At 29.2% G+C, this 461373-nt stretch carries 428 protein-coding genes, 6 tRNA genes, 6 rRNA genes and 4 pseudogenes (2 of these 444 only partly in view); 307 read left to right on the top strand and 137 right to left on the bottom strand.

The window, feature by feature from the left end:
• Positions 1-622 carry the 3' end of an alanine/glycine:cation symporter family protein gene (locus CBLAS_RS08240; protein ID WP_106869897.1) on the top strand. It extends 794 nt beyond the left edge of the window, so 622 of the gene's 1416 nt are visible here — the last part of the coding sequence; its start codon lies beyond the left edge, outside the window; its stop codon occupies positions 620-622.
• Positions 623-680: 58 nt separating this feature from the next.
• Here CBLAS_RS08240 and CBLAS_RS08235 read toward each other — a convergent pair whose 3' ends face one another.
• A complete protein-coding gene (locus tag CBLAS_RS08235) occupies positions 681-2051 on the bottom strand; it encodes a sodium-dependent transporter (protein ID WP_106869899.1) in 1371 nt (456 codons plus the stop codon).
• A 192-nt stretch (positions 2052-2243) separates the two neighbouring features.
• Here CBLAS_RS08235 and CBLAS_RS08230 point away from each other — a divergent pair, with 192 nt between their 5' ends.
• Positions 2244-3398 carry an NAD(P)/FAD-dependent oxidoreductase gene (locus tag CBLAS_RS08230; RefSeq protein ID WP_106869901.1) on the top strand — a complete coding sequence of 385 codons (1155 nt, stop codon included), beginning with the start codon at positions 2244-2246 and terminating at the stop codon, positions 3396-3398.
• Between the two features lie 24 nt (positions 3399-3422).
• Here CBLAS_RS08230 and CBLAS_RS08225 read toward each other — a convergent pair whose 3' ends face one another.
• Positions 3423-4178, bottom strand: coding sequence for an exodeoxyribonuclease III (locus CBLAS_RS08225; RefSeq protein ID WP_106869903.1), 756 nt, complete (start codon positions 4176-4178; stop codon positions 3423-3425).
• Between the two features lie 108 nt (positions 4179-4286).
• On the opposite strand from CBLAS_RS08225, the gene CBLAS_RS08220 reads away from it, so the two are divergent.
• Positions 4287-5846, top strand: a complete 1560-nt coding sequence (locus CBLAS_RS08220) for an inorganic phosphate transporter (protein WP_420912987.1) — start codon at positions 4287-4289, stop codon at positions 5844-5846.
• A 9-nt stretch (positions 5847-5855) separates the two neighbouring features.
• Here the strand turns inward: CBLAS_RS08220 and CBLAS_RS08215 are convergent, their stop codons facing one another.
• Positions 5856-6878, bottom strand: coding sequence for an AI-2E family transporter (locus CBLAS_RS08215; RefSeq protein ID WP_106869907.1), 1023 nt, complete (start codon positions 6876-6878; stop codon positions 5856-5858).
• A gap of 146 nt (positions 6879-7024) precedes the next feature.
• Here CBLAS_RS08215 and CBLAS_RS08210 point away from each other — a divergent pair, with 146 nt between their 5' ends.
• Positions 7025-7492, top strand: coding sequence for a molybdate transport repressor (locus CBLAS_RS08210; RefSeq protein ID WP_106905673.1), 468 nt, complete (start codon positions 7025-7027; stop codon positions 7490-7492).
• Positions 7493-7535: 43 nt separating this feature from the next.
• Here CBLAS_RS08210 and thiC read toward each other — a convergent pair whose 3' ends face one another.
• Both thiC and CBLAS_RS08200 read right to left on the bottom strand, forming a co-directional pair.
• Positions 7536-8888 carry a phosphomethylpyrimidine synthase ThiC gene (thiC, locus tag CBLAS_RS08205; protein ID WP_106869911.1) on the bottom strand — a complete coding sequence of 451 codons (1353 nt, stop codon included), beginning with the start codon at positions 8886-8888 and terminating at the stop codon, positions 7536-7538.
• Positions 8889-8898: 10 nt separating this feature from the next.
• Positions 8899-10128, bottom strand: coding sequence for a saccharopine dehydrogenase family protein (locus CBLAS_RS08200; protein ID WP_106869913.1), 1230 nt, complete (start codon positions 10126-10128; stop codon positions 8899-8901).
• Positions 10129-10403: 275 nt separating this feature from the next.
• Here CBLAS_RS08200 and gltS point away from each other — a divergent pair, with 275 nt between their 5' ends.
• A complete protein-coding gene (gene gltS, locus CBLAS_RS08195; protein ID WP_106869915.1) occupies positions 10404-11675 on the top strand; it encodes a sodium/glutamate symporter in 1272 nt (423 codons plus the stop codon).
• Positions 11676-12027: 352 nt separating this feature from the next.
• Here gltS and CBLAS_RS08190 read toward each other — a convergent pair whose 3' ends face one another.
• From CBLAS_RS08190 to CBLAS_RS08175, 4 genes are read right to left on the bottom strand one after another with little or no spacing between them, the layout of a single operon-like run.
• Positions 12028-12618 carry an HAD family hydrolase gene (locus CBLAS_RS08190; protein WP_106869917.1) on the bottom strand — a complete coding sequence of 197 codons (591 nt, stop codon included), beginning with the start codon at positions 12616-12618 and terminating at the stop codon, positions 12028-12030.
• A complete protein-coding gene (locus tag CBLAS_RS08185) occupies positions 12615-12911 on the bottom strand; it encodes a barstar family protein (protein WP_106869919.1) in 297 nt (98 codons plus the stop codon). The genes CBLAS_RS08190 and CBLAS_RS08185 overlap by 4 nt, the downstream gene beginning before the upstream one ends.
• Complete coding sequence (locus CBLAS_RS08180; RefSeq protein WP_106869921.1) at positions 12908-13396, bottom strand: ribonuclease domain-containing protein; 489 nt, start codon at positions 13394-13396, stop codon at positions 12908-12910. Before CBLAS_RS08180 ends, CBLAS_RS08185 begins: the two co-directional genes overlap by 4 nt.
• Positions 13396-14013: a non-canonical purine NTP pyrophosphatase gene (locus CBLAS_RS08175; protein WP_106869923.1), complete on the bottom strand. Its 618-nt coding sequence runs from the start codon at positions 14011-14013 to the stop codon at positions 13396-13398. The genes CBLAS_RS08180 and CBLAS_RS08175 overlap by 1 nt, the downstream gene beginning before the upstream one ends.
• A gap of 104 nt (positions 14014-14117) precedes the next feature.
• On the opposite strand from CBLAS_RS08175, the gene CBLAS_RS08170 reads away from it, so the two are divergent.
• The 3 genes from CBLAS_RS08170 to crcB are packed head-to-tail and all read left to right on the top strand — an operon-like array spanning position 14118 to position 16447.
• Positions 14118-15434, top strand: coding sequence for an MFS transporter (locus CBLAS_RS08170; RefSeq protein ID WP_106869925.1), 1317 nt, complete (start codon positions 14118-14120; stop codon positions 15432-15434).
• Positions 15427-16092, top strand: a complete 666-nt coding sequence (locus CBLAS_RS08165; RefSeq protein ID WP_106869927.1) for a lysophospholipid acyltransferase family protein — start codon at positions 15427-15429, stop codon at positions 16090-16092. The genes CBLAS_RS08170 and CBLAS_RS08165 overlap by 8 nt, the downstream gene beginning before the upstream one ends.
• Positions 16082-16447: a fluoride efflux transporter CrcB gene (gene crcB, locus CBLAS_RS08160; RefSeq protein WP_106869929.1), complete on the top strand. Its 366-nt coding sequence runs from the start codon at positions 16082-16084 to the stop codon at positions 16445-16447. The genes CBLAS_RS08165 and crcB overlap by 11 nt, the downstream gene beginning before the upstream one ends.
• A gap of 38 nt (positions 16448-16485) precedes the next feature.
• Here the strand turns inward: crcB and CBLAS_RS08155 are convergent, their stop codons facing one another.
• The gene (locus CBLAS_RS08155; protein WP_106869931.1) at positions 16486-16698 is read right to left on the bottom strand and encodes a YgaP family membrane protein; all 213 of its coding nucleotides are present in this window, start codon (positions 16696-16698) and stop codon (positions 16486-16488) included.
• Positions 16699-16811: 113 nt separating this feature from the next.
• Here CBLAS_RS08155 and CBLAS_RS08150 point away from each other — a divergent pair, with 113 nt between their 5' ends.
• Entirely contained in the window at positions 16812-17789 is a 978-nt protein-coding gene (locus CBLAS_RS08150) for a tetratricopeptide repeat protein (RefSeq protein ID WP_106869933.1), read from the top strand.
• Between the two features lie 17 nt (positions 17790-17806).
• Positions 17807-18937: a BaiN/RdsA family NAD(P)/FAD-dependent oxidoreductase gene (locus CBLAS_RS08145; protein WP_106869935.1), complete on the top strand. Its 1131-nt coding sequence runs from the start codon at positions 17807-17809 to the stop codon at positions 18935-18937.
• Positions 18938-19018: 81 nt separating this feature from the next.
• Here CBLAS_RS08145 and CBLAS_RS08140 read toward each other — a convergent pair whose 3' ends face one another.
• The gene (locus CBLAS_RS08140) at positions 19019-19933 is read right to left on the bottom strand and encodes a helix-turn-helix transcriptional regulator (protein ID WP_106869937.1); all 915 of its coding nucleotides are present in this window, start codon (positions 19931-19933) and stop codon (positions 19019-19021) included.
• A 114-nt stretch (positions 19934-20047) separates the two neighbouring features.
• Between CBLAS_RS08140 and CBLAS_RS08135 the strand changes: the two genes are divergently transcribed.
• From CBLAS_RS08135 to CBLAS_RS08125, 3 genes are all read left to right on the top strand, one after another.
• Positions 20048-20671, top strand: a complete 624-nt coding sequence (locus tag CBLAS_RS08135) for a class I SAM-dependent methyltransferase (protein WP_106869998.1) — start codon at positions 20048-20050, stop codon at positions 20669-20671.
• Positions 20650-22605: a TonB-dependent receptor gene (locus CBLAS_RS08130; RefSeq protein WP_106869939.1), complete on the top strand. Its 1956-nt coding sequence runs from the start codon at positions 20650-20652 to the stop codon at positions 22603-22605. The genes CBLAS_RS08135 and CBLAS_RS08130 overlap by 22 nt, the downstream gene beginning before the upstream one ends.
• Before the next feature lie 146 nt (positions 22606-22751).
• Positions 22752-23627 carry a DUF4198 domain-containing protein gene (locus CBLAS_RS08125; protein WP_106869941.1) on the top strand — a complete coding sequence of 292 codons (876 nt, stop codon included), beginning with the start codon at positions 22752-22754 and terminating at the stop codon, positions 23625-23627.
• 725 nt (positions 23628-24352) lie between these two features.
• Here the strand turns inward: CBLAS_RS08125 and CBLAS_RS08120 are convergent.
• From CBLAS_RS08120 to CBLAS_RS08105, 4 genes are read right to left on the bottom strand one after another with little or no spacing between them, the layout of a single operon-like run.
• On the bottom strand, positions 24353-24841 hold the full coding sequence (locus CBLAS_RS08120; RefSeq protein WP_106869943.1) for a hypothetical protein: 489 nt from the start codon (positions 24839-24841) through the stop codon (positions 24353-24355).
• Between the two features lie 28 nt (positions 24842-24869).
• On the bottom strand, positions 24870-26072 hold the full coding sequence (locus CBLAS_RS08115) for a molybdopterin molybdotransferase MoeA (RefSeq protein WP_106869945.1): 1203 nt from the start codon (positions 26070-26072) through the stop codon (positions 24870-24872).
• 13 nt (positions 26073-26085) lie between these two features.
• Positions 26086-26529 (bottom strand): molybdenum cofactor biosynthesis protein MoaE, encoded by a 444-nt coding sequence (locus CBLAS_RS08110; protein WP_106869947.1) that lies wholly within the window; start codon positions 26527-26529, stop codon positions 26086-26088.
• Position 26530: 1 nt separating this feature from the next.
• The gene (locus CBLAS_RS08105; protein ID WP_106869949.1) at positions 26531-26752 is read right to left on the bottom strand and encodes a MoaD/ThiS family protein; all 222 of its coding nucleotides are present in this window, start codon (positions 26750-26752) and stop codon (positions 26531-26533) included.
• Between the two features lie 92 nt (positions 26753-26844).
• Between CBLAS_RS08105 and nspC the strand changes: the two genes are divergently transcribed.
• The 18 genes from nspC (at position 26845) to CBLAS_RS08015 (ending at position 46910) form a co-directional block, all read left to right on the top strand.
• Positions 26845-27981, top strand: a complete 1137-nt coding sequence (nspC, locus tag CBLAS_RS08100) for a carboxynorspermidine decarboxylase (protein ID WP_106869951.1) — start codon at positions 26845-26847, stop codon at positions 27979-27981.
• Between the two features lie 521 nt (positions 27982-28502).
• Complete coding sequence (locus CBLAS_RS08095; RefSeq protein WP_106869953.1) at positions 28503-29210, top strand: molecular chaperone TorD family protein; 708 nt, start codon at positions 28503-28505, stop codon at positions 29208-29210.
• Positions 29207-29389 carry a twin-arginine translocation signal domain-containing protein gene (locus CBLAS_RS08090; protein ID WP_106869955.1) on the top strand — a complete coding sequence of 61 codons (183 nt, stop codon included), beginning with the start codon at positions 29207-29209 and terminating at the stop codon, positions 29387-29389. Before CBLAS_RS08095 ends, CBLAS_RS08090 begins: the two co-directional genes overlap by 4 nt.
• A gap of 29 nt (positions 29390-29418) precedes the next feature.
• Positions 29419-32241 carry a formate dehydrogenase subunit alpha gene (locus tag CBLAS_RS08085; RefSeq protein WP_172658216.1) on the top strand — a complete coding sequence of 941 codons (2823 nt, stop codon included), beginning with the start codon at positions 29419-29421 and terminating at the stop codon, positions 32239-32241.
• An 11-nt stretch (positions 32242-32252) separates the two neighbouring features.
• Positions 32253-32855 (top strand): formate dehydrogenase FDH3 subunit beta, encoded by a 603-nt coding sequence (fdh3B, locus tag CBLAS_RS08080; RefSeq protein ID WP_106869961.1) that lies wholly within the window; start codon positions 32253-32255, stop codon positions 32853-32855.
• A gap of 76 nt (positions 32856-32931) precedes the next feature.
• Positions 32932-33885, top strand: a complete 954-nt coding sequence (locus CBLAS_RS08075; protein WP_106869963.1) for a formate dehydrogenase subunit gamma — start codon at positions 32932-32934, stop codon at positions 33883-33885.
• Between the two features lie 10 nt (positions 33886-33895).
• Positions 33896-34675 (top strand): formate dehydrogenase accessory sulfurtransferase FdhD, encoded by a 780-nt coding sequence (gene fdhD / locus CBLAS_RS08070; protein WP_106869965.1) that lies wholly within the window; start codon positions 33896-33898, stop codon positions 34673-34675.
• Between the two features lie 3 nt (positions 34676-34678).
• The gene (locus tag CBLAS_RS08065; protein ID WP_172658215.1) at positions 34679-35407 is read left to right on the top strand and encodes a winged helix-turn-helix domain-containing protein; all 729 of its coding nucleotides are present in this window, start codon (positions 34679-34681) and stop codon (positions 35405-35407) included.
• Positions 35407-35598 (top strand): sodium-dependent tyrosine transporter, encoded by a 192-nt coding sequence (locus CBLAS_RS08060; RefSeq protein WP_106869967.1) that lies wholly within the window; start codon positions 35407-35409, stop codon positions 35596-35598. The genes CBLAS_RS08065 and CBLAS_RS08060 overlap by 1 nt, the downstream gene beginning before the upstream one ends.
• A 74-nt stretch (positions 35599-35672) precedes the next feature.
• On the top strand, positions 35673-36272 hold the full coding sequence (gene yedF / locus CBLAS_RS08055) for a sulfurtransferase-like selenium metabolism protein YedF (protein WP_106869969.1): 600 nt from the start codon (positions 35673-35675) through the stop codon (positions 36270-36272).
• Positions 36269-37288: a selenide, water dikinase SelD gene (gene selD / locus CBLAS_RS08050; RefSeq protein WP_106869972.1), complete on the top strand. Its 1020-nt coding sequence runs from the start codon at positions 36269-36271 to the stop codon at positions 37286-37288. Before yedF ends, selD begins: the two co-directional genes overlap by 4 nt.
• 22 nt (positions 37289-37310) lie before the next feature.
• Positions 37311-38642, top strand: coding sequence for a DUF945 family protein (locus tag CBLAS_RS08045; protein WP_157940008.1), 1332 nt, complete (start codon positions 37311-37313; stop codon positions 38640-38642).
• Positions 38643-39443: 801 nt separating this feature from the next.
• Positions 39444-40958 (top strand): 16S ribosomal RNA (locus tag CBLAS_RS08040).
• Positions 40959-41120: 162 nt separating this feature from the next.
• A tRNA-Ile gene (locus CBLAS_RS08035) sits at positions 41121-41197 on the top strand.
• A gap of 85 nt (positions 41198-41282) precedes the next feature.
• Positions 41283-41358 (top strand) — tRNA-Ala (locus CBLAS_RS08030).
• Between the two features lie 773 nt (positions 41359-42131).
• Positions 42132-45144, top strand: a 23S ribosomal RNA gene (locus CBLAS_RS08025).
• Positions 45145-45589: 445 nt separating this feature from the next.
• Positions 45590-45707: ribosomal RNA gene (gene rrf / locus CBLAS_RS08020) — 5S ribosomal RNA — on the top strand.
• The 16S, 23S and 5S rRNA genes sit together here with 2 tRNA genes alongside, the layout of an rRNA operon.
• A 909-nt stretch (positions 45708-46616) precedes the next feature.
• Entirely contained in the window at positions 46617-46910 is a 294-nt protein-coding gene (locus CBLAS_RS08015; protein WP_172658192.1) for a ComEA family DNA-binding protein, read from the top strand.
• Between the two features lie 245 nt (positions 46911-47155).
• On the opposite strand, the pseudogene CBLAS_RS08010 reads toward CBLAS_RS08015, so the two are convergent.
• Positions 47156-47404 (bottom strand): annotated as a pseudogene (locus CBLAS_RS08010) (FtsW/RodA/SpoVE family cell cycle protein); the annotation flags it as partial.
• A 551-nt stretch (positions 47405-47955) separates the two neighbouring features.
• On the opposite strand from CBLAS_RS08010, the gene CBLAS_RS08005 reads away from it, so the two are divergent.
• From CBLAS_RS08005 to fldA, 27 genes are all read left to right on the top strand, one after another.
• The gene (locus tag CBLAS_RS08005) at positions 47956-49647 is read left to right on the top strand and encodes a hypothetical protein (RefSeq protein ID WP_106872329.1); all 1692 of its coding nucleotides are present in this window, start codon (positions 47956-47958) and stop codon (positions 49645-49647) included.
• A gap of 10 nt (positions 49648-49657) precedes the next feature.
• Entirely contained in the window at positions 49658-50257 is a 600-nt protein-coding gene (locus CBLAS_RS08000) for a hypothetical protein (protein WP_106872327.1), read from the top strand.
• An 11-nt stretch (positions 50258-50268) separates the two neighbouring features.
• Positions 50269-51252: a hypothetical protein gene (locus tag CBLAS_RS07995; protein WP_106872325.1), complete on the top strand. Its 984-nt coding sequence runs from the start codon at positions 50269-50271 to the stop codon at positions 51250-51252.
• A gap of 411 nt (positions 51253-51663) precedes the next feature.
• A complete protein-coding gene (gene thiM / locus CBLAS_RS07990; protein ID WP_106872323.1) occupies positions 51664-52470 on the top strand; it encodes a hydroxyethylthiazole kinase in 807 nt (268 codons plus the stop codon).
• 112 nt (positions 52471-52582) lie between these two features.
• Positions 52583-53626: a type II asparaginase gene (locus CBLAS_RS07985; protein WP_106872321.1), complete on the top strand. Its 1044-nt coding sequence runs from the start codon at positions 52583-52585 to the stop codon at positions 53624-53626.
• Positions 53627-53760: 134 nt separating this feature from the next.
• A complete protein-coding gene (locus tag CBLAS_RS07980) occupies positions 53761-54459 on the top strand; it encodes an MlaA family lipoprotein (protein WP_106872319.1) in 699 nt (232 codons plus the stop codon).
• A gap of 2 nt (positions 54460-54461) precedes the next feature.
• The gene (locus tag CBLAS_RS07975; protein WP_106872317.1) at positions 54462-55058 is read left to right on the top strand and encodes a Tgt2/MlaC family protein; all 597 of its coding nucleotides are present in this window, start codon (positions 54462-54464) and stop codon (positions 55056-55058) included.
• Entirely contained in the window at positions 55051-57504 is a 2454-nt protein-coding gene (locus tag CBLAS_RS07970; protein ID WP_106872315.1) for an efflux RND transporter permease subunit, read from the top strand. The genes CBLAS_RS07975 and CBLAS_RS07970 overlap by 8 nt, the downstream gene beginning before the upstream one ends.
• Positions 57505-57541: 37 nt before the next feature.
• Positions 57542-57639 (top strand) — tRNA-Sec (locus CBLAS_RS07965).
• 125 nt (positions 57640-57764) lie between these two features.
• Positions 57765-58625, top strand: a complete 861-nt coding sequence (locus CBLAS_RS07960; RefSeq protein WP_106872313.1) for an ATP phosphoribosyltransferase regulatory subunit — start codon at positions 57765-57767, stop codon at positions 58623-58625.
• Complete coding sequence (locus CBLAS_RS07955; protein ID WP_106872311.1) at positions 58622-59875, top strand: adenylosuccinate synthase; 1254 nt, start codon at positions 58622-58624, stop codon at positions 59873-59875. Before CBLAS_RS07960 ends, CBLAS_RS07955 begins: the two co-directional genes overlap by 4 nt.
• 26 nt (positions 59876-59901) lie before the next feature.
• Positions 59902-60453, top strand: coding sequence for a DUF507 family protein (locus CBLAS_RS07950; protein ID WP_106872309.1), 552 nt, complete (start codon positions 59902-59904; stop codon positions 60451-60453).
• Positions 60454-60684 carry a carbamoyl-phosphate synthase domain-containing protein gene (locus CBLAS_RS07945; RefSeq protein WP_106872307.1) on the top strand — a complete coding sequence of 77 codons (231 nt, stop codon included), beginning with the start codon at positions 60454-60456 and terminating at the stop codon, positions 60682-60684.
• A 76-nt stretch (positions 60685-60760) separates the two neighbouring features.
• Complete coding sequence (locus CBLAS_RS09710; RefSeq protein WP_277620707.1) at positions 60761-60883, top strand: hypothetical protein; 123 nt, start codon at positions 60761-60763, stop codon at positions 60881-60883.
• 81 nt (positions 60884-60964) lie between these two features.
• Positions 60965-62197 carry a PAS domain-containing sensor histidine kinase gene (locus CBLAS_RS07940; protein WP_106872305.1) on the top strand — a complete coding sequence of 411 codons (1233 nt, stop codon included), beginning with the start codon at positions 60965-60967 and terminating at the stop codon, positions 62195-62197.
• Positions 62184-62867 (top strand): response regulator transcription factor, encoded by a 684-nt coding sequence (locus tag CBLAS_RS07935; protein WP_338152847.1) that lies wholly within the window; start codon positions 62184-62186, stop codon positions 62865-62867. Before CBLAS_RS07940 ends, CBLAS_RS07935 begins: the two co-directional genes overlap by 14 nt.
• A gap of 22 nt (positions 62868-62889) precedes the next feature.
• Positions 62890-63504, top strand: a complete 615-nt coding sequence (locus tag CBLAS_RS07930) for a c-type cytochrome (protein WP_106872301.1) — start codon at positions 62890-62892, stop codon at positions 63502-63504.
• Positions 63505-63566: 62 nt separating this feature from the next.
• The gene (locus CBLAS_RS07925) at positions 63567-65897 is read left to right on the top strand and encodes a PD-(D/E)XK nuclease family protein (protein WP_241517623.1); all 2331 of its coding nucleotides are present in this window, start codon (positions 63567-63569) and stop codon (positions 65895-65897) included.
• Positions 65888-68743, top strand: coding sequence for a RecB-like helicase (locus tag CBLAS_RS07920; protein WP_106872299.1), 2856 nt, complete (start codon positions 65888-65890; stop codon positions 68741-68743). The genes CBLAS_RS07925 and CBLAS_RS07920 overlap by 10 nt, the downstream gene beginning before the upstream one ends.
• Before the next feature lie 110 nt (positions 68744-68853).
• On the top strand, positions 68854-69279 hold the full coding sequence (gene rplM / locus CBLAS_RS07915; RefSeq protein ID WP_106872297.1) for a 50S ribosomal protein L13: 426 nt from the start codon (positions 68854-68856) through the stop codon (positions 69277-69279).
• Position 69280: 1 nt separating this feature from the next.
• The gene (gene rpsI, locus CBLAS_RS07910; RefSeq protein ID WP_106872295.1) at positions 69281-69670 is read left to right on the top strand and encodes a 30S ribosomal protein S9; all 390 of its coding nucleotides are present in this window, start codon (positions 69281-69283) and stop codon (positions 69668-69670) included.
• Between the two features lie 153 nt (positions 69671-69823).
• On the top strand, positions 69824-70840 hold the full coding sequence (locus CBLAS_RS07905; protein WP_106872293.1) for an OmpA family protein: 1017 nt from the start codon (positions 69824-69826) through the stop codon (positions 70838-70840).
• A 60-nt stretch (positions 70841-70900) separates the two neighbouring features.
• Positions 70901-71548 (top strand): HAD family hydrolase, encoded by a 648-nt coding sequence (locus CBLAS_RS07900; RefSeq protein WP_106872291.1) that lies wholly within the window; start codon positions 70901-70903, stop codon positions 71546-71548.
• A 102-nt stretch (positions 71549-71650) separates the two neighbouring features.
• Entirely contained in the window at positions 71651-75205 is a 3555-nt protein-coding gene (gene nifJ, locus CBLAS_RS07895) for a pyruvate:ferredoxin (flavodoxin) oxidoreductase (RefSeq protein ID WP_106872289.1), read from the top strand.
• A gap of 119 nt (positions 75206-75324) precedes the next feature.
• Entirely contained in the window at positions 75325-75636 is a 312-nt protein-coding gene (locus tag CBLAS_RS07890) for a DUF2325 domain-containing protein (RefSeq protein WP_106872287.1), read from the top strand.
• A 1-nt stretch (position 75637) separates the two neighbouring features.
• Complete coding sequence (locus CBLAS_RS07885; RefSeq protein ID WP_133169623.1) at positions 75638-76360, top strand: hypothetical protein; 723 nt, start codon at positions 75638-75640, stop codon at positions 76358-76360.
• A gap of 2 nt (positions 76361-76362) precedes the next feature.
• Positions 76363-76860: a flavodoxin FldA gene (gene fldA / locus CBLAS_RS07880; RefSeq protein ID WP_106872283.1), complete on the top strand. Its 498-nt coding sequence runs from the start codon at positions 76363-76365 to the stop codon at positions 76858-76860.
• Between the two features lie 29 nt (positions 76861-76889).
• On the opposite strand, the gene CBLAS_RS07875 is transcribed toward fldA, so the two are convergent.
• Entirely contained in the window at positions 76890-77753 is an 864-nt protein-coding gene (locus CBLAS_RS07875) for a hypothetical protein (RefSeq protein ID WP_106872281.1), read from the bottom strand.
• A gap of 206 nt (positions 77754-77959) precedes the next feature.
• Between CBLAS_RS07875 and CBLAS_RS07870 the strand changes: the two genes are divergently transcribed.
• The 16 genes and pseudogenes from CBLAS_RS07870 (at position 77960) to CBLAS_RS07795 (ending at position 102013) form a co-directional block, all read left to right on the top strand.
• The gene (locus CBLAS_RS07870) at positions 77960-78706 is read left to right on the top strand and encodes a sulfite exporter TauE/SafE family protein (protein ID WP_106872279.1); all 747 of its coding nucleotides are present in this window, start codon (positions 77960-77962) and stop codon (positions 78704-78706) included.
• 3 nt (positions 78707-78709) lie between these two features.
• Positions 78710-81532, top strand: coding sequence for an excinuclease ABC subunit UvrA (gene uvrA / locus CBLAS_RS07865; protein WP_106872277.1), 2823 nt, complete (start codon positions 78710-78712; stop codon positions 81530-81532).
• Entirely contained in the window at positions 81529-82122 is a 594-nt protein-coding gene (locus tag CBLAS_RS07860) for a hypothetical protein (RefSeq protein ID WP_106872275.1), read from the top strand. The genes uvrA and CBLAS_RS07860 overlap by 4 nt, the downstream gene beginning before the upstream one ends.
• Positions 82123-82189: 67 nt before the next feature.
• Positions 82190-84817, top strand: coding sequence for a DNA polymerase I (gene polA / locus CBLAS_RS07855; protein WP_106872273.1), 2628 nt, complete (start codon positions 82190-82192; stop codon positions 84815-84817).
• Positions 84818-85225: 408 nt separating this feature from the next.
• Complete coding sequence (locus CBLAS_RS09705) at positions 85226-85963, top strand: POTRA domain-containing protein (RefSeq protein ID WP_172658213.1); 738 nt, start codon at positions 85226-85228, stop codon at positions 85961-85963.
• Between the two features lie 56 nt (positions 85964-86019).
• Positions 86020-86862, top strand: a pseudogene (locus CBLAS_RS09700) (ShlB/FhaC/HecB family hemolysin secretion/activation protein); the annotation flags it as partial.
• Between the two features lie 16 nt (positions 86863-86878).
• Positions 86879-97009: a two-partner secretion domain-containing protein gene (locus CBLAS_RS07840; protein WP_172658212.1), complete on the top strand. Its 10131-nt coding sequence runs from the start codon at positions 86879-86881 to the stop codon at positions 97007-97009.
• Positions 97006-97488: a hypothetical protein gene (locus tag CBLAS_RS07835; RefSeq protein WP_106872269.1), complete on the top strand. Its 483-nt coding sequence runs from the start codon at positions 97006-97008 to the stop codon at positions 97486-97488. Before CBLAS_RS07840 ends, CBLAS_RS07835 begins: the two co-directional genes overlap by 4 nt.
• Positions 97485-97961 carry a hypothetical protein gene (locus CBLAS_RS07830; protein ID WP_106872267.1) on the top strand — a complete coding sequence of 159 codons (477 nt, stop codon included), beginning with the start codon at positions 97485-97487 and terminating at the stop codon, positions 97959-97961. Before CBLAS_RS07835 ends, CBLAS_RS07830 begins: the two co-directional genes overlap by 4 nt.
• Position 97962: 1 nt before the next feature.
• Positions 97963-98568, top strand: a complete 606-nt coding sequence (locus CBLAS_RS07825; protein ID WP_106872265.1) for a hypothetical protein — start codon at positions 97963-97965, stop codon at positions 98566-98568.
• A 10-nt stretch (positions 98569-98578) separates the two neighbouring features.
• A complete protein-coding gene (locus CBLAS_RS07820; protein WP_106872263.1) occupies positions 98579-99163 on the top strand; it encodes a hypothetical protein in 585 nt (194 codons plus the stop codon).
• A complete protein-coding gene (locus CBLAS_RS07815; RefSeq protein WP_106872261.1) occupies positions 99163-99819 on the top strand; it encodes a hypothetical protein in 657 nt (218 codons plus the stop codon). Before CBLAS_RS07820 ends, CBLAS_RS07815 begins: the two co-directional genes overlap by 1 nt.
• Before the next feature lie 27 nt (positions 99820-99846).
• The gene (locus CBLAS_RS07810) at positions 99847-100476 is read left to right on the top strand and encodes a hypothetical protein (protein WP_106872259.1); all 630 of its coding nucleotides are present in this window, start codon (positions 99847-99849) and stop codon (positions 100474-100476) included.
• A 49-nt stretch (positions 100477-100525) separates the two neighbouring features.
• Positions 100526-100663, top strand: a complete 138-nt coding sequence (locus tag CBLAS_RS07805) for a hypothetical protein (protein ID WP_157940034.1) — start codon at positions 100526-100528, stop codon at positions 100661-100663.
• A 156-nt stretch (positions 100664-100819) separates the two neighbouring features.
• Complete coding sequence (locus tag CBLAS_RS07800; RefSeq protein WP_133169621.1) at positions 100820-101353, top strand: imm11 family protein; 534 nt, start codon at positions 100820-100822, stop codon at positions 101351-101353.
• A 225-nt stretch (positions 101354-101578) separates the two neighbouring features.
• Positions 101579-102013, top strand: coding sequence for a hypothetical protein (locus CBLAS_RS07795; RefSeq protein ID WP_106872255.1), 435 nt, complete (start codon positions 101579-101581; stop codon positions 102011-102013).
• A gap of 58 nt (positions 102014-102071) precedes the next feature.
• Here CBLAS_RS07795 and CBLAS_RS07790 read toward each other — a convergent pair whose 3' ends face one another.
• A complete protein-coding gene (locus CBLAS_RS07790; protein ID WP_106872253.1) occupies positions 102072-103712 on the bottom strand; it encodes an L-lactate permease in 1641 nt (546 codons plus the stop codon).
• A 416-nt stretch (positions 103713-104128) separates the two neighbouring features.
• On the bottom strand, positions 104129-104539 hold the full coding sequence (locus CBLAS_RS07785) for a hypothetical protein (protein WP_172658211.1): 411 nt from the start codon (positions 104537-104539) through the stop codon (positions 104129-104131).
• A gap of 169 nt (positions 104540-104708) precedes the next feature.
• Between CBLAS_RS07785 and CBLAS_RS07780 the strand changes: the two genes are divergently transcribed.
• The 26 genes from CBLAS_RS07780 (at position 104709) to CBLAS_RS07655 (ending at position 126787) form a co-directional block, all read left to right on the top strand.
• Complete coding sequence (locus CBLAS_RS07780) at positions 104709-107519, top strand: FAD-binding and (Fe-S)-binding domain-containing protein (protein WP_106872251.1); 2811 nt, start codon at positions 104709-104711, stop codon at positions 107517-107519.
• A 262-nt stretch (positions 107520-107781) separates the two neighbouring features.
• The gene (rplU, locus tag CBLAS_RS07775; protein ID WP_106872248.1) at positions 107782-108090 is read left to right on the top strand and encodes a 50S ribosomal protein L21; all 309 of its coding nucleotides are present in this window, start codon (positions 107782-107784) and stop codon (positions 108088-108090) included.
• A gap of 10 nt (positions 108091-108100) precedes the next feature.
• Entirely contained in the window at positions 108101-108358 is a 258-nt protein-coding gene (gene rpmA, locus CBLAS_RS07770; protein ID WP_106872246.1) for a 50S ribosomal protein L27, read from the top strand.
• Between the two features lie 98 nt (positions 108359-108456).
• Complete coding sequence (gene obgE, locus CBLAS_RS07765; protein WP_106872244.1) at positions 108457-109491, top strand: GTPase ObgE; 1035 nt, start codon at positions 108457-108459, stop codon at positions 109489-109491.
• Positions 109488-110246 (top strand): glutamate 5-kinase, encoded by a 759-nt coding sequence (gene proB / locus CBLAS_RS07760; RefSeq protein ID WP_106872241.1) that lies wholly within the window; start codon positions 109488-109490, stop codon positions 110244-110246. The genes obgE and proB overlap by 4 nt, the downstream gene beginning before the upstream one ends.
• 3 nt (positions 110247-110249) lie before the next feature.
• On the top strand, positions 110250-111161 hold the full coding sequence (fmt, locus tag CBLAS_RS07755; RefSeq protein ID WP_106872239.1) for a methionyl-tRNA formyltransferase: 912 nt from the start codon (positions 110250-110252) through the stop codon (positions 111159-111161).
• The gene (locus tag CBLAS_RS07750; protein ID WP_106872237.1) at positions 111142-111777 is read left to right on the top strand and encodes a biotin--[acetyl-CoA-carboxylase] ligase; all 636 of its coding nucleotides are present in this window, start codon (positions 111142-111144) and stop codon (positions 111775-111777) included. The genes fmt and CBLAS_RS07750 overlap by 20 nt, the downstream gene beginning before the upstream one ends.
• Positions 111774-112553, top strand: coding sequence for a ParA family protein (locus tag CBLAS_RS07745; RefSeq protein WP_106872235.1), 780 nt, complete (start codon positions 111774-111776; stop codon positions 112551-112553). Before CBLAS_RS07750 ends, CBLAS_RS07745 begins: the two co-directional genes overlap by 4 nt.
• Before the next feature lie 3 nt (positions 112554-112556).
• Positions 112557-113426 (top strand): ParB/RepB/Spo0J family partition protein, encoded by an 870-nt coding sequence (locus CBLAS_RS07740; protein WP_106872233.1) that lies wholly within the window; start codon positions 112557-112559, stop codon positions 113424-113426.
• Between the two features lie 85 nt (positions 113427-113511).
• Positions 113512-113934: a F0F1 ATP synthase subunit B family protein gene (locus CBLAS_RS07735; RefSeq protein WP_106872231.1), complete on the top strand. Its 423-nt coding sequence runs from the start codon at positions 113512-113514 to the stop codon at positions 113932-113934.
• Position 113935: 1 nt separating this feature from the next.
• Positions 113936-114457 (top strand): F0F1 ATP synthase subunit B family protein, encoded by a 522-nt coding sequence (locus CBLAS_RS07730; RefSeq protein ID WP_106872229.1) that lies wholly within the window; start codon positions 113936-113938, stop codon positions 114455-114457.
• Positions 114458-114994, top strand: coding sequence for a F0F1 ATP synthase subunit delta (locus tag CBLAS_RS07725; protein WP_106872227.1), 537 nt, complete (start codon positions 114458-114460; stop codon positions 114992-114994).
• Positions 114995-115010: 16 nt separating this feature from the next.
• On the top strand, positions 115011-116528 hold the full coding sequence (gene atpA, locus CBLAS_RS07720; RefSeq protein ID WP_106872225.1) for a F0F1 ATP synthase subunit alpha: 1518 nt from the start codon (positions 115011-115013) through the stop codon (positions 116526-116528).
• Positions 116529-116541: 13 nt separating this feature from the next.
• Complete coding sequence (atpG, locus tag CBLAS_RS07715) at positions 116542-117429, top strand: ATP synthase F1 subunit gamma (RefSeq protein WP_106872223.1); 888 nt, start codon at positions 116542-116544, stop codon at positions 117427-117429.
• A gap of 14 nt (positions 117430-117443) precedes the next feature.
• Positions 117444-118841 carry a F0F1 ATP synthase subunit beta gene (gene atpD / locus CBLAS_RS07710; protein ID WP_106872221.1) on the top strand — a complete coding sequence of 466 codons (1398 nt, stop codon included), beginning with the start codon at positions 117444-117446 and terminating at the stop codon, positions 118839-118841.
• 16 nt (positions 118842-118857) lie between these two features.
• Positions 118858-119250: an ATP synthase F1 subunit epsilon gene (gene atpC / locus CBLAS_RS07705; RefSeq protein WP_106872218.1), complete on the top strand. Its 393-nt coding sequence runs from the start codon at positions 118858-118860 to the stop codon at positions 119248-119250.
• A gap of 6 nt (positions 119251-119256) precedes the next feature.
• On the top strand, positions 119257-119826 hold the full coding sequence (locus tag CBLAS_RS07700; RefSeq protein WP_106872335.1) for a MotA/TolQ/ExbB proton channel family protein: 570 nt from the start codon (positions 119257-119259) through the stop codon (positions 119824-119826).
• Between the two features lie 9 nt (positions 119827-119835).
• The gene (locus tag CBLAS_RS07695) at positions 119836-120231 is read left to right on the top strand and encodes an ExbD/TolR family protein (RefSeq protein ID WP_106872216.1); all 396 of its coding nucleotides are present in this window, start codon (positions 119836-119838) and stop codon (positions 120229-120231) included.
• A gap of 5 nt (positions 120232-120236) precedes the next feature.
• Positions 120237-121070, top strand: a complete 834-nt coding sequence (locus CBLAS_RS07690; protein WP_106872214.1) for a TonB C-terminal domain-containing protein — start codon at positions 120237-120239, stop codon at positions 121068-121070.
• 52 nt (positions 121071-121122) lie between these two features.
• Entirely contained in the window at positions 121123-122370 is a 1248-nt protein-coding gene (gene tolB / locus CBLAS_RS07685; protein WP_106872212.1) for a Tol-Pal system protein TolB, read from the top strand.
• 54 nt (positions 122371-122424) lie between these two features.
• A complete protein-coding gene (locus CBLAS_RS07680; RefSeq protein WP_106872210.1) occupies positions 122425-122904 on the top strand; it encodes an OmpA family protein in 480 nt (159 codons plus the stop codon).
• Positions 122905-122911: 7 nt separating this feature from the next.
• A complete protein-coding gene (locus CBLAS_RS07675; RefSeq protein ID WP_106872208.1) occupies positions 122912-123703 on the top strand; it encodes a tetratricopeptide repeat protein in 792 nt (263 codons plus the stop codon).
• A 60-nt stretch (positions 123704-123763) separates the two neighbouring features.
• The gene (locus CBLAS_RS07670; protein ID WP_106872206.1) at positions 123764-124420 is read left to right on the top strand and encodes an FKBP-type peptidyl-prolyl cis-trans isomerase; all 657 of its coding nucleotides are present in this window, start codon (positions 123764-123766) and stop codon (positions 124418-124420) included.
• A gap of 8 nt (positions 124421-124428) precedes the next feature.
• Positions 124429-125361 (top strand): ACP S-malonyltransferase, encoded by a 933-nt coding sequence (fabD, locus tag CBLAS_RS07665; protein ID WP_106872204.1) that lies wholly within the window; start codon positions 124429-124431, stop codon positions 125359-125361.
• On the top strand, positions 125358-126041 hold the full coding sequence (locus tag CBLAS_RS07660) for a 5'-methylthioadenosine/adenosylhomocysteine nucleosidase (RefSeq protein ID WP_106872202.1): 684 nt from the start codon (positions 125358-125360) through the stop codon (positions 126039-126041). Before fabD ends, CBLAS_RS07660 begins: the two co-directional genes overlap by 4 nt.
• Positions 126038-126787: a tRNA 2-thiocytidine biosynthesis TtcA family protein gene (locus CBLAS_RS07655; RefSeq protein WP_106872200.1), complete on the top strand. Its 750-nt coding sequence runs from the start codon at positions 126038-126040 to the stop codon at positions 126785-126787. Before CBLAS_RS07660 ends, CBLAS_RS07655 begins: the two co-directional genes overlap by 4 nt.
• A gap of 62 nt (positions 126788-126849) precedes the next feature.
• Here CBLAS_RS07655 and recO read toward each other — a convergent pair whose 3' ends face one another.
• Entirely contained in the window at positions 126850-127467 is a 618-nt protein-coding gene (recO, locus tag CBLAS_RS07650; protein WP_106872198.1) for a recombination protein RecO, read from the bottom strand.
• 113 nt (positions 127468-127580) lie between these two features.
• On the opposite strand from recO, the gene accD reads away from it, so the two are divergent.
• From accD to CBLAS_RS07625, 5 genes are read left to right on the top strand one after another with little or no spacing between them, the layout of a single operon-like run.
• A complete protein-coding gene (gene accD / locus CBLAS_RS07645; RefSeq protein WP_106872196.1) occupies positions 127581-128537 on the top strand; it encodes an acetyl-CoA carboxylase, carboxyltransferase subunit beta in 957 nt (318 codons plus the stop codon).
• A 23-nt stretch (positions 128538-128560) separates the two neighbouring features.
• Positions 128561-129013, top strand: a complete 453-nt coding sequence (locus tag CBLAS_RS07640; protein ID WP_106872194.1) for a 23S rRNA (pseudouridine(1915)-N(3))-methyltransferase RlmH — start codon at positions 128561-128563, stop codon at positions 129011-129013.
• A gap of 10 nt (positions 129014-129023) precedes the next feature.
• Positions 129024-129377, top strand: coding sequence for an RNA polymerase-binding protein DksA (dksA, locus tag CBLAS_RS07635; protein ID WP_106872192.1), 354 nt, complete (start codon positions 129024-129026; stop codon positions 129375-129377).
• 11 nt (positions 129378-129388) lie between these two features.
• Positions 129389-130390: a hypothetical protein gene (locus tag CBLAS_RS07630; protein WP_106872189.1), complete on the top strand. Its 1002-nt coding sequence runs from the start codon at positions 129389-129391 to the stop codon at positions 130388-130390.
• Complete coding sequence (locus tag CBLAS_RS07625; protein ID WP_106872187.1) at positions 130387-131304, top strand: tRNA dihydrouridine synthase; 918 nt, start codon at positions 130387-130389, stop codon at positions 131302-131304. Before CBLAS_RS07630 ends, CBLAS_RS07625 begins: the two co-directional genes overlap by 4 nt.
• A 50-nt stretch (positions 131305-131354) precedes the next feature.
• On the opposite strand, the gene bamA is transcribed toward CBLAS_RS07625, so the two are convergent.
• Positions 131355-133598: an outer membrane protein assembly factor BamA gene (gene bamA / locus CBLAS_RS07620; protein WP_106872185.1), complete on the bottom strand. Its 2244-nt coding sequence runs from the start codon at positions 133596-133598 to the stop codon at positions 131355-131357.
• A 74-nt stretch (positions 133599-133672) separates the two neighbouring features.
• On the opposite strand from bamA, the gene CBLAS_RS07615 reads away from it, so the two are divergent.
• The 12 genes from CBLAS_RS07615 (at position 133673) to CBLAS_RS07560 (ending at position 148172) form a co-directional block, all read left to right on the top strand.
• Positions 133673-134503, top strand: a complete 831-nt coding sequence (locus tag CBLAS_RS07615) for a prephenate dehydrogenase (RefSeq protein ID WP_106872183.1) — start codon at positions 133673-133675, stop codon at positions 134501-134503.
• Positions 134504-134562: 59 nt separating this feature from the next.
• Positions 134563-135951 (top strand): peptidoglycan metallopeptidase Pgp6, encoded by a 1389-nt coding sequence (gene pgp6, locus CBLAS_RS07610; RefSeq protein ID WP_106872181.1) that lies wholly within the window; start codon positions 134563-134565, stop codon positions 135949-135951.
• Positions 135952-136006: 55 nt separating this feature from the next.
• A complete protein-coding gene (gene lpxC, locus CBLAS_RS07605) occupies positions 136007-136894 on the top strand; it encodes a UDP-3-O-acyl-N-acetylglucosamine deacetylase (protein WP_106872179.1) in 888 nt (295 codons plus the stop codon).
• A gap of 204 nt (positions 136895-137098) precedes the next feature.
• Entirely contained in the window at positions 137099-137353 is a 255-nt protein-coding gene (locus CBLAS_RS09610; RefSeq protein WP_241517622.1) for a glycoprotease, read from the top strand.
• 5 nt (positions 137354-137358) lie between these two features.
• Positions 137359-138246, top strand: a complete 888-nt coding sequence (thrB, locus tag CBLAS_RS07595; RefSeq protein ID WP_106872174.1) for a homoserine kinase — start codon at positions 137359-137361, stop codon at positions 138244-138246.
• A gap of 27 nt (positions 138247-138273) precedes the next feature.
• Positions 138274-138528: a YlxR family protein gene (locus CBLAS_RS07590; RefSeq protein WP_106872172.1), complete on the top strand. Its 255-nt coding sequence runs from the start codon at positions 138274-138276 to the stop codon at positions 138526-138528.
• A complete protein-coding gene (infB, locus tag CBLAS_RS07585; protein ID WP_106872170.1) occupies positions 138506-141274 on the top strand; it encodes a translation initiation factor IF-2 in 2769 nt (922 codons plus the stop codon). The genes CBLAS_RS07590 and infB overlap by 23 nt, the downstream gene beginning before the upstream one ends.
• Positions 141274-141633 carry a 30S ribosome-binding factor RbfA gene (rbfA, locus tag CBLAS_RS07580; protein WP_172658209.1) on the top strand — a complete coding sequence of 120 codons (360 nt, stop codon included), beginning with the start codon at positions 141274-141276 and terminating at the stop codon, positions 141631-141633. Before infB ends, rbfA begins: the two co-directional genes overlap by 1 nt.
• On the top strand, positions 141626-142045 hold the full coding sequence (gene rimP / locus CBLAS_RS07575; protein WP_106872166.1) for a ribosome maturation factor RimP: 420 nt from the start codon (positions 141626-141628) through the stop codon (positions 142043-142045). Before rbfA ends, rimP begins: the two co-directional genes overlap by 8 nt.
• Before the next feature lie 153 nt (positions 142046-142198).
• Positions 142199-145540 carry an autotransporter outer membrane beta-barrel domain-containing protein gene (locus CBLAS_RS07570; protein ID WP_172658208.1) on the top strand — a complete coding sequence of 1114 codons (3342 nt, stop codon included), beginning with the start codon at positions 142199-142201 and terminating at the stop codon, positions 145538-145540.
• 101 nt (positions 145541-145641) lie between these two features.
• A complete protein-coding gene (gene ribD / locus CBLAS_RS07565) occupies positions 145642-146640 on the top strand; it encodes a bifunctional diaminohydroxyphosphoribosylaminopyrimidine deaminase/5-amino-6-(5-phosphoribosylamino)uracil reductase RibD (protein WP_106872162.1) in 999 nt (332 codons plus the stop codon).
• 122 nt (positions 146641-146762) lie between these two features.
• Positions 146763-148172, top strand: a complete 1410-nt coding sequence (locus CBLAS_RS07560; RefSeq protein ID WP_106872160.1) for an SLC13 family permease — start codon at positions 146763-146765, stop codon at positions 148170-148172.
• A 22-nt stretch (positions 148173-148194) separates the two neighbouring features.
• Here the strand turns inward: CBLAS_RS07560 and sppA are convergent, their stop codons facing one another.
• Positions 148195-149055, bottom strand: a complete 861-nt coding sequence (gene sppA, locus CBLAS_RS07555) for a signal peptide peptidase SppA (protein WP_106872158.1) — start codon at positions 149053-149055, stop codon at positions 148195-148197.
• A gap of 97 nt (positions 149056-149152) precedes the next feature.
• On the opposite strand from sppA, the gene aroQ reads away from it, so the two are divergent.
• The 28 genes from aroQ (at position 149153) to CBLAS_RS07415 (ending at position 178282) form a co-directional block, all read left to right on the top strand.
• Positions 149153-149632 (top strand): type II 3-dehydroquinate dehydratase, encoded by a 480-nt coding sequence (gene aroQ / locus CBLAS_RS07550; protein WP_106872156.1) that lies wholly within the window; start codon positions 149153-149155, stop codon positions 149630-149632.
• The gene (locus tag CBLAS_RS07545) at positions 149613-150653 is read left to right on the top strand and encodes an aminopeptidase P family protein (protein WP_106872154.1); all 1041 of its coding nucleotides are present in this window, start codon (positions 149613-149615) and stop codon (positions 150651-150653) included. The genes aroQ and CBLAS_RS07545 overlap by 20 nt, the downstream gene beginning before the upstream one ends.
• A 5-nt stretch (positions 150654-150658) precedes the next feature.
• On the top strand, positions 150659-151180 hold the full coding sequence (folK, locus tag CBLAS_RS07540) for a 2-amino-4-hydroxy-6-hydroxymethyldihydropteridine diphosphokinase (protein WP_172658207.1): 522 nt from the start codon (positions 150659-150661) through the stop codon (positions 151178-151180).
• Positions 151177-151980: a P-loop NTPase gene (locus tag CBLAS_RS07535; RefSeq protein ID WP_106872152.1), complete on the top strand. Its 804-nt coding sequence runs from the start codon at positions 151177-151179 to the stop codon at positions 151978-151980. Before folK ends, CBLAS_RS07535 begins: the two co-directional genes overlap by 4 nt.
• A 10-nt stretch (positions 151981-151990) precedes the next feature.
• Positions 151991-152590: an LOG family protein gene (locus CBLAS_RS07530; RefSeq protein ID WP_106872150.1), complete on the top strand. Its 600-nt coding sequence runs from the start codon at positions 151991-151993 to the stop codon at positions 152588-152590.
• Positions 152591-152599: 9 nt separating this feature from the next.
• Entirely contained in the window at positions 152600-153607 is a 1008-nt protein-coding gene (gene mnmA, locus CBLAS_RS07525) for a tRNA 2-thiouridine(34) synthase MnmA (protein ID WP_106872148.1), read from the top strand.
• Between the two features lie 97 nt (positions 153608-153704).
• A complete protein-coding gene (locus CBLAS_RS07520; protein ID WP_106872146.1) occupies positions 153705-154673 on the top strand; it encodes a glycosyltransferase family 2 protein in 969 nt (322 codons plus the stop codon).
• A 41-nt stretch (positions 154674-154714) separates the two neighbouring features.
• A complete protein-coding gene (locus CBLAS_RS07515; protein WP_157940033.1) occupies positions 154715-155686 on the top strand; it encodes a glycosyltransferase family 2 protein in 972 nt (323 codons plus the stop codon).
• On the top strand, positions 155683-156714 hold the full coding sequence (locus CBLAS_RS07510; protein ID WP_106872142.1) for an N-acetylneuraminate synthase family protein: 1032 nt from the start codon (positions 155683-155685) through the stop codon (positions 156712-156714). The genes CBLAS_RS07515 and CBLAS_RS07510 overlap by 4 nt, the downstream gene beginning before the upstream one ends.
• Positions 156707-157822, top strand: a complete 1116-nt coding sequence (neuC, locus tag CBLAS_RS07505; RefSeq protein ID WP_106872140.1) for a UDP-N-acetylglucosamine 2-epimerase — start codon at positions 156707-156709, stop codon at positions 157820-157822. The genes CBLAS_RS07510 and neuC overlap by 8 nt, the downstream gene beginning before the upstream one ends.
• Positions 157819-158487 (top strand): acylneuraminate cytidylyltransferase family protein, encoded by a 669-nt coding sequence (locus CBLAS_RS07500; RefSeq protein ID WP_106872138.1) that lies wholly within the window; start codon positions 157819-157821, stop codon positions 158485-158487. Before neuC ends, CBLAS_RS07500 begins: the two co-directional genes overlap by 4 nt.
• Position 158488: 1 nt before the next feature.
• Positions 158489-159763, top strand: a complete 1275-nt coding sequence (locus CBLAS_RS07495; RefSeq protein ID WP_106872136.1) for an oligosaccharide flippase family protein — start codon at positions 158489-158491, stop codon at positions 159761-159763.
• Positions 159760-160839, top strand: a complete 1080-nt coding sequence (locus tag CBLAS_RS07490) for a polysialyltransferase family glycosyltransferase (RefSeq protein WP_106872134.1) — start codon at positions 159760-159762, stop codon at positions 160837-160839. The genes CBLAS_RS07495 and CBLAS_RS07490 overlap by 4 nt, the downstream gene beginning before the upstream one ends.
• Before the next feature lie 86 nt (positions 160840-160925).
• Entirely contained in the window at positions 160926-161861 is a 936-nt protein-coding gene (locus CBLAS_RS07485) for a ribose-phosphate pyrophosphokinase (RefSeq protein ID WP_106872132.1), read from the top strand.
• A gap of 231 nt (positions 161862-162092) precedes the next feature.
• Positions 162093-164018, top strand: coding sequence for an HsdM family class I SAM-dependent methyltransferase (locus CBLAS_RS07480; protein ID WP_106872130.1), 1926 nt, complete (start codon positions 162093-162095; stop codon positions 164016-164018).
• The gene (locus tag CBLAS_RS09605) at positions 164008-165066 is read left to right on the top strand and encodes a restriction endonuclease subunit S (protein WP_172658206.1); all 1059 of its coding nucleotides are present in this window, start codon (positions 164008-164010) and stop codon (positions 165064-165066) included. Before CBLAS_RS07480 ends, CBLAS_RS09605 begins: the two co-directional genes overlap by 11 nt.
• 698 nt (positions 165067-165764) lie before the next feature.
• The gene (lepA, locus tag CBLAS_RS07470; RefSeq protein WP_106872128.1) at positions 165765-167555 is read left to right on the top strand and encodes a translation elongation factor 4; all 1791 of its coding nucleotides are present in this window, start codon (positions 165765-165767) and stop codon (positions 167553-167555) included.
• A 224-nt stretch (positions 167556-167779) separates the two neighbouring features.
• The gene (locus CBLAS_RS07465) at positions 167780-168340 is read left to right on the top strand and encodes a cytochrome c3 family protein (RefSeq protein ID WP_106872126.1); all 561 of its coding nucleotides are present in this window, start codon (positions 167780-167782) and stop codon (positions 168338-168340) included.
• Positions 168341-168367: 27 nt separating this feature from the next.
• On the top strand, positions 168368-169744 hold the full coding sequence (locus tag CBLAS_RS07460) for a multiheme c-type cytochrome (RefSeq protein WP_106872124.1): 1377 nt from the start codon (positions 168368-168370) through the stop codon (positions 169742-169744).
• Positions 169745-169912: 168 nt separating this feature from the next.
• Positions 169913-170482: a YajG family lipoprotein gene (locus tag CBLAS_RS07455; RefSeq protein ID WP_106872122.1), complete on the top strand. Its 570-nt coding sequence runs from the start codon at positions 169913-169915 to the stop codon at positions 170480-170482.
• Positions 170482-171060 carry a ComF family protein gene (locus tag CBLAS_RS07450; RefSeq protein ID WP_106872120.1) on the top strand — a complete coding sequence of 193 codons (579 nt, stop codon included), beginning with the start codon at positions 170482-170484 and terminating at the stop codon, positions 171058-171060. The genes CBLAS_RS07455 and CBLAS_RS07450 overlap by 1 nt, the downstream gene beginning before the upstream one ends.
• 28 nt (positions 171061-171088) lie before the next feature.
• Entirely contained in the window at positions 171089-173581 is a 2493-nt protein-coding gene (gene gyrA, locus CBLAS_RS07445) for a DNA gyrase subunit A (protein ID WP_106872118.1), read from the top strand.
• A complete protein-coding gene (locus CBLAS_RS07440) occupies positions 173574-174599 on the top strand; it encodes an aspartate-semialdehyde dehydrogenase (protein ID WP_106872116.1) in 1026 nt (341 codons plus the stop codon). Before gyrA ends, CBLAS_RS07440 begins: the two co-directional genes overlap by 8 nt.
• Positions 174600-175331 carry a histidine racemase CntK family protein gene (locus tag CBLAS_RS07435; RefSeq protein WP_106872114.1) on the top strand — a complete coding sequence of 244 codons (732 nt, stop codon included), beginning with the start codon at positions 174600-174602 and terminating at the stop codon, positions 175329-175331. It abuts the gene before it with no gap.
• Positions 175321-175824, top strand: coding sequence for a YqhA family protein (locus CBLAS_RS07430; protein WP_420912998.1), 504 nt, complete (start codon positions 175321-175323; stop codon positions 175822-175824). Before CBLAS_RS07435 ends, CBLAS_RS07430 begins: the two co-directional genes overlap by 11 nt.
• Before the next feature lie 10 nt (positions 175825-175834).
• Positions 175835-176857: a uroporphyrinogen decarboxylase gene (hemE, locus tag CBLAS_RS07425; protein ID WP_106872110.1), complete on the top strand. Its 1023-nt coding sequence runs from the start codon at positions 175835-175837 to the stop codon at positions 176855-176857.
• Positions 176858-176882: 25 nt separating this feature from the next.
• Positions 176883-177632 (top strand): patatin-like phospholipase family protein, encoded by a 750-nt coding sequence (locus CBLAS_RS07420; RefSeq protein WP_106872108.1) that lies wholly within the window; start codon positions 176883-176885, stop codon positions 177630-177632.
• A gap of 8 nt (positions 177633-177640) precedes the next feature.
• Positions 177641-178282, top strand: a complete 642-nt coding sequence (locus CBLAS_RS07415; RefSeq protein WP_106872106.1) for an HAD family hydrolase — start codon at positions 177641-177643, stop codon at positions 178280-178282.
• Positions 178283-178289: 7 nt separating this feature from the next.
• Here CBLAS_RS07415 and CBLAS_RS07410 read toward each other — a convergent pair whose 3' ends face one another.
• Complete coding sequence (locus tag CBLAS_RS07410; protein ID WP_106872104.1) at positions 178290-178772, bottom strand: CreA family protein; 483 nt, start codon at positions 178770-178772, stop codon at positions 178290-178292.
• Positions 178773-178867: 95 nt separating this feature from the next.
• Here CBLAS_RS07410 and CBLAS_RS07405 point away from each other — a divergent pair, with 95 nt between their 5' ends.
• From CBLAS_RS07405 to CBLAS_RS07385, 5 genes are all read left to right on the top strand, one after another.
• Entirely contained in the window at positions 178868-179794 is a 927-nt protein-coding gene (locus CBLAS_RS07405) for an aspartate carbamoyltransferase catalytic subunit (RefSeq protein ID WP_106872102.1), read from the top strand.
• Position 179795: 1 nt separating this feature from the next.
• Positions 179796-181076, top strand: coding sequence for a dihydroorotase (locus CBLAS_RS07400; RefSeq protein WP_106872100.1), 1281 nt, complete (start codon positions 179796-179798; stop codon positions 181074-181076).
• A 73-nt stretch (positions 181077-181149) separates the two neighbouring features.
• Positions 181150-181224: transfer RNA gene (locus CBLAS_RS07395), tRNA-Asn, on the top strand.
• A gap of 868 nt (positions 181225-182092) precedes the next feature.
• Positions 182093-182473, top strand: coding sequence for a helix-turn-helix domain-containing protein (locus CBLAS_RS07390; RefSeq protein WP_106872098.1), 381 nt, complete (start codon positions 182093-182095; stop codon positions 182471-182473).
• Positions 182473-183075 (top strand): mobile mystery protein B, encoded by a 603-nt coding sequence (locus tag CBLAS_RS07385; protein ID WP_106872331.1) that lies wholly within the window; start codon positions 182473-182475, stop codon positions 183073-183075. Before CBLAS_RS07390 ends, CBLAS_RS07385 begins: the two co-directional genes overlap by 1 nt.
• Before the next feature lie 359 nt (positions 183076-183434).
• Here the strand turns inward: CBLAS_RS07385 and CBLAS_RS07380 are convergent, their stop codons facing one another.
• A complete protein-coding gene (locus CBLAS_RS07380; RefSeq protein WP_206603295.1) occupies positions 183435-184523 on the bottom strand; it encodes an ATP-binding protein in 1089 nt (362 codons plus the stop codon).
• A gap of 161 nt (positions 184524-184684) precedes the next feature.
• Between CBLAS_RS07380 and CBLAS_RS07375 the strand changes: the two genes are divergently transcribed.
• From CBLAS_RS07375 to CBLAS_RS07360, 4 genes are all read left to right on the top strand, one after another.
• Positions 184685-185125, top strand: a complete 441-nt coding sequence (locus CBLAS_RS07375; RefSeq protein ID WP_106872096.1) for a hypothetical protein — start codon at positions 184685-184687, stop codon at positions 185123-185125.
• Positions 185122-185355 (top strand): hypothetical protein, encoded by a 234-nt coding sequence (locus CBLAS_RS07370; RefSeq protein WP_106872094.1) that lies wholly within the window; start codon positions 185122-185124, stop codon positions 185353-185355. Before CBLAS_RS07375 ends, CBLAS_RS07370 begins: the two co-directional genes overlap by 4 nt.
• A gap of 589 nt (positions 185356-185944) precedes the next feature.
• Complete coding sequence (locus CBLAS_RS07365) at positions 185945-186550, top strand: hypothetical protein (protein WP_133169620.1); 606 nt, start codon at positions 185945-185947, stop codon at positions 186548-186550.
• Complete coding sequence (locus CBLAS_RS07360; RefSeq protein WP_106872090.1) at positions 186541-187128, top strand: hypothetical protein; 588 nt, start codon at positions 186541-186543, stop codon at positions 187126-187128. The genes CBLAS_RS07365 and CBLAS_RS07360 overlap by 10 nt, the downstream gene beginning before the upstream one ends.
• Positions 187129-187186: 58 nt before the next feature.
• On the opposite strand, the gene CBLAS_RS07355 is transcribed toward CBLAS_RS07360, so the two are convergent.
• The 5 genes from CBLAS_RS07355 to CBLAS_RS07335 all read right to left on the bottom strand — a co-directional run bounded on the left by CBLAS_RS07355 (position 187187) and on the right by CBLAS_RS07335 (position 195431).
• The gene (locus tag CBLAS_RS07355; RefSeq protein ID WP_133169619.1) at positions 187187-187732 is read right to left on the bottom strand and encodes a hypothetical protein; all 546 of its coding nucleotides are present in this window, start codon (positions 187730-187732) and stop codon (positions 187187-187189) included.
• 88 nt (positions 187733-187820) lie between these two features.
• Positions 187821-188135 (bottom strand): hypothetical protein, encoded by a 315-nt coding sequence (locus CBLAS_RS07350; RefSeq protein WP_106872086.1) that lies wholly within the window; start codon positions 188133-188135, stop codon positions 187821-187823.
• Positions 188136-188637: 502 nt separating this feature from the next.
• Positions 188638-190368 (bottom strand): UvrD-helicase domain-containing protein, encoded by a 1731-nt coding sequence (locus CBLAS_RS07345; RefSeq protein WP_106872084.1) that lies wholly within the window; start codon positions 190366-190368, stop codon positions 188638-188640.
• Entirely contained in the window at positions 190358-192493 is a 2136-nt protein-coding gene (locus CBLAS_RS07340) for an ATP-dependent nuclease (RefSeq protein ID WP_106872082.1), read from the bottom strand. The genes CBLAS_RS07345 and CBLAS_RS07340 overlap by 11 nt, the downstream gene beginning before the upstream one ends.
• Before the next feature lie 370 nt (positions 192494-192863).
• On the bottom strand, positions 192864-195431 hold the full coding sequence (locus CBLAS_RS07335) for a pentapeptide repeat-containing protein (protein ID WP_157940032.1): 2568 nt from the start codon (positions 195429-195431) through the stop codon (positions 192864-192866).
• Between the two features lie 587 nt (positions 195432-196018).
• On the opposite strand from CBLAS_RS07335, the gene CBLAS_RS07330 reads away from it, so the two are divergent.
• The 11 genes from CBLAS_RS07330 to CBLAS_RS07280 all read left to right on the top strand — a co-directional run bounded on the left by CBLAS_RS07330 (position 196019) and on the right by CBLAS_RS07280 (position 209205).
• Complete coding sequence (locus tag CBLAS_RS07330) at positions 196019-196189, top strand: hypothetical protein (protein WP_157940031.1); 171 nt, start codon at positions 196019-196021, stop codon at positions 196187-196189.
• Positions 196186-197163, top strand: coding sequence for a hypothetical protein (locus CBLAS_RS07325; protein ID WP_172658205.1), 978 nt, complete (start codon positions 196186-196188; stop codon positions 197161-197163). The genes CBLAS_RS07330 and CBLAS_RS07325 overlap by 4 nt, the downstream gene beginning before the upstream one ends.
• A gap of 28 nt (positions 197164-197191) precedes the next feature.
• Positions 197192-197431: a hypothetical protein gene (locus tag CBLAS_RS07320; protein ID WP_172658204.1), complete on the top strand. Its 240-nt coding sequence runs from the start codon at positions 197192-197194 to the stop codon at positions 197429-197431.
• Positions 197432-197579: 148 nt separating this feature from the next.
• A complete protein-coding gene (locus CBLAS_RS07315; RefSeq protein WP_172658203.1) occupies positions 197580-198020 on the top strand; it encodes a hypothetical protein in 441 nt (146 codons plus the stop codon).
• Entirely contained in the window at positions 198017-200860 is a 2844-nt protein-coding gene (locus CBLAS_RS07310; RefSeq protein WP_172658202.1) for a VWA domain-containing protein, read from the top strand. The genes CBLAS_RS07315 and CBLAS_RS07310 overlap by 4 nt, the downstream gene beginning before the upstream one ends.
• A gap of 328 nt (positions 200861-201188) precedes the next feature.
• Positions 201189-202025 (top strand): hypothetical protein, encoded by an 837-nt coding sequence (locus tag CBLAS_RS07305; protein WP_106872848.1) that lies wholly within the window; start codon positions 201189-201191, stop codon positions 202023-202025.
• Position 202026: 1 nt separating this feature from the next.
• Positions 202027-203607, top strand: a complete 1581-nt coding sequence (locus tag CBLAS_RS07300; RefSeq protein WP_106872850.1) for a Tle-like phospholipase domain-containing protein — start codon at positions 202027-202029, stop codon at positions 203605-203607.
• Between the two features lie 72 nt (positions 203608-203679).
• On the top strand, positions 203680-204405 hold the full coding sequence (locus CBLAS_RS07295; RefSeq protein WP_106872852.1) for a hypothetical protein: 726 nt from the start codon (positions 203680-203682) through the stop codon (positions 204403-204405).
• Entirely contained in the window at positions 204395-207736 is a 3342-nt protein-coding gene (locus CBLAS_RS07290) for a VWA domain-containing protein (RefSeq protein ID WP_106872854.1), read from the top strand. The genes CBLAS_RS07295 and CBLAS_RS07290 overlap by 11 nt, the downstream gene beginning before the upstream one ends.
• A 116-nt stretch (positions 207737-207852) precedes the next feature.
• Positions 207853-208359 (top strand): hypothetical protein, encoded by a 507-nt coding sequence (locus CBLAS_RS07285; protein ID WP_106872856.1) that lies wholly within the window; start codon positions 207853-207855, stop codon positions 208357-208359.
• 75 nt (positions 208360-208434) lie between these two features.
• Positions 208435-209205, top strand: a complete 771-nt coding sequence (locus CBLAS_RS07280) for a replication initiation protein (RefSeq protein WP_244948128.1) — start codon at positions 208435-208437, stop codon at positions 209203-209205.
• Positions 209206-209234: 29 nt separating this feature from the next.
• On the opposite strand, the gene CBLAS_RS07275 is transcribed toward CBLAS_RS07280, so the two are convergent.
• The 19 genes from CBLAS_RS07275 to CBLAS_RS07185 form a co-directional block, all read right to left on the bottom strand.
• Positions 209235-209801 carry a hypothetical protein gene (locus CBLAS_RS07275; RefSeq protein WP_106872860.1) on the bottom strand — a complete coding sequence of 189 codons (567 nt, stop codon included), beginning with the start codon at positions 209799-209801 and terminating at the stop codon, positions 209235-209237.
• Positions 209802-209816: 15 nt separating this feature from the next.
• Positions 209817-210473: an AAA family ATPase gene (locus tag CBLAS_RS07270; RefSeq protein ID WP_106872862.1), complete on the bottom strand. Its 657-nt coding sequence runs from the start codon at positions 210471-210473 to the stop codon at positions 209817-209819.
• A 743-nt stretch (positions 210474-211216) separates the two neighbouring features.
• The gene (locus CBLAS_RS07265; protein WP_241517650.1) at positions 211217-212176 is read right to left on the bottom strand and encodes an adenine-specific methyltransferase EcoRI family protein; all 960 of its coding nucleotides are present in this window, start codon (positions 212174-212176) and stop codon (positions 211217-211219) included.
• Positions 212177-212226: 50 nt separating this feature from the next.
• On the bottom strand, positions 212227-214179 hold the full coding sequence (locus tag CBLAS_RS07260; RefSeq protein WP_106872866.1) for a type IA DNA topoisomerase: 1953 nt from the start codon (positions 214177-214179) through the stop codon (positions 212227-212229).
• Positions 214180-214193: 14 nt separating this feature from the next.
• On the bottom strand, positions 214194-214643 hold the full coding sequence (locus CBLAS_RS07255; protein WP_106872868.1) for a hypothetical protein: 450 nt from the start codon (positions 214641-214643) through the stop codon (positions 214194-214196).
• Between the two features lie 12 nt (positions 214644-214655).
• Entirely contained in the window at positions 214656-215867 is a 1212-nt protein-coding gene (locus tag CBLAS_RS07250; protein WP_106872870.1) for a type IV secretion system protein, read from the bottom strand.
• A gap of 1 nt (position 215868) precedes the next feature.
• Positions 215869-216141: a hypothetical protein gene (locus tag CBLAS_RS07245; protein WP_106872872.1), complete on the bottom strand. Its 273-nt coding sequence runs from the start codon at positions 216139-216141 to the stop codon at positions 215869-215871.
• A 59-nt stretch (positions 216142-216200) separates the two neighbouring features.
• A complete protein-coding gene (locus CBLAS_RS07240; protein ID WP_106872874.1) occupies positions 216201-217094 on the bottom strand; it encodes an ArdC-like ssDNA-binding domain-containing protein in 894 nt (297 codons plus the stop codon).
• A gap of 41 nt (positions 217095-217135) precedes the next feature.
• Positions 217136-217330, bottom strand: a complete 195-nt coding sequence (locus tag CBLAS_RS07235) for a hypothetical protein (protein ID WP_106872876.1) — start codon at positions 217328-217330, stop codon at positions 217136-217138.
• A gap of 195 nt (positions 217331-217525) precedes the next feature.
• On the bottom strand, positions 217526-219424 hold the full coding sequence (locus tag CBLAS_RS07230; RefSeq protein ID WP_106872878.1) for a type IV secretory system conjugative DNA transfer family protein: 1899 nt from the start codon (positions 219422-219424) through the stop codon (positions 217526-217528).
• Positions 219417-219857, bottom strand: a complete 441-nt coding sequence (locus CBLAS_RS07225; protein ID WP_106872880.1) for a plasmid mobilization relaxosome protein MobC — start codon at positions 219855-219857, stop codon at positions 219417-219419. Before CBLAS_RS07225 ends, CBLAS_RS07230 begins: the two co-directional genes overlap by 8 nt.
• The gene (locus CBLAS_RS07220) at positions 219854-220798 is read right to left on the bottom strand and encodes an ATPase, T2SS/T4P/T4SS family (protein WP_106872882.1); all 945 of its coding nucleotides are present in this window, start codon (positions 220796-220798) and stop codon (positions 219854-219856) included. Before CBLAS_RS07220 ends, CBLAS_RS07225 begins: the two co-directional genes overlap by 4 nt.
• Positions 220791-221009 carry a hypothetical protein gene (locus CBLAS_RS07215; RefSeq protein WP_106872884.1) on the bottom strand — a complete coding sequence of 73 codons (219 nt, stop codon included), beginning with the start codon at positions 221007-221009 and terminating at the stop codon, positions 220791-220793. The genes CBLAS_RS07220 and CBLAS_RS07215 overlap by 8 nt, the downstream gene beginning before the upstream one ends.
• Positions 221010-221021: 12 nt before the next feature.
• Positions 221022-222179 carry a DNA type IV secretion system protein ComB10 gene (locus tag CBLAS_RS07210; protein ID WP_106872886.1) on the bottom strand — a complete coding sequence of 386 codons (1158 nt, stop codon included), beginning with the start codon at positions 222177-222179 and terminating at the stop codon, positions 221022-221024.
• Between the two features lies 1 nt (position 222180).
• Positions 222181-223389, bottom strand: a complete 1209-nt coding sequence (locus CBLAS_RS07205; protein WP_106872888.1) for a TrbG/VirB9 family P-type conjugative transfer protein — start codon at positions 223387-223389, stop codon at positions 222181-222183.
• Positions 223386-224039 carry a VirB8 family type IV secretion system protein gene (locus CBLAS_RS07200; protein WP_106872890.1) on the bottom strand — a complete coding sequence of 218 codons (654 nt, stop codon included), beginning with the start codon at positions 224037-224039 and terminating at the stop codon, positions 223386-223388. The genes CBLAS_RS07205 and CBLAS_RS07200 overlap by 4 nt, the downstream gene beginning before the upstream one ends.
• Before the next feature lie 139 nt (positions 224040-224178).
• Positions 224179-226662 carry a VirB4 family type IV secretion/conjugal transfer ATPase gene (locus tag CBLAS_RS07195; RefSeq protein ID WP_106872892.1) on the bottom strand — a complete coding sequence of 828 codons (2484 nt, stop codon included), beginning with the start codon at positions 226660-226662 and terminating at the stop codon, positions 224179-224181.
• An 8-nt stretch (positions 226663-226670) separates the two neighbouring features.
• On the bottom strand, positions 226671-226913 hold the full coding sequence (locus CBLAS_RS07190; protein ID WP_106872894.1) for a hypothetical protein: 243 nt from the start codon (positions 226911-226913) through the stop codon (positions 226671-226673).
• A gap of 10 nt (positions 226914-226923) precedes the next feature.
• Positions 226924-227235, bottom strand: a complete 312-nt coding sequence (locus CBLAS_RS07185; protein ID WP_106872896.1) for a hypothetical protein — start codon at positions 227233-227235, stop codon at positions 226924-226926.
• A 591-nt stretch (positions 227236-227826) separates the two neighbouring features.
• Between CBLAS_RS07185 and CBLAS_RS07180 the strand changes: the two genes are divergently transcribed.
• A complete protein-coding gene (locus CBLAS_RS07180) occupies positions 227827-229455 on the top strand; it encodes a relaxase/mobilization nuclease domain-containing protein (protein ID WP_106872898.1) in 1629 nt (542 codons plus the stop codon).
• A gap of 23 nt (positions 229456-229478) precedes the next feature.
• On the opposite strand, the gene CBLAS_RS07175 is transcribed toward CBLAS_RS07180, so the two are convergent.
• The 12 genes from CBLAS_RS07175 to CBLAS_RS07125 form a co-directional block, all read right to left on the bottom strand.
• Positions 229479-230036 (bottom strand): HepT-like ribonuclease domain-containing protein, encoded by a 558-nt coding sequence (locus CBLAS_RS07175; RefSeq protein WP_106872900.1) that lies wholly within the window; start codon positions 230034-230036, stop codon positions 229479-229481.
• Positions 230029-230379 (bottom strand): nucleotidyltransferase family protein, encoded by a 351-nt coding sequence (locus CBLAS_RS07170; protein WP_106872902.1) that lies wholly within the window; start codon positions 230377-230379, stop codon positions 230029-230031. Before CBLAS_RS07170 ends, CBLAS_RS07175 begins: the two co-directional genes overlap by 8 nt.
• A 69-nt stretch (positions 230380-230448) precedes the next feature.
• A complete protein-coding gene (locus CBLAS_RS07165; protein WP_106872904.1) occupies positions 230449-230850 on the bottom strand; it encodes a hypothetical protein in 402 nt (133 codons plus the stop codon).
• Between the two features lie 531 nt (positions 230851-231381).
• Entirely contained in the window at positions 231382-231504 is a 123-nt protein-coding gene (locus tag CBLAS_RS09695) for a hypothetical protein (protein ID WP_280527638.1), read from the bottom strand.
• Between the two features lie 5 nt (positions 231505-231509).
• A complete protein-coding gene (locus tag CBLAS_RS09690) occupies positions 231510-231638 on the bottom strand; it encodes a hypothetical protein (protein ID WP_277620717.1) in 129 nt (42 codons plus the stop codon).
• Positions 231639-231788: 150 nt separating this feature from the next.
• Positions 231789-233021 carry a toprim domain-containing protein gene (locus CBLAS_RS07155; RefSeq protein ID WP_106872906.1) on the bottom strand — a complete coding sequence of 411 codons (1233 nt, stop codon included), beginning with the start codon at positions 233019-233021 and terminating at the stop codon, positions 231789-231791.
• Positions 233022-233028: 7 nt separating this feature from the next.
• Entirely contained in the window at positions 233029-233730 is a 702-nt protein-coding gene (locus CBLAS_RS07150) for a TrbM/KikA/MpfK family conjugal transfer protein (RefSeq protein WP_106872908.1), read from the bottom strand.
• A gap of 2 nt (positions 233731-233732) precedes the next feature.
• Positions 233733-234170, bottom strand: a complete 438-nt coding sequence (locus CBLAS_RS07145; protein ID WP_106872910.1) for a single-stranded DNA-binding protein — start codon at positions 234168-234170, stop codon at positions 233733-233735.
• Between the two features lies 1 nt (position 234171).
• On the bottom strand, positions 234172-235161 hold the full coding sequence (locus CBLAS_RS07140; RefSeq protein ID WP_106872912.1) for a TrbJ/VirB5 family protein: 990 nt from the start codon (positions 235159-235161) through the stop codon (positions 234172-234174).
• 10 nt (positions 235162-235171) lie between these two features.
• Positions 235172-235666, bottom strand: a complete 495-nt coding sequence (locus CBLAS_RS07135) for a hypothetical protein (protein WP_106872914.1) — start codon at positions 235664-235666, stop codon at positions 235172-235174.
• Positions 235667-236509, bottom strand: coding sequence for a hypothetical protein (locus tag CBLAS_RS07130; protein WP_106872916.1), 843 nt, complete (start codon positions 236507-236509; stop codon positions 235667-235669). It lies immediately after the preceding gene.
• A 2-nt stretch (positions 236510-236511) separates the two neighbouring features.
• Positions 236512-237591, bottom strand: coding sequence for a hypothetical protein (locus tag CBLAS_RS07125; protein ID WP_106872918.1), 1080 nt, complete (start codon positions 237589-237591; stop codon positions 236512-236514).
• A gap of 858 nt (positions 237592-238449) precedes the next feature.
• Between CBLAS_RS07125 and CBLAS_RS07120 the strand changes: the two genes are divergently transcribed.
• The 15 genes from CBLAS_RS07120 (at position 238450) to CBLAS_RS09600 (ending at position 267606) form a co-directional block, all read left to right on the top strand.
• Positions 238450-239607: a tyrosine-type recombinase/integrase gene (locus CBLAS_RS07120; RefSeq protein ID WP_106872920.1), complete on the top strand. Its 1158-nt coding sequence runs from the start codon at positions 238450-238452 to the stop codon at positions 239605-239607.
• A 356-nt stretch (positions 239608-239963) separates the two neighbouring features.
• Positions 239964-240281 carry a hypothetical protein gene (locus tag CBLAS_RS07115; protein WP_133169632.1) on the top strand — a complete coding sequence of 106 codons (318 nt, stop codon included), beginning with the start codon at positions 239964-239966 and terminating at the stop codon, positions 240279-240281.
• A gap of 263 nt (positions 240282-240544) precedes the next feature.
• Entirely contained in the window at positions 240545-242641 is a 2097-nt protein-coding gene (locus CBLAS_RS07110) for a peptidase domain-containing ABC transporter (protein WP_106872924.1), read from the top strand.
• A 129-nt stretch (positions 242642-242770) separates the two neighbouring features.
• Entirely contained in the window at positions 242771-244078 is a 1308-nt protein-coding gene (locus CBLAS_RS07105; RefSeq protein WP_106872926.1) for an HlyD family type I secretion periplasmic adaptor subunit, read from the top strand.
• Positions 244075-245382, top strand: a complete 1308-nt coding sequence (locus CBLAS_RS07100; RefSeq protein WP_106872928.1) for a TolC family protein — start codon at positions 244075-244077, stop codon at positions 245380-245382. Before CBLAS_RS07105 ends, CBLAS_RS07100 begins: the two co-directional genes overlap by 4 nt.
• A gap of 814 nt (positions 245383-246196) precedes the next feature.
• Positions 246197-247435: an ankyrin repeat domain-containing protein gene (locus CBLAS_RS07095; protein ID WP_133169636.1), complete on the top strand. Its 1239-nt coding sequence runs from the start codon at positions 246197-246199 to the stop codon at positions 247433-247435.
• A 3-nt stretch (positions 247436-247438) separates the two neighbouring features.
• Positions 247439-248674 (top strand): ankyrin repeat domain-containing protein, encoded by a 1236-nt coding sequence (locus tag CBLAS_RS07090; protein WP_172658201.1) that lies wholly within the window; start codon positions 247439-247441, stop codon positions 248672-248674.
• Between the two features lie 3 nt (positions 248675-248677).
• Positions 248678-249082 carry a hypothetical protein gene (locus CBLAS_RS07085; RefSeq protein ID WP_106872940.1) on the top strand — a complete coding sequence of 135 codons (405 nt, stop codon included), beginning with the start codon at positions 248678-248680 and terminating at the stop codon, positions 249080-249082.
• A 16-nt stretch (positions 249083-249098) separates the two neighbouring features.
• Entirely contained in the window at positions 249099-250679 is a 1581-nt protein-coding gene (locus CBLAS_RS07080; protein ID WP_172658200.1) for a calcium-binding protein, read from the top strand.
• 185 nt (positions 250680-250864) lie between these two features.
• Entirely contained in the window at positions 250865-251002 is a 138-nt protein-coding gene (locus tag CBLAS_RS07075; protein WP_157940043.1) for a hypothetical protein, read from the top strand.
• 96 nt (positions 251003-251098) lie between these two features.
• Complete coding sequence (locus CBLAS_RS07070; protein WP_106905680.1) at positions 251099-252412, top strand: ankyrin repeat domain-containing protein; 1314 nt, start codon at positions 251099-251101, stop codon at positions 252410-252412.
• A 3-nt stretch (positions 252413-252415) separates the two neighbouring features.
• Complete coding sequence (locus CBLAS_RS07065; RefSeq protein ID WP_172658199.1) at positions 252416-254446, top strand: calcium-binding protein; 2031 nt, start codon at positions 252416-252418, stop codon at positions 254444-254446.
• Between the two features lie 185 nt (positions 254447-254631).
• Positions 254632-254769: a hypothetical protein gene (locus CBLAS_RS07060; RefSeq protein ID WP_157940043.1), complete on the top strand. Its 138-nt coding sequence runs from the start codon at positions 254632-254634 to the stop codon at positions 254767-254769.
• A gap of 96 nt (positions 254770-254865) precedes the next feature.
• Positions 254866-256176 (top strand): ankyrin repeat domain-containing protein, encoded by a 1311-nt coding sequence (locus CBLAS_RS07055; RefSeq protein ID WP_172658198.1) that lies wholly within the window; start codon positions 254866-254868, stop codon positions 256174-256176.
• Positions 256177-256179: 3 nt separating this feature from the next.
• Positions 256180-267606, top strand: a complete 11427-nt coding sequence (locus CBLAS_RS09600; RefSeq protein ID WP_172658197.1) for a tandem-95 repeat protein — start codon at positions 256180-256182, stop codon at positions 267604-267606.
• Positions 267607-267777: 171 nt separating this feature from the next.
• Here CBLAS_RS09600 and CBLAS_RS07045 read toward each other — a convergent pair whose 3' ends face one another.
• From CBLAS_RS07045 to CBLAS_RS07025, 5 genes are all read right to left on the bottom strand, one after another.
• Entirely contained in the window at positions 267778-269124 is a 1347-nt protein-coding gene (locus CBLAS_RS07045; protein ID WP_420912999.1) for a relaxase family protein, read from the bottom strand.
• Between the two features lie 77 nt (positions 269125-269201).
• The gene (locus tag CBLAS_RS07040; protein ID WP_106872344.1) at positions 269202-269387 is read right to left on the bottom strand and encodes a hypothetical protein; all 186 of its coding nucleotides are present in this window, start codon (positions 269385-269387) and stop codon (positions 269202-269204) included.
• Between the two features lie 12 nt (positions 269388-269399).
• Positions 269400-269702, bottom strand: a complete 303-nt coding sequence (locus CBLAS_RS07035; protein WP_106872346.1) for a plasmid mobilization protein — start codon at positions 269700-269702, stop codon at positions 269400-269402.
• Positions 269702-269953 (bottom strand): helix-turn-helix transcriptional regulator, encoded by a 252-nt coding sequence (locus CBLAS_RS07030; RefSeq protein ID WP_106872348.1) that lies wholly within the window; start codon positions 269951-269953, stop codon positions 269702-269704. Before CBLAS_RS07030 ends, CBLAS_RS07035 begins: the two co-directional genes overlap by 1 nt.
• A gap of 218 nt (positions 269954-270171) precedes the next feature.
• Positions 270172-271329, bottom strand: coding sequence for a tyrosine-type recombinase/integrase (locus tag CBLAS_RS07025; protein WP_106872350.1), 1158 nt, complete (start codon positions 271327-271329; stop codon positions 270172-270174).
• A gap of 820 nt (positions 271330-272149) precedes the next feature.
• Between CBLAS_RS07025 and CBLAS_RS09595 the strand changes: the two genes are divergently transcribed.
• The 9 genes from CBLAS_RS09595 (at position 272150) to CBLAS_RS06990 (ending at position 281818) form a co-directional block, all read left to right on the top strand.
• Entirely contained in the window at positions 272150-272410 is a 261-nt protein-coding gene (locus CBLAS_RS09595; protein WP_241517625.1) for a hypothetical protein, read from the top strand.
• Between the two features lie 54 nt (positions 272411-272464).
• Complete coding sequence (locus tag CBLAS_RS09590) at positions 272465-272830, top strand: hypothetical protein (RefSeq protein WP_241517626.1); 366 nt, start codon at positions 272465-272467, stop codon at positions 272828-272830.
• A gap of 32 nt (positions 272831-272862) precedes the next feature.
• Positions 272863-273249: a hypothetical protein gene (locus tag CBLAS_RS09585; protein ID WP_241517627.1), complete on the top strand. Its 387-nt coding sequence runs from the start codon at positions 272863-272865 to the stop codon at positions 273247-273249.
• Between the two features lie 249 nt (positions 273250-273498).
• A complete protein-coding gene (locus tag CBLAS_RS07015; protein WP_106872352.1) occupies positions 273499-274107 on the top strand; it encodes a hypothetical protein in 609 nt (202 codons plus the stop codon).
• A 145-nt stretch (positions 274108-274252) separates the two neighbouring features.
• Positions 274253-274513, top strand: a complete 261-nt coding sequence (locus CBLAS_RS07010; RefSeq protein ID WP_106872354.1) for a hypothetical protein — start codon at positions 274253-274255, stop codon at positions 274511-274513.
• 306 nt (positions 274514-274819) lie between these two features.
• A complete protein-coding gene (locus CBLAS_RS07005; RefSeq protein ID WP_106872356.1) occupies positions 274820-277516 on the top strand; it encodes a type I restriction endonuclease subunit R in 2697 nt (898 codons plus the stop codon).
• 9 nt (positions 277517-277525) lie between these two features.
• A complete protein-coding gene (drt4, locus tag CBLAS_RS07000; protein WP_106872358.1) occupies positions 277526-279160 on the top strand; it encodes an antiviral reverse transcriptase Drt4 in 1635 nt (544 codons plus the stop codon).
• A 2-nt stretch (positions 279161-279162) separates the two neighbouring features.
• The gene (locus CBLAS_RS06995) at positions 279163-280386 is read left to right on the top strand and encodes a restriction endonuclease subunit S (protein WP_172658196.1); all 1224 of its coding nucleotides are present in this window, start codon (positions 279163-279165) and stop codon (positions 280384-280386) included.
• A gap of 1 nt (position 280387) precedes the next feature.
• On the top strand, positions 280388-281818 hold the full coding sequence (locus tag CBLAS_RS06990) for a type I restriction-modification system subunit M (protein ID WP_106872362.1): 1431 nt from the start codon (positions 280388-280390) through the stop codon (positions 281816-281818).
• 188 nt (positions 281819-282006) lie between these two features.
• Here CBLAS_RS06990 and CBLAS_RS06985 read toward each other — a convergent pair whose 3' ends face one another.
• The 3 genes from CBLAS_RS06985 to CBLAS_RS06975 all read right to left on the bottom strand — a co-directional run bounded on the left by CBLAS_RS06985 (position 282007) and on the right by CBLAS_RS06975 (position 285113).
• Complete coding sequence (locus CBLAS_RS06985; protein ID WP_106872364.1) at positions 282007-282207, bottom strand: hypothetical protein; 201 nt, start codon at positions 282205-282207, stop codon at positions 282007-282009.
• A gap of 469 nt (positions 282208-282676) precedes the next feature.
• Entirely contained in the window at positions 282677-284470 is a 1794-nt protein-coding gene (locus CBLAS_RS06980; protein ID WP_106872366.1) for a sensor histidine kinase, read from the bottom strand.
• On the bottom strand, positions 284463-285113 hold the full coding sequence (locus tag CBLAS_RS06975) for a response regulator transcription factor (protein WP_106872368.1): 651 nt from the start codon (positions 285111-285113) through the stop codon (positions 284463-284465). Before CBLAS_RS06975 ends, CBLAS_RS06980 begins: the two co-directional genes overlap by 8 nt.
• Before the next feature lie 167 nt (positions 285114-285280).
• Between CBLAS_RS06975 and CBLAS_RS06970 the strand changes: the two genes are divergently transcribed.
• The 3 genes from CBLAS_RS06970 to CBLAS_RS09430 all read left to right on the top strand — a co-directional run bounded on the left by CBLAS_RS06970 (position 285281) and on the right by CBLAS_RS09430 (position 288577).
• Entirely contained in the window at positions 285281-287650 is a 2370-nt protein-coding gene (locus tag CBLAS_RS06970) for a cytochrome C (protein WP_193852730.1), read from the top strand.
• 77 nt (positions 287651-287727) lie between these two features.
• Positions 287728-288351 (top strand): thioredoxin fold domain-containing protein, encoded by a 624-nt coding sequence (locus tag CBLAS_RS06965; protein ID WP_172658195.1) that lies wholly within the window; start codon positions 287728-287730, stop codon positions 288349-288351.
• Between the two features lie 46 nt (positions 288352-288397).
• Positions 288398-288577, top strand: coding sequence for a hypothetical protein (locus tag CBLAS_RS09430; protein WP_106872370.1), 180 nt, complete (start codon positions 288398-288400; stop codon positions 288575-288577).
• 54 nt (positions 288578-288631) lie between these two features.
• On the opposite strand, the gene CBLAS_RS06960 is transcribed toward CBLAS_RS09430, so the two are convergent.
• Together CBLAS_RS06960 and CBLAS_RS06955 are read right to left on the bottom strand one after the other, a co-directional pair.
• On the bottom strand, positions 288632-289864 hold the full coding sequence (locus CBLAS_RS06960) for a BaiN/RdsA family NAD(P)/FAD-dependent oxidoreductase (protein ID WP_106872372.1): 1233 nt from the start codon (positions 289862-289864) through the stop codon (positions 288632-288634).
• A gap of 58 nt (positions 289865-289922) precedes the next feature.
• Positions 289923-291188 carry a DUF2254 domain-containing protein gene (locus tag CBLAS_RS06955; protein WP_106872374.1) on the bottom strand — a complete coding sequence of 422 codons (1266 nt, stop codon included), beginning with the start codon at positions 291186-291188 and terminating at the stop codon, positions 289923-289925.
• A 113-nt stretch (positions 291189-291301) separates the two neighbouring features.
• Here CBLAS_RS06955 and CBLAS_RS09425 point away from each other — a divergent pair, with 113 nt between their 5' ends.
• From CBLAS_RS09425 to ureC, 8 genes and pseudogenes are all read left to right on the top strand, one after another.
• The gene (locus tag CBLAS_RS09425; protein WP_206603299.1) at positions 291302-291793 is read left to right on the top strand and encodes a substrate-binding domain-containing protein; all 492 of its coding nucleotides are present in this window, start codon (positions 291302-291304) and stop codon (positions 291791-291793) included.
• Between the two features lie 16 nt (positions 291794-291809).
• Positions 291810-292064, top strand: coding sequence for a hypothetical protein (locus CBLAS_RS09420; RefSeq protein WP_206603300.1), 255 nt, complete (start codon positions 291810-291812; stop codon positions 292062-292064).
• A gap of 259 nt (positions 292065-292323) precedes the next feature.
• The gene (locus tag CBLAS_RS06945; RefSeq protein WP_106872376.1) at positions 292324-292821 is read left to right on the top strand and encodes an urease accessory protein UreE; all 498 of its coding nucleotides are present in this window, start codon (positions 292324-292326) and stop codon (positions 292819-292821) included.
• The gene (locus CBLAS_RS06940) at positions 292811-293536 is read left to right on the top strand and encodes an urease accessory protein UreF (protein ID WP_106872379.1); all 726 of its coding nucleotides are present in this window, start codon (positions 292811-292813) and stop codon (positions 293534-293536) included. Before CBLAS_RS06945 ends, CBLAS_RS06940 begins: the two co-directional genes overlap by 11 nt.
• Positions 293537-293547: 11 nt before the next feature.
• The gene (gene ureG, locus CBLAS_RS06935) at positions 293548-294159 is read left to right on the top strand and encodes an urease accessory protein UreG (RefSeq protein ID WP_106872381.1); all 612 of its coding nucleotides are present in this window, start codon (positions 293548-293550) and stop codon (positions 294157-294159) included.
• Entirely contained in the window at positions 294156-294983 is an 828-nt protein-coding gene (locus CBLAS_RS06930) for an urease accessory protein UreD (protein ID WP_106872383.1), read from the top strand. The genes ureG and CBLAS_RS06930 overlap by 4 nt, the downstream gene beginning before the upstream one ends.
• Positions 294983-295675 (top strand): annotated as a pseudogene (gene ureA, locus CBLAS_RS09765) (urease subunit gamma). The gene CBLAS_RS06930 and the pseudogene ureA overlap by 1 nt, the downstream one beginning before the upstream one ends.
• A gap of 5 nt (positions 295676-295680) precedes the next feature.
• Complete coding sequence (gene ureC, locus CBLAS_RS06915) at positions 295681-297402, top strand: urease subunit alpha (RefSeq protein ID WP_106872389.1); 1722 nt, start codon at positions 295681-295683, stop codon at positions 297400-297402.
• A gap of 36 nt (positions 297403-297438) precedes the next feature.
• On the opposite strand, the gene CBLAS_RS06910 is transcribed toward ureC, so the two are convergent.
• Positions 297439-299397: an AraC family transcriptional regulator gene (locus CBLAS_RS06910; RefSeq protein WP_106872391.1), complete on the bottom strand. Its 1959-nt coding sequence runs from the start codon at positions 299395-299397 to the stop codon at positions 297439-297441.
• A 282-nt stretch (positions 299398-299679) separates the two neighbouring features.
• Here CBLAS_RS06910 and CBLAS_RS06905 point away from each other — a divergent pair, with 282 nt between their 5' ends.
• The 3 genes from CBLAS_RS06905 (at position 299680) to cuyB (ending at position 303249) form a co-directional block, all read left to right on the top strand.
• Positions 299680-301080, top strand: a complete 1401-nt coding sequence (locus CBLAS_RS06905) for an aspartate ammonia-lyase (RefSeq protein WP_106872393.1) — start codon at positions 299680-299682, stop codon at positions 301078-301080.
• A 58-nt stretch (positions 301081-301138) separates the two neighbouring features.
• Positions 301139-302479: an anaerobic C4-dicarboxylate transporter gene (locus CBLAS_RS06900; RefSeq protein ID WP_106872395.1), complete on the top strand. Its 1341-nt coding sequence runs from the start codon at positions 301139-301141 to the stop codon at positions 302477-302479.
• 86 nt (positions 302480-302565) lie between these two features.
• Positions 302566-303249, top strand: a complete 684-nt coding sequence (gene cuyB / locus CBLAS_RS06895; protein WP_106872397.1) for a cysteate racemase — start codon at positions 302566-302568, stop codon at positions 303247-303249.
• 52 nt (positions 303250-303301) lie between these two features.
• On the opposite strand, the gene CBLAS_RS06890 is transcribed toward cuyB, so the two are convergent.
• From CBLAS_RS06890 to CBLAS_RS06815, 17 genes are all read right to left on the bottom strand, one after another.
• Positions 303302-303547 (bottom strand): hypothetical protein, encoded by a 246-nt coding sequence (locus CBLAS_RS06890; protein ID WP_106872399.1) that lies wholly within the window; start codon positions 303545-303547, stop codon positions 303302-303304.
• Positions 303513-303641, bottom strand: coding sequence for a hypothetical protein (locus CBLAS_RS09685; protein ID WP_277620709.1), 129 nt, complete (start codon positions 303639-303641; stop codon positions 303513-303515). Before CBLAS_RS09685 ends, CBLAS_RS06890 begins: the two co-directional genes overlap by 35 nt.
• Positions 303642-303695: 54 nt before the next feature.
• Positions 303696-305789 carry a heavy metal translocating P-type ATPase gene (locus tag CBLAS_RS06885; protein ID WP_106872520.1) on the bottom strand — a complete coding sequence of 698 codons (2094 nt, stop codon included), beginning with the start codon at positions 305787-305789 and terminating at the stop codon, positions 303696-303698.
• Positions 305755-306066, bottom strand: coding sequence for a hypothetical protein (locus tag CBLAS_RS06880; RefSeq protein ID WP_106872401.1), 312 nt, complete (start codon positions 306064-306066; stop codon positions 305755-305757). Before CBLAS_RS06880 ends, CBLAS_RS06885 begins: the two co-directional genes overlap by 35 nt.
• Positions 306063-306356 carry a hypothetical protein gene (locus CBLAS_RS06875; protein WP_106872403.1) on the bottom strand — a complete coding sequence of 98 codons (294 nt, stop codon included), beginning with the start codon at positions 306354-306356 and terminating at the stop codon, positions 306063-306065. Before CBLAS_RS06875 ends, CBLAS_RS06880 begins: the two co-directional genes overlap by 4 nt.
• Positions 306356-306667 (bottom strand): hypothetical protein, encoded by a 312-nt coding sequence (locus tag CBLAS_RS06870; RefSeq protein ID WP_123057885.1) that lies wholly within the window; start codon positions 306665-306667, stop codon positions 306356-306358. The genes CBLAS_RS06875 and CBLAS_RS06870 overlap by 1 nt, the downstream gene beginning before the upstream one ends.
• A 22-nt stretch (positions 306668-306689) precedes the next feature.
• Positions 306690-307310, bottom strand: a complete 621-nt coding sequence (locus tag CBLAS_RS06865; RefSeq protein ID WP_106872405.1) for a ferritin family protein — start codon at positions 307308-307310, stop codon at positions 306690-306692.
• Positions 307307-307645 (bottom strand): hypothetical protein, encoded by a 339-nt coding sequence (locus tag CBLAS_RS06860; RefSeq protein WP_106872407.1) that lies wholly within the window; start codon positions 307643-307645, stop codon positions 307307-307309. Before CBLAS_RS06860 ends, CBLAS_RS06865 begins: the two co-directional genes overlap by 4 nt.
• Positions 307646-307713: 68 nt before the next feature.
• Entirely contained in the window at positions 307714-309870 is a 2157-nt protein-coding gene (locus CBLAS_RS06855) for a heavy metal translocating P-type ATPase (protein ID WP_106872409.1), read from the bottom strand.
• Complete coding sequence (locus CBLAS_RS06850) at positions 309849-310286, bottom strand: Fur family transcriptional regulator (RefSeq protein WP_106872412.1); 438 nt, start codon at positions 310284-310286, stop codon at positions 309849-309851. Before CBLAS_RS06850 ends, CBLAS_RS06855 begins: the two co-directional genes overlap by 22 nt.
• On the bottom strand, positions 310279-311874 hold the full coding sequence (locus CBLAS_RS06845) for a DUF4857 domain-containing protein (protein ID WP_106872414.1): 1596 nt from the start codon (positions 311872-311874) through the stop codon (positions 310279-310281). Before CBLAS_RS06845 ends, CBLAS_RS06850 begins: the two co-directional genes overlap by 8 nt.
• Positions 311871-312713 carry an ABC transporter ATP-binding protein gene (locus tag CBLAS_RS06840; RefSeq protein ID WP_106872416.1) on the bottom strand — a complete coding sequence of 281 codons (843 nt, stop codon included), beginning with the start codon at positions 312711-312713 and terminating at the stop codon, positions 311871-311873. The genes CBLAS_RS06845 and CBLAS_RS06840 overlap by 4 nt, the downstream gene beginning before the upstream one ends.
• A gap of 2 nt (positions 312714-312715) precedes the next feature.
• The gene (locus CBLAS_RS06835; protein WP_106872419.1) at positions 312716-312856 is read right to left on the bottom strand and encodes a FeoB-associated Cys-rich membrane protein; all 141 of its coding nucleotides are present in this window, start codon (positions 312854-312856) and stop codon (positions 312716-312718) included.
• A gap of 54 nt (positions 312857-312910) precedes the next feature.
• Complete coding sequence (locus CBLAS_RS06830) at positions 312911-313729, bottom strand: DUF4198 domain-containing protein (protein WP_106872421.1); 819 nt, start codon at positions 313727-313729, stop codon at positions 312911-312913.
• A 31-nt stretch (positions 313730-313760) separates the two neighbouring features.
• Entirely contained in the window at positions 313761-314063 is a 303-nt protein-coding gene (locus CBLAS_RS06825) for a hypothetical protein (RefSeq protein WP_106872423.1), read from the bottom strand.
• Positions 314064-314127: 64 nt separating this feature from the next.
• Positions 314128-316566 carry a ferrous iron transport protein B gene (gene feoB / locus CBLAS_RS06820; RefSeq protein ID WP_106872425.1) on the bottom strand — a complete coding sequence of 813 codons (2439 nt, stop codon included), beginning with the start codon at positions 316564-316566 and terminating at the stop codon, positions 314128-314130.
• On the bottom strand, positions 316563-316787 hold the full coding sequence (locus CBLAS_RS06815; protein WP_106872427.1) for a FeoA family protein: 225 nt from the start codon (positions 316785-316787) through the stop codon (positions 316563-316565). The genes feoB and CBLAS_RS06815 overlap by 4 nt, the downstream gene beginning before the upstream one ends.
• Before the next feature lie 183 nt (positions 316788-316970).
• On the opposite strand from CBLAS_RS06815, the gene CBLAS_RS06810 reads away from it, so the two are divergent.
• A complete protein-coding gene (locus CBLAS_RS06810) occupies positions 316971-317183 on the top strand; it encodes a hypothetical protein (protein ID WP_106872522.1) in 213 nt (70 codons plus the stop codon).
• On the opposite strand, the gene acpS is transcribed toward CBLAS_RS06810, so the two are convergent.
• A complete protein-coding gene (gene acpS / locus CBLAS_RS06805; RefSeq protein ID WP_106872429.1) occupies positions 317184-317528 on the bottom strand; it encodes a holo-ACP synthase in 345 nt (114 codons plus the stop codon). It lies immediately after the preceding gene.
• Between the two features lie 70 nt (positions 317529-317598).
• Between acpS and CBLAS_RS06800 the strand changes: the two genes are divergently transcribed.
• The 5 genes from CBLAS_RS06800 to CBLAS_RS06780 all read left to right on the top strand — a co-directional run bounded on the left by CBLAS_RS06800 (position 317599) and on the right by CBLAS_RS06780 (position 323712).
• Complete coding sequence (locus CBLAS_RS06800) at positions 317599-318411, top strand: sulfite exporter TauE/SafE family protein (protein ID WP_241517629.1); 813 nt, start codon at positions 317599-317601, stop codon at positions 318409-318411.
• Between the two features lie 2 nt (positions 318412-318413).
• Positions 318414-319433 carry an aldo/keto reductase gene (locus CBLAS_RS06795; RefSeq protein ID WP_106872431.1) on the top strand — a complete coding sequence of 340 codons (1020 nt, stop codon included), beginning with the start codon at positions 318414-318416 and terminating at the stop codon, positions 319431-319433.
• 90 nt (positions 319434-319523) lie between these two features.
• A complete protein-coding gene (locus CBLAS_RS06790; RefSeq protein ID WP_106872433.1) occupies positions 319524-320282 on the top strand; it encodes a DUF4198 domain-containing protein in 759 nt (252 codons plus the stop codon).
• Positions 320283-320482: 200 nt separating this feature from the next.
• Entirely contained in the window at positions 320483-322522 is a 2040-nt protein-coding gene (locus CBLAS_RS06785; protein WP_106872435.1) for an HsdM family class I SAM-dependent methyltransferase, read from the top strand.
• Between the two features lie 17 nt (positions 322523-322539).
• On the top strand, positions 322540-323712 hold the full coding sequence (locus CBLAS_RS06780) for a restriction endonuclease subunit S (protein ID WP_106872437.1): 1173 nt from the start codon (positions 322540-322542) through the stop codon (positions 323710-323712).
• Between the two features lie 55 nt (positions 323713-323767).
• On the opposite strand, the gene CBLAS_RS06775 is transcribed toward CBLAS_RS06780, so the two are convergent.
• From CBLAS_RS06775 to uvrB, 3 genes are all read right to left on the bottom strand, one after another.
• Positions 323768-325609, bottom strand: coding sequence for a heavy metal translocating P-type ATPase (locus CBLAS_RS06775; RefSeq protein ID WP_106872439.1), 1842 nt, complete (start codon positions 325607-325609; stop codon positions 323768-323770).
• A 15-nt stretch (positions 325610-325624) separates the two neighbouring features.
• Positions 325625-326011, bottom strand: a complete 387-nt coding sequence (locus CBLAS_RS06770; RefSeq protein ID WP_106872441.1) for an ArsR/SmtB family transcription factor — start codon at positions 326009-326011, stop codon at positions 325625-325627.
• A gap of 443 nt (positions 326012-326454) precedes the next feature.
• Positions 326455-328431 (bottom strand): excinuclease ABC subunit UvrB, encoded by a 1977-nt coding sequence (gene uvrB, locus CBLAS_RS06765; RefSeq protein ID WP_106872443.1) that lies wholly within the window; start codon positions 328429-328431, stop codon positions 326455-326457.
• 67 nt (positions 328432-328498) lie between these two features.
• Between uvrB and CBLAS_RS06760 the strand changes: the two genes are divergently transcribed.
• Entirely contained in the window at positions 328499-328732 is a 234-nt protein-coding gene (locus CBLAS_RS06760; RefSeq protein WP_106872445.1) for a hypothetical protein, read from the top strand.
• Positions 328729-328962 carry a hypothetical protein gene (locus tag CBLAS_RS06755; RefSeq protein ID WP_106872447.1) on the top strand — a complete coding sequence of 78 codons (234 nt, stop codon included), beginning with the start codon at positions 328729-328731 and terminating at the stop codon, positions 328960-328962. Before CBLAS_RS06760 ends, CBLAS_RS06755 begins: the two co-directional genes overlap by 4 nt.
• Here the strand turns inward: CBLAS_RS06755 and CBLAS_RS06750 are convergent.
• From CBLAS_RS06750 to CBLAS_RS06735, 4 genes are read right to left on the bottom strand one after another with little or no spacing between them, the layout of a single operon-like run.
• Positions 328959-329438, bottom strand: a complete 480-nt coding sequence (locus CBLAS_RS06750) for a phosphatidylglycerophosphatase A family protein (protein WP_106872449.1) — start codon at positions 329436-329438, stop codon at positions 328959-328961. The genes CBLAS_RS06755 and CBLAS_RS06750 overlap by 4 nt on opposite strands.
• A 10-nt stretch (positions 329439-329448) precedes the next feature.
• Positions 329449-330633, bottom strand: a complete 1185-nt coding sequence (locus CBLAS_RS06745; RefSeq protein ID WP_106872451.1) for a sulfate adenylyltransferase — start codon at positions 330631-330633, stop codon at positions 329449-329451.
• Positions 330611-331492, bottom strand: a complete 882-nt coding sequence (locus CBLAS_RS06740; protein WP_106872453.1) for a response regulator — start codon at positions 331490-331492, stop codon at positions 330611-330613. The genes CBLAS_RS06745 and CBLAS_RS06740 overlap by 23 nt, the downstream gene beginning before the upstream one ends.
• The gene (locus CBLAS_RS06735) at positions 331467-332600 is read right to left on the bottom strand and encodes a bifunctional 2-C-methyl-D-erythritol 4-phosphate cytidylyltransferase/2-C-methyl-D-erythritol 2,4-cyclodiphosphate synthase (RefSeq protein ID WP_277620710.1); all 1134 of its coding nucleotides are present in this window, start codon (positions 332598-332600) and stop codon (positions 331467-331469) included. The genes CBLAS_RS06740 and CBLAS_RS06735 overlap by 26 nt, the downstream gene beginning before the upstream one ends.
• Positions 332601-332851: 251 nt before the next feature.
• On the opposite strand from CBLAS_RS06735, the gene CBLAS_RS06730 reads away from it, so the two are divergent.
• Genes CBLAS_RS06730 through CBLAS_RS06715 form a run of 4 tightly spaced genes read left to right on the top strand, consistent with a single transcriptional unit; the run spans position 332852 to position 337028 of the window.
• A complete protein-coding gene (locus tag CBLAS_RS06730; protein ID WP_106872455.1) occupies positions 332852-335482 on the top strand; it encodes a TonB-dependent receptor domain-containing protein in 2631 nt (876 codons plus the stop codon).
• 19 nt (positions 335483-335501) lie between these two features.
• Positions 335502-335921 (top strand): TonB-system energizer ExbB, encoded by a 420-nt coding sequence (gene exbB / locus CBLAS_RS06725; protein ID WP_106872457.1) that lies wholly within the window; start codon positions 335502-335504, stop codon positions 335919-335921.
• Positions 335918-336298: a TonB system transport protein ExbD gene (exbD, locus tag CBLAS_RS06720; RefSeq protein WP_172658193.1), complete on the top strand. Its 381-nt coding sequence runs from the start codon at positions 335918-335920 to the stop codon at positions 336296-336298. Before exbB ends, exbD begins: the two co-directional genes overlap by 4 nt.
• Positions 336264-337028, top strand: coding sequence for an energy transducer TonB (locus CBLAS_RS06715; protein WP_123057886.1), 765 nt, complete (start codon positions 336264-336266; stop codon positions 337026-337028). The genes exbD and CBLAS_RS06715 overlap by 35 nt, the downstream gene beginning before the upstream one ends.
• Positions 337029-337130: 102 nt before the next feature.
• On the opposite strand, the gene CBLAS_RS06710 is transcribed toward CBLAS_RS06715, so the two are convergent.
• On the bottom strand, positions 337131-337382 hold the full coding sequence (locus CBLAS_RS06710) for a DUF2492 family protein (protein ID WP_106872463.1): 252 nt from the start codon (positions 337380-337382) through the stop codon (positions 337131-337133).
• Between the two features lie 156 nt (positions 337383-337538).
• On the opposite strand from CBLAS_RS06710, the gene CBLAS_RS06705 reads away from it, so the two are divergent.
• Positions 337539-337949: a PACE efflux transporter gene (locus CBLAS_RS06705; protein WP_106872465.1), complete on the top strand. Its 411-nt coding sequence runs from the start codon at positions 337539-337541 to the stop codon at positions 337947-337949.
• 55 nt (positions 337950-338004) lie between these two features.
• Here CBLAS_RS06705 and CBLAS_RS06700 read toward each other — a convergent pair whose 3' ends face one another.
• Positions 338005-338991 (bottom strand): C45 family autoproteolytic acyltransferase/hydrolase, encoded by a 987-nt coding sequence (locus tag CBLAS_RS06700; protein ID WP_106872467.1) that lies wholly within the window; start codon positions 338989-338991, stop codon positions 338005-338007.
• 176 nt (positions 338992-339167) lie between these two features.
• Here CBLAS_RS06700 and CBLAS_RS06695 point away from each other — a divergent pair, with 176 nt between their 5' ends.
• From CBLAS_RS06695 to CBLAS_RS06660, 8 genes are all read left to right on the top strand, one after another.
• The gene (locus CBLAS_RS06695; protein ID WP_106872530.1) at positions 339168-340259 is read left to right on the top strand and encodes an Mrp/NBP35 family ATP-binding protein; all 1092 of its coding nucleotides are present in this window, start codon (positions 339168-339170) and stop codon (positions 340257-340259) included.
• A 10-nt stretch (positions 340260-340269) separates the two neighbouring features.
• Entirely contained in the window at positions 340270-341472 is a 1203-nt protein-coding gene (locus tag CBLAS_RS06690) for a tetrahydrodipicolinate N-succinyltransferase N-terminal domain-containing protein (protein WP_106872469.1), read from the top strand.
• Between the two features lie 143 nt (positions 341473-341615).
• The gene (locus CBLAS_RS06685; protein WP_106872471.1) at positions 341616-343211 is read left to right on the top strand and encodes an ABC-F family ATP-binding cassette domain-containing protein; all 1596 of its coding nucleotides are present in this window, start codon (positions 341616-341618) and stop codon (positions 343209-343211) included.
• The gene (gene thiS, locus CBLAS_RS06680) at positions 343201-343401 is read left to right on the top strand and encodes a sulfur carrier protein ThiS (protein ID WP_106872473.1); all 201 of its coding nucleotides are present in this window, start codon (positions 343201-343203) and stop codon (positions 343399-343401) included. The genes CBLAS_RS06685 and thiS overlap by 11 nt, the downstream gene beginning before the upstream one ends.
• Positions 343398-344039: a sulfur carrier protein ThiS adenylyltransferase ThiF gene (gene thiF, locus CBLAS_RS06675; RefSeq protein WP_106872475.1), complete on the top strand. Its 642-nt coding sequence runs from the start codon at positions 343398-343400 to the stop codon at positions 344037-344039. Before thiS ends, thiF begins: the two co-directional genes overlap by 4 nt.
• A 10-nt stretch (positions 344040-344049) precedes the next feature.
• Positions 344050-344814 (top strand): thiazole synthase, encoded by a 765-nt coding sequence (locus tag CBLAS_RS06670; protein WP_106872477.1) that lies wholly within the window; start codon positions 344050-344052, stop codon positions 344812-344814.
• Between the two features lie 2 nt (positions 344815-344816).
• A complete protein-coding gene (gene thiH, locus CBLAS_RS06665; protein WP_106872479.1) occupies positions 344817-345962 on the top strand; it encodes a 2-iminoacetate synthase ThiH in 1146 nt (381 codons plus the stop codon).
• Positions 345955-346539 (top strand): thiamine phosphate synthase, encoded by a 585-nt coding sequence (locus CBLAS_RS06660; protein ID WP_106872481.1) that lies wholly within the window; start codon positions 345955-345957, stop codon positions 346537-346539. The genes thiH and CBLAS_RS06660 overlap by 8 nt, the downstream gene beginning before the upstream one ends.
• Before the next feature lie 156 nt (positions 346540-346695).
• On the opposite strand, the gene CBLAS_RS06655 is transcribed toward CBLAS_RS06660, so the two are convergent.
• Positions 346696-347316, bottom strand: a complete 621-nt coding sequence (locus CBLAS_RS06655) for an IMPACT family protein (RefSeq protein WP_106872483.1) — start codon at positions 347314-347316, stop codon at positions 346696-346698.
• Positions 347317-347361: 45 nt separating this feature from the next.
• Positions 347362-348192, bottom strand: coding sequence for a tungstate ABC transporter substrate-binding protein TupA (gene tupA / locus CBLAS_RS06650; protein WP_106872485.1), 831 nt, complete (start codon positions 348190-348192; stop codon positions 347362-347364).
• Between the two features lie 144 nt (positions 348193-348336).
• On the opposite strand from tupA, the gene tupB reads away from it, so the two are divergent.
• The 5 genes from tupB (at position 348337) to CBLAS_RS06625 (ending at position 352558) form a co-directional block, all read left to right on the top strand.
• Positions 348337-349029, top strand: coding sequence for a tungstate ABC transporter permease TupB (gene tupB / locus CBLAS_RS06645; protein WP_106872487.1), 693 nt, complete (start codon positions 348337-348339; stop codon positions 349027-349029).
• Positions 349026-349970, top strand: a complete 945-nt coding sequence (gene tupC / locus CBLAS_RS06640) for a tungstate ABC transporter ATP-binding protein TupC (protein ID WP_106872489.1) — start codon at positions 349026-349028, stop codon at positions 349968-349970. Before tupB ends, tupC begins: the two co-directional genes overlap by 4 nt.
• Positions 349971-350001: 31 nt before the next feature.
• Entirely contained in the window at positions 350002-350832 is an 831-nt protein-coding gene (gene galU, locus CBLAS_RS06635; RefSeq protein WP_106872491.1) for a UTP--glucose-1-phosphate uridylyltransferase GalU, read from the top strand.
• A complete protein-coding gene (locus CBLAS_RS06630) occupies positions 350819-352042 on the top strand; it encodes a glucose-6-phosphate isomerase (RefSeq protein ID WP_106872493.1) in 1224 nt (407 codons plus the stop codon). Before galU ends, CBLAS_RS06630 begins: the two co-directional genes overlap by 14 nt.
• 78 nt (positions 352043-352120) lie before the next feature.
• On the top strand, positions 352121-352558 hold the full coding sequence (locus CBLAS_RS06625; RefSeq protein WP_106872495.1) for a Dps family protein: 438 nt from the start codon (positions 352121-352123) through the stop codon (positions 352556-352558).
• 76 nt (positions 352559-352634) lie between these two features.
• On the opposite strand, the pseudogene CBLAS_RS06620 reads toward CBLAS_RS06625, so the two are convergent.
• A pseudogene (locus CBLAS_RS06620) lies at positions 352635-352896 on the bottom strand (helix-turn-helix domain-containing protein).
• 41 nt (positions 352897-352937) lie between these two features.
• Here CBLAS_RS06620 and CBLAS_RS06615 point away from each other — a divergent pair.
• On the top strand, positions 352938-353096 hold the full coding sequence (locus tag CBLAS_RS06615) for a hypothetical protein (protein ID WP_157940036.1): 159 nt from the start codon (positions 352938-352940) through the stop codon (positions 353094-353096).
• 712 nt (positions 353097-353808) lie between these two features.
• Here the strand turns inward: CBLAS_RS06615 and CBLAS_RS06610 are convergent.
• The 4 genes from CBLAS_RS06610 to CBLAS_RS06595 form a co-directional block, all read right to left on the bottom strand.
• Positions 353809-354345, bottom strand: coding sequence for a superoxide dismutase family protein (locus CBLAS_RS06610; RefSeq protein WP_106872497.1), 537 nt, complete (start codon positions 354343-354345; stop codon positions 353809-353811).
• Between the two features lie 110 nt (positions 354346-354455).
• On the bottom strand, positions 354456-355796 hold the full coding sequence (gene radA, locus CBLAS_RS06605) for a DNA repair protein RadA (RefSeq protein ID WP_106872499.1): 1341 nt from the start codon (positions 355794-355796) through the stop codon (positions 354456-354458).
• The gene (ftsY, locus tag CBLAS_RS06600) at positions 355783-356658 is read right to left on the bottom strand and encodes a signal recognition particle-docking protein FtsY (protein ID WP_106872501.1); all 876 of its coding nucleotides are present in this window, start codon (positions 356656-356658) and stop codon (positions 355783-355785) included. Before ftsY ends, radA begins: the two co-directional genes overlap by 14 nt.
• Positions 356655-357233 (bottom strand): TlpA family protein disulfide reductase, encoded by a 579-nt coding sequence (locus CBLAS_RS06595; protein ID WP_106872503.1) that lies wholly within the window; start codon positions 357231-357233, stop codon positions 356655-356657. The genes ftsY and CBLAS_RS06595 overlap by 4 nt, the downstream gene beginning before the upstream one ends.
• Before the next feature lie 65 nt (positions 357234-357298).
• Here CBLAS_RS06595 and CBLAS_RS06590 point away from each other — a divergent pair, with 65 nt between their 5' ends.
• The 4 genes from CBLAS_RS06590 to CBLAS_RS06575 are packed head-to-tail and all read left to right on the top strand — an operon-like array spanning position 357299 to position 360565.
• Positions 357299-357940, top strand: a complete 642-nt coding sequence (locus CBLAS_RS06590) for a 5-formyltetrahydrofolate cyclo-ligase (RefSeq protein ID WP_106872505.1) — start codon at positions 357299-357301, stop codon at positions 357938-357940.
• Entirely contained in the window at positions 357861-359414 is a 1554-nt protein-coding gene (gene rny / locus CBLAS_RS06585) for a ribonuclease Y (protein ID WP_106872507.1), read from the top strand. Before CBLAS_RS06590 ends, rny begins: the two co-directional genes overlap by 80 nt.
• Before the next feature lie 9 nt (positions 359415-359423).
• Positions 359424-360005: a lipid-binding SYLF domain-containing protein gene (locus CBLAS_RS06580; protein ID WP_106872509.1), complete on the top strand. Its 582-nt coding sequence runs from the start codon at positions 359424-359426 to the stop codon at positions 360003-360005.
• Positions 360005-360565 (top strand): DedA family protein, encoded by a 561-nt coding sequence (locus tag CBLAS_RS06575; RefSeq protein WP_106872511.1) that lies wholly within the window; start codon positions 360005-360007, stop codon positions 360563-360565. The genes CBLAS_RS06580 and CBLAS_RS06575 overlap by 1 nt, the downstream gene beginning before the upstream one ends.
• Before the next feature lie 1700 nt (positions 360566-362265).
• On the opposite strand, the gene CBLAS_RS06570 is transcribed toward CBLAS_RS06575, so the two are convergent.
• Positions 362266-362721 (bottom strand): SEL1-like repeat protein, encoded by a 456-nt coding sequence (locus tag CBLAS_RS06570; protein ID WP_106872513.1) that lies wholly within the window; start codon positions 362719-362721, stop codon positions 362266-362268.
• Between the two features lie 812 nt (positions 362722-363533).
• On the opposite strand from CBLAS_RS06570, the gene CBLAS_RS06565 reads away from it, so the two are divergent.
• From CBLAS_RS06565 to CBLAS_RS06525, 9 genes are all read left to right on the top strand, one after another.
• Complete coding sequence (locus CBLAS_RS06565; protein ID WP_106872514.1) at positions 363534-363827, top strand: hypothetical protein; 294 nt, start codon at positions 363534-363536, stop codon at positions 363825-363827.
• Positions 363828-364879: 1052 nt separating this feature from the next.
• Positions 364880-366394, top strand: a 16S ribosomal RNA gene (locus tag CBLAS_RS06560).
• A 162-nt stretch (positions 366395-366556) separates the two neighbouring features.
• A tRNA-Ile gene (locus CBLAS_RS06555) sits at positions 366557-366633 on the top strand.
• Positions 366634-366718: 85 nt separating this feature from the next.
• Positions 366719-366794 (top strand) — tRNA-Ala (locus tag CBLAS_RS06550).
• A gap of 773 nt (positions 366795-367567) precedes the next feature.
• A 23S ribosomal RNA gene (locus tag CBLAS_RS06545) occupies positions 367568-370580 on the top strand.
• A gap of 445 nt (positions 370581-371025) precedes the next feature.
• Positions 371026-371143, top strand: a 5S ribosomal RNA gene (rrf, locus tag CBLAS_RS06540).
• 490 nt (positions 371144-371633) lie between these two features.
• Complete coding sequence (locus CBLAS_RS06535; protein WP_106872936.1) at positions 371634-372584, top strand: ankyrin repeat domain-containing protein; 951 nt, start codon at positions 371634-371636, stop codon at positions 372582-372584.
• Positions 372584-373420: a hypothetical protein gene (locus CBLAS_RS06530; protein WP_106872934.1), complete on the top strand. Its 837-nt coding sequence runs from the start codon at positions 372584-372586 to the stop codon at positions 373418-373420. Before CBLAS_RS06535 ends, CBLAS_RS06530 begins: the two co-directional genes overlap by 1 nt.
• A 186-nt stretch (positions 373421-373606) precedes the next feature.
• Positions 373607-373900: a ComEA family DNA-binding protein gene (locus CBLAS_RS06525; protein ID WP_172658192.1), complete on the top strand. Its 294-nt coding sequence runs from the start codon at positions 373607-373609 to the stop codon at positions 373898-373900.
• 245 nt (positions 373901-374145) lie between these two features.
• Here CBLAS_RS06525 and CBLAS_RS06520 read toward each other — a convergent pair whose 3' ends face one another.
• The gene (locus tag CBLAS_RS06520; RefSeq protein ID WP_172658191.1) at positions 374146-375252 is read right to left on the bottom strand and encodes an FtsW/RodA/SpoVE family cell cycle protein; all 1107 of its coding nucleotides are present in this window, start codon (positions 375250-375252) and stop codon (positions 374146-374148) included.
• A 47-nt stretch (positions 375253-375299) separates the two neighbouring features.
• Between CBLAS_RS06520 and CBLAS_RS06515 the strand changes: the two genes are divergently transcribed.
• The 18 genes from CBLAS_RS06515 (at position 375300) to CBLAS_RS06430 (ending at position 392986) form a co-directional block, all read left to right on the top strand.
• On the top strand, positions 375300-376304 hold the full coding sequence (locus tag CBLAS_RS06515; protein ID WP_106872043.1) for an RluA family pseudouridine synthase: 1005 nt from the start codon (positions 375300-375302) through the stop codon (positions 376302-376304).
• The gene (locus tag CBLAS_RS06510) at positions 376234-377436 is read left to right on the top strand and encodes a fibronectin type III domain-containing protein (RefSeq protein WP_241517614.1); all 1203 of its coding nucleotides are present in this window, start codon (positions 376234-376236) and stop codon (positions 377434-377436) included. Before CBLAS_RS06515 ends, CBLAS_RS06510 begins: the two co-directional genes overlap by 71 nt.
• Positions 377436-378611, top strand: a complete 1176-nt coding sequence (trmB, locus tag CBLAS_RS06505) for a tRNA (guanosine(46)-N7)-methyltransferase TrmB (protein ID WP_106872041.1) — start codon at positions 377436-377438, stop codon at positions 378609-378611. Before CBLAS_RS06510 ends, trmB begins: the two co-directional genes overlap by 1 nt.
• Positions 378599-379273 carry a cell division ATP-binding protein FtsE gene (locus tag CBLAS_RS06500; protein WP_106872039.1) on the top strand — a complete coding sequence of 225 codons (675 nt, stop codon included), beginning with the start codon at positions 378599-378601 and terminating at the stop codon, positions 379271-379273. The genes trmB and CBLAS_RS06500 overlap by 13 nt, the downstream gene beginning before the upstream one ends.
• Positions 379260-380078 (top strand): cell division FtsX domain-containing protein, encoded by an 819-nt coding sequence (locus CBLAS_RS06495; RefSeq protein ID WP_106872037.1) that lies wholly within the window; start codon positions 379260-379262, stop codon positions 380076-380078. The genes CBLAS_RS06500 and CBLAS_RS06495 overlap by 14 nt, the downstream gene beginning before the upstream one ends.
• Complete coding sequence (locus CBLAS_RS06490; RefSeq protein ID WP_106872035.1) at positions 380075-381319, top strand: murein hydrolase activator EnvC family protein; 1245 nt, start codon at positions 380075-380077, stop codon at positions 381317-381319. The genes CBLAS_RS06495 and CBLAS_RS06490 overlap by 4 nt, the downstream gene beginning before the upstream one ends.
• A 56-nt stretch (positions 381320-381375) precedes the next feature.
• On the top strand, positions 381376-382092 hold the full coding sequence (gene pyrH / locus CBLAS_RS06485) for a UMP kinase (RefSeq protein ID WP_106872033.1): 717 nt from the start codon (positions 381376-381378) through the stop codon (positions 382090-382092).
• Positions 382093-382103: 11 nt separating this feature from the next.
• A complete protein-coding gene (locus CBLAS_RS06480; protein WP_106872031.1) occupies positions 382104-382325 on the top strand; it encodes a DNA-directed RNA polymerase subunit omega in 222 nt (73 codons plus the stop codon).
• A complete protein-coding gene (locus tag CBLAS_RS06475; protein WP_106872029.1) occupies positions 382303-384516 on the top strand; it encodes a RelA/SpoT family protein in 2214 nt (737 codons plus the stop codon). The genes CBLAS_RS06480 and CBLAS_RS06475 overlap by 23 nt, the downstream gene beginning before the upstream one ends.
• Positions 384517-384524: 8 nt before the next feature.
• Positions 384525-385730, top strand: coding sequence for a tyrosine--tRNA ligase (gene tyrS / locus CBLAS_RS06470; RefSeq protein WP_106872027.1), 1206 nt, complete (start codon positions 384525-384527; stop codon positions 385728-385730).
• Positions 385731-386822, top strand: coding sequence for a nitronate monooxygenase (locus tag CBLAS_RS06465; RefSeq protein WP_106872024.1), 1092 nt, complete (start codon positions 385731-385733; stop codon positions 386820-386822).
• The gene (locus CBLAS_RS06460; protein ID WP_241517613.1) at positions 386815-388344 is read left to right on the top strand and encodes an N-acetylmuramoyl-L-alanine amidase family protein; all 1530 of its coding nucleotides are present in this window, start codon (positions 386815-386817) and stop codon (positions 388342-388344) included. Before CBLAS_RS06465 ends, CBLAS_RS06460 begins: the two co-directional genes overlap by 8 nt.
• A complete protein-coding gene (mnmC, locus tag CBLAS_RS06455) occupies positions 388344-390215 on the top strand; it encodes a bifunctional tRNA (5-methylaminomethyl-2-thiouridine)(34)-methyltransferase MnmC2/FAD-dependent 5-carboxymethylaminomethyl-2-thiouridine(34) oxidoreductase MnmC1 (protein ID WP_106872020.1) in 1872 nt (623 codons plus the stop codon). Before CBLAS_RS06460 ends, mnmC begins: the two co-directional genes overlap by 1 nt.
• Positions 390212-390577 (top strand): hypothetical protein, encoded by a 366-nt coding sequence (locus CBLAS_RS06450; RefSeq protein WP_106872018.1) that lies wholly within the window; start codon positions 390212-390214, stop codon positions 390575-390577. The genes mnmC and CBLAS_RS06450 overlap by 4 nt, the downstream gene beginning before the upstream one ends.
• 73 nt (positions 390578-390650) lie before the next feature.
• Positions 390651-390881, top strand: coding sequence for a hypothetical protein (locus CBLAS_RS06445; protein WP_133169618.1), 231 nt, complete (start codon positions 390651-390653; stop codon positions 390879-390881).
• Positions 390882-391038: 157 nt separating this feature from the next.
• Positions 391039-391284, top strand: coding sequence for a hypothetical protein (locus CBLAS_RS06440; protein WP_106872014.1), 246 nt, complete (start codon positions 391039-391041; stop codon positions 391282-391284).
• Positions 391281-392759, top strand: a complete 1479-nt coding sequence (locus tag CBLAS_RS06435) for a PepSY-associated TM helix domain-containing protein (protein ID WP_106872012.1) — start codon at positions 391281-391283, stop codon at positions 392757-392759. The genes CBLAS_RS06440 and CBLAS_RS06435 overlap by 4 nt, the downstream gene beginning before the upstream one ends.
• A complete protein-coding gene (locus tag CBLAS_RS06430) occupies positions 392756-392986 on the top strand; it encodes a hypothetical protein (protein WP_106872010.1) in 231 nt (76 codons plus the stop codon). Before CBLAS_RS06435 ends, CBLAS_RS06430 begins: the two co-directional genes overlap by 4 nt.
• Positions 392987-393028: 42 nt before the next feature.
• Here the strand turns inward: CBLAS_RS06430 and ppa are convergent, their stop codons facing one another.
• The 3 genes from ppa to aspS are packed head-to-tail and all read right to left on the bottom strand — an operon-like array spanning position 393029 to position 395892.
• Positions 393029-393547: an inorganic diphosphatase gene (ppa, locus tag CBLAS_RS06425; protein ID WP_106872008.1), complete on the bottom strand. Its 519-nt coding sequence runs from the start codon at positions 393545-393547 to the stop codon at positions 393029-393031.
• A 12-nt stretch (positions 393548-393559) separates the two neighbouring features.
• The gene (locus CBLAS_RS06420) at positions 393560-394144 is read right to left on the bottom strand and encodes an adenylate kinase (RefSeq protein ID WP_106872006.1); all 585 of its coding nucleotides are present in this window, start codon (positions 394142-394144) and stop codon (positions 393560-393562) included.
• Positions 394141-395892, bottom strand: coding sequence for an aspartate--tRNA ligase (gene aspS, locus CBLAS_RS06415; RefSeq protein ID WP_106872004.1), 1752 nt, complete (start codon positions 395890-395892; stop codon positions 394141-394143). Before aspS ends, CBLAS_RS06420 begins: the two co-directional genes overlap by 4 nt.
• 82 nt (positions 395893-395974) lie before the next feature.
• Between aspS and CBLAS_RS06410 the strand changes: the two genes are divergently transcribed.
• The 12 genes from CBLAS_RS06410 to mrdA all read left to right on the top strand — a co-directional run bounded on the left by CBLAS_RS06410 (position 395975) and on the right by mrdA (position 406166).
• Complete coding sequence (locus tag CBLAS_RS06410) at positions 395975-396832, top strand: NAD(+) kinase (protein WP_106872002.1); 858 nt, start codon at positions 395975-395977, stop codon at positions 396830-396832.
• Complete coding sequence (locus CBLAS_RS06405) at positions 396829-398352, top strand: AAA family ATPase (protein ID WP_106872000.1); 1524 nt, start codon at positions 396829-396831, stop codon at positions 398350-398352. The genes CBLAS_RS06410 and CBLAS_RS06405 overlap by 4 nt, the downstream gene beginning before the upstream one ends.
• A 120-nt stretch (positions 398353-398472) precedes the next feature.
• Entirely contained in the window at positions 398473-399255 is a 783-nt protein-coding gene (locus CBLAS_RS06400; RefSeq protein ID WP_106871998.1) for a TatD family hydrolase, read from the top strand.
• 8 nt (positions 399256-399263) lie between these two features.
• The gene (locus CBLAS_RS06395) at positions 399264-400475 is read left to right on the top strand and encodes a lytic transglycosylase domain-containing protein (RefSeq protein WP_106871996.1); all 1212 of its coding nucleotides are present in this window, start codon (positions 399264-399266) and stop codon (positions 400473-400475) included.
• A gap of 109 nt (positions 400476-400584) precedes the next feature.
• Entirely contained in the window at positions 400585-401211 is a 627-nt protein-coding gene (locus CBLAS_RS06390) for a septal ring lytic transglycosylase RlpA family protein (RefSeq protein WP_106872075.1), read from the top strand.
• A gap of 2 nt (positions 401212-401213) precedes the next feature.
• A complete protein-coding gene (hisB, locus tag CBLAS_RS06385) occupies positions 401214-401786 on the top strand; it encodes an imidazoleglycerol-phosphate dehydratase HisB (protein WP_106871994.1) in 573 nt (190 codons plus the stop codon).
• Positions 401783-402271, top strand: a complete 489-nt coding sequence (locus CBLAS_RS06380) for a KdsC family phosphatase (RefSeq protein ID WP_106871992.1) — start codon at positions 401783-401785, stop codon at positions 402269-402271. Before hisB ends, CBLAS_RS06380 begins: the two co-directional genes overlap by 4 nt.
• Entirely contained in the window at positions 402262-402786 is a 525-nt protein-coding gene (locus CBLAS_RS06375; RefSeq protein WP_106871990.1) for an LptA/OstA family protein, read from the top strand. Before CBLAS_RS06380 ends, CBLAS_RS06375 begins: the two co-directional genes overlap by 10 nt.
• A complete protein-coding gene (locus CBLAS_RS06370) occupies positions 402762-403265 on the top strand; it encodes an LptA/OstA family protein (RefSeq protein ID WP_106871988.1) in 504 nt (167 codons plus the stop codon). Before CBLAS_RS06375 ends, CBLAS_RS06370 begins: the two co-directional genes overlap by 25 nt.
• Entirely contained in the window at positions 403262-403858 is a 597-nt protein-coding gene (yihA, locus tag CBLAS_RS06365) for a ribosome biogenesis GTP-binding protein YihA/YsxC (RefSeq protein ID WP_106871986.1), read from the top strand. Before CBLAS_RS06370 ends, yihA begins: the two co-directional genes overlap by 4 nt.
• Positions 403859-403884: 26 nt before the next feature.
• Positions 403885-404370, top strand: coding sequence for a hypothetical protein (locus CBLAS_RS06360; protein ID WP_241517612.1), 486 nt, complete (start codon positions 403885-403887; stop codon positions 404368-404370).
• Positions 404367-406166, top strand: coding sequence for a penicillin-binding protein 2 (gene mrdA, locus CBLAS_RS06355; protein WP_106871984.1), 1800 nt, complete (start codon positions 404367-404369; stop codon positions 406164-406166). The genes CBLAS_RS06360 and mrdA overlap by 4 nt, the downstream gene beginning before the upstream one ends.
• 2 nt (positions 406167-406168) lie before the next feature.
• Here mrdA and ybeY read toward each other — a convergent pair whose 3' ends face one another.
• Entirely contained in the window at positions 406169-406573 is a 405-nt protein-coding gene (gene ybeY / locus CBLAS_RS06350; protein WP_106871982.1) for an rRNA maturation RNase YbeY, read from the bottom strand.
• A 53-nt stretch (positions 406574-406626) separates the two neighbouring features.
• On the opposite strand from ybeY, the gene queC reads away from it, so the two are divergent.
• Positions 406627-407301, top strand: coding sequence for a 7-cyano-7-deazaguanine synthase QueC (gene queC / locus CBLAS_RS06345; RefSeq protein ID WP_106871980.1), 675 nt, complete (start codon positions 406627-406629; stop codon positions 407299-407301).
• Here the strand turns inward: queC and CBLAS_RS06340 are convergent.
• From CBLAS_RS06340 to mscL, 7 genes are all read right to left on the bottom strand, one after another.
• A complete protein-coding gene (locus CBLAS_RS06340) occupies positions 407298-409130 on the bottom strand; it encodes a primosomal protein N' (protein WP_106871978.1) in 1833 nt (610 codons plus the stop codon). The two genes, queC and CBLAS_RS06340, sit on opposite strands and share 4 nt — an antisense overlap.
• Positions 409131-409571 (bottom strand): type II secretion system protein, encoded by a 441-nt coding sequence (locus tag CBLAS_RS06335; protein WP_338152846.1) that lies wholly within the window; start codon positions 409569-409571, stop codon positions 409131-409133.
• Positions 409572-409623: 52 nt separating this feature from the next.
• A complete protein-coding gene (locus tag CBLAS_RS06330; RefSeq protein WP_106871976.1) occupies positions 409624-410067 on the bottom strand; it encodes a type II secretion system protein in 444 nt (147 codons plus the stop codon).
• A 50-nt stretch (positions 410068-410117) separates the two neighbouring features.
• Positions 410118-410897, bottom strand: coding sequence for a phosphatidylserine decarboxylase (locus CBLAS_RS06325; RefSeq protein ID WP_106871974.1), 780 nt, complete (start codon positions 410895-410897; stop codon positions 410118-410120).
• A 2-nt stretch (positions 410898-410899) separates the two neighbouring features.
• Entirely contained in the window at positions 410900-411853 is a 954-nt protein-coding gene (locus tag CBLAS_RS06320) for a metallophosphoesterase (protein WP_244948127.1), read from the bottom strand.
• A 162-nt stretch (positions 411854-412015) separates the two neighbouring features.
• A complete protein-coding gene (locus CBLAS_RS06315) occupies positions 412016-412654 on the bottom strand; it encodes a Crp/Fnr family transcriptional regulator (protein WP_106871972.1) in 639 nt (212 codons plus the stop codon).
• Entirely contained in the window at positions 412654-413055 is a 402-nt protein-coding gene (gene mscL / locus CBLAS_RS06310; protein WP_106871970.1) for a large-conductance mechanosensitive channel protein MscL, read from the bottom strand. The genes CBLAS_RS06315 and mscL overlap by 1 nt, the downstream gene beginning before the upstream one ends.
• A 116-nt stretch (positions 413056-413171) precedes the next feature.
• On the opposite strand from mscL, the gene gltX reads away from it, so the two are divergent.
• The 3 genes from gltX to CBLAS_RS06295 are packed head-to-tail and all read left to right on the top strand — an operon-like array spanning position 413172 to position 416378.
• Entirely contained in the window at positions 413172-414467 is a 1296-nt protein-coding gene (gene gltX, locus CBLAS_RS06305; RefSeq protein WP_106871968.1) for a glutamate--tRNA ligase, read from the top strand.
• Positions 414464-414757: a YggT family protein gene (locus CBLAS_RS06300; protein ID WP_106871966.1), complete on the top strand. Its 294-nt coding sequence runs from the start codon at positions 414464-414466 to the stop codon at positions 414755-414757. Before gltX ends, CBLAS_RS06300 begins: the two co-directional genes overlap by 4 nt.
• The gene (locus CBLAS_RS06295) at positions 414741-416378 is read left to right on the top strand and encodes a lytic transglycosylase domain-containing protein (RefSeq protein WP_106871964.1); all 1638 of its coding nucleotides are present in this window, start codon (positions 414741-414743) and stop codon (positions 416376-416378) included. Before CBLAS_RS06300 ends, CBLAS_RS06295 begins: the two co-directional genes overlap by 17 nt.
• Here CBLAS_RS06295 and CBLAS_RS06290 read toward each other — a convergent pair.
• A complete protein-coding gene (locus CBLAS_RS06290) occupies positions 416275-416766 on the bottom strand; it encodes a hypothetical protein (RefSeq protein ID WP_106871962.1) in 492 nt (163 codons plus the stop codon). The genes CBLAS_RS06295 and CBLAS_RS06290 overlap by 104 nt on opposite strands.
• 116 nt (positions 416767-416882) lie before the next feature.
• Here CBLAS_RS06290 and mobB point away from each other — a divergent pair, with 116 nt between their 5' ends.
• The 5 genes from mobB to CBLAS_RS06265 all read left to right on the top strand — a co-directional run bounded on the left by mobB (position 416883) and on the right by CBLAS_RS06265 (position 421385).
• A complete protein-coding gene (mobB, locus tag CBLAS_RS06285) occupies positions 416883-417368 on the top strand; it encodes a molybdopterin-guanine dinucleotide biosynthesis protein B (RefSeq protein ID WP_106871960.1) in 486 nt (161 codons plus the stop codon).
• A 3-nt stretch (positions 417369-417371) separates the two neighbouring features.
• A complete protein-coding gene (locus CBLAS_RS06280) occupies positions 417372-418214 on the top strand; it encodes a class 1 fructose-bisphosphatase (protein ID WP_106871958.1) in 843 nt (280 codons plus the stop codon).
• 1 nt (position 418215) lies between these two features.
• A complete protein-coding gene (locus CBLAS_RS06275) occupies positions 418216-418410 on the top strand; it encodes a hypothetical protein (RefSeq protein ID WP_172658154.1) in 195 nt (64 codons plus the stop codon).
• A gap of 93 nt (positions 418411-418503) precedes the next feature.
• The gene (gene metG, locus CBLAS_RS06270) at positions 418504-420411 is read left to right on the top strand and encodes a methionine--tRNA ligase (RefSeq protein ID WP_106871954.1); all 1908 of its coding nucleotides are present in this window, start codon (positions 418504-418506) and stop codon (positions 420409-420411) included.
• Complete coding sequence (locus CBLAS_RS06265) at positions 420408-421385, top strand: hypothetical protein (RefSeq protein WP_106871952.1); 978 nt, start codon at positions 420408-420410, stop codon at positions 421383-421385. The genes metG and CBLAS_RS06265 overlap by 4 nt, the downstream gene beginning before the upstream one ends.
• Before the next feature lie 176 nt (positions 421386-421561).
• On the opposite strand, the gene ychF is transcribed toward CBLAS_RS06265, so the two are convergent.
• Genes ychF through folD form a run of 7 tightly spaced genes read right to left on the bottom strand, consistent with a single transcriptional unit; the run spans position 421562 to position 427468 of the window.
• Positions 421562-422665, bottom strand: coding sequence for a redox-regulated ATPase YchF (gene ychF / locus CBLAS_RS06260; RefSeq protein WP_106871950.1), 1104 nt, complete (start codon positions 422663-422665; stop codon positions 421562-421564).
• Positions 422665-424122, bottom strand: a complete 1458-nt coding sequence (locus tag CBLAS_RS06255; RefSeq protein WP_106871948.1) for a leucyl aminopeptidase — start codon at positions 424120-424122, stop codon at positions 422665-422667. Before CBLAS_RS06255 ends, ychF begins: the two co-directional genes overlap by 1 nt.
• Positions 424076-424714, bottom strand: a complete 639-nt coding sequence (locus CBLAS_RS06250; RefSeq protein WP_106871946.1) for a DedA family protein — start codon at positions 424712-424714, stop codon at positions 424076-424078. The genes CBLAS_RS06255 and CBLAS_RS06250 overlap by 47 nt, the downstream gene beginning before the upstream one ends.
• Positions 424715-425263: an adenine phosphoribosyltransferase gene (gene apt, locus CBLAS_RS06245; RefSeq protein ID WP_106871944.1), complete on the bottom strand. Its 549-nt coding sequence runs from the start codon at positions 425261-425263 to the stop codon at positions 424715-424717. It lies immediately after the preceding gene.
• 21 nt (positions 425264-425284) lie between these two features.
• The gene (gene rpiB, locus CBLAS_RS06240) at positions 425285-425734 is read right to left on the bottom strand and encodes a ribose 5-phosphate isomerase B (RefSeq protein WP_106871942.1); all 450 of its coding nucleotides are present in this window, start codon (positions 425732-425734) and stop codon (positions 425285-425287) included.
• Between the two features lie 43 nt (positions 425735-425777).
• Entirely contained in the window at positions 425778-426614 is an 837-nt protein-coding gene (lepB, locus tag CBLAS_RS06235) for a signal peptidase I (protein WP_106871940.1), read from the bottom strand.
• On the bottom strand, positions 426614-427468 hold the full coding sequence (gene folD / locus CBLAS_RS06230) for a bifunctional methylenetetrahydrofolate dehydrogenase/methenyltetrahydrofolate cyclohydrolase FolD (RefSeq protein WP_106871938.1): 855 nt from the start codon (positions 427466-427468) through the stop codon (positions 426614-426616). The genes lepB and folD overlap by 1 nt, the downstream gene beginning before the upstream one ends.
• 173 nt (positions 427469-427641) lie before the next feature.
• Between folD and CBLAS_RS06225 the strand changes: the two genes are divergently transcribed.
• Genes CBLAS_RS06225 through CBLAS_RS06200 form a run of 6 tightly spaced genes read left to right on the top strand, consistent with a single transcriptional unit; the run spans position 427642 to position 432437 of the window.
• Positions 427642-427998, top strand: a complete 357-nt coding sequence (locus CBLAS_RS06225; RefSeq protein WP_106871936.1) for a c-type cytochrome — start codon at positions 427642-427644, stop codon at positions 427996-427998.
• Positions 427995-429266 carry a glutamate-1-semialdehyde 2,1-aminomutase gene (gene hemL / locus CBLAS_RS06220; RefSeq protein WP_106871934.1) on the top strand — a complete coding sequence of 424 codons (1272 nt, stop codon included), beginning with the start codon at positions 427995-427997 and terminating at the stop codon, positions 429264-429266. The genes CBLAS_RS06225 and hemL overlap by 4 nt, the downstream gene beginning before the upstream one ends.
• The gene (locus CBLAS_RS06215) at positions 429263-429619 is read left to right on the top strand and encodes an AtpZ/AtpI family protein (protein WP_106871932.1); all 357 of its coding nucleotides are present in this window, start codon (positions 429263-429265) and stop codon (positions 429617-429619) included. The genes hemL and CBLAS_RS06215 overlap by 4 nt, the downstream gene beginning before the upstream one ends.
• Entirely contained in the window at positions 429616-430029 is a 414-nt protein-coding gene (locus CBLAS_RS06210) for a hypothetical protein (protein ID WP_106871930.1), read from the top strand. The genes CBLAS_RS06215 and CBLAS_RS06210 overlap by 4 nt, the downstream gene beginning before the upstream one ends.
• Positions 430004-431209, top strand: coding sequence for an MFS transporter (locus CBLAS_RS06205; RefSeq protein ID WP_241517610.1), 1206 nt, complete (start codon positions 430004-430006; stop codon positions 431207-431209). Before CBLAS_RS06210 ends, CBLAS_RS06205 begins: the two co-directional genes overlap by 26 nt.
• Before the next feature lie 34 nt (positions 431210-431243).
• Positions 431244-432437 (top strand): MFS transporter, encoded by a 1194-nt coding sequence (locus tag CBLAS_RS06200; protein ID WP_106871926.1) that lies wholly within the window; start codon positions 431244-431246, stop codon positions 432435-432437.
• On the opposite strand, the gene CBLAS_RS06195 is transcribed toward CBLAS_RS06200, so the two are convergent.
• Complete coding sequence (locus tag CBLAS_RS06195) at positions 432418-433623, bottom strand: MFS transporter (protein ID WP_106871924.1); 1206 nt, start codon at positions 433621-433623, stop codon at positions 432418-432420. The genes CBLAS_RS06200 and CBLAS_RS06195 overlap by 20 nt on opposite strands.
• 172 nt (positions 433624-433795) lie before the next feature.
• On the opposite strand from CBLAS_RS06195, the gene CBLAS_RS06190 reads away from it, so the two are divergent.
• The 9 genes from CBLAS_RS06190 to CBLAS_RS06150 all read left to right on the top strand — a co-directional run bounded on the left by CBLAS_RS06190 (position 433796) and on the right by CBLAS_RS06150 (position 444508).
• Positions 433796-435418, top strand: a complete 1623-nt coding sequence (locus CBLAS_RS06190; RefSeq protein WP_106871922.1) for an HAL/PAL/TAL family ammonia-lyase — start codon at positions 433796-433798, stop codon at positions 435416-435418.
• 17 nt (positions 435419-435435) lie between these two features.
• Complete coding sequence (locus CBLAS_RS06185; RefSeq protein ID WP_241517609.1) at positions 435436-436992, top strand: flavocytochrome c; 1557 nt, start codon at positions 435436-435438, stop codon at positions 436990-436992.
• Complete coding sequence (locus tag CBLAS_RS06180) at positions 436986-437366, top strand: cytochrome c3 family protein (protein ID WP_106871920.1); 381 nt, start codon at positions 436986-436988, stop codon at positions 437364-437366. The genes CBLAS_RS06185 and CBLAS_RS06180 overlap by 7 nt, the downstream gene beginning before the upstream one ends.
• A gap of 10 nt (positions 437367-437376) precedes the next feature.
• Positions 437377-437934 carry a cytochrome c3 family protein gene (locus CBLAS_RS06175; RefSeq protein ID WP_106871918.1) on the top strand — a complete coding sequence of 186 codons (558 nt, stop codon included), beginning with the start codon at positions 437377-437379 and terminating at the stop codon, positions 437932-437934.
• A gap of 13 nt (positions 437935-437947) precedes the next feature.
• Complete coding sequence (locus tag CBLAS_RS06170) at positions 437948-439885, top strand: sensor histidine kinase (protein ID WP_106871916.1); 1938 nt, start codon at positions 437948-437950, stop codon at positions 439883-439885.
• Positions 439875-440564 (top strand): response regulator transcription factor, encoded by a 690-nt coding sequence (locus CBLAS_RS06165; RefSeq protein ID WP_106871914.1) that lies wholly within the window; start codon positions 439875-439877, stop codon positions 440562-440564. Before CBLAS_RS06170 ends, CBLAS_RS06165 begins: the two co-directional genes overlap by 11 nt.
• A gap of 163 nt (positions 440565-440727) precedes the next feature.
• Complete coding sequence (locus tag CBLAS_RS06160; protein WP_106871912.1) at positions 440728-442167, top strand: OmpA family protein; 1440 nt, start codon at positions 440728-440730, stop codon at positions 442165-442167.
• Position 442168: 1 nt separating this feature from the next.
• Positions 442169-443704, top strand: a complete 1536-nt coding sequence (locus tag CBLAS_RS06155) for a hypothetical protein (RefSeq protein WP_106871910.1) — start codon at positions 442169-442171, stop codon at positions 443702-443704.
• Positions 443705-444508, top strand: a complete 804-nt coding sequence (locus tag CBLAS_RS06150) for a hypothetical protein (protein WP_106871908.1) — start codon at positions 443705-443707, stop codon at positions 444506-444508. It begins immediately after the preceding gene.
• 37 nt (positions 444509-444545) lie between these two features.
• Here CBLAS_RS06150 and CBLAS_RS06145 read toward each other — a convergent pair whose 3' ends face one another.
• Positions 444546-444971: a desulfoferrodoxin family protein gene (locus tag CBLAS_RS06145; RefSeq protein WP_106871906.1), complete on the bottom strand. Its 426-nt coding sequence runs from the start codon at positions 444969-444971 to the stop codon at positions 444546-444548.
• 166 nt (positions 444972-445137) lie between these two features.
• Here CBLAS_RS06145 and CBLAS_RS06140 point away from each other — a divergent pair, with 166 nt between their 5' ends.
• The 6 genes from CBLAS_RS06140 to CBLAS_RS06115 all read left to right on the top strand — a co-directional run bounded on the left by CBLAS_RS06140 (position 445138) and on the right by CBLAS_RS06115 (position 450420).
• Complete coding sequence (locus CBLAS_RS06140; RefSeq protein WP_106871904.1) at positions 445138-446076, top strand: SPFH domain-containing protein; 939 nt, start codon at positions 445138-445140, stop codon at positions 446074-446076.
• Positions 446063-446470, top strand: a complete 408-nt coding sequence (locus tag CBLAS_RS06135) for an NfeD family protein (RefSeq protein WP_241517608.1) — start codon at positions 446063-446065, stop codon at positions 446468-446470. The genes CBLAS_RS06140 and CBLAS_RS06135 overlap by 14 nt, the downstream gene beginning before the upstream one ends.
• A gap of 13 nt (positions 446471-446483) precedes the next feature.
• Positions 446484-447701, top strand: a complete 1218-nt coding sequence (locus CBLAS_RS06130; RefSeq protein WP_106871902.1) for a M16 family metallopeptidase — start codon at positions 446484-446486, stop codon at positions 447699-447701.
• A complete protein-coding gene (recG, locus tag CBLAS_RS06125) occupies positions 447698-449500 on the top strand; it encodes an ATP-dependent DNA helicase RecG (protein WP_106871900.1) in 1803 nt (600 codons plus the stop codon). The genes CBLAS_RS06130 and recG overlap by 4 nt, the downstream gene beginning before the upstream one ends.
• Positions 449501-449567: 67 nt before the next feature.
• Positions 449568-449999: a glycine zipper 2TM domain-containing protein gene (locus tag CBLAS_RS06120; protein ID WP_106871898.1), complete on the top strand. Its 432-nt coding sequence runs from the start codon at positions 449568-449570 to the stop codon at positions 449997-449999.
• 172 nt (positions 450000-450171) lie between these two features.
• Entirely contained in the window at positions 450172-450420 is a 249-nt protein-coding gene (locus CBLAS_RS06115; RefSeq protein ID WP_106871896.1) for a hypothetical protein, read from the top strand.
• A gap of 89 nt (positions 450421-450509) precedes the next feature.
• Here CBLAS_RS06115 and CBLAS_RS06110 read toward each other — a convergent pair whose 3' ends face one another.
• Both CBLAS_RS06110 and CBLAS_RS06105 read right to left on the bottom strand, forming a co-directional pair.
• Positions 450510-452606 carry an RNA degradosome polyphosphate kinase gene (locus CBLAS_RS06110; protein WP_106871894.1) on the bottom strand — a complete coding sequence of 699 codons (2097 nt, stop codon included), beginning with the start codon at positions 452604-452606 and terminating at the stop codon, positions 450510-450512.
• Between the two features lie 240 nt (positions 452607-452846).
• Positions 452847-453539, bottom strand: a complete 693-nt coding sequence (locus CBLAS_RS06105; RefSeq protein ID WP_157940030.1) for a DUF4852 domain-containing protein — start codon at positions 453537-453539, stop codon at positions 452847-452849.
• A 167-nt stretch (positions 453540-453706) separates the two neighbouring features.
• On the opposite strand from CBLAS_RS06105, the gene CBLAS_RS06100 reads away from it, so the two are divergent.
• From CBLAS_RS06100 to CBLAS_RS06090, 3 genes are read left to right on the top strand one after another with little or no spacing between them, the layout of a single operon-like run.
• Positions 453707-453913, top strand: a complete 207-nt coding sequence (locus CBLAS_RS06100; RefSeq protein WP_106871890.1) for a transcriptional regulator — start codon at positions 453707-453709, stop codon at positions 453911-453913.
• A gap of 54 nt (positions 453914-453967) precedes the next feature.
• Complete coding sequence (locus CBLAS_RS06095; protein ID WP_106871888.1) at positions 453968-455227, top strand: ComEC/Rec2 family competence protein; 1260 nt, start codon at positions 453968-453970, stop codon at positions 455225-455227.
• Between the two features lie 57 nt (positions 455228-455284).
• The gene (locus tag CBLAS_RS06090; protein WP_241517607.1) at positions 455285-455536 is read left to right on the top strand and encodes a hypothetical protein; all 252 of its coding nucleotides are present in this window, start codon (positions 455285-455287) and stop codon (positions 455534-455536) included.
• Positions 455537-455607: 71 nt separating this feature from the next.
• Here the strand turns inward: CBLAS_RS06090 and pyrE are convergent, their stop codons facing one another.
• From pyrE to CBLAS_RS06055, 7 genes are all read right to left on the bottom strand, one after another.
• On the bottom strand, positions 455608-456237 hold the full coding sequence (pyrE, locus tag CBLAS_RS06085; RefSeq protein ID WP_106871886.1) for an orotate phosphoribosyltransferase: 630 nt from the start codon (positions 456235-456237) through the stop codon (positions 455608-455610).
• A 1-nt stretch (position 456238) separates the two neighbouring features.
• Positions 456239-456934, bottom strand: coding sequence for an orotidine-5'-phosphate decarboxylase (gene pyrF, locus CBLAS_RS06080; protein WP_106871884.1), 696 nt, complete (start codon positions 456932-456934; stop codon positions 456239-456241).
• Positions 456927-457844: a dihydroorotate dehydrogenase gene (locus tag CBLAS_RS06075; RefSeq protein WP_106871882.1), complete on the bottom strand. Its 918-nt coding sequence runs from the start codon at positions 457842-457844 to the stop codon at positions 456927-456929. The genes pyrF and CBLAS_RS06075 overlap by 8 nt, the downstream gene beginning before the upstream one ends.
• On the bottom strand, positions 457838-458572 hold the full coding sequence (locus CBLAS_RS06070; protein ID WP_106871880.1) for a dihydroorotate dehydrogenase electron transfer subunit: 735 nt from the start codon (positions 458570-458572) through the stop codon (positions 457838-457840). The genes CBLAS_RS06075 and CBLAS_RS06070 overlap by 7 nt, the downstream gene beginning before the upstream one ends.
• 115 nt (positions 458573-458687) lie before the next feature.
• Positions 458688-459506, bottom strand: a complete 819-nt coding sequence (locus CBLAS_RS06065; protein WP_106871878.1) for a YihY family inner membrane protein — start codon at positions 459504-459506, stop codon at positions 458688-458690.
• On the bottom strand, positions 459493-460884 hold the full coding sequence (locus CBLAS_RS06060) for an FAD-linked oxidase C-terminal domain-containing protein (RefSeq protein WP_106871876.1): 1392 nt from the start codon (positions 460882-460884) through the stop codon (positions 459493-459495). Before CBLAS_RS06060 ends, CBLAS_RS06065 begins: the two co-directional genes overlap by 14 nt.
• A gap of 2 nt (positions 460885-460886) precedes the next feature.
• On the bottom strand, positions 460887-461373 hold the 3' portion of the coding sequence (locus CBLAS_RS06055) for a plasminogen-binding N-terminal domain-containing protein (protein ID WP_106871874.1). Its footprint extends 239 nt past the window's final position; only the last 487 of its 726 coding nucleotides appear in the window; its start codon lies off the right edge, out of view; its stop codon occupies positions 460887-460889.

Genomic DNA, 461373 nt, shown 5'->3' with positions numbered 1-461373 from the left:
TATTAAAAGAGGGCTTTTTTCAAACGAAGCTGGTATGGGTTCAGCTCCAAATGCAGCTGCAGCAAGCGATGCATTTCACCCTGCAAATCAAGGATTAATTCAAATGCTTGGAGTTTTTGTTGATACTATTGTGGTTTGCTCTTGTACTGCATTTTTAATCTTAATAAGTGGAGTTTTTGTTGTTGGTGGAGAAATTACAGGAGTTGCACTAACACAGCAAGCATTAGATAGTACTATTGGAAGCTATGGCGGAGATTTTTTAGCTATTTTACTTATATTATTTTGCTACTCTTCAGTAATTGGTAACTATGCTTATGCAGAAAGCAATGTTCAATTTATCAAAAACGATAAAAATATTTTATTTGCATTTAGAGTGCTAGTTTTAGTTATGGTATATTTTGGCTCAATCCAAGGTCAAACTCTTATTTGGGATATGGCAGATGCTTCAATGGGCGTAATGGCTTTAATAAATTTAGTTGCTATCGTTGCATTGTCTCCTATGGCATTTTTGCTTTTAAGAGATTATGAAAAGCAAGTTAAAGCGGGTAAAAACCCAGAATTTGATATAAACGAATATCCTGAGCTTAAGAAAAAAATCACAAATGGAATTTGGGAAAAATAAAGTTATTTAGAAAGAACTAAAAGTTCTTTCTAAATATATAAATTTTTATTTTCAACTCTTAAATAGTAGTAAGGCCTGCTATAAAAACAACAAGTATTATCACAGGCAAAACATATTTTATATAGTTATACCATATTTTAATTAAAGGCGATTTTAATTTATTAGCATTACTTATCTCATATATTGCGTCTTCTTTTAAAATCCAACCAACATAAACACAACACATAAAAGCAGTTGAAGTAAAAAATATATTTGCACTAATAAAATCAAAAGCATCAAATATATTTCTTCCTAAAACCAAAATATCTTGCCAAGGACCATAAGCTAAAACCGACGGAATATTTCCAAATATAAAAATTACTAAAAGCGTTATTGTTGTAGCTTTTGTAGTATTCATATTAAGTTTTTCTTCCAAAACGCCTATTATGACTTGATATATTGTAATTGAAGTTGTAAGAGCTGCTATCATTAAAATTATAAAAAATACAACAGCTAAAATACCACCAAATGGTATATATGAAAATGCAATTGGTAAAGTTTTAAAAACTAAGCTTGGACCAGCTGCAGGTTCAAGCCCAGCTGTAAAAATTGCAGGAAATATCATAAAGCCAGCCATAACAGCAATAATAGTGTTTATTACTCCTGTAAAAGTTGCTGTTTGTATTAAATTTTCATCTTTTGAAAGGTGACTTGAAAGGGTTATCATAACTCCAAAACCCAAAGATAATGCAAAAAATACTTGACCTAAAACATCTATGAAAAGTTTAGCATTAATTTTACTAAAATCAACACCAAGATAGAAGCTAATTCCATCTTTTGCTCCGTCTAAATTTAAATTTGCAATAATTACAGTTATAAAGCATAAAAACAAAAACGGCATTAAAAATTTTACAAATTTCTCAATTCCATTTATAATACCCTTTTTTAAAATATACCAGTTTACTGCGACAAATAAAAATGTATAAAAACCTACCATAAGGGGATTGTGTTCAATATTTTTATAGTAAAATGCCTCTGTATATTCTTTTGTTATAGGAGCAGATAAAATAAATTTGTGCATAATTATATTTGAGATGTAAGTCATAACCCATCCGCCTAAAACCATATAATATGCTAAAATTCCAAATGCACCAATTAGCCCCATATATCCAACAAATCTCCAAAATTTACTAATTTTACTACCATCTCTTTTATCTACTATGAAAGCATCAACACTATTTTTCATAGCACGTCTACCTATAACATTTTGCACAAGCATCATAGGAATACCTAAAATTATCATGGCTATACAAAACAAAAGAACATAGGCGCCACCACCATTTTCACCTACCAAATATGGAAATCTCCAAGTACATCCAAAGCCTATCGTGGCTCCTGCAACTGTAAGCACATAGGTAAGCTTGTTGCTCCATGTCTCTCGTTTGTTCATTTTTATTCCTTTTTAACTAAATTATAAATTATCAATAAGCATTAATTTAATAATTTTTTATAGTATCTAAAATTCTTAGATTATTTTCTTAAAACAGAGGATAAATTTAAAATTTAAATAAGCCATTTATATTATTTATAATAATTTTTTATGTTATAATTAAGTCTCTTGCAATATATTAAGGATGATGGAATGAAAAAAATTATAGTTGTTGGGGCTGGGTATGCAGGGCTTTCTTTTATAAAAGGATTGACTGAAAATATATTTAGCAAAGCAGAAGTTACTTTAATCAATAACAATTCATACCACTATCATGCTGCGCAGCTTCACAAAATAGCATCAGGAGAGGCTGATAAAAGTGTTATTTATGATATAGAAAAAATTATAGATAAAAGAGTTAAATTTGTAGTTGATGATGTTACTAAGATTGGTAAAGACTACATACTTGCAAAAAATGGAAAATATGAATTTGATTATTTGGTTTTATCGTTAGGATATGAAAAGGAGATGTTTGGTATTGAAGGTATGGACGATGCTTTTGATTTGGGAAATTATGAAAAATCATTAGCTATAAAAGATGAAATTTACAATAAAATAAATGAACTTAAAAATTCTAAAATAGATGAGTTAAATATTGTAGTTTGCGGTGGAGGTCTTAGCGGTGTTGAACTTGCAGGATCGCTTGCAACAGAACTTAAAGAAAAAGAGGGTAAAAATAATTTTGAATTTAATAGAGTCAATATAATTATAATTGAGGCTCTACCTAATATTTTGCCAATGTATGATAAAGACGTGGTGCAAAAAGCTACTCAAATTTTAGAAAATTTAGGCGTAAAAATAATGACAAATTCTAAGATAATTAAAAAAGATGATGATGGAATTGAGATAGAGAATTTTGGAAGTTTAAAAGGCGATATAGTTATTTGGACAGCAGGAGTTAAGGGAAATAGCTTAATAGACAATAGTTGTTTTAAAAGCTATAGAGGAAGAGTTGAGGTTAATGAGTATTTAAAGCCAAAATCTTGCATAGAAGAGATCTTTATAATAGGAGACATAGCAGCTTTTAAAGATAAAAAAACTGGTAAATTTTACAATCCTACAGCTCAAATTGCTTGTCAAATGGGCACTCATCTTGCAAAGATTATAAATGCTGAATTAGGTTTGGCTAAAGTACCAAAATTTAGCTATAAAAACAAAGGTTCAGTTTGTTCAATAGGTAAAAATTATGCAGTGGGAAATATTTTTGGTAAAAATATATATGGCAAATTTGCAGTTATTATGAAAGAGATTATAGAGAAAAAATGGAATTTTGCATTAGAGGGCTTTAAGGGTCTTTTAAGGGGCTAAGTTGAGCTTTAACCCCATATTTATCTATATATCTATTTCAATCCCAACAGGACAATGATCGCTTCCAAAAACATCATTTAATATAAAAGCATCTTTTAATTTATCTTTTAAGCTATCAGATATAAAAAAGTAATCAATCCTCCAGCCAGCGTTGTTTGCTCTAGCATTAAACCTATATGTCCACCATGAGTATTTAGCTTCTTTTGGATAAAGATATCTAAAAGTATCTATAAAACCATTTTCTAAGAGCCTGTCTATCCACGCTCTTTCTATATCTAAAAAGCCACTTCTTTTTGAATTTGCTTGTGGATTTTTTAGATCTATTTCATTGTGTGCTGTGTTTACATCGCCACAAATTATGATATCAAAACCATCTTTTTGTAAGCCATCTGCATAGTTTAAAAACTTATCATAAAATTTCATCTTATAATTAAGTCTTTCTTCATCCTTTTGTCCGTTTGGAAAGTATATGTTAAACAAAACAATATTTTTAAATCTATGTTCTAAAACCCTTCCCTCATCATCTTCAAAAAACATGGAATTTGTGGTAATTGTGTCAAAGTTTGCTAAGCTCATAACCCCTGAATATCCAGGGCGAGCAGCTGAGTTTAAGGTTACCTCGTCAAAACCAAGATTATAAATTTCATTTGGAATTTGATCTTCTGTAGCCTTAACTTCTTGCAATCCTAAAAAATCAGGTTTATAATCTTTTAGCCAATCAAAACCATCTTTATTGACAACAGCTCTAATACCATTTACATTCCACGAAAAAAGTTTCAAATTTCATCCTTTTTTATTTTATTATATTTAAAATTAATAAATTCGCAAACTAGATAATAAGTTTATTTTTGATATAATGCGCGATATATATAAGGGAGTTTTATGAAGATATCTAAAATGAGTCTGTTTTTTGGAGTTTTGTTAGCTTTTATTTCCGTATATTTTGTTTTTTGGGGATTTGGCTATGTGGAGAGTTCAAGTAAATTTATATTTTTAATTGCAGCTGTTTTTGGTATTTTTATGGCCTTTAATATAGGCGGCAACGATGTTGCAAACTCATTTGGAACCAGTGTTGGCTCAGGAACTTTAACTCTTACGCAAGCACTTATGGTTGCAGCTATTTTTGAAGTTAGTGGTGCAGTTTTAGCTGGTGGAGAGGTAACATCAACTATAAAAAGTGGAATTGTTAATCTTTCTAGCTTACACGGCGTTAGCTCTATGGATTTTGTATATATTATGATGAGTGCTTTGATGGCTGCTTCTGTGTGGCTTTTAATAGCGACAAAACAAGGATGGCCAGTTTCTACAACTCATGCCATAGTGGGGGCTATTGTTGGATCAAGTTTAACTTTGGGATTTATTTTAGAAAGCCCAGATGTTACAGCTTTGTCTTTGGTTAAATGGAGCCAGATTGCAAAAATAGCCTTTTCATGGATATTGTCACCTCTTCTGGGTGGGCTTGTTTCATTTTTTGTATACAAAAATATTAAAAAGTATATTTTAAATTATAATACTATAGCAGAGCATAAAATATCAAAAATTAAAAAAGCAAAAAAGAAATTTAAAAAAGAGTATAAAGAGAGATTTGACAAACTAAGCGATATGGAAAAAGTTGAAAAAACAGAGGCTATGAATAGAGATATTTATACTATGAAGGATATCAACTATGACCCAGAAGATCTAGACTCTGAGTATTTTAAAAAAATGCATGAATTAGATAAGAAAAAAGAGGATTTAAAAAGCCACCATGCTCTTGAAAAAGGAATTCCAGCCATTGCAGCTATAGGTGTTGCTGTAATTTCAAGTATGCTTATATTTAAAGGTCTTAAAAATGTTGATTCAGGACTTAGTAGTTTAAATAAATATCTTATAATAGCTATGATTAGCGCTCTTACTTGGATGGCAATGTTTATATTTGCAAAAACTTTAAGAAGGTCTGATCTTTCAAAATCAACATTTTTAATGTTTTCTTGGCTTCAAGTATTTACCGCTGCTGGTTTTGCCTTTTCTCATGGCTCAAATGACATTGCAAATGCGGTTGGTCCTTTTGCGGCAATTATAGATGCACTTTCTACTGGGCAAATCAACGCTAAAGCCAATGTTCCTCCTATAATAATGATAACTTTTGCAATTGCTTTAATTTCAGGACTTTGGTTCATAGGTAAAGAGGTTATTTCTACTGTAGGAACAAAACTTACTAAAATGCACCCAGCATCTGGATTTAGTGCTGAGCTCTCAGCTGCAAGTGTTGTTATGATAGCTTCTATTTTAGGGCTTCCAGTTTCTTCAACTCATATTTTAATAGGTGCAGTTTTAGGAATAGGTGTTGTAAATGCACAGACAAACTGGAAGCTAATGAAGCCAATAATGCTAGCTTGGGTTATAACCTTACCAGCTGCCGCAACTCTTAGCTCCATAGGATTTTTAATATTTAGAGCAGTTTTATAGAACTTTTTGCTAATCTACTTTGTTGCTTAATAGTACAGATATAAATTTAGTTTTTGGATTTATATTTAGTGCTATTTGCAAGCTCATAGTTATTGGAACAGCTAAAAAAAGACCACCAATCCCAAAAACATATCCCCAAAGAAGCAAGCTTAATAAAACAATTATAGTTGAAATTCCAAGTCCATCTCCTAAGAATTTTGGCTCTATTATACTTCCTATCACCATATTTGCTGTAAGGTATATGCCAAGCACCCAAAATGCATCAGCCAAATCCCCGCTAATAAGAGTAACAAATATTGCAGGTATAGCAGCAACTATGGATCCTATAGTTGGTATATAGTTTAGGAAAAATGCTAAGATTCCCCAAAGTTTTGCATAAGGAATTCCTAAATACCAAAGAGATGTTCCTATAAAAAGTCCGGTAGTGGCAGAGGCTATTGTTTTAATTAATAAGTATCTTTTTAAATTATATACAAAACCATCTACAAAAACATTTGCTGCTGGATTTTGTTGGTTCATATAGGCCACCTTATCTTTTAAAATACGTGTTTCAAAAAGCATAAAAGCAACCATTAAAAACAGAAAAAATGAAGTTGATATAATAGAACCCGTTTTTTTGACAAAAGAACTAGTTGTAGAAAAAATACTATTTGGATCTAATCCAAATTTCTCTAAGTTTGCAAATTTAGAATCTATGGTTATTATGTCATAAGAATTTATTTTCTCTATCCAGTCATCCATTAAAACACTAAATTTTCTTTGAAACTCGGGAAGCTGTGCCATAAAATCATACATAGTGCCAAAGGTTATATTTCCCAAAATTGTTAAAAGCCAGAAGAATCCAATTGAAACAAGTAGAAAGGATATCGAGCGTGGAATTTTTATCTTTTCTAACATATCCATAAGGGGCGATACTATTATAGCTATAAAAACCGCTAATAAAAATGGAACAACAATCCCACTAGCTGCCTTTAATCCAGCAAGTATAATTACAATTGCCGCAAGAGATATGAGAATTTTTTGACTTTTCAATTTCAACCTTTTTTTGCTAAATTATATCTAAAATTTTAAATTTAAGAGTTAATTTTATATAATTTAAAGCCATATTTTAGCTAAATTTTATGGTTTTAAAGCTTGGTGTGCTAAAATTAGCTAGTAATATGGTTTTAAGGAAAAATATGATTATTAAAGAAGATAAAAAATCTCTTATAGCAACCCTATTTGCTATAATTTTATTGTTTATAGCCTCGCTTGCTGGGTATTTTTACTATGATGTAAAGGGAGCTGCTATTTTTTCTATGGCAGTTAGTTTTGTTTGTATATATTTTTGTCTAAATAAGGCACTTAAGGAAAGTTATATTAATATTCAAGATGATGGATTTTTGATTAAAAAAGGTAAAAAAGAGATCAAAATTTATTTTAAATATATTAGCAGTATTGATACTAAAATTGTAGATACTAAAAAAAATAGCAAAATAATAGTTATTAAATTTAGGAAAAGAAAAATAGATATGGAGCTTGTTGAAGGCTTATTGCAAAGACTAGGAGATGATGAGGCTACTATTTTAACTAAATATGAAAAGCCAACTGATGAAATTTATAATATTTTAAAAAGCAGTTTGCATACTTTTAAGAATAACTCCTAATATAGTAGCTTGAAATGGTTTTTATGCCATTTCAAAACTAAATTTACTTTTCCTCTTTTGGAAATTTTTCACACTCAACTTTTGCTATCTCTTTACTGATTTTATAAGCACAAAATTTAGGTCCACACATAGAGCAAAACTCAGCTTTTTTAAATGACTCTTGAGGCAAGCTTTCATCGTGATATTCTCTTGCCCTTTCTTCATCAAAGCTAAGCTCAAATTGTTTGTTCCAATCAAAGTTCCACCTAGCATCACTCATAGCATGGTCTTTTTCAATTGCACCCTTTCTTTTTAGTGCAACATCAGCAATATGAGCAGCAATTTTATGAGCTACTATACCCTCTCTAACATCTTTTGCATTTGGTAAACCTAAGTGCTCTTTTGGAGTAACATAGCAAAGCATACTAGCTCCATGATACGCAGCCATTGCTCCGCCAATTGCACTAGTTATATGGTCATACCCAGCACCAATATCAGTTGGCAAAGGTCCAAGTACATAAAAAGGGGCGTCATTGCATAACTCTTGTTCTAGTTTCATATTATATTCTATATCGTTAAAAGGAACATGTCCAGGGCCTTCTATCATAACTTGAACATTTTTTTCATAAGCTCTTTTAGCAAGCTCTCCTAAAACTTTAAGCTCGCTAGTTTGAGCCTTATCTGTTGCATCATAAAGGCAACCTGGTCTTAAACTATCTCCTAAAGATAGAGCCACATCATATTTTGCACAAATTTCAAGAATATCATCAAAAGCAGTGTAAAAAGGGTTTTCTTTGTGATAATGCATCATCCAAGTTCCCATTAAACTACCACCACGACTAACTATACCCATTTTCCTTTTTGAGACAAGGGGCATAAACTCTAGCTTAAAACCAGCATGTATTGTAAAGTAACTAACTCCTTGAATGGCCTGTTTTTCTAAAACACCTAGCATGGTTTCAATGGTTAAGTTTTCAATTTTACCAACATCGTGGATAATTTGATACATTGGAACTGTTCCAATTGGAATAGTTGAGTGGTTTATCAAAGTTTTTCTTATGCTGTCTAAATCTCCTCCAGTTGAGAGATCCATCACAGTATCTGCTCCATATTTTATTGAAATTTGAAGCTTATCAATCTCCTCCTCAACCCCACTACTTACACTTGATGAGCCTATATTTGAGTTTATTTTGCATTTTAATGCTCGTCCAATTCCCATAGGAGTTAAATTTGTATGATTAATGTTTGCAGGGATTATAAGCCTTCCTTTTGCAACCTCATTTCGTATAAGTTCTGGCTCTAAACCCTCTACTTTTGCTACATACTCCATCTCTTCGGTTATTACTCCATTTTTTGCATAATATAGCTGAGTTGGAGTTTTGTCATTTTTTCTTTTTTCGCACCACTGTTTTCTCACAACAATCCTTTTATTCTACTTCGTATCTCTCACCAGGTTTCATCTCAATTATCTCCCATGGTAAGCCCTGTTTGTTAAGCTCATCCATAAATGGTTTTGCATCAAAATTTTCCATATTAAACACGCCTTTTCCACTCCAAATTCCACGAGCTATCATCATAGAGCCTATCATTGCAGGAACACCTGTTGTATAACTTACTGCTTGAGCACCAGTTTCTTTATAGCACTCTTCGTGGTCGCATACATTGTAGATATAAACTTGTTTTTCTTTTCCATCTTTAAAGCCACGAATTACACAACCTATATTTGTTTTGCCTTTTGTTCTAGGACCTAAGCTTGCTGGATCTGGAAGCAGGGTTTTTAAAAACTGAATTGGAACTATTTTAACGCCATTATGTTCAACCTCATCAATTCTAAGCATTCCAACATTTTCTAAGCATTTCATATGAGTTAAATAGCTTTGTCCAAAGGTCATAAAAAAGCGAATTTGTTTTAGTCCTTTAATATTTTTAGACAAACTCTCAAGCTCTTCATGGTAAAGCAAATAGCTATCTTTTACACCAACTTTTGGATAATCCCATTTAAACATTATCTCCATAGGCTCAGTTTCTATCCACTTGCCAACCCCATTTTTATCTTTTTGCCAATATCTTCCTTTTGCACTTACTTCGCGTAAATTAATTTCAGGGTTAAAATTTGTTGCAAAAGCATATCCATGGTCTCCTGCATTGCAATCAAGTATATCTATATAGTTAATCTCATCAAAAAGATATTGCTGTGCATATGCACAAAAAACATTTGTAACCCCTGGGTCAAACCCACTTCCTAAAAGTGCCATAGTATTTGCTTTTTTAAAATCCTCATCTTTTGCCCATTGAAGTTTATACTCAAATTTAGCAGTGTCAGGGTGTTCGTAGTTTGCTGTATCCATGTAAGGAATTCCTGCTTTTACACAAGCATCCATAAGTGTTAAATCTTGATAAGGCAAAGCCACATTTAAAAGCAAATTTGCACCTGTTTTTTTAATAAGTTCTACAACTGCATTTGTATCATCAGCATCAATTTGTGCAGTTTCTATCGTAACTCCAAGCCTATCTTTTATAAACTTAGCTATATTATCGCACTTACTTTTTGTTCTACTTGCTAGAGTAATTTTACTAAATACATTGCTATTCATAGCACATTTTATAGTTGCTACTTGGCTAACTCCACCAGCTCCAATTATTAAAATATTTGCCATTTTTATCCTTGTAATAAATTTCTTATATTTTATCAAAAATAGATAAATTTAAAAATTGGAAATTGTATTATAAGGTTTGGTATTGAGTAAAATTTACACAATAAAAATTAAAATTGACATACTAATGTTATTTTATATTTTTTAGTTAATATTTAAGATTATAATAGTACTTAAGACTTTTGAGGATGTTTAAAAATTATATTTAAATTTTTACATATAGTTAAATTTAAATATAATAATTGTAAAATAAGCTCAATAAAATAAAAAGGAGATATATGAATTTAGGTTTTGTAGATATTGTACAAAAAGTAACAGAGGATGGAACATACCAATTAATGACATTTGATTTTTATGCTACTTTTGTAGCTATATGTGGGGTGCTTTTAATTGGTGCGTTTATAACAGATAATTCAAAATTTTTGAATAAATATTATATACCAGTTCCTGTAACGGGTGGTTTGATCGCGGCATTAGTATTTTTTATAATTAGTGTTGTATTTGACATTAGGCTTGCGTTTGAAGAGAGCATTAAAACACCATTTATGCTCATGTTTTTTACATCAGTTGGGTTAAGTGCTGATTTTGCAAGTTTAAGAAAAGGCGGAAAACTGCTTTTAACCTTTGGTATTGTTGTTTGTTTTTTCTTGATAGTTCAAAATGCCATAGGTGTTAGCATAATGAGCCTTCTTGGCGAAAATCCTTTACTTGGTTTGCTTGGTGGTTCAATTACACTTAGTGGAGGTCACGGAACTGGTGCTGCATGGAGTGATGTTTTTAAAGCTTCTCCTTATGATTTTACAGCAGCAAAAGAAGTTGCTATGGCAAGTGCTACTTATGGACTAATTGCAGGTGGTTTAATAGGTGGCCCTATAGCTCAACATTTGATTAAAAAATATAATCTTAAATCAACCGAAGAGCCATATGATGTTGACCCTAATGAAAATGAAGTTTTTGATAATGTTCATAAACAAAGATTAATAACTCCTTACTCTTTAACAAGAAGCTTAGGGCTATTTGCATTAGCTATGTTTTGTGGAACTTTTATAGCTTACATTACAAAAGGAACAGCAGTTGCACTTCCTACATTTGTTTGGTGTCTATTCTCAGGTATTGTTATAAGAAATGCACTATCATACTTTAATATTCATCAAGTATTTAATAGAGAAGTTGGTGTGGTTGGCAATGTTTGTTTATCATTTTTCCTTGCTATGGCTATTATGACACTAAATTTAGTGGAGCTTACAAGGCTTGCACTTCCGCTTTTGATTTTATTAGTAGTTCAAACTATCGCATTAATTCTTTATGTAAGATATGTAACATTTGGGGTTTGTGGTAAAGATTATAATGCAGCTTGTTTGGTTGCTGGACATTGTGGGTTTGGTATGGGTGCAACACCAACAGCAATTGCAAATCTTCAAACAGTAACTGACCACTTTGGACCTTCAAGAATATCTTTTATAGTTGTTCCTGTAATGGGTGGATTTTTTATTGATATTGCAAATGCTATCGTTATAAAACTATATCTATTTTTACCTATGTTTGCTTAATATATATTTAGAGTGGAAATTCCACTCTAAATTTCTAAGGTATAATTTTCTATCAAATATACAATTACAAAAATACTAATCTTTTTATTAATATTATATAATAGCAAAACTTACCCCATTTATATTGTTGAAATAGTCAATCTCGAGTTTGCAAAATACAATAATATGAGCTTATTTATAATAAATTAGAAAAAACATTATTTATTATAAAATTGAAAAGAATTTAGGTAAAAACAAATTCCACTTTGTTATATAATACAAAATTACAAGGTATTGGCAAATTACACTCATCAAGATTATAAAAGTATTTTAAAGTGGTAAACATTAATTTTATTTTAATTAAAACTAGAAATTAATCTTTAAATTTTCTAAAATAACTCTCATCAGCAAATTTAAGCATCTCTTTATCTCCTCTACTATCGCCATAAGCTATTATTTTATCAAATTTACTTATATCATAAGTCTCTTTTATTCGCCTTACCTTTTCAATTCCATAACAGTTTTTACCATCAATTTCACCTGTTATAACTCCATCTTTTTTCTCTATTTTTGTACCTAAAAGCTCAAGATTATTAGCTTTACACCAAGGATATAGCCAGTCTTCTAAAGAAGCTGTAACTATAACAACTAAATCACCATTTTGTTTATAGTTGTTTATTTTTTTCATAGCGGAGTTTTTAAGAATATCTTCAATGTGAGTAGTTGAGTATTTTTTGCAAATTTTATTAAAATTTTTAACACTCATTCCAGCAAAAAAATATTTCATTAGTTTTCTTCTTGTGTAGTTATTACTAATAATTTTTAGCTTATAAGCAAGTAAAATTGGAGAAAGTAGGAAAATTCCACGAAAAAATTTCTTAAAACCAACAACATAGGCTATAAATTCTAAAAGCGAGTCATCACGCGTTATGGTTCCATCAAAATCAAATAAAACTAAATTCACTTTTTCTCTTTTTTCGTTGTTTTGTTAGTTTTTATTTCAAATCTAATAAGTTCATTTTCATTTTTCAAATCATTAAAAAGAGACAACAAAGCATCAAAATTTTTATAGTTTTTTCTAAAAATATCAGGATTTTTTAAAACTATTGTAGTTTTTTCATCTATCTCATTTAAGGAGTCCCATAGTGCATCTAGGTTTTTACCATAGTAAACTGGAAACTTAAACTTTTTTATTAAATACCTATGAACATCTGTTTCGTGTTTTATAAATCTTCCATCTATAACTATTTTTTTCACTTTACAACCTTATCTATTTTTTCAAAACTATTATAGTGATCGCTTGTATAATAAATCAACCCATCATTTGAAAAAACTAATCTTTTTGCATTTCTGTTACCGCCTTTATAATCTATATCGCACTCTCTCCAAACTCTTCCACTTTTATTTGGTAATTTATTTTCATAGTTACCAAACCTATCTCCGCCTATGCTTTTATTGGGTGCTACATCCCAAAGATTATAACTCTTGCTTTGCCAACCAAGTTTCATAGCCTCTTTTTTAGTTATATAGTTTTTTGGAAGTGATTTGTATTTAAAAATATAGGAAGAAACCTCTTTTTTAGATGTATAAGAACCATTTTGAACAATGCTTTGATTTTTGTTGATTTTATATTGTTGTTCACTATAAGTTTGCTTTGGGGCTGTTGCTTCATCTGTTTGATATATAAAGCTAAATATAGCCACAAATAAGAATATTAATATTGGTAGTATTTTTTTATACATTATTTCATCCTATAGTTTTTTTCTAAAATATTTAATATAAATTTCGCAAGTTCTAGTCCTTTTGATCTGTGAGAAATTTGAAGTTTTATATCTTGGCTTAATTCCCCAATAGTTTGAGTAAAACCATTTGGAATAAACATAAAGTCATATCCAAATCCATTTTCTCCACGCTCCTCATTAATCACTTTTCCATACATAAATCCATGTGTAGTATAATCTCCAAATTTAGAAGATATTGCTATACATGCGGTATAGTGGGCATTTGCTGAACTTAATCCTAATTTATTAAGCTCTAAAATAATTTTTGCTCTGTTTGTTTTATCTGTCGCATTTTTGCCACTATATCTTGCACTATGTATCCCAGGATTTCCGCTTAATGCATCAACACAAATTCCACTATCATCACTTAAAACTATAAATTCATCTTTTTGTTTTTCACTTAAAGCCTCAAATACTGCTTTTGATTTTATTAGTGCATTTTCTTTAAAGCTTTTACCATTTTCAACTATTTCAAAAGGCTTTATAAGCTCGTCTAATGCATAAATTTCAAATTTATTATAAAAATCTTTTATCTCTTTAACTTTATTTTTGTTACCTGTTGCTATAACTATTTTCAATTTAAAACCTTTAGTAAAATTTATTAATTTTATCAAATTTTATGTTAATTTTGTTTTTATTTTATGAGTTATGATAAAATAATCCTTTTTTAAAAAGGAAATATATGTTTAAAACAACTCTGCCTCTTTCATTTATAGTTGCAACTAGATTTTTTGGACTTTTTATAATTTTACCAGTTTTTAGTTTATATGCTGAAAACCTAGAAGGAGCTACTACATTTTTAATAGGCATTTGTGTGGGAATTTATGCACTTATGCAGATGCTTCTTCAGACTCCATTTGGTATTTTATCTGATAAAATTGGACGTAAAAATACTATGGCAATAGGGCTTATAATTTTTATAATTGGTTCATTGGTTTGTGGTTTTACAAATGACATATATGTAATGATATTTGGTAGATTTTTACAAGGGTGTGGTGCTGTTGGCGCTGTGGCTATTGCTATGATAAGCGATTTTATAAAAGAGGAAGAGCGTGGCAAAGCTATGGCTATAATGGGTGGAATGATAGGACTTTCTTTTGCATTTTCTATGGTTTTAAGTCCTATACTAAGTGATAAATTTGGACTATCATCGCTTTTTCATATTAGCACGTTTCTTACTATACTTTGTCTGGTTTTGCTTTATACTATAGTTCCAAAGGAAATTAAAATAAAATCTTTACAAGAAAAAATTACCATATATGAAATTTTAAAAGACAAAGATTTGGCTTTAATGAATTTTACAAATTTCTTACAAAAAATGTTTATGACTATGGCATTTTTCATTATACCTATTGTCCTTGTTGAAAATATGGGATATTTAAATGAAAATTTATATAAAATTTATATTATAGCTATGGTATTTGGCTTTGTCGCTATGGGATTAGCTGGTGCTATGGGTGAAAAAAGAGGATTTGCTAAACAGATACTTCTATCTGGAATTGTGCTTTTTATATTAGCATATGGAATTTTTGCTATAACAGATAATCAAATGGTTTTTATTATTGGTATTGTTATTTTTTTTATAGGCTTTAATATGCATGAGCCAATTATGCAAAGCACAGCATCTAAATTTGCAAAATCAGATCAAAAAGGTGCGGTTTTAGGTATTTTTAATGGTGCTGGATATTTTGGTAATTTTGCAGGCGGTGTATTTGCTGGATATATGATGGGTAAATTTGGACTACATGAGCTTGCTATGTTTGTTACAATTATAGCTATAGTGTGGTTTTTACTTCTTATATCTCTGACAAACCCTGCTGATTTTAAAAATCTATATTTTGATTTAAAAAGCTTAAAAGATACTGATTTGAATAGATTACAAAATTTAAGAGGATTTATAGAATCTTACCAAAAAGATAATAGTTTTGTTGTAAAATATAATTCAAAATTTATTAAAAAAGAAGATATACTTTTGAATCTAGGATTAAAAAATGGCTAAAATAAGAGGGATATTTTATTGTATATATTGTGTATTAAGTATATGTTTCATCATATTTTTAATGATGATGTTTAAAAATAAAAATCATAAAATAAGAAATATATGGGCAAAGTTTCAAAGATATTTTATAGGCTATAAACTCCAAAAAATAGGTGAGTTTGATGAAAATGCTGATATTATTTTAATAAACCATAAAAGTATGCTTGATATTATTATCTTAGAAGAGTTGTATCCTAAAAACTTATCTTGGGTTGCAAAAAAGGAGATAGGAGATATATTTTTCTTGGGTAAAATTCTTACTCTTCCAAAAATGATAAGTGTAGATAGAAATAATCCCCGCTCTATCGTTACTTTGATAAGGGATGTCAAAGATAGGTTAAAAGATGGTCGTGTTATAGCGATGTTTCCTGAAGGAACTAGGGGAAGGGATGAAAAACTTTTAAAATTTCAAGATGGAGCGAAAGTTTTAGTCGATAAGCTAAATTTAAAAGTTCAACCTATTGTTTTAAAGAATACAGTATCACATTTTGATGTTAAAAAATTTGAAGTTAGAGGTGGAGAGATAAAAGTTTTTTGTATGGAAGTATTTGATGTAAGCGATGAAAATTGGTATAAAAATTTAAGAGAAAAAATGCAAAAGGTATACGATGAGCTTTAAAATTTTACTTTTTGTAGGTTTTGGGGGATTTTTTGGAGCAATTTTGAGATTTGTAATTTCTCAAATAAGTTTAAAAATTTTGCCAATGGGTTTTGCAACATTAATGGTAAATATTTTAGGAAGTTTTTTAATGGGGTTAATTCTTTCATATTCTAGTAAAATTAGTATTAGTGTTGAGTTTAAGATGTTAATAACAGCAGGGTTTTTAGGAGCCTTGACTACTTTTTCAACTTTTGCTTATGAAAATATAGTATTTTTAGAACAGGGAAAAATAGCTACATTTTTTTTAAATATAGCTACAAATGTATGCTTGTCTATTTTAGCTTGTTATGTTGGAGTATTAATTTTTAAATAGACTTTCATTAATATTTGTGTTTGACTTTTTCTTAGGTTTTAAAAATCTTTTTTCTCCTTTGGAGTATCTTTTTTTTCTTTTGTTTGTTTATCCCCTTTTTTTAAAAGTTTATAGATAGGGCAAAAATCATTAACCCCTGAAATTAAGGGTATAAGTCCTAGAAGTGACCACCATGTTGGATAGAATAGTCCAAAATATATTAAAATTGTAAATCCTAAAATTATTCTTATAGTTTTATCAATTATTGACATAAAAATCCTTTCAATAGTAATTATAAACCATAAATATTTAAAAGCATTTAAAAATAATAAAATTTTTATTATGCTATAATTTACAGCTATTAATATTTTAAAAAGGTTTGAGTTTGAAAAAAATAATTTTTATTTTAGTCGTTTTAGTTTTGGGTATTTTTTCATACACAATATATAAAGAATTTAATACTAATGAAAATTTTAAAGATAAAACTTTATGTATGCTAGGAACTAGCGATAGTTGTTTTGCTTTAGGTTTAAAGTATTTAGAGGATAGTAACAAATCAAAAGCTAATTATAATGAAGCATTTAAAAACTTTAAAAAAGCTTGCGATAAAAATCATTCTTTAGCTTGTAATAATGTTGGTTTTTTGTATCAAAATGGACTCTCAACGAGTAAAAATATTACTGAGGCAATAAAATATTTCAAGAAATCTTGTGATAGCGATTCAATAATTGCTTGTAACAATTTAGCTACAATTTACTATAATGGTGCTGATGTAGAAAAAGATCTATTAAAAGCAGCAGAGTATTTTTCAAAATCTTGCAAAAATGGAGATATTAACTCTTGCAATAATTCAGCTCTGCTGTATCAAAATGAAAAAAAATATGAACAAGCTGTTGTAAATTATAATATCTCTTGTGATAAAGATAACTATTTTGCTTGCAACAATTTAGGTGCTTTTTATTTAAATGGAGTAGGTGGTTTAAATAAAGATGAGAAAAAGGCATTTTCACTATATGAAAAATCCTGCAATGGTGGAAATTTTGTAGCTTGCAATAATATTGCATTTTTATATGAAAATGGAATAGGCATTGCACAAGATGTAAAAAAAGCAGTTGAAATTTATAATATAGCTTGCCAAAACAATGAAAGCAATGCTTGCACAAGATTTGGTTATTTTCTTCAAACAGGTGCTTATAATATAAATCCTGATATTCAATTATCTGCAAATTTGTATAAAAAATCTTGTGATCTTGGAAATCAAAATGGTTGTAATATGCTTCAAAATTTAATTAATTTAGTAAACGAAGCACAAAAACAGCAAAAATCTAATGAAAAAATAGATAACAATAATACAAAAAAATAAATTAATAAAGCACTTGTATGGAATTTAACACTATCATAATAGGTGGCGGTGCAAGTGCTTTGTTTTTAGCTTCAAAACTAAATTCACAAAATGTAGCAATTTTAGAAAAAAATTCAACTGTTGGTAAAAAGATTCTTGCTAGTGGCGGCGGTAAATGCAATATCACAAACGAGTTTATAAATGCCAATAACTATTTAGGAAATTTTGATTTTATATCTAGAATTTTAGATAATTTAAGTTATATTGAAGTTCTTGATTTCTTTAAAGAGCTAAGTTTTATAAAGATTAAAAACAATCAGTTTTTTTGTAAAAATGGGTCAAAAGAGGTTTTAAGTTTTTTAGTAAAAAAAGCAAATAAGCATAAAATATTTTTAAATACCGAAGTATTAGATGTCGATAAGATAGATGATGTTTTTTTAGTCAAGACAAAAGATAAGCTATTTAAGTGCAAAAATTTGGTTGTTGCAAGTGGTGGACTTAGCTATAGTAAATTAGGAGTAAGTGATATAGGCTATAAAATAGCTTTAAAATTTGGACATAAAGTATCAAAACTAAATCCAGCTTTGGTTGGTTTTACTGTTCAAAAAGATGAGTTTTGGTTTAAAGGACTTAGCGGAGTTTGTTTTAGAGCAAAGGTGCAAGTAAAAGATAGAGAGTTTTTTGACGATATACTTTTTACACATAAAGGAATAAGCGGACCTTCTATTTTAAACGCCTCTTTGTTTTGGGAAAAAGGCAAAATTTATATAAATTTTTTACCAAATTTTAAAATATCTAATTTTAAAAGTAGCAAAAAACAAATCTCAACACTTTTTCCACTTCCAAAAAGATTTATAAAATCTTTTTTAATATCAAAAAATTTAGAAGATAAACAAATGTATAAATTAAACGAAGATGAATTTGAAAAATTACAAAAATTGCAAAATTATGAATTTGCTCCTGCTGGTAATTTTGGTTTTGATAGGGCTGAAATTACAAAAGGTGGAGTAGAGGTTTGTGGTATTGATGAAAATTGTCAAAGTAAACTTACAAAAAATTTATTTTTCATAGGTGAAGTTTTAGATGTTAGCGGAATGCTTGGCGGATATAATATACATTTTGCATTTGCTAGTGCAAAGAGAGTAGCTAAGCATTTATCAGTGCGATAAAGCTATAATTTTATAAATATATTTATCTAAATTTAGACGAAATTTGAATCAAGCCAAAATTTAAAAAGATCTAATATTAATTTATATATAAAATTTCCTATTTTTAATAAACTCTTTTGGCAATATATTAAACTCATTATAAAACATCTTTGTGAAGTGGCTTTGATGTTTAAAACCTAAAAAATTTGATATCTCAAATATATTCATATCTGAATTTTGTAGAAGATCTTTTGCATGAAGCATTTTTTGTTCTCTAACAATTTCAAAAGCTGTTTTATCAAAAAGCTGTTTAAAACCAACTTTTAGTTTAAATTCGTTCAAATGAACCATTTTTGCAAGTTTGCTTATACAAGGTGGATTTTTAAATGATGATATAAGTATATCTTTTGCCTTATTTAAAGCAGCTATATCAAAATTACTAAGAAAAATCTTATTAGTATTTGTCTGTTTTTGTATGCTTGAAAATTCATTATATAAGATATCAAAAATTTTACCTTGCAAAAATATATCGCCCAAACAGTCATCATAGTTTGTGTTTATTATCTCATCTAAGTAAATTTTTGTATTTAAATTTGTTCTATTTAGTTTTAAATTTTCACCACTGTTTTTTAAAAATAAATTTGCCATATCAGGACTTATAACTATGCCCATGACTCTTGTTGTTCCAGTTTTATAAAATGTTTTTGTGTTTATTAAACTATCAAGTGTTTGTATATAAGTAGAGTTTGGAGATAAATCTAAACTAATATTTTGAGCCTTAAAACTACTTTGACCATTTATCATAAATCCAAGCATTAGTCCTTTACTTGAATATGAGTCATTGTAAATTTCAACATCTTCATCTAAATGGCTAGCTATGTCATAAAATTCAACCTTATCGCTTAATCTTTTTCTTTTAATTGTAATTTGTAAATTTTTATGACAAAAACTTGTTGTATCAAGATCTTTTACTATCATATCGCTATATAAATCATTGCCATTGATTTTATATGCCAAAAAATACCTCCGATATAAAAACAAATACTTTAGATATAAAAATTATATTGATAATCCAAATCAAAAATATTATACTAATTAAAACTTAAAATGTGACTGAATAAGGAAAACGATATGATGAAAATAATTAAAATACTTTCACAAAACGCAAAATATCCTAAGGGTATTATTGGTAATTTTATACTTTCAGCTATGAATTTAGGTCATAATAAAACTGCTTTATGGGCGATATCAAAGATTAATTTACAAGATAAAAAAATAGTTTTGGATATAGGTTGTGGAGGCGGTAAGAATATTTCAAATTTTATAAATTTAAATAAAAACTTAATAGTTTTTGGCATAGATTGTTCAAAAACTAGTGTTGAAAAATCAATTAAGACAAATAAAAATTTAATAGATGAAAAAAGAGTATTTATATCAAATCAAGATGTTTTAAGTATGGATTTTGAAGATGAAAAATTTGATCTCATAACTGCTTTTAATACTACTTATTTTTGGAGCGATATAAAAAGAGGTTTTGAACTAGTAAGAAGAGTTTTAAAACCAAATGGAGAATTTATGATTTTAAATGATGGTGGAAGTAAGCAAGCTTTAGAAAAATACAGCAAAACTATAAATGTAGAAAATATGCTTTTATGTGATGAGTATGAAAATCTTCTTAAGAAATTGCATTTTAAAAATATCAAAATTTATAAACATAAAAATGAAAGGACAGTATGTATAGTATCAACAAAATAATCTTTTTATCAGCGGGTTTAACCTTTGTATTAAATGCTCATGAGTTAAATTTTGTCTCTCTTGATAGGATTGTAGTAACGGCACAAAAAACAGATGAAAGTTTAAAAGATATTCCTGCTCAAGTAAGCGTTTTAAAGGGAGATGATTTGCAGGATAAAAATATAAAAAAGATTGAAGATCTAAATAACTTTTCAGCCAATTTATCGATATTTAATGGCTCAGGGATTATCTCTGCTTCTATTAGAGGAATACAATCAAATTCTGCATTTGATAATACAAATATTGCTATGTTTGTTGATGGAGTTTCATATCTTGGCACATCAGGAAACTATATAGTGCTTGAAGATATTGATAGAGTTGAGATTTTAAAAGGACCACAATCAAGCTTGTATGGTAAAAATGCCTATTCAGGAGTTATAAATATAGTTTCAAAAGAGCCAAGCAAAGACATCCCTACAAAATTTGGAATAAATTTAGCAAATAGAGGGGGTAGGAATTTTTCATTTAGCACAGGCACAGAGCTTATAAAAGATAAATTTTTTGCATCTTTGAGTGCTAGTCATAACAAAAAAGATGGCTATATGCAAAATACATTTTTAAATAAAAGAGATGATTTTACTAAAAATAATTTTGTAAAATTAAATCTTAAATTTACTCCACTTGATAATCTTAAAATAATGTTTATTCAAAGTTTATATGACTCTAATGATGGGGCTCCTCATATGAATCTTGCAAATGCTGATAATCCACGCATAAATCAAAATGGTTTTCAAGCAAAAACTACTAATAGGATTTATCAAAATTCACTTAATGTTAAATATGAGTTTGATAAGTATCTATTTGAGTCTTTAAGCAGTTATAAAAATCAACGCAACACTAGTGACTATGATGGAGACCATACTCCAATTAAAGTAATGCAATTAGGTAGTTATTTCAAGACAAAAGAGTATATGCAAGAATTTAGATTTGGATTAAATGAGAATTTTGGAAAATTTTTATTTGGGATAAATGGTGGATATCAAGACTCAAATAGATTATTATTGATGAATGGGTTAAATTTTCAAAAAAATATTAAAAAGAGTAAAAGTTATGGAATTTTTAGTCATAGTGATTTTTATTTGACTGATTATTTAACCGCTACTTTGGGGATTAGATTTGATAAAGATCGTATAGATTTAGACGATTTACTTTTAAGTAAAAAAGAGTCAAGTTCATATAGCGCTATTTCTCCTAGATTTACTCTATCTTATGATATAAATGATGAAACTTTAGCATATGCAACGATATCAAAAGGATATAAATCAGGTGGATATTTGCTTTTTGCTCCAGTTAATAATAGATGGTATGATAAAGAGACTCTTATAAACTATGAAATAGGAGCAAAGACAACTATGCTAGATAGATTAAATCTAAATTTTGCATTATTTTATACGGATATAAAAAACAAACAAGTGATGACTTATGTTTCGCCATCAGTTGCGTATGCTACAAATGCTGCAAAAGCTAATAGCAAAGGTTTTGAAATAGAATCACAATATAAAATTTCAGATAATGCCACACTTTTTGCAAATTTAGGCTATGCAAAAAGTGTTTATAAAGATTTTAAAGATGTAAAGGGTGATTATAAAGGTAAACTTATAAACTATGCTCCAAAATGGACTTATAGTATGGGTATTAACTACTATGGCTTTGGTGGATTTTATACAATTGCCTCTATTCATGGACAAAGCAAGATGTATGCAGATGAGAAAAATACAGCAAAAACTAACGGATATGCTCTTGTTGATCTCAAATTTGGATTTAAAAAGAAAAATATTGATATATCACTATATTGTAATAATTTGTTTGACAAGAGATACGATACAAACTATGTTGGATATAAATTCTTATCCGCACCAAGAGAGGTGGGCGTTAATATGAATTATAAATTTTAAATAGATTTTATAGATAGAGTATCTTTATTTAAAAATTTATAAATAAAAATCCTTGCAGAGGCAAAATAAATTCTTTTGGAGATAAAATTTGATTGATAATATAAATCATAATTAGATAAACTAAATAAAATTTAAAAGGAGATGAGATGAAAATTTTACGAATTTTTTTGGTATTGACAGTTTTTTTATCAAGTGCATTTTCTCATGCATTTTGGATAAATTTAAGTGAACATACTGCACACAAGCCAGGTCATTTATTGGTAAATATAGGCTGGGGACATAAAATACCTATTGATGATATTTTAAATTCTGAAAATGGAAGTATAAATTTAGAAAAATTTCAGATGATTGATGAAAAAGGCAAAATTTTTAAGCTATATTTTCCAGAATTTATCGCACCAAAGCCATTTGAGGAAGATAAAAATTTCAGTATATACAAAGCAGATTTTGCATTTAATAAAATTTCCCTTAAAGATAATATGCTAAAAAATACGATTTTTGAATCCACTACAAAACCAGCATTTGTAACTCAGTATATAGATAAAAATGGAAAAATGAGATTAAAACAAAAACCACTTGACGAGATAGATGATGTTTCAAAAGTTCTTTTTGCACTAAAATATCAAGCTTTTGCTAAAAGGTATCTAAATTACAAAGGAAAAGCAAAACCATTAGGACATGCTTTGGAAATCATGCCAAAAAGTGATATGTCAGATTTGAAAGTCGGAGATGAGGTTGAATTTGAAGTATTATTTAATGGAGAAAAAATAAGCTTAAGTGATAAAATGAATGAATTTATAAGAGCAGATTGTGAAAATTTAAATCAAATTGGCGGAACTGCCTATTACTCATTTCTTATGGACGGTGTTGCAAAAATAAGACTTGATAAACCAGGACAGTGGGTTATAAGTGCATCTCATGATGAGAAAGTTGAAAAAGATGGAAAGCTAAAAGAGCTATTTAGGAAAACAAAAAGCGTATTTTATATGGCTAGTTTTTCGTTTTATGTAAAAGATAGATAGGTAGTTTTTAAAAAATATCCCAAAAGTTTTTTAATTTATTTAAAAATCCTATGCTATTTCAATATATAACTAAAATTTGTTTTAGCATAGGATAATCAAATAGCTTACTCTTTTTCAGTTAAAGTATTAATGTGTATTTTCAACTTAATTTAATTGATTTTTAAAGATAAACTAGAATGTGAAAGAGAGATAGGTAGTTTTTAAAAAATATCCCAAAAGTTTTTTAATTTATTTAAAAATCCTATGCTATTTCAATATATAACTAAAATTTGTTTTAGCATAGGATAATCAAATAGCTTACTCTTTTTTAGTTAAAGTATTAATGAGTATTTTAACTTAATTTAATTGATTTTTAAAGATAAACTAGAATGTGAAGCATAAAAATTTGTTAAAAATTTTGACTAACTTTTGTTATCAAAACACAATTCAAAATAAAATTAGTTTAAACTCCAATTATAGGAGAGTTTTAAATACATGGATATCTTTGTTTATACCTATCTTTTTATCTAAATTTTATCCATCAAAATAAATACATTTGACACAAGGAAAAATATCTCAACTTTTAAATAGCGATAAATTGGGAGCTTGGTAAGGTTTGTCTGTTTTAGTTTTATCAATACTATATTAAAACAGAGCAATAGTTTTTATAATAAATGTTTTAGATGTTAGCGCGATGCTTGGTGGATATTATATCCACTTTACATTTGCATCTGCTAAAAAGTGCCTTAAAGGTATTGTAGTTTTTGATCCATCTCTTCTATATCTTTTAATCTTGGAGAAAATATTACTCTTAGCGCTAGAGCAATTAATATAAGTAACATTGCAAAATTATAGCCTTGATTTCCTAAAATCAAGTAGAATAAAATTCCACCAATTGCAGGAATTTCACATAAAGCAGTCCAAATGTAATATGAGCCTGAGTATTTCATAAAAAAGAATAACAATTTATCTTCTTTATCACTGCTTAAAGTGCTGTTTTGTGCTTTTTTTATCAGAGCTTTTTTTAGAAAAAAAATAATTAAAAATACTAAAAAAGATACTCCAAGTGATATATTTTTTAAAAACTCGAATTGTTCTTTTTCCAATGACATTATAGGAGTCATAGAGTTTGCATATTTTATAATATAAATTACAGCCCCATATATGATTATTGAAAAAATCATAGCTATATGTATCATTTTAAATGTTTTAAATTTAATCAAAATCCTATCCATATTTTTCCTTTTTATTTAGCTAGTAATTTTACACCATTTTTAAAACTTTTACAACATCGCCTTTTTTATGACCGGTTGATTCAAGAGGAGTTATAAGGAGTGCTGCATTTTGATTTAGGTTATTTACAATGGCACTTGAGCCATCTTTTTTACCCTTTAAGCTAACCTTTAAAATCCCTTTTTTATCGGCGTATAGAGTGCAAGCACTAAATTCTAAAAATTTAGATTTTTTAGTAAAATCGCTATCCATTACTGCATTTACTTCGTAATTGTCATTAATAGAAAAAAAGCTATTTATCAAAACTCTAACATATAAAATGCACATTACCATAGCCGAATATGGAAAACCTGGAAGTGAAAAGATATATTTTTCATCAATTTTTGAAATTTTAATATGGCGACCCGGCTTTATAGCTGCACCATTTATAATGACATTGCAGTTTTTAGAGAGCGCAGTTTTTACAAAATCATAATCACCCATACTAACTCCGCCTGTGGTAAGTAAAATATCACAACTTCTAAGCCCCTGTAAAATCGCATTTTCTACTAAATTGGGTTCATCTTTTACAATAGGCAGTATCATAGGTTCGCACCCCATAAGTTCCATCATAGCTTTTAGAGCAACATGGTTTGAACTTCTGATTTGAGCCTCATTTTCAAGCGGTTCCCCGATATCTTTTATTTCGCTTCCTGTTGCCAGAATTGCTACTTTTGGCTTTATATAAACACTTACAAAAATTTCTCCAAGTTCTGCTAAAAGAGCAATCTCAGAGTAGCTAAGTTTAGTCCCTTTTTTAATTAATATTTCACCTTTTTTATAGCTTTCACCAATCTCTCTAACGGCAAATCCTTTTGGAACCTCTTTTATTATTTTTATTGTATTATCAAAAACTTCAACATTTTCTACAGGCACTAAGGTGTCTGAGTTTTTAGACATCAATGAGCCCGTGAAAGTTTTAATACATTCAAATTTACCAAGTTCTACATCTTTTAAGGCACCTGCTGGAACATCGCCTAGTATTGTAAAGCTACCATTTTCAATTTCACTATGTTTTATAGCATATCCATCCATTGCTGAGGTTGGATGTGATGGGTAGTTATCTTTTGCAATTATATCTATAGCTAAATATCTATTTAGAGCATTTGTTATAGTAACTTTTTCAATTCGATCCCATTTAATAGTATTTTTGGCTAGAATTTCCAAACTTTTTTCATAGGGCATAAATTTCATAATATACTAATCCTTATTTTTTTAAAATTCCTGCATTTTTTAGCTTATGAGATCTATTTTTAGCATAAATTCTCTCACCATTTATAACATCATATTTCCAAATTGGAGCATTTGCCTTAAAGTCTTCAACAAACTCATTTATAAGCCTAAGAGCTACTTTTCTTTGCTTTGAAACTATCCCACTTACATATGAGCTTTCATGAATTCTAACATCGCCAAGTGAGTGAGCAAAAAGTAAAATAGCGCCCTCTTTTTCAGCCTTTTTTGACCACTCATCAAACCAACTTTGAAGAATAGGTTTATGTATATCAAAACTAAGTGCCTCTATTCCGCCTTCACTTCTTACAATCCCTGAAAAGACGATTAAAGCTCCTAAATTTTTAAGTTTATATTTATTATACCACGAGGCATAAATTGCAGGAACATCTAAATTACCTTCGTAAATTTCTATTTCCATTTTAACCTCCACAAACAGGCGGTAAAAGTGAAATTTTATCTCCATCTTTTAAAGTAGTATTCGTATCACTCACAATTGTATCGTTTATGGCAACTGCGCAAATTTCTAACCACTCTTTTAAAGAAGTATCTTTATTTAGTATCTCTTTTACATCGCTTAGACTAGATGCTTCTAGCTTTATACTCTCTTTTCCTATAGGTCCTAAGAATTCTATTTTAACCATATATAGTTATCCTTTATAAATTGTTTACCTAAATTGTAGCTAAAAATTTATAAATTTATATATAATATTAAAAAACAAGAAAGGTCTATTTTATGAACTTAAAAGATATAAAAACCCCAGCATATGTATGTGAAGAAGAAAAGCTCATCAAAAACTTAGAGCTTTTAAAATATGTTGGAGAAAAAAGTGGGGCTAAAGTGTTATGTGCATTAAAAGGCTTTGCATTTTCTCCTGCAATGCCCTATATTGATAAATATTTAAATGGTGCGACTTGTAGTGGATTGTATGAAGCAAAATATGCGCACGAGTTTATAAAAAATGGAGAGATTCATACCTATTCACCAGCCTTTAAAGATGAAGATATAGATGAAGTATTAAAGATTTCAAATCATATTGTTTTTAATAGTTTTAATCAATGGATTAAATTTAAAGATAAAGCTTTAACTAGCAATGTAGAGTGTGGACTAAGAGTAAATCCAGAGAGCTCTTTTTCTCCAACCGATGCATATAATCCTTGTGGCAAATTTAGTCGTCTTGGAATAACAAGGTTAAATTTCAAAGAAGAGTTTTTAGACGGTATTAGTGGTCTTCATTTTCATGCACTTTGTGAGGAAAGTAGCGAAAGTTTAGAAAAAGTATTAAATAAATTTGAAAATTTGTTTGGAGAGTTTTTGCCTAAGATGAAGTGGGTAAATTTTGGTGGTGGACACCATATAACTAGAAAAGATTATAATGTAGGACTATTAATGGAATTAATTAAAAATTTTAAAGATAAATACAGACTTGAAGTATATATTGAACCAGGAGAGGCTGTGGGGTGGCAAACTGGGTATTTGGTAGCTAGTGTGCTTGATATTGTTGAAAATGGAAAGAAGATTGCCATTTTAGATGTCTCAGCAGAAGCTCATATGCCAGATACTGTGCTAATGCCGTATCGCCCAGAAGTTAGGTATGAGAATAAAAATGGCAAATATGGTTATTTGCTAGGAGGAAATACTTGTTTAGCAGGCGATATAGTAGGGCTTGCAGCAAATGATAGCGATTATTTTTTTGATAAAGAATTAAAAATAGGAGACAGAATTATTTTTGAAGATCAGATTCACTATACAATTGTTAAAAATACTACATTTAATGGTGTAAAGCTACCCGATCTAGTTATGGTAGATAGAGATAATAATGTTATCAAAAAAGTAAATTTTGGTTATAAAGAGTATAGAGACAGGAATTAAAAACGAACCAAAATTTCATTATAAAATTATTGAGAATAATATATACTATATGCTTAAACATTCGGTATAAAGACAGTTTGTGGTTAAGCAAATTGCCTTTGTGTCTTTTTGTGCCATATGTATTTAATTAGGTAATTAAAACATAGCTAAAAGCAGTCAAGTTGATATTTAAAAACAAAAACACCCTGTATTGAAAACCCCATATAATGGAGATTAAAACTAAGTTTTAATTAAAAAATCTGGTTTATTAAGAATAAATTAAGAAAATAAGTAAATTTGATTAATTTTTTAAATTAATATAAAATTATAAAATTAATATAAAATTATAAGATAAAAAAGTTAGAATATTAAAAAGTACTAATAAATATGAATTTTAAAAAGTTAATATATGATTTTAGGAATAATATGCAAAATATACATATTTATAGAATTCTTTATTTTTTAAACTAATTAGTAATTTTATATCCTCACTAAGTGAAGTTGTAGTAAATTTACATGTGATAAAAATCTCAAGGTTGCAAATGATAGACAAAAAAAATGTAGAAAAAGCAAGATTGTTATACTACTCAGTACTCTCTAAGCTTTTTTGTTTTAGCTATGATGATGATAGATTCTATGGTCTTATTGACGGGCTAAAATTAATGCTTCAATCGCCTTTAGATAGCAATAGCGAGATTGCATTAAGAAATTTAGTTGAAAGCATCAATGAAGATTATTCCAATCTTTCAAAGGAATATGATGATATATTTCATGCACCACCAAATCCAGTTAGAACAACTATTAGTTATTATGATGAGGGTTATGAAACAGGGGTGGCATGTGTTGCAATCAAGCGAATATTAGCAAAAACTACAATAAGGCGAGATGAGTCTAAGTATGTTGAGCTGGAGGATAATTTTGGCTTTATATTTACGATAATGAGTAAATTTATAGAGCAATGCATAGATGGAAATGAGAAATACGAGGAGTATGCAGAAGAACTTTTTGTAAACTATTTAAATGTATTCATTGATGAGTTTTTAAATGCCATTTATTTACATGAGAAATCAAATTTTTATAAAGATATTGTTAATTTGATGGTTAGCTTTTTTGAGTTTGAAAGAGCTTATTACGAAGTGACTACTATAGAGTCTAATAGTGCTATTAAGGTAGCTGATGGATTATCAAGATCTGAAGCTGCCAGGAGAGCTAAAAACAAAGCAAGAAAAAACAAAGGAGTGCAAGAATGAATTCTAAAAGAAGAGAATTTTTGAAGAAAACTGCTATTGGAAGTGCTGGTGTTGTGGGATTAGCAACTATGTCATTTGCTACAACGCCAGAAAATCTTAAAAAAGATAGCGGTAAGAAAAAAGAGGTTTTATATAAAAGAACCCCAGATTGGGATCTTTATTACAGAAATGCTAAATAGTTTAAATAATTATTATAGAAAGGAAAAATATGTCACAAGTTAGCAGAAGACCTTTAAGTTCAAAGATTGGACGAAGGTCTTTTTTAAAAATGGCAGCTTTGTCTAGCGCAGTTGGTGCTGGCGGAGTTATAGCATCAGCCAATGCAACAAGAGAAGCTACGGATGCGGAAGTAAAAAACCCATATCCAAATGCAAAAAAAGTTAAAACAATCTGTACAGCATGTTCGGTAGGGTGCGGTATAATTGCTGAAGTTCAAGATGGTATCTGGGTAAGACAAGAACCAGCACAAGATCACCCTGTTAGCCTAGGAGGCCACTGCTGTAAGGGTGCCGATATGGTTGGTTTGCTTCGTTCAACAAACCGTTTAAAATACCCAATGGTAAAAGAAAACGGTGAGTGGAAAAGAATTAGCTATAAAGAGGCACTTGATAGAATTGGCGAACAATTAAATAAATATCAAAAAGAAAACCCTGATCAGGTTCAATTTATGGGCTCTGCAAAGGTTAGTAATGAGATAGCTTATTACATAAGAAAATTTGCAGCATTTTATGGAACAAATAATATAGATCACCAAGCAAGAATTTGACATAGCACAACAGTCGCCGGTGTGGCGAATACATGGGGTTATGGCGCTATGACAAACTCACTTAATGACATGCAAATGTCTAAGGCTATTATTATTTTTGGTGCAAATCCAGCAGTTTGTCATCCAGTTGGTTTCCAGCATTTCTTAAAAGCTAAAGAAAATGGAGCTAAGATAATAGTTGTAGATCCAAGATTTACACATACTGCAGCAAAAGCTCACTATTATGCACAAATTAGACCAGGTACAGATATAGCATTTATATATGGAATGCTTCATTTGATATTTAAAAATGGTTGGGAAGACAAAGAGTTTATACGCGATAGAGTTTATGATATGGAAAGCATTAAAGAAGAGGCTCTTAAATGGACTCCAGAGGTTGTAGAAAATGTAACTGGTGTAAAAAAAGAGACTCTTATAGAGATAACTGAAGTATATGCTAAAAATAGACCAGGATCACTTGTTTGGGCTATGGGTCTTACTCAGCATACTATAGGTTCATCAAATACTAGAATTGCTCCAATTTTACAATTAGCTCTTGGAAACATGGGTGTAGAAGGCGGTGGAACTAACATACTAAGAGGCCATGATAATGTTCAAGGTGCAACTGATATGGGCTGTCTAGCTGATAGTTTACCAGGTTATTACGGATTAGCTGAAGGTAGTTGGAGATGGTTTGCTAAAAACTGGAAAGTTGATTTTGAATGGCTACAAAGTAGATTTTATAGTCCTGAGTGGATGCATAAAAAAGGCTTTACACTTGCAAGATGGTGGGCAGGTGTTCTAAATGGAAAAGATGGAAACGATAAAACGCATAACTCAAATGGAGATAGTCTAAAAGCACTTGTTGTTATAGGGAATGGAATCACATCAATTGCACAACAGGTAAAAGTAAAAGAGGCACTAGATAAGCTTGAGCTTCTTGTTTTATCAGACCCATTTGTTAATGAAGCTGCTGTGATAACCGATAAAAAAGATAATGTTTTCTTACTTCCTGCTGCAACACAATATGAGAACTCAGGTAGTGTTGTTGCAACAAATAGATCTACGCAGTGGAGATATCAAGTAGTTGAACCTCTTTTTGAATGCATGAAAGATCAAGATTTATTATTTGAACTTGCGAAAAGACTTGGTTTTTATGATGAACTTACTAGATCTATGCAAGATGAAAATGGTAACTTTACTTGGCCTGAAGATGCAACTAGAGAGATAGCTAGAATTATGAAAACTATAGGATTAACAGGGGTTACTCCAGAAAGAATTAAAAAACACACAGATAATTGGGATAAATTTGATCACAAAACTCTAATGGGCTTTGGGGAGTGCGAAGGTGAATATTATGGATTGCCTTGGCCATGTTGGAGTGAAGAACATCCAGGAAGTCCAAATTTATATGATATAAGCAAGTCTTTCATGGAAGGTGGAATGGGCTTTAGAAACAGATTTGGACTAGAGCATAATGGTGTTAATCAATTAGCAGCATATGGATCAGCTCCAAAAGATGGCTCTATAAATGAGGGATATCCTGAAATTACAAAAGCCAATATTGAAGAGGTTTTAGGTATTACCTTGACAGAAGAAGAAAAAGATAAAATGGGAGCTAATTGGAAGGTTGACAATAGCGGAATTATACTTAAAAAATGTATAGAGCACGGCATAGTTCCTTATGGAAATGCAAGAGCTAGAGCTAGAGTTTGGCAATTTGTTGATCAAATTCCACTTCATAGAGAGCCACTTCATAGCCAAAGACATGATTTAGCAGAAAAATACCCAAGTTTTGATGACAAACCAAATCACTGGAGAGTTGATACAAAATATAAGAGTCTCCAGCTAGAGAAAAACTATAGTAAAGAGTTTCCTATAAATTTAGTAACTGCAAGACTTGTTAATATGAATGGTGCTGGTATGGAAAACAGAGCAAGTGCACATCTTGCAAGATTAACTCCAGAGATGTTTTGTGATATTAATCCTGAATTGGCAGCTAAGTATGCTATTAAAGATGGCGATATGATTTGGGTTCATTCTCCTGAAGGAACTAAGATAAAAGTTAAAGCAAGATTTACCCATTCAGTTTCAAAAGATATGGTATTTTTACCATTCCATTTTACAGGTATTATGCAAGGTGTTGATATGTCAGGTAATTTTCCTGATGGAACAAGGCCATATGCAATAGGTGAAAGTGCAAACACAGTAACTAATTATGGTTATGATATTGTCACTCAAATTCCTGAAACAAAAGGCGGTTTATGCCGCATAGAGAAAGCATAAGGGGGTAGGTAATGTCAACAGTTAGAATGAAATTTTTATGCGATTTGGAAAGATGTATCGATTGTGATGGTTGCTCTATAGCTTGCGATCTAGGGCATGAAATGCCTTTAGATGTTAGAAGAAGAAGAGTTATAACTTTAAATGAAGGAAAGCCAGGGGAGGAATTTTCAACTTCTCTTGCTTGTATGCATTGTACTGATGCTCCTTGTGCTCAAGTATGTCCAGTAAATTGTTTTTATATAAGAGAAGATGCGATAGTTCTTCATGATAAGGATACTTGTATTGGCTGTGGATACTGCTTGTATGCATGCCCATTTGGTGCGCCGCAATTCCCAAGAGGAAAAGCGTTTATGCCAAAAGGAGCTATGGACAAATGCACTATGTGTGCAGGTGGTCCAGAAGAAACAAACTCAGTTGAGGAGTTTCATAAATATGGACAAAATAGAATCTCAGAAGGTAGAGTTCCTTTATGTGCAGCTATGTGTTCTACTAAAGCACTGCTTGTTGGCGATAGTCAAGAGGTAGATAGAATTTATAGAGAAAGAGTAGTTGCTCGTGGATACAGTAAAACTCCTATGGAAACATTGGAAGAATATCCGGGACAAAAATGGTAGACTGAATTTATAGCATACAAATTTTTAAGCTTGTATGCTATATAATCTATACTAGAAATTTTTTAGAAGGATATTTATGAAAAAAATTTTATTATTTTTATGCTGTTTTACAGGCTTATTTGCTACAAATAGCGACTTTATAAGCCAAATTCAACACGATAGTTTAGTTTGGGCAGAAGGAAGAGCTACAAATATACCAAAATATTATGATAGTTTTTTCACTGAATTTTTTGTGACTTGGCAAGCTAATGGTTATTTTGCAATGCTAGCTGCTGTAGCAATAGCAGGCGTTATAGCTGCTTTTGCTGTTCATTATGCAATAGTAGGACCTAAAATATTTTCTCATGATCATGGAAAGGTTTATGCTTTTAATGTCATCGAAAGATTGGTTCATGCTATAGCTGCTGTGGCATGGGTCATTTTAGTTCCAACTGGTGTCATTATAATGTTTGGAGATACTTTTGGTGGTGGCGCTTTTGTAAAAATTATGCAATATTTGCACTTAATAGCAACTGTTATGTGGGCGATTGTTATAATACCAATGTTTTTATTTTGGGCAAAAAGAATGCTTCCAGCTGTTTATGACATTAGATGGGCTATAATGGTTGGAGGATATTTGTCAAAAGATAAAAAGCCAATTCCAGCAGGTAAATTTAACTTTGGTCAAAAAGCTTGGTTTTGGGTTTGTACTTTAGGCGGGTTTGCTATGATAATAACTGGTGCTATTATGTATTTTATAGATTTTCCAATACCAGGAGTTAACTCAGAAGTTTTAGGTATCTCTCAAATAGACCTTTTAAGAATATCCGCAGTAGTGCATAATCTTTTAGGCGTTGCATGTGCAGTATTTTTACTTGTTCATATTTATATGGCTGCTTTTGCTATTAAGGGTGCAATTCACTCCATGATTAATGGATATAAAGAAGAAGAAGAAGTTTATATTCTTCATCATTATTGGTATCAAGAGCTTCTTGAAAAAGGTAAAATTCAAAAATCAGTTTTTGAAAACCAATATACTAATTTAATATAAAGGCATTAAAGTGGAACCAATTTTTTCAACACAAATAACAAAAATTAAAGGACATGATAAATTTATTACTGATGACATTTTGGTAAAAGAGATTCAGCTAAATATTTTTGTAAACGGAGAAAAAATTGGTTCTATAATGTCAACACCTGTGGATCAAAAACCTCTTGCGATAGGTTATTTGATGAGCGAGGGTATAATTTTAAATATTAATGATATTAATAAAATAGAACTTTCAGACGATGAAGAGTCTGTTTATATCGATGCTAAAGCAAACGAAGATAGTATAAAAAAACTAACGACAGAAGGTGTAATTATAAGTGGATGTGGAAAAAGTATGACTGCCAATATTGATCCTAATTTAATTTCTGCAAAAATTATTGACAATCCAGTAGTTTTTAGCAGGGGATTAATTCTTTCAAGAATGGCTACTTTTTATACACAATGCGATTTATATGAGCAAACAGGTTGCGTTCATACTGCAAAACTTCATGTTAGTGATAGAGAGTTCTATATAGGGGAAGATATAGCACAACATAGCACAATTGATAAGGCTGTAGGAAAAGCTAGAATGAAAGATGTTGATCTGAGTAAGTCATTTTTAATGGTAAGTGGTAGGCTTAGCTCTGAAATGGTAGCTAAAGTTGTTATGCATCAAATTCCAGTTCTTGTTTCAAGAACTGCACCAACACATCTAGGCGTAGAAATTGCTAGAAAATTTAATCTAACACTTTGTGGATTTGCTAGAGGTAATAATATGAATATCTATAGTGCAGCTGAAAGGATAGAGTAGTTTATGCGAGAAATAATTATAGAAAACATTAAAAAATTTAGCACTAAAGAAAAAAAGATAGATTGTGGAGCTGCTTTTAAGATTGCTAACAAACTCGATGTAGATATAGAGCAAATTGGAAAAATTGCTAATGAGATCGGGATTAAGATAGCAAGTTGTGAACTAGGTCAGTTTGGAAAATATAAAAAAGAAATTGCATCAAGTAGCAAAAATGCACTAGAAAAACTAAAACCTTTTATAGATGAAAAAGATAGGGTTTTTTGTGAGGATGCTAGAAATGCTGCACAAGGAATAGGCTTTAAGACAATTAGAGCAATATTGAAAAAAAATAAGATAGATGTTAAGTATTGTAAATTAGGTTGCTTTAAAGAAAAGAAGGGTAAAACTATGGTTGTAAAAACTAAAACATGGATAGAAAATTCTAAGGGCGAGCTTCTTTTTGGAAAAGGTAAAACTGAAGTTTTAGACGTTATATCTCAAGCTGGAAGCATTAAAGCAGCTTCGGAAATTTTAGATATGAACTATAAAAAATGTTGGAACCATTTAAAAATTTTACAAAATAATCTAGATGATGATCTTTTTGAAACAAGACAAGGTGGCGGTGAACAAGCTGGAACAACTCTTAAACCAAGAGCTTACGAGCTTATTGACGCTTATAAGCAACTTGAAAAAGATATAGAAGAGTTTGCTAACAAAAGGTTCAAAGAACTATTTTTAAAAAAGGAAATATAATGTATATAAAACTAAACGATAGAGTGTATTTAAACGCAGATAGAATAACAAGAATTAAAGTTGATAATGTTCAAGATGGAATTAGAATTAGATTTTATGAAGGTGCAAATCAAGTAGCAAAAAGTGGTAAATTTCCAAGTGAAAAAGAGGCACTTAAATGGATAGAGGATAATTTTATAAACAAACAATAAAAAGATTTATATTTTTTCGCTATAATATAGCATTAAGCTTTGAGTTTCAAAGATGCTATTTATGAGGAAAAAATATGAGAATTGATTGCAGAAATTTAGAGTGTCCTGAACCTATTATAAGAACTAAGGATGCTCTTGAGAAATTAAAAATTGGAGATATGCTTGAAGTAATTGTTAACGACATAGCTCCAAAAGAAAATATTAAAAGATTTTTAAATACAAATAACATTAGTTTTGAAACCAATGAAAATGGTGGTGAATTAATATTTGTTATAACAAAAACAAACGAAATACAAAACAAAGAAACAGAACAATACAATTGTCAAATTTCACCAAATTCAAAGACTGAAAAAATTATTTATTTAAATGAAGATACAGCTGGAAGTGGCGAAGTTGGAAAAAACTTACTTTCAAAATTTTTAGGTGCTATTTTAAATGTTGAAAACAAACCAAAGGCTATAATTTGTGTTAATAATGCTGTTTTTATGACCACAGATAGATCTCACGTTAGCTACCAAGTTTTAAAAAATTTAGAGGCAAATGGCATTGAAATTTATAGTTGTGGAAGTTGCTTGGAGGCTTATAAGATAGTTGATAAACTAAGTATTGGTAAGATTACAAATGCTTATGAAGTTATGGATATGCTTACTAAATATGAGGCCATTAAACTTTGAAATATAGAAATTTTAACTTAACTAAATTTGTAAAAGCTGCTGGTTGAGCTGCAAAAATAGACCCGGAGGGTCTTAACAATAGTGTTTCAACCCTGCTAAGTAAGAGTGAAAATTTACTCTCTAGCACGACTAGCAATGAAGATGCTAGTGTATATAAAATTAGTAATGATTTGGCATTAGTGCAAACTCTTGATTTTATAACACCTGTTGTTGATGATCCATATATTTTTGGTCAAATAGCAGCTGCAAATTCATTAAGTGATGTTTTTGCAATGGGTGCTAATGTTATAAATGCTTTAAACATAATTGGCTTTGATAGTTGCAATTTTGGCAATAGTATTTTAACTGAAATTTTAGAAGGTGGTAAAAGTAAAGTAGTTGAGTGTGGTGGTAAACTTGTGGGTGGACATAGCATTGAAACGCCTGAGATGTATTATGGATTAAGTGTTACAGGAGTAGTTCACCCTAGTAAATTTTGGAGTAATAATACTGCGAAAATTGGAGATGTTTTAATTTTAACCAAACCTTTAGGAACAGGAGTTCTAAGCACAGCCATAAAAGCTAATATGCTAGATATTAAAGATACAAAAGAGGTTGCTTCTATTATGGCAACTTTGAATTTTTACGCTGTAAATGCTTTAAAAGAAGTTAATGTGAGTGCTTGCACTGATATAACTGGCTTTGGGCTTTTAGGGCATATTAGTGAGATGTTAAATGATAATATATCAATTAAATTATATCTTGATAGTGTTCCAATTTTGGAAAGTGCTAAAAAGTCAGTTGGTTTGGGCTTGGTTCCAGCCGGTGCATATAAAAATTTACAATATACTAAGAAATTTACAAATAAAAATTTTGATATAATATATTCTGACCCACAAACTAGTGGGGGACTTTTGATTGCAGTTTCGCAAAAAGATATGGTTAAAGCCTTATATAATTTAAAAAGTGAAGGCTATGAATACTCTGCCATAATAGGCGAAGTTGTAAGTAAAAATGAATTTGGAATAATACTTTAAAAATTTAATAAAAAGGATAAAAGTGAAAAAAATTGTAATTTTTTTGGCACTATTTGTTTTAGTGTATATAGGTGGTAGTTATTACTTGGGCCTTAAACACTCACAAAGATATGATGAAATATTTACACAAAAGCTTCCAAAAGATATAGTAGTTAAAAATAGCCATAAAAATGGTATTTTTAAAACAAAAAATATAAGTGATGTTGTTTTTTCAAAGGAGTATTTGGCTAATATTTTAGGATTAAATAGTAGTGATATAAAAGAGGATTTAAGAGTCGAGATATCAACTACTATCATACATCCTTTCTTTTCATTGGTTAGCGGAACTAAGGGCGAAGGGTTTATCAAAATACTCTCCTATAAAGATATTGCAGATAAATTTTTAAAAGATAAACAAATAGTTGAATATAGCTTTGAAGTAAAAGGGAAAAATAATCAAAAAGTTCATTTACAAACCACTCAGATAGAGTACAAAGATGAGATGGGAGAAATTAAGTTTAGCCCAATAGTTGCAGATATTGAGTATATAAGTGGTGGTATCTCTAAGGTTAACTCAAAACAAGAGAGTTTTAAACTAAACTTTAAAGAAAATGACTTAGAATTTGAGCTGGATGATATCATATATAATACAGTTTTTGACGAACCTTTAAAATTTGATTATGGAAATTTATATAATCTTGTAAATTCTAGTTCTGAATTCGGTTTTAAAGATTTCATTTTAAAATTAGAAGATAAAAAAAATGGTGAACTTAAGTTGAGGTTTTCAAACTACAATGACAAAAGCAGAGTTAATGTAAAAAATTCAATAGTTGATATTAAAAGTATATCTAGTGCTAATAAATTAATTATAGATGTTGATAATGAAAAAATACAGCTAAATAATATAAAATCAAATATATCTTTAAATAATTTCAATAAAGATTTTTATGATAAATTATTTAAAGAACTTCAAAACAATACTTTAGCAAATTTAAATGAAGAGGATTTGCAAGATTTTATTAAGCTTTTTATAGAAAAAAATCCTTCAATTAATTTAGAAAATTTAAGTTTTAAATATGATGATAAGTATGACTTTGAGCTAAATTTTAAAACAGGTGTTAAAAAATTTGATTTATCAAACCCAATGGAAGGTTTAAAAAATATATATTTAGATGGAAAAACTATATTCAGTAAAGACATTATTGATTTATTCTTGGCAAATGATACAGAAACTAAAGAAATGTTAGTAAATAGTCAAATCATCAAAGAAAGTGGAGATAATTACGAAGTATCATTTAAATATGATAAAAACCAAATGGATGTTATTATAAATGACAAAATTGGTATTAACCAATTTTTATCAACCCAATTTTAATCTTTAAAATTCAAGCAGGATATTTAAAATGTAGGTGATTAAATTTCACTTACATCTATTATTATAAATTTATATTTTAAGCTATTTTATTTACTATGTGCAGATACTTAGAAATTTATCTCCAAACCTTGCATACAAATCTATCTATAATATCTTGTATCTTTACACTATCTATTATCTCTCGATCTTCTCTTCTCATGCTAACTCCTTCTAAAACACTACCAAATTAATCTTTAAAAGTATATTTAAATTTATTCAATCTATCTTTTAGCTATACACTTAACTATTATTTTAAAAACCATACTTTACTTTATTAATTCTTTTTTATATCCTCTTTTTATTTTATATATCTTTTTGCTTTCTAAAACAACTTTTTGCACTTTTTAACTTTTTCTAAAAACTTTTATTTTTTATTCTATACTTTTATCTATCTTTAAGCTTAACTTGTATATAATTCTATTTCCGCTTTGAGAGATAGCTTTTTAAAGAGTTAATGTATAACTCTTATAATAAGGGCTTTTAAAGCATGTTTTTTAAATTATAAATGTTAAACTATTTTAAATTTACAAAGTCAATCTTTGAAATCTAAACTAGTGATCGATTGAGTCAGATAATTTTAAATTATATTATATAATAATAGTTTAAAACTATAACACTAAAACTATCTTTTTTTGTTTAAAGAGAAATTAGTAAGTTTTAAATATACTATTAAAAATCAATTTAAAGTTTTAGATTAAAACTTCATAACTAAACAAACTAATCTTAAATAAGAGTTTTTCTTATTTAAATTAAAAACAATTTTTTATGGAGAGTTTGATCCTGGCTCAGAGTGAACGCTGGCGGCGTGCCTAATACATGCAAGTCGAACGATGAAGCTTCTAGCTTGCTAGAAGTGGATTAGTGGCGCACGGGTGAGTAATGTATAGCTAACCTGCCCCTCAGAAGAGAACAACAGTTAGAAATGACTGCTAATACTCTATACTCCTTCTTAACATAAGTTAAGTCGGGAAATGTCTTTTCGCTGAGGGATGGGGCTATATTGTATCAGTTTGTTGGTGGGGTAATGGCCTACCAAGACTATGACGCATAACTGGTCTGAGAGGATGATCAGTCACACTGGAACTGAGACACGGTCCAGACTCCTACGGGAGGCAGCAGTAAGGAATATTGCGCAATGGGCGAAAGCCTGACGCAGCAACGCCGCGTGGAGGATGACACTTTTCGGAGCGTAAACTCCTTTTGTTAGGGAAGAATAATGACGGTACCTAACGAATAAGCACCGGCTAACTCCGTGCCAGCAGCCGCGGTAATACGGAGGGTGCAAGCGTTACTCGGAATCACTGGGCGTAAAGGGCGCGTAGGCGGATTATCAAGTCTCTTGTGAAATCTGGTGGCTTAACCATCAAACTGCTTGGGAAACTGATAGTCTAGAGTGAGGGAGAGGTAGATGGAATTCTTGGTGTAGGGGTAAAATCCGTAGAGATCAAGAGGAATACCTATTGCGAAAGCGATCTACTAGAACTCAACTGACGCTGAGGCGCGAAAGCGTGGGTAGCAAACAGGATTAGATACCCTGGTAGTCCACGCCCTAAACGATGTATACTAGTTGTTGCTGTGCTAGACACGGCAGTAATGCACCTAACGGATTAAGTATACCGCCTGGGGAGTACGGTCGCAAGATTAAAACTCAAAGGAATAGACGGGGACCCGCACAAGCGGTGGAGCATGTGGTTTAATTCGAAGATACGCGAAGAACCTTACCTGGGCTTGACTTCCAACAAATCTTTTAGAGATAGAAGAGTGCTTGTTTACAAGAATGTTGTGACAGGTGCTGCACGGCTGTCGTCAGCTCGTGTCGTGAGATGTTGGGTTAAGTCCCGCAACGAGCGCAACCCACGTGTTTAGTTGCTAACAGTTAGGCTGAGCACTCTAAACAGACTGCCTTCGTAAGGAGGAGGAAGGTGTGGACGACGTCAAGTCATCATGGCCCTTATGCCCAGGGCGACACACGTGCTACAATGACATATACAATGAGAAGCAATATCGCGAGGTGGAGCAAATCTATAAAATATGTCCCAGTTCGGATTGGAGTCTGCAACTCGACTCCATGAAGCCGGAATCGCTAGTAATCGTAGATCAGCCATGCTACGGTGAATACGTTCCCGGGTCTTGTACTCACCGCCCGTCACACCATGGGAGTTGATTTCACTCGAAGCCGGAATGCAAAACTTGCTACCGTCCACAGTGGAATTAGCGACTGGGGTGAAGTCGTAACAAGGTAACCGTAGGTGAACCTGCGGTTGGATCACCTCCTTTCTAGAGTACAATAGATATTTCTCACAAAATATCTATCATTAGAAAATACGATTAAAATTAAAAATCTCAATCATCACGGTTTAGATTTCATAGATTGACTTAGATAAATAAAAATAAGACTAATAGAGTAATTAATCAGTTATTAGTTTTAGTTTCCCGAATGGGCCTATAGCTCAGCTGGTTAGAGTGCACCCCTGATAAGGGTGAGGTCATAAGTTCAAGTCTTATTAGGCCCACCATTATGACTTTAAACAATTAAGTTTATAAGTTGTATCTTATCATTAGAAGGAAAATTCTTAATTATTATATAAATAATAAAAAGATGGGGAATTAGCTCAGCTGGGAGAGCGCCTGCCTTGCACGCAGGAGGTCAGCGGTTCGATCCCGCTATTCTCCACCATTTATATTTAAGTTGATTTAAAAACAAAAATAGAAGTAAATAATAAATAGTTTAACAAAGTACATATAAGTATATTAAGTTTATAATAAAATACTATATCTTTTAAATAAGATTTAAAAGTATCTTATTATAATTACTATCTTAAAATAATATATATTATAATTTAGTCTAAAATATAGATAATAATAGTCTAAATAAAGAGTTATTAATATATCTAACTAATGAGTTTATCTCTTTTTAGTTTATAGATATAAGAAATAAATAACTTTTTATTTAGATTACTAAGAGTTAATTTTAGAATCTAATGTTATTTAAGTTATCATTGTTAAAAGTCACAAAAAAGTTTTAATAAATTAAAACAATTTTACAGGACTTGTTAAGGCTTTAAATAAAAGACTACAAAAGCAAATCTTTAATACCAAACTGTTATCTGGTTTTAAATGATCAAAGATTAATATCACGACTTATATAGGTTTTTAAAACTTATCTATATATAGTTTTTAATCTCTTTCCGTCTTAAGTCTAATATTTAAATACTATAAGGTTATATACATATAATTTTATCTTTAACAAGGAAGTGATGCGTAATTAGAATATAAACATAATCTAAAAATATAAAAACTTCTTTTACCGATTAAGACTTAACTATTAGCTAATAATTTGTTTAATTGCAAATTTACGACACTTCTTTAGAAGTGTTGTGCTTTAGGTGGGTCAAGGGAGCATAGCTCCTTGTCGGAAGACTAGCTTTGCTAGTCTGAGAAGTAAAAAAAAGGTAAGCTACTAAGAGCGAATGGTGGATGCCTAGGTTAGTAGAGGCGATGAAGGACGTGCTAGACTGCGATAAGTCTCGGGGAGTTGTCAAGAAACTTTGATCCGGGAATTTCCGAATGGGGCAACCCAGTATATAGTAATATATACTACCTATATGGGGCGAACGTTGGGAATTGAAACATCTTAGTACCAACAGGAAGAGAAATCAAAAGAGATTTCGAAAGTAGCGGTGAGCGAAATCGAAAGAGGGCAAACCACTAGTTTACTAGTGGGGTTGTAGGACTGTAACATAGAATTAACAAGCTTAGCAGAATAATCTGGAAAGATTAATCATAGAGGGTGATAGTCCCGTATGCGAAAAGTAAGTTATACTTAGCAGTATCCTGAGTAGGGCGAGACACGTGTAATCTTGCTTGAAGCTGGGTAGACCACTATCCAACCCTAAATACTACTACTAAACCGATAGTGCACAAGTACCGTGAGGGAAAGGTGAAAAGAACTGAGGTGATCAGAGTGAAATAGAACCTGAAACCATTTGCTTACAATCATTCAGAGCCCTATGATTTATCAGGGTGATGGACTGCCTTTTGCATAATGAGCCTGCGAGTTGTGATGTCTGGCAAGGTTAAGGAAACCCGGAGCCGTAGCGAAAGCGAGTCTTAATAGGGCGTTTAGTCAGATGTTGCAGACCCGAAACGAAGTGATCTATCCATGAGCAGGTTGAAACCGGTGTAAGAGCCGGCGGAGGACCGAACCCATTGACGTTGAAAAGTCCTGGGATGACTTGTGGATAGGGGTGAAAGGCCAATCAAACTTCGTGATAGCTGGTTCTCTCCGAAATATATTTAGGTATAGCGTTATGTAGTAACTAAAGGGGGTAGAGCACTGAATGGGCTAGGGCATATACCAATGTACCAAACCCTATCAAACTCCGAATACCTTTAGTGTAATCATAGCAGTCAGGCGGCGAGTGATAAAATCCGTCGTCGAGAGGGAAACAACCCAGACTACCGACTAAGGTCCCAAAATCTTATTTAAGTGGAAAACGATGTGAAGTTACTGAAACAACCAGGAGGTTGGCTTAGAAGCAGCCATCCTTTAAAGATAGCGTAATAGCTCACTGGTCTAGTGATTTTGCGCGGAAAATATAACGGGGCTAAAATAAGTACCGAAGTCGTAGACTTGCACACTACTTAGCTCTTTTAATTATAGTTATATTTAAAACTAGCGATAGCGATTTTTGCTTTAGCAAAAAAGTTTTAAAATATCTTATGATAAAAAAAGAGAGTTAAGTTGTGTGCAAGTGGTAGGAGAGCGTTCTATTCAGCGTTGAAGGTGTACCGATAAGGAGCGCTGGAGCGGATAGAAGTGAGCATGCAGGCATGAGTAGCGATAATTAATGTGAGAATCATTAACGCCGAAAACCCAAGGTTTCCTACGCGATGCTCGTCATCGTAGGGTTAGTCGGGTCCTAAGCAAAGTCCGAAAGGGGTATGCGATGGAAAATTGGTTAATATTCCAATACCAATTATTATGCGCGATGGAAGGACGCTTAAAGTTAATGGAGCTAGCTGATGGAATAGCTAGTCGAAGGATGTAGATTGAGTTATAGGCAAATCCGTAACTCTTTATTCGAGATCTAACAGGCTTATGAAGCTCTTCGGAGCGGATTAAGAATCCATGATACTATCGAGCCAAGAAAAGTTTCTAAGTATAATAATAATTGCCCGTACCGTAAACCAACACAGGTGGGTGGGATGAGTATTCTAAGGCGCGTGGAAGAACCCTCTTTAAGGAACTCTGCAAAATAGCACCGTATCTTCGGTATAAGGTGTGCCTACTAAGGTATTAGGATTTACTCCGAAAGCTTTAGAGGTTACAATAAAGAGTCCCTTCCGACTGTTTACCAAAAACACAGCACTCTGCTAACACGTAAGTGGATGTATAGGGTGTGACGCCTGCCCGGTGCTCGAAGGTTAATTGATGGAGTTAGCATTAGCGAAGCTCTTGATCGAAGCCCGAGTAAACGGCGGCCGTAACTATAACGGTCCTAAGGTAGCGAAATTCCTTGTCGGTTAAATACCGACCTGCATGAATGGCGTAACGAGTTGGGAGCTGTCTCAAAGAGGGATCCAGTGAAATTGTAGTGGAGGTGAAAATTCCTCCTACCCGCGGCAAGACGGAAAGACCCCGTGGACCTTTACTATAGCTTGACACTGCTACTTGGATAAAGATGTGCAGGATAGGTGGGAGGCTTTGAGTATATGACGCCAGTTGTATATGAGCCATTGTTGAGATACCACTCTTCTTTATTCGGGTAGCTAACTAGCATGAGTTATCCTCATGTAGGACAATGTCTGGTGGGTAGTTTGACTGGGGCGGTCGCCTCCCAAATAATAACGGAGGCTTACAAAGGTTGGCTCAAAACGGTTGGAAATCGTTTGTAGAGTATAAAGGCATAAGCCAGCTTAACTGCAAGACCTACAAGTCGAGCAGAGACGAAAGTCGGTCTTAGTGATCCGGTGGTTCTGTGTGGAAGGGCCATCGCTCAAAGGATAAAAGGTACCCCGGGGATAACAGGCTGATCTCCCCCAAGAGCTCACATCGACGGGGAGGTTTGGCACCTCGATGTCGGCTCATCGCATCCTGGGGCTGGAGCAGGTCCCAAGGGTATGGCTGTTCGCCATTTAAAGCGGTACGCGAGCTGGGTTCAGAACGTCGTGAGACAGTTCGGTCCCTATCTGCCGTGGGCGTAAGAAGATTGAGGAGAGTTGACCCTAGTACGAGAGGACCGGGTTGAACCAACCACTGGTGTATAGGTTGTTCTGCCAAGAGCATCGCCTAGTAGCTAAGTTGGGATGTGATAAGAGCTGAAAGCATCTAAGCTCGAAGCCAACTCCAAGATGAATCTTCTTTTAAGAGCTCTAGTAGACTACTAGTTTGATAGGCTGGATGTGTAAGTGATGAAAGTCATTTAGCTGACCAGTACTAATAGCTCGTTTGCTTACTTTTTAATTTACTTTTATCAGTCGAACAAAGTCCGACTTAAAGTAACAAACACTAAAGTTACGCATTTACTATGTAAATGTTAGATAAAGGTATAATAAGCATCACTTCCTTGTTAAGGATAAAGAAGTTTAGCTTTGTAGTATCTTTGCACAAAAGCTCAAACTATTTCTTCACTCACTACCAACAAGGTAGCTTGTTTGAAATAGTCCAACCTTTTGCACAAATGTATTATCAAATCCAAAACTTAATTAATGGCAAATAATAAATATTTGTTGATTAAGTTTGTAATAAAACTTATATTAATAACAAGAATAAATGTTTTACATTAAAACTTTTGACTTTTAACGATTAACACTTAACAGTGTTTAATAAGAGAACTAAATTTAATAAAGTAGTTAATTAGACTATCTTTTATTAATCAATTAAAATAGTTTTTTTATTTAACACTGTTCGTGGCTATACAGACGAGGAAACGCCTTGTTCCATCTCGAACCAAGAAGCTAAGCTCGTCGTGGCTGATGATACTCTCTCTTACTGGGATGTGGGAAAGTAGGTCGCTGCGGACTTTGTTAATTTATAACTAATATACTAATCAACAATTATTCAACAATATATATTCTAGCTAACTTAATAATTAAAATTATAACTATCATAACAAAATATAGAAAGTTAATTATGTTAATAATTAAAATTATAAACATAGAGTATAAAATCTATTAGTTTATTAAAATCAAATTATGTAATATATTCTAATTAGTTGTATTTATTTTTCATCTTTATAACTACACAAAAGATAAAAAGTTAATTAATATAAATATTTTTTGCAATACTCTAAATTCTATTATCTTTTAGGTTTATAAATAGTATAGATTATTGTAGCTTTAATTAAAAAATCATCAAGTATTCTTAAAAACTACTATCTTCTTTATACTTATTATAAGCCTTTATAAAACATAGATTTACTTTTATTCTACCTTTTTGCAAAAAAGATATAGCCACTACTACTGTTATTTCTAGCTAAGACTTTTTTCTTAGCCTTTATTATGTATGGCTTAGTTTTTTCATGAACAAACATAGTGTAATAATTTAAATAAAAAGGATTTGGATATTATCTAAATTTACATATAGGTGGATAAAATAACTTAAATAAAGTTATTTAAACATTAAAGTATTTTAATAATTTCAAAAGTATCTGGTTTTATTGATAATATAAATAGTTTAACTTAACAATAATACTCGATTATGATACATTAATTTAATAGCAATTACTATTTGTATTAATTTAGTATTTTATTGACATTACACAAATTGTTTTAGTAATAATTCAATTTTTTTATCTATTATATATTAACATCTATTGTATCTATCTTTTAAAAATACTTACTTATTAAATTATATATTTAGTTTAATTATTTCAGCAAGATAAGATAAAATTTCAGCTATATTTAGTCCATAATCAAACAAAGGAAACAATCATGAAAAAACTACTTTTAACACTACTACTTAGCTTTACATTCTTATTTAGTGCAATAAACATTAATACTGCTTCAAAAGAGGAACTTATGAGCATTAAAGGTGTTGGTGAAAAGACAGCAGAGTATATAATAGATTATAGAAAAGATAAGAAATTTGAAAAGATAGAGGATATTAAAAATATAAAGGGAATAGGTGATAAGAAATTTGAAGTTATTAAAGATGATATAACTATATCAGGTAAAACAATAACAAAAAACAAAGATAACAATAAAGATAGTAGTAATAAAAGATAGATTATTATAGATACTAGGTTTTTAAATTAAGATTTTAAATAAAATAAAGCTAATAATATAAAATCTTAAATACTGTTTTTAAAAATAGTATTGCGTATTATATTTATTAGCCTAACTAAAATGATATGTTGGTTATCTTATAAAATAAATTAGTTATTAAACTTTATTTTAATGCTTATATGTTTTTAGTATTTAAGAATTTAGCACTTAAACCTATGCTAATTTATGATTTTTAATATGTTTGACTATATATTAATTTTTAAGAGTCTATACTCTTTATCAAACCTAAATGCTAATAAATTCTGGAGTATTCCAAAAAAACACATAAAGGTGATAAAGCTACTACCACCATAACTAAAAAAGGGTAGAGGTATACCAACCACAGGCGCAAAACCTATGGTCATGGAGATGTTGACGGATATATATATAAACATCATAATGGCAATTCCATTTGTGATAACTCTTGCTAAAAAGTCATCTTTTAATTTGTGGTTTGTTATTTTAGATGAATAATCTTGAAGCTGCTAATAAATTAATGATAATTTAATTAAAATTTATTTAATTTTTGCTTGGACATAATTAATCAAAATAATATGTTTAATTAGCATAAAAAGAGTGTATTATAAATTCAGTAAATTTATAAAATCTTGAAATCTTTTATGATGTTTAATAAATTATAACAATTACAAAAACAATAAAAACTATCTTAATGTTATGAGTATCTTCTAAGATTATTTATATGTAGATAATAAACTATTCATATAAAAAACTATATAAGCAATAAAATGTAAAGAACTTTTATTATATTAAATAGAGTAATATTATTTTATATAAATTTATAATATAAATTTAGTTATTTTATTACTTGAGTTTGCATAATAAATCCAAATAAATACAGAGCCTAACAAATTAATAATACTAATATGTAAAATATTTTTAGGTAAATAGATTATTGTATATTAAAAATAGAATTATTTTTTATCAAAAATTAAGCGGGGGGGGGGGGGTAAAATATAGGGTAATTTTTATTATTAGGAAATGGATAATGAGTGAAAAATTAAACAGCAAAGAAAAAGATAATCTTGATATAAAAATCGCTACTGATGTTATAAATTCTAATATAATTAATCTTCATGCCTCTGCAAACAAAGAACATTTGGTTATTTATAGTGGAGTTGATAACGAAACTGGCGAGCATTTAAAAAGAAGTTTAAAAGGTATAAGTAAATACAAAATATTCCCTAATCAAGAACAAATTGATAAACGCATTAAAAAGGAAATTGAAGAAAGTTCTAAAACATTAAGTCAAAATGAAATAAAAAAATTAAAAGATAAATATATAAAAGATCAAACTACTAAAAACATAAAAGCCCAAGCTGGTTACTCTAACGAGCTAAAAGAACAAGCTAGGAAAAATGCAGACAATATCTTAAAAGGCGACAAAACTAGAGTTAAACAATATGACAATCTTTCAAAGCAAGAACAAGTAAAGGTAGCCAAAGAACATCCAAATTATAATGTAAACTCAGCAAATCACCAATTAATAGATTTAGTTGAAGTAGATTCAAATGGTAATTATATAAAAGGCTCTGGTGTTCAGTTAAAGATGGTTGGCAAGGATGCTGAATCTTGTTTTGAGCAACTCTCATCTAAAGATTTTACAAAATACTATGACAATGGTGTTGATGTTTATGTTCCAAAAGAGTATTTTAATGAAATTCAAAAAGAATGCAAAGAAAAGATTCAAGGCTTAGAACAACAGCTTAAATTTATGAAAGAAAACAATAAAAGCCAAATTGATATAGACAAAAAGCAAAAAGAGCTTGAAAAATATCAAAAAATATCAAAACAAACAAAACCAAGCAAGGTTTCAACACAAGAAGCCATAGAAGCAAGAACAGATCCTATAAAATCAACAGCAAAAGATATATGTAAAAATGCTCATAATGCTGGAATACAGGCTGCTAAAATGGGTGCTATGATAGCTGGTGGAGTATCTGTTGTGCAAAATATTTATGAGTGCATAGCAAGTGGTAAAGATATGAAAGAGGCTATTAAAGATGTTGGAAAAACTACTGCTTTTGGGGCTGGTGGTGCATATGCGGGTGCATTTGCTGGTTCAGCAATCGGGGCTTTTATGAAAAATGCAAGTAGTGTGACTTTAAGAAATGCTTCAAAAACAAATCTTCCTTCTCTCATAGTTACAAGCTCTATAGAAATCACTAAAAGTTTTTGTAAATTTTATAGGGGTGAAATTGATGGGGCTTCATTATTAGAAGAGCTTGGACAAAAAGGTAGCGGTATAAGTGCATCTGCATTTATGGCTAGTGTTGGACAGATTGTAATCCCTGTGCCTGTTGTTGGTGCTATGATAGGAGGAATGGTCGGATATAGTTTAAATTCTATGTTTTATCAAGAGCTTAAAGGTTCGTTAGAAAATGCAAAATTAGCTAAAGAAAGGAGAATACAAGTAGAGAAAGAGTGCAAAATAGCACTAAATCAAATTTTAAAACAAAGAGATGAGATAAACTTTTTAATCAATAGTTATTTTAACGAGCATATAGGCTTTTTAAATTCCAATATAAGGGAGTTAGAAAATGCTTTAAATATGCAAGATGTAGATGAGACTATTAGGATAAGTAATCTTTTAACACATAAATTAGGAGGCGAAACTCAGTTTGAAAATTTTTCTGAGTTTGAAAATTTTATGAAAGGTGAAGAGTCTTTTAAGCTTTAAAGGAGAAAATATGCATATATATTTTGAAAAAGAATATCATTATATATTATCTATAATAATAAATTTTTTACAATTAGATGATAAGGTGTTGATACAAAAAGAAAAAGATAGATTTATGGAATTTGCTAAGCCAATGATGGCTGATATGTTTAAAGAAAAAATTTATTTTGATTATGACTTTGAAAAATTAGAGTTTTTAACTCAAATGCTAATTTCACAAGAGAAAAAAGATGACTCCATATTTAAAAAATCTAAAAAAGAGATTATCAAAGAGCTTGTTTGTGATATTTCTAGTTGTATTTATGGTAGATCTAAAACAAATTTTTTATGGGTACTTATAAATTTGGCTTATTCTGATGATGATTTTTCAGAATCTGAAAAAGAAGTTCTAGAGCTAATTGTTAAAGAATTTAATATAGACCAAGAAATTTTTGAAGAGCTTATGGAGTATGCAGAAACTTTAAATGCCACTATAAAGCAGATTAAATTTTTTAACGACTCAGAACTTCCATATAAGGAAATAGCTCCAAAAATCAAAGAGCTAGAAGAAACAAAAGAAGAGATTATAAAATCTTTACAAAATACACTAGATGAGAGTTATCTAGTTTAGAAAGGAAAAATATGTTACCATTAATACCACTTGTAGCAATTGGGACTACTGCACTTTTTGGAGCTGGAAAAAGCGTTAAGGCTGTTTTAGATAGCAATGAAGCAGATGATTTGGTTTCATCTGCAAATTATGATTTATCAGAAGCTAAAAATAAACTAGAAAAAGCAAGAAAATATTGTTCTGAAAATTTAAAACAATTAGGACAAAAGAAAATTTATATACTAGATACTTCTATAAAAGATTTTATCACTTCATTTGAAAAATTAAAAAATGTAGATTTTCAAAACACTGTTGGCATTGATGAGCTTAATAATTTTAAAATTGATCAAAGTATGTTTAAAGAGCTAAAAGAACAATCCATACTAGCAGAGTCTATGTTAAAAGGCACTCTTAGTGGTGCAGGAGCTGGAGGGTTAGTTGCTTTTGGTGCATATAGTGCTACTATGACCTTTGCTGCTGCAAGCACTGGAACTGCTATTAGCACTCTTAGTGGAGCAGCTGCTACAAATGCAACATTAGCTTGGCTTGGTGGTGGGACTTTGGCTGCTGGGGGAGCTGGCGTGGCTGGTGGTATGATGATGCTTGGAGGACTTGTTGCTGCACCAGCTTTGGTAGTTTTGGGAGTAATTGCTGGAGCAAAAGCTAGCAAAAAGCTAGATGATGCAAAGACTGATTATGCTAAGGCACAGCTACAAGTACAGGAGCTAAAAAATATGGAATTACAAACCAAAGCCATAGGAAAAAGAGCTAATAAATTTAAGATGATGCTAATTAGATTAGATTCTAATTTTACCCCTTTAGTTTATGAAATGCAAAAAATTATAAAAAATAATGGTGTTGATTTCTCACAATTTCATCAAGAACAAAAAGAGAGCATAGCTAAAGCAGCTTCGCTAGTTAAGGTCATAAAAAGTATTCTTGATACTCCTATTTTGGATAAAGATGGCAATACAACAAAAGAATCAGAAAGGCTTTTAGAAACTATAAAGATATAAATTTATTTAAGAGTTTGATTTTTTCAAACTCTTGTTTGGTTTGTTGTTTTAGATAAATAATCTTGAAGTTATTAACAAATTAATGATAATTTAATTAAAATTTATTTAATGTTTGCTTGGATATAATTAATCAAAATAATATGTTTAATTAGCATAAAAAGAGTATATTATAAATTCAGTAAATTTATACAATTTTGAAATCTTTTATGATGTTTAAATCATAACAATTATAAAAATAATAAAAACTAGTCTTAATTCTATTATAATTTCCAAGTAAAGACTACAACGCAAATTTAGGAATAAAACAATATAAATTTTTAATTAAATTTTAGTTATTTAAGATTTAGAGTTAAGATTATATAGATTTATTTGGAAAAGTTAAATTTGATTTAAAATTTAAAAGGATAGAAAGTGTTAAATTTCATACAAAATATAAAAGAAAAAAATCCTATGATTCATTGCATTACAAATTATGTTACTATAAATGATGTTGCTAATATTTTAATTGCTTGTGGAGCTAGCCCTATAATGTCTGATTATTCTAAGGAGTGTGAAGAGTTAACTTCAATATCAGATGGACTAGTTATAAATTTAGGAAACATATATCCTGATGTAGTTGAAGCTATGAAAATTTCTTTAAAATCAGCAAATACAAATAATATAGTTAGCGTTTTTGATCCTGTTGCAATAGGAGCTACAAAGCCTAGAAAAAAAATAGCTTTTGAACTTTTAAAAGAAGGTAAATTTAGTGTTATTAGAGGTAATATTTCTGAGATAAAAAATTTAGTTGGCTTAAATACTAAAAGCAAAGGTGTTGACGCTAGTAAGAGTGATGCAAAAGATAGCTTAGAAGACAAAGTAGAAATTGCCAAAACACTTAGTAGAAATACTGGCTCAGTAGTAGTGATAAGTGGGGCTAAAGATATAATAACGAATGGAGATATTAGCTATATTTGTGAAAATGGTGATGAAATGATGAAAAATATCACTGGAAGTGGATGTATACTAACTGCCTTAATAGCGGCTTTTATTGCCTCAAACAATAATATACTTGAAGCAACTTTGATGGCTGTTATTACTTCTGGAGTAGCAGGTGAATTTGCTAAAAATATGTTGAATAATAGAGGAAATTTAACTTTTAGAGAAAATTTCATTGATGAAATATTTTTAATGAACGATGACAAAATATCTAAATTTGCTAAATTTTATGAAATTTAAAAGAGAATATTATAGAACTTTAAGATTTCTTTAATTGAAATAATTAATTTAAAATAGTATAATTTGTTTAAGTTTTTGTGTATATAAAAATAAACTAATTCAGGAGGTCTTAATGCGTTCTTTATTTAAAGCAATTATAACAATACTATTAGGAGTTACGGTGGGATTTGCAAAACCTACAATCTATATTTTAGCAACAGGCGGAACTATCGCAGGTTCAGGAAGTGGTGAGCTTGATACAGCATATACTTCAGGAACTGTAACAGTTGATAAACTTATAGCAGCAGTTCCAGAAATCAACAAAATTGCCACAATTAAAGGTGAGCAAATTTCAAATATTGGTTCACAAGAGATGAATAATGAAGTTTGGCTAAAGCTTGCTAAAAGAGTAAATGAGCTACTTGCTAAAGATGCTGACGGTGTTGTTATTACTCACGGCACTGACACGATGGAAGAAACTGCGTATTTTTTAAACCTAACAGTTAAAAGTGATAAGCCAATTGTAATGGTTGGAGCCATGAGAAATTCAAGCTCTTTAAGTGCAGATGGGCCATTAAATTTATTCAATGCTGTAAATGTCGCTATAGATAAACAAAGTAAAGGTAAAGGTGTTGTGGTTGTAATGAATGACGAAATCCATGCAGCTCGTGAAGTTACTAAAACTCATACAAGTGGAGTAGATACTTTTAAATCTCCAAATTCTGGAAAAATAGGAACTGTTTTTTATGGGAAAGTTAAATACTATATGACTCCAACAAGAAAACATACAAAAACAAGTGATTTTAACATAGCAAATATCAAAGAACTTCCAAAAGTAGATATCATCTATAATCATTCAAATGATAATCCTATTTTTGTTAATGCAGCTGTAAAAGATGGTACTAAAGGCATAATAAATGCAGGTATGGGTAATGGAAATCCATATCCAAGTGTTTTGGAAGCTCTTGGCGATGCTGTTAAAGGTGGAGTTGTAGTTGTTAGAGACTCTCGTGTGGGAAGTGGTGAAACAACTATGGATGGAGAAGTTGATGATAAAAAATATGGCTTTTTAACAAGTGATAATTTAAATGTTCAAAAAGCTAGAGTTTTATTAATGGTAGCACTTGCTACTACAGATGATAAAGAAAAAATTCAAGAATATTTTTTAACTCATTAAAGAAATAAAGTGGCTAAAAAGCCACTTTATAATCTATTAAAAAATTTAAATTTGCCATATTTAAAAAATTACAATAGAATTATAAACTTTATTTTAATAAAATACATAAAAAGATTACTAGAAAAGGAAGTTTTATGAAATTTTGGTTATCAATATTATTAACCATTACAATTGCTTTTTCAGATTCTAGTTTTGATAATTTTTCTGAATTTGAAGATGAATTTAATAAAAAAACAGTTTTTGATCCTCTTGGTGGATATAATAGAGTTATGACAAATATAAACGATGCTTTTTATGATTATTTGATGTACCCGATTGCTGTAGGCTATGATTATGTTATGCCTGATCCTATTCAAGGAGCTTTTAAAGACTTTTTTTACAATCTTTTATATCCTATGAGGCTTATAAATAATATTCTTCAAGGTAAATTTCAAAACTCCTTAGATGAAACAAAAAGATTTTTAATCAACTCAACTATAGGTTTTGCAGGTTTTAGTGATACGGCTACAAATCACTTCAATATATCAAGGCATGATGAGGATTTTGGCCAAACTTTAGGGCATTGGGGTGTTGGAAGTGGCTTTCATATAGTATGGCCTATTTTAGGACCTAGCAATATTAGAGATAGTTTTGGGCTTGTTGGAGATTATTTTACTCATCCAGTATCTTATATAGATGATAAGTGGACATCAATGGGCGTAAAAGCAGTTGAAAAAGTTAATAACGAATCGATTGATTTTCAATATAAAAAAATTAAGAAAAATGCTGTTGATTTATATCCTTTATTACGTGATGGATATGAACAAAGAAGAAATTATTTAATCAAGGAATAAAAATGAAGTTTATGAAATTACTAGTTTTATTAGTATTTAGTTTTAATTTAGCATTTAGCTTAACTAAAGATGAGATAAAACCTGCTATAGAAGTAAAAGTTAAAAAAGCAGTAGAAATTTTGAAAGATCACAATATTGATGATAATAAAAAAGCTGGAGAAATTTTTGAAATTTTTGATCAATATTTTGATTATCCTTTAATGGCTAGAATCTCTCTTTCTAGACACTACTCAAAATTAAGCAAAGAAGAAGCTAGGAAATTTAGTAAAGCTTACGAGGAGGCGCTAAAAAATTCTTTTATATCAAATTTAAAAGAATATAATGATCAAAACATGGAAGTTATTGGCATGGAAAGCCCTAACCCAAATAGAGTTTATTTAAAAACTAAGCTAATATCTAGTGATAAAGATTATCCGGTTGATTTTAAATTCTACCCAAAAGCTAAAGATAATTGGCTTATATATGATATAGATATTTTAGGAGTTAGTCTAATTCAGACATATCGCTCTCAGTTTGAAGATATGATTAAAAACGATAACTTTGATGGCATTTTAGAAAAACTAAATCAAATACAGATAAACAATAGCATTAATGAATAAAATTTTTCGTTTTATAGTAGCTTGTCCAAAAACTGTATTGTCAGCTATTTTAATACTTTTTTTGTTTTTTGGATTTTATAGTACAAAATTTCAAATAGATGCATCCACCGAGACTTTATTGCTTGAAAATGATAAAGACTTGGAGATTGCAAAAAGTGTTTATGAAAGATATAAAACTCCAAATTTTTTAGTTATAGCCTATACTCCAAATTCTGATTTATTAAGTGAAAAAACATTAAAAACCATTAGAGATTTGAGTCAAGATTTAACTAATTTGAAATTTGTTGATAGTGTTTTAAATCTTACAAATGTGCCACTTTTAGAAAATAAAGAGGGCTCTATATCTGAAAAAGCTAAAGATATTCAAAGCCTAAATAGTCTAGAGTCAAACAAAGAGCTTGCTAAAAAAGAGTTTTTAACAAGTCCTTTATATAAAGAAAGCTTGGTTAGTAAGGATTTTAAAACTACATCTATAGTTGTAAATTTAAAACCAAATACAGAATACAACGAGCTTATAAAACAAAAAGATAAACTTTTTGCAAAAAAAGACTATAAAAAATCAGAACTTAAAGAGATAAATAAAAAAATAGACTCTTTTAATGAAGGATATAGAAAACAAGAGCATGAAAACATAATTAGTCTTAGAAATGTTTTATCAGAGTATAAAAGTAAGACAGGCGAGGAATTTTTCCTTGGCGGGATAAATATGATAGCAGATGATATGGTTACATTTGTAAAAAATGATATCTATACATATGGGATTGCTTCTTTAATAATGTTAATTTTTTGTTTGTGGATATTTTTTAGGCAAGCTAGATTTGTAATCATTCCTATTATCATTTGTATTGTTAGTGCTATAATTGCAAGTGGTCTTTTTGCACTGTTAGGATATAAAGTTACAGTTATTAGTTCAAATTATGCAGCATTGCAAATTATAATTACAGTTTCAGTTGCTATACACCTTGTGGTTAGCTATAGAGAAAAAAGTAGCTTATATCCAAGTAGAACACAAAAACAACTCGTGTATACGACCTTAAAAGATAGATTTTTACCATGTTTTTTTGCAATCTTTACTACTGCTATAGGGTTTTTCTCGTTAATACTTAGCGATATAAAGCCTATAATTTCACTTGGAACTATGATGAGTATTGGAATTTCAATCTCGCTAGTTTTAGCATTTGCTATCTTTGGCTCTATAATGAGTCTACTGGATAAGATAGAAATTAAAACTAATTTTGAAAAAAGCTTTAAACTGACTACTTGGTGTGCAAATTTAGCTATAAAAAGAAAAAAAGAAATTCTTATATTTTTTGGTATTGTTTTTGTTGCTGGTTTGTATGGCATAACATTTTTAAAGGTAGAAAATAGCTTTATAGGATACTTTAAAGACCATACTGAAATTCATAAAGGAATGGTGGTTATTGATAAAAAACTTGGAGGAACAGTTCCTTTTGATGTTGTTATAAAATTTAAAAAAGATGAAGCTTCTTTCAAAAAGAGTGGTGATGATATTTTAGACTCTTTTGAGCTTGAATTTATGGAGGCTCAAAATCAAGATCAGTATTGGTTTTCAAGTGAAAAAATGCGTATTATTACTAAAGTTCATGATTTTTTAGCTAGTAGAGAGTTTGTTGGAAATGTGGCATCCTTAGGAACTCTTTTAGAGGTTGGAAAGCGCATGAACAATGGAGTTGCATTAAATGACTTTATGTTATCAGTTATCTATAATGAACTTCCTAGTGAGTATAAAAGTCTTATACTATCACCATATATTGATATAGACGCGAATGAGGCTAGGTTTGCTGTTAGAACAATAGATAGTGATGATAGGCTTAGAAGAAATGAGTTTTTAACAAGCCTTAAAAAAGATCTAAATACTCTTTTAAAAGATGATAATGTTGAAGTTCAAATTAGTGGTGTAATGGTTTTATATAACAATATGCTCCAAAGCCTTGTAGGCTCACAAATTAATACACTTGGCTTTGTTGTTATAGCGATACTGCTAGTATTTATAGCTATATTTAGAAGTTTAAAATTTGCTATTATTGCCATTGTAGTAAATATAATACCGCTTACTTTTGTATTTGGGGTTATGGGACTTGTTGGAATTCCACTTGATATCATGAGTATTACAATAGCAGCTATAAGTATAGGGATTGGGGTAGATGATGTTATACACTACATCCATAGATATAGAATTGAGAAGAAGTATAAAAACCCAGAACAAGCTGTATATGATAGCCATAAAAGCATAGGCTATGCAATGCAATACACATCAATCGCTATATTTTTAGGATTTTGTGTTATGGTAGCAAGTAATTTTTGGCCTACAATTTACTTTGGTCTTTTAGTTGATATGGTTATGGCATTTATGCTTATTTCAGCTTTGGTTTTCTTGCCGGTACTAATAATAATTTTTTCTAAGAAAAATATTCAAAATAGGTAAATATTTAAGTTTTTATGATATTATAAGACTTAAATATGGAGAGTAAAACGACCTGGTGGCGTTCACGGACTTCAAATCCGATGACGGGGCGGTTGACCGTTTCGTGGGAGGTTCAATTCCTTCACTCTCTCGCCAAATAACTGCAAATATACTCAAAAAATATTAAATAATATATTCCATAACAGATATACATAAGGAAATTTTAGGTATTCTAATATTTTAGATTTATAGTATAAAAACACTATAAAAAAAGGAGTGTTATGAGAGCTGACTTAGAACATGAAATTCCAAATGGTTCAAGGCTGTATTTTAGTGATACAGCAGATTTAAAAAGAGAGCTTGAGTCTTTTATGGCAAATCTTTTTAAAAGTTATAAATTTGAAGAGATATTAACTCCATATTTTTCTTACCATCAAAATTTGAGTGTTAAAGATGAAGAACTTCTAACTTTTTTTGACTCAACTAACCATAAAATTTTTCTAAGAGCAGATAGTACTGTGGATGTTGTTAGAATTATTTTGCGAAGAATTAAAAGCAAAGAATATAAAAGGATATTTTATATACAACCTGTTTTCAAATACCCAAATTATGAATTTTATCAAATGGGTGCAGAATTGATTGATGAGCGTAATTTGTATCTAGGCATAGAGATTGCGGCTAAGTTTTTTAATGAATTTAATATTAAAAGTGATTTGCAAATTAGTAATATTGAAATCCCAAAATTAATATGCAAAATTTTAGATATTCCTATCTCTATTTTTGAAAAAGGTGATATATATGCTATTTTAAAGCTAAATATTAATTGGCTAAATGAACTTGCCAAACTTACAGACATTAAGGATTTAAATAAGGTTAAAGATGTTGTTCCAGATGAATTAAAAGAGCCATTAAATTTGATAGAGGAGTTAGCAAATAAAAGCAGTTTTAAAAATATTAAATTAGCACCACTTTATTATTCTAAAATGCGCTATTATGATAAGTTATTTTTTAGATTTTTAAGTGGAAATTCAATACTGTGTAGTGGTGGGGATTATGAGATAGATGGTCTTGAATCTAGTGGTTTTGCTATAATGACAGACTCAGTTTTGGAAAATATATTAGAAAATAAGGATATGCAATGAGTAGAGTAGATATGATTGTAGGTGCACAATGGGGTGATGAGGGTAAAGGCAAGATTGTTGATATGCTTTCATGTGAATACGACTATGTTTGTAGAAGTGCAGGTGGACATAATGCTGGACATACTATAGTTATAGATGGAAAAAAATATGCACTTCATTTAGTACCAAGTGGTGTTTTAAATAAAAATATTATTAACATAATAGGAAATGGGGTTGTTGTAAATCCAAGTGTTGTAATAGAAGAGTTAAAACAGTTCGAAAATTTAGAAGGAAGATTTTATATAAGCGATAAGGCTCATTTAAATTTAGAATATCACGCTTTAATAGACTGTGCAAATGAGAAACGCAAAGGTGATGAGGCTATAGGCACAACAGGAAAAGGTATAGGTCCAAGTTATGCTGAGAAAGTTAGCAGGGTAGGACATAGAGTCATTGAGCTTTTAGATCCAGAAAAACTTTGCGAAAGCCTGTTTGTAAATTTTGAAAGAAATAAATATGTTTTTAAAACTTTAAATATTGAAATTCCAAAAAAAGAAGATGTTTTAAAAAATCTTAAAAAATATAAGGAAGCTTTAAGCCCATACATTACGGATACTACTAAGATGATATGGGATGCTATAGATGCTGATAAAAAAATACTTCTAGAAGGCGCTCAGGGTACATTGCTAGATTTAGATCATGGTACTTATCCATATGTTACAAGCTCAAGTACAATTGCAGCGGGAGCTTGCGTTGGAGTAGGTTTAAATCCAAAGCAAGTTGGTGAGGTTATAGGCATACTAAAAGCATATACTACAAGGGTGGGACATGGACCATTTCCTACTGAGGATTTTAGCGAATATGGCGAAAAAATGTGTGAAGTTGGAAAAGAGTATGGAACTACTACAGGGCGTAAAAGAAGATGTGGGTGGTTTGATGCAGTAGCGGCTAAGCATGCTGGAAAAATTAATGGTATAGATAAATTTGCATTAATGAAGCTTGATGTTTTAGACGGCTTTGATAAAATTAAATTTTGCGTAGCATATGAGCTTGAAAATGGAGAAAAAATAGACTATTTTCCTACAATAATTGACAAGGTTAAGCCTATTTATGAAGAAATAGATGGCTGGGATAGCGTTGTTGGTATAAATAAGTATGAAGATTTGCCAAAAAATGCAAAACTATACATAGAAAAAATAGAAAAATTAACAGGTGTCAAGGTTGGATATGTCTCAACAAGCCCAGAAAGAAATGACACTATTATAAGATAGAAAAACAAAAAAAGAAAGGAATTTAAATGCGTATAAAAATACCACATATTCCATATATATCTAGAAAAATAGGCATAGATATGTTTAATTCAGGATTTATGGTCTTTAATGCAGGTATTGAACCTGTTGTTAAAGTCGCTGAAGAAATTTTAATGGCCGATGCTAAAGCCGAAAGAGCGTTAGATGAAAAAGCAAATGACATTCTTGATGAAAATATTGAAGATATGAACATAATGCAAGTTGATAAAAGAAGTATGTTTTGGATGATTAAAAGACGTCTTGCAGAAGATAGTAATTTTATACTAGATAAGGAGGAGAGGTATAATAGCCTCTCTCACGAGATATTAGAAACATCTTGGAAAAAAGACCTTATAGATTATAAGGTTTCTGAAAACAAGGCAAAAAATGTTATCTACTCATCAATAATAAGCTATTTAAAAAGCTATGAAGACATAGAGGATATCGTTGTAGAAAAACTAGATAAATTGGCAAAGAAACTAATTCCTGGAAGCGAGGATTACGATATGACATTTGAAAAATACTACGAGGAAGAGCTTAAAAAAAGAGGTATGTTTTAAATGGACGCCACAAAGGTTTATATCTATCTTGAAAATGATGTTTTTCTTACAGCAAAAGTTTATGAAAAAAAGGGAACATACTTATCTCCACTTGTTGTAAATAGATCGATGGTTGGCTATGAAAGCGCTATAATAGATCCTTTAAATGCCAATAAAATTATAGTTTTTTCTATGCTTGAAATTGGTATAGTTGGAATAAATGAAAGTGATCGCAAAAGTGATAAGATTTAAGTAGATGGAATTATAGTTAGAAGTATAAACAACAAACCTTCTAATTTTATATCAAAACAGAGCTTAAAAGAGTGGTTTGAAAAAGATGATAAACATAATTGTTTATGACATAGATACAGGGTATTTATCTGAGCTTTTAATAGGTAAAAGTAGTTTAAAGGCTGTTATTCAACAGAAATTAAAGACAAAGATAGCTTAAAAAGCACTTAAAGCGATAAGATAAGATTTGGCTGTTTTTAAATGTCATTTTTAGAAGCTGAAAATTCAAATAGGTTTATGTATGGATAACAAAACAAGGCTAGAACAATATCAAAATGCGATAGATAAAAGTAATATTGTTTCTAAAACAGATGTTGAAGGCAATATAACTTTTGTAAATGATGAGTTTTGTAAAATTAGCAAGTATTCAAAAGAAGAGCTTTTAGGGGCTAATCACAATATAGTAAGACATCCAGATGTAAGCCGAAAAATATTTGAAAAACTATGGAAAACTATATTGTCTAAAAAAGTATATAAAGGAATTATAAAAAACCTTGCAAAAGATGGAAGTGTTTTTTATCTAAATGCAACTGTAATTCCTATCTTGGATAAAAATGGAGATATTGAAGAGTTCGTAGCTATTAGACACGATGTTACTGAGGTCATACTTTTAAATGAAAGGCTTATTGAAACTAAAAATGAGTTAAAAAATTTGAACTTATCATTAGAACAAAAGGTATTGGAACAGACCAAAGAACTTGTTAAGCTAAATAAAGATTTAGAAAAAAAAGTGGCAATAGAAGTAGCTAAAAACGAAGAGAAAAATAAAATACTATCTCAACAATCAAAGCTTGCAGCAATGGGAGAGATGATAGCAAACATTGCACATCAGTGGAGACAACCTTTAAACGAGCTTAGTATTAATCTGTTTCAAATGAAGCAAAATATTAATGATATAGAAAATTTCAATGATGCTTATGAACATTCAAAAGCAGTTATTAAAAATATGTCAAAAACCATACAGGATTTTAGTGATTTTTTTAAATCAAATAAAGAAAAAGAGCTTTTTTTTGTTAAAGAGGCTTTTGATGATGCTCTGTCTATGTTAAAATGCTCGCTGATTGATGGGCAGGTGGATGTAGAAAAAAACTTTAAAGATGATGCTAAGATATTGGGATTTAAAAGCGAGCTTTCGCAAGCATTTATGAATTTACTATCAAATGCTATGGATGCAATGAAGGATTTAAAGCAAGCTGATAAAAAAATCAAAGTTTTTTTAAATAAAGATTTAGAATTTGTAGAAATTTTATTTTTCAATAATGGAAAAAATATAAAAAAAGAACATATTGATAAAATTTTTGAACCATACTTTACAACTAAACACCCATCAAGTGGAACTGGTCTTGGATTGTATATAAGTAAGACAATCATAGAAAATATGAATGGTGAGATATCGTTTTATAACACAAAAAACGGAGTCTGTTTTAAAATAAAAATGCCAATAAATAAAAAGGAAGATGATGAAAAACACTAAAAATTTAAACATTTTAATTATTGAAGATGAAAAAGATATTAGAGAATCTATGGCTAAAGCTATGGAGGGTTTTTTTAACAGTATTATAACTGCTCAACATGGAGACGAGGGTGTGAAAAAGTTTAAAAAATTTAACCCTGATATTGTAATTACAGACATTGCTATGCCTATAATGGATGGGCTTGAAATGACCAAGATAATAAAAGAGCTCTCGCCTCAAACTCCAATAATAGCACTAAGTGCGTTTAGTGATAGAGACAGACTTTTAAAAGCTATAGATGTTGGTATCGATAAGTATGTTTTAAAGCCGATAGATATGGAGGAGCTTTTATCTACTATAGAAAATATAGCCAAAAGTAAAATCAATACTTTAAATGTAGTGGATTTAGTCAATGGGTATAAATTTGATCAATCCAAAAAAGTATTGATTAAAGATGGGTTAGAAATTTCACTTACAAAAAAAGAGCTATCTTTTTTAATGCTTTTAATTAACAACGAGGGTAATCTTGTGCTTCATAATAATATAAAAGAGAGTGTTTGGGGTAGTGAATCGGTAAGCGATGCTGCTGTGCGAACTTTTATAAAAAGGATTAGGGGGAAAGTTGGTCAAGACACTATAAAAAATATCCCAGGGTTAGGCTATAAGGTTGAAATAGCCACTAAAAAATAATTAAAAACAAGGAGAGCATAAGATGGATAATAAAAATATTTTTATAGAAATAGCCTTAACTATATTATTTTTAGCTGTTTTATCTCCAGCTATTTTACAGGCCACAGATGAAAATTTGAAAGACAATAGTTTTTTAAAAGGTAAAGATATATTTTTAAAAGAATGCTCTGCCTGTCATGGCATTGATGGTAAAGGGCTAGAGGGCGTAGCTAGAAATCTTACTATATGGGGTTCTGAGGATGGTGTTATAGACACTATTGCAAATGGAAGCAAAGGGCTTAAGTATACTATAAAAGAGATGCCTTCTAATATGGCTAGTGATAAAAATTTACAAGCAGTTGCAGCATATATGGCTAAGGATATATCATCTATAAAAACTACAAGCAACGAAAACCTAATCGCTCAAGGTAAAGAAAGTTGGGGAATTTGTGCTTCTTGTCATGGTGATGATGGAAAAGGGATGGGTGAAATAGCTCCGGACTTAACCCTTTATGGAAATTTTGAGTTTGTTGTCGATGTCTTAAATAGAGGCAAAGAGGGTCACATAGGAGATATGCCATCATTCAAAGAAACTTTAAGTGATGAAGAGAAGATAGTGGTTGGAAAATATGTAATATCTCTATCAAAAGATGATTAGGGTGGCAAAAGTATATTAAAATAAAAATATAAAATTATCTATGAAAAACTATGAGTATTAAAATGATTAAAAAAGAACTTTTTGTATTTACTACTACAAGAAAACTAAAAGAATATTTAAATGAGCAAAGCAATGCTGTTTTGCCAAAAACTATGATAATATCGGAGTTTTTTAGTAGAGCCATATATTCACCAAAATTTGATGAGGTGTCAAAAATTGATAAACTCATTATCATGCAAAAAGCCATTTCAAAAACTAAAAATTTAGAGCAACAGCTAAAAATTTCATCAAATTTCTTTGAATTTTTAAAAAACCACGAGTATATTTTTTCTTTCTTTAAAGAGCTTGCTGTAACTAAAAAAAAGATAGAAGATCTTAAATACAGCGATATCTATGCTAGTTATGATGAGCATTTGGAAATTTTAGAAGAGCTTTTAAAGAACTATAAACTAGAGCTTAAAGATAGAAAACTTTATGATGATATAACTATAGTTGATGATTATTTAATAAATGAAGAGTTTATTAAAAGCTATGATGAGATAAATATATTTATAGATGGTGTTTTAACAAATTTTGAGATTGAGATATTAAATTTATGTAAGAATTTTGCAGATATTAATCTTGTTTTAAATGCCAACTATCTAACAAAAAAAATGCTTAGTAGTTTTGTGGATATAGAAAATAGTTTAGAAATTGCAAATGAGTATATTTTTAATCTAACAAATAACTCTTTAAGTAAGGTTAATAACGCAGAGAAAAACCATAATGTACCAATTTTAGTTAGAGGACTTAGTGGTAATTCCATGCAGTGTTTTTACATATTTGAGAAAATTTCAACATTTATAAAAGATGGAATTAACCCTAAAGATATTGTTGTAATTTTACCTGATGAGAGCTTTAGTGAAATTTTAATGGATTATGATAAAAACAATATGCTTAACTTTGCTATGGGTAAAAAGGCTGAAAATTTACTATTTTATAAACTCTTTAACACAATTATAAAATCAATCCTAGAAGAGGAAGAGATAGAATTAAAAGATGATTATATTAAAAATGAAGATCAGCTAACATCGGTAAATATATTTTTAAACGAGTGTGGCGTTAAAAGTGATTTTTATCGAAACTTTGAAAACAACTTCTACCAAAAAGCAAATTTTGATCAATTTAAAAAGATAGTTTTTGAAATTTTAGAGTATTCAAAAGAGCATGAGATAAGTGGTGCAATTAATGAAATACTATTTAATATAGAGATTTATTTAGAAAATGAGAGTCTAAATTTACGTGAAATTTCAGAGATTTTCCTTTTAGAGTTAAAAAATAGCCATATTGATTATGTAGGCGGTGGCGAAGTAAGTGTTATGGGGCTTTTAGAAAGCAGAGGTCTTAGCTTTAGGGGAGTAATCATGCCTTGTTTTAATGATGAGCTAGTTCCAAAACGCTCAATCAATGAGATGTTTTTAAACACAACACTTAGGAAAAGAGCTGGTTTAATTAGCTATGAAGATAGGCAAAATTTACAAAGATTTTATTATAAAGATATTATAAATAAAGCAAAAAAAGTTGCAATTTGCTACGATGACAATGAAGATAAAGTTCCATCAAGATTTTTAAAAGAGTTTAAAATAATTGAAGATAAAGAGTATAGCGATAAGAGTTATCTAAATCTCTTTAGATCAAAAAGAATTTTAAAAAAAGGCGATTTAAATTTAGTTTTTAAACATGATTTTTTTGAGCAACCACTATCTTTTAGTAGATTAGACCAATTTTTAAAATGCCCAAGATGTTATGCATTAAAATATATTTTAAAAATACAACCTCCAAAAGATGTAGATAGTGATATGAGTGCAAAAGATAGAGGAAATATCTTACATAAGGCACTTGAGTTAACATATAATAATTCAAATATTTTTGATTATAAAATCTTTGAAGAGATGTTTATGAAAATTTCTACAAATTTAAGTGAGCTTGAGAAGCAAATTATGTTAAATGAGTTTAAGAAAATTGAACAAGAGTTAAAAAAGCATGAAGACAAAGGTTATAGGCTTATTAAAAAAGAGATTGAGCTAGAAAATATCTTTGAGGGAGTTAGGATAAAAGGTAAAATAGATAGAATTGATGCGCTAAATGGAGAAAAGTTTATAATTGACTATAAAAGTGGAAGCATTAGAGATAAAAAATCATTGCAACTCCCTTTTTATGAGGCACTTCTTGGAGAGGAAAATGTAAAAAGTGCATTTTTTTCTTTAAGAGATGTTAAGTTTGTAAATAGCCAATCTAGCCTAGATGATTTAAAAAATGTTATAGATGAGTTAAAGCAAATTTCAGGCAAAGATTTTGATTTTGATGTAAGTTATAATTGTAAATATAAGGACTATGATATATTATGCGATTAGATATAAAAGAGAATTACAAATCACTAAAAGCTAGTGCCGGTAGTGGAAAAACATTTGCACTATCCATAAGATATATAGCGCTTTTTCTAAGTGGCGTAAATGCAAAAAATATTTTAGCCCTAACATTTACAAAAAAAACAGCAAATGAGATGCAAGAAAGAGTTATAGATAATTTTTTAAATTTGCACACTGATAAGAAAAAAAATGAGCTTTCAGAGATAGCTAGAATTTTAAATACAGATGAGAAAGATATACTTGAAAAAAGAAATGCATTAAGGAATGAGTTTTTAAGAAGTGATATTAAAATTTCAACTTTTGACTCTTTTTTCTCAACTATACTTAGGGCTTTTGCTTTAAATTTTGGTCTAAATGCCAATTATGAAATAGAACCTGATTTGCAAGATATTATTAATAAAAAATTTGTAGAAGATATCTCAAAAGATAAAAATCTTACATTAAATTTAGCCAATTTCATAACCCAGACCCATTCAAATTTAAGTAGTTTTTTAAACTCTTTATCCCAAATATCAAGTGAAGGGGTGGAATTTAACAAAGGAAGCACTTCTTTTCCAGATGATAGTAAGTTAGAAAATGCTAAGGCTAAGATCATTAATTTTTGTAAAAATATTATAAAAGAAGAAGATAAAAAGCTTTTAACAGAAACTAGAAAAACACAGATAAGCAATATAGAAAAAACAAAAAATCAAGCAGAAAATTTGATATCAAAAATAGATAAAAATAACTTTTCAATACTTCAAGAAAGTTTTATGGAAAGAGATAGTTTAAGCTATAGAACTTTTGGTAGATTGTTTGAGCAAAGTAGCGATTTAGATGTGCATTATCTAAATTTTAAAAATGAACTTAAAGAGTATTTAGTAGCTTTTGAAAAGTATAAGATTAACGAGTTTGCAAAGATAGTAGGTTTATTTAATAGTGTAAAAAACAGGACCATCAAAGACTTAAACACAATAACTTTCAATGATCTTTCTACTATAATATATAGCCTTTTAAGCGATAGGGCGATGATAGATATGGTTTATTTTAGGCTTGATAGCAAGATAGAACATATTTTAATAGATGAATTTCAAGATACAAATGTTATACAATATAAAATTATGCTTCCTTTAATTGAAGAGGTTATATCAGGGGTTGGACAAAAAGATAACATTGGAAGTTTTTTTTATGTTGGAGATATTAAGCAAAGTATTTATAGATTTAGAGGTGGAAAAAAAGAGCTTTTTGATCACCTTGCAAATAGCTATAAACAGATAAATGTTGATAGTTTGGAATATAATTTTAGAAGCAAGAAGTTGCTAGTTAATTTTATAAACGACACCTTTAGAGATAAGGTTTTTGGGTATGTGGATCAAAAAGTTAGCAAAAAAGAAAATCTAACTGGCGGATATATAAAAGCTATAGACGTAGAAGACAGCGACAAAGATAGTGATGAGTATGACAACGAAGCCGTTTTAGCTCAAGCACTAAAAGAGACAAAAGAGTTACTAAACAAAGGTGCAACTGCTGAAAATATAGCCATCTTATGTTGGAAAAATGACAATATAGATAGGCTAAAAGATATGCTTTTAGATGAGGGTATAAACTCTAGTGGCGAAGGTAGCAGGAAGCTTTTTGAAGTTGATAAAATCAAGCTAATTTTGGAATATACAAAATTTTGTATAACAAAAGAGCAGATATATGGTAAAAATGTAGAAAAGCTAAGTGGAGCTACTTTTAAGACATTAAATCTTAATTATAAAAAAACCACAACACAAACTTTAAACTATTTAATAGAACAATTAGGACTTGGCTTTGATGATAAAAACATACTACTTCTTGTAGAAATTTCTAAAAAATATGAAAATATAGTTGAGTTTGCTTTTTCCAAAGATGAAACACTAGCTATAAATGAAGGCGGAGCGGGCGTTAACTTGCTTACTATTCATAAGTCAAAAGGACTTGAGTTTAACCATGTAATATTATGTGATAATTTCTCTAGAGGTGCTAATGATACAGATAGCTTTTTATTAAATTACGATGTAAATAGCAATGAGTGGGAGGTTAAATACAGGATAAGTGGTAGAGAAAAAGTAGATAAAGACTATGAGGCATTTAGAAAAAAGATTGCAGATTTAGATAGAGATGAGAATTTAAATAAACTATATGTTGCCTTTACCAGGGCTAGAAATTCTTTAATAATTATAAAATCAAACACCTCTTATAGTTATTTTGTAAATAGCAAAAATAGTTCTAATGGTATTTTAGATATTGCTAATTTTGAAATAGGAGAGATTTTAAAAGATGAGAAAAAAACAATTCAAAAGACAAAACCTGAAAAAAAGATAGAGTTAAGAGAGGTTCCAGCTCAGAAAATAGATAGTGTAACAACTACAAAAGAGTTGAATCTAAAATCTATAAATTTTGGACTAGCTATGCACTATGCTTTAGAGATGTGTGAACAATTTTCTAAAGAAGAGATAGATAAAGCTATAAAAAAATCAAAAAACAGATTTAATAAATTCTTAAAAGAAGAGGAATTTATAGATTTAAAATTACGATTGGAAATTCTTTTTAGCGATGAGTTTTTTAAATCTTTGACTAAAAATAAAAGAGTATTTAAAGAACAACCCTTTAAATTTGAAGGAAAAACTGGACAAATAGATCTTCTTACTATGAGTGATGAGGCGATTAACATTATAGATTATAAAAGCTCTTTGGGGTTTAGCGATGAAAATATCTCACAAGTGTCAGAATATAAAAAAGTCTTTTCTAAATTTTATCCAAGTGCAATAGTAAATGGCTTTATAGTGTACATTTTAAAAGATAAAATCCAAATAGATGAAATTTAATAATTACTTAAATTAAGTATAGATTAAATTTTTAAAATTCACTTAAATTAAGTTAATATTAAGTTATTTTTCTATACAATCATACTTCACTAAATAAAAAAGGCTAAAAAATGACAAAAATTACAAAACCAAGCGATGTTAAACGCGACTGGGTTGTGATAGATGCAACAGGTAAGAGATTTGGTAGAATGCTTACAGAAGTTGCAACTCTTTTAAGAGGAAAACATAAACCAAGCTATACACCAAATGTTGATTGCGGGGATTATGTTATTATCATAAACGCAGGCAAAGCAACATATACAGGGCTAAACAAAGGTTCAGACAAATTATATCACAGACACTCGGGATATTTTGGAAGTGTAAAAAGTGAAAAATTTGAAGATTTGCTTGAAAAAAATCCTGTAAAATTATATAAATTAGCAGTAAGAGGAATGCTTCCAAAAACAAAACTAGGAAGAGAGATGCTTAAAAAATTAAAAGTATATGAAGGTAACGAGCACCCTCATACAGCACAAATAAGTAAAAAAGGAAATTAATATGGCTACAGTTTATGCAACAGGAAAAAGAAAAAGAGCAGTAGCAAAAGTATGGCTTAAACCAGGCAGTGGTAAAATTTCTGTAAACGGAATGGATTTAAACTCTTGGTTAGGCGGACATGAGATTGCAAAACTAAAGGTTGTTCAGCCACTACTTGCTACAAAACAAGAGACATCTATGGATATTAAAGCTTCAACTCAAGGTGGCGGATATAATGCACAAGCAGAAGCTTTAAGACATGGTATCTCAAAAGCCTTAGCAGATATGGATGCTGATTTTAGAGCTTTACTTAAACCAAAAGGACTTTTAACTAGAGATAGTAGAGTTGTTGAAAGAAAGAAATTTGGTAGAAGAAAAGCTAGAAGAAGTCCTCAATTCTCTAAGAGATAATTATTTTTATTATTTATTTTATATGTTTAAATTTTATAAGTGAAAACAGAACAAATATAATAAATATTGGATAATAATTTATTATATATTTAATGTATAGATATATACTGAACTGTGTTATAATAAGATGATATTTAATTTGAAAGGAATATTATGAAAAAAATTTTACTTGCACTTAGTTTATGTGCATCAACAGCAGTTTTAGCAAATGATGCTAATTATCATTGGGAGTTTACTCCAACAGTTGGTGGTGTTCTTCCTGAAGGAAACACTAATCTAGACAACTCTTTTACTTTTGGTTTAAGAATTGCTAAAAACCTTAAAGAGGGTTTATGGTTTGACCAAATTGAACTTGGTTATGACAGAGTTAGCAAAATGAGACTTGATAAGGTTGAAGGAAAAAAACCTGATCTTGATGTTTATCATTTAAATTTAGTTAAAGATTTTTATCAAATTACTGACAATTTAAAACTATACGGTTTAGTTGGCGGTGGTTATATGGACTTTGATGGTAAAGTTATGAAAAACGATAAAATGAAAGATTTTAGTAGTGGATTTGGTCAATATGGTCTTGGTCTAAAATACTACTGGGCAGATAACTTTGCTACAAAACTAGAAGTTAGAGATGCTATTACATTTGATGATGGATATCACTTTATGTTCTATACATTAGGATTTGGTGTTGATTTTGGCGCTAGATCAACAGCTATGGCTCCTGCGGTTGAGAATGTTATAGGTGATGAAGATGGTGATGGTGTTTTAGATAATGTCGATAAATGTCCAGGAACTCCAGCTGGTGTTGTAGTTGATGAGTTTGGTTGTGAAAAAGTTATCAGACTTAACCTAGGTGTAAACTTTGGGTTTGATAGTGCTAAAATCAAACCAGAATATATGAACGAAATTAAAAAAGTTTCAAATTTCTTAGTTGAAAGACCAGACTATAAAGTAATTCTTGAAGGACACACTGATAGTACAGGCAACGCAAACTATAATAAAAAACTATCAGAAAAAAGAGCTGCTAGTGTTAAAAAAGCATTAATTGACCTTGGTGTTAGTAGTGAAAAAATAAGCACAATTGGTTACGGTGAAGAACAACCAATTGCTGATAACTCTACAAGAGCTGGTAGAGCTGAAAACAGAAGAGTTGATGCTAAATTTAGAAATCAATAATCTTTAACTACACAAAGATACCTCTTTTTGAGGTATCTTTTAAGTACATACATAAAATTTATGAAAAAACCTACTATACTTTTTGACCTTGATGGAACCCTCATTGATTCAACCCAGTCCATACTAGATGGCTTTAAATTTGCATTCTTAGAAAATAACATTAAATATCCCTGTGATGAATTCGTAAAAAACCTTATAGGCTATCCATTAGAAATTATGTTTAAAAATCTTGGCGTAAAAGCAGATCAAATTGATGAGTTAGTTAAAAGTTATAAAAAAAGATATCGAACAACCTATTTAGAAAAAACTACACTATTGCCTGAAGCAGAAAAATCAATTCTTATGGCTTATGAATTTGCTGACATAGGTGTTGTTACTACAAAAACTTCAAAATACTCTAGAGTGTTACTAGAAAATTTAGGCATTGCCTATTATTTTAAAGTGATTATTGGCAGAGATGATGTGGTAAACCCAAAGCCCGATGCTGAGCCAATTTTAAAAGCATTAAAAAATATGCAAAAAGACAGATTACAAGCATATATGATAGGCGATACAAAACTTGATGCTTTGGCTGCATTATCTGCAAAAATACAGCCTATTTGTGTTACATGTGGTTATGGCAAAAAAGAAGATCTCCTCAAACATACAAATCAAGTTTTTGATAAAACTATAGATGCTGTACAATTTATTAAAAAAGAATTAAATTAATTTTTTAAAATTTCAATATTATTACCCTATTAAAACAAATTCGATAAAATTATATATAAAACTACAATAAAGCATTTTGAAAATGCTTTTAAAGGATAACTAATGAGTAAAAATATGAAAACAATGGATGGGAATGAAGCAGCAGCTTATGTCTCATATGCTTTTACAGAGGTTGCGGGAATTTATCCTATAACCCCATCATCTCCGATGGCTGACTACACTGATGTTTGGGCTGCGCAAGGGAAGAAAAATCTTTTTGGGATGCCTGTAAAGGTTGTAGAAATGCAAAGCGAAGCAGGTGCGGCAGGAACCGTTCATGGCTCGCTTCAAGCAGGAGCTTTAACTACTACATACACAGCTTCACAAGGGCTTTTACTTAAAATTCCAAATATGTATAAAATTGCAGGGCAATTGCTTCCTGGGGTTATACATGTTGCAGCAAGGTCAATTGCAGCACAAGCATTATCTATATTTGGTGATCATCAAGATATTTATGCTGCTAGACAAACTGGTTTTGCAATTTTAGCAAGCGATAGTGTTCAAGAGGTTATGGATATAGGCGGAGTGGCACATCTTGCTGCTATAAAAGGCAGAGTTCCTTTTATGCATTTTTTTGATGGATTTAGAACTAGTCATGAAATCCAAAAAGTTGAAGTTATGGATTATAGCCATTTTGATAGGTTAGTTGATTATGATGCTATTCAAAAATTTAGAGATGATTCTTTAAATCCTGAAAATCCAAAAACTAGAGGAACTGCTCAAAACGATGATATATATTTTCAAACAAGAGAACTTTCTAATAGGTATTATAATGCCTTACCTGATATAGTTGCCAATTATTTAAAAGAAATTTCAAAAATAACAGGTAGAGATTATAAGCCATTTGATTATTATGGAGATAAAGATGCAACTAGAATTATAGTTGCTATGGGTTCTGTAAACCAAACAATAGAAGAGGTTGTGGACTATCTAAATAGCAAAGGAGAAAAAGTGGGTCTTATAAAAGTTCGTCTTTATAGGCCATTTAGTTTGAAATACCTTTTTGATGTTATGCCAAAAACAGTTGAAAAAATTGCAGTTTTAGATAGAACAAAAGAGCCTGGAAGTTTAGGTGAGCCTCTTTATCTTGATATAAAAGCGGCATTTTATGGTAAAGAAAAAGCACCTAAAATAGTAGGCGGAAGATATGGACTTAGCTCAAAAGATGTTGATCCTGCACAAATGATAGCTGTTTATGACAATCTTAAAAAAGAAGAGCCTGAAAATGGGTTTACTGTTGGGATTGTTGATGATGTTACATTTACATCTTTGGATGTTAAAGAAAAAATTTCTTTAAGTGGTGATGATACAATTGAATGTTTATTTTACGGTCTTGGTGCAGATGGAACAGTTGGGGCAAATAAAAACTCAATTAAAATTATAGGAGATAAAACAGATCTATATGTGCAAGCATATTTCGCATACGATTCTAAAAAATCAGGAGGATATACAAGGAGCCATTTAAGATTTGGTAAAGAGCCAATTCGCTCTACATACCTTGTTTCAAATCCACATTTTGTCGCGTGTTCTGTTGCTGGATATTTAGATATATACGATGTGATTGATGGAATTAGAGAAAATGGTATTTTCTTACTAAACTCTATATGGGATGCTAAAGAGACAGTTAGTAGAATTCCAAACAAAGTTAAAAAGATATTAGCTAAGAGAAATGTTGAGTTTTATATTATAAATGCTACAAAGCTTGCAAATGAGATAGGTCTTGGGAATAGAACAAATACCATTATGCAATCAGCATTTTTTAAATTAGCTAAAATCATACCTTTTGATGACGCTAAAGAGTATATGAAAGAATATGCAGCTAAAACTTACGCAAAAAAAGGTGAAAAAATAATTCAAATGAATTATAGGGCAATTGACGAGGGTTCTGATAAGTTAGTAAGAGTTGAAATAGATCCTTCTTGGGCAGAGCTTGATGAAGAGATAAAGATTGAAGATAAATATATTGGAAATGATTTTATAGAAAATGTGGTAAAACCTATAAATGCTGCGCGTGGAGATAGTTTACCAGTATCTGCTTTTTTAGGTTATGAAGATGGTAGTTTTGAGTCAGGAACAACCCAATATGAAAAAAGAGGTATAGGTGTAACTGTTCCAAAATGGATAGAGACAAATTGTATCCAATGTAATCAATGTGCTTTTGTCTGTCCTCATGCTGTGATAAGACCATTTTTAATCAATGAGGAAGAAGAGAAAAATGCACCAAAAGGTATGGTTGATAAACTATTAGAAGCCAAAGGAAAAGAAGTTAAAGGGTTGAAATATAAAATTCAAGTTAGCCCGCTTGATTGTACAGGCTGTAATCTTTGTGCTGAAGTTTGTCCTAGTAAAGAAAAATCACTTGTTATGGTTCCGCTTGGAGAAGAGCTTGAGAAAAATGAACAAGAATATGCCGATTATCTATTCAAAAATGTTACATATAAAGATGATTTGATGAATAAAGATAGCGTTAAAGGTATAGGATTTGCTGAGCCATATTTTGAGTTTCATGCTGCTTGTCCTGGGTGTGGTGAAACTCCATATTTAACACTTGTTACAAGAATGTTTGGTGATCATATGATAGTTGCAAATGCAACTGGATGCAGCTCTATTTATGGCGCTTCAGCACCATCTATGCCATATAAGAAAAACAAAGATGGAAAAGGCGTTGCATGGGGGAACTCTTTATTTGAGGATAATGCTGAATTTGGTATGGGAATGAAGGTAGCAAGTGATACAATAAGACATAGAATAGAAGATATTATGCTAAGAACAAAAGATAAAGTTCCAAATGCATTATCAGCACTATATAATGACTGGATAGAGTATAAAGATGATAGTGAAAAATCACCAGCACTTAGTAGAAAATTGGTAGAAATTTTAGAGCAAAATAGAGATAGCGAGGGAGCTAAAGAGCTTTTATCATTAAAAAACTATTTTTCTAAAAAATCACAATGGATTATTGGTGGAGATGGCTGGGCTTATGATATAGGTTATGGTGGATTAGATCATGTTTTAGCAAGTGGTGAAGACATAAATATTTTAGTTTTAGACACTGAGGTTTATTCAAATACAGGAGGACAAAGCTCTAAAGCTTCAAGAACTGGCTCAGTTGCAGAGTTTACAGCTTCTGGAAAACCTGTTAAAAGAAAAGACCTAGGTCAACTTGCCATGACTTATGGAAATATCTTTGTAGCGCAAATTAACTCAAATGCTTCGCAAGCTAATACTATAAAAGCAATAAAGGCTGCAGAGGCTTATAAGGGACCAAGTCTTATAATTGCCTATTCTCCATGTATAGCACATGGGATGAAAGGTGGGTTATCTTCTTCTGGAAACCAAGGTGCTCTTGCTACAAAATGTGGGTATTGGCCAACATATGTGTATGATCCAACTTTGATAAAAGAGGGAAAAAATCCAATTAAAATAACATCAAAAGAGCCTGATTTTGATTTATATGATGAGTTTTTAATGAATGAGACAAGATATAGCTCTCTTAAAAAATCAAATCCAGATAAGGCAGACAAGTTATTTCAAAAAAATAAAAAAGATGCACAGCAAAACTATAGGCAGTTAAAAAGATTAGCAAGTGCTGATTATAGCGATGAGTTTGAAAGTTAAAAATTTATGCACTAGATTTCTAGTGCATACAATGATATAGCATATTTCAATAATCATTATCAGAATAATTTAAGAACTAATTTTGTATAATTAATAAAATTAAACAAAAAGGAAACATTATGTCAGTTCTTGTAGTAGGCGCAGATGAAATAACGCCAATAAAAGCGGTTTTATCGGATTTAGGAGCTAGCAAAATAGAGCATTGGGATGCTAGAAATGAAAATAGAGTAAATAGAAAATCAATACCTTTAGATACAGACTGTATTGTTATGCTAACATCTTTTTTAAATCACAATACTATGAAAAAGATTAAAAATGATGCTAAAAAAAGAAAAATACCAATAGTTTGTGCTAAAAGAAGTGTAAGTTGTGTATTTTGCGAATTTTGTAAAATTTTTGATTTAGATAGAGAATTTGGTTGTTCTAAGTAATATGAATTTCGGTTTTTTAATAGGCAGAGGCGAATTAATACCAGAAATATTTTCTTGTTTGGATAAAAAAGATATATTTTTGTATTTTTTGACACAATTTAATGCATATGTTCAAAAGGAGTTAACAGTCCCTTTGCAATATGTATTAAATTTAAATAGCCTAGAAGAGATTTTTGAAGCTAAAATTCAAATTTTATTAAACAATCTTGATATAAACCATATTAAAAAAATATGTCCTCTTTCTGCCGAGATTATACATAATTATAAAAATAAAAGTTTTAAAGATAAGATTATTTTAGATATTCCTTATTTTAGCGTTGCAAAGCTTATTAAAATGATTTATTTTAAAGAAACGCCGGGATTAGTTTTTAATTCGAAAGACTTTTTTATAAATTATGTATTTTCAAAAATACAAAAAATGCATAAAGATAAAGAGGTTATTGTTGAAGAAAATGTTCTGTATTTAACTAAAAATGATGGAAAAGTTCTATGCGTTATGCCATCATTTAGTGAGTTTAATAGAGAAAAAGAGGGAACTTTTGATAGAGATTTGCGAAAAGCATTCAATATGTGTAAAGAAAATATGGATATTTATTTAGTATTGCCTAGGCAAAAAAAATTGTGTAGGCATATTGAAATTAAAGGTTGCAATAGTTCTGGAAAAGAAAAATCCATAAAAGTTGTGCCTTATTCTATAAATAATAAAATAATAAAAAAAGGATAAAAATGAAAATTGCGATTGTGTTTGGAAGCTCTATGGGAAATACAGAAAATGCTGCAAATTTAGTAAAAGAAAAACTAGGAATTGAACTAGATGTTTTAAATGTTGCTGATATTGATGCAAAAACATTGAATGAGTATGATAAGTTAATATGTGGAACCTCTACTTGGAATGCAGGAGATATGCAAGATGATTGGGATGAATTTAATTTTGAAGCACTTGATTTAAGCGGAAAAACCATCGCTGTATTTGGAGTTGGTGATAGTGATGCCTATGCAGATGAGTTTTGTGATGGAATGGCTAAGCTGTATCATAAGCTAAAAGAAGCAGGTGGCAATATGGTTGGTGCTGTAAGTGCTGATGGGTACAGTTTTGAAGAGAGTGAGGCTATAGATGAAAATGGTGATTTTGTTGGCTTGCCGCTTGATTATGATAATGAAGAAGAAAAAAATGACGAGAGAATTTCATTATGGATTGAGCAGATAAAAGAGTATTTTGTTTAAAACTTTAGATCTAGTAAAAACTAGATCTATTAAATAGTTTTATTTTTACATATTTCTAAAAATTCTTGAAATTTATCCTCATGTTCTAACATCTCATTGTATGATTTTTCTGGAAGTTCATTGTCTTTTGTTAAAAAGCTTATGTAAATTTTACCATCTTTTTCTATTAAAAGAAGTTCTCTGTCATTTGTGATTTTATTATTATATATTACATTTGGTCTTAAATTTACATCTAAGTTTTCTTTATCTAACTCTTCACTATGCTTTTCTTCAACAATAACCTCTTCGTTTTTTTCTTGAATATTATCATCTAAATTTTTAAAGGCACTGTCTTCAAAATCATCAAATCCTTTAAAGTCTAAATTTTCCGAAGGTAATTTTTTAAATTTAAAATACAAAAAAACAAGAGTAACTATTAAAATAAAAGGAATTATAATATATGTAATTTTGAAGTTTGAGCTATTTTTCGTAGTTTCTTTTTGAGTAACTATCTCTTTTTTAGAAATTTCATTAATGGAGTTAGCCAAATTTTTGTCAATAAATTTAATATTTAGTGTTTTATTATCTTTTGATAGTTCTGCATCAAGCTCCAAGTTTTTATCTCCTACAACTACCAACTCAACGCCATCTTTTACATTTTCTATAGTAAAGCTAGATATAATTTTTGAGTTTACATTAGATAAAAACTTTTCTTTTGATTTAACATTTCTAAGAAAAATATTAAAGTTATCCTCATTTTTAGTAAGGAAAATTTCACCATCAAACTCATTATCAAAAACAAGAGCAACTTCAATTCTATCTTGAAATTTATAAGTATTTTGCGATATAAGTGTTGTTGCTCCTAAATTTATAGCAAGCATTAAAAATGTTAAAATTAAATTTCTTTTTACCATATATAGCCTTAATAGTTTAATATAAACAAGCTAATTTAATGAATTTATATAATCATATATCTTACTTGTTTGAAATTTGGGATTTATTATAACATTTAAAACTTCAAATACAACAATTAAAATATAATATTGTTTAATAAAAACATTAAAATTTAAAAATATTTATACTCTTTGGGTAAAATAAAAGATTATAGAAATGAGATAAGATGGAAATTTTACATATTATAGAGTTTTTGGGGCTTGGAGTAGTTGTTGGTGCTATTTCTGGTTTTTTTGGCATTGGCGGTGGAACTGTTGTTGTTCCAACAATGCTTTTTTTAGGATATGATATTAAAACTGCTGTTGGAATTTCAATTACGCAGATGCTTTTTAGCTCTATTTTTGGCTCGTATGTAAATTACAAAAACAATAAATTAAAAATCAACGAAGGTATTTTTGTCGGATTAGGTGGGCTTTTTGGTGCAAGTTTAAGCGGATACATAGTTTCAGGTGTTAAAGAAATTTATCTTGAAATAGGTCTTGCTATTGCTTTGGCTTTAACTATTATAAAGTTTTTTAAAGCTCCACAAATTGCCGAAAAAGAGATCAATTCTATATATATTTTGTTTATAGTTGGATTTTTAATAGGTGTTTTTGCTATAAGTATGGGAATTGGTGGTGCATTGTTTTTAACTCCTATTTTAGTTGGATTTTTAGGATTTGATATTAAAAAGGCACTTTCAATGGGGCTATTTTTTGTAGTATTTTCATCTTTTAGCGGGTTTATAAGCCTTTCTTTTGCTGGACTTGTTGATTATAAAAATGGTTTTATGCTTGGGATTGGCTCACTTTTAGGTGTTTATTATGGTGTAAAATTTAGCCACAAAATTGATAAGTCTTTACAAAAAAAACTGCTTTTAATTTTATACACCATGATGCTTTTAATGACATTAAAAAAGATATTTTTAGGATAGATGATGAATGATTTTATAGATATAATTGGGGCAAGAGAGAATAATTTAAAAAATATAAGTTTAAAAATTCCAAAAAATAAACTTGTTGTTTTAACAGGACTTAGCGGAAGTGGGAAAAGCACACTTGCATTTGATACTTTGTATGCTGAGGGTCAAAGGCGATATATGGAGAGTTTAAGCTCATACGCAAGGCAGTTTTTAGATAGGGCTAGTAAGCCTGATATTGATAAGATTGAAGGACTAACGCCAGCCATTGCAATTGATCAAAAAACAACTTCAAAAAACCCTAGATCAACTGTTGGGACTATAACTGAAATTTATGATTATTTGAGGCTTTTGTATGCAAGGGTTGGCATTCAACATTGTCATAGTTGTGGAAAGCCTATATCAAAAATGAGTGCAAGTGATATCATAGCTGAAATTTTAAAACTACCACAAGATTCAAGAATTATTATTTTTTCACCATTAGCAAGAGAGAAAAAGGGAACCTTTGTTGATATGATAGAAAGCCTTAGAGCAAAGGGCTATATAAGGGCTCAAATAGATGGTGTGATGGTTAGGCTTGATGAGGATATCGAACTTAGTAAAACTAAAAAACATACTATTAAGGCAGTTATTGATAGGGTTGTTATAAATGATGACAACAAAGAAAGAATAGCACAAGATGTTGAAAAAGCATTGGCACTAAGCTATGGAGAGCTTGAGATTGATATATTAAATGCTGATGAGGTAGGGCTAGAAAACGATCACATTCATTATAGTGAGCACATGGCTTGCTTTGATTGTAAAATTTCTTTTACCCCCCTTGAGCCACTTAGCTTTAGCTTTAACTCAGTTAAGGGTGCTTGTCCTGATTGTGATGGGCTTGGGATTAGGTTTAGTTTAGACTTAGATAAGATTATAAATGAGAGTATAAGCATAGAAAATGGAGCGATAAAAATAATGTATGGCTTTAATAAGAGTTATTATTATAAATTTTTATGTGCTTTTTGTGAACAAAATGGAATTAAGATAAAAAAACCTTATGGAGAGCTTAGTGATGATGAAAAAAGACTAGTTTTGTATGGAAATGCAAAGGATGTAGAATTTTTATGGAAAAGACATAAGCTTAAACGGAAATTTGAAGGTGTTGTGAAAATTGCTTATGATATTTTAAAAGGTGAAAATGATTTAGATGAATATATGAGTGAGAGAATTTGTGAAACTTGTGGCGGACATAGGCTTAAAAAAGAGAGTTTAGCGGTAAAAGTAGCAAATGCTACAATAGCTGATATTATAGATATGAGCATAGAAAATTGTGTTAAGTTTTTTAAAAATGAAGAGAATTTTGAGTATTTTAGTGAGCAACAAAAAGCAATAGCAAAACCTATTTTAAAAGAGATAAGAGAGAGGCTTTATTTTTTAAATAATGTTGGTCTTGATTATCTAAGTTTAGGGCGAGATGCTAGAACTATAAGTGGTGGTGAGGCTCAAAGGATAAGAATTGCTTCTCAAATAGGAAGCGGGCTAAGTGGGGTTATGTATGTTTTAGATGAGCCTAGCATCGGACTTCACGAAAGAGATACACTAAAGCTTATAAACACTTTAAAAGAACTTCGTGATAAAGGAAATACTCTAATAGTTGTTGAACATGATAAAAAGACAATTGAGAATGCTGATTTTATAGTTGATATAGGCGAGGGTGCAGGTAAAAATGGTGGAAGTGTAATTTATAGTGGAAGCTATAAAGGTATATTAGAAAGCAACACACAAACAGCAAAATATCTAAATGGCGAAAAAAATATAAATTATCAAAAAAATAGAAAGCAAAAAAAATGGCTAAGCATTAAAAATGTTAATATCAACAACATCTCAAATTTAAGTGCTAAATTTCCACTTAGCAATCTTGTTTGCATAACAGGTGTTAGTGGGAGCGGGAAAAGTTCACTTGTGCTTCAAACTCTTTTACCAGAAGCGCAAGAACAGTTAAATAATGCTAGAAAAGTTAAAAAGATAAAAGGAACTACTATTGATGGACTAGAATATTTAGATAAAGTGATTTATCTAGATCAAAGCCCAATAGGAAGAACACCTAGATCAAACCCAGCTACTTATACAGGGGCTATGGATGAGATAAGAGCTCTTTTTGCACAGACAAAAGAGGCTAAACTTAGAGGTTATAAAATAGGAAGATTTAGTTTCAATGTCAAAGGTGGAAGATGTGAAAAATGCTCAGGTGATGGTGAGATAAAGATAGAAATGCACTTTTTACCAGATATTAAAGTGGTTTGTGATGCTTGTAATGGAGCAAGATACAATGAGCAAACTTTAGAGGTTTTATACAAAGGCAAAAACATAGCTGAGGTTTTGGCTATGAGTGTTGATGAGGCACTTGTGTTTTTCAAAGCAGTTCCTAAAATTTACTCAAAGCTTAAAACTATGCAAGATGTGGGTCTTGGCTATGTAACCTTAGGGCAAAATGCAACTACTTTAAGTGGTGGTGAAGCTCAAAGGGTGAAACTTGCAAAAGAGCTTAGTAAAAGTGATACAGGTAAAACTCTTTATATACTTGATGAGCCAACTACAGGACTTCATTTTGCTGATGTTGATAAGCTAACACAAGTTTTGCAACATTTAGTTGATTTGGGAAATTCTGTTTTTGTTATTGAACATAATATGGATATGATAAAAAATGCTGATTATATAGTAGATATGGGGCCTGAGGGCGGTAGCAAAGGTGGAAAAATAATAGCTTGTGGGACACCAAAACAACTAGCAAAAAATTACAAAAAAACTCTCTCTTACACTGGTCAGTTTTTAGTAGATGAGTTAAAGGGCATGAAATGAAAGCTTTTTTAATAGATGCAGAAAATATCAACTTAAAGCTTTTTAGTGAGATTACTAGATTTGGTAAAAAGGATAAATTTTATATAGTTGGGAATGAAAATTTGAAATTAACTTGTAAAATTCCAAATTTCATAGGTAAAAAAAGATGTAAATTTTATACTTTTAATAAAAGTAGCAAGGATTATGCCGATAAGATTATTTTAACACTTGTTGGTTATCTTTGCTCTAAAAAGAAAATAGATAAAATTTACATAGCTAGCAATGATAAAATTTTCTCTAAAATAGACTATATTCAAGAGATATTTAATAAAAAAGTTCAAATTTTAAGATTTTCAAATGTTGAATGCAAGGAAGATAAAAAAGATATACCTAAAATCACACATATTTCTAAGCCGTTAATTGAAGATAAAACACAATTAAAATTAAAAGAATTTTTTGAGAAAAATCTAAATGAGATAAAAGAAATTCAAAAAAACTCAACCAACAAAGCAGATTTTCATAACAATTTAAGTAAAAAATTTGGACAAAATGGGATAAAGTTGTATAAATATATTAAAGAAAACGCTAGTGAAATTTTAGGCGATATATAGATATAAAATAAAATAAATTAGATTATTATGCAGTAATAGTATAATTTTTATAAGAAGGATAAATATAATGAAAACATTAACGATAATTGATACTTTTGGCTTTTTTTTCAGACTTTACTATGCTATGAGCAGTCTTAGAAATAAAGAAGGAAAACCAAGTGGAATGGTTTATGGATTTGCAAATTTTATAGCAAACTTAGAAAGTGAGTTTAAGAGTGATTATATAATTTTTGCGCTTGATAGCAAGGGTAAAACTTTTAGAAGCGAGATTGATCCAAATTATAAAATAAACCGCCAAACTCCACCTGAAGCGCTTTTGGAACAACTTCCTGTATGTATAGAGATGATAGAAAAAATGGAACTTTGTTCTATCGCATATGAGGGTTATGAGGCTGATGATGTGATAGGAAGCGTTGTTGAAGCTTATAAAAATGATGATATGCTTATAAATATTGTAACTCACGATAAAGATTTATATCAATTAATTAGCGATAAAGTTAGAATTTATAGCCCTGCTAAAAAAGAGATATATGATGAAGCAGGTTGCATTGAAAAATATGGTGTAAAACCATCTCAAATTCGTGATTTTCTAGCTATAGTTGGAGATAGTAGTGATAATATCCCAGGCGTTAAAGGCATAGGAGAAAAGGGTGCGAAAAAATTGCTAGATCAATTTAAAGATATTGAAGATATATATGAAAATTTAGATAAAGTTGCAAATGTAAGAAGTAGGAATTTATTGATTGAGAGTAAAGAAAATGCCTTTTTAAGTAAAAAACTAGCAACAATTTACAAAAAACTAGAAATTCCAAATTTAGAACTTGCTAAATTTCCAACACAAAATCCTCTGCTAAAAATAAAAGATATTTTGGCTAAATACTCTTTAAATAGAATTTTATCAAGCCTAGAAGCTCCAAAGATTAAAAAAGATGGCTCTTTTGAAGATATACTCATCGATAGCGAAGAAGAGCTTGAAAGACTGCTTGTGGATATTAATGAAGATACATTAGTATCTTTTGACACTGAAACAACAGGAGTTGATAGTAAGATTGCAAAAATAGTGGGATTTTCTTTTTGTTTTAATGAAGAAAAATCTTACTATGTTCCATTGACGCATAGCTATTTAGGAGTTCCAAAGCAAATTTCACTAGAATTTGCAAAATGGGCGATAGCTCAAATTTACAAAGGCCATGTTATAGGGCATAATCTAAAATATGATTTTGCGATAGTTAAAAACAACTTTGATTTAAATCCACCTAAAAACTACATAGATACTATGATAATGGCATGGCTAAATGATCCAGGAACTAGCGTTGGCATGGATAATTTAGCTAAAAGATTGTATGACTACAATACAGTTAAATTTGAAAAAATTGTTAAAAAAGGTGAAACTTTTGCAGATATTGATGTTAAAGAGGCTACAAAATATGCAAGCGAAGATGCATGGATAACTTTCAAATTTTATCAAACTTTAAAAAGCTTGCTAGATGATAATTTGTTAAATTTGGCAAAAAGTTTAGAGTTTCCTTTTATAGAAGTATTACTTTTTATGGAAGAGACAGGAATATCTATAGATAGGGATTTACTAAGAGATATGATAGCTAAACTTGATGTGAAATTAAAAGCTTTAACAAATGAGATTTATGAGTTAAGTGGTGAGAGATTTAATATAAACTCAACAAAACAATTAGGAGTTGTGCTGTTTGAAAATTTAGGCTTAAAGGCTAAAAAGAAAACAAAAACAGGATATAGCACTGATGAGAGTGTTTTAAGTGCTCTTGTTGATGAGCATCCAGTTATAGAAAAACTTCTTTCATATAGAGAACTTTATAAACTTCAAAGTACCTACACTCAGCCACTTTTAAATTTAGCCCTAAAAGATGAAAACTCTAGAATTTACACTAGTTTTTTACAAACAGGAACAAGTACAGGAAGACTCTCTTCTAAAAATCCAAATTTGCAAAATATACCAGCGCATGGAAGTTTAGCTAAACAGATGAGGCAGTGTTTTGTGTCAAAAAAAGGTTATAGTTTTATATCGCTTGATTATTCTCAAATTGAACTTAGGCTTTTAGCTCATTTTAGCGAAGATAAAGCCTTGGTGGAAGCTTTTAAAAACGCAGAAGATATCCATGCTAGGACAGCTATAAGTATATTTGGGCAAAGCGATAGCGAAAAAAGAGCGATTGCAAAAAGTATAAATTTCGGACTTATTTATGGAATGGGAGCAAATAAATTATCAAACGAGCTTGGTATCTCAAGAAATGACGCAAGAGATTATATACAAAGATATTTTAAGGCATTTTCAACCATAAAAGACTTTTTGGAAAATATAAAAACAACATCAAAAGAGCTTGGCTATATAACTACTTTGCTTGGTAGAAAAAGATATTTTGATTTTTCATCAGCAACCCCTATGCAACTTGCTATGTATGAAAGAGAAGCCGTTAATACCCGTTTTCAAGGAAGTGCAGCAGATATCATAAAACTAGCTATGGTTAAATTTCAACCACTTTTAAATGATGAAATAAAAATGCTACTTCAAATTCACGATGAGCTTATTTTTGAAGTAAAAGATGAACTTGTAGATGAGTTTAGCAAAAAAGCACAAAATTTAATGCAAAATATCTATGCATTAAAAGTTCCGCTTGTTTGTAGCTTGGATGCAGCAAAAAACTGGGGCGATTTGAAATAAACAAATTCAGCACGCACTCAAGCCTTGATAATCTTGAAATAGTATTAAAATATGCAAATGAATGGGGGTTTAAATTTGTAAATTAATAATAAAAATAAAACTATAAATAAAATATATTTTTACATTAAATACCATTATTTTATGCTAAATTAAAATTAATTTCTTGTATCTAAATTTTATAATAGTCTATATATTTTAATTTAGTATAAAAATAAACTATCTAGAGAATTCCATTAAATAAAAACTAATAGTATATAAAAATCTTAAATTAATAAATCTACATATAATCCAATACAAGCTCAATATATTTTTATTTTATAATAATTATCAATATTTAAGAATAAAATAGTAGAATTAGATTTTATTTTATTAAGTTAATATTTAAATCTTATTAATAAAAGGTTACGTATGAGATATTTATTATTGATTTCTATAGTTATATCTTTATCTTATGCTGCATTTTCTCCTGAAAAAATTATCAATCAAAAACAGAAAGATTTTATTGAAAAGCAAATTTATAAAGAGAAAAAATCTAACGAAAACATTAAAAACAATACCTTTTATGATGTAGAGCTACTTGATACAAATAGTATTACTAAAGATAATAAAAATTGTATACAAATCAATAACATAAACATTTTAGATATGACAGTTTTTAAAAAGAGTGAATTTAATAAAATATTAGATAGATATCTAAACAAATGTAACACTATAAATGAACTAACAAATTTAACAAATGAAATTACAAATAGATATATACAAAAAGGCTATATCACAAGTAAAGCGTATATAAAACCTCAAGATTTAAGCGATGGAGTTTTAGATATAAATATCCTTGAGGGAAAGGTTGAAAAAGTTATAGAAGATAATATAAATATGGTAAATTTATATAATGGCTATGATGGTAGAATGCTTAATTTAAGAGATTTAGAGGTTGCTTTACAACAAGGTGAAAGATTACAATCTCAAAATTTAAACTTAGAACTAATTCCCTCCTCTAAACCAAGCTATACAGTAGTTAAAGTATCAAATACTAGTGATAAAAATAGATTTTATGGCAATGTAGGAATAAATAACTACGGCACTAAAAAAACTGGAAAATACCAAATTTACAATAATTTTAATCTTGAAAATCTACTTAATTAAATGATGTTTTAACTTTAAATTTTAACTTTACAAATAAAGTATTTAAAAGCAGTGATAAAACAATTGGAACATCTATAAATTATAGTATTCCTTATGAAAGATTTTCATTTGATATATTTTATGACTATTCAAATTATGAACAGATAAATGGCGATGGATTTGGAACTACATTTAAAACAGATGGTAGCAATAACTCTAAAGGCATAGAGATATCTTACAAGACATACCACTCTTTAAGACATAGTTTAGAGTTTATTTTAAAATACAATCACAAAAAATCAAACAACCACTTAAATGATGTGAAATTAGATTTACAAAGTTACTCTAGTTCATCTTTTGGTATAGGGTTTAAACATAGTTATAGAGGTATAAACTTTGATTATTATAGTAAATTTTTAGCATATAAAGGTGTTGGTGGAAGTAAAGACAAAGAGGCTCTACCAAAATTATATTATGATAAGTATGTAGTTGATTTAGGATTTAATAGATATTTTAATACATCTAACCATTTGCAATATAATTTTTATTTAAGAGGACAATACAGCAATGATGAGCTTTTTGGAAGTGATGAGATATCTATGGGGGGAATATATAGCATAAGAGGCTTTAAGGATACAGGACTTAGTGGTAGTAGTGGATTTTATACTAGAAATGAGCTATCTATGCGATATAAGATAGGTAGTGCTATAGTGATGCCATATTTGGCAGTTGATTATGGATATGTAAAAAAAGATAAAAATAGTATATTTGGAAAAATTATAGGTTCTAGTATAGGCTCAAGGATATATTTAGATAAATTGAACTTAGAGTTATTTTATAATATACCTTTAAAAGATACAGATTATACAAAAGATGACAGTTCAAAGTTTTTTGGATTTAATGTAGTTTATAACTATTAGCTATGGAGAAACAACAATGAAACAAATATTTAAAAAAGTAGTATCTGTAATTGTAAGCTCACTACTTATAGCACAACAAAGTTTAGTTGCAAACAGCATTGTTATAGATAAAAATGCTCCTATTAAAAACCAACCATCGCTAGATAAAGCAAGAAATGGTGTGCCTATAGTAAATATAGTAAAGCCAAATAATAATGGTCTTTCTCATAATAAATTTTCTAACTATAATGTAGAAAAAGAGGGTCTTATACTAAATAACTCAAACAGAAGAGATACAAGCACTAATCTTGGCGGTTATATATATGGAAACAAAAACTTAGCAAACACTAAAACTGCAAAAATAATCTTAAACGAAGTAACAAGTAAAAACAGATCAAAACTTGAAGGTTTTACTGAAGTAGCAGGAGATAGGGCATCTGTAGTTATAGCAAACCCAAATGGTATCTATATAAATGGTGCTGGATTTATAAATACAGACAAAGCTACAATCACAACAGCAAATCCAAATATAAAAAATGGAGATATAAGTAGTTATGATGTAAATGATGGACTAATTGAAATTCAAAAAGATGGGTTAAATACTAAAAATGTTAATAAAGCAGAACTATATGCAAAAACAATAAAAATAAATGCAAAGATAAATGCTAATAATTTAGATATTATAACTGGTGAAAATAAAATACTTAGTGATGGAACTATAGTGCCAAAAGATAGTTCTAACCATGCTACAGTTTCACTTGATTCATCTGCTCTTGGTGGAATTTATGCTAATAAAATTAAATTAATTGGAACAAACAAAGGTGTTGGAGTAAATTTAGATGGTGAAATTTCAGCACAAGATAGTTTGGAAATAAGCACTAATGGTAAAATAGTTTTAAACAAAGCACTATCTAGTTCAAATGTTAAAATCACTTCAAACGATGAACTAGAGTCAAATACAATATATGGTTCAAATGTTAATATTAATGTTAAAAAGAGTGTTAAAAACAGAGATATCATTGCCTCAAAAACAGATATAAATATAAATACAAGTTCATTAACAAATGACAATTTAATTGCCTCAGGGGTAAATACTAAGCTAGAAGATACAAAAAAAGGTAGTTTAAACATAGATGCAGATACCATTAAAAATAAAAATCTTCTTTATGCAAAAGATGATATAAACTTAAATGCTAAAACTCTTAAAAGCTCTAAAGACTCACAGATAAACTCAAAAAAGAGTATAAATATCAAAAGCCAAAATATAGACAATGAAGAAAGTGTAAAAATCACTGCAAAAGATAATTTAAAAATCAATAATAAAAATGATATAAACTCAGACATATTTAACTCTGAAAATTCCAACATAGTTGCAACAAATGGAAATTTAGATATAACATCAAATAGTATAAATCTTAATAATTCAAACCAAATAGCAGCTTTAAATGATATAAATTTTAAATCAAATAATGCAAATATAAATGGAGTAAATCTCTTTTCTCAAAACGCAAATATAAATATAAACTCATCAAATTTAAATGCAATAAAAGCAAATATTGGTGCAAATAAAATAACTTTAAATATAAAAGATAAAATTGATTTAAGTAGTTCAAAAGTGTTAGCTATGAAAGATTTAGGTATAAAAACTAAAGATTTTAATAATCAAAAAGCTAACATTAATGCTAATGAACAAATAGATATAATAGCTACAAATTTAAATAATAGTGAAGCTAAAATAGCCACAAATAGTAATTTAAATATAAATAACATAAAAGAGTTTACAAATAATAATGGTTCTTTGCTATCTAATAAAGATCTAAATTTAAACTCTATAAATTTTAATGGTAAAAGCTCAAACATTCAAGCAAAAAATATATCTATAAACTCAGACATATTTAACTCTGAAAATTCCAACATAGTTGCAACAAATGGAAATTTAGATATAACATCAAATAGTATAAATCTTAATAATTCAAACCAAATAGCAGCTTTAAATGATATAAATTTTAAATCAAATAATGCAAATATAAATGGAGTAAATCTCTTTTCTCAAAACGCAAATATAAATATAAACTCATCAAATTTAAATGCAATAAAAGCAAATATCTATTCAAAGCTATCAACAAATATAAACACCAAAGAAAACATCTATGCTAAAAATATAAATCTTCAAGCAGATAAGATAGATATCAAAGCCAAAGATTTAATACTTTCGCAAGAAAAGATAAACAAAGATGATTATGATTCAAAACTAATCTCTAATACAACAATAAATATAGATGTAAATAGTATTAAAAATATAAATGGCTATATAGCAGCCTTAAAAGATATAACAATCTCATCAAATAATCTAGACAATAGTTATGGCTTAATAACTGCAAATAAAGACTTAACTATATCAACAGACATTTTTAAAAACAAATTTGGCTCAATTATAAGTGGTAAGAACTTAATGCTAAACTTAGCTAATTACAATGATACAAACTCAACTATCCAATCTAACAAAATAGAGTTAAACTCACAAAATTTAGCCTTAAATCATTCAAATATAATATCAACAACTAAAGATATAAATTTAAATATAAAAGACAGTATAAACTTAGATAGTAGTTTACTATATTCAAAACATAGTATAGATATAAACTCTAAAGAGTTAAATGCTAATAGATTAAAAGCTCAAGCAAATAGTGATATAAATTTTAATATCTCAGATATAAATTTAAATAATAGTAATATTTATAGTGTAGCAGATATTAACTCTAAATATAAAAATGGCTATAGACAAGGAGATATTAATTTTAAAACAGAAAATCTTCTTTTACAAAACTCAAATTTAGCTTCAAAAGATATATCTATAAAAACAGAAGATAATAAAAAAATTGATTTATTAAGTTTAAATAACTCAAACTTAGAGGCAAATCAAGATATAAACATCTTCACAAAACGAGTTAACTCTCTAAGCTCGACTTTAACATCATTAAATAACTTATCACTATATATAGATGATGTAAAAATAGATGATTTTAAAAGCTCAAATTTTAGTAGTAAAAATATAGCTTTAAATGTAAACAAAGATTTATCGCTTAATAATACAAATAGCTTTAGAGCAGCCAAAGATATAGATATAAATGCAAATTCCATTACAAATAGCTCAACTTTTATATCTAATGATAAAATAGATATAAAAGCAAATGATTATATAGAAAATAGTGGTTTACTCTCTTCACTAAACTATATAAATTTAAAAGCTAAAAACTATATAACAAATAATGACTTAGCAACCAATCAATCTGCTATAAAAAGTGCTAGTATTGAAATTAATACAGAAAAATTAACAAATCATGCACTTATCTTATCACTTAAAGATATGAATATAAAAGCAAATAACATACAAAACTATGGAGCAATAGCACTATCAAGTAAAAATAGTGATAGTTTAAATATCATCTCTAGCAATCTTAAAAACTACAACACCATATATTCAAACAATATCTTAAATTTATACATTAAAGACACTCTTATAAATAAAACAGATAAAACAAAGGTTGACTTAGGCGATGAAAAATCAATAATCTTTGCTAAAAATGGTATTAATATTCAAGCAGATAAGGATAGAAGCTTAAGAACTAAAAAGATTATAAATGATAAAGCTACAATACAATCTTTAAATGGCAATATTAATATATTTGCTAATAGTTTGGAAAACTTAAATGATAAGGTAGAAATTGGCATAAAAGATGATGAAAAAGAAAAAATTAATCTAAAACAATGTCGAGGTAAAGGATATCTCAGTTGTAAGAAGTCTATATTTAGTAGATTGAGTAAAACTTCAATAGGCGAAGAACCAATTATAGAAGATATAAAAAAAGAAGAGATTGCTAATGGTAAATATTATAATGAAGCATATATTGGTAAGGAATGTTTTTTTAACCAAAATAATTGTTTAAATCACGACGGAAGTGCCATAGTAAATGGAGTTAAATACTCTAAAAATGAGATAACTATTATTAAATCATATTGGTCTGCAGGATACAAAATTCATTACAAAGATAGAAGTCCTAAAGCCGATACTCTACCTAAATTTCATTCAGGAAAAGTGGATTCAGATGAAATTATAAAAAGATTAAAAGAAAAGTATAAAAATTTCTCTGATGTGTTTAATGTTGAATATAATAGAAGATATTATCTTAAACTAAAATCACCATACTATGTAAGTAATGCAAAACAATACTACTTTTATTATAATTCCAAAAAAGATTATTTACTAAAAGATGTAAATATTGCCAATGGTGGGCTTATCTTATCTGGTAAAAATATTAATTTAGATATTGGTAATATTAGTAACTATTTAAGCACAATCTCTGCAAAAAATAGTTTAAATTTTAAAGATACAACTTTAAATAATCAGTCTGAAAATTTATATTTTTACAATAAAATAACTGGAAAGTATGAATATTGTTATAAAGAATGTAATAGTTTTTGGCATGATCCAAACTACACATGGGCTACTCTTCCTCCAATAGAAAATAGAGTTAAAATTGATTCAATTGATTCAGTCATAGAAGCTGGCAACCAAATTACAGGTAATTTAGTAGAGCTTAATAATGAAAACAAAGCCAAAATTAATAATATTGAGTTTACTACCTACGACCCAAATATAGATACAAATATAAATAAAGTAGATATTACAAATAATATAATCAAAAAAGAAAATGAGTTAGTAGATATAAAAGATAGTATAGAAAAAACAGACAATAACATAAACTTATTAAAAGATAGTATAGAAAAAGTTAAATCTAATAAAATTATAAATACCATAAATGATAATTTTAACTTATCTAAAAATAAATATTCATTTTTTATTCATAACCCTAATAATCCAAACTATCTAATAGAATCAAACCCATTATATACAGATTTATCACACTATCTAGGAAGTAGCTACTTTTTACAAAAAATAAACTATAGAAGTGATAGAAAGATAAAATCAATTGGAGATGCAGCCTATGAAACAAAGCTCGTAAGCGATGCATTAAAAAGACATTTAGGAAGAGCTTATATAGATGACAACTACTTTACTGATCCAAACGCTCAGTATGTTAAACTTATGAATAGTGCTGTAAATCAAAGCTCTATTTTAGGATTAACCTTAGGTAAAGAGCTAACACGGGAGCAATTAGCAAATTTAAAAGAAGATATAGTTTGGTATGTAAGTAAAACTATAAATAATGAAGAGGTATTAGTTCCTATAGTATATCTTGCAAAAGATTATAAAAAAACAGATGGTGCAACAATTATTGCAAAAAATATCAAACTAGATATAAAAGATGATTTAATTAACTCTGGAAATATAATATCAAAAGATTATTTAAATTTACAAGCAAATACTATAACAAACAACACAGGATTACTAATATCAGGCAAAAAGATAAACTTAATAGCTAATAATGACATAGTAAATAAAAATGGTGCAACTATAAAATCTAATGATATAAATATACTTTCAAAATATGGAAGTGTTATAAATGAAACATTTGTAAATCAGGTAAAAAGTGGAGATAACTATAATAACACAACCTATACACAAATAAGCAAACCATCAAGCATCATTGCTAAAAATGGTAATCTAGTAGTATTAGCAAACAAAGATATAACAAACATAGCTAGTAATTTAAAAGCAAAAGAGACTATTACTTTAGCTACACAAACAGGTAGCATAGATGTAAATACAAAAGAGTTAAAAGATGAGTTTAATGCACAAAAGGGAAGAAACTTTTATAAAAGTAAAGATACTAGCTATCTTAGTTCTAATGTAGAGGCTAAAGATATAGTTATAAACTCAAACAAAGATATAAATATAGAAGCTAGCAATCTTAAAGCAGATAACCTAATAAACCTTAATGCAGATAAAAACATAAACATAACTGCTTTAAATAGTGTAAAATATAGAGATATACAAACATATTCAAAAGGCTCATTTGGTAGTTCAAAAACCAAAAGAGATATGAGTTATAAAGAGAGTGTTAACTCATCTTCATTACAAGCTAAAAACATACTCTTAAACTCTAAAAACGATATAAATTTAGAAGCTAGCAAACTAAAAGCCCAAGATAACATAGTAGCAAATGCAAAAGCTGATATAAATGTATTTGCAAAAGATTATGCAACAAAAGAGCTTCACTATAAAAAGAAAAAAGGATTTGGAGGATTTAGTAAAAGTGTAAGCCTAAACTCAAAAGATAACTTAAACTTACATAGTGCCAAACTTCAAACAGAGGCTAAAAATATCATATTAAACTCAAACAAAGATATAAATATCTTAGCAAGTGAATTATTAAGTGCTAGTGATATAGAGCTTAAAGCCTTAGATGATGTATTAATATCTTCAAGACAGGAGTTAGAAAAAACTATAAACTATAGTAAAAAAACTAAGTTTAACCCACTTGGGGTTTTAAACCTAGTTGGTATAGATGTTGCACCTTTATACTTAGATAAGCTTCATAAAGATGATAATGTAAAATCTAAAAGCAAAGAAAGTATCTTAACCTCTAAAGGTAATACAATCATAGATAGTGGTAGCACATCTATAATTGGCTCAAATATAAACTCAGACAAAAATATATACATTAAAGCAGATACTGGCAAGATAAACATCATCTCAAGTCTTGATACTTTAAATAGACAAACCCTAGATAAAAAAGTAGAAGTTAAGGTCTCAAATTTAGCCAAACAGATTAAAAATGACATAAAAGGGTTAAAGGATTTTAATACAAGAGTTAAATTACAAATAGCAGAGGCAACTTATGATAAAGAAGCCAAGATATCTAAAGATACACTAAATAGCTCTTCAAATTTATTTGCAAAAGAGGATATTATATCTAGCTCCATTAGTGATACAAACATAAAAGGTAGTAACTTAAAAGCAGGTGGAAATGTAGTTTTAAACTCAAAAATTGGTGATGTAAATATACTTAACTCATCTGATACAAAAGATGAAAATGTAAAAGAGGAGCATTTAAAAGCTGCCCTAAGCCTCACTGCTCAAAACGAGTATGTAGAGATAGCCACAGCTGTAAAACAAGCCCAAGAAGCTGCTAAACAATTAAAAAATGCAAAGAGTGATTATACTAATTACAAAAAAGAGGTTAAAAAGTTAGAAAATAAATTAAGTGAGTTAAAAAGTGATTATAAAAACAAAAAGGTTGGAGTTGATTATAGTGATATAGAAAACCTAGTAGATATAGTAAATAATCTAAAATCACAAGAAAAATACTATCTAATAGATATAAGTGCAGCAACCATAAATCTAGCTACTAAAACATCAGCCATAGCTTCTCAGGCTGCTGCTGCATCAGGTTCAAACCTTACTTATGGCTTTTCTGTAGGAGTAAGTGCAGATGTAAGTGGAGAAAAATCAAACACAACCTCTACCTCTACCACCTCCACCCCATCAAACATATATGCATCTAATATCTTAATAAATACAGATGAAAAACTAAATACTAATACAAATATTAAAGGAAGTAATCTTATAGCTAATGATGAGATAAATATAAATACTCATAATCTAAATGTAAGTGCAAGTAGTAACTTTGGCTCTACTAATAAAAATACTAAATCAATAAATGGTAGTGTAAACTTTACTATGTATGGAGGAGGTGGAGGAACTGCCTCTATTGGATATGGACAAAGTAGATATGACTCTAACTCTTTAGCATTCAACAACTCAAATTTAAAAGCTAGTAATATAAACATTAATGCAATAAATGATGCTTTATTTAAAGGTACTACTCTAAGAGCTAATGACACCTTAAACTTAAAAGCAGGTAATAACTTAGATGTAATATCTTTACAAGATAAGTATAGCTATAGTAATAAAGGCTTTAATGTAAGTGCTGGAGTAGGATTTGGAAATAGCAATAAAGCACCAAATAGAAAAGATGCAAGTATAGATATAAAAGGAATATCTTCAGCAAATGCAGGCTTTAATACAGATAACTCTATAGGATTAAACAAACAAAGTGTATTAACATCTCTAACAGCTAATAATGTAAATATAGATGTTAAAAACAATACCCACCTAAAAGGTTCACTAATAGCTAGTGGTAAATTTACAGATGAAGGTAACTTTATATATAATGAAAATCTAAACTTTAAAACAGATACCCTTACATTTGAAAACCTATCAAATACTAATTATAGTAGTTCTAAATCTACAGGTATAAATATAAATCTAAGTCTAAAAGATAAAGAGAATAACACTAATGATACTACATCAAATAGTAGTAGTAATAAAGATATTAACTTAAACAATGATAATATTAAAACATTAGCAACAAATAACAATATAAACAATAAAGATAGTAAAAAAACTACACTAACAAATAGTGTAAATAGTAATGCTAATTATAACTCAAACAATAAAGTAAATGATATATCTAATAATATCTCATCACTAGCTTATAGCTCATCAAATTCACTAAATGTAAATAGCTCTAAAACTTTAGCTACATTAGGTAAAGGAAGCATAACTATAATAAATAAAGCCAACTCTGATGATTTAGCAAGACTAAACACAGATACATCTAAACTCTCACTTGAACTATATAACTCATATACTAGCTCTAAAGTAGATGCTAGCTTGGATACAAGATTACTTAGTAAAGAGGGAAGAAAAGATATAGAAGATGACTATAATATGGCAACTGCTATTACTAAAGCTATATATCAAATAGCCTCAACAAATAAAGCAAGCATAGGAAGCTTCTTTAAAGAGAATGAAAAGTATGTAAAAGTATATAATACTTTAAAACATATAGTAGCAAATGATACAAACTTAGCTAACTATCTTAAAGATCCAAATTTAGATATAGAAAAAAAGCAAGTTATGTTAAATGTATTAACATTAAATGTAATGCAAAACTTAGGCTATATACCAAATGATACTAAAGTAATATATACAGATGCCATAGGTTCAAACAATACACCTATAAAAGGACACTATAATATAGATACTAATGTAAATTACATTAATGACAAATATAATAAAAATACAAAAGAGCTAATTACAAGTTTAGGTCATGAGATGACTCATGCTATAGATAATCAAAAAGGTATACTTATACTAAATGACCCTGACCAAAACAGATATGCTACTATATTTGGAAAAGACTTAGCAGACTTTAGTAATAAAGCTTTAAATATAATAACAGATAAAAGCTTAGCAAAGACAAATAACCATAACCTAGATATAGTAACTACAAATAACTCTATATTTAACACTAGCCACAATACACTAATAAACAACAATAAAGAGTTTATTAATTTAGATAAGAGTAAAGGGGATGATAAAATATATATTTATAGAGATAAAGTTCTTGCTATGGATAAAATAAACGACAATAAAATAGTTGACCTTACTACTTGGGAGGCAATATCTAATGGATATCTAAACAAAGATATAATAAATTTAATCACTAAAGGACGCATTGCATTATTGCAGGATTATACGAAAATACTGAACACTCCAGACAATAAAAAATATAAATATCAGTATGATTTAAACAATCCTGTGGATTTTGAAAAACTTAGAAGTAAAACCCAATTAAATTATGATAATGTCGATTTAAATTCTAAAATAGTTTTTGTTAATGGAATGGGAAATAACCATGCAGAAGCTTTAGAAATATTGAAAGAATTTAAAAAGGATTATGGAGATAATGTAGGTTTGATTAATAATGTAAAAGGACCGCTTTTGTACATTGGAGATGCTATAGAATGGCTACCAAATTTTCTTACTAAAAAAGATGTTTTGACAGCTTATAAACTTAAACAATTATCTCCAGATACTATTATTGTAGCCCATAGTGCTGGAAATGAAGATATTTATAAAGCAAATAAAATAAATAAAATTCAAAATGTAAAAACACCTTATAAATTTATATCAGTAGGTTCACCTAAATCAGCAACAGGTTTAAAGAAAAGCATGCAAGCAGTTGATGCTAAATTCATAATTCAAATTAATCATCCACATGATCCAATTGCAAATGGTTGGTTAAATTCAGATGCAAATTATGAATATAAAAATTGGAATGACCTTATAAAATATCATCCTTTTTTGGAACAATATTATGATGCAATAGAACTGTTTATTGAGGATAAAAAATGACTAAACGAGCCAAAAAAGTTTTAATTTTATACTATTCTGTATATATTTATACATTTATGTTTTGCTATGGTTTGATGTTTAATGCATCAGACAAAGCATCAGATGTTATAAGTTCAGTAATGAACATCGCCATTGGCTCTATTGTATTTGTATTGATATTTTTGATTATACAAAAATCAATCAATTTTACAACATTTGTTTTATTGGCTATATTTTCAGTTGTTTTGTTTGTTTATAATTTTTTTGAAAGCTTATTGATAGCATCATCTTTGTATGATATTGATGGAAATGGTGGATTTATAAGAGAAAGTATTTTAAACGATACAAACTATGATTTTGCATGGTATGAGGTTCTTTTTTGGAATTTTATATTTTCTTTGCATTATCCAATGTATATAGAGTTTGTTTTTAAGCCTTTTGTAAATTTTTTGGATAAGATAATTTATAATGATAAACTATATAGCAAAGGTTTGAGATGACTAAAAGAGCCAAAAATATAATAATTTTGTATTTTTCTATATATCTTTACTTTAACTTTATATACAATATATGCACTTATAGTGGCTTTTTTATCAAAGCTAGTGAGGGGTTTAGTTTTTTTACCATAATAGTTTTTGTTGCTATTAACCCAATAATTTTAGTTTTATTGTTTTTGGAAAAATCTCTAAATTTAAAAATATTTATTTTGTTTGTCTCTTTTTCTTGGATTGTTATTAGCTATGGATACATTAGTTCTTTACCAAATCCTAATAATACTCCAGACTCTGTTTACGAGTATTTAGGGTTTAAATTTATATTTTCTTTACACTATATAATTTTTATAAAATTTATCATAGTGCCTTTTGTAAACTATCTAGATAAGATTTTTACAATTAAAAAAGAACAAAATATAAAGAATATAGAAGTTCAAATAACTAATGAGTATAAAAAACAATTAGATAAAGGTGAATGAGATGAAAAATTTACCAATAATAAAAAGTATTGATAATTTACAAGAAATACAAGATAAGTTTTGCGAGTTGATTAGCGATGATATTGATAAAATAGTTGAAAAGATGAGTGAAAATCATACAAGTAGACTTTTAACTATGTTTGAAAAAACTTTAATCAAAAATGATGATAGGCTTGAACTTTTAAATGATGATTATTTTAAAATGACTAAAGAGGATAGCTATCTTAAGTTTATTTTAGAGGTTTTTAGGCAAAATGATAAAAATTGCATAGTTAATACAAATTTGTTTAATGTAGGATATGAATACTTTTTAGACTATCTAAATATAGGCATTGATAGAAAGTTTCAGTATTTGTTGCTTCATCAATATATGAATTTTTATGGCAAAAATTGTTCATACTTTTGTGTAGAAGATGAAGAGATTTTAAAACTACTTTTTACCTTTATTTTAAGGGAGAATTTGGTTATAAATTATTTTTTGTTTCCAAAAGATGAGATTTGCTTGATTAGTAATTATGATTGCTCTTTTCCAATATATTTTAAGGATAAGAGCTTAGTTTTTAAATATAGCGACATAGCTAATGAAAATGAACTTTATTTAATATAGATGATTAAAAATGAAAAACAGCGAATATATTTTAAAAAATGAATCTTTGAAAAATAGCGAAGTTACATTTAGCGGTAATTCTATTTTAAAAGATGTCATAAAGGAGTATGCTTATAAACACTATAATGGTGATTGTTTAAAATTTGATTTTTTAGGAAAAATAGATGTGGATTTTAGAGCAGTTTTATGTATATATAAAACAAAAAATGATGAAGACAGCTTTTTGGATATAAATTTAGATGAGTATGATTTAAAATTTGGTTTTAGCATTTTTGATATAGTTAATGAATTTAGTAATTTAGAGCATTGCCTGTTTATTAAACTAAACCAAGATGAAATTTTGCACCAAGTTTTACTTTATATATCTTATGAAAGATTTGAAGGTGGGTATTTCGCTAAAGGTAAATTTATGGGTTCAAATTTTAAAAATCTCAAATTTATAGGTATTTGTGGAGATTTGAAAAATGAAAGATTAATTAAATCTATAAATTTGGATAAACTTTATAAAACAATGCCAACACTATCTAAAGAAAATGATTTTTACGTGACTAAAATTTTGGATTTAAAGCGAAATTACAAATTTAAGGATAATTAGTGAGAATTAAAGCATTAGAAGATAGGAAGATGGAAGTTATAGCAGGACTTAGTTTTAACTCAGTTGTAGAAAAAGGAGATGAATATGATGTATATGGAATATTGCTTTTACAAGATGAGTTATATTTTTTAGTATGTTCTAATGATGACTTTAGATCATATTGTTGGGCTTTGGCGTCATTGTTTGAAATACTTGATCCAGAGTTGCCAAATAATTGGATATTTGCAAAAACTTTTTTAAATGATAAAAATGGATATATTTGTTCATATGATGAGTTATCTAAAAATACATATGAACATTTTTTTAATATAGGATGGAACGAATTTCCCAAAGATATTAATATTTTACTAAATGCTATACAAGTTATGTATAAACACACAGATAAAATAAAAGAAGAGGGAATTTATGGAAATCATCTAAGAAAATTAATGTCTTGGAGTAAAGAGAACAAAGAGGCAAATTTTAAACTTGATATTGCAGAGTGTGTAAGTATAGAAATTTCAAATTTTACAGGAAAAACAAATTTAGATATTGTTGATGATAAAGATGAAAATTGGTTTAGTATAGAGGCTAATAAAGACAAATTTAGTGCATACTCAAGCCTAGATAATCTTGAAATAGTATTAAAATATGCAAATGAATGGGTAGGAGTTTGAATTGGTAATTAGCAGAAAGGGAAAGAGATGATAGTAAAAGCTATAAAAGAGTATGAATTTAAAGATAGCAGTAAAGAAAATCGTAAAAGCATTGTGAAATTTGGAAATGAATTTGAAGTTTATGGAGTGCTTTTTGTAAAAGACGATGTATTTTATCTTTTAGAAGATGGGTTATTTTATCTAGCTTCGCTATTTGAAATTTTAAACCCACAAATTCCAAAATACTGGGCATTTTCTAAATTTAGTAAAGATGAGTTTTATAATGTATTTAAATATGAGGATTATATAGTAAATGGTGAAAACTTTTCTGGTTTATTTGATTGGAATTTAGAAGCTTCAAAAGAGCTTAGAAATTTAAGAAAAAATAGATATTTTACCTTTAATGAAAGAAGAACAGATGATTTTTATGGTCATTATATGAAAAAACTACTCTCCTGGAAAAATAACCATAAAGATATAAATTTCAAATTTAGCATTCAAGATAAGGTTAGTTTAGAAATTTCAAATTTTACAGGAAAAACAAATTTAGACATTGCTAACAATAAAGACAAAAGCTGGTTTAGTATAGAGGCTAGTAAAGACAAATTTAGTGCATACTCAAGCCTAGATAATCTTGAAATAGTATTAAAATGTGCAAATGAATGGGTAGGGATTTAAAATTATTAAGTAGAAATAAAGCTAAACAATAAATAAAAAGAGAACCTAAATGCTAAAACATATACTATCACTTTTACTAACATTTAGTTTCTCTTATGCAAATTTATATCTGAATTTAGATGTAAATTTGCAGACAAACCAATATTTAAATTCAAAAAATATAATGGCAACTAAAGGAGATAGATAATTAAGGTAGCAATTATATAGTAAAATTAAGAAAGAAAGATAATTCAGTAATTATTGCCGGAAATAATAAAGATAAATTTTTAAAACTTTATGAAGAGTATGTTAAAAAACCAGTTAGAGAAAATCCTAGTTTAATGTATAAGGAGGGATGGAAATAATGAGGCAATTTTATAAACTATTACAAGAAGATGACAGAAAACTTTATGCAACTATAGAAAAGGGTCATGAGTTTGATTTTTGGGAAGAAGATATATATAAACTACCTTTAGAATATCCATATAAACTTAAAATGGTAAATGGGGAGTTAAAAGACTATACAGGTAGTAGAATTCGTCCCATATTTAGTAAAAAGTTAAGAGATATTATAAATGAATTTGTAGGAGAAGATGAGATAGAGTGGATACATTTAAAAGTAGAAAGCAAAGATGGCTCTTCTTTAGATGATGCTTATGTTCCAAGATTTAAACCTGTGCCACATATGTTTGATGTATTAAATGAAGAACTAACTATATTAACTAGTGATGGAGATATTATGGTTGATAGATTATCAGCAGAAAAAACAAAAGATAAACATTTTATAAGATTACTAGAAAATACTTTAAAAAATTATGTTTCACAAGATTTAAAAAAAGCTATGGTAAAAGCAAAAGTAACTGGTGTAACATATAAAAAAGAGAAGATGTATCCATAAAAGAATTAAGGAAGATGTTTGTATAGAAAAAGATATGGATATAAAAGCTTTATAGTAAATTAAAATATAAACAAAAAATTTAAAGAGAAATTAAATGCTAAAACAAATACTACTACTTTTAATAACATTTAGTTTCTCTTATGTAAATTTATATTTAAACTTAAATGAGAGTTTAAACTAATAATGCAATATAGATAAATTATAAATTCACAAAAAAGGGAAAAAATGAAAAATTTTTTAACGATTTTAATTTTATTAGTAGTGTCTTTGCTTTTGGGTGGTTGTGCTAGTCAAAAAAATAATATTATTGTATCTATTGTTACTGAATGTCAAACAGATAACGGAGTTATAGACTGGACTATTGTAGAGATTCCATCTTATGGATTTATTCCTGATACTATGGCAGGACCTGCAGCCTTAAAAGGAAATGATGGTGGTTTTTACGATAGTATAAACAGCTTAATAAGACAAGGAAATAAAAACATAGCAATAATTTCAAGAAGTAAGCAAAAACTTAAATACTACACTCAGCACATGCTTCAAGCAGCTGGAAATAACCAGTATCAAGATGTAAATTTTTGTATTTTAGATGTAAAGCCAGATGAAATCTTGCTAAATGAGCAAAACCGAACTAAGGCAAAAATTCAATGGAGTAGTTAGATAAAATTTTGGACTTATATTTAATTTCTAGGAGAACTTCTCCTAGAAATAGTTTAAATCAGAGTAAAAAATACCCAACTACAACAGCTATTAACATATAAATAATGCAAGGCAGAGTGTTGTAGGTAAGTAGTTTGTGTTCACCTTTCCCAAGTAAGCCAACTGTTGCAGATACTGCTACTATGTTGTTTACACAAATCATATTACCAATAGCACCACCAACATTTTGAAGAGCAATGATTACAGCAGGACTTGCCCCAACTAAATTTGCAGCATCAAATTGTAATCCCGAAAAAAGAATGTTAGAAACAGTATTGCTTCCAGAAAAAAATGCTCCTAAAATTCCAATATTTGGTGCAACGCCAACATAAGCTTCTCCTGAAATTTCAGCAAAAAACTTAGCCATCATTTTAAGCATTGTATCAAGTCCGTGTGGGTTTTGATCTGTATGTAGCATGATTTGCACCATTGCTACACCAGCTACAAGGGGAATAACCGCTTTTGATACTTGGGAGAATGTATTTTTCCAGCTCTCTTTTACTTCTTCTTTTGTCATTTTATGAAGATAAATTGTTACAAGTGCTATTAGTATAAATGGAATTGTTCCAGGCAAGTATGCATATTTGAAAGAATATACGGTTCCGCTAACTCCAAAAATTTCAGGTAAGTCTATAGCCATAGATGTCAAAAGACCTTTTATGCCTAGTGCAGGTATACGGGTTATTACAAGTATGATAGATATTAATATATATGGCAACCATGCTTTAAATAAAGATATGTTTTGACTGCCTTGTACCTCTTTTGTCTTTTTTAGTGCGGAACCAGTCCATTCATTTTTCCACTCTTCTTTAGGTGGAAAATCCCAATTTTCTTTAGGTGTTAAAAAATTATGCTTTGCAGCAAATACTAGCACCCCCAAAGATACAATCCCCCCTAAAAGAGATGGCAACTCAAAACCTAAGAAAAATGATGCAAATATATAAGGAATTAAAAATGAAACCGAAGCTAAGATAGCAAAAGGTATAGCAGGTATAACATCTTTAAAACTTCTATTTTTGCCAAAAAATTTAACCATTAAGGCAATTACAAGCATGGGAATAAAAAAACCACCAACTGAATGAATGATTGCTGTATATACACTTACATCTTGCATAAATACATTTAGGCTTAAGCCTGCATTTTCAATCTGGTTTCCTATAGCCCCTTGTATCCCAAAAATAGGAGTTCCAACAGCACCATATGATACAGATGTTGAATCTAAAATCAAAGTAGTCATAGCAGCTGCTAAAGCAGGAAAACCAAGCCCAACTAAAAGTGGTGCAGCTAAAGCAGCAGGTGTTCCAAAACCAGCAGCACCTTCTATAAATGCACCAAAAGCCCAACCAAGTATGATTACTTGAACTCTTCTATCTGTTGAGATATTACTAAAGCCTTTATTTATGATGCTCATACCGCCTGATGATTTTAGTGTGTTTAGGATTAAAATAGCTCCAAAAACAATTACTAAAATATCAAAAGCTTTTAAAAAACCGTAAATTGCATAAGCACTTAAGTCGGTTATATTCATATCCCAGACAAAAAGAGCAATACAAGAGGTTAAAACTAGGGCAATAAAAAGAGAGTATTTTGATGATATTTTAAATCCAATCATCATAACTAAGATTACCACGATGGGCAAAAACGCAAGTATGGTATACATATCGTTGCCTTTCAAATAAATTAAATATACAAATATATTATTTAAAACTATTAAAAAGCTATCTTAAAATTTATAATTAGAAATATGAATTAAGACACGCAAATTAAGAGATATAAAAATAAAGGAGCTAGGGGCATTTTATGGACTTCTATTTATTTAAGATAGTGAGAATATATATAAAATTTTATGCAGAAAAGTACTATATTTTTTAAAATTAATGGTTTTAAAAAAGAAAATATATAAAAAAAATATTTATAGGTGTTACAAAAATACACATGTAATGAATTTAAAATAATGTTAATTCAAAAAATATTTTAAAGTTAGCTTGGCTAAAATGTAGTGGACTTAGAATTTACTTTATTTAATGTTGAAAGTATTTAGGCGATTTTGCATAATACCCATTTAAAAAATGGGGTTTATATGCAGCTATTAATAGCTTCTTTTAGATTTTGAACATAGCCATTATTGTCAGTTTCTAAGGCTCTTTCGCAACACTGAGTTTCTGGAACTGTTTCACATCCATTTGAGTCACATCTATCTATATATACACCTGTTGGTTTACAGTTTTCCCAAATATAGACTTTTTTGCCTTGTGGGTTTGTTCTTTCATAGGTTGGTTGTCCCCATGTGTTTATTATGGTATCTATATGAAAATTTGAGTTTTCTGCTTTTTTTGTTTCAGATTCTTCTTTAAGGCCTCCTTGAGGTTTGTTTTCTGTTTGAGGCATCTCTTTTGTAGTTGTTTTTCCAAGATTCCAGTTTGACACACTACATCCGCTTAGAAAAAGGGTAAAAACTATGACAAACGATGTATAAATTGTTTTCAAAATTTAGCTCCTGTGGTTTTAAAATATTTGCAACTATTATATTTTTTATTGGTAAATTTAAGATTAAAAAATATAAATAGTTATAAAAATTTAATACTTTCTTTGCCTCTTTATAGTATAAAATAATTAATTTCTATAAATAATTATAGAAAATTTTAAAGGAGCTGTCATGAAAAAAGATTTTGTTGGTTTTACTAAAAATGTAAGAAATTTTATGAAAGATAGAGTTTTTGATGATTATTTAAGGTGTTTTGCTTATGGGACTGAAGCATCTTGTTATCATTATATTCCTAAAGTTGTAGTCTTTCCACAAAATGAGGATGAAGTAGTAAAAATAATAAAGCTTGCTAACAAACACGAAACACCACTATCTTTTAGAGCAGCAGGAAGCTCCCTTTCAGGTCAAGCAAGCTGTGAAGATGTGTTAGTTGTAGCAAATGATAATTGGAAAAAAATACAAACAAACGAAGATGGTAGTGTTATAAGGCTTGGTTGTGGTGTTATAGGACAAGAGGCAAATAATGTTCTTAAAGACTATAGTAGAAAAATAGGACCAGATCCAGCTACAATAGCAACAGCTCTAATAGGTGGCATTGTAAACAATAATGCCAGCGGAATGTGCTGTGGCGTAGATGAGAATAGCTATAAAACTATAAAGTCAATTAGAATTATTTTAAGTGATGGAACTATTTTAGATACCTCTGATGAGCTTTCAGTGGCAAATTTTATAAAAGAAAAACCAAACATGATTAAAGATATTCTTGATATAAAAGATGAAATTTTAAAAGACGCAGAATTAACAGAGCTTATAAAAAGAAAATATAAGATTAAAAATACAACAGGCTATGGACTAAATTCATTTGTGGATTTTAGTGAATTAAAAGATATTATTAATCACATTTTTGTTGGAAGTGAAGGAACATTGGGTTTTGTTAGCGAAGTAGTTTATAATAGTGTTATTGATGAGAAATACAAAGCCTGTGGTTTGTTGTTTTATAAAAGCCTAACAGATGCCTCAAAGGCAATTATAGCCCTTACAGAGCTTAAAGATATAGTTGGGGCTGCTGAGATGATGGACTATGCTTGTTTAAAAAGCGTAAGAGGAATTGATGGTGTTCCTAAAGAGGTTTATGAGGTAGAGGAGGGCACTACAGCTATTTTACTACAAACACAAAGCGATTTTGAAGATGAGCTTAATACTAATGTTAAAACTATAAAAGATGCCTTAGGCAGCTATGAAATGGCTTTTGAGCCACTTTATTCTAGCGATCCAAAAGTTTATGATGGTTGGTGGAAAATCAGAAAAGGAATTCTTCCTATTGTTGCAGGCAGAAGAAAAAGCAAGACTAGCGTTATAACTGAAGACTTATGCTTTGAGATAGATAAGTTTTGTGATGGGGTTGAGTTAATTACTAATCTATTTAAAAAATATGGATTTAGTAAAAATGGTGTTATTTTTGGGCATGCATTAGTTGGGAATTTACATTTTGTGATAACACCAGATTTGAGCAACGAAAAAGAGTTCAATAATTTTAAAAACTTAATGGAAGATATGGCTAATGAAGTTACTAAAATGAATGGTAGCATAAAAGCCGAACACGGAACAGGTAGAATGGTAGCACCATTTGTAGAACTTGAATGGGGCAAAAAAGCCTATTTGATAAATAAAAAAATTAAAAATGCTTTTGATCCAAAAGCTCTTTTAAATCCAAATGTTATTATAAGCTACGATAAAGAAATTCACATTAAAAATATAAAAAATATGAATGAAACAGAAGATTATATTAACTTTTGTATGGAGTGTGGTTTTTGTGAAAAAGCTTGTCCTAGTAAATTTTTAACTCTGACACCTAGGCAAAGGATAGCAGTAACCAGGGAGATAGATAGGCTAAAAAGTATAGGTGAAACCACAAAAGCAGATAAGCTTCAAAAAGAGTATGAGTATTTAGGTGATGAAACCTGTGCAGCTTGTTCTATGTGTAAAATTTATTGCCCATTGAGCATAGATACAGCACAAATTGCAATAAATTTAAGGCGTAAAAATTCTAGTAAAAGTTTTAAAATCGCAAATGCAATTTATGAAAATATGGATAAAGTTATAAACTTAGCTAAATTTGGACTAAGCACAGCAAATTTAAGCTATAGTTTAGTTGGTGCAAAAAACATAAGTGCTATAACTAAAAAAATAAACTCATTTATGCCTTTCCCTTATGCAAATGAGTATCTTCCGCTTAAAAATAGCTATAAACGAGAAAATAGAAATTTCGGAGAGAAAAAAGTTATATATTTTACAACATGTATGAACCGCGGATTTGCACCATCTAAGTTAGTATTTGATAAAAGAAGCATTCAAGAGGTTTTTGAATCTGTATGTAAAAAAGCAGGAGTTAGTGTAGTTTACCCAGAAGGGATTGATAAACTCTGCTGTGGAAAGTCTTTTATGGATTATGAAGAAATTCGTGCAAAAAATAAAGATTTATTAAAAAATATACTTCTTGAAGCAAGTGAGGGTGGAAAGCATGAGATTATACTTGATCATGGAGCTTGTTCAACATATTTGATAAATGAGTTAAAAGATGAAAATCAGCTAAAGATAGTTGATATGTGCGAGTTTTTAGAGGAAATTATGCCTAAATTAAAGATTAAAAAAATTGATGAAAATTTGATAGTTCATAAAATGTGCGCTATGAAAAAAAGAGGAAAAGGAGATTTGGTTGAAAATTTAGCCAAAATTTGCACAACTAAAAATGTGTATAATACAGCTATTGATTGTTGTGGTTTTGCAGGAAATAAAGGCTTTTTTACACCTGAACTTACTTTGAGTGCAACAAAAACACTTAAGTTCATACCGGCTAATTTAAAGCGTGGTTTTAGTAATTCTAGCACCTGTGAGATCGGCGTTAGTCACTCTTGTGGAATTCCTTTTATGCATATAGTTTATTTGATTGATGAATGTAGTAAAGAGCTATATGTTAGTTAAATTAAATTTAAAGTTTTGCTAAAATATGAATCTTTATAAAGGGCTATTTTATTCTTAAAATTTTTGTATGAAATTGCTTTAAAGTGGTTTTACTAAACACATAGCACTTTAAAGCAATGCTGTTTATAAAATATGTTTAAATTAAATACTTAGAAGTAAGTTGCATTTAATTTTATTATGGTATAATCCCTTTTCTGGACTATTTAAGCTTTTAAATCTCTTAGGAGTGCTTAGTAGTTACTACCAAAAAAAGGAAAGCTTTATGTACGCAATTATAAAGCACAGCGGAAAACAATATAAAATTAGTGAAGGTGACTTCCTAAATTTAGATAGATTTGAAGCTAATGTTAAAGATATCGTTGAAGTTACTGATGTTTTAGCAGTAAATGACGGCGAGTTAAAGGTAGGAGCGCCATTTGTAGAAGGTGCTAAGGTTGTCTTAGAAGTTGTAAATTTAGGTAAAGACAAAAAAGTTGTTATCTATAAAAAACGCAGAAGAAAAGACTCAAAGTTAAAACGCGGTTTTAGAAGACAATATACTCGCGTTAAAGTTACAAATATACAAGCCTAAGGAGTAAATAATGGCACACAAAAAAGGTCAGGGTTCAACTCAAAACAATCGTGATTCCATAGGTCGCCGCTTAGGTGTTAAAAAGTTTGGTGGCGAATTTGTTAGAGCTGGAAATATTATCATCCGCCAAAGAGGAACTGCAACTCATGCAGGCAATAATGTTGGCATAGGAAGAGATCATACAATCTTTGCTTTAACTGATGGTTTTGTTAAATTTGAAAGATTTGATAAGACTAGAAAACAAGTTTCTGTTTATCCAGAAGAATAATTCTTAGACCACTTCTTAGTGGTCACCCATTTTATATACAACTTCTCACAATTTAAGTATATTTAGATATAATCTAGTTAAAAATTTTAAGGTAATTTATGTTTGTTGATAGTGTCAAATTTAGTGTTAAATCAGGTAAAGGCGGAGCAGGTTGTGTTAGCTTTAGAAGAGAAAAACATGTCATTTTAGGCGGTCCTGATGGTGGAGATGGCGGAAAAGGTGGCGATGTTTACTTTTTTGTTGATAATAACACCCATACGCTTGCTTTTTATAAAGGTAAAAGAGTTTTAAAAGCACAAAATGGAGTAGGTGGCAAAGGCCGAAATATGTGTGGTAAAAAAGGCGAAGATTTAATTCTTACAGTGCCACCTGGAACTGTTGTTTATGATGAAGAAACTAGCGAAGTTTTATTTGATTTAACAAAAGAGGGTGAAAAAGTTCTTTTTTTACAAGGTGGAAAAGGTGGGCTTGGAAACACCCATTTTAAAAACTCAGTAAATCAAAGACCAGACTATGCTCAGCCAGGACTTCCTGGTGAGGAAAAGCCTATAAGGCTTGAACTAAAACTAATTGCAGATGTTGGGCTTGTTGGATTTCCAAATGTTGGAAAATCAACTTTAATATCTACAATCTCAAATGCAAAACCTCAAATTGCAAATTATGAGTTTACAACACTAACTCCAAAACTTGGAATGGTTGAAGTTGATGAGTTTAGCTCTTTTGTAATGGCTGATATCCCAGGTATTATTGAGGGAGCTAGTGGTGGAAGAGGACTTGGAATAGAGTTTTTAAAGCACATAGAAAGAACTAAAATTTTACTATTTATGCTTGATGCAACAAATTATAGGGATTTAAAAGAACAATACAGCTCTTTAAAGCAAGAGATTGAGAATTTCTCATCAAATTTAGCAAAATCAAAATTTGCTATAGCTATTACAAAAATTGATGCTTGTGAAAATTTAGATGAAATTTATAATAAATTTTTAGAAGAATTTAAATTTGCTAAAAAGCAAGACATATACGAATACGATATTAATAAACCATATTTTGTTATGCCTATATCTAGTGCTACAAATGAAGGGATTAAAGAGCTTAAATTTTCTATTTTAGAGCTATTAAATGAGGTAAAATGAAAAGAGTAGTTATAAAAGTTGGCTCTCATGTTTTGAGTGATAAAGATAAAATTAGTGAAGAAAGAGTTGGAAACTTATGCTCTTTTTTAGCAAAACTTATGCAAAAATATGAAGTAATTTTGGTAAGTTCGGGTGCCATAAGTGCAGGGGGACATAAAGTCAATATTAAAAAAGATAGCGTTGTAAATAGACAGATTTTAGCTTCTGTTGGGCAGGCTTATTTGATGGAAATTTATAGCGATATAATGGTTAAATATGATATAAGTGTTGCACAAATTCTTTTAACAGCAAGGGATTTTGACTCAAGAAAAGCTACAGCCCATGCTAAAAATTTAGTTGATGGACTTTGCAAAAATAAAATTCTTCCAATCATAAATGAAAACGATGCAACGGCTATTGAAGAGATAGTTTTTGGGGATAATGATAGTCTTAGCGCAAATGTTGCTTATTATTTTAATGGCGATATGTTGGTTATTTTAAGCGATATCGATGGATATTATGATGATAATCCAAATACAAATAAAAATGCAAAAATTAGACCACTTGTACCAAGTCTTAAAAAAGAAGAGCTTGAGTTAAAAGCTGATGCTGGAAGTGAGTTTGGAACAGGCGGTATAGTAACAAAACTAAAAGCTGCAAATTTTCTACTCAACAATAATAAATCTATGTTTTTAACAAGTGGCTTTGATTTAAAAGATGCCTATTCTTTTTTACTAGATGGTAAAAAAATAGGTGGTACTTTATTTAAAAGGTAGTTTATGCGTATAGTTTTTATGGGAACACCTAGTTATGCAAAGGTGATTTTAGAAGAAATTTTAAAAAATAATTTTGAAGTTGTTGGCGTTTTTACGCAGCCTGATAAGCCAGTTAGTAGAAAAAAGATATTAACGCCACCAGACGTAAAAAAATTTATTTTAGAAAAAGAGTTAGAAATACCTATTTTTCAACCAAAGACACTAAGAGATGAAAAAGCCTATCAAGATATTTTAAATTTAAAACCCGATTTTATAATAGTTGCAGCATATGGGCAAATACTGCCTAAAAATATTTTAGACATAGCACCTTGCATAAATTTACACGCCTCAATACTTCCAAGGTACCGAGGCGCAAGCCCTATTCAAAGTGCCATTTTAGCAGGCGAAAAAGAGACAGGTATAACGGCTATGCTTATGGATGTGGGGCTTGATGATGGTGATATGCTCGCATTTTCTTATTTAAATATTAAAGGGCTTAATGCTGATGAGGTTTTTGATAAGTTATCTGTTTTAGCAGCAAAGCTAACTATAAAAGTTTTAAATGAATTTGAAAGTTTAAAGCCTATTAAACAAGATGAATCACTTGTTACAAAATGCACAAAGATAAAAAAAGAAGATGGGTTAGTTAAATTTAACGATAATGCAAAGCAAGTAATGAGGAAATTTAGAGCATTTAAGCCTTGGCCTGGAATTTTTTTAGAAAATGGAACTAAGCTTTTAGATATAAAGTTAAAAGAGGGTAAAAAAACAGAAAATTTAGGGGAAATAACAGCGATAGACAAAGTTAGTTTTTCTGTGCAGTTTAAAGATGGCGAAGTAGAGATTTTTGAGCTTCAAGAGCCATCAAAAAAACCTATTTTAGCTAGAGATTTTATTAATGGTAAAAGGCTAAAAGTTGGCGATAGAATTTATTGATAGTTGTGAGTCAACACAGCTATTATTAATTGAAAAATTTAAAAATAATCTTATTAGCCCGCCATATTTTTTAGTAGCTTTTGAGCAAATTTCTGGTATTGGAAGTAGGGGAAATTCATGGGAAGGAAGCTTTGGGAATTTGCATTTTTCATTTTGTATAGATGAAAAAGATATTTCTAAAGATATACCACCACAATCAATTAGTATATATTTTGCAATGTTGATGAGAGGAATTTTAACCTCCAAGGGTTCAAAATTATGGGTTAAATGGCCAAATGATTTTTACATAAATAATAAGAAAATAGGCGGATTAATTACAAATAAAATAAAAAGCACATATATATGTGGAATTGGCATTAATTTAAAAAATAGTCCAGAATTTGGAGATATTTTGGATATCGATGTTGAGATAAATTCTTTGGTTTTTGAATTTTTTGAAATACTAAAGAAACAAATTTCATGGAAGCAAATTTTTAGTAAGTTTATGCTAGAATTCGAAAAATCAAGAAAATTCTTCTCACATATCGGCAATAGAAAGATAAGTTTAGAGTTTGCAAAACTCTGTGAGGATGGCGCTATTTTGATAAATAATAAAAAGGTGTATAGTTTAAGATGAGTGAAGTAATAACCATTGCTAATCAAAAAGGCGGAGTTGGTAAAACTACAACTGCCATTAATTTGTCGGCCTCTTTGGCTATGCTTGGTAAAAAAGTTCTTTTAATTGATGTTGATCCACAAGCCAACGCTACTACTGGTTTTGGTTTTAATAGAAATGATTATGAGTTTAACATCTACCACGTTTTAACAGATAGAAAAAAACTTTCAGAGGTTATTTTAGAAACAGAGGTTCCAAATCTTTTTCTAGCACCATCAAATATAGGGCTAGTAGGAATTGAGCAAGAATTTACAGATCAAGATAGTGATTACAAGCTTATTTTGAAAAATAAGATTAAAGAAGTGCTAAATAGGTATGATTATATTATTATTGACTCACCTCCAACACTAGGAAGCATTACTGTAAATGCTTTAGGTGCAAGCGATAGTGTTATCATACCAATTCAATGTGAGTTTTATGCACTTGAAGGGCTAGCACTTATTTTAAATACTGTAAAAATTATAAAAAAGACTATTAATTCAAAGCTATCTATAAAAGGGTTTTTGCCTACAATGTATAGTTCTCAAAATAATCTTTCAAAAGAGACAGTGGCAAATTTAAAACAGCACTTTGAGAATAAGCTTTTTAAATATAAAGATAGTGATGATTTTGTAGTTGTTCCAAGAAATGTAAAGTTAGCAGAAGCACCAAGTTTTGGTAAGCCGGCTATTTTGTATGATTCAAAATCTATTGGTAGTATTGCTTATCAAGATTTGGCAAATTGTATTTTAGGGTGATTTATGGCAAAAATTAAAAAAAGTGGTTTAGGTAGAGGTCTTGATGCCATATTGGGTGATGTTGAGTTAGCATATAGCAAAGAGTTGGAAAAAGGGAAGAAGGAGTTAATCTTAGAAATAGATGTTTCTAGGATAAAGCCAAATCCATATCAGCCAAGAACTACTTTTGATGAAAAAGCCATTAAAGAACTTAGTGAATCTATTAAAAGACATGGGTTAATTCAGCCAATCATAGTTTTTCAAAAAGATGATGATTATATTCTAATTGCAGGAGAAAGAAGACTAAGAGCTGTTAAGCTTTTGGGACTTAAAAACATAAAAGCAATTGTTGCCGACATTGAATCTAAAAATTTAAGAGAATTAGCTTTGATAGAAAATATTCAAAGACAAGATTTAACTCCTTTAGAGTTAGCTACTTCATATAAAGAACTTATAGATGAGTATAAAATAACTCAAGATGATTTGGCTGAAATTATTAAAAAATCTAGATCACAAATCACAAATACCCTTAGATTACTAAGCTTAAGCCAAGATACTAAAAAAGCTTTAGAAGAGGGTAAGATAACACAGGGTCATGCCAAGGTTTTAATTGGATTAAGCAGTAAAGATGAAACCGAAGTTTTAAATACAATAATAGGTCAAAAATTAAATGTTAGACAGACAGAGAGTTTAGTTAAAAAGATAAAAAACCAAGATTTAGACAAAAAAGACAAAACAGAAGAAAAATACAAAGATTTTCACCATGAAATGGATGAATTAAAAACTAAATTTAAAAATTTTGGATTTAATAGAATAAAAATTAAAAATAACAAAATTTCTATTGAATTTGAGGAAATTGCTGAAATAAAAAAACTAATATCCAAATTCAACTAAAATAAATTTAAATTTAGCTAAATTTTTGCTTAGTTTTTGTAGAATGAGTTAGAAATTTTTAATAGGTATAAAAAAAGGAGTGTGAATGATTGAAATAAACTTTTTTGCATTATTTCTCACCATTGTAGTTTTTTTAGTACTGGTTTGGTACTTAAACAATAGACTTTACAAACCTTTGCTTAGCTTTATGGATGCAAGAGATGAAGCTATAGCAAGAGATCAAGCTTTAATTGAAAAAAATTTAAAAGATGCAACTTCTGAAGAGCAAGAAGTTAGAGAAATTCATTCTAAAGCAAGAGAAGAGGCAAACGCTATAAAAAACGAAGCTATCAATGAATTCAAAGAAGAGGCAGCACAAAAAATAAAAGCCAAAAGAGATGAGCTAGAGCTTGAGTTTGTGCAGTACGAAAAAGAGCTAGAAGAAGAAAAAGAGATATTAAAAAACAATCTTCAGAAAAAATTACCAGAATTTAGAAGCTCTATAAAAGCTAATTTGGCAAGGATTTAATATGAATAAGAATAAGAATATAATTATATGTTTAATTACTTTGCCTGCTATTTTGTTTGCAAGCGGTGGTGAGGTAAAAGATTATGATTTTTTTCACAGGCTGTTTAACTTTGTTATATTTTTTGGAATTTTATTTTATTTATTAAAAAACTTTGTCAAAAACGCTTATAATAATAGAATAAATAACATTGCATTAAAACTAGAAGCTATACAGGTTAGCCTTAGAGAGTCTAAGGAAAAAAAAGTTAACTCTTATAAAAGGCTAGAGGAGGCTAAGGCTGAAGCTATTTCTATTATAGAAAGAGCAAAAAAAGAGATAGATATAGAAAAAGTTAAAATAGAAGAGTCAACTAAAGAAGAGATTAAAAATCTATTAAGCTCTCATGAAAACAAAAAAGAATTTGAGAAGAAAAAAGCAGTAAGATTAGTAGTTGACAATATTATAAATGAGGCTTTTGATGATGATAGTGTTAAGCTAAGCCAAAAAGATCTCATTGAAGTTATAAATAAAAAGGTTAGCTAAATGAGTAAAATAGTTGCAGAAAGATATGCAAAAGCATTAATAGAAAAATTTGATAATAAAGAGCTAGAGAGCATAATAAAAAATTTAAAAGTAATTGTAATGGCTTTTGCAAGTAATAAATTTAAAATTATTATAGATTATCCTATTGTTTCTAGTAAGAAAAAAGAAGAGCTAGTTCTGTCTTTGTTCGATAAGGAAAAACTATCAAAAGAGTTTATTAATTTTTTAAAGATACTATCAGAAAATAAAAGATTTGATTTGGTTCCAGATATTTTAGAAAGATTAGAAACTAAAATAAGATCTTTAAAAAATAGCTATACTGGAAAAGTATACTCTTCAAATACTATTTCTGATAAAGAAATTTTAGATATGGAAAAGCTTTTTTCAGAAAAATTTAAGTCTGAAATAAAACTTGAAAAGGTTCAAAAGGATTTTAATGGAATTAAAGTTACCTTTGATGAACTTGGTGTTGAGATTAATTTCTCAATGGATAGATTAAAACATGATTTAAGTAATTATATATTAAAAGCAATATAAAAGAAGGAGTAATAGAGTGAGTTCTAAAATAAAAGCTGATGAAATCAGCAGCATTATAAAAGAGCGAATTGAAAATTTCGACATTAGTGTAGATATAGAAGAGACTGGTAAAGTTGTAACTATCGGCGATGGGGTTGCTAGTGTTTACGGTCTTAAAAATGTTATGGCTAACGAAATGGTCGAATTTGAAAATGGCGTTCAGGGTATAGCACTTAACTTAGAGGAGAGCACAGTTGGTGTTGTTGTTCTTGGAGACATATCCGGAATAACAGAGGGAAGTACTGTAAAAAGACTTGGAAAACTTCTTCGCGTTCCTGTTGGTGATGCTATGATAGGAAGAGTTGTTAATGCTCTTGGTGAACCTATAGATGGAAAAGGACCAATTGAAGCAAAAGAAAGTAGATTTATTGAGGAAAAAGCTAAAGGAATTATGGCTAGAAAATCTGTTCATGAACCACTTCAAACTGGACTTAAGTCTATAGATGCTCTTGTTCCAATTGGTAGAGGTCAAAGAGAGCTTATAATTGGCGACAGGCAAACAGGTAAAACTACCGTTGCAATTGACACTATAATCAATCAAAAAGGTCAAGATGTTGTATGTGTGTATGTTGCTATTGGACAAAAACAATCAACCGTTGCGCAAATAGTTAAAAAATTAGAAGAGTATGGTGCTATGGAGTATACTATAGTTGTATCTGCAGGAGCTAGTGAGCCAGCATCACTTCAATATCTTGCTCCATATGCTGGTTGTGCAATGGGCGAGTATTTTAGAGATAATTCAAGGCATGCTCTTATTGTTTATGATGATTTAAGTAAACACGCTGTGGCTTACCGTGAAATATCACTTATCCTTAGAAGACCACCAGGACGTGAAGCATATCCAGGTGATGTTTTTTATCTTCACTCAAGACTTCTTGAAAGAGCTAGTAAGTTAAATGATGAACTAGGTGCTGGTAGTTTAACTGCTTTACCTATCATTGAAACACAAGCTGGAGATGTATCTGCTTATATTCCAACAAATGTTATATCTATTACAGATGGTCAAATTTTCCTTGAAACAAGTCTGTTTAACTCAGGTATTAGACCTGCTATTAATGTTGGTTTATCTGTTTCTAGAGTTGGAGGATCGGCACAAATTAAAGCTATTAAAAAAGTTTCAGGTACTCTAAGACTAGATCTTGCACAATATAGAGAGCTACAGGCGTTTGCTCAATTTGCAAGCGATTTGGATGAGAGCAGTAGAAGACAACTTGAAAGAGGTGAAAAAATGGTTGAAATATTAAAACAACCTCCTTATTCTCCACTTCCAGTAGAAAAACAAGTTGTTATTATATTTACTGGATCTAATGGTTATCTAGATGATATTCCAACTAGTTCAATAAATAAATTTGAAAATGAGCTATACCCTTACATAGAAGCTAGATATCCAGAGATATTTGATAATATAAGAAACAAAAAAGCTTTAGATAAAGATATTGAAGAGACACTAGTTAAAGCAATAAAAGAATTTAAATCAACTTTTTTGATCGAGTAAGGCAGGTTTTAGCATGGCAAATTTAAAAGATATTAAAAGACAAATTCAAAGTGTTAAAAACACTGAAAAAACAACAAAAGCCATGAAATTGGTTTCTAATGTTAAACTTAGAAAAGCAAAAATGGTTGCTGAACAGTCAAGTGCGTATGCTGTTAAGATTAACGAAATGTTAAGCGAAGTTGCATTATATATGAAAAATATGTCAGAAGAGTCTGGGATAAATCGCTATTTTTATAAAGGTGAAGAGATAAAAGTAGTTGATATTATATTTATCACTTCTGATAAAGGTTTATGTGGTGGATTTAATGTCCAAACTATAAAAACTATTAGAGATTTAATTAAAGAGTATCAAGATAAAAAAGTGAAGATTAGACTTCGCGCTATTGGGAAAAAAGGTATTGAATACTTTACTTTTCAAGAGATTGAGCTATATGAAAAATATATAGGAGTAAGTTCAGCCCCTACATATGAAAAAGGCCAAGAGATAATCAAAGATGCGATTGCTGATTATTTAAAAGGTGAAACAGACAAGGTTGTTTTGGTGCATAATGGGTATAAAAATATGATATCGCAAGAAATTAGAATTAACGATATTGCCCCTATTGAGCCACCAGAAACTAAGAGTGCTGAAGATAATTCTTTAATGGAGTTTGAGCCAGCACATAATGCTGAGAAAATTCTTGAAGAACTTATTGAAAAGTATTTAGAGTATAGTATGTATTATGCCTTGGTTGATAGTTTGGCAGCAGAACATAGCGCTAGAATGAATGCTATGGAAAATGCTACAAATAATGCACAAGAGCGAGTATATGATTTAAATCTTGCATATAACAAAGCAAGGCAAAGTTCTATTACCACTGAATTGATTGAAATTATCAGTGGTGTTGAATCAATGAAATAAATTAAGGAGAGTTGATGAAAGGTGTTATTAGTCAGATTTTAGGACCTGTTGTTGACGTTGATTTTGGTGAATATTTACCAGAAATCAACGAAGCAATAGAGGTCTTATTTGATGTAGAGGGCGAGAAAAGAAGACTTGTTTTAGAAGTTGCTGCTCATTTAGGTGATGGCAAGGTTAGAACAATTGCTATGGATATGAGTGATGGTCTAAGAAGAGGGCTAGAGGTTACTGCTCTTGGAGGTCCTATTTCAGTTCCTGTTGGTGAAAAAGTTCTTGGAAGAATTTTTAATGTTGTTGGCGATGTTATAGATGAGCAAGAAGAAGGTGAGTTTGATACAAAATGGTCAATTCATAGAGATCCACCAACATTTGAAGACCAAAGTACAAAAAGTGAAATTTTTGAGACCGGTATTAAAGTAGTTGACCTTTTAGCGCCATATTCAAAAGGTGGTAAGGTAGGCTTGTTTGGTGGTGCTGGTGTTGGTAAAACAGTTATCATTATGGAGCTTATTCATAACGTTGCTTTTAAACATAGTGGATATTCTATATTCGCTGGTGTTGGTGAAAGAACAAGAGAGGGTAATGACCTTTATAATGAGATGAAAGATTCTGGGGTTTTAGATAAAGTTGCCTTGTGCTATGGGCAAATGAATGAACCGCCAGGGGCAAGAAATAGAATTGCATTTACAGGACTTACAATGGCTGAGTATTTTAGAGATGAAATGGGTCTTGATGTGCTTATGTTTATTGATAATATCTTTAGATTCTCACAAGCAGGTTCTGAGATGTCAGCACTTTTAGGAAGAATTCCTTCAGCCGTTGGATATCAGCCAACCCTAGCTAGCGAAATGGGTAAGCTTCAAGAGAGAATTACATCAACGAAAAAAGGTTCAATCACATCAGTTCAAGCTGTATATGTTCCAGCAGACGACTTAACTGACCCTGCACCAGCAGCTGTATTTGCTCACCTTGATGCGACAACTGTTTTAAATAGATCTATCGCTGAAAAAGGTATTTATCCTGCTGTTGATCCGCTTGATTCAACTTCAAGAATGCTTGATCCTCAAATTGTTGGCGAGGAGCATTATAAAGTAGCAAGAGGTGTTCAGTCTGTTCTTCAAAAATATAGAGATTTGCAAGATATTATTGCAATCTTAGGTATGGATGAGCTTAGCGAAGAAGACAAAGTAATAGTTGATAGAGCTAGAAAAATTGAAAGATACCTATCACAACCATTCTTTGTTGCTGAAATTTTTACAGGAAGTCCAGGAAAATATATAACGCTAGAAGAAACCATTGAAGGCTTTAAAGGAATTATTGAAGGTAAGTATGATGATTTACCAGAAGCGGCTTTTTATATGGTTGGTAATATTGAAGAAGCTGTGCAAAAAGCACAAACGTTAAAAGCTTAACTAGGAAGGAATAGCTATGAATGATAAATTTCATTTAGAGATTGTTACTCCAACCGGAATAGTTTTCTCTGATAGTGTAAAATCTGTTCAGCTTCCTGGTAGTGAAGGTGAATTTGGTGTTTTGCCAGGACATGCTGCTATAACTACTCTTCTTAGTTCAGGACTAATTGAGATAGTTGATTTAAATGATGAAAAAGATATTGTAGCTATTAGTTGGGGTTATGTAAAAGTTGATGAATCTAAAGTGACAGTTTTAGCAGATGGAGCTGTTTACATAGGTGGAAAAGATAATAGTTCAATTGCCGAATCTATGGAGAAGGCAAAAGAACTTATTGAATCTATGGGTGCCGATAATGTAAACTATGCTAATACAATATCTAGAATGGAAACTCATATAAGGGTAAAATAGGTGGAAATATTTGATATCCTTTTGAGCTATATTTCAAGAAGCACATTTATAACAATATTTGTGCTTTCTTGGCTCTCTATTTATTTTATACTAACTTTTTCTATTTTGATTTCAAAAATGATATATCTAAGCTCTTGGATATATAGAGAAAACAAAGCTTTGGAGTCGCTTTTGCTTGGCTCTAAAAACATAAACATACCATCTATTTTGCGAAAATGTATTAAAGGCAATATAACAAAAGAAAAACTAGATGTTTGTATATCTATGTCAGAAAAAAATGCTACAAGCGGACTTACATGGTTATCTATTATAGCTTCAACATCTCCATTTATAGGACTTTTTGGCACAGTTGTATCAATACTGGATACATTTGCAAATATGGGTAGTGGAAATGCTGGGCTTTCTGTGATTGCTCCTGCAATTAGCGAAGCTTTAGTTGCTACTGGTGCTGGTATATTTGTGGCAATCCCTGCTTATACTTTTCATCTATTGATTAAAAGAAAGGCTTATGAGGTTATTAATATTATAAAAAGATCAGCAGATGTGATTTTATTTAATAATAAAGATCAAATTTAGTGAGTTTTTATGTACAATATAAATAACGATACTCCAGAACTAAACATAACTCCCTTGGTTGATATAATGCTAGTATTACTTGCCATTTTAATAGTAACAACCCCGGCAATTATATATGAAGAGCAAATAGCACTCCCTGATGGCTCCAAAAAAAATATTTCTGAAAACAAAAAAACGGATATGGTTGTTAGAATTGATTCTAATAAAAAGGTATTTTTAGATAATACTCCTATGGCATTAAACGAGTTTCCAGATAATTTAGCACTTTCAATTTCTAGATACGATTTAAACGCTCCTGTTTTTATACAAGCAGATAAAAACTTAATATATAATGATGTTATGTTTGTGTTAAAAATCTTAAAAGAAGCAGGTTTTACTAAAGTAGCATTACAAACAGCTGGATAAACTCTATGAACGGTAGCAAATACAGCTTTTTAAATTTAATCTCACTTATTACTAGTATTGGAATATATCTAGGGGCTGTTTCTTTGATACTATTTTTTTCATATTCAAGTAAAATTTTAGAAAACTCTATTAAATACACAAAAGACAAAGACGCATATATGGACATATATGTAATGGATATAGATGATTCTTTAAATGCTCTTGCTACTGCAAATGAGGCTAGTAAAACAGAGGAAAAGTTGCAAAAATCTAACGATAGTATAGAAGAGGAAAGTATTAAAACAACACATAAAAAAGTAAGTGAAGTTATTGAAAAATCAGAAAATAAAAAACAAGAGACTATAGAAGCGCCAAAAAAAATAGAAGAAAAACCAAAAGAAAATTTACTGGATTTATTTAATAGCGCAGATAAGAAAAAACTAGAAGAGGCAAGAAAAAAGGAAGAGGAAAAAATCCAAAGCCGTAAAAAAAGCGATAAAAAGACAAATTTAAAAGATAGAAATATAAGCAGTAAGCAAGTAGCCAAGACAAAAGGTGACAAGGCTAGCGGTAGGTCACAAAGAACAGGTGTATATAATAAATTTATTGGCGAAGTTGATGGAATGTTAACAGGCATTTGGAGCACTTACCGTGCTATGCCAAATCAAGATGCATTGGTTGAAATTACTATTAATCCTAATGGCAGGGCGACATATAGAATTTTAGAACTTTCATACAGCACCGAGTTTAATCAAAAGTTAAGAGATTTTTTATCTAGAGTAGAAGCAATTACCTTTTCTAAACCACCAGATGGAAAAGCTTATACCCATAAGTATAAAATGAAAGATTTAATACCTTAAATTTAAGATTTTATAATACAATTCAAATCAAGATAATAAATAAGGAGACAATGTGAGAAAAATAATAATAATTTTTTCTTTTTGTGTAGCGCTTTTTGCAAACGATGCTACTACAACGATAGTAAACCAAGGGGTTTCTTTGCCAAAAGTCATAGTGCAAGACTCATCTACTTTAGAAAATGCAAATTTAAAAGATAAATTTTTTAAAATAATAATAGGTGATTTAAAAGTTGGAGCGACTTTTGATGTTAGCGATGCTTATTCTGTAAGCTCTTTTGATGGAGACCATACTACTAATATAGTAGATAATGCAACTTTTATAGTTAGATATAGCCTTAGTGGCAATGAGTTATCATCAATAAACTTGGATTTAAAAGTTTTATCTGCTCAAAATGGAAAAATAGTCTATGAGTCAAACAATAATATTAAAGATGGTAGAAAATATCCATTTTTAGCACATAAAGCAATATCTGAAGTTATTAGTAAGATTGGCTATGCTAATGTTGACTGGATGAACAAGATGGTTTTGATATCTAAATATACTTCGGCAAAAACAAGTGATATAATAGTTGCAGACTATACTTTAACATATCAGCAAGTAGTTTTAAGTGGAGGGTTTAATATATTTCCAAAATGGGCTTCAGCTGAACAAAGAGAGTTTTATTACACAGCATATATAAATGGCAATATCCCAACTATATTTAAATATAATATTTCAAACAATAGAAAAAGTAGAATAATAGAAGGGCAAGGAATGCTTGCTGTTTCTGATGTTAGTAGTGACGGTACAAAGCTTGCAATTACAGATGCACCAAATGATCAACCAGATATATTTGTATATGATTTGCGAAGTGGTAAAAAAGATAGAATAACCACATATCCGGGAATTGATGTAAGTGGAAATTTTGTGGATAATGATGAAAAAATTGTATTTGTTAGTGATAGGCTAGGATACCCAAATGTCTTTATGAAAAACATAAATGGTGGAAATGTTGAACAAATGGTATATCATGGAAGAAATAATAATTCAATTAGCACCAATGGAAACTATATAGCTTACTCAAGTCGTGAAGAGGGTGGAGTTTTTAATCTATATTTGATATCTACTCAGACAGATTACATTAGGCAACTAACCGCTGGTGGAAAAAATTTGTTTCCAAGATTTTCACAAGATGGCGGAACTATAATGTATATAAAAGACTCTAATTACCAAAGTGCAGTTGGATTAATAAGAGTAAATGAGAATAAAGGGTTTATTTTTCCACTAAAACTTGGTAAAATTCAATCTTTAGATTGGTAATTTTTAATTTTTGTGTTATAATTCTATAAATCTTAAATAAGAAAGGTGTTAAATATGAAAAAAATTGTTTTAACCACACTAGCAGTAGCTGCTCTAATGATTTCAGGATGTAGTAAAAAAACTCCAGAAATAGATATGAGTCAACAAACTATGACAGATGCACAAAGAATGGCAAAAGTTGCATCTCAAATACAAAACCAAGTTCAAAATGTATATTTTGACTTTGATAAGTATAGTATCAAGCCAGAAATGAAATCAGTAGTAAACAGCAATGCTGCTTTATTCAACCAAACAGGTGCAGAATTTATCAACGTTAAAGTTGAAGGAAACTGCGATGAGTGGGGTACTGATGAGTATAACTATGCGCTAGGTCTTAAAAGAGCAAAAGCTGCTAAAGATGCATTGGTTGCTGAAGGTGTAAACCCTAATAGAATTTCTGTAGTAAGCTATGGTGAAAGTAACCCAGTGTGTACAGATAAAACTAAGTCTTGCGACGCTCAAAACAGACGTGATGAGTTTAAAGTTAGTTTTTAATTTATAGATGAAAAAAATATTACTAATAACGGCTCTTTTTGGAGCCGTTCAAGCTATTTCTGCAGAAGAAGTTTCTGTTTTTGGTGCTGGTGATTTAACATCATCTAATGCATATGGATTAACAGAGAATGAACAAGTTCTTTTAGAAAATAGAAAAAAAGTAAATACTCTTCAAAGAGAAATTGAAGTACAAAAACAAGATATTATAGGCTTGAGAAGTGTTGTTGAAGGATTAAATTCTCAAATTTCTAAATTAGAAGCTAGAATAGCAGATTTAGAGATAAAAACAACCGGAAGAGTAAACAAACAAGCAAATAATACCGCAAACACTCAAAAAAAAAATGAAAAATTAGCAGTAATTAATAATAAAAAAACTACTAAGTTAACAAATACTTCTAAAAAAACAGAAAAAGTTACTAAAAATAAACCTGAAAAAATTATAGCATTTGATGATATGAAAAAAGAAGATATATTTATCAGTGCACAAGAATTATTTGACAATAAAAAATATACAGAGGCTAAGATACGCTACGATTATCTAAATTCTAAAGACTATAAAAAAGCAGAGGTGAATTTTATGTTGGGTGAAATTTTATATAATCAAAAATTATACTCTGGTGCGATAGAAAAATATAGAAACAGCATTCAGATAAAAGATAATGCTGAATATATGCCAACTCTTTTATATCATAGTGGTTTAAGCTTGGAAAAGATTGGTGATACAACAAGTGCTAATAAGTTTTTTACTGTCTTAAAATCACAATATCCAAATAGCGAACAAGCTAAATCTTTAAAATAGATCTTATTTATTATTTTATGTTAAAATCAAAAATCAAAAATTAAAATTAGGAGTTCAGTAATGACTGAAAATAAAGTAATAACTATGATTTATGAGTTAAAAGATGCAAATGAAGGTACTCTTTTAGAAACAAATTGGAACAAAGAGCCGATTTCATTTATAACAGGATTTGATCAGATTATACCAAAGCTGGAAGAAGGTCTGCTTGAGTTAAATCAAAATGAAGAAAAAACTATAAGAATTGATGTAAAAGATGGCATTGGCGAGTATAATGACAAAGCAATTCAAAGTGTTCCAAAAGAGCAGTTTGCTGGTATTGATTTGGTTGAGGGAATGGAGCTTTTTGGACAAGGCGAGGATAATACAACAGCAAGAGTTATAGTAAAAGCTATTGGCGAAGAAGAGGTAATTGTTGATTTTAATCACCCATATGCTGGAAAAGACTTAGAATTTAAAGTAAAAATTTTAGAAACAAGAGCTGCTACTGAAGACGAGATAAAAAGTGGTGTTATAGGCGGAAAAGGTTCATCTTGTGGTTGTGGTAGTAAAACTAAAAAAGAGCATGAATGTTGTGGTGGCGGTCATCATAAGCATGATAAAGGGCATGAATGCTGCGGCGATGGAAATCATGGAGAAAAAGATGATCATCAATGTTGTGGTGGCGGACATCACAAACATGATAAAGAACATGAGTGTTGTAAAAATAAAGAAAGTTAAGACTAGATATGAGATATGCTTTTATATTTCCAGGGCAGGGATCACAAGCTACTGGAATGGGAAAAGAAATTTATGAAAATTTTACCCAACCTAGAGAGATATTGAACGAAGCAAGCAAACAGTGCAATATAGATTTTAAAGATTTGCTTTTTGAAAAAAATGAAAAACTATCAATTTCTGAATTTACACAACCTGCTATTGTTTTAAATTCATTTATGTGTTTTTTAGCCCTAGAAGAAAACCTTAGTGTAAAGCCTAGCTTTACTTTAGGGCACTCTTTAGGTGAGTTTAGTGCACTTGGAGTAAGCGGTGCTTTTGATTTGATAGATACTGTTTGTTTAGTCAATAAAAGAGGTAAATTCATGCAAGAAGCCTGCATAGATAAAAATGCATCTATGATGGTTATTTTAGGTCTTGCTGATGATAAAGTAGAAGAGATATGCTCTACTGCTAGAGAATATAAAAATGCAGAGGTTTGGCCTGCAAACTATAATAGTGATGGCCAAATTGTTTTAGCTGGCAATAGGGATGATTTAGAGAATTTAGAAAATACTTTTAAAGAAGAAGGCGCTAAAAGAGTAATGCTACTAAATATGAGTGTGGCAAGCCATTGTCCTATGCTTGAGAGCGCTAGCAGACTTTTATCTAATGAATTAGAGCCTCTTTTAAAAGATAGTTTTAATCCGGTTATTTCTAATGTAATAGCTCAGTCTTATAATACAAAGCAAGAAGCAATGCAGCTTTTAAGGTCACAATTAGTAAAGCCTGTATTGTATAAGCAAAGTATTCAAAATATTGATGATGAAGTTGATTGTTATATAGAGTTTGGTTCTAGTATTTTAAAAGGCATAAATAGAAAAATAACTAAAAAACCTACATATTCTATAACGGATTTAAAAAGCCTTGATGAATTTATGGAATTTGCAAAGGATAATAATTGAAAATAGCAGTACTAGGAGCTATGCCAGAAGAAATTAAGCCTCTTTTAGAAAAATTACAAACTAAAAAGATAAAGTATGCTAATAATACATTTTATCTAACAAATTATAAAAATCATGAAATTATAATTGCCTATTCAAAAATAGGAAAAGTAAACTCATCTCTTAGTGCAACTATCATGATAGAAAAATTTAAGGCTGAAATTTTACTTTTTACAGGAGTTGCTGGGGCTTTAGATGAAAACTTAAAGATTGGTGATATGTTTTATGCAAAATCTTTAGTTCAACACGATGTTGACCTAACAGCTTTTGGGCACCCTTTTGGATATATTTCAGAAAGTGAACATTTTTATTTTGCAGATAAAAATTTAATTAAAATAGCAGAAAACACTGCAAAAAAATTAGATATAAAACTGCATTCTGGAATCATTGCAAGTGGAGATCAATTTATCAGTGATGAAGATAAGAAAAATTGGATAAAAAAAGAGTTTAATGCCGATGTCGTAGAGATGGAAGGTGCTAGCGTTGCTTGTGTTTGCTCATCTTTGAATATTCCCTTTTTCATACTTAGGGCTATTAGCGATGAGGCTGGAAAAAAAGCTGAGTTTGATTTTGAAAAGTTTGTTATAGAAAGTGCAGAAAAAAGTGCAATTTTTGTTCTAAAAATGATAGAAAATATATGATAAATTTGAGTAAAAAACTAATGCGCATTGTTGGGCAAACTAATGCCAAGTATTCAATGTTTGAAGAGGGTGATAAAATTTTACTTGGGCTAAGTGGTGGAAAAGATAGTCTAGTTTTAGCCCATTTGTTAAATCATTTTCAAAAAGTTAGCCCAAACAATTGGACATTTAAAGCAGTTACTTTGGGATATGGTGTAGGAGAAGATTTTAGCTTTTTAATAAATCATTGCAAAGAGCATAATATTCCTCACGACATAATAAATAGCAATATTTTTGAAATTTCTAAAGAAAAAATGCGTAAAAATACCTCTATATGTAGTTTTTGCTCTCGAATGAGAAGAGGGTATTTGTATACATATGCTTTAGAAAATGGATTTAATAAATTAGCATTAGGGCACCATTTTGATGATGCTGCTGAGAGTTTTTTTATGAATTTTACCCACAATGGATCACTAAGAACACTTCCTCCAAAATATACAGCGGAAAATGGATTAAAAGTTATTAGGCCACTTATACTAGTTAGAGAAAGACAGTTAATAGATTGTGCAAAAAATAATGAACTCACAGTTAGTACTGATGAAGATTTTTGTCCAGCAACTAAGGGTGTGGATATTAAAATGCCTACAGCAAGAGCACAAACAAAAAAACTATTACACTCTTTAGAAGAGCAAAATCCAAAACTTTTTATAAGTTTAAAATCATCTTTTGAAAATATCCATAAAGATACATTTTTTAATATAGAGTAGAAAATATCTCTTATTTTTAAGTAATTAGTAAAATTTTCATAAAAAGCAATCAATATATTTTATTAAAATCCTTCAAGGACAATTTGATAAAGCCTATAGACATCATCATCAGATAGATTAAAGGTTTTCTCACTCTCAAAAAACTCATCTATTTTTAATGTATTAAAGCCTTTTTTGTTGATACAATTCTCATGTGCTGGTAAAAAAGCTCTTGCAAGTGCAATATTTTTAGAATCTATCTCTTCATCACAAAGAAAGCAAAATTTCTCCTTGTGCAGTCTTCCCTCTTTTTTTAATATTTTAATGTAAGCTTCTAGAAACAACCTTTTTGCATTTTGCTTATCTAATTTTTTAGCACACTCATCAAGAACGTCAAAATAGAGACTATCCACATCTTCCACATCTTTTAAGTGAGTATAAAAAAGCCTTAGAAATTCTTGCCAAAGAAATAGTTTATTTCTATCAAGAAGCCATTTAAATCCAAGGTGCATTGTATTTATAATTCTAGGCATAAAATTTGGCGACTCTTCTAGTTCAAAATCTATTTTATATCCATGTGTAATTTTAGAGTGCCTAGCCCCATAAAATCTATATCCTCTAATTATATTTTGCTTTGTAAGTATATATACAATACAATCCTCATCTCTTACTTTTTGTACTCTAATTATAAACCCTTGCATAGTGCTATTATATAGGATTAAAAATAAAAGAAGCCATAATTTCTTAAAACATAAGAAAAAATAAGATAATTTTAGTTATAATGTATAAAATTTGCAATAGTGAGGTTGATAAAATGAATTTTGCTGATATATTTTCAACAAGAAGAAGAAAACAAGCAGACCCAAGCGAAGCACCTGCTCATTGGATAAAGTGCACCAATTGCAACTCTTTGATGTATTATAAGGAAGTTGAAGCTAGTCTTAATGTATGTCCAAAATGTTCATATCACATTAGACTTACTACACAAGAGAGAATAAATATACTAGCTGACGAAGATACTTTTGTTGAACATGATACTAATCTACAGCCAGTTGACCCTCTTAAATTTGTTGATAAAAAATCCTATAGAAAACGTATTAAAGAAAATGAAGCTAAAACGGGAAGATATAGTTCAGTTATTAGTGGAGAGATTAAAATAAATGGCATAAATGCTCAATTAGTTGTTTTTGATTTTAATTTTATGGGTGGATCTTTAGGTTCTGTTGAAGGAGAAAAAATCGTTAGGGCTGTAAATAGATCTATTAAGAAAAATGAGGCTCTTATAATAGTTAGTGCAAGTGGCGGAGCTAGGATGCAAGAAAGTACATACTCTTTAATGCAAATGAGCAAAACTGCAGCAGCTATTAAAAAGCTATCTGAACATAAAATTCCATTCATATCTGTTTTAACGGATCCTACAATGGGTGGAGTAAGTGCTTCTTTTGCATGGCTAGGTGATATCATAATAGCTGAGCCAGGTGCCCTAATAGGCTTTGCTGGACAAAGGGTTATAAAACAAACTATAGGTACAGATTTACCAGAAGGATTTCAAAAATCTGAGTTTTTATTAGAGCACGGACTTATTGATGCAATAGTTCCAAGAGGCGAACATAAAAAATACATTAGTGATATGATAAGACTATTGAAGCCTTGTGAAGAAAGTAATGCTATAGAAGAAAGCGAGAACATAGAAGATACTGCCGAAGATTTTAAGGATGATGAAAGTCAAAATTTGCAAAATATAGATGAAGAATCGGCAGATAAAGAATAGAGTTTAAAACCTTAGGAAAGATGTTGGAAATATTGGTAAACAGCATACAGAAAAATAGTGATGATTTTAATGAAAAGATAGATAAGTATATTAAAATGTCAAAGAAATATGCTAAAATCAATGATAATGTTATTTTCAATGATATGATAGCTAAAGCACAATCTAAAACACAAAAAGATGCATTAATTGCTTATGATAAGGTTTATCTTCCTAAGCTTGAAGGATATAATGTAGCTTTAGATGAAAAAGGTAAAATTTTAGATAGCTACGAATTTGCTAAGCTATTTTCAGGGAAAAATAAAATTTCTTTTTTTATAGGTGGTGCTTTTGGTCTTAGTGATGATTTTAAAAAATCAACCGATGCGGTTATTAGCTTAACCAAGCTGACTCTTTCGCATAAAATAGCAAAATTGATACTTTTTGAGCAGATATTTAGGGCTCTTTGTATTAATGCTAACCACCCATATCATAAATAAAAGGGAGAAAATGAAAAAAAGTGAATTGGAACTTTTGAAAAAACTTTTAGAGGATCGCAGAGAACAAATCATTAAAAATATTACGGATTCTACTAAAGATATTGAAGAGTTAAGGCAAAGTGGAGCAGTAGATGAATTTGATATGGCAAGTATTAATACAGATTCAAATTTAGAGTACTCTCTTAGCGCAAAACAAAGAAAAGAGCTTACAGATATTGACCTTTCTTTAATTAAAATAAAAAATGGCACATATGGAATTTGTGAAATGTGCGATGAGAGCATAAGTGTTGCAAGATTAAAAGCTAAGCCAAGTGCAAAGCTATGTATGACTTGTAAAGAAATTTCAGAAAAAAATATTAGCTAAAAGGATATAGAATGAAGCTAAAACAGTTTATAATTTATTCGTTAATTTATATAGGCTTAGTTGGTGTATTAGTTTTTGTTCAAAATGGAACAAGCTATACAACTTCTATTTTAAATATGGAACTAACTCTTCCAGTAGCTTTATGGTTTATTATACCTCTAATTTTATTTGCTATTTTTTCAGTGTTGCATATACTGCTTAATGAATTGTCAATATTTATGGAGAGAAAAGCAGTAAGAGATGATGCTGGGATATATAAAGAGTATGCAAAAGAGATTCTTTTAGGAACAGAAACCGATAAGAGTTTTAAAACAGACACTTTTAAAATTTCAAATGAAGTTACTAAATTTCTTTCTCCCTGGCATGATAATCCTGTTGATATTGAAGATAAAGAGATAGTAGAAATTATAGATATGTTAAAAAAAATAAACAATAAAGAAGTGGTTGATCTTAAAAAGTATAAACTAGATAATTCAAACCCTATATTTATTAAAAACGAATTTAATAAATTAGAAAGTGATAACTCTTATGCTCTTGAAATTTTAAAAAATAAAAAAGAGCTAGATGATGATCTTAGTAAAAAAGCATATGAGATTCTTTTAAATAGTGGAACATATGAAGATATCAAAAAGTTAGATATAGAAATTTCACAAGATGATGCAAAACTAATAGTAAATAGATACATTAATAAAGATAATTTTATTCTTTCTAGTGATGATCTTTACTCTTTAATCGAAGAGATAGAAATAAGCAAGAAAGAATATGTGAAGCTAGCTATGGACTTAAACAAAAAGATAGAACCAGATATATTGGTTGCCATGTTTAATAGGTTAAAAAATTATGATGAAAAAGCAATGGATGCTTATTTGTATTTACTATATGAGTTTGGAATGATTGATGAATTAAAAGAGATTATAACCTATAAAGACGAAGGAGAGTATGAAAAATTTGAAATTCTTCTTTTCTTAAGAGAGGCTGGAAAACAAATACCTGCATCATATTTTTTTAGATGATAGATTTTTCAAAAAAACCTCTTTTCTTAGCCCCTTTGGCTGGTTACTCAGACATAGCTTTAAGGGGTGTTGTAAAACGCTTTGGTTGTGATGTTACAACTAGTGAAATGATAAGTGCTAATGCATTAGCTTACAATAATGACAAAACCCTGCATATGCTTAAAAAGCACGACTTAGAAAAGCCATATATTGTTCAAATTGCCGGCAGCGACAAAGAAAATGTAAAAAAAGCAGTAGAAATTTTAAATAAATTTGATTTCATTGATGGCATAGATTTAAATTGTGGCTGTCCTGTTCCAAAAGCAGTTAAACAAAATATTGGATCATCTCTTTTAAAAGATATTGATCTACTAACTAAGATTGTTGATACTATTAAAAAATATTCTAATAAAAAATATACAAGTGTTAAAATTAGGCTTGGTTTTGATGAGAAAATCCCTGAAATTCTTGCAAAAAATATAGAAAATTGCGGAGTTGATTACATAGCAATACATGGCAGAACTAGAAACGGGGGCTATAAAAGCAAAGTTGATTATGAAGCCATACTTAGGGCAAAAAATGCTGTAAATATACCTGTTATTGCAAATGGAGATATATCTTCAAAAAATGCAACAGATGTTTTAGAACAAACAAGAGCTGATGGACTAATGATTGGGCGAGCTAGCATAGGAAATCCTTGGATTTTTTATGAGATTAAAACAGGTAAAAGCATAGATAAAGACACTAGAAGATATATTATTCTTTGTCATTTTGATGAGATAATGAGCCATTATGGTGATAAGGGTGTTGCTATATTTAGAAAACATCTACATGAATACTCAAAATCTATGAGTGATGCTAGTGTTTTTAGGAATGAAATCAATCATACTAATAGTGCTAGTTTAATGATAAAATCAATAGAGGATTTTTTTTAAAAGAGTAGTGAAATAACCTAGCATTTATAAATGCTAGGTTATTAAGTTAATTAAAAAGTTGCACCTATAGTAAATTCAAAGCTATTTGTGCTATCATATGGCTCTTTATTTAAAGGTTTAACCCAGAATAATTGCAATGGTCCCATAGGTGTTCTCCACTCTATACCAGCACCAGCACTATATCTCTCATGTTCATCCCAGTCGCTATCACCTACTATTCCATAGTCAAAAAAGGTTACAAATCTCATATTAATTCTATCTATAAGTGGAAAACTTAATTCCAAAGAGTTATTAAAGCTTTTTTTACCACCAGTTTCTATGTATTTACAACCTTTGCCATCTAGGCAAATTTGATTTCTAGGGATACTTCTACCATCATACCCTCTTATACTTCTCATTCCGCCTAAGAACTGTTTTTTGTTCACAGGAAGAGTTTTATCATTTGATATATAGCCTACATTAGCTTTATATCTAAAAATTAAGTCATAATCAACATAGTCTCTTAGGCTAAAGAACCATTTGAAATCACCTAATGTTTTTATATAGTCCATATCTCCGCCAAGACCTGTATATTCAACACTTAAACCTGCAATTATTCCACTTCTTGGAATGTAATAATCATCTGTATTATTAAATCTAATTGCTGGAATTAAAGAGCTTTTTATGTTCTCTCCATTTTGATAGCCTGCTGCTGCGTAAAACTCATCAAGCCCTGAAATTCTAGATTTTTCTAACTCATAGGTTAAATATATATTTGTATATCTTCCTATTTGTCTACCTAGTGTTGCATTAAATCCATATGCTTTTTCCTTATAATCATCCCATTCCCAGTCTCTAGCATATATACTACCGCTAAGACTATAAATTGAATCATATAATCTAGGATTTGTAAAACCTATACTTCCACTTAGTTTATCATCGCTTTTTTCAATACTAACGCTACCTCTAATACCACTACCAAAAAGGTTTCTATCAGAAACAGAAGCACTAAGCAGTAGTCCATCGCCACTACCATATCCAATACCACCTGTAATGCTACCTGTTGGAGCTTCTTCTACAGCGATATTTAAATCAATCTCTTTATCACTTATTTTCGTCTCTGTAACTTCAACATTGTCAAAATATCCAGTTCTTCTAAGTGCATTTTGTGAATCTCTTAGGTCGGTTCTATTGTATTTTTCACCCTCTGTTAAATACATCTCTCTTCTTATAACTTTGTCAGATGTCTTTTCATTTCCAGAAATAGTAACATTTCTTACGAAAATTTCTTCATGCGGTACTACTATGTATTTGATTGCAACTTCAAGAGTTTCTTTGTTTTGTGATAATGCTGGGTTTATATCAACATAGGCATATCCCATATCGGCAATCATATTTTCTAGTTTTTCCATATCATTTCTAAGCCATTTTGAGCTAAATCTATCACCACTTCCTAGTTTAAATTTTTTAATTATATTTGTGGTATCTAAATTTAAAAAACCCGGAGCTTCAATGCTTACATCACTAACTTTATATTGGCTACCCTCTTCTACATAGTATGTTAGTTCTGCTGTATAGTTACTCATATATGTATTTAAAAATGGCGATGAAACATTTGCATCTAAGTAGCCTTTTTTATAGTATTCATCTTTTATTCTAGCAGGGTCATTTGGCAAATCTACTGTTTTTAGTTTTCCATTGTTAAATCCCCACATCCAACCTAATTTTTCTCTTTGTTTATTGGCAACAGCAGGTTCAATATGTTTGTATTTAAGCTTGTCTGCACCCACTAAGTTTACTTTTTTAATGGTTATAATTTCACCTCTATTTACTATTACAGTTAAATGCAAGGCATTTTTATTTTCATTTAAAGGGCTTTCTTCTATTTCAACTACTGTGTCAAAATATCCTTTTGCCTCATAATATTGTTTAACTCTATCTTTTGCATTTTTTAAAGATAGTTTATCAAAAGTTTGACCAGGTTTCAAATTTGTAATATTTTTTATAATTTCGAAATCATTAGATACAACACCTTGTAAATCAACTTTTGCAATGATTGGTTTTTCTTTAACATGGATTGTTACATGCCCATTTTTTTCTGCTATATATGCATCACTAAAATAACCTTGGTTAAATAAATTTGTTATAGCTCTATCAGTGCTAAGGCCGGTTAAATTATCGCCAATCTTAAGACCTGAAATGTTTTGAGCCACAGTGGGAGAAATTTGTTCCAATCCATCAAAATCAATAGATTTTATAGTTACTCCAAAGAGTAAATTTGAACTAAGAACTAAATAAGATATCGTTTTTTTCATCTTTTTACCTAAAATAAAATATAATCTCCATATAATATCATAAAAAATTTAAAATTTAGTAACTAAGGAAGAAAATGAAAATAGGAATTATAGGATTGGGTCTTATAGGTGGCTCTTTAGGGTTGTGTTTAAAAGATATGAAACTTGTTGATAGTGTTTTTGGATATGATATAGATAAAAATAATGAAAAAGAGGCTTTAAATTTAGGACTTGTGAATGATATTTTTAGTTTTGAAGAGTTGAAAACAAAATGTGATGTTATATTTTTAGCAATTCCTGTAGAGGCTATCATAGAAACTTTAAAAAAACTAAAAGATATTCCAAAAACAACTACAATTATAGACTTAGGAAGCACAAAAGAGAAGATACTAGAGAATTGCCCTAGTGAAATTAGGGCAAATTTGATAGCCTCTCATCCAATGGCAGGAACTGAAAACTCAGGACCAAAAGCGGCGTTTAAAGAGCTACTTTTAGGGCAAGTTGTTGTAATTTGTGAAGATGAGCAAACAAGTGGTTTTCATCTTAAAAGGGCAGTTGAGCTTTTTTCTTATGCTGGTATGAAGATAGTGTTTATGGATCCAAAAAGACACGATCACCATGCTGCTTTTATATCCCATTTGCCACACGTTGCAAGTTTTTCTTTGGTAAACAGTGTTCTTAAAGAAGAAAATAAAAAAAATATTATTAACATGGCAGGAGGAAGTTTTGCCGATGTTAGTCGTATTGCAAAATCTTCGCCTGAGATGTGGTCTGATATTTTTAAACAAAACAAAACAAATATCCTACACTCAATAAACTCTTTTAAAAAAGAGCTTGATATATGCACTAAAATGATAGAAAACGATGAGTGGGATAAACTTAGAGAGTGGATGGGAGATGCTAGAGTAATTAGGGAGTTTTTATAAGTTTACCATGAGTTTATCGCTGTGAGCTATAATCTGCTTTAAAAAATGTAAGGGTAAAAATGAGAAGATCTAAAAGGGGACAAAGAGGAGGTAGCTTAGGGCTTTTTGTAATTCTGATAATTTTAGCATCTATCTTGGTTGGAGGCTATTTCCTATATACATCTAATATGTTTGAAAGAAACATGCCCAAAATAAGCTTAAAAGATAAAATTTTTTGGAATTTAAAAACAGCTTTACCTTTTAAAGTTACAGATGATACAGGCATTAAATCTTTAAAAATAGTTTTAGATGATGGTGTGCAACAAGCTATTTTACTGGATCAGAAATTTGAGATAATTGAAAAGGAAAAAGAGCTTAGTATAGAATTTCCTAAAGGATTAATGTTAAATCAAAACAAAAATTATAAATTATATGTTGAGGTAAGTGATATAAGTAGATGGAATTTTTTTATGGGAAATAAGCTTGCATCTGAAATAGGGATAGTAGTTGATTCTAAAAAGCCAGAAGTTTATATACTAAATCAATCTTATAAAATTACTAAAGGCGGTTCTGCTACTGTAGTTTTTAAAGCTAGTGATGATATGTTAAAAGATGTATATATAGAAACAAACTATGGTAAAATTTATGAAGTTAAACCTTTTTATAAAGATGGCTATTATGCATCAATTGTAGCTTGGCCTGTCGATAAAGATGATTTTAGAGCTTATGTAGTAGCAATAGATATGGCAGGAAATGAGACAAAAACTAGAATTAGATATTATTTACAAGATAAAAAATATAAAGTATCAAATATAAAATTGAATAATGAATTTTTAGATGGAAAGATAACGGATCTTGTAAATATTTATGCACAAAATTCATCTGAAATTCATGGTGTAGATAAATTTAAATTTGTAAATGAGTCATTAAGAGCTGCTAATGAAAAAATAATTAATGAAAAAACAAATAGCATAATAGAAGATAGTATAGATGAATTTTTTCTAAAGCCTTTTTATCCTTTAAAAAATGCACAAGCAGTTGCTAGCTTTGGTGATCATAGATTTTACTCTATGGACGATAAACCAGTTAGTGAGTCTTGGCATTTAGGTCTTGATTTAGCTAGTATAGCTCAAGCTGATATTAGAGCTAGTAATGATGGTGTTGTTGTTTTGGCAAAAGATACTGGAATATATGGGCTTAGTATTGTGCTTTATCATGGCTTTGGACTATACACAATACATTCTCATTGCAGTAATGCTGTGGTTAGTGAAGGAGAGCAAGTAAAAGCAGGTGATATTATAGGAAATACTGGAAGCTCTGGACTTGCATTTGGAGATCATCTTCATTTTGGGATAATTGTTCAAGGGGTGGAGGTTAGACCTGAAGAGTGGATGGATAAAAATTGGATGAAAGATAATATTTACACTATACTTGATAACGCTAAAAAAATAATAGATAATAAAATTTAGACTATTTTTATTTACCATAAATAGGTATAATAGTGACAGAAATAAAGGGATAACATTGAAACAAAAAACAATAGCGAATAAAATAGAGGGCGTTGGAATAGGTCTTCACAAGGGAGAACCTATAAAAATAGTCCTTGAGCCTTTAGAGGCTGATTTAGGAATTGTATTTTATAGAAAAGATGTAGGCATTAGCATAAAAGCTAATCCTTCTAGTGTTATAAATACTCAGATGGCTACTGTTGTAGGAAATCAAAATGGGGTTTTTATATCAACTATAGAACATCTTTTAAGTGCAATAAATGGTTATGGAATTGATAATATTAGAATAGTTTTAGATGCAAACGAAATTCCTATAATGGATGGAAGTTCTATAAGTTTTTGTATGATGCTTGATGAGGCTAATATAAAAGAGCTAGATGCTAATAAAAAAGCTATGATTATTAAAAGAGAAGTTGAAGTAAAAGAGGGTAACAAATTTGTTAAAATGACACCTTCTAAAAATCCTAAATTTGACTATTCAATTAAATTTAATCATCCTATTATAGGCTATCAAAACTATGTTTTTGAATTTTCTAAAAATAACTATATTAATGAAATTTCAAGAGCTAGAACATTTGGCTTTTTAAAAGATGTTCAGATGCTTAGATCTAAAAATTTAGCACTCGGTGGAAGTTTGGAAAATGCTGTTGTTATAGATGATAATAGAATTTTAAATCCAGAAGGTCTCAGGTTTGAAGATGAGTTTGTAAGACATAAAATTTTAGATGCTATAGGAGATTTGGCTCTTATGGGAATGCCTGTTGTTGGAGATTATACAGCATTTGCAGGAAGTCATGATTTAAATCACAAATTAACTTTAGCCATACTAAGTGATTCTAAAAACTATGAAATTGTAACGCTTAACAGTGAACTAATAAAAGAGTATTCTCAGGTTTTTGCATAAGGAAGTCTTATTAAAAAAGTTCAAATTTTAGTACTTTCTCTTACAACTCCTGTACTTGTTGGAATTTATGAGGATAATAAGCTTATAGAAAAAAGCTCTTCTAATGATAAAAAAGCAAGTGAGTTTTTAATAGAAGCTCTTGAATACGCAGATAAAAAATACAACATTGAAGAGATTATATATACAAATGGACCAGGTAGTTTTATGGGAATTAAAGTTTCATATATAATATTAAAAACTTTTACTCTTGCAAAAAATTGTCATATATATGCAGTAAGTGGCTTCGATTTTAATGATAACAATCCAATTAAAGCCAATAAACATTTTAGTTTTGTTTTAGAAAACTCAAAAATAAAACTAAAAAAAATAGAACCTGTTGAATTAAAACTGCCTAATACTTTATTGAATTTAAATAAAAGTGATGATATACTTCCATCTTACAATATAGAGGCGGTTTAGATTTAATGAATATTATAGTTCCAGCAACTAGTGCAAATTTAGGACCAGGATTTGATGTTTTAGGTCTTAGCTTAAAGCTTTATAATAAAGTAGAAATAACTAGGCAAAAAATAACCTCCATATCCATTAAAGGAGAAGGGTGTAATAATATATATCTTAAAAAAAATAATACTTTTGTGAAAATATTTAATGAAATTTATTTAGAATTAACAGGAAAAACTGATAATTTTAAGTTCAATTTTTTAAATAATATTCCATTATCAAGAGGTCTTGGAAGTAGTTCTTCTGTGATAATTGGAGCTATAGCTTCTGCTTATGAGATGGCTGGATTTAAGGTAAAAAAAGAGACTATTTTAAACAAGGCATTGACTTATGAAAACCATCCAGATAATATTGCTCCAGCAGTATTTGGAGGCTTTACAGTTAGCATAATAGATGATTTTAAAGTATATACTCAAAAAGCACAATTAAGTGATAAGATACAAGCTATAGTTGTTATACCAAATAAACCTATGTCTACAAATAAATCAAGAGCAAAACTTCCTAAGCATTATACAGCAAAAGATAGTGTTTTAAATGTAGCATACTCTTCTTTTTTGACAAGCTGCTTTATTAAACAAGACTACGATAATTTAAAAATAACAGCAAAAGATAAATTCCACGAAGATATTAGAATGAAAAATTTACCTGAGTTATTTGATGTTAAAAAATTAGCTTATGAAAATGGCTCTTTAATGAGTACACTTTCTGGTAGTGGTTCATCTTTTTTAAATATAGCATATAAAGAAGATTCTATTAATTTACAAGAAAAATTACGTAGCAAATTTAAAGATTTTAGAGTTGAAATTATAGATTTTGACAATATAGGCTTTAAAATATTAACAAAAAGTTAAAAATATAAGAAAAAAAAGATATAATGGATGAATAAGAAAAATTACCCTGTTAGAACATGTATAATTTGTAAGGGGAAGTTTGAACAAAAAAAACTTTATAGATTTAAAATTAATAATTTCAATGCTATTAAAAACGATAGTGGAAGAAGTTTTTACCTATGTGATTTATGTATTAAAGAAAATGATAAAATTTTAAAAAAATCAATATCTAAATTTATAAAAAATATAAATTTAGAAAAACTAAAGGAGAGTGTCTTAGATGGCAGATGTTCGAATAAGTGAAATAGCAGCTGAGCTTGGTTATAGTAATAAAGAGATAATAGAAAAAGCTCATGAAATGGGTCTTGTAAAGATTAAAACAGGAAATAGTAGAGTTAGTGTGGAAGAGGCAACAAATATATATAATTATGTCAAAACTGGTAAACTGCCAGAAGCGCCACTGATAAAATCCAAAAAAGAACCCAAAAAAGCAGAGCAAACGCCTAAAAAATCTACTAAAGAGATAAATAAAAAAGAGAAAATTATAAAAGATAAACCTAAAGAAGATGTAAAAAAAGTAGATGTAAAAGTAGAAATTTCAAAAGATAATACTAATGAGGTCAAAAAAGAGTTGGCTATAAAAGAACCAAAAGTTAAAAAAGAAGATATTGCTACAAAAGTAGATAAACCTAAAGAAGATGTAAAAAAAGTAGATGTAAAAGTAGAAATTTCAAAAGATAATACTAATGAGGTCAAAAAAGTTAAAAAAGAATTAGTAATCAAAGAGCCAGAAGAGGAAAAAGAGGTTCAAAGTAAAGGTGAAAGCCTTGCTGCATCTACTCTTGCAAAAAGAAGAGGCATTGTAATTGTAAAAAAAAGAAAAAACAAGACAGAAGAAACTCCCACTACGCCATCTAAAAAAGAGAAAATTAAAAAATTGAATGTTGGGTTAGAATCTATTTTTTCTAACGCAGAATCAAATTTAAAAAAGAAGAAAAAAGAGCAAAAAAGAACTCCTATTACTAGAAAAGACGATGTTAAAAAAATAGAAATTTTAGATAATAGAGATTTGGGCGAAATTATTTTAGAAAATGAAGATGAGGTTGTATTGCCAGATCTTACATTAAGTGGAATCAAAGCAGAAGAAAAACAAAAACCACAACCAAAAAAACAGACTAATTATAAAGGTGGTTTTGTTCAAAATTTTATTAATAATGAAAAAGGCATCAGCAGAGGGTCTAGAAAAAAACGCAAAAAACCAGTAAAAAAAGAAGAAACTGAAATAATAGAATCTATTAATATACCAAAAGAAATTAGAGTTTATGAGTTTGCCGATAAGCTAAATAAACAGCCAAGTGAGATCATATCAAAACTATTCATGCTTGGAATGATGACTACTAAAAATGACTTTTTAGATGAAGATGCTATTGAAATTTTAGCCGATGAGTTTAATGTAGAGGTAAATATTGTAGATGAAGAGGCAAAATTTGACTATGTTAAAGCTTATGAGGAAAGTGAAGAATCTGATGAAAATCTAGTAGAAAGAGCCCCCGTGGTAACTATAATGGGGCATGTTGACCATGGAAAAACTTCACTGTTGGACTACATTAGAAGCTCAAGAGTTGCAAGCGGTGAAGCAGGTGGAATAACCCAGCATGTTGGTGCATATATGGTCGAAAGAAATGGTAGAAAAATTACATTTATAGATACTCCTGGACATGAAGCTTTTACATCTATGAGAGCAAGAGGGGCACAAATAACTGATGTTGTTATCATTGTAGTTGCTGCTGATGATGGTGTAAAACCGCAAACCAAAGAGGCTGTAGCTCATGCAAAAGCCGCAGGAGTTCCTTTTATAATTGCTATAAACAAAATGGATAAACCAACTGCAAACCCTGATTTAGTTAAAACAGGTCTTGCAGAACTTGAAGTTATGCCTGTTGAATGGGGCGGAGAGTATGAGTTTGTTCCTATCTCTGCTTTAAAAGGAACTGGAATTGATGATCTTTTAGATGTAGTTTTAATACAAGCTGATCTTTTAGAACTTAAAGCTAATCCAAAAAGAGAGGCAAAAGCAACTATCGTTGAGAGTTCTTTGCAAAAAGGAAGAGGCCCAGTTGCTACTGTAATAGTCGAAAATGGTACTTTAAAAGTTGGAGATACTGTTGTTGCAGGTGTTGCTTATGGTAAAGTGAGAGCTTTAACAAACGATGCGGGTAAGATATTAAAAGAGATAAGACCTGGAGAGTGCGGGGTTGTACTTGGACTTAGTGAAGTTCCAGAAGCTGGAGAGACCTTAATAAGCGTTGCAAGTGATAAAGAAGCAAGAGAGTATGCCAATAAAAAACAAGAGTATATAAGACAAAAAGAGCTTTCAAAATCAACTAAAGTTACAATTGATGAACTTAGTGCAAAAATAGCAGAAGGTGAACTTAAAACTCTTCCTGTTATAGTAAAAGCAGATGTTCAAGGTAGTTTAGAGGCAATTAAAGCTAGTTTAGAGAAATTAAGAAATGATGAGATTAAGGTTAATATTTTACATAGTGGAGTTGGAGGCATAACTCAAAATGATGTGGCACTAGCTAGTGCAAGTGAGAATTCAATTATACTTGGCTTTAATGTTAGACCAACTGGAGATGTTAAAGAGAAAGCCAAAGAGATTGGTGTTGAGATAAAAACTTATAATGTAATTTACAATATGCTTGATGATATTAAAACTATACTTGGCGGACTAATGAGTCCTATTATAAGTGAAGAGGAGATTGGTCAAGCTGAGGTAAGAGAGGTTATAAATGTTCCAAAAGTTGGACAAATTGCTGGTTGTATGGTAACTGATGGAAGTATTATAAGAGGTGCTAAGATAAGAGTTATTAGAGAAGGTGTTATTATATTTGAAGGAAATATTAGCTCACTTAAACGCTTTAAAGATGATGTTAAAGAGGTGTCAAAAGGCTATGAGTGTGGTGTTGGTATTGAAGGATATAATGATATGAAAGTTGGAGACTATATAGAAAGTTTCAAAGAGAACAAGGAACAAGCAACTTTATAATGAGTGAGATTAGAAGACTTAGAACCCAGAGTGTTTTAAAACAGTTAATTCCTGAGGCACTTTCAAATTTAAATGATATTATGCTTAAAGGGCTTTGTGTAACTGATGTAGAATGCAAAAGAGGAAGATATGATGCTTTTGTATATCTTGATAAGATGATGTTTGATGAAAAAGAGCAAAAAGAGGTTTTAGCAAAATTACAAAAGGTAAATGGCTATCTTCAAAGTTATTGCAAAGAGGCAGAGGGCTGGTTTAGAAGCCCTAAATTTCATTTTGAATTTGATGATAGATTAGAAAAACAAAATGAGATGGATATTTTGTTTGAAAAAATTAGTAAGGATTTAAATAAAAATGGTTAATTTAGAAGCACTAGTTGCCGAATGTGGTGTAAATTTATACGATACAGAGACAGTTAGTGAAAATGGAAGAACTATTTTTAGAGTTTATATAACTAAAAAAGGTGGCATTACTTTAGATGATTGTGAAAAAGTAAGTAGACTTTTATCTCCTATTTTTGATGTAGAACCGCCTGTTAGTGGAGACTATATTTTAGAAGTAAGTTCTCCTGGGCTTGAAAGAGTGCTTACAAAACCACACCATTTTGAACAAAGCATTGGAGAGTTTGTAAAAATAACAATAAATTCAAATGAAAAATTTGAAGGCAAAATCCTTAAATTTGAAGATGAAATTTTAACCATTGAAACAGAGGGTAAAAAATTAGATATCAAATTTAATGACATTAAAAAAGCCAAAACATATATAAAGTGGTAAATTCATTATCACTTTAAATAATCTATCTACACACTTATAAACCCAAAACTGAACCATTGCAAATAAAGCAAAAAGTAAATTTAACATTAACATTTAATTATATTTTAATAAACATTATGCAAAAATTACACAAATTTATTTAAAGGAGAAAAAATGTCTAAGCTTAGCAAACAAAGTGCTAGCAATATGCCACACTCATGTGCGGGGGGGGGGGGAGGCAGGCTTAAATATAGCTTAATTGCCCTTGCTATTTTAACAAGTAGTGCTTTTGGCGCTGTTGAAGGTAGTTATTTTGAAGGAAATGATGGAACTTTAGATAAACCTGCTATTTGGGATATGGATGGCAAAGTATCCAAACTCAGCAACCAAAATTATCAAAGCTATAAAGACAAGATAATTGGCAATAATCAAGAAAAATTTAATTTTTTCTATAAAAATGGAATTTATTTTGATATAGAAAATTCTACTTCAACTAAAAATATTAAAAACAAAACTTTCACAATTAAAAATTTAGAAGATACTGAAAACACAAAAGCTATCACACTAGGCATCGTGCAACAAAGTCCAAATGCTAATATTAATAATATAAATTTAAATATAGAAAATTCAAAACTTAATAAAGTTGATTTGGTCAATTACTCAGAAGGAGATATAGTAAATAACACAATCAACATTTCAGACTCCGAATTTAAAGATAATAGAATATTTGTGTTGTTAACTTCAAAAAAAGAAGCAGTAAAAGATAATACTGTAAATATCACAAACACTATAGCAGAGACTAGAGGTGTTTTAGCTGTAGGAACAAGCGGTGTTGAAGATGGATATACAGCAAAGCCATTTGAGGGAAATACACTTAATTTAAATAAAGTTAAATTTACTACAACAAAACCAAGCAATCCTGAAAATGATGATGAGTATGACATATCGCTGTTTTTTACTAATGATACATCTAACTCAAATAATATGACCATTAATGATTCAAAGCTAACTGCAGCTACAAGTATTGATCTTATAGGCACTGAACATGGCAATATTTCTAAAGCTAAGCTAGATATATCAAATTCTAACATAAAAGCAAATGAAGACATTTATGCTATTTCAACAAAAAAAAATGCCTTAAACAATAAAGTAAATATAAGTGGTTCTACTTTACAAAGTGATAAATTTCTTTCTATACTAACTCCAGAACTTAAAAAAGTTAGTGATGAAGGCAAAGAATTCTATGAACCAGTTGAAGGGGGAGACTATAAAGGTAATGTTATTGATATCTCAAATTCTAAAATTTTAAGTAATGTTAGTGTTGTTCTATTAGGAACATCTGGTTTATTGAGTAATAATACAATTAAACTAAAAGATAGCAATATTACTTCAAAAACTGGAGGTATTGTTTTGGCAGCTACGGTTGGTAATAATAAAAATAATATTTTAAATATAGATAGTTCTAATTTAGAAAGTAGTAAAAGTGAAATTAGTATAGGTTATTCTGATGAAGGAAATATCTCTAACTCAACTATAAATATCTCTAACTCTAAACTAAAATCTATCAATGGGTTAGAATTTTTAGTAGCTGATAACAAAATCTCTAGCAACAACAAACTTACTATATCAAATAGTTCATTGGAATTAGATCATGTAGATCACAATATCAAATTTTCTCATGGCAACAAAGGAGCTTTGGGTAATAAAATATCCATTGAAAATTCAAAGTTAAAAGCTTTTGGAATTTATGGTGGTTCTGCAGCTATTGGAGATTTAAAAGGTAATACTATACATATAAAGGACTCTGATATCCAAACTCAAACATTAACAGCTGTCGCTGTTGCAGGGGAGGATTTTATAGATAAAAATATAGTTATAGAAAACAACAAACTTATTTTAGAAGATAGTGGAAGTGGTAAATTTAAATATGTAAAACTTAATTCAGATAATGATTACTACAAAGGAGCAATAACTGCTGTTCACATTGATGCATGGGGGCAAAATATACCTGCTGAAAAATATAAAGTAAATATAGGAACTGGAAATAAAGTAGTTTTAAAGGGCAATGGCTTAAGTGTTAATAGTGAGCTACTTGGCTATCATAATCCTGAATACAGTGCTAAAAAAGTTGAAATAGTATCAAATAATACCAGTCTTGACATAATGGGTAAAAATATAAAAGCACAAAATGTTGCTAACTTTAAAAACTATAATTTCTATTTAGGTAAAGATGTAGTTAATAATGATAAGCTTTTAATACTAACAACAAAAGAAGATACAAATATTAGTGGTTCTAATATTAATATATTAGTTGAAAAAGGAAATGAACCAGACATCAAAAAAGATAATAAATTAACTTTAATATCAAAAAAGGACGGAAAACTTAAGGCAGATAAAATAACTACAAATACTGTATCAACAGATGATCCATTTGTTATAATAACTCAAAAATTTAATTCCCCAGTGGTAGAAGCTAATAGAAATTTAGTTATCACTGCAAATGGTAATCTTATAGCTGTTGCTCCAACTCCTGATCCAGATCAACCAAACCCAAATAATCCAAGTGTTCCAACACCTCCAAAACCAAACAATCCAAGCAAACCAGGCACAACACCAAATAAAAAAGTTAGCCCAGCTTCTTACTCAATCCTTTCAACCCCAACAGCAGGACTAGCTTTAAACTCTAAGCTAAGTAATACTTTGATGGATAGAGCATTTATTGATATAGAACAAAGGATAACAGATAATGAAGGCATAATACCTTTTGCATATTTAAATGGCTACAAACTAAACCAATCAGCAGGTGATGTTGATACAAAAGGCTTAACACTTACAGCAGGTATAGCAAAAGCTAAAGATAACTACCTAGTTGGAGCATTCTTTGAATATGGTTATGGTGATTATGATGGAAATATCAATAAAACTAAATCAGATGGTAAAGTAAATGCTTATGGTGGTGGTGTGTTAGCAAGAGTTTATATGGATAACAATATCTATATGGACGGATTTGCCAAAGCTGGTAGAATGAAAAACAAATATGATGCAAAAATGGATATAGTAGGATCAAAAGATGTATCATACAAATATAACTCAACATATTATGGCGTTGGTATAGGTGCAGGATACAAAACTACACTAAATAACAACATAGAGTTAAACAATAGACTAGGATATGTTTATGGATACATAGATGGTGGAAATGCTAAGGTTTTAGATGCAAACTATAAAATTAATAGCATAACTTCACACAGAGCAAAATTTGATTCAAGATTAGCTTATATAAATACTGCATTTAAACCATTTATTGATTTAAAACTAGAGTATGAATTTGCAGGAAAAGCTAAAGCTAATGTAAAAGATGGAATATCTTTAAAAAATAGTGGCTTTAGTGGTGGAGCAGGTGTAGGCTTTATCTACAACCCAACATCTTTAACAACTTTTGACTTTGGTGTTTATCAAATGCTAGGAGAAAGAAAAGAAACAGGGTTAAATTTAGGCGTAGAGTTTAAATTCTAATTATCTTACATAAATAAAATATTATAATCAAAGAGAGTTAAAGCTCTCTTTGATTTATGTTAAATTTGATATAATATTTTAAATCAAAACAAAGATTAGATATGAACGATGATTTTTATATGAATTTAGCTATAAATGAAGCTTGGAAGTATCAAATTTTAACATACCCAAACCCAGCTGTGGGTTGTGTAATTTTAGATAAAAATGGTAAAATTTTAAGCATTGAAGCACACAAACAAGCAGGGAAAGCACATGCTGAAGTAAATGCTGTAAAAAAAGCCTTGCAAGTCTTAAATCCAAATTTAATATTTCCAAAAGAAGATGATAAAATATATGAATTTATAATAAAACATCACAATAATTTGCTTAAAAACTCAAAAGCATATGTAACACTTGAGCCATGTTCTCATTATGGCAAAACGCCACCTTGTGCAAATTTATTAAAAGAAATAGGTATAAGTGAAGTTGTTATTGGCTACGAAGATAAAAGCGATTTGGCAAAAGGTGGAGCAAATTTACTAAAAGAGGCTAATATTAATGTTAAATTTGGAATTCTAAAAGATAGATGTTTTGAACTTTTGGAGCCATTTTTGATGTGGCAACGAGGAAATTTTAGCTTTTTAAAACTTGGAATGAGTATAAACGGGGTTGTTAGTGGTGGCATCATTACAAATTTAGACTCACGCAAAATGGTTCATAAATTAAGAGAAAAGATAGATTTACTTGTGATTGGAGGAAATACTGTAAGGGTTGATAGACCAACTTTAGATACAAGACTTATAAATAATGGCAAGAATCCAGATATTTTTATATACTCTAAAAAACAAAATTTTGATAAATCTATACCACTTTTTGGGGTTGAAAATAGAAAAGTTACTATAAGTAATGATATAAAGCTTATAAAAAATTATAAACTATGTATGTTTGAGGGTGGAGAAAATTTGTTAAATAACTTGCCAAATTTTGTTAGTCATATTTTGATATTTTCATCAACTTCTTTTATGAATAGAAAAGCTATAAATGCAGATGTTAAGATACAAAAACTTTTTAGTTTTGATATGAAAGATAATTTTTATATTTGGTATAAAATTAAGAGCTAGATATAATTCTATTTTACTTTTTGTAACAAAAACTTTTTTTATTTTAAAAATAAATTCTTTTTAAATATAAATGAAACTAATTTAGTTATACTTTAGTTAAATACATCTATAAAGGAGAGGTCTTGAGAGAGATTCCAAACACTTATGGGCTACCTCCATATACAAAAAGAGGTTTGAAGATTATAGTTATAGCTGCGATTATAGCATTAGTTACTTTTTTACTATTGCCGTATGAGCCAAATACTAAAAAAGGGTTAGCACTGCTTGTGTTTATTGGAATACTATGGCTTACAGAGGCTATCCATATCACCATTACAGCTCTATTAGTTCCTGTTCTTGGAATTTTGTTAGGCATACAAAAAGTAGGTAAAGATGGAGAGTTAGTAGCGGTTGGATTAAAGGAGGCCTTGGCTAATTTTGCATCACCAACTATATTTTTATTTTTTGGTGGGTTTGCACTAGCAACAGCTTTGCATATGCAAAAACTTGATAAGAAAATAGCTATGAAAATCATAGCACTTTCAGGCTCGAGTCTTACATATGCAGTGATTGCTATATGTTCTGTAACTGCACTTTTATCTATGTGGATTTCAAACACAGCAACAGCTGCTATGATGCTACCACTTGCAATTGGTATGACTACAAATTTAGACAGAGAAAAAGATAGAGGAACTTTTGTGTTTATACTTTTAGGTATTGCATACTCTGCAAGTATAGGAGGTCTTGGAACCATAGTAGGATCACCGCCAAACGCTATTGCTTCAGCTGCACTTGGATATAGTTTTTTTCAATGGATGAAGATAGGTTTACCGCTTATGTTGGTGCTTTTTCCGTTGATGTTTATAGTTTTATATATAGTGTTTAAACCTGATTTAAACAAAACTATAGATACAAGTAAAGATGAGGATATACCTTGGACAACTACAAGAATTCTAACCATGGTTTTGTTTATTGTAACAGCACTTTTGTGGATATTTTCAAAGCCTATTAGAACTAATTTTGGAATTCCATTAAGTGATGGTCTTATAGCTTTAGGAGCTGCTAGTTTGGTTGTTATTTTGGGGCTTGCTACTTGGAAAGAGGTTTCTCGTGGAACAGAGTGGGGAGTTTTGCTACTTTTTGGTGGAGGGCTATCTTTGAGTGCTATATTAAAAGTATCAGGTGCTTCACTTGCACTAGGCACTACAGTTGCTAATATATTTGGCTCAGCTCCTATTTTTGTCGTAATTATTGCTGTAACCATTTTTATGATAGTTTTAACTGAATTTACAAGCAATACAGCCTCAGCTGCACTTTTAGTTCCTGTATTTGCTTCTATAGCTGCTCAGATGGGCATTCCAAAAGAGGCTTTGGTTTTAGTTGTAGGGCTTTGTGCTAGTTGTGCATTCATGCTACCTGTGGCAACTCCTCCTAATGCTATTGTCTTTGGAACAGGTCTTATTAGACAAAAAGAGATGATTAGAGCTGGAATGGCTTTAAATATAGTTTGTGTAGCTGTAATTTCAGCATATGCATATCTATTTTTGGTGTAGTTTTTGGGGATTTCCCCAAAAACTACCTTATATTAGGCAGTAAATTTTGAAGAATCAAACTAGCAGTTTTTGCCGATAAAGAGTCTAAAAAATCCTCATATCTACTTTTTTCTTTCCATATAGGTTCAATCACGCCAGCGGTTTTTACTACCTGTTCTTTTGCTTTAAAATATGTTGATATATCATCAATTAAACCAAGATTTTTTGCTTCGCTTGCTAGAAAAACTCTCGCATTTGCCCACTGTTTTTTACTATTTATATCTAGTTTTCTAGCATTAGCAACCTCTGTTATAAAAAGATTGTAGCTTTGATTAACCAAATTTTGTATGCTCTCTCTTTCTTTTAAAGTCCACTCTCTAAACATAGTTCCAGCCTCTTTATACTCACCAGCTTTGGCAGTTTGAGTTGAAATTCCTATTTTTTTAGCAAGCTCTTCAATGTTACTTCCTTGCATAATAACGCCAATTGAGCCTATGAAACTACCTTTATTTGCATATATCTTTTTAGCCCAAATTCCACTTAAATAACTCCCGCTTGTCATACTACCACCAGCGTAAGCAATTACAGGTTTTGCTTGATTAAGCTCTTTAATAGCCATAGAAATTTCAAAACTTGGAGCAAGTCCACCACCAGGACTATCTATATATAACAAAACACCTTTGATATTTACATTGTTTTTGATATCGTAAATTTCTTTTAAAATTTTACTATCATCCATGATTGCACCAGTTAAATTTATCTGCACTAAGTTTGCCTCTTTTTGAATATTGTCACCTTTAAAAGCAAGGTAAAATGATAAAACTATAATGATCACAATAAAAACTTGAATGGTAAATTTAACCAAATCTCTTATAAATTTTAAAAAACTATTTAGTATTTTCATATTTTCATCCTTTAAATTATATATCTTAAAGTCAGATTGTAGCAAAAATTTACTATTTTAGTTATAATTAACCAAAAATTTATTATTAGGAGTAAGAATGAAAGTAGTTGTAATACAAGGACCAAATTTAAATTTGTTAGGTTCAAGAGAGCCAAATATTTACGGTGGTATGAAAATGGAAGATATTCATTCTCAAATGAAAGTAGTTGCAGAACAAAATAGTATTGAAATTGAATTTTTTCAAAGTAATTTGGAAGGTGAATTGGTGGATAGAATTCAAGAATGCATTGGCGATGCAGATGGCATTATTATAAATCCAGCAGCATACACTCATAGTTCAATTGCAATAAGAGATGCTATTGCAGCTGCAAATTTACCTGTCATTGAAGTTCATATAAGCAATCTTGCAAGAAGAGAAGAATTTCGACAAAAAAGTATGATAGAGCCATTTACTGCAGGTAAAATTTCAGGTTTTGGTCCTGTTGGTTATCATTTGGCGATGGTAGCTATGATACAAATTTTTGAACAAATTAAAGTAGCTAAAGCAGCAAGAGAAAATGCACCAAAAGAGAATTAATAATTATATATTAACAGATGAAAATGCTGTATTTTACGAATGCGGTTATAGTTGTGATAATAATATTTTTTTAAACTTAGATGATAGGAAATTTTTTTTAACTGACTCTAGATATGCTATAGAAGCAAAAAAACTAGTTAAAGATGCAGAAATTATAGAGATAAAAAAACCACTAATAGAAGAGTCAAAACTTCTTTTAGAAAAGTTAAATATAAAAGAGTTGGTGTTTGATCCTAATGATTTTAGTTATGCAGATTTTATGGAACTTAGCAAACTTAAAGGTATAAATTTTATATCAGAACCATTTTTTTCAAAAAAGAAAAGAATGATAAAAAGTGATTTAGAGATTCAAAAATTAAAACAAGCAGCCACATTAGGCGCTAGTGGATTTACAAAATTTGCTAATTTTATAAGCAGTAGTAAAAAACAATTAAGCGAAAAAGAGCTTTACTATAATGCAGAACTTATTTTAAAAGATTTTGGAAATTTAAGTTTATCTTTTAATCCAATTATAGCTATAAATGAAAATGGGGCAAAAGCTCACGCCTTACCTTCAAATAAGGTTTTGCAAAATGGAGATTTACTTCTTTTTGACGCTGGAGTCAAGTTTGAAAGGTATTGTTCAGATAGAACAAGAACGGCATTTTTTGATGGGCAAATAGAGTTTAGTAAAAATCAAAAATTTAAATCAAATAAACAAAATGAAATTTATGAAATAGTAAAAGAGGCACAAAACCTAGCTATAAAATCAGTCAAACCAGGAGTTTTAGCAAAAGATATTGATAGGGCTGCTAGAGAGTTTATAAAAAAACAAGGATATGAAAAAGAATTTTTTCACAGCACTGGTCACGGTGTTGGTATAGATATACACGAGTTTCCAAATATTAACCAAAAAAGTGAAGTTGTTTTAAAAGAAGGTATGGTTTTTAGCGTTGAGCCTGGAATTTATATAGAGGATGAATTTGGCGTTAGGATAGAAGATGTAGTTGTTGTAACTAAAGACGGTTGTGAGATTTTATAGAACTTATGGAAATCAAAAGATTAGATAATGGTTTTATACAACTTAGAGATGTTTTAAAATTTCAAAAAAGCATTTTCTTTCCATATAAAAAAGAGCGTAAAAATTTTTATAAATATGAATTTTATTTGGGAATTGGTGGAAATTTAGGTAATAGTAAAAAAAGATTTGAATATTTTTTCCATAAGTTAAAAAAAGATAAGAGATTTTTTGTAAATCAAACCTCTCCTTTAATTTTAAATAAGGCATTTGGATACACAAAACAGCCCGATTTTTTAAATGGAGTTTTAAGGGTTCAAAGCTCAAAAAGTGCAAGTGAAGTTTTAAAAATTATGCAACATTTTGAGAAAATTTTTAAAAGAAAAAGGAGCTTTAAAAATGCTCCACGAACTCTTGATTTGGATATTTTATATTTTAGTAACAAAACAAGAATTAGTAAAAAGTTAATTTTGCCACATCCTGGTGTGAAATATAGAACTAGTGTAGTTTTACCACTAGGATTAATGCTAAATAAGGATTTTAAAAGATGAATATCATAACGTTAACAAGCGGTAAAGGTGGAGTTGGAAAAAGTGTTTTATCTGCAAATTTGGCAAAAATTTTAGCAGACGAAGGATATAAAATATGTTTGCTTGACGGGAATTTATCTTTTGGAAATTTAGATACGATTTTAAATGTAAATAGTGAAAAAAATATATTAGATTTTTTAAAAAATGAAGCTAATTTGCAAGAAATTCTTTTAAATGTAGAGGAAAATTTATATCTTATACCAGGATATAACGGTGAAAAAATACTAGATATATATGATGAAAATTTAAAACATAAAATTAAAAAAGAAATTTTAGAGTTTGAAAATTTTGATTTTTTATTTATAGATACTTCAAATCCTTTTTTAAAAATAACTCAAGATTTTATTGATATAAGTGATGAAGTGATTGTTATTACAACACCTGAACCACCAGCAATTATAAACACTTATACAACTCTAAAGGTGCTATTAAAAGATAGAGAAAATCTATCGATTATTGCAAATATGAGTGATGAAAATGAAAGAGAATTTATTTTTGAAAGTTTGAAAAAAGTACTTAAAAACAACATTAATAAAGAATTTGAATTAGATTTTTTAGGTGGTATAAAAAGAGATAAAAAAATGGTTGAAAGCACAAATGAAAGAACTCTAATAATAGATGAATACCCTTGCTCTATAACTGTAAATAAGTTAAGGAATATAGCATCAAATTTGTTAATTAAGTTTAATAAAAAAGCTATTAAAGTAGAAAAAATAAGTGATTTTCAAGCATTTATAAGAAAAATTTTAGATTTAATTTAAAGAGGTTTTAATGAAATATGAAATTATGTTAAAAGATATTGATTTAATTGAAGAGAAATTGAATTTTAATAAGGAAAGATGTATTACCTTTTTTGGTTCAGCTAGGTTTAGTAGCGATAATAAGTATTCTCAATCTGCTTACAAGCTTGCTAAAAAATTAGCAGATAAAAAATTCACTATTATAACTGGCGGTGGCGGTGGGATAATGGAGGCTGCAAATAAAGGAGCATTTGAGGCAGGACATGGAAAAAGTATAGGTATTAATGCTATTTTGCCAAACGAACAAGAGGTTAATCAGTATGTAAATAATGGAATGGTTTTTTCTACAATGGCATTAAGAAAAGTTGCATTAACTAAAAATTCAGAATCTTTTGTAATATTTCCAGGCGGGTATGGAACACTTGATGAGCTTTTTGAAATTTTTGTTCTTGTACAAAGTCATAAAATAAAAGCTAAAATTTTTCTATTTGGAACTGAGTTTTGGACTTCGCTAATAGACTTTTTAAAAACTTCACTCCTTGAAAATGAAACTATCAAAGAAGAGGAGCTAGAGATATTTAAATTAAGCGATGACATAGAATATATATATGAAGAAATTATAAAAGATTAAAGGAGAAATTTGAAGATATTAGTAGCTATGAGTGGCGGTGTTGATTCATCAATGGTAGCAAAAACTTTAAAAGATGAAGGTCATGAAATAATAGGTTGTTATATGAAATTACATGATAATCCAAAGTATCATGAAGAAAATATAAGAAAAGTTAAAAAAGTTGGCGAGTTTTTAGGTATAGAAACTAAAGTTTTGGATTTGCAGAAAGAATTTCAATCATCTGTATATAATCCATTTGTAGAAATTTATAAAAATGGCAAAACACCAAATCCATGTGCATTATGCAATCGTACAATAAAACTTGGTAAACTGCTTGAGTATGCTTTATCTTTAGGCTGTGAGAAGTTAGCTACAGGACATTATGTAAGAGTTGAGGATGGGCTTTTAAAAGTTGCAAGAGATTTAAGTAAAGATCAAAGCTATTTTTTGGCAAATACTGACCCAAATTCATTAAAATATATGATTTTTCCACTTGGCAATACTTTAAAAAGTGAACTTAAAGAACGGGCTAAGAAATTTCCAGAGCTAGAAGCAATAGCTGGGCAAAAAGAAAGTAGTGAAATTTGCTTTGTAGAAAAGACATATATTGATATTTTACAAAAGCATTATGATACAGATAAACCTGGTTTGGTAAAAGATTTAAAGGGTAATGTTATTGGAAAACATAATGGCTATATGCATTATACGATTGGGAAAAGAAAAGGCTTTACAGTAGATGTAGCGCATGAACCACATTATGTACTAAAAATAAATTCAAAAAATAATGAATTAATAGTTGGAAAAAAAGATGAATTAAAACAAAGTGAGTTTGAATTGGAAAATTTAAACAAATTTACAAAACTAGATGATGATTTTAAAGGCTATGTAAAAATTCGTTATAGATCGCCTATGAATAAAGCAAAAATCATTGATCATAAGGTTTATCTAGATGAACCAGCTTACGGTATAGCAAGTGGGCAACTTGCAGTTTTCTATGATGAAAATGATAAGGTTATAGCAAGCGGGTTTATAAAATAAATATAGATTTTAGGTAAAAGCAGATTGTCTTTTACCTAAATTTATCTTGCAAAAATTTATATTTTATCTTAAAAAAATATAAAAAAGGAATGTAAAAGTGTATGATGTAAGTATAATTGTTCCTATATATAATACAGAAAAATATATAGAAAAATGTTTAGTATCTTTATTTGAACAAGACTATAAAAATATAGAATATGTTTTTATAAATGATGAAACTATGGATAATAGTATGCAAATTTTATCTAATGTTTTAAAAAGATATCCCGACAGAAAAGAAGATGTAAAGATAATAAACAATGAAAAAAATTATGGTAGTTCTATGTCAAGAAAAATTGGCATAGAAGCTTCAACGGGACTTTACACTATACAAATTGATTCTGATGATTGGTGTGAGCTTGATATGATAAGTTCTTTATACAATAAAGCTGTAAGTGAAAATGCAGACATCGTATGTTGTGATTTTTTTGAGAATTGTATGCTAAAAAAGGTTTATGTAAAAGAAGACTATGATATTATATTGGAAAAAGATAGTATTATAAATTCATTTTTTTTAGGAGAGATACACCCTTCTCTTTGCAATAAACTAGTTAAAAGAAATCTATATAATAGTCTGGATTTTCCAAAGGGTAGCTTTGGTGAAGATTTATATATAAGCTTGCAGCTTTTTTATTTTTCAGATAAAATTTCGTATTTAAATAGTGCTTTTTTACATTATAATAGAGTAAATTTATCATCGGTAACATCTAGAAAAAATAATATCAATGATATTAAGGAAATTTTTTTAAAAGTTAAAAATTTTTTAGAATCAAAAGAGATTTATGATAAGTTCAAAGATGCTTTTCATTCCAAGATTTTTATAATGACAATAACTAATTATAATGGTAATTTTTCAAAAACAATAAATAGTATATCAGAGGATCTTAATAAACTTAAATATATCTATATAGCCAAAGTAGGTTTTATGAAAAAAATAGCTTTTACCATTGCATTTTTTGGTTTTGATGGCTTGTATTTTTCTATAAAAAGGGGCTGGATGGGTGTTAAAAAAGGTATTAAAATATGAGATTAAACCAGTTATTTGCATTGCTATGATAAGGATATATGGTGTATGATATAAGTATAATTGTTCCTATATATAATACAGAAAAATATATAGAAAAATGCTTAGTTTCATTGTTTGAACAGGATTATGATAATATAGAATATATATTTGTAAATGATAAAACTATGGATAATAGTATGCAAATTTTATCCAATGTATTAAAAAGATATCCTAATAGAGAAAAACATGTAAAAATAATAAATAAATTAAAAAATGAGGGCTTGGGACAGGCTAGAAAAACTGGTTTTGAAAACTCAACAGGAAAATATATAATACATATTGATTCTGATGATTGGTGTGAGCTTGATATGATAAGCTCCTTGTATTCTAAAGCAAAAGAAGAAAATGCGGATATAGTTTGCTGTGATTATTTTGAAAATTATAGTAATAAAGAAATTTATGTAAAACAAAATTTGAAAAATCCAATCAAAAATTCAACAAGCCTAATCTATAAATACACATTATGGCCTATGGTTTGGCTGTATTTGGCTAAAAAAGATTTATATAAAAATGTAGAATTTGCAGATTTTTCTTATGCTGAAGATAACTATCTTACAACCCAGCTTTTTTATTGTTCTAAAAAGTCAATACATATAAATTTTGGATATTATCACTACAATAGGGCAAATGAACACTCTCTTACAAAAAAATATGATATACAAAAAGAGATAGATGGGTTGAGAGTTTTAGATACAAAACTTAGAATATTTTTTAAAAAAAAGAATATTTGGGAAAGATATAAAAGCCAGCATTTTAGTTTTATAATAAGAAGCATAGCACCAAAGGCTAAAATGGACTTTTTCAAAGCCATTGAGGAAATAAATCCAGATGCAAATAGCGTTAAGCATATTATAAAAGATGATAATCTTGGTATTATAAAAAAAGCTTTTTATTCTTTAATATTTATTAAAATGCTTTGGCTTTTTTGTTTAGCGCAAGATTTAAAAACGATTTTTAAAAAGAGTAAATTATGAAAATACAAAATAGAAAAATAGGCAAAAATTATCCGCCACTTGTTATAGCCGAGTTGGGTATAAATCATGGTGGGGATTTGAAAACTGCAATGCAAATGGTTGATGCAGCTCATAAAAGTGGAGCAGAGGTTATTAAACATCAAACCCATATTGTTGATGATGAGATGAGTGGGGCTGCAAAAAAAGTCATACCTGGGAATGCAAAAAAATCAATATATGAAATAATGCAAGAGTGTGCATTAAATGAAGATGATGAGATTAAGCTTAAAGAATATATAGAGTCAAAAGGAATGATTTTTATAAGCACACCTTTTTCAAGAGCGGCTGCTAATAGACTTGAAAAAATGAATATAAGCGCTTATAAAATAGGTTCGGGCGAATGTAATAATTATCCTTTAATAGAACATATTGCACAATTTAAAAAACCAATGATAATAAGCACGGGTATGAATAATATAAATTCCATTAGAAAAACTGTTGAAATTTTGCAAAAATATAGTATTGAGTATGCACTTTTGCATACAACAAATTTATACCCAACTCCACCACATTTAGTAAGACTTGGTGCTATGGTTGAGATGATGAGAGAATTTCCAGATGCAATTATTGGTTTATCAGATCACACTACATCAAATTTAGCTTGTTTTGGTGCTGTTGCACTTGGTGCTTGTATTTTAGAGAGACATTTTACAGATTCTATGCAAAGAAAAGGACCTGATATAATAAACTCAATGGATCCAAGAGCTTTAAAAGAGTTAATTGAAGGCAGTAAAGAACTTGCTTTAATGAGAGGCGGAAAAAAAGAAGCAGCAAAAGAAGAGCAAGTTACTATTGATTTTGCCTTTGCTAGTGTTGTTAGTATTAAAGATATTAAAAAAGGTGAAAAATTTAGTAAAGAAAATATTTGGGTAAAACGACCAGGAATTGGCGAGATAAAAGCTGAGTTTTACAAAGATTTAATAGGAAAAGTATGTAAAAATGATATAAAAAATGATACACTTATATCATGGAAAGATATAGATGAATAAAAAAAAGATAGTATTTTTAAGTGGAACTAGGGCTGATTTTGGGAAGATAAAATCTCTAATAAAAATATTAGAAAATAGCGAATTTGAGAGTTACATTTTTGTAACTGGTATGCATATGCTTTCAAAGTATGGATATACAATAAATGAAATTTATAAATCTAAATTTAAAAATATATTTCCTTTTATAAACTGTGGTGATGGCATGGATATTATTTTATCAAATACCATAAATGGATTTTCTAAATATATAAAAGAGATAAAGCCAGATATGATTGTAGTTCATGGTGATAGAGTTGAAGCTGTGGCTGGAGCTATGGTTGGAGCGTTAAATAATATTTTAGTAGCACATATTGAAGGTGGCGAAATTTCGGGAACTATTGATGAGCTCATAAGACATAGTGTATCAAAGATTTCTCATATACACTTAGTTTCAAATGAAGAGGCAAAAAATAGACTTATTCAAATGGGAGAAAAAAATAGTAGTATTTTTAATATTGGAAGTCCTGATATTGATTTAATGAGTAGTCCAAATTTGCCAAGTATAAAATTAGCAAAAGAGTATTATGGGATTAGTTTTGAAAAATATGCTATTGCTTTATTTCACCCTGTAACTACTGAGCTTAAAATTTTACCAAAGCAAGTTAAAATTTTTTGTAACAGTTTGATAAAAAGTGATTTAAATTATATTGTAATATATCCAAACAACGATGTTGGTAGTGATATTATTTTAAATGAATATGACAGATTTAAAAATAATGCTAAGTTCAAAATTTTTCCATCTATCAGATTTGAATATTTTTTAACACTGCTTAAAAATTCACAATTTATAATAGGAAATTCAAGTGCAGGGATAAGAGAAGCACCTTATTATAAAATTCCGACAATAAATCTAGGTACAAGACAAAATAATAGAAGCAAAGATATAAAAAATATAGACTTTAAAGAAGAGGAGATAATTAAAACAATAAATATAGCTTTGCAGGAAGATAGTGCTGAATATTGTGTTGATTTTGGAAATGGCAATAGTGCTATTAAATTTTTAGAAATTTTAAGAAATAGTAAAGTTTGGAATACGCCTTTGCAGAAAATTTTTGTGGATATAGTATGAATATTTTATCAATAATACCAGCACGCGGAGGCTCGAAAGGCTTTAAAGGGAAAAATATATTTCCTTTGTACAACAAGCCATTAATAGCTTGGAGTATTGAGGCAAGTTTAAAGTCAAAATACATAACAAAAACTATTGTAAGCAGTGATGATGATGAAATTTTAGAAATATCTAAAAATTATGGTTCACAAATCATTAAAAGACCGGATGAATTGGCTCTTGATTATACTCCTAGTGAACCAGTTATTACACATGCTTTGAAAACCTTAAATGAAAATTTTGATTTTATTGTATTTTTACAACCAACTTCTCCACTTAGAAATTCAAGTGATATAGATAGTGCAATCAAGATGTATTTGGATAAAAAATCTAAATCTTTAATTAGTGTTAAAGAGGTCGATAATAAATTTCTTAAATCATTTTTATTAAATGATAATAAATTAGAGCCGATAAACAATCCTAAATTTCCATTTACAAGAAGACAAGATTTGCCAAAATTATATATGCCAAATGGTGCAATTTATATAGTTGATTATAGATATTTTTTAGAAAATGAACAGTTATTTAGTGATGACTGTGTGGCTTTTGTTATGAGTGATGAAAAAAGTATAGATATTGATAGCTATGAAGATATTATTAAGTGTGAAAAAGTGCTAACAAGATAAAATGTATTTTAAAAATTTATTTAATAACTTATCAACCTATTTGTTTATTGATATTTTTAATAAGCTTATTCCATTTATAATGATAGCTATACTTACTAGATACCTATCACCACAAGATTATGGTTATATATCTATATTTAGTGTTTTAGTTGGTATTTTTAGTATTTTTATAGGGTTTAGCGTTGTCGGTATTATAAATACAAATTTTTCAAAAATGCAAAAAGAAGAGCTATCTAATTTTATTGCAAATTGTATTTTAATACTATTTTTTTCCTTTATTTTCGTATTTATTTTCGTATTTATTTTTAAGGATTTTATATATAGTAAGTTTGACCTTAATTATACTTGGCAAGTTTTAGCTATTTTTACATCCTTTTTTGGATTTTTTACAACTATAAATTTAAATCTTTGGATGATGGAACAAAAACCTAAAAAATATGGAATTTATCAAATCTTAAATGCTGTAGTCATGTTTATAACTATTATTCTAATGGTTGTTGTTTTTAAATTAAAATGGCAGGGACAAATTATAGCTATATTTCTTACATCATTTGTTTTTGGATTAATAAGTATAGTGCTAATATACAGAAGGGACTATTTTAAATTTAATATTAACTTAGAATATATAAAAGAGGCTTTAAATTTTGGTATTCCGCTTATGCCACATGCTATTGCTGGATTTATTATAACTAGTGCTGATAGGTTGATTATAAAAGATATTCTTGGAGCTAATGAGGTCGGAATTTATGCAACTGCTTATCAATTTGGTATGATTATGAATTTAATAACTGCATCTTTTAATAAAGCATATATTCCAGAGCTTTTTAAGACTTTATCAACAAATCCATCTATAAATGAAAAGATAAAAATGGTAAAGTTTTCATATTTATGCTTTTTTATTTTTATTTTATTAGGCGTTATTAGTGGGCTGTTTTTAGGCTTATTTATGAAATTTTATGTTGGAAATGATTTTATCGTTGCTTCAAAATATGTTATTTATTTTACTATTGCATTTAGTTTTAGTGGAATGTATTTAGTTGTGACTAATTATATTTTTTATGTTAAAAAAACTAAAGGTCTTGCCGCGATAACATTTATATCATCATTGTTGCATTTAGTTTTTTTATATGTTTTTGTTGGAAAATTTGGACTTTTTGGCGCTGTTTATTCTTTAGTTATTACTAATTTTATTATTTTTATATTTACTTGGATATATTCAAATAAAGTCTATCCTATGCCTTGGAATTTATTAAAATACAAAAAGCGAGCCTTATGAATAATATTTTTGTATGTGAAACATCTTATCATGTGTTGAACTCCATAAATTTGGTTTTAAACGACAAAGAAATAAAAAATAAAAACAATGATATTGTAATTCTTGATATTTTTAGTGGTTGTGACGAAATGGCTGAAATTTTGATTGACAAAAAAATATTTAATAATGTTTATATTGTTAAGGACTATACGAAATTTTATAAATCAAAATTTTATAAATTGTTTTGTCTTGTTTTTGGTAAAAAATTAATTAATAATTACATAAAAGATGGTAAAAAAATAGAGTTTAGTAAATATAAAAATATATATTTCTCATCATATACATATTTTGCCATGGCTTTTGTTATTGCTATCAAAAATAGTAGTTGCATCATTGTGGAGGACGGACTTGGTACATATTTAAATTACAGCAATTTGCAAAAAACATTCTATCTTGAGTTTTTTGATAATTTTTTTGCAAATAAGAGCATTTTTAAAAAGCCTAAACAAATATATTTATATGAGCCAAATTTTATATTATATAATTTTGAAAATATTTGTAAAATTCCGAAACTAAATTCTAAAATGATTTATGAGTTAAAATTAATTACCAATTATAAGGATAATCATAATTATAAGGATAATCATAATTATAAGGATAATAAAATTATATATTTTACTCAACCTTTAAGTGAAAGAGGAATTTTATCTTTTGATGAAGTTGAGACTGAACTTTTAAACTCATTGCCAAAATCAAATTCAATAATAAAAAAACATCCAAGAGAGTTAGTTAAAAATTATGAAAATTTTGACATAAAATTAGATAAAAATAACAATATTTGGGAACTTGAATGTTTTGATATAAATGATAAAAAAATCCTAATATCTGCTTTTTCAACTACTCTTTTTACTCCAAAAATTATGTATGATATGGAGCCATATTTGATTTTTACATATAAAATTTTTAATGTAAAAATAGATAATTTAGAAAATATCATTCAAAAGATAATTGCATCCTATTACGATAAAAGTAAAATTTTTATCCCAAAAACTATAGATGAGTTCAAAAAAACCATAAAAAATTTAGAAGAAAGTTAGGATTTGATTTAGTCAAAATATAAAATTTTATAGCTTTTTAAAGCTAAGATTAGATAAAATTTGCACAATTAATTTGAAAGGTTAAAATGCGAGGCTATAAAATTTTCTCTGGGACTGCAAATGTTGAATTTTCTAAAAAAATTTCAAAATATCTATCTTTGCCATTAAGTGATGTTAGTATAAAAAGATTTAGTGATGGTGAGATAAGTGTTCAAATAGGGGAAAGTGTCCGCGGAAAGGATGTTTTTGTAATTCAGCCAACCTGTGCTCCTGCAAACGAAAATTTAATGGAACTTTTAATCTTAAGCGATGCGCTAAAAAGAAGTAGCGCAAGCTCAATAACTGCTATCATTCCATACTTTGGTTATGCAAGACAAGATAGAAAAGCAGCCCCAAGAGTTCCAATTACAGCAAAGCTTGTAGCAAATATGCTCCAAACTGCAGGCATTAATAGAGTTGCAACTATGGATTTGCACGCAGGGCAGATTCAAGGATTTTTTGATATTCCAGTTGATAACCTTTATGGTTCTATTGTTTTTATGGATTATTTGAAATTTAAAAATCTTAAAAACCCAATTGTAGCAAGTCCTGATGTTGGTGGTGTAGCAAGAGCTAGAAGTTTGGCTAAGAAAATAGGTCTTGATATGGTTATAGTAGATAAAAGACGCGAAGAAGCCAACAAGAGTGAAGTAATGAATATAATAGGCGATGTAAATGGAAAAGATGTTATCTTGGTTGATGATATGATTGACACTGCTGGAACTATAGTAAAAGCAGCAGCAGCATTTAAAGAAAGAGGGGCAACAAGTGTTATGGCATTTTGCACCCATCCTGTACTTAGTGGTAAAGCTTATGAAAATTTAGCAAGCGGGGCACTTGATGAGCTTGTTGTAACCGATACAATTCCTATAAAAGATGAACCAGGTAGTGAAAAGATAAAAATCATAAGCGTAGCACCGCTTTTTGGAGAAGTAATAAGAAGAGTTTATCACGACGAGAGCGTAAATAGTTTGTTTGTTTAAATTTACAAATTAATGCTTATTTATATCAAAAATTGTAAATAAGTATTATATTTTGTAGTTTGTGGTGTGATTATTTTTATCTTATATATTTTAAAAGTTAGTAAATTTTATAAATATCCATACAAATTTCTAATCTGAAATTTTATTTTATACTTATTTTATTAGCAAAATTTAGCATTAAAAGTATAAATAGATATTTTAACCAATATAATAAATTAATAAGGCAAATAAATGGCTAAAAAAGAAACAAGAACTGATTTTTGGGTTTATGAATTATTAAAAGATGCTGGTATAGAAGATAAATTGACTCCACAAGGCAGTGATATATCGCAGATAGATAATGCACTAAAAACAGCTTCAAAAAGAGGTACTGGTAAAGTCGGGTTTCCTGAATATATAGGTATCGTAAAAGATTTTGTGATAGTTATAGAAGATAAAGCGAGTGTAGATAAACATATAGCAAGAGATGAAAAAAATTTAATTGCGGAAGATGTTAAAAGTATTACAGATTGTGCTGTAAATGGTGCTTTGTTTTATGGTAAACATATTATTAAAAATACAAATTACAAAAAAGTTATAGCATTAGGAATAAGTGGTGATAAGAAAATTCATAAAATATCACCGCTTTTTATTGATGAAAGATGTAGTTATGAAGAGTTGCCAGAACTTGAAACTCTTATCTCTTTTAGCGAAGATAATATTTTAGAATACTACACAAGAGAAATTTTAAAAGAAAAAACAGATATAGAAAAACAAACTGTAGAGATTTTAAAAGAAGCACAAATTTTACATGAAGATATAAGAAATTATGGGAATATAGAGGATAAAAACAAGCCTTTAATAGTTTCAGGCATTTTATTGGCACTTAAAGAGATAGAGCATGGTTTTTTACTTGATAATTTAACAGGTGATCAAATTACAACTGATGGACAAAAAATATATAGTCAAATAGAAAATAATTTAAGGCGTGCAAATGTTTCTCCTGATGTTAAAAGAGATAAGCTACTTAGTCAATTTTCAATCATAAGAGATAATACAAAAATAAACGAAATAAACCCAACTCTTGGAAAAACTCCAATTAAGTATTTTGCAGAGTTTTTATATGAAAGTATATATAAAAGCATAAGATTTAACTCATCTTCCGAGGATTTTTTAGGTCGTTTTTACGGTGAGTTTATGAGTTATAGTGGTGGTGATGGGCAAAGCCTAGGTATAGTTTTAACGCCAAAGCATATAACTGAGCTTTTTTGTGATTTATTAGATTTAAAGCCGGATGATAAAGTAATTGATCCTTGTTGTGGAACAGCGGGGTTTTTGATTGCGGCTATGCATAATATGATTAATAAAACAAATGATAAAAGTCAACAAAACAACATCAGAAAAAATCAATTATTTGGAATAGAAGAACAAAGTTATATGTTCACTATCGCAACTACAAATATGATACTTAGAGGAGATGGTAAAAGCAATCTTGAAAATAAGGATTTTTTAGCACAAAATCCGTCTAAACTACAATTGCAAGGCTGCAATGTTGGTATGATGAATCCACCTTATTCTATGGGGTCAAAGGCAAATCCAACATTATATGAAATTAATTTTACGAAACACTTATTAGAAAGTGTAACTATAGATGGCAAAGTTGCAGTAATTGTTCCGCAATCAACATTTACAGGAAAAACAAAAGATGAGCAAACAATAAAAGAAGAAATTTTAAAAAAACATACTTTAGAGGGTGTAATTACTTTAAATAAAAATACTTTTTATGGAGTTGGAACAAATCCTTGTATAGCAGTATTTATAGCAGGTATTCCACATTCTAAAGATAAGAGATGTAAGTTTATAAATTTTGAAAATGATGGATTTGAAGTTTCAAAACATATAGGGCTTATTGAAACTCCAAGTGCTAAAGATAAAAAGCAACATTTGTTAGATGTTTGGTTTGATGAGATAGAAGCTCCAACTAAATTTTGTGTTAAAACTACTATTGAGCCAAGCGATGAGTGGTTACACTCTTTTTATTATTTTAATGATGAAATTCCAAGCGATGAGGATTTTAGAAAGACAATTGCTGATTATATTACTTTTGAGGTAAATATGATAACTCACGGCAGAGGATATTTATTTGGCATTGATAATGGGGTAGAAAATGAAAAATAAATTAACCTTACAAGATGTTGAATGGAAAGAGTTTAAAATTAAAGATTTATTTAAAATAAAAAGAGGCAAAAGACTAATTGAAAAAAACAGACACAAAGGCGATGTTCCATATATATCTGCAACAAGTAGCAATAATGGAATAACGGATTTTATAAATAACCCTTTATTTATAGAAAATAATAAACTTGTTGTTACTACTTTTTGTGATAGTTATTACATTGAAGGAAATTTTACTGCAAGTGACGAAATAACTATGTTAGGAAATAAAAATTTAAATAAATATAATGGACTATTTTTAAGTAGCATGATAAAAACAAATCAATCTAAATATGCTTTTGGCAGAAAAGCTTTTACTGATAGAATTTCTACGCAAATAATAATGCTTCCAATAGATAAAAATGGTAATCCTAATTGGCAATTTATGGAAGATTATATAAAACAAGAAGAAAAAGAAATAGTAAACAAAGTTGTAAAATACTATCAAAACAGACTTGATGAAATTTTTAAAAATGTTGCGGGGGGGGGGCAGACACTAAATTCCATTAAATATGAAAATGTTAATTGGAAAGTTTTTGAATTTAAAGCAATTTTTAGAGAAATTAAAAGAGGCAAAAGGCTTACAAAAGCAAATCATATTGATGGAAAAACTCCATATATCTCATCAAGCGCCTTAAACAATGGTGTAGACAATTTTATATCAAATAATGACAATATTAGAAAATTTGACAATTCATTATCTCTTGCAAATAGCGGTAGTGTGGGAGCTTGTTTTTACCATAAATATGAATATGTGGCAAGCGACCATATAACAAGTTTAAAACTTGATGATGAAAATGCAGATGAATATATCTATTTATTTATGGCAACCATAGTAAAAAGATTAGAAGAAAAATACTCATTTAATAGAGAAATAAATGATATTCGAATAAAAAGAGAAAAGTTAATTTTGCCGGCAGATGAAAACGGAAATCCTAATTTTGAATATATGAGTAATTTTGTCAAGAATATACAAAAAGAAAATATTGAAAAAATGCTAAACTATATATAATTTCGGCGATTGTATTAAATTACAAAAATAAATACACACTAAATATTATATAAGTGGAAAGAGTTTTTTATTGGTGGCGAAGAAGGAATTTTTGATATCCGTTCTGCAAGTAGCGGAATTGATAAAGATAAATTAAATACTGAATAAGGAAATATTCATTATATAACTAGAGGCGATATATAATGGAATAAACTTATTCATCTGAAAAAATCAAAGTAAAATATAAGCTAGATACTGGAAATGTTATAACGATAGGACTTGATGCACAAACTGGTTTTCATCAAAAAAATAGTTTTTTACAAGTCAGAATATTTAAGTGTTAAAAATGATAATTTAAATACTAAAATAGCTCTTTTTGTTATACATTTATTAAAAATACAGATGAAAAAGTTTAGCTAGGGCGGAAATGGTGCCGCGTTAGGACATCTAAAAAGAGCGAAACTAATGTTGCCTCATTAATAAACAAGGAAACCCTGATTGGTAATTTATGGAAGATTATATAAAATTTATAAAACTTGAATACTATGCCCAAATTATAAAATGTTTGATTTAAATTTATTTATTAAAATATATTTCAAATTTCCAAATTTTAACTTTATTATAGATGTTTTTTACAAATATGTAAAAACTAATTAATTAATCTTTTTGATAGATTAAATTTAGTATAATGTTTAGTTAAAAAATTAACTAGGAAATACATGTCAAATATAAGAAATTTTAGCATAATAGCACATATAGATCATGGAAAAAGTACATTGGCTGATAGGATTATAACAGAGTGTAAAGCTGTTGAAGATAGGGTTATGAGCAACCAAGTTATGGATAATATGGACATAGAAAAAGAGCGTGGAATTACCATTAAAGCTCAATCTGTTAGGCTAAACTATGAACTAAATGGCGAACATTATGTGCTAAATTTGATAGATACCCCAGGACACGTTGATTTTAGTTATGAAGTTTCAAGAAGTTTGGCAAGTTGTGAAGGGGCTTTGCTTATAGTTGATGCTAGTCAAGGGGTTCAGGCCCAAACTATCGCAAATGTTTTTATAGCACTTGAAAATGACCTTGAGATAATCCCTGTTTTAAATAAGATTGATTTACCAGCTGCAAATCCAGAGCGTGTAAAAGATGAGATTGAGCATATTATAGGGCTTGATTGTAGTGATGCTATAGAAGTTAGTGCTAAAACTGGACAAGGGGTAAAAGAGCTTTTAGAAGCAATAATTAAAAGAATTCCAGCTCCAAAAGTAGCTCCAGACAAACCGACAAAAGCTTTGATTTATGATAGTTGGTTTGATAGTTATTTGGGAGCTTTAGCTCTTGTTAGAGTCTATGACGGAAGCATTAGCAAAGGCGATGATGTTATAGTTATGGGCACAAATAAAAAGCATGAAGTTTTAAATTTGATGTATCCAAACCCAGTAGCACCTATAAAAACTGATAAAATTGATAGTGGAGAGGTTGGCATTGTAGTTCTTGGGCTAAAAACTGTAAGCGATGTTCAAGTTGGAGATACAATAACGCTAGCAAAAAACAGAGCATTGGAACCAGTTGATGATTTTAAAGAGGCAAAACCATTTGTTTTTGCAGGACTTTACCCTATTGAAACTGATAAATTTGAGGACTTAAGAGACGCTTTGGATAAGCTTAAATTAAACGATAGCTCGCTAAGTTATGAGCCTGAAACTTCTGTTGCTTTAGGTTTTGGTTTTAGAGTGGGGTTTTTAGGACTTTTGCATATGGAAGTTGTAAAAGAAAGATTAGAGCGCGAGTTTGATCTTGATTTAATAGCAACCGCACCTACTGTTACCTATGAAATTCACTTAACAGATGGAAGTATAAAGATGATTCAAAATCCAAGTGAATTACCGCCAGTTAATAGCATAGAATCCATAAAAGAGCCATATGTAAACTCAACCATTATAACCCCAACTGAATTTTTAGGAAATATAATAACCTTTTTAAATATTCGCAGAGGAATTCAAACTAAAATGGACTATATTACAACAGATAGAGTGCTTTTAGAGTATGATATACCTATGAATGAAATTGTTATGGATTTTTATGATAGGTTAAAATCAATCACAAAAGGATATGCAAGTTTTGATTATGAGCCTTGTGGATACAGAGTTGGAGACCTTGTAAAGCTTGATATAAAAGTAGCTGGTGAAAATGTAGATGCTTTATCCATTGTTGTTCCGCGAGATAAGGCGGTTTCAAAAGGTAGAGATTTGGTAAAAGCTATGAAAGAGATTGTCCCAAGACAGCTTTTTGAAGTTGCAATTCAAGCAAGCATTGGAAATAAAATTATAGCAAGAGAAAATGTAAAATCTATGGGTAAAAATGTAACTGCAAAGTGTTACGGTGGTGATATAAGTAGAAAAAGAAAACTTCTAGAAAAACAAAAAGCAGGTAAAAAAAGAATGAAGTCAATAGGTAAAATCAACTTACCAAGTGAAGCATTTTTAAGTGTATTAAAAATTGACTAATTTTTAATAAAACACAATATAAAGTAAAAAATTTACTACCAAATCCCTTAAGTTGGGAATACAATAAAAATATTGTTTAATTGAAAGTTAATATCAATTAAACAATATTGATTTAAATCAATATTTTTTTATTTTAATTCTGATATAATTTTCAAACAAATGACATATTGATAATAGAATTGTATTTAAGATACATTTATGATAGGTCAAACTAGGAGGATGCTTTGGCAAAAGGGAAAAAACAATTTTTTGTTTGGTCTTCAATTATGATAGGTATTGTTGTGGGGCTTATTTCGTCTATGGGGGTAGCTGATGTGCTTCACATGACAGGACATGGATATACCTGTACCATGTGCCATACTATGGATCCTATGAATGCTTCATATCATGAAGATGTGCATGGAGGTAAAAACAAACTAGGCGTAAAGGCACTATGTTCAGATTGCCACCTTGATCACACTAACTCTTTTACATATGTCTTAACAAAAATGAAAGTTTCTATAAATGATGGTTACAAAACTGTTTTTACAGATACAAATAAGATTGATTGGCGTAGAAAAAGAGAGGAGCGTTCACATTTTGTATATGATAGTGGATGTTTGAAATGTCATTCAAATTTAGAAGATGTTATGCAATCAGGTAAAGCATTTTTACCACACAGAGATTATTTTGTATTAGGCAATAAAAACAATAAATCCTGTGTAGATTGTCATCAAAATGTAGGACATAAAAATTTAGGTTTGTTTATTGATAAATTTGAAAAAACAAAAGAAAAAAATAACTAAAAGTTAAAACACCAAAAAGGAGAAAAGATGTTTAAAAAAGTAGCTGTATTTTTAGCCTGTTTGATGACATTTTCATTAAGCGTAAATGCTAACGAAACCGAATCAAACAACACAGGCTTAAGCATTGTTTTTACAAAAAACTTAAAAGTTGATCGTAAAATGGATGCGCTAGCTAAAAGCTGTGTTGAATGTCACGCTGAAAAAACACCAGGCATTGTTGCTGACTGGAAAGAGAGTCGCCATGCGCATGTAGGAGTTAGCTGTACAGACTGTCACTCGGTAAAAGCAGACAACCCAATGGCTTCAGCAAAAGTTCACCCAAAAGATTCAAACAATCATGTATCAATGCTAGTTAGCCCAAAAACTTGCGCTAATTGTCATGAGCATGAAGTTGATGAGTTTACAAAAAGTGGTCATGCAAGAGGTGCTATGCAAATGTATGCAAAACCAGCAATGGTAAAGCTTATGTATCACTATGAAGGTGCTGATCATCCTGATTTTAAAGACGCTCCTGATGCAACTGGTTGTACTCAGTGTCACGGAACCATAATAGAGCTTGATAAAGACAATAGACCAGTAGCTAAAAGTTGGCCAAATTACGGTATAGGTAATGTCTATCCTGATGGTGGTGTTGGAAACTGTAAATCTTGCCATAGTGTTCATAAATTTAGTGTGGCAGAAGCAAGAAAGCCTGCAGCTTGTGCATCATGTCACTTAGGACCTGATCATCCAGATATTGAGATATATAATAACTCAATGCATGGACATATATTTAATGCAGAAGGAAATACATGGAAATATGATAGCGCACCTGATACTTGGGACGTTCCTGACTTTAGAGCTCCAACTTGTGCTGCTTGTCATATGAGTGGTGTTGGTGAAACAACTGTTACGCACAATGTTTCAAGAAGATTAAAATGGAATCTTTGGGCACCAAGAAGTAATGAAAGAACAGCTGGTTTTGAACAAGCTGCATATGACTACTGGAAAACTGGTGAAATCAACAAAGGAACACCACTTGCTGGACACCCTGAGGGACCTGAAGCAGCTAGAAATGAGATGAAAGCAGTATGTAAAGCTTGCCATACAACACTACATACAGACAACTTCTTTACAATGGCTGATAAACATGTAGGGCTTTACAACTTCTACTTTGATGAAGCTAAAGAGATGTTAGATGATTTAAAATCTAAAAATCTACTTTTAGAAGATGAGTGGAGTGATGAGTTCCAAGTGGTATACTATCACTTATGGCACCATCAAGGTAGAAGAATGAGACAAGGTGCTTTAATGGGAGGACCTGATTATTCTCATTGGCATGGAGTTTTTGAAGTTAAAAATGACATTAGAGAACTTAGAAAAATATACAAAAAAAGAATAGAAACAGGTAAAATAGAAGATTAAAAAAAGAGGCTTTGCCTCTTTTTGCGCTTCCTAAAGTTACCCACTATATCCAGCTTGCAATCAAACGCAAGCTGGATACAACACAAAAAACCTCTAAAAAATTTAAAAATATCAAATAAATTTACAAACAGATGTTAATATTAAAGCAATTTTTAAAAGGAGTTATATATGAAAAAACTTTTTTTAGTAGCTTGCATTGCTTTTTTTATCATTGGATGTGGTCCTAAAAATAAAGCTATATCTTTAAATCAGTACAGTACTCACTCAAAAATCACAGATAAAAATATAGAAAAAATTTATATAAATAGTATAAATGATAATAGGGAAATTAAAAACTATGTGGCTACTGTAAAAGATAGATATGGCAACATTAAAGAGTATATAAACTTAAACGGAAATTTAGAAATTTGGTTTAAAGAATCTCTTGTGAAAGAGCTTTATTCAAGGGGAATTTCTGTTATAGATAGTGCAGACACAGTAGTAGATATAAATTTAACTAAATTTAGTGGAAATTTACAAGGTTTTAGTGGTGAAAATTTAAGCGCTGAGGCTAGGCTAACTATAAATTTTAAAAGATGGAATAATACTATAAAAAAAGATGTTTCCCAGACTCAAAGTAAATTTACTCCATTGGTTAATGGAGGTGCTTTTGATTCATACTTAAATGATCTTTTAAAAGATATGGTTATTAGAACTGCTAAACAAATTAGCTTAACTATTAAGCAGCTAAATAACTAATGAGGTGCTTAAATTGTGGGGTTTTTAGCTTATCTTTTATCTGTAAAAATTGTAAAAATATACTTTTAGAACACACTTTGCAAAAACGAAATATTAACGGTTTAAATGTCTACTCTTTTTACAATTACAGTGAAATTAAAACATTAATACACTCAAAGCATCATTTGCATGGACTTTTTGCGTATAAAGAGTTGGCAAATTTAAGCTTTAAAAAATTTGCTAAAAGATATAAATTTGACACAAGGGTATTAGCAGTTCCTATTGATGATAATATAGATAACGGATATTCACATACAGCCATTTTAGCAAATTCCTTAAAATCCAAAGATATTGCCCCCAAATTTAACATTATAAAAGCGAGCTCCTCTATAAAATATAGTGGTCAAAGTTTGGAGTTTAGATTAAAAAATAGAAGAAATTTTAAACTGCTAAAAAGTATTAAAAATCCTATTATTTTAGTCGATGATATTATTACAACTGGAACAACGTTAAATGAAGCCCATGAAGTTTGTAAAAAAGCTAAAATAGAGGTTCTTTTTGCGCTAGTTTTAGCTAATGCAAAAGAAAATTTGCTATAATTAATACTAAAATAAAATAAGGACGGGCATGGAAAACAGTATTTTTGATGAAGAACAAGACATACAGATAATTGATGTTGAAGACTCTATGAAGAAGAGTTATTTAGACTATTCTATGAGTGTTATTATAGGAAGAGCGCTTCCTGATGCAAGAGATGGTTTAAAACCTGTTCATAGAAGAATTTTGTATGCTATGAATGATTTGGGAGTTGGAAGTAGAAGCCCATACAAAAAATCAGCTCGTATAGTTGGAGATGTTATAGGTAAGTATCACCCACATGGCGATACCGCTGTTTATGATGCACTTGTTAGAATGGCACAACCTTTTTCAATGAGAGTTCCATCAGTAGATGGGCAGGGAAACTTCGGCTCAATTGATGGCGATGGCGCAGCTGCTATGCGTTATACTGAAGCTAGAATGACAACTTTGGCTGAAGAGCTTTTAAGAGATTTAGATAAAGATACAGTAGATTTTACACCAAACTATGATGGAAGTATGGTGGAGCCAGATGTATTACCATCAAGGCTTCCAAATTTACTTTTAAATGGATCAAGTGGTATAGCTGTTGGTATGGCTACAAATATCCCTCCACATAGTCTAGATGAACTAGTTGATGGTCTTTTAATGATGCTTGAAAATAAAGAAACAACTTTAGAAGAGCTAATGGAGGTTATAAAAGGACCTGATTTTCCAACAGGGGGAATTATCTTTGGTAAAAAGGGGATAATTGATGCCTATAAAACAGGTCGTGGTAGGATAAAAATTAGAGCTAAAACCCATATAGAGAAAAAGGGAAATAGAGATGTAATTGTTATCGATGAGCTTCCTTATCAGGTAAATAAATCAAATTTAATAGAAAAAATAGCTGAATTAGTTAAAGATAAACAAATTGATGGAATTAGTGAAGTAAGAGATGAAAGTGATAGAGATGGCATTAGAGTTGTAATAGAGCTAAAGCGTGATGCTATGAGTGAAATAGTTTTAAACCATCTTTTTAAATCCACCGTAATGGAGACAACTTTTGGTACTATAATGCTTGCTATTAACAACAAAGAGCCAAAAGTTTTCAGCTTAATGGAGCTTTTAGATTTATTTTTAGCACATAGAAAAACTGTAATTATTAGAAGAACTATTTTTGAACTTCAAAAAGCAAGAGCAAGAGCACATATTTTAGAAGGGCTAAAAATAGCGCTTGATAACATTGATGAAGTTATTGAGCTTATTAGAAATAGTGCTGATACAACGGTTGCTAGAGAAGGGCTTATGAGTAAATTTGGGCTTAGTGAGCTTCAGTCAAATGCTATTTTAGATATGAGACTTAGTAGACTTACAGGCTTAGAGCGTGAAAAAATTGAAAATGAATTAAAAGAGTTAATTGAGCAAATTAGCAATTTAGAGGCAATCTTAAAAAGCGAAGAATTAATAGAAAACATCATAAAAGAAGAGCTTATAGAAATTAGAAATAAATTCAAATGCCCAAGAATAACTGAAATAGTAGATGATTATGATGATATAGATATGGAAGATTTAATTCCAAATGAAAGTGTTGTTGTAACCATTACTCACAGAGGTTATGTAAAAAGAGTTCCAAGTAAAACATATGAAAAACAAAAAAGAGGTGGCAAAGGAAAAGTAGCACTTACTACTTATGATGATGATTTTATTGAGAGATTTTTTATTTGCAATACTCACGATACTTTGATGTTTGTAACTGATCGTGGACAGGTTTATTGGTTAAAAGTTTATAGAATTCCAGAAGGAAGTAGAACTGCAAAAGGTAGGGGAGTTGTTAATTTAATAGACCTTCAGCCAGAAGAAAAAATCATGGCTATAATTCCAACAACTGACTTTGATGAGAGTAAATCTTTAGCATTTTTCACTAAAAACGGAATAGTAAAAAGAACAAAGCTAACAGAATATTCAAATATAAGAAGTGTAGGCATTAGAGCAATTAATCTTGATGAGGGAGATGAGGTGGTAACTGCTTCAATTGTAACTCCTGATATAGAAAATTTATTTGTTGTGACCAAAAAAGGTATGTGTATTAAATTTAGTGTTGAAGACGCAAGAGAGATAGGTAGAGTATCTCGTGGTGTTACTGCTATTAAGTTTAAAGAAGAGGGTGATGAAGTAGTAGGAGCTGAAATTTTACAAAACGATGAACAAGAAATTTTAAGTGTTGCAACAAAAGGTATTGGAAAAAGAACTACTGCTGATGAATACAGGCTTCAAAGAAGGGCTGGAAAAGGAGTAATTTGTATGAAATTAACATCTAGAACTGGTGATCTAGTTGGGATCGTTATAGTTGATGATGAGATGGATTTAATGGCTTTAACATCAAGTGGAAAAATGATTAGAGTTGATATGCAAAGCATTAGAAAAGCAGGAAGAAACACAAGCGGTGTAAAGGTTGTCAATGTTGATGGCGAAGAGGTTGTTAATATTGCAAAATGTCCAAAAGTTGATACTGAAGATGAAGAAGATGGATCAGAGCTAGATTTAGGAGGCGAAAATGAGTAGAAAATACAATGTCGCAATAGTTGGAGCAAGTGGTGCAGTTGGTGAAGAGATATTAAATGTCTTAGAGGAGCTAGAGTTTCCTGTAAATGATATTTTACCTCTTGCTAGTGCAAGAAGTGCTGGGCAAAGTGTTACATTTAAAAACAAAGATTTTGTTATAAAAGAGCTTACTGAAACTACTTTTGAAGAAAATGATATAGATATTGCATTTTTTAGTGCAGGTGGAAGCATTTCAGAAAAATATGCAAAATATGCTGTTGAAAGTGGAGCTTTAGTCATTGATAATACTAGCCATTTTAGAATGGATAGTGATGTTCCTTTGGTTGTTCCTGAGTGCAATCCTGAAGATATTGATGCTTGGCAAGAAAGAGGAATTATAGCAAATCCAAATTGTTCAACTATTCAAATGGTTCAAATTTTAAAACCACTTGATGATGCTTTTGATATAAAAAGAGTTGATGTAAGCACATATCAAGCAGCCAGTGGAGCTGGAAAAGAGGGCATGGAGGAGCTAGTAGAAGAGCTACAAGCATTTTTTGCTTTTAAACTAGATGAGTATAAGCCAAAAGTTTTCCCACATAAACTAGCTTTAAATTTGTTTCCTCATATAGATGTTTTTTTGGAAAATGACTATACAAAAGAAGAGATGAAGATGGTTAATGAGACACAAAAAATTCTTCATAAACAAATGGAGGTAAGTGCAACTTGTGTTAGAGTTCCAGTTTTAAGAAGCCATAGTGAGGCTATTACAATTAAATTTAACCAAGATTTTGATATAGAAAAAGTAAAAGAAATTCTTGCAAATGCTCCTGGTCTAAAGCTTGCCGATAATGTAAGTAAAAATTTATATCCTACACCTATGATGTCTACTGATACAAACGATACCTTTGTAGGTAGGGTAAGAAGAGATAATTTTGATGAAAAGATTTTGCATTTATGGTGTTGTGCGGATCAAATAAGAGTTGGTGCTGCAACTAATGCTGTGAGAATTGCTTTAAAATGGATAGAAAATAACTAGATGAAATATCATATTTTCATCCCTTCAGGTAACCCAACCGCACTAGTTGTTGATGGGTTATATGATAACGATGAACGTAAAAAAATTAACGATGAAATTATGTTAAAACATAATTTTGTGGAGCAGGTTGGTTTTTTGGATAAAAATTTTCATCTTGTGATGGCAGGGGATGAGCAATGTTTAAATGCTATTCGTTGTGCTGGGTATTATTATGCAAAAAAGTTAAATTTAGATGAAGTAACTATTAAAAATTGTGGTAAAAGTTTTATTTGCTATAAATTTGGCAACTATGTTGGTGTAAAATCCAATATTAAAGTAGACATAGAAACTATAGATGAAGATCTAACAAAAGTAAAACTAGATGGCATTACTCACTTGGTTTATGAAAACGATATGTTTGGTTTTGATGAAGAGTATATGAAAAATTTTGCATTCAAAAAACTTAAAGATCAAAACCTTATTAGCGAAGCTGCATCTGGAGTTATGGTTTTTTATAAAAATACTCTATTGCCGGTAGTTTTTGTTAGAGATATCAATACTCTTTTTTATGAAAGTGCTTGTGGAAGCGGTAGTTTAGCTTGTGCTTTGGTTGAGTTTAATAAAACAAAACAGGATCTAAGTTTAGAGATAAAACAGCCAAGTGGCGAAAATTTAAATATTTCAATAGATAATTATAGCAATGGATATTGTAATTATACTATTTATGGTAAGATAGGAGAGTATATTGTCTAAGATATTTGAAAAGATGCTTTGGGGTAGTAGGCATATAACTATTTTACCTGTTATTTTTGGAATTATTGGTGCGGTGGTTTGCTTTATAATAGCAAGCTATGATATATTAAGGGTACTTTTTGGTGCCTGGGATTATTTTATAAATAACAATAAAGCTATAGATTTGCATGCAGATGCTATAGGTGCTTTAGTCGGCGGAATTGATTTATATCTTATGGCTTTAGTATTATTTATTTTTAGCTTTGGAATTTATGAGCTTTTTATATCCGAAATAGATATAATGAAAAGTTCTAAAAATAATTCTAAAGTTTTAGAGATAAAAAATTTAAATGAGCTAAAAGATAAACTCGGAAAAGTTATAGTGATGGTTCTGATAGTAAACTTTTTTCAAAGGGTTTTGCATTCAAATTTCTCAACCCCGCTTGAATTAGTTTATCTTGCAGTTTCAATTTTAGCGTTATGTTTAGCGCTATATTTTTTACATAAAAGTTAAAGGAAAATATATGATATTTATAGATGCATGTTTAAAAAAAGAGACACCTTACACACCTGTTTGGATGATGAGACAAGCTGGTAGATACTTGCCTGAGTATATGGCTGTTAGACAAAGTGTTGGAGGGTTTTTAAATTTATGCAAAGATTATAAAAAAGCTAGTGAAGTTACTCTTCAGCCTGTTGATATTTTAGGAGTTGATGCGGCAATTTTATTTAGTGATATTTTGGTAATTCCACTTGAAATGGGAATGGATTTGGAGTTTATAAAAGGGCAAGGTCCAGTTTTCCACAATCCTATAAGAACTGATGAGGATTTAAAAAAATTAGATGAAAAAGGTGCACCAGATAAATTAACATATGTTTATGACACAATTAAACTTACAAGAGATAAGTTGGCACAAGATAAAGCACTAATTGGTTTTTGTGGTTCACCTTGGACAAATGCGACTTATATGATTGAAGGCGGTAGCACAAAAACTTATGCTATTTGTAAAAAAATGATTTATCAAAATCCTCTGTTTGTTCATCAAATTTTAAGAAAAGTAACTGATGCTACAAAAATATATCTTGAAAATCAAATTAAAAGCGGTGTGAATGCTGTTCAAATTTTTGATAGTTGGGCAAGCGCACTTGAAAAAGATAAGTTTTTTGAGTTTTCTTGGAAATATATAATTGAAATAGTTGATTATATAAAAGATAGATATCCGGATATACCTGTTATAGTTTTTCCAAAAGGCATAAGTGGATATTTAGATAAAATATCTGGCAATTTTGATGTTTTTGGTGTTGATTGGAGCACTCCAATGGAACTTGCAAGCAAGAAGCTTTCAGATAGATACACTCTTCAAGGAAATATGGAACCAACTAGACTTTATAGCAAAGATGCCATCAAAGAAAGTGTAGAGAATATTTTAAACATTATGAAAGGTAAAAGCCATATCTTTAATTTAGGACATGGTATACTTCCAGATGTTCCTGTTGAAAATGCAAAATATTTTATAAAATTAGTTCAAGAAATGAGTGCAGTATAAAAAAGTTTTTAAATAAGAGCTATTCATGTTTATAGATACAATTAGTTTAAGCCTCGGTGGTGGAGCTGCTAGAGGCGTTTTTCATCTTGGAGTTTTACAAAAACTTGACGAGCTTGATATAAAGATAAAAGCGATTTCAGGAAGTAGTATAGGTGCTTTTGTTGGAGTTTGCTATGGTGGCGGTATGAAGCCAAAAGAAATTTTAAAAATAATTCAAACAAAAGAGTTTAAAAAGGCTTTTAAACCAAATTTATCTCTTAAAAGCTTAATTAAAATAGATGAAACTTCAGATATAGTGCAACAACTTCTTCCTTGTGAAAAATTAGAAGATTTAAATATTCCAACTTATGTAACTTGTGTTGATCTGCTTGAGGGTAAGGTTGTATATTTTGATAGTGGCGATACTCTTAAAACTGTTTTAGGAAGTTGTGCTTTGGTGCCATTTTTCCAAGCAGTTGAATACGGTAAATATGTTCTTGTTGATGGTGGGTTTGTTGATAATTTGCCTATTATCCCACTTAAAAAGTATAAGCTTCCAATATGTGGCGTTGATTTACATCCTAGTTATAAGATAACAAAAACAGGCGTTAGCCGAAATTTAAGCAGGGCATTGTCACTTTGTTTAGCTCAAAATACAATACTTACAAAAAAAGAGTGTAATATTTTTATAACTAATAATAAACTTAGTGATTACTCTCTTTTTACATTTAGAAATTATGATGAGATGTTTGATTTAGGTTATAAATCAGTGGATATTAAAATGTTTCAAAATTAGGAGCTTGTATGACTTTAACGATTTTTGATTTAGACAAAACTTTACTTCATGGTGATAGTTATGATTTGTGGCATGAGTTTTTGTTAGAAGAGGGAATTTTAGATAGTGAGTTTATAGAAGAAAATGATAAGATGATAGAGCTTTATGATGAAGGCAAACTTGATATGCTTGAGTATTTAAAATTTTCTGTAAATTCACTTAGTAAAGTAAGTTTAGATGAAATTTCAAATTTGATGGCTAAATATTTAGAGCAAAAAATCAAACCTATAATCTACAAAGAGGCAAAAGAGTGGATAGCTAAATTTAGTCCAAATTTAATCATCTCAGCAACGCCTGAATATGTTGTAAAACCCATAGCAAAACTCCTTAAAGTAGATGACAGTATAGGGGTAAAGTTGAAGGTAAAAAATGGGTATTATACTGATGAATACTATGAGCCTTTAAGCTTTCAAGAGGGTAAAGTTAAAGCACTTAAAAAATATTTAGAAGAAAAAAATTTAAATCCTAAAAAGGTAGTTTTTTATACTGATTCTATAAATGACCTTGCAATGTGTGAATACTCAGATGAGGTTCATTGCATAAACCCTGATAAAAAGCTAGAAAAAATAGCTTTACAAAAGGGTTGGGATATACTAAGACTAAGTTTATAAACTAAGTCTATTTTTTCTTAAATTCGCAAACATTTCCAGTAGCTTGGTTACAAGGAACTGCTGTTATGGAATTTTGAGGAGAGCCATCAATCAACCTATCAGAATATACTAGATAGACTATAGTTTCGTTTTTATTGTCATACATTCTAACTATTCTTGTCTTTTTAAATAGCACCGAACTTCTTTTTTTGAAAATATCCTCCTCTTGTGAAATATCTTCTTTAATCACAATTTTTTGAGCAGTTTGTTCGCATGAAACTGAAGCATCACTAGTATCTTCTTCAAGTCCTATCATCTCACTTGTTCCACCTTTTTTAGCATAAGATAGATAACAAGTTATACCATCTATTTTTGGATCTTTTACTGATATAACTTCAATTCTATCATTTTTTCCAATGAGTTTCCACGCTGTATTTACTGAACCTATAAGGTTATCTTTTGCATGTAAATTTAACATTAAAAAAATTAAAATTATAATGGAATTTTTCATCTTCATCCTTTTGATAAATTTTAACTTTTAAAAGTAAATTTTTAATTGCTTAAGCAAAAATTTGCTAGAATTAGCTTCTAGAAATGGAGCTATAGATGTCGTATAAACGCAAAGATTTGCTAGGCACAAGAGACCTTAGCAGTGATGAGCTTATGTTTTTTCTAGATTATGCAAAAGAATTCAAAAACCTAAACAACCAAAGCATTAAAAAAGCAGATAATCTTCGTGGAAAAACTGTTATTAATGTTTTTTATGAAAATTCCACTAGAACAAGAACCTCTTTTGAAACAGCTGCTAAAAGGCTAGGAGCCGATGCTATAAATTTTACAGCTTCTCAAAGTAGCACAAAAAAAGGCGAAACTTTGATAGACACCATACATAATATGGAGGCTATGAAGACAGATATTTTCGTTGTTAGGCATAATTGTTCAGGAAGTGTTAGATTTATAGCACAAAACTCAAATGCTTGTGTAGTAAATGCAGGAGATGGACTAAATGAACATCCAACTCAAGCTTTGCTCGATCTTTTTACAATCAGGGAACATAAAGGTAGTTTTAAAGGTCTTAATGTTTCTATTATAGGCGATATTGAACATAGTAGAGTTGCAAGAAGCGACATTTGGGCTATGAAAACTCTTGGTATAAATGTTACTCTTTTTGGACCTCCTATGATGATGCCAAATAGGGTTGATGCTTTTGGCTGTAGGGTTGCTAAAAATATGGAAGAAGCAGTTGAGGGAGCTGATGTTATCATTATGCTTAGAGTTCAACTTGAAAGACAAGGAAGTAGCACACCATTCCCTAGCACTAGAGAGTATAGCAAATTTTTTGGATTAACTAAAGAAAGAGTAAAACTTGCAAATAAAAATCCACTTGTTTTTCACCCAGGACCAATAAATAGAGGGGTTGAGTTGAACTCAGATGTTGCAGACAGTGAGTGCTCAATGGTGTTGAATCAAGTTGAAAACGGAGTTGCTGTTAGAATGGCAGTTTTAAGTACATTAATAAAAAATAGAGGCTAAAATGAGACTTTTTATAAAAAATGCAACTATAGTAAATAGTGATGGAACTAAAAAAGCAAATATACTAATTGAAGATGATAAAATCGCAAAAATTACAGATGAAAATTTAGATGCTGATAAGGTTATAGATGCAACTGGCAAGCTAGTTATGCCAGGGCTTATTGATATGCATGTGCATTTTAGAGATCCAGGTTATGAATACAAAGATGATATAAACTCAGGAAGCGAAGCAGCAGTAGCTGGCGGAGTTACTACTGTTTTACCTATGGCAAATACAAATCCTGTTAATGATAATGCTGTTATAACAAGAGATATGATAGCCAAAGCTAAGGCTAGAGGGCTTGTGGATTTGCTTCCGATTGGAGCTATTTCAAAACAGCTTAAAGGCGAGGGCATAACTGAAATGGGTGATATGCTAAATGCTGGTGCTGTTGCTTTTAGTGATGATGGACTTCCTGTAAGTTCAAGCGATGTAATGAGAGCTGCACTTGAGTATACAAAGCATTTTGGTTCATATGTTATAAGTCATTGTGAGGACTGTTCTATGTGCAGAAGTGGCGTTATGCATGAGGGAAAAGTTTCAGCAATTTTAGGCTTAAAAGGTATGCCAAGAGAAAAAGAGGAGATAATGGTAAGCCGTGATATGTTGCTTGCTAAGCTAACTGGCGGGCATATACATATAGCTCATGTAAGCTCACAGTGGTCTTTAAAGATGATAGAAATGGCTAAAAAAGAGGGCATTAATGTAACTTGCGAAGCTACTCCTCACCATTTTACCTTTACAGATGAAAATTTAATGAACTATGACACAAATTTCAAAATGTCGCCACCACTTCGTGAAATAACAGATAAAGAGGCCGTAAGAGAGGGCTTAAAAAGTGGACTTATAGATGTTATAGCAACTGACCATGCACCTCATAATGTGGATGATAAATTTACTGAATTTGACCATGCTGCATTTGGAATTTTAGGACTTCAAACTCTTGTTCCGCTTACTTTAAAACTTGTTGAAGATGGAGTTATAACTTTAGAAGATATGGTAAGACTTACTTCTAAACGACCAGCTGAGATACTTAATCTTAAAAATAAAGGTGCGATAGAGGAAGGTTATTTGGCTGATATTACTATAATTGATCCAGATATTGAGTATGTTTATGATGAAAATCTTAACAAATCAAAATCTACAAACTCTCCTCTTTTTGGAAAAATGCTAAAAGGTGCAGCGGTTGTTACTATAAAAAATGGTAAAATTGTTTGGGATTTTCCAAATTTAATGGCTTAACTATAAATTTATAGATTTGCCTATTGACAAATCTATAAATATTGTATATAATAACATTTCATTTTTAAATTATTCCGGATTAGCTCAGCGGTAGAGTAGGTGACTGTTAATCACTTGGTCGCTGGTTCGAATCCAGCATCCGGAGCCATTACTTCATAAAAACCCTTTTTAAATCCCCATTTTAGCGATATTTTAGAATGTTTAAGTTTTGAGATAATTTGACTTTTTGTTCCCTATTTGTTCCCAGAATTTTATTAAACTCTAAAATGCTTCATAGTATTTTAATGATTTTTAAAATGCTATATTTTACATAATATAACTAAGATTATATATTTTTATTAATATAATTTTATATAGTATTATAAAAAACTTGGAAATAAATAAAACATAAAGTTTGATAGATAAGTTGATTATGTTTTATGTACATTATGTATATTTGGCATAGGTTTATTTTGGGTGGCAAGGCATTTTATTCCATTGTAAAAATAGTATAAAGAATGCTTAAATATATATCGACAACTTTTATTTATAATTTTCCTTGCAACAAAGTTAGAGTATATATAAAAACATATGTTTTTAAAAAAGTATATTTTCGTAGCTTTAAAATAAATTTTAAAAATTTTAAGAAAATTTATATAATCAATGTATCACTTGGCAGATAGATTTGTTTAACTTTGCTACTTTTTATACATAACTTCAATTTATGTTTTTATTGAATTTAAAATTTATAAATATTTTGCATTATTATTAAAATAAGTTTTGCTACTAATATAACTTTTAAATTAACATAAAACTTTTTTCACAAAAAAACAATAAAAATAAATCTTAATTTTAACAACTTGTAGAAATTTCATTTTTTATTAGAACTGACTATTAGATATTAAGCTTATTTACAATAGTTCATGAAATACAAAAAGATTATATCAATTTTTTCTTGTTAGATTGGAATCATATAAACAAAGTATTGATTGACTTTATATGTCATTTACGGCATAATATTTTAAAAGGATTAAGACATGACACGAAAAGATTTAATAAATAAAATTCAAACTAGAAGAAAAAAATTAAATATAACAATTGAAAATTTATCTAAAATTTCACATATAGGTACAAGAACTCTAAATAGATTTCTATCTGGAGATGATGTGAAGCTTAGTACTATTGAGAAAATAACACAAACTTTGGGTTTGGATTTTGCAGGAAACGAAGTGGTTAAGCTCAAAGATTTAATGGAAAAAAGAGCTAATAAAAAAGCTATTTTTTTAGCCTCATTGGTGCAAGGTACATCTTCTCTTGAAATGCAAGGATTAGACAAAGATGGTATAGAAAATATAATATCAAATTTCAAACAAGAACTTTTAAATGGACAATATAAAGATAAGCTTTGGGTAGCATAATGATGAATTCTACAAAATCAATAGATAATACAACCCCAATAGATGATATCTCTGGATTATTGTTACCAAAAAATAAAATATACTCCTTAGAAGAAATTTATCAAAAAGAAGCCCAAAACATAGCTGAAGCTACTATAAAATATCTTGCATCAGTACCAACAAAAAAAGAAGCTTCTTTTGCTTATGAATGGTTGCTGCTTTTGCACAAAGAGATGTTTGGGAATGTATGGGATTGGGCTGGAAAGCTAAGAAAAATTGAGCTATCTATTGGCATTAAAGCTTATCTTGTACCAATGGAGCTTAAAAAGCTAAGTGAGGATATAAAATATTGGGATATAAATAAAACTTTTGATGTTTATGAAACTTCAGCAAGATTGCACCATAGAGCTGTGCAAATTCACCCTTTTAAAAATGGAAATGGGAGATGGAGCAGGATGCTTGCAAATATTTATTTAAGACAACATGATAAAATGCCTATTAAGTGGCAAGAGGATTTATTAGCTAAAGAAAATCCAAAACGAAATGAGTATATAGAAGCCTTAAAAAAAGCTGATGTTGGAGAATTTACGAAACTTATTGAATTGCATAGGAATACATATTAGCTTAAAAGATAAATTTTTATTGTTTATTATATCAATATTCATAAACGCTTTATGTATTATTAAAATAAAGTTTTATTACTAATACAAGTCTAAAATAATATCAAATTTTATCTAAAAAACCATACCTAAAATCTTATTTTTATAAGCTTATAAATTTTATTTTATATCTTGTAAAATATTTATTTTTGTGTGAGGGCGAGGATACTTTTTGTCTGACAAGTCAGACAAAAATCTCTCGTTAGGGGTTGCCCCTAAAACCCCTGAAAATATTATTTTAAAATAAAACTAAATAATATAAATGTTTATATTAAATATAAAGATTAAAATAAGACGTAAAATACTTTGCCCTAAAATAATATTTATTGTCTTATCATACATTTAATCTCTTCATTAATATTAAAAACTATACCTTTCCCATCTATCCATCTATCCCAAAAATCAATAGTTGAACTTTTAGGTTCTTCTTTAGGTTTATCTAATAAAATAATCTTGGTAGGTAGTTTAATCGAATCTCCAATAACAATACATTCTCCAACATCAAGATTAGGTAATGTTTCAACCAAGCCTACCAATGAATCAGTTAACATGGTGGCTACTGCCGATTTATCTCTATCATTCGTAATGTTTAAACTTATAATATTATTGCATTGAGATATTATAGTGGAATTTAATTCCGCAGGTCTTTGAGAAACAATTACCAATGAAACACCATATTTTCTTCCTTCTTTAGATATTTTTTCAAATATCTCTAAGTATTTATTCTCAACTGCTTTTATTTTTGTTGTATCTCTTGGCATGTACAAATGTGCTTCGTCACAAATAAAAGCTATAGGATGTCGTGTTTCTTCTGTTTTAGGTGACATCCAAAATTGAATTTCATATACTAATCTAGTTACAATCCCTATTATTATAGATAACATATCTGATGGAACCTCTGATAAATCTATCACCTTTATTTTTTTATCTACTCCCATTATTTTATCAACAAATTCTTTCAAATAGTCAGCTCTTACAGTGTTTTTCTCATTAAATACAAACCCATATTTTTTATCATCTATTTTTGTTTGCAGTCTCGTAATAAGATTAGTTAACTTTCCATAATATTGACCTTGTTTTGTTTTTTCTTGACCTTTTTTATCTCCGGATTTAAAGATTTCACCTGTTGTTTCTTCCTTTATATTTTCACCCTCTAAATACGTTTTTAATCCTTTTACTGAAAAAGGAATCGGTGTATCTGCTGTAATTATTTCAGGTAAAAATTCAGTCATATTTTCTTCAAGATAGTTTTTCTTATGCTCTAAAATATATTTAATTACTGCAGCTCTTTGATTTGTAGCCGTTTCTTCCAAAGATTCAATAAATAAAGAATGAATTTCCTCATAATTAAAAAACCACAAAGGAATATGCAATCCATTATTAGAGTCGCAAAAAAAATTTAAGCAATACATTTTAATTTTACTTTCTAATATTTATTTGATATATGTGGTCAATGATACTTTGATATGATACAATAAGATTAAGTACCTATATAAAAACATATAAATTATATTAATTTAAATAAATTTATTTAAATTTTTGAAATATATCAATATTAGCAAGGTGATAAAATATGAAAATTAACTTTTCAAAATCAAGAACTTCTTCAAATAATATACCTCTTGGGTTAAGAGATATATTTATGACACTTCCATTAAAAGATAAAACTTATAAATATCCTCGTGATGTACAAGCAGAGGTTTGGGAGCAATGGTTTAAAAATCATTACCTTAGCGCTGAAAATATTATTCAATTATGGCTCACAATAAGTAATATTTTTGAAAAAGACATTTATTCTAGCAAAGATATACATACTATGACTCTTAAATTATTAAATGAATTTCGTAGTTTCATAATTAAATTTGCCGAAAATATTGCTGAAAAGGATATTATAAACAATGTAAGAGAAATTGAAAAATTATTAATTTCACTAAATTTAAATGAAAAACAAATTATAGGTTACTATAAACAACCTTTCCGCAAAGACAAATCTAGACAAAAGATAATAAAATGAAAAATAATACACAATATTTTGTTGAATTAATTGACGAAATAGTTAAAAACAATCAAGAATATATAAATAATTTACATAATAAAAAATCATCCGAATCAATTAGTATCATGCAAAATGATTTTGGCATAAAAAATAATGAAAATTGTATTTCTAAATTTATTTCAGAAAATGAAAGTAGTTTAATCGAAAGTAGCTATATATTAAAAATGTTTCTCAACAAATTGAAATAGATTACATACTTGGCAAAATTAAGCAAGATAAAGCAAAAATTTATCATTTAACTATCCAAACATCAATTTTATTCTTTAAAAGAAAAATTCCCCCAGTTGAAAGAAGGAATTTTTGGAAAGAGCTATTTACAAAAATATACATATATAATTTAATCAACAATAGCAAATGCAATAGCGATTATATAAATGATTATTATTGTAATGATCTAAATTTTAATATATTAAAAAGGTTAGTTGAAGCTAAAAAATACATAAAATCGACGATAAATGAAGATATTGAAATTATTGATGGCAAAGCAAACTTCAAAAAAGATCAACACAAAAAAATTATCAAACAAATTGAAACTAAACTCTTGCGATTAGATTTATTTTATGCTTTAGAATATATTTTTTGTATGTATGAAAAAATAAAAAGAAAAACAATATAGAATTTATACCGCCGTATAGGTATATAATTAATATTTTAATAAAAAACATTCATAAATCTAAACATAAAATAATTGATGATGAAAAGATTAAAAAGATTTTTAAAATCATTGAATCTTATTTGCATTTGCTTCAACTAAAAGATAGTCAATTTGCGACTTTTTTGCCGAAAAATGAAAAAATAGTTGAGCATCTTAAGAAACAAGTTTTATATATGAATTTCTATCCTATTTATAAATTAAAAACAAATACATTAATTGAATATATTAAAAATTTAATTGAACCCAATATTAAAAAGGAATCATTTATTAGCAAATTTGGCTTTACTATAATTGAGTTTATAAATTTTTTAAAACTTTTAGGAGTACAAGAAAATAATGTAATTATATTTGAAATTCATAGTTTAAAAAATAATGAATTAAAAATTTTAGAATTATTTTCAGTAAATTTAGAAGAAGTAAATAAGAATTATGGATATTTAGGTGAAATTCAAGATCATGCAAATGTTTTTACAATGAATCCTGTTATTAGACATAAAGATAAATTTTATATTATAGGATTTAAGTATTTTAAAATGAATTTTTATAACTCCTTGGTAGAAAAAATTAGAAAACATATGGACTCAGGCATTAATAATAAAATCGGAATCAGTGTCGACTCATTTGTCAAAAATATTTTTTCAAGAGTAAAAGATAATAATGGCTATAAAATTTTTTCAGGAAGATACGATTTATCTAAAAAAATAATTTTGAAAGTGATTTGGCTATAAAATTCAAAAAAGATATTATTTTTATAGAGAATAAAAATAAGTATTTAACAAATATTTCTTTTTCTGGCTCATCTTCGGATATACTAAAAGATTTTATTTTATCTTTTGTATCTTCTCAAAAACAATTAATTAATCATGAGTTGAATTTAAGAAAATATAAAAAAATAATTTTTCAAGATGGAAAAGTTTTAGAATACCGAGATGAAAACATACTAAAAATATCAGTTTCAACCAATAATTGGTTTAACATCATGAATAATATACCAAAATTTACAATAGAATCTTTATTAAATATCAGATTTAAAATTGATCAAAATAAGCAATATAGAAATAAAAGCGATTTTGAAAAAGCAAATAAATATTTAGATGAATTAGAGGTCAAAGTAGAAGAGCTAAATAAATGTTTTAATATTAATATATTTTTAACTCAAACGTTATTTGTACCACTTGAATTAATTGTAGATAAAAATCAGGATAGAGATTTTATAAACATTTTACAAAAATTAGTTGTAATAAAAATGAATCTTGATAATATTTTAGATATTTATGACTATAGTAAATCCTTATGTAAGTCTTAAAAGATACAATTTAATACATTAATCAAAAAATAATTTGGTAAATAAAAGTAAAGTTTGTTTAGCTAAATTTCACAACAAATTCTTCAATATTCAATATCTTAACTTTCAAGCTTAAAGCGTTGACCACTAATTTTGCTTTTTTTATAGTCGATTTATCTTCTGTAACAAAGTATTTTGACTGGTGAGCATGGATAAAGTGCTTTAAATCATTGTGCATATTATTTGGTTTATTTTTTTGATTAATTTTTTCCTTATAATGAATATTAAAATCCAATAGAGAATACGCCAATTCTATTTTTTCAAAAATATTCATTTTATCTAAAGTTCTTTTGTTGTTAATATGAAGAAATGATTTCATAGTGTTTAAAAAATCATTTTCTATATTTTTTTCATTATCATTTACTATAAAATCTAAAAAAGGAATCAATTTTTTAAAATATTCAGAATTTTGATCTATAACCGTGTTATTATTTTTTGTATATTTTTTAATAGATAAAATATTTTTTCTAAAATCCCTATAAATTTTAGGATCGTCAATATCGCATTTTAATTTATTTAGAAAATTTTCAAATGATTCGGGAGTTAATTTATCATTTTCTAACATATCTAACATAAGTTTATCTTCGATTTTGCTAGTTGCAATAATGCATTCTTTAAATTGTGGAGCAATAACCCTAATTTGTTTTAATTTTTCAAACTCTTCTTGTTTGTATTTTTTTTATACTCTCATATCTTGTTTTTATATCAAATTTTTGCATAAACATTTCATCATTTTGTATACAAATTTCAAAACCTTTAGATATTTTAAACAAAAAATCTAAATCCTCTTTATGATATGAATCACAAGAATTTAGTAGATCTAGAATATGAGCTTCTGAGAAAGGAAATTTATATTTTCCTTTCAACTTTTTTATTGTTTTAAAAAGTTCACAAATTTTTTCCTCATTAGTTTTGGGTATATTTTTAAGATTTTGTATGATATTCCAATCTAAGTAAACATATTGCATTGCTATTCTCTTTATAGTCTAAGTAATTTAATAAAATAGTATTTTAACAAAATATATCATCTACTTGGTATCAATAGCAACATAAAATAAATAGTTAGCTTTGAAATTAATTAATATTTTATGGGCTTAATGGGTTACTCCTAACGAACAATTTTTTGTCTAACTTGCAAGACAAAAAGTATACTCGCCCAGTTCTCCAGTTCCGTTTGCAACAAACAATAAATATAAAGTTTCATTTTGAGCATATTCTTTAATTTTATTTTTCTTTAATATCTGATATATTTCATCATATTTTTTTATAGATTAATTCTAAATAATAATTTTTAAAAACTTTTTGTTATTTTATATAATTCCCTAGAAGTTCTAGTAATCTATGTGTAATAAAAATTTTACAATATCAAACAGCTTTTTTAATTAATAAATATGACTTATTTAACTTTTTGTCCAACTCTTATCATTAATTTTACAAAAGGCTCATATATAGTATATTTTATTAGTTATTTTAATCATAATCAAAATCAATATTTTTTAATTCTGTTGTGGGGCTATACGGCTTACCTTTTTTAGTAATTCTCCCTTTTTCTGAAAATAAATATATATTTTCTTTTGCTCTAGAACAAAGCACATACAATAATTTATTGGCTTCATTTTTTCTTTGTAATTTTTTTTGCGAATTAATTATGTACTCCCAATTGGGCAAATGCCCCTCTAGTAAGTCAAAAGCAATAACTGTTGTATATTCTTCACCTTTAACTCCGTGAATAGTGTTTATAACTATACCTTGTTTTTCTTGAAAATTTTTCTCCATCAAATCACAATCATGCTTTAAATTATATTTTTTTATTCTATTATCAATTTTTCCAAAAAAATCATCATATTCCGTCTTTAGTGCATTAGCTATATCAATCTTTAAAGTATTAAATACATTTGATATTGCATTTTTCAAGGTTTTTATTCCATTGCCTTGCATATAATTAGTTGAATTTATAGCTTTTAAAACATCAAATTTGTCAATATTGTCTGAAACATATATACCATAGTCTTCAGTGATTATTTTAATGACTTTTAAAGCCATTTTTCTTCTTAAAAAACTTTTTTCAGACTTTTTTGTAAATAACAATTTTGCTATTAAAAAATAAACATTTAAAGGATCGTATTTAATGGGGGTTATATTGGGAGAATCGAAATTACAATCCGGTAATATTTCTCTTAGCTTATTGCTCATATGATATATCTGCCCCCATTGAGGAGCTAATACGCAAATCTCATTTTCTGGAATACCTTTTCTTAATTCTCCTTTAATTATAAAAGAGATCTTTTCAGCTAAATCATCTTTATGTACATTGTATATATGCTTAATAACTCCTTTTTCATTTCTTATTTTAGATGTAGAAAATAGCCCTGTGGATTCTATTTCATAATTAATATAATAATCTACAACTCTTTGGGTTGATCTATAACATCCATCCAAACAAAAGTTTTTAAACTTAACTGGAAATAATTTTTCAATTTCTGATAAATTTTTAGCTACTCCACCTAATCCGCTATATATGGCTTGATTAACATCTCCCACAAACGATATATTAATACTGGGTTTTGTTTTGACAATCTCAGACAATATTAAATACTGTAATTCATTTGTATCTTGATACTCATCTACATGGATGCTTCTTATTAATCCTGATATATTATCAGCAATAAATTTATTATCTTTTAGCAACTCTAATGAATACTCTAAAATATTTTCAAAATCAATTTCTCTTTTTATAATAATGTATTTTTTGTATTCTGACATAATTTTTGGATTTTTATAGAAGTCTCTAATGCAACCTTTAATACCTATCCTTTTAGCAATCTCATCTATATACTTTTCCTTAATATACTCATCAATTATCCTATAGCCTTTGTTTAGTTTACTATGATACATAGCATAAGGTCTTATAATAAAATGTGAACAAAACTGATGTATTGTTCCTGTCCAAATATTAGATGTATCAACTTCAAAATCCATCAATCTATTTTCTATTTCATCAGCCGCTCTATTAGTATATGTAATTGCAATATTTAAAAGCCTAGAATCTTTATATTTTTTAGAAAGATAAGCAAGTCTATATGTTATAGTTCTTGTTTTTCCACTTCCTGGACATGCTGTCAATAAAAAATTTTCTTCACTTATGCATACTGACTTTTGTTTGTTGTTGAGTTCATTCAAAAAATCATATTCATGATTCATATTTCATTGCCATTTTTATAAATATTGCAACTACATCATCTTCAAATTTGTTGCAAAAGTTTTCGATAAATTGATTAATTTCATCTACTGATTTAAGTTCTTGTTTTAAATTTAACATTTCTTTTACATTCTCATCATCATACTTTTTCAAAGAATACTCTATCATTTTTAATTTAATAGATTGATTTATTACTTCTTGACTTGAAAAAGCAATTGCTTCTAAAATATAATTTGGAATTATTGCATCTGAATATACTATTCTTGCTAAAACAGTTGCATACCAGCCTTTTCTCATAGCTCTTACTATAGTCATAACTGAATCATATCTTGAAGCTACATCCTTTTCTAAATTATTCATATGTTCTTTTTTTGTCTCTAAATCAGCATAATGAATGTCAATTACTTTATTGATATATTTAATATTATTAGACTCATTAGCAAAGTCAATCTCTAATGTATAAGGTGCATAAAACATATCTACATATTTATTGTCATTAAATAATTTCGTTAATTTTTTTTGCCTACCTACCCCGCGCTTCTCAGCTTCTTTACTACATTTTTCGCTTCCATCTAGACATTTATCCAAATCGGTAATGATTGAACAATAGCGTTTTAATCTTTTTTCATGAAATATGCATGCTACATTCTCAAATCCGACACTACCAATATTTATTAACCCAATGCCCAGTTCGTCTAAAGAAACACCCATAACCTTTTTAGTTAAAGCTGGAATGAGTATTTCTTCACCATCACCTTCGACTAAAATAACTCCTTTTGAAAATAACAATACTGAACGTTTAGCATCTAAATATCTCTCTAAGCATTGGGTTATGGTTACATCTTTTGAATTAAGTATATTTTTTCCAAATTGATTCAGCTCAAAAGATGGTTGCATCACTTCTGAAAAATCACCATAAGTTTTCAAAATATTTACTTTATTAATTTCAGAGATTTCTGATAAATGAGTTGAATGTGTAGTCATTAAAATCTGTGTAAAATCTTTTGATACTTTTAAATTCGAAAATAAGGTTTTTTGTATATGTGTATGTATATGCGCCTCTGGCTCTTCTATAACCATTATATTTACTAATTCTCGATTACGATTTACTTCAAACTCAACTAATTTTAAAGCTACATATAACATATTAAGATGTCCCAAGCCCAAAGAATCAATATCATGTTTGTTGGAAGGAATAATTGTTAAGAATCTTGAAAGTAGCTCAATGTCATCTTTTAATTGAGACTCGATAAATACATTTGGAGAATATACCATACCAATCATCTCATTTAACTTAGAATTAATGTGATTGCCTATATTAGATATTTCATTGACTCCAGATATTTTATCATTTACTTCCTTGATTTTTTGTTTTATTTCATTTGAATCTTGCTTTGAAATCTCCGTTTTTATCGTGTCTATAATTCGTCTTATAGGATTTTTAGGCTTCTTTAAATCCACCGCTACATCCCGTAATGCATCAATAAATTCCACAGATATATATTGCCAAAATTCAGTAATATCTATTTTACTACCTATAATTGATAAATCTTCATTATCGGGATCATTATATTGAAATTGTTCAATATCTCCTACTATTTTTTTATATTTTTGATTATCTGTAAAATCAATTTGCGATCTAGATGTATACCAAAACTCATAATCAGATAGTTTTATACCATTTCTTATATTTTGAAATTCTTGCTGATTTTCCGCATTTGAAAGTTTTTTTCTAATTTGTTTTTGTGGCCTTATAAATAAAGTTACTGTTCCAATACTGTCACTTCCACATCTAATTAAATTTTTAATAAAAAGTTCGCTTTCTTTTTCTAATACAATATCTTTGCATATCTCATTTGTTTTTTCTTTGCTTGTAATTCCACTAAAAACAGCAGAAATAATAATCCAGTGTCCCTTCCAATTACTTAAACAATCTGAAAAATCATCTTCTTTTAATCTTTTAGTATTATAGTAATATGACGAATCCAGTAAAATCCTCAATGCTTTCATGGCATTAGACTTTCCAGAATCATTTTCTCCAATAATTGTATTGGCTCCTCGTTCAAATAAAAATTCTTCATTCTTAAAATTTTTATAATTTACAATTTGCAAACATTTTAAGTGCATATTATTTCCCTTTAAAAATTTATTCTTCGTGTACAATTTACTTATTTTAATTTTAAAGCACCAAAACTATATAAAATTTATACTGCATATTTAATAAAATATTTTTTGTACAAATATAATACAAATTAAATATATCCAAAATTAAAAAATAGATGGAAATAACTAATATTTTATAAACAAAATTTTATGATAAATTTAAAAATTATATATACCGTTATGCTATACAACGCAATTATAAAAAATCAAACAATGTTAACAAATAATGATACTTTATAAATAGTATTTATTAAAAAACATTGCCATACTCTTGCTCTTTTTTTGAAAATTATTTTGAAAATTTTTTATATCATTGCCTAATCTTATGATACCATTAGTTTGGTATAAGCGAGTTTTTACGTGCAGTTTTAGCAAGTGAATAAAAGACAAGCAACATATTAAAACTATAAAGTAAATTTGAACTCTTTTGTACTTTTTGCATTATCTCATCATGCTTTAGAGCATTTAAGGCTTTGGTGTATGACTTTTTAGGCGCTTCTGTTTTTTGTATATTTTTATTACCAGTATAATAATCTATTAATTTTTGAATACTTCCTATAGGTTGTTTTATAAAAGTAATTAATGGCGTTTTATCATAATCTAATCTTTCTAAAATAATTTTTCTATTTTTAATTATAAAATTTAGTTTATTTTCATTTTTTACATTGGTAAAATTTGCATCCCAAAGCATATTATTTAGACTGTTATTATCATATATTGTTTTATATGATTCAAATTTACTTTTAACCATTTGTTCTGATATAATCATGCCAGTAAACGGTGTCATTAAAGTAGGATTATCAAGAAATATAGAAATAAAAATTAAACAAATTATAAAGCATATAAAATTAAACCTAATCAAATAAAAAAATATGATATATAGCAATAAGTACAAAAGTATAAAAGCAATGCTATAAATAGAATAATCTATTGCTTTGATTATAATCATCATGGAAAAAATAGCATATATGAATATTTTTAACATTGGGATCATCCATAAATTTTTGTACTTTATCACTAAATACATTAGATATATTACCAATGCAGCAAAACAAATTGGTATCATTAACATTATCAATCCATCAGGCTTATTAATCATTATTTCCAATAAAAAATTATCAAAAATATATAAAGACGACATATATATAGCGATGCTTAGAATAGTGAAGTTTATTATTTTAAATAAATTTGTATGATGATCACTAGTATTTCTATATAATTTTAATGTTATTAAATCTAAAAACATCTCTAGATTATTTTTATTTTTAGGTATGCTTTGTGTTTTATTAATAAAACTTACCGCCTTATCCTTTTCATTCTTTTTAACCTTTGGATTTTCTAGTCTAAATCCTATCTCTATCTCCAGCTCTTTACAATATAATTCCAAACGATGAAACAAACTTGCATCTAGCGCATTGCCTTTGTTGCTTAGAGTATGTTTTATAAGCCTAAAGCCGTCTCTAAAATCATTTGTTACTTTTATACATTCATCTATTTCTTTATTTTGGTCATCATTTATGCTTTTATGTTCAATGAATTTTTTAAATTCTTCGTATGTAAAATCAGTTTTTGCATTAACAAAATTTAAAGCACCATCAAAAATACTTGATGAGAAATTAACTGGTTTTTTAAATATCACACTATAAAAACAAGCAACTTTTTTGAAATTAGCTTCGTGAAAATCAACAAAATCTTCAAAAATTCTATTGTTAAAATAAGCATTTTTTTCAAAAGTTGTGTTGCTAAAATTTGCCTCTTTTGCAAAAATAACATTTTTATCTGTTTTAAAATTTGCTTCACCATTAAATACTGTATCTTTAAAGTTTATTTCGCCATGAAACTCTGTATTTAAAAATCTTGCATCATCATGAAAAATAGCAGATTTAAAATTTGCATTCATTTTAAAAATCGTATCCGTAAAATAAGCTTTATCGTTAAATTTTGCATTTGAAAAATTTGCTTTATTTGCACAATATGCTTCTGTTAATATTATTTTATTAAATTGTGTTTTATAAAATTTTACTTCATCGTTAAACTTTGTTTTATTTAATTTAAGTATATTTTTAAAATTTGCTTGACTAAAAGTTGCATCTTTTGTAAATTGAGCTTGTTCTAAAATGATTTCACATTCAAATATACTCCTGTAAAAACTTACAGATTGCTCAAAAATAGCCTTGGTAAAATTTATCTCTTCTCCATTAAAACATTTGCCCCTTAAATCAAAATAAGATTCAAATGTAGATAATGCAAAATTTACAACATTAAATTTTTTAATATCTAAAATGATTTTTTGCTTAAAATTAGATGCTTCAAAATTTATATTTTTTAAATCATTTTCTGAACTCAATTCAAAAGATTTATTAAAAATACTACTTGCAAAACACATATTACTATCAGCATTTTTAGAAATAACATCTTCACAAAATTCACATGTATTAAAACTAACATCTCCTTCAACGTAAACTTTGTCTGCAAATTTACATCCGCTAAAACTAACATTATCGCTGTTGCATGTAATTAATTCATTTTCAAATTCACAAGAACTAATATCAGGAAGTTTACAATTGCAAATTATGATTTTTCGCTTAAGTTCCTTTAAATTTTTAATTGTTGTTTGGTTTTTCTCATAAAAACATTGATTAAGAATGATATTTAATTCATCATTTTGTAAATATTTTTCTAAGTCCATAGAGTTTTCAGATTTTAATTTTGAGTCGAAAACAAAGCCATTTAGAATGAAAAAAGTTTGATTGTTATATTTTGATTTTTTAATTGAGTATAATTTTAATGAATCATTTGATTCTGCAATACTAGAAACAATTCCTAATTTTTTAATTTTTTCAAGCTCTGTTTGTTCTATGTTTTCTTGAATCTTTAAAATGGCATTTATATCTAAGTCCATTTGCAACCCTCCGTATTTAAGCATAGGTTAAAAATTTATATTATATAAAAATGGTATCAAAAATCAACTTTTATATTTATTATTAAAATTATTTTTGAGTAAAATTTCAAAATATCTTTAAGTGCTTATTTAATAGATTTTATAATTACATTATTGCTTATGAATTTTATTTCACATATATAGTATTATTTAAAATTTTGGTATTAATTGCGTATAGTTTGTATATGTTTTTATAGTTTTTTACTATATACAGATAAACAATAAAATATTTTACAAAACTTTCTATAAAAATTTATGTTTTATTTTTTATATTAATTCCAAGCTGTTAAAAAATATCTAATTTTGTTATTTTTAGCATCTTGTGAATTTTTGTTATTTCATCTGATAAAATTCTTAAAATCTATTATTACCCACAATACTATAAGCAATATATTTTATAAAATAAACAAGATAAATTAAATTTAAAAAATTATAAATTTTAAAGCGTAATATATAATTATTATCATTATTTAATTTCCACTTAGCTAATATTTTATTAATAATTTAATATGCTAAATTTAAATAATAATCCGCCTAAAAGGAAACAGATGGATAAAAATACAAAGCTAAATAATAACTTAGCTAATAGTAAAACAAAAACATCCAAAAAAGATTTAAATTTAGATAATAAAAATAGTAACTTTAACCAAGCAGATAATAGCTTAAACAATCAATCAAATTTAAATTATAAAAACCAAACCAAAGGTAACACAATATGAAATTTAAAAAACTATTATTGCTTTTTTTAGTATTTATCGTAGGTTATATATCATTTGAAGTATATACTTCTGAATATGAATTTTCAATATTAGTTGGTGGTACTGTTTTAACAATAGCAATTCTTATATCAAATTTCGTTGAGACAACATCAGATTTATTTAACAACCTTACAACATCTTATCCAATACTATGCTTAATAGTATTGTTTGCAATATCTCTACTAATATTATATCTCATACTAAAACACTTTTTTAAAAAACAAAAGATACTCTTAGCTTTTTTAGTAATCATAGCCTTAACTTTAATCTTTATAAGAACTATGCCTGATTACTCTAATAAATATGGCATAAGCTTAACTACTATATTTAAAAAAGAAAAATATAAACAAGGATATTGTTTAAAAGAAGACAGAATACTACCGAAAGAGGAGTTATATAAAAAAGCTGTTTTTGATTATATAGAAAAGTATAAAATTCTAAATGAAAAAATTGATTATTTTATGCATAATTGTAGTAAAAATACCACAAAAGACAATAAATACTATATATATGAAAACTTTACCATTGATAATTGGGAAGAGTATTTAAGAACAAATATAAATAATGAGAATTTCTTTTCTAATGATAATCTAAAAGTAGCAAATTTAGATGAGCTTTTTCAAATAGATACAAAAACAAATATAGCTGGGTTTAAAAAGCCAGTTATTTATACGGATATGTGTAAAAAAAGATATGAAATATACTTAAATAATAGCCTTATTTTTTCAGAAGAAGGTATTATAAAAACCACTATAGACATACAAATTAATAGCAAAGATTATTATAAAAATAAATCTATAAACAAAATTATTGATGAGCATAAAGAGATTGTAAAAAAGAAAAATAGATATTCACGAAAAATAGATAATTGTGGAAATGTGAATTATAGTATTGATAAAGAAGTTGCATCATACTTGGAAGATTATTTTAGATAAATTAAAAACTTAAAACAAAGGAAAAACAATGGCAACATATAAATTAGATTTAAATGGTGATTATTCAAGTGAGGTATTAAGCTACTACTTGTGGGGACAAAAGAATGCTCCTAGTAAAAGTGAGATAGCAGATACTAAATGGATAGACAGAAAAGAAGGTATTACTTTAAATGTAGATGGCGAGGAGTTAGCTAAAAAACTAGGAAATTTTGTAAATGCAAAAGATTTTAAACTTTTAAAGGAGAAACAATGTCAACATACAATCTAACCAAAGGTAACAAAATATGAAATTTAAAAAAATAATTATTATATTTTTAGTATTTTGCGGTTTTGTTTTTACTATATACACTCTTATTTTTTTAAATTACTATTTTCATAGATATGATAAGGCGAGAATTTTATTATATGAATCAATAATGAATGAAGAAATTAAATTTTGGAAAATCATTGACATAAAAAAAGACAAATTAAGTGTTGATAGTTTGTTGGAACTTATAAAAAAGCAAGAAAAATATAAGTATAAATTTTATAAAGATTGCTTAGAAGTTATAGAAACTGAAAATAATAATTCGCAATGTGAGTTTAGATTTAATTTTAATTTTAATTATTTAGATGAAATGCAACAAATAATGCTTGTTTATAATTTTGATAAAGAAACAGTTGAATTTCATAAATCTTTGTCATTAGATTGGTATTTTAATGATAATAATCAAAGATGCAGGAACTACCAAACAATGGGAGAATATTATATGTATAACTATATAGGAAATGAAAAATATCCTAGGTTTGATCTATATCAATCTTGGGGTGAAACTTATTGTGAAAATTTAGAATTTAATAAAAAGGATGGAAAATGAAACAAATTAATTTAAGTATAGATGAATTGAATGCTGAAACTATAACAAATTTATATCTATATGGCAAAAAGGATAAACCTTCATTTGAAGAGCTGAAAAGTGGTTCATTTATGAATAGAGAAAATATTACATTGTATGTATCTGATATAGATGAATATATGAAATCTTTTGGGAGATTTGCTAATGCCTCTCAAATAGAAAAAGTTTCAAATTTTTTTAGTGATGACTTTGGTAAAAATGTTAAAAAGGGGGAAAGAAAGGATTATGAACTAAACGAAATACCCGGTAAAAGAAGCTATAGTTTTAAACAAGTTGATTTTAAAGGGAAAAATGAAAAAGAATGGGCAGAGAGAACTTATATGTTTAATACTCAGCTTTATTTTCTAACAAAGAATGCTAAATTTGTTATTGATGAAAATGGAAATAAGTATATTGAAAATTTTGCTATACTTCCTGGGAAAGAAGATTTTGATTTTAAAGGAGGTAGTTGGATTGTAGATATAGGAAATAGTTTAATTAAGAATGATATTGATCCATATAATATAGGAAAAACATTAAAAATAACGTATCCTAGCTATAAAAAAGAAAATATTAATAATCCAGATTATAATAATTATGGAAAATTGATAAAGTATAGTTTTAGCGATTATAAAAATGACATAAAAAGATATGACGAAGAAAATTATGGAACATATATTGGCTTATTGCAGCCAATGAGCAAGCTAGTGGATAAATTGTGGGATAATGGTACTACTAAATTTATAGATGATAAAGGTAAGACTATTGTATATGGTTCTGAAAATAGCGATATCTTGTCTACAGAAAATCTTGATGGTAAAATAAAATTTTATTATAATAAAAATAGAATAAAAGGAATTCACTATATTGGTGGAAGTGGTTCTGACACCATAAAAGGAACGGAGGCTGAAGATATCTTAGAAGGTGGAGATGGAAATGATACTTTAATAGGTGGAGATAAAAAAGACACTATGTTTGGTGGCAAAGGTTTTGACACCTACTATGCAGGAGACAAAGATATCATAGAAGATAGTGATGGTAAAGGAGAGGTTCATTTTAATAATATAAATCTAACTGGAGCAAAAGAAAAAGTTAAAGATAAAAAAGATACTTATGAAGATGACAAGTTTATATATAAATACAATGAATCAAGCTTAACTTTAAAAGTTTTAACTAAAGATGAAAAACAAAGCTTAACCATAAAAAACTATAAAAAAGATGAAAAAAGTTTAGGGATAAATTTAATTGATAAATTAGGAAAAGAAGTTGCTATAGTTATAGATACAACTGGTTCAATGGGTGATGATATACAAACTGCTAAAAATAATGCTAAATTAATAGCTAATAATATATTTAAATCAAATACAGATAAAAATGTGTATTCTAAAATTTCAATTGTAACATTTAGTGATAACAACATAAGAACAATAGGAACTTATGATAACTATGCTTCTTTTCAAAGTGGAATTAATAGTGTGAATATTGAATATGGCGGAAGAGAATATCATTGTGCTGCTATGATAGAGGGCATGAGAAACTTTACTCCAAATAATGGACTTAGTAAAGAGATATACCTTATGACTGATGAAGGTGGAGATGATAACCATAGAATGAACGAAGTTATAGCTATGGCAAATAATTTTGGAGTCTCTTTAAGCAGAAGTCTAGATAATAGCAATGTTTATGATAATAGTGTAAAAATAAACATAATATCTATAAACTCAAATATGGAGCATCTAAAAAACTATAGTGATAAAACAGGTGGCTTGTATTTTCAACCAAATAACTTAGATGAGTTAGCTGATGCTTTATTTGATGCAAGCAATCTAGGCACAAATAGCAATGAAACAATAATAGGAAATGAAAAAGATAATATCATAAATGGTAAAGGTGGTAATGATGTATTACAAGGTGGCAACGGAAGTGATACCTACATATTTGAAGCAAACTTTGGAAAAAATACTATCATAGAAACAAATAAAAATAATATTGATAAAAACATCATTAAATTTACAGATGACACAACTATAAATGAACTAAGTTTTACTAACAAAAAAGATGATTTAATAATTAAAAAAGAAGATAATCAAATAACCATAAAAGACTTTTATAAAAATGAAGAGAAGATATCTTTTATAGAGTTTAAAGATGGAAAAACTTTAAACTATGATGATATTTTAACTATAACTTCAAAAGATATAGTTAAATTTGGTTTAAAAGATGAAAACTATTTAAATACAAATTTCAAATCAGCTTATCTTAAAGCAGATACAAACACAAAGACACATCTAAGTGGCGGATATAAAAATGATATTTTAATAGGTGAAAATGAAAATGATAACATTGATGGAGAATTTGGTAAAGATATATTAATTGGGGGTAAAGGAGATGACAAACTTCAAGGAGGCTTTGGAGATGATGTTTATATATATCATAAAGGAGATGGAAAAGATATTATAAAAGATAGTGGAGGAAATGATACACTTATACTAAAAGGTTTATCAAAAGATGATGTAGAGCTTAGCATAAAAAATAAAGATTTAGTTATAAATGTAAAAGATACAGATGATAACATAATAATTAAAAATCATTACAGATGGATATTTGGAAAACATAATGAAATTGAAAACATTATATTTGACAAAGATAATAAACTAGATACATCTTATATAAATGATTGTATAAGCTCATCAACAATAAATAAAGTTATAGAACAACTAAACTCCTACTCAGACAATAATGGTTTAATAAACATCACTAGTGATGATATAAAAAATAATACAAATTCAATGCAACTTGTTATGAGTGGATGGGGAAGTTAAAAGTTTGTAAAGTTTATTAAGTAAAAATATACAAAATACTTCAATTTATGATTAGACTAATAATTTTTACAATGATATTTGTTGATAGAAAAATATATGATAAACGATCAGACTTAAAATCTATTATTGCCCACAATATTATAGACAATCTATTTTTGTAAAAATAGATAAGATAAATTAAATTTAAAAAACTATAAATATTAAATCATAATATATAATCATTATCATTATTTAATTTCCACTTAGCTAATATTTTATTATTAATTTAATATGTTTAATTTGAATGTTAAAACATTGTTTCTAAACAACTAACAAGGAGTAAAAACTAATGGTATTTGTTTTACTTTTCTTTTATTTAATTTATATATTAGTAGCTAAATTTATATATAAATTAACAAAACGATTTACTCAGAAAAAATGGATAAGGCATACTGTTCTTGCAACCCTAATCCTAATCCCAACATACGATATCATTATTACAAATATAGTAGGTGCTATTTATTCAATATATCCAAAACCATACTATATAAATAAAAAAGTAGAATACCCAATGAGTATATATTGGGAAGATAACATCTATCCAGGATTTAATAAAGAAGATAGAGAACTAATGATAGAAAGTTATCTTGATGGAGTTCATTTAAAGACAATGGCACTAAATGGAGATGATGGCAAGATATATACATATGAAGCTAATGCTACAACTTGGGATAGACTTAAAGCTTTTAAAGATGATACAGATGATCCATACCATAATATGACAAAAACAATAGTACAAGACATTGTAAGAACAACACAAAAAGTTTATACTAAAGAGACTATGCCAAAGATGAACTATACTGTTAAATCAGATGAAGTTTTGTTAGATCCTATATCAAGATATTTTATCTATGTTGATAAGGTAGAAATCATAGATAATAAAAACAATGAAAGTATAGCTTATAGCAGAAGGGTTAGACCATTTGATTATAATGCAATACCTGATATGATACTTGGTAATAGGTATTTTCACAATTGGGGTTGGGAGATATTCCCAACAAAATACAATGAAGATTTAGACATACCTACATTTAATACATATAAGTGGATTGGGTATTATTCTGGAAAGCATTATATTGATATAAATGTGCGTTTATATAACAAATACATAAAAGGAGAAAAATAAGATGGATACAAGTGCAAATGTAATCACAACAATGGGTATTATTTCGGATGAAGTGTATTCTGATCAAGGTCAGGGTTATTTTAAAAATAAAAATGAATTATCTGCTAATGGTATAGAATATGATATTATAGATCGTATTGATAATTCAGGTTCAGATGGGCTACAAGCTCTCTTACTGAAAAACGGAGATCAATATGTCATCGCATTTAGAGGAACAGAGATGGGAAGTGCCAAAGATTGGTTTGCTGATCTTTTGGCAGGTGTTAAAAATATTAACCCCCAATATTATAGTGCTAGAAAGTTTGTCAATGATGCAATTAAACAATATGGAATTGATAAATCAAACCTTACCCTTACAGGACATAGCTTGGGTGGGATTTTAACTCAACAAGTTGGAGCAAGTTTGGGCATAAAAGGTTATGCTTATAACCCTTGGGGATCTGATGCACTTGTTAAATATCCTCAAAATGGCTCACTTAATATCATAGCAAGGGTTCTTGATGCTGTAGGTATATATAACTCTTCTGCTGAATCTTTTGCAAAAGAAAATATTGTTAACATATCTTATCAAGATGAAGGCTTATTGAATGGCGATATACTTTCAAATTTTGCAACAGGAATTATATCCAAGCATCTAGGTAAATTTATACCTATATTTGGTAAAAATGTAGGATTAAGTGCACATAAAATAGGTCCACTTAATGAAGCTATAAAAGACTATAACACCACATTATCTCATTTTAATTCAAATGTAACTTATGAAAAACTAACAACTGCTTATCTTTCAACTGCAATGATTCATAAAGGACAAGGTTATGAAAAATTAAATGAAGAGTTTAAAAAAATAGGAGTATTTAATGCTTCTAATAATTCACTAAATTTAAATGTGCTTACACCAAACTCACTCATAACCACAACACCAAATATAGCAGAACTCTATGCTTTGGTAAATTTAAATCCTTTTATAGTTTCAAATATATCATCAAATGCTTACAATGAGCTTGAAAAATATAAAGATGAGTATTCAAAAGGGTATATAGACGATAAACTTAGAATGCTTTCAAAAGCACTTGTGTCTAGTTCTGTATTTGGAGAGTATTATAAAGATTATGAAAGCGGTGTAGAGCTAAGACTAGCATTTGATGAAAGTGGATTTGTAACAGATAGTCCACATAATCAATTTATATTTGGCACAAATAAAAATGACACTATTCAAAACATAAAATCAACACTAGATAAAAACACGCACACTAAGATTTATACTTTAGGTGGAGATGATACCATAACTGTTTTAGGTGGTAGCTCATATATAGAAGCAGGAAGCGGCAATGACACTATAGATTTAAGAAATATAACAAACAAAAAATCTAAAAATGAAATTTATGCTGATAATAAAAATGCTAAAGATGATGAAAATGGTGGTAGTGACACCATTTACGGTAGTGCTGGAAAGGATACTATTTATGGTGGCAAAGGCAATGACACCTACTATGTAGGAGATAAAGATATTATACAAGATAGTGATGGTGAAGGAAGTGTGATATTTGATAACACAAACTTATATTTAAGTTTAGTAGCATAATAACTAAATTTAAATATAAGCTTTTAAGAATATAAAAACTTATATTGATTTTAAACTCAAAAAGGAATATTTATGCCTAGTGAAACCGCATCTTTTTTATTTGTTCTTAATACTGTTTTATATTCCATTTTAATATGTTGGTTTTTTATGCCTAATATTAAAATTTATGTAAAATTAATAATCTTAGCGATATTGATATCTATGCTTTATTATACATTTGATTTTTTGCCTATCTTAATAGGAATATTTGTATTTCCTATTGTTGTGATTATCGTTTTGGTGTACTTTTTAAAATTTAATAAAAAAATACCAAATAAATTTGCATATGCAATTATGGCGTATATAGTCATTTCAAAAGCTTTACCTTTTACAAATTATTTTATATTTGAATTAAAATGTAATATTGCTAAGGATAAACAAGGAGATATTATATCAGCCAAGGGTTATAGGTTGGAAATAGTAGATAATAACTATACAATAGAAGATATAAAAAATCATAAATACTATTTTAAACAAACAAATGAATACTTTAAATGCTTTGGAGACAAATTCAATATTTGTACAAATATAGTTAAAGAATTTAACACTTTTGACATACTTTTACAAAAGTATAATATAAAAATAGCTACATTGTATGAAGTTGTTTTACCATATACATCATATCAAACAGCTAGTGATTTTGAATTAGAAAATACAGCACATACTTGTATTGTGGGAGCCGAGATAGGCAAAAGCGGAAATTCAATAATAGATAAAGATTTAATAAATAATTTAAAAGGAGAAAAAAATGAAAAATGAATTTTCAAAATATAAAGAATTGGCAGCATTGGCAAATAATGTTTATTATGATAAGTATCACATACCAACGGGCTACAATGAAGAATATGTCGTGCAAAACACTACTTCTGGATTTGCAGCAACTTTATATGTTAAAGACGGTCAAAAAATACTAGCTATAAGAGGGACTGAATTTAAAACAGATTTTATTAGAGACCTAATAATAGCAGATGGTAATCTTGCTGTAAATTCTTTGCCTAAGTCTCAATATGCAGATATGGTTAAATTTATAAATGATAACAAAGATAAATTAAAAGGTGTAACTATAGTAGGACACTCTCTTGGTGGAACATTGGCTCAAATAGCTTGCAAATCTTTTCCAAATTTATTTGATGAGTGTTATACATTCAATGCACCTAGTGGTAAAGATCTTTTAAATACTAAAATATATAAAGATAAAAATAATAGGTATTTTTGGATAGGAAATGAACAAGTTAATTTTAATCATTATCTTGATAATAAATTAGGCGAAGCTTTATATGAATATCAAAACTCTAATAGTATAACAACAAAAGTAACTGATATAGTTGCTAAAGATGGAGTTGAAACTATAGCAAATTTATGGTGGAAAGATAGATTTGGTGATGTTATTGAAGTATCAGGCAACTCTCACTCCATAAAAGATTTGACTGAAATTTTATATTTTTATAATGAGATGATAAAAAGAGGTGCAAGCGAAGAAAGTGTTACAAGCTATCTAAGTGGATTTTATAATAACTCAAGCATAGTTATGCAAGGAAGTGTGGCACAAATAGTTGAAAAAACTATGAATGAAATAGATGAGATTATAAATGGTAATAAAAGCAATAAAAATTTAATGGATATATTTTTATCAAATGAAGAAAATAATATAAATTATAAGATAGATTTGTTAAATCCAAACTCACTCATAACCACAACACCAAATATGCCAGAACTCTATGCTTTGGTAAATTTAAATCCTTTTATAGTTTCAAATATATCATCAAATGCTTACGATGAACTTGAAAAACATAAATATGAGTATTCAAAGGAATATATAAAAGATAAAGCTAAAATGCTTTTAAAAGCACTTAAATCCAGTTCTGTAGTTGGAGAGTATTATAAAGATTATGAAACTGGTATAGTTCTTAAACCTATGTTTGATGAAAGTGGAATTGTAACAGATAGTCTACATAATCAATTTATATTTGGCACAAACTCGAATGACACTATTGAAAACATAAGATCAAATTCAGGTAAAAATACCTTCACCAAAATTTATACTTTAGCTGGAGATGATACCATAACTGTTTTAGGCGGTAACTCGCATATAGAAGCAGGAAGTGGTAATGACACTATAGATTTAAGAAATATAACAAATAAAGAATCTATAAATGAAATTTATGCTGATAATAAAAATGGCAAAGATGATGAAAATGGTGGTAATGACACTATCTACGGAAGTGCTGGAGAAGATAAAATGTTTGGTGGCAAAGGTTTTGACACCTACTATGCAGGAGACAAAGATATCATAGAAGATAGTGATGGTAAAGGAGAGGTTCATTTTAATAATATAAATCTAACTGGAGCAAAAGAAAAAGTTAAAGATAAAAAAGATACTTATGAAGATGACAAGTTTATATATAAATACAATGAATCAAGCTTAACTTTAAAAGTTTTAACTAAAGATGAAAAACAAAGCTTAACCATAAAAAACTATAAAAAAGATGAAAAAAGTTTAGGGATAAATTTAATTGATAAATTAGGAAAAGAAGTTGCTATAGTTATAGATACAACTGGTTCAATGGGTGATGATATACAAACTGCTAAAAATAATGCTAAATTAATAGCTAATAATATATTTAAATCAAATACAGATAAAAATGTGTATTCTAAAATTTCAATTGTAACATTTAGTGATAACAACATAAGAACAATAGGAACTTATGATAACTATGCTTCTTTTCAAAGTGGAATTAATAGTGTGAATATTGAATATGGCGGAAGAGAATATCATTGTGCTGCTATGATAGAGGGCATGAGAAACTTTACTCCAAATAATGGACTTAGTAAAGAGATATACCTTATGACTGATGAAGGTGGAGATGATAACCATAGAATGAACGAAGTTATAGCTATGGCAAATAATTTTGGAGTCTCTTTAAGCAGAAGTCTAGATAATAGCAATGTTTATGATAATAGTGTAAAAATAAACATAATATCTATAAACTCAAATATGGAGCATCTAAAAAACTATAGTGATAAAACAGGTGGCTTGTATTTTCAACCAAATAACTTAGATGAGTTAGCTGATGCTTTATTTGATGCAAGCAATCTAGGCACAAATAGCAATGAAACAATAATAGGAAATGAAAAAGATAATATCATAAATGGTAAAGGTGGTAATGATGTATTACAAGGTGGCAACGGAAGTGATACCTACATATTTGAAGCAAACTTTGGAAAAAATACTATCATAGAAACAAATAAAAATAATATTGATAAAAACATCATTAAATTTACAGATGACACAACTATAAATGAACTAAGTTTTACTAACAAAAAAGATGATTTAATAATTAAAAAAGAAGATAATCAAATAACCATAAAAGACTTTTATAAAAATGAAGAGAAGATATCTTTTATAGAGTTTAAAGATGGAAAAACTTTAAACTATGATGATATTTTAACTATAACTTCAAAAGATATAGTTAAATTTGGTTTAAAAGATGAAAACTATTTAAATACAAATTTCAAATCAGCTTATCTTAAAGCAGATACAAACACAAAGACACATCTAAGTGGCGGATATAAAAATGATATTTTAATAGGTGAAAATGAAAATGATAACATTGATGGAGAATTTGGTAAAGATATATTAATTGGGGGTAAAGGAGATGACAAACTTCAAGGAGGCTTTGGAGATGATGTTTATATATATCATAAAGGAGATGGAAAAGATATTATAAAAGATAGTGGAGGAAATGATACACTTATACTAAAAGGTTTATCAAAAGATGATGTAGAGCTTAGCATAAAAAATAAAGATTTAGTTATAAATGTAAAAGATACAGATGATAACATAATAATTAAAAATCATTACAGATGGATATTTGGAAAACATAATGAAATTGAAAACATTATATTTGACAAAGATAATAAACTAGATACATCTTATATAAATGATTGTATAAGCTCATCAACAATAAACAAAGTCATAGAACAACTAAACTCCTACTCAGACAATAATGGTTTAATAAACATCACTAGTGATGATATAAAAAATAATACAAATTCAATGCAACTTGTTATGAGTGGATGGGGAAGTTAAAATTCTTGGAGCTATCAAGTAAAAAATCAAAAAAATAAACCAAATTATAATGTCAAGCTTTAATCGGCTTGGCATTATATATCAATTTTTAAATAAGTAATATAAGAGGATTTTAAATGGAAATTGACAACAGCAAAAGTATTAAAGAAAGCAAAAAACAAGATTTCAAAATCAAAAAAGAGACTTTTAGAGAAATTATTGATTTATTTATGAGTAATAAATGGATATCAACTGTTATATTTTTTGGTCTTGGGTTGCTAATTTATAGTATATATTTTTATATTAATTATAAATATATACCAAGCCTTACATGGGGAGAATCCTTAGGCGTTGTAATTTATACATCTTCAATATTTTTATTGTTACCAACTTTAATTTTAATTTTAGTGTTTGTATTTTGGTTTTTTTATCATATAGAAAAAGATTTAAACACTTTTAGTGATGATAATTATTATTTAATCTATTATAAATCTTCATTTATTTGGATAATTTCATTTATTATATCTTTATTTATATTTTTAGCTATGGTTGTTTCCGACTTAACTAAGTCTTTATGTTCATTTTTTTTAATATTTGTGCTATCTTTAATATTTTTAAGCTTCAACACATTAAAAGTATTTTAAAATTGTAGTCAAATTTTTAGATTACGAGGTATAAATATGAGTGACTTTTCTTTCTATTTTAAGAAAGGCGATTTTGTGCTAGAAGTTTCAAAAAAGAATTTTAAAAAAACAGACGGCTCTCTTGTTTTTAAAAATAAGATGAATTCTATTTTGTTTCCAGTTAATTTTACGGCTAGAGATTATGATATATTCTTTACGATTTGCTGGTTTGCAAAGCAAAAAGGATATGCAGAAAATAAAGGCTTTATAGAAATGCCTTACTCTGAAATTGCTAGATTTTTTGACAAAGGGATAAATAAAACTAGGTTTAACGATGAAGTTAAAAGTTTTGCAAATAAAGTTCTTGGCAAGGACGGTGCAGCAATATATAGAACCCTTGAAATTACAGATGACGATGAAATTTTAAGTTTGGGTGTATTTTTTACCGATATTAAAGCCTTTAGAAATCAACAAATTTTACGCTTTAAAATGAATCCTATTGCCTTAGATATTCTCTTTGGCGTTCTTAAATTTATGAAAATTAATTTATATGATTTTGTAGCCATAAAAGGCAAATTTGCAAAAACTCTTTATCGATTATTGCTCCAATATGAAAATATAAAACCTGATAAAGATGGTTTTAAATGTGTTAAATTTAGCCGATTTGATTTTGAGAACCTTATGGCTGTGCCAGATTATTACGAGTCCAGCAATATTGATAGTAGAGTAATTTTGCCATCCATAAAGGAGTTAAATGAAAACTACTTTAAGAAACTTATGTTTGAAAAGCAGTTTCTAGTAAATGATAATAAAAAAATCATTGGATATTCATTCAAATTTATATTAAAAGGTGATATGGCTTCATAAAAACGGCTAATATGCCGTTTTTAAGCTTTTTATCCCTTTATTCTCATTGCAATGTATTCGTCTAGTTCTAGCTCGTAATTCATCGCTTCTGCTTTAAATTGCATCAACTCTTCAAACGTAAAAATATCTTTTAATTTATAAGTAGCTAAAATTTTAATTTCTGAATAAGTTAAAATTTTTAACCCGATATTTTGTGCTTTCTTGATTATTTTCTCTTTATTTTCATTACTTATCCTTAACCCCCTATTTTTTAATGCTGCATCCGTTTTGTTTGGTTCTATTGTCTGTGGCGATTCCGTTAAGCCCATTTTAAATTTTACAAAATCATCCATTTCTATATCATACCATTTGGCTTGTTGATAAATAAATGGCAAAATTTCTTCTTTTATGTGTGGAATGTCCGTAATTAACGATTGTTCTATGAATTTGGAAACAGATAGTATTGGATATTTTTGTCTGATTTTTTCTCCAAGTTCTATTGAAAATTTAACATTTATAAAAGAAGTATTTATTTCTTTTCTCTCTTTTTGAGTCTCTGCTCCATCTATAAACGCATCTAAATTTTCAATCGAGTTTGTGGTTTTTTTAAAATTCATTTTTATCTCCGTAATCTATTTATTTGTATTAAAAAGTTCAAGACATAAGTTTTTAATTTCGCTTTCCGCCTTGTTGCCATCTTTTATTTCAACCACACCAAGCCCTAGTTGAGTTGCCACTTTGTAGCGTTCTCGCTCATATATGATTGTTTCAGCTAATTTTATATAATCTTGCTCTATCTCTTCTATAAAGCTTTTTAAACTCTCGATCTTTTTATATAAAAAAGGATTTGTTGAAGCCCTGTTGATTACTATATATGCTATGAGTTTTTCGTTTTGTTCTTTTGCCATTTTTATAACATTAACCATTTTATCTAGCACACTAACATCAAACTGGCTTGGGATTGTTGGAATTATAATCATATCACTTAATGCAATAGCTATTCTCATCTCTCTACTATCTCTTCCGCCTGTATCAATTATAATGTCTTTGTTGCCATTATAGTTTTGCAAGAATTCTTTTAAATTTTCGCCATATTTATATGTAAAATCAAAAACCTTTGGTTTGTTTTCTTCGTTTCTTATGTTTAAAAATGTAGCTATCGATTTTTGTGGATCAGTATCCATTAATAGCGGTAGTTCGTTTTTAGATAAACTTTGATTAATGGCAATATTTGTTGCTAAGGTACTTTTTCCACTTCCTCCTTTTTCATTGCAAATCGATACAATCATTATACTTCCTTAAATACATTAAAATTATATGAATTATATCACTATTTTCTTAAAGTGTGTTAAAATATGATTATATTGTGTTAAATATATAGTAAAATATTAGTTATATTAAAGTTATAAAGTGTTAAATAATTAGTTATTATAAAGTTATTTATAAGTTATAAAGTGTTATTTAAAATATAATCTCTTTTTTTATTATGTATTATTTATTTTACAAAAAAGAGACTATTTTGAATATGCTATAACAATTCATTGCTCTTTCTTTTTTTGTTATTTGTTTTTTATTCTACTTTATCGGAACATTTTGTAAAAAGTTGTAATTCATAAAATGCTATCAAATAGCGATTTTATTGGTTTTTTAGTTATATTTTGTAAGCTTATACAAGCCTTAAAGTGTAAAAAACACCTGTTTTAATGAAGGAGTTGCCACTTATTTCTTTTTATTTCTGGTGTATGTTTTACTTTTGTGAGTTAAAAGTTGGTTATTTTTGCGATATTAAAAATCTAATTTTTAATATTGTATACAACATTACATTAAAAACTATATAGCAAATAATAGCTAATGTTATAAATATCGGACTTGCATTAATAATTGTTTCTATTCCACTTGGTATTTTTAAAAGATAAAGTATTATGTTTAATCCGATTCCTATTAAGTGTATTGCTATAAAAACCCATATAAACTGCTTTATTGGGCTATCAAATAATCTTATTTTCTTTTTTTCTTTCATTTTCTATTCTCGTTAAAATTGGTTTTGTAATTTTATTCTAGGCATTAAGCCATTTTTTCTTTGTACTATTATTCTTGTAAACATCTCTTGTCCATTAAGCACGGCTGATTTTGTGTTGCTTTGTGTAAAATCTTGCTTTACAAGCTCGGGATACTTCTCTTTGATTTGAAAATCACAGCCCAATATATTAAATTGAGCTGGATTGTGCCTTAAAAAAAATGTTAGTGGAACGCCGATTATACCGTAATAATCAATTGGTATATCTTTATAGCTGGTTACTTCTATGGCTTTGTAATTATCGTATTCGGGATATTTATGCTCGTTGTTTTTATATCTTTTTGTTAGTTTTATTGGCTCTAAGTGTTTAATGCTCTTTAGGTTTGTAAACCAGCTTATGTTTGAAAAACGCTTTTTTGTGCCATCTGGTCTAGTAAATATATTTACTTGATTATTTCCTAGCCATATTTTGCCTTTTTCATATAATTCAAATATCATTTTATAAGTGATTGAGTATGTACCACCGACTATTAAAAATTTCTTTTTCTCACTCTCTACAATCTCTATTAAGTCTCTAAAAAGTGAAAATGGCGGATTTGTTACGATTATATCGCCCTGTGCAATTATTTCTCTTATTTCATCGCTTCTAAAATCGCCACGTCCGTGCAATTGGGTTTCTTTTTTTTCTTTTGTTGTAATTTCTATTTTTGTTCCCTTTGCATTTTGGTCATTGATATTAAAAGTCGTAGTTATAAGCTTTTGTAATTCTAGTTCTTTAAAATTTAATTTAAAATAATGATAAAAATTACTTTTCTTTCCATCATTACAAGGACACACTACAATCTTGCCTTTAAAATGTGATTTGTAATCATCTAGCTCTTTTTTGATTTCGTGATAGTTTGTGTAAAATTCATCATCTACTTCGTATTTTGCTTTCATAAAGTAGACATTTTGCTTTTTCTCTTTATTAGCCATCCATCCTTGACTAGTAGACTCTGTCGGTTTTGTTTGGAACATATCTTATCTTATTTCTTCTTTATGTGCTTATCTATAAAATTTGAACAGATTTTGACATCTTTTTCTATGCCATTTGGTAACTCTACTTTGTTATCTGTCGCTAGTTTCTTTGCAAAAGCTAGTTGTTTATCGCTTGGCGGTCGCACGTCTTTATCTTTGTTTTTCTCAATAAAATTTGAGCATATTTTCCAGTCTCTTTCAATTCCTTTTGGAAGTTCTAAATTTATGTTTTTAGCTATACTCTTTGCCCATTCTAGTTGTTTATCGCTTGGTGGCTTTGTTTCGCCTGAGTTTAATTTTACAAATCCCATCTTTTCATGTAAAGGCTTGATAAAGTCTAAATAGCCAACTTTACCATCGCTTATCTCATCTAGTACACTCTCCATCTGCTTCGTAAATTCGCTCTGACTTACCCATTCATCGTTTGCTTTAATAGTTTTGATAAAATTTATCCCCTTGCTTGTTGCTATGATAATTTGATTCTTCCCTTTTTTCTCTATAATCACATACTCTCTTTTAAGTAGTGTGGGTAAGAATGTCGCATAAGTACTTGGTCTTCCAATACCTTCTTTTTCTAAAAGGGAGATAAAATTACTCTCTTTATAATGTTTTGGTGCTTGTTTTTTAACTTCAGCTAGTTCATATCCTGTTATTTTTACTTCGTCGCCTTGCTTTAAATTTAGAGTAATTTCTAGTACTTCTTCATCCTTATCTTCATCATCTTGTGATTCTTCTTTTAACGCCCCTTTAAATCCATTATAAATGCATTTACTGGTTTTTGTTTTAAAGCTTAGTGTTGTTATACTGATGTCGTATGTAGTGTTTTCATTGATTGCATTTTTAGCTTGACTTTGAACTGAATTTAAAAAGATTAGTTCATATAATGCCTTTTCATCGTCACTTAAGTTTTCTTTTACTCCGATTTCTTCTATTTTGGTATATTCATGTACGTGCGATATTCTTATCGCTTCGTGAGCTTGTGCTTGACTCTGAACTCCTGCTTTATATTCCCTTTTTTCATACCATTCCTGTTCTTTAAATTTAGCTTCTACTTCGTTTATAAACTCATCTGATATTGTGTTACTATCCGTTCTGTGGTATGTAATTAAGCCTTTCTCAAATAACTTTTGAGCTAGACTCATAGTTTTATCTGAGCTAAATCCTAATCTTTTACTAGCTATTTCTTGGAGTTGGCTCGTTCTAAATGGAGCATTAGGTTTTATTTTGATTTGCTTTGTGTCTATTTGATACACTTTTGCCATTGCATTAGCAAATTCAGCTATTTTTGCATTTGCTTCTTCTTTTGAAGTAAATATATTGTCGTTTATTGCATTAAATTCTATGCCGTCTCTCGTTTGTAGTTTTGCTTTGATTTTATAGCTTATTTGCTTTGAAGCAGGGTTTTTGTTGAACTCTTTGATTTCAAGCTCTCGCTTAACGATTAATGCAAGTGCTGGAGTTTGGACTCTACCGACACTTATATTTTTATCATTTAATTTATTTATATATGTTGGACTCATAATAAAGCCCACTAGTTTATCGCCTACAGCTCTTGCTTTGAAACTATCAAATTCTTTTAAATTTGAGTTAGTAAATGGCACAGCACGATCAAGTCCTTTTTTGATTCCACTTTCTGTTATTTCGTGGAATTCTGCCCTTTTTATACTTTTTGCTATATTTTTTATTGTGTCATATACCATATAGCCTATTCCGTAACCTTCACGATCTGGGTCTGTTGCAATTATTACATCTTTGCCTTTGCACTCATTAAAAATTTGATTTATTTGATATTTTTTTTCTTTTTTTATTTCAAATATTGGAGTATAATCTTGATAATTAGACACAATCTCTTTACTTAACTCTTTAAAATGTCCTTTTGTAGCATAAACTTTTGCACCAGTAATTTTTTCTATTTTCTCACATTTATTTGGGCTTTCAATTATAATTATCGTGTTTTGCATTATTTATCCTTATTTTATTGTTGCGATTCCATCTGGTTGTAATTGTCTTTAAGTTCTTTTATTAATTCTTCCATTTGAAGTTCTTGATTCATTGTTTCCATGCCATCTTTACCTATAAAATTTTCCAAAATTTTTAAAATATTATCTTCATTAAAATCATTATCCCAAGATAAAAATAATCTATAAAGAAATATAGCTTCATCACGCCATTCTTCTTTATAATGATCTTGATTATTTATAAAAAATTTAATCTTATCAAAGCTATTATTTATAAATTTTTCTAGTTTTTTTCTGCCATCTTTTATATCATCAGAATCACTGCTATTTATTTTTATATAGGCTCTACCTAACTCTAAATAATAATGTTGAATTCTACCATCGTGTATCAATTTAGCATTTTCATTAAGCTCTTTTAATGTTTTTAATTCACTTGCATCTTTTGGATTTTTTTTATTGTTTTTCATCTCTTATCCTTTTTACGGTATCGCATATCCACCTCTAAATGCCTTGTAGGTGTTATATGTTCCAATTCCTAGTATTTTTGCCCCTTTTCCTATATCCTTTCCCATGTTAATACTCGCATCAATTCCTGTTTTCGTAATATGTCCAACCGCATTTCCACCAGTCGCTCTACCAAAGCTTTGCAAAGCCCCGCCTATAAAACTTCCACCACTGGCTTTTCTAGCTAGTCCACCAAGTAGTGTTTTTCCAGCTATTCCACCAGCTACGGCTCCTGCTACTACTCCACCGCTTCCACTTTCCATTTGAGTGCCTAAAACAGCATTTATCCAGCTTGGAATTCTTTTAAGTATAAAAATTGCCGTAATGCAAGTAATAGATCCTGTTATTAAATACTCAAATTGTTTTAAAAATATTTCCGCTATGTTGTTTTGAAATTTTTCAAGTTGCAGTATTGGATTCATAGCTAAATTTAAAGCTATAAATGCTAAAGGAGCTATAATTGCATATGATAAGTACAATTTATACCAGCTCCACAAATATGGTCTAAACCTTGAGAATATTAAAAATGGAATAATTAGAGGCAAGGTGCTTAAAATCAAAAATGCTGTAAATTTACTAAAAAATATAACTATTACAATTCCTATTAAAAGTATAAAAAATCCTGCATAAAATATCCAAAATGGAATCATTAAAAATGCGGTTACTACCCCAGCCATTAAATAGTCTGCTGGACCATTAACTTCAAAAAATCCAAAATTCCAAGATTGTGATTTTAGGTATTGTGTTGTTCCATAATCCCACATCGATGCTCTTAAATTATCTACTTTATTTGCTGATTCTGTTACGATAGTCCCAAAATCCTGACTTTGAAAAATTGAGCTAACCACTGCTGTAATGACACTTTCTGGAATTGTTAAAAAATTTAAAAATCCCGTGTAAGCGTCAAATGAACTTAACATCGCATAGATAAAACAAAGTGATATTATATATTTTATTGCCCCAAATGATTCATCTCTTGTTGGATAACCGTTTTTAAGTTTATCTAGTAGCCAATAAACGACTATTAAAATTATGACAGTCGTTACTGCAGATGAATAAACTATGTCATGAGCTCCTTGATAAAATTTTTCAAACAGGCTCATTACATTTTCTTGCATTATGTTTTGTGTTTTATTTATCCAATTACTATCGGTAAGTAGCTCTTTTGCGACTTGTTGTTCTGCCATTTTACATCCTTGTTATATCTTTTTTATATGTTTTTATTGACAACAAAGTCTTGCCGTTGTTTAATGGCTCTGCAGTTTTTATTTTTTTAATCTCTATTTTTTTGCCGTCTTTTATTATTGTTTTGATTGTAATTTCTTCTTCAAAATACGGACTTTGCATCTGCACTATATATTCTTCAGTTTTTTTTACATCCGCATAGTTTATATGTGTTGGTTCTTTTTTGTAAGTAGCCTTATCACTAAGACCTAAAAAATTCAAAAATCCAATTAACATTTTTTCCCTTTTAAATTTGGGGCTTTCGCCCCATTAACCCTAAGTTTCATTTTGATTGATTATCTACCTTGATCCAAACTATTATCTTTCTCTTTAGTTTTTTTCTTAGTTGATTTTTTGCCTTTGGCTTTATCTTCTTCTTTTGATATGGTTTTATTTTCTTCTTTACTCATATCAAGTCTTTTAGCTGGGTTAAAATAATCCACACCTTTGATTTGGGCTAATGTTAGATTATTTAGTTGCTTTTCCAAATTTCCGCTAATGCCTAGAGTTTTGCCATAATCGACCTTTACTTCGTATGCTTGGCTTTTGGCTGTTTCTCTGTAATTGTGAACAGCGGTTAAATCCCTGTCTTTTACCTTGCTCTCGTCTAGTCCATCAAACTGACTCACATGATAAAGAGTTCTTGTTTCTAGTCTTGGTTCAATCGGAATTTTTTCTTTAACTACGTAAGTGAGCGGTTTTTTGGTATTCTCGTCTATCTTGATATTGCCGTCCTTATCTTTAACCACAGCCGTGACTTCTTTGCCATCCTTGTCAATCTTAGGTCTCATCTCATAGTTTGCAATATAAAGCATTTTTACACCATCAACTCTTGCATCTTTGCCATTCTTAGTCTTTAAAATTTCGCCTGTTTGTTCATCGTGTTTTAGCTTTAGTACTCCACCCATAGCATTTCCTTGTTCCATAGTTACAAACTGAGCTTTGTTATAACCTTTTATCGCCATTTCTGCTCTTAGTAACATACTAGTTTCTCTTGAGTATGTTCTGCCAGTTAATGCATTATATGGAATTGTATTGTCTACTTCTTTTTTACTCATATCTTTTTGCCAGTCGGCTTTTGTGGTTTTGTGTGCTTCAAAAAGTTTAAATTTTGCATACTTATCAAAACTTTCTTTTTTCTCTGCGTTATTCATCTGCTCCCAACTTTTTCTCTCTTGCTCTTTTGCCATTTTTAATCCTTTACATCTGTTGTTTACTCATAGCTTTTGGGCTATGAGTTTGTGTTTGGCTCGTCTTCGTCTGCAATATCTAAGCTTTGGTTGGTCTTATTTAGATATTCCCACTCCTTGCTCTCTTCGTTGCTGATTTTAAATTCGCCATCTTCGCTATGCTCAAACTGATCAGCAAGATGTTTTTCATACTCTTTGTATGCTTTTTCTTGCTTAAGCCTTTCTTCATAAGTCATTTTTACTCCTTAGGGTTAGTCTTTAGAGCTTTTTAGACTCTAATCTAAATTTTAATTTGTCATTAATACTTAGATTAAAACCTTTAAGCATATAAAAACATATAAAATAACTATATTTTTACAAATAATTTAAATATAGATACCATATAAATTTAGATATATTTTTACGATAATTTACATATAAAATCATAACTTTTACTCCCTATTTACTCTGATTTTTAAAGCTCTTAATAGCTCATCTCTTTGCATTTTTTTCTCATTAAATTCATTTTTTGTTTGCTCTATTGTTTCTTCGCTTTTGTTGTCTGTTGTGGATTTTTCTTCTTTATTGATTTCTAGCCCATCTTGTGGATTTTCTATTGATACTATTTTTATTTTATCTGCATTACTCCATTGCTTCATCTTAAACCAATATGGCACTTTGGCTTTAATTGGTAGCTTAAAGAAACCCTTTACCAAAATTAAAATATCGCTACTATCTTGATTTTTTAAGTCCTGTGAGGTTACTAGCCTTTTGGCTTCTTTGCTCTTTGAGATGTTGCTTTTAAATAATTCTAAGTTTCCCTGACTTCGGCTAATCTTTATATTCGTATAATCTCCTATTAGCCTACTTGTGTCTTCAGCATCCTTGTCACTATTCATATTAAAAATAACTTGATATCCACTATTGTTTTTAACTATATTCATATCATCTTCGCCATAGTATTTTTTTACTTGTTCATAGCTTTGTGTAACAAACACTGGGAGTAATCCATAGCTTCTGCATAGTGCTGGTGCTTCAAGCAAAAATGGCATTTTGCCAAATCGGACGAATTCATCCAAATAGCAATATATAAATTTATCTATATCACTGCACTCATGCCCACTCATTAATTTTTTAAATAATGTTTCTATAAAAATTCGCACTAAAGGAGCTAAAATTTCCATGTCTTCAGTTTGAACTACGACATACATTGATATTCTTTTTTCTCTTAAATCTTCAAATGTAAAGCTCATTTTACTTGTTGCACTTGCTACTTGTGGATTAGTAAAAACTTTCATAAATGTATCGTAGGTTGATTTTATACTAGCAAACTCATTTTCTGCAGCTTTGCTGTAAGCTCTGGCTTGATTTCTAGTATTTTCATCTATTGTCTCATCAAAACTAGTTTGTTTTAGCCATATTCTAAAAGTATCAACATCATAATCTCTTTCTCTTTCTTTTTCAGGATTATCTTCATCTATTTCTTCTAATGCTTCATCTAAAAATTTATCTTCTAACACATCAAAATAATCGGCTTTTGGTGCTTGTGCTAGTTGTGCTAATGTTGCGTGTTTATTTTTTTGCATAAAATATTCTGCAAAAAATACAAACATAGTTTTTGCTGATACTATCCAGTGATCGTTTTCTTTGCCTTGTTCGCCTACAAAAATCGTTGATGCTATCTGTTCGGCTAGTTTTTTGATATGCAAATACTGCATATCTTTTATAAGGCTATTGTCAAACGGATTAAAAAATAGCGTATTATCCCAACTAAAAGGGGAGAAAAGTTGAATTTCATTGTTAAAATATTTTTGGCGATATCCAGCCGTTTTTTCATATAACTCCCCTTTTATGTCTAAAACTACGCAAGAGTTAGGTACACTTAGCAAATTTGGAATTATCATACCTGCGGTTTTACCACTTCCAGGAGGTGCAACGACTAATGTTGAAAGCGGTTGTGTTGCTCTTATGAATTTTGGATTGTTACTGTCAATATCAAGACAACCAAGCACCAAACCAGTATCGTAGTTAATTTTCATATTTTTAAAATCTTTTGGAATCGCAAATCTAGCTGAGCCGTAGTCTTCATTGTCTTTTAGGTATGGCAACATCCACCACACTACACACATTAAAAATGGAGCTATAAGCATTAAAAGTGCTACATATGCTTTAAATTTTAATGTTGGCTCTCCGATGTTATTTAAAATTTTGAGAGCAACTATCGGAACATTTGCTAAATCTGGGTTAAAAATGAGCTTGACCATTCCTAAGTATGCCACCACTCCCATCAATAACGATGTTATAAATACGGCTATCCATTTTTTGGTGCTGAATTTCTGTGTATCACTCATTTTCTTCCCTTTTTATTTCGTATTCTTGTATGCCATCTTGCTCTTCTATACTGCTTGGGGTTTTTATTTTTATGTGCGGTACATTTATCTTGATTTTTAGTGTATCAACCTTTTCATTTAACTCTTTTATCTTCTGCATTAGCTTCACGATGTTTTTTTCAAGGTCTGTTTTTGCTTCTTCATGATTTGTTATATTTGCATTTAGATGGTATGCTATTTGATTTATATTCGTTCCGATATGGCTAAATTCTTTTAAATAACTGCCAATTATTCTATTGTTAGTTTCTATCTCTTGTAAATTATCTCTGTATTTTTGGGTTTGAATTAGTTTTCTAACAACTGCGGATCTGCTTTGATTTCTCTTATCTGATAGTTGTTTTAAAATTCTATTATCGGCTTCTGTTAAGTATATGTGGTGTCTTGTCTTTTTCATGCTACAATCCTTACCATATCTTCTTTTAAATTTAAGATGTCAGTTACTACTCTTTGATTTTTAACTCTTTCTATTTGGATAATATAGTCTATTGCCGTAATAATTAAGCTATCCAACATCTTGTCGTCTACACTTGATAAGCCACCGCCTAGTATTATGTTTGTTTTTATAGCTTTTATTGCATCTTTTGGGCTGTTAGCGTGTAATGTACTTAGGTTTCCTGCGTGTCCTGTGTTATTAACTCTTAGAAATGAGAAGGTATTTCTTATATCTATTTCGCCTAAGAATAGCCTATCAGGTCGGAGTCTCATAGCATTGTCTATTGCTATTTGGTAGCTATAGACTTCATTTGCTATTTTTGGGACTGCAAGTTGAGTTTTATTTATGTTTTCAACTCTTAACTCTTGGCTGTCTTCAATTGTTACTACTCTCTCATTGGGATCAATTTCGCCCATTAGTGAGTTTAAAAAGCTTGTTTTTCCACTTCCTGTTCCACCACTTAGTAGCACATTCTTTTTTTCTCTTATTAGTTCTTTTATTTTTTCGTAATTCCAGCCATCAAGTCTAACTTTATCACTTAAAACAAAGCTTTCTAATTTGAAATTTTCTTTACTTGGTATTCTTATACAGATTGCTATTTCGCTATTAAAAAGACTTGATTTGTGCTGTGCCTGAACCCTATATCTTAAAAACGGCTCAGGTAGTTCACACGATAGATGGCAGTGTGTTTCACTAAACCTTTGATTTCTCCTTGTAGCAAGTTCTATCAAGAAATTATTTAAAAATTTAAGATCTAGTTTTGTATCGTTTATTATCTCCCAGTGATCGCCATAATCTACATTTATTTCGCATGGTTTATTAAAAATAAGCTCATTTGCTTTTAAATTTAGGTATGGTGTTAGCACTCCTAGTATATTATTAAGTATTACACTCTCACTCATTTGATTGCTCTTTGTTTATTTCTTGTGATGCAGATGAAAGCCTTTCTTTTTCTATAATCAAATTTTCCAACTTCTCTTTCTCTTTGTTGTAATTTGCTTCGGCTTTTTTTGTTGTTTTTAGTTGAGTGCCGATTTTATCTAGTATTTTGTCGTAAGCTTTTTTGTTTTCAAGCTCTTTTTCTATTTGACCTTGTATTTTTTCAAATTGCATTTTTTATCCTTTTTATTCTTTAAAATATTTCATTAAGACTTCGCCATTTTTTGGTTTACTAAACCACATATGATTTGTCGGCACTAAGAATATACGACTTCCGCTTTGAATTTCAATCGTTGGCTTAATTTGGCTTTGCTGTTGTATCATATCTTGAACTACTGTGCCTACGTCACTTCTTGTATTAGTGTATAACTCTTGCGTATAAGCGTTAGCTCCTTGCGTTTTTGAGGCTATTACCAAAAGCAAGGCGTTTGTCAGAGTTGAGATTGAATAAGGTATGCCGTATCTATCCCAATATTTATTATTTATAGCTCCTATAGCTCCGTTCATACCCATGTTGTCAGCAACTAATGCATCCGTTAACATGATGTTTATGCCTTGTGGTGTAATAATTTCTCTCCATCTAATCTCTAGCCTTTCATGACCGATTTTGGTATCGTTGGTATAAAAGCCTATTGCTTTACTTCCGCGTGGGATTAAAACGGCTCTCCCCATTGAGGCATATATGTCTTGTTCTATTTGAGCTGTAATTATTCCACTTAAATCTGAGCTTATTGCAGTCGTTAAAATAGCTGGTATCATGCGTCCTGCCCTTATTGTCCTATAAAGTCTATGTTCGTTTGTGCTTATGTCGACAGACTTTTGATTTGAAAAACCATCAACACCATATTTTGAAGATGAACCATCAATGTTTTTAATTTCATTGTTGCGATCGGCTAAAATTTGAGCTCTTAAAAGCTTTTTTATTTTGTTGTCATATGCTTTTTTATTATCAACCCTTATCTCTTGTCGCAAGGCTTCTTGTTTGGCTTGTAGCTCTTCTTGTTTGGCTTTGTTTCTTTTTGCTTTTTCTTCTTGTTCTACTTTCTCAAGCATGGATTGGGGTATTTGCATCTGTGTTTGTGGAGTCGGTGAATTTTGTTTGTCTTTTTTTCCTTTTAGAGCTTGGGCGATATCAGATTGATCTTTATTTGGCTCTCTCTTTCCTGCCTTATAAATGTAATCATCAACTGGGAATTTTGAATTTTCAAAAAGATGATTTAAATTCGTTTCATTTTGCAAATTTCTTATCTGTTCGTCGCTTAGCTCATTAGCAAAAAGGGAAAGAGATTGTATTGCATATAATGCCATAATGCTGAAGAATAACGCTTTTTTCCCTTTTTTCATTTTATATTCCTTTTATTCTGTTTATTGCTTGATTTTGCTTTTCTTTATTGACTTTTTGTCTTTCTTTTATTGCTTCTTTGCTTATGTTTAAATTCTTTCTCATTTCTTTTCTATCTTTTTCTTCTTTTGTCTCTTTTCGTCCTACGCATATATAGCTATTACCGCTTTTAATTGTAAATCTCGGATTTATGGTCTCGGCTATTATGTAATCTCCTATAACCCTTGTCTCTACTGGGCTGTCTTGATTATCGATTACAGCAAAAATTGCTGGTACTTGAGGTAGTTCATCTTTTGGATATTTAAAGTAAGTAAATTTCTTATCATCAAAAATTTCAGCCGATAGTAGCCACTCGTTTTCCTTGTTTGCCTTTTGTATGTATCCATTGTAAATATCGCTTTTCTTTATTTTTAGCTCTGCTATACCATCTTGTATGATTTTATAATCTCTATTGTCTCTCTCTATTTTTGCCTGTTTTGCTCTTATTGCTTCTTCATCTTTCATATAAATCACAAAGCTTGGGTCTTTTGTATTTTTATAGTCTGTTGAAAATATGTAAAATGTATGTATTTTTCCATCTCTTGTAAAAATTGTAAGACTTGTATCAATTCCTATTAATTGCGGAATTACTGCTATTGCATCATCTTTATTTGGGATTAGCTCTAGTTTAAAGCCTGTTTGATCTCCTAGTATAAAGTTTTCTATTGGGCTGTCAAAGATTAAAGTTGTTGCCATTGCATGGCGAGTTCTTATTTTGTGAGTCTTGTTTGGTGTGTATTTTATTGTTTTGGTGTTCTCAAATCCGCTATATTTTTTTGAGTGAAATTTTTTCTGTAATGCTTTTAAGTCTTGATTTCTTATAGCATTTCGCATAAGCTCCATCTCTTCCTTGCTATACTCTCTTGGCTCTTGGGAAGTCGAACCATCAAAATTTATATACTCATCTTGTGGATGTTCTTGATAATTTTTTTGTCCATATACTCCAAATGGATTTATACCTACACTTGTTTGGATGTTTTTATTAATATTTTTTGTTTTATCATTAAAAATGTTTTCACCCATAGACTGGTCTTGTTGTTTCTGTTCGTTGACTAGCTCTTGAGTTTGTCTCATAATTGCTCTTACTTCGCTCATTTGTTCTTCACTAAGCCCCTGAGCATTTAAATTTAAAGCCGTAGCTAAAATTATGTATATTTTTGTTAAATTTTTCATTTTTTATCTTTTCTTTCATCGAGTATTTGCGTGACTCTGTATTTGCTAACTATAAAGCCTGTAGGATTTTTTATGTTGTCCAAATATGTACTGCTTTGGTTTTGGAAGTCATACTCTATTGCACTTCTATATTTCTTAAAGTTCTTATCCGTTCCTGATGGATTCGTGATTTCTGCTTGAAAGTCTACCGTTGCAACGTTTTTGCTTAAAATAGAGACGTTTAAAATCTGAATATCTCTATAATAATTTTTTGTGGTATAAATTGAATTTGGATCGGCTACTAAAGTCTGGAATGCTTCCCATACTTGCCTACTGCTTTGTGTTCTTATCTCGTTGTATCGTTCGATGTCATCAATTCTATTTATTAGTTCTCTATTTTTAACATATCCAGCTATTATGCTTTTTAATAGCTGTTCGTCTCCCCTTATATTAAGGCTTGTGTCGCTAATGGTTACAAAGCGAGAGTCAGCATCACTAAATTTAAGCAAAACTGGCTTTGTTTCTTTTAAAGGTGTCAATAGTGCTAGTGCTATTGATAAACTAACACTTACAACTGCTAAGGCTATAATGATGTAAAGCATATATGCTTTAATGCTTCTTTCCATTTTAAAAATAAAATTTGGGTCTACTTTTCTATCTTCAAATGCCATTTTAAATCCTATTTTGAAAAGTCACAATAAGCACAAGGGCTTATCTTTTCTATTTTGTTCGGCTTGTTTGCACATCCACTTAAAAACATCATTATTATTGCTGTTAAAATCACTATTTTTTTCATTGCATTACTCCTTTTTATCTGTGTTCTAAGTATAGTTTTCGCCAATGTTTTGGGCTTTCTTCTTTTAACTTTTTGATTAGCATTACATTGTCTGAACTTGATGAGAATGCTTTTAATAGGCTTCCTAGTTTTGAGAGATCTATATTTAGTTTTGCACTCTCGTTTCTTAACTTCATATTTAAAAGCACTTCTCTTGAGCTTGAGTTGCTCTCTTTTAAGTATTTGATTTCCGTTGGTGCAAGTCCTATCATTTCGTGCATTTCGTTTAATGCTTCTGTGCTACTTGTTGGAAATATAATAAAATTTGCGATGTTGTCTAAAAACGATGAACCCCTTTCAATTTGTTTAAAGAGGCTAAGGCTTTGAAAGCCCATACACATTACTCCGCCTATCTTTCTTACTTCTAGTATGCTTTCTAGGATTTTTTCTTGCATAGTTTCATCTTGTAGATAATCTTTAAGTTCGTCTATAAAACAGAAAAAACCCCTAGTATCGGTACTATTCTTTGCTTGGTTTTTTAACTTATGAAATATATACATCGCTGTAAGTGCTGATGTTTTCTTATTGGTTAATATGCCATCCATATTTAGTACTGATAGTTGTTTTTTGAAATTTAGAGCATCTTCTTTGTTATCAAATATTGAACCTTTATAGCTATCAAACCTTGTTTTTAATCTTGATTTTCCATCATTGTCGGCTGGAAGTGAAATTATAAAGTCACTAAGTGTTATAACTTGGTTTGGTTGCTTCATTTCATACATTCTATCTACTGTGCTGTTAATATCCTTTTTTTCTTCGTGTTCATCTATCTTTATCTCTGCCATCATTTGAAGCCATGATTTTAAAAATTCCCTGTTTTCGTGTGTATCGGTAAGGGTAAATGGGTTTAGTTTAAACTCTTCGCTTTCGCTGTCGTGATACTCTCCATCCATATAGTTTGTAAAGTTGCTCATTCCTCTTAATTTATCCATTGCAAATATGTTTATCGGATATTTAAATAGATTTGTCATTAAAAACTCGGCAAGTGTTGTCTTTCCCTTTCCAGTTCCACCCATTATCATTGTATGACCTGCTGGTCTATCGCCGTCTGGTGTATAGTGGAAGTTAAAAAGGAATGGTGTTTGGTTTATATGCTTAAATGTTGTTACTGCTTCATCTCCCCAATCATTTCTATTAAAGCCTGTTACTTCGTTTTCAAAGTTAGCGATTGTGGATAAGTTGCTTATGTTTAGCGTTTTTTTTCTTGCATTTAAATTTCCCCTGCTTGGAAAGAAACTAAAATAAAGTGGTTTTTGATTTAGTGTCTCTCTTACGACATTTAACCCTTGATTTTCAAGAATATTTTTAAGCTTGTTTGCTTTATCGTCTAACTCTGATAAGCTATCTGCTAGGCAATATACTGAAAAGCTTGTTTCTACTAAGTTTTCTCTGTCTGCTTGAACTAACTCCATTAATTCATCAAGCTCTGCTTTTACTAAATCAACTGAGAATGTTTTTGTGTCTTTTATTTTTTTGATTGCTTTTCTTTTTTCATATGCTTTAAAATAAATCATTGCCATAAATTCATTATTACTTTTGATTAGATTTGAAGTAATAAGTGATTTTAACTGCTCTGTTTCGTAGGCTTTAACACTTATAAATCTTGCATATTTGGTAGTGCCGTCGTTGCGAAAAAATTCTATATAATCTTTTTTAAATTCAACGTCTGAGCTTATATAACAATCCGTTATTAATTCGTTTGTATATCTTAGGCTGGTTTCTTTTGCATTTGAGTATGTAGCATAAAAATTAATTATTTCATCAGCTTTCATCTGGCATGGATTATAAATTAAGAGATAATTTTTAATATTTAAAAGCGTTTCATTTAATAGATCTATCTTTTGTCTTAAATTTGCACTCTCGCTACTTTCTTCGTTTTGTTCGCTTGTTACTTTTGTCTTAAAACTTTCAAGTATGCCTGTTAAATTTTTAGTGATTGTTGAGATAATTAAGTAATATTTTATTGAGTAAATATCTTGATTTGTCTCCCATTTTTCTATTATCTCTTCTGCGTATGGGTTTATATCTCTTTTTTTAATTTTAGTTATATCTTGTTTATCTTTTTTAATAATTAAATTTATTTCTACATCGTTTTTTAATGTTGTAAAAAACATAACACGATTTAAAAGATAATCTGTTTCATCATCTAGACTAATTCCAGCATAGCTCGTTCCCTTTAGCTCTACTGCTATGGTTGCATTGCCATCTTTTGTAATTATTACATTATCTCCATATTTACATGCGATATTATTTTCTTTTGCTAATGTATAAATTTGTGGTTCTGCTAACATTATCATCTTGTCTGCTTTTTTATTTAATCCGCTTCGGTTTGTCTGCTTATTGTTGCTTTTTGCATTCTTTTCATTTTTGGCATTGTCAAAGCTTAACTCTTGCTTTTCTTTTTCCCTTTGTTTTTCCTTCTTCCAGTCTTTAAATACATCAATTAATCCACGAGCCATTTTTAACCCTATGCATAAAATTTATTTTGAGAAATTTTCATTTTAGAACCGATGATTGCATATATATCTTCATCAAAAAATTCTAAAATAAAAAACAAGCAGTATAAAACTGCCACAACCACTAATGAATATAAAATTAAAACAAACCACGCTATAAATCCAGCTATAAATACAATAATTAAGCTCGTTGAAGTTAAACCTATTATTTTTGTTTTTTTAGTTAAATCCATATAGCAGTCTGTTACTATCATTTTTGCTTCCTTACATTGCCGCCGCAGTTAATCCGTAACAAATACCAAGAATAATTGAAGCAATTAAAATAGATTTTGCGTGATTTTTTGCAGCTTCAATATTAAAGAATGCAACTAATGCTAAAAATATAATCCATAAAACACCAAGTACAAGAATGACTGTATTTAAAACACTTGCTACACTACTTCCAGCTTCCGTGATTTGTTCATTTGCAGCAGTTGCCATTTTTTTAAGCACATTGTCTCCTGCACCAAATAAAAAGACTGGCGAACATACTAAGAGCCAGTAAATCTTTTTGAGGTTTTTTGAAATTTTTTTCATTGAGTTGTCCTTTGATTATGATTTTATTTCATAACTATATCAAAATCAAAAAAGAAACATTTTGTAATTTTATTTTTTAAAATTACCATTTTATAGGCATTTGCTAAGTGTATTTAATTTATTTTAATATTTTCATTTACTTTTTGATTTTTTTAGTTTTTATTATATTTGCGATGTTTGATGAAGTTTTTTTAAAAAATATTGTTTTGCAAAATGTTCTAATTAAATTTTTTTCTTATTTTTCCATTTTTTACATATTTTTATAATTTTGTTTATTCTTTTTTGTTTTTTGCAAATATGATTTTTTATTTCTTATTAGTTTTAAAATTTTTCAAATATTTTTTTAAAATTTTCTATTTTTTCTTTAATTACTTTGTTTTATTCAAAAATAAAAATGCAAAGCCTTTTTTATTTTATTTTTGAAATTTGTTAAAAATTCAAAAATCAGCTATAAATGCCGATTTTTTCGGTATTTATGCTAAAAAATGGCACACAAAAGGGGTTATCCTGCCTTACTTCTTCTAATCTCTTTTTTATTTTTACTAAGCTAATATAATTTTCAAATATTTTTTATTTTTTTTGGAGATTGTTTTGAGTAGTATTGATTGGGATAAATATTTTGATGAATTAAAAGCTATCAGAGCTGGACGAACTAAATTTACAAAATCCGAGCATAAAAATATTTATTTTGAAGGTGGTAGAGGATTTGCAAGATCTAATACTAATTTTTCAAAAAATAATTTTACCAAACAATCCGTTATTAAAATGATTTCAAATTTACCAAAAACTTCAATTAAAAGATGCATTGATTATGCTCTTAAAAATTCTATTGACGGCACAGCTATTAATGAAAAAGGGGAGAAAGTAAGCAGTGATGAAGTGATGATAGAATGGAGCAAGGATTTTGGCAAAAATCTAAACTCAAAAGATGCATGGCATTTAATGTTTTCTATCAAAGAGCCATGCAGTGATAAACAAAAATTAAAAGCTTTAGAGCAAAGTGTTAAGAGTGTTCTTGGTACTAATTTTACAGGACATAAGTATGTGTTTGTAACGCATACTCATCAGAATAATCCGCATGTACATGTGGTCTTAAATAAAAGAAATAATTTTACTGGCAAAAAAATTCACTTTGATAGTCGTACGGAGATTAGAGAATTTTTTGATGATGCAAGGGATGCATTTGCTTATGCCCTATCAGCTCGTGGTCTAAAATATGAAAATAAAAATTTCTTGGATAAGGATTTAAAAAACCAATTTAACAAAATAAAATCTAGTATTAAGCTTGAGGCGGATGATTATACGGCTAAGGATAAAATCAACGACTATTATGATAAAATGCAAGATAAAAACAGAGAAAAATACAACTCGACTGCTGAGCGAATTAAAACTATGAATGATGATCTTGAGAAACTTAAAAAAGTCAATGAAGAGCTTTTAAAACTTTTCTTACTCTATGCTAAAAAGCGAAATAAAAAATCGTATAAACTTGCTAAAGAATTAAAGCAAAGCAATAAAATTATCAAGGACAAAAGCAATAAAATTTTAATTGAAATTAAAAATATTAACAAGCTAACGTATGAAGCTAATCGCCTTAACGAGATGAAACTCGCAAACTATAAAGACCGCTCAGTTGGGCTTACTTTGCTTGAAAATTTTAGCTATAACTACAACAAGCTTTATCCGAAAAACAAAGGTGCGAGTAAGGCTGATTTTGAGAATTATACAAAAGTTAAACGAGCCATAGCCGTGCTTCGCGATAGAAAAGATGACAATGCTAAAAAATACTTTGATGATAGCTTAATCGTTACTAGGATGCTCGGTCACAATGAAAGTCTTTTTAAACTAGGTAAAAAGCTTGAGACTTTGGATAAAAATTTATACATTTTAGAACATTCAGAACTTGGAGCTGATGAAGCTAAAGAGTTTAAAAAACGGCTTAATAGTAATAAAGAATTTATTACTGAAGTGTGTGAGAAGCGGTTTGAATATGTTTCTAAAAAGCTTTTAAAAAGTGAAAATATAAACAAAAATGACTTTTTATTTAAAGAATATTTTAAGGGTGTTTCTGTACTTAGTACCCAGCCAAATGAGCGACTGGCTAAAATCAAAAAAGAAGCAGACATGGCAGATAAATTCAGCTCTCGTAGTGGCATTAATAAATCAAAATCTAAAAGCAAAGATGGCTTTGAAATTAGACAAAATGCGTACAGGGAGTAGTTTTTCTCCCTTTTTCTCATAATTTATTTTTGATTTTCTTTTGAATTTTCTTTAATTATATTTTTTATCTTATCGCCATATGGCTTCTCTAGTTCAATTTTATGCTCTTGTAATTTTTTATACTCTTTTTCAATGCTTCTTATAAGTTCTGTTTTTGCTTGTGGCATTAAAATATCTTTTTTTTTGGTAAAATAATCAACATTTTTTTCTAAATTTTTACATAGTTCTTTTTTTGTCTCTTTTAAAACTTCTTGTATATTTCCTTTAAGTTTTGGTAATTTTGTATGTATTGTTTGCTCTATAATTTCATTTTGTATATTATCGTAATCATGTGAAGACCAGTTTCTAACACGCCTTAATCCTTTTAGTTCGTCTTTGTCAAATTTACTTAAAATTTTATATTCTTGATCTTTTTCTAACTTTTCAAATTGTTGATGAATTACATCAAAGTGTTTCATTATGGCAGGTTTTAAAATTGACTCATCTTCTAAAGCTTTTTTAACCCCTTTTAAACTACAAATTTTTTCTATTTCTTCTATTTTTTCAACCGCTATTTCCAATCTTCGGATGTGCTTAGACATAAATTGCCCCTTTTACTATTTTATTATCTTCCATTTTTTGTTCTGAGTAAAAATCACAAATATCTACAGATTTGTGAAATTTATTTGAAATTTGCTTTCTTAAATTATCCAAATACTCAAGTGCATTATACACATCTAGTCTCTCTAAAAACTCTTTTTTATCCGCTAAAACAACTATATCAATATCTGAATTTTCATCAGCATAACCTTTGGCATAACTTCCAAATAAGCCTATTTTTTTAATGCCATCATTTTTAAGGTTTGACTTTAGTTCTGATAAATACTCCAATATAGCATCTTTTGTCAAAATAGAGTTTTTATATTCTTGTTTTAAAACTATCATTTTTTACTCTTTTTATTGTAATCTTTATCAAATGATTTTTAAACTATATTCTGTCTATCTTTTTCCAATTTATCGATTTATTTCCATTATTTTATCTATATCGATATTGACTGTCTCTTTACCTAATTCTTTACAATATTTCAACTTTTCAGTTAAATAATATATTTTATTGAGTTTTGCCATTTTGTTTGCTGCATCAAGATAAATATTGCCTTGAACATTTCTTTGCCCTTTAACTCTCGTTTCTTCATCGGCTATCTTTTTTGCTTCTTTTGCTTCTTTCTCCATTTTTAATAGTCTTTTACATTCTACTTCTGTTAATTGATCAGGTTTTTTTGAGGATATACTATTAATATCGCTTGTTTGTTTGCTACTTTGCATCTTTGGTGGTTCGGGTAACTTTAATTCACTGCATCCTGATATTATAACCCCTGTTGTAGCAATAGCTACTAAAGTTTTAAACCTTTGCATAATCTTCTCCTTGAATTTTCCAAAATTATACATACTTTAGAATAAATATGTTCTTATAATTATACCACTATTTTCTTAAAGTGTGTTAAAATATGATTATATTGTGTTAAATATATAGTAAAATATTAGTTATATTAAAGTTATAAAGTGTTAAATAATTAGTTATTATAAAGTTATTTATAAGTTATAAAGTGTTATTTAAAATATAATCTCTTTTTTTATTATGTATTATTTATTTTACAAAAAAGAGACTATTTTGAATATGCTATAACAATTCATTGCTCTTTCTTTTTTTGTTATTTGTTTTTTATTCTACTTTATCGGAACATTTTGTAAAAAGTTGTAATTCATAAAATGCTATCAAATAGCGATTTTATCGGTTTTTTAGTTATATTTTGTAAGCTTATACAAGCCTTAAAGTGTAAAAAACACCTGTTTTAATGAAGGAGTTGCCACTTATTTCTTTTTATTTCTGGTGTATGTTTTACTTTTGTGAGTTAAAAGTAAATTTAATTATAGGTTATATATGCGTTAAAAATGGGTTAAATATAGTTTTGTTTGTTTTCTTTGCTCTATCTCTTCGTCGATAAATGTTAGGACTTCTTCGCTTAAACCTTTAAATTCAAAGCCTAATGAGTCAAGATAATTTACCATCATTTCTATTGTTTTTTTAAAAATATAATCTCTTTGTCGTTTATATTGCTTATTTGCTCAAAGGGAAGAGGAGCTTTTGATAATTCCATCATTGTTTCATATGCTCTTTCAAATTTATTATAGCGTCTATCCATGTTTTAATTTCCTTTTCGCTTTATCGGGACATTTTGTAAAAAGTTGTAATTCATAAAATGCTATCAAATAGCGATTTTATCGGTTTTTTAGTTATATTTTGTAAGCTTATATAAGCCTTAAAGTGTAAAAAGCCCTATTTTATTTCCCCTTTATCTCTGTTTTAAATAATCTTTTTCTATTTTTTTACAGACGATATCTAGTCTTTTATAACACTCTCTCATTTCTGCTAAACATCGTACTTTTAGCTCTATTTCTTTAAATTTAGACATATTACATCCAAATAGTTCCTTTACTTTATTGTTTTTCGCCTGTGGTTCTAAAATATCATATTTCTTTGATAAATATTCCACTTTTTTGTTAAATTCGTTTAATGGCTTTGTGATACTCTCTTTGCTAATTTCATCAGCTTTTAGTCCAAGTATTTTCCCTACAACCAAATCATCATTAAAGTCTTTTAAAATGGCTTTATCTGTTACTGCTCGTGGGATTATCTCTTTTACTATGCCATTAAATTCTATCCCCTTTTTATCGTTATCAAATGCTAGTATTATATTTGCATCTGTAGCTTTTTCATTTAGATAACTAAATACTTCTTTTTGGCTACTTGATATTTGCCCATTTGTTGAGCATAAAATAGTTTCTTTTAAATTTAACTTTTTTAGTTCACAATATGACAAAGCATCTATTGCACTCTCGCAAATTACAATATATTTAAAGTTTTCTAAATTTTTTTGCGAGTCGTCCCCTTTTAAAATTTCTAATCCTTTGTTTCCGTTGCACAGCTGTTTAATTGGCTTGTCATAAGGATTTCCTTGCCTATCTTTAGTAAGAGGTTTTGAAAGGTAGCTAACACTTCCTGTTTGGATTAAAAATTCAATTTTTTTCTCTCCATTGCGAAAGCTTTTACAAGTGTAACTTGGTGCTATGGCATTTGCATATTTTTCATCTTGTTTTAACATGCTAAAACTATTTAAAATTTGGGGATCAATTTTCCTTTTGACTACTAAAAATGAATTGCTTGTAATAATAGGTAATTTTTTAAAGTCTTCTATTACTTTTTTATTGCTTTGATTTGTTGTTTCTATCGGTTTTATATTGCTTTTTAATTCGTTTATATTTATTCTATCGATGTTTATTAGATCTCTTATTCCTACACCACGATTCTTTGCAAAATTATAAATATTTCCCCTATCGTCATTGTCACTTGGATTAAAATATAAATAATGCCCATTGGCTTGGCGTGATATAACTATTGTATCGTCTTGATCGTTTGTAAGTGTCTTATAATTTCTACTGCTCTTATTTCTCTTCTCGTAGTAACCGTTATTTTTTAAAATTTCATCCAATGGAAGTTCTGCTAAATTTTCTTTTTTTACTTCCATAGCAATTTTAATCCTTATTTACCCAGCAATCTTTTTTAATATTTTCTACTTTATAATAAGTTTTGCAAAACTCTGAGTTTGATCTTTTACAAAATTTACTACTACTTGTGTTAACTATTAAATTTTTAAAGCCTTTTGCTTTTAAATTATTATATTCATCTTTTGAAATATTTGTATAAGCCTTTTCACTAGACCATTCTATGCTAGAATACCATCTAGTATTTTTACATACATTTTTTGGCTTAACATTTGTGTATTTATGATTATAAAGTGCATTACAAAATCCAAAAAGCTTAGTTCTTGGTCTGTATTTATACTCTATACAATGACATCTTTTATCCCCACAATTTTCTTTAACACATTTTGTTTCAGGATGATTATTCAACCATTCCGCTGTGCATTTATCAGCACTTAGATTAGGCAAAACATTGTCTCTTAAATCTGCAAATACTTTATCGTCGACTGCAGATGAGCCAACAGGACAAAGTCTTAAAAAATTTCTTCTGGCATTAACAGTATCGCTCCAATGTCTGTGATGAATACTAAAATAACGTTTTAATGATGGAGAACACTCGCTAGGTCTTGTTCCGCTAGATAAACATAAAATAGCTTCACAAGCAAGTTTTGTGTCACCTGTTAGTATATCTCCTGCATTTAGACTACTTGCTAAAAACAAAGCCGAAATTATGACTAAAACTCGTTTTTTCATTTCTACTCCTTTGTTGAAATTTGTGCTTCTTCTTCGTGCATTATGCTCTCACTTGGCTCTAAATTCGAGTCAAGTATATTTTCGGTTTTGTTTGGATCGCAAACGTCTTTTTTATCCCCTTTTTTATTTAACCAATAAAATTCTTTAACTCTAACTTCCCAAATATATCTCGTATTTCCGTTATTATCTATATATTCGTCTGTTGCTAATTCCCCTGAGCATAAAAATTGAGAGCCTTGTTTAAAGTATTGATTTGCTACTTCTGCCGTTTTGCCAAATAGTTTAATAGGTATCCAATCTGTATGCTCTACTCTGTTTCCGCTACTATCTGTCCATTTTTTAGTTATTGCCAATGAATTACTTGCTATTGTATTTCCTGCGTTGCTGTATCTTAATTCAAAATCTCTTCCCAGATATCCACACAAATCAACTTTATTCATTTTAATTACTCCTTTTGAATATAAATTTTGGAAGTCCTAGTTCATCTTTTGGTAGCTGTTTTGTTTCGGGTTCAAATATATTATCATTGCGTTTATATTCGACTACGTTTTTATTAAAACTCTCTTCAGTTAAATTTTTATTGCTGTTATTATATGAATGCCTACTTGATGCCATTGTGCTTGTATAGTTGATGTTTAACTCATATTGATGTTGTAAATTTTCTAAAATTTTAAGCAGTAATGAGTTTGTAAGTGCTTGGGCTTGTTTTTGATTGTTTGCCTTACTTAGTTGTTTTGCGAATTTATTTAAATCGTCATTCATTTTTGCTTTTGAGTATGAATTTGTTTTATCTTCTTTGTGAAACACATCTTCAAATGCCAATAATGCATCAGTCTTTGTTGCATTCTCTCTTGCTTGTAAAAATTTTTCCGCATTTTTAATATTTGCAATCTGAGCTTTATAGTTTGCTCTTTCTATTGGATCAATGGATGCATTCATCTTGGCGGTTATTTCTTCTATACTTTTGCTTAAATTTACTCCATTTCTTAGTGCGTAAGTGCATTGATTTATTTTGCTTGTTAGTTTATTGCTTGAAGTCTTAACCGATATTCCAAAAAATTGACTATTTGTTTCTAAAAACGAACAAGCCATTTTAACTCTTGCCACGTCACCCATAATATCTTCTGGAATATTTTTAACGCTACTATAGATGTCTTTCATTGAATTGATCATCTGTGTTACATCTCCTAGTATTTGATTAACATCATTCATATCAACACCTAATTCTTTCATTTGTTTTTCAAAGTTTAATGTGTCTTGAACCATTTGCTCATATTGTTTAATTTGTTCCGCATAATCTTTTAAAGTTTGAGTATATCCAACTACAGCTTGTGCAATCGCAGCAACATCAATTGTTGGAATTCCACCAGCATTTAAATTATTCAAATATAGTGAAGTTGCAATACTTAGTGCTATTAATGTTTTTTTCATTTGCTATCCTTTATCTTCCTTTTAATTTATTGTTAAGTATCAAATCTTTATCATTTGCTTTTTGCATTTTTTCAAAAGACTTTGGATAGTGTGTTTTAAATCTAATTTTGTTTATATTTTTTCCTATTTTAAATTCATCATAGGATTTAATTATAGTTTTTATATCTGCATTTAATGTTTTCTTTTGAAGATTACTCTCATTTTGCATAAGTTCAAATTCATTTTTTAATTCTTTGTATAATTTTGGATTTTCTTCTTGAAATATTTTATTTTGTTCTTGCTTTGGCATATCAAGTATTTTGATATTGTTAAACATATGTTCATAAGCTTTATCTTGATTATATGGTTCGTATGAAACAGCCAACGCTTGATTTAATTCAATATATTTTTCTTCTTGGTTTTGTTTATTATCTTGTTGGCTGTTTAAAACTTCTTTTATGTATTCCAGTTTTTCTTTAGGTGTTTTATTGCTATATGGAGTTATTTCTTCGTTATTTTGTTGCATTTATCGCTCTTGTCCTTTTGATTTTTCCTTTTTCATTTCTTTTTCTAGTTTTTCATACATTTTTGGATAATTAAATTTAAATCTTTCTTTGTTGATATCTTTGTCAATATCTTGTATATCTCTTTTTTTATTTTTTTGGAAGTATTCTTTTAATTTATCATATACTTTTGCTTCTCTGTCCATTTTTTTGTATTCATTTCTTAAAATGCTTAAATCTAATATATAATCTTTGTCTATTTTTTCATAGAATGATTTTTCCAACCATTCGACATTTACACTTCCATCTTTATTTAATTCTTTTTTAGTTGGCTCATACAATCTTTCATTTGTTATCTTTTTGGCTTTAGTCGAGCTTATTGCTCTTTCAATCAAATTTTCTTTTACAAAAATTTCTTTATTTTCAATTGTTTTTTGTTTACTATCTTCATCTATAAATTTTTCATTTGATAGAATTATATGTTGCCCATAATCTATTCCAATCTGTTCGTATTCTTTATAATAAAATTCTGCTTTTTTAGGATTATGTTCGTTTGCTAAATACATAGCAAAGTTGATGTCTTCGGCTCTAACTGCTATTTCAGTTAATTCTATACTTTTCATTTCATTTTTATCTATTTTGTCAATTTTACAATGATCATCTATTATATATTCTATAATCTCTCTTTTTTGTTTTGGAGTTAAAGATTTTAAAAATTCTTTTTTTTCTTCCTTTGTTATGGTGGCATATGTGGCAAAATAATCTAAATCGCCATAAAAATTGCTAACATTAAACATAAGACCTTCAAAATTTTTAACTTCCATTTGTCCACCATTTTCTTCTTTACCAATAGTAATGCCCGTCATTGCTAGTTCCTTTCAAGCACATTTGTGCTTTTGTTTAAAATTTTATTTTTTGTTTGTTTTAAAGTATCATTTATTTTTTTATAAAATTTAGGATAATTTTCTTTGAAATTTGGAGTTTCTTTCTCTATGTTGCTTATCATTGTTTTTAATTTTTCATATCCTTTAACATCTAATCCTTTTTTGGTTTCTTTTTCATATGTACTTTGTAGTTTAGTATAATTTATTTGCTCATTTTCCATAGTTGTTAAACCATTTTTAACCTTTTTTTGTTCTTTATATACTTCTTTTACCAAATCCCCTACAACTTCTTTAAAATTAGGACTATCAAATGCCATTTCTAGTTTTTCTTTACGTTGTTTGTCTTTAGTTTCGCTTTCTTCTTTCCCCTGTTTTAACATCATTTCTAGGCTTCTATCCATTTCCTGTAATGCCGTAATTACACCATTTATCCCATCGCTGTTCATTAAATTGTCTATAGACTTTTGAAAATTTGCTTCAAGCTTTGATTGTTGTTCTTTTAATGCTTCTAGCTCTTTTTCGTGTTGTAGCTCAAGTTCTTTAGCTCTTTTATCCCAGTCATCTTGTTCGGCTGAGTTACCTTGATTTTGCTTCTTGCCTTGTTCTTCTTGGTTTTCTTTCCCTTTTTCTATTTCGTTAGTATTGTCTTTTAAATTTTCATTTTTTATCTCTTTTTCTTTTGCTTTTATTTGCTCGTCTAATTTTTCTTTTTCTTTTAAAATTTCCAAGCTCTCTTTTAAATTCTGATTATTTTTTATATTATCCAACTTGTTTTTTAAAAATTCTCTTTTTTGTTTTGGGCTTTTAAATTCGTTTAGTTCTGCTTGTTTTTCTTGTATTTTCTCATCTATTTTTTCTTTTTTTTCTAATGTTTCAATGGCTTGTTTTGCATCTTTACTTAAATGTTCATTAGAAGAATTAAAACTTTGCTGTGCTTGTTTTTTCTTCTCTTTATTTTCTTCTAATTCTGATCTGTTATTTTTTTGTTCTAATGGTTCATATATTTCTTGCTCTTGAAGATAACTCCATTCGTTAAGTTGCTCTTGTGTTAGCTTATCGATCATCGTTTAGTCCTATTATTAATTTAATTCATAGTGTTAATTTTAAACAAACACTTTTAAAGTATTTTACTTCTATTTAAATTTAAAATAGCTGTAAAAAATGACACACAAAAAACAAAAAAACGGCTAAAAATTTAAAAATGCTCACAAATGCCATTTAAATGCTCTACAATCAAAATTAAACTTTTTTCGTATGTTTTCCTTACTTTTTATTTTTAAGCCCTAAAATACCCCTTAAAATTAATCAAAATTGCCAACAACCATTAAAACATTAAAAAAATATTTTAATCATTCAAATTTTAAAAAATCCCTTTGTCATTAATAATTAAAATAAATTTTTTCTTAAAAAGCAAAAAAATAAAAAAATCTAAAATCTGTACTAAAACTATAATTTAATATTTTTTTAAGTTTTGTCAAATTTAAATAAAATTTAAAAAATTCTAAATTTCTAAACTCTCCAATATTTAATTTCTTTTCCCTTTTTAAATTTGTATTTTATATATAGTAAGGGCTGGAACATTTTGTAAAAACTTAAACTTTTATTCTAATTTTTGCTTAATCCTTTAAAAACCTTTAAATGCTATGTTGTGTTCTTATTTTTAGACTTGAACCTTAATTTAAAAAATCGTTTTATCGGAACATTTTGTAATTCTTAGTATAAATTTAGATTATTTTTAAGCTATTTTTAATATATTAATCCCTTTATTATGGACTTTAAGCTTTGAAATATTATTTTATATTATTTTTAAATCTTAAATTATACTATTAATTTAATATTATAATAAAATATTTATTTATATTAAGGGAATAATGCTTATATGTTAAATTTACTTATTGAGATTTTTTTGCTAAAATCTACTTATGAAAAATTTACCAAAAAATAGAAATATTTATATTCAAAAAGGCAGGTTTTATGTTGACCATCAAAAAGATGGTGAGAGAATTCGTCGCTCTACTGGTATTAAAAAGTCTGCTCTTGCATTTGATTTTATACGTAAAAATTATGATAGGTTTATAGGTTCTAAGGCTGAACTCGAAAAAGCTAGGCGTGATTATTATGAGCTTGAGAATTCCCAAGTCGATCGTCAACTAAGAAAAACAGAAAATGAATTAAAGCTTATAAAAAATAGTAGCGAGTTTAGTTTTGATAGTGTGATTAATAATTTGCTTCAAGAAAAATCTTTTTTAAAAGACAAAACTATTAAGCTTTATGGTGTTATGAGTAATGCTGTTAGTGATTTTTTAGAATATAAAGGCATCCATTATTTACCTGATTTTAAAAGGCATCATAGTGTTGAATTTGTTCAATTTTTTAAGGATAAAGGCTTAAAAGATAGCTCTATTAGTGGCTATTGCTCCTTTTTAAAAATGTTATTTCGCTATGCTGTAAATAATGATTTAATCTCAAAAAACCCGTTTTACATGCCAAGATTCAAACAACAATATGACAATGTGAACGATGAAAAATTTACACCTTTTAGCCTTGAAGAAATTTTAGAACTTATAAAAAATGCGAACGATGAGGAACTACGTTTATTTTTGATAGTTGCTTTTTTTACAGGTGCTAGAACTGGCGAGATTTTCGCTCTTACTTTTGGTGATTTAGATTTTGAAAATAGACAAATTCGCATCAATAAAACACTTTCTGATGTCGGTATCGTGGATTCTCCAAAAACCAAAACAAGTAATCGCACGATTGATATGCTTAGCATCGTTTATAAAGAACTTATAAAGCTAGATGCAAGTGATAAAAATAAAAGAATTTTTAGGCGTTCTCGTTCAATGATAAGGATTAAATTTAATGATTTGCAAGAAAAACTTGGCTATAATATACGCAGACTTTACGACACTAGGCATTCGTTTGCATCCGTTATGCTAAGTCGTGGTGAGGAGCCGATGTGGGTTGGTTGCAAAATGATGGGACATAAGGACTTGAATGAAACTTATCGCTCGTATGCAAAATATTTGCCAAAAGAAGTCAAGCAAAGGGCTGTTTTTTTAAATGATATTGTCATTTAAAATTTATTTTTAGACATATTTTTAGAAAAGTATGCTATAATATCAATAAAATTTAATAAAAATAGAATGATTTTCGCTTCTTTTAATGCGTTTAAAGCCCCATTTTATGGTATTCAAGCTTAATATTTTTAAGTAGCATAATAAGATATAGAAACAATGAAAAAGTTTTTAATATTTTTAATATTATTTTATTGATTATAATTCTAATTTTGTCATTTATTATACCATTAAAATCCAATAACCTATGGCTGATATGGTTTATACTATTCTTTGGTATGTGGTTATTTTGGGTGTTATTAATTGCAAATCATTTTACAAAACAAGACTTTAAACTGACTTTTATTAGCTCATTCTTTATGATTTTATTTTCTTTAGCTATATTAGCCTCTGGAAATGTTTTTAAAATTCTAAATTACGGCAACATCAATTATAAAACCCTAGTTTTAGATAAAAAAGCGTTTTACACATTACCTGATGAAATTTGTAAAGAAAATTGTGAAAATAAAGAATCAAATACATATATAGATAAAGGCGATAACAAAGACATGATAGAACTCCACAACATAAAAGCATTATCAACTTTAGGGAAATTTTATTATTTGCAAACAACTGATGGTTTGAGATTTGAAATAGATGCAAACTATATTAAAAGCAAAGTGCCAAATAATAATTAAAACAAACATGGGTATTTATCTAGTTTATAAATTTAACTTATAAAATTTAATAAAGCCAATTTATAACTAGATAAATCCTAAAACAAAGTAATATGTTTTAGGATTATTTCTATAAAAACGAAAAACAATATTAATTTATAGCATATTAAATCTTGTTTTAATTATTTTATAGTTATAATTTTATTTAATATAAATTTATAGTTTACATAAATTAAAAAATAACTTAATTTAAACTATAGATAAATAACAACACAAAGGCTCTTATGAAAACAGCTCTTAGCTCACTTGGGCTAATTACTGCTATAAATAAAATTCCATTTGATGCAAACACTATAATTAACAAATTCGCCCTAAATGAGATTGAACCAAGCATTGAAGAGTTTGTTAGGATTGCAAAACATTGTGAGTTTAGAGCAAAGATTAAAAAACTTGATAAAGCTTTAATTATAAAATATGAAGCACCATTTGTAGTTCAAAAACAAGATAATACTTTTTTTACTATCTTAAAAGTTTTAGAAGATGGTAACAAGTATTTAATCTATGATGGTGGAAACGAAGCAAGAGAGATAAGCTATGAAGAGCTTACAGCCATATCAAATCCAAAATTTATAGTATTAGCACATAAGACATTAAACTCTCAAGTTAAATTTGGATTTGCTTGGTTTTATAAAAGAATGCTTAAGTTTAAAAGAATTGTATTTGAGGTATTAATTGCCTCATTTATAATGCAACTCTTTGGACTTGTTACTCCACTTTTTACTCAAGTTGTTTTAGATAAAGTTTTAACTCACCATAGCATAAGCACACTAAATGTTATTGCAATTGCATTTTTTGCTGTTATTATCTTTGAGATGCTTTTATCTTTGTGTAGAAACTACATCTTTGCTCATACTACTACTAAAATAGACTCAAGGCTTGGTAGTGAGCTATTTAGCCATTTAGTTCTTCTTCCAATGACCTACTTTGAAAACAGAAAAGTTGGAAATATAGTTGCAAGGGTTAGAGAACTTGATAGCATAAGAGACTTTATAGCAAACAAATCAGTCACAGTTTTACTAGATATTTTATTTAGCTTTGTGTTTATTGCTATGATGCTTTTATATAGTGTAAAACTAACCTTAGTTGCCATAGGATTTGTAACTATAATTGCTCTAATCTACTTTTTTATAACTCCACTTCTTAGAAAAAGGCTTGAAGATAAGTTTCAAATGGGAGCAGCTAGTAACTCATACTTAGTTGAGTCAGTTACAGGTATGCAAACAGTAAAATCCCTAGCCATTGAAGGAAGCATGCAAAAGCAGTGGGAAGAGTATCTAAGCAAATATGTAAGATCTAGTTTTAATCTAAACAATTTAAGCAATATAGCAGGAGGCTTTGCAGGAGCACTTCAAAAACTAATGACTTTAAGCATACTCTATCTTGGTGTTGGACTTGTAATAGAAGGAAAGTTAAGTGTTGGGCAATTAATTGCATTTCAAATGTTTGCAGGACAATTTTCAGCCCCAATTATGCGTTTGGTTGGTCTTTGGAATGAGTTTCAACAAGCACTTTTAAGTGTAGATAGACTAGGCGATATTCTAAACACTCCAACAGAGCAAAGCACCAATAAGCCAATAGCAATTGAAAGAATCAAAGGTGATATTAGATTTGATAATGTTAGCTTTAGATATACACCAAGTTCAAATTTAGTCCTTAAAAATATCTCTCTTCACATACCACCAAATAGAAGCATTGGGATAGTTGGAAGAAGTGGTAGTGGAAAAAGTACCATCACAAAACTAATTGAGAGATTATATCTTCAAAGTGAGGGAGCTATCTATATAGATGGCATAGATATAAGACATCTAAACCCATATATCCTTAGGCAAAACATAGGGGTGGTTTTACAAGAGAGCTATCTTTTTAGTGGAAGCATAAAAGATAATATAACATTTGCAGCAACAAACGCTAGTATGCAAAGTGTGATTGCAGCTGCAACTGTTTCAGGTGCCCATGAGTTTATAAGTGAGTTACCAAATGGATATGATACTTTAGTTGGAGAAAGAGGCTCAGCTTTAAGTGGTGGTCAAAAACAAAGAATTGCCATAGCAAGAGCACTTATAAATAACCCAAGAATTTTAATATTTGATGAGGCAACATCTGCACTTGATTATGAGAGTGAGAGCATTATAAATAAAAACTTAGTTAAGATTAAAGAGAATAAAACATTTATTATAATAGCTCATAGACTAAGCACTGTAAGAAATTGTGATGAGATATTTGTAATGGATAAAGGCGAGATAAAAGAGCGCGGTACTCATGATGAGCTTATGGCACTAAATGGATACTATAAAAACCTATATGATAAGCAGGTAAGTTAAATATGAATACGGATCTAACTACCATTAAAATACAACAAACTACTCCCATTAAAACCCACTCAATAATTTTAAATCCAAACACTGCATATAAAAAACAACTATCTTTGCTAAGTTTATTTAAGGTAAAAAATGGTTAAAATATTTAAAGATATAAAAGATGATTCATATGAGTTTAAACCAACCATTGTAGAGATTGAAGAGACACCGCTAAATCCTATAGGAAGATCAATTTTATGGATAGTTATTGCCATTATAGTATTTGGAGTTTTTTGGCTATTTTTTGCTAAAGTAGATATAGTTGTAAGTGCAAGTGGTAAGTATATACCAAGTGGAAATATAAAGATATTAAAACCACTTGAAAGTGGGATAATCTCTAAAATTCTTGTAAAAGAAGGAGATAAGGTTAAAGCAAAACAGCCTTTGATTGTGATTGACCCTAGTGTATCAACAGTAAATTTAACAACAAAAAAAGAGAACTTAAAAGCCTTAAAATATTCCATAACAAGGTTAGAGCTTTTAGTAAATAAAGATGAGTTTATAAAAGATGTAAATTTAAGTATAGATGAAAAATCTCTTTATATAAATCAAAAAACAAACTATGATGAAACCATATCTCAATACAGCTTTAAAATAGAACAGCTCATAAACTCCATTAAAGCAAATGAAGAGGAGATTAAAAAGCTAACCTTACTAAAAGATATTGCAACTAAAAGAGTAGAAAAACTAAATAGAGTAAAAGAGATTATAGCCTATAAAGAGTATGAAGATGCAAAGAGTAAAGAGCTTGATTTAAAATCACAACTCATAGTCTCAAACGAAAAACTACTAATGGAAAAAGCAAGACTTAATGAGATTAAAACAGAGCTTGATGTCTTTAAAAGCTCTTCCAAATCAAAGTGGATGGATGAGCTTTTAAATAAACAAAAAGAGGCAAGCTTAGTTAGAGCTGAAATTAATGCTCTAACCTTCCAAACAAAACAACAAATCATATCATCCCCTGTTGATGGCTATGTTGGCAAACTTTTAGTTCATACCATTGGCTCATCCATTAATAACTCTGAAGAGCTTTTATCTATAATCCCATCAGATGAGCCATTAATCATTAGTGCAAATATGCTAAATAGAGATGTTGGATTTTTAAAACTTGATCAAAATGTCTCTATAAAAGTAGATGCTTTTAACTTTCAAAAATATGGCAAGATAGATGGCAAGCTAATACACATTGCAAATGACTCTATAAAAGATGAAAAGCTAGGTGAAATCTATGAAATAAAAGTTAAACCTTTAAAGACAAGCTTAATGGTAGATGGAGAACTAAAACAGATGGAGCCTGGTATGAGTGTAGTAGCTGAAGTAAAGGTAGGAAAAAGAAGAGTAATTGAGCTTTTTATATACCCTATTATAAAATACCTAGATGAAGGGCTTAGTGTTAAATGAAAAAACTCATAACACTAGCTTTTATAACTATATCATTACTAAATTTAGCCTTTGCAAATGAGGTTAAATTTAGCTTTGAGTATCTTTTAGATAGAGCCAAAAAAGACTCACCTACTCTAAACATAAAAGATATAGATATAAAACTAGCCAAAGAAGATACTAAATTTCAAAAGGCTGATTTTTATCCAAGATTGATATTTAGTGCCTCATCTCAGTATTCAGATACATTTGATAAAAATTATAACTCTATATATGTAGGAGAAACAGGGCTTCCAACCTCCACCTCTTATCAAAACCAAGCATCAATAATTCTTAGGTATGATATATTTACATTTGGAAAAGATACACTTGAACTTAAAGCCTCTAAAGAAAACATCATAAAATCAACATATGATAAATGCAACTATGAAGTAGAACTTAGTCTAAATTTACTTGAAAATTATAAAAAAGCATTAGAACTTAAAAATAATATATCAATCTACACAAAACTAGAAGACTCATACAATAAACTAAACACATATGCAAAAAGATTAAAAAATGCAGGAGAGCTTAGCAGTATAGACACAAATAACTACAAACTAAAACTACTAGATGTAAAGACAAGATTAAAAACACTAAAGATAGAAGCTAAAACAATACTTTCAACGATAATGGTTTTAACTAGCACTAAGATAAACTCATTAGATGAACTAGCTAATTTTAGTGATGAGATGGGTATATATAACTTTACAGACTTTAACAATACCTATGAAGCTAAGTTTTTAGACTCTGAGCTTAAAAGCATAAAACTTAGTAAAGAGGCATTAGAAAAAGAGTATTATCCTACTATCTCGCTATATGCTAAGTATAACTTTTATGGAAGTGATAGAAACAACTATGAAAGAGCCTATAAGGATATGGACAGACATGGATATGAAGTTGGAGTTACATTTACTTGGGAGTTATATGATGGTGGAAGAAGAAAAGCAAAGATAACTAAACTAGAGCTTGAAAAACAAAAACTTGCATACAAAAAAGCCCAAGCAAAACTAGAGTATCAAAAACAAATAGATGATTTAAATGCATACTTAGAAGCTAAAGATGAAACAAAAGAGCTACTAAATCAAATTCATAAAGATACTAAAAAACAGACAGATCAAATAAACAAACTCTATCTTAGTGGAGAGAGCAATAAGATAGAAATTTTAGAATCCTTAGTTAACTCATTAAGCAAAGAGTTAGAGCTAAACAACCACATCATAAACTCACAATCAAATAGCATTAAAGCAACCATACTATCTTCACAGATAAAAGAGTGCCATTAAGAATAAGAGTCTATTGTTTTAGCTATTTAAAAGACTTTTTGTTTTTTAACTTAGAGACCTTAACTAAAATCTCTTATTTTATATTTATATAGTTATTTATCTTGTCATTTAAAGGCTTATTATTAGCTGTTTAAAGCACAAACAAAGAATACAACTAGATATTAAAATATCTATAATTTAAACATAAAAGAAAGCAAAGACTAAAATATTAGTTTGAAGTAACTAAAAAGTATAATTTAAAACCTATTTCCTAGCTGATTAAAGCATAGGTAAAATCTAACTATTTAATCAATATATTTAATTTTAAAATAAATCTCTATAAAAAATATCATTAAATTACAAAAACAACAACTTAAAACTTAATATTATAATTTATAAAATACACAACATAGCTACCATTAATTTTAAAGTGTAAAAAGTTAATATAGTTGATAACAAATTTCAATAATAAATTTAAATATAATTTCAAATTAGTAATAATTTTATGAGTTTATTTAAGTTTTATTTAGATAATATTTTATTGTTAATTTAATATGTCAAATTTGAATAACAAAACAATAACAAGGAGTAAGTTATGCAAAGTTTTAAAACAACCTATAAAAACATAAAACTTACCTACACAAATACACTACTTAATCAATCAAATATATAAAACCATACAGATAAAATTTACAGACCAAACCAATAAACCAAACAATAAAGAAACTTATATGAAATTTAATCAAACAGATAACAAGGAGTAAATAATGGCAGAGTTTGATATACAAGCATATAAAAGTGCAAAAATAAACCAAATAATCATAAAGGAACTTCCTTGAAAACATTCAAAGAGCTTGCATTAACTATGTTAGCAGCTACAGTTTTAGTATTAGGTTATAACTTTTATACTTCACTAAACACAACTAAGATATCAGTTCATACTGATATGAATTTATCAAATCACCCAGAACTAAAAGGCATTGTATTTCAAGAAGAGTTAGATAGAATAGGATTTGAAAGTTGGGATATAGATGAGTTTGAAAAATATCCTGAAAAAAACCAAACTCTAAAACCATTAAGACAGTATCTAAAAGATAAAGACACAAACAAGGTATTAAACTTTTTAAAAGATAATAACTTAAGTGTAGATGTAAGACTTCAATACAATACAACACCACTAATGTATTCAAGCTTTTACAATGATTTAAATACTTCAAAAGAGCTTATAAAGCTTGGTGCTAACATAAGAGCAAAAGATAGATACTCTTTAGCTCCACTAGCCTATGCTATATCACATAACTCTATAGATGTAGTAAAATTATTAATTGATAATGGAGTTAAATTTGAAGAGGTTCCTAGGGTGCAAGGGTATTTAATCTCTCCAGAGTATAAAGGGAGCATAGGTTCAATAATTATAGATAAAGATACTTTAACTATTAACTATGATTTATATATTGGTGAAAAGTATTATAGCACTAGAAACAACTCAGAAACAGGTGAACCTTTTAAAGATTATTGGAGTGGGAAAGTTAATCTATTTTACTATGTAGTAAGAAGAAATTTTATAGAGATAGCTAAACTAATTTTAGAGAGTGGTTATAAGCCTGATTGTAAATTTGATAACACCCTAGGTAAGAATTGTTTTAAAGAGCTTACCAAGATGCCAAACTACGAACCAATGTTAGAGTTAATGCTAGAACATAATGTATCAGGACAACCTAATGAAGAAGAGCTTAAAAAGGCTTATGATCATTGCCTATTTCTACATGAGCATGGATGGAATGAAAAAGAACTAAACAAAGATGAAAAACTATTTTTTGATGATTTACATATTAAATTTTTAAATAAAACTTGTAGTGATAGAAATTCAACATTTAAAAATACTAAAGAGTATATTAAATTTAAAAATCAAAATACTCTAATGATTGAATTAACAAATATAGGTGCTGATGAATTTGAAAGAAATTTGAGTAAAAAAATAAATAAAAATAAAAAAGTAATCTATAAAAACCAAACAGATACAATCTATAATAAAATAAATCATATAGAGCATAAACTAAAAAACAAGGAGTAAAAAGTGGCTAAATTTGACAGAGCTAAATTTTGGGAAGAGTTTAAAAAAGCCTCTTTTATACTAACTACTACTTTACTCCTAACTCTACTTTTTACAGGTTGTGATAATAATAAATCAAAAGCAGACTTTGTAATCACAAGTGATACAAATGTTTCAAAAGTTCCAGGATTATCTAAATATGTAACACAAGAAGAGGTAGATAGCTTTGCATTTAGATATTGGGGTATAGATAGTAACTATACAAAAGATATTAAACCAAATTTAATACCATTAAGAAACTTACTAAAACAAAAAGATACAAAAAAGGTATTATCTTATATAAAAGATAATAACCTAAGTATAGATATAACTATACAAGATGGAACAACACCTTTAATGTATTCAAGTTTTTATAATGATTTAAACACTTCAAAAGAACTTATAAAACTAGGTGCTAATATAAGAGCAAAAGATAGTTATAAACTCTCACCTTTAGCTTATGCAGTTGAAAACAACTCAACCCTAACAGCTAAATTACTACTTGATAGTGGAGTTAAATTTGATGAACTAGGGTATATACAACAATATATAAATTCACCACTTTATGGAGAAATTATAAATATAATAGTTGATGGAGATAATATCGAAATAATCTATGAAAACAATTGGATAAAAAACATAGATGCTAAATATCCATCTGATGCATTTATTTATATAGTATCAAGAAATTATATAGAACTAGCTAAGATGGTATTAGAAAGTGGATACAAGCCACAAAGATTAAAAGAGTATCCAAGCGGTATATCAGAACTATATATAGATGATAACTCATCTATATACTACTCAGTATATTCAAGGCTTGACAATATCCCAAACCATGAACCAATGCTAGATTTACTACTTAAATATAATGTTTATGGAAATGAGCTTACAAAAGAACAACTTAAAAAGGCTTATGATAGATGTTATAAAAATTATATTGATTTTTTAAAAACAGAAAAAGAGTTTAAAAGTGGAAAAATAACATTGAGCATGGATCCAAAACTGAGTTTATATAGAACAATTAAGTATCATAAAAAACATTGTTCTGACAACAATTCAACATTTAAAGGCATAAAAGAACTTTTAGCTTGGGCTAATGATTATGAAAAAAATTATAATATTTCTGGTTTTTTAAGAGCAAATATAGACAACCCAGAAAAAGTAATCTATAAAAATAGTAATAATAAAATTAATAATAAAACAACTAACAAGGAGTAACTAATGCCAACAAATGATGATTTTAACCAAAGTTTGAAAAATGAACTTATAGAAAAACACACAGATAAACTAACAAATGATATAGTTAAGTCTTTAGGGGATAAAATAAATGAAGACCCAGAAGGTATAACTTCTACTATAAGAGGAAGTATTCATTTTTTAGTAGAACAACTTGTAAATGTATCAAGTGGATATAGTAAAGCCGAAAAAGAGTTGGAAAAACTAGCTCTTAAGAAATTTGGATTTTATTTATCTATAGGTTATGCTGTTGTGGATTCAGTTTTGGCTCCAGCAAAGCTATATACTTATAATATAAGCCATGATGGTTCAAGTCTTGCAGAAGGAAATAATGACTTATATCCTGTTATAGATAAACGCTATTGGGCTTTATTTAGCAAATGGTATTGAGGCAATAACTCTAGGAATGTCTTCTTTACTAGTAGGCGATATTTCTAGTAATCATAATATAGTAATAGAATATAAAGACAAAATTACAAATGAGCTTAAAGAGAGAAAATATATATTATATAAATTTACAAATTACTATGATGGAATTTCTAATGATATAATCTCAGATATAAAAAATCTAGCATTAGATAGAGTTATAGTTGGTAGTGATAAAGGGGAAGATAAAAAGGCAGATATAGTATTTTATAAAAAATATACTGTTGATAACTCAAAAAACACCTTTGAACTAAGAAATGGAAGTGGAGATGAAGTTTTAATACCATTTTTAGCTAGGATAGACTTTCCTTATAAAAACAAAGAGGCTCATATAGCTTTTTCTAAAGGTAAGAATGCTGAAAAAATTATAGTTAACTATTATGCAAATTTTGGGGCTAATGCAAGTAGAGTTTTAAGTGATATAAGATTGTCAGGAAAAGGTAATGATATTAATGCAATGCGAGAAGCTGCTAAATATTCTTTGCAATATTTAAAAGGATATGCTACTGAAAAACATAGAGAAGCAACCGAATATCAAAATTTAGATATCTACTCAGATAGGCATAAAAATGCTAGAGTTGAGTTTTTTACTAAATTTGTAAAAGAACAAGCAAAAAATCAAAGAGAATTTAGCTCCCCGATACACTATGTAGATATAAATCATGGAAAGACATTAAGTGCGGGTTCGCTAACTCAAGGTAGCATAGGAAATCAGGAATTTAACTCAGTAAATGTCTTTGTTAACGGCTCTTATACACAACAACTTCCAACTAAGAATTTAAGCATTTTTGGATATTCTGACAACGATACTATAAACGCTGGAATAAAAAATATAAGCTCTATAATCGGAGAGTATTCCAACAATGTTTATGTAGAAGGTGGCTTAGGAAGCGATACTATAACAACAGGCTCTGGTAATGATACTATCTATACCAATGCTGCTATAAAAGATGAATTTGATAAAGAAAAGGAAAACACAACCAATACAGTAAATGCAGGAGATGGAAATAATACAATTAATGGTTCTAAAGCTAAAGACATTGTAACTACTGGAAAAGATAATGACACTATAGTTACAAAAGCTGGTGATGATACTATAGAAGATAATGGAGGTATTAACTATATCTACGCTGGAGCTGGAAGTGATACCATTAAGATAACTAATAGCAAAGAGTCTTTTATCTATACTAGTAAAGATAGTAAAAATGGAGAAGATAAAGATAAAGAAGAAGATACTAATACTGTTATCTTAAATTCTGGTAAAAACAATGTTTATGGTGGCAAAGGTAAGGAAAATATAACTATAGAAGATGGTAAAAACTTTGTTAATACTTCTAATGGTGAAAGCACTATAGAGATTAAAGGTGGTAAAAATCAAATTATAGGTGGTAAAGACAAAGATACTATAAACATAAGTGGTGGAACAAACACTTTAACACTAGGCAATGGAGAAGATGAAGTAACTGCTACAGGCGGAGATAATACTATACATGCAGGAGAAGGTGCAGATACTATAAAAACTGCAGGTGGAAAAGATAAATATTATAAAAATGTTGCTTAAGCTAGGCAATATCTTTATGATATTTAAATTAAAAATTTTTGAAATTAAATATCATGTTTTAAAAACATATAAGTTTTATTTAGATAATATTTTATTGTTAGTTTAATATGTTAAATTTGAATAGTAAAACATTATTTTATAAGAAATAATAGATATTAAAACCTTAAAACAATAAGGAGCAAGTTATGCTAAGTTTTAAAACAACCTATAAAAGCATAAACTTACTTATACAAATACACTACTTAATCAATCAAACAGATAAAACCATACAAACTAAGCTTACACACCAAACCAATAAACCAAACAAAAAGAAACTTATATGACATTTAATAAACCAAATAACAAGGAGTAAAAATGCCAAGTTTTAAAGCAAGCTATAAAAGTGCAAAGATAAACCAAATAATCATAAAGGAATTCCTTTGAAATTCACTAAACTATCTAAACCAAACCAAATAACATTTAAAACATTCTTTTTAACTACTTCATTGTTTTTAATAACTCTACTTTTTACAGGTTGTGATAATAATAAATCATCTTACACTATAACTCAAGATACAAATGTTTCAAAAGTTCCAGGACTAAGTAAATATGTAACCCAAGAAGAGGTAGATAGTTTTTCATTTAGATATTGGGATATAGATGATGAAAGAGAATATAGAGATGAAAATAAAACTTTAACTACTTTAAGACACTATTTAAAACAAAAAGATACAAACAAAGTATTAAATTTCCTAAAAGAGCATAACTTAAGTGTAGATACTAAGTTTTTACATAGACTAACACCTTTAATGTATTCAAGTTTTTATAATGATTTAAACACTTCAAAAGAGTTAATTAAACTTGGTGCTAATATAAGAGCAAAAGATAGATATAAACTAAGCCCTTTAGCTTATGCAGTTGAAAACAACTCAACTCTAACAGCTAAACTGCTACTTGATAGTGGGGTTAAATTTGATGAGTTAACACAGATACAATACTATTTAAAACCACCTTTTTATAGAAGTATGAAAAATATAATAGTTGATGGAGATGATATTACTATTATATATAAAGGTAAATGGAATACAGATGAGCATTCTAAAGATGAAACAGAGCCATTTGAGTATATAGTAGTTTGTAATTTTGTAGAATTAGCTAGGATAGTATTAGAAAGTGGATATGTTCCAAAAAGATTAGAATATCCAGAGACTATACAAGGTATATCCGAAGGTCATAGTAGAAATTTAGATATAGAGTTTTCTGTTTTTTCAAGACTAGATGACATCCCAAACCATGAACAAATGCTAGATTTACTACTTAAATACAATGTCTATGGTGGAGAGCTTACAAAAGAGCAACTTAAAATGGCTTATGATAGATGTTATAAATGGTATTATGACAAATGTTTTATAGATGATAATATGAAATGTGATGTATATAAATTTTATGAAGAAGAATTTGCATTAGAATATAATCATAAAATGTTTAGAGCCTATTGTTCTACTAAAAATTCAACTTTTAAAGATATAAAAGAATTTTTTAGATATGCAAATGAAGATGTTAAATATACAAATATATCTTCATTCTTTAGTGCTAGCCCTAAAAGTGTATACATAAAAGATAAGAATATGACATTGGAAGAATTAAGAATTCATCAGTACAAAAACACAAAAGATGAAAAAACTAAAAAACATATTGAAACATATTTTTTAAAAAATTATAAAAATATAAATAAATCAACTAACAAGGAGTAACTAATGGCAGAGTTTGATATACAAGCATATAAAAATGCAAAGATAAATGTAGTTGTAGATATAATAAAAACAAAAAATGAGGTAATGGATGGAGATGTGGCAGGAGCCATAGAATCAGCTGTTGATTTGATAGAAGATATGTTAGATAGTGCATTAGAGGGGGTAAAAGATAAAAATGAAGCAGATAGAGCATTAAAAAATCTTGGCAAAAAATCTTTGGGGTTTATGTTTAAAGGTTCAATTTTTGCTATAGATAATATATTTGGTCAGCTTAATTTATCTGACACAAAACCTAATGATACTGGTTCAAGTATAGAAGGTATAGATAAAGATGATGATAAGAATTTATATAGAGTAGTAGATAAAAATGAATTGGTATATTTTTTTAAAAATGCCACTGGATTTGTTGTCGATGCAGCTATAGGTGTATTTGGCGGTGTGGCTGGAAAAGTGTCAAGTTTGTTTTTTAGTGCTAAAGATATGTTTGTTAAAAACCACCTAATAGAGATAAATTACTTTGATAAAAAAACAGATATTTTAAAAGAGAAAAAATTTGTAGTTTATAATGCTGGGGATTATGAGAGTATACTATCTAGTAATTGGAGTAAAATAAACTCATATATGAATGATAGCAATATAGATAGAGTAATACTAGCAAGAGATAAAAATGATGCTGAGATTGTCTTTTATAAAAACTATGATAAAGATAATACATCATATTTAAACACATTTGAATTTAGAAGTTATGATGGTGAAAAGGGAAGTTTAATTCCTTTTTTAAAAAGGATTGATTACCCAAATGATAGCAAAGAAGAGCTTCATGTTGTTTTTGGCAAAGGTGATGCACACAAAGTTTTAGTTAACTACTTTGGAAATTTTGGAAATAATGCCAGTAGGGTTTTAGATGATGTAGATTATAGTGGTAAAATCCAAGAAAAAATAATGATAAAAGAAGCTGCTAAATATGCTCTAAAAAATTTAAAAGGCTATGTGCTTGCAGACCATAAACATGAGACAGAGTATGATAATATAAAATTTTACTCAGATAGACATTTAAACACAAGAAAAGAGTTTTTAAAAATGTCTCTTTTAAAAGAGATGGGCGAGAGAGATTATACAAATGCAAATTCTCCTTATTATCTTGATACTAAATCTAATAAAATGGTTGGAAAATCTACTGCAAATTCAGGTGGATTGTTTGAAATAAATAGAGATGCAAATATATTTGTTAGTGGTAACTATACTCTTGACCAAAGTATAAGGTATGGTAATAAAGTAGACATAAATGTTTTTGGTTATTCTAATAACGATAGTATAAATATCAAATCTTCTAATAATGTTTATGTAGAAGGTGGCTTAGGAAGCGATACTATAACAACAGGTTCTGGAAATGATACTATATATACCAATGCTGATATAAAAGATAAATTTGATGAAGAAAAGGAAAACACAACCAATACAGTAAATGCAGGAGATGGAAATAATACAATTAATGGTTCTAAAGCTAAAGACATTGTAACTACTGGAAAAGATAATGACACTATAGTTACAAAAGCTGGTGATGATACTATAGAAGATAATGGAGGTATTAACTATATCTACGCTGGAGCTGGAAGTGATACCATTAAGATAACTAATAGCAAAGAGTCTTTTATCTATACTAGTAAAGATAGTAAAAATGGAGAAGATAAAGATAAAGAAGAAGATACTAATACTGTTATCTTAAATTCTGGTAAAAACAATGTTTATGGTGGCAAAGGTAAGGAAAATATAACTATAGAAGATGGTAAAAACTTTGTTAATACTTCTAATGGTGAAAGCACTATAGAGATTAAAGGTGGTAAAAACCAAATTATAGGTGGTAAAGATAAAGACACCATAACCATAAGTGGTGGAACAAACACTTTGATTTTAGGTAATGGAGAAGATGAAGTAACTGCTACAGGCGGAGATAATACTATACATGCAGGAGAAGGTGCAGATACTATAAAAACTGCAGGTGGAAAAGATAAATATTATAAAAATGTTGCTTAAGCTAGGCAATATCTTTATGATATTTAAATTAAAAATTTTTGAAATTAAATATCATGTTTTAAAAACATATAAGTTTTATTTAGATAATATTTTATTGTTAGTTTAATATGTTAAATTTGAATAGTAAAACATTATTTTATAAGAAATAATAGATATTAAAACCTTAAAACAATAAGGAGCAAGTTATGCTAAGTTTTAAAACAACCTATAAAAGCATAAACTTACTTATACAAATACACTACTTAATCAATCAAACAGATAAAACCATACAAACTAAGCTTACACACCAAACCAATAAACCAAACAAAAAGAAACTTATATGACATTTAATAAACCAAATAACAAGGAGTAAAAATGCCAAGTTTTAAAGCAAGCTATAAAAGTGCAAAGATAAACCAAATAATCATAAAGGAATTCCTTTGAAATTCACTAAACTATCTAAACCAAACCAAATAACATTTAAAACATTCTTTTTAACTACTTCATTGTTTTTAATAACTCTACTTTTTACAGGTTGTGATAATAATAAATCATCTTACACTATAACTCAAGATACAAATGTTTCAAAAGTTCCAGGACTAAGTAAATATGTAACCCAAGAAGAGGTAGATAGTTTTTCATTTAGATATTGGGATATAGATGATGAAAGAGAATATAGAGATGAAAATAAAACTTTAACTACTTTAAGACACTATTTAAAACAAAAAGATACAAACAAAGTATTAAATTTCTTAAAAGAGCATAACTTAAGTGTAGATACTAAGTTTTTACATAGACTAACACCTTTAATGTATTCAAGCTTTTATAATGATTTAAACACTTCAAAAGAGTTAATTAAACTTGGTGCTAATATAAGAGCAAAAGATAGATATAAACTAAGCCCTTTAGCTTATGCAGTTGAAAACAACTCAACCCTAACAGCTAAACTACTACTTGATAGTGGGGTTAAATTTGATGAGTTAATCAAAATTCAATCTTATTTAAAACCACCATATTATAACTTAATTGAAAAAATTATAGTTGATGGAGATGATATTGCTATCATATACAAAGGTAAATGGAATACAGATGAGCATTCTAAAGATGAAACTGAACCATTTGGATATTTAGTGTCTAGAAACTATATAGAACTAGCTAAGATAGTTTTAGAGAGTGGGTATATCCCACAAAGATTAGAGCGTAAAAGTGGTATACAAGGTTTACATAGAATTGAAGAAGATTTACCAATAAGACATTCAGTATATGCTATTTTAGATAACATCCCAAACCATGAACAAATGCTAGATTTACTACTTAAATATAATGTTTATGGTGGAGAGCTTACAAAAGAGCAACTTAAAATGGCTTATGATAGATGTTATAAATGGTATTATGACAAATGTTTTATAGATGATAATATGAAATGTGATGTATATAAATTTTATGAAGAAGAATTTGCATTAGAATATAATCATAAAATGTTTAGAGCCTATTGTTCTACTAAAAATTCAACTTTTAAAGATATAAAAGAATTTTTTAGATATGCAAATGAAGATGTTAAATATACAAATATATCTTCATTCTTTAGTGCTAGCCCTAAAAGTGTATACATAAAAGATAAGAATATGACATTGGAAGAATTAAGAATTCATCAGTACAAAAACACAAAAGATGAAAAAACTAAAAAACATATTGAAACATATTTTTTAAAAAATTATAAAAATATAAATAAATCAACTAACAAGGAGTAACTAATGGCAGAGTTTGATATACAAGCATATAAAAATGCAAAGATAAATGTAGTTGTAGATATAATAAAAACAAAAAATGAGGTAATGGATGGAGATGTGGCAGGAGCCATAGAATCAGCTGTTGATTTGATAGAAGATATGTTAGATAGTGCATTAGAGGGGGTAAAAGATAAAAATGAAGCAGATAGAGCATTAAAAAATCTTGGCAAAAAATCTTTGGGGTTTATGTTTAAAGGTTCAATTTTTGCTATAGATAATATATTTGGTCAGCTTAATTTATCTGACACAAAACCTAATGATACTGGTTCAAGTATAGAAGGTATAGATAAAGATGATGATAAGAATTTATATAGAGTAGTAGATAAAAATGAATTGGTATATTTTTTTAAAAATGCCACTGGATTTGTTGTCGATGCAGCTATAGGTGTATTTGGCGGTGTGGCTGGAAAAGTGTCAAGTTTGTTTTTTAGTGCTAAAGATATGTTTGTTAAAAACCACCTAATAGAGATAAATTACTTTGATAAAAAAACAGATATTTTAAAAGAGAAAAAATTTGTAGTTTATAATGCTGGGGATTATGAGAGTATACTATCTAGTAATTGGAGTAAAATAAACTCATATATGAATGATAGCAATATAGATAGAGTAATACTAGCAAGAGATAAAAATGATGCTGAGATTGTCTTTTATAAAAACTATGATAAAGATAATACATCATATTTAAACACATTTGAATTTAGAAGTTATGATGGTGAAAAGGGAAGTTTAATTCCTTTTTTAAAAAGGATTGATTACCCAAATGATAGCAAAGAAGAGCTTCATGTTGTTTTTGGCAAAGGTGATGCACACAAAGTTTTAGTTAACTACTTTGGAAATTTTGGAAATAATGCCAGTAGGGTTTTAGATGATGTAGATTATAGTGGTAAAATCCAAGAAAAAATAATGATAAAAGAAGCTGCTAAATATGCTCTAAAAAATTTAAAAGGCTATGTGCTTGCAGACCATAAACATGAGACAGAGTATGATAATATAAAATTTTACTCAGATAGACATTTAAACACAAGAAAAGAGTTTTTAAAAATGTCTCTTTTAAAAGAGATGGGCGAGAGAGATTATACAAATGCAAATTCTCCTTATTATCTTGATACTAAATCTAATAAAATGGTTGGAAAATCTACTGCAAATTCAGGTGGATTGTTTGAAATAAATAGAGATGCAAATATATTTGTTAGTGGTAACTATACTCTTGACCAAAGTATAAGGTATGGTAATAAAGTAGACATAAATGTTTTTGGTTATTCTAATAACGATAGTATAAATATCAAATCTTCTAATAATGTTTATGTAGAAGGTGGCTTAGGAAGCGATACTATAACAACAGGTTCTGGAAATGATACTATATATACCAATGCTGATATAAAAGATAAATTTGATGAAGAAAAGGAAAACACAACCAATACAGTAAATGCAGGAGATGGAAATAATACAATTAATGGTTCTAAAGCTAAAGACATTGTAACTACTGGAAAAGATAATGACACTATAGTTACAAAAGCTGGTGATGATACTATAGAAGATAATGGAGGTATTAACTATATCTACGCTGGAGCTGGAAGTGATACCATTAAGATAACTAATAGCAAAGAGTCTTTTATCTATACTAGTAAAGATAGTAAAAATGGAGAAGATAAAGATAAAGAAGAAGATACTAATACTGTTATCTTAAATTCTGGTAAAAACAATGTTTATGGTGGCAAAGGTAAGGAAAATATAACTATAGAAGATGGTAAAAACTTTGTTAATACTTCTAATGGTGAAAGCACTATAGAGATTAAAGGTGGTAAAAACCAAATTATAGGTGGTAAAGACAAAGATACTATAAACATAAGTGGTGGAACAAACACTTTAACACTAGGCAATGGAGAAGATGAAGTAAATGCTACAGGCGGAGATAATACTATACATGCAGGAGAAGGTGCAGATACTATAAAAACTGCAGGTGGAAAAGATATATTGTTTGGTGGAAATGATAAAGATGCTGATAGATTAGAAGGTGGAGATGGATACGATGAGTATCATGTAAGTGCTAATGATATAGTTATGGACTCTGATGGAAAAGGTAAAGTTTGGTTTAAAACTTATAACCCTTTAAGCGGTGGAGATGAGACTGAGGTTGGCTCTAAAGTATATAAAGGTGGCGGTTATACATATAAGTTAAGTGGAGATAAGTTAGATGTAACATATGATGAAACTAAAGAGAGTATAACTATAGAAAACTTTAAGAAAGATTCTAGAAAACCTCATTTAAATATAAAATTAACTGATAGAAAAGAGCTTACATTTAACATATCTAATGATAGTACTTCTGAAGGTGATGGAGTAGAAAAAACTATGAAGTTTAAAGTTACTCTAAATGAAAAGCTAGACTATGGTGAATATGTTATATTAAATGTAAATGGGCAAAGGTTGCTTTTTGGAACACTGCCAAAAGATAGCAATATAAACAAAAAGAATTTAAAAACAGATGGTATATATGAATATAAATTTACAGGAGATAAGGAAAAAAATGAAGATTCTAAATTTGAAGTAAGTGGTTCTGTGGAAGCAGTTTCTGAAAATATAATAGTTAAAGATATAAAACCCGGAAAAGGAACTATATATGATGATGACAAAAAACCAGATGATCCAGATCCAGAAGATGAGGCATCACCATTAGTAATTGATCTTAACAAGGATGGAATTTCAACCACTCCATTATATGATTCTGCTTTTTTTGATTTAGATGGTAATGGTTTTAAAGAACAAACTGGTTGGGTAGATTCAAACGATGCTTTTTTGGCTGTTGATAAAAATGGTAATGGCATTATAGATAATGGAAATGAGTTATTTGGAAACCATACTATTGAAGATAATAACTACTCTTATATAGATAGAAAAAGAGTTAATGGATTTGAAGTTTTAAAAGCCTATGATTCAAATAATGATGGAGTTATAAATGCTTTAGATAAAGACTTTGATAAGCTACTTTTATGGCAAGATAAAAATAGTGATGGTATAAGCAGTAAAGATGAACTAACAAAACTAACAGATAGCTCTATTAGCTCCATTGACCTTAATTATAAAAATGTTCATATAGATAACAATTCAAACACTATAAAACAGACTTCAAAAGTAACATTTTATGATGGAACAAAATCTGATATAGCAGATGTTTGGTTTAAAGTAAATACAAGAAATAGCATTGATAATATATCTGTAGAGATACCTGAGCATTTAAAACAACTGCCCGATATAGAAGGAGATGGTCTTCTTAGGGATCTTCTACCATCAGCAGCACTAAATAAAAATATAGATAAAGCTTTAGTTGATTATGTAAATTTAGATAAAAATAAACGCAAAGAAAATATTGATAGTTTAATATTTAAATGGGCTAATGTGGATAGTATAAACCCTAGAAGCAGAGGCTACTATGTGGATGCTAGAAAATTAGCTGTTTATGAAAAACTTATGGGTAGACCATTTTTACAACTAGGAACCAATAGAAACCCAAGAGAAAATGCTTCTAGAATAATAGAATCTAAATATCAAAGATTTACAAACTATGTATATGCTAGTTTAGAATTGAATATATTATATAAAGATGTTATTGATACAGAGTATATGAAATTTGACAATCAAAGCAAAAGATTATCTTATGATTTTACCAAATACAATGAATTAATAAAAGAGCTTTACATAAAAAATGATCTTGAAAGTATAGGACATTTAGTATCGTTAGTTAATATGGTTGCAAACTATAAACCAATTTTCAAACAACAACTAAATTCTAACAATATTAATTCTTTTAGAGACAACAAGGAGATTTTGGCATTAACTTTGAGTAGATATCAAAAAGCCTCTAATAATGGAAGCAAACTGTATGGAACAGATGAAATGGATTTTTTACAAAGTGCTTCTGGAAATGATACATTAGAGGGCGGAAAAGGCAACGATATTTATAGCTTTGATTCTGGGTTTGGAAACGATGTTATATTTGATATCTCTGGTGATGATACAATAGTATTTGGAAAAGGAATTTCTTCAAGAGATGTTCTTTTTGAAAGAAACTTATCTGATATTAAATTAATAATTCCAAATGAAGGTTCAGTTGTTGTAAAAAACTTTTTTGATATAACTGGAAAAAGTGGTAATGGCGTTATAGAAAATATTGAGTTTTATGGGGGAGAAAAACTTAATTTAGATGACATATTACATCTTGCACCAATCAAAGCAACCAGTGAGCCAGATAATTTATACTTAACTAATAGCGATGATAAATTTAATGCATTGGATGGTGATGATACTATTTATGGCGGTGATGGAGATGATGAAATTTTTGGTGGTAATGGTGATGACACTCTATATGGCGATGATGGCAACGACACTCTAATAGGTGGAGCTGGAGATGACACTCTTCAAGGCGGTATGGGAAGTGATACTTATGTCTTTGGTAGGAACTTTGGAAAAGACACTATAATAAACTTTAATCCAGATAATAGCATAGATACTATCTTATTTACTGAAGACATTAATAAAGATGATTTGGTTATTAAGCAAAGTAAAAATGATCTAATAATAACTTTAAAAGATGATAAAGATGGTTTAAAAAACTCAATTACAGTAGTAGACTTCTTTACAAAAACTCCATCTAATGAACTTCATAACATAGTTAATCAAATCAAATTTAGTAATGGTGAAATTCTAAGTTTAAATGAGATTATAAAACTTAGCATGTTAAATGCTGATGATAGTGATAATACACTAACAGCACTAAGCGATGATAGCTATACTATAGATGCAAAAGGTGGTAATGATACCATTACAACTCTTGGGGGTAATGATACCTTAATAGGCGGAAAAGGAGATGATGTCTTAAGTGGTGGATTAGGTAATGATACTTATATATTTGGTAAAGGCTTTGGAAAAGATACTATAATAAACTTTAATCCAAATCATAGATATATAGATATAGTTAAATTTACTGATGGTATTAAAAAAGAGGATTTAACCTTTAGTATTGAAGATAATGATTTAATTATCTTACTTGATAAAGATAATTATATAACTATAAAAGAGTATTATAAAACAGACTATAATGGCATTTATAATAACACAATATCAAAGATAGAGTTTGATAATGATATATCTATGAATATAGAAGATATAAATAGAGCCATTATAGATAATAAACTTTCAACCACAATAAAAACTGCAACAAGCAATAAATCATTTAATATAGATAAATCTTTAAACACAGATAATCTAGTAATTACTACTTCAAGTGGAGACGACACTATAAAAGCAGGAAGTGGTAATGACACCATAAACTCAGGTGCTGGAAATGATACTATAGATGGTGGAGCTGGTGATGACACTATAAAAGCAGGAGATGGAAATGATACTATCATAGGCGGAGCTGGTGATGACCATTTAGAAGGTGGAGCTGGTAATGATACATATATATTTGGTAAAAACTTTGGAAAAGATACAATAGTAAACTATAAATCAAACCAAGGTGATATAGATATAATTAAATTTACTGATGGTATAACTAAAGATGATTTAGTATTTAAACAAGATAATCTTAATCTAATAATATCTTTAAAAGATGATAATCAAAACACTATAACCATAAAAGACTTCTATAACCTAGGCTATAGAAATGAAGCTAGATTTATAATAGATAGTATTAAATTTGATGATAACTCAACTCTTAGTTTAAAAGAGATAAATGAGTTAGCTCTTTTAAATGCAAATAGCATAGTTTCAGTTACAACAGATGATAGCTATAAAATAGAGTTAAGCAATAGCTCTTCAAACTCAACCATTACAACTCTTGGTGGAGACGACATTATAGATGGTGGAACTGGTGATGACATTATAAACTCAGGTGCTGGAAATGATACTATAGATGGTGGAGCTGGTGATGACACTATAAAAGCAGGAGATGGAAATGATACTATCATAGGCGGAGCTGGTGATGACCATTTAGAAGGTGGAGCTGGTAATGATACATATATATTTGGTAAAAACTTTGGAAAAGATACAATAGTAAACTATAAATCAAACCAAGGTGATATAGATATAATTAAATTTACTGATGGTATAACTAAAGATGATTTAGTATTTAAACAAGATAATCTTAATCTAATAATATCTTTAAAAGATGATAATCAAAACACTATAACCATAAAAGACTTTTATAAATTAGATAATAATAACTTAGCACTAAATGTTATAGATAAAGTTGTATTTAGTGATGGTAAAACTCTTAGCTTAAAAGAGATAAATGAGTTAGCTCTTTTAAATAGTGATGATAGTAGTAACTTCTTAAGTGTTGTTACAAATGATAACTATACAGTTAATGCAAAAGGTGGAAATGATACTATAACAACTCTTGGTGGAGACGACATTATAGATGGTGGAACTGGTGATGACACCATAAACTCAGGTGCTGGTAATGATACTATAAATGGTGGAAGTGGTAATGATGAAATCTATGGTGAGAGCGGAAATGATACTATCATAGGTGGATTAGGTAATGATAGTTTAGAAGGTGGTGCTGGAAATGATATCTATATATTTGATAGAAACTTTGGAAAAGATACAATAGTAAACTATAAATCAAACCAAGGTGATATAGATATAATTAAATTTACTGATGGTATAACTAAAGAAGATTTAATATTTAAACAAGATAATCTTAATCTAATAATATCTTTAAAAGATGATAATCAAAACACTATAACCATAAAAGACTTTTATAAATTAGATAATAATAACTTAGCACTAAATGTTATAGATAGAGTTGTATTTAGTGATGGTAAAACTCTTAGTTTAAAAGAGATAAATGAGTTAGCTCTTTTAAATAGTGATGATAGTAGTAACTTCTTAAGTGTTGTTACAAATGATAACTATACAGTTAATGCAAAAGGTGGAAATGATACTATAACAACTCTTGGTGGCAATGACATTATAGATGGTGGAACTGGTGATGACACCATAAACTCAGGTGCTGGTAATGATACCATCAATGGTGGAGAAGGTAATGATAAAATTTATGGTGAAAGTGGAGATGATATAATCAATGGTGGAGCTGGTGATGATGTATTAGTTGGTGGTGCTGGTGATGATACATATGAGTTTGATGATAACTTTGGAGAAGACATTATTATTAATAAAAAAGATAGATTTAGCAAAGACATCATTAAATTTAATGGTAATATTAAAGATGTATCTTTCTTCCAAGATAAATATGATCTTAAGATACACTCCAACACAAATTCTATAACCATAAAAGACTTTTATAAATTAGATAATAATAACTTAGCACTAAATGTTATAGATAGAGTTGTATTTAGTGATGGTAAAACTCTTAGTTTAAAAGAGATAAATGAGTTAGCTCTTTTAAATAGTGATGATAGCAGTAACTTTTTAAGTGTTGTTACAAATGATAACTATGCAGTTAATGCAAAAGGTGGAAATGATACTATAACAACTCTTGGTGGTAATGACATTATAGATGGTGGAAGTGGTAATGACACCATAAACTCAGGTGCTGGTAATGATACCATCAATAGTGGAGAAGGTAATGATAAAATTTATGGTGAAAGTGGAGATGATATAATCAATGGTGGAGCTGGTGATGATGTATTAGTTGGTGGAGCTGGTAATGATATATATGAGTTTAGTGATAACTTTGGAAATGATACTATTATTAATAAAAAAGATAGTATAAATGATATAGATATAATTAAATTTAATGGAACAATTTCACCAAAAGATCTAAGCTTCCAAAAAGTCAATAATGATCTTTTTATATATAAAGCAGATAGAAGTGGTAGTATAAAAGTAGTAGATTTTTATAAAGATAGATCTCATATGATAGATAGTATAGAATTTACTAGCACAGGCAAGAGTATATCTGTTGATGAGATTATATCTTTAAGCACTATGAGAACCACAGAATTTGATGATAATGTTAGTGCAACACTAAAGTTTAACTATACAATAGATGCTCTTAGTGGAGATGATATAGTAACAACTCTTGATGGAGATGATACTATATATGGAGGAGCTGGCAATGATATCATAAACTCAGGCACTGGTAATGATACTTTAGATGGCGGTGAAGGCAATGATGTTTTAATCTCAGGATTAGGAGATAATACATTTATATTTAGTAAAGGCATTGATACTATATATAATACAAATCTAAGAAAAAGTATTATGAAATTTGATTATAATTCAGCTGAGTTTGAATATATCTATAATGACTCAACAAAAGATTTAATAGTTAAGTATGATGATAGTAAAACAACTATTAAAAACTTTGGAAACATAGACAATGTTATAGATGAGTTTGTATTTAAAGATATAACTTTAAGTAAAAGTGATGTTATTAAAAAAGCTTTAATAGCATCTGGCAATGTTGATACTATAACTATGTTAGATAATACTACTTACAATGCTGGATTTGGCGATGATATATATGTAGTTTCTAAACCTGGTATTAAAGTTATAATAAATGATGAGTTTGAGCTTTATGGTGTTAAAAAAGAGGATTTTAATAATAGTTTAAAATTTAACATAGATGCCAATAAAGATAGTTTAGAATACAAGTTTAATGATAGTGATTTAATTATTAACATTAAAGATGATAAAGATACATCTATTACTATAAAAGAGTTCTTAAAATATAAAGATACAAATTTCTTAGATATGAAAACACCTATTACTAAGGTAGTATTTAAAGATGGCGAAGTAATAGATATAAAAGAACATATTAATAGTAAATTTAAACCTACAATCAACACTACAGCACTAAGCTTAAATGAAGATGAGCCATTAAGTAGTAAATTAGAAGTTACAAACCCAAGTAACTCAGAGCTTACTTATGAGATAGTAAATAACTCAGACAATGGTAGCTTTACACTAAATACAGATGGAACATACTCTTATAATCCAAATAAAGATTATAACGGTAAAGACTCTATTACTATTAAAGTTACAAATGAGTATGGTCAAAGTGACACTAAAACTATATCTTTAAATATAGCTTCTATAAATGATGCACCTGTGTTTGGTGAGAATGAAACTAGCTTTAATCTAAAAGATATTAAAGAGATATCAAATACATTAGTAGCAACTGATATAGATAGTAGCTCATTAGAGTTTAAAGTACAAACTCAAGGAAAAAATGGAAGTCTTAGCATAGATAGTAATGGTAATTGGAAGTATATGCCTAATAAAGGTTATCTAGGAAAAGATAGTGTAGTAGTAAAAGTTATTGATGATGGAGGATTAAGTGATACAATAACTCTAAACTTTAATGTAGATGCAACACCACCTACGTTCAACACTACAACACTAAACTTAAATGAAGATGAACCATTAAGTAGTAAATTAGAAGTTATAAATCCAAGTAACTCAGAACTTACTTATGAGATAGTAAGTAGTTCAAACAATGGTAGCTTTACACTAAATACAGATGGAACATACTCTTATAATCCAAATAAAGATTATAATGGTAAAGACTCTATTACTATTAAAGTTACAAATGAGTATGGTCAAAGTGACACTAAAGAGATTATTATAGATGTTAAGGCTGTTAATGATGCACCTAGCTTTACATCAACTAATACAGACTTTAAGCTATTTAATGAGTTAAACTTTAGTTCTACTTTAACTGCAAAAGATGTTGATGATGATACACTATTCTTTACTATAGAAAACAGTCCTAAATTTGGCAAGTTTATAGTAGATAATAGTGGTAACTTTACCTATACTCCAAATAAAGGTTATTTAGGAAATGATAGTGTAGTAGTTAAAGTAAGTGATAGTGAGGGATTAAATGACACTATAACTTTAAACTTTAATATAGATGCATCAAGTCCTGTTATAAAAACTACTACTATAAGTTTAGATGAAGATAATACTATATTAGAAAGTCTTGATGTTGAAAACCTTTCAAATACTAAGCTTACTTATGAGATAATAAGTAGTTCTGTAAATGGTAATAGCTTAATAGATGAGAGTGGAAATCTTAGCTTTACACCAAATCTTAACTACAATGGTAGAGATAGTATTACTATTAAAGTTACAAATGAGTATGGTCAAAGTGACACTAAAACTATATCTTTAAATATAGCTTCTATAAATGATGCACCTGTATTTGGTGAGAATGAAACTATATATGATATTAAAAATACAAATACCTTAGTTTCAAACTTAAATGCATTTGATGTAGATGGTGATAATTTAACATATAAAATAATATCTAACCCAAAGAATGCAACTTTAACTATAGATAAAAATGGAGAGTTTACATATGTAGTCAATGATAACTATAAAGGCAAAGATAGTTTTATAGTAGAGGTAAGTGATGGAGAATTTAGTGCTACTAAAGAGATTAAGCTAAATATATTTGGATATATCCTTGAGGAAAACACAGATATAGTTATAGATGATTTAAGTAAGATATCAAATGAATTAAATCTAGCAAATTCTGATATCTCAAATATAGAGTTTATTAAAGACAATAACACTCTTGTTATAAAAGATAGTTCTATAAATGCAAAAGTGTCTATAAAAGATTACTTTATAAAAAATAGCCATATAGATACTATAAATTTTAAAGATAATTCCAAACTAGATATATTAAATACCAATCTAGTTACTCCTAGTAAAGAGTGGTATCAAATACATTTCACTGCTAAATTAAATGAAAAAGGTATTGCATTCTCAGATATAGAAAATGCAAGAATATATGGCTCTAATGATAGTGATACTATTATAAATACCAATATAAATAGCATTATAAAATCATATAATGGAGATGATACCATTATATCTGTAGCTAGTGATACAACTATATATTCAGGAGATGGCAATGACTTTATAATAGCTGGCATTAACAATATAGTTTATGGGGAGAATGGAGATGATACACTAGTAGCTAATGGAGAGAGTGTTAATTTAATAGGTGGCAATGGAAATGATACATATATAGTAGATGCAAACTCTAATAATACTATTATAAAAGACAAAGAACTTATAAACGCCATTGATGGTGGCAATGATAAACTTATACTAAAAAGTGTTAAAAAAGAGGATGTAATATTTTTTAGTAAAGATGGTATATTTAATAAAGACTTAGTTATAGAATATAATGATAAAAAGACAACTATACTAAATCAATCAAACAAATACTCTGCAATTGAAACCATAGAGCTAGAAAGTGGAGAGTTTATATCAAACACTCAAATAAATAAAGTTATAGAACAGTTAAACTCTTATGCAGAAAATAACGGATTAACAAATATAACTCATAGTGATATAAAAAATAACCAAGATATGATGCAAATTGTTATGAGTGGGTGGGGGAGTTAAAAGTATTTTATATCTAATACATTATTAACCATAAACACCAAACTTTAATTAGTTTGGTGTTTGTATAATAAATTTTATACAACTATTAAAAACTTTTTCATAATCTTTATTTTACAATTATAAAGTTTTAGTATTGTGCATTAAAGCATACTCTTTAACACTATATATTACTTATATACCCATATCAAACCCACTATCTACTCTTGTTTGTTTTATATCTTTTATTTCATTTAGTTTATACCTTCCGATTCTTTTAATAACTTCTCTTGATAGTTGTTTAATTGTGCCAATTGTTCTTGCAAAGATAGAATCTGATTTTGTGAATTCTCTTGTAAGATTGATTGTTTTTTCAATATGCTCATACAATTTATTAACTGAGTTTGCAAGTCTTGTTGCGATTGTTTGGAATTGTTTAGTTCCTTCTTTAAATTCTCTAGCTCTTGCTGATAACTCACCAGTTCTTTGTGTAGATTCTCTTGCATTATTTGAGAATTTTCTAACTCTTTCAATAGAGTGTTTAATAGTTCTATTTTCTCTTTCTCTTGCTTCTCTTTTATCTCTAATTCTTTTAATAATTCTTCTTCTAATAATGTCATCATTTATCCTTTTACTTAATATTTTATATTTAGTGTTTATCTTTTTCCATGTATATTTTTCTTTATATATGTTTCCATTCTGCAATTTATCTGTTTTAGGTTTTTGTTTTCCCAGTAATTTATCATACTCCAAGTTAATGATATTATTATAATCATTAATAATATTATTGATACTATATAATATATGTCTATCTTTCTTTCTTTTTCTTGAAGCTTGCTCTTTAAGCCAGATATTTCTTGTTTGCATCTCTTTATCAAATTTTGCCTTGAGTCTGTTAAGCTCCTCATCTCTTCTTGATAGTTCTTGTTTGAATCTAATAATTCTAAATTCTTTGTTTGTTTTATTTGTATAGTACTTTTTAAAGATGAAACTTCTTTGTTTAAAGCTTGAATCTGGGTTTCTTGTGATAGTATTTTCTGCTTCAACTCTTGCTTCTTTAAACTCTCTTGCTCTTTCTTCTGCTTTAACTCTAAGTTGCTCCAAGCTCTCAATGCTTGTAAATTCTTCATTGAACATGTCCCCCTTAAATCTTCTAGCTTTTTTACTATTTGAGAGTTTAATTGATATATAATCTTTTCCCGCTCTTGTTACTTTTATATTGCTACCATTTAGTGCTTTTAATATATCATCTCTACAACTAAACTCACTATTTGTAAATTTAGCTGTAAGTATCTTTTCAAGTTCTGTATATTTTTTTACTAATCCTATATCTTTTCTAGAGCCTTGTAAAATGTGAGCTTTTTGGGGATCTTTTGGATCAGAAAAGTTAAATCTTAAATTGATATAGTTTTGCCAGGCATCTAGAAGATAAAGGTCTTTTTTATGATAATAAGGATTAAAGGCTAAATTAGATATTAAATCTATTTTGGGGATAGTAAAATTAAGCTCTAGCCTTCCTTTATCAGTATGTTCAACCCACAATATGTTGTACCTATTTTTATAATTACCAAATAATAATCTTTCAAATTCATCTATTATTATTTGTTTATTCTTTAAGCTTATATCTTTTTCTTCAAAAGAAAGACAGCCAATACAAAGCTTTTGTTTTTTTTAACTATACTTCTTGTAAAGCTTTCACTACCCTTTAAAACCCTAGCGGTTCCTTCTTTTACCCTATTGTTTAAGAGATAATTTATACCAGCTATACCTCCACCGTTTTTGGTTTTAAAAAATTTAATCAACATTTCATCAACCTTTTATACTACAAGTTTATTTAGTAAGCTTTCAATACTTATTAAACTTTTTAACACAACATTATCTAAGCTTTTATTGGTATTTATATATTTTGCTATTTGATTAATATTATTACCTATCCTTGATAATTCTATAATCATAGCTTTATCAAATTTATGAATGGGTGGTTTAGAGTGCAATATAATATATCTTATGTAACTAGATATACTAAATCCTGATAAGTTAGCTTTAAGCATAAGACTATCCATTTCATCGTCATTTAATCTTATGCTTATTTTACAAGTCCTATTATTTTTTAGTTTCATCAAAGTACCTTTTGTCTTGCATTAGTTAAATATTGTGCTATAGCAACTAGAGTAAAAACTATTCTTGAATTTTTAGCATCGCCAATTTTTATGTATTCGGGCAAGTTTCTTCCTTCTTTAATCCTGAGATCTAGTGTTGAAACTCCTATGCCAAGGACTTTGGCTGTTTCTTTCCTATTTAAGCTTTGTCTGCCCTGAAATTGTCTCTCAAGACTTTCAATGGTTAGTTTTAAAAAATTTACATTATCCATTTTTTATCCTTTTCTTAATCTTATTTAATACTAATTATACGTTTGGAAATTAGTTTTAGTTAAAAAATACTGGAAATTTAAAAAAGTAAATAAAATATAGTAATTTAGAGCAAATTAGAGTAAAAAATTTAATTACTGAGTTTTATTGTGTTTAATATATTAACTTGCTGATAGTTAAATAAAATAAAGATAAATTAGAATTGGGAGATAAGTTATTTTTATTCATATAAGTTTTCTACAATTTCTTTTCCACTATCAGGCATGAGTTTTGCATATCTTAGAGTATGGTTTATATCTGAATGATTCATTAGTTTTTTAATAGTTAGTATAGGAGTTCCTGCTATTGCAAGATGGGATGCAAAGGTATGTCTTAGTGTGTGTATGACTACTCTATTAGCTGTATCATAAATTTCCAGGTCTTTATTGAAAAGTTTGTTCAGCAGCGGTTGAATAACATTTTGAATTGTAGCTTTTGGCTTATTTATCAAAAAATCATTTGCTGAAATATCAGTATAAATTTTAAGTATCATATTCAAAGCTTTTTTGCTTAAAAATCCAGTATATTTACTAGAAGTTTTAAAGTCTTTTATTATAACTGATTTTGTTGATAAGGATACATCTTTTTTCTTTATATTTAAAACACCTTCAAGTCTAGCTCCAGTGCAAAGAGCAAGTTCTATAAATAATTCTAGGGCAAAATCTCCTTTTTTAGCGACTTCCTTGCGAAGTAAATCTATTTCTACAATTTCTAAAAATCTTTCTCTTTTATTGTCAGGTTTTTTAGTTTCTATTTTATATGGACTTATGTGGTTTATTTTATTCGTTCTTATGGCATAGTTAAAGATAGTTCTTATTATTCCTATTATAGAGTTTAGTCTAGATTGAGATAGTTTTCGTTTTGTTTTTGGCGAAATTATTTTAGTAAGTGCTTTATAGTGTTCGTCTATCATTTCAGAAGTAATATCTATTGTGTACATTTTGCCAAATTTATCTTTATGATAAATTTCATAATCTCTTTTTTGCTCTTTAATGTTTTTTTCATTGTTTGGATTTTGTTCTAATTTAAAATTAAAAAAATTCTGTGCTATCTGATCAAAAGTAAGGGAATTTTTACTATTTTTATGAGCTATTTTTTTAGATATGCTATCGGGAAGTTCACCATTTCTTTGTTTTGCATCAAATTCTTTTTTCTTATTATATGCATATGTTACATTAACTCCTTCTGATTTTGAACCTATTTTAATATTTGCTTTTTTATTGTTTATATTAATTCTTATATAATAAACAACATCACCATTTTTTAGATTATTAATCCAAACCCCAGGGTATTTATTAACACCAAAGGTTGAATTATAGTTTTTTAAATTTTTTGACATAGCCATTCCTAAATTTGTTCCCTATTTGTTCCCAAAAATTGTAAAAGTACATGATATTCTAGTATAACTTAGAGTAAGCTGAAGCTATAAAAATACCTATTTTAGGGTATTTTGTATCATTTTATAATATTTAAGAATTATATATTTTTGAATCCAGCATCCGGAGCCATTACTACTTAAAAATCTCCATTTTAACGATAGTTTAACTTCTTTAAGTTTTTATCAAATTTGTAAAATTTGTTCCCAGAATTTTATTAAACTCTAAAATATTTCATAGTATTTTCAGTTTTTATAAAATAAGGAATATCAACAAACAAAATAGCAAGGAGACAGCATAATTGCTAGTATTGCTAAGAAAATTGATAATTACTGTAAGTAAAACTATTGCAAAAAGCAACATAATTCATTGCAATTGTAATTTTAGAGATTATAAATTAAATGAACTAGGTAATATTAAATACAATGATATAAAAAAATATAAGTTTTAAAAATAATTTTATGTTTTATTTGTTTGTGAGATAATTTTAAAACTAACAAAGACATACTAAGTGAATGCAAGAAAAATAAAAAATAGCTATTCAAATAAGTGAGTTTATAATTTCAAGTATTTTAGTATATAAATTTATAGTTAAGCATAATCAATCATTACTTAAACCTTTCTTGCAAAAACTAAGATTATAAGCAAAACAAATTAAAAATATTATAGGTTGGAATATATATTATTTTAAAATTAATAATGATATACTTACAAAATTAATGTAGTCTATTATAATAAATATAGATATAATAGAGTTTAACAATTAAAGAAAGGTTGTTGAAGATGAAAATTAAAATAGTTTTGTTAGTTTGGTGCTTGGTTTCTGTTTTAAATGCAAATAATGTATCATCAAGTACTGGAGTATTTGAATTTAATAAAGAGTCAGAACAAAAGATAACGCAAAACCCTGAACTTAGAGATGATGGAAATATTATTTATGTTAGTAATATCAGTGGAGTAGGCGAAAGCCTAGAAAAAGCTAAAAAAGATGCTATACAAAATGCCATGAAATTTGGCGTAGGTGAATACTTGGTATCAAAATAAGAATTAAATAATGATGAATTAAAACAAGAAGTTATAAACCACTCAAATGCCTATGTGCTTGACTACCAACAGATAAATGAAGCAAACGAAGGTGGTATTTACAAAGTTATAGCAGATGTAAAGCTAGAAAAAAATAAGGTTTTAGGAACCTTAAGTAAATTAAACATAAATCACATGGATTTAAGTTCAGGTGTTTTGCAAAATTATATCGATGATCAAGTCAATAAAAAAGAAAATGCTGAAAAATTAATTAAAAATGAAATAATTAAACCTTTTCAAGACGGATATGCTTACGATATTGAAATTTTAGATATTCAACCTTTAAACAGAAGCGACTTAATAAAATCTAGAGATATAAGAGGCAATAATTTTAAAGATGCTTATATATATAAAAAAATCGTATTGAGAAGGGTGATATAAATGAATTTTTTGTAGCTAAAGTAAAAATTAAAATGAATGAGAATTATGTAAAAAAGGCAGAAAAAATTATAAGTCAATTTTCTGAAAAATTAAGTGATAATATTGATAAAAAGGCAAATTTTGTAGTAGATAATCGCTCATATTTTATCACTGATGACCATATAAGAGAAAAAATATTTAATAAAAATTTAAATATTATTGATATCCATGGTCTTGTTTTTAAGATTATTGATAATCAAGATGAAGTATGGATAAGAAAATGTGTTCCTGATAAAAAAAGAATGAATATTATGGATTTAAGTGGTTCATTTGAAAGTCAATATGCAAATCTTGAACGTGAATTTATATCTGATTTACCTTATTTTTTCACACTTAAAAAACTAAAGAAATTTAAAGCTGCTGATAAAAAAACAATATAGAATTTTATTATGATAAGGAAATTGATACTCAGTACAATAGTATTATAGTGCTGTTGCAATCTATAAGTCCTAAGCATGTAGATAATCCATATTTATATAATAAAACTCAATATTTACATTTTATAACCAAAGAAAGAATTTTTTATATATTAATAAAATTAGACAATCAAGATATAGAAAATAAAAAAAGAATCGATTTTAATTTGCTTTATACTGAAATAAATGAATGTAATGACTAAGGAGTGATCAATGAAAAAGTTTTTATCAATTTGTGCTATTGTAGTAATAGCTAATGCAGGTATAGATTCAGTTGGTATTGATGAAAGTGGCAATATCAAACTAAAAGCTACAAGCGAAGATGTAATGAAGATAGGAGATGTAAGAGATAAACAAGCTTGTCTTAAAAGAGCAGAATTAAAAGCTAAAGCCGATATAGCTAAATTTTTTAAAGAGCAAATTACTTCAAAAGATGTAATTGATGAACTTTCTCAACAAACAGAAAATGCAAAAATAGAGGCTGGTGCTGAGTCAGAGACTATTAATAGAGATGTTATTGTAAATGAGACTACACAGATACAAAATAATGCTGAAGCGGCATTACGTGGGGTTGTTGTAATTGAGAAAATAGCTTCAGTTGAAACAAAGGAGTGTAGTGTAACTGTAGGTTTTAATAGTAAAACTTTAAAAGTAGCAGAGGCTGCAACTAGAGCTATGCAAAAATCAATGTCAGGAGATACGGAAGTTATTAATTCCAATGGTATATCTGTAATCAAATCTAATAATAATTCATCTAGTAGAAGTGGAATAGAAAAAGCCCAAAGTTCTTCTAAAAGATCATCTATGTATGATGAATTTTAATGGTATATCTTAATAACACTATCAATATTTATTTTAAAAATGCTAGTGTTTTTATTTAAAAGACACTAAGCAAAGAATTATATTATATATTTAAATTATTTTTATATAATTAATAAAACATCTTTTAAGATAAAAAGGTGTATTCATGGATAGCAATGCCAATATCAATAATATAAAAAAAGAAATTTATCCATTATATGCAGAAATGCTAAGTGAGTTAAGGCATATTTTAGAAAAAATAAATACTAGAGTTTTTTGCTTTCAACGGGGAAAGGATTATCCATGTAATAAAGATGATGGAATTTTATTTGTAGGAAAAGCTACAAATGGATGGACTAGTAACTCTATAAATGTTGATGAATTATTTGATATAAATAATGAAAAAAATAATTTTTACTATAAATGATCAAATTAAGTGGGTAAATGATACAAAAAATAATAACAATGGATACAATAGCAACAAATCTGCATTTTGGAGAGTTGTTCGAAGTATTTCTAATAAATATTACAATGCTTAACAATTAATGAATTTTGTAAAAAATTTAATATTTCTTTAAATATAGAAAAAACAATAAAACCACATCACAACACACTAGATATGGGCAGATGATAATATAAGTAAATTTTTATGTTTGCTTATATTATCACAGGAAGTTTAAATTTTTAATTTTTTGATATAATTAAAGTATTATTTTAAATTTAAGTTGTTGGTATGAATCCTGAAGATGTTGCTAGAATAGATATTGATAAATTACTTATTAGTGCTGGTTTTATTATTCAAGATATGGTTGAATTTAATAGAACAGCATCTCTTGGAATAGCTGTTCGTGAATTTGTTATGCAAGATGGCACTAAAGCTGATTATCTAATTTTTATAGATGGAAAAGCTTGCGGTGTCATAGAAGCAAAAAAGAGCGGAACATCACTAAGCGGAGTAGAAAACCAGTCAATAAAATACGCAAATAATTTACCAAAAAATGTAAGGTGTTACCAAAATCCTTTACCATTTTTATATGAAAGCAATTCAAAAGAGATTTATTTTACAAATTTAAAGGATGACAATCCAAGATCTAGAAAAATATTTGCCTTTCATAAACCTGAATTTTTACGAGAACTTTTAAATCAACAAAGCACTCTTAGGAATAAGTTTAAAAATTTTCCAACACTTAATAGGGCAAATTTAAGAGATTGTCAATTTGAGGCAATCAGTTCAGTCGAAAACTCACTTCGTGATCTAAAACCAAGAGCACTTATACAAATGGCAACAGGTGCTGGTAAAACATATACTGCTTGTAATTTTATATATAGATTAATTAAATTTGCAAATGCAAAAAGAGTACTATTTTTGGTAGATAGAAACAACCTAGCAAGACAAACAAAAAAAGAATTTGAAAATTTTCATTTAAGTGATGAAAACCGTAAATTTAGCGAAGTTTATATAGTTCAGCACTTAAGCACTAATGCTATAGATAAAGATGCAAAAGTTGTTATTACAACTATACAAAGATTATACTCTATGTTGCAAAATGAATCAGAATATGATGAAGTAAATGAAGAAATTTCAGCTTTTGAAACCAAACCAGTCCAACAAAAAAATGTTGTGTACAATCCAAAAGTTCCTATTGAAACATTTGATTTTATTGTAGTTGATGAGTGTCATAGAAGTATTTATGGAGAGTGGCGACAAGTTTTAGAATATTTTGATGCATTTTTGATAGGACTAACTGCTACTCCCTCAAAACAAACTTTGGGATATTTTAATAAAAATTTGGTTTCATCTTATCCGCTGGAACGCTCTATTGTTGATAAAATCAATGTTGATTGCAATATTTTTAGGATTAAAACTAAAATTTCAGAGGGTGGCAGCACCATTGAGGCAGGAGAAATTCCTACGATAGATAAAAGAACTAGAGAGCAAAGATATGAAAGTTTAGATGAAGACTTAGAGTACTCTTCTAAAGATCTTGACTATTCTGTTTTAGCTCCAAATCAAATTATAACCGTTTTAGAGTGTTATAAAAATTCTATTTTTACACAGCTTTTTCCAGAACGTGAGCCAAATTTTGTACCAAAAACTTTGATATTTGCCAAAGATGATAATCACGCAGAAAACATAACAAGACTAGCAAGGGAAGTATTTAACAAAGGAAATGAATTTTGCAAAAAGATAACCTACAACATAGGAAATGAAGATCCAGAAAGTCTTATAAAAGCTTTTAAAATAGACCCTAAATTTCGTATAGCAGTAACTGTTGATATGATAGCCACAGGAACAGATATAAAAGCTCTTGAGGTAATAATTTTTTTAAGAGATGTTAAATCTTCTATTTATTATGAGCAGATGAAAGGAAGAGGCGTTAGAACTATAAACTCAAATGACCTACAAAGTATAACCCCAAATGCTATATCAAAAGATAAATTTTACATCATAGACGCAGTAGGAGTAACGGAAAGTAAAAAAAGTCTCTCATCTACACTTGAGCGAAAAAAAAGTTTAAGTCTAAAAAAACTTTTAGAAAATGTTGCAAAAGGCGATATAAGCGATGATACTCTTAGCACATTAGCAGGTAGGATCGTAAGAATAGAGGCAAATATAAATAACGATGATAAAAATAAAATCAAAAGTTTAACAGATGGAAAAAGTTTGTCAAATATAACTAATGAAATTTTAGATACTCTTGATGGTGATAAAACTATAAGTAAAACTCAAGATGAAATAGATGCATTAAAAGATGCTACTGTAAAACCATTTAATTCCCCAGCTCTTAGAACACTTTTAGTTGACCTTAGTTCAAAATCAAAAATTTATATAGATTTGGTTTCAACTGATGAGGTTGTAAGTGCTGATTTTAGTAAAGAAAAAGCACAAGAGCTTATAGTAAGCTTTAAAGATTTTATTGATAAAAACAAAGATGAAATAGAGGCTCTTAGCATAATTTATAATACAAATTACAAAAATAAATCTCTTACATATAAACTTATAAAAGAGCTTGATGAGAAACTAAAAACCTCACTTTTAGAACCTGAAAAAATTTGGGAAGCATACTATGTAATTCAAGATAATAAAGTAAGAACTAAGAAAGTTAGCATCGCAGAGTGCTTAACAAATCTCATACAACTTATAAAATTTGCCATTGGTTTTAATGATGAATTAGTTGAATTTAGTTCAGTTGCAAATTCTCGTTTTGAGCTTTGGTGTGGTAGGCAGATAAATAAGGGTATAAGTTTTAGCGATGAACAAATGGAGTTTTTAAGGCTTATAAAAGACTACATAATAACAAATTCTTGTCTTGATAAAAACGACATACAAGAGCTACTAGGCGATAAAGGTGGCATTTTTAAAGCAAACAAACTTTTTTCAAATTTTGATGATTTGTTAGATGATTTAAATTTAGCTATAGTGGCGTAAAGGAAAACAATGAAAAACAATATTTTAACTATAGATGAAATATCTTTAGATGAAATAAAAAGTTATTACGAATGTTTAAGTGAAATATCGGATAATGAACTTTTTGAAGGCTTATTGGCTAATGGTCTTTTTGCTGATAAAATACCAAATTTTTTATCATCTGAAATATTTTTTAATTTTGTTAATAATAAAGATATAAATTTTGAGCAGAAAAGTTTTTTATATATAAAATATGAAAACATGAGAAATATAAATATTCCTAGACTTCTAGCAATACCAAATCCGTTTGCATACTATAAACAGTGTAAAATTTTAAAAGAAAATTGGGATAATCTAAGAGAACATTTTAAAGAAAAAACAAAAGATGATAAGCATAAAATTAGTAGAATACATATCAGAAAAATATTTGATAGTAAAAAAATATTTGAAATGAACTACAAAACTCATAAAAAAGATGGAAATCCAGAACAAAAAATTTTTATAGGAAAAAAATATCTAGTAAAAGCTGATATTTCAAATTGTTTTCCTAGTATCTATACACATTCTATAGCATGGGCTTTGATTGGAAAAGAAGAAGCCAAGAAAAATAAAAATAAAAACAACGAATGGTATAACCAAATAGATAAATCAACAACATGGCTGAACAATAATGAAACCCATGGGTTACTAATAGGACCGCATACTTCCAATGTAATTTCTGAAATTATTTTAGTGTGTGTTGACAATGAGCTTTCCAAAAAATATGAATACATAAGAAATATAGATGACTATTCTTGCTATGTAGAAACAAAAGAAAAAGCAGATCAATTTTTAATAGATTTGTCAAAAGAATTAAAGAAATTTGATTTATCTTTAAATCATAAAAAAACTGAAATTGTAGAATTACCAATTCCTTACAATAATGAATGGGTTAGAAAATTAAAACTATTTAAATTAGAACATTATCTTGAGTCAAATACTAATATTAAGAAAATTAATTATAAAGATGTTTGTTTGCTTTTAGATACAGGAGTAGAATTAATGAAAAACAATAAAGATAATGCTGCTATTTTAAACTATGCTATTAAAATTTTACTCAGAGAAAAAATGTCATTGAATGCAGAAAAATACTTTATAGATACTATTCATCATTTGCTTTTAATCTATCCATATCTTGTCATTTTATTAGAAAAGATTTTTGATAATATAAATATGGATATAAAAAAAACTAGTCAAATTTCTGATGATATTTTTAGTTTAGGAATTAGAACAAACAATTATGAACTTATGTCTTATGCTATATATTTTTCATTAAAATATAATTTTAAACTTAAACATAAAAATTTAATCAAAGAAGCAAATAAACAAGAAGATTGTATTTTTATGCTACTTTGCTATTTATATGATAAAAAGAATTTAAGTAAATATAAAGATAAATTTAAAAAATATGTAAACATTGCTAAAAAATTCATCGTAGACCAAAATAATATTAAAGTATTAAATGATGAATTCTGGCTATTTGCATATGAAGTTTTAAAAATGGAAAAAGATAAATCTTTACAAAAATGTAAAGATTGGAAGCAATTGCAAGATAATGATATTTCTTTTATAAATTTTGAAAAAATAAATTTAAATTATAAAAATAATACAAAAAATAAAGAATAAAAATGAATAACATTCCAAAACATTGGCAGATTAAAAAGCTTGGGGAAGTTTTTAATATTTATCGCGGAGGTTCCCCACGCCCTATAAAAGATTTTTTAACAGATGATAAAGATGGTATTAATTGGATAAAAATTGGAGATGTTGATAATGGCTCAAAATACATAACTAAAACAAAACAAAAAATTATAAAAAGTGGTTTGCAAAAAAGCAGAGAAGTAAATGCAGGGGATTTGCTTTTAACAAATTCTATGAGTTATGGTAGACCATATATATCTAAAATAAAAGGAGCAATTCACGATGGCTGGCTTGTGTTCTATCCAAAAATAGATATATGTAAAAACTATGTTTTTTATTTTTTTACTAGCTTTAAAACTTATGAAAATTTATCTAGTTTAGCTGTTGGGTCTACAGTAAAAAACTTACAGATAAAGTTCATAGAAAATCTTGAAATTCCACTTCCTCCACTTGATGAGCAAAATAAAATTGTTGAAAAAATAGAAGATTGTTTTGAAAAGATTGATTTTGCTATTTTAAAACTTGAAAAATCAAAAGAGCTTATAAAAACATACAAGCAATCAGTATTAAGCGATGCATTTAATGGTAAATTGATAAATTCAAATTCAAAACATTGGCAGATTAAAAAGCTTGGGGAAGTTTTTAATATTTATCGCGGAGGTTCCCCACGCCCTATAAAAGATTTTTTAACAGATGATAAAGATGGTATTAATTGGATAAAAATTGGAGATGTTGATAATGGCTCAAAATACATAACTAAAACAAAACAAAAAATTATAAAAAGTGGTTTGCAAAAAAGCAGAGAAGTAAATGCAGGGGATTTGCTTTTAACAAATTCTATGAGTTATGGTAGACCATATATATCTAAAATAAAAGGAGCAATTCACGATGGCTGGCTTGTGTTCTATCCAAAAATAGATATATGTAAAAACTATGTTTTTTATTTTTTTACTAGCTTTAAAACTTATGAAAATTTATCTAGTTTAGCTGTTGGGTCTACAGTAAAAAACTTACAGATAAAGTTCATAGAAAATCTTGAAATTCCACTTCCTCCACTTGATGAGCAAAATAAAATAGTTTTAGAAATAGAAAAAAGGTTTAAAGTTGCAGATAGCACATTAAGCTTGATAGAAGAAAATTTACAAAAAGCAAAAGTCTTAAAACAAAGTATTTTACAAAAAGCTTTTAATGGTGAGTTAGTAAAGGATTAAAATGGGTGAAAACAACTTAGTAAGCAAAGTTTGGAACTATGCAAGCGTATTAAGAGATAGTGGGGTAAATTATACAGAATATGTATCGCAACTTACCTATCTTATATTTTTAAAGATGGATGATGAGAGAGTTAAAAATTTAAACTCAGTTTCCAAAATACCAAAAGATTGCTCTTGGGAGTATATAAAATCTCTTGATGGTGAAAGTCTAGAGAGTGCTTATACAAATGCTCTTGCAACTCTTTCTAAAATGGATGGAATTATAGGTACTATATACCAAAAAGCACAAAATAAGATAAATGAGCCAGCAAAGTTAAAAAGAATTGTGAGTATGATAAACGATGAGACTTGGATGGGGCTTGATGTGGATGTAAAAGGTGTGATATATGAGGGATTACTTCAAAAAAATGCAACTGAGAGTAAAAGTGGTGCTGGGCAGTATTTCACGCCTAGGGCTTTGATAAACACGATAGTTGAAGTAATGAGACCAAATATAGATGACAGTATTCGCGACCCTGCTTGTGGAACAGGTGGATTTTTACTTGCTGCTTATGAATATATGAAAAAACAGAGCAAAGATAAGGAGAAATTATCTAATTTAAAACAAAATTTAAGTGGAACTGATATATCTCCACTTGTGGTTAGTTTATGTGCTATGAATTTGTATTTGCATGACATAGGTGTGGATACAAGTCCAGTAAAAGCAGGAGATTCTTTACTTAGTTTAGGCGAAACAAGGTATGATATGGTTCTTACAAATCCACCTTTTGGTAAAAAGTCTTCAACAAAAGTTATGGATAGTGATGGCGGAGTTAGTGTAGAAAAAGATAGTTATGAAAGAGATGATTTTATCATAAGCACATCAAACAAACAGATAAATTTTTTACAACATATAATGAGCATTTTGAAAATAGGTGGCAGAGCAGCTGTAGTGCTTCCTGATAATGTACTATTTGAGGGAGGAGCTGGAGAAAAAGTAAGACAAAGGCTCCTTAGTAGTTTTAGATTGCATACTATTTTAAGGCTTCCAACTGGTATATTTTATGCACAAGGGGTTAAGGCAAATGTTTTGTTTTTTGATAAAACTACTATAACTAGTAATGAGTATGCGACAAAAGAAATTTGGATATATGATTTTCGCACTAATCAAAATTTTACACTTGTAACAAACCCTTTAAAACAAAGCGATTTAAAAGATTTTATAAAATGTTACAACTCAAAAGATATAACTAAACGCAAGGAGAGTGAGAAATTTAAAAAGTTTAGCATTGATGAAGTATTATCAAGAGAAAAAACAAATCTTGACATAACTTGGCTTAAAGACGACTCTTTTCAGGATTTAGAAAATTTACCCGAGCCAAAATTCGTGTTAGATGAAATTTTACAGAATTTACAAAGTGCTTTAGATGAGTTTAAAAAAATAGATGTTTAGTTTTGGTATTTTATAATAAAAAAAGGTGCACTTGTGTAACCCCCAATGAGATATTTTTGTTAGATTTGTTTTATAGAAAGCATTATCATATAATGAAAATTTTAAAGAAATTGTCTATGTATTAGATTAAATTTATACATTATATTTTTTATTTTTCAAACATTCAAATAAGGAGCTAGGGTAGGTTGTTAAAACGATATAGAAAATTTAGCATCTACACCATTTGATTTTGAATCACTATTATAGGCTTCTTCATATGATAAACTAAATTTCATATTTTTTGCAAATGCAACTTCTATGCCTAAGTCTAAAGTAGTTAAGTTTTTAAGCTCTTTTCCTCTTAGATGAGCAGTTCCTATAAATATCTCAAATTTAGAGTTATTTTCCACTGTGAAAATTCATACCAATTAGTTCGGATCAATATAAATCAGATATATTGCAAAAGACAAAAAAGCAGATGTTATGGTTTCAATCCTTTAGAATATCTACTTTTTCATTCATAGTATTTTTTAGTCATTCATAGGCTCTTACTGTCATTCAGAGCGAAGCAAAGAATCTCATAATTTTTTTAATTTAATTATTTTATAAATTTAAACAAAAAACAAGTATTAACTTAAAACTAGATCCTTCGGGTAAACCCTCAGGATGACTAGGTAGAAAAAGTCGGGTCAATATATAACTTTCAATTGGTAGTTTTTAAACAAATTTAATCTTTTTATTTTTAATAAAAGAAGTTTTAAGATAAGCCAAAGTATCTAAAATCATTAAAAAAGTTCGCAAATCAATTATAAAGTATTTTGATAATAAATTTATATAAATAGGTCTTGTTATTTAAATATGTCAGGTTTATTTACAAATTCACTGCTTTAAAATAATGGTAAAAGCAACGCCATCTTGTCGGTTTTGGACTAAAATTTTGCCCTGCATTTTCTCCTCTATAATTGCTTTAGCTAGGTAAAGCCCTATACCAGTGCCTTTTTTCTCTTTAGTTGTAAAATATGGATCAAATATATGTGGTATGATTTTTTCATCTATACCGCCTGCGTTATCTGAGATTTGAATTTGAATTTGGGTGTTTATTTTTTCTATATTTATATCTATATTTGGTGATTTTATCTGTTTGTCTACAAAGGCATCTTTGGAATTTACTATTAGATTCATCAAAACTTGGGAAAACTCATTTTTGTTACCATAAATGGAAGTATGCTGTTTGTCATAAATGTTTATTTTAATGTTGTTATGTTTTAGAGTTGGTCCTATTATTTTTAAAATAGAATCAATTGCATTTTGCACAAAAAACTCTTTTTTAACAGTATCACTTCTGTAAAAATCTTTAAAGTTATCAATGGTATTTGACATAAATTCAATCTGGTGCATAGATGTATCTAAGGACTTTTCTAAAAGTTCATCTTTTAGTTTTCCCTTTGCTTGAAATTCCTTTAAATTTTGCAAAGTTAGAGAGAGTCTTGTAATTGGATGCCTCCATTGGTGGGCTATATTTCCTATCATATCGCCTAGTTCAACTAATTTGTTTTGATGCTGTAAAAGTCTATCTTTTTTTGCGTTTTTTAGACTCTCTATCTGCACTTTTTTGTCTAAATTTATAGCTAGTTCCCTTAGTTTTTGTGCTTGTAAAACGACTATTTCATACATCTTTTTTAAAGGGCTTGAAAAAATCATACTAAAGATGATTGACATAAAAAAGGAAAATATCAAAATTGCTACTACCATTTTATTGTTATTATCTGTTAGCTCTTGTTTTGATTTTTCACTTTTTATAAGAAGCAGATTTAGCTTTTGTTTTCCTAAATTTAGAGGCTGTATGTAGATTGTGTCGCTAAGCACTTTAGCTTTTTGCTTGTTTTTATTTATATTTTCAACCATTTTAGTTGTTAAATCATCTTCAAGTCTATGTTTTGAGTCATAAAAAGACCAGTCGTGCTCTTTGTTTTTGTGCTTTATGTAGTATCCGTTCATGTCAGTTATATACATATCATAAATTGTAGATTTTGTTATGCTCTCTAAGAGGTCTTGGATAAATATATTTATTATCAAAATTCCTTGAAATTTAGCTTTTATGTAGATAGGAGTTGCAACTCTAGCAACTGCTTTGTTTGGCTTTTCAATCTTGCCATGCTCTATGTTTAAATCAATTGGAGAAAACCAAACAGCATGGTTTGGGATATCTTTTGAGCTTGTAAAATAGTAGCGGTTTGATTTGTCTTGTAAATTTAGATTTTTATATGGCTCATCATATTGATTATCTCTTTCAAATCGTATTTTTTCAACACCATTTTTATCAAGAAATCTTAACTGCATATAGTCTTTGTTTGCATCCATTATAGTTAGCAAAAGCAGGTCTATGTAGTATTCATACGAGTTATCTTCTATGAAATTTAAAAAATACTCATTTTTGGCAATTGCTAAAACAGAGTCAGCCTTTTTCTTGAAAAAAGTATCAAACTCTTTTTTCTTTTCACTACTTTGCAAAGCAGCTTCTCTTTCAAAATCACGCAAATTTAAGTCATTTGAGAGATGTATATGTATAATGGTAATGGAGATTATAAGTAGTATTGTAAAAGTTATATAGGATAAAAATAGCTTAAATCCAAATTTCTTATGCTCTTTTGATAATTTTTCTATTTCAGGCATATTTTTCTATCTTGTAGCCTATATTTCTAACATTAATTATAAAATTTTCCCTTAATTTTTCTCTTAATTTTTTAATCTTAGTTCTTAATGTATTATCGCAAATATCCTTACCTTCCCATACATAGTTTATTATAACTTCTGGGCTCATTGCTGTGCCTATATTTTTTACAAGTAGATAAAGTAGCTCTTTTTCTTGAGAATTTAGCTCAACAATCTCTTCTTTATAATACAGTTGCATTGAGTTTAAATCAAATGAATAGTTATTTGTAATATCCATAATCTTTGCACTATCTTTGTGCATAAGTTTGTTTATCCTAAGTTCTAGTTCCTCAAACATAAAGGGTTTTCTAACATAATCATTACAGCCTGCACTATAACCCTCTTTTACATTTTCTAAATCATTCATAGCAGTTAGATAAATGGCTGGCGTGTCGCTTGTTTTTCTTATCTGTTTTAGAGTTTCTATGCCATTTTTTATAGGTGTGTTGATATCTAGTAAAAATATATCATATATGGTTAAATCAGCATTATCAAGCAGTGTTTGACCATCATTATAAAAGTCCACACGGTGACCATTTAGTTCAAAATAGTTTTTTACCTGTTCGCAAATAAAATCATCATCTTCTAGTAAAAGTATTTTCATAATACACCCTTTTATGAAAAATTATACCATTAAATTTTGATATAAAGTAAATTTGCAATTAAAATTAATTATATATTCATTTAAATTCCATTAAGCACTTTATAGGCACTTTTGTTTGTTATTATTTTAAGTGATAGATCTTATATAACTAAAAGGAGGAGATCAAGATGAAAAATTTGGTATTAAAAATAGCACAAATTGTTTTTTTAATCACTATACCAATTATCTCTTTTGCTCAAGATGATCATGGAAAAGGTAAAGCCTCAATGGTCGCTGTTGAGGGCGGGGATTCCTGTATTAAGTGCCATAGTGGCATTGAATCGATTAGGGATGATAAGTCTGATATGATGCAGCAAATTTTAGCTATTGGCCAGTCTCTTGGAGATAGTGCAGGGTGTGTTGTTTGTCATGGCGGTAATCCTGAAAAAGGAACTGCAAAAGCAGCCCATGAGGGTGCACCGGTGGATCATGCTGGAGGATTAGATACATTTGTTAGAGATCCTGGATCAATGTGGGTTGTCGATAAAACTTGTGGTATATGTCACTCAGATACAATAGCAAATACTAAAAAATCATTAATGGCTACTGAAGCTGGTAAAATCCAGGGGAATTTACATTCATGGGGAAGTGAGCCAACTAAAAAGGTTAAATATGCAAATTATGATGTAAAAGATGAAGATGGAAAAGAGCCGGCTTGGGGAACAAAGGTATATAAGGACTATATGGTTAAAATGATTGATAAGTATCCAGACCAATTTCCAACCGAACTTAAACAACTACCATTGCCAGCAGAAGGTCCACAAGATTTTACTGGAAAAAATAAAGATGAAATTGGATATATGGCTTCTATAACATATCAAAGATCTGATTGTCAAAGATGCCATATAGGCGTAAGAGGTAGAAAAGGAAGAGGTGACTGGAGAGGTATGGGATGTTCTTCTTGTCATATTCCTTATAGTAATGAGGGTTTATATGAGGGAAAAGATCCTACTATAGACAAAAAAGAGCCCGGACATTTATTAGTTCATATGATCCAAAGTTCAAGAGAGGCTAAAGTAAAAACTCCTTCAAGTGTAGAATTTAGTGGAATCCACCCAGAAACCTGTAATAGTTGTCACAATAGAGGAAAGAGAATTGGTGTATCATATGTTGGTCTAATGGAGCAACCTTATGGATCACCATTAACTGAAGATGGAGATTCTCAATCCAAGCATCATGGCAAAAGATATAAACACTTAAAAGAAGACTTGCATTTTGAGGCCGGAATGACTTGCCAAGATTGTCATACATCAGTTGATATGCATGGAGATGGAACGTTGTTTGGTACAACATTGGGACAGGTAGAAATAGAGTGTTCTGATTGTCATGGTACAAATGATAAATTTCCATGGGAGTTAAAAATTGGACGTGGAGAAAAATTTGATATTAAACTTTCAAATGAGGAAAGAAGTGTAGTTCAAGAATTGCCATATTTCATGACCCAAGGAACGGTATATGATAAACAAGATGGATATTTGTTATCAGCAAGGGGCAACCCTCTTGGTAATGTTATAAAAGTCAAGAATGAAGATAAAGTTATAGCTCATTTGGCTTCTGGAAAAGATCTTGAAGTTCCTTTATTGAAACATAAGGCAAAACATGATTTTTGGAAATCTTTAGATGCTGATATAGCAATGAATAAAGTTCAATCACATATGGATAAGCTCGAGTGTTATTCATGTCATGCTGATTGGGCTCCACAATGTTATGGATGTCATGTTAAAGTTGATTATAGCAATGGCAAAACTGCTACCGATTGGATAGCATCTGGTTCTACTAGTTTTAAAAATGGTGAAACATCTGAATCAGTTCTTGGAACAAAAGGTAAAAAGCTATTTGGTAAACCGAGCGAAACTAGGTCTTATCTTAGATGGGAAGATCCAATACTAGGAATAAATGGCGAAGGGCTTGTGAGCCCAATAATACCAGGTTGTCAAGTTACTTATACAGTAATTGGACCAGATGGTGAGACGTTAATTCTTAATAAACAAGCTAGAGTTCCAGATGGACCAAAAGGCTCTTTAGTTGCAGGAACAGATATGTCTCCAGCGCAACCTCATACAACAGGTAAAAAAGCTAGGACTTGTGAGTCTTGTCATACTAATCCTAAAGCTTTGGGATATGGAATTAATGATGGTGATTTTATGACTAAGCAAGATAAGGATATTTATATAGATATTCAAGATTTAAGAACAGGTGAATTTGTACCATCTAATAAAAAAGTTCAGATGAAAGCTATTCCTGGTATGGATTATGATTGGTCACAAGTTGTTACCAGGGATGGAAAACAACTTCAAACAGTTGGTACTCATTGGCCATCTTCTAGGCCTCTTGACCAAAGTATGAGAGATACTATGGAGAAGGTTGGGTTGTGTGTTGGTTGTCATCAAAACATGGATAATAAAAAACTATGGGATAGGTTAAACTCAGATAAAAAATTAAATGCACAAGAGCATATTGAAAAGATGAATGATATAATCAAGAACACAGTAAAGTAAAATAGATCCAAAAGAAGAAAATATTTTCTTCTTTTGGCTATAGACTATAAGATAAGTTTAAAATTTAAAGGAAAAGAATGATTAAAATTTTTTTATTAATATTAGCTCCTATGTTTTTAGTAGTAATGTTATTAACAGAAACTAGTGGCGCTAATAGTGAAAGTAAAATCCAAAATATCTTTACTTCAAATCTAGATAATGATGAAATATCAAATAGTTATGATGATATTATAAATCAAACATTTAAGGATGTTGCAAAAATTGATCCAAATGACAAACAAATGATTTTAATTTTTGGCGCAAATTTAGACCCATATTCAAATATGCTAAAAAAAGATATAGCAAATAGTAAAGATTTGCAAGAAAAATTAAAAAATATTTTTTCTTCATATTATTTTAACTCTTATGAAAACTTAAGACATAAACAATTTCATGAAGGTGATTTTGTAGATGTAGATACCAAAACAATTATAGATATATATGGTATTAAAGCAACTCCAACTTTAATCTTTACAGATAAGGTTGGAAAAGCTATTATAATAGTTCCTGGATATATGCCAACAAAACAATTTTTAACAACTATGGATTTTATGTTAAAGAAAAAATGGAAAAATAAAAATAGAAAAAACGGTGAAGTCTATCAAGCTTTAAAAGAATTTTATATTGATAATGGTATAGAAATAAGACAAAAAGATAGATAAATGAAAACTATAAATTTAATATATTGAATTTTAAAATACAATATATGTGTATAAAATATTTAATAAAGAAAATTTTCAAAAGAGTATTAAAGTTTTACTTTTGGCAAAAAGCTTAGGTGAGTTTTTATACAAAGGCCATTATGATAATTTATATAGCTCAGAAGAGCTAATTTTAGTGCTTTGTAGTGTTTTAAATTTTAATTTAATAGGTGACAGTTTTATTTAAAAACAACATAGACAAAAATATAAAATCTCAAATTTACAATAGCAAATTTAGCAATTATGAGTTTAAAATACTATAAGCCACAACAGCACCACTGCTAATAGCCCATTGTAAATTATACCCACCACAATCTCCATCTATATCCAAAATTTCTCCGGCAAAATAGAGATTTTTTATAAGCTTTGACTCCAAAGTATTTTCATAAATTTCATTACAACTAACACCGCCTTTTGTAACTTGTGCTTGATCCCATGTGTAAGTATCTTTCACACTAAAAGTATAGTTTTTAAAAGCACTAATTAACCTAGCTCTTTCTTGTTTTGTAATATTGCCTGCTTTTTTTAAATGTTCCACATCCGCATACTTTAATAAAGGTATAATTAGTCTTTGATTTATAAACCCATTTAAGCTTTCTTCGATTGTTCGAAGTGGAAATTTTGTAAGCCTTTTTATTAATACTTCATCTAGATTATCAAAAGAAAAATTTGGAAAAAAATTCACAGAAACATCAAGTATAGTACCATTTTTTAAAAGAGGTGCAACCATGGTTGATAGCTGAAGTGTGACAGGGCCAGAAATACCATAATCGGTAAATAAAATCTCACCATACTCTTTGCGAATCAAGTTGCCACTTTTTTGATTTATAAGTTTTGCCTCTACATCCACTCTTAACCCTTTTAGGCTTTTATTGTATGGATTGTCTGTTACTAGTTGAACGATAGAAGGCATTTGCTGAGTTATGCTGTGGCCTAAGCTCTTAGCCAAAATATAACCATCTCCGCTTGAGCCTGAGCTAGCATAGCTTTTTCCACCAGTTGTTATAACTAAATACTCGCCATAAAAACTCTTTTTATCTGCTTTTATGCAGAATTTATCTTTGTGAAATATTTCTTTAACTCTTGAGTTATATATAATCTCTACACCAAGCTCATTTGCATAGAAAAGTAATGCTTTAACAACGCTCATTGCTTGCATCGATTGTGGGTAAATTTTACCACTTTCAAGCTTTACGGTCTCTAGCCCTAAATCATTTAAGAAATTTAAAGTTTTTTCTAAATCAAATTGGCAAAATATATCTTGAAAAATATTTTTAGTAGAGGAGTGGTAGTTTGAGGGTTTAATATTTGCATTTGTAAGATTGCATCTTCCGTTTCCAGTTGCTAGGATTTTTTTACCTATTTTATCGTTTCTTTCAAAAAGAGTAACTTTTAAACCTTCTTTTGCTAACAATATGGTTGCAACCATTCCAGCCATTCCACCGCCGATAATAAGTATTTTCTTTTTTGCCAATTACGCTCCCTTTATATCTGAAATTTAGAATAAATTATTAGCTAGGTTATATCTATCTTTATACGAAATTTTTATCATATATACTTTGTAAGTATTTTTTGTCTTCATTGTAGCTTAGTGCTACCAAAGCTCTTTGCAGAGATATTTTAGCTTGCTTTTTAGCTCCTTTTTTAATGTTTGCATTTGATGAGTTTTCATAGATTTCATATAGTATATTTTGAACAAATTTTGATAATTCTATATTATTAGCTCCATCTCTAGAAATCGCATCTACACTGCAATATATAAACTCAGCCTCATCAAAAGATATTAAAGACAATCTATTATATAAATTTTTCTTTTCTTCGTTTTCTTTAAAATCATCATTTAGTAGCAGTTTTGATATCAATATAAGAACACTTATCGCAGTTCCTTGGTCATTTATCCCTGGCGAAAGAGCTTTTTGTGCAACCTCGCTTAGAACCATAAATCCAAATCTAGAGTCTTGATGATAGCTTCTTTGAATATCAACGATAAAGGTGTTTAAGATATCATCCACTACCGTGCTGTCTATATTACTACTTCCATCTTCAAAATAGATTTTTAATAAGTTTTTGTTTTTAGCTATATAGTCTCCTTGCCTAGCAAGAATACTGATATTTAGTTTAAATTTGTCCGCTATATTTTGTAATTCATTTAAATTTATATAGGAGATATAGCCTGTTTTTATAGATTTTAACACTAAATTTGGCTCTATGTTTTCATCTTCCTTCCAGCATGCTCCAAAATTATGAGCTTCTTTATATAGTTTAAGCGATTTTTCCGTTGCATTGTAGATTTTATTTAAAGTATTATCAAGTCTTCCAAGCTTTGATAGTGTATGTATCCAGCGAATTAGCATTAAAATGATATAAAATATAACAAATAAAATACTTATAAAAAGTATAAACCTACCATTTTGTTCATAGTATCCAGTGTTGAGTCCAATTTTAGCAATTATGGCATATACAAAAGCAGATATGAAACTTGAAATTGCAAGTCTAGTATTATCATCAGCCATAACAAGCTCGGTTGCACGTGGGGAGCTGTTGCTTGAAGCTGATGCAAAGGCTGAAACCATAATAGATAAAGAAAATGTACTAACTGCAAGAAGACTTGAAGCTATGATATTTAGTAAATCATCTATTGTTTTTGATTCGATATTTGGAAGTATATTAGGTTTTAAATATATTGTTCCTAAGAGTGCAAAAAGATTAAAACTAAGTGCTAAAATAACACCAAAAGTAGGTAGAACCCATAGTGTGTTACTAGGTTTTTTCAACCAAAATATAAGTTTATTAAACATTAAAACTCCAATGATTTATAGTAAAAAATTATACCAAAATAATTTAAGTATTATTGGTTGATAAATAAATGCTAATTATGCTATTATTGCATAAACTACCATAGGGAGGGCTTTTGAGTGCAAATCAAGACTGCACCAAAATTTATGGAGATGGCAATGAGGAGATACGCTTAGCTACAGGAAGTCCAGGAGAGCTTGGTTTGTTGGAGGCTATTTTTAACGATTTTGCTAAAGATAAAGATGTGAGATTGTGCTGGATAAAAGCTGGAAGCGGAAAAAGCTTAGAGCTTTTAAAAGATAAAAAAATAGACATTGCAATGGTTCATGCACCTAAAGCGGAAAAAGAAGCGATTATGGAAGATTGGGCAAAAAATAGAACACTAATTGGCTCTAATGAGTTTTATATAGTAGGAGATAAAAAGGACCCAGCAGAGGTTTATACTAACATTGCTGAAAAAAAGGTACTATTTTATATAAGAGCCGATGACTCAGGCACTCATAAAAAAGAGCTTTCAATATGGGAAAAAGCAGGTATAGAACCAAAAGGAGATTGGTATGTGGCAAATAAAGACTTTATGTTAGCTACTCTTAAAAAAAGCAGATGAAACTAAAGGTTATTTTATGACTGATTCAAGCACCTTTAAAGAAGCTATGAAAGAGCTTAGGAACATAAAACCGCTATTTGTTGGAGATGAAATTCTCATAAATACATATGTTGCAATGACTAGCGATGAGCCAAGAGAGATTGATGAGGAGTTTATAAAATATCTTGCTTCACACGGAGGACAAGAGATTAAAACAAAATATGGTATTAAAGAGTATGGCTTGCCACTATACGAGGGTGTAGACTATGCTAAAAAATACTTTAAAGAGTAGATATTTTTTGCCTTTTATTTAAATAAAAGGCAAAAATAAACAGTATTAAATTGTAATACAATAGCAGTTCATCTCTATAACTAAACTCTTTAAATATGGGACGATGTTTATATAGTTTACATAAAATTTTCTTTTAAGATAAAAATAGCTAATATAAGAATATAGGGTAAAAAGCATAGCTTTGAAATAGAAAATAAACAAGTAATTTGTTATAATGTATATTTAAAATAATGAGAATTTAAGATTTAAGGTATTATATATGATAATAAATAAAGTATTAGATAATGAAGTAGATAGTGATTTTTCCAAATATAAGACTATTTATGCAACTATGCCTTTTGATCACTCACATAAAAGAATTCAAAAGCTAAAAGCAGACGATGGCATGGAATTTCACTTTATGCTAGATGAAGATGTTAGAGTTCGTGGGCTAAACCACGGAGATATATTTTTTAGAGATGAAAAAACTAAAACCCAATATGCTATAAAAATTGCAGAAATACTATGTTTAGTTATAAAAGTAAAAAATAGCAAAGATAGAGCAAGCATAGGTTATGTAATAGGCAATAGGCATGCAAAAGTGTATTTTGGAGATAATGTTTATGAGCTTTTAACTCCATATGAAAAGACCATGGAAGATATGCTTTCTCAAATTAAAGAGGTTAAAGTATCAAAAGGGCATAGGGTTTTGCTTCCTGAAAAATCTCTAATGGCTATCTTGCCTAATTCGCAAGAGCCGCATAGTCATGATCATTAAGGAGATAGGTATTAAAAATTTTATAGACTCAACGCTATTTATACAGCAAATTAATGATAGTCAATTCCCAATAGGAGGTTATTCACACTCTTATGGTCTTGAAACGTATATACAGGAAGAGTTTATAAAAAACGAAGATGATACAAAAAAATATCTGGTAAATTATCTATCAAGCTCTTTTTTATATACAGATCTTTTTAGTGTGTGTTTAGCTTATAATGCTACAAAGAAACTAAATGAAGACGAGATTATAAATTTATGCACTATTTTAAGAGCAGCAAAAAACCAAAAAGAGCTAAGGGAGGCTTCTGAAAAACTTGGTTCAAGACTTGTTAAAACTCTTTTTGAGATGAGCTTAACATTTGATTTTGATTTTTTTAAGAGAGTAAATTTAAATTTAGAAAAAAAGAATATTCCATTTTATCATAGCGTTGCATATGGTGCTATATGTGCTTTAGCTAAAGTTGATCTAGATTATACTCTTTCAAGTTTTTCCTTTGCAACGGCTTCAACTATCTCTATAAATGCTGTAAAGACTATCCCTATTAGTCAAATGGCAGGACAGAGAATTCTTTTTAATATTAAAGATCTAATACAAAATATAGTAAAAAGAGTAAAAGAGCTAGATGAGGAAGATTTAGGGATCTCTTTTCCAGGTATTGAGATATCTTCTATGCGTCATGAGCATCTTTACTCAAGACTTTATATGTCATAAAAGGAGAATAAATGAAATATATTAAAATTGGAGTTGCAGGTCCTGTTGGATGTGGTAAAACACATTTAATAGAGCAATTAGTTAAAGAGTTTTCAAAAAATTATAGTATTGGAGTTGTAACAAACGATATCTACACAAAAGAGGATGCAAATTTTTTAAAAAACTCAGGCGTTATTGCAGGTGAAAGGATTAGGGGTGTTGAGACAGGTGGTTGTCCACATACTGCGATTAGAGATGATGTTTCTATGAATTTAGAAGCAGTAGAGGATTTAGCCAAAGAACACCCAGAGATTGATATAGTTTTTATAGAAAGTGGCGGAGATAATTTATCAGCTACTTTTTCACCTGATTTAGCAGACGCTACTATATTTGTAATAGATGTTGCAGAGGGCGGTGATATACCTAGAAAAGGTGGTCCAGGTATAACTAGATCGGATCTTTTAATCATAAATAAGATAGATTTAGCCCCTTATGTTGAAGTTGATCTTGAAAAGATGAAATTTGATACCATAGCACAGAGAAAAGAGCTACCTTTTGTAATGACAAATTTAAAAAGTGGTGAAGGTTTAGACAGGGTATTTAGCTGGATTAGAAAAGATGTTTTATTTGAAGATGTAAAATGACCCAAAAGTTAATGCATTCAAGAATTAGTGAATTATCTTTAGAATTTGAAATGATTAACGGAGTTAGTGATATTAGAAATATGTATATGACTCCACCTTTAAGAGTTATGAGACCATTTTTTGAAGATAATTTTACTGAAGTTATGATTATGAGCTCATCTCCTGGACTTTTAGAAGGAGATACTCAAATTTATGATTTTAACTCTAAAAGTGATACAAAAATCAAAATAACTTCACAATCTTATGAGAAAATTCACCCTATGAGTGAAGTTGGGTTGGCAAAAAGAGAGATTAATATTAAAGTTGAGAAAAATGCAACTTTGATCTGTAAATTTCTACCAGCTATTTTATATAAAGATTCAAATTTTAAAGGCAAAGCCAATATAGAGCTTGAAGACGATAGTTCAAAGCTTATATTTATAGAGTCATTTGCTGCAGGAAGAGTTGGTAGGGGAGAGAGTTTTTTGTTTAGAGGTTTTAAAAACTCTATAAAAGTAAAATTAGACAAAGAACTTGTATTTTTTGAAAATAATCATATATCTCCAAGTGAAATTCCATACAAAGAGATTGGGTTTTTTGAGGAATATGATCATTTTACTAGCATTTGTATGTTTAATTTTAAAAACACAAAAGAGCTAAATCAAGATATTTATGAGATTTTAAAAAATGAGGAAAAAAAACTAGATATCCGTACTGGAATATCTAGTACTTTTAGAGGTGATATGCAAATTAGAATACTTGGTAAAACGGGGCAAGATTTGCTCCAAGTTATTGATTTAATAATAAATTATGCAGAAAACATATTAAACAAAGGAGGCAAATAGTGCATTTAGTACCAAAAGATATTGAGAGATTAATGATATTTACAGCAGGGGAAGTGGCTAGAAAAAGAAAAGCAAGAGGTTTAAAGTTAAACTATTCAGAAGCGGTTGCTTTAATTAGTTCAGATCTTTATGAGATGGCAAGAGATGGCAAAACTGTTGCAGAACTTATGAGAGATGGACGAAAAATTCTTACTCGCGAGGATGTTATGGATGGTGTTGCTGATATGATTAAAGAGATTCAAATTGAAGCTACATTTACAGATGGAACGAAACTAGTATCAGTTTCTCGTCCAATAGTATAAGGAGGATATGTGATACCTGGAGAAGTATTTTATAAAGATGAAGATATAACCCTAAATGAGGGTAAAGAAACTAGAGAGTTAATAGTTACAAATAAAGGCGATAGAGCAATCCAAATCGGAAGCCATTTTCACTTTTTTGAGATTAATAAAAATCTTGAATTTGATAGAAGAAAAGCTTTTGGTTTTAGGCTAGATATACCTGCTGGTAATGCTATTAGGTTTGAGCCTGGACAAAGCCATAAGGTCTCTTTAGTTGAGCTTGGCGGTAATTCTAGAGTGATAGGTTTTAATGGTCTTACAAACGGAGTAACTTTAAATAAAAGACTAGATGAAGTTATGGACGATATAGTTAAGTTAGGGTTTGCTAACAAAGAAAGCAAAGAGGAGTAAATTAAATGAGTTTCAAAATTTCAAGAAAAAAATACGGATCAATGTATGGACCTACAACAGGTGATAAAATTCGTCTTGGCGATACTAATATAATTATTGAGATTGAAAAAGACTTTGCTGTTTATGGCGATGAGTCTCAATTTGGTGGTGGTAAATCAATTAGAGATGGCATGAATCAATCATCAACAGCCACACACTCTTCTGGAGCTGCTGATTTAGTTATCACAAATGCTATTATTCTAGATTATACAGGGATATATAAAGCAGATATTGGGATAATTGAGGGTAAAATTTCAGGAATTGGAAAAAGTGGAAACCCTGATATAAATGATAAAGTTGATCCTGGTTTAGTGATAGGTGCAGGAACTGAAGTAATTTCAGGTGAGGGTAAAATTGTAACAGCTGGTGCTATTGATACACATATTCACTATTTAACCCCACAGCAAGTTGATACTGCACTTAGCGCTGGAACAACTACAATGGTTGGTGGTGGAACAGGTCCTGCTGATGGAACAAATGCTACCACTTGTACGCCTGGACCAACAAATATAACAAACATGCTTAAATCTTTTGAAGGTTTTCCTATAAATGTTTTGGTTCTTGGAAAGGGAAATTGCTCTAGCAAAGAGCCTTTAATAGAACAGATTAAAGCAGGAGCAGCAGGCCTTAAAATACATGAAGACTGGGGTGCGACAAGAGCTACTATAGATACTTGTTTAACTGTGGCTGATGAGTATGATATAGGTGTTGCTATACATTCAGATACCCTTAATGAGGCAGGAAACATTGAAGATACTCTTTCTGCTATTGGCGGTAGAGCAATTCACTTTTTTCACACTGAAGGGGCAGGTGGAGGACATGCGCCTGATCAAATTGTAGCTGCAAGTGAACCAAATGTCTTGCCTGCTTCAACAAATCCAACTATGCCATATTCAGTAAATACAGAAGATGAACATTTAGATATGGTCATGGTTTGTCACAACTTAGATAAAAATATTAAAGAGGATGTGGCTTTTGCTGATTCAAGAATTCGCCCTGAAACTATAGCTGCTGAAGATATTTTACATGATAAAGGAATTTTTTCTATTATGAGTTCTGATTCTCAAGCCATGGGTAGAGTAGGTGAGGTTATTATTAGAACTTGGCAAACTGCTTCAAAGATGAAAGATCAGTTTGGACCACTAGAGGTTGATAAAGAAAATGAAAATGATAACTTTAGAGCAAAAAGATATGTTTCAAAATACACTATAAACCCAGCTATAGCTCAAGGAATTAGCGAATATATAGGCAGTGTTGAGGTTGGTAAATATGCCGATTTAGTTTTATGGGAGCCTAAATTTTTTGGAGCAAGACCTAAAACGGTAATTAAATGTGGTTTTATTATGTCCTCACAAATCGGAGATCCAAATGGCTCAATTCCTACACCACAACCTGTTATTTATAGAAGAATGTTTGCAGCGCTTGGTAAAGGGATACAACAAAGTTGTATAACTTTTGTATCAAAATTAGCAGATGAAAATGGCATAAAAGAGAACTTAAATTTAGGAAGAATAGTTTTACCTGTAAAAAATTGTAGAAATATAGGTAAAAAAGATATGAAATTTAATGATAGTATGCCAGAGCTAAGTGTCAATCCTGAGACTTATGAGGTTAGAATTGATGGAGAACTTGCAACTTGCGAACCAGCTGATAATCTTCCTCTTGCACAACTATATAATTTATTTTAACTAAATAATATTTCCCCTTTCAAGGGGAAATAAAGCCTATCTTTTTAAATTTATATAAATAAATTTTGGATTTTTATTTTCATTAAAAAAATAATAAATTTGAGGAGGTTTAAATTCATATAAATTTTCATCATAAAATGACTTAATGGATCTATTTATTGCTTCTTGTGGAGATAAATTTTGTGACTCTAAGTCTATTTTTATCCAATCACCTCCATTTAATTTAAATGATGGAGATCGTATATCTTTACTTTCTATCGCATATAATTTTTGATTTAAATCACCATTTTCAATTAACACTAAAATATCATTAGATTCATTTTTATTTATTGATTTCAAAAAATCTAAATTTTCTATTTTATAGGTTATTATAATTCTTTTTTCTATCTTTTTTATTATTTTAAATTGGAGTTTATTTTGTAATTTCTTATTAAAAGCTTCCCGATAAAGAGTAGGGGAAATTTCATATTTTTTTGTAAAAGATCTCGTAAAAGTTTCATTATATGAAAAGCCACACTTTTTAGAAATTTCAGTTACCTTTATATCACTAAATTTTAATAGAAATTTAGCTCTTCTTAGTCGCAAGGATCTTATAAAAGATGCTAAAGTATCATTTGAATAATCTTTAAAAATTCTTTGTAGATGAAATTTAGAGTATCCGCCTATTTTTGCAATTTTTTTAATACATAAATTTTCATCTTCTATGTTTTGTTTGATAAATAAAATAAGTTTTTCAATATGAAGGTTGTACGAACTATCATTTATTTTTTCTTTGTCTTGCATATTTGTTACATCTTGAAATAATATAGATAAAGAAGATGGTGATTTTTTGCCAAGTGGTGTAATTGTAATTAAGTAATTTTTAGAATTTATATCTGCATTAAAATTTATATTTATATATCTTGTTTTATTTGAATTTTGCGATATTAATAGTTCATTTATTAAGGCGTCTTTTTGTGATGGAGTTAAAAATTTACTTTGATTAATTGAGCTAGATAAATTATTGCTAATTTTTTTAAAGTCATAAAAACTATCAAATTCTAAACTGGCTGAAACTATATTAAAAGTTTCATCACAAGTTATTAAAATTCCATTTATTTGTTTTATCAATACATTCTCTATATAAATATTTTGTTCGTTTAGTTTTTTGAAATTAACGCTACTTTTTCTAAACCATATAAAGTTTGTTGCTGCGTAAATTAAAACACAAAATATGTAAAATAATAAATTTATTAATAAATATCTATTTAGTTCATTTGTATAAATTTCTTTATCTCTTTCAAAAACTAATTTCCAATTGGTGTTTTTTATATCAAAAACACTATATTTGTTATTTGATAAATTGATATATTCAAAAGATATAGTTTCATTTAAATTTCCAAAACTTGCTAAAATTTCACCATTTTTGTTAATTAAATATAAATTTTTATCATATAGTGTTTTATACTCTTTGAAATAATTTCTTATAAATAAAAAAGGTTGTCCGCCACAGAAAACGCCATACTTTTTAAGTAAATTTATAGGCGTGCAGATGGATACGCTTCTAAGACCAAGTCTCATAGAAATATATGGATTTGAAGCAATTGTTTTGTTTGCTTTTAATGTGTCATTATACCATTCTCTACTTTTTAAATTATAGTTATGTGGGGTAACGTAGTCATCATCTGATATATAAAAACTTCCATCATCAAGTCCTAAAATTATATATGGAAAATTTGAACTTTGTTGGAATTTATGCAAAAGTGGTTGAATTTCTTTTGCATCTTGGATGTTTTCATTTTGTAAAAGTAGTGATATTTTTTCAACATCTTTAAAATTTGAATATATCCAGTCTTGAATTTTAGAGTGGACCTTATTAAAAAGAGCATTTTCGTACCTACTTATATTCTCTTTTAAAAGCTGGTAATTAAAATAATAATTTATAGTTAAAAATAATAAGAAAATAATACTTATAACTACAATAAAGCTATGTTCTTTTTTGTTAAAAATAATCAAAATAATCCATAATGTTGAATTTAATATTTATTTGATTATAGTTAAAATCTATAAAAAATCAAATTAATTCAATAATTAATTTACAATTTAAAAAAATTCTATAGTTATTAAAATTAAAATATTATTTATAAAACACTAAATTTAAGCTAAAAAATATAAACCTTTTATAAAACTTAAAAAATAAACTAATTTATGAATATTATAAAATTTTAATTATCTTTTAAGAATATTTGTCTTATAGTTATACAGAGGAAATTAATTACCATATAAAAAGGAGAAAAAATGGGAACAAGAAAAGAACACGATTTTATCGGTGAGTTGGAAATAAGTAATGATGTATACTATGGTATACAAACATTTAGAGCTGTAGATAACTTCCATATGACTGGAAGAAAAATCAAAGATTATCCTTTTTTTGTTAAAGCATTTGCTCAAATTAAAAAAGCAGCAGCGCTTGCAAACAAAGAAGTTGGTGTTTTAGATGCACAAAAAGCTGATGCGATAGCTAAAGCTTGCGATAAGTTAATCGCTGGTGAGTATCTTGACCAATTTGTTGTAGACATGGTTCAAGGTGGTGCTGGTACTTCAACAAATATGAACGCAAATGAAGTTATTACAAACATAGCTCTTGAAATTATGGGACATAAAAAAGGAGAGTATAAGTATCTTCATGCAAACGACCATACAAACTTAGGCCAAAGCACAAATGATACGTATCCAAGTTCAATTAAAGTTGCAACTTATGCAAAACTTACAGATTTACTAAAAGCTATGGAACTTCTAAGAGACGAACTTAGAAAAAAAGGGTCTGATTTTAAAGACATGATTAAAATGGGTAGAACAGAGCTTGAAGATGCTGTTCCAACAACTTTAGGTAATACATTCAATGCTTTTGCAAGCTACATTGAAGCAGATATTGAAAATATAAAACAAGCAAGAGAGCTTATGACATCATTAAATATGGGTGCAACAGCAATTGGAACAGGTATTAACTGCCATCCAGATTATAAATTTGTAGTTGAGAAAAAACTTACTGAAATTACAGGTGTTGAGTTTAAACCTGCTAAAGATTTTATAGCTGCTACTCAAGATACAGCTGATTTTGTTGCTGTAAGTGGAGCTTTAAAAACTGCTGCTGTTAGACTTTCAAAAATTGCAAATGACTTAAGACTTATGAACTCAGGTCCAAGATGTGGCTTAGGAGAGATTGAACTACCTAAAATGCAACCAGGAAGTTCAATTATGCCAGGTAAAGTAAACCCTGTTATAGCTGAAGTTGTGGGTATAGCGTGCTATGAAGTTATGGGTAATGATATAACTATAATGCTTTGTTCTGAAAATGGTGAATTTGAACTTAATGCTTTTGAGCCAGGAATTGCCTATGCTATATTTAATTCAATTATCATTCTTGAAAATGCAACAAAAACTCTTGCTGAAAAAGCTATTAGGGATTTAAAACCACTACCAGAGAATACTTTAAAAGCAGTTCTTAACTCAGTTGGTATCGTAACAGCATTTAACCCTTATATCGGGTATGAAAACTCAGCTTCAATAGCTAAAGAAGCTCTTGATACAGGAAAAGCAGTTGGCGATATAGCTATTGAAAGAGGACTATTAACTAAAGATGAAGTTGATAAAATTTTAGATCCAAAAAGCATGCTTAACCCGCATATGGGTAAGTAAGTAGCTTTGCATATTGTTTTAATATGCAAAGCCCACATTAAAACAGAAGGAGATTTTTATGGATATAATGTTAATTTTACAGATTATAGTCCTTTTTGGCGGAATCTATCTAGGTGTTAAACTAGGTGGTATGGGTATAGGTTATGCAGGTGGATTAGGTGTTATTATTTTAACTGTATTTCTTGGAATGAAACCGGGAAGTATTCCTTGGGATGTTATTTTAATCATAGCTTCAGTTATTTCAGCTATTACAGCTATGCAAGTTGCGGGTGGACTTGATTACTTAGTTCAAATTGCCGAAAGAATTTTAAGGAATAATCCAAAATATATAAATTATCTAGCTCCTATAGTCACATATTTATTAACTATATTTGCAGGTACTGGACACACAGCATTTTCTGTACTTCCAGTTATTACAGAAGTTGCTAAGGGTCAGAATATTAAACCTTCAGCACCACTTGCGCTAGCAGTAGTTTCAAGCCAAGTTGCAATTACAGCAAGCCCTATAAGTGCTGCTTTTGTTGCTATGACAGGTGTTTGTGAACCACTGGGAGTTAGCTACCCTATTCTTCTGTTAATATGTATAGTAACTACTTTTGCGGCCGTAATACTTACAGCCTTTATAGTTAATATGGTTTATGATCTAGATTTATCAAAAGATCCTGTTTATCAAGATAGATTAGCAAAAGGAATGGTCAAAGAAATCGTAGTAGAAGAGCAAAAAGAACTTCTTCCTTATGCTAAACGCTCAGTTGTAATTTTTGGAATAGGAGTTCTTTTTGTAGTAGCATATGCTCTTGCTATTTCTGATAGTGTAAAATTAATTGATCCAGTTAGATTAGGCAGAGATGGTGCTATCATAAGCTTTATGCTTACAATAGGTGCAGCAATTGTAATGTTTTGTAAAGTTGATACAAGTAAACTACTTGGAACAAGTACATTTCAAAGCGGTATGAATGCTTGCATTTGTGTTTTAGGTATAGCGTGGCTAGGTACTACTTTTGTTTCAGGCTATATTGATCCTATTAAATCGGTAGCTTCTGAAGTTGTTACAAAATATCCATATTTACTAGCAGTGGCTTTATACTTTTTAAGTTGTCTGTTGTATTCGCAGGCTGCTACTACAAAAATTATGATGCCAGCTGTTGCTCTTGCTATGGGTATGACAAGTCCGGAAAATTCAGGCCAAATTTGGATTTTAGTGGCTTCATTTGCCGCAGTTTCAGGACTATTTGTTCTTCCGACTTATCCAACAGTTTTAGGTGCTATAGCTATGGATGATACTGGTACAACAAGAGTTGGTAAATATGTATTTAATCACTCGTTTATTATACCAGGTACAATAATGGTTGCGATAGCTGTTGCTTTAGGATTTATTATAGCTCCTATGCTTATATAACAAGGCTATAACTATAAATAAAGATATACTTTGGTAGTTAATAATATTATTAACTACCATTTTTTTATAAAAAAGGTAGTATGAATATGAAAAGAATTGGAATACTAGGAGGCATGGGTCCTCTTGCTACCATTGACCTTTATACCAAAATGGTAGAACTTACAGATGCAAAACAAGATCAAGATAACATACCTATCATAATAGACAATTATCCACAAATTCCAGATAGAACAACTTATATTTTAAATAAAGGTAGAGATCCATTTCCTTATATGAAAGAGTCTGCCATTAGACTTAAAAATGCAGGATGTGAAGTTATTTGTATAGCCTGCAACACGGCTCACTATTTTGCAGATAGACTAACTAAGGAGTGCGGTATTAATATCTTGCATATTGCTGATATAACTACTAAAGCTATAGAAAAAAACTATCCAAATGCAAAAAAAATTGCTGTTATTGCGACAACTGGAACAACAAAGGCTAAAATCTATCAAGATAAGTTAGTTAAAAGTGGCTACGAAGTTGTTATCATACCTGATCCATTGATGGAAAATATTATGGATTGTATATATAAAGGTGCAAAAGCAAATAATCTTAATTCTTATATAGATGTTTTTAATAATACCATGGATAAGATAGAGGCTGATGTATATATAGCAGCTTGTACTGAAATACCTCTATTTTTACCATATGCTACTAAAAAAGAAAAATTTGTTGATGCAACTTTTGAGTTAGCTAAAGCAGCTGTTAAATTTAGCTTAGAAAAGTAAAGGTTTATAAAGAGGTTTGAGATATTGGGTTACAATAAAAGCAACCCAAATATTATTTTTTAATCGAAGTTGGCTTTTTTTCTGATTTATCATATAAAGAGTTATGATAAAAAGAAAAACCAACAAGAGCAGCACCTGAGATAATATGGAGATTTTTAGAAAACCTACTTCTTAAATTAAAAGCACTTAGAACAGTTAATCCCATAGAAACTGTCATCCCTATCTTTGCAATCTCTTTTTTTGTTACTATATCAACAAGAGGTTTATCTTTTGTTTTTTCTTGATCTTCTTTTTTCAAATTTTTGTTTAGCTTTTTTTGTTGTATCATATGTCATCACCGTTGTTGCAGTAAATAAAACAGAATTGATTATTAAAAATGGTAAATATGGCATAATATTCCTTAATAATGATATTTGTTACCATTTTAGCAAAATAAATCTGTATAATTACTTAATATCAACACCTTTCATTGAATTTAAAAGTAGCCCAATGGTCGTTCCATTATGTAAAAATGCTGTTGCAACTGGGCTTAATTTTCCAATCGTTGCACTAAATAAAATAGCTGAGTTTATTCCAACAGTAGCTTTGAAATTTGTGTCTATTAGCTTCATTGTTTTATTTGCCATCTCTTTGATTTGCGCAACAGCGTAAATATCATCTTTTAAAAGAGATATGTCAGCAGTAGCTTTTGCTATATCAGCCCCTCTTTTCATACTAATACCCACATTTGCTTTAACTAGTGATGGCGCGTCATTAATCCCATCACCACAAAAAACAACATTTTTACCTTCATTTCTTAGCATCTCTACTATTTCTGCTTTTTGAGTAGGTAGCATATTTGCAAAAACCCTATCGATTCCCAAATCTTTAGCTACTGAGTTTGCTTTCATCTCAATATCGCCTGTAAGCATAACTATCTCTTTTACATTCAGAGATTTTAGTTTTTTAATCATATCTTTGGCATTAGATCTAATTTCGTCTTCCATTATAGCTATACCAAGTAATTCTCTATCATAAGCTATATAAAGAAGAGTATAGCCACTATCTAGTGCGTTTTGAATTTCACTACTATTCTCCTCAAAACAAATTTTTTCATCATCTTCTAAAAAATGTCTACTTCCTATAATGACCTCTTTGCCTGAAAAATGAGTTTTCAAACCATGTGCTACGATAAACTCAACTTCATCATGGTGCATATGTTTAAAGCCAATCTCTTTAGCAGCACTTACTATGGCTTCTGCTATCGGGTGAAAATAATGCTCTTCTGCACTAGCTGCAAGGTTTAAAATTTGCTTTTTGCTCCAATCTGGATTGAAACTTATGATATCTACAACTTTTAAGACACCTTTTGTTAAGGTTCCTGTCTTGTCAAAAACAAAAGTATCTGCTTTTGATAAAGCTTCAATTGATTTAGCCCCTTTTACCAAAATACCATTTTTACCTGCTTTTGATATAGTTGATTTAAATGCAACAGGGGTTGCAAGTTTTAAAGCACAAGAGTAATCAGCTTGTAAAACGGAAGCAACACTTTGCATATCTTTATTTATAAAATATGAAAGTCCAGCAAGCGAAAGAGTTACAGGTACCAGCCTGTCTGCTAACCTTGTTGCTTTTAATCCAATAGCTGATTTTTCATTTAACGAGTTTTGAATATATTTTTTAATTCTCTCTGTACTTGTGTCATCTCCAGCTAGTTCAGTCCATATTTTTATAGAGCCATCTTCAACTACAGTTCCACTCATAACCTTATCGCCATGCTCTTTTTTTACAGCATCAGCTTCCCCAGTCATAGACATTTGGTTAACACTAGCACTTCCTTCTAAAACATAGCCATCAATAGCTATTGTCTCTCCAGCTCCAACAACTACTATATCTCCAACTTTAATATCATCAGTTGATACTTTGTTTAGATGTTTTTTGCCATTTTTTGTAGTTTCAACCCATGCTTCTTTAATATTTGGTTTTGCAAGTTCTTTTATTAGATCATCGCTTTTATGAACTGTTGTCTCTTCCATATATTCGCCAATATTAAGCATTAAATTTGTGCTATTTGCTGCTATAAAGTCCTTTCTTGAAAGAGAAATTCCAACAGCCATTGCTTCTAACACTTTTGAGGTAAGCCCTTCTGTGAAAAGCTCATTTGCTCCATCTTTTAAAAGTGGATAACTAGCAAAAAGGGTTGTTAGAGTAGGCAATAAATTTTGGTTTTTTATAAATGGAGATAAAGCCAATGAACTTGCGGCAGTGATCATAGGTGCTTTACTAACTTCACTACTTTTATTAGATAGTTCAACTATCTCTATATCTGCTATTTTATCTAATAAGTTCTCATAGTTAATATTTTCATATGTTACAACAACACTTTTTATTGTTTTATTAACCCTAACTGAACTTATCCCATCAATGGCAGATATGTTATCTTCATAGTTTTTTATATCTGAATTATTGTTTAAATTAGGCTGTATAAAACGAATCCTATTTTTACTTTTATGGACTATTTTTAAACTAGTTTTCTTCTGCTTCAATTTCTGCCTTAGCATCTTCAAATCTCTCTTTTAACTCTTCTGTACCAGCTTGTAAAAGCTTACCCATTCTAACTACTGATTTAAAAATGGCTTGTTGTGCATTTTCATTTGTAAGAATATAAGATGCCACTGCTCCTATTAAAACACCTTGTAAAAAGTTACCGCTATTAAAATTAGGCATTATATTTTGCAAAAGGTTATTTTGTTCCATTGTTGCGCTATTATTAACAGCATTTTCTATTTTTTCGTTTTTCATCTCTTTTTCATTTTGTGATAAGTATGGATTTGTCATTTTTGCTCCTCTTTTACTTTTAAAATATTTTCAATAGCTACTATCATACCAACTCCAAGAGCAACATCAAAAGCAGCTCCTAGATAGTTTTTTGATACTAGCTTATTTGATGCACTAATAGACAAAGAGGTTGCAATACCACCTTCAACAGCATACTTGCATATCTCTTTTATGTTTTCTGCTGTTGCTTTTTCTTTGTTGTAAATTCCAAATGCTGCTGCGGTCATTCCACCAAAAAGAGCACCACTTATAAAGTGATCAGCAGGAAGCCTACTAGTAGAAACCCTCATTAACTATCCTTTTCTTCAGGTTTTTTAGCTGTTTTAGCTGTTGTTGAAGCTGTTTTTTTTGTAGTTGTTCTAGGTTTTCTAGTTTTTGTAGTTGTTGTTTTTTTAGGCTCCTCTTTTTCTTTTACTGCTTTTTCCTCTTTAGGCTCCTCTTTTTTACTAACTTTTTCTTCTGCATACTCTTTAATGTCGCTTACTACATCTTTGCCTTTTTCAATTCCATCAGAAACAACCTCTTTTAGTTTATTTCTGTTGTTGTATGCTACAACTGCTGCTGAACCTACTACTAATCCTGCTATAAATGGTAATGCCATTTCAACTCCTTTGTTATAAAATTTATTTTTCAATATTTTTGTTTTCTAAAATTTGATTAATTAAAATACCGCCTAAAGCACCAACTACAGCTCCTGTAAAAAATGATATGTTTGGATTATTTAAAATTTTCTCAATATCCTCTTTTGTGGCTGAGCCTGTACTAAATTTGTTAAAAACTTCGCTTATCTCATTAAAAGATTTTGAATCAAATGTGAACCCCATATTATTTGGATTTATATGTTTTTTCTCATCATCATCTTTTTTTTCTTCTTTTTTCTTATTAAGCTCATTTTCAAGAGCTGGTCTATACTCGTTTGATGATGTAGCCCATAGTCTGAAAAATACATCTTTAGCTTGTTCATCTTCTATAGTGTTTGTTAAATCATCATATAAATTTTCACTTTCAATCTCATAAGCTATAGCTGTAAAAATAGCATTTTTTTCATCTTGTATATTGCTAAATTTTTTATAAATATTATTAGTTAGCTCTTCTTGTTTTAAAGGGTTTATGATCTCCAAGCCAGTTTTTTTAACATTTAAAATTTGTAAAAAAAGCGGGTTTTGAAATTTCTCATAAAACCCTTCATACATAATAATTCCTTGCTTTTCGTGTTCTATTGCTAGGTCTATTTCATTATTCATTTTATATCCTCTATAGTTTTATTTATAGCTTTTAGTAAATTATCTATATTTTTTCCGATTAAAGCATCATCCCACATCTCTTTTGGAAAAATACTATTATCATATTCTATAACCAGCGATCCAACTAATTTATTAAATTTGACATTATTAATGCCTTTTATATTATTAATGATATCATTAAAATTTAAATCCTTAAAGTCGTTAGTATCTATACCTAAATTTTTAATTTCATCTTTTATAGTAGAGCTTACTCTAACTCTAAGCCTTCCTTTTATATGATGGACTAAAGAGCAGTGTTTAAGAAGGTTTATAAAAATTTCTGGTGTTATATTCATTCTTTTCCTTTATTATAATAATTATCTACTTTGAGGCTTAAATTTAGCTGAATACAATTTGAAAATCATTATTGTTTCAATCTATTTCTGCTTGAATTTAAAATTATTGCAGATGTATGGCCTATATGTGTTAAACCAGCACCAGCAGGCCCAATTAGGCCAAGCATAGCAGCACCACTTCCTATTATATTAGTTGAAGTTCCTATTAGATAATTTTGGTTCGCAATTTTTAAAGCGAATTTGCTTAAATCATAAAGCTTTATTATATCTTTTGGATCTGAGTTGGTAATAGCAATATTTGAAACCTCTATAGCTGCCTCACTTCCACCACTTGCAAAAGATATGCTAGTATCTGCTTTACTCATTGCCAAAGTGTCATTCACACCATCACCTATCATAGCTACATTGTGATCTTTAGATAAAGTTTCAACTATTTTTGCTTTTTCATCAGGCATCAAGTTGTGATGAACTTCATCAAAATTAAACTTTTTAGCAAATTCCTTAGCTACTAGTTCATCATCTCCTGTTAAGAGAATAATTTTCTTAACACCTCTTTTTCTTAAGTCTTCTATCATTTGATAACTTCCATCTCTTATCTCATGAGATAAAGATATAAAGCCTGCAAATTTATAGTTTTTTGCTAGATATATTATAGTATTTGCTCTATTTTGCTGCTCTTTTAAAGCTTTATTTTGCCTTATTGTGATTTTATTATCTTGCATTAGTTTTAAATTTCCTAAATGATAGGTGTCATTGCCTATTTTACCTTGAACTCCAAGGCCAATTTTGTTATCAATTTTTATATTGTTTAGTTTTTTAAATCCTAATTCGTTTCCATAATCTACTATAGCTTTAGCTATTGGGTGAGAGTTTTTATCTTCTAAAGACAGAAGAATTTCAAAAAATTCTTTATTTGGCAAATTTGATTTATAATCAACTACAATAGGTTTTGCAGTAGTTAAAGTTCCTGTTTTATCAAAGCAAAAAACATCAGCTTTGCTTATATTTTCTAGATGAATTCCGCCTTTAATTAAAATTCCATGTTTAGCAGCATTTGTTATTGCTGAACTAATGGCTGAGCTTGCAGCAAGAACTGTTGCACAAGGACAGCTCATCATGATCATAACACTAAAAGCATTTGTAAAAGATGAGGTTAAAAATAGGGTGGAGATCGTTAATAGAGTTCCAACTTTAAGCACTCTTTTAGCAAGCTTATCAGCCATAACCTCACTAGAAGATTTTAAAGACAAATATTTATCCACTTCTCCTAAAACTCTTGCTATATATGTTTCATCGCCTAAAGCGTCTACTTTTATCTTAATTCTTCCACTATCAACAATTGTGTTTGCAAATACCTTATCGCCTACTTTTTTATGTACACTTTGAGAGTATCCATTTATGATAGATTCATTAATTTCAGCCTCACCCTCTATTATAGTACCATCTACACATATTTTTTCACCATGGACAAAGATTACTATATCGTCATAACTTACATCTTCTAGATTTATTTGAATTTCTACATCACCTCTTTGAACATATACTTTTTTAACATCCATTTTTATAAGGTTTTTTATCTCAAGGCGAGATTTTTCTGCTGTATATTCTTCAAAAAGCCTTGAGCCTCTAAGTATATAAATAACTTCAAAAGCAGCACTAATTTCGCCACCAAAAATAGCAGTTAAAACAGCTGCAGCCATAAAAGTTTCAAGTGTAAATTTTTTATTTAATATATCATTGTAAGCATCATTTATTAAAGGCAGTGCAGCAAACACGCTAAGTCCGCCAAGTGCTATTGCAGCAACAGGAGAAAGGGCGGTCATTAAGATATGCTCTTTAATAAAAACCCCTATAGCTACAACGCTTAATGCTCCATATTCAAAAAGTTTTCTTTTCCAGCTTTTTTCATTAGGATATAAGGTACAACTTTTGCAGCTATTACAAGAAGTAAGATAATTTTCTTTAATCTTATTTTTAACTATATTTTTGCTAACTACTTTATTTATATCAAAAATAGAATTTAATCTCTCTAAAATTCTATTTAAATTTGTAATATTACTATCAAATTCAACTATTAAAGAGTGGCAGGCAAAATTCATTCTTATACTTTTTACCTCTTTTGATAAGATGTTTTCTATAACTAATTCATTACTTTTTGTAAAAATTTTTGATTTTAATCTTGCTCTATTTTTTATATTTGATTTTATTTCAATTGTTTTTGACATTGCTTACATATCCCCTCTAATAATAGTATATGCCCATGAATTTCAAAGGCATATCTTATTCCTATATCTTTTTGTAAATCTATTATATCTTTATCTATAAAATTAATTATTTTTTTACATTTTATACATATTAAATGATCGTGTCTTAATCCAGTATTTAACTCATACTTTTTTATACCACAATGATCTATGGATTTAATTAGATTAAGATTACTAAAATAGTTTAAAGCACTATATACAGTACTCAAGCTAATAGATGATTTGTTTAAAGACTTATATTTTTTTTGTATATCTTGTGCAGTTAAATGCTCATTATAAAACAAAATTCTTAAAATATCCTCTTTTTGAAATGAGAGTTTTTTAACACTACCTAATATAATATTTAATAATCTTTGAAAATCTTCATCATTACTCATAATTTATCTCAAATTTACGAATGAAATTTAAATTATTATCATATACATTTGAACTATATGTTTTGCCATTATCAAATCTAATTTGATAAAAAAGCGGATCTTTTAAGAGTTTTAAGTTCATGCTCTTATAGTCAAATTCTTTTAAGTTTAAATTCACAAGCTTATAGTCTTTGCTTTTTAATAAATAGATATTTTTATCATCAAAAGCAAAGCCTAAAATATCATTTTGTTTGTTTTCTGATATTTTGATATGGGTTATATCTTGCTTGATTGGAAGTTTTTTAAGTGTTATTTTATCATCATATCTTGCAAGGTTATAAATTTCATTTTTACTATCTTTTATAAAAAGACCTGCATCAAATGGTTTTAGATTACTAAATTTACCCCATATTTTTTTAATAGGAAAAGATAAACCCTTTTCTTTTGCAATTAAATTTAGTTTATTGCTTAAATCATCATCTATTTTAGAATCATGATGAAACACAACAAATTTATCTTTTTTAACCCATATCATATCTTCACTATAAGATATAACAGATACATCTTTTTTAGGATTAAATAGCGGATACAAGTTCATGTGATTTTCATTTAGCTCTTTGTATTTATAATCTAAAGATAGCCTTGAGGCTTTAATATCTTTTTCACTATAATTTTTGCCATTTAAAACAATTGGCATTTTGTTTTGTTGTTTTAAATTTGCCCAGTAATTAAAAGGTAAAAGAGCTTCATACTCTTTTTGGCTTAGATCTTTTTTATCTTCTGTAAGATATGAAAAAATATGTCCGCCGTGATTTTTTTGATATACAAATTTCTCTATAATTGGAGAGTAAAATATATAGTATTTTTGAAAACTTCTTTTGAAATTTTCAATATAAATTTTATAGCCGAAAAATATTATAAATATTGCTAAAAATAGTGAAGTAAAGCAAATAAATTGTTTATTTATCCTTTGTTCTTTAAAGCTTTTTAGGCTATCAAGAGAGATAAAATAAAACAAAATAGTAAAAAATATAGAGTAGGCTATATGTAAATTTAAAATCAAATATAAAACTATAAAAGAGATGATTCCTTTTAAAAAAGATACCATTAGTTTTTGCTCTAAAATGGCTGAACTAAGACCAACATATATAAAAATAGCAGCCATGCAAAACTTAGTAAAATTGCCAAGTGAGTTTATAACAATAGGAGTTGGATAAAATTGATTTATAATAGTGTAAAAAACAGACCCAAATAAAATAAAAAACAAAGTTAAAAATGCAATAGTAAAACTTATATGTAAAAACAGAGCTTTGTTTGTGTTTAGCGGAAGATGAAGTAGAATTTTAACTCTTTTTCCTATTTTTTCAGGCAAGAATTGAGCTATCGCTAAAATAATTCCAAAAACAATAGGTATAAATTTTAAAGAGTATTCAGGGTAATAATTTAAATAGATATATCTATACCACATCATAGATTCAGGTTCAATCCCTTTAAACTCATGATTTAAATTATAAAAAAATAGAAAAAACAATATAGGAAATATTATAATTGCAACTATTATGTAGTATTTAAGTTTTATAAATTCTTTTTGAAAAATTGATTTTATCATTCGTATTTTCCTACAAAACCTAAAAATTTATCTTCAAAATTAGTATCTATTTTTTGAACATACTCATTTTCTAAGTTTTCAAAGCTATATATTAATTTATATTGTTTAAAATTTTCTACTCTTTTATAATTTAAATTTGATATATCGTAATCAACATTGCACTTAAAGCAGTTAAAATTTTGGATGAAATTTTCCATTGTATCTTTGTGAACAAATCCACCTTTTTCAACTATAATCATGCTGCTTACCAAATTTGATAAATCACTCATAATATGACTTGTAACAATTACACTTTTATTAGTTCCATCTAAATAATCTTTTAAATAATCAATAAAAAGTCGTCTATAACCAGCATCAAGCCCCATAGAATAATCATCTAAAATAATTAAACTAGCATCTTGTGCAAACAAAGCACCTAAAACTACTTGAGATTTTTGCCCATAAGATAGAGTAGATAGTTTTTGATTGGTATTTAGATTCATTAAAGATACTAAATCATAAAAGATATCTTTTTTCCATTTTGGATAAAAAAATGAAAGAAATTTCTCATACTGTTTTATAGTAAAAAAATCATAACTTACAAAACCTTCAAACAAAAGAGCAATCTCTTTTTTGATATCGTTTGGCAAGTTATAATTTTTATGACCAAGTATTAAACAATCCCCCTTTAAAGGTTTTAGATAACCCATCAATATATTTATTAGAGTTGATTTTCCAACTCCATTTTTCCCAAGAATTCCAAAAACCTCGCCTTTTTTAATATTAAGATTTAAATTTTCATAAATTTTTTTATCACCGTAGTGGTGGGTTAGATTTTTAATCTCTATAACATCTTGCAATTTTAATTCTTTTTCTTCTGTTCAGTAGCATGGCAGTTTTTGTTGCCACAACCACAACCTCCAGATTTAAATAGTTTTTTATATATATAAAATCCAGCGCCAAGTGCTACAACTATTAAAAATATAATTTCATTTGTTTGCATATTTTTTCCTTTTTATATTTTTATATATGAGAGGTAAAACCTCTCATATAAGATTTATTTCATATCTTTTGCCTGAACCCATATAACAGCATCTTGGCTTAATTCTTTGCCGTCATATTTATCTTGTTCGCCTACACCAAGTGCTGCAAATCCCCACCATCCAGCTTTTGGAATTCCAAAAGTAAATTTGCCATCTTGATCAGCTTTTATAGTTAGTGTTACAAAACTATCTTGTGGAGCTTTAGCATGAGCTTTTTTGCCCATTTTATTAGCTTTAATATCTACATCATAGTTTAAATATTCAACTTCAATTTCAGCAAATGGAACAGGTTTTCCGTTACCTTTTACAATGCCTGAAAAAGTACTGCCAGTCCAAATTGAATATGGTTTTGTAAGTGGAACTATTTCAGCTTTTAGCCCAAGCTCACTATCCCAATCAGTTGGAGCACCAGCAACATTAACAATAACTTTTGTTATTTGTTGTATATATCCATCTTCATTAGCTTCGTAATAAGGAGCTGGAGTAGCAACTAAAATATGATCACCCATTTTTCTAGCTTTGTACTCAGTCTCATAACCCTTACCTGAGTTTGAGTTTCCTTTAAAAGTTATCTCTTTAAGGCTCTCTTTTAAATCTTTTTTTTCACCTTTGTGAACTACATAAAATTCTTCAATTGGTTTAATTTTGCCATCTTTTTGAAGACCCATATCCATAGTATGCTCATCAGCAAATGGGTGGTTAAATACAATTTTTACAGGTATAGTTGTACCTTTTTCTAAAGCACTTTCTGGAGTATATACCATTTGAAAATGTGCAAAAGCAGAAGTGCAAACAGAAGCTGCTACAATTGATGATAATAAAATCTTTTTCATTTTTTTCCTTTTTGTCTTAATAATATATAAACTATTCAGCTATATCTGAACTTTTAACTATAACTTTATGGCCTTCGCCAGCATCAAAATGAGCTTCATACTCACCTTCTGGTTTTTTAAATGTAAATTCGCTATCTTCGTTAAATTTACCTTCTTCTAAAGTTTTGCCATTTTGTATAACTTTAAAAATAACACCATTTGCAGACGAACCATCACTAAAACCACCTTCGCAAGTTATAGTTGAATCGCCATTGTCAAAGCAACTCATTAAAGCAGTATGTGCAAATACTGAACTAGCGGCTAAGATAGACGCAAATAAAATTTTTTTCATAATTCCTCCTTATTATAATTAATATCAATTTTCATTATATATTTATAAAGTAAATATTAATAACTATTTACTTTAAACCACCTTTCCAATTTATCCTTTTTTCTGGAATTAAACCTAATACAATAGCAATCAAGACTACTACTGCATAGTATATACTCATCGCACTAAATCCACTTATATTAAAAATAGTTCCTAAACTAAATACAATAGTTGCCATAAGCATTGCTAAACCAAAAGGCAGAAATAGAGATAAAATCATAAACCTATAACTATTTGCCTGTAATTTAACTACAACCATAGTTGCAATACATGGAGGAGTTAGTAGCATAAATATTATAATAGCAGCTGCGTGAAGAGGTGTATAGCCACTATTTTCTCTCATTGCCTCTTCTGCTCTTTGGTTTTCAGCTTTTCCACTTTCATATATACTTCCTAGTGTTGCAACAGCTGACTCTCTAGCCGCAAAAGAGCTTAAAAAGGCTACATTTATCTTCCAGTCAAATCCAGCAAATTTACTTATCGGCTCTAACGATCTTCCTATCATTCCAAGAAGTGAGTTTTCAATCCTAATGCTTTTTTGTTCTCTTAAAATTCTATTTCTTCCTCTGTCTAAATTTCTCAAAGCTCTATTTATAGTTTTTTCATCTTTAGTTTTTGCTCTAACTATTGAGTATAAAAACTCATTTTTTTTCATAAACTCTTCATCAGCAGTGCTACTTCCAGCCATTTTTTTAGCTCTATAATCACTATAAAAATTTAAAAGCTCTGCCACATTTTCTCTGTTTTGAAATTTATCATGATAGGCAGTTTTAGAGATATCTTTATCAAATTTTTTAAGTATTGTTTGTTCTTGTTTGTCAAATTTAGCTTGCTCTTCTTTATTAAGACCAGGAAATTGAAGCATTACAAATAAAACAACAGCAACTGCTAAGACAATTGTACAAACTTTTTTAATGTATTGCCAAACTCTTTCAACTGCTCTTATTAAAACACCTTTAAATGTAGGCAAATTGTATGTTGGAAGCTCCATTACAAAAGGGGCTGTTTCTCTTGTTTTTAAGATCGTTGAGGTTATGACTTTTGATATTATAAGTGCTGTAAAAATTGTAATAGTAGATATAAAAAACATCATTATACTCATTTGGTTTGGAAAGAATGCCCCTAAAAGCAAGGTATAAAATGGTACTTTGGCTAAACAGTTCATAAGTGGAACTGTAAAAATAGTTGCCATCCTAGCTCTATCATCAGCAATTCCTTTTGTTGACATAACTCCAGGGACAGCACATCCTCCAACAAAAGCTCCACCTAAAACTAAAGGAAGAGTTGATTGACCATGTAAGCCATATTTTCTAAAAACTCTATCTAAAATAAAAGCCATTCTAGGCATATATCCAACATCTTCTAAAATTGCAATAAGTGCAAAAAGTATGAAAAATATAGGAAGATAGTTTAAAAGTGCATTCAGACTATTTACTATCCAAATTCCAAAGTCTGTTATCATAGGAACATGTGCTATATCAACAGCTGGTAAAATACTAGAAGCAAAGTTTTTAATAGCAGCTAAATATGGCCATGTGTAGTTTGTAAGCTGATATCCATATACGATTGCAAGTTGATAAATTGTAACTATAACTAGAAATAAAATAGGAAAAGATAGCCATCTATTTAGTATAACTTTATCCATTTTATCTGTTAGGGTTAATTCATCTTTTTTAGTCTCTTTTACTGATTTTGAAAAAACAACTTCAGCAGAGTCATATCTCATAGCAGCTAAAAAGCTTTGGATATTTTTATTAAATATAGCTTCAAAATGTTCAAGCTCATGTTTTAAATCATCTTTTATATTTTCTATATCTTTGCTTAATTGCTCAATTATAAAATTGTCACCCTCAAGGGCTTTTATAGCAAGCCATCTTTTGTTAATATTATAATCTTTTGTTATTTTTTCTTTGATTATTCTTATGCTTGGCTCAAGCTCTTCGTAGTTGATTCTAAATTCACTATATTCATCTTTTGTATTACTTATTCTATAAATCTCTTCTAAAATTTCATTTTTTCCTGTCTTTTTAAAACCACTAGCTAATATAACAGGACAATTAAGCATTTGTGAAATTTGATTTACATCTACTTTAATGCCTCTTCTTTCTGCGACATCTGCCATATTTAATATAACAATTAGTGGTTTTCCAATCTCAAGAAGCTGAAAAGTAAGATATAAATTTCTTTTTAAATTTGAAGCATCTACTATGTTTATTATAAGATCTGGGCTTTCCTCAAGTATGAACTGTTTTGCAACTCTTTCTTCTAAGGAGTATGAGCTAAAAGAGTAGGTACCTGGTAAATCAACCATCTCAATATCTAAATCTTTGTACGAAAAAAATCCTGATTTTTTATCAACTGTAACACCTGGGTAGTTTGCAATGTGTTGCTTTATGCCACTAAGCATATTAAAAATGGTTGATTTGCCGCAATTTGGTTGTCCGGCTAAAGCAATTTTAGTTTTCATGCTTCCTCTACTTCTATTAGGGTTGCTTCACTTTTTCTAAGAGTAATTAGGTAATTGTGAATTTTTAATTCCATTGGGTCGTATAAAGGGGCTTCTCTTACAACTTCTACCATAGCACCATCTATAAAACCCATATCTAAAAGCTTGTAAAAAAGCTTTCCTTTTGCATTGATATTTTTGATTATATATCTTTTTCCGCTTTTACAGCTATTTAAACCCATAAAATATCCTTAATATTGATAACTATTATTTAATTATGTGGCAATAATAGCACATAAAAACTTATAGAAATATAAATTAGATAGTCAATATCAAAAATAAAATAATAGTAATTTTTTAACAAATGCTTGAAAAAATTATTATTTTTTGATATAGTTCAAAAATTTTATTTGGAGATGATAAAAATGACATATGATGAATTAGAGCTAGAGGCATACCTTTTAGAGGTTATAGAAGAATATAAAGACTTTGATAATATGGATGATGAGGAGCTTTATGAACTAATGACTAGAGTTGCAAGTTATACTGATGATGACTATGAAGAGGCTTATGAATATATTAGTCAATTTAGTCCAATTGATAAAAAAAGAATTCTTGCCTTAGATTTACCAAAATAACTAGTTTATAATTACAGCTGCGATGGCAAAATCTCCATCGTGGCTTATACTAAGACTTGAATTTTTTATATTAAATTTTTCTATTATTTTGTTGGAGAATTTAATTTTTGGTGCGTTTCTTTCATTTTTATAAATTTCAACATCTAAAAAACTAAAATCATTTCCTATTCCTACACCAAGAGCTTTTGCAACAGCTTCTTTTGCTGCATAAAAGCCTGCTAATGTTTTATCTGATTTTATTAAAGAAATTTCATTACTATTTAATATCTTTTGTAGAAATTTGTTACCATATTTGTTTTTTAAATTGCTTATTCTTGAAATTTTAACTATATCTATGCCTAGCATTTATCTCCTTTATTGTAAAATTATATAAAAAATTTGATAAAATCTATATAATTTTTAAAAAGGCAGAAATATGCTAGATATTCAAACTATGTTATTTTTTTCAGCCCTTGGGTCGTTTGTGGGTATTGTTGCTGGTATGTTTGGTATAGGTGGAGGTGGCATTATGGTTCCTATTCTTGCTTGGATATTTTTAAAAAAAGGCATATCGCCAGATCTTATCATGCACTTAGCATTAGGAAGTAGTATGGCTTCAATCATAGTAACAACTTTTTCAAGCTTTAATGCACACAATAAACGAAACTCAGTTCATTGGGGATTGTTTAAAATGATAGTTCCAGGTGTTATAATAGGTGCATTTTTAGGTAGTTTTGTGGCATCTAAGATAAGTTCTATCTATCTTGCTATATTATTTTCAGTATTTATGTTTTACTCATCTATAAGAATGTTTTTTTCTAAAAACTCTTTGGATAATAAAGAGCATATCTTACCAAATATTGTACAGCTTTTTTCTGGTGGTTTTATAGGATTAGTATCAGCCATTATTTCTATAGGTGGTGGAATATTAACGGTTCCTTATTTAACATGGCAAGGGGTTGATGTAAAAAAAGCGATAGGCACATCTTCTGCTGTTGGGTTTGCACTTTCTATAGGTGGGGCTATAGGGTATGTCTTTAATGGATTAAGCATTACAACTTTAAGTGATTATAATCTTGGCTATGTAAATTTAGTTGCATTTTTCTTTATATCATTTTTTAGTTATTTTACAGCACCTTTGGGGGTAAAGTTGATTCACAAAATACCATCTAAAAATGTTAAGAAAATTTTTGCATTATTACCATTTGTGCTAAGTATAAAAATGGTTTTAGAACTAATTAAAGGATAAATATGGAGTATAGATATATAGGAAGAAGTGGACTTAGAGTTACTTCTATATGCTTAGGGACTATGACTTTTGGAGCTATGAGTTCTAAGGAAGAGAGCTTTAAAATAATGGATAAAGCATATGATAGTGGTATAAATTTTTTTGATACTGCTGAAATTTACCCTGTGCCACCTAAAAGTAATACAGTTGGGGTTACTGAGAGCATTATAGGGGAGTGGCTAAAAGACAAACCAAGAGATTCTATAATTATAGCTAGCAAAGTTGCAGGAGCAGCAAATGGGTGGTTTGTTCCTCCTGTTAGATTTGGACTTACTGCTATTGATAGACACCATATAGTAAGAGCTATAGAAGGTTCACTTAAGCGTTTGAAAACTGATTATATAGACTTGTATCAAATTCATTGGCCTGATACTATAGTTCCATTAGAAGAGAGTATGGAGGCTATGGATATCTTAGTAAAAAGTGGTAAAGTAAGATACATAGGAACTAGTAACGATAGTGCTTATGGACTTACAAAAGCTAATGAAATAGCTAAATTTAAAAATTTAGCAAGATTTGAATCTATACAGAACAATTTTTCACTAAATAACCCTAGATTTTTAGATGAATTAGCCAATGTTTGCAAAAAAGAGCAAATTTCACTACTTCCTTACTCTCCGCTTGCTGGAGGGGTTCTTAGTGGTAAGTATTGTGATGGAACATTTCCTAAAAATTCAAGATTTTATGAGTATAACAAAAATAGTGAAGCTAGGCAAAAAGCTATGACTAATAGATTTATCAATGAAAAGAGCTTAAAGGCTACTAAGAAATATATACAAATAGCAAAAAATAATGATATGAGTGTAGTTACTTTGGCTATTGCATGGAGTAAGAGTTTTGAGTTTGTTGCAAGTACGATAATAGGAGTTAGAAATTCCCCGCAATTAGATGAAATTTTAAAAGCCAGTGATATAAAATTAAGTGAAGAGATTATGCATGAGTGCGAAGAAGTGCAAAAAGAATTTATGTATCCTATGGGATAAATTTATAATTACAACTACAATAATGAATTTGACAATTATTAATCTTTGATATATAATTCAAAAATTAATTTAATATGCTAGGAGAGAATAATGAAAAAAATTGGTGTTGTAGTTTTGGTTACTACTTTGGCAAGTTCTTTGTTTGCCCATGATTTATGGGTTTGGGGAACTCAAGATAAAAAATTAAATGTTGATATGATATATGGTCATCACTTTCCAGCCCCTGAAAAAATTGCTGATGAGAGAGTTTCTCTTTTTGAGCCTGTAAAAGTTATAGGAGAAAAAGAAACATTATCTTTAAAGCAAGTGGGCGAAGAAGCGTATCATTATGAAGGAGATAAGTTATCTAAAGGGGCTTATCTTTTAAATGCCTATTATAAAGCTACCCCTTGGATAAAAACAGCTAATGGCGAGTGGGCAATGGGTAAGACTAGAAAAGATGCCAAAGATGTAGAGCTCTGCTTAATAGCTACTATGCAAGGAAAAGCCCTTATTTCTGTTGATGGGGGTGATGGAAAAATCATATCAAAAACTTTAGATAGAGGACTTGAGATAACTCCTATGTTTGATAGTTTAAAAGATATTAAAGAGGGTAAACTTCTTAAATTTAAACTTACACTAAATGGAAAAGCCGTTAAGCAAGCAGAAGTTTTTGGAAGTTATGGCGGATATGCGAGTAATGATATGGCAAGTGCTGCTTTTGCAAAAACTGATTTAAATGGAGAGTTTGAATTTAGACCTTTAAAAAAGGGACTTTGGTACCTAAAAAGCGTAGTTAAAAATCCTACAAATGATAAAGATTGCGAAACTTATCAAGACAAAACTACTTTAATTTTTGAAGTAAAATAATTTAAAATTCATAGCCAAATTTGGCTATGAATTTTCTATTAAAGAACTACTATAAATATATGGTCTTAGTGCATTTAAAATAGCAAGGACATCTATACTTACACTAACTTAAAAATAAACAAATTCTATAAACAATATAAAATAATTCTACAAATTGCTATAATATCAAAAACTAAATATATAAATAATGAGGATAAGAGATGGCAAAAACAAAATCTGTTGAGCCAAATATTGCAGATTTGGTTAATTGGTGGTTGAAAACATATAATCTAGACTATAAACTTGAGCAAGAAAGTTTAAATGATGAAATAGATAAAGCTTTAAATGAATATTTTTCAAAAAATGGAGGCAAGGGGGGAAACCGTCCTGATGCAAAAATTTTACTTCAAAATAGCAAAATGAACTATTATCCAGTTTTAATTGAGTACAAAGGCTACAAAGATAAACTTGTAAAACTTGATATAAATGGTCAAGTAGAAAATACAAATACAAAAAATGAACCCAATTATAGAAATATAAATTCTTATGCAGTAAATGGTGCAATTCACTATGCAAATGCTATTTTACACTATACAAGTTACACAGAAGTAATAGCAATTGGGGTTACAGGCTATAAGGATATAAATGATAAACTCCATCACGAAATAGGGGTTTATTATGTATCAAAGAAAAACTTAGGTATAGGGCAAGAAGTTGACAAATATACAGACCTGTCATTTTTAAAAAGAGAAAACTTTGATGATTTCACACAAAAACTAGAAGAATTAAGTTTAAGTCAAGAAGAACTAGAGCGTATAAGAGAAAAGAAAGAAAAAGAGATAAATGCTAGTTTAGTTAAGCTTAATAATGATATATACAAAGATGAAAAAGGACTTAGTGAAAACGATAGGGTTTATCTAGTTGCTGCCTCAATTATGGCAACTCTTGGCATATCTAATAAAGTTAGTCCTTTAGAAAAAGAAGAGTTAAAATCATCAAAAGAAATTGGCAATATGGATGGCGATATTATTTTAAGGAAAATAAACTCTTTTCTAGAAGAAAAAGAATTACCGCAAACTAAAAAAGATATGATAGTTAGAACACTGCAAAACACACTGACAACGGAAAATATTAATAAGCCAGTAAATGGAGAAAGTCAGCTAAAAAGGGTCTTTACCAAAATAGTGGATGATTTAGGAATTTATTATAAAATCGGACTTACTACAGATTTTACAGGAAAATTGTTTAATGAGATGTATTCATGGTTAGGCTTTTCGCAAGATAAATTAAATGATGTCGTTTTAACACCATCATATGTTGCAAAGTTATTGGTTAAGTTGGCTAGAGTAGATAGAAATTCTTATGTTTGGGACTTTGCTACTGGAAGCGCAGGGCTTTTAGTAGCTGCAATGAATGAAATGTTAATTGATGCGAAAGAACATATTAAATCTTCAGATGAATTAGAGCAAAGAAAATTAACGATCAAAGCAGAACAATTATTAGGATTGGAAGTTTTGTCAAATGTTTATATGTTAGCAATTTTAAATATGATTATGATGGGAGATGGTTCTTCTAATATCTTAAATAAAAATTCCCTAACAGACTTTGATGGCAAGTATGGCTTTGGTAAAGAAGATAAGGATTTTCCAGCTACAGCCTTTATCTTAAATCCTCCTTATTCAGCAGATGGCAATGGTATGGTATTTGTAGAAAAAGCTCTATCTATGATGAACAAGGGCTATGCAGCCATTATTATACAAAATTCAGCAGGCAGCGGCAAGGCAATAGAATATAATAAAAGAATACTTAAAAAAAATACATTGCTAGCTAGTATAAAAATGCCTATTGATTTGTTTATAGGTAAATCTAGTGTACAAACTTATATATATGTATTTAGGGTATCAGAAGCCCACCATAAAGATAATATAGTAAAATTTATAGACTTTTCCAATGACGGATACACAAGAAGCAATAGAAAAAAAGCAAGTAACAATTTAGTAGATACAGACAGAGCAAAAGAAAGATATGATGAGTTGGTAAATTTGGTATTGTTTGGAAAAAGCAAATTAAAGATATTTACAGAAGAAGAATACTACGAAGATACCATAGATCCTAAAAATGGGGCAGACTGGAATAAATCATCTCCAATAGATACAAGACCAAAACTAGAAGATTTTAAAAAGACAGTAGCAGACTACTTAGCCTTTGAAGTATCAAATCTACTTAAAAACAATAAGGAAGATGATAGCTTGGGAAAATAGATTCCCCACTTAACAAAATGCTACAAAGTGTTAAGTGGGGTGAGTTTTTGTTGAGAGATTTGTTTGAAGTCGCTTCTAGTAAAAAGATATATCATGCAAATAATCTTGAAAATATTTTTAAAAATCAAATTAAAGGAAGTTTTCCTTATGTTGTTAGAACAACACGACAAAATGGGGTCAGAGGATATATTATTGAAGATGAACAATACACAAACGATGCCAATACATTATCATTTGCACAAGACACATTTTCAGTTTTTTATCAAAAACAAAAATTTTTTACAGGAAATAAAGTAAAAATATTAAAACCTAAGTTTAAAAATCAAAATGAAAAAATTATGCAATATATAACTGCATGCTTTCAAAAAGCATTAAGTAGGTTATCTTGGGGTGTAGGTTCTACTGTTGACACAATAAAAATAATAAAAATACAGCTCCCCATTTGTGAAAATGGGGCTATAAATTTTTCCTTTATGGAAAAATTTATAGCAGAGCTAGAGGCTACGCATATAGCAGAGCTAGAGGCTACGCATATAGCAGAGCTAGAGGCGTACCTGAGCGTAACAGGACTTAAAGATTATAAATTGACTAAGGAAGAAAGGCAAGCTTTAAAAGATTTTGAGAACAAAGAAATTAAGTGGAAAGATTTTAGAATAGGAGATTTATTCACAAGAATAAAAACAAATAAATTACCTTATAAAGCTAAAGAATTACCCCAAGAAGAAACTGGAAAATATAATTTACCATGTTTAACATCAAGTTTTCAAAATCAAGGATTAAATTATTTTGCACCTAGAGAAGGAGCAACAATTTTAAAAAATGTGATTTCAATACCTTCGAATAGTGATGTATATAAGGCATATTATCAATCAAGAGATTTTACAGTTTTATCCGATGCTTATGCTATAAAATTTCAAAAATTAAAGGAAATCACTTCAAAAAAATATTTATTTTTAGTAACTTCTATAAATAAAAAAACAAATTTACCAATTTATTCTTACAAAAATAAATTAGGCGGTTGGAATGTTGTTAAAGATAAATTTATAAAATTACCAATTAAAGAACAAGAAGAAATTGATTATGAGTTTATGGAAAATTTCATTTTAGCGATAAAAAAACTGATAATTAAAGATGTGGTTGAATTTTCAAATAGTAAAATATCGACTACAAAAAAAGTTTTAAATAAATAATTTTAAAAGAGATTAGATTGGTTTTTAATCTCTTTTGTTGCAAAAATAGTTAAATTTAGCTAGGAATTTTACCTAATTTCACACTATAAATATAAGGCCTTAAAGCATTTAATATAGCAAGTACAGTTACGCCTACATCGGCAAAAATAGCCATCCATATATTTGCTAACCCAAAAATTCCAAGCAACATAACGCCTACTTTTATACCTATTGCAAAGACTATATTTTGTTTTGCAATGCTTAGAGTTTTTCTTGATATTTTTATAGCTGAGATTATCTTTTTTAGATTTTTATCCATTAACACTATATCAGATGCCTCCATAGCAGCATCACTACTACCAAATACAGAAATTCCAACATCAGCCCTTGCTAAAACAGGAGCGTCATTTATCCCATCACCCACATACCCAACTGTGAAATTTTGCTTTTTATCTTTTAAGAAATTTTCTATACTACAAACTTTATCAGCAGGTAGCAGTTCACTACTAACTTTTAATATGCCTAAATTACTAGCTATATCTTGAGCTATCACATCGCTATCGCCTGTTAAAATAGCTGTTTTTATCTTGTTTTTATTTAACCAAGATATGGTTGATTTTGCTTCATCTTTTAACTTATCTTTTAGTGTTATATATCCTGCATATTTTGAGTTTATTGAGATGTAAATTGCTGTTTGATTACTATTTGGTGTATTAACGCTATTTATTAGTTTTTTATTTCCCACTAAAATTTCATCATCGCCTATAATAGCTTTTATACCTAAGCCAGGAAGTTCTTGAATTGATTTTATCTTACTTTCATCGATGCTTTTATTATAAGCTTTAACTACAGAGATTGCGATAGGATGGGTGCTATAAGCCTCCCCGTAAGCTGCATATTTTAAAAGTTCATCTTTTGTTATATCTTTAAAAGGAACTATCTTATCAATATAAAATTTACCTTCTGTAAGTGTTCCTGTTTTATCAAATGCTAGTGTTTCTAGTTTTGTTAAGGCTTCTAGATAGATACTTCCTTTTATGAGTATCCCGTTTTTAGAAGCACCGCCAATTCCACCAAAAAAGCTAAGTGGAACAGATATAACTAAAGCACAAGGACAAGAAACTACTAAAAATATTAAAGCTTTGTATATCCATTCGCTAAAAGTAGAGTTTGGTAAGATTAATGGTGGCAAAAATGCTACTATTAGTGCCAAAGTTACTACTATGGGTGTATATACTCTTGCAAATTTCGTAATGAATTTTTCTGATTTTGATTTTTTGTGTATTGAGTTTTCTACAAGTTGTAAAATTTTACTAACAATTGAGTTTTCAAAAGTTGTATTAACCTTTATCTCTAAAACTCCATTAGTGTTTATAGATCCACTTTTTACCTCGTCGCCGTATCCTACATCTTTTAGTTTGCTTTCTCCTGTTAGAGCTGAGGTATCTAAAGATGAGCTTCCTTTTATAATTACACCATCAAGTGGGATTTTTTCACCTGGTTTTACTAGAATAATCTCACCTAGTTTAACTAAATTTGGAGCTACTTTTTTAATATTTTCATCAATTTTTAAATTTGCATACTCTGGTCTTAAATCAAGCATCTCTTTAATCGATTTTTTAGAGTTTGAAACTGAATATCTTTCAAAAAGTTCGCCTATTTTATAAAACAGCATTATGGCAACACCTTCAGGATATTCGCCTATACAAAAAGCACCTATGGAGGCAAGAGACATTAAAAAATACTCATCAAAAACTTTTCCTTTGAAAATATGTTTTATGGAGTGTATTAAAATATCATAACTCACTATTAGGTATGCAGTTAAAAGTATAAGTATTTTTAGGTATTCACTTTTTATCCAAAAAGTGATAGTAAAAAGGACAGCTGTTAAAATTATTTGCAATAGTTGTTTTTTCATAAATAGCCTTGAAATTTATTCGTTTATATGTGCAAAAGCTTGTTTTGATATATCTTTAATGTGTCTATCTAATAAAGAGTAGTAAACAACTTTTCCAACTTTTTTATTTTTAACGAAGCGATTTTGTTTTAAAACTCTTAGTTGATGAGAGATTGCTGATTGACTCATGTTTAAAAGATAGGCTATGTCACATACACACATCTCAGCCTCACTTAATGCCCATAAAATTCTCATCCTAGTTGGATCACCTAGAGTTTTAAAAAAGTCTGACAATGCAGATAAAGAGTCTTCATCTATCATTTTTGAACTTACATTTTCTATGATGTCTTTATGAACCATGGTTACATCACAAATTTCTTCACAAGCTTCTTTTTGAGATTTTTCTTTTAAATTGTTTTGCATAACTATCCTTTATATAAACATATGAACATATATTCATATGTAATAGTATCAAAAATGTTTTTTGATGTCAAGAAAATTTAATTAAATAAATTTTCATAGTTCAATTATAAATCAAGCTATTTTAAATGTTTGTGTGATTTTTAAAAAAGCAAAATTTAAGTCTAACATTGGGGCTTTTTTTGTGCCATAGATGAAAAGAAACACACAATAAATAAGACTTAGATTTATAATATTTTTAGATAAACTTTAAATTTTTAAAGTAAAAATAAAAACCTAAGATTACAAATTTTGCAAAGGATACTATTTTATCTTTGCAAAATTAAGTAAATTATACACGAAGATTTTAGTTTTTGACTATTTTAAAAATTATTTTATATAAAAAGCCTTTGTTTAAATTTTAGAATAATAAAATAAAAATTAAAATATAGCTTATAGTTTATAAGTTACAATGTCTTTAACTTTGCTATCTCATCTCTTAGGGCGGCTGCTTTTTCAAATTCTAAATTTTTAGCAGCTTCTAACATCTGTTTTCTAAGCTCTTTTACCATCTTAGCCCGTTCAATCGCTGGCATTTTTTCAAGTTTTTTGGCTTTATTTAGAAGTTCAGCTTGATCCTCAGTTTTTAAAGTCTCTTCTATACTTCTTTTAACACTTTTTGGAGTAATTCCATGCTTTTTATTATACTCATCTTGGTATTTTCTTCTTTCTTGTGTTATATCCATTGCTGCTTGCATTGATTTTGTTATTTTTTTGCAAAACATTACAACTTTTCCGTTTTCATTTCTAGCAGCTCTACCCATAGTTTGTATAAGGCTTGTTTGTGAGCGCAAAAACCCCTCTTTATCAGCATCCAAAATGGCTATTAAACTAACCTCAGGAAGATCAAGCCCCTCTCTTAAAAGGTTTATACCAATTAGCATATCATACTCACCACGCCTTAGCCCACGAATTAACTCATTTCTTTCAACTGCATCAATATCTGAGTGCATATATTTTACTTTTATACCAAGTTCAAGGTAGTATTTACTAAGCTCTTCTGCCATTTTTTTAGTTAAAACTGTTACTAAAACTCTTTCGTTTCTTTCTATAACTTTTTTTGCTTCATCAAATAAAATTTCAACTTGATTATCACTATCTTTTAGTATTATTTCAGGATCAAGTAGCCCTGTAGGGCGTAAAATTTGGTGGTAAATATGACCTTTACTTAGCTCTAACTCATACTCATTTGGAGTTGCAGAAACAAATAAAAATTTACCCTTTTTATTTATGAACTCATCAAATTTCAAAGGTCTATTATCAAGTGCGGAAGGGAGTCTAAATCCATACTCAACCAAAACCTCTTTTCTGCTTCTATCTCCTGCATACATTCCACGAAATTGAGGCAAACTAACATGACTTTCATCAACTATAACTAAATAATCTCGTCCCTTCGTCTCATAATAATCAAACATAGAGTAGGGCGTTTCTCCTGGTTTTTGTCCTGTTAAGTGTCTTGCATAATTTTCAATACCTTTACACATTCCAGTTGCACCCATCATTTCAAGATCAAACTCAACTCTTTGCTTAAGTCTATTTGCTTCAACTAATTTATCATTTGCATAGTAAAACTCTAATCTATCGGTAAGCTCCTCTTCTATCTGTTTCATAGCCATTTTTAATCTATTAGCACCAACTATAAACTGGCTTGTAGCGTATAGCGTAAATTTAGCCACATCTTTTGTTTTATTGTTTTCTAAAACATCAAAATGATACATCTCATCAAGCTCATCACCAAAAAACTCTAACCTTATAGCCTCATCATTATAGTAGGCAGGATATATATCTACAACATCGCCATTTACCCTAAAATCACCTCTATCAAAATAGTTATCATTTCTTTTATAGCCCATATCAATTAGCTTTTTTAAAAGCTCTCTTTGTTTTAAGTTTTGACCTTGTTGTAAAAACAAAACCATACCTTGATACTCTTCTGGATTACCTAAACCATAGTTTGCAGAAACAGAGGCAATTGTTATAACATCGTCAAAACTAAGCAAATTTGCAGTTGCACTAAGCCTTAGTCTTTCAAGCTCATCATTTATAGAACTATCTTTTTCTATAAAAAGATCTTGCCTTGGAATGTAGGCTTCTGGCTGATAATAATCATAATAACTTATAAAATACTCAACTCTGTTTTCTGGAAAAAACCCTTTAAATTCGCTATATAATTGCGCAGCTAGGCTTTTGTTGTGAGTCATTATAAGAGTTGGAATATTTAGCTTTTTAATTATATTTGCCATTGTGAAAGTTTTTCCACTCCCTGTAACTCCAACAAGCGTTTGATATTTGTTACCTGATTTTATAGAATTTACTATGCCATCAATTGCATTTTGTTGGTCATCACTAGGTTTAAAACTGCTAATTAGTTTAAAATTTTTCAAAACATTCCTTTTATATTAAGCTCAAATTAGATACAATCTAAAATTATATCAAATTAAAGGTGAAGCTATGTTTGAAGAACAAAAAACTACTAAAAATTTAGGTGATAAAGTTAAAGAACTCATAGAAAAATACCAAGAACTTAAAGAAGAAAATAAAAATCTTAGAAATGAATTAGTATCTGTAAAAACCCAAAATGAGGCACTTTCTAATAATTTAGGCAAATTGGAAGAAGATATAATTATGAAAAATTTAACAGAAGAAGAGCTATTTAAAGAGATAGAAGACATCTTAGAAAAATGAAAGAGATAAAGGTAAATATAACTAGCAGATCATTATCAAGGTCTTATAATATTAGCCTTGATGATGAATTTGCTATTTTTTTTGAAAGAGAGCTTAATCTAATAACAGATAGAAACAAAAACTTAGATGCTAAGGATTTACTATATGCTTTTGTAGAAAAAAGCTATGAAAACTATATGCAAAACAAAGAGATTAACGAGCTTTTTAAAAAGCTCGAAAACACCAATTAAAATATAAAATTTTCAAGCCCAAATTTCATTAAAGCCCCAATGGTCATAAGGCTTAAAAGACCCCCAAAAGCACCAGCTAAAATATCGTCTAAAAGCACTCCTAATCCACCTTTTACATCTCTATCAGCTCTTCCTATAACAGATGGTTTATAGATATCAAAAGCTCTAAAATATATAAATGAAAGTATTATAGCAAGCCAAGACCCTGAGCTTATACTAAGTGCTATCCAAATTCCAACAACTTCATCTATAACTATCTCAGAGTTATCATGAGAGCCAATCTTTTTTTCATAATTATTTATAATATTTATAGATACTAAAAAAAGAAGTATTGAGCATAGAAAAAGAGTCTCAATAGTTAAAAATTTAATTATTAAAAGAGCGACTAAAAGACCGCCTATTGTTCCCCAAGTTCCTGGTGCTGGCTTTATAAGACCTAATCCAAAAAAAGTTAAAAAAAATTTTTCAAAATTCATAAATATCCTTTTAAGTTAATGAGCTTGTTTGATATAAAATTGCAAGCTCTTTATAGAAATCTTCATAGGTATGAGTTTCTAAAATGCCTTGATTTGAAAAAAGCTCATCATAGATTTTTTGAAGATTTTTAAATCTATTTGGGAAAAGATCGCTTAAAATTATAGCAGAAATTTCTTTTCTCATTAAAATTGGAGGAGGGAGAATTCCGCTATATAAAAGCTCTCTTAGTGTACTGCTATGATACTTCATATGGCGGTGCTGTCCGTGTGGGCAAGTTTTAGTGCTAACTATTGTTTTACACTCATGACAGTAAACATATTCAGGCATAACTAAAATTTCAAGATCAAAATTTTTGCCTATTTTATCAGTTATAGAGTGTGCTTGGTTTTTATTAAAAAACATTCCAATTGCACTATGGTTTTGTCCTATTACAAATTTATTTGCACCAAATTTATACGCAGAAATACACTCTAGTATAGGGCTTTTATGTCCTGTAAAAAGAGGGGTATTTTTAAGTGGAATTATTATTGCTTTTTTTCTTGGTAGAAAATTATTTACAAAATATTTTAGTGTTTTTAGTCTTAGTTCAAAGTTTAAACTATTCTCTTTTGAGCTTCTTATTAAAAAAATAATAATCATATCAGCTTTATCAATTGTCATTCGAATAAGTCTTTCATGAACCCTATGAAAAGGGTTTGCACTAAGCATTAAGGCTGTAACTTTTTTTAAATTTAGCTCTTTTTTAAGTCCATATATTTTGTCTTTTATCTCTTTTATTTTGGTATTAAATATATTAATCTCTCCACTTAAGCAATACTTTCCTTGAAGATGATTACCAATTGATGTTGAGATGGAATTTGCACCAAATACAGAGCGAGTTTTCCAGCTATTTTTATACTTAAAATTGGTTTTAACTTTTATAGTTCCTACAATTTTATTATCTCTTATCAGATCTATTATTTCATCTTTTTTTGCACTCTGTATAACCTCTTGGTTTCTTTTCCCTCCAGGGGCAAAGATAAATGCATATGGCATAAACTCATCGTTTAGATGTTCAGTTTTCATAACTTCATCTATCTCTTTTTCGTTCATCAGTGAGTTAAACTTTGAAAAAATTTGATTTTGTATGAGCATAAGGGTGCTATATGCCTCTTGATTTATATGAATTTGTCTATTTTTTTTTGCTGATGCCATATTTTTTTCTCTTCTCCCATAAGGATTTTCTTGAAATTCCAAGTTTTTTTGCAAGGTCAGTATCTGAAAAAGAGTTTTGGTAGTTAATCAATATATGTTGAAAATATTCATCAACGGTTAAAATTCTATCTAAGAAATTTGCACTTTTTACAGTTACGCATTTTGTTTCAATCTCTTCATCTAAATTTGTTGTACTTATTATAATATTTTTTTTATTAATAAGTGTTAGAAGGTAAGTTTTTTCTTCATTTTTAAGTAATTGGTAGTTGATTAGATACATTGGCGTTTTAAAATTATTAGATTTAATCTTTGAAAAAGAGTTAGGCTTATCTAAAAGTATGATTTCAAATTCCAAATTTTTAAATTTAAAAAAATCAAAGGCAAATTTATCTGCAAAAATTTGACTATTAGTTTTTATAAAAAACGGTAAATTTATTTTATAAAAATTACTATTTTCTTTATCTATTAGCGAAAAAAAGAATTCAATATATTCATCATAGGATTTTTTTAATTTTTTAATTCTATTAAATTCTTCAAAATGATGAATTTTTCTTACTAGTTCTTCTATCATAAAAGGTTTTTGTATGTAGTCATCTGCCCCTGCTTGAATAGGCTTTGATACAGTATCGTTGCTTATATAGGATATCAAAAGTATTATGACAGAGTCCTTGAAATTTTCTATGATTTTATATAATTCATCTCCAAAAATATTTGTTGATAGTAAAAGAGTATCAACATTTTTACACTCTAAAATATCTTTTAAGTCTGTTAAAATTTCACAATCATGACCCAAGGACATTAGTTTTCTAGATATGTTCTGAGCTAGGTAAATTTCATTTTCTACTATGAGTATTTTCATAATTTTTCCAATCAAAATACTTTAAACTAACAGTAGCTATAGTAGCTATACCTTCACTACGCCCTACAAAGCCAAGTTTTTCTGTTGTTGTAGCTTTAATATTAACCATATTTATACCTAAAATTTCTTGAACTTTTTTCTTCATATCTTTTTTATAAGGGCTTAATTTTGGCTTTTGTGCCATTATGGTTATATCAGCATTTATAATTTCATATCCAAAATTTTGCACTTTTTGCATAACATCTTTGAGGAGTTTAGATGAGCTAATTCCTTTATAAGAGTCATCATTATCAGGATATAGCTCTCCTATATCTCCCATGCCACAAGCGCCCAAAATAGCATCTATTAAAGCATGCAAGGCAACATCACCATCGCTATGTGCTATAAACTCATATTCACAAGGAATTTTAACACCACAAATCCAAAGACCATTACCACTTTTTAATTTATGCACATCAAAGCCATTTCCAACAAAGTTATCATTTGAGGGTGAAGGCAAATTTAAAAGGGCTAAATCACTTCTATGTGTAAGCTTAAAGGCTGTTTTTTCACCATCTATAAAGCCTAGTTTTCCACCAACACTAGCTATAGCCATACTATCATCTGTAAATGTTTTATTTTGTGCTAATGCTTCTTTTAAAAGCTCTGTTTTGCTTAACTGCGGTGTTTGAATTAGTTTTATATCATCTCTATTTATAATTTTATCTCTTAGATATGCTGTGTCATTAACCTTTAAAAAAGGACTCACACAGTCAAAATCTTTGCCTTTTGATATTATAGAGTTTAATAAATTTGATGAAATTTGAGCCCTTGCCACATCGCTTACTAAAACATATTCGCTATTAACTAACTCTAGTGCATTTTTTAAAGAGAGCTGCCTTTCATCTCCTCCATATACATAGTAAAAAGAATCATCATAACTTTCCATATATTCACATTCATTTTTATTTGCAACTATTATAATTTTTTTAAAATTAAATTTATTTTTAAAGTCTTTTGCAACAAATAGCCATAGTGGATTATGATCTATCCTAATCCACTGTTTTTTTACAGGCAAACCCATTCTTGAAGAGTTTCCAGCTGCTAAAAGAACTAAAGATATATCCAATAAAAATCCTTTTTTTGGTAGATATTATACAAAAAAATAATATAAATAAAATTAAAGGTTATTTTATGCTAATAGCTTTATGTTTATTGCAATTGGTTTTACTTCTCAAATATTTAAATTAAATTAATAGAGTAAGTATTAAAAAAATAATAGCTTAGCCATATTTTACAAATATTTAAATATATTTTAAACTGATATTTAATATCATTACAAAATAGATTATTTTAATTAAGTCACTAAAAAGGAAATTAATGTATAAAATTACTAAAATTAGTATTTTAACTTGTATGGTTTTATCATACGCAAATGCTCTAGAACAAGTTAAGCTTGATAAGGTGGAGGCAGAGGCAAATGATATTTATATAAAGTCAAAAGCTATAAGCACTAAAAAAATAGAGCAAGGCTCTACGCAAAATTTAGATGATATAGTAAGGTCAGTTCCGGGGGCTTTTACAAATTTAGATAAATCATCAGGGACTATAAATATAAATATTAGAGGTGTTAGTGGATTTGGTAGAGTAAATACTATGGTAGATGGCGTCTCTCAAACATTTTATACAACATCAGCAGATGGCGGAGCAATGAATGGTGGAACTGCTTCTTTTGGGACGATGATAGATCCCGGGTTTTTAAATAGTGTTGATATAGAAAGAGGTAGCTTTAGTGGAAGAGGTGGTGCAAATTCATTAATGGGTTCAGCGAATTTAAGAACTATTGGTGTAGATGACATAGTAAGAGCTGGAAGAAACTTTGGTTTTATGACAAATTTCATAGCTGGAAACAATGCCACTGGTCCAAACTATTTAGGAGCCGTTGCTTTTAAACACTTCTTTGAAAATGGTGCTTATGTAGGGGGTTTGTATGGTTATAGCCATAGAAAAATTTCTCAATCTTATGAAGTTGGAGGAGGCGATAAAATAGAAGGTGAAACCTTTAAGTTTAAAAAATTTGATAAAGCAGGAGATGCTATATATGAAGATTCTAAAGGAAGGGAATACTATTCAAAAGGTAAACCTCCATATAATCCATCTGAACTTTCACAAAAACCAAAAGGGAATCTTGCAAAGGTTGAATATGGCGATGAATATAATAAAGTAATATTATCTTATAGAGATTATAAAACATCACTTGCAGGAAGAAGTGTAGAAAATAATAACTATCAATTAGAGTATAATCTAAAATCTCCAAATAGCGACAATATCGATTTAAATTTGATTTATGCACTTAATACAGGAGAGCAAGACTACACAAAAGGTGCAAGATTTACAGGTGTTGAGCTTCTTGAAAATTTAAAAACAAAAAATACTGCAAGAACATTTGATATAAGTAATACTTTTAGTAATGATTTTAATTCAGGTGCTAATTTAAAAACAACTATAGGTATGAATATATTAAAAAATAAATATACTAAAAGTAGACATCCATCAGAATTAAACTTTAAAATAGCCAACAATAGTGCAGAAATGGGTATTGGACTTTTAAAAAATGGATATGAAACAAATACTCTTTATCCAGCAGGGGAACAAGAATTTAATACTTTTTATATAGATAATGAGCTAAATTATGATATTTTTACTTTTAGCTTTAATGCTAATTGGAGTAAATACAACTTTACAGGAGAGAGGTTTGAGAGACTTGATAGGTTGTTAGCAAATTTGCGTCAAAAAGCAAATAGTGCATTTAGAGATAAAGATTATGATAGTGCTAGAAAATATAATAAAATGATGGACGATTTAAATGCTAAGCATTGCGGTCGTGATGAGTATGGTTACTCTAACTATTGTGATGATTTTTATTTATATAAGGGTAAATTAATAAGCGAAGAAGAGTATGACGATTTAGATATCGATGAACAAGAAAAAACAGATAAATATATTCAAACCGCAAATGAAAAACTTTTTGATAGTGGAAGTAGAAGATACTTCAATTACTCTTTGGGGACATCAGTATATTTGCATGATTTATTTAGTCCATTTATAAACTATTCCAAAACTCATAGAGCTCCAAATATAAAAGAGATGTTTTTTTCTGACTTTGGAAGTTTTGGAGTAAATAGTAGTCTAAAACCAGAAACAGCAAAAACTATCCAAGTTGGGTTTAATTCTTTTAAAGAAGGGTTATTTAGTGAAGATGATGAATTTGGTTTTAAATTTATTGCTTATAATACAAAAATAAAAGATTATATTCATAATAAAAAAGGAATGGAATATCAAAATGAAGCTGGTGAATATTATATAAAACATTATAATTATCATAAAGATGTAACCATCAAAGGTTTTGAAGTTGAAGCAAATTATGATATAGGTTGGTTATATCTTAATTTAGCTTATGCTCATCAAACTACAAATCAACCATTAAATTTTACAGATTCAAGCCCAAGAGTAGATGATTTGATGTCATATTCTGAAAAATGGTTACAAGGGTATGGACTTACTAAAGTTACAATGCTTCCAAAAGACTATGCTAGTTTAGATATAGGAACAAGGCTTTTTAATAATAAATTAACAATAGGTGGAATTACAAAATATTATGGTAAAAGTAGAATTTCTTCAAATACATTAGAAAAGGTACCTTGCCCCGGAACAATGATAGGAGGTGCTGGTATAAGTGATGTTTGTGGATATACAAAAAAAGAAAAAGTGTTAGAAAGACAACCTGTAATTTTTGATTTTTATACCATATATCAACCTAATGAGAATTTAAGTATCAAATTTGAAATTCAAAATTTCTTTGATAAAAAATATATAAATCCACTTGATTCTAATAATGATTCAGCTAGTCAGTTTTTATTTGATTTAGGTGTTGGAGATGATTACTTATATGCATCAAATAACTATGCAAAAGGTAGAACAACAATGCTAAGTTTTAGTTATAAATATTAAAAATTTTAAAGGAAAAATTATGGAAATTTTAAAGGAAAATATCGATTATATAATAATAGCAATTTTAGGGTTTATGAGTTTTTTAGTTGTTTGGTTTACTATAGAGCGAGCTATTTTTTATTCAAATATTAAATTTGAAAATTATAAGAGTAAAGATGAGTTAGAAGAAAAACTTACTAACAATCTAACTCTTCTTTATATAATATATTCAAATGCACCATATATTGGTTTACTAGGAACGGTTGCTGGTATTATGATTACATTTTATGATATGGGTATGAGTGGAGGTATAGATACAAAAAGTATAATGGTTGGACTATCTTTAGCATTAAAAGCAACTGCATTAGGGCTTATAGTGGCTATACCAACACTTATGATATATAATGGTTTTATGAGAAAGGTCGATGTTATATTAAATAAATATAAGGCAATAAAATGAGTATGCCAAAAAAAGAGGGGTTGAATGTAATCCCTTTAATTGACATAATGCTTGTATTGCTCGCTATTGTTCTTAGCATATCGACATTTATAGCACAAGGCAATATTCCTATAGATTTGCCAAATAGTAAAAGTGCTGTTCAAAATGAAGAGAAGGAAAAAGTCGTTATAGTTATAAATAAAGATAATGAATTTTTTATTGATGATGTGAAGATTGAAGAGGAAAATTTAAAAGATGAATTAGAGCAAATAGATTCAAAGACATTAATTCAATTAAAAAGTGATAAAGAAAGTGTATATGAATCTTTTGTAAAAGTTATAGATATATTAAAAGAAAAGAAACATGAAAATTTTGCCATTACGACACTTACTAAATGATAGACCGAGTTTAAGTGGGTTTTTAGCATCAGTTCTTTTTCATGGCTTGATAGCTTTATCTTTTGTTAATTTTTTAAATGAGGTAAAGCCATTAGCACAAGAAGAGATGACTAGTATAAGTCTTGATCTTTTTAATCCAGCATTAGAAGAATCCATAGCTCAAACTAATGAAGAGCAGATTTTAGTTGATGAAGAGCCTGTGGAAGAGGTGGTAGAGGAAATAGTAGAAGAAGAAGCGGTAAAGGAAGAGGTGATAGAGGAAATAGTAGAGGAGCCAAAACCAATTATAGAAGAAAAACCAAAACCAATTGAAAAACCAAAGCCCAAACCAAAACCAAAACCAAAACCAAAAACTAAGTCTTTAGCAAAAACAACTTCAAAAGATTCTAACGCTAACGCAACTAATATTCGCTCTGCAAACAATGCAGTTGGTGAGTTTAACTTTGCAACATCAAAAGGTGATGATAGATTTGCAAAAATGCAAAGAACTATAAAAAAACATCAACTCTATCCAAAACGTGCGGCTAAAATGAGGCAACAGGGAATAGTTGAAGTTAGCTTCGTATTTAAAAAAAATGGAACTGTTGAAAATATAAAAGTTATAAAAAGCTCAGGATATGAAGTATTAGATGATTCAGCTATTAAAACAATTCAAAAAGCTTTTAAGGAATTTCCTGTTTTGGATAAAGATTATTTGATTAAAATACCTATGTCTTATAGGTTAATATAATTTTTAGATTCTTTGTCTTGGTAAAATATGATAAAGAATCTAAATTTATATTTTGTTTTTAATAATTGTTAGTGTGGGCGAGATAATTTAAATAATCTACTATTAATTAATATGTCCGTTGCACATCTCCATATCAGGATGAAGTGATATTTTGTTTTTATCGTTAATCATAATTTTACCTTTTTTTATTAAAAATTCATAGGCACTATTTGCGTCCATATTATCACTTGAGCAAGCTTGAAATTTGCAATCTTTTCCAAAAAGATTATCTATATAATCTATAAATTCCTTTTTGCTTTCAAATTCTTTGTTTGTGCTTTGCATATTTATTAAAATTTCATGTACATGTTTCATATTTTTCCTTTTTATATTTTTATGATATATTATACTGTTTGGGATTTAAAAAATTGTTGATTTGTGTCAACTTATATAAAATTTCCAAAAAGATATATTTTATAAATTTTATACAAAAAGATATAATTGTATTTTATTATTGAAAAAGGTCTGTTTATGAAACTTAAAGAGAGAGTTTTGCACTCTTTTATTTTTGAAATTTTTGCTATTTTGATTACTATAATTTTTTTGAATTTTGTCTCAAAAAGTGCTATGGAGACTAAAGTAGGTGTTAGTTTGATAATATCTTTAGCAGCTGTTAGTTGGAATTTTATTTTTAATCTAATGTTTGATAAGATTTTTACAGGGGAGAGGATTAAGCGAGGATTTGGAGTTAGAGTTTTGCATGCTTCTTTGTTTGAACTTGGCTTTTTGCTTTTTACTGTTCCTTTTGTAGCTTTTGCTATGGATACAAGCTTTGTTGCTGCATTTTTTATAAATATAGGAATTACTTTAATTATCTTAGTATTTGCCATAGTTTATAACTGGGTTTATGACAGAGTTAGACTATTTTTTGTTGATAAGTAGTACTACACATATTTTATATAGGCTAGTTCATCTAGTTTTGATATATTAATTGCAATTAATAATCAAATTTTAATCTATTATCTATTTTGTATTTTTTTCTTTGAGGGTTTCCCTCACATCTATAAATGGCTTTTGCTTTTATATCATACACAGATGACCAAATGGTATCAAATCCATTTTTTCTATCATATTGGCATAAAAAACCTTTTTTACCTTGCAACAATTCAAAAGTATCTTTTAATGTATATATTTCATAATTTTGATTTTGAAGTGTTTCATATCTTTTGTGAGAAAAAATATCGTCTATTCCATCATATGCATACTTTTGTAGTTTATTGGTTACAAAATGATTAGTTTTATAATTGTGAGTTTTGCAAATAGAAATATTTTTACATTCTGAATTTAATTCTGCTGACAAAATTTTACCATATCTGTCTATGGCAATTAAATTTTGTGATGAACCAATTAGTATTTTTTGAAGAAATTCATTTACCTCATCCACTGTTTCACATTTTTCTAAAATATACCTTATTAAAAAACCTGCATTAAAACCTAAATCTTTTATAGTAGGATAAACAAATGTTAATCCACACGCTAATCCTTTTTCATTCATACCATCTTCCATTTCAATCATTGCTGTTGTATTTGCGATAAATGAATACCCTTTATCTAGTTTATAAAAAGTACTATCAGATAAATTTTTTACCTCTACTTTAAAATCACTATTTCGTGCAAAAATAATGTTTTGAGAATTTGAAATTGCAACCATTGAACATTTTACATCATAGATAAAAACATACATTACTGCAAGAAATGCAAACACTTTTTCAAATTCTTCCTTTTGCCCATCTGCAAATCCTCTAATTTCCTTTATAATTTCGGGATAAAATTTATAGTAAATACTAAATACATTTTTTGCATAATCAATTTTTTCTTCATTTAAGAACTTATCAAAATCAATTTTTACATTATTTTTATATAAACGATTTCCAAAGTTAAAACCTGCTAAATAATGGCTTTTTGTCCATCTTGAGTGATACATTATTTGCCTTTTTGAATATAAAATATATACGATAATAACACAATAAAAAAATTAAGTAAAGAATATAAATTCTTATAGCAAAGTTTTTAATATGCAAAAATAAAAATATTAACTTATATTTCATTTATTTAAAATATGTATAATCTAGAAAATACTTTATTAGGAGATTTATGAGTATGAATAAAGAAGATGTATTAGAAAAATTAAAAGAGGTTATTTATCCAGGATTTAAAAAGAGTATAGTTGATTTTGGGTTTGTTAAAAACATTGAAATTGGCGATGGAGTGCTTGTTGAAGTTGAGATAGTTTCAAGTAAATCTGAAGTTGCAGCTCAGGTTAGAAATGGCATTATAAAAGCACTTGGAGAAAATACTCAAGTTATTGTAAAACAACCTCAACCACCAAAAGAGAAAAGCAACACTCAAAGTGGTAAAAATATAACACCGCAAATCAAACATTTTGTTATGGTAAGTAGTGGTAAAGGTGGAGTTGGAAAAAGCACAACAACTGTAAATTTGGCTATTTCTATGGCAAAACTTGGTAAAAAAGTTGGTGTTTTAGACGCTGATATTTATGGACCAAATATCCCTAGAATGTTAGGTGAAGAGAGAGCCGAAGTAACAGTAGTTGGAGAAAAACTTAAACCAATTTTGACTCATGGTATTGAGATGATGAGTATGGGAATTTTGATGGAGCAAGGTCAAGGGTTAATGTGGAGAGGTGCTATGATAATGAAAGCCATTGAACAGCTCTTAAGAGATGTTTATTGGAGCGATTTAGATGTTTTATTTATAGATATGCCACCAGGAACAGGTGATGCTCAAATAACTTTAGCTCAAAGTGTTCCTGTAACAGCAGGTGTTTGTGTAACAACACCACAAGTTGTAGCTCTTGATGACACAGCTAGAAGCCTTGATATGTTTGAAAAACTTTACATTCCAGTAGCTGGCATAGTTGAAAATATGAGCGGATTTTTATGCCCTGATAATGGCAAGGAGTATGATATCTTTGGAAAAGGTGGAAGTGAAAAACTTGCAAAAGAGTATAAAACTGAAATTTTAAGTGAAATTCCAATTGAAATCGGCATTAGAGAGGGCGGAGATAATGGAAAACCAATTAGTTTTTATGCTCCTGAGAGTGTTAGTGCAAAAAGATATGAAAAAGCAGCCAATAGACTTTGGGAAGTTATAGAAAAAATAGACAAAGAGGACTTAGCTGGTAACTCAGCTATTCAACCAGATATGGAAGGTGGAGCAAAATGCCACTAAGGAGTAAAATTTGAGCGATATTAAAAATTTAGAAGATTTAACTAAATTTGTTGAAGATGTAAAGACAAAAAGTTTTTACAAAGAGCCTATTGCTTGGGCAATTGGAAAGGTTTATAAAGGCGTAGTTGAAAAAGACAAAACTTTAAGTGTTGATTATGCTGTTGTAAACTATAAAGAAAACTTTGGCTCAGCAGCCGTTCTTTTATGGGCTTTAAACGAATGTGGGACAAAAATTTCAACCAATGAAAGCGAATATGTAGCAAATTTAAATAAAGATGTTGTAGAAAAAGCTTTAGATATTTTTGACTTTTTAGTTGAAGAAGCAAAAGATGATAAACATAGAAATTTGCAAAATTTACTAATCATAGATGAAATTTTAAACAACGAAGATGCTGAAGATGAAGCTAAATTTTGTGTTACATTTTTGTTTGGTGATGAGAAGCCAAAAAGTGTTGAGAGCGTATATTTAAAGCTATATTTACTATCTTTATCAAAAGTTGAGATAAGAGGTGTGAATTTAGATGGAGCATTTGGACTGCTTCCAAATGTTGCTTGGGATGAATATGCAAAACCAATTGAGCTTGAGTGGCTAAGAGAGAATGAAATTTGGTTAAAAATGTCAGGTTCATACCCAGCAATAACAAGCGTTGATAAATTTCCAAGATATTTAAGTCATATAGTTCCAAATGATAGTATTAGAGTGCTTGACACGGCTAAAGTTAGAATGGGTGCTCAACTTGCAAATGGAACAACTGTTATGCCAGGAGCTAGTTATGTAAACTTTAACTCAGGAACAACTGGTTCTGTTATGATTGAGGGCAGGGTTAGTAGTTCTGTTAAAGTTGGAGAAGGTAGTGATGTTGGCGGTGGTGCTAGTATACTTGGAGTTTTAAGTGGAACAAATGGTAATCCTATTAGTATAGGTAAAAAATGTCTTTTGGGAGCAAATTCTGTAACTGGAATCCCGCTTGGCGACAACTGCATAGTTGATGGTGGAATTGCTATTTTAGAAGGCACAAAAGTATACATAAGTGAAGCAAATCAAAAAGCTTTAGCAGAGTTAAATACCAACTTTAAATTTGATAAAGAAATCTACAAAGCCATAGAGCTTTCGCATTTAAATGGTCTTCATTTTAGACAAAATAGCCAAACAGGGCAGATGAGTGCAAGTTTAAGCAAAAGAGCTATAAAGCTAAACGAGGCTTTACATTAATAAACTGAGCTTGTTTTTAACTAAACAAGCTCGCACCAACTCATAAAATTACTTACTTAAATTTAATCTTCTTTTTTATATTAAATATTTTATAGGTTTTTTATCCTTATTTGGCTAAACTATGCGAAAAAATAAGGTGTAAAATGGTAAGTATTCAGAGTTTAACAATGAGATTTGGAACCCATCTTCTTTTTGAAGATGTTAGCTTAGAGCTAAATCGTGGAAATAGATATGGGCTTATAGGTGCAAATGGTGCTGGGAAAACCACCTTTTTAAAAATATTAAGCGGAGAGATTGAACCTACAAGCGGAGAGATAAATATAGATAGTGGTTTTCGAGTAGGTGTTTTAAAGCAAGATCAGTTTGCATTTGAAGATTTTAGCTTAAAAGATGCTGTTTTATATGGTAATAAAAGACTTTATGACGCTATTAAAGAAAAAGAAGAACTCTATATGAGTGAAGAGTTCACAGATTTTATAAATGATAGATTAAGTGAACTTGAAATTATAACAGCTGAAGAAGATCCAACTTATGAGTATGAGACTAGAATTGAGAAAATTCTTAGCTCTTTAGGGCTTACAAACTACGATATGCTTATGAAAGAATTAGAAACTGCTGATAAATTTAAAGTCTTGTTAGCACAAGTTTTATTTCCTAAGCCTGATATTTTGTTTTTAGATGAACCTACAAACAACCTTGATATTGATGCTATTTCATGGCTTGAAAAAGAGCTAAATCGCCATGAAGGAACTTTGGTTGTAATAAGCCACGATAGGCACTTTTTAAATAGAGTTTGCACTAATATTTTAGATGTGGATTTTAAAAAGGTAAGAGAGTTTAGTGGAAACTATGATGAATGGTATATAGCCTCAAATTTACTTACTAAAAAAGCACAAATGGAAAGAGAAAAAAAGTTAAAAGAGAAAGAGGAGTTGGAGAAATTTATAGCTAGATTTAGTGCAAATGCTAGTAAGGCAAGGCAAGCAACAAGCCGTCAAAAAAGACTTGAAAAGCTAGATATTTCAGATATTCAAACATCTTCAAGAAGAGATCCTAGCATACTTTTTAGATTAAACCGTGAAATTGGAAATGAGGTTTTAGAGCTTAGCGATATCGATAAAAAATTTGATGATAAGGTAATCTTAAATAATTTTAATTTTAAAATTGAAAAAGGAGATAAAGTTGCAGTTATTGGAAGAAGTGGTGTTGGAAAAAGCACACTTTGCAAGATAATAACAGCAGAGATAAAACCAGATAGCGGAAATGTCCATATGGGGGCAACTATAGAGCCTGGATATTTTGCTCAAGATACTAATAACAAAATAACAGGTGAATTAAAACTTTATGAATACCTTCAAGATGAAAAAAATAAAGATTTAGATGAGATAAGAAAATGCCTTGGAAGAATGCTTTTTAGTGGAGAAGAGCAGGAAAAAAGTGTTGGAAATTTAAGCGGTGGAGAAAAGCATAGAGTAATGCTTTCAAAGTTAATGCTGATAAAGCCAAATTTACTTATTTTGGATGAACCAAATAACCACCTTGATTTGGAGGCTATCATAGCACTTGGAGAAGCTCTTTATAATTATGCTGGTTGTGTTGTTTGCGTTAGCCATGATAGGGAGCTAGTTGATGCTTTTGCAAATAGAATTATACATATGAAAGGCGATGGAGAGATAGTTGATTTTAGAGGCTCTTTTGAAGAGTATAAAGAGCAGTTTGGAATAAGCTATGAAAGTTAAGATAAATGGTGATATCGTTGAGATTTGTGAGAATTTAAGTGTTTATGACTATTTAGTTAAAAATGGATTTGAAATTTTAAAGGTTGCAGTTGAAAAAGATGGTGAAATTTTGCCAAAAAATTTGTGGAAAAATACACCTATTAAAAGCGGTAAAAGTTACGAGATTGTAGAGTTTGTTGGTGGTGGATGAAAGATAGTTTAAACTCTAGCAATGCAGATAATTTTAAAAGTGAAATTAAAAAGCGAAATTCCCCGCTTGTAAATGAGAAAGTAAAAACAGCAAAAGTTGCGATTTTAGGACTTGGTGGACTTGGTTCAAATGTTTCTGTTATGCTTACTAGACTTGGAGTTGGCAGTTTAGTTTTGGTTGATTTTGACAGGGTTGAAATAAGTAATCTAAACCGCCAAAACTATAATAAAACTCATATCGGAGCTCTAAAAACTGAGGCTTTGTCTAGACAATTAAAAGATATAAATCCCTTTTTAGAGATAAAAACTTTAAATTTAAAACTTAATAGTGAAAATTTAGAGCAAATTTTAAAAGATGAAACTATAATTTGTGAAGCTTTTGACAATGCAAATTTAAAAGCAATTTTAATGCAATATGCACAAAAAAATCCAAACAAATTCTTTGTTTTTGGAAATGGAATGGGCGGATTTGAAAGTGGAAATTTGATGAAAACTACTAAATTTGGTAAAAATTGCTACATTTGTGGAGATTTTAAAAGTGATTTTAAAAACGGAATTATGGCACCTAGAGTTATGATTTGTGCGGCATTGCAAGCAAATGTTATACTTCGTTTGATATTAGAAGAGTTTGAGGCATAAAAGGAAGACAGTGGAAGATATTTTTAAAATAGGCAAAAAAGAGTTTAAATCAAGATTTATCTTGGGTTCTGGAAAATTTGATCTAAATTTGATAGAAGCTTGTGTAAAAGAGGCTGGTGCACAGATAATAACAATGGCACTTAGAAGAGTAAATGAGAGTAAAAGTGTAAATATCTTAAACTACATTCCAAAAGATGTTACTATTTTACCAAATACAAGCGGAGCAAGAAATGCTAATGAAGCCATTCGTATAGCAAGGCTTAGCAGGGAGCTTACAGGGGAGAGTTTTGTTAAACTTGAGGTAATTGATGATAGCAAGTTTCTTTTTCCAAACAACTATGAGACACTAAAAGCTACTGAGACTTTAGCAAATGAAGGTTTTAAGGTATTTGCTTATATGTATCCTGATTTAGGTATTGCAAGAAGTTTGCAAAATGCTGGTGTTACTGCGATTATGCCTTTAGCTTCGCCAATTGGTAGCAATCAAGGGCTTGTTATGAAAGAGATGATAAAGATACTAATTAACGAAATAGATACACCAATCATTGTTGATGCAGGCATTGGCAAGCCATCACAAGCTTGCGAGGCTATGGAGATGGGTTGTGCAGCAGTTATGGCAAATACAGCAATTGCAACAGCAAAAGATATAAAATTAATGGCAAGAGCTTTTAAAAATGCGATAATAGCAGGCAGAGATGGATATTTAGCAGGGTTTGGAAATGTTAGAAATAGGGCAAATGCAAGCTCTCCACTTACTGGATTTTTAAGAGATTAGTTATGAAAAATCAAGATTGTATGCAGTATCAAGATGGAATAGTTGATATAAAAAGTGAAATTATGGATGAGGTTTTAGAAAAAACTTCCAAATTTGATTATAAAAACTATACAAAAGATGATGTTTTTTCTGCACTTGAAAAGAAAAATAGAAATTTAGATGATTTTGCGGCACTACTTAGTGTTGAAGCACAAAACTATTTAGAAGATATGGCTCAAATTTCAGCCATTGAAACTAGGGCTAAATTTGGAAATAATATCAATATTTTTACACCTTTATACATCTCAAACTATTGTGATAGCACCTGTGTTTATTGCGGTTATAGTGCTAAAAACAAGATTCAAAGAGCAAAACTTAGCTTAGAAAATATAGATCTTGAACTTGAAAATATAGCAAAACTTGGAATTGAAGATATTTTGATTTTAACAGGGGAGAGTAGAGGCAAATCAAGCGTTGAATACATTGGCGAAGCTTGCAAGAGGGCAAAGGAGCTGTTTAAAGTTGTAAGTATTGAAATTTATCCATTAAATGTTGATGAATATGCATTTTTACATGAGTGTGGGGTGGATTTTGTAAATGTTTATCAAGAAACATATAATCCTAAAAAGTATCAAAAGATTCATCTAAGTGGTGAAAAAATGGTTTTTCCATATAGATTTAACTCACAAGAAAGGGCTATTTTAGGCGGTATGAGAGGTGCTGGTTTTGCTGCACTTTTAGGAATTGATGATTTTAGAAAAGATGCTTTTGCGACAGGACTTCATGCAAATTTAATATCTAAAAAATACCCACACGCAGAAATTTCACTCTCTTGTCCAAGACTTAGACCGATTATAAATAACTCTCGTATAAACCCACAAGATGTTCATGAAAAAGAGCTTTTGCAAATAATTATGGCTTATAGGCTTTTTATGCCTTTTGCTACGATCACAGTTTCAACTAGAGAGCGAAAAAACTTTAGAGACAATGCTATAAAAATTGCTGCAAATAAAATTTCAGCTGGAGTTAGTGTGGCAATTGGTGGACATAGTAAAAAAGTTGGAGATGAGCAGTTTGAACTAAGCGATTATAGAAGTGTAAAAAGCGTTTGTGAGGATATAAAAAAAGATGGCTTTTATCCTTTAATGAGTGAATATATCTATGTCTAATTTGGTTGTAATAACAAATTTAGAGCAATCAAGCAAGGATTTAAAAGAGAAAATTTATAACTTTTGCCTATGTGGTTGTGTTGTTGCTTTAAGACTAAAAGAGCTTAGCGAAGATGAATATATGAAATTTGCAAATGAGATTTTAAAGCATTGCAAAGGGTATGAAAAACAGATTTTTTTACATAATTTTATAAATGTTGCTTTAAAACTTAAGCATAAAAATATCTGGCTTCCACTTGATGTTTTGGAAAAAAACAGAGATATTTTAATAAATTTTAACAAGATAGTAGTTTCTGTTCATAATATAAACGAATGTCAAAAAGCACTAAATTTTGGTGCAAATATCCTTTGCGTTAGCCATATATTTGAAACTAATTGCAAAAAAGACCTTACACCAAAAGGTTTGAAATTCATAAAAGAGGCAAAAGAGAAGTTTAATGTCCCTATATACGCACTAGGTGGGATAAATCAAAGCAATTTTAAAGAGTGTTTAAATGCAGGAGCAAATATGGTTTGCTCAATGAGTGGGGCTATGAAAAGTAAAAATGAAAAAGAATTTGCGAGTAAATTTATATAGAGTTATTTAAAAAATCTTCAGTGGCAATATCTAAGACTTTAGAAATTTTTGCAATATGCTTGATATTAAAATCGTGGTTATTTTCTAAGCTCCTCACGCCCTAAATAAGCATAACCACTCATCCCTATTTCAAGAGCAAGCTACATTTGTGTGTATTTATTTTTCAAAAATCTCTTTTGCAAAAATTGGAATGCATAAAAACTCAACGCCTTGTATTAAAAATGGTTTAGTAAATTCAAAAAGCTTTTTAAACTCATCTAAATTTAGTGATAAATTTATAAAAGCTCCATTTTCGTTAAACTCTTTATCTGCTTTTAACTCCTCTTTTGTTAAAAAGTGTTCAAATCTTGAAATGAGTGCAAAAGGCACAAAAAAGTGAAACTCATCTTTTAACTCATATGGAAGTAGTTTTGCTTCATCTATAGCTAAATTTACACTTGAACTATAAGCTCTTACAAGACCGCCAGTTCCAAGCTTTATACCACCAAAGTAGCGAACTATAAAAACACCACACTCTATCAAATTTGCACCTCTTAGTGCATTTAGTGCAGGTGGTCCACTTGTTCCTTTTGGCTCACCATCATCGCTTTGGTTTTCTACGATTTGTAAGTATTTATTGTAATGTCTATAAGCCCAAACTATATGAACTGCTTTAGGGTGCTCTTCTTTTAATTTTAAGTGGAAATTTTCAAACTCGCTCATAGGAACTAGGTAGGATAGAAAATTTGATTTTCTTATCTCTTGTTTTACTGTTGAAAGTGTGTTTATGGTAAACAAAATAATCCTTTGGGCTAAACGAATTAGCCCAAATTATATCTAAAATTATGATTCTTTTCTAGTTTTAGCATCTGGAGTAAATAGAGGTTTACCCATTAGTTTAAAATCTTCTATGAATTTTTGACCATCATCGCTAGTTATCCAGTTGATAAACTCTGTTGCATTTTCATAGTCAGCTTTTTCACAATTCTTAGGATTTACAGCGATTACTGAATAGAAGTTTTTCAAATTTGCATCACCTTCACTTATGATTTCAAAGTCAGATTTTCCACCTAAACCATGCTCATATTTTATAAAAGTTCCTCTATCTGTTAGAGTTACACCCTTTTGCTCAGCTGCGATATTTATAGTGCTTATCATGCCTTGACCTGTTTGGTTATACCATGATTCTTTTTCTGGAGCTTGTCCAATTGCGGCTTTCCATACAGCGATTTCTTTATTGTTTGTTCCGCTTTTATCACCACGGCTAAAGAATTTAATCTTTTCATTTTCAATGATTTGGAAAGTCTCTTTTAAGCTTTTATTTTTAAATTTATCAGCTAGTGATTTATGTCCTATCAGTATAAAGTCATTATACATTACAGGAGTTCTATCTATACCATAACCCTCATCAACAAACTTTTTTTCAACTGCTGGAGAGTGAACAAAAAGTATATCAGCGTCGCAGTTTTTTCCCATTTCAAGAGCTTTGCCTGTTCCAACTGCAGTCCATTTTATGTCAACACCTGTAGCTTTTTTATAAACAGGATAGATATCGTCTAAAAGCCCTGTATTATCTGTACTTGTTGTAGTTGCCATAACAAGATCTGTATCTTTTGCATTTAGACTAAATGCTACTGCTAATGAAAGAATCGTCATTAGAATATGTTTTTTCATATTAATCCTTTTAATTGAATGTTATGCAATAGTAACATATTAAATTTAATATTTGGCAATTCTAGAATAAAATTGTGAAAATTAAGCATATTTTGATAGAAATTTTAATAAACTTTAAAATCATTGAACAAAATAAGGCTAAATTTGGATTTTATATTACAAGGAATTTACGAGGCATTTCATCTGCTCTTAACAGGTGATGAAGAGACATATTTTGCTATAAAATCAACTATTTATACTTCTAGTATAGCTATAATGATAACTCTTTTTATAGGTATGCCACTTGGATTTTGCTTAGGATATTATAACTTTAGAGGTAGAAAAGTATTAAGACTTATAAGCGATACAGGTCTTGCTATGCCAACTGTTGCAATTGGGCTTATACTTTATGCTTTGCTATCTTATCGTGGTCCACTTGGTTCATTTGGTCTTCTATTTACATTAAAAGCAGTTATTATAGGTCAAATTTGCCTTTCACTTCCAATTGTTATATCTCTTACTGCTAGTGCTATTGAAAATATGGATAAAAAACATATGCTTTTACTAAAAAGTTATCATTTAAGTGGGTTAGAAAGTGTCAAGGCAGTTTTATTTGAAAATAGATATTCGCTTATGGTAGTGGTTGCAAGTGCCTATGGTCGTATAGTGGCTGAAGTTGGTGTTGCTATGATGATAGGTGGAAATATTAAGTGGTTTACAAGAACTATAACAACAGCAATCTCTCTTGAAACTAATAAAGGTGAGTTTGCTATGGGTATAGCTTTGGCATTTGTTCTTATAGCAATTGCATTTTTGGTGAATTTATCTATAGTTGGGCTTAAAAGGTTTGATAGGTGATTATCTCAAATTTAACTCAAACTTATAAAGATACAAAAGTTTTAAATATTAAAAACTTAAAGATAGATGAAGCTACCATAACTTCGCTTATGGGAAGCAATGGAAGTGGTAAAAGCACACTTTTAAAAATTATAGCTAATGTAGAAGAGCCAAAAACAGGAACTATAAAAAGCAAATTAACCCCTAAAGATATATCTATTTTATTTCCTGAACCTGTGTTATTAAAAAGAAATGTAAGAAAAAATTTTATTTTTGCTTTAAGGTCAGCTGGGTTGCTAGATGAATTTAATGAAAGAGTTAGTGAAGCACTTAGCCTTGTTGGGCTTGATGATAGCTTTTTAGATAAAGATCATTATGCACTTAGTAGTGGTCAAACACAAAGAGTTGCTTTTGCTATTATTTTGGCATTAAGAACTAAGCTTATACTTTTAGACGAGCCTACAAGTAGTGTTGATCTCTCAACAGCAAAACTCTTTTCTAAGGCAATTGAATATATTCATAAAAAGTATAATTGTGGTTTTATAATTGCAAGTCATGATGAAAAATGGCTTAGTGCAATTGCTAAAGATAGTATTTTTTTATATGGTGGAATTGTTGGAGAATTTGAGTTTAAAAATGTTTTTAATGTAGAAGGTGGAGATATTAACTTTGGAGATGATTTAAGAATTTCACTACCAAATCAAGATGAAGATCCTAAATATGTTGCAATTGATTTGGAAAAAATTAAGCTAAGTAAAACTAGAGAATATGGCTATTATAAAGGAATTCTTCACTCTATATCTATTATTTACGAGACAAAACTACTTATTAAAATAAAATTTGGAGACTATCTTTTAAAAAGTATAATAAATCTTGATGATAATTTTAAGAAATCACCATATATTACAGGCGAAACAGTATATTTTAAAATTGATGATAGTGCTTATTTTACTCTTTGTTAAAATTTGATATAATTAATTAAAAAGGAATTACATGATACAGACTTGCCTATTTCCAGCAGCAGGGTATGGAACTAGATTCTTACCTGCTACAAAATCACTTCCAAAAGAGATGCTTCCAATTCTTACAAAACCTTTAATTCATTATGGTGTAGATGAGGCACTAGAAGCTGGTATGAGTAATATGGCTTTTGTTACAGGGCGTGGAAAAAGAGCTTTAGAAGATTACTTTGATATAAGTTATGAGTTAGAACATCAAATTTCAGGAAGCAGTAAAGAGAGTTTGCTTAGCGAGATAAGAAATTTGATGCAAAAGTGCACTTTTTCATTTACTAGGCAAAAAACTATGAAAGGCTTAGGGGACGCCATAAATAAAGGCAGAACCTTAGTTGGAGATGAGGCATTTGGTGTAATTTTAGCAGATGATTTATGTATAAATGAAGATGGCGTAGGTGTGATGTCACAACTTCTTGAAGTTTATGAGAAATATAGATGTTCTATAGTTGCTGTTATGGAAGTTGATAAAGAAGATGTATCAAAGTATGGGATAGTTGAGGGAAAATACATTGAAGATAATTTGCTTATAGTAAACGATATGGTTGAAAAACCAAACTCTAATGAGACAAATAGCAATCTTGCAATAATTGGAAGATATATCTTAACACCAAACATATTTCACTTTTTAGATAAAACAAAACCTGGTAAAAATGGAGAGATTCAAATAACAGACGCACTCTTAAAAGAGGCAAAAGATGGTATGGTTATGGCTTATAAATTTAAAGGAAAGCGTTTTGATTGTGGTTCAATTAAAGGTTTTGTAGAAGCCACTAAGTATTTTTACGAGCTACAATATGGTAACGAATAATCTTAAATTTAGCGAAGTTGATATAGGCTCTATAGAGGCGTATAGTAAAAGAATAAATAAAGAATTTGAAGATGGAAAAATAGGCTATTTTCACCTGCCAAAAGCTGATAATAAAAGAGATTTTGAAAGAGTAGATAATTTTACTAAAGATAAAAATTTTAAATACTTAGTTGTGATTGGAATGGGTGGTTCATCCCTTGGAACAAAGGCGGTTTGTAAGCTTTTGAGTGATAATAAGGATAGTAAAAAAGTCTATTTTTTAGATAATCTAGATGTTTCAAGTATTGATTTTATACTAAATTTAGTAGTATTTGAAAAAACTTTGTTTTTCATAGTGTCAAAATCTGGAACAACGATAGAAACTACTACTATATTTAAGTATATAATTAAGAAATTTGATATTAAAGATTTTAGCAAAAATTTTTTATTTATAACAGATAAAAACTCAGCCTTAGAAAAATTTGGAAAAGAAAATAGTGTTGAAATTTTTAATATTCCTGATAATGTTGGTGGTAGATTTAGTGTATTAAGTTCAGCTAGTTTGATACCTTTAAAAATTGCGGGATTTAATGTAGAAAAACTCCTTAAAGGTGCAAAGCATTGTAGCGATGAGTTTTTTATAAAAGGTGATAAAAGGATACTCCAAAAAGCATATCACTACGCAACGCATAAAAAGGCCAATATAAATGTTTTATTTAGTTATTCTGATAAATTTGACCATTTTAATGAATGGTATGTCCAGCTTTGGGCAGAAAGCATTGGTAAAAAAAGAAAATATAAAAGATTTGGATTGACGCCAATAGGAATAATAGGAAGCAAAGATCAACACTCTTTTTTACAGCTTATAATGGATGGGGTTAAAGACAAAACTGTAACTTTTATAAAAGTAGTAGAGAGTAAAGATGATAGTAGCTTAAATTTAAGTCTAAAATATTTAGAAAGTAGCGATTTTACAAATTGTCTTTGTATTAGTGAGATTTTAAACTATCAATGCGATGCAACTATGCAAGCTGTTTTAAATGAGGGAATTAGTGTGGATTTGATAACTATAGATATACTTGATGAGTGGCATGTTGGGTATTTAATGTATTATTATATGTTACTTACTAGCATTGTGGGAGTAATGTTTGGGATAAATACTTACGACCAGCCAGGCGTTGAAATAGGTAAGACTATTTTGAAAACTATCATCAAAAAGGATAGAATATAAATTTTTAGATAATAATAATTTTCTTTTAAGAAAATATATGCTATAATATTACTAATATTTAAAAATAAGGAGATTAATATGTCAAAAGTTGTAGAACAATTAAATCAAATTCAAGCTGACGCACTTGCGTTAAATATAAAATTTCATAATTATCACTGGAATGTATTAGGAAAACAATTTTTCTCGATCCATAACTATACAGAGGAAGCTTACGATGACTTTTTTGAGTTATTTGACGAAGTAGCTGAAAGAGCTATTCAAATCGGCGGCAAGGCTTTGGTTGATGCTAAAAAAATGATAGAAATGTCAAAAGCCCCAAAAACTGACAAAGATAGTTTTACTGATAGGGAAGTGGTTGAGCTAGTTAGAGAAGACTTTAAATACCTTTTAGGTGAATTTAGAAAACTTGCAGAAATTGCAGACGAAGCAGGCGATAGACCAACTACAGCACTAGCTGAAGATAATATCGCTAAGTATGAAAAATCAATTTGGATGCTTAATCAGACATTAGCTTAATCAATTATGGTGCCTTTTGGCACCACTTTCTTTTTAAAACTCTTTTATTAATTTTTAGACCATAATAATAAATAATTTAAATTTCTAAATTAGATTGCAGTAGTGCTTCGGTTTTTACTTCTAACGCTTTTGAAATTTTATAAATATGTTCTAAGTTAAAATGCTTTCCATAGCGATTATTTTCACAATTGGAATAAAAAAGCAACTGATTTTATGCCTATTTTTAGGGCTAAGTCAAGTTGGCTTATTTTTTTGATACTCTTAAATTTCTTAATTATTTGATATTTTTTATAAAAAGCATCTATTTCATCTTTAGTTGAATTACTAAAATTTTGCATAAATTTATCCTATAGGATAAATTTAATACAAGGAGTTTGAAATGAGTTTTAGTCGTTCATCAAGTAAAAGTTCAGGAGCAAAGAAAAGTTACTCATCTGCTAGAGCCCACCAAAAAGTTGGTCAGAGTTTTGGTGGATATACAAAAGTTCGCACTAGTAGTGGAGATTTTAAAATGAAGCCAACTAATAAAAAGTCATAAATTTAAATGTTACAACTTAAAATTAGTTGTAACATTTGTCATATTTTATAAATATAAGGATATAAATGGGACGTATTTTTGATGGATTTGTTGGAATAATATTAGATATATCTCTTTTTTGGCTCTATTTTAGCAGGCATACCAGAATTAATTATGATTATAGTTGCATTTTTTGTTGGAGCAGTTTTTTAAAAGGAATAGCTAAATTTTTATTAGATATTTTTGGCAAATAACAAATTTATAATATATAAATTAAGTATTTTAATAAATTTAAAAGGTTTTAAAATCTAAGTTTTAAAAATTTAATAAAATAAGTTAATTTCTATTATCAGTATTTATGTAAATTAAACCAAAATAGTTTTTGCACACTCTTATGGTCTTGAATTGCATCTTTCATCTTAATTATAATTTATATTCAATGCAAAAAATATACTTTTGTTATATATTTTATTTAAAAACTATAGATATATAATTTTTTGTTTTGTATTTGAGATATTCAAAATTTAAATATGTTATTATTTGTTTTATTTTTAAATTTATATGGCACATTATAGGATAATTTTTTAGATATTATTGATATGATTTTAATTTTGTCTTGTGTATCCACTCTAATATTTGCTTAGCATGAAAAATATAAAAAAATAAATAGCAAGATTAAAAATATATGAAGTTGGCTATCTTAAACTAGCCAACAGTAGATTTAGTTACAAAATTATTTTATAACACCACAAATCATTCTAGGACCACCACCACCTAATGGCTTTGGATGATCATGATGGTTATCTCCGCCAACATGAATCATTAAAGAATGTCCTTTAAGCTCATTTAGCGTTTTTATTTTTGGAGCTAAAACAGGATAGTTTGCCACACCTTCGGCATCAGCAAAAAGAGCTGGTAAATCTCCTTTATGACCACTATCATCCCATGGAAATGAATGTTTTTTTGCATTTTCTGGGTCCCAGTGACCGCCTGCTTTCATGCCTAAGCCTTTTTCAGTCGCACCGCAATCTCCATTTTCATGAACGTGAAAGCCATGTATGCCGCTTTCAACACCTTTTAGATTTGGGAAAAATGCAACACCATATTTGGTTTCTATGGCTACAACTTCGCCTACATTTTTGTTGCCATCTTGGCTTAGTTGATCCATTTGGATAACTAAATGGTTGTCTTCTGTTTTTGGATCGAATTGGCTTTCTTGAGCAAATAGCATGCCACAAACAAGAACGCTTAATGTAATAATTTTTTTCATATATATCCTTTCATAAAATAATATAGTAATAATTATATCAAATAAATATAAACAATAAAATTTACTATTTACGATTTATCTAAAAAGGTGTTATTTTATTTTTGGAAAAATTACATCCACTCTAAAATTTGCCTTATCTCATTTGTTTTAAAAACTTTTATATTTTTTTCTTCAAGAGGCATAGATGGTGCTATTATGGTTTTGAAATTTTGCATTTTAGCCTCTTTTACTCTTGCATCTAAATTTGGGATATCTCTAATCTCACCATTTAAACTAACCTCTCCAACAAAGACACTATCTTTACTTATGGCTCTATTTTTAAAACTTGAAACAATCGCCGCAAGCACTGCTAAATCAGCGGCTGTTTCTGTTATTTTTACCCCGCCAATTACATTTATAAAAACATCATAATGTCCAAGCAAAATTTCCATCTTTCTATCAAGCAAAGCTAAAAGCATATCAAGGCGGTTTTTATCATATCCAGTTGAACTTCTTTTTGGATATGAGCTTTCAGATACTAAGGCTTGAATTTCAACTGCAATTGGGCGGCTTCCTTCCATTATGATTGTGATTGCACTTCCAGCCATTGCCTTAGTTCTAGTAAAAAATCTACTATTTGCATCTTTTGCACTAATTAAACCTTTTTGGCTCATTTCAAAAATTCCAACCTCGCTAGTTGAGCCAAATCTGTTTTTAAACCCTCTAAGAAGCCTTAACTCTTTACTTGCATCTCCTTCAAAATACAAAACAACATCAACCATATGCTCAAGCACTCTAGGACCAGCAATTGAGCCTTCTTTTGTTATATGACCAATTATAAAAACACATATATTTTTCTCTTTTGCTATTCGCATAAGTTCAAAAGTTATCTCTCTAACTTGCGAGACAGAGCCGGGTGCTGAGGTTATTTTTTCGCTAAAAAGGGTTTGAATACTATCAATAATTAAAACTTTATAATCATTTTGCATTAGTTCATTTTTTATATTTTCTAGTGAAATTTCAGCAAGGAGATAGAGGTTTTTTGAAACGGCATCTAATCTATCAGCTCTCATTTTTATCTGACTTAAACTCTCTTCACCACTTACATATAGAACATTTAAATTTTTCTTAGCTAAATTCGAACCAATTTTTAAAAGCAGGGTTGATTTCCCAATTCCAGGACTTCCGCCAATTAATACCAAAGACCCAGAGACAACACCTCCGCCCAAAACTAAGTCTAACTCTTTATCTTCTGTGCTTATTCGGTTTATTTTTTCTATTTTTATATCAGAAATTTCTTGTGCTTTTGAGGGTTTTGTGCTAGAACTAGATGTGGTTTTTAAAAATTCAATTTGCTCTTTATTTAGCTCTACATAACTATCCCAAGCACCACACTCAACACATTTTCCCATCCATTTGTTTTGTCTGTTTCCACAAGCATTGCACTCAAAAATCGTTTTAATCTTGCCCATCAAAAATCGCTTCTAAAATAGTATCTATAAAATCATTGTGATTAAATGGAACTAAATCATCCATGCTCTCACCAACACCTATATATAAAATAGGTAATTTAAGCTCTTTTGCTATTCCAAACAAAGCTCCGCCTTTTGGGGTTCCATCAAGCTTTGTTATGATAATTCCATCAAGCTTTACAATATCATTAAAAGCTTTTGCTTGCACAACGCTATTGTTGCCTTGCGTGCCATCAATTACTAGAATTTTTCTGTGTGGTGCATTTTCCATAGCCTTATCTGAAATTCTAACAATTTTTTCAAGCTCTTTTGCTAAGTTTTTTTGATTTTGAAGTCTTCCTGCTGTATCTATTAAGACATTGTCAAATTTTCTAGCTATGGCTGAACTTATGGTATCGTATGCAACTGCAGAGGCGTCATGCCCTTGATTTGTAGCCACTATGGGAACATCAATTTTTAAAGCCCATTTTTTTAGTTGCTCAATTGCACCAGCTCTAAAGGTATCACAGGCGCCAAGTATTACTTTTTTATTTTCTTTTTTATATAAATTTGCTAATTTTGCTATGGTTGTAGTTTTACCAGCACCATTTACTCCTAAAATGAGTTCAACAAATGGCTTTACATCTTTTTTTTCTTTTTTATCATATGTGAAATATTTAGACATTATAGTTTTTAAATCACCCCTTTTTACTGTTTGTACAGGGGGCAAGAAAAAGATTATATCTTCCACAATATCATAATCAATATCTGCTTCAAGCAAGATATCTTCTAAGATATCTTTATTTATTTTTTGGTTTTTTGGTCTTACACTTTTTATATTTTCAACAGTTTTTGCAAACCCTTTTTTAAAAAAATCTATCATCTTTTTATAACCTTTTGTATATCTATATCTAGCATTTCACCGGGAATTAACCCTGAATACTCTTTTGTTTTTTTACCAGTTGCATCGTAAAGCAGAATGTAAGGGACTCCATTAATTCCGCCTAACGATTTCATAAAAATTTCACTTGATTCATCAGATACAACTTTATTTTTTATATTATTGTTTTTTACAAAGTTATTAACCATCTCTTTTTCTTTGTTTTCATCAGCTATTATTGTAATAACCTGCAAATACCCTTTATACTTTTCATCAATTATATTTATAAGTGGAATTTGTGCCAAGCATGGCGGACACCAAGTTGTAAAAAATACAAACATAGTTGGCAGGTTTCCGTTATCTATATTAAAGCCATTTTCTTTCTTTTTCATGCTTAAAACAGATCCATCTGTGAAATTCAAAGAAAATGGAGCGTCTATATTTTGAGTTAAAACCGCCTCTTCTTTTTTTGACATCTCTTTTTGTGATTTGTTCATATCTAAAATCAAATCTTCTTTTTTTTTATCTTTACATCCTATAAAAACAATTAAAGCCAAAGCTAATAGGATATTTTTCATGAAATTCCTTAAAAATATATAATTTAATTTACGATTATACAAAAATATACTAAAATATCTGTTAAATGAATAGAGTAAAAAATAAAAATGATTTTAGAAAAAATGCAAAACAAAGAATAAAACAAGAGGTTAAAACTAGTGCAAGGTGTAAGCATTATCCTATCTTAAAAGAGATTTTAGCTATTATAAAAAATACAAATTCCAAAAGAGTTCTTTTATATATGCCCACTTTATATGAGCCAAATTTGCTTGTGTTAAGAAGGCAATTAGCTAGAAAATATGAGCCTTATATACCACTTATACAAAATATTAGTTTTAAAATGGTAAAATTACGAGGACCTTTTTATAAATCAAAATTTGGTATAAAGGAAAATAGATATCAAAATGAATTTAAAAAAAGGATTGATGTAGCTATAGTTCCGGTTATTGGAGTTGACGGTAAAATGGCTAGAGTAGGACATGGAAAAGGGTATTATGATATATTCTTTAGCAAACTTAAATATAAGCCAATTATAATATTTGTGGAGATTAAGGACATGTTTACTAAAAGTTATATTTGTGAAGATCATGACATTATAGGTGATTTTTACATAACTCCAACAAAAAAATATTTATTAAGAGGAAAAAATGATAGAGATTATTGTAGGATTGTTGGTAGGAGTGGTAGGCGCTGGAATAGGGTATTTAATAGCCAAAAAGGTAAATGACGCAAACTATGAAATTTTCATAACACAAGCTCAAGCAAAAGCAAAGGCTATAGAGTTTGAAGCTGAAGGAATTTTGAGAGATGCAAAAATTACAGTTCAAGAGGCCGAATTTGAAGCAAAAAAGAGATATGAAGACAAAATTTCAAAACTTCAAAAAGATTATGATCTGAAATTTGATGAAATAGGCAAAAAAGAACAATCTTTAAAAGATGAAAAAAATACCTTAAATAGAGAAAGACAAGAAGTAGAAAGCTTTAAAAAAGATGCAGAAGATACCTATGAAGAAGGAATTAGCCTTAAAAAAGAGTATGATGTAAAGATAAATGAGGCGCTTAAAGTTTTAGAGCACGCAGCAGGACTTACTGAAGAAGAAGCAAGAGAAGAGGTCTTAAAAAAGGTTGAAGAAAAATCTCGTGGCGACATTGCTCACATAGTAAGAAAATATGAAGAAGAGGCAAAAAGAGAGGGAAAGAAAAAGGCATTTGATATTTTAGCTCAAGCCACAACTAGGTTTGCAGGTGAGTATGCGGCTGAGCGACTTATAAATGTTGTTGATATTAAAAACGATGATTTAAAGGGTAGGATTATTGGAAAAGAGGGAAGAAATATAAAAACTCTTGAGATGGTTTTAGGCGTTGATATTATAATAGACGATACCCCACACGCCATAATTTTAAGTAGCTTTAATCTATATAGAAGAGCTATTGCAACTCGTGTTATAGAACTTTTAGTTCAAGACGGAAGAATACAGCCAGCTAGAATAGAAGATATTCATAAAAAAGTCTGTGATGAGTTTGAAACTAGCATTAAAGAAGAGGGCGAAAATATATTGTTTGATCTGGGTATAAACGGGGTTCATCCAGAGCTTGTTAAGCTTATTGGAAAGCTTAAATTTAGAGCTAGTTATGGTCAAAATGCTTTAGGACATAGTTTAGAAGTGGCTCATCTTGCAGGTATCATGGCATCTGAAATGGGCGGTGATGAGACTTTAGCAAAAAGAGCGGGCCTTCTTCATGACATAGGAAAAGCTTTAACGCATGATTTTGAAGGAAGCCATGTTGATTTAGGCGCTGAAATTTGTAAAAGATATAAAGAACATCCTATTGTAATAAATGCTATATATGCACACCATGGACACGAAGAGGCAAAAACAGTTGAATGTGCAGCAGTTTGTGCAGCTGATGCTCTAAGTGCAGCAAGGCCAGGAGCTAGAAGAGAAGTGCTTGAGAGTTTCTTGAAAAGAGTTGCTGAGATTGAAGAGATTGCAGTTAGCAAAAAAGGAGTAAAATCAGCATATGCAATAAATGCAGGCCGAGAGGTTAGGGTTATTGTAAATGCTCATTTAGTAAATGATGATGAAGCTGTGCTTATATCAAAAGAGATAGCTGAAGAGATTGAGGGTAGGGTTCAATATCCTGGCGAAATTAAAGTTAGTGTTATAAGAGAAAGTAGAGCAGTAAATTATGCAAAATAGGAATTTATTATGAAAAAAATTTTAATTGCACTAATGTTGGTTTTTTTAAATTTGCATGCAAAAGAGGAAATTTTAATAGATAGTGCAAATGCATACACCTTAACAATGCAAGATGTTGTTATAAAAAATAGCTTAAAAGACAAATCAAAAGCGATATTGATTTTTCCAACTGTTAAAAAAGTTGGATTTGTTGTAGGTGGGATGTATGGTGCTGGGGTGGCTATAGTTAAAAACTCACCTTCTTGGAGTGTTTATAAGGCTGAGATATCAAATGCTAGTATAGGGTTTCAAATAGGTTATGAGGATAACTATTTAGTGATTTATATTATGGATGATGAAACTTTAAACAAAGTATCAAATTCCAATTTAAAAATTGGAGTTGATGCTACTGCTTCTATATGGGAAGCTAGTGCTAGTGCTGGTGCAGTAGATGTATTTAATAAAAATATGTATGCATATGTAAATAAAAAAGGTGTATTTGCAGGTGCTAGCATAGGCGGATCTGTTTTAAAAATTGACTTAAGTAGTAGATATAGTAATAGCTATTATGGATATAGCCGTCTAATGAATGCTATAGGTAAACAATACTAATGGAGGATATGTTAGCATCTTTATCAACCTATGGGTATTTGATACTATTTTTTTATACTCTAGGCGGTGGAATGGTTGCAATCATCGCGGCTGGGGTTTTAAGCTATGCTGGCAAAATGGATATAACTTTGGTTATAGTGATTGCAGCCATATCTAATATGCTTGGCGATACTTTACTATTTTATCTAGCTAGATATAGTAAGCAAGAATTTGCACCATATCTTAAAAAACAAAGAAGAAATTTAGCTTTGGCTCAAATTTTATTTAAAAAACACGGAGATAAAATTATTTTTATTCAAAAGTATCTTTATGGCATAAAAACTATAATACCTATAGCCATAGGTCTTACTAAATATCCTTTTATGAAATTTAGTATTATAAATGTTATAAGTGCTATAATCTGGGCAATATCTCTTGGTTTGTGTAGCTATTATGCTGGAGATTTTTTAATGAGGGTATTTGAAGGTATAAAAAAATATCCATTTATTATGCCTTTAATAGTATTTTTGCTTATTGGTGGAATAGTCCTTTACTTTAAAAAAGCTACAAAAAAATCTTAGTTTATTTATCCTACTAGGACTTTCTAGGTAGGTTAAATAAATTTACTAAATAGCAACTAAAAATCTTCCTATCAAGTAGCATAAAATTTTAGCTGATAAAAGTGTTAAATGCCTTCAAAAACCATTTAGAAAATTTAGGGTTAAATCATTTAATCATGCCTTCTTTGCTGTGATTACTATTTGGTGTAGTGGTATTTTTATCACTACAAATAGATATTTTAGTGAAAATCAAACTTTAACTAAAATTTCTTTTTATTTTGAAGATAAATTTTAGGATTCAAAAAACTATATCTAATAAACCCTTATCCAAAACTAGCACTTTTATATGCAACTTCTATACTTTTTATATCTTTAATTTTATACCTACAATCATACAAATAATTTAAATAAAAAAGGATAAGATGTATGCAGATTATGAGAATATGACAATAGATGAAAAAAAGGCTATGTTTATGTAATATCAAAATTACTAGGTCTTAGTGCTGATGCAACAATTGAAAGAATTACTCCAAGAGTAGCAGCTAAAGTTGATGAATTTTTAAGAGAAGCAAATAGATGCACTTTAAAAATAAGACTATTTGGTTATCTATTCACAGGAGGAATTGCAAAAAGTTTATTTTCAATTATAAGAAACATTGGTTTGACTGTAACACTAGATATATTTAACAAAATTGTTTTAAGAGTTCAAAAAATTGGACTACCTTGCTATTTTGTTTTAAAAAGAAAGTATGCTCAAGAAGTTCAATATATATTTTTTTAAGAAGGAATTGGCGGAATATATTAACTAATTTCATATAAAATTTAGATTGTGATAAATTCACAATCTAAAAATATATGAGGTTAAAAATGGAAGGTCTTTACGAAATAATCCGTTCTATTTGCATTTTTATAAATACTGACCTTAAAAAAAATATATATTTTGAGATACTACTTTTTGTAATAATAATTATACTATTATTAGTATTTTCTCCACACTATTAATGAAAAATGAATTATAATTTATACTATAAATATAAGATAGAAGAGCCAAATAGGATTACTTCTAGGTGGGATTATAGATGATTTACCTTATTAAGGGAGACAACAAATAATCAAGCTTAGACTTGCAATGATAAATAAAAAGTGAGATATACACAATAGTTCCTATCGCTAAAAATAATGCATCCCCCCGATTGTTTGGCAAAAGCTCAATCGGGTCTCCTTTGATAAGAATATATATATAACTAGGACCGAGAGTAATGAACAAACTGCGAATAGCACAAATTCTTATCTCAGGAGTATTTATAGCGTAAAACACTACCCCTAAAATACATAGATGTGAAAAAAGTGCAATAAATCTATATATCAAGCGATTCCTTCTTTAAACCAAAGACTATCACATACATAATTATTCCTTTCATAATATAATTCAAAAATTTATTTTACTAAAGTAATTTTAAGAGCTATTTAAAAAACAATAATTAGCCTTATCTATCATTTTCTAAGCTACAAAAATTACATACCTAGTGTAACACCTTTCTTTTGACTTTTTTTATTAGCTTGTTCTATTTTTTTCTGTTCTCTCTCTTTTAAAACATTCACAATTTTTGCTGGATGCTATTTTGCTGCTAAAAATAGATATGCTCAAGAATTACAATATATCTTTTTCTTAGGCGAGTAAGATTATGAGATAATAAGATTATAAGATAACAGCTAGGCTGTTATCTTATATATTTTAAATTTTTACAGGCTCTATGAATTCCATTTTTACAAGCTTTTTTATAATAAAAAATAGCTTCTTTTTTAGTTTCTATATCTTTAGTTTCATTATAATTTAATTCTAAATTTGTTCCATATGCATAGCAACCATCGAAATAATTGCCATCACAAGATTTTTTTAAATAGTTTAAAAAATTGTTATCTTTATAACCAAGCATAGTTGCAATTACCATACAATATACACCATCATTTTCATTGCATTTTTTATCACTTAATTTCATATAATTATCATAGCATGTGCAAGCTTTTTTATCATTATTTTGACAATATTCTTTTAGTTTAGATGCTGTAAGAAATAAACTTTCTTTGTCTTGTTTATATAAATTAGAATAAATAATTTTACAATCATCTGCGTTTAAGTAGCATAATACTGTCAACATCAAAATTATTTTTTTCATTTTTAACTCCTTTTGGCTCCAAATATTAGCATATTTTACAATAAATACTATTATAAATAAATTATCTACTAATTCCTCTATTTCTTTCTAAAACCCTTTCAAGCTCTATTTTATTCTTTTTTATAAATACTGATCTTGAAAAAAATATATATTTTGAGATACTGTTTTTTGTAGTAATAATTATACTATTGTTAGTATTTTCTCCACGCTATTAATGGAAAATTAATTATAATTTATGCTGTAAATGTTAGATGGAAAAGTCAAATGGGGCTTTTACTATATGGCATAATAGATGAGTTACCATATTAATTTGGTATACTTGCACTGTAAAAATAGATTTTACAGTGCACTCTATAAAAAGGTATTTTATGAAAGACTTGATATTGCGTGTAGCAATAATTTTTATTGTTATAATGGCTGTATATTTAACAATTCCAAGCAAGAACCTAGAATCACTCTATATGGAAACTAAAATTTTTTTTGGAACCATTTGTTTTTGTATTTTGGTGGTATTGACAATTAGTGACTTCAATAAATAATTCTTGTTCTTTTTGTTGCAGAAATTACATACTTAGCGTAACACCTTTCTTTTGACTTTTTTTATTAGCTTGTTCTATTTTTTTCTGTTCTCTCTCTTTTAAAACATTCACAATTTTTGCTGTATCTCTGTCAAAATCAACTTTAAATTCTTTAATTCGTTCTTGTTGTTCTCTTGTAATTCTTTGTTTAACTTCATTAACAAGTTCTCGAACTCTGTTTGTAAAATTTTTAGTAAATTTTTAGAAAGTGAAATTCTAAGATCACAAAGAGTTATGGATATAGTTTTAAAAGGCATAGATTTAACAACTCTGGCTCTTTTTATAAAGGATGTGGCTAAATTTTTAATTGAAAGTAAAAACTTTACAGGAAGTATTTATGCATTTTTAAAAAAAGATAATAACTGGGCTACATTAATAAATTCTGGGTTAAGAGCATCATACAACACTATTTTTATATCTGCATATGATAAGAATGCTCTTTATAGAGCGGTTGTTGATAAAGTAAATGTTAATTGGAAAAGTCAAATGGGACTTTTATTGGCTGGCTTTATAGATGAATTACGTTAAAAGTGATATAATGTCCATTCCTTGTAAAGGAGTGGACTATAAAAATTTATAATATATTAGATGCAATTGTTATAATATTATTTTTGATTTCAATGATTTTATTTTTAAAAAATATTTATTCTAAAAAAAAATATGATCTGACCATATGTGTCATACTTATGGTGATTAGTTGTTTTTTTATATTTTTAAATATAAATGCTGGCTTTATAAGAAGTAATTTACCACCTTATATATTGTTTTTTTTATTTTTTTATGCTTTTTTAGATGCACTAAAACACAAATAATTTACCTACTTATACCCCACCTTGATATTGTTCTTTCAATTTTTCTTTTATTATCTTTTATGATTTTTGCAATTTCATTGACACCGCTTTTAATACATCGTTTGTGTTGTTCGTAAAGTTCTTTTCCAAAGCTTGTAATATTTCTGCTAAAATATCTAACTAGCTTTTAATCTTTTTTGTATCTTTTAAGTATCTTATTAATTATTTCATATAAGCAAACAATAGCTTAATTTACTAATAACCAACATTTGCTATCTTGATATAGTATAATTCAGATAAACTTACCCCCCCAGCAAACCATACAATATCTTTAACTATGCCTCTAATTTTCCAACTAAATCCCACATTAAATAAAAACATCTAACTTTTATTCTACCTTTTGCCATATTTTTATCTATCTTTAAGCTTAGCTTGTATATAATTCTATTTCCGCTTTGAGAGATAGCTTTTTAAAGAGTTAATGTATAACTCTTATAATAAGGGCTTTTAAAGCATGTTTTTTAAATTATAAATGTTAAACTATTTTAAATTTACAAAGTCAATCTTTGAAATCTAAACTAGTGATCGATTGAGTCAGATAATTTTAAATTATATTATATAATAATAGTTTAAAACTATAACACTAAAACTATCTTTTTTTGTTTAAAGAGAAATTAGTAAGTTTTAAATATACTATTAAAAATCAATTTAAAGTTTTAGATTAAAACTTCATAACTAAACAAACTAATCTTAAATAAGAGTTTTTCTTATTTAAATTAAAAACAATTTTTTATGGAGAGTTTGATCCTGGCTCAGAGTGAACGCTGGCGGCGTGCCTAATACATGCAAGTCGAACGATGAAGCTTCTAGCTTGCTAGAAGTGGATTAGTGGCGCACGGGTGAGTAATGTATAGCTAACCTGCCCCTCAGAAGAGAACAACAGTTAGAAATGACTGCTAATACTCTATACTCCTTCTTAACATAAGTTAAGTCGGGAAATGTCTTTTCGCTGAGGGATGGGGCTATATTGTATCAGTTTGTTGGTGGGGTAATGGCCTACCAAGACTATGACGCATAACTGGTCTGAGAGGATGATCAGTCACACTGGAACTGAGACACGGTCCAGACTCCTACGGGAGGCAGCAGTAAGGAATATTGCGCAATGGGCGAAAGCCTGACGCAGCAACGCCGCGTGGAGGATGACACTTTTCGGAGCGTAAACTCCTTTTGTTAGGGAAGAATAATGACGGTACCTAACGAATAAGCACCGGCTAACTCCGTGCCAGCAGCCGCGGTAATACGGAGGGTGCAAGCGTTACTCGGAATCACTGGGCGTAAAGGGCGCGTAGGCGGATTATCAAGTCTCTTGTGAAATCTGGTGGCTTAACCATCAAACTGCTTGGGAAACTGATAGTCTAGAGTGAGGGAGAGGTAGATGGAATTCTTGGTGTAGGGGTAAAATCCGTAGAGATCAAGAGGAATACCTATTGCGAAAGCGATCTACTAGAACTCAACTGACGCTGAGGCGCGAAAGCGTGGGTAGCAAACAGGATTAGATACCCTGGTAGTCCACGCCCTAAACGATGTATACTAGTTGTTGCTGTGCTAGACACGGCAGTAATGCACCTAACGGATTAAGTATACCGCCTGGGGAGTACGGTCGCAAGATTAAAACTCAAAGGAATAGACGGGGACCCGCACAAGCGGTGGAGCATGTGGTTTAATTCGAAGATACGCGAAGAACCTTACCTGGGCTTGACTTCCAACAAATCTTTTAGAGATAGAAGAGTGCTTGTTTACAAGAATGTTGTGACAGGTGCTGCACGGCTGTCGTCAGCTCGTGTCGTGAGATGTTGGGTTAAGTCCCGCAACGAGCGCAACCCACGTGTTTAGTTGCTAACAGTTAGGCTGAGCACTCTAAACAGACTGCCTTCGTAAGGAGGAGGAAGGTGTGGACGACGTCAAGTCATCATGGCCCTTATGCCCAGGGCGACACACGTGCTACAATGACATATACAATGAGAAGCAATATCGCGAGGTGGAGCAAATCTATAAAATATGTCCCAGTTCGGATTGGAGTCTGCAACTCGACTCCATGAAGCCGGAATCGCTAGTAATCGTAGATCAGCCATGCTACGGTGAATACGTTCCCGGGTCTTGTACTCACCGCCCGTCACACCATGGGAGTTGATTTCACTCGAAGCCGGAATGCAAAACTTGCTACCGTCCACAGTGGAATTAGCGACTGGGGTGAAGTCGTAACAAGGTAACCGTAGGTGAACCTGCGGTTGGATCACCTCCTTTCTAGAGTACAATAGATATTTCTCACAAAATATCTATCATTAGAAAATACGATTAAAATTAAAAATCTCAATCATCACGGTTTAGATTTCATAGATTGACTTAGATAAATAAAAATAAGACTAATAGAGTAATTAATCAGTTATTAGTTTTAGTTTCCCGAATGGGCCTATAGCTCAGCTGGTTAGAGTGCACCCCTGATAAGGGTGAGGTCATAAGTTCAAGTCTTATTAGGCCCACCATTATGACTTTAAACAATTAAGTTTATAAGTTGTATCTTATCATTAGAAGGAAAATTCTTAATTATTATATAAATAATAAAAAGATGGGGAATTAGCTCAGCTGGGAGAGCGCCTGCCTTGCACGCAGGAGGTCAGCGGTTCGATCCCGCTATTCTCCACCATTTATATTTAAGTTGATTTAAAAACAAAAATAGAAGTAAATAATAAATAGTTTAACAAAGTACATATAAGTATATTAAGTTTATAATAAAATACTATATCTTTTAAATAAGATTTAAAAGTATCTTATTATAATTACTATCTTAAAATAATATATATTATAATTTAGTCTAAAATATAGATAATAATAGTCTAAATAAAGAGTTATTAATATATCTAACTAATGAGTTTATCTCTTTTTAGTTTATAGATATAAGAAATAAATAACTTTTTATTTAGATTACTAAGAGTTAATTTTAGAATCTAATGTTATTTAAGTTATCATTGTTAAAAGTCACAAAAAAGTTTTAATAAATTAAAACAATTTTACAGGACTTGTTAAGGCTTTAAATAAAAGACTACAAAAGCAAATCTTTAATACCAAACTGTTATCTGGTTTTAAATGATCAAAGATTAATATCACGACTTATATAGGTTTTTAAAACTTATCTATATATAGTTTTTAATCTCTTTCCGTCTTAAGTCTAATATTTAAATACTATAAGGTTATATACATATAATTTTATCTTTAACAAGGAAGTGATGCGTAATTAGAATATAAACATAATCTAAAAATATAAAAACTTCTTTTACCGATTAAGACTTAACTATTAGCTAATAATTTGTTTAATTGCAAATTTACGACACTTCTTTAGAAGTGTTGTGCTTTAGGTGGGTCAAGGGAGCATAGCTCCTTGTCGGAAGACTAGCTTTGCTAGTCTGAGAAGTAAAAAAAAGGTAAGCTACTAAGAGCGAATGGTGGATGCCTAGGTTAGTAGAGGCGATGAAGGACGTGCTAGACTGCGATAAGTCTCGGGGAGTTGTCAAGAAACTTTGATCCGGGAATTTCCGAATGGGGCAACCCAGTATATAGTAATATATACTACCTATATGGGGCGAACGTTGGGAATTGAAACATCTTAGTACCAACAGGAAGAGAAATCAAAAGAGATTTCGAAAGTAGCGGTGAGCGAAATCGAAAGAGGGCAAACCACTAGTTTACTAGTGGGGTTGTAGGACTGTAACATAGAATTAACAAGCTTAGCAGAATAATCTGGAAAGATTAATCATAGAGGGTGATAGTCCCGTATGCGAAAAGTAAGTTATACTTAGCAGTATCCTGAGTAGGGCGAGACACGTGTAATCTTGCTTGAAGCTGGGTAGACCACTATCCAACCCTAAATACTACTACTAAACCGATAGTGCACAAGTACCGTGAGGGAAAGGTGAAAAGAACTGAGGTGATCAGAGTGAAATAGAACCTGAAACCATTTGCTTACAATCATTCAGAGCCCTATGATTTATCAGGGTGATGGACTGCCTTTTGCATAATGAGCCTGCGAGTTGTGATGTCTGGCAAGGTTAAGGAAACCCGGAGCCGTAGCGAAAGCGAGTCTTAATAGGGCGTTTAGTCAGATGTTGCAGACCCGAAACGAAGTGATCTATCCATGAGCAGGTTGAAACCGGTGTAAGAGCCGGCGGAGGACCGAACCCATTGACGTTGAAAAGTCCTGGGATGACTTGTGGATAGGGGTGAAAGGCCAATCAAACTTCGTGATAGCTGGTTCTCTCCGAAATATATTTAGGTATAGCGTTATGTAGTAACTAAAGGGGGTAGAGCACTGAATGGGCTAGGGCATATACCAATGTACCAAACCCTATCAAACTCCGAATACCTTTAGTGTAATCATAGCAGTCAGGCGGCGAGTGATAAAATCCGTCGTCGAGAGGGAAACAACCCAGACTACCGACTAAGGTCCCAAAATCTTATTTAAGTGGAAAACGATGTGAAGTTACTGAAACAACCAGGAGGTTGGCTTAGAAGCAGCCATCCTTTAAAGATAGCGTAATAGCTCACTGGTCTAGTGATTTTGCGCGGAAAATATAACGGGGCTAAAATAAGTACCGAAGTCGTAGACTTGCACACTACTTAGCTCTTTTAATTATAGTTATATTTAAAACTAGCGATAGCGATTTTTGCTTTAGCAAAAAAGTTTTAAAATATCTTATGATAAAAAAAGAGAGTTAAGTTGTGTGCAAGTGGTAGGAGAGCGTTCTATTCAGCGTTGAAGGTGTACCGATAAGGAGCGCTGGAGCGGATAGAAGTGAGCATGCAGGCATGAGTAGCGATAATTAATGTGAGAATCATTAACGCCGAAAACCCAAGGTTTCCTACGCGATGCTCGTCATCGTAGGGTTAGTCGGGTCCTAAGCAAAGTCCGAAAGGGGTATGCGATGGAAAATTGGTTAATATTCCAATACCAATTATTATGCGCGATGGAAGGACGCTTAAAGTTAATGGAGCTAGCTGATGGAATAGCTAGTCGAAGGATGTAGATTGAGTTATAGGCAAATCCGTAACTCTTTATTCGAGATCTAACAGGCTTATGAAGCTCTTCGGAGCGGATTAAGAATCCATGATACTATCGAGCCAAGAAAAGTTTCTAAGTATAATAATAATTGCCCGTACCGTAAACCAACACAGGTGGGTGGGATGAGTATTCTAAGGCGCGTGGAAGAACCCTCTTTAAGGAACTCTGCAAAATAGCACCGTATCTTCGGTATAAGGTGTGCCTACTAAGGTATTAGGATTTACTCCGAAAGCTTTAGAGGTTACAATAAAGAGTCCCTTCCGACTGTTTACCAAAAACACAGCACTCTGCTAACACGTAAGTGGATGTATAGGGTGTGACGCCTGCCCGGTGCTCGAAGGTTAATTGATGGAGTTAGCATTAGCGAAGCTCTTGATCGAAGCCCGAGTAAACGGCGGCCGTAACTATAACGGTCCTAAGGTAGCGAAATTCCTTGTCGGTTAAATACCGACCTGCATGAATGGCGTAACGAGTTGGGAGCTGTCTCAAAGAGGGATCCAGTGAAATTGTAGTGGAGGTGAAAATTCCTCCTACCCGCGGCAAGACGGAAAGACCCCGTGGACCTTTACTATAGCTTGACACTGCTACTTGGATAAAGATGTGCAGGATAGGTGGGAGGCTTTGAGTATATGACGCCAGTTGTATATGAGCCATTGTTGAGATACCACTCTTCTTTATTCGGGTAGCTAACTAGCATGAGTTATCCTCATGTAGGACAATGTCTGGTGGGTAGTTTGACTGGGGCGGTCGCCTCCCAAATAATAACGGAGGCTTACAAAGGTTGGCTCAAAACGGTTGGAAATCGTTTGTAGAGTATAAAGGCATAAGCCAGCTTAACTGCAAGACCTACAAGTCGAGCAGAGACGAAAGTCGGTCTTAGTGATCCGGTGGTTCTGTGTGGAAGGGCCATCGCTCAAAGGATAAAAGGTACCCCGGGGATAACAGGCTGATCTCCCCCAAGAGCTCACATCGACGGGGAGGTTTGGCACCTCGATGTCGGCTCATCGCATCCTGGGGCTGGAGCAGGTCCCAAGGGTATGGCTGTTCGCCATTTAAAGCGGTACGCGAGCTGGGTTCAGAACGTCGTGAGACAGTTCGGTCCCTATCTGCCGTGGGCGTAAGAAGATTGAGGAGAGTTGACCCTAGTACGAGAGGACCGGGTTGAACCAACCACTGGTGTATAGGTTGTTCTGCCAAGAGCATCGCCTAGTAGCTAAGTTGGGATGTGATAAGAGCTGAAAGCATCTAAGCTCGAAGCCAACTCCAAGATGAATCTTCTTTTAAGAGCTCTAGTAGACTACTAGTTTGATAGGCTGGATGTGTAAGTGATGAAAGTCATTTAGCTGACCAGTACTAATAGCTCGTTTGCTTACTTTTTAATTTACTTTTATCAGTCGAACAAAGTCCGACTTAAAGTAACAAACACTAAAGTTACGCATTTACTATGTAAATGTTAGATAAAGGTATAATAAGCATCACTTCCTTGTTAAGGATAAAGAAGTTTAGCTTTGTAGTATCTTTGCACAAAAGCTCAAACTATTTCTTCACTCACTACCAACAAGGTAGCTTGTTTGAAATAGTCCAACCTTTTGCACAAATGTATTATCAAATCCAAAACTTAATTAATGGCAAATAATAAATATTTGTTGATTAAGTTTGTAATAAAACTTATATTAATAACAAGAATAAATGTTTTACATTAAAACTTTTGACTTTTAACGATTAACACTTAACAGTGTTTAATAAGAGAACTAAATTTAATAAAGTAGTTAATTAGACTATCTTTTATTAATCAATTAAAATAGTTTTTTTATTTAACACTGTTCGTGGCTATACAGACGAGGAAACGCCTTGTTCCATCTCGAACCAAGAAGCTAAGCTCGTCGTGGCTGATGATACTCTCTCTTACTGGGATGTGGGAAAGTAGGTCGCTGCGGACTTTGTTAATTTATAACTTACACTTACAAATAATCCAATAAACAATTACTTTATAAAATTATCATTTATACATACTAGTAATCTATTGTCTATTGCATTTACAATAAGCAATCATGTGTTTGATTATCTGCACTATATTGTATATTATCACTCTAATTTTATAGATATGTTTTTAAATTTTGCTTTTAATAGACTAATTTATTTTTAGGATAAATATTTTTAGTAATATGTTACTACATTAGTTTATCTTTACATATATATTTTTCCAAAAGAGCTTATTTGTCATTATTTGTGGCTAATTTTAGTAAAATTAAAGTAAAAAATATTTTACACTATTCCACAAAAAGTTTTATAGAATTTTATATAGTATTTTACTGCTCTTTAAATGCTATTTAATACTACAAGAAATTTATAAGAATTTCAAAAGTATTTATGTAAAATAATCACTAAAATATAATATACTAAATTTACATTTTACTAGGAGATAAAACAATGAAACAAATTTTAACTTTAATTTTTGTATTATTTATATTTACAAATTTAACTTTTGCAAATGATGTAAATAAAAGCTTAAATAATGAGCAAACTTTACTTGATAAAAACCAGAATTTAATAAATAAAAAAATACAACTTATGGATAATTTTTTTCTTGCAATCCAAAATTTAGACAAGAAAGAAGTACAAAGTTTTCTTTTAAAAGATAAAAAAATAATCAATACCCAGCATAATGGCTTTCGTGCCGTAGATGTTTGCCTTTTTAATGACAATTTTGACATAGAAATGCTTAAATTGCTACTAGCACATAAGCCACAGTTAGATTATTTAATTCCATCATTTAAGAATATGTCACCTTTGCAAATGATAGCAACAGCAGACAATTTAAAAGATGGAATACTTCTTGCAAAACTTCTTGTAGATAGTGGGGCAAATGTAGATTTTAAAGATAGTAATGGAGATGGTTCTAGTTCTGCTTTGATATTTAGCTATATATCAGATAATTATGAATTTTTTAAATTTTTAATTGAAAAAGGTGCAAACTTAAAATTAACAAATGAAAACAATAAAGATATTATTGATTATATGCTAAGTAATTATTTAAATGAAATTATAAAATATCATCCAAATATAAAACTATCATTTGAAAATAAAATTCCACAAGATATTTTTCAAATTACCACTAAAGATAGTTATAGATTAATAAGTGATGCAAATTTAAAGTATTTAAAAACTATTTTTCGAACAAAATCTTTACAAGATTTAAATCAAAACATTATTGCAACACTAGCAAAATATTACGCTTTAACAAATGAAATATCTGGATTAGAACTATTGTTAAAACAGGGTTTGTGCGATAATAATAAATTATGCTATAAATTAAATCAAATAGCCATATTAAATAGCAATGTGGCAGTTATAAATTTATTAAATAAAAGGATTAATTAATGAAACAAATTTTAACTTTAATGTTTGCATTTTTTATATTTGCAAATTTAGCTTTTGCAAATGATTTGGATAAAAGCTTAAATAATTATAAAAATTCCAATATAAACAAAAATTTAAATCAAGAAATTGATGAACTATCAAATGCTATAATGGAACAAGATTATAACAAAATAAAGACTATACTTGATACAAACCCAGAGATAATAAATTTTAGAAATAGTTATAATATGCTTCCTATCCAAGTATTTTTTGAAGCTACTGATTTTGCCAATGCTGATTATAAAATACTTGAAATTTTGTTAAGCTATGATAATTTACTATTAAGTCCAGCAATTATGGTCGAAGTTTTAGGTGGAGTTTTGTATAGAGGTGATAAAAATGCAGATAAAGTAATGGATAAATTTATACAAATGGGACTTGATAATGAAAAAATTAACTCTTTTTGGAAATTAAATTGGAGACTAAGTGGTGCATACTCAAATCCATATTTTAGTATTTTATATGATAAAAAGCATTTCAAACTTTATCAAATTTATCTTAACAAATTTAATGGTAATCCGAATTTTGGTGTCTTTAATAGTATTGGCTTAGATTTGTTTGATTTTGTTAGGAGTAGAGGTTTTGAACTTAAAAAAGATACAAAACTTAGCAAAAAGGCAGAAAATTTTTTACATTCAAATGAATATATAAATTTTAGAGATGAAAAAATGAAATGGGCATATGAGTATTTAAAACATATAGACTATAAAGATATAGAACAATCACAAAAATTTATGTTTGAAATTTTTTGTAACTTTACAAAAGATGAAAAGCTTAAAGAGATAATTAAAAAGTAAGATATAAAACATATATTTTTGTTTGCTTGGTGCTATTTAGAAGCATTGGTACTTATACGAATTATATGTGCTCTAAATTTTAAACTTCATATTTATTTAACCATTTAAACTAATTCTGATAATTAATATAAATAAGTGTTTATTTAGATATATTATAGGTGTAATTAATTCAAAAAGGAAACAATCATGAAAAAACTACTTTTAACACTACTACTTAGCTTTACATTCTTATTTAGTGCAATAAACATTAATACTGCTTCAAAAGAGGAACTTATGAGCATTAAAGGTGTTGGTGAAAAGACAGCAGAGTATATAATAGATTATAGAAAAGATAAGAAATTTGAAAAGATAGAGGATATTAAAAATATAAAGGGAATAGGTGATAAGAAATTTGAAGTTATTAAAGATGATATAACTATATCAGGTAAAACAATAACAAAAAACAAAGATAACAATAAAGATAGTAGTAATAAAAGATAGATTATTATAGATACTAGGTTTTTAAATTAAGATTTTAAATAAAATAAAGCTAATAATATAAAATCTTAAATACTGTTTTTAAAAATAGTATTGCGTATTATATTTATTAGCCTAACTAAAATGATATGTTGGTTATCTTATAAAATAAATTAGTTATTAAACTTTATTTTAATGCTTATATGTTTTTAGTATTTAAGAATTTAGCACTTAAACCTATGCTAATTTATGATTTTTAATATGTTTGACTATATATTAATTTTTAAGAGTCTATACTCTTTATCAAACCTAAATGCTAATAAATTCTGGAGTATTCCAAAAAAACACATAAAGGTGATAAAGCTACTACCACCATAACTAAAAAAGGGTAGAGGTATACCAACCACAGGCGCAAAACCTATGGTCATGGAGATGTTGACGGATATATATATAAACATCATAATGGCAATTCCATTTGTGATAACTCTTGCTAAAAAGTCATCTTTTAATTTGTGGTTTAAAGATAGTAGGTGAGATATTAAGAGAAAATACATGCTTATTAAAAAAAGATTACCAATAAATCCAAATCTCTCTCCATTGTATGCAAATATAAAATCACTAGTAGCGATTGGGAGGAATTTGAAATGAGTTTGAGTTGCTTCATCTTTAGGTTTTCCGCTCATTCCGCCATTTCCTATAGCGATTATTGATTGTTTTACATGGTAGCTTGGTTCTTCTGATATAAAATCAGTAATGCGTTTTTTTTGATAATCATGAAGGCTTTGATATAAAATAGGAGATGAAATTCCTAATACTAGAGCAATGGATAACCATATTTTTTTATTTACTCCTATTATAAACAAAACTCCATATCCTGTTAGTAGTAAAATTAAAGCAGTTCCAAGATCTGGTTCTTTTAGTATTAAAAAAAATGGCAAAAATATAAAAAAACTTATCTTTATAAATTCTTTTAAATTATAACCATCTTCTTCTGGTGGATTTTTCTTTATAATATATCCAAGCATAAGCAAAAAAGAGGGTTTTATTATTTCACTTGGTTGGATTGTAAAATGCACAAAAGGAATTTCTATCCATCTTTGAGCCCCTAGTTTACTAACACCAAAAAATTCAACACTTATTAATAAAATTATATTAAGCCAATATGTAGCAGGAATAAGCCAGTCAATTTTTCTTATAGGAAGTAGGAAAAAAAATAAAAATACCATAAATCCTATCCCAAAATAGACATATTGTTTTATAGCTAGCATTTGGCTTACTTCTGATATCAATATATGAGATAGAAAAATTATTGGAAGTATTAAAAAAGGCTGAATGAAATCAAAATGTGTTAAAATACGCTTATCGAAAATTATCAAATAATCTATCCTTTTAAAATAATAGATGGATTATAACTAAAAAAGGTATGAATTTGGATAAGGCAAAAGAAAATGCAGAGATAGTAGTAGTTGATGTAGAGAGTAGGATAGATCAATTTTTATCAAAAAAACTTAATATTTCAAGAAATCAAATTACAAATTTCATAAGAGATAAAAATATTTTAGTGGATAAAAAAATTGTAGATAAGCCATCTTTTACTCTTAAAATAGGACAAATTGTAGAGGTAAATAAACTAAACGATGAAGATAGTGAATTTAATGATTTTACAATAAATTTTGAAGTTGAAATAGTATACGAAGATGATGATGTTTTGGTTATAAATAAACCGCCAAATTTAATTGTACACTCTGCACCTAGTGTGAAAGAGGCCACATTAGTTGATTATTTAAAGTTTAAAGACTATACTCTTTCAAGCATTAATGGAGAAATTAGAGCAGGCATAGTTCATAGAATTGATAAAGATACAAGTGGTATTATGGTTGTAGCTAAAAATGATGAAGCCCATATTCGCTTATCAAATCAGCTAAAAGAAAGAAGTATGACAAGGTTGTATTTGGCTATTATAGATCTTCCGTTAAAAGAGAATTTAATAATCAATCGCCCTATAGGTAGAAATCCTAAAAACCGCCTTAAAAAAGCCATTATAGAAAATGGAAGAATTTCAAAAAGTGCATTTTTAAATTTATATAGTGATGAAAATATTAATATTATATCTGCAAAGCTTTTTAGTGGAAGAACTCATCAAATAAGAGTTCATTTATCAAGCATAAATAGACATATATTAGGAGATAATTTATATGGTTTTAAGAGCAAAAAAGATAAAATCAAGCGAACTATGCTTCATGCATATATATTACAGTTTAGGCATCCTAAAACGGGCGAAAATATGAAATTTACAGCAAACTTATGGGATGATTTTTCTAAAATATTGGATAAAAGTAAAAACAAGGAGAAAATTTATGAAAAGATTTTACCAGATAATCTCATTAGTGGGTTTAATGATCTTGATAGTTGGTTGTGGCTCACCTAAACCATCATCTTTTGTAGATTCAAACTTACCAGTTATAAATAATATAAAAACCATAAGCTCAACTAGGTCAATAGGTCTAGAATGGACAACTGTAAGAAGCTCTGATATTGAAGGTTTTTACATATACAGAAGTGAGTTAAATGAACCTATGGAACTTATTTATACTATTAAAGATAGATTTTCAACCCACTTTGCAGACAAAGATTTAAAGCCAGAAACAACATATAGATACACCATAAAAACCTATAGTAAAAGCGCAATTTCTAGTGATGGGGTTGTTGTTAGTGCTAAAACAGCAAAGGCTATAGAGACAGTATCTTTTGCTAAGGCTATATATGGTCTTCCTGAGCGGGTTAAGATAATTTGGAGACCTCATGCAAATTTAAAAGTTGGTTCATATATTATAGAAAGAAAAAGCCCAGAAGCTACTAGATGGTCAAGGATTGCTGAAATAAAAGGAAGACTTAATGCTGAATATATTGATAATGGAGTTAAGAGCGGAAGAGAATACAATTATAGGATATTAGTAAAAACATTAGATGGTGAAATTTCTGCACCAAGTAGCGTTTTATCAGCCACTACAAAAGAACTGCCAGATGGTGTTGTTGATTTAAGAGCTACAACAAATAGGCCTAAAAAGATAATACTTACATGGGATAGCCCTTTAAATGAGAATTTCTCACACTATCAAATTTATAGCTCCATAGGCAGTTTTTTACCTTTTTTACCTTTAGCAAAAGTAGATACAAATATCTATGAGGATTTAATAAACTCAAACGGCACTAAAAGATATTATAAAGTAACATTTGTAGATAAAGACGGGTTAGAAAGTAAAGCACAAGATGAACCAGTTCTTGGGCAGACTTTAGGCGAACCAGATGCACCTGTTTTATCAAAACCTATAATAAATAATAAAACAATTGTATTGAATTGGAGCGCAGTTAGTTCTGCTTCAAAATATTCCATATATAGAAGCAGTAGGTTTGAAAAGAAAAATATAACAGATATAGTTGGCACTAAATATATAGATAGAGATGTTCAAAAAGGGAATAAATATACATACGAAATTTATAGCGTAGATGAATACGGCCTTAGCTCAAAAGCATCTAATAAGATAAGCGTAGAATACTAATGCCAAATTTCACAACAAGAAAAGTAAAAGTTTTAAGCCTCCCTTTTAAAAAAGATGATATTGAAATTCTTCAAATTGCAAAAGGTAGGATGTTAGATTTAGTTTTGGTAAAAGTTGGTGATGAAGAGTTTTTTTTAACGATAAAACCTACTAAGGATAGCTTTTTAATTAAAGGCGAAAAGATAACTAGACCATCAAAAGTTGGACTTTTACAAAAAGCCTTGGAGCTATTTAGTGTTGAGTTTTGTGAAGAAATACTCAGTAGTGCTTTTGGGTATAATAAAAACTCACTAATAGAAAATAACTCTATCATAAAATCGGAAAAAGAGCTTTTAGAAATTATAAATGGCAATAAAAAGAGCAAAATTTGTATAGAAATAGGTTTTGGTTCTGGAAGACATATTTTATATAGAGCAAAAGAGAACAAAGATACTATTTTTATAGGAATTGAAATTTATAAGCCAGCTATTGAACAGGTTGCTAAACTAGCTCTAAAAGAGGAATTAAACAATATTTATTTAATTGATAATGATGCTAGAATATTTTTAAATTTAATAGACTCAAATAAGATTGAGAAGATCTATTTGCATTTTCCTATTCCTTGGAATGATGCCCCGCACAGAAGAGTTATATCAGAAGAGTTTTTAATGGATGTTCAAAGAGTCCTTAAAAAAGATGGAAGTTTTGAACTTAGAAGTGATAGTAGAGAATATGTTGATTTTTCTATCTTAAAATTTTTAGATAGAAATGGGGTTGAAGTTGAAATTTTCAAAAATAAAGATTTAGAAATTTCAAGTAAATATGAAGATAGATGGAAAAAACAGCAAAAAGATATCTATGATATTTTTGTTAAAAATAAAGTTGAGTCTTTAAGTTTAAAAAATGAGTATAATATGGATTTTGATACCTATAGTCCTAAAAAAATCATTAATAGTTTTGAAAATATAACAAAAAAATTTGATGATTTTTTTATTCATATAGAAGATATGTATAAATTTAATGATAATGATATTGTTATTAAATTTTCTTTTGGAGGGTTTAATACTCCAGAAAATGGCTTTATAAGAATTTCTAAAAATAGTGCAGAATATTTTATAAAAAAACCATTAATGACTAAGAGAAATTATAAAGCGCATTGTGAGTTAAGGGAGATTTTAGCCAAATGGAACAAATAATAAATGCAAAAAATTTAACCCTTGGGTATGAAGGTGAAAAAAATCCTGTAATAAAAAATGCTAGTTTTAGCATAAATAAGAATGATTTTATAGTAATTACAGGTAAAAGTGGTAGCGGAAAATCAACTCTTTTAAAATCATTTTATGGAGGTATTGGTATTTTAAATGGTGAATTAGATGTGTGTTTTACCAATTTAAAAAATATAAACAATAGAAACTTAAAAGAGTTAAGGCAAAAAATAGGTATAGTTTTTCAAGACTATAAGCTAGTAAATGATTGGACTATAGAGAAAAACGTTATGCTTCCTTTGGAAATTGATAGTCAAAGTAAAACCATTTGCAAAAAAAGATCAGAACACTTCTTAAAGTATGTTAAACTAGGCCATAAAATAGGCAAGTATCCACTAGAATTAAGCGGTGGTGAGCAACAAAGAGTAGCAGTAGCAAGAGCCATAGTTCATGAGCCAAATCTTTTGCTTTGTGATGAACCTACAGGAAACTTAGATGAAGTTTCAAGCAATATGGTTTGGGACTTTTTAAGAGCAGCTAGGGATTCTTGGGGAACTTGTGTTGTAGTTGTAACACATAGAGCCCCATCGACATTGAAATTTAATTTTAGACATTTTGAGATAAAAGAAAGGAAAGTAGTTGAAAGGTTTTAAGTCTCATTTAGGTGTTGTTTTATCACTTTTTACCCTGCTGTTTTCTATACAGTTTAATTTTTTTATCAACGATGCTATAAAAAAATATGAACAAACAATGGTTGATAATTATAGTATAGTTGTTGTATCTAAAAATGCTTTAGAGTTAAAAGATATTGCAAATGAGGTAAAAGAAGTTAGCACTATTGAAGAGATTAGTGGCGATGAAATGATACTTAGTTTAAAAGATAAAATTTCAAAAGATAGCCTAGAGCAACTACAAAAAAAGCTTCCAAAATTTTACAATATTAAGTTGAAATTTTTTCCAAATATTGATGAGATTAAAACAATATCTAAAAATTTGGAAAAAGTAGAAGGGGTTGCTAAGGTAGAAATATTTGCAAAAGCCCATGATAGTATTTATAAAATAATGCTTCTATTAAAAAATATTGTTTATATATTTTCTATTCTGATAGCAGTACTTAGTTTTATGCTAGTTATAAAACAGATGAAAATTTGGCTATTTGAACATAGTCAAAGAGTTGAAGTTATGACTCTTTTTGGTGCGTCTTTTTGTTGGAAAAGTGCGGATTTATACAAGATGGCAATTCTAGATAGTATTATAGCTACTTGCATGGTTTTATTGGTCTATGTGTTTTTAGCCGAGCTAGAATATTTTCGAAATATTATAAATATAATTGAGTTTAGCTATACCAATGTGGTTTTGTTGGATTATTTTGTTTACTTGTTATCTGTAGCTTTAGTTCTATCTATTTTTTCTGCTACACTAGTAATGCTTGATTTAGAGAGAAAAAATAAGATATGAGATTTTTTTTAATTCTTCTTTGTGTAAATTTATCGTTTATATATGCCAAAACAACAGAAGATAAAATTAAAAGCACCTATGTTGAGATTAGACAGTCAAAGACACAAAGTCAAACATTGTCCAAAAAGATAGACGATCTTGGCAATGCTATAGTAAATGAGACAAAAGAGCTAGAAAAAACCAATAAAGAGATAGATGAAATTACGGGCCTGGTGGTAAATTTATCTCAAAAGTATAAAGATGAAGAGGTGACTTTAAGTAGATTAAAGGTTGAAAATAAAAAACTTCTGAAAGATCAAAATAAACTTGAAGAAAAAATAGCAGTATTAATAGCTAACGATTTTGCTTTTAGTTTATTGCAAAAAGATGATTTAAAAACTACTGAAAGTATAGTTTCTAATGAAGTTTTTAATAGCTTAAATGAGATACTGCAAGAAGAGCTAAAAGGATTTCTAAAAAATTATCAAAAAGCAGAAGAAGAAATAGAAAAAAAGTCAATGCAGATAGATAGCATAGAAAAAAATATAAAAGAGTATAATGATAAAAAATTAGAATTATCACAAGCTAAAACTAAGCAAGAAAGATTGGTAGCAAATTTAAATAAAAATAAAGAGGCATATATAGTTAGACTGGAAAAATTACACAAGGACACAGAAGAGCTTAGGAATACTTTAAAAAAATTAAAAATAATAGATAGAGAAGAAAAAGCAAAAGCAGCAAAAAAGGTTAAAGAAGAAAAACTAGCTAAAGAGGATACTTCTAAGACACCTATAAAAGATAAAAGAATTAAAGATATAGATCAAAAAGTAAAACAATATGGATCAAGCTATCAAGCCAGTAAGGTTAAAAAATATGCAGGTAAAAAAACAATATCACCACTAAAAAGTGCTTACATAAAAAGAAAATTTGGTAACTACACAGATCCTATATATGGCATAAAACTTTTTAATGAGTCTATTGTTTTAGGCTCCAAAGAAAAAAATGCTCAAGTTTATAGTGTTCTTCCTGGTAAAGTTATTTTTGCAAAAGAGACACCTATTTTAGATAAAGTTATTATAATGGAAAATGTTGGAGGAATTCACACTATATATGCACATTTAAGTCAAATAGCCCCTACTATAAAGGTTGGAAGCACTGTAAAAAAAGGATATGCTATTGGTAGAGTGGAAGAGGATTTAACTTTTGAAGTAACTGAAAAAAACTATCATATAAATCCTTTGGATTTAATTATATTGAAGTGAATTATTATTTATTAAAGAGTTTTTAGGTAAAATAGTAGGTTAAATAGGAGAGTATTATGGAAAAAAGAAAGAGAATTTTAGTAAAGTTTTCTGGTGAAGCACTTGCTGGTGAAAATGGTTTTGGTATTGATAGCTCTGTTTTAAAATTTATAGCAGATGAGATCGCTAAAATTGTTAAAAATAATATTGAACTTGGTATTGTTATTGGCGGTGGAAATATAGTTAGAGGAGTAAGTGCTGCAGCCGGTGGAATTATAAAAAGAACAAGTGGTGATCATATGGGAATGCTTGCTACTGTAATTAATGCTATAGCTATGAGAGAAGCACTTGGTAGTGTCGGACTCGATGTTAGAGTTCAAAGTGCTATAAAAATGGAGGCAATATGTGAAACTTTTATAGTAGGAAGAGCTCAAAGGCATTTAGAAAAAGGCAGAATTGTTATTTTTGCAGCAGGAACTGGAAATCCGTTTTTTACAACAGATACGGCTGCAACACTAAGGGCCATTGAGATAGATGCAGATATGATAATTAAAGCAACAAAAGTAAATGGTGTATATGATAAGGATCCTAATAGGTTTGTTGACGCTAAATTGATTTCTAACTTAACATATGATGACGCTTTAAAAGATGATATAAAAGTTATGGATGATACAGCTATCGCATTAGCAAAAGATAACTCACTTCCTATTGCTGTTTGCAATATGTTTGAAAGTGGAAGATTGTTAAAAATTGCACAAGATGACTTTAGTAACTGTTCTGTTGTAAAAAATTAAAAGGATTATAAATGAAAAGACCTGAGGAAATTATGGCAAAAGCTTTAAAAACAGTGGGTGGTGATAGATATAAGCTATCATTAATGGTTGCAAAAAGAGCAAACCAATTACACGCTGGAACTGAGCCACTGATTAAAGATTATGATTTAAGGAATATGAAGCTTACAGATATAGCATTGCTTGAGATAGCAGAAGGAAAAGTAGTATTGGATGGATTTACTCAAAAAGATTAACGATACTCTTTTAGAGGACTCTTTAGAGAGTATTTTAAATGTTAGTGATTTAGATTCAGCAGTAGAGCTATTTTTTTCTCTTGAAAAAGAGACACCTAGACTTAGAAAAAGCATTAATATATGTATATCTCAGCATGAGGGGCAGTTTAGAAAAAGTGGTGAACCATATGCCGTTCACCCAATTTTAGTTGCTTGCATAGTCTCTTTTATGGGTGGCGATGAAGATATGATGATCTCTTCTTTTTTGCATGATGTTGTCGAGGATACTGATTTTAGCTTAGAGCAAGTTGGTAGTGAATTTGGAGACGAAGTTAAAAAGCTTGTTGAAGGACTTACAAAGATAGTAAGCATTAGAGAAGATAAACTAATACCATCTAGTGTAAAAAATCAAAAGTTAAGATCCTCGGCTTTAACTTTTAGGAGAATGCTTTTAATATCTATTGAGGATGTTAGAGTTCTTGTAATAAAGCTATGTGATAGGCTTCATAATATGCTAACCTTAGATGCTCTTCATTCTGACAAGCAAAGAAGAATTGCCGAAGAGACTCTTGTAGTTTACGCACCTATTGCGCATAGGTTAGGCATTTCATCCATTAAAAACTTACTTGAAGACCTTAGTTTTAAATATGTAATGCCTGAGGAATATGATAAAATTGATTTATATATAAACAAAAACAAACAACAGCTTCAGATAAATTTAAATAAATTTAGCCTTAAAATAACTGAGCTTTTGCTTACAAGTGGATTCAGTGAAAATAGTTTTGAGATACAAAAAAGAGTAAAACACTACTACTCTATATATTTAAAAATGCAAAGAAAAGGCATAACCATACAAGAAGTTCTTGATCTATTGGCTGTTAGAGTTGTAGTTAGGGATATAAGAGATTGTTATGTGGCATTAGGAGTTGTACACACTAAATTTAACCCTTTAATATCAAGATTTAAAGACTACATTGCACTACCTAAACAAAATGGATATCAGACTATACATACAACAGTTTTTGATGATAGTATGATAATAGAAGCACAAATAAGAACTTTTGATATGCATAATACCGCTGAATATGGTGTTGCTGCTCATTGGAGATATAAAGGCACAGGCTCAGTTAATCCTAAGCTTGACTGGTTGAGCGATATCACAGAAAAAGAGATAAACGCAGATATGGCTAATGATGATAGTAGTCCAGAAGATCTTTATGAATATGCTAAAGATAATTTATATGCTGAAGATATTGCTGTCTATTCGCCAAGAGGGGGAATTTTTACCTTACCAAGAGGTGCTACTGCTCTTGATTATGCCTATGAAATACATTCGCAAGTTGGATTAAAAGCCACAGAGGCATATATTAACAAAGTTAAATATCCTTTACTTACTGAGCTTAAAAATGGAGATATTGTCCATATCATCACAGGTAATGAGCCAAAATATAGATGCAGTTGGCTAAATTCAGTTAAAACAGGAAAGGCAAAAGCTGCTATTAAAACTTTTTGCAAACAGAAATTAAAAGAGTTAAACAATGAAATTGCTATAAAGATCTTATCTTCTGTCTTTAATGTAATGGATATAACGATTCTCTCATGGCTTGAGCGTGAAAATTTACATAAAAAAATTAGTAAAGCGGCATATGATTCAGAATATTTAAAAGATGTTGTAAATGCACTAAAAAAATATCCAAAAAAAGATAAGTTATTTACTTTAAATTTTACAGATAAATATATAGTTAAGAAACAAAAGTTTGAGAATATTGTTGTCTATTCTAATCATAAAATTAATAATGTTGAGTTTGATTATTGTTGCAACCCAAGAAGAGGTGATGATATAGTTGGTTTTAGGCAAGGTGCAAACGTAACTGCTCACCATAAATTTTGTGAAAGGGCAGGTAGGCTTTTAAAGGAAAATAAAGAGGTTATCTTTGTTAAATGGACAAGAAATGCGCCACATAGATATCAGATGATACTAAATTTAGAAAACAAAAGAGGTGCTTTAGCTAATTTTCTAAACTATTTAGCTAGATTGCAAGTTGATTTAGTAGCTATAAAATTAAATCAGAACGAAGAGACAAAATCTGATTTTTTTGAAATTGTTATAGAATTAAATGAAAATTTGAATGCAAATAACATTAAATCTAGACTAAAAGATAGATATAAGATAGTTGAATTTACATCGCTAAGCGATGCATATAAAAATTAGGAGAGTTTATGGTAAATTTAGATGAAATTTTCAAAGAGTTGAAAAAGGGAATATCTGAGATAATAGATGAGGATAGGATTAAAGATTTAATAAAAAACTTTTATGAAAAAAATGAAAATTTTTATGTTAAGATAGGTATGGATCCAACAGCGCCTGATTTACATTTAGGACATACAGTAACGCTTCAAAAAATGGCTTTTTTACAAGAGCACGGTGCTATAATTCAGTTTTTAATAGGTGATTTTACCGCTCAAATAGGTGATCCATCTGGCAAAAGTGAGACAAGAAAAAAATTAAGCAAAGATGTTGTTTTAAAAAATGCAAAAACATACGAAGATCAGGTTTTTAAAGTTTTGGATAAAGATAAAACTATTATTATGTTTAACTCAGAGTGGATGAATAAACTTAGTGCTGCTGAGATGATAGAGCTTTCAAGCACATATAATGTTGCAAGAATGTTAGAAAGAGATGATTTTGCTAAAAGATATAAAAATGAAACTCCAATATCTATAAGCGAGTTTTTATATCCGCTTATACAAGGCCATGATAGTGTTGTTATGAAGTGTGATATTGAAATGGGTGGAAATGATCAAAAATTTAATCTTTTAATGGGAAGACATTTACAAAGAGTATACAATGTAGGAAAAGAACAAGCTATCATTATGATGCCACTTCTTGTTGGGCTCGATGGTGTTAATAAAATGAGTAAATCATTGAATAACTATATAGGTGTTACAGAAGATCCAAATACAATGTATGCAAAAGTTTTAAGTATAAGTGATGAGCTTATGTGGGATTGGTATAGACTTCTTAGTAAAAAAAGCTTAAAAGAGATTGAGCTTATGCAAGAAGATGTCAAAAATGGCAAACTTCACCCTAAAAAAACCAAGGAGGACTTAGCACTAGAGATAACTGAGAGATTTTATAATAAAGAGTTAGCATATAAAGCAAAAGATGAATTTGATAAAGTTCATAGTGAAAACAAGCTCCCAAGTGAGATTGAAGAGTTTAGTGCAGAAGAAGGAATTTGGATTGTTGAGGCTATTGTAAAATGTGGACTGGCTAGCTCAAATGGTGAAGCAAGACGCCACATAAAAGCAAATGCATTTAGCATAAATCAAGAAAAGATAGACGATGAGCAGCTAAAGCTTAAAAGTGGAGAGTATGTATTGCAAATAGGCAAAAAGAAATTTGCTAAATTAAAGGTTGGATAGATGAAGAGTATAAAAATAGGAAAATATGAGATAGAAATTCCAATTTTTCAAGGTGGCATGGGTTTAGGAATTAGTTGGGATCAATTAGCTGGTAATGTAAGTTTAAATGGCGGTCTTGGAATTATAAGTTCAGTTGGAACAGGGTACTATCAAAACAGCTCTTTTTCAAAAAAAGAGTTAAATGGTAAACCATTTGGAAGTGAAAATTTTTATTCAACTGAAGGATTGAAGGCTATTATCACTAATGCTAGAAAAATTTGTAATGATAAACCACTTGGTGTTAATATAATGTGTGCTTGTAATGACTATGGTAGAATGGTAAAAGATTCTTGCGAAGCTGGGTTTAATATAATTGTTAGTGGAGCAGGTCTTCCTACAAATTTACCTGAGTTCACACAAGATTTTAAAGATGTAGCATTAGTGCCTATAGTCTCATCAGCTAAGGCTTTAAAGATAATTTGTAAAAGATGGACACAAAGATACAATAGGCTTCCTGATGCTATAGTTTTAGAGGGTCCAAAAAGTGGTGGACATCAAGGATTTACATATGAACAATGTTTTTTGCCAGAGTATCAGCTTGAGAATTTAATTCCACAAGTTAAAGAAGAACTAAATAAATGGGGAGATTTTCCATTAATTGTAGCTGGGGGAATTTGGGATAAAAATGATATAGAAAAGATGATGTCTTTAGGTGCAGATGGTGTTCAGATGGGAACTAGGTTTATAGGAACTCATGAGTGTGATGCCTCACCTGTTTTTAAAAAAGTAATTTTAGATTCAACAAAAGAGACTATAAAACTTATCAAATCTCCTGTTGGATATCCAGCTCGTGGAATTCAAACAAATTTATTAGATTTGGTAGAAAAAAGAATTGGACCAAAAATTAAATGTATTTCAAACTGCGTAAGCCCATGCCAAAGAGGAAAAGAAGCAAGAGTTGTTGGTTATTGCATAGCAGATAGATTGTATGATGCATATAATGGAGTTGTGGAATTTGGTCTGTTTTTCTCAGGTGCAAATGGGTATAGGCTTAAAGAGATAATAAGCGTTAAAGAGCTTATGCAAAAACTTGTAAATGGTGAAAATGGTTAGACTTTTTTTAGTTTTTTTTATAGTAATTTTTATGAATGCTGGTGAATTTGATAAAGTATTTAATAATTTTGATAATACTTTTTCTAACTCCAGCACAAGTATTAAAAAAAAGCTACATAAAGATATTAGAGATGTTTATGTAAAGACATCTATAGATAAAAATATTCAAGATAAAAAAGAGGTTTTAAAAAGACTAATTCACTCATCAAAAAGCTTAGGTTATAATTATATAGGATATGAAAATGAGTTAAAATCTCTTGGAGATAATTATAATAGTTATTTAAATTACATATCCAAAAAAAATATATTAGATGATGTAAAAAAACCTGTAGATAAAGAAAAAATATTACTTAGTCAAAAACCAACTAAAAAACCAGACTCTTTAAAAAAACAACAAAGTGTAAAAAAAGAACCAATAGCCACAAAGAAAAAAGAGACACCAGTAAAAAACAACAATACTAAAAAAGAATTACCTAGTTTAGATAAAAAAAGATCCGATAAAAACTCCAAGCTAATGCTTCTAGGTGTTAAAAAGATTAGCGGAGGGGTGGAACTTAAATTTAATAGAACAGTTGATGATAGCGAGATTAAAAAATTTGCATTAAAAGGTAATATTTATAGAAATATATTAGATATTAAAGCAGGAAATTATTCAAAAGTAAGTAAAATTGAAAATCATGCAGTTGAAGAGATACGAATAGCTCAATTCGATAAAGATACCACAAGAGTAGTTTTTTCTCAAAAAGGAAAATTTAATATTAGTTTTAGCTTAAAGGAAAATCTTATAAATATTGTAGCAAGTGGTAAAGCTAGTGCAAAAACAGCTACCCCTAAAAAAAATATAAAGCCTAAACTTATAGTTATTGATCCAGGGCATGGCGGTAAAGATCCAGGAGCTACTGTAGGCAAGCTCAAAGAAAAAGATATAGCCCTGAAGATTGCAAAAAATCTTGGAAATGAGCTATCATTAAGAGGTTATAAAATTTTATATACAAGAAACACTGATAAGTTTATTCCACTTAGAAGCAGAACAGCTTTTGCAAATAAAAAAAATGCAGATCTTTTTGTATCCATACATATGAACGCTGGTCCAAATACAAAGAAAGGAAAAACACTTTCTGGTGTTGAGACATTCTTTTTGAGTCCAGCAAGGAGTGAAAGAAGTAAAAATGCTGCTGCACTTGAAAACAAAGGCGATATTAGTGATATGAATTTCTTCTCTAAGCAGACATATCTAAATTTTTTAAATCGTGAAAAAATAATAGCTTCTAATAAAGTAGCTATTGATGTTCAAAAACATATGTTAAATAGGGTTAGTAAAAAGTACTCAATGAAAGATGGTGGAGTTAGGGAGGCTCCTTTTTGGGTATTGGTTGGTGCTACAATGCCAGCTATTTTGGTTGAGTGTGGTTATGTTACAAATTCGCACGATAGCAAGGTCATAGTTCAATCAAAATATCAAAAGGATGTAGCTTTAGGAATAGCTGACGGGATAGATATATATTTTTCAAAGAATAGATAATGGAAAAGTTAACATTTAAAGATAAGATTGCATATTCTACCAAATTTGATGATATTTATTTTAATACAAATTCTCCTTTGCTAGAGAGTGAGTATGTTTTTGCTAGTGCTCTTAATGATATTTGGTCAAAACAAGATAGTTTTATCGTTGCAGAGGCTGGATTTGGAACAGGATTAAATTTTTTGACATTAGCTAATAAATTTAAAAATAGCGATAAAAAACTACACTATGTAAGTATAGAAAAATACCCTTTAACCAAAAAAGAATTAATTCAAGTTTATCAAAATTTAAACACTTTTGAAAAAGAATCAAACAAGCTTGTAAAATGCTACCCTACTTTGAAAATAGATGGATTGTATAGAATTCATTTCTCAAAAAACATAGTTTTAGATCTATATATTGGAGATATTAAAGATGCTTTAAATGAACTAGATTTTATAGCTGATGTTTGGTTTTTAGATGGATTTGCACCTTCAAAAAATCCAGATATGTGGGACAGCGATGTTATATATGAAATTTCAAATTTAACTAAAAAAGATGGTGTTATTGCTACATATTCAAGTGCAAGTAGTGTTAGAAAAAATTTAGAAAATGCAGGTTTTGAGGTAAAGCTAGTTAGCGGATATGGTAATAAAAGAGAGATGATAAAAGCATACCTAAAAGAAAAAATAAATGTTCAAAAAAATATATGGTATTCGCGTCCTGCGGTAGGTGGTTTAAATAAAAAGGTTCTTGTAATAGGCGGAGGAATTGCTGGATTAAGTGCTGCATTGAAATTTAAAAAAGCTGGATTTAAAGTTAAGTTGACTGAAAAAGATACAAAAGTGGGTAGTAATGGCAGTGGTAATATAGCTGGAGTTTTAATGCCAACTATTACAAAAAAAGGAATACTTCTTGGAAGAATGCATCTTAATGCTTTTTTGCAAGCTTTTAAATTTTATAAAAAATATATATCTAAAGAGTATATATATTTAACTGGGTCTAAAGAGTATGCTTTTAATTCATCTTTAGTGGAAAGATATAAAGATAGCAGTGAGTTTTTTAAATTTAGTGAAGTTGATGCTCCATATCCTAGTATATTTGTAAAAGAGGGCATTTTAGCTAGACCAAATATGCTTTGTGCACATTTAGCTACAAAAATTGATGTTTTATATGAACATGAATTTATAAGTTTTGAGAAAAAATCAAAAGAATATGAGGTGTATTTTAAAAACGGCAATAAAATTAATACTGATATTATAATATTTGCACTGGGAAGTGAAAGTGAAGAGCTATTTGGCAAAGGCTTGAAGCCAAAAATGAATTTTGATGAAAGTTTAAAAATTAGCTCAGTTAGGGGTCAGGTTACATGGATAAAAGAGACATTAAAAAACAGATATCCTCTTAGTGCTAAAGGGTACATTTGTCCTGCTATTGACAATATTCAGCTAATTGGTGCAACTTATGATAGAAACAACTATGAGAAAAAACCTGTAGATAAAGATAATATTAAAAACATAGAAAATATAAGCGATTTAATAGATAATTATAAAAATATTGAAATTATAGGTTCTCAGGTCGGTTTTAGATCTTATAGTGGAGATAGGTTTCCTATAGTTGGACCTATTCATGATAAAGAGTGGTTTAAAGTAAATTACAAAGATATATTTTGGACTAAAAATAAAACCTCAAATTTAAAACCTAAACACCTTGAAAATATATACATAACTACATCTCATGGAGCAAGAGGTTTAGGTACTTCAATACTTGGAGCAGAGCTTCTTTTGGATTATGTCTTAAATAGACCATTTTGTATTGAAAAAAGCATAGTTAATGAGCTAAATCCTGCAAGGTTTTTAATTAGAGAATTAAAAAAAGGCAAAATTAAATGAGAAAAACACTACTATTTTTATCAGTTTGTTTTATAGTTTTTATAGGTATATGGGCTATTTTTGGAAAATCAAGCAATGAGTTCATAAGAGATATTAAAATAATTATATTTGGACTTATTTTAATAGTAAATATAATTTCTTTAATAGTTATAGCTATAGGAGAAAAAGATGTAGTTAAATACCCTGTTTTGGCAGCATTTGGAACCTCTTTAGGATCTGGGTTTATCAGTGGTTTTTTAATTTTTGATAGATGGATTTTAGTATTTGTTTTTACTATATTATACTCTTTGCCAATTTTTATTCTTCAGTATAAGAAAAAAACATTTAGTAATAAAATTTATAAAAATGATAAAAAAATATAGTCTTTCTATCTGGATATTTTTTCTAATAATAAACATATTAAATTATCTTTTAGTTTTAAATATATCTGGAGCAGTGTATTCAATATTTTGGTTTTTGTTAAGCCTAATAACTGTTTTTTATTTACCTAGCTATTTTCAAAAAGGTAAGTTTCCTATTTTACTTCTTTTTTGCACTGCTTTTTTAGGGGCATTTTTTACAAGCTACCTGTATTTTGGATTTATAAGTTCTGATGCGTTATATTTTGCACTTCTTTGTGGAATTATCGCTGTTAGTTTTAACTTAGGCATAGGAATTATTGTTTAGTTTTATAAGATTGAAATTTAAATAATGCTTATATTGCGCAGCAAGACACTACTAAAATAGTTTAAATAAAAATCTTAATTTTTATAATTGATAGATATCAAAGCTAAAATATTTTTAATTTGCTAAAATGGGATTTTACAGATAGAAGGAATAATATATGCTTAAAAAATTAGAGTATTATATAGTCTCTTTTGTTGCAGTTTTTGTAAACTGTTTTTTAATGTATTGGTTAAGTCAAAAGTTAACACTATATATAGATGTGCCATATAGAGAGCAGTTAATATATGCTAAGTTAATTTTTACCACAACCATCCCCTTTTTATTTATAGCTTCATATCTTTTTAAATTTAGATATGTTTGTATGTTTATGGCTATTTTATCTGTTTTGGCGGTAAAGCTATGAGATGTTTAAGGGAATTTCATAAAGATATAGGACTACTTTTTTCTTGGATAATGTTTTTTATATTTTTTAGTGGAACTTTTGCCTATTATAAAGATAGTATAAATCTATACATGCAGCCAAATTTTTATAAACTTAACTACCTAGATACAAGTTATTTAAAAAATAGCATAGAGTATTTGGAAGAAAATCACAAAGATGATCAAATCTGGGCAATTACACCACCAAGCTTTAAGACGCCTTATGTAAAAGTTTTATCCCAAGATCCAAAAAGTCAAAATGATATATATCTAAACCCTGAAAATGCTAAAATTTTAAATCCTTATAAAACTCTGGGTGGCGATTTTATCAGCACATTACACTATGAGCCATGGGGAATGAATGTAGAGCTCTTAGGAAAAATAATTGGCTATTTGACTATCATAATTTTATTTTGTCTGATAAGTGGGCTAGCTATACATAAAAGACTATTTAAGGATTTTTTTAAACTAAAAGATAGAAGCTTTTATTATGATATGCATATTGTAACTAGTGTTTGTGGTTTTATAATGTTTTTTACTCTTATTTTTTCAGGTCTATATCTGTCTGAAAAATATATGCTAGATAAAATTTATAGACAGGCAAATATTAAAAAAATTGAAAATGAAAAAAGAGAAGAAAAGATTTTAGAGCAAAAAAGAGAGATGAAAAATATTCTAGACAGGATGAAAAGAGCAGGAGGTGGAAGTTTTATGCCAAAACTATACACACCTAGCTATGCAGATATTGAAAAATTTATATCAAATTTAGATAACAAAGATTTTATAAATAAGATTGAAATTATTAGAAACCCAAGATCAGCAATTTTACAAATAAACACAAAGCCAAAAGAGATTTTTACAGAAAATGGGGTAAATATGGGGTTTTATATATATGATTTAAAAAGCGGTCAAAAAATTCAAGAGATTGATGATGTTCCTATAAATAAAACTCAGCAAATTGGGTTTTTGATGAGACATATACATATAGCTGATTTTGGTGGAGAACTAACTAAATTTTTGTTTTTTATATTTGGGGTGTTTGGTATGCTGATGTGTAGCAGTGGAGCTATATTGTGGACAAAAAAATATGATAAAAGTAAATTTTTGAAATTTATAAAAGTGTTAAACTCGACATTTTTTATAGGACTTTTTGCCTCTTTTGGTATTTATCTTTTAGCAAATTTCTTTTTGAGTTTGGAAAATGAGGCTAGAGATATCACTCAAATTAGACTTTTTTTTATCTCTTTATTTATATTTTTTATTTTAAATATCTTAGTTACAAAAAAATATATTTATGAAATATCAGCATTAATAACATCTTTAATATTTTTAGTTGTAGTTATGGTTGGAGTTAGTTATGAGGCATTTTTAAAATCAAATTTAATAATTATGTTAATTATATTTTTATTAATATCTCTGTTTTTTGGAGTTTTTAGCCTTAAAGGATTTAGGGGATGATGGGTGGAATTTTAGGATTTTTAATAGTTTTATTGGGATACATTTCTAGAAAAATAACTGCTTTTAAAATAGGCATATATATACTTATTTTTATTTTATGCTATTTTATAGCTTTTGGAGACAATAAGCTAATTGATTTTTTATATTTTGTTTTTATATTTGGGATAACACAGATTATCTTTATTTTTGTAGAGTATATAAAAGATAAAAAGACATCGCAGAACTAAATTTAAAGGGATAAGCCATAGTTTATCTATGGCTTAGTTTTATTATTTATAAGCTTTAATAGCTTTATCTAAAATTTCTTCAGCTTTTTTTGCATCTTCAAAATCTTTAACCTTAACCCATTTGTTTGGCTCAAGCAATTTATATGTTTCAAAGAAGTTTTTAATCCTATCTAGGGTTATTTTTGGAAGATCTGTATATGATTTTATATTTTCATATCTAGGATCAATCTTGCTAACAGGAACAGCTAATAGCTTTTCATCCATTCCAGCTTCATCTTCCATAACTAAAACACCAATTAAACGGCAAGGTATAACGCTACCTGCCTGGAGAGGGTATTCATTTATAACTAAAATATCAGCAGGATCCCCGTCATCTGCTAAAGTATTTGGTATAAAGCCATAGTTCGCAGGATAGAACATAGCCGAATATAAAACTCTATCTACTACTACAGCACCACTTTCTTTGTCTACTTCATATTTAATATTTGAACCATAAGGTATTTCAATAACCGCATTTATCTTTTCAGGGTTTTTTCCAACTTTAATTTTGCTTATATCCATTAATTAATCCTTTTACATCATAGAATTTGAAATTTCTTTTACAATCATCTCATTCATCTCAGAGACTATCTCTTCAATAGTTCTTTCACCATTAATTTTTTTATAAATACCTTTATTTGTATAGAACTTTCTTATAGCCTCAATAGGCTCAAGGTAGATTGCCATTCTGTTTTTAAAAACCTCTTCATTGTCATCAGCGCCTCTTGCTCTGCCTAAAATTCTATCTTTTGCAACCTCTTCGCTTACATCAACCTCTATTACTGAATTTAGTGTAATTTCTTGGTTTTCTTTTAATACCTCATCAAATTTTTCCATCTGTTCAATACTTCTTGGAAAACCATCTATTATTATAAAGTCAAGTTCGGTATCATTAACAGCTGAGACAATGGTATCTATTACAATTTCAAGTGGAACTAAATTTCCAGCTGATATATAGCTATCAATTATTTTTCCTAGTTCGCTTCCGCTGTCAACTTCTGCTCTTAGCATGTCTCCTGTTGAGTAGTGTACTATACTTTGGTTCATCTCTGCTATCATGCTAGCATCTGTCGTTTTTCCGCTTCCAGGAGCGCCAATAATTAAAAATAAGTTTTTCATTTTCTATCCTTTTTTATTAATCTTATACCTAACTCTCTTAATTGTTCATCACTTGCTATGTTTGGGGCTTTTGTCAAAGGACATTGGGCTCTTTGTGTTTTTGGGAAGGCGATGATATCTCTAATGCTACTTGATTTTGTCACAAGCATCATAAGCCTATCAAAGCCTATTGCTATACCCCCATGTGGAGGAGCACCAAAACTTAGTGCATCAAGCAAGAAGCCAAATTTTTCTCTTTGCTCATCTTCATCAATTCCTAGTTTTTCAAATACCTTTTGTTGGATATCATTTTTATGTATCCTAATACTTCCACCGCCTAGCTCAATTCCATTTAAAACTACATCATATGCAACAGATGTTATATCTTCAATATCATCATCTATGTTATTGGGCATTGTAAAAGGATGGTGCATAGCCGAGAAGCTTCCATCATCATTTTCTTCAAACATAGGGAAGTCAACCACCCATAAAAACTCTAATCTATCTTTATCAATGATATCCATCTCATTTGCTAAAAATATTCTAAATCTACCCATATAATCAAGAACAACTTTTTTAGCACCAGCACCAAAGAATAAAACATCACCAACTTCAAGCCTTGTTCTTTTTACAAGTTCATCAATATCTTTTTCTTCAAAAAATTTAAGTAGAGGCCCTTTTAGCCCATCTTCTTTGTATTGAATAAAAGCAAGACCTTGTGCTCCAAATTTTCTAACATAGTCTTCAAAACTTTTCATCTGTCTTTTTGAAAAGATATTATCACCATTTGGAACCCTAAGAGCTTTTACTCTATTTCTTTTTTTATCTTTTGCTATATTGCTAAAAATTTCATTATTTGATTTTTCAAATATATCAATCACATCAACTAACGGTAGGTCAAATCTTAGATCAGGTTTATCACTTCCATAAGTTTCTGTTGCTTCTTTATAGGTCATTCTTCTAAAAGGAGGGTTTATATCATAACCACAAACTTTAAATATATCTTTTAATACCTCTTCGGCAACGCCCATAACATCTTCTTGAGTACAAAAACTCATCTCAATATCTATTTGAGTAAACTCAGGTTGCCTATCAGCTCTTAAATCCTCGTCTCTAAAACACTTTGCAATTTGAAAATATCTATCAAACCCACTACACATTAAAAGTTGTTTAAAGAGTTGAGGGCTTTGAGGAAGTGCATAAAACAGACCATTATTTACACGACTTGGAACTAAGTAGTCTCTTGCTCCTTCAGGTGTTGCTCTTGTTAATATTGGAGTTTCTACCTCTAAGAAATTTAATTTTTCTAATGTGTTTCTACAAGCTATAGCTGCTCTTGAACGCATTGCAAATCTCTCATAAGCTTTTTCGTTCCTTAGATCTAAAAATCTATATTTTAAACGAGTTTCTTCTCCAACATCTTTATCGCCTATAACAAATGGCAATGGTTTGCTTGGGTTTTCAACTATTAATTCACTTATGACTATCTCTATTTCTCCGGTTTTGAGCTTTGGATTGGTTAGTCCTTCACCTCTTGCTCTAACTTTACCTTTAGCTTTTAAAACAAACTCGTTTCTAACAGTGTTTGCTGTATCATAAGCCTGTTTTGAATCATCTGGATCACAGACAAGCTGAACCAAACCACTTCTATCTCTTAAATCTATAAAAATAACACCACCATGGTCACGGTAAGAGTTCACCCAGCCGCAAACCTCAACGATTTCTCCAATATTATCTTTACTTAAATCTGTGCAGTAATGACTTCGCAATTTTCTTCCTTTTGTGTATTGTAAATGGACATTATAGTAAAATTTTGCTTTTATAAAGCTAATTTTTAATAAAATATCAATTATGTTAGAAGAAAATATTGAAATTCACAATAATTTAAGGGCAATTGGACTGGTTGCTAAAAATAATAGCAGTGTTGATAAGATTATAAGTTTTTTTAAAAAATATAATATTGAAGTTTTGTTAAATAGCAAAGATTTAAGCCTAGATAGTATCTGTAAAAAAACTAATTTAATAATAAGCCTAGGTGGCGATGGAACACTTATATCAACTTGTAGGGAAGTGGCTAAAAAAAATATATTTGTTCTAGGTATATATGATGGAAATTTAGGTTTTTTAACTGATATTAAGCTAGATGAAATGTCTGTTTTTTTTGATGATTTTTTTAAAGGGAATTATGAAATTGAAAGACCATATATGCTTGAAGCTGTTTTTAGGAAAAAAGGTCAAAAAGATATTAAAAAAATAGCCTTTAATGATGTTGTTTTAAGCAGAGATAGCTTTCTTTCTATGAGTGATATAGATGCATATTTAAACCAAAAATATTTTAATACATTTTTTGGAGATGGGATAATAGTAAGCTCTCCTGCTGGCTCAACTGCATATAATTTAAGCGCAAATGGTCCTATAATATATCCTTTAAGCAAAGTTTATGTAATTACTCCAATAGCGCCACATAGTTTAACACAAAGACCGCTAGTACTTCCTATGGAGTATGAAATTAGTTTTAAAAGTAAAAAAGATAGTAAAATTCACATAGTTATAGATGGACAAGATTTTTTTAATATGAGTGATTTTGATGAGATAATTATAAAACTTGGCAAGACAAGGGCAAATTTGATAAGGCACTTAAATAGAGATTATTTTAAAGTTTTAAACGATAAACTTCGCTGGGGTTCTAAAAAAGGAGATATAATTTGATAACTAAGCTTTATATTAAAGATCATTTAAGCTTTAAAGAGGCTGAACTTAAGTTCAAAAAAGGACTTAGCGTTTTTACTGGTGTTAGTGGTGCTGGAAAGTCTGTTTTAATGAGTGCTATTTTAGCAGTTTTTGGGCTTAGTGAAAGCGAGGCTAGGTTGCTTGAGGCTGATGTTGATTTTGATTTTGATATGAGTGAATTTGGAATAACAAGTGAAGATATAAATAGCTTTAAGATGGTTAGAGAAAAAAGTGTTAGATACTTTATAAATAGCGAGTTTATATCTAAAAAAAATCTAAATACAATAACTTCACAACATATAAGATATTTAACTGTTAGAAATGTTGATGAGTTTGAAAATGAAAAACTTTTAAACCTGCTTGATACATTGGCTACAAAAAAAGATAAAAAGCATAAATCAAATTTAGAAAAATTAAGATTAAATTTCAAAGAATTTACAGAAATAAAAAAAGAGCTAAACAAGATAAAAGAAGATGAATTAAAGCTTATAGAATTAAAGGAATTTGCTAAATTTGAGATAAGTAAAATAGAAGAAATTTCACCTAAAGTAGGTGAATTTGAAGAACTTATGGAGATAAAGAAAAAATTAAGTAAGGCTGATAAGATAAATGAAGCTTGGCAAATGGCAGATGTGGTTTTTGACCTTGAGTCAAAAGTAGTTGAAGCATTAAATATAAGTGGAATTGATAGCTCTTTTTTTGAAGAAACTATGAATGAGCTTAGGTTTAAAAAAGATAGTCTAAATATGGAAGAGTTAAGCGAGATTGACATTGAAGATATTTTAAACAGAATTGAAAGCTTAAGCTATTTAGATAGGAAATATGGAAGTATTAAAAATGCTCTTGAAGCCCTTGAAATTAGAAAAAAAGAGCTTGAGGGTTATGAGAATATAGAATTTACAAAAGAGGAGCTAGAACATAAATATAAAGAGCTTGAAAAAAGTTTAAATGAAATATCAAATTTAATTACTAATTCAAGAAAAAGCGTAAAAGAGTTGCTTCAAAATTCCATCAATGGATACTTAAAAGATCTATATATGGAAAATATTAATATAGTTTTTTCAAAAAAAGATATTGATAATCTAGGTAAAGATAGTATTGAGTTTCATATAAATAATACCGAATTAAAAAAACTAAGTTCAGGTGAATTAAATAGATTAAGACTTGCTTTTATAGCTAGTAGTGCAGATATAACAGGCTTTGGTAATGGCGTTATCATACTTGATGAGATTGATGCAAATTTGAGTGGGAAAGAGGCTATGAGTATAGCAGATGTGCTTGTTAGAATTTCAAAATACTATCAAATTTTTGCAATTTCCCATCTTCCTCAACTAGGTTCAAGGGCAAATTCTCATTTTGTAATTAAGAAAAAAGATGGCATATCTGTTGTTTATGAATTAAATGAAGAGGAGAAAATTATAGAGCTTGCTAGGATGATAAGTGGCGAGACTATAACAAATGAGGCAATTGAGTTCGCAAAGAAACTCAAAAATATCTAAGTTTAAGGTTTATTAGTTAATTTTTTGCTAAAATCTATTGTTATATATTTTAGTGTAAAATATTATAGTTGTTAAATTTATGATTAATTATCTTTAACACTATTATTATAAAGGACTGGTTTGATAGTAGACACACATTGCCATTTAGATGATGAAAGATTTGATGATGATTTAGATGATGTTATTTTAAGAGCAAAAGAAGCAGGTGTTGAAAAGATTATAATACCTGGGGCTGATATGAAAGATTTGAAAAAAGCAAGAGATATTTGCTACAAATATGAAAATATCTACTTTGCAGCCGGAGTTCATCCATATCATCATGATAATTTTGATATTGATTTTTTAAAAGAGATGGCAGAAGATAAAAAATGTGTTGCGATTGGTGAGTGTGGATTAGATTACTACCATTTAAAAGAGGATTTTGAAACACAAGATGAACGCGATTTAGAAAAACAAAAACAAAAAAAAGTTTTTTTAGCTCAGATTGATTTAGCAAGTGAGCTTAAAAAACCTTTAATAGTTCATATTAGAGATGCAAACCAAGATAGTTTTGATATATTAAAAGAAAATAGCCATAAACTTGTTGGTGGTGTTTTGCACTGTTTTAATTCAAGTGAACTTTTACTTGGATTAAAAGATCATGGCTTTCATTTTGGAATTGGTGGTGTTTTAACTTTTAAAAATGCGAAGGCGTTAGTTGAAATTTTACCTAAAATTCCACTAGAAAAACTTCTTGTTGAGACAGATGCACCATATCTTGCACCGGTTCCAAATAGAGGCAAGAGAAATGAGCCAAGCTATACTAGGTTTGTTGTTGAAAAAATGAGCGAAATATTAAACATTGAAAGAAAAAGGCTAGAAGAGATTACGACATTTAATGCTAAAAGTCTTTTTTTAATTTAAGGAGAAAAATGAAATTTTTATTAAAACTTATAGCAATATCTACTTTGGCTATTGCTCTAAAGGCTAATACAGATTCAGCTAATTACAAATCTAAATTGATACTTCATGAAATTTTATATGATTTTAATATAAAAAATACAAAAGAGAATATGGATATTCTTAGCAGTATACAAGATAGTATCAAAGATAGAGACTTAAGAGATTTTAAAACAATCATACAAAATAGCCCAGAGAATGTGTCTATTGTCCAAAATGAACTTGCAAATATAGAAGCACCATATTTTTTACTTTATCTTGCTATGGTGGAGTCTAAATTTCTAAACAGAGCCACTTCAAATATGAGAGCAGGCGGAATGTGGCAATTTATGCCATCAACTGCTAGAGCTTTTGGATTAAGGGTTAATAAAGATGTTGATGAGAGAAGAGATCCTTTCGCTTCAACTGATACAGCTTTTGAATATCTTGATTTTTTAAATGCACAGTTTAATAAGTGGTATGTTTCTTTGATGGCCTATAATTGTGGTGATGGCTGTATGAGAAAAGTGATACGCCACGGAGATAGCGATGATTTTAGCACTATACTTTTAAGTAGTAAAACACCCAAAGAGACTAAGAATTTCATAAAAAGAATCATAAAATATTCAATAATTTCAAAAAGAGAGGATTCAAAACAGCTTTTATCAAGTCTTGAATCTAGATATAAACTAGAAAAAGTAATGGTTAAACCAGGAACAAAGCTTTATAGTGTTTCAAATAGTATAAATTTAGATTTAAAAATCATGCAACAATATAACCTGCATATAAAAAATGGAGAGGCTCCAAGGGGAAGCGAAGGGTATTATTTTTATATACCAGAAGATAAGTTAGAATTATATGCACTAAACTATATAGGCAAAGTTATTAAGGATGAAAAAAACAGTAGCAAATTTCAGACATATAAAGTTGCTAAAAATGATACTTTAAGCTCTATTGCCAATAGACTTGGCACTACTATTAAGGAACTAAAAGCTGCTAATAATTTAAAAAACAGTTTTATAAAAGTAGATCAAGAACTTAAAATTCCAGTAGCCTCTTTTGAACCTCAAAAATACAAAGTTAAAAAAGGGGATACATTGCTTGCTTTAGCTAGTAAATTTAATGTTGATAAAAAAGATATAATCAAAAATAATAATATTAAAAATCAAATTTTGGTTGCAGGAGATACAATTGTCATTCCTTAGAAAAAAGCTAATTGTTATTAGTTGTATACTATTTTTTATATACGGATGTTCCACTTCTACACCACATACTAAGGTTTATAAAACCTCAAGTAGCAAAACACCAGCCACAATGAGACCATATACTATAAATGGCAAAACGTACTATCCTACAACTGTAAAGGTGGGGGATATACAGCGAGGACTAGCTAGCTGGTATGGACCAAACTTTCATGGTAAAAGCACCTCAAATGGTGAAAAATACAATATGTATGCACAAACAGCAGCACATAAAACATATCCTATGAACACTATGGTAAAAGTTACAAATTTGAATAATTCAAAAAGCGCTATTGTGAGGATAAATGACAGGGGTCCTTTTGTAAAAGGTAGAATTATCGATTTATCTAAAAAAGTTGCAAATGATTTAGGTGTTATAGCTACTGGTACTGCACCTGTTATACTTGAGGTTGTTGGATTTCATGGTCATCAAATTTCAAAAACAGCCCCTAGTTCTGAAAGAGTATATACAGGTGGAGTATTTATGGTTCAAGTTGGAGCATTTAGAAGGCTTGAAGGTGCAAATATATATAAAAATAAATATGATGGAACAGGCGGATATAGTGCAGTAGTTCGTGAGTTTGAACTTGATAGATATCCAATTTATAGAGTATTTTTAACTGGATTTAGAAGTGAAGAAGAAGCAAGAGATTTTGCTTATAATACGCATATTAGCGGTGCATTTATAACTAGGCAGTAAAGATGATAGAAAAAAGTAGAACTACAAAAGAGACAAATATAAAAATCGCTTTAGAGATTTATGGCGATGGAAAATCAGAAATTTCATCTGGCATTGGTTTTTTTGACCATATGTTAGAGGCTTTAACAAAGCACTCTTTAATGGATATGAAACTTAGTTGTAATGGTGATTTATACGTTGATGGACATCATACAGTTGAAGATATAGGAATTATAATAGGAAAAGCTATACAAGAGTCAGTATATCCTATACAAAAAGTTGAAAGGTATGGAAATAGCGTTGTTGTTATGGACGAAGCTGCTGTTGAATGTGCTTTAGATTTTTCAAATAGACCATTTTTGTTTTATAATGGTATAAAAAATGGAATAATAGGTGAGTTTGATTGTGAGTTAGTTGAAGAGTTTTTTAGAGCTTTGGCATTTAATGCAGGAATTACTTTGCATATTAATGTTTTAAGAGGTAGCAACAAACATCATATAGTAGAAGCTACATTTAAGGCATTTGCAGTTGCATTTAGAAGAGCTTTAACGAAAAATGAAAAAATGAAAGTTCCTAGTACAAAGGGAATTTTATGATAGATATTATATTTCTTGATGTGGATGGGTGTATGAGTGATGGCGGAATTTATTATACCAACAGCAAAGAAGAGATTAAAAAATTTAATACAAAAGATGGCTTTGGTATTGTAAATTGGATTAAGCTTGGAAAAAAGGTCGCTATCATTACAGGAAGAAAATCTAATATAGTAGAATATAGAGCTAAGGAGCTAGGAATTCATTATCTCATTCAAAACTCAAAAGATAAATTAAGCGATGCAAAAGAAATTTTAAAAAAAGAGGGTCTAAATTTTAGTAGCGCAGCAGCTATTGGAGATGATCTTAATGACTTAAAACTTTTAAAGGCTGTAAAGTTTAGTTTTAAACCTAAAGATGCAATGAATGATATAAAAACAGATATAACACTGTCAAAAAAAGGTGGTGAAGGTGCTATAAGAGAGATGATAGAAATTATCATAGAAAAAGATGACTTAAAAGAGCTGTGGCTTAAAAAATGGTTATAAGAATTTTTTATGTAGCTATTGCTATTTTTAGTATAGCTATGGTTATACTAAGCGTACAAGCTCCATATTTAAGTGAATTTTTTAAAAATGAGCTTGAGATTGCAAGTATAGAGATGGAAGGAATAATTGATTATGAGGTAAATAATGAAATTATTCTATCTTCGTTTGAAGCCCAAAAAGGAATAAGATATTCAACTAGGGATGAATTTTTTAACTTTATAGGAAAAAATATAGACAAAGATACAAATAATACTTTAACAGCTAATAAGGCAATCTATAAAGGTGACATAATTACATTTATAGATAACGCAATATATCTAAATAGTGATAATTTACAATATAAATCTGATGAGATTGTGTATAACTCAAAAGAAAAAACCATTAAAAGTGATAAGCCTTTTGTAGCAATGCAAGATGATAAAAAAGTAATAGGCTCTAGCGTTATATATGATTTAAACAAAAAACAAACTTTTGCAAAAGGAGTAAATGCATGGTTTTCAACAAAACAAGATTAATCAAATTTCTATTTTTTATCTTGATACTTTCTTTAGGATTAAATGCCGAACAAGTGGAGGTTACTGCTGATAATTTTTTTGCAGATGAGATAAAATTAGAAAGTGTCTTAACAGGTAATGTAAAGATGAAAAAGGGCTCTTTTGATACTTTAAATAGTGATAAATTTTTTATATATTTTGATAAAGATAAAAATCCATTAAAATACAAAGCAACAGGCAATGCTAGATTTAATATAATGATTAATAATAGTGAATATAAAGGCAAGGGTGATATTTTGACATATGATCCAAATACAAACATATACACCTTAGAAGGGAATGCATATATTAATGAAATAACTACTAAAAGAGAAGTTTTTGGCGATAAGATTACTATTAGTCAAGATAATGGTAAATACGAAGTTGAAAGCTCAAGAAGCTCTAAAAATCCTAGTAAAAAACCAGCAAGGCTAATTTTCCAAATAGAGGATAAAGGTTGATAAAGGTTATTGATGCTAAGTTTTTAACTTCTGCTCCAAATTTGAACGCATGTGATGATTATGGGCTTACTGAGGTTGTTTTTTTAGGGCGTTCAAATGTGGGTAAAAGCAGTCTTATAAATGCCATAGTTGGACAAAAAAACCTTGCTAAAAGTAGCTCAACTCCAGGAAAAACACAGCTTATTAATTTCTTTGAAGCTAAATTTAGAAAAGATGAAGAAGATATCTCTTTAATGCTTGTTGATTTGCCAGGATTTGGCTATGCAAGAGTTTCAAAAAAAACTCATAATATCTGGCAAAATGCTCTTGATGAATTTTTAAAAAAAAGAGAAAATATTCGTTTGTTTATACATTTAATTGATTCAAGGCAGTATAACTTAGAGCTAGATATAAGAGTGGATGAATATTTAAAGAGCTTTTTAAGAGGAGATCAAAAAATTTTAAATCTCTATACTAAATGTGACAAACTAAATCAAAGCGATAAATCAAAGCTATTAAAGCATGATAAAGATGCAGTTTTTGTCTCTACTTTTAAAAAAATCGGTATAGAAAAGGCTAAAGAATCTATTTTAAAAAGCGCTTTAGGTGTATAGATAAGCTTGGTTTTATAAGGTAGAATATGGAAAAAGGTTTATCAAAAAAATCTACAAAAAATATTTTATTTGTATGTATTATATTGATATATCAAATATTATCGTCTTTATTTATAGCCTTTCCACCATTAATTGGATTTTTTTTTACATATACAGTTATTTTAAATTATGAAAAAATAAAAAATTATAAAGATTATAATTCTGAATGGTATCAAAGTATATTTTTTATATTAATTGCAGAAATTTTACATGGATTTGAAGTATTTTCTACTGCTATTTTTTTTAGTATATTTTATTATTTTATCTTTACATGGCTTCTTTTAAAGGTAAAATTTAGAAATTTATTTTTAGTTATATTAGTTATTATTGGCTATTTAGGGAGCTTTATGGCAAGTAATCTTGTTTTGCATATTAAAGATGAGAGTTTTTTACCAATTGGATATGAGTATATTTTTTATATATTAATTGAATCTGTGTTTGTGTTACTTGTATTTAAAGGCAGAATCATATGAGGCTAAAAATAGTTTTTAGTATCATGGTTGTTGTTTGGATAACACTAATTTCTAGGGTTTATTATCTAAGTATTAAAGCTAGCGATTATTATACAGATATAGCAAAATCAAATGCTATAAAAACCAACTATTTACCACCTGTTAGGGGTCAGATAATGGACTCAACAGGAAATGCTTTAGCTATAAACAGGCTTGGTTTTTCTATATTTTTAGCACCCCATTTAAAAGCATCTGATTTAGATACAGAGGTTAAGTACCTATCCAATCTATTTATAGATATTAATGCTACTGAGGTTGAAAAAACATATAAACGAAACAACTCTTTGTATAATCAAGATTTTATCGAGGTTGTAGATTTTTTAAATTATGATGATGTTGTTCCACATTTTTCAGAGTTAAATTTAAGAGATAATTTAAAAGTGGAGTCAAAAAGTATTAGATTTTACCCATATAACGACTTAGCATCCCATATTATTGGATATGTTGGCAAAGCCAACGCAAAAGATATGGAAAATAACCCACTTTCTAAGCTTACAAATAAGATTGGTAAAAGTGGAGTAGAGTCATATTACAATGAAGAGCTTCAAGGAGAAAGAGGAGCTAGAAAGACAAAAGTTACTGCTTTAAATAAAGTTGTTGAAGAAATTTTTTATGAAAAGCCAACTAGCAAAGATATAGAACTTCATATAAATATGGAACTTCAAAAGTTTTTGAAAGAACTTTTTAAAGATAAGGCTGGGGCTGTTGTTATAATGGATGTAAATACAGGCGCAATCATAGGTGCCGGGAGCTACCCTGAGTATGAACTAAATCCATTTGTTACAGGAATTTCTAGTAAAGAGTGGAGGGAGCTAATAGAAGATTTAGATCACCCATTTACAAATAAACTCATAAATGGACTTTATCCGCCAGGATCTGTTATAAAAATGGGTGTTGGTATGTCTTTTTTAAATAGTGGGCTTATTACAAAAGAGCAAGAATATAGGTGTGGTGGCTACATAGAGCTAGGTGGCCGTAAATTTAGGTGCTGGAAAACTTGGGGACATGGTAAAATAAATCTAAATGATGCCATTAGAGAGAGTTGTGATGTCTATTTTTATGAGGGTAGCTTAGTTGTTGGAATAGATTATATATCTGCAAATTTACAAAAATATGGGCTTGGCAAAAAAACGGGGATAGATTTGCCAAATGAGTTTATAGGAGTAGTTCCAAATAAAGCTTGGAAGATGGAAAAGTATAATCAACCATGGTATATGGGTGAAACTGTTATTACTTCAATTGGACAAGGAAATTTTTTAGTTACACCTATGCAAATAGCTAAATACACAGCAGAGCTTGCAAGTGGAAAAGGACTAACGCCGCATTTTATTAGAAAAATTGATGGAAAAGATGTTGAGTTTAAAACAACTGAAATTTTCAATGCTTTTGAAAAAGAGCAACTTCCATATATTAGAAAGGCGATGTTTGAGGTAGCACACCATCAAAAAGGAACAGCCAGTAAATACTTTAAAGGTATTCCTATAAACATAGGAGCTAAAACAGGAACTGCACAAGTTGTTGGAATTCCACAAAGTGAACTTGTAAGAATGAAAGAAAAAGATATGGAGTATTATCATCGCTCTCATGCTTGGCTTACTAGCTTTGGTCCATATGAGAACCCAAAATATGCTGTTACTGTTTTAGTTGAACATGGTGGTGGTGGCAGTAGTGCAGGCTCTCCAATAGTAAAAAAGATTTATGAAAAACTAATAGAGATGGGGTATATAGATATCCCAAATACCTCAAATAAAAAATAAAACTAAGATTGGCTTCTAATAATTAGACTTTTTGGTAGGTTAAATTTAGTAATTAACTCTAGCTCTTTTTCTCTCATTTCTCCAGTGTCATTTTCGTGATCATATCCTAATATGTGCAAAAGTCCATGTATAAAAAGAAGGGCGATTTCACTGGTAAAATCATGGTTTAATTCATCTGCTTTTTCTTTTGCAAGCTCTTTATTTATAACAATAGATCCGATTGGGAAATTTGACATTTTTTCATATGGAAAGCTTAAAACATCAGTAGTTTTATCTATGCTTCTCTCATTTTTATTTATTTTTTGCATCTCAGTGCTATCTACAAAAACAAGCTCTATTTCATCATCTAAAAGAGTTTTGGCTATATCATTTAATATATTTGGGTATTCTTCTTCACAACTTATCAATTAAAACCTTTATATGAAATTTTGATAAAATTATATCTAAAAAAGGATTAAATTTGAAAAAAGCACTTTGTATAATTAGTGGCGGAATGGATAGCACACTTTGTGCCTACATTGCAAAAAATGAAGGATATGAGATAGTTGCTTTGCATTTTGATTATCTTCAACGAACAATGGAGAGGGAAAAAGAGTCTTTTTTAAAAATTTGTGATGATTTAAATGTTTATAAAAAAGAAATTTTAGATGTTAGTTTTATAGCTCAAATTGGAGCAAATGCACTAACTGATAAAAGTATTGAAATTCCAAAAAACAATCTTAGTGATAAAGAGATTCCAATAACCTATGTTCCATTTAGAAATGGAATATTTTTAAGCATTGCAGCGGCTTTAGCTGAAAAAGAGGGTTGTGAAGCTATTTTTATAGGTGTTGTGGAAGAGGATAGTAGTGGTTATCCTGATTGTTCAGAAGAATTTATAAAATCTTTTGAAAAAAGTATAAATTTAGGTCGAGCTACAAAGGTAAAGACTAAGGTAAAAATGCCACTTGTCCATTTAAGTAAAGCTGAAATTGTAAAAGAGGCAATGAAACTCAATGTTCCTTTAAAATACACTTGGAGTTGTTATGAGGCAAGTGATAAGGCTTGTGGTGAATGTGATAGTTGTAAACTAAGACTTAAAGGTTTTAAGTTGGCAGGATACAAGGATGAAATTCCTTACAAAATAGAGGTTTAACTAAAGCTGATTGGATCCATATCTATTTGAACATTTGTGGTATCGCAAATGTTCCCTGCTTTTATTAAAGGCTTGTGTGAATTAGCTCTTATCAAAATTTCATACCTATATTTAGATGATATATATTCAATAGCGGCTTTTCCATAGCCAATCATCTCTATATCTTCAATTTTTTTTAAATTGTTTAAGCAAATTTGCATAGATTCTTCTGCTTTTTTTTCATTTTTATGAGATATTAAAATTCTTAAGAGCCTTGTAAAAGGAGGGTAAAGCCCATCTCGGTAATATTTTTCTTCTTTTAAAAACTTATCATAATTTTCTATATAATCTTTAAAAAAATCAGCTTGTTCCGTTTGCAATAGAATTTTGCCTTTTCCAGTACGACCTGAACGACCTGCTATTTGAATAGCAAGTGAGAGAGTTTTTTCTCTAGCTTTATAATCAGCATATGAAAGCCCAGCATCAATTCCCATAACAACAGCTAGCTTTACATTATGATAGTCGTGTCCTTTGCTAAGCATCTGAGTTCCTACTAGTATATCAATTTTTCCATCATTAAAATCACTAAGTATATTTATAAGTTTTTTTTGAGTAGTTATCTCATCTCTATCAAATTTAGCAATATTTGCACTAGGGAAATAGCTTTGAAGCTGGCTTACTACCTCACTTGTCCCCATTCTTTTTGACTCTAAAACCTCATTTCCACACTTTTCACAATTAGTTTTTGCATACATGCTAAATCCACAATAGTGGCAAACTAAAGCATTTTTACTTTTGTGAAAACTCATCCCAACACTACAATATGGACAAGTTACAATGGTTTTACACTCTTTGCAGATCATATATTTAAAATTAGCTCTTGTTGGTAAAAAAACTATGGCTTGATTTTTATTTGATAGAGTGTTTTTTAACTCTTGGAGAATTTTTGGGGTAATTTTAGTTTCACTAATATCATAATCAATCGTTTTTTGGCTACTAAAATAGGTTCCTTTTAGTCTAAAGCTAGGATGTTTTACAAAGCTAGATAGAGATGGTGTTGCTGAGCCTAAAACTATTTTACTATCAAGTTTTTTAGCTATATATAAAGCCAAATCTTTAGCATTGTATCTTGGATTTTGAGAAGATTTGTAGCTATCATCATGCTCTTCATCAACTATAATTAGTCCTAAATTTGTAAATGGCAAAAAAAGAGCAGACCTAGCTCCTGCAATTAGTTTTATATCGCCATTTTCAAAATCTTTTAGTAGCTTTTCTTTTTCAGACTTTGTTATTTTTGAGTGCCAAACACCGATGTGATCGCCAAAATATTTTTTTAATCTCTTTTCCATTTGCGGTGTTAAGGAAATTTCAGGCATTAAAAAAAGAGCTTGTTTTCCTTTGTTTAAAATATCAACAAGTAAACTTATATAAATTTCACTTTTTCCACTTCCCGTATCGCCAAACAAAAGAGAAATTTGATTATTTTTTATAAACTCATAGCCTTTTTGTTGATTTGGGCTTAAATTTGGTTTTAGTTTAAAATTTATATTTTGATCGTTTTTATTTTTGTATGGTGTAAATAGATTAAAAGAGATTCCAATTTTAGATATATAGTAGTATGAGATAAAGTTTGCTAAGCTTATTTGCATTTTGGAAAGCTTTTCTTCTAAAACTGTAGAAATTTCTGCAGTTTTAAAGATTGGTTTTTCGACCTCTTTTATTATGACTCCTTTATGAAGTTTGTTTTTTAAAACAACTTCAACTATGGAGTATATAGATACATTTTTATCAAAGTGATAAGTTAATGGTTCTAAGTTTTTATTTAAAATAGCAACTTTATAATATTTCATTTACTCAAAAAGATGGCAATTTTTACCTTGACACAATAAAGTACCAGCACTTACATTTTGATCTTTTGTGCCTACCTTTATAGTTTGCTTGGTTTCATAGTATGTAAATGTAGCGCATTGCCCAGCAACGCAGGCGGTATAAGAGTTATCACTATTTTTTGTCCACCCATTCCTTGAATCACCTTTTGATAACGGCTTGCTTAGCACATTTTCAAAAAAATCTCCAAGTTTAGGAGTTGCAACATTTCCAGACATCAAATTTTCAGATTTTTTTAATGATATTCCGCTTCTAATGGCTGATAGATCAGCTCTAATTTTTGCAACAGTTGCATCATCTCTGCTTACAGCTAACCTAGGAATAGCAACAGCAGATAAAATTCCCAAAATAACTATAACAAAAACTAACTCCATCATTGTAAAACCATATTTCATTTTTTTCATACTTAAATCCTTTTATTATTTGATTCTATAAGTTATTATATCAAAATGTAGTTTAATTTATTGTATTATTAATTATATATCTTTTAGCTTGAAGATGATTTTTTATAGAAGGAATCAAATGTAATTTTTTGCAAATTACATTATCTTTATTTATAGGAATAACTTCTAAAGAGCCTTTATTTATACCATTTTTTGTATCATTTTCATTATACAAAACTATTTTAACACAACTTACATCATTCATAGCAAGTTCTGCAGTATAGTCTTTTTTATTCACAACATCAACATTTGTCATTTTAGATATATCTTTGTCATACTTGCCTTGTGATATATAAAAAGAGATACAATCTGTTATTGTCATAGAAAGATTTTGAGAAAATTTACTAATTTTTGCATCATCTCTTGCTACTGCTAATCTTGGGATTACGACAGCTGCAAGTATTCCTAAAATTACTATGACAAATATTAGTTCAATCATCGTAAAAGCTTTTTTCATTTAATATTCCTTCTTGTGTATTATATATTTAAGTATAAAAATATTTAAAACTAGCTTAAGATTTCACCTAACGATTGCCCAAACTTAATATTTTCACTATTTTGAGTATCAAAATTTAAACTATCTTGATTGGCTAAAATTACAATAGTTGAGCCTAATTCAAAATTTCCTAAATGTTCACCTTTTTTATAGAGTAAATTTTCATATTTATATATATTTTTACCTTTTTTTGCATTTGTTTGAATGTTTTTATCAAAATTAAATTTCATTTTTCCAACATTTAAAGCCCCAACAAAAACAAGCCATAAAATTTTATTATTTTCAAGTTTTGTCTTTAAAATAACTCTTTCATTTTTAGCATATAAATTTGGAATTTTTAAAATCGCGCTTTTTGCAACGCTATAGAGTTTTGCAGGTATGTATTTTGCCTCTAAAATTTGTAAGTCACAAGGGCTGTGATAGTGATGATAGTCTTTTGGAGAAAGATATATATTTAGATATTTTAACTCATCATCTATATCTTCATCTAAAAGCTCTTTAATATTATAATCAATGCCTTTTATGCTAAAAGCTTTAAACTCTGAACTAACTCCTGTTTGAAAAACTACACCATCACTTGGACTTATGAAATTTGAGCATGAAAGTTCTCTTTTTTTGGTTAAAGTTCTTGTAAAAAGTTCATTTAAACTCCTATATTCTGTATAGTTTTTAAACTCACTCATATCAATTTTAAAATAATTTACATAACTTTTATTTATAAAGTTTTGAACTTTTTTTGGAAATTTTATACTTGCTATTTTTCCAAAAATGCAAGAAATTAAATTTGTCATAATTAACCTTTTTTTAAATTTAAAAATGCTATCTCAGCAGGAGCTAGTATCCTAACAGGAGGCCCCCAAAAACCTGCACCACTACTTACATATATTTGTTTATCTTGCTCTTTATAAAGTCCATATAAGTATTTTTGCTCCATTAGCACAAGAAGGGAAAATGGAAAAATTTGTCCTGCGTGAGTATGTCCACAAATACATAAATCAACCTCATCTTTTACATTTTCATAAATATACTTTGGCTGATGTGCTAACAAAATTGTTGGTAAATTTTCATTTTTATTTTGTAAAGCTTTTTTTAAATTTGGCTTTAAATACCCAAATCTTTGCCCAGCTCTATCGTATACTCCAGCGAAATTTACGCCCTTAAACTCTAAATTTTCATTTTCTAAAACTTTAACTTTATATTTTTTTAAAACTTCAATTAATTCATATGCTCCACTATAATATTCGTGATTTCCTAAAACAAAAAAGCAAGGTATTTTTAGATTATTAAGTGGATTTAATGTATCTTTTAAGTCTTTTGCTTTTATATCAAACATATCACCAACTATAAGCAGGGCATCAGCATTTAGTTTATTTACTTCATCAACTAATAACTCCAAAAAACTTTTTCCAAGATATTTTCCAAGATGTATATCACTAAGCACGGCAAGGCTTAAATCATCTTTTAAATTTGAAATTTTAATATCAACTCTATTTATAAAAGGCTTTTTAATCCCATTATAAAACCCTTTAAATAAAAATGAAAATATAAATATTAAAAATGAGATATTAAAAGACAATTTTAAAAATTCTCTTCTTTTATTGCTGAATTTAACAAATTTAGTTGTAAAGCCTATAATTGAAAACAGAGCTGATGATAAAAATAGTAAAAAACTAGCCCCTGTGCTAATAGCTGAAGCTTTAAATAAGACACCATTTAGGTTTTCTGCTCTAAAAGCTATAAAATACAATATATTAAATAGAGTTATCAGGGTAAAGCAAAAGACGAATATAGCGTTTAGGTAAATTTTATTCTTACTGTTTAAAAATGTATTTTGAAAAAAATTCAAGCTATAAAGATTCATAAGAGTAAAAATTGTTGTAGATACAAATTTAAAAAACATAGCAGCCCTTTAAGTTATATAAAATTTACTTAAACTATCTTTATTAAAAGATACAATTTGTTGATTGCTATTTACAATTAAAAGATTATCTTTTTTAAATTTAGTGATGATTCTTGAAAATGTTTCAGGTGATAAATTAAGTATCTTTGAAATTTGATTATACTTTAGTGTTGTAAATGCTTCAAAGTTTTCACAAATAAACTTTGCAATTTTACCCTCACTGTCCAAAATAAGCTCTTTTGTGAAAACATCATTCATTGATATTAATTTTTTTGAGATTGATTTTAACATCTCAAAACAAATTTCAGGTTTTAGTAAAAACTCATCTCTAAATTTAGAATAATCAATCTTTAAAATCTCTCCATCAGTCAGCATTATTGAACTAGCCGGATATGGAATATTTTCAAAATTTGCAAGTTCAGCAACAAAGCTTATAGGGCGAATTTCTCTTAAAAATATCTCTTTGCCTTTTGGGGAAGTTTTATAAATTTTAATGTTTCCTTTAGTTAGTAAATATAGCCATTTGGAGCTTTGTCCTTCGAAGAATAAAATTTCATCTTTTTTATAGGATTTATAAAAACTTATCTCTCCTAATCTATCTAAATCTTTTTTGCAAAGTGTTTTAAAAAAAGGTATATTTTCAATCATTACTTATTTTTTAAAAGATCTCTTATCTCTTGAAGTAGTAAAATATCCTCAGGTGCTTTGCTTGGCGCCTCTTCTTTTTTCTCCTCTTTTCTTTTTAAACTATTTATGGCTTTTATAACCATAAATATACAAAAAGCAATTATTAAAAAATTAACACTAATTTGGATAAAATTTCCATAATTTAAAGTTATAGCAGGAGTTTCGCCGACCGCATCTTTTAATATAAATTTTAAATTAGTAAAGTTTATACCACCTGTAATAACCCCAATAACTGGCATAATAATATCCGCAACTAATGAGCTTATAATTTTACCAAAAGCCCCTCCGATTACTACACCGACCGCTAAGTCGATGACATTACCACGCATAGCAAATTCTTTAAATTCCTTTATAAAGCTCACTTTATTCCTTTAAGTAAATTTTTATAAGATTATATTAGAATTTTGTAAATATTTGTTTTGCTAACTATTAGCAAAACATATGTATAATCATAATAAAACTAAAAACAAGGATAGAGATGTATAGGTTTGCACCATCGCCAACAGGAGATATGCATATTGGTAATTTAAGAGTTGCTTTGTTTAACTATATTTGTGCTAAACAGAGTAATGAAAAGTTTATTTTACGCATAGAGGACACAGATAAACAGAGAAATATAGATGGAAAAGATGAAGAAATCAAAGAAATTTTAACTAAATTTGGAATAAAATGGGATAAATTATATATACAAAGTGATAATTTGAAGTTTCATAGAGAATTTGCACATAAACTTTTAATGGATAAAAAGGCATTTTGCTGTTTTTGTTCACAAGAGGAGTTGGAAAGCAAAAAAGAGTTAGCCAAAAAAGAAAATAGACCTTACAGATATGAAGGAGCTTGTGATAACTTATCAGACAAAGAGGTTCTAAATTGCGAAAAACCATTTGTAATTCGTATGAAAAAACCAAAAAGAACTATAAAATATATTGATGAAATTAAAGGTGAACTTAACTTTAGCCCAGAAGATATTGATAATTTTGTTATAATGAGATTTGATAAAACTCCAACTTATAATTTTGCTTGTGCCATTGATGATATGTTGATGGATATAACTTATATAATTAGAGGCGAAGATCATACAAGCAACACACCAAAGCAAGAGTATATTAGGAAATCTTTAGGGTATAATAAAGATATAAAATATGCACATTTGCCAATTATTTTAAATAAGCATGGTAAAAAAATAAGCAAAAGAGATGATAGCTCATCTGTAAAATGGCTTTTAGAACAAGGGTTTTTGCCAGAAGCTATAATTAATTATCTAATTTTACTTGGTAATAAAACTCCAAAAGAGATTTTTAGTTTAGATGAAGCTATAGAGTGGTTTGACATTAAAAATTTATCGAAAAGTCCAGCTAAATTTGATATAAAAAAATTGACTCAATTAAATAGAGACCATATTAAAATTACTAGCAATAAAAGGCTTGTTGAATTATTTGGTTTAGATGAAAAATATGTAAATCTAATAAAATTTTACACTCAAGAAGCAAGTTTAGTACCTGAAATTAAAGATAAAGTTTTAAAAATATATAGCAAAAAAGAGATTTCAGATGAATTTAAAAATAGTGCTGAAATTCTAAGAAATATCATTATAAATATGGAAATTCCAAATAGTTTTGAAGAGTTTAAAAAAGAGATTATGAAGCTTTTAAATTTAAAAGAAGAGAATTTTTTTATGCCGCTTCGTTTGCTAATTACAGGTTTAGATTATGGACCTGAATTAGGCGAACTTTATCAATATATAAAAGATGACATTAAGGAGATAGTTAAATGATAATGCAAGCATTTTTAGTAGCAGTTGCTGAGATAGTAAGTACACTTATAACCGCTTATATTTTTGTTATAATAATAGGTGCCGTTATGAGCTTTGTAAACCCAGATCCATATAATAAGTTCGTTCAGATAATTTATAGGCTAACTGAACCTGTTTACGCATATATAAGAAGATATATTCGAACGACTTTTGGTGGGCTTGATTTTGCACCACTAATAGTTCTTTTGGCGCTTCAGTTTTTTAATAAATTTTTACTCTCTTTAGTATTTGTATATGCTGCTAAAATGTAATTTTTTACTTATATTTTTTACAATTTTTGTAAATGCTGGTGTTTTAAGCTATGAAGAGCTAAAAAATAAGCCAAGATCTTTAGCAAAAGATTATTATATTTATAGACTTCTTACCGAGACAAAATATGATAAAAAAGAGATAAAAGAGTTATCAAAAGATGTCTATAGGAATAAAGGAAAGCTTGAAAGAAAATTAAGTGCAATTGTGACACAATCTAAAAAAATTGATCCTTGTAAAGGGGTTAATGCAAAAAATATTTTAGATGCAAATTTGACTTGTAAACTAAATAGAATGTGGCCAAATTTTGTAAAATATATTTCAAAAGAAAACAGACAAAAGCTTATTAAGGAGCTATCCTCATATGCAGATTATGTAAATTTACTAAATGGATATGATAGAGAAAATCCAGCTAAATACTATGCTGATACAAAACATGTTAAAAATTTTTTTTCATACTATATGTCTCTTAATAAGTCTGAGCAAAATAGCAAGTTTGATTTTAAATTAGAAAAAGAATTTGCCAATAATCTCTCTAACTATTGGTATTTTAAGACATTTATTAAAGATGCTGTTGTATATGATAGGCACAAGACCTTAAGAAGTTCACTTTTAGATATCAATTCATCTAATTTTAGTCAAGATGAAGCATTTTTCTTAGGGCTTAATGCTATTAAGTTAAATAAAGATGATAGTGCTGTTGCTTTTTTTGATCAAGCTGCAAAAACTTATAAATATCAATTTGATAGAGATAAATCTATCTTTTGGAGCTATTTAATCACAAAAAATAGTAAAACTCTAGATAATCTAGCTAAAAGTAACGATATAAATATCTACTCTCTTTATGCAAAAGAAAAAACAGGTTTAAACAAAATTGATGTTGTAATTCCAACGCCTTCTAAAAAAAATATAAAAGACTATAATATAAAAGATCCATTTGAATGGGTTAGGTTGCAAATCAAAGTTAAAAATGCAGACAATGAAACGCTTAAATCTTTGGCGATTAAATTTAATACGCAAGAGACTATGGGGCAATATATATATATAATGAATAAGCTTTCAGGATATAATGATAATTTTTATCCAATGCCTTTTATGGAGTATATAAAAGATTCAACTACGCATAGAAAAGCACTTATTTTAGCTATTGCTAGACAAGAAAGCCGTTTTATACCAAGTGTAGTTTCAACATCTTATGCTTTGGGTTTAATGCAATTTATGCCATTTGTTGCAAATGATTGGGCAAAAAAAAAGGGCTTGAAAATATATGATCAAGATGATATGTTTGATCCAAAAATTGCATATGAATTTGCAAATATGCATTTAGATTGGCTAGAGAAATATCTTTATAATCCAGTTTTTATAGCTTATGCATATAATGGCGGTATAGGCTTCACAAAAAGAATGCTTTTAAAAGGAGATCTTTTTAATGAAGGCAAGTATGAGCCATTTTTATCAATGGAGCTTGTGCCGTATACTGAAAGTAGGGAGTATGCTAAAAAAGTTTTAGCAAATTATATTATCTATTATCAAGCTTTATCTCCGGGTTCCAATACATCGATTTTGAAACTTTTTGAAACTTTAACACAGCCCTCAAAGAGCGATTCGTATCGTAAGCAATAGTTAAATAGTTACTATTTTTTACAGGAGCTATTATTTTATAGTGATAGCTCCAAGGAAGATTAATATTTACAAGTTTTAAAAGTTCGTCATTGTAATCTAGCTTCTTAATAGATAGATTGCTATCGCCATTTACTCTTATAGTTTTTAAGTTTATGGGCTCTTCTTTTGGATATGAAGACAGTATAAAAATCTCTTCATTTGTATTTTTTTTTAAAACAGGATTTAAATATGTTCCAATGGCTAAATACCTATCATTTCCAGTTCTTACTATTTCAAATTTTTGAGTATAAGCTAAAAGCTCATTTTTAACTGGTTCATGAACTGCATTTTTATCCGCGCAAGATATAACAAAAAGAGCTATAATTAATGTTAATGATATTTTTTTCATTTATATTTATCCTACTTTTTAATATATTTTAGCAAAATAAAGGTAAAGTTTAGCCAAATTTAGCCTTTTTAAAACGCAAATTTGATACAATTACAAATTATTTATAAAGGAAATAAATGAAAAAAATGGCTGTTGCATTTTCTGGACCTTCAAATACAGGAAAGACGACTTTAATTGTAAAAGTTGCTAAATATTTTCTTGATAAAGGACTTAAAGTAGTTGTTTTAAAACACGATCCAGCAGATAAAGCTAAGTTTGATGTTGAGGGAAAAGATAGTTATAAATTTAGTGAAATTGGGGCTGATGTAGTTGTTTCTAGTCCTACAAGAACTACATATTTTAATAAACAAAATAAAAGCATAGATGAGATTATAGCTATGCTTGGTGATTTTGACCTTTTGATAGTAGAGGGTCTAAAAACACTACCACTTCCTAGAATGAGTCTGTTTAGAGGTAAGATTGATGATAGTTATTTAAAGTATTCAAAAGCCATAGCAACAGATGGTTTAGAGTGTAGTGTAGATATACCAAACTATGATATAAATGATGTTGAGGGCATTTGCAATTGGGTTATTAAAAATGCAAAAAATATAAAAGGATAGATTATGAATGAAATTTTTAAAAGTATAGAGAAAATTGCTATAAAAATTAGCAATGCATTAAAATACACAGAGCTTGGCTATACAGACCATAAAAATCAAACAGGAGATGTGCAGCTAAAATTAGATGTATTAAGCGATAAAATAATAGAAGAAGAATTTAAAAAAATAGACTCTATAAAAGCAATAATAAGCGAAGAAAAAGATGATATACAAGATATTAATTTAGATGGTAAGTATATAGTAGCTTACGATCCACTTGATGGATCAAGTTTGGTTGATGTAAATTTTGCTGTGGGTTCAATATTTGGAATTTACGAACATGAGCTAAAGCCTAAAAATTTAGTAGCTAGTGCTTATGCTATTTATGGACCTAGACTTGAATTAGTTATCTGTATAGATAAGCCACAACTATATAGGTTTGCAGAAAATAAAGAGTTTAAATTTATAAAAGATTTAAAGCTTGCAGAAAAAGGAAAACTTAATTCAACTGGGGCTTCTCAATGGGGTTGGAGCCAAAAGCATAGAGAATTTGTCAAAAAATTATTTGATGAAAAGTATAGACTTAGATATAGTGGCGCTATGGTAGCTGATTTACATCAAATTTTACTAAAAGGTGGTGGGATATTTAGCTACCCAGCTACAACTGACGCACCAAAAGCTAAGCTTAGAGTCGTATTTGAGGTACTTCCTTTTGCATATATTTATGAAAAAGCTGGTGGCAAAACAACAGATGGCAACTCAAATTCTCTTTTTGAAATTGAGATAAAAGAAGTTCATCAAACAACTCCTTGCTTTTTTGGATCAAGCTATGAGATTGAAACTTTGAAGAAAATTTATAAGGATTAATGTGGAAGGTATAAAAGATAAATATGACATTCATTTTGAAGAGATGTTTATAAAATTACAAGAATGTCAAAGAGAAAAAGGGCATAAAACTTGCTCTATTTGTGAAAAATTTTTAGAGTGTGAAATTAGAGATGAGTATGTTATAGCTACTTACGAAAGTATGTCTAAGGGCAAAAGTGGCGGATTTGATTTTTAATTAAAAATATATTTTGTTAAAATGGCATAGTAGAAATTTAAATAGAAAATTATACATAAAGAATTAAAATAAATTAAATTTGAAAGAAGTAAGATGAAAAAATACATTACAACACCGATTTATTATGTAAATGATGTTCCACATATTGGGCATGCATATACAACTATTATAGCTGATACAATGGCAAGACTTTATAGGCTTCAAGGTCATGATACATTTTTTTTAACAGGCACAGATGAGCATGGTCAAAAGATAGAAGAGGCAGCTAAACAAAGGGGTTTTGAGCCAAAAAAATATACTGATGAGGTTAGTGCTAAGTTTAAAAATCTTTGGGATAGTTTTGATATAAGTTATGATAGATTCATAAGAACAACAGATGAAGACCATAAGTTAATCGTTCAAAATGTCTTTTCAAAAATGTATGAAAAAGGCGATATCTACAAAGGCGAATATGAGGGATTTTACTGTGTTAGCTGTGAGAGTTTTTTTCCACAAAATCAGCTAATTGATGGCGAGTATTGTCCTGATTGTGGGAAACCTACTAGAATTTTAAAAGAAGAGAGCTACTTTTTTAAACTATCAAAATATGAAAATGAACTTTTAAAATGGTATAAAGATGATGAGAGATGTATCTTGCCAAAAAGTAAAAAAAATGAGATAGTAAATTTTGTAAAAAATGGTTTAAAAGATCTCTCAATTACAAGAACTAGCTTTGGTTGGGGGATTAAACTTCCTGCTAATTTGAATGAACCAAAGCATGTTATGTATGTTTGGCTTGATGCTTTGATTAACTACATTAGTGCATTGGGTTATACAAATGGTGATGAAAAGATGGGGTATTGGGATAGTGCGGTGCACTTAGTTGGTAAAGATATACTTAGATTTCACGCTATTTATTGGCCTGCTTTTTTAATGAGTCTAGGACTTGAGCTTCCAAAAAGTGTTGCAGCACATGGCTGGTGGACAAGAGACGGGGTTAAGATGAGTAAGTCTATAGGTAATGTTATCGATCCAAAAGAGGTTGCAGATGCTTATGGATTAGAGCAATTTAGATATTTTTTACTAAGAGAGGTTCCATTTGGTCAAGATGGAGATTTTTCACAAAAAGCCTTCATAAGTAGGATAAATAGCGAACTTTGCAATGATTTAGGAAATTTGCTTAATAGAATTGTTGGTATGAGTAAGAAGTATTCAGATTATGAGATTGATAGCAAAGATGTTTTTAACTTTTATAAAGATGAGATTGATAGTGCAAATTCTCTTTGTAAAAGTGCACTTGAGAGTATAGATGAGTTTGCAACTAGTAAGTATCTTGAAGAAATTTGGAAGATACTTAACTTAGCAAATGCAAGTATTGCAAAATATGAACCTTGGAATTTGATAAAAGAGGGTAAAAGTGATGAGGCAAATGCACTTGTTGCGATGGTTTCAAATTTACTTGCAAAAGTAGCTATTTTACTTAGTCCTGCTATGCCAAAAAGTGCTGAGAAAATTGCAGATGTTTTAAACTTTAAAATAGAAACTTCTAGTTATAAAAAATTGGTTGAAAATGGTGATATAATGAGCTTTAAATCAAAAGATACAAGCCCACTTTTTGAAAGAGTTGAGGCTCCACTTCTAAAAGATAAAGTAGCTAAAAAAGAGGAAGATAAAAAAGTGCAAGAAGAGGAAAAAACACAAATTATTAAAATAGATGAATTTAAAAAAATAATTATAAAAGTTGGAACTATTTTAGAGTGTGAAAATATAGAAGGTAGTGATAAGCTTCTTAAGTTCCAAATTGATTTAGGCGAGGAAAAACCAAGGCAGATTATCTCAGGAATCGCAAAATACTACAAACCCGAGGATTTAGTTGGAAAACAGGTTTGTGTTTTGGCAAATTTAAAACCTGCTAAGATATTTAAACATTTAAGTGAGGGTATGATTTTAAGTGCTGATGATGGAAAACTTACCTTACTTAGCACTTTAAATAAGGTTGAAAATGGGGCTATAGTTGGATGACAATACAAAACCTCATAAGAGTTATAAATGCAAAACTTATAAATGAACCTTTTATTTCAGCTGTTGAGGGCTTTACATTTAACTTAAAAGATGTAAAGCCTAAAAGTGCCTTTATTGCAATAAATGCCAGTGAAGAAGATGTTAAAAAAGCTATCGAACTTGGAGCTTATGCGATTATTTTTGATAGTAATTTTAAAGCTAGTAATAAAGAAATAGCCTTTATAAAAGTTGAAAATATAAATAATGCGCTTTTTAAGCTTATGAAATTTATAAGTGCTTTAAAATCAATTAGATTTGTATATGTAACAAATTTGCAAATTAATATACTAAAGCACTCCATATTTAATAAAAATATTATGTTTGCTAGCTCTAATAATGAAGAGCTTTTTAATAATGTAGTAAATGCTAAAAATAACACAATGTTTTTTAGTCAAAATATAGAAATTATAACAAAAATTACACAAGCATATGAAAAAATAAATCCTAATTGCAAAGTAAATTTAAACCTAGAAGGTTCTATATTTTATTCAAATTTTTACTATAAAGATGAGCATTATAGATTAAATTTTCCTCAAATTTTCCTGCCTGAAATTTATGGAATTTTAGAATTTATGGATAAAAATAGTATAGATATAAAATTTAAAGATTTAAGAAATTTAGAACATTTTGAACCTATTTTTGTTGACAGATTTTATAATGTTAAAAATTATGGCGAAAGCTATAGAGCTTTTATAATAGAAAATGATGAATATCTTTTTTTAAAAGAGGGCGAATTTTTAAAATCTAAATTTAAAGAGGGGATAATAACTTTTGCGCCCAAGTATAAAAATATAAAATCAGATATAACTTATGATAAATTAGATGAGCTAAAGATAGATTTTAATTTCCGCTATGCACTTGTTTTTGGAAATAAACAAGAAATTTTAGATATGCTTTGTGTTAAAGAAAAAGAAAAAACACTATTTAATTTTTAAATTTAAAATATGATAAATGTTATTTATAGTTCTTTTTTGGATGTTGTATTAAATTAGTTTTTATAAATTAAGTCTAAACACATAAAAAGCCGAAACTTTTTATGTGTTTTTATTTTTGCAATTATAAGAATGTTAAATCAAATTTGATTAACTAAGTTTTTTAATTAATTTCATTTTTAAACATTAAACCTAAAGTGCATTACATCGCCATCATTTACAATGTAATCTTTTCCCTCAAGTCTCATTTTTCCAGCCTCTTTGGCTTTTGTTTCACTCCCGCAAGACACATAATCATCATAACTTATAACCTCAGCTCTAATGAAGCCTTTTTCAAAATCATTATGTATAACACTTGCTGCCTTTGGTGCTTTCCATCCTTTTTTGATAGTCCAAGCTCTAACTTCTATCTCTCCAGCTGTAAAATAGCTAATTAAATTAAGTTTATCAAAAGAGCGTTTTATGATTTTTTCAAGCCCACTTTCATTTCCGCCAAGCTCTTGTAACATCTCTTTTGCCTCTTCATCACTTAGCCCCACAAGCTCTTCTTCAATTTTTGCACAAAGTTTTATAACTTCTCTACTATTTTTTTTAGCATACTCTCTAACTTGCTTTACATACTCGTTATCTTCGCCAATATGTTCCTCATCAACATTTGCTCCATAGATAACCTCTTTATTTGATAGAAGTCTTAGCTCTTTATCTAAAGCTAAAAATGCCTCATCATCTCTATCTTTAAAACTACTCGCATTTTCTCCATTGTTTAGATGTTCTAAAAGTGCAGTTGCCATCTCTTGAAGCTCTTTTGCACCCTTTAAATTTGCCTTAACATCTCTATTTAGTCTCTCTACTTTTTTGCTAACTTGCTCCATGTCAGCAAGTATTAGCTCGGTTTCAATGATAGCTATATCTCTTAATGGGTCAATTTTTCCCTCAACATGAGTTATATTTTCATCATCAAAACATCTTACAATATGTAAAATTACCTCTGTTTCTCTAATGTTTGCTAAAAATTTATTTCCAAGCCCTTCGCCCTTGCTTGCACCTTTTACAAGTCCAGCAATATCAACAAATTCAATTGTAGAGTATTGAATTTTCTTTGGATTTACAATTTTAGCAAGCTCTTTAAGTCTAAAATCAGGAACAGGGACAATAGCTTTATTTGGCTCAATTGTGCAAAATGGGTAGTTTTGAGCCTCAGCATTTTGAGCCTTTGTTAATGCATTAAAAGTGGTTGATTTACCAACATTTGGAAGTCCTACTATACCAACAGCTAAGCCCATTACTTTTCCTCTCTTGCTAAGCTTTGTAGATAGTATAAATTTGCTCTAACTCCAGCCCCACTTGCACCATATTGGTTATATCCCCAAGCTCTTTCAATATAAGCAGGTCCAGCTATATCCATATGTATCCAATTATCTCTATTTTCCTCTTTTATAAATTGTTCCAAAAATAGTCCAGCTGTAGTAGTTCCACCATATCTTGTTGTCGCAGTGTTGCTAATATCAGCAATTTTACTCTTAATGCACTCTCTTAAATGGTCATTAAACTCTAAAGAATTCATAAGCTCTCCACTATCGCTAGCTACTCTTTTATATTCAGCCTTAAACTCCTCATTTCTTCCAAGAAGCCCTATGGTAAACTCGCCAAGCCCAACAACGCAAGCACCAGTTAAAGTCGCCATATCAATTAAAATATCAGGTTTTAACTCTTGTGCCCAGTCCAAGCAATCAGCCAAAACTAATCTTCCCTCAGCATCAGTATTTCTAACCTCAACACTAATTCCACTTCTTGTAATTATCACATCATCAGGTTTATAAGCGTCTCCACCTATCATATTTTCAGTTGCACCTAGGACTGCATGAATTTCAAAAGGAAGTTTAAGCTCAGCTGCTGCTTTAATTATAGCCATAGCCGCCAAAGCACCGCTTTTATCGCATTTCATAGTAAGCATAGAGCTTGCTGGTTTTAAGCTTAGTCCACCACTATCATAAGTTAGCCCTTTACCAACAAAAACAACTCTTTTTTTACTTTTGTTTTTTGGAGTATATTTTAGATGAATCATATAAGGATCATGCACGCTTGCACGATTTACCATTAAAAATGCATTCATTCTCTCTTTTTTCAAAAACTTCTTATCATAAACTTTACACTCAATGTTACTATGTTTTTTTGCAAGTTTTAAAGCCTCTTTTGCCATCTTTAAAGGTGTGTAAATTTCAGGAATTTCATTTACTCCATCTTTTGCAAAATTTGTTGCTTTTGCTATAATTTTTCCACTTTTTAAAGCTAGTTTTGCTTTTTCAATTTTAACTTTTTTGCCACTATATTCATCTGTTGAGATAAATATCTTCTCTATTTTGCTCTTTTTTGCTTCACTTTTATACTTGTTAAACTCATAACTTCCTAAAACAAACCCCTCAACTACAGCTTGATATGTTTTAGTGGTGCATTTGTAAACATAGCTTGAAATTTTGATAGTTTTAACATTATAGTTTTTTAAAGTATTGTAAATTTGAGACATAGCAAGGCGAATTTGATCATAACCTAGCTCTTTAACTCCTATATAGAGCCTTTTACTCTCTAAAAGTAGCAAATTTGAGCCTCCGTCATAGTTTAACTCTTTAAATTTATCACTATCTTTTACAAATTTATGGTCTATTTTTTTACCTACTATTAAAATAGCTTCAAAATCAGCTTTGATTTTGTTTATGTTTGCGTCTAATAATTCTATTTTCATATTTATCCTTTCTTTTATTTATAATTTCATCTTCTATTTTTTTAATTAAAATATATACAGCCCAAACAAATAGTATTATTATAGGAATTACAATATACCAATGTTGTTTTGTAATATTAAAAAAGTTTCCAATTTCATCACCAAAGTTATATGCTAGCATTGAGATTAAAATAGCCCAGCAAAAAGAGCTAATAAAATTTATAAATGCAAATTTTTTAAACTCATATCTAGTTATGCCTATGCTTATTGGAACTATTGCTCTAAAACCATAAAAAAATCTTTGTAAAAATACAATATACCACCCATAATTTTGCAGTAAAAGATGAGCTATTGCAAATTTTCTCTTTTGTTTACTAAGTTTTGTTGTGATGTATTTTTTGTTATATCTTCCTATAAAAAAGTGAATTTGATCACCACAAAATGCTCCAAGTCCTGCTGTAATTATAATAGCAGTTAAATTTACAGAGCCTTCATGTGCTAAAACTCCAGCTATAATAAGTGCAATCTCACCTTCAAAAATACACCACACAAAAAGCACTATATATACATAGTGTGCATGGTTGAACATAAGTTCTTCAAAAAAACCCTGCATTTAAACCTCTAAGATGGAGTAAACTTTCGTTAATTTCTCTATCTCTTCTTTACCTTTTAAATCTACTAAATCAATTAAAAAACAAGCTTCTACACATTTTGCATTTGTTTGGTTTATAAGTTCAACTGAAGCTTTTGCAGTTCCGCCAGTTGCTATTAAATCATCAATTAATAAAACTTTTGCATTTTTTACATGAGAAAAAGCATCAACATGAAGCTCAACCGCATCAACTCCATACTCTAAAGTATATTTTTGAGAAATTGTCATATATGGAAGTTTATGAGGTTTTCTAATAGGAACAAAAGGTATATTTAATCTTGCACAAAGTGCTGCCCCAAATATAAAACCGCGACTCTCAATCCCTGCTATAAAGTCTAAATTATAATCCCTATAATGCTCCTCTAAATGGTCAATTAAAAATTTAAATGCATCTTTGTTGTTTAAAAGAGTTGTTATATCTCTAAAGACAATTCCGGGTTTTGGAAAATCTTTTACAGCTCTTATAGTGCTTAATAGATACTCTTTGTCTTCTTGTGTAAGTTTTACCATATAATTATTCCTTTTTGAAACTTAGTTTAAGCAAGAGTTTAGTTTTTTAACTCTTCGCTCATGCCTTCCGCATGCAAATTCGGTATTAAAAAAGACTTTACACATATCTTCAACTACTCCAATGCCAACAACCCTAGAGCCAAAACATAGGACATTTGCATCATTATGTTCTCTTGCCATTTTTGCAGTAAAACTATCATGACAAAGTGCACATCTTATACCTGCATTTCTATTTGCAGCTATGCTTATACCTATGCCAGTTCCACAAATTAACACACCATAACTATCTTTGGTCTCTAAAACTTTTTTTGAAAGTTCATAAGCAAAATCAGGATAATCAACACTAATATCTGGCGAGTCTGTACCTAAATCAATAACTTCAAATCCTAAATTTGCTAAAATTTCTTTACATTTATTTTTTAAATCATAAGCAGCATGATCTCCTGCTATAAATACTTTGCTAATATTCACATTAATCCTTTTTAAAATTATAACCGATCTTTATTGAAAATAATTAAGGTTGTTCGTAAATATATTTTTCATTATTTTCTAAAGTATCAATAAATCTACCAATTCTTTCCCATCTAACAACTTTGTTTTTATCCCAGCTAAAATATATAAACCAAGGTTTTCCAACTATGTATTTATATGGAACGCTTCCCCAAAAACGGCTATCATCGGAGTGGTCTCTATTATCTCCTATCATAAAAAACTCACCTTTAGGAACTTTCATATAGTATGCGTTAAACTCAAGATTAATATCCATTTTAGGAAGCTCTTCTACGTAGGCAGGTTGCATAGCAAATTTTCCAACACTTAAATGTTTTAATGTAGTTGCTAGCAGATTAACATTATCATCATAATGAATACCTTTAAATTTATACGGTTCTTTAATAAATTTTTTGCCATTTAATATTATAATATCGTTTTTATCATAATTTTTTTCTATGTATTTATCACCTTCATTTGGTCTTAAATATATAGCTTTTGGTGTAAATATAACTTCATCTTCACCAATTGCAAAGTTTCTTTTTACAAAGTGCATTTTTGGATTTGGTGGATATCTAAATACAACGATATCACCTCTTTGTGGTTTTTTGCCCTCAACTAAATGGCCATTTTTATTAAAATCAGGCAAAACAGGAACTTCTAGCCACGGCAGATGAGGAGTTGGAATTCCATAACTAAATTTTTTAACAAATAAAAAATCGCCTATTAAAAGCGAGTTTTTCATAGAGCCACTAGGGATTACAAATGCTTGGGCTACAAAAAATATAACAAATAAAACTATTACAATAGTTCCAGTCCAACTACTTGAAAAGTCGTATATTTTTTTAAAAATATTTTTCATTATTTTTGTCTTTTTAATCTATTTGTCGCTGATATTATGGTGTTATTTAAAAGCATGGCAATTGTCATTGGTCCAACTCCACCAGGGACTGGAGTTATATATGAGCATTTGTCTTTTAAGTTTTCAAAGTCCACATCTCCAACTAGCTTTCCATTATCAAGTCTATTAATTCCAACATCAATCACTATAGCACCTTCACTTACCATATCAGCAGTTAAAAAGTGTGGTTTACCAATTGCTGCTACTATAATGTCGGCATTTTTGGTTATCTCTTTTAAATTTTTAGTTTTACTATGAGTTATAGTTACAGTTGCATTTGCATTTAAAAGTAAATTTGCCATAGGTTTTCCAACTATGTTACTTCTTCCAATAATAACAGCATTTTTTCCAGATGTTTCTATATCGTATTCTTTTAAAAGTCTCATAACTCCAAGTGGTGTGCAAGGCACAAAGCCATCAAGCCCACTAACAAGCTTTCCTGCATTTATAGCATGAAAACCATCTACATCTTTTTTTGGATCAATTTTTTCTAAAATTTTGTCTGTATCTATGTGTTTTGGAAGTGGTAGTTGAACTAAAATTCCATCTACATTTTCATCTTTGTTTAGCTCATCAATTATACTAAGTAGTTTTTCTTCTTTGGTATCGCTACTTAGTTTATATGCTAGTGATTCTATCTCACAAGCTTTGCAAGCTTTTTCTTTTGAAGCTACATATGTTTGAGAGGCTTTATCTTCGCCAACTAAGATAACAGCTAGACATGGCACGACACCTTGTTTTGCTAAATTTAAAGCTTTGATTTTAACCTCATCTTTAACTTTTGCACTTATTAATTTTCCATCTATTAACATAATTAGACCTTATTTATAATTTTAAACCCTATATAATAGCAAAATTTAGATTAATAAATTATAGAATTTAGTTTTTGTATGGAAATTTGAAATTTAAAGATTTATAATGTAAAGCTCTTTTTAACAAAAAAAACTGTATTATCTTTATCAAAAATAGTGGATTAAGATTAGAATAGATGAAGATATTTTTTACATTAATATTATTTGTGAGTTTATCATTTTGTGATAGCTTTATAACAGATATGGAATATGGTCAGATGCTGTATCAAAATCCACGGGGAATTGGTTGCAATAAATGTCATGGCAAAAAAGGCGAGGGAAGTGTTATAGCTAAATATAAAGAGCATAATAGAAGCTCTCAAGAGCTATATGATAAGGAGCTAGTAGCACCACCCATAAATAGACTATCGTTGCAAGATTTTGCAAAAGGGATTAAGATATCAAAAGATATAATGCCACTTTATTTTTTAACAAACGATGAGATAATAATTTTATATAAATACATAAAAGAGATAAATAAGGAGAAAAAATGACAAATCATGAAGCTTTTGAATATTCAAAAAAATACATTCCAGGCGGGGTAAATTCGCCAGTTAGAGCATTTGGAAATGTTGGAAGTGAGCCATTTTTTGTTGATAGAGGTGAAGGTGCTTATATATATGATGTAGAAGGAAATAGATATCTTGATTTTGTTCAAAGCTGGGGGCCTTTGCTTTTTGGACATTGCGATAAGCATATTGAAGATGCAGTTATCAAAACAGCAAAAAAAGGACTTAGTTTTGGTACTTCAACTCCTCTTGAAACAAAACTTGGAAAGATGATTTTGGAGCATTTTTTTTATCTTGATAAAATTCGTTTTGTAAGTAGTGGAACAGAAGCAACTATGAGTGCAATTCGTCTTGCAAGAGGATATAGTAAAAAAGATAAAATTTTAAAATTTGAAGGTTGTTATCACGGACATAGTGATAGTTTGCTTGTAAAAGCAGGAAGTGGTGCTACAACTTTTGGAAGCTCAAGTAGTGCAGGCGTTCCTGAGGATATTGCTAAAAATACATATTTAGCTATTTATAATGATATTGAAAGTGTAAAAAAAGCTATTAGCAATAACGATATTGGGACCATTATAATAGAGCCAATTGCAGGGAATATGGGTTTGGTTCCAGCCGATAAAGAGTTTTTACTTGAGCTTAGAAAAATCTGCGATGAAAAAAATATCGTTTTAATTCTAGATGAGGTAATGAGTGGCTATAGAGCAAGTAAACTTGGAAGTTATGGAGTTTATGGGATTGAAGCTGATATCGTTACTTTTGGTAAGGTAATTGGCGGTGGTTTAAATGCTGCGGCATTTGCGGCAAAAGATGAAATCATGAGTTTAATTAGTCCATTAGGACCTGTTTATCAAGCAGGAACTCTAAGTGGAAACCCAGTTGCTATGGCAGCAGGAATTGCATCGTTAGAAAACATAAATGCTGACAAAGATCTTTATAATAGACTTGAAAAACTTGCGAAGAAATTTACTCAAGGTTTAAAAAATATAGCAAATGAGTATGGTATTTCACTTCAAACTTGTGTTAGAGGGTCTATGTTTGGATATTTTTTCACAGAAAAAGAGGTTAAAAATTATACAGATGCCCTAACTTCAAATACTGAAATCTTTGCTAAATTTCATACAGGAATGATAAAAGAGGGTGTGTTTTTAGCACCATCTCAATTTGAAACAGGTTTTATCTGCTCTGTTATGAGTGAAAAAGATATTGAGTTTGCGTTGCAAAAAGCTAAAAAAGTTATGAGTAGTTTATGAGAATAACAAAAAATTTTAATAATATAATTAGAGGTGCCGATAGCCTAAGTCTTGGCATCTCTATAGTTGCTGCTATAGCAATAGGATTTTTTATAGGACATTATCTAACTAAACTTACTGGGTGGATATTTTTTACATATTTTTTTACATTTATTGGAATTTGCTCTGCTTGTTTAAATATATATCGTGGAGTTCAAGTTCAAAAAAGAGATATGGAAGAACTTGAGAATGATCCAAAGTATAAGAAGTATAAAGAGGTTATGGCGAGCAAAGAAAAACAGAAAATGGAAGATTTAGAAGACTATGAAAAAGATGAATTTGATGTAGAAGATGAAAAATGGGAAGATAAGTGATAAAAAGACTATTTAAGATATATATTTCTCTTGATTTTATTTTAATATTTATATCTTTATTTCTTGGAAAATATTGGCTGTTAAATAGCCAAATTTCATTTTTTATCTCAGTTTTTATAAGCTATATATCTATGAAAAACTATCAAAACATGATAGATAGCGAACTTTTAAGTGGAAAATATGATGATATTAAAGAGGATGAAAATGTTAAGATTGGCACTGTTAAAAATAGTGTAACTTTTTTCTCTCCTTTGAAAATTTTAGCATATTTAGTATTGGGTGTTAGTTTTTATATTTTAAATAAGCTTGAGATGTTAAATCCTTTAGCATTCTTAGTTGGTGTGTTACCTATGCCTCTTGGATCTATTATTTATGGAGCTACAGATGTTGCAAATTTTACCAAGTCCTAGAAAAATTATAAAAACCCTAACAGCTTTGTTTGTAGGTGTTGGTTTTGTTTTTATTGGAAATAGCCTAGTTTTAACATCTGCTGGTGTAATGCTTTCAGATATGGGTGTAGAAAATTTCTATATAGGAATAATAACAGCATGTTTTTTTATTGGAGCAATTTTAAGCTCAATTTTTACATATAAGTTTATAAGCACCTATGGTTATATAAGGTCTTACGCTATATTTACAGCACTTTTTGCTATATCTGCCCTTTTGCATGTCTTAGGAGATAATGTTATATATTGGGTATTTTTAAGAATTATGCTTGGTTTTTCTTATTATAGTATTGTTATGGTGGCTGAAAGTTGGATAAACACAAGATCTAGAAATGAAATAAGATCAAGAGTTTTATCTTTTTATTCTACAATCTACTATATGGCATTTGGAATCGGTGTTATAATTTTATCCTTTAAATTAACTCCTGTTAAGATATTTATAGTTTCTATATTTTTTATCATAGTTGGTTCAATTCCTATGAATATAATTAAAATCAAAGAGCCAAAACTCCCTCCAAAAAAGAAACTTTTTATACCAAATGTATTTAACTTAGTTCCGCTTGCACTTGTTACAAGCTTTTCAGCTGGAATTTTGATTAATGGATTTTTTGCTATGTCTGGACTTTTTATAATAGCTAGTGGTGGAAGTATTGCTGATGCTTCTTTTTTTCTTTTTGCTGCTATGGTTGGAGGTTTTTTATCGCAGATATTTTTTGGAAATTTTTCAGATAGATTTGGAAGAAAATATGCAATCATATTAAGCTCTTCTATTGCGCTTATAGCTTCAATTTTAATGTATATTTTTATGGGAAATATGCTAATTATGAAATTATTGGCATTTCTTTTAGGTTTTGGTATATTTTGCCTATATGCATTGGCAGCAGCAAGAGCAAATGATGTTCTTAGCGAGCAAGATAGTAGAGTTGAAGTAGGTGCTTCTATACTTCTTAGTTTTTCTATAGGGTCCATTTTAGGACCTATATCTATGGGGTTATTAATGCAAATATTTGGTTCATCAGGATTTGTATTTATATATTTTACATTTACTTCTTTTTTAATTATATTTTCAATATTTAAAGAAACAGTACCTAAAAAATATAGAACAGAGTATCTCTCAACTGGACCTAGCGAGGTTTTAGATTGATATTTATAAAATTAAAACCGAATAAAGGAAAAAGATGATAAGTCCTAGAAGAACTATAAGAATATTAGCTGCTCTGTTTATAGGCATAGGTTTTGTGTTTATAGGCAATGGATTAGTAATAACATCAGCTGGTATTATGCTTACAAATATGGGTGTAAGTAATTTTTATATAGGAATGATAACATCTTGCTTTTTCTTCGGTGGTATATTAAGCTCTATTTTTACATATAGATTTATAAGCAACTATGGATATATAAGATCATATGCTATTTTTACTGCTTTGTTCGCAATTGCGTCTTTAATGCATGGATTTAGCGAAAACATAATATACTGGGCATTTTTAAGATTTATGCTTGGGTTTTCATATTTTAGTATTGTTATGGTTGTTGAGAGTTGGATTAATGCAAGGTCTAAAAACGAGATAAGATCAAGAGTATTGTCCTTTTATGAAATTATCTATTATTCAGCTTTTGGTATCGGTGTTTTGATTTTAACATTCAATTTAAGCACAGCAAAAATTTTTACAATGTCTGTATTTTTTATAATACTTGGCTCAATTCCTATAAATATAATTAGGATTAAAGAGCCAAAACTACCACCTAGAAAAAAGATATTTATACCAAATATTTTTAACATAGTTCCACTTGCTCTTGTTACAAGTTTTGTTGCTGGAATTTTGATAAACGGATACTTTTCTATGGGAAGTGTTTTTATATTAGATAGTGGAGGGGGGGTTAAAGACGCCTCTGTGTTTTTACTACTTGCTATGTGTGGTGGCTTTTTATCTCAACTCTTTTTTGGAAATTTTTCAGATAAATTTGGTAGAAAAAATGCAATTATGCTTAGTGCTTTTATACTTTTAGTTGCTTCAGGGCTTTTATTTAGCATAGTTGAAAATATTTTTTTAGAAAAAATACTATCATTTTTTATAGGTTTTGGAGCATTTAGTTTATACTCTTTAGCGCTTGCTAGAGCAAATGATGTTTTAAACAATAAAGATAAAACTGCTGAGGTTGGAGCGGCACTTCTTTTATCATACACCTGTGGTTCTTTAGTGGGACCTCTTTTTATGGGATTATTAATGCAGATTTTTGGACCCAAGGGTTTTATTTTTATATATATTTTATCATCGGTTACATTAATTGTGTTTTCACTATTTAGAGAGTCTATACCTAAAAAGGATAGAACTGAGTATATTCCAGCTCCGCCTAGTAATATTTTGAAATGATATATTTTTTATAAACTCTTTTATAGAAAAATGCTGCAAAAACAAATGTAAGTGCCATTAGGATGGTTATAGTTTTTGTTGATAAACCTAGATTGTATAACCAGCCTATTGCAAGTGATGTTATAGCAGCCATTCCTAAAAATATCATATCTAAATAAGCTATTACTCTTCCATAGTATTTTTTGTCACAATTCATTTGGACTAATGTATAGCTATATGACCACAATACTGAGGTGCAAAGTCCAGCAAAAAACATACCTATAAAACCAATATAGAAGTTAAATTGTAAAAAAGCCCATAAAAGTATACCACCGGCTTGACCTAAAAACAGCCAAAAAAGGTTTCTATTATTTGCAAATTTACCTAAAAATATAGGTCCTAAAATAAGACCACAAGCTCTAATTGTATTCATTGAGCCTATTACTAAAGCCACACTTAAAATATGTTTATATTGATTTTTTGCCATTATATTAATTAGTGCATCATAGGATGTGACAGCAACAAAAGCATGAACTAGTATTAGTTGAAATAAAAATGGGTTATTTTTAAGGTATACTATCCCATCTTTTATCATAGATAGTACCTTTTCTCCTTTGGCTTTAACATCTTCGTTTAATGATAATTTATGTAGTAGCCAAATTCCAATTAAATATAGTACAAAATCAGCTATAAAAGAGCTTTTAATCCCAAAATGATGTATGTAAATTCCAGCTGTAGCCATTCCACTTGTGTAAGACGCTGCCCAGATTATAGAGTGAATTTCATTTGCTAACTTTAATTCAACCTTGTTTAAAATTTTTGGAAGTAAACTCATCTCTACTTGAAAATGCATTCCTGCAATACCACTTCTTATAAATATCAAAGCTTGTAAAATCCAAAAGTAACTTAAACTATCTATAAAAAGAAGCGGTATGATAGATAGGGCCTCTATCACCATAAATATCATTAACAACGGATAAGCTTTAAATTTATCTATTATAACGCCAGCTGGAATTGCTAAAAATACACTTGGTATAAACGCCATAGCAGCGCTTAGGCTTATCATCCAAATTTCTGCATTAAGGTTTATTAGAAGTGTTGCGATACCAATATGTGAAAACCACATACCAAAATAGCAGATAAGTTGAACAGTAGATAGCAGTCTTAAATTTCTATTTCTTTTTAGTAAAACTATATATTTTTTCATTTATTGCGGCTTGAATATTGATTTATTTTATATATTGAAATATAGCCTGTGATTATACCTAAAAATTGTTAGTTTATCTTAAAAAATAAATTTTATTTTTTAGTGAAAAAAGTTATTTTTTGGAAACTTAAATAATTTATAATATGTTAATTTTTTATTTAAAGGAGTTAAGATGTTTAATTTTAAAAGCTTATCAGTTGCACTGCTTTGCTCTTTAAGTTTGAATGCTCAAACGATAGTGCTAAATGGTAATGATATATTGCCAAAAGATATAGTTTCCATATCAAATGGTGCAAAGGTGGATATAGATCAAAATGCATTAAAAAGAGTTGAAAAATCACATAGTGTTTTAATTAATGCCGCAAAAGATGGTCAAAAAATCTATGGTTTAACTGTTGGTGTTGGATTAAACAAAGATAGAAACTTTGTTGATGCAAAAGGAAATTTGGATGAAGAGGTTATAAAAGCTTCAACAGCTTTTAATATAGGACTTATTCATGCTCATTGCGGTGGTGCATATGATGATTTACCAATAAAAACAGCTCGTGCAGTTTTAGCAACAAGACTAAATAATCTTTTGTTTGGTGGTGCAGGTGTTCAAAGTGATGTTGTAAAACTATATAAAGATTTTTTAAATAATGATATTATTCCTGTTATTCCTAGCAAAGGTTCAATGGGTGAAGCTGATATCACAATCCTAGGGCATGTTGGTCTTGCTATGCTTGGTGAGGGTTATGTGTATTATAAGGGTGAAAAAATGCAAGCTAGTGAGGCTTTAAAAAAAGCAGGATTAAAAAAATTAGTTCCATTTGGAAAAGATAGCTTGTCTATATTAAGTTCTAATGCATATTCAGCTGCAATGGGTGCTTTGGCAATTGAGGATTTAAAACAAGCTTTATATGTTACAAAACTTGTTTACGCTCTTAGCTTAGAAGGATTTAATGGAAATGTTGCACCTTTTTTAAAGGAAAGTTCAAGCTTAAGACCATTTAGTAAATATCTAGCGACAACGAAAGAATTAAGAAGTATTTTAAAAGATAGTTATCTATGGGATAAAGATGATACAAGAGCTCTTCAAGACCCACTTAGTTATAGAGATAGCGCATACTATTTTGCTGCACTTTCAAGTACAATTGAAGAGTTAGATAGCTTAATGAAAATTCAACTAAACTCATCAGATGATAACCCTGGAATTTCATTGCAAAATAACAAAGAAACAGATAAATATCAAGAAACAAAACTATATACAAAAGATGGTGCCGTAGTTCCAACTTCAAATTTTGAACCTATTTTATGGGTTGTTGAATTTGAAAAAGCTTCAATAGTTTTAGCACATAACTCCAAAGCAAGTGCAAATAGAACTATAAAGTTATCAAACGACCATTTTACAAACCTTAGTAGATTTTTAGGCACAGATAAGACAGTTCATGCTTTTGGTGCTATGCAAAAACCTTTTGTTTCATTGGCTGGTGAAAATGAATATTTAGCTAATCCTATATCTTTAAATTATACACCAGTTGCAGGTGAGATAGAAGATATGGCTACAAATGCTCCTGCTGTGGTTCAAAAACTACAAAAACAAATAGATAATTATTATTATATATTAGGAATGGAACTTATGCATGCAGCTCAAGCAATTGATCTTAGAAAACAAAAAAATCCAAATTTAAAATTATCAGCACAAACTCAAAAATTATATGATGAATATAGAAAAGTAGTTAAATTTATGGATATTGATAGACCTTTAACAGATGATTTTAGAAATCAAGCTAAGTTTTTAAGAGAGTATAAATAAAGTAAAAAGGCAAACAAGTGGCTAGTAGAAGAGAATTTTTAGGAAAAATGACACTATTTGGCTTAGCAGGCATTACCAATACTAATGCCTTTGCTAGTGAAAATGATGTCAAATGGGATGAAGAGTGGGATGTTTTAGTTGTGGGTTCAGGTTTTGCAGGATCAGCTGCAATTTGTCAAGCCTTAGAAGATGGTGCTAAAACTTTAATGATAGATAAAATGCCTGTTCTTGGTGGAAATTCAGCTATAAATGGTGGAGCAATTGCTGTTGTAAACTCAAGTTTTCAAAAAGATAGAGGCATAAAAGACTCTTATGAATTATATGTAAAAGATATATTAAAAGCTGGACTTGGACTAAATAGAATGGATTTAGTTGAGGTTATTGCAAAAAATGGCAATAGTGCTTATGAATGGACTTTGCAAAAAGGAGTTTATTATAGGAATGCTTTAGGTCAATTTGGCGGACATAGTGTTCCGCGAACCATTTGGCCTGAGATAAACTCAGGTGGCAAGATAACAATACCGCTTCAAGAATTTGCTATGAGAAATGGTGGCACTATAAGAACAAGGGTTATTTTAGATGACTTTATTAAAGATGAAAATGGCAAGATTATAGGTGCAAAGGTTAGAGAAAATTATGATTTTAACTTTGATCCTATGAAAGATGAAAGTGAAAATAAAACTGGAGTTGTTAAGTATTATAAGGTAAATGGTGGAATTGTTATGGCAACTGGCGGTTTCTCTTATGATATTAAATTTAGACAAGAGATAGATCCAGCAATTACACCTGATCTAGATTGTACAAACCATTATGGCGCAACTGCACAAGCTTTAAAAGTTATGATGAAAAATAATGCAAAAACAGTTGATTTAAAATGGATACAACTTGGTCCTTGGGGAAGTCCTGATGAAAAAGGTTTTGGAATAGCTCCTGTTTTTGCAATTCCTGCATTTTCTTATGGAATTATGGTTGATGCAAGAACTGGAAAGAGATTTGTAAATGAGCTTGCTGATAGAAAAATTCGTTCAGATGCCATTTTAAAAATGCACAAAAATCCAGATGGAACTATAACCCATCCTGTGGTAATTTGTGATAGTGTTGGTGCAAAAGGAACAACAAAAGCCAATGTTTATAGAGGAATTCATAAAAATGTTATTAAAGTTTTTGATACTCTAAAAGAACTTGCTGATTTTTATCATATTCCATATGATGGTCTTAAAAAGAGCGTTGATGATTATACAAGATATGCAAGAGCTAGAAAAGACGAAGAATTTGGAAAACCTTTTTTTGAATTTAAAGGTGTAGTTCCTGATTTAACAAAACCACCTTTTTATGCTTGGAGAGCATTGCCAAAAGTTCATCATACAATGGGCGGTGTTAAGATAGATACGGAAGCTAGAGTATATGATAATGATGATAATGTCATTGAAGGTCTTTTTGCAGCTGGTGAAGCCGTAGGTGGCCCTCATGGTGCTAGTAGGCTTGGAAGTTGTGCTATACCTGATTGTTTAGTATTTGGAAGGATAGCTGGAAGAAATGCAGCAAATTTGGCTAAAAAGGATAAAGAATGTTAAAAATATTTAAAATTTTTATCATATGTATTTTTATATCTCCTCTTTATTTGGGTGCAATTGATATATTTACAAAAGAGAATTATCCTATTAAATCACATCATGAAAAACTAGGATTTACCTGTTCAAATTGCCATAAAGAAAAAGATCCAAAAGAGTATAAGGCTCTAAGTACTGATGAGTGCTTGAGTTGCCATAAAAGCTATGAAAATTTAGCAGAATTAACAAGTTATTTAGGTTATGATGACAATATTCATGCTAGCCCTCACTACCCTAATATGGATTGTGCTACTTGCCATAGTTCACATAAAAAAAGTAAAAATTATTGTGTTATGTGCCATTCGCAAGATAGTATGAAAAATTTATTAGTGCCATAAGGAGAGGATTATGAAAAAAACGTTATTAAAAATATTTTGCGTATTGGTTATAGCTTTTGTATTTTTCTTTGGTACTAATGCAGTAGTTCATACGACAAGTAAAAACGAGTTTTGTTCTGTTTGTCATGAATGGATGAAGCCAATGGTTCAAGCATATGCAAAAGATGTTCATGGTGGAGCGAATAAGTTTGGCGTAAGTGCACAATGTGTTGATTGTCACTTGCCTCAAGATAGTTATGTGAAGTATGTATTTCAAAAAGCAATAAATGGTGCAAGTGAAATATCCCATATGGTATTTAATGATGCAAAAGATGCAAAATGGCAAGAAAATAGGGCAAATAGAGAAAAATTTGTGTATAATAGCGGATGTGTTAAGTGTCATACAAATATTTTAGAACTTAACTCAACTAACCAAAACATGTTAGATATGCATAAAATTTATATTGAAAAAAATAATCTTAAAAAAGATAGCGTAAGCTGTGTAAGTTGCCATAAGACCGTTGGCCATAAAAATTTAGGAAAAGTTCTTTTTGAAATCAAAAACCCACCTGTTGGAGATTGGGAATAAAATAAGGAATTAAATGGTAGAGATATTTTATAAAAATAGAGTTTTTATAATTTTTTCTATCATTTTTCTATCATTTATGATTGGCAATTATATGCTTAACCGCTCATTTGCTAAAGAAATTTTAGTAAATGAGCAGATTAATCTACTCTCAGCATCTAGCAATAAGATTGAAAAATGGATAGATGGCAAAAAATCAAGCCTTAATGGGATAAGCTCTTTAATTCAAAATCAAAATATAAAAGATATTGAAGATATATTAATAAAAAGCTCTAAAATTGCAAATTTTGCGACAGTTTATGTTGGATACGAAAATGGAGTTACTATTTCTAGCAGATTTTTTAATAAACCAAAAAATTATATTCCTAAAAATAGACCTTGGTACATAAACACGATTAATCAAGATGAAATTTACATAACAAAACCATATATTGATGTTGGTCTTAAGGTATCTGTTGTATCAATATGTCAAAAAGTTAACAATAAAAATGAAATTTATGGTGTTTTATGCGGCATATTAACTCTTAAAGAGATTAAAAATCAAATTTCAAATCTACCAATGGAAAACGGAAGTAAAATTTTTTTAATTGATGAAAATCATAATATCTTATATGATGAAAAAAATGAAACTAAGATATTCGATCTAGATTTGGATTTATATAAAAAATTAGGATATGAGACATCTGATGAGATAATAACGATAAAACCTATAGAAAATTCTAAATTAATTTTAGTTGCAAAAACTCCCAAAAAAAATATATATAATAAAATAAATGAACAATTTATAATAAATTTTATTATATATATTTTTAGCATTTTACTTTTTTTGCTTCTTGTTGTGATTTATAATAAAATTTCTAAAAGTAAAGATGAAATCATAAATAAAACTAACAAAATGCTTGAGATGTTTGTTGAAAATAGCGAAAAAGGAATTTTAATATTAACAGCCAAAAAAGAGATAGTTTTTTATAATAAACGTCTATTTGAGATACTAAACAGTGAGTTTGAAAGCTATGATGAGTTTATAAAAATTTTACCATTAAAACCAGCTAAAAAAATTTTAGATTTTATGCATAATCCTAGCTATTCTTTAAACTCAAAAAGTAGCTTTAGATTCATTTACGATATCAAAGAGAGTTATTTTGAGATTCAAATTTTACATATTTTTACAAATTCTAACTATGAAGGAGCCATACTCTTTTTAGATGATATCAGTGAAAAGTATAGATTTGAAGAGTATAAAAAAGAGCACGAAAGAATGCTTTTTGCACAAACAAAGATGGCAGAACTTGGGCAGATGATTTCAGCTATATCACATCAATGGGCACAGCCTTTAAATGCGCTTAGTGTTTTTTTAGGAAATTTAATGCAGTTCAAAAAGATGAGGAAGTTAAATGATGAAATTTTTTATGATAATTTAAATAGATCTTTAAAAAATATTGATTATATGAGTAAAACTATGCATATGTTTAAAAACTTTTATAGATTTGAAGATAAAAAGCAAATTTTTGATGTTAAAAAAGCTATAGAAGATACTATTTTTATTCTTTTTTCTCAAAATTCTAAAATAAATATCAAAGTCACTTTTGATAAAAATATAAAGTTAAAATGCAACAACTACTTAAATGACTTTACTCAGATAATAGCTTGCTTAATTCAAAATTCAAAACAGGCATTAGAACAAGTTCAATTTCCTAAAATAGTGATATCAATTAAGGCTGAAAATGGCTTTTTTCTTATAAGTGTTATTGATAATGGTATAGGGTTAAAAAGTGAAACTTTGGAACAAATTTTCACACCTTTTTTTAGTACGAAAAAGAGTAGTGGGCTCGGATTATACATATCAAAACTAATGGCTCATAAAAAATGCGGTGGCGATTTAAAGGTTTTAAAGCCTAAAAACCCAACTGTTTTTTTACTTAAAATAAGTGATGGTTTTAAAGATGATAAATGAAAATATATTAAATAAATTAGCTCAAATTTCTGTTTTATTGGTTGAAGATGATGAAGATCTAAGAATTGCTATAGAGCAATCTTTAAAAATGTATTGCAAAGATGTATCAGTTGCAAGTAATGGACTTGACGGGTTTGATAAATATTTTCAAAAAAATTTTGATATAGTTATCACGGATATAAATTTACCAAAATTAAATGGCTTAGAAATGCTTGAAGAGATCACAAAAAGAGCTGGAAAAATTAACTCTATAATAATAACATCTTATGATACTACGGAGCATTTTTTAGCTAGTATTGAACTTGGTGCATATAACTATTTAAGGAAACCTTTTAGGGTAGAGGAGTTGCAAACTACAATTTTGCTAGCAACTAGCAATAAATGTGATGAAACAGTTAAATTTCGTAAGTTATATGAATATGATTTATTAACAAAAAATCTATTTAAAAACAATAAACAGGTCATTTTAACTAAAACAGAAAATAAGCTAGTTCAATTACTTGTAAGCAATCTAGATAAAGTAGTTACCTATGAGATGATTGAAAATTTTGTATATGGCACTAAAGACATGAGCACAGAAGCTCTTAGAATGTTAATAAAAAAGATAAGATTAAAAACTGACCATGATTTTATACAAAATTTATCAGGTGTTGGGTATAAAATTAGCCTAAGAAATTGATAACGGTTTAAAATTAGTCTTTTTATGCATTATTATAAAAATATTTAATATATTTTCATCTAAATTATAACCATAAAAATTCTATTGTTTTTTTATATTTATTAATGTATAATAAATAGTTTTTAAACTTATAGGTTTAAAAAAGAAAAAAGAGGTAGAAAATATGATTGCTAGGCAGAGATTATTATCATTGGTACTTTGTTTTGCCTTAAGTGGTTGCGCAGTTGCCGATAAAAATATGGGCAAAATGGGGGGCGTAGCCATTGGTGCAGGTACTGGGGCGGTTATAGGCAAGGAATTAGGCGATGATTCTGGCATGGTAATAGGAGCTATATTGGGGGCTGGGGTTGGGCTTATCATAGGCGATTATATAGATAAAAGAAGAGCTGAGCAAAAAAAAATAGCTCAAAAGTATGATGTAAAAATAAATTTTGATGATATAAAATATGATGGAAAATATTTAGGTGATAAAGTTGTGTCTACTAATGAAAATCAATTTGACGTAGGTAAAAGCACTCTTAATTTAAATGCTAAAGAATATTATGAAAATTTAGCAAAATCTTATGCTAAAAACACAAAAGAAACTAAGATTTTAATAGTAGGGCATACAGATGATAGCGGATCAAGTAGTTTAAATAAAAAACTTTCCGAAGAAAGAGCAAAAGAAGTAGGAAAAGTATTTTCTAAAAATGGTATAAAATCTAAAAATTTATATTATTGGGGAGCAGGAGAATCTCAACCTATTGCTGATAATAATAAGAATGCAGGGAGAATGAAAAATAGACGTGTTGAAATTATAGAGCTTTCAAACCAGAGTGATATAGTAAAATATACTCAAAATATAAAAGTAAATCCTGCTTATTTTACTAAATTAAAACCAGCTGTTATTGCAAAATCCAAACCTTTTTCAAAATTAAAGCAAAGACAAGAACCTATTACAAATAAAAAAGATAATTCTGTTCAAGTGGGCGATATAAAAGAAATTTCTAAAAAAAATGATACAAAAAACATAACTACTTCTCCAAGCTTTCTTGTAGATTTTGGTGGTAAAGCTACAAATGACACATATTTTGCTCTAGGTAAAGAATATGGCGGAAGAAAAACAGGTTTTTCTTTGATAGCCAAAGCATATGCAAGTGATTTTATGTCAAATTGTGCATATGATCAATATCATGAAGAAGGCAATATAAAGTCTTTATTAAGCGGTAAAACGATAATAAAAACTACTGATCAAAAAAAAGGTCTTAATGGTGGTGTTTGGTATGCAGACTTAAATAATAATCGTGTGGGAATAGGCCCAGTTTCAGTTTTATCAAAAAATTTAAAACCAGCTAAAAATCCAAATATATATATTTATGAAAAATATATATCCGGAAGCAATGCTAAATCAAATTACATTTTAAATACCAATGTAAATACTTATGCTGGTGAAAATGGTCTTTTATATAGAGTTTTTATAAATGGAGAAAAATCACCCATAAATTGCATGGATATTGTTTTTGATAATTTTGATCTTAAAAATTCATATGGATATTTATATTATAGTGATTCTAATGCTAGATTATTTGAAAAGAAATTTAAAATTAATTCATTAAGGAAATAATATGGAAGGTTTTATTAGCTTTTTGGTTGTATATAGAGCTATAATAACAGCAGCAGTTTTAACACTATCAGCTTTGATACTAATCATTAAATTTTGGGATAAAATTAAATTTTGGTGGCTTTGTTTTTGGATTAGTTTCCCTTTATTTGGGATAATAGCAAGAAGCTATAAAGATAAAAATTTCACAGATAATGAAAATAGTGTATGGCATGGTTGGACAAGTGCCGAAACTACTCTTTGTGATAGATTTTATCGTTATTATAAAGCTTTTATGAGCAAAGATGAAAGAACTTACGAAAAGTCAAAATCATATTTAAACAAAATTGAAGAGATTGATAGAAAAAAATTTCCTATTTTTATGATGGTAATTATATTTTTGCTTGTTATTTTAGAGGCACTTGGGTTTTCATATGTTTTGGCTGGCTGGACTATACCAGGGGCGAGCGAGTCTTTGCAAGAAAAGGGAGCTGTTGGCATAGCTTTTGTGATATCGGTAATTTTAGTAGGTTTTACTCATTTTACAGGTTCTGAAATTTATGTTAATTCGCTTCGCACCAAAATACGTGATTTTCAGTTAAAGGAACAAGCGAAATACAATAAAGAGATTGAACTAATATCAAACCCAAAGGTAAGTCTTGAAAATGATTATGTTGATGATGATGAACCACGATGTTTGCAAATGTATAATAGGCTTGCAAACAAAAATGCCAATGCTACTCCTGCTTGGGTTGTATCAATTATAACCGCTGTATTGATAACTCTAATAGCTATAGGAGCTACTTATGTTCGTGGTCAAGTTTTAGAAAAACAATTAAATCAAGAAATTTCAAGCATATCAACTAATATTTACAATGATTTTTCATCTGAATTAAGTAAAATACAAGAAAGCGCTGATAATCAAGCATTGCAAGAACAACAAGGTGCAGATAGAAAAGCAGGTTGGGCAACTTTTATAGTTTTAGCCGTACTTTTTGTTTTTATTCAAATTTTAGGCATACTTTTTGGATATAAATGGGGTTTTGCAGGTAAAGAAAGTGAAAAAGCATTTAATATAACACATATGTTTATAGATAAAAATGATTATATTCAATTTTGGGAAAGAAAAAGGGATAGCATTAAAACAATTGCTAATGAAAAATTAAATATTTTAAAATCAAAAGAAGGTGAATATATAACAAAAGCAAATGTTAGAAGCCATACATCTAATAATATAAGTCAAAATAGCAGTAGAACATTCGAAAAATACATTAGCATAAAAGAAAATGAACATGCAATGGAGCAAAAACAAAGAATGAAAAATAATAGTGAAATTTCAGAAAAAAACATTGAAAATAAACCCGTAAATGAAATTGCAACTGATAGTAAAAATATTATAGAAACAAATGATAGTATAACATCACAAGAACTATCTAAAAAAGAAATGAAAATTCAAACCTTAAAAGATTTGATTAATGAAGAAAAAAATAAAGAAAATCCGGATGAAAATATGTTGCGAAAATATAAAGAGCAACTAGGAAATATAATGTTGGAGGATTAAATGAAAAAAATTTTATTACTTTTGAATATATTATTTGTAAATTTGATAGCAAATTCGATGAGTTGTTATGATTATTATAATATTAAAAAAGAACAAGAAATTAAAAGTGCAGTTTTTGTACTTATAGATGAAACAACTCTATTTAATGAAGCTTTGCAAAATCAAGTCTTGGCGAATTCTTTGAAATTTGTAAAATATGGAAATCATATTTTTATTGCTAAATTTTCATCATTTTTAGACGGTAAATATAATGAAGTTCTATTTGAGATGAATATTGATACACCTTTAAGCAAAGAAGAAAAATACAATATAAGAAAAGACCTACTTGTAAAAGTTGATAAGTGCCTAAAAGATCAGATAGGTTATGTTAGAAATATGATAAAAAAGAGTATTAGCGGGGCTTTTTTAAAAGATGGTGATAGCATAGCAAAGTCTGATATATTTTATGCCTTGCAGGATTTTGGGAATTATGTTATAGCTCCTATGAAAATAGAAGATAAAGTAGTAATTTTGGCTTCTGACATGCTTGAGAATTCATCAATTACCTCTTTTTATGTAAGGGGTTTGCCACGCCTATTAAATAATAAAAAAGAGCTTAATTTATTGGAAAAGAATGATTTATTTGGAAACTTTGGTGGGGCTAAAATTTATGTTATAGGAACTGGACTCACAGAATCCAAAAAAGGATATATAAAACCCCAAGTATTAAAATCTTTAAATAGTTTTTGGGTAGAATATTTCAATAGATCCAATGCCAAACTTATTGAGCTAGGAACTCCAGCCTTAAAGCATGGAATTAAATAATTTATTGAGTGTCTTGCATTGACACTCAAAGGCAAATTTACAGGTAAAGTGTTGCTGTAAAGTTACCGTGCAGGTTACAGAATGCTGTTGATTTTAATACTTTAACATCGTCAAGTTTAACTCTTGCACTTAAATATCCTCTTGAAATAACAGGCTCTAAGTTTACAACGCTAACAAGTTTATCATCTGCATAAAGATCTATTTTATAAATCCAGTGATTTGCTTCGCTTGGGTGAATTATGCCTAATTGTCCAACGGTTATCTCAACTAAAGTATAACCTTTTTCATCTTTATTGCCTATATGTATAGCTGGAAGGTGTTTTGCTTCAAAATCTGTTGGGTTTTTGGGATCTTTAACTACCATATCTTGTTTGTTAACTATAAGTTTTTCATCATAAGCACTTAAGCTACTTACTGCAACTGCACTTATTGCCAAGGCTTTTAGAGCATCTCTTCTTTTCATTTTTTCTCCTTGTGAAAATATCTAATTATTTTACATATTTAAAATTAATAAATAATAACAAAAATAAAATAGTTATATATGAGATTAATAAACACAAATATGTAATTATATAATTTTAAGATTATAATAAAATGCTATAATAAATAAAAAATTTAAGGAGTTGTTTATGGAACAGTTTTTGGGTTTAGTGATAGTTATATGTGTTATTATAGCTATGTTTTTAAAAGCAGGTTTTAAAATAGTATCTCAATCTGATATAGTAATTATAGAAAGAATGGGTAAATTTCATAGAGTTTTAGATGGTGGATTTCACGTTATAATTCCTTTTATAGATAGAGTAAAATCTGTTCTTACTGCAAGAGAACAACTTGTTGATATAACAAGACAACAAGTCATAACAAGAGATAATGTTAATATTCAAGTTGATGGCATTGTTTATATGAAAATCATAAATGGAAAAATGGCGTATTATAATGTTGAGGACTATAGAAAAGCCATTTCAAATTTAGCTATGACAACATTAAGAGGCGAGATTGGCGGTATGATTTTAGATGATACTCTTTCATCAAGAGATAAATTAAATGCTGCCCTTCAAATAGCTCTAGGGGACGCTGCTGATAACTGGGGTGTTAAGATTATGCGTGTAGAGATATCTGAAATTTCAGTTCCTAATGACATAGAAGAGGCTATGAATATGCAGATGAAAGCGGAGCGTGAAAAAAGAGCTATTGAGCTAAGAGCACAAGCTGACAAGCAAGCCGTTATTTTAAATGCAGAGGCTATGAAACAAGAAAAAGTTTTAGAAGCTGAGGCGATCGAGAGAATGGCAGATGCCAAAAAATATGAACAAGTTGCGATAGCTGAAGGTCAAAAAGAGGCTATGAATAATATAAATATAGCAATGAGTACATCTGATTTTGCGGCACAATATATGTTAGCACAAGATAGGATTGGTGCGTTTAGTGAGTTAGCAAAAAGTAATAGCAAAGATAAAATTTTAGTTCCTTTTGAAGTTAGTGATTTTATAGGAAGTCTTAGTCTAACAAAAGAGTTTTTGGGCAAAAAACCAGTGATAGAAAAAGAGCCAAAAGATGATAATGCTTGATCCTATTAATCTTTTTATCATAGCTGCTATCTGTTTAGCTTTTGAGCTTATGATAGCAAATTTTATACTTATATTTTTTGGTTTAGGTTTTTTTATAGTTGGAATATTAAGCTTTTTTATAAAAATCAGCTGGGAGTGGCAAATGCTAATAGCCTTTGTTCTATCTTTAGTTTTGATGTTTGTTTTAAAAAAACCTTTTAAAAGATGGTTTCATAGATATAGTGAAGAGATTAAAGATAACTATTTTGATGAAGAGGGCGTTGGCGAAATTAAAAATGGTATGGTTTATTACAAAGGAACCTTTTGGCAAAGTGATGATATAGCTGGGCTAGAAGAGGGAGCCAAAGTAGAGGTTTTAGGTGTTAAAGATAGTAAGATTAAAATTAAAAGATAGGTAGTTAAGACATATGGAAAAAATCATTTTAGAGGCAAAAAATACTCAAATTCCACTTCTGTTTGAGCATGATGATAGTTTGCCTGTTGTAAATTTAAAACTAATATTTAAAGTAGCGGGTTCTGTGGCTGATAGTAAAATGGGGCTTTCTAGGCTTTGTGCAAGGTTATTAAATGAAGGCACAAAAGAGCTTGGAAGTAATGAGTATGCAAGGCTTTTGGAGATAAAAGCTATAGAGCTTCACAGCTCTAGTGGGTTTGAAACATTTAGCATTGAGCTTAATTGCTTAAAGGAGCATTTTAGTTACGCTTTTTCTATGTTAGTCAAGCTTTTAAAAGATCCAAATTTAACAGATGATACCTTGCAAAAGATTAAAAATATAGTAAAATCTCAAATAGCCATAAACGAAAATGAGTTTGACTATTTAGCAGGACTTGAGTTAAACAAAATACTACATCCAGATACCCCAAGAGCAAATCCTACCATAGGAACATATGAAAGCATTGAAAGTATTGATTTAAAAGATGTTGAAGGCTTTATAAAAGAGTATCTAAACTTAGCAAATTTATACATAGTTTTAGCAGGAGATGTAAAGCTTGAAGAGATTGATTTTTCAAAAGCACTATATGCTCTAGAGGCAGGAGAAAAAAGAGAGCTTCCGCAAATTTCTACAAGTGATGAAAAAACATTTAAAGAGATTAAGAAAAATAGCGAACAAGCATATATATATTTTGGTGCACCTTTTATAATTAAAAAAGATGACATTTATAAAGCAAATGTTGCTAGTTTTATATTGGGCGCTGGTGGTTTTGGAAGTAGGCTAATGGAAGAAATTCGTGTTAAAAGAGGTCTTGCATACTCTATCTATGCTAGAAATAACTTTGAGCTTAGCCTTAGTAGAATTACAGGTTATTTGCAAACCAAAAATGAGAATAAGGAAGAGGCGATAGCTGTTATAAAAGAGGAATTTGAAAAATTTATAAAAGATGGAGTTAGCGAAGATGAGTTGAAATCTGCTAAAGATTTTTTAGTAGGAAGCGTATCTTTAACCCAAGAAACAATGTTTCAAAGAGTAAATACAAAACAAGATAACTTCTATAAGGGTTATGAATTTGATGAAATTTCAAAAAGAATTAAGCAGATTAAAGAGCTTACTTTAGATGAATTAAATCAATTTATAAAAGCGCATACCGAAATTGGTAATTTATCTTTTGCCGTCCTTTCAAAATGAATAAACAAGAAAAAGAAGAGTTAAAGAAAATTGGTGTAAAAAACATAATTGATTTAGCTCTTCTTTTGCCAAAAAGTTTTGATGATTTAAGTTTAAGTGAATTTCCAAATGAGGGTGAAAACACAGCGGAGATAGAGTGCAAAGGCTACTTTTTAAATCGCTCTATGCTAAATGTTAATGTCTTTTGCATTACCTGGCAAAAAGATATTAAGATAGTTGTTTTTAATGCTAAACCTTGGCATTATAGTATGTTTAAAGCTGGCAAAAAGATGTTTATACATGGTAAAGCTACAAAATTTGGAAATATGTGGCAATTTGTAAATCCAAAAGTAGTTACAAAAGTTGGTTATATTCTACCTAGATACAAGCTTAGTATTAAAGATAACATAGTTCAAAATACTATCAAAAAATATCTAAATTTTAATAATTTAACAAAAGAAGGCTTAAATGAAAATGAGGCAAATTTGCTTTTAGATATCCATAAAAGCGACAAAGAAAGTGTAAATTTGCTAAGCAAGCTAGAAACAGATAATGAGTATTTAAACACCTTAAAATTTATAGAAATTTTTAACTATTTAAAAAAACTTAGTAGAAAAAAGTTAATTCATCCCGCAAAAAAAGTAGCTGTAAATAGTATAGATGATTGGATAGAGACATTACCATTTAAACCAACCAAAGATCAAATAAACGCACTTGAAGATATAAAAAAAGATTTTTTAGGCAATGTTGCTAAAAGGCGAGTTGTTATGGGAGATGTTGGGAGTGGAAAAACTCTTGTAATGCTTGGAGCTAGTTTGATGATATATCCAAGCGTTTCCATTTTAATGGCTCCAACTAGCATTTTAGCAGAGCAAATTTATAATGAAGCTAAAAAACTACTTCCTAATTATATAAATGTAATGCTAGTAAAAAGTGGTGATAAAAAGATTGATTTTAAAGGTGTAAATTTGATAATAGGAACTCATGTTTTACTATATCAAAACTTGCCAAAAGCAAATTTGATCATGGTTGATGAACAGCACAGGTTTGGTTCAAACCAAAGAGAAAAGATAAATTTACTAACAAAAGATGGAGAGTATCTATCTCACTACATACAATTTAGCGCAACTCCGATACCAAGAACACTAACTCTAATAGAGTCAGAACTAGTTAGTTTTAGTTTCTTAAAACAGATGCCATTTAAAAAAGAAATTCAAACTATAATCCTACAAAGCAGCGGTTTTAGCGAGCTTATATCGCATATGAAAGATGAGATTAAAAAGGGAAAGCAAGCCATAGTTGTCTACCCACTCGTTGAAGAGAGTGAAGTAAGTGAATATCAAAGCCTAAATGAGGGCAAGGATTACTGGTTTAAAAACTTTGAAAATGTATTTTTAACACATGGAAAAGATAAAGAAAAAGAAGAAATTTTAAAAGAGTTTAAAGACAAGGGTGATATTTTACTAACTACAACTGTTGTAGAAGTAGGAATTTCGCTTCCAAGGCTTAGTATAATCGTAATTGTTGGGGCTGAAAGAATGGGGCTTGCTACACTTCATCAGCTTCGTGGAAGAGTTGGAAGAGTTGGTGGAAAAGGTTGGTGTTATCTTTTTACAAAGCTTAAAAATCCACCAGATAGATTAAAGGAATTTACTAAAACTCTTGATGGTTTTAAAGTTGCACAAATTGATCTTAAAAATAGACAAAGTGGCGATCTACTTGATGGAACTGTACAACACGGCGCTACTTTTAAATTTTATGATTATGAAGAAGATATTACATTAATAGCTAAAAGAAGATTGGCAAAATACAAAATTTAATTTAAACTTATAAATATATTAATAAAACATTAGTAAAATGATAATAAATACTAAAAAAGGAGAGATGATGAGAAAAATTTTATTTTTAACTATGATTTTAACTAGTGCTATTTTTGCTAGAAGTATTGTGATAGATGTTGTAGAGCATAGACCTGTTTATGAGATAAAAGAGAAAACGCATATGGTTGAAAACTGCAATAAGTCTGATTATAATATAGCCGGAACTGTTTTAGGCGGTGTTGCTGGTGGGGTTTTAGGTCATCAAATTGGTGGAGGAACTGGTAAAAAGCTTGCCACAGTTGCTGGAACTGTTCTTGGTGGATATGCTGGAAATAAGGCTGAGGGCAACATAAGAAATAAACAAGGTTGCACATATAAAGAAGAGGTTTCTGAAGATAAAGTTCTTACAGGCTATAGAAATATAGGGTATTATAATGGTAAAGAGTATTCTAAAATTACATTAGAAAAACAGGAGAAAATTCGTATAGATGTAAAATGATTTTTAAAAATAAAAATAATTGAAAATAATTAAGAAATTTTAGAAGTATTTTTATAACTTGCAAATAAAAAGATAGACAAAATAAGCCTATAAAAGGAAAAATTATGCACGGAGTTAAAATTATATTAGATGAAGAAAAATAAAAAGAGAAGATAAATACGATATAGATAAATTGTATAATGCTTTAGCAAAATATGCTGAAGAAAATAACCTTATAGTAAAAGATAAAAATACTTTTATTTGTCCTAGCACTGAACATGATTTAGCATACTTAGGAAATTATATTTATAAATATTTAACAAGATTAGACTGGTTTCCTGAAAATGTTAAAGAGTGGACTTGGTTTTCTGACAAAGAAGAAAAATTAAATACCAACTTAGTAAAAATTTGTAAAAAATATAAGGTTGGTTTATATGCATGATAAAGAAAGTAGTTTTTATCTAATTAAAGTATAAGAGAGATTTTTAAAAGCTATAAAAATTAAGATAAAAGGGGCATTAAGCCCCAATTTTATTTTTCGTTCAATAGCTTATTTGCAGACATCATATGTTTATCGCTGTGTTTTTTAATGCTTTTATATAATTTATCAAAATAAATTTCTAATACATCTTGACTATTAATTTTTGATTTTTCATCTTCTGTTTTTATTTTTATATATTCAGAGCTGTTTTGAAGCTCAAAAGCTAGTTCAGTATCTTTTAGTTGAATTTTTAATATATTTTTTAATTTCTCTTTTAAGATATCATTGTAGATTGGTGTCATCAGCTCTAGTCTTCTTTCTAAATTTCTTGGCATCCAATCAGCGCTTGAGATGTAAAACTCAGGAGATGAGTGTTTAAAGTAAAAAATTCTAGCATGCTCTAGGTATTTTCCAACTATAGAGATAATTCTTATATTGTCACTAATTCCAGCTATTCCGGGTCTTAAGCAGCAAATTCCTCTAATTATAAGCTCTATTTTAACACCTGCCTTACTAGCATTGCAAAGTGCTTTTATCATATCAGAATCAACTAGCGAGTTCATTTTTGCTATTATATGACCTTCATTTCCCTTGCTAGTTTCTAGCTTTATCATCTTTAAAAGGCGCTCTTTTATCTGCATTGGCGACATTGAAAGATTGTTTAGTCTTCTGTTTTTGTTATAGCCTGAGAGTATATGAAAAAAAGTTGTAGTATCTTGGATAAATCTCTCATCTGTGGTAAAAAAACTAACATCTGTGTAGATTTTAGCACTACTTCCATTGTAATTTCCTGTGCCAAGATGCATATAAAACTTAAGTTTATCGTTGTTTTTTCTAATTATCTGAGTAATTTTAGAGTGTACCTTAAAACCCGTTATTCCATAAATGACATGAGCTCCAGCATTTTCTAGGTTTTTTGCCCAGTGTAAGTTGTTTTCTTCATCGAACCTAGCCTTAAGCTCAACCATAACAGTAACTTGCTTACCATCATTTGCAGCATCTATTAAAGCTTTTACAATTGGAGAGTTTTTCTCAACTCTATAAAGTGTCATTCTAATTGATATTACATTAGGATCTTTTGAAGCCTCTTTTATAAGCTCTGAAACAGGGTCAAAACTCTCATATGGGTGATAAAGCAACGCCTCTTCTTTGTCTATAGTTTGAAAAATAGAGGTATTTTCATCAAATGGAGGCAATGTTTTTGGAGTATATGGTGGAAGTGCAAGATGAGAAAAATCCTTATTTCCAACAACATCCCAAAGTCCCTCAAGTGAAATAGGTATATCGTATTCATAGATGTCTTTATAGAAAATTTTCATATGTGAGTTTAAAAACTCAACTATTTCAGGATCTGCATCTTTTTGAATTTGAAGCCTAACAAAAGCCCCTTTTCTTCTAAGTCTAAGTCCTTCTTCAAGTAAAAGCATAAAGTCATCAGCTTCTTCCTCTTCTATGATAATATCAGCATTTCTAGTAACTCTAAAAGCAGCTGAGCTAATCAGGCTATATCCAGGAAAAATTTCTTCAGCGTGTCTATGGACAATGGATTCAATAGGAACATAGATATTTTCACTTACTTGAACAAATCTAGGTAAAACTCTTGAAATTCTAACCATCCCAAATTTTATATCATCTAAATTTTCATTTTCTTTGTCAATCAACTTTACAGCCAATCCAAAACTAAGGTTATTTAAGTGTGGAAAAGGGTGGGTTGAATCAACTGCTATTGGCACAATTATAGGCATTATATTTGAGAAAAAATACTCATCAGCTTTTGCTTTCAACTCACTATCTAAATTATCATATTTTTTAATAAAAAAATTATTTTTTTCTAGCTCACCTATTATATCTCTATACTCTTTTTCTAGAGATATTTGCTCTTTTGAAAGATAGTTTCTTATCTCTCTTAATTGGTCAAGTGGAGTCATCTCATCGCTTCCGCTTGATATAACTCCAGCCATGAAAAGTTGTTTTAACCCAGCTACTCTTATCATATAAAACTCATCTAAATTTGTTGAATAAATCGCTAAAAATTTTAATCTTTCCAAAAGAGGTATATTTTTTTCGCATTGTTTTAAAACACGAGTGTTAAACTTAAGCCAAGAAAGTTCTCTATTTATAAATATTGAGTTGTTTGTATCTGACATATTCTTCCTTTTTTATTAACATTATAGCAAAATTTATGTAACTATAAAAATGTATTTATCAATCAAATAACTATAGAGAATTAAAATTTAGGTTAAAAATATATTTTTAAGATAAAGGGGTATAGATATAAAAATTGGCAATTTTAAAAGAGAGATAAATTCCCTCTTTTTATTTTTTTTCTACTTCTAAATACTTTTTAAAAAAATCTGCTTGAAAGTAAATTCAAACACTTATAAAATTCAATAATTTTCTATAGTGAATATTTTTTGATTGTTTAAATCTAATATATCTACGTTTTTTATATTACCTTTTACTTTTAAATATACACACTCTGAGTAATTTGTAATTGTGTTTTTTAAATCAATGCTATTTATAGTGTAAGTTATGACGGCTAGAAGGCTTCGGTTAATCTCACCGCTATAATTACTTTTTCGAGATTTAACAAATTTTGAAGCATCCTCTTTTTTTATTGGTAAGAAATTTTTAGAAGTATTAGCATTGTCAAAAGATAGTTCAGATTGTGCATAATTGCAAGTTGGTTTATCAGAGCCGTAAAAAGGTATATAACTATTTTCAGCAATTAAATCAAGCGGAAATCCTTCATTTTTAAAATCATATTCATTAAATTCTATTTTTAAAGTTGTTTTATATTCTGTATTTTTAATTTTATCTTTATTTAAATTTACTAATTTTATGAATTGTTTATAGCCTTCTTGAACAGTATCATGAAATTCAAATTCATCATTCTTTACCTGTCTATACTTATTAGAATTGAAATTATATAAATACCATTCACCCATTAAATCTCTATCTAGTGTATCAACTACATTAGATAATGCAAACATTCCAAAATTATCAGCATCTTTTTTATCTATGGCATTTAAATTTATACACAATAAAATGATACCAGTAAACAATGTAATTTTTTTCAACATCTTTATACTTTAAAATTTAAATTAATTTTATAAAATTAATTCAAATTTTAACTTATTTAAATTTTAAAATAGGTAAATATTACTTATAAATAATAAAAAATAAGTAATATTTACTTTGTTGATAAAAAAGTTAAATTTCTTAATGATTACTAAAAAGGTAATGTATGAAAAAGAAATTAACCAATAGAGATATTGCAGGAATTTTAAACATAGATACAAAAACGCTTTATAATTGGCGTAAAAATAAACCAGAATTATATAGGATAATTATGTTAGGATTTAAATTTGATGAGTTACTTACTCAAAGTGAGGAAAATTTAAATAAATTAAAAGAAATTGCAAAAGAAAATGAGAATTTTAGGATAAAATAGAATGATATAAGATGAGAGTTTATAAAATTCATATAAAAATGATATCATTATTACATGAATGGTTTAAAACTTTTTAACAAATTTAGTGAAATTTTAATATTTATAGCGATATGTTTGGCTATTTTTTCTATAAATATTTTTATAAAACATAATGAATTTAGACATTTTAAAGAAGATAAATTTCAAAAAATTGATGCAAAAGTTTTAAGTTCATATACTAAAACAAATAAAAAAGGAAGAGTTTATAGGGTTTTAAAGTTAAAAACCAATGATTTTATATTTTACACAATTACAAAAAAAGAGACAAATTTTAAAGAGCTTGATATGCTAAATTTAGGTATAGTAACTGATAGAGTTGATTTTAAAGATTATCTAAAAAAGAGCTTTTATATGCCATCTTTTAATATTGAAAAAGTAAAAATAAACAAAACATTAAAAGATAAAGCCATAAAATATGTAGCTTCTCAACATCAAAGCTTACAAATTCAAAATTTATATTTAGCACTATTTTTTGCAACCCCAATAAATAAAGAGTTAAGACAAAACATCGTAAAATGGGGAATTTCACATCTTGTTGCAATTAGTGGCTTTCACTTAAGCATAATTTTTACAACAATATTTTTTATATTAACCCCTATTTATAAGTTTTTTCAAAATAGATTTTTTCCATATAGAAGCTTAGTTTTTGATATAAGTTTACTCACTTTTTTTCTTATGGTAGGGTATCTTTTTGTGCTTGATTTTACTCCAAGTTTTTTAAGATCTCTTTTAATGGCTTTGGTGCTTTTTGTATTTTTAGTTAGAAATTTAAAGGTATTTTCATTTCAAACTCTTTTTATAACTATGCTAATTGCAATATCATTTTTTCCACATCTTTTGTTTTCATATGGATTTTATTTTTCTTGTTTAGGAGTGTTTTATATATATCTTTATATCCATCATTTTGCTAAAAGCTTTAATGTTTATATTAATATTATTTTTCTAAATTTATTTGTATATTTAGCTATGAATATACCGGTATATTATTTTTTCCCAAATTTCACATATACTCAAATTTCAGTTGTGTTTATAAGTTATATATTTATAATTTTCTACCCTCTATCTTTGCTTTTGCATTTGGTTAATTTTGGCTCGATTTTTGATGAATATTTAATCATGTTTTTAAACTATCCAGTTGAAATGCACCAAATAAACATATCTAAATTTTTATTTTATGGTGTTAATTTACTATCCTTACTAGCCATAAGATATAAAATTTTAGCACTTTTGCTTGCTTTAATTGGGCTTTATCCAATAGTATTATTTCTATTGTAGTATAAATGATAACTTTATTGTGATATAATATGAAAAATCTTATAAAAGGAGTTTACAATGGCAGAAGAAAAAGTTGAATGTTGCACAATGGACGGAAGTTGCAAAGAGGGCAAAGATAAGAAAAAAGAAAAAGTGTCAAAGCTTAAAAAAGTAGCTAAAAAAGTAGCTAAAAAATATATTGAAGAAAAAGAAGACAGAAAAAAAGCTGTAAAGAAAATAGTTAAAAAACTTAAAAAAGAGGAAATTACTAAACCTAAAAAAGCTAAAAAAGTAGCAAAAAAAGTTGCCAAAAAGGTAGCTAAAAAATAGGTTAAAAGCTAAATTTTATACTCAAATTTAGGTTGCTACTTTAAATAAGCTAGCAACCTTTTTAAATATGCCTAACTAAGCCAGCTTTCATCTGCTGGGTTATCTCTAAATTTTAGTATCTTTATCTTTTCATCTTCATTTATGTATTGCATTTTAGTTGCAATCTCTAACAAGGTATCTAAATTTGAAGCAGAAAAGTTTGTGATATTTGCCTCTTTTAAATTTTCAAAACTTTTTTTCATATTGTAAGTAAAAATTGAAACAATTCCTAAAACCTCAGCTCCTGCTTGCCTAAGTGCATTTACCGCTTCAATTGATGAGCCAGCAGTTGAAATTAAGTCTTCAATTACGACAACTTTTGCTCCAGCTTCGCATTTGCCTTCTATTTGATTTGTTCTTCCATGTTTTTTTGCACCACTTCTAACATAACCCATAGGAAGGTTTAAAATTTCAGCAACAAGTGCTGCATGGGCAATGCCTGCTGTCGCTGTTCCCATTAACATTTGACAATCAGGGTAATTTTCTTTTACCAAATTTGCAAGTGTGTTTTCTACATTTTTTCTAACATTGACATTTGATAGAGTTAGTCTATTATCGCAATAAATTGGTGATTTTATACCACTTGCCCATGTAAAAGGTTTGTTTGGGCTTAAAAAAACTGCTTTAATTTCAAGTAAATTTTGAGCTATTAAATTTTGCATTTTATTCTCCTAAAAAATCATCTAAACATCTATTGTAAGTATCTAGTGGGTCATTTGAGTTTGTTATAGATCTTCCAACTACTATAAAATCACTTCCAAGCTCTTTTGCCATTTTTGGTGTTGTTACCCGAATTTGATCATCTTTTTTATTATCAATTCTAATGCCCGGAGTTACACATATAAAATCATCTCCACAATGTTTTTTTATAAGACTAACTTCCAAAGGGCTACAAACTACACCCTTTAAACCAGCAATTTTGGCATTTTTAGCATAGTGAATTACTGTATCATTTAAAGAGTAGTTTATAAGCAAATCTCTTTGCATAATCTCCTCGCTAGTGCTAGTAAGTTGTGTAACAGCAAGTAATATTATATCTTTATTTATCTCATCAACCCCTTTTTTTGCAGCTAACATCATAGGAGTTGTCCCACTTGCATGGACATTTAACATATCAACATCAAGCATAGCTAGGTTTTTTATACTTTTGTAAATGGTATTTGGAATGTCGTGCTGTTTTAGATCTAAAAATATCTTTAAACCTCTACTTTTAATCTCTTTAATTATACTAGCACCTTCGCTATAAAAAAGCTCTTGACCTATCTTTATATATGGTTTTTTATCTCTAAATTTATCCAAAAAATCCAAAACTTCTTTTTTGCTTGAAAAATCACAAGCTATTATCACATCTTTACACATTGTGAGCTTTTCCTATTATATCTTTTATATTTTTTATACTAAGTTCTTCTAAAAGTAGTGGCAAACTTTCAATTATATTTTTACAAGCATAGGGATTTATACAATTTGCCGAACCAATTTGCACAGCACTAGCTCCTGCATACATCATCTCAACCACATCTTTTGCATTCATAACTCCACCCATGCCAATTATAGGAATTTTTACAGCTTTATAAACTTGGTATATCATAGCTAATGCAATGGGCTTTATGGCAGGACCACTAAAGCCCCCCATTATGTTGTGGATTATTGGCTTTGCTGTTTTTATATCAAACCTTGCACCAATTAATGTGTTTATCATACTAATGCCATCAGCTCCGCCATTTTCCGCAGCTTTTGCAATTTCACTTATATTTGTTACATTTGGAGAGAGCTTTATAAAAACATCTTTTTTTGCAATCTCTTTTATCTTTTTAGTTATGTTATAGACTGAATCAGGGCAAGTTCCAAAGCTAATCCCGCCATCTTTAACATTTGGGCAAGATATATTTATCTCTAAAATTTCAACTTCACTAACTTCGTTAAATTTCTCTACACATTGCAAATACTCATCCACACTAAAACCAGAGATGTTTGCTATAACCTTTTTGCTATAGACTTTTTTTAGCTTTTTAATCTCTTCATTTATAACCCTATGAACTCCTGGATTTTGAAGTCCAACAGAGTTAATCATACCTTTTTCACACTCTGCAATTCTAGGAGTTGGGTTTCCAAAGCGTGGATTTAGAGTAGTTCCTTTTAAGGATATACTTCCTAAAATATTAATATCATAAAACTCACTAAATTCATATCCAAACCCAAAAGTTCCACTTGCTGGGATAATTGGATTACTTAGTTCAAATTTATTTAAATTTACTCTTAAATCTACCATAAAACTTCCTCGCTTTGCAAAACAGGCCCCTCTTTACAAATTCTTTTATATCCATCTTTTGTTTTGTGCGAACACCCCATACAGGCACCAAAACCACAACCCATTCTCTCTTCAAATGAAATTTGACCACTTGCTTTTGTTAGATTAAAAATAGCTTTTAACATAGGAAGTGGACCGCAAGTATAATAGTATAAATTTTGCAGTCTCTCATCCATACAATCAGTTACAAACCCTTTTACTCCAATACTTCCATCAATTGTTGAGACTTTTATATCTTTGTCAAATTCTCTAAACTCATCAATATAAAAGGCATCATCTTTTGTATTAAAGCCTAAAATTATATCAACTTTAACACCTTTTTGAACCAGCTTTTTTGCTAAATTATAAAGAGGAGGAACTCCAACTCCACCTCCTATAAGCAAGGCTTCTTTTGTATCTTTTAATGTATAACCATTTCCAAGTGGCATTAAGGCTTCTATGATTTTTCCACTTTTTTGCAAACTTAGCCACTTTGTGCCTTCGCCAAAAACTTTATAGATTATAGTAAGGCTATCTTTATCATAATCACAAATGCTAATAGGGCGTTTTAAAAATTTATCTTCAATTGTTATATTTATAAATTGACCTGAGTTTGTAATAAGTGAAGTATCGCCTTTTAATACCATTTTAAAGGTATTTTTGGCAATTTTGTTGTTTTGAAGTATTTCATAATTTTCAATTTTTTTCATTTTATATCTCTTTAGGCTCTATTTATTTGATATATTGGCTATTAAGCTAAGACGTATTACTAAGGATTTATCAACAAAATCCTTAGATAATATCAAATGATATATAAAATTTAGATTAATTATCTTTTTTGGTTGGCGGTATTTTTTTTATAGTTAGAAATTGATATATCTTAAATCCATAAAGATAGATTATCCAGCTAACATATATCCATAAAAAGAAAAACAAGATCACACTAAAAGAGCCATATAAGCTAAGATAGGTTTTATTATAAAATGCATATTTTATGAAAATTATTTTTGAAATATTCCAAATTATGCTAATTATAAAAGAGCTAATTAGCATCTTTTTTATATCTATTATAGTGTTTATAGATATAATATATGTTACAGAAAATATCGCCCAAATTATTAGATATGGAACTATGGCTAAGATATTTATCCAACTTGTAAACTCATTTTCATTAAGCATTATCTGCATTTTACCTGTTAGGTAAAACGAAAGCCCAAGACCAAGTGGTGCAAGAGTTATAAGCGTCCAATACTTACTAAAATCTTGCCAAAAACCACGAGACTTTGAACCTATAATTTTGTTTACTACATAGTTATAATTATCAAAAAACATTATAGTTGCTACTATTATGGCAAAAAATCCTAGAATTCCTAAATTTGCACTATTTGATAAAAATTGCTCTATATAGCTTGAGATTGTATCTTGATGAGATGGCAAAAGACTAGAAAAAATAAACTCTTTAATCTTTCCATAATACTCATCAAAACTAGGCATTTGGGTAAAAATAGACAAAGATAGCAAAAGCACAGGTATAATTGATAAAATAGTATAAAAACTAAGCCCAGCTGCGTTGTGCATAAGTTCTTTATCATGAATTTGACTATAAAAATCTTTTGATTTTTTATATAAACTACTTATTTTCATCTAGACCCATTTTAAAAGGATTTAAAATATTATTTGGATCAAAAGCTTTTTTAATACTTCTAAAAAGATTCATCTCCTCATCGCTAAAAGCAAGTTTCATATATGGTGCTTTTGAAATTCCGATTCCATGCTCACCGCTTAATGTTCCTCCAAGTTCAATAGTTGCTCTAAAAATTGCTTCTATAGCCTCATATCCTCTTTTTACCTCTTCTTGATTTTCTTTATTTACCATAACATTTGTGTGGACATTTCCATCTCCTGTATGGCCAAAACAAGGAGTAGTAACATTAAAAACTGTTGATATTTCTTTAATTCTTTGAAGAAGTTTTGGAAGTTCTGATCTAGGAACAGTTATATCCTCATTTATTTTTAAGCTACCATAACAAGTTATGGCTTGAGAACAATTTCTTCTTGCAAACCACATATCTTTAGATTCTTGTTCATTTTTAGCTATTATAAAATCAGTTGCTCCATTTTCTTTAAATACTCTATTTATAACTTCTAAATCTTTTTCTAAAGTAGCTTCTAAGTTTCCATCAACATCTGCAATTAAGATAGCTCCAGCCTCTTTTGGAAGGCCTTTGTTAAACTTATCCTCAACAGCCCTAATGCAAAGATTGTCTAAAAATTCCATAGCAACAGGAGTAACACCAGCTGCCATTGTTTTATAAACTGCATTCATAGCTTCATTTACGCTATTAAAAACACCCATTGCAGTTTTTTTAAGTTTTGGTTTTGCTATTAGTTTAAGTGTTATCTCTGTTATAACTGCTAAGCTTCCCTCGCTTGCTATTAAAATTCCAGCTACATTATAGCCAGCTACATCTTTTATAGTTTTTTTACCAGCTTTTATAATATCACCATTTGGTAAAACTGCACGCAAAGCCATAACATAATCTTTTGTAATTCCATACTTTGCAGCTCTCATTCCACCAGCATTTTCACTTACATTTCCACCAATTGTTGAGTAGTCTTGACTTGCAGGATCAGGTGGATAAAAGAGACCTTTTTCTTCAACAGCTTTTTGTAAATCCATATTTATAACGCCAGGCTCTACAACTGCTACCATATTTTCAAGATCAATTTCTAAAATTTTATTCATATGTTTTTCAAATGAGATGATAACTCCACCATTTACAGCCAAAGCTCCACCAGTAAAGCCACTTCCAGCACCTCTTGGAACTACTATTATATGGTTGTCATTGCAGTATTTTAAAATTTTACTCACATCATCTTCGTTTCTAGGAAATAGCACCCCATCAGGCTCATATCTTTTTTTGGTCGCATCATAAGAGTAAGCTATTTGATGAGCTTTATCAAAGTATACATTTTCTTCACCTAATAGGTTTTCAAAAAAAACAATATGATTTTTATTCAAATCTATTCCTTTATGTCAAGTAGAAATTTATAGTGGTAGTTGTAATCAGCCATATAAGCAGTATCCCATTTCCAAAAAACAGGTTTTATAGTTGTAATTCTACTATAAAAAGGGGTTACATATTCTGCAATTTCACCAGTTTTAAACTCTTTTAAAATTTGAAAACTTCCGCAATCTGCAAAAACTCCAAGATTATCTAAAGCTATAAACAGTAGTCCAGCAGCATTTTGGGAGCAAATTTCTCTAAAATCATCTCTTGATGGATTTGGTCTATAAATCTCATTTAGATATGAAGCTGCGATATCAGGATGAATAAAGGTTATATTTGGAAAAGTGTTAACTACTTGTCTGTAAACCTCTTCATTAGGTGTTATTATAAGCGATCTATTATATAAAAAATTTAAAACAACTCTATCTCCAACTTTTGGTAAAATACCAGGCACAGGAAGTGCTTGTTGGGATAAAAGATCAAAAACTTCAAATCTTACT

Source organism: Campylobacter blaseri (genome assembly GCF_013201895.1).
GTDB lineage: Bacteria > Campylobacterota > Campylobacteria > Campylobacterales > Campylobacteraceae > Campylobacter_B > Campylobacter_B blaseri.
This window is presented reverse-complemented; position numbering and strand designations above follow the sequence as displayed.

Coding starts and splice junctions, on each gene's coding strand:
- CBLAS_RS07590 (WP_106872172.1), top strand. CDS start 138,274: ATGAATAAGAAAAATTACCCTGTTAGAACATGTATAATTTGTAAGGGG.
- CBLAS_RS06775 (WP_106872439.1), bottom strand. CDS start 325,609: ATGAAAAAACAACTATTGCAAATAATTTTAACAGCTGTCCTTTTTACT.
- CBLAS_RS06340 (WP_106871978.1), bottom strand. CDS start 409,130: ATGAAATATTATAAAGTTGCTATTTTAAATAAAAACTTAGAACCATTA.
- mrdA (WP_106871984.1), top strand. CDS start 404,367: ATGAGGCTAAAAATAGTTTTTAGTATCATGGTTGTTGTTTGGATAACA.
- CBLAS_RS08155 (WP_106869931.1), bottom strand. CDS start 16,698: ATGTCAATAATTGATAAAACTATAAGAATAATTTTAGGATTTACAATT.
- CBLAS_RS09605 (WP_172658206.1), top strand. CDS start 164,008: ATGAAAAATAAATTAACCTTACAAGATGTTGAATGGAAAGAGTTTAAA.
- CBLAS_RS07795 (WP_106872255.1), top strand. CDS start 101,579: ATGAAAAATTTTTTAACGATTTTAATTTTATTAGTAGTGTCTTTGCTT.
- hisB (WP_106871994.1), top strand. CDS start 401,214: ATGATAGAAAAAAGTAGAACTACAAAAGAGACAAATATAAAAATCGCT.
- uvrA (WP_106872277.1), top strand. CDS start 78,710: ATGAATGATTTTATAGATATAATTGGGGCAAGAGAGAATAATTTAAAA.
- CBLAS_RS06695 (WP_106872530.1), top strand. CDS start 339,168: ATGAATAAAGAAGATGTATTAGAAAAATTAAAAGAGGTTATTTATCCA.
- CBLAS_RS08110 (WP_106869947.1), bottom strand. CDS start 26,529: ATGGAAATAGAAATTTACGAAGGTAATTTAGATGTTCCTGCAATTTAT.
- CBLAS_RS08000 (WP_106872327.1), top strand. CDS start 49,658: ATGCATATATATTTTGAAAAAGAATATCATTATATATTATCTATAATA.
- CBLAS_RS07035 (WP_106872346.1), bottom strand. CDS start 269,702: ATGAAACTAAAAAATAATAGGACTTGTAAAATAAGCATAAGATTAAAT.
- CBLAS_RS07120 (WP_106872920.1), top strand. CDS start 238,450: ATGAAAAATTTACCAAAAAATAGAAATATTTATATTCAAAAAGGCAGG.
- radA (WP_106872499.1), bottom strand. CDS start 355,796: ATGGGCAAGATTAAAACGATTTTTGAGTGCAATGCTTGTGGAAACAGA.
- CBLAS_RS07460 (WP_106872124.1), top strand. CDS start 168,368: ATGTTTAAAAAAGTAGCTGTATTTTTAGCCTGTTTGATGACATTTTCA.
- CBLAS_RS07375 (WP_106872096.1), top strand. CDS start 184,685: ATGAAAATTAACTTTTCAAAATCAAGAACTTCTTCAAATAATATACCT.
- CBLAS_RS07320 (WP_172658204.1), top strand. CDS start 197,192: ATGGCAACATATAAATTAGATTTAAATGGTGATTATTCAAGTGAGGTA.
- CBLAS_RS07805 (WP_157940034.1), top strand. CDS start 100,526: ATGCTAAAACATATACTATCACTTTTACTAACATTTAGTTTCTCTTAT.
- galU (WP_106872491.1), top strand. CDS start 350,002: ATGATACAGACTTGCCTATTTCCAGCAGCAGGGTATGGAACTAGATTC.
- CBLAS_RS09420 (WP_206603300.1), top strand. CDS start 291,810: ATGACTGATTCAAGCACCTTTAAAGAAGCTATGAAAGAGCTTAGGAAC.
- CBLAS_RS06065 (WP_106871878.1), bottom strand. CDS start 459,506: ATGAAAATAAGTAGTTTATATAAAAAATCAAAAGATTTTTATAGTCAA.
- CBLAS_RS07230 (WP_106872878.1), bottom strand. CDS start 219,424: ATGAGTGATACACAGAAATTCAGCACCAAAAAATGGATAGCCGTATTT.
- CBLAS_RS06745 (WP_106872451.1), bottom strand. CDS start 330,633: ATGGCATCAGCAAAAAAAAATAGACAAATTCATATAAATCAAGAGGCA.
- CBLAS_RS07860 (WP_106872275.1), top strand. CDS start 81,529: ATGAAAGCTTTTTTAATAGATGCAGAAAATATCAACTTAAAGCTTTTT.
- thiS (WP_106872473.1), top strand. CDS start 343,201: ATGAAAGTTAAGATAAATGGTGATATCGTTGAGATTTGTGAGAATTTA.
- CBLAS_RS08165 (WP_106869927.1), top strand. CDS start 15,427: ATGGCTAAAATAAGAGGGATATTTTATTGTATATATTGTGTATTAAGT.
- CBLAS_RS07485 (WP_106872132.1), top strand. CDS start 160,926: ATGCGAGGCTATAAAATTTTCTCTGGGACTGCAAATGTTGAATTTTCT.
- CBLAS_RS07980 (WP_106872319.1), top strand. CDS start 53,761: ATGAAATTTTGGTTATCAATATTATTAACCATTACAATTGCTTTTTCA.
- CBLAS_RS07950 (WP_106872309.1), top strand. CDS start 59,902: ATGCGTATAAAAATACCACATATTCCATATATATCTAGAAAAATAGGC.
- CBLAS_RS06145 (WP_106871906.1), bottom strand. CDS start 444,971: ATGAAAAGAAGAGATGCTCTAAAAGCCTTGGCAATAAGTGCAGTTGCA.
- CBLAS_RS07355 (WP_133169619.1), bottom strand. CDS start 187,732: ATGTTAGAAAATGATAAATTAACTCCCGAATCATTTGAAAATTTTCTA.
- mobB (WP_106871960.1), top strand. CDS start 416,883: ATGAAAAAAATGGCTGTTGCATTTTCTGGACCTTCAAATACAGGAAAG.
- CBLAS_RS07840 (WP_172658212.1), top strand. CDS start 86,879: ATGAAACAAATATTTAAAAAAGTAGTATCTGTAATTGTAAGCTCACTA.
- CBLAS_RS07675 (WP_106872208.1), top strand. CDS start 122,912: ATGAAAAAAATATTACTAATAACGGCTCTTTTTGGAGCCGTTCAAGCT.
- CBLAS_RS07350 (WP_106872086.1), bottom strand. CDS start 188,135: ATGCAATATGTTTACTTAGATTGGAATATCATACAAAATCTTAAAAAT.
- CBLAS_RS08125 (WP_106869941.1), top strand. CDS start 22,752: ATGAAAATTTTACGAATTTTTTTGGTATTGACAGTTTTTTTATCAAGT.
- CBLAS_RS06395 (WP_106871996.1), top strand. CDS start 399,264: ATGAAATTTTTATTAAAACTTATAGCAATATCTACTTTGGCTATTGCT.
- CBLAS_RS06165 (WP_106871914.1), top strand. CDS start 439,875: ATGATAAATGAAAATATATTAAATAAATTAGCTCAAATTTCTGTTTTA.
- CBLAS_RS07255 (WP_106872868.1), bottom strand. CDS start 214,643: ATGAAAAACAATAAAAAAAATCCAAAAGATGCAAGTGAATTAAAAACA.
- CBLAS_RS07295 (WP_106872852.1), top strand. CDS start 203,680: ATGCCTAGTGAAACCGCATCTTTTTTATTTGTTCTTAATACTGTTTTA.
- CBLAS_RS06475 (WP_106872029.1), top strand. CDS start 382,303: ATGGATTTACTCAAAAAGATTAACGATACTCTTTTAGAGGACTCTTTA.
- CBLAS_RS06750 (WP_106872449.1), bottom strand. CDS start 329,438: ATGAATTTTGAAAAATTTTTTTTAACTTTTTTTGGATTAGGTCTTATA.
- CBLAS_RS06090 (WP_241517607.1), top strand. CDS start 455,285: ATGGCAGAAGAAAAAGTTGAATGTTGCACAATGGACGGAAGTTGCAAA.
- CBLAS_RS07270 (WP_106872862.1), bottom strand. CDS start 210,473: ATGATTGTATCGATTTGCAATGAAAAAGGAGGAAGTGGAAAAAGTACC.
- CBLAS_RS07010 (WP_106872354.1), top strand. CDS start 274,253: ATGGATAGCAATGCCAATATCAATAATATAAAAAAAGAAATTTATCCA.
- CBLAS_RS06760 (WP_106872445.1), top strand. CDS start 328,499: ATGTTTGAAGAACAAAAAACTACTAAAAATTTAGGTGATAAAGTTAAA.
- tyrS (WP_106872027.1), top strand. CDS start 384,525: ATGGTAAATTTAGATGAAATTTTCAAAGAGTTGAAAAAGGGAATATCT.
- CBLAS_RS06970 (WP_193852730.1), top strand. CDS start 285,281: ATGAAAAATTTGGTATTAAAAATAGCACAAATTGTTTTTTTAATCACT.
- CBLAS_RS06995 (WP_172658196.1), top strand. CDS start 279,163: ATGAATAACATTCCAAAACATTGGCAGATTAAAAAGCTTGGGGAAGTT.
- CBLAS_RS07235 (WP_106872876.1), bottom strand. CDS start 217,330: ATGACTTATGAAGAAAGGCTTAAGCAAGAAAAAGCATACAAAGAGTAT.
- CBLAS_RS06780 (WP_106872437.1), top strand. CDS start 322,540: ATGCTACAAAGTGTTAAGTGGGGTGAGTTTTTGTTGAGAGATTTGTTT.
- CBLAS_RS06170 (WP_106871916.1), top strand. CDS start 437,948: ATGGTAGAGATATTTTATAAAAATAGAGTTTTTATAATTTTTTCTATC.
- CBLAS_RS08230 (WP_106869901.1), top strand. CDS start 2,244: ATGAAAAAAATTATAGTTGTTGGGGCTGGGTATGCAGGGCTTTCTTTT.
- aroQ (WP_106872156.1), top strand. CDS start 149,153: ATGAAAGTAGTTGTAATACAAGGACCAAATTTAAATTTGTTAGGTTCA.
- CBLAS_RS07695 (WP_106872216.1), top strand. CDS start 119,836: ATGTACAATATAAATAACGATACTCCAGAACTAAACATAACTCCCTTG.
- CBLAS_RS08075 (WP_106869963.1), top strand. CDS start 32,932: ATGAAAAAAATTTTATTATTTTTATGCTGTTTTACAGGCTTATTTGCT.
- ftsY (WP_106872501.1), bottom strand. CDS start 356,658: ATGATAGATTTTTTTAAAAAAGGGTTTGCAAAAACTGTTGAAAATATA.
- CBLAS_RS06610 (WP_106872497.1), bottom strand. CDS start 354,345: ATGAAAAAAATTATTACATTAAGCGTTCTTGTTTGTGGCATGCTATTT.
- CBLAS_RS07875 (WP_106872281.1), bottom strand. CDS start 77,753: ATGGTAAAAAGAAATTTAATTTTAACATTTTTAATGCTTGCTATAAAT.
- CBLAS_RS06535 (WP_106872936.1), top strand. CDS start 371,634: ATGAAACAAATTTTAACTTTAATTTTTGTATTATTTATATTTACAAAT.
- CBLAS_RS06945 (WP_106872376.1), top strand. CDS start 292,324: ATGATAATAAATAAAGTATTAGATAATGAAGTAGATAGTGATTTTTCC.
- CBLAS_RS06510 (WP_241517614.1), top strand. CDS start 376,234: ATGAAAAGATTTTACCAGATAATCTCATTAGTGGGTTTAATGATCTTG.
- CBLAS_RS06360 (WP_241517612.1), top strand. CDS start 403,885: ATGGAAAAAGGTTTATCAAAAAAATCTACAAAAAATATTTTATTTGTA.
- CBLAS_RS07370 (WP_106872094.1), top strand. CDS start 185,122: ATGAAAAATAATACACAATATTTTGTTGAATTAATTGACGAAATAGTT.
- CBLAS_RS07245 (WP_106872872.1), bottom strand. CDS start 216,141: ATGTTAATTGGATTTTTGAATTTTTTAGGTCTTAGTGATAAGGCTACT.
- CBLAS_RS06980 (WP_106872366.1), bottom strand. CDS start 284,470: ATGCCTGAAATAGAAAAATTATCAAAAGAGCATAAGAAATTTGGATTT.
- CBLAS_RS06830 (WP_106872421.1), bottom strand. CDS start 313,729: ATGAAAAAGATTTTATTATCATCAATTGTAGCAGCTTCTGTTTGCACT.
- CBLAS_RS06120 (WP_106871898.1), top strand. CDS start 449,568: ATGAGAAAAATTTTATTTTTAACTATGATTTTAACTAGTGCTATTTTT.
- CBLAS_RS06900 (WP_106872395.1), top strand. CDS start 301,139: ATGGATATAATGTTAATTTTACAGATTATAGTCCTTTTTGGCGGAATC.
- CBLAS_RS07925 (WP_241517623.1), top strand. CDS start 63,567: ATGATTAAAAAAGAACTTTTTGTATTTACTACTACAAGAAAACTAAAA.
- drt4 (WP_106872358.1), top strand. CDS start 277,526: ATGAAAAACAATATTTTAACTATAGATGAAATATCTTTAGATGAAATA.
- CBLAS_RS07300 (WP_106872850.1), top strand. CDS start 202,027: ATGGATACAAGTGCAAATGTAATCACAACAATGGGTATTATTTCGGAT.
- CBLAS_RS06710 (WP_106872463.1), bottom strand. CDS start 337,382: ATGAAACATGTACATGAAATTTTAATAAATATGCAAAGCACAAACAAA.
- ychF (WP_106871950.1), bottom strand. CDS start 422,665: ATGGGCTTAGCTGTTGGTATAGTAGGACTTCCAAATGTTGGTAAATCA.
- CBLAS_RS07305 (WP_106872848.1), top strand. CDS start 201,189: ATGGTATTTGTTTTACTTTTCTTTTATTTAATTTATATATTAGTAGCT.
- CBLAS_RS07155 (WP_106872906.1), bottom strand. CDS start 233,021: ATGGAAGTAAAAAAAGAAAATTTAGCAGAACTTCCATTGGATGAAATT.
- CBLAS_RS08105 (WP_106869949.1), bottom strand. CDS start 26,752: ATGGTTAAAATAGAATTCTTAGGACCTATAGGAAAAGAGAGTATAAAG.
- yedF (WP_106869969.1), top strand. CDS start 35,673: ATGAGAATTGATTGCAGAAATTTAGAGTGTCCTGAACCTATTATAAGA.
- CBLAS_RS07630 (WP_106872189.1), top strand. CDS start 129,389: ATGAAGCTAAAACAGTTTATAATTTATTCGTTAATTTATATAGGCTTA.
- CBLAS_RS07195 (WP_106872892.1), bottom strand. CDS start 226,662: ATGGCTCGTGGATTAATTGATGTATTTAAAGACTGGAAGAAGGAAAAA.
- CBLAS_RS06070 (WP_106871880.1), bottom strand. CDS start 458,572: ATGAAAAAAATTGAAAATTATGAAATACTTCAAAACAACAAAATTGCC.
- ureC (WP_106872389.1), top strand. CDS start 295,681: ATGAGTTTCAAAATTTCAAGAAAAAAATACGGATCAATGTATGGACCT.
- CBLAS_RS06575 (WP_106872511.1), top strand. CDS start 360,005: ATGGAGGATATGTTAGCATCTTTATCAACCTATGGGTATTTGATACTA.
- CBLAS_RS06500 (WP_106872039.1), top strand. CDS start 378,599: ATGGAACAAATAATAAATGCAAAAAATTTAACCCTTGGGTATGAAGGT.
- CBLAS_RS09695 (WP_280527638.1), bottom strand. CDS start 231,504: ATGGTAAATTATCTTGACTCATTAGGCTTTGAATTTAAAGGTTTAAGC.
- neuC (WP_106872140.1), top strand. CDS start 156,707: ATGAATAAAAAAAAGATAGTATTTTTAAGTGGAACTAGGGCTGATTTT.
- CBLAS_RS06140 (WP_106871904.1), top strand. CDS start 445,138: ATGGAACAGTTTTTGGGTTTAGTGATAGTTATATGTGTTATTATAGCT.
- CBLAS_RS06905 (WP_106872393.1), top strand. CDS start 299,680: ATGGGAACAAGAAAAGAACACGATTTTATCGGTGAGTTGGAAATAAGT.
- CBLAS_RS06570 (WP_106872513.1), bottom strand. CDS start 362,721: ATGAAAAAAATAATTTTGATGTTGACAGTATTATGCTACTTAAACGCA.
- CBLAS_RS07400 (WP_106872100.1), top strand. CDS start 179,796: ATGAGACTTTTTATAAAAAATGCAACTATAGTAAATAGTGATGGAACT.
- CBLAS_RS07340 (WP_106872082.1), bottom strand. CDS start 192,493: ATGCACTTAAAATGTTTGCAAATTGTAAATTATAAAAATTTTAAGAAT.
- CBLAS_RS07125 (WP_106872918.1), bottom strand. CDS start 237,591: ATGATCGATAAGCTAACACAAGAGCAACTTAACGAATGGAGTTATCTT.
- CBLAS_RS07065 (WP_172658199.1), top strand. CDS start 252,416: ATGGCAGAGTTTGATATACAAGCATATAAAAATGCAAAGATAAATGTA.
- CBLAS_RS06790 (WP_106872433.1), top strand. CDS start 319,524: ATGAAAAAAATTGGTGTTGTAGTTTTGGTTACTACTTTGGCAAGTTCT.
- CBLAS_RS06835 (WP_106872419.1), bottom strand. CDS start 312,856: ATGCAAACAAATGAAATTATATTTTTAATAGTTGTAGCACTTGGCGCT.
- CBLAS_RS06880 (WP_106872401.1), bottom strand. CDS start 306,066: ATGACAAATCCATACTTATCACAAAATGAAAAAGAGATGAAAAACGAA.
- CBLAS_RS06770 (WP_106872441.1), bottom strand. CDS start 326,011: ATGCAAAACAATTTAAAAGAAAAATCTCAAAAAGAAGCTTGTGAAGAA.
- hemE (WP_106872110.1), top strand. CDS start 175,835: ATGATATTTATAGATGCATGTTTAAAAAAAGAGACACCTTACACACCT.
- CBLAS_RS09690 (WP_277620717.1), bottom strand. CDS start 231,638: ATGGATAGACGCTATAATAAATTTGAAAGAGCATATGAAACAATGATG.
- rplU (WP_106872248.1), top strand. CDS start 107,782: ATGTACGCAATTATAAAGCACAGCGGAAAACAATATAAAATTAGTGAA.
- CBLAS_RS07495 (WP_106872136.1), top strand. CDS start 158,489: ATGTATTTTAAAAATTTATTTAATAACTTATCAACCTATTTGTTTATT.
- CBLAS_RS07145 (WP_106872910.1), bottom strand. CDS start 234,170: ATGAATAAAGTTGATTTGTGTGGATATCTGGGAAGAGATTTTGAATTA.
- CBLAS_RS07940 (WP_106872305.1), top strand. CDS start 60,965: ATGGATAACAAAACAAGGCTAGAACAATATCAAAATGCGATAGATAAA.
- CBLAS_RS08095 (WP_106869953.1), top strand. CDS start 28,503: ATGATAGACAAAAAAAATGTAGAAAAAGCAAGATTGTTATACTACTCA.
- CBLAS_RS06420 (WP_106872006.1), bottom strand. CDS start 394,144: ATGAAAAACTTATTTTTAATTATTGGCGCTCCTGGAAGCGGAAAAACG.
- CBLAS_RS06685 (WP_106872471.1), top strand. CDS start 341,616: ATGGTAAGTATTCAGAGTTTAACAATGAGATTTGGAACCCATCTTCTT.
- CBLAS_RS07115 (WP_133169632.1), top strand. CDS start 239,964: ATGATTTTATTTTCTTTAGCTATATTAGCCTCTGGAAATGTTTTTAAA.
- CBLAS_RS07935 (WP_338152847.1), top strand. CDS start 62,184: ATGAAAAACACTAAAAATTTAAACATTTTAATTATTGAAGATGAAAAA.
- CBLAS_RS07185 (WP_106872896.1), bottom strand. CDS start 227,235: ATGAAAAAAATTTCAAAAAACCTCAAAAAGATTTACTGGCTCTTAGTA.
- CBLAS_RS07945 (WP_106872307.1), top strand. CDS start 60,454: ATGGACGCCACAAAGGTTTATATCTATCTTGAAAATGATGTTTTTCTT.
- ureG (WP_106872381.1), top strand. CDS start 293,548: ATGAAATATATTAAAATTGGAGTTGCAGGTCCTGTTGGATGTGGTAAA.
- CBLAS_RS07825 (WP_106872265.1), top strand. CDS start 97,963: ATGAAAAATTTACCAATAATAAAAAGTATTGATAATTTACAAGAAATA.
- pyrF (WP_106871884.1), bottom strand. CDS start 456,934: ATGTGTAAAGATGTGATAATAGCTTGTGATTTTTCAAGCAAAAAAGAA.
- bamA (WP_106872185.1), bottom strand. CDS start 133,598: ATGAAAAAAACGATATCTTATTTAGTTCTTAGTTCAAATTTACTCTTT.
- fdh3B (WP_106869961.1), top strand. CDS start 32,253: ATGTCAACAGTTAGAATGAAATTTTTATGCGATTTGGAAAGATGTATC.
- rny (WP_106872507.1), top strand. CDS start 357,861: ATGATAGAGATTATTGTAGGATTGTTGGTAGGAGTGGTAGGCGCTGGA.
- CBLAS_RS06885 (WP_106872520.1), bottom strand. CDS start 305,789: ATGCTAAGGCAGAAATTGAAGCAGAAGAAAACTAGTTTAAAAATAGTC.
- CBLAS_RS07315 (WP_172658203.1), top strand. CDS start 197,580: ATGAATGAAGAAATTAAATTTTGGAAAATCATTGACATAAAAAAAGAC.
- CBLAS_RS07410 (WP_106872104.1), bottom strand. CDS start 178,772: ATGAAAAATTCCATTATAATTTTAATTTTTTTAATGTTAAATTTACAT.
- CBLAS_RS06290 (WP_106871962.1), bottom strand. CDS start 416,766: ATGAAAAAAATATCATTAACATTAATTATAGCTCTTTTTGTTATATCT.
- CBLAS_RS07690 (WP_106872214.1), top strand. CDS start 120,237: ATGAACGGTAGCAAATACAGCTTTTTAAATTTAATCTCACTTATTACT.
- CBLAS_RS06795 (WP_106872431.1), top strand. CDS start 318,414: ATGGAGTATAGATATATAGGAAGAAGTGGACTTAGAGTTACTTCTATA.
- apt (WP_106871944.1), bottom strand. CDS start 425,263: ATGGTAAAACTTACACAAGAAGACAAAGAGTATCTATTAAGCACTATA.
- CBLAS_RS07175 (WP_106872900.1), bottom strand. CDS start 230,036: ATGTCTAAGCACATCCGAAGATTGGAAATAGCGGTTGAAAAAATAGAA.
- dksA (WP_106872192.1), top strand. CDS start 129,024: ATGAAAAAAAGTGAATTGGAACTTTTGAAAAAACTTTTAGAGGATCGC.
- CBLAS_RS08135 (WP_106869998.1), top strand. CDS start 20,048: ATGATGAAAATAATTAAAATACTTTCACAAAACGCAAAATATCCTAAG.
- gyrA (WP_106872118.1), top strand. CDS start 171,089: ATGGAAAACAGTATTTTTGATGAAGAACAAGACATACAGATAATTGAT.
- rpmA (WP_106872246.1), top strand. CDS start 108,101: ATGGCACACAAAAAAGGTCAGGGTTCAACTCAAAACAATCGTGATTCC.
- CBLAS_RS06630 (WP_106872493.1), top strand. CDS start 350,819: ATGGTAACGAATAATCTTAAATTTAGCGAAGTTGATATAGGCTCTATA.
- CBLAS_RS06865 (WP_106872405.1), bottom strand. CDS start 307,310: ATGAATAATGAAATAGACCTAGCAATAGAACACGAAAAGCAAGGAATT.
- CBLAS_RS07225 (WP_106872880.1), bottom strand. CDS start 219,857: ATGAAAAAGACAAGACACCACATATACTTAACAGAAGCCGATAATAGA.
- CBLAS_RS06410 (WP_106872002.1), top strand. CDS start 395,975: ATGTTAGAAGAAAATATTGAAATTCACAATAATTTAAGGGCAATTGGA.
- CBLAS_RS06460 (WP_241517613.1), top strand. CDS start 386,815: ATGGTTAGACTTTTTTTAGTTTTTTTTATAGTAATTTTTATGAATGCT.
- CBLAS_RS07900 (WP_106872291.1), top strand. CDS start 70,901: ATGAAAAAACCTACTATACTTTTTGACCTTGATGGAACCCTCATTGAT.
- CBLAS_RS07275 (WP_106872860.1), bottom strand. CDS start 209,801: ATGAATTTTAAAAAAACCACAAACTCGATTGAAAATTTAGATGCGTTT.
- exbB (WP_106872457.1), top strand. CDS start 335,502: ATGGAAATTTTAAAGGAAAATATCGATTATATAATAATAGCAATTTTA.
- CBLAS_RS07740 (WP_106872233.1), top strand. CDS start 112,557: ATGGCAAAAATTAAAAAAAGTGGTTTAGGTAGAGGTCTTGATGCCATA.
- accD (WP_106872196.1), top strand. CDS start 127,581: ATGAATTTTGCTGATATATTTTCAACAAGAAGAAGAAAACAAGCAGAC.
- CBLAS_RS06225 (WP_106871936.1), top strand. CDS start 427,642: ATGAAGATATTTTTTACATTAATATTATTTGTGAGTTTATCATTTTGT.
- CBLAS_RS06870 (WP_123057885.1), bottom strand. CDS start 306,667: ATGGCATTACCATTTATAGCAGGATTAGTAGTAGGTTCAGCAGCAGTT.
- CBLAS_RS07100 (WP_106872928.1), top strand. CDS start 244,075: ATGAAAAAACTCATAACACTAGCTTTTATAACTATATCATTACTAAAT.
- CBLAS_RS06855 (WP_106872409.1), bottom strand. CDS start 309,870: ATGTCAAAAACAATTGAAATAAAATCAAATATAAAAAATAGAGCAAGA.
- CBLAS_RS06135 (WP_241517608.1), top strand. CDS start 446,063: ATGATAATGCTTGATCCTATTAATCTTTTTATCATAGCTGCTATCTGT.
- CBLAS_RS07490 (WP_106872134.1), top strand. CDS start 159,760: ATGAATAATATTTTTGTATGTGAAACATCTTATCATGTGTTGAACTCC.
- folK (WP_172658207.1), top strand. CDS start 150,659: ATGGAAATCAAAAGATTAGATAATGGTTTTATACAACTTAGAGATGTT.
- CBLAS_RS07140 (WP_106872912.1), bottom strand. CDS start 235,161: ATGAAAAAAACATTAATAGCACTAAGTATTGCAACTTCACTATATTTG.
- pgp6 (WP_106872181.1), top strand. CDS start 134,563: ATGAGAAGATCTAAAAGGGGACAAAGAGGAGGTAGCTTAGGGCTTTTT.
- CBLAS_RS06255 (WP_106871948.1), bottom strand. CDS start 424,122: ATGAAAATAGAATTATTAGACGCAAACATAAACAAAATCAAAGCTGAT.
- fldA (WP_106872283.1), top strand. CDS start 76,363: ATGAAAATTGCGATTGTGTTTGGAAGCTCTATGGGAAATACAGAAAAT.
- CBLAS_RS06875 (WP_106872403.1), bottom strand. CDS start 306,356: ATGAGGGTTTCTACTAGTAGGCTTCCTGCTGATCACTTTATAAGTGGT.
- pyrH (WP_106872033.1), top strand. CDS start 381,376: ATGGAAAAAAGAAAGAGAATTTTAGTAAAGTTTTCTGGTGAAGCACTT.
- nifJ (WP_106872289.1), top strand. CDS start 71,651: ATGAGTAAAAATATGAAAACAATGGATGGGAATGAAGCAGCAGCTTAT.
- CBLAS_RS06175 (WP_106871918.1), top strand. CDS start 437,377: ATGAAAAAAACGTTATTAAAAATATTTTGCGTATTGGTTATAGCTTTT.
- rplM (WP_106872297.1), top strand. CDS start 68,854: ATGACAAAAATTACAAAACCAAGCGATGTTAAACGCGACTGGGTTGTG.
- CBLAS_RS06380 (WP_106871992.1), top strand. CDS start 401,783: ATGATAGATATTATATTTCTTGATGTGGATGGGTGTATGAGTGATGGC.
- CBLAS_RS07330 (WP_157940031.1), top strand. CDS start 196,019: ATGGATAAAAATACAAAGCTAAATAATAACTTAGCTAATAGTAAAACA.
- CBLAS_RS09595 (WP_241517625.1), top strand. CDS start 272,150: ATGAAAATTAAAATAGTTTTGTTAGTTTGGTGCTTGGTTTCTGTTTTA.
- CBLAS_RS07215 (WP_106872884.1), bottom strand. CDS start 221,009: ATGCAATTTGAAAAAATACAAGGTCAAATAGAAAAAGAGCTTGAAAAC.
- CBLAS_RS07440 (WP_106872116.1), top strand. CDS start 173,574: ATGAGTAGAAAATACAATGTCGCAATAGTTGGAGCAAGTGGTGCAGTT.
- CBLAS_RS07455 (WP_106872122.1), top strand. CDS start 169,913: ATGAAAAAACTTTTTTTAGTAGCTTGCATTGCTTTTTTTATCATTGGA.
- trmB (WP_106872041.1), top strand. CDS start 377,436: ATGCCAAATTTCACAACAAGAAAAGTAAAAGTTTTAAGCCTCCCTTTT.
- CBLAS_RS06330 (WP_106871976.1), bottom strand. CDS start 410,067: ATGAAAAAAGCTTTTACGATGATTGAACTAATATTTGTCATAGTAATT.
- CBLAS_RS06280 (WP_106871958.1), top strand. CDS start 417,372: ATGAATGAAATTTTTAAAAGTATAGAGAAAATTGCTATAAAAATTAGC.
- CBLAS_RS07790 (WP_106872253.1), bottom strand. CDS start 103,712: ATGTATACCATACTTGCGTTTTTGCCCATCGTGGTAATCTTAGTTATG.
- rimP (WP_106872166.1), top strand. CDS start 141,626: ATGGTTAATTTAGAAGCACTAGTTGCCGAATGTGGTGTAAATTTATAC.
- CBLAS_RS07040 (WP_106872344.1), bottom strand. CDS start 269,387: ATGTTGATTAAATTTTTTAAAACCAAAAACGGTGGAGGTATAGCTGGT.
- CBLAS_RS07285 (WP_106872856.1), top strand. CDS start 207,853: ATGGAAATTGACAACAGCAAAAGTATTAAAGAAAGCAAAAAACAAGAT.
- CBLAS_RS07530 (WP_106872150.1), top strand. CDS start 151,991: ATGAAATATGAAATTATGTTAAAAGATATTGATTTAATTGAAGAGAAA.
- CBLAS_RS06390 (WP_106872075.1), top strand. CDS start 400,585: ATGAGACCATATACTATAAATGGCAAAACGTACTATCCTACAACTGTA.
- CBLAS_RS07810 (WP_106872259.1), top strand. CDS start 99,847: ATGATAGTAAAAGCTATAAAAGAGTATGAATTTAAAGATAGCAGTAAA.
- CBLAS_RS07290 (WP_106872854.1), top strand. CDS start 204,395: ATGAAAAATGAATTTTCAAAATATAAAGAATTGGCAGCATTGGCAAAT.
- CBLAS_RS06800 (WP_241517629.1), top strand. CDS start 317,599: ATGCTAGATATTCAAACTATGTTATTTTTTTCAGCCCTTGGGTCGTTT.
- CBLAS_RS07135 (WP_106872914.1), bottom strand. CDS start 235,666: ATGCAACAAAATAACGAAGAAATAACTCCATATAGCAATAAAACACCT.
- lepB (WP_106871940.1), bottom strand. CDS start 426,614: ATGAAAAATATTTTTAAAAAAATATACGACTTTTCAAGTAGTTGGACT.
- CBLAS_RS06190 (WP_106871922.1), top strand. CDS start 433,796: ATGTTTAATTTTAAAAGCTTATCAGTTGCACTGCTTTGCTCTTTAAGT.
- atpG (WP_106872223.1), top strand. CDS start 116,542: ATGGCAAATTTAAAAGATATTAAAAGACAAATTCAAAGTGTTAAAAAC.
- CBLAS_RS06450 (WP_106872018.1), top strand. CDS start 390,212: ATGAGAAAAACACTACTATTTTTATCAGTTTGTTTTATAGTTTTTATA.
- CBLAS_RS06975 (WP_106872368.1), bottom strand. CDS start 285,113: ATGAAAATACTTTTACTAGAAGATGATGATTTTATTTGCGAACAGGTA.
- CBLAS_RS07500 (WP_106872138.1), top strand. CDS start 157,819: ATGAATATTTTATCAATAATACCAGCACGCGGAGGCTCGAAAGGCTTT.
- CBLAS_RS07220 (WP_106872882.1), bottom strand. CDS start 220,798: ATGAGTGAGAGTGTAATACTTAATAATATACTAGGAGTGCTAACACCA.
- CBLAS_RS07655 (WP_106872200.1), top strand. CDS start 126,038: ATGATAAATTTGAGTAAAAAACTAATGCGCATTGTTGGGCAAACTAAT.
- CBLAS_RS06940 (WP_106872379.1), top strand. CDS start 292,811: ATGATCATTAAGGAGATAGGTATTAAAAATTTTATAGACTCAACGCTA.
- CBLAS_RS06590 (WP_106872505.1), top strand. CDS start 357,299: ATGAATAGAGTAAAAAATAAAAATGATTTTAGAAAAAATGCAAAACAA.
- CBLAS_RS09685 (WP_277620709.1), bottom strand. CDS start 303,641: ATGCCATATTTACCATTTTTAATAATCAATTCTGTTTTATTTACTGCA.
- CBLAS_RS07735 (WP_106872231.1), top strand. CDS start 113,512: ATGATTGAAATAAACTTTTTTGCATTATTTCTCACCATTGTAGTTTTT.
- ppa (WP_106872008.1), bottom strand. CDS start 393,547: ATGGATATAAGCAAAATTAAAGTTGGAAAAAACCCTGAAAAGATAAAT.
- CBLAS_RS08115 (WP_106869945.1), bottom strand. CDS start 26,072: ATGAAATTTATGCCCTATGAAAAAAGTTTGGAAATTCTAGCCAAAAAT.
- CBLAS_RS07325 (WP_172658205.1), top strand. CDS start 196,186: ATGAAATTTAAAAAACTATTATTGCTTTTTTTAGTATTTATCGTAGGT.
- CBLAS_RS07830 (WP_106872267.1), top strand. CDS start 97,485: ATGACTAAAAGAGCCAAAAATATAATAATTTTGTATTTTTCTATATAT.
- CBLAS_RS06740 (WP_106872453.1), bottom strand. CDS start 331,492: ATGAAAATACTCATAGTAGAAAATGAAATTTACCTAGCTCAGAACATA.
- CBLAS_RS06325 (WP_106871974.1), bottom strand. CDS start 410,897: ATGACAAATTTAATTTCTTGCATTTTTGGAAAAATAGCAAGTATAAAA.
- CBLAS_RS07975 (WP_106872317.1), top strand. CDS start 54,462: ATGAAGTTTATGAAATTACTAGTTTTATTAGTATTTAGTTTTAATTTA.
- CBLAS_RS07170 (WP_106872902.1), bottom strand. CDS start 230,379: ATGATAGTTTTAAAACAAGAATATAAAAACTCTATTTTGACAAAAGAT.
- CBLAS_RS07730 (WP_106872229.1), top strand. CDS start 113,936: ATGAATAAGAATAAGAATATAATTATATGTTTAATTACTTTGCCTGCT.
- CBLAS_RS07130 (WP_106872916.1), bottom strand. CDS start 236,509: ATGACGGGCATTACTATTGGTAAAGAAGAAAATGGTGGACAAATGGAA.
- CBLAS_RS06155 (WP_106871910.1), top strand. CDS start 442,169: ATGGAAGGTTTTATTAGCTTTTTGGTTGTATATAGAGCTATAATAACA.
- CBLAS_RS07745 (WP_106872235.1), top strand. CDS start 111,774: ATGAGTGAAGTAATAACCATTGCTAATCAAAAAGGCGGAGTTGGTAAA.
- thiF (WP_106872475.1), top strand. CDS start 343,398: ATGAAAGATAGTTTAAACTCTAGCAATGCAGATAATTTTAAAAGTGAA.
- nspC (WP_106869951.1), top strand. CDS start 26,845: ATGAACTTAAAAGATATAAAAACCCCAGCATATGTATGTGAAGAAGAA.
- gltS (WP_106869915.1), top strand. CDS start 10,404: ATGAATTTAGGTTTTGTAGATATTGTACAAAAAGTAACAGAGGATGGA.
- CBLAS_RS07480 (WP_106872130.1), top strand. CDS start 162,093: ATGGCTAAAAAAGAAACAAGAACTGATTTTTGGGTTTATGAATTATTA.
- atpD (WP_106872221.1), top strand. CDS start 117,444: ATGAAAGGTGTTATTAGTCAGATTTTAGGACCTGTTGTTGACGTTGAT.
- CBLAS_RS07420 (WP_106872108.1), top strand. CDS start 176,883: ATGTTTATAGATACAATTAGTTTAAGCCTCGGTGGTGGAGCTGCTAGA.
- CBLAS_RS07165 (WP_106872904.1), bottom strand. CDS start 230,850: ATGCAAAGGTTTAAAACTTTAGTAGCTATTGCTACAACAGGGGTTATA.
- CBLAS_RS07240 (WP_106872874.1), bottom strand. CDS start 217,094: ATGGCAAAAGAGCAAGAGAGAAAAAGTTGGGAGCAGATGAATAACGCA.
- CBLAS_RS07995 (WP_106872325.1), top strand. CDS start 50,269: ATGTTACCATTAATACCACTTGTAGCAATTGGGACTACTGCACTTTTT.
- exbD (WP_172658193.1), top strand. CDS start 335,918: ATGAGTATGCCAAAAAAAGAGGGGTTGAATGTAATCCCTTTAATTGAC.
- CBLAS_RS08210 (WP_106905673.1), top strand. CDS start 7,025: ATGATTATTAAAGAAGATAAAAAATCTCTTATAGCAACCCTATTTGCT.
- CBLAS_RS06730 (WP_106872455.1), top strand. CDS start 332,852: ATGTATAAAATTACTAAAATTAGTATTTTAACTTGTATGGTTTTATCA.
- CBLAS_RS06440 (WP_106872014.1), top strand. CDS start 391,039: ATGCTTAAAAAATTAGAGTATTATATAGTCTCTTTTGTTGCAGTTTTT.
- CBLAS_RS06480 (WP_106872031.1), top strand. CDS start 382,104: ATGAAAAGACCTGAGGAAATTATGGCAAAAGCTTTAAAAACAGTGGGT.
- recG (WP_106871900.1), top strand. CDS start 447,698: ATGAATAAACAAGAAAAAGAAGAGTTAAAGAAAATTGGTGTAAAAAAC.
- CBLAS_RS06615 (WP_157940036.1), top strand. CDS start 352,938: ATGAGTTTTAGTCGTTCATCAAGTAAAAGTTCAGGAGCAAAGAAAAGT.
- CBLAS_RS07105 (WP_106872926.1), top strand. CDS start 242,771: ATGGTTAAAATATTTAAAGATATAAAAGATGATTCATATGAGTTTAAA.
- CBLAS_RS06705 (WP_106872465.1), top strand. CDS start 337,539: ATGAAACTTAAAGAGAGAGTTTTGCACTCTTTTATTTTTGAAATTTTT.
- CBLAS_RS07335 (WP_157940032.1), bottom strand. CDS start 195,431: ATGGACTTAGATATAAATGCCATTTTAAAGATTCAAGAAAACATAGAA.
- CBLAS_RS06095 (WP_106871888.1), top strand. CDS start 453,968: ATGAATGGTTTAAAACTTTTTAACAAATTTAGTGAAATTTTAATATTT.
- CBLAS_RS06150 (WP_106871908.1), top strand. CDS start 443,705: ATGAAAAAAATTTTATTACTTTTGAATATATTATTTGTAAATTTGATA.
- mnmC (WP_106872020.1), top strand. CDS start 388,344: ATGGAAAAGTTAACATTTAAAGATAAGATTGCATATTCTACCAAATTT.
- CBLAS_RS07380 (WP_206603295.1), bottom strand. CDS start 184,523: ATGTATTGCTTAAATTTTTTTTGCGACTCTAATAATGGATTGCATATT.
- CBLAS_RS07625 (WP_106872187.1), top strand. CDS start 130,387: ATGATAGATTTTTCAAAAAAACCTCTTTTCTTAGCCCCTTTGGCTGGT.
- CBLAS_RS09610 (WP_241517622.1), top strand. CDS start 137,099: ATGGGAATTAAAGTTTCATATATAATATTAAAAACTTTTACTCTTGCA.
- CBLAS_RS07085 (WP_106872940.1), top strand. CDS start 248,678: ATGCCAACAAATGATGATTTTAACCAAAGTTTGAAAAATGAACTTATA.
- acpS (WP_106872429.1), bottom strand. CDS start 317,528: ATGCTAGGCATAGATATAGTTAAAATTTCAAGAATAAGCAATTTAAAA.
- CBLAS_RS06530 (WP_106872934.1), top strand. CDS start 372,584: ATGAAACAAATTTTAACTTTAATGTTTGCATTTTTTATATTTGCAAAT.
- CBLAS_RS07310 (WP_172658202.1), top strand. CDS start 198,017: ATGAAACAAATTAATTTAAGTATAGATGAATTGAATGCTGAAACTATA.
- CBLAS_RS06660 (WP_106872481.1), top strand. CDS start 345,955: ATGTCTAATTTGGTTGTAATAACAAATTTAGAGCAATCAAGCAAGGAT.
- CBLAS_RS07110 (WP_106872924.1), top strand. CDS start 240,545: ATGAAAACAGCTCTTAGCTCACTTGGGCTAATTACTGCTATAAATAAA.
- CBLAS_RS07260 (WP_106872866.1), bottom strand. CDS start 214,179: ATGCAAAACACGATAATTATAATTGAAAGCCCAAATAAATGTGAGAAA.
- CBLAS_RS06160 (WP_106871912.1), top strand. CDS start 440,728: ATGATTGCTAGGCAGAGATTATTATCATTGGTACTTTGTTTTGCCTTA.
- hemL (WP_106871934.1), top strand. CDS start 427,995: ATGACAAATCATGAAGCTTTTGAATATTCAAAAAAATACATTCCAGGC.
- CBLAS_RS06700 (WP_106872467.1), bottom strand. CDS start 338,991: ATGTATCACTCAAGATGGACAAAAAGCCATTATTTAGCAGGTTTTAAC.
- CBLAS_RS06315 (WP_106871972.1), bottom strand. CDS start 412,654: ATGATTGAAAATATACCTTTTTTTAAAACACTTTGCAAAAAAGATTTA.
- CBLAS_RS06435 (WP_106872012.1), top strand. CDS start 391,281: ATGAGATGTTTAAGGGAATTTCATAAAGATATAGGACTACTTTTTTCT.
- CBLAS_RS06955 (WP_106872374.1), bottom strand. CDS start 291,188: ATGTTTAATAAACTTATATTTTGGTTGAAAAAACCTAGTAACACACTA.
- CBLAS_RS06810 (WP_106872522.1), top strand. CDS start 316,971: ATGACATATGATGAATTAGAGCTAGAGGCATACCTTTTAGAGGTTATA.
- CBLAS_RS07435 (WP_106872114.1), top strand. CDS start 174,600: ATGAAATATCATATTTTCATCCCTTCAGGTAACCCAACCGCACTAGTT.
- CBLAS_RS07265 (WP_241517650.1), bottom strand. CDS start 212,176: ATGGCTAATAAAGAGAAAAAGCAAAATGTCTACTTTATGAAAGCAAAA.
- ribD (WP_106872162.1), top strand. CDS start 145,642: ATGAACGATGATTTTTATATGAATTTAGCTATAAATGAAGCTTGGAAG.
- CBLAS_RS07190 (WP_106872894.1), bottom strand. CDS start 226,913: ATGATAGTAACAGACTGCTATATGGATTTAACTAAAAAAACAAAAATA.
- CBLAS_RS06295 (WP_106871964.1), top strand. CDS start 414,741: ATGCTGCTAAAATGTAATTTTTTACTTATATTTTTTACAATTTTTGTA.
- CBLAS_RS07510 (WP_106872142.1), top strand. CDS start 155,683: ATGAAAATACAAAATAGAAAAATAGGCAAAAATTATCCGCCACTTGTT.
- recO (WP_106872198.1), bottom strand. CDS start 127,467: ATGCAAGGGTTTATAATTAGAGTACAAAAAGTAAGAGATGAGGATTGT.
- feoB (WP_106872425.1), bottom strand. CDS start 316,566: ATGAAAACTAAAATTGCTTTAGCCGGACAACCAAATTGCGGCAAATCA.
- crcB (WP_106869929.1), top strand. CDS start 16,082: ATGAGCTTTAAAATTTTACTTTTTGTAGGTTTTGGGGGATTTTTTGGA.
- CBLAS_RS09585 (WP_241517627.1), top strand. CDS start 272,863: ATGAATGAGAATTATGTAAAAAAGGCAGAAAAAATTATAAGTCAATTT.
- infB (WP_106872170.1), top strand. CDS start 138,506: ATGGCAGATGTTCGAATAAGTGAAATAGCAGCTGAGCTTGGTTATAGT.
- CBLAS_RS08130 (WP_106869939.1), top strand. CDS start 20,650: ATGTATAGTATCAACAAAATAATCTTTTTATCAGCGGGTTTAACCTTT.
- CBLAS_RS07030 (WP_106872348.1), bottom strand. CDS start 269,953: ATGGATAATGTAAATTTTTTAAAACTAACCATTGAAAGTCTTGAGAGA.
- CBLAS_RS07955 (WP_106872311.1), top strand. CDS start 58,622: ATGAGTAGAGTAGATATGATTGTAGGTGCACAATGGGGTGATGAGGGT.
- CBLAS_RS06110 (WP_106871894.1), bottom strand. CDS start 452,606: ATGTCAGATACAAACAACTCAATATTTATAAATAGAGAACTTTCTTGG.
- pyrE (WP_106871886.1), bottom strand. CDS start 456,237: ATGCAAAATTTAATAGCTCAAAATTTACTTGAAATTAAAGCAGTTTTT.
- CBLAS_RS07060 (WP_157940043.1), top strand. CDS start 254,632: ATGCTAAGTTTTAAAACAACCTATAAAAGCATAAACTTACTTATACAA.
- tupA (WP_106872485.1), bottom strand. CDS start 348,192: ATGAAAAAACATATTCTAATGACGATTCTTTCATTAGCAGTAGCATTT.
- CBLAS_RS06300 (WP_106871966.1), top strand. CDS start 414,464: ATGATAATGCAAGCATTTTTAGTAGCAGTTGCTGAGATAGTAAGTACA.
- CBLAS_RS07930 (WP_106872301.1), top strand. CDS start 62,890: ATGGATAATAAAAATATTTTTATAGAAATAGCCTTAACTATATTATTT.
- CBLAS_RS08060 (WP_106869967.1), top strand. CDS start 35,407: ATGTATATAAAACTAAACGATAGAGTGTATTTAAACGCAGATAGAATA.
- fabD (WP_106872204.1), top strand. CDS start 124,429: ATGAGATATGCTTTTATATTTCCAGGGCAGGGATCACAAGCTACTGGA.
- CBLAS_RS07345 (WP_106872084.1), bottom strand. CDS start 190,368: ATGAATCATGAATATGATTTTTTGAATGAACTCAACAACAAACAAAAG.
- CBLAS_RS07390 (WP_106872098.1), top strand. CDS start 182,093: ATGACACGAAAAGATTTAATAAATAAAATTCAAACTAGAAGAAAAAAA.
- CBLAS_RS06370 (WP_106871988.1), top strand. CDS start 402,762: ATGGTTTTCAACAAAACAAGATTAATCAAATTTCTATTTTTTATCTTG.
- CBLAS_RS07970 (WP_106872315.1), top strand. CDS start 55,051: ATGAATAAAATTTTTCGTTTTATAGTAGCTTGTCCAAAAACTGTATTG.
- CBLAS_RS08090 (WP_106869955.1), top strand. CDS start 29,207: ATGAATTCTAAAAGAAGAGAATTTTTGAAGAAAACTGCTATTGGAAGT.
- CBLAS_RS06205 (WP_241517610.1), top strand. CDS start 430,004: ATGTTGCAAATTTTACCAAGTCCTAGAAAAATTATAAAAACCCTAACA.
- CBLAS_RS06195 (WP_106871924.1), bottom strand. CDS start 433,623: ATGAAAAAATATATAGTTTTACTAAAAAGAAATAGAAATTTAAGACTG.
- CBLAS_RS07800 (WP_133169621.1), top strand. CDS start 100,820: ATGAGGCAATTTTATAAACTATTACAAGAAGATGACAGAAAACTTTAT.
- cuyB (WP_106872397.1), top strand. CDS start 302,566: ATGAAAAGAATTGGAATACTAGGAGGCATGGGTCCTCTTGCTACCATT.
- rbfA (WP_172658209.1), top strand. CDS start 141,274: ATGAGTGAGATTAGAAGACTTAGAACCCAGAGTGTTTTAAAACAGTTA.
- CBLAS_RS06490 (WP_106872035.1), top strand. CDS start 380,075: ATGAGATTTTTTTTAATTCTTCTTTGTGTAAATTTATCGTTTATATAT.
- CBLAS_RS07885 (WP_133169623.1), top strand. CDS start 75,638: ATGAATTTCGGTTTTTTAATAGGCAGAGGCGAATTAATACCAGAAATA.
- CBLAS_RS09600 (WP_172658197.1), top strand. CDS start 256,180: ATGGCAGAGTTTGATATACAAGCATATAAAAATGCAAAGATAAATGTA.
- CBLAS_RS06815 (WP_106872427.1), bottom strand. CDS start 316,787: ATGGGTTTAAATAGCTGTAAAAGCGGAAAAAGATATATAATCAAAAAT.
- CBLAS_RS07670 (WP_106872206.1), top strand. CDS start 123,764: ATGACTGAAAATAAAGTAATAACTATGATTTATGAGTTAAAAGATGCA.
- CBLAS_RS08015 (WP_172658192.1), top strand. CDS start 46,617: ATGAAAAAACTACTTTTAACACTACTACTTAGCTTTACATTCTTATTT.
- CBLAS_RS06430 (WP_106872010.1), top strand. CDS start 392,756: ATGATGGGTGGAATTTTAGGATTTTTAATAGTTTTATTGGGATACATT.
- CBLAS_RS07415 (WP_106872106.1), top strand. CDS start 177,641: ATGACTTTAACGATTTTTGATTTAGACAAAACTTTACTTCATGGTGAT.
- CBLAS_RS06850 (WP_106872412.1), bottom strand. CDS start 310,286: ATGAGTAATGATGAAGATTTTCAAAGATTATTAAATATTATATTAGGT.
- CBLAS_RS07250 (WP_106872870.1), bottom strand. CDS start 215,867: ATGGCAGAACAACAAGTCGCAAAAGAGCTACTTACCGATAGTAATTGG.
- CBLAS_RS07450 (WP_106872120.1), top strand. CDS start 170,482: ATGAGGTGCTTAAATTGTGGGGTTTTTAGCTTATCTTTTATCTGTAAA.
- lepA (WP_106872128.1), top strand. CDS start 165,765: ATGTCAAATATAAGAAATTTTAGCATAATAGCACATATAGATCATGGA.
- polA (WP_106872273.1), top strand. CDS start 82,190: ATGAAAACATTAACGATAATTGATACTTTTGGCTTTTTTTTCAGACTT.
- CBLAS_RS08235 (WP_106869899.1), bottom strand. CDS start 2,051: ATGAACAAACGAGAGACATGGAGCAACAAGCTTACCTATGTGCTTACA.
- CBLAS_RS06755 (WP_106872447.1), top strand. CDS start 328,729: ATGAAAGAGATAAAGGTAAATATAACTAGCAGATCATTATCAAGGTCT.
- CBLAS_RS06580 (WP_106872509.1), top strand. CDS start 359,424: ATGAAAAAAATTTTAATTGCACTAATGTTGGTTTTTTTAAATTTGCAT.
- CBLAS_RS08200 (WP_106869913.1), bottom strand. CDS start 10,128: ATGGCAAATATTTTAATAATTGGAGCTGGTGGAGTTAGCCAAGTAGCA.
- CBLAS_RS07570 (WP_172658208.1), top strand. CDS start 142,199: ATGTCTAAGCTTAGCAAACAAAGTGCTAGCAATATGCCACACTCATGT.
- proB (WP_106872241.1), top strand. CDS start 109,488: ATGAAAAGAGTAGTTATAAAAGTTGGCTCTCATGTTTTGAGTGATAAA.
- CBLAS_RS07150 (WP_106872908.1), bottom strand. CDS start 233,730: ATGAAAAAACGAGTTTTAGTCATAATTTCGGCTTTGTTTTTAGCAAGT.
- CBLAS_RS06965 (WP_172658195.1), top strand. CDS start 287,728: ATGATTAAAATTTTTTTATTAATATTAGCTCCTATGTTTTTAGTAGTA.
- CBLAS_RS06595 (WP_106872503.1), bottom strand. CDS start 357,233: ATGAAAAATATCCTATTAGCTTTGGCTTTAATTGTTTTTATAGGATGT.
- CBLAS_RS06465 (WP_106872024.1), top strand. CDS start 385,731: ATGAAGAGTATAAAAATAGGAAAATATGAGATAGAAATTCCAATTTTT.
- CBLAS_RS07870 (WP_106872279.1), top strand. CDS start 77,960: ATGGAAATTTTACATATTATAGAGTTTTTGGGGCTTGGAGTAGTTGTT.
- CBLAS_RS06845 (WP_106872414.1), bottom strand. CDS start 311,874: ATGATAAAATCAATTTTTCAAAAAGAATTTATAAAACTTAAATACTAC.
- fmt (WP_106872239.1), top strand. CDS start 110,250: ATGCGTATAGTTTTTATGGGAACACCTAGTTATGCAAAGGTGATTTTA.
- CBLAS_RS08180 (WP_106869921.1), bottom strand. CDS start 13,396: ATGTATAAAAAAATACTACCAATATTAATATTCTTATTTGTGGCTATA.
- CBLAS_RS06565 (WP_106872514.1), top strand. CDS start 363,534: ATGGATATAGTTTTAAAAGGCATAGATTTAACAACTCTGGCTCTTTTT.
- CBLAS_RS06625 (WP_106872495.1), top strand. CDS start 352,121: ATGTCAAAAGTTGTAGAACAATTAAATCAAATTCAAGCTGACGCACTT.
- thrB (WP_106872174.1), top strand. CDS start 137,359: ATGAATATTATAGTTCCAGCAACTAGTGCAAATTTAGGACCAGGATTT.
- CBLAS_RS06525 (WP_172658192.1), top strand. CDS start 373,607: ATGAAAAAACTACTTTTAACACTACTACTTAGCTTTACATTCTTATTT.
- gltX (WP_106871968.1), top strand. CDS start 413,172: ATGTATAGGTTTGCACCATCGCCAACAGGAGATATGCATATTGGTAAT.
- CBLAS_RS07920 (WP_106872299.1), top strand. CDS start 65,888: ATGCGATTAGATATAAAAGAGAATTACAAATCACTAAAAGCTAGTGCC.
- CBLAS_RS06075 (WP_106871882.1), bottom strand. CDS start 457,844: ATGGTAGATTTAAGAGTAAATTTAAATAAATTTGAACTAAGTAATCCA.
- CBLAS_RS07985 (WP_106872321.1), top strand. CDS start 52,583: ATGCGTTCTTTATTTAAAGCAATTATAACAATACTATTAGGAGTTACG.
- CBLAS_RS08005 (WP_106872329.1), top strand. CDS start 47,956: ATGAGTGAAAAATTAAACAGCAAAGAAAAAGATAATCTTGATATAAAA.
- rpsI (WP_106872295.1), top strand. CDS start 69,281: ATGGCTACAGTTTATGCAACAGGAAAAAGAAAAAGAGCAGTAGCAAAA.
- CBLAS_RS07385 (WP_106872331.1), top strand. CDS start 182,473: ATGATGAATTCTACAAAATCAATAGATAATACAACCCCAATAGATGAT.
- CBLAS_RS07080 (WP_172658200.1), top strand. CDS start 249,099: ATGTCTTCTTTACTAGTAGGCGATATTTCTAGTAATCATAATATAGTA.
- CBLAS_RS06930 (WP_106872383.1), top strand. CDS start 294,156: ATGACCCAAAAGTTAATGCATTCAAGAATTAGTGAATTATCTTTAGAA.
- CBLAS_RS08065 (WP_172658215.1), top strand. CDS start 34,679: ATGCGAGAAATAATTATAGAAAACATTAAAAAATTTAGCACTAAAGAA.
- CBLAS_RS06785 (WP_106872435.1), top strand. CDS start 320,483: ATGGCAAAAACAAAATCTGTTGAGCCAAATATTGCAGATTTGGTTAAT.
- CBLAS_RS07015 (WP_106872352.1), top strand. CDS start 273,499: ATGAAAAAGTTTTTATCAATTTGTGCTATTGTAGTAATAGCTAATGCA.
- CBLAS_RS06375 (WP_106871990.1), top strand. CDS start 402,262: ATGGTTATAAGAATTTTTTATGTAGCTATTGCTATTTTTAGTATAGCT.
- CBLAS_RS07535 (WP_106872152.1), top strand. CDS start 151,177: ATGAATATCATAACGTTAACAAGCGGTAAAGGTGGAGTTGGAAAAAGT.
- CBLAS_RS07210 (WP_106872886.1), bottom strand. CDS start 222,179: ATGAAAAAAGGGAAAAAAGCGTTATTCTTCAGCATTATGGCATTATAT.
- CBLAS_RS09705 (WP_172658213.1), top strand. CDS start 85,226: ATGAGATATTTATTATTGATTTCTATAGTTATATCTTTATCTTATGCT.
- CBLAS_RS07200 (WP_106872890.1), bottom strand. CDS start 224,039: ATGGCATTTGAAGATAGAAAAGTAGACCCAAATTTTATTTTTAAAATG.
- CBLAS_RS07025 (WP_106872350.1), bottom strand. CDS start 271,329: ATGTCAAAAAATTTAAAAAACTATAATTCAACCTTTGGTGTTAATAAA.
- CBLAS_RS07960 (WP_106872313.1), top strand. CDS start 57,765: ATGAGAGCTGACTTAGAACATGAAATTCCAAATGGTTCAAGGCTGTAT.
- obgE (WP_106872244.1), top strand. CDS start 108,457: ATGTTTGTTGATAGTGTCAAATTTAGTGTTAAATCAGGTAAAGGCGGA.
- CBLAS_RS07205 (WP_106872888.1), bottom strand. CDS start 223,389: ATGAAAAATTTAACAAAAATATACATAATTTTAGCTACGGCTTTAAAT.
- CBLAS_RS06335 (WP_338152846.1), bottom strand. CDS start 409,571: ATGAAAAAAATGAAATATGGTTTTACAATGATGGAGTTAGTTTTTGTT.
- sppA (WP_106872158.1), bottom strand. CDS start 149,055: ATGAAAATACTAAATAGTTTTTTAAAATTTATAAGAGATTTGGTTAAA.
- CBLAS_RS06715 (WP_123057886.1), top strand. CDS start 336,264: ATGAAAATTTTGCCATTACGACACTTACTAAATGATAGACCGAGTTTA.
- CBLAS_RS07405 (WP_106872102.1), top strand. CDS start 178,868: ATGTCGTATAAACGCAAAGATTTGCTAGGCACAAGAGACCTTAGCAGT.
- metG (WP_106871954.1), top strand. CDS start 418,504: ATGAAAAAATACATTACAACACCGATTTATTATGTAAATGATGTTCCA.
- CBLAS_RS07725 (WP_106872227.1), top strand. CDS start 114,458: ATGAGTAAAATAGTTGCAGAAAGATATGCAAAAGCATTAATAGAAAAA.
- CBLAS_RS07835 (WP_106872269.1), top strand. CDS start 97,006: ATGACTAAACGAGCCAAAAAAGTTTTAATTTTATACTATTCTGTATAT.
- CBLAS_RS07005 (WP_106872356.1), top strand. CDS start 274,820: ATGAATCCTGAAGATGTTGCTAGAATAGATATTGATAAATTACTTATT.
- CBLAS_RS07905 (WP_106872293.1), top strand. CDS start 69,824: ATGAAAAAAATTTTACTTGCACTTAGTTTATGTGCATCAACAGCAGTT.
- atpC (WP_106872218.1), top strand. CDS start 118,858: ATGAATGATAAATTTCATTTAGAGATTGTTACTCCAACCGGAATAGTT.
- CBLAS_RS06265 (WP_106871952.1), top strand. CDS start 420,408: ATGACAATACAAAACCTCATAAGAGTTATAAATGCAAAACTTATAAAT.
- CBLAS_RS07820 (WP_106872263.1), top strand. CDS start 98,579: ATGAAAAACAGCGAATATATTTTAAAAAATGAATCTTTGAAAAATAGC.
- CBLAS_RS08145 (WP_106869935.1), top strand. CDS start 17,807: ATGGAATTTAACACTATCATAATAGGTGGCGGTGCAAGTGCTTTGTTT.
- CBLAS_RS07615 (WP_106872183.1), top strand. CDS start 133,673: ATGAAAATAGGAATTATAGGATTGGGTCTTATAGGTGGCTCTTTAGGG.
- CBLAS_RS07075 (WP_157940043.1), top strand. CDS start 250,865: ATGCTAAGTTTTAAAACAACCTATAAAAGCATAAACTTACTTATACAA.
- thiH (WP_106872479.1), top strand. CDS start 344,817: ATGAAAAATCAAGATTGTATGCAGTATCAAGATGGAATAGTTGATATA.
- CBLAS_RS06990 (WP_106872362.1), top strand. CDS start 280,388: ATGGGTGAAAACAACTTAGTAAGCAAAGTTTGGAACTATGCAAGCGTA.
- CBLAS_RS06200 (WP_106871926.1), top strand. CDS start 431,244: ATGATAAGTCCTAGAAGAACTATAAGAATATTAGCTGCTCTGTTTATA.
- CBLAS_RS07890 (WP_106872287.1), top strand. CDS start 75,325: ATGTCAGTTCTTGTAGTAGGCGCAGATGAAATAACGCCAATAAAAGCG.
- CBLAS_RS06515 (WP_106872043.1), top strand. CDS start 375,300: ATGAATTTGGATAAGGCAAAAGAAAATGCAGAGATAGTAGTAGTTGAT.
- CBLAS_RS08120 (WP_106869943.1), bottom strand. CDS start 24,841: ATGGATAGGATTTTGATTAAATTTAAAACATTTAAAATGATACATATA.
- CBLAS_RS06100 (WP_106871890.1), top strand. CDS start 453,707: ATGAAAAAGAAATTAACCAATAGAGATATTGCAGGAATTTTAAACATA.
- CBLAS_RS08170 (WP_106869925.1), top strand. CDS start 14,118: ATGTTTAAAACAACTCTGCCTCTTTCATTTATAGTTGCAACTAGATTT.
- CBLAS_RS07545 (WP_106872154.1), top strand. CDS start 149,613: ATGCACCAAAAGAGAATTAATAATTATATATTAACAGATGAAAATGCT.
- CBLAS_RS07780 (WP_106872251.1), top strand. CDS start 104,709: ATGAAAAAAGATTTTGTTGGTTTTACTAAAAATGTAAGAAATTTTATG.
- CBLAS_RS06250 (WP_106871946.1), bottom strand. CDS start 424,714: ATGCAGGGTTTTTTTGAAGAACTTATGTTCAACCATGCACACTATGTA.
- CBLAS_RS06860 (WP_106872407.1), bottom strand. CDS start 307,645: ATGAATATAACACCAGAAATTTTTATAAACCTTCTTAAACACTGCTCT.
- CBLAS_RS07680 (WP_106872210.1), top strand. CDS start 122,425: ATGAAAAAAATTGTTTTAACCACACTAGCAGTAGCTGCTCTAATGATT.
- CBLAS_RS06130 (WP_106871902.1), top strand. CDS start 446,484: ATGGAAAAAATCATTTTAGAGGCAAAAAATACTCAAATTCCACTTCTG.
- CBLAS_RS06215 (WP_106871932.1), top strand. CDS start 429,263: ATGAGAATAACAAAAAATTTTAATAATATAATTAGAGGTGCCGATAGC.
- CBLAS_RS06180 (WP_106871920.1), top strand. CDS start 436,986: ATGTTAAAAATATTTAAAATTTTTATCATATGTATTTTTATATCTCCT.